This is a genomic window from Epilithonimonas caeni DSM 17710, from assembly GCF_000426465.1.
Taxonomy (GTDB): Bacteria; Bacteroidota; Bacteroidia; order Flavobacteriales; family Weeksellaceae; genus Epilithonimonas; species Epilithonimonas caeni.
The window spans coordinates 173015-540755 of the sequence record NZ_AUFK01000013.1; the positions used below are offsets into that span (position 1 = coordinate 173015).

At 36.5% G+C, this 367741-nt stretch carries 346 protein-coding genes and 3 tRNA genes (1 of these 349 only partly in view); 207 read left to right on the forward strand and 142 right to left on the reverse strand.

Annotation, left to right across the window (positions count from 1 at the left end):
• From K319_RS0106305 to K319_RS20970, 6 genes are all read right to left on the reverse strand, one after another.
• Positions 1–186, reverse strand: partial view of a hypothetical protein gene (locus K319_RS0106305; RefSeq protein ID WP_027382877.1) — the 5' portion only. It extends 48 nt beyond the left edge of the window; only the first 186 of its 234 coding nucleotides appear in the window; the start codon lies at positions 184–186; its stop codon lies off the left edge, out of view.
• Between the two features lie 3 nt (positions 187–189).
• Positions 190–951, reverse strand: a complete 762-nt coding sequence (locus K319_RS0106310) for a prolipoprotein diacylglyceryl transferase (RefSeq protein WP_034671506.1) — start codon at positions 949–951, stop codon at positions 190–192.
• A gap of 67 nt (positions 952–1018) precedes the next feature.
• The gene (gene fabG / locus K319_RS0106315; protein WP_027382879.1) at positions 1019–1762 is read right to left on the reverse strand and encodes a 3-oxoacyl-[acyl-carrier-protein] reductase; all 744 of its coding nucleotides are present in this window, start codon (positions 1760–1762) and stop codon (positions 1019–1021) included.
• Positions 1763–1808: 46 nt separating this feature from the next.
• On the reverse strand, positions 1809–2480 hold the full coding sequence (gene rsmI / locus K319_RS0106320) for a 16S rRNA (cytidine(1402)-2'-O)-methyltransferase (protein WP_027382880.1): 672 nt from the start codon (positions 2478–2480) through the stop codon (positions 1809–1811).
• Between the two features lie 17 nt (positions 2481–2497).
• Complete coding sequence (locus tag K319_RS0106325) at positions 2498–3436, reverse strand: hypothetical protein (RefSeq protein WP_027382881.1); 939 nt, start codon at positions 3434–3436, stop codon at positions 2498–2500.
• A 60-nt stretch (positions 3437–3496) separates the two neighbouring features.
• The gene (locus K319_RS20970) at positions 3497–4693 is read right to left on the reverse strand and encodes a hypothetical protein (protein WP_051230491.1); all 1197 of its coding nucleotides are present in this window, start codon (positions 4691–4693) and stop codon (positions 3497–3499) included.
• 212 nt (positions 4694–4905) lie between these two features.
• On the opposite strand from K319_RS20970, the gene K319_RS0106335 reads away from it, so the two are divergent.
• The 8 genes from K319_RS0106335 (at position 4906) to K319_RS0106370 (ending at position 14104) form a co-directional block, all read left to right on the forward strand.
• The gene (locus K319_RS0106335; protein ID WP_027382882.1) at positions 4906–5496 is read left to right on the forward strand and encodes a thymidine kinase; all 591 of its coding nucleotides are present in this window, start codon (positions 4906–4908) and stop codon (positions 5494–5496) included.
• Positions 5497–5550: 54 nt separating this feature from the next.
• Positions 5551–5889, forward strand: coding sequence for a hypothetical protein (locus K319_RS19925; RefSeq protein ID WP_051230493.1), 339 nt, complete (start codon positions 5551–5553; stop codon positions 5887–5889).
• The gene (locus K319_RS0106345) at positions 5867–6115 is read left to right on the forward strand and encodes a type II toxin-antitoxin system RelE/ParE family toxin (RefSeq protein WP_027382883.1); all 249 of its coding nucleotides are present in this window, start codon (positions 5867–5869) and stop codon (positions 6113–6115) included. Before K319_RS19925 ends, K319_RS0106345 begins: the two co-directional genes overlap by 23 nt.
• Before the next feature lie 45 nt (positions 6116–6160).
• The gene (locus tag K319_RS0106350) at positions 6161–8605 is read left to right on the forward strand and encodes a bifunctional UDP-N-acetylmuramoyl-tripeptide:D-alanyl-D-alanine ligase/alanine racemase (protein WP_027382884.1); all 2445 of its coding nucleotides are present in this window, start codon (positions 6161–6163) and stop codon (positions 8603–8605) included.
• Between the two features lie 2 nt (positions 8606–8607).
• Positions 8608–10767 (forward strand): patatin-like phospholipase family protein, encoded by a 2160-nt coding sequence (locus K319_RS0106355; protein ID WP_034671508.1) that lies wholly within the window; start codon positions 8608–8610, stop codon positions 10765–10767.
• A 4-nt stretch (positions 10768–10771) separates the two neighbouring features.
• Positions 10772–11188 carry an rRNA maturation RNase YbeY gene (gene ybeY / locus K319_RS0106360; protein ID WP_027382886.1) on the forward strand — a complete coding sequence of 139 codons (417 nt, stop codon included), beginning with the start codon at positions 10772–10774 and terminating at the stop codon, positions 11186–11188.
• Between the two features lie 139 nt (positions 11189–11327).
• Positions 11328–13190 (forward strand): tRNA uridine-5-carboxymethylaminomethyl(34) synthesis enzyme MnmG, encoded by a 1863-nt coding sequence (mnmG, locus tag K319_RS0106365; protein WP_027382887.1) that lies wholly within the window; start codon positions 11328–11330, stop codon positions 13188–13190.
• A 92-nt stretch (positions 13191–13282) separates the two neighbouring features.
• Positions 13283–14104 carry a class I SAM-dependent methyltransferase gene (locus tag K319_RS0106370; protein WP_027382888.1) on the forward strand — a complete coding sequence of 274 codons (822 nt, stop codon included), beginning with the start codon at positions 13283–13285 and terminating at the stop codon, positions 14102–14104.
• Between the two features lie 221 nt (positions 14105–14325).
• Here the strand turns inward: K319_RS0106370 and K319_RS0106375 are convergent, their stop codons facing one another.
• Positions 14326–15516, reverse strand: a complete 1191-nt coding sequence (locus K319_RS0106375; protein ID WP_027382889.1) for a phosphoglycerate kinase — start codon at positions 15514–15516, stop codon at positions 14326–14328.
• A gap of 733 nt (positions 15517–16249) precedes the next feature.
• Here K319_RS0106375 and rpiB point away from each other — a divergent pair.
• From rpiB to K319_RS0106410, 6 genes are all read left to right on the forward strand, one after another.
• Positions 16250–16681, forward strand: a complete 432-nt coding sequence (gene rpiB / locus K319_RS0106380) for a ribose 5-phosphate isomerase B (protein WP_027382890.1) — start codon at positions 16250–16252, stop codon at positions 16679–16681.
• 386 nt (positions 16682–17067) lie between these two features.
• Positions 17068–19218 (forward strand): ribonuclease R, encoded by a 2151-nt coding sequence (rnr, locus tag K319_RS0106385; protein WP_027382891.1) that lies wholly within the window; start codon positions 17068–17070, stop codon positions 19216–19218.
• A complete protein-coding gene (locus tag K319_RS0106390) occupies positions 19219–19737 on the forward strand; it encodes a hypothetical protein (protein ID WP_027382892.1) in 519 nt (172 codons plus the stop codon).
• A 139-nt stretch (positions 19738–19876) separates the two neighbouring features.
• Positions 19877–20554 carry a LysE family translocator gene (locus K319_RS0106395; protein WP_027382893.1) on the forward strand — a complete coding sequence of 226 codons (678 nt, stop codon included), beginning with the start codon at positions 19877–19879 and terminating at the stop codon, positions 20552–20554.
• A gap of 327 nt (positions 20555–20881) precedes the next feature.
• Entirely contained in the window at positions 20882–21811 is a 930-nt protein-coding gene (locus tag K319_RS0106405) for a S66 peptidase family protein (protein ID WP_027382894.1), read from the forward strand.
• A gap of 105 nt (positions 21812–21916) precedes the next feature.
• On the forward strand, positions 21917–22285 hold the full coding sequence (locus tag K319_RS0106410) for a YraN family protein (RefSeq protein ID WP_027382895.1): 369 nt from the start codon (positions 21917–21919) through the stop codon (positions 22283–22285).
• Positions 22286–22287: 2 nt separating this feature from the next.
• Here K319_RS0106410 and K319_RS19930 read toward each other — a convergent pair whose 3' ends face one another.
• A complete protein-coding gene (locus K319_RS19930; RefSeq protein ID WP_051230495.1) occupies positions 22288–22557 on the reverse strand; it encodes a helix-turn-helix domain-containing protein in 270 nt (89 codons plus the stop codon).
• Between the two features lie 181 nt (positions 22558–22738).
• On the opposite strand from K319_RS19930, the gene K319_RS0106420 reads away from it, so the two are divergent.
• Positions 22739–23899: a hypothetical protein gene (locus tag K319_RS0106420; RefSeq protein ID WP_027382896.1), complete on the forward strand. Its 1161-nt coding sequence runs from the start codon at positions 22739–22741 to the stop codon at positions 23897–23899.
• Positions 23883–24404 (forward strand): hypothetical protein, encoded by a 522-nt coding sequence (locus tag K319_RS0106425; protein ID WP_027382897.1) that lies wholly within the window; start codon positions 23883–23885, stop codon positions 24402–24404. The genes K319_RS0106420 and K319_RS0106425 overlap by 17 nt, the downstream gene beginning before the upstream one ends.
• 70 nt (positions 24405–24474) lie before the next feature.
• Here the strand turns inward: K319_RS0106425 and K319_RS0106430 are convergent, their stop codons facing one another.
• Positions 24475–24975 carry a superoxide dismutase family protein gene (locus K319_RS0106430; RefSeq protein ID WP_027382898.1) on the reverse strand — a complete coding sequence of 167 codons (501 nt, stop codon included), beginning with the start codon at positions 24973–24975 and terminating at the stop codon, positions 24475–24477.
• Between the two features lie 167 nt (positions 24976–25142).
• Here K319_RS0106430 and K319_RS0106435 point away from each other — a divergent pair, with 167 nt between their 5' ends.
• The 4 genes from K319_RS0106435 to K319_RS0106450 all read left to right on the forward strand — a co-directional run bounded on the left by K319_RS0106435 (position 25143) and on the right by K319_RS0106450 (position 31136).
• Complete coding sequence (locus K319_RS0106435; protein WP_027382899.1) at positions 25143–27374, forward strand: TonB-dependent receptor; 2232 nt, start codon at positions 25143–25145, stop codon at positions 27372–27374.
• Between the two features lie 254 nt (positions 27375–27628).
• Positions 27629–28270, forward strand: coding sequence for a tetratricopeptide repeat protein (locus K319_RS0106440; RefSeq protein ID WP_027382900.1), 642 nt, complete (start codon positions 27629–27631; stop codon positions 28268–28270).
• Between the two features lie 280 nt (positions 28271–28550).
• Entirely contained in the window at positions 28551–30605 is a 2055-nt protein-coding gene (locus K319_RS0106445; RefSeq protein ID WP_235696091.1) for a prolyl oligopeptidase family serine peptidase, read from the forward strand.
• 105 nt (positions 30606–30710) lie between these two features.
• Positions 30711–31136, forward strand: coding sequence for a hypothetical protein (locus K319_RS0106450; protein WP_027382902.1), 426 nt, complete (start codon positions 30711–30713; stop codon positions 31134–31136).
• A gap of 21 nt (positions 31137–31157) precedes the next feature.
• Here K319_RS0106450 and K319_RS0106455 read toward each other — a convergent pair whose 3' ends face one another.
• Positions 31158–31631 (reverse strand): YdeI/OmpD-associated family protein, encoded by a 474-nt coding sequence (locus K319_RS0106455; protein WP_027382903.1) that lies wholly within the window; start codon positions 31629–31631, stop codon positions 31158–31160.
• A gap of 120 nt (positions 31632–31751) precedes the next feature.
• Between K319_RS0106455 and K319_RS0106460 the strand changes: the two genes are divergently transcribed.
• Positions 31752–32237: a hypothetical protein gene (locus tag K319_RS0106460; protein ID WP_027382904.1), complete on the forward strand. Its 486-nt coding sequence runs from the start codon at positions 31752–31754 to the stop codon at positions 32235–32237.
• An 81-nt stretch (positions 32238–32318) separates the two neighbouring features.
• Here the strand turns inward: K319_RS0106460 and K319_RS0106465 are convergent, their stop codons facing one another.
• Positions 32319–33860, reverse strand: coding sequence for a glycine--tRNA ligase (locus tag K319_RS0106465; protein ID WP_027382905.1), 1542 nt, complete (start codon positions 33858–33860; stop codon positions 32319–32321).
• Between the two features lie 213 nt (positions 33861–34073).
• Between K319_RS0106465 and K319_RS0106470 the strand changes: the two genes are divergently transcribed.
• A complete protein-coding gene (locus K319_RS0106470; RefSeq protein ID WP_027382906.1) occupies positions 34074–34775 on the forward strand; it encodes a pseudouridine synthase in 702 nt (233 codons plus the stop codon).
• A 68-nt stretch (positions 34776–34843) separates the two neighbouring features.
• Here the strand turns inward: K319_RS0106470 and K319_RS0106475 are convergent, their stop codons facing one another.
• Positions 34844–37135, reverse strand: coding sequence for a T9SS type A sorting domain-containing protein (locus tag K319_RS0106475; RefSeq protein WP_027382907.1), 2292 nt, complete (start codon positions 37133–37135; stop codon positions 34844–34846).
• Between the two features lie 104 nt (positions 37136–37239).
• Positions 37240–38796 (reverse strand): tetratricopeptide repeat protein, encoded by a 1557-nt coding sequence (locus tag K319_RS0106480; RefSeq protein WP_169712653.1) that lies wholly within the window; start codon positions 38794–38796, stop codon positions 37240–37242.
• Positions 38797–39165: 369 nt separating this feature from the next.
• On the opposite strand from K319_RS0106480, the gene K319_RS0106485 reads away from it, so the two are divergent.
• Positions 39166–40194: a quinone-dependent dihydroorotate dehydrogenase gene (locus tag K319_RS0106485; RefSeq protein WP_027382909.1), complete on the forward strand. Its 1029-nt coding sequence runs from the start codon at positions 39166–39168 to the stop codon at positions 40192–40194.
• 2 nt (positions 40195–40196) lie between these two features.
• Positions 40197–40424 carry a putative signal transducing protein gene (locus K319_RS19935; RefSeq protein WP_051230497.1) on the forward strand — a complete coding sequence of 76 codons (228 nt, stop codon included), beginning with the start codon at positions 40197–40199 and terminating at the stop codon, positions 40422–40424.
• Positions 40425–40470: 46 nt separating this feature from the next.
• Here the strand turns inward: K319_RS19935 and K319_RS0106495 are convergent, their stop codons facing one another.
• From K319_RS0106495 to K319_RS0106510, 4 genes are all read right to left on the reverse strand, one after another.
• Complete coding sequence (locus K319_RS0106495) at positions 40471–42834, reverse strand: TonB-dependent receptor domain-containing protein (protein ID WP_034671509.1); 2364 nt, start codon at positions 42832–42834, stop codon at positions 40471–40473.
• A gap of 19 nt (positions 42835–42853) precedes the next feature.
• Positions 42854–43246 carry a heavy-metal-associated domain-containing protein gene (locus tag K319_RS0106500; protein WP_027382911.1) on the reverse strand — a complete coding sequence of 131 codons (393 nt, stop codon included), beginning with the start codon at positions 43244–43246 and terminating at the stop codon, positions 42854–42856.
• Positions 43247–43373: 127 nt separating this feature from the next.
• Complete coding sequence (locus tag K319_RS19940) at positions 43374–43718, reverse strand: hypothetical protein (RefSeq protein WP_051230499.1); 345 nt, start codon at positions 43716–43718, stop codon at positions 43374–43376.
• 166 nt (positions 43719–43884) lie between these two features.
• The gene (locus tag K319_RS0106510) at positions 43885–44772 is read right to left on the reverse strand and encodes a DUF4349 domain-containing protein (protein ID WP_027382912.1); all 888 of its coding nucleotides are present in this window, start codon (positions 44770–44772) and stop codon (positions 43885–43887) included.
• Positions 44773–45162: 390 nt separating this feature from the next.
• Between K319_RS0106510 and K319_RS0106515 the strand changes: the two genes are divergently transcribed.
• Both K319_RS0106515 and msrB read left to right on the forward strand, forming a co-directional pair.
• Positions 45163–46521 carry an acyl-CoA dehydrogenase family protein gene (locus K319_RS0106515; protein WP_027382913.1) on the forward strand — a complete coding sequence of 453 codons (1359 nt, stop codon included), beginning with the start codon at positions 45163–45165 and terminating at the stop codon, positions 46519–46521.
• 49 nt (positions 46522–46570) lie between these two features.
• Positions 46571–47110, forward strand: a complete 540-nt coding sequence (msrB, locus tag K319_RS0106520) for a peptide-methionine (R)-S-oxide reductase MsrB (protein ID WP_027382914.1) — start codon at positions 46571–46573, stop codon at positions 47108–47110.
• 331 nt (positions 47111–47441) lie between these two features.
• On the opposite strand, the gene K319_RS19945 is transcribed toward msrB, so the two are convergent.
• A complete protein-coding gene (locus K319_RS19945) occupies positions 47442–48902 on the reverse strand; it encodes an ATP-binding protein (protein WP_034671511.1) in 1461 nt (486 codons plus the stop codon).
• 133 nt (positions 48903–49035) lie between these two features.
• On the opposite strand from K319_RS19945, the gene K319_RS0106535 reads away from it, so the two are divergent.
• The 6 genes from K319_RS0106535 (at position 49036) to K319_RS0106560 (ending at position 56346) form a co-directional block, all read left to right on the forward strand.
• On the forward strand, positions 49036–49785 hold the full coding sequence (locus K319_RS0106535; protein WP_027382916.1) for an SDR family NAD(P)-dependent oxidoreductase: 750 nt from the start codon (positions 49036–49038) through the stop codon (positions 49783–49785).
• Between the two features lie 130 nt (positions 49786–49915).
• Complete coding sequence (locus K319_RS0106540) at positions 49916–50347, forward strand: nuclear transport factor 2 family protein (protein ID WP_027382917.1); 432 nt, start codon at positions 49916–49918, stop codon at positions 50345–50347.
• Between the two features lie 20 nt (positions 50348–50367).
• Positions 50368–50931, forward strand: coding sequence for a hypothetical protein (locus tag K319_RS0106545; protein WP_027382918.1), 564 nt, complete (start codon positions 50368–50370; stop codon positions 50929–50931).
• Between the two features lie 136 nt (positions 50932–51067).
• Complete coding sequence (locus tag K319_RS0106550) at positions 51068–54892, forward strand: restriction endonuclease subunit S (RefSeq protein ID WP_027382919.1); 3825 nt, start codon at positions 51068–51070, stop codon at positions 54890–54892.
• Between the two features lie 44 nt (positions 54893–54936).
• The gene (tsaB, locus tag K319_RS0106555; protein ID WP_027382920.1) at positions 54937–55623 is read left to right on the forward strand and encodes a tRNA (adenosine(37)-N6)-threonylcarbamoyltransferase complex dimerization subunit type 1 TsaB; all 687 of its coding nucleotides are present in this window, start codon (positions 54937–54939) and stop codon (positions 55621–55623) included.
• Positions 55624–55689: 66 nt separating this feature from the next.
• Positions 55690–56346, forward strand: coding sequence for an energy transducer TonB (locus K319_RS0106560; protein ID WP_156907062.1), 657 nt, complete (start codon positions 55690–55692; stop codon positions 56344–56346).
• Positions 56347–56350: 4 nt separating this feature from the next.
• Here K319_RS0106560 and K319_RS0106565 read toward each other — a convergent pair whose 3' ends face one another.
• Entirely contained in the window at positions 56351–57550 is a 1200-nt protein-coding gene (locus K319_RS0106565; RefSeq protein WP_084403409.1) for a PQQ-dependent sugar dehydrogenase, read from the reverse strand.
• Between the two features lie 100 nt (positions 57551–57650).
• Between K319_RS0106565 and K319_RS0106570 the strand changes: the two genes are divergently transcribed.
• From K319_RS0106570 to uvrB, 3 genes are all read left to right on the forward strand, one after another.
• The gene (locus tag K319_RS0106570; RefSeq protein WP_027382923.1) at positions 57651–58022 is read left to right on the forward strand and encodes a BlaI/MecI/CopY family transcriptional regulator; all 372 of its coding nucleotides are present in this window, start codon (positions 57651–57653) and stop codon (positions 58020–58022) included.
• Between the two features lies 1 nt (position 58023).
• A complete protein-coding gene (locus K319_RS0106575) occupies positions 58024–59373 on the forward strand; it encodes a M56 family metallopeptidase (protein WP_084403410.1) in 1350 nt (449 codons plus the stop codon).
• A gap of 68 nt (positions 59374–59441) precedes the next feature.
• A complete protein-coding gene (uvrB, locus tag K319_RS0106580; RefSeq protein WP_027382925.1) occupies positions 59442–61433 on the forward strand; it encodes an excinuclease ABC subunit UvrB in 1992 nt (663 codons plus the stop codon).
• A 1-nt stretch (position 61434) separates the two neighbouring features.
• Here the strand turns inward: uvrB and K319_RS0106585 are convergent, their stop codons facing one another.
• From K319_RS0106585 to K319_RS0106610, 6 genes are all read right to left on the reverse strand, one after another.
• Positions 61435–62196, reverse strand: a complete 762-nt coding sequence (locus K319_RS0106585; RefSeq protein ID WP_027382926.1) for a lipopolysaccharide kinase InaA family protein — start codon at positions 62194–62196, stop codon at positions 61435–61437.
• Positions 62197–62216: 20 nt separating this feature from the next.
• Entirely contained in the window at positions 62217–63251 is a 1035-nt protein-coding gene (locus tag K319_RS0106590; RefSeq protein WP_027382927.1) for a glycosyltransferase family 9 protein, read from the reverse strand.
• A gap of 33 nt (positions 63252–63284) precedes the next feature.
• The gene (locus K319_RS0106595) at positions 63285–63497 is read right to left on the reverse strand and encodes a DUF3820 family protein (RefSeq protein ID WP_027382928.1); all 213 of its coding nucleotides are present in this window, start codon (positions 63495–63497) and stop codon (positions 63285–63287) included.
• A gap of 10 nt (positions 63498–63507) precedes the next feature.
• Positions 63508–64599: an AI-2E family transporter gene (locus K319_RS0106600; protein ID WP_027382929.1), complete on the reverse strand. Its 1092-nt coding sequence runs from the start codon at positions 64597–64599 to the stop codon at positions 63508–63510.
• A 12-nt stretch (positions 64600–64611) separates the two neighbouring features.
• Positions 64612–65349: a DUF2189 domain-containing protein gene (locus tag K319_RS0106605; RefSeq protein ID WP_027382930.1), complete on the reverse strand. Its 738-nt coding sequence runs from the start codon at positions 65347–65349 to the stop codon at positions 64612–64614.
• Positions 65350–65420: 71 nt separating this feature from the next.
• Positions 65421–66128, reverse strand: coding sequence for a hypothetical protein (locus tag K319_RS0106610; RefSeq protein WP_027382931.1), 708 nt, complete (start codon positions 66126–66128; stop codon positions 65421–65423).
• A 98-nt stretch (positions 66129–66226) separates the two neighbouring features.
• On the opposite strand from K319_RS0106610, the gene K319_RS0106615 reads away from it, so the two are divergent.
• Positions 66227–67198 (forward strand): aminodeoxychorismate synthase component I, encoded by a 972-nt coding sequence (locus K319_RS0106615; protein WP_027382932.1) that lies wholly within the window; start codon positions 66227–66229, stop codon positions 67196–67198.
• The gene (locus K319_RS0106620; RefSeq protein WP_027382933.1) at positions 67182–67808 is read left to right on the forward strand and encodes an aminotransferase class IV; all 627 of its coding nucleotides are present in this window, start codon (positions 67182–67184) and stop codon (positions 67806–67808) included. The genes K319_RS0106615 and K319_RS0106620 overlap by 17 nt, the downstream gene beginning before the upstream one ends.
• On the opposite strand, the gene K319_RS0106625 is transcribed toward K319_RS0106620, so the two are convergent.
• The 5 genes from K319_RS0106625 to K319_RS0106645 form a co-directional block, all read right to left on the reverse strand.
• A complete protein-coding gene (locus K319_RS0106625; protein WP_027382934.1) occupies positions 67805–68509 on the reverse strand; it encodes a DUF3307 domain-containing protein in 705 nt (234 codons plus the stop codon). The two genes, K319_RS0106620 and K319_RS0106625, sit on opposite strands and share 4 nt — an antisense overlap.
• Positions 68497–69102 carry a SatD family protein gene (locus tag K319_RS0106630; protein ID WP_027382935.1) on the reverse strand — a complete coding sequence of 202 codons (606 nt, stop codon included), beginning with the start codon at positions 69100–69102 and terminating at the stop codon, positions 68497–68499. The genes K319_RS0106625 and K319_RS0106630 overlap by 13 nt, the downstream gene beginning before the upstream one ends.
• 232 nt (positions 69103–69334) lie before the next feature.
• The gene (gene menD, locus K319_RS0106635; RefSeq protein WP_027382936.1) at positions 69335–71014 is read right to left on the reverse strand and encodes a 2-succinyl-5-enolpyruvyl-6-hydroxy-3-cyclohexene-1-carboxylic-acid synthase; all 1680 of its coding nucleotides are present in this window, start codon (positions 71012–71014) and stop codon (positions 69335–69337) included.
• A 141-nt stretch (positions 71015–71155) separates the two neighbouring features.
• Positions 71156–72196: a PA0069 family radical SAM protein gene (locus K319_RS0106640; RefSeq protein WP_027382937.1), complete on the reverse strand. Its 1041-nt coding sequence runs from the start codon at positions 72194–72196 to the stop codon at positions 71156–71158.
• A gap of 301 nt (positions 72197–72497) precedes the next feature.
• On the reverse strand, positions 72498–72695 hold the full coding sequence (locus K319_RS0106645; RefSeq protein WP_027382938.1) for a hypothetical protein: 198 nt from the start codon (positions 72693–72695) through the stop codon (positions 72498–72500).
• Between the two features lie 196 nt (positions 72696–72891).
• On the opposite strand from K319_RS0106645, the gene K319_RS0106650 reads away from it, so the two are divergent.
• From K319_RS0106650 to K319_RS0106670, 5 genes are read left to right on the forward strand one after another with little or no spacing between them, the layout of a single operon-like run.
• Entirely contained in the window at positions 72892–74211 is a 1320-nt protein-coding gene (locus K319_RS0106650) for a 2TM domain-containing protein (protein WP_027382939.1), read from the forward strand.
• Between the two features lie 16 nt (positions 74212–74227).
• Positions 74228–74527 (forward strand): 2TM domain-containing protein, encoded by a 300-nt coding sequence (locus tag K319_RS0106655; protein WP_027382940.1) that lies wholly within the window; start codon positions 74228–74230, stop codon positions 74525–74527.
• Positions 74514–74816, forward strand: a complete 303-nt coding sequence (locus tag K319_RS0106660) for a 2TM domain-containing protein (protein ID WP_027382941.1) — start codon at positions 74514–74516, stop codon at positions 74814–74816. The genes K319_RS0106655 and K319_RS0106660 overlap by 14 nt, the downstream gene beginning before the upstream one ends.
• 16 nt (positions 74817–74832) lie before the next feature.
• Complete coding sequence (locus tag K319_RS0106665; protein ID WP_027382942.1) at positions 74833–75132, forward strand: 2TM domain-containing protein; 300 nt, start codon at positions 74833–74835, stop codon at positions 75130–75132.
• 40 nt (positions 75133–75172) lie between these two features.
• Positions 75173–75919 carry a LytR/AlgR family response regulator transcription factor gene (locus tag K319_RS0106670; protein WP_084403411.1) on the forward strand — a complete coding sequence of 249 codons (747 nt, stop codon included), beginning with the start codon at positions 75173–75175 and terminating at the stop codon, positions 75917–75919.
• 54 nt (positions 75920–75973) lie between these two features.
• Here K319_RS0106670 and mnmA read toward each other — a convergent pair whose 3' ends face one another.
• On the reverse strand, positions 75974–77161 hold the full coding sequence (gene mnmA, locus K319_RS0106675) for a tRNA 2-thiouridine(34) synthase MnmA (protein WP_027382944.1): 1188 nt from the start codon (positions 77159–77161) through the stop codon (positions 75974–75976).
• Positions 77162–77275: 114 nt separating this feature from the next.
• Between mnmA and K319_RS0106685 the strand changes: the two genes are divergently transcribed.
• The gene (locus K319_RS0106685) at positions 77276–77800 is read left to right on the forward strand and encodes a hypothetical protein (protein WP_027382945.1); all 525 of its coding nucleotides are present in this window, start codon (positions 77276–77278) and stop codon (positions 77798–77800) included.
• Positions 77801–77902: 102 nt separating this feature from the next.
• Here the strand turns inward: K319_RS0106685 and K319_RS0106690 are convergent, their stop codons facing one another.
• Together K319_RS0106690 and K319_RS0106695 are read right to left on the reverse strand one after the other, a co-directional pair.
• Complete coding sequence (locus K319_RS0106690; protein WP_027382946.1) at positions 77903–78496, reverse strand: Crp/Fnr family transcriptional regulator; 594 nt, start codon at positions 78494–78496, stop codon at positions 77903–77905.
• A gap of 50 nt (positions 78497–78546) precedes the next feature.
• Positions 78547–81072, reverse strand: coding sequence for an ATP-dependent Clp protease ATP-binding subunit (locus K319_RS0106695; protein ID WP_027382947.1), 2526 nt, complete (start codon positions 81070–81072; stop codon positions 78547–78549).
• A gap of 174 nt (positions 81073–81246) precedes the next feature.
• On the opposite strand from K319_RS0106695, the gene K319_RS0106700 reads away from it, so the two are divergent.
• The 3 genes from K319_RS0106700 to K319_RS0106710 all read left to right on the forward strand — a co-directional run bounded on the left by K319_RS0106700 (position 81247) and on the right by K319_RS0106710 (position 83154).
• Positions 81247–81462, forward strand: a complete 216-nt coding sequence (locus tag K319_RS0106700) for a hypothetical protein (protein WP_027382948.1) — start codon at positions 81247–81249, stop codon at positions 81460–81462.
• A gap of 1 nt (position 81463) precedes the next feature.
• Complete coding sequence (locus K319_RS0106705; protein ID WP_027382949.1) at positions 81464–82570, forward strand: glycosyltransferase; 1107 nt, start codon at positions 81464–81466, stop codon at positions 82568–82570.
• Positions 82571–82638: 68 nt separating this feature from the next.
• Positions 82639–83154, forward strand: coding sequence for a DUF4251 domain-containing protein (locus K319_RS0106710; protein WP_169712654.1), 516 nt, complete (start codon positions 82639–82641; stop codon positions 83152–83154).
• On the opposite strand, the gene meaB is transcribed toward K319_RS0106710, so the two are convergent.
• Complete coding sequence (gene meaB, locus K319_RS0106715; protein WP_027382951.1) at positions 83155–84141, reverse strand: methylmalonyl Co-A mutase-associated GTPase MeaB; 987 nt, start codon at positions 84139–84141, stop codon at positions 83155–83157.
• An 80-nt stretch (positions 84142–84221) separates the two neighbouring features.
• On the opposite strand from meaB, the gene K319_RS0106720 reads away from it, so the two are divergent.
• Positions 84222–84512, forward strand: coding sequence for a c-type cytochrome (locus K319_RS0106720; protein WP_027382952.1), 291 nt, complete (start codon positions 84222–84224; stop codon positions 84510–84512).
• 27 nt (positions 84513–84539) lie between these two features.
• Here K319_RS0106720 and K319_RS0106725 read toward each other — a convergent pair whose 3' ends face one another.
• The 4 genes from K319_RS0106725 to scpA form a co-directional block, all read right to left on the reverse strand.
• Positions 84540–85067, reverse strand: coding sequence for a tetratricopeptide repeat protein (locus tag K319_RS0106725; RefSeq protein ID WP_027382953.1), 528 nt, complete (start codon positions 85065–85067; stop codon positions 84540–84542).
• The gene (prfH, locus tag K319_RS0106730; RefSeq protein ID WP_027382954.1) at positions 85054–85752 is read right to left on the reverse strand and encodes a peptide chain release factor H; all 699 of its coding nucleotides are present in this window, start codon (positions 85750–85752) and stop codon (positions 85054–85056) included. The genes K319_RS0106725 and prfH overlap by 14 nt, the downstream gene beginning before the upstream one ends.
• Positions 85753–85837: 85 nt before the next feature.
• Positions 85838–87229 carry an RtcB family protein gene (locus K319_RS0106735; RefSeq protein WP_027382955.1) on the reverse strand — a complete coding sequence of 464 codons (1392 nt, stop codon included), beginning with the start codon at positions 87227–87229 and terminating at the stop codon, positions 85838–85840.
• A 646-nt stretch (positions 87230–87875) separates the two neighbouring features.
• A complete protein-coding gene (scpA, locus tag K319_RS0106745; protein WP_027382957.1) occupies positions 87876–89999 on the reverse strand; it encodes a methylmalonyl-CoA mutase in 2124 nt (707 codons plus the stop codon).
• 411 nt (positions 90000–90410) lie between these two features.
• Between scpA and htpG the strand changes: the two genes are divergently transcribed.
• The 5 genes from htpG (at position 90411) to K319_RS0106770 (ending at position 96042) form a co-directional block, all read left to right on the forward strand.
• Positions 90411–92300 (forward strand): molecular chaperone HtpG, encoded by a 1890-nt coding sequence (gene htpG / locus K319_RS0106750; protein ID WP_027382958.1) that lies wholly within the window; start codon positions 90411–90413, stop codon positions 92298–92300.
• A 141-nt stretch (positions 92301–92441) separates the two neighbouring features.
• Positions 92442–92978, forward strand: a complete 537-nt coding sequence (locus K319_RS0106755) for a hypothetical protein (RefSeq protein ID WP_027382959.1) — start codon at positions 92442–92444, stop codon at positions 92976–92978.
• Complete coding sequence (locus K319_RS0106760; protein WP_156907063.1) at positions 92963–94462, forward strand: hypothetical protein; 1500 nt, start codon at positions 92963–92965, stop codon at positions 94460–94462. The genes K319_RS0106755 and K319_RS0106760 overlap by 16 nt, the downstream gene beginning before the upstream one ends.
• Positions 94463–94480: 18 nt before the next feature.
• On the forward strand, positions 94481–94816 hold the full coding sequence (locus tag K319_RS0106765) for a hypothetical protein (protein ID WP_027382961.1): 336 nt from the start codon (positions 94481–94483) through the stop codon (positions 94814–94816).
• A gap of 77 nt (positions 94817–94893) precedes the next feature.
• A complete protein-coding gene (locus K319_RS0106770) occupies positions 94894–96042 on the forward strand; it encodes a WG repeat-containing protein (protein ID WP_027382962.1) in 1149 nt (382 codons plus the stop codon).
• Between the two features lie 74 nt (positions 96043–96116).
• On the opposite strand, the gene K319_RS0106775 is transcribed toward K319_RS0106770, so the two are convergent.
• Positions 96117–98237: a carboxy terminal-processing peptidase gene (locus tag K319_RS0106775; RefSeq protein ID WP_027382963.1), complete on the reverse strand. Its 2121-nt coding sequence runs from the start codon at positions 98235–98237 to the stop codon at positions 96117–96119.
• A 175-nt stretch (positions 98238–98412) separates the two neighbouring features.
• Here K319_RS0106775 and surE point away from each other — a divergent pair, with 175 nt between their 5' ends.
• Entirely contained in the window at positions 98413–99177 is a 765-nt protein-coding gene (surE, locus tag K319_RS0106780) for a 5'/3'-nucleotidase SurE (RefSeq protein WP_027382964.1), read from the forward strand.
• A gap of 6 nt (positions 99178–99183) precedes the next feature.
• On the forward strand, positions 99184–99753 hold the full coding sequence (locus K319_RS0106785; RefSeq protein WP_027382965.1) for a Crp/Fnr family transcriptional regulator: 570 nt from the start codon (positions 99184–99186) through the stop codon (positions 99751–99753).
• 165 nt (positions 99754–99918) lie between these two features.
• On the opposite strand, the gene K319_RS0106790 is transcribed toward K319_RS0106785, so the two are convergent.
• The 5 genes from K319_RS0106790 to K319_RS0106815 form a co-directional block, all read right to left on the reverse strand.
• Positions 99919–100425, reverse strand: coding sequence for an energy transducer TonB (locus tag K319_RS0106790; RefSeq protein ID WP_156907064.1), 507 nt, complete (start codon positions 100423–100425; stop codon positions 99919–99921).
• Between the two features lie 65 nt (positions 100426–100490).
• Positions 100491–101690 carry a diaminopimelate decarboxylase gene (lysA, locus tag K319_RS0106795; protein ID WP_027382967.1) on the reverse strand — a complete coding sequence of 400 codons (1200 nt, stop codon included), beginning with the start codon at positions 101688–101690 and terminating at the stop codon, positions 100491–100493.
• Between the two features lie 451 nt (positions 101691–102141).
• Entirely contained in the window at positions 102142–103368 is a 1227-nt protein-coding gene (locus K319_RS0106805) for a 3'-5' exonuclease (protein ID WP_027382969.1), read from the reverse strand.
• Positions 103369–103382: 14 nt separating this feature from the next.
• Complete coding sequence (locus tag K319_RS19950; RefSeq protein ID WP_156907065.1) at positions 103383–104033, reverse strand: hypothetical protein; 651 nt, start codon at positions 104031–104033, stop codon at positions 103383–103385.
• Positions 104034–104046: 13 nt separating this feature from the next.
• Positions 104047–105579, reverse strand: coding sequence for a helicase HerA-like domain-containing protein (locus K319_RS0106815; RefSeq protein ID WP_027382970.1), 1533 nt, complete (start codon positions 105577–105579; stop codon positions 104047–104049).
• 99 nt (positions 105580–105678) lie between these two features.
• Between K319_RS0106815 and K319_RS0106820 the strand changes: the two genes are divergently transcribed.
• From K319_RS0106820 to K319_RS0106850, 7 genes are all read left to right on the forward strand, one after another.
• Positions 105679–106560: a bestrophin family protein gene (locus tag K319_RS0106820; RefSeq protein WP_027382971.1), complete on the forward strand. Its 882-nt coding sequence runs from the start codon at positions 105679–105681 to the stop codon at positions 106558–106560.
• 2 nt (positions 106561–106562) lie between these two features.
• On the forward strand, positions 106563–107102 hold the full coding sequence (locus tag K319_RS0106825; protein ID WP_027382972.1) for an RNA methyltransferase: 540 nt from the start codon (positions 106563–106565) through the stop codon (positions 107100–107102).
• A 170-nt stretch (positions 107103–107272) separates the two neighbouring features.
• A complete protein-coding gene (locus K319_RS0106830; protein ID WP_027382973.1) occupies positions 107273–107926 on the forward strand; it encodes a CBS domain-containing protein in 654 nt (217 codons plus the stop codon).
• Between the two features lie 3 nt (positions 107927–107929).
• Positions 107930–108802 (forward strand): NAD kinase, encoded by an 873-nt coding sequence (locus K319_RS0106835; protein WP_027382974.1) that lies wholly within the window; start codon positions 107930–107932, stop codon positions 108800–108802.
• 101 nt (positions 108803–108903) lie between these two features.
• Complete coding sequence (gene fbaA / locus K319_RS0106840) at positions 108904–109971, forward strand: class II fructose-bisphosphate aldolase (RefSeq protein ID WP_027382975.1); 1068 nt, start codon at positions 108904–108906, stop codon at positions 109969–109971.
• An 88-nt stretch (positions 109972–110059) separates the two neighbouring features.
• Positions 110060–110917, forward strand: coding sequence for an acetyl-CoA carboxylase, carboxyltransferase subunit beta (gene accD, locus K319_RS0106845; protein WP_027382976.1), 858 nt, complete (start codon positions 110060–110062; stop codon positions 110915–110917).
• A 54-nt stretch (positions 110918–110971) separates the two neighbouring features.
• The gene (locus K319_RS0106850; RefSeq protein WP_027382977.1) at positions 110972–111481 is read left to right on the forward strand and encodes a DUF6973 domain-containing protein; all 510 of its coding nucleotides are present in this window, start codon (positions 110972–110974) and stop codon (positions 111479–111481) included.
• Positions 111482–111530: 49 nt separating this feature from the next.
• On the opposite strand, the gene K319_RS0106855 is transcribed toward K319_RS0106850, so the two are convergent.
• The 4 genes from K319_RS0106855 to K319_RS0106870 form a co-directional block, all read right to left on the reverse strand.
• On the reverse strand, positions 111531–112595 hold the full coding sequence (locus tag K319_RS0106855; RefSeq protein ID WP_027382978.1) for a T9SS type A sorting domain-containing protein: 1065 nt from the start codon (positions 112593–112595) through the stop codon (positions 111531–111533).
• 245 nt (positions 112596–112840) lie between these two features.
• Positions 112841–113641: a methionine ABC transporter substrate-binding lipoprotein MetQ gene (gene metQ / locus K319_RS0106860; RefSeq protein WP_027382979.1), complete on the reverse strand. Its 801-nt coding sequence runs from the start codon at positions 113639–113641 to the stop codon at positions 112841–112843.
• Between the two features lie 13 nt (positions 113642–113654).
• On the reverse strand, positions 113655–114308 hold the full coding sequence (gene metI / locus K319_RS0106865) for a methionine ABC transporter permease MetI (RefSeq protein ID WP_027382980.1): 654 nt from the start codon (positions 114306–114308) through the stop codon (positions 113655–113657).
• A complete protein-coding gene (locus tag K319_RS0106870; protein ID WP_027382981.1) occupies positions 114298–115326 on the reverse strand; it encodes a methionine ABC transporter ATP-binding protein in 1029 nt (342 codons plus the stop codon). Before K319_RS0106870 ends, metI begins: the two co-directional genes overlap by 11 nt.
• A gap of 1023 nt (positions 115327–116349) precedes the next feature.
• Between K319_RS0106870 and K319_RS0106875 the strand changes: the two genes are divergently transcribed.
• The 7 genes from K319_RS0106875 to K319_RS0106905 all read left to right on the forward strand — a co-directional run bounded on the left by K319_RS0106875 (position 116350) and on the right by K319_RS0106905 (position 121332).
• Positions 116350–117750, forward strand: coding sequence for a nucleoside recognition domain-containing protein (locus K319_RS0106875; RefSeq protein ID WP_027382982.1), 1401 nt, complete (start codon positions 116350–116352; stop codon positions 117748–117750).
• A 72-nt stretch (positions 117751–117822) separates the two neighbouring features.
• Positions 117823–118332 (forward strand): SecDF P1 head subdomain-containing protein, encoded by a 510-nt coding sequence (locus tag K319_RS0106880; RefSeq protein ID WP_027382983.1) that lies wholly within the window; start codon positions 117823–117825, stop codon positions 118330–118332.
• Positions 118333–118394: 62 nt separating this feature from the next.
• Complete coding sequence (locus K319_RS0106885; RefSeq protein WP_027382984.1) at positions 118395–118787, forward strand: hypothetical protein; 393 nt, start codon at positions 118395–118397, stop codon at positions 118785–118787.
• Between the two features lie 8 nt (positions 118788–118795).
• Entirely contained in the window at positions 118796–119248 is a 453-nt protein-coding gene (locus tag K319_RS0106890; RefSeq protein ID WP_027382985.1) for a tRNA (cytidine(34)-2'-O)-methyltransferase, read from the forward strand.
• A gap of 145 nt (positions 119249–119393) precedes the next feature.
• Complete coding sequence (locus K319_RS0106895) at positions 119394–120155, forward strand: alpha/beta fold hydrolase (RefSeq protein WP_027382986.1); 762 nt, start codon at positions 119394–119396, stop codon at positions 120153–120155.
• Between the two features lie 93 nt (positions 120156–120248).
• On the forward strand, positions 120249–120872 hold the full coding sequence (gene yihA / locus K319_RS0106900) for a ribosome biogenesis GTP-binding protein YihA/YsxC (protein WP_027382987.1): 624 nt from the start codon (positions 120249–120251) through the stop codon (positions 120870–120872).
• Positions 120865–121332 carry a GNAT family N-acetyltransferase gene (locus K319_RS0106905; protein WP_027382988.1) on the forward strand — a complete coding sequence of 156 codons (468 nt, stop codon included), beginning with the start codon at positions 120865–120867 and terminating at the stop codon, positions 121330–121332. Before yihA ends, K319_RS0106905 begins: the two co-directional genes overlap by 8 nt.
• A 135-nt stretch (positions 121333–121467) precedes the next feature.
• Here K319_RS0106905 and K319_RS0106910 read toward each other — a convergent pair whose 3' ends face one another.
• Together K319_RS0106910 and K319_RS19955 are read right to left on the reverse strand one after the other, a co-directional pair.
• A complete protein-coding gene (locus K319_RS0106910; RefSeq protein WP_027382989.1) occupies positions 121468–122130 on the reverse strand; it encodes a response regulator in 663 nt (220 codons plus the stop codon).
• Positions 122131–122202: 72 nt separating this feature from the next.
• Positions 122203–123849: a tetratricopeptide repeat-containing sensor histidine kinase gene (locus K319_RS19955; protein ID WP_156907066.1), complete on the reverse strand. Its 1647-nt coding sequence runs from the start codon at positions 123847–123849 to the stop codon at positions 122203–122205.
• A gap of 144 nt (positions 123850–123993) precedes the next feature.
• On the opposite strand from K319_RS19955, the gene K319_RS0106920 reads away from it, so the two are divergent.
• The 3 genes from K319_RS0106920 (at position 123994) to K319_RS0106930 (ending at position 127275) form a co-directional block, all read left to right on the forward strand.
• Positions 123994–124599, forward strand: coding sequence for a SprT-like domain-containing protein (locus tag K319_RS0106920; RefSeq protein ID WP_084403412.1), 606 nt, complete (start codon positions 123994–123996; stop codon positions 124597–124599).
• Positions 124586–125665 carry a mannose-1-phosphate guanylyltransferase gene (locus K319_RS0106925; protein WP_235696085.1) on the forward strand — a complete coding sequence of 360 codons (1080 nt, stop codon included), beginning with the start codon at positions 124586–124588 and terminating at the stop codon, positions 125663–125665. The genes K319_RS0106920 and K319_RS0106925 overlap by 14 nt, the downstream gene beginning before the upstream one ends.
• Before the next feature lie 77 nt (positions 125666–125742).
• On the forward strand, positions 125743–127275 hold the full coding sequence (locus K319_RS0106930) for a YifB family Mg chelatase-like AAA ATPase (RefSeq protein ID WP_027382992.1): 1533 nt from the start codon (positions 125743–125745) through the stop codon (positions 127273–127275).
• Here the strand turns inward: K319_RS0106930 and rnhA are convergent.
• A complete protein-coding gene (gene rnhA, locus K319_RS0106935; protein WP_027382993.1) occupies positions 127272–127748 on the reverse strand; it encodes a ribonuclease HI in 477 nt (158 codons plus the stop codon). The genes K319_RS0106930 and rnhA overlap by 4 nt on opposite strands.
• Positions 127749–127762: 14 nt before the next feature.
• Positions 127763–129337: a replicative DNA helicase gene (gene dnaB, locus K319_RS0106940; RefSeq protein WP_027382994.1), complete on the reverse strand. Its 1575-nt coding sequence runs from the start codon at positions 129335–129337 to the stop codon at positions 127763–127765.
• Positions 129338–129510: 173 nt separating this feature from the next.
• On the opposite strand from dnaB, the gene K319_RS0106945 reads away from it, so the two are divergent.
• Positions 129511–130974 (forward strand): DUF5687 family protein, encoded by a 1464-nt coding sequence (locus K319_RS0106945; RefSeq protein WP_027382995.1) that lies wholly within the window; start codon positions 129511–129513, stop codon positions 130972–130974.
• 121 nt (positions 130975–131095) lie between these two features.
• Complete coding sequence (locus K319_RS0106950) at positions 131096–131806, forward strand: ABC transporter ATP-binding protein (protein ID WP_027382996.1); 711 nt, start codon at positions 131096–131098, stop codon at positions 131804–131806.
• Positions 131807–131928: 122 nt separating this feature from the next.
• Here K319_RS0106950 and K319_RS0106955 read toward each other — a convergent pair whose 3' ends face one another.
• Together K319_RS0106955 and fumC are read right to left on the reverse strand one after the other, a co-directional pair.
• A complete protein-coding gene (locus K319_RS0106955; protein ID WP_027382997.1) occupies positions 131929–132258 on the reverse strand; it encodes a DMT family transporter in 330 nt (109 codons plus the stop codon).
• Between the two features lie 110 nt (positions 132259–132368).
• Positions 132369–133763, reverse strand: coding sequence for a class II fumarate hydratase (gene fumC, locus K319_RS0106960; protein WP_027382998.1), 1395 nt, complete (start codon positions 133761–133763; stop codon positions 132369–132371).
• Between the two features lie 287 nt (positions 133764–134050).
• On the opposite strand from fumC, the gene K319_RS0106965 reads away from it, so the two are divergent.
• Both K319_RS0106965 and prfA read left to right on the forward strand, forming a co-directional pair.
• Positions 134051–134326 (forward strand): hypothetical protein, encoded by a 276-nt coding sequence (locus K319_RS0106965; protein ID WP_027382999.1) that lies wholly within the window; start codon positions 134051–134053, stop codon positions 134324–134326.
• Positions 134327–134725: 399 nt separating this feature from the next.
• On the forward strand, positions 134726–135814 hold the full coding sequence (gene prfA, locus K319_RS0106970; RefSeq protein ID WP_027383000.1) for a peptide chain release factor 1: 1089 nt from the start codon (positions 134726–134728) through the stop codon (positions 135812–135814).
• A gap of 6 nt (positions 135815–135820) precedes the next feature.
• Here prfA and K319_RS19960 read toward each other — a convergent pair whose 3' ends face one another.
• On the reverse strand, positions 135821–136312 hold the full coding sequence (locus K319_RS19960) for a DUF6146 family protein (protein WP_185092683.1): 492 nt from the start codon (positions 136310–136312) through the stop codon (positions 135821–135823).
• Positions 136313–136375: 63 nt separating this feature from the next.
• On the reverse strand, positions 136376–137575 hold the full coding sequence (locus K319_RS0106980) for an endonuclease/exonuclease/phosphatase family protein (RefSeq protein ID WP_027383001.1): 1200 nt from the start codon (positions 137573–137575) through the stop codon (positions 136376–136378).
• A gap of 224 nt (positions 137576–137799) precedes the next feature.
• On the opposite strand from K319_RS0106980, the gene K319_RS0106985 reads away from it, so the two are divergent.
• On the forward strand, positions 137800–140685 hold the full coding sequence (locus K319_RS0106985) for a TonB-dependent receptor (RefSeq protein WP_027383002.1): 2886 nt from the start codon (positions 137800–137802) through the stop codon (positions 140683–140685).
• A 13-nt stretch (positions 140686–140698) separates the two neighbouring features.
• The gene (locus tag K319_RS0106990) at positions 140699–142069 is read left to right on the forward strand and encodes a DUF5689 domain-containing protein (protein WP_027383003.1); all 1371 of its coding nucleotides are present in this window, start codon (positions 140699–140701) and stop codon (positions 142067–142069) included.
• Positions 142070–142114: 45 nt separating this feature from the next.
• Here the strand turns inward: K319_RS0106990 and K319_RS0106995 are convergent, their stop codons facing one another.
• The 4 genes from K319_RS0106995 to K319_RS0107010 are packed head-to-tail and all read right to left on the reverse strand — an operon-like array spanning position 142115 to position 144489.
• Positions 142115–142708 (reverse strand): DUF4126 domain-containing protein, encoded by a 594-nt coding sequence (locus tag K319_RS0106995; RefSeq protein ID WP_027383004.1) that lies wholly within the window; start codon positions 142706–142708, stop codon positions 142115–142117.
• 43 nt (positions 142709–142751) lie between these two features.
• Positions 142752–143123, reverse strand: a complete 372-nt coding sequence (rnpA, locus tag K319_RS0107000; RefSeq protein ID WP_027383005.1) for a ribonuclease P protein component — start codon at positions 143121–143123, stop codon at positions 142752–142754.
• Positions 143124–143132: 9 nt separating this feature from the next.
• Positions 143133–143858, reverse strand: coding sequence for a tRNA threonylcarbamoyladenosine dehydratase (locus K319_RS0107005; protein ID WP_027383006.1), 726 nt, complete (start codon positions 143856–143858; stop codon positions 143133–143135).
• Positions 143851–144489, reverse strand: a complete 639-nt coding sequence (locus tag K319_RS0107010) for a TatD family hydrolase (protein WP_235696086.1) — start codon at positions 144487–144489, stop codon at positions 143851–143853. The genes K319_RS0107005 and K319_RS0107010 overlap by 8 nt, the downstream gene beginning before the upstream one ends.
• A 182-nt stretch (positions 144490–144671) precedes the next feature.
• Here K319_RS0107010 and K319_RS0107015 point away from each other — a divergent pair, with 182 nt between their 5' ends.
• Positions 144672–145301 (forward strand): TetR/AcrR family transcriptional regulator, encoded by a 630-nt coding sequence (locus tag K319_RS0107015; protein WP_027383008.1) that lies wholly within the window; start codon positions 144672–144674, stop codon positions 145299–145301.
• Here the strand turns inward: K319_RS0107015 and K319_RS0107020 are convergent.
• Positions 145298–146443, reverse strand: coding sequence for a serine hydrolase domain-containing protein (locus K319_RS0107020; protein WP_027383009.1), 1146 nt, complete (start codon positions 146441–146443; stop codon positions 145298–145300). The two genes, K319_RS0107015 and K319_RS0107020, sit on opposite strands and share 4 nt — an antisense overlap.
• An 86-nt stretch (positions 146444–146529) precedes the next feature.
• On the opposite strand from K319_RS0107020, the gene K319_RS0107025 reads away from it, so the two are divergent.
• Positions 146530–147771 (forward strand): DUF445 domain-containing protein, encoded by a 1242-nt coding sequence (locus K319_RS0107025; protein WP_027383010.1) that lies wholly within the window; start codon positions 146530–146532, stop codon positions 147769–147771.
• A 121-nt stretch (positions 147772–147892) separates the two neighbouring features.
• Here the strand turns inward: K319_RS0107025 and K319_RS0107030 are convergent, their stop codons facing one another.
• Positions 147893–149560, reverse strand: coding sequence for a DUF6909 family protein (locus K319_RS0107030; protein WP_027383011.1), 1668 nt, complete (start codon positions 149558–149560; stop codon positions 147893–147895).
• Positions 149561–149933: 373 nt separating this feature from the next.
• On the opposite strand from K319_RS0107030, the gene K319_RS0107035 reads away from it, so the two are divergent.
• Entirely contained in the window at positions 149934–152132 is a 2199-nt protein-coding gene (locus K319_RS0107035) for a glutamine synthetase III family protein (protein WP_027383012.1), read from the forward strand.
• Positions 152133–152356: 224 nt separating this feature from the next.
• Entirely contained in the window at positions 152357–153013 is a 657-nt protein-coding gene (locus K319_RS0107040; RefSeq protein ID WP_027383013.1) for a C40 family peptidase, read from the forward strand.
• A 47-nt stretch (positions 153014–153060) separates the two neighbouring features.
• Here the strand turns inward: K319_RS0107040 and K319_RS0107045 are convergent, their stop codons facing one another.
• Positions 153061–154077: an aminoglycoside phosphotransferase family protein gene (locus tag K319_RS0107045; RefSeq protein WP_027383014.1), complete on the reverse strand. Its 1017-nt coding sequence runs from the start codon at positions 154075–154077 to the stop codon at positions 153061–153063.
• A 146-nt stretch (positions 154078–154223) separates the two neighbouring features.
• On the opposite strand from K319_RS0107045, the gene xrtF reads away from it, so the two are divergent.
• Positions 154224–154754: an exosortase family protein XrtF gene (xrtF, locus tag K319_RS0107050; protein ID WP_084403413.1), complete on the forward strand. Its 531-nt coding sequence runs from the start codon at positions 154224–154226 to the stop codon at positions 154752–154754.
• A 344-nt stretch (positions 154755–155098) separates the two neighbouring features.
• Positions 155099–155524 (forward strand): exosortase F system-associated membrane protein, encoded by a 426-nt coding sequence (locus K319_RS0107055; RefSeq protein WP_027383016.1) that lies wholly within the window; start codon positions 155099–155101, stop codon positions 155522–155524.
• Here K319_RS0107055 and K319_RS0107060 read toward each other — a convergent pair.
• The 7 genes from K319_RS0107060 to K319_RS0107090 form a co-directional block, all read right to left on the reverse strand.
• The gene (locus tag K319_RS0107060) at positions 155521–156519 is read right to left on the reverse strand and encodes a cation diffusion facilitator family transporter (RefSeq protein ID WP_027383017.1); all 999 of its coding nucleotides are present in this window, start codon (positions 156517–156519) and stop codon (positions 155521–155523) included. The genes K319_RS0107055 and K319_RS0107060 overlap by 4 nt on opposite strands.
• 51 nt (positions 156520–156570) lie before the next feature.
• Entirely contained in the window at positions 156571–157560 is a 990-nt protein-coding gene (locus K319_RS0107065) for an aspartate-semialdehyde dehydrogenase (RefSeq protein WP_027383018.1), read from the reverse strand.
• A gap of 32 nt (positions 157561–157592) precedes the next feature.
• Positions 157593–158030, reverse strand: a complete 438-nt coding sequence (locus K319_RS0107070; RefSeq protein ID WP_027383019.1) for a hypothetical protein — start codon at positions 158028–158030, stop codon at positions 157593–157595.
• 82 nt (positions 158031–158112) lie between these two features.
• The gene (locus K319_RS0107075; RefSeq protein ID WP_449401659.1) at positions 158113–160707 is read right to left on the reverse strand and encodes a TonB-dependent receptor; all 2595 of its coding nucleotides are present in this window, start codon (positions 160705–160707) and stop codon (positions 158113–158115) included.
• A gap of 66 nt (positions 160708–160773) precedes the next feature.
• A complete protein-coding gene (gene nadC / locus K319_RS0107080; RefSeq protein WP_027383021.1) occupies positions 160774–161637 on the reverse strand; it encodes a carboxylating nicotinate-nucleotide diphosphorylase in 864 nt (287 codons plus the stop codon).
• Between the two features lie 78 nt (positions 161638–161715).
• Positions 161716–163311, reverse strand: a complete 1596-nt coding sequence (nadB, locus tag K319_RS0107085; RefSeq protein WP_027383022.1) for an L-aspartate oxidase — start codon at positions 163309–163311, stop codon at positions 161716–161718.
• Between the two features lie 52 nt (positions 163312–163363).
• Positions 163364–163990 (reverse strand): NAD(P)H-dependent oxidoreductase, encoded by a 627-nt coding sequence (locus K319_RS0107090; RefSeq protein ID WP_027383023.1) that lies wholly within the window; start codon positions 163988–163990, stop codon positions 163364–163366.
• 248 nt (positions 163991–164238) lie between these two features.
• On the opposite strand from K319_RS0107090, the gene mraZ reads away from it, so the two are divergent.
• From mraZ to K319_RS0107280, 37 genes are all read left to right on the forward strand, one after another.
• Complete coding sequence (mraZ, locus tag K319_RS0107095; RefSeq protein ID WP_027383024.1) at positions 164239–164706, forward strand: division/cell wall cluster transcriptional repressor MraZ; 468 nt, start codon at positions 164239–164241, stop codon at positions 164704–164706.
• A gap of 76 nt (positions 164707–164782) precedes the next feature.
• Entirely contained in the window at positions 164783–165676 is an 894-nt protein-coding gene (gene rsmH, locus K319_RS0107100; RefSeq protein WP_027383025.1) for a 16S rRNA (cytosine(1402)-N(4))-methyltransferase RsmH, read from the forward strand.
• A 76-nt stretch (positions 165677–165752) separates the two neighbouring features.
• The gene (locus K319_RS0107105; protein WP_027383026.1) at positions 165753–166118 is read left to right on the forward strand and encodes an FtsL-like putative cell division protein; all 366 of its coding nucleotides are present in this window, start codon (positions 165753–165755) and stop codon (positions 166116–166118) included.
• Positions 166099–168099 (forward strand): penicillin-binding transpeptidase domain-containing protein, encoded by a 2001-nt coding sequence (locus tag K319_RS0107110; protein ID WP_027383027.1) that lies wholly within the window; start codon positions 166099–166101, stop codon positions 168097–168099. Before K319_RS0107105 ends, K319_RS0107110 begins: the two co-directional genes overlap by 20 nt.
• A 63-nt stretch (positions 168100–168162) precedes the next feature.
• The gene (locus K319_RS0107115; RefSeq protein WP_027383028.1) at positions 168163–169623 is read left to right on the forward strand and encodes a UDP-N-acetylmuramoyl-L-alanyl-D-glutamate--2,6-diaminopimelate ligase; all 1461 of its coding nucleotides are present in this window, start codon (positions 168163–168165) and stop codon (positions 169621–169623) included.
• 30 nt (positions 169624–169653) lie between these two features.
• Positions 169654–170013, forward strand: coding sequence for a four helix bundle protein (locus K319_RS0107120; RefSeq protein WP_027383029.1), 360 nt, complete (start codon positions 169654–169656; stop codon positions 170011–170013).
• Positions 170014–170040: 27 nt separating this feature from the next.
• Positions 170041–171282 (forward strand): phospho-N-acetylmuramoyl-pentapeptide-transferase, encoded by a 1242-nt coding sequence (gene mraY / locus K319_RS0107125; protein ID WP_027383030.1) that lies wholly within the window; start codon positions 170041–170043, stop codon positions 171280–171282.
• Between the two features lie 16 nt (positions 171283–171298).
• Positions 171299–172642 carry a UDP-N-acetylmuramoyl-L-alanine--D-glutamate ligase gene (murD, locus tag K319_RS0107130; RefSeq protein WP_027383031.1) on the forward strand — a complete coding sequence of 448 codons (1344 nt, stop codon included), beginning with the start codon at positions 171299–171301 and terminating at the stop codon, positions 172640–172642.
• Between the two features lie 44 nt (positions 172643–172686).
• Positions 172687–173922: an FtsW/RodA/SpoVE family cell cycle protein gene (locus K319_RS0107135; protein WP_027383032.1), complete on the forward strand. Its 1236-nt coding sequence runs from the start codon at positions 172687–172689 to the stop codon at positions 173920–173922.
• A 59-nt stretch (positions 173923–173981) separates the two neighbouring features.
• A complete protein-coding gene (gene murG / locus K319_RS0107140; RefSeq protein WP_027383033.1) occupies positions 173982–175115 on the forward strand; it encodes an undecaprenyldiphospho-muramoylpentapeptide beta-N-acetylglucosaminyltransferase in 1134 nt (377 codons plus the stop codon).
• 56 nt (positions 175116–175171) lie between these two features.
• The gene (locus tag K319_RS0107145) at positions 175172–175465 is read left to right on the forward strand and encodes a GIY-YIG nuclease family protein (protein ID WP_027383034.1); all 294 of its coding nucleotides are present in this window, start codon (positions 175172–175174) and stop codon (positions 175463–175465) included.
• 115 nt (positions 175466–175580) lie between these two features.
• Positions 175581–176954: a UDP-N-acetylmuramate--L-alanine ligase gene (murC, locus tag K319_RS0107150; RefSeq protein WP_027383035.1), complete on the forward strand. Its 1374-nt coding sequence runs from the start codon at positions 175581–175583 to the stop codon at positions 176952–176954.
• Between the two features lie 19 nt (positions 176955–176973).
• Complete coding sequence (locus K319_RS19965; protein WP_051230507.1) at positions 176974–177996, forward strand: cell division protein FtsQ/DivIB; 1023 nt, start codon at positions 176974–176976, stop codon at positions 177994–177996.
• A 203-nt stretch (positions 177997–178199) separates the two neighbouring features.
• Positions 178200–178586 (forward strand): GxxExxY protein, encoded by a 387-nt coding sequence (locus K319_RS0107160; RefSeq protein ID WP_027383036.1) that lies wholly within the window; start codon positions 178200–178202, stop codon positions 178584–178586.
• Positions 178587–178691: 105 nt separating this feature from the next.
• Positions 178692–180071: a cell division protein FtsA gene (ftsA, locus tag K319_RS0107165; protein ID WP_027383037.1), complete on the forward strand. Its 1380-nt coding sequence runs from the start codon at positions 178692–178694 to the stop codon at positions 180069–180071.
• Positions 180072–180166: 95 nt separating this feature from the next.
• Positions 180167–182035: a cell division protein FtsZ gene (gene ftsZ / locus K319_RS0107170; protein WP_027383038.1), complete on the forward strand. Its 1869-nt coding sequence runs from the start codon at positions 180167–180169 to the stop codon at positions 182033–182035.
• Positions 182036–182085: 50 nt separating this feature from the next.
• Positions 182086–182439 (forward strand): four helix bundle protein, encoded by a 354-nt coding sequence (locus K319_RS0107175; protein WP_027383039.1) that lies wholly within the window; start codon positions 182086–182088, stop codon positions 182437–182439.
• A 67-nt stretch (positions 182440–182506) separates the two neighbouring features.
• Complete coding sequence (locus K319_RS0107180; protein ID WP_027383040.1) at positions 182507–182953, forward strand: GatB/YqeY domain-containing protein; 447 nt, start codon at positions 182507–182509, stop codon at positions 182951–182953.
• 255 nt (positions 182954–183208) lie between these two features.
• The gene (locus K319_RS0107185; protein WP_027383041.1) at positions 183209–183619 is read left to right on the forward strand and encodes a BrxA/BrxB family bacilliredoxin; all 411 of its coding nucleotides are present in this window, start codon (positions 183209–183211) and stop codon (positions 183617–183619) included.
• A 191-nt stretch (positions 183620–183810) separates the two neighbouring features.
• A complete protein-coding gene (locus K319_RS0107190) occupies positions 183811–184749 on the forward strand; it encodes a ribose-phosphate pyrophosphokinase (protein ID WP_027383042.1) in 939 nt (312 codons plus the stop codon).
• Between the two features lie 43 nt (positions 184750–184792).
• Positions 184793–185425: a 50S ribosomal protein L25/general stress protein Ctc gene (locus K319_RS0107195; RefSeq protein ID WP_027383043.1), complete on the forward strand. Its 633-nt coding sequence runs from the start codon at positions 184793–184795 to the stop codon at positions 185423–185425.
• An 85-nt stretch (positions 185426–185510) separates the two neighbouring features.
• On the forward strand, positions 185511–186332 hold the full coding sequence (locus tag K319_RS0107200) for a T9SS-dependent choice-of-anchor J family protein (protein ID WP_027383044.1): 822 nt from the start codon (positions 185511–185513) through the stop codon (positions 186330–186332).
• 130 nt (positions 186333–186462) lie between these two features.
• Positions 186463–186963, forward strand: coding sequence for a M15 family metallopeptidase (locus tag K319_RS0107205; RefSeq protein WP_027383045.1), 501 nt, complete (start codon positions 186463–186465; stop codon positions 186961–186963).
• 67 nt (positions 186964–187030) lie between these two features.
• Entirely contained in the window at positions 187031–188068 is a 1038-nt protein-coding gene (locus K319_RS0107210) for a patatin-like phospholipase family protein (protein ID WP_027383046.1), read from the forward strand.
• 181 nt (positions 188069–188249) lie between these two features.
• Positions 188250–188465, forward strand: a complete 216-nt coding sequence (locus K319_RS0107215) for a hypothetical protein (protein ID WP_027383047.1) — start codon at positions 188250–188252, stop codon at positions 188463–188465.
• A gap of 20 nt (positions 188466–188485) precedes the next feature.
• Complete coding sequence (locus tag K319_RS0107220) at positions 188486–188809, forward strand: hypothetical protein (RefSeq protein WP_027383048.1); 324 nt, start codon at positions 188486–188488, stop codon at positions 188807–188809.
• Positions 188809–189870 carry a hypothetical protein gene (locus K319_RS0107225; RefSeq protein WP_027383049.1) on the forward strand — a complete coding sequence of 354 codons (1062 nt, stop codon included), beginning with the start codon at positions 188809–188811 and terminating at the stop codon, positions 189868–189870. Before K319_RS0107220 ends, K319_RS0107225 begins: the two co-directional genes overlap by 1 nt.
• A gap of 11 nt (positions 189871–189881) precedes the next feature.
• A complete protein-coding gene (locus K319_RS0107230; RefSeq protein ID WP_027383050.1) occupies positions 189882–190064 on the forward strand; it encodes a hypothetical protein in 183 nt (60 codons plus the stop codon).
• Positions 190065–190255: 191 nt separating this feature from the next.
• Complete coding sequence (locus K319_RS0107235) at positions 190256–190690, forward strand: hypothetical protein (RefSeq protein ID WP_027383051.1); 435 nt, start codon at positions 190256–190258, stop codon at positions 190688–190690.
• Positions 190690–191637, forward strand: a complete 948-nt coding sequence (locus tag K319_RS0107240; protein WP_027383052.1) for a hypothetical protein — start codon at positions 190690–190692, stop codon at positions 191635–191637. Before K319_RS0107235 ends, K319_RS0107240 begins: the two co-directional genes overlap by 1 nt.
• Positions 191638–191724: 87 nt before the next feature.
• Positions 191725–195504 (forward strand): hypothetical protein, encoded by a 3780-nt coding sequence (locus tag K319_RS20975; protein WP_084403420.1) that lies wholly within the window; start codon positions 191725–191727, stop codon positions 195502–195504.
• A gap of 72 nt (positions 195505–195576) precedes the next feature.
• Entirely contained in the window at positions 195577–198024 is a 2448-nt protein-coding gene (locus tag K319_RS0107250) for a hypothetical protein (RefSeq protein ID WP_156907067.1), read from the forward strand.
• A 2-nt stretch (positions 198025–198026) separates the two neighbouring features.
• Positions 198027–198548 carry a hypothetical protein gene (locus tag K319_RS0107255; protein WP_027383054.1) on the forward strand — a complete coding sequence of 174 codons (522 nt, stop codon included), beginning with the start codon at positions 198027–198029 and terminating at the stop codon, positions 198546–198548.
• 274 nt (positions 198549–198822) lie between these two features.
• Entirely contained in the window at positions 198823–199212 is a 390-nt protein-coding gene (locus K319_RS0107260; protein ID WP_156907068.1) for a hypothetical protein, read from the forward strand.
• A gap of 226 nt (positions 199213–199438) precedes the next feature.
• A complete protein-coding gene (locus K319_RS0107270; protein ID WP_027383056.1) occupies positions 199439–199792 on the forward strand; it encodes a hypothetical protein in 354 nt (117 codons plus the stop codon).
• Between the two features lie 405 nt (positions 199793–200197).
• Entirely contained in the window at positions 200198–201136 is a 939-nt protein-coding gene (locus K319_RS0107275; RefSeq protein WP_027383057.1) for a helix-turn-helix transcriptional regulator, read from the forward strand.
• A gap of 62 nt (positions 201137–201198) precedes the next feature.
• Entirely contained in the window at positions 201199–202734 is a 1536-nt protein-coding gene (locus K319_RS0107280; RefSeq protein ID WP_027383058.1) for a GH3 auxin-responsive promoter family protein, read from the forward strand.
• Here K319_RS0107280 and K319_RS0107285 read toward each other — a convergent pair.
• From K319_RS0107285 to bamD, 5 genes are all read right to left on the reverse strand, one after another.
• On the reverse strand, positions 202703–204352 hold the full coding sequence (locus K319_RS0107285; RefSeq protein ID WP_027383059.1) for a DNA repair protein RecN: 1650 nt from the start codon (positions 204350–204352) through the stop codon (positions 202703–202705). The genes K319_RS0107280 and K319_RS0107285 overlap by 32 nt on opposite strands.
• A 37-nt stretch (positions 204353–204389) precedes the next feature.
• Positions 204390–205295 carry a type IX secretion system protein PorD gene (porD, locus tag K319_RS0107290; RefSeq protein WP_027383060.1) on the reverse strand — a complete coding sequence of 302 codons (906 nt, stop codon included), beginning with the start codon at positions 205293–205295 and terminating at the stop codon, positions 204390–204392.
• A 91-nt stretch (positions 205296–205386) separates the two neighbouring features.
• Positions 205387–206580 carry a bifunctional phosphopantothenoylcysteine decarboxylase/phosphopantothenate--cysteine ligase CoaBC gene (gene coaBC / locus K319_RS0107295; RefSeq protein WP_027383061.1) on the reverse strand — a complete coding sequence of 398 codons (1194 nt, stop codon included), beginning with the start codon at positions 206578–206580 and terminating at the stop codon, positions 205387–205389.
• Positions 206581–206684: 104 nt separating this feature from the next.
• On the reverse strand, positions 206685–207008 hold the full coding sequence (locus K319_RS0107300) for a DNA-directed RNA polymerase subunit omega (RefSeq protein ID WP_027383062.1): 324 nt from the start codon (positions 207006–207008) through the stop codon (positions 206685–206687).
• A 35-nt stretch (positions 207009–207043) separates the two neighbouring features.
• Entirely contained in the window at positions 207044–208036 is a 993-nt protein-coding gene (gene bamD, locus K319_RS0107305; protein WP_027383063.1) for an outer membrane protein assembly factor BamD, read from the reverse strand.
• Between the two features lie 212 nt (positions 208037–208248).
• Here bamD and lepA point away from each other — a divergent pair, with 212 nt between their 5' ends.
• Positions 208249–210045, forward strand: coding sequence for a translation elongation factor 4 (gene lepA, locus K319_RS0107310; protein WP_027383064.1), 1797 nt, complete (start codon positions 208249–208251; stop codon positions 210043–210045).
• A gap of 48 nt (positions 210046–210093) precedes the next feature.
• On the opposite strand, the gene K319_RS0107315 is transcribed toward lepA, so the two are convergent.
• Complete coding sequence (locus K319_RS0107315) at positions 210094–210582, reverse strand: YdeI/OmpD-associated family protein (protein WP_027383065.1); 489 nt, start codon at positions 210580–210582, stop codon at positions 210094–210096.
• A gap of 52 nt (positions 210583–210634) precedes the next feature.
• Between K319_RS0107315 and K319_RS0107320 the strand changes: the two genes are divergently transcribed.
• Positions 210635–212347, forward strand: coding sequence for a M14 family zinc carboxypeptidase (locus K319_RS0107320; protein WP_027383066.1), 1713 nt, complete (start codon positions 210635–210637; stop codon positions 212345–212347).
• Between the two features lie 102 nt (positions 212348–212449).
• Here the strand turns inward: K319_RS0107320 and K319_RS0107325 are convergent, their stop codons facing one another.
• Entirely contained in the window at positions 212450–213577 is a 1128-nt protein-coding gene (locus K319_RS0107325) for an endo-1,4-beta-xylanase (RefSeq protein WP_027383067.1), read from the reverse strand.
• Between the two features lie 473 nt (positions 213578–214050).
• Positions 214051–214701 (reverse strand): hypothetical protein, encoded by a 651-nt coding sequence (locus K319_RS0107330; protein ID WP_027383068.1) that lies wholly within the window; start codon positions 214699–214701, stop codon positions 214051–214053.
• A gap of 146 nt (positions 214702–214847) precedes the next feature.
• Between K319_RS0107330 and K319_RS0107335 the strand changes: the two genes are divergently transcribed.
• Entirely contained in the window at positions 214848–216707 is a 1860-nt protein-coding gene (locus K319_RS0107335) for a M1 family metallopeptidase (RefSeq protein ID WP_027383069.1), read from the forward strand.
• 108 nt (positions 216708–216815) lie between these two features.
• Positions 216816–217574: a type III pantothenate kinase gene (locus tag K319_RS0107340; protein ID WP_027383070.1), complete on the forward strand. Its 759-nt coding sequence runs from the start codon at positions 216816–216818 to the stop codon at positions 217572–217574.
• Here the strand turns inward: K319_RS0107340 and K319_RS0107345 are convergent, their stop codons facing one another.
• From K319_RS0107345 to K319_RS0107360, 4 genes are all read right to left on the reverse strand, one after another.
• Positions 217575–218006 (reverse strand): nucleoside deaminase, encoded by a 432-nt coding sequence (locus tag K319_RS0107345; RefSeq protein ID WP_027383071.1) that lies wholly within the window; start codon positions 218004–218006, stop codon positions 217575–217577.
• A complete protein-coding gene (locus K319_RS0107350) occupies positions 218006–218431 on the reverse strand; it encodes an RrF2 family transcriptional regulator (protein WP_027383072.1) in 426 nt (141 codons plus the stop codon). Before K319_RS0107350 ends, K319_RS0107345 begins: the two co-directional genes overlap by 1 nt.
• A 104-nt stretch (positions 218432–218535) precedes the next feature.
• Positions 218536–220053, reverse strand: coding sequence for an SGNH/GDSL hydrolase family protein (locus K319_RS0107355; RefSeq protein WP_027383073.1), 1518 nt, complete (start codon positions 220051–220053; stop codon positions 218536–218538).
• Between the two features lie 14 nt (positions 220054–220067).
• Positions 220068–221294 carry an OmpP1/FadL family transporter gene (locus tag K319_RS0107360; protein WP_027383074.1) on the reverse strand — a complete coding sequence of 409 codons (1227 nt, stop codon included), beginning with the start codon at positions 221292–221294 and terminating at the stop codon, positions 220068–220070.
• Positions 221295–221671: 377 nt separating this feature from the next.
• On the opposite strand from K319_RS0107360, the gene ricT reads away from it, so the two are divergent.
• The 6 genes from ricT (at position 221672) to K319_RS0107390 (ending at position 230066) form a co-directional block, all read left to right on the forward strand.
• Positions 221672–223114 (forward strand): PSP1 domain-containing protein, encoded by a 1443-nt coding sequence (ricT, locus tag K319_RS0107365; RefSeq protein ID WP_027383075.1) that lies wholly within the window; start codon positions 221672–221674, stop codon positions 223112–223114.
• Positions 223107–223568, forward strand: a complete 462-nt coding sequence (locus K319_RS0107370; RefSeq protein ID WP_027383076.1) for a gliding motility lipoprotein GldH — start codon at positions 223107–223109, stop codon at positions 223566–223568. Before ricT ends, K319_RS0107370 begins: the two co-directional genes overlap by 8 nt.
• Positions 223569–223575: 7 nt before the next feature.
• Entirely contained in the window at positions 223576–225933 is a 2358-nt protein-coding gene (locus tag K319_RS0107375; protein WP_027383077.1) for a penicillin-binding protein 1A, read from the forward strand.
• A gap of 41 nt (positions 225934–225974) precedes the next feature.
• On the forward strand, positions 225975–227510 hold the full coding sequence (locus tag K319_RS0107380; protein WP_027383078.1) for a protein adenylyltransferase SelO: 1536 nt from the start codon (positions 225975–225977) through the stop codon (positions 227508–227510).
• Between the two features lie 83 nt (positions 227511–227593).
• Positions 227594–228718: a serine hydrolase domain-containing protein gene (locus K319_RS0107385; RefSeq protein ID WP_027383079.1), complete on the forward strand. Its 1125-nt coding sequence runs from the start codon at positions 227594–227596 to the stop codon at positions 228716–228718.
• A gap of 67 nt (positions 228719–228785) precedes the next feature.
• On the forward strand, positions 228786–230066 hold the full coding sequence (locus K319_RS0107390; protein ID WP_027383080.1) for a DUF6080 domain-containing protein: 1281 nt from the start codon (positions 228786–228788) through the stop codon (positions 230064–230066).
• A 43-nt stretch (positions 230067–230109) separates the two neighbouring features.
• Here K319_RS0107390 and K319_RS0107395 read toward each other — a convergent pair whose 3' ends face one another.
• Positions 230110–230619, reverse strand: a complete 510-nt coding sequence (locus tag K319_RS0107395; protein ID WP_027383081.1) for an SPOR domain-containing protein — start codon at positions 230617–230619, stop codon at positions 230110–230112.
• A gap of 187 nt (positions 230620–230806) precedes the next feature.
• Between K319_RS0107395 and K319_RS0107400 the strand changes: the two genes are divergently transcribed.
• From K319_RS0107400 to K319_RS0107440, 8 genes are all read left to right on the forward strand, one after another.
• Complete coding sequence (locus K319_RS0107400) at positions 230807–232177, forward strand: c-type cytochrome (RefSeq protein WP_027383082.1); 1371 nt, start codon at positions 230807–230809, stop codon at positions 232175–232177.
• 21 nt (positions 232178–232198) lie between these two features.
• A complete protein-coding gene (locus K319_RS0107405; RefSeq protein ID WP_027383083.1) occupies positions 232199–235258 on the forward strand; it encodes a TAT-variant-translocated molybdopterin oxidoreductase in 3060 nt (1019 codons plus the stop codon).
• 18 nt (positions 235259–235276) lie between these two features.
• On the forward strand, positions 235277–236674 hold the full coding sequence (gene nrfD, locus K319_RS0107410; RefSeq protein ID WP_027383084.1) for an NrfD/PsrC family molybdoenzyme membrane anchor subunit: 1398 nt from the start codon (positions 235277–235279) through the stop codon (positions 236672–236674).
• Positions 236661–237182 (forward strand): DUF3341 domain-containing protein, encoded by a 522-nt coding sequence (locus K319_RS0107415; protein ID WP_027383085.1) that lies wholly within the window; start codon positions 236661–236663, stop codon positions 237180–237182. Before nrfD ends, K319_RS0107415 begins: the two co-directional genes overlap by 14 nt.
• Positions 237175–237900 carry a c-type cytochrome gene (locus K319_RS19975; RefSeq protein ID WP_051230511.1) on the forward strand — a complete coding sequence of 242 codons (726 nt, stop codon included), beginning with the start codon at positions 237175–237177 and terminating at the stop codon, positions 237898–237900. The genes K319_RS0107415 and K319_RS19975 overlap by 8 nt, the downstream gene beginning before the upstream one ends.
• A gap of 12 nt (positions 237901–237912) precedes the next feature.
• On the forward strand, positions 237913–239247 hold the full coding sequence (locus tag K319_RS0107425) for a hypothetical protein (RefSeq protein ID WP_027383086.1): 1335 nt from the start codon (positions 237913–237915) through the stop codon (positions 239245–239247).
• Between the two features lie 77 nt (positions 239248–239324).
• Entirely contained in the window at positions 239325–240020 is a 696-nt protein-coding gene (locus K319_RS0107435; RefSeq protein WP_027383087.1) for a 3'-5' exonuclease, read from the forward strand.
• Position 240021: 1 nt separating this feature from the next.
• Positions 240022–240348, forward strand: a complete 327-nt coding sequence (locus tag K319_RS0107440; protein ID WP_027383088.1) for an SUF system Fe-S cluster assembly protein — start codon at positions 240022–240024, stop codon at positions 240346–240348.
• 33 nt (positions 240349–240381) lie between these two features.
• On the opposite strand, the gene K319_RS0107445 is transcribed toward K319_RS0107440, so the two are convergent.
• The 8 genes from K319_RS0107445 to K319_RS0107485 form a co-directional block, all read right to left on the reverse strand.
• Complete coding sequence (locus tag K319_RS0107445; protein ID WP_027383089.1) at positions 240382–240786, reverse strand: OsmC family protein; 405 nt, start codon at positions 240784–240786, stop codon at positions 240382–240384.
• 119 nt (positions 240787–240905) lie between these two features.
• Positions 240906–241754: a beta/alpha barrel domain-containing protein gene (locus tag K319_RS0107450; protein ID WP_027383090.1), complete on the reverse strand. Its 849-nt coding sequence runs from the start codon at positions 241752–241754 to the stop codon at positions 240906–240908.
• Between the two features lie 537 nt (positions 241755–242291).
• Positions 242292–243023, reverse strand: coding sequence for a hypothetical protein (locus K319_RS0107455; RefSeq protein ID WP_027383091.1), 732 nt, complete (start codon positions 243021–243023; stop codon positions 242292–242294).
• Positions 243024–243180: 157 nt separating this feature from the next.
• Positions 243181–243981, reverse strand: coding sequence for a hypothetical protein (locus tag K319_RS0107465; protein WP_156907069.1), 801 nt, complete (start codon positions 243979–243981; stop codon positions 243181–243183).
• A gap of 74 nt (positions 243982–244055) precedes the next feature.
• Entirely contained in the window at positions 244056–244787 is a 732-nt protein-coding gene (locus K319_RS0107470) for a hypothetical protein (RefSeq protein WP_027383093.1), read from the reverse strand.
• Between the two features lie 3 nt (positions 244788–244790).
• Complete coding sequence (locus K319_RS0107475; RefSeq protein ID WP_027383094.1) at positions 244791–245096, reverse strand: AHH domain-containing protein; 306 nt, start codon at positions 245094–245096, stop codon at positions 244791–244793.
• Positions 245083–245808 (reverse strand): imm11 family protein, encoded by a 726-nt coding sequence (locus K319_RS0107480; RefSeq protein WP_027383095.1) that lies wholly within the window; start codon positions 245806–245808, stop codon positions 245083–245085. The genes K319_RS0107475 and K319_RS0107480 overlap by 14 nt, the downstream gene beginning before the upstream one ends.
• The gene (locus tag K319_RS0107485) at positions 245808–247961 is read right to left on the reverse strand and encodes an AHH domain-containing protein (RefSeq protein WP_027383096.1); all 2154 of its coding nucleotides are present in this window, start codon (positions 247959–247961) and stop codon (positions 245808–245810) included. Before K319_RS0107485 ends, K319_RS0107480 begins: the two co-directional genes overlap by 1 nt.
• 163 nt (positions 247962–248124) lie before the next feature.
• Here K319_RS0107485 and K319_RS20980 point away from each other — a divergent pair, with 163 nt between their 5' ends.
• From K319_RS20980 to K319_RS0107510, 5 genes are read left to right on the forward strand one after another with little or no spacing between them, the layout of a single operon-like run.
• On the forward strand, positions 248125–248457 hold the full coding sequence (locus tag K319_RS20980) for a helix-turn-helix transcriptional regulator (protein WP_051230513.1): 333 nt from the start codon (positions 248125–248127) through the stop codon (positions 248455–248457).
• Positions 248454–249710, forward strand: a complete 1257-nt coding sequence (gene pepT / locus K319_RS0107495) for a peptidase T (protein WP_027383097.1) — start codon at positions 248454–248456, stop codon at positions 249708–249710. The genes K319_RS20980 and pepT overlap by 4 nt, the downstream gene beginning before the upstream one ends.
• Before the next feature lie 27 nt (positions 249711–249737).
• Positions 249738–250157: a SufE family protein gene (locus K319_RS0107500; protein ID WP_027383098.1), complete on the forward strand. Its 420-nt coding sequence runs from the start codon at positions 249738–249740 to the stop codon at positions 250155–250157.
• A complete protein-coding gene (locus K319_RS0107505) occupies positions 250158–251123 on the forward strand; it encodes a glycosyltransferase family 9 protein (RefSeq protein WP_027383099.1) in 966 nt (321 codons plus the stop codon).
• The gene (locus K319_RS0107510) at positions 251120–252022 is read left to right on the forward strand and encodes a glycosyltransferase family 2 protein (protein ID WP_027383100.1); all 903 of its coding nucleotides are present in this window, start codon (positions 251120–251122) and stop codon (positions 252020–252022) included. The genes K319_RS0107505 and K319_RS0107510 overlap by 4 nt, the downstream gene beginning before the upstream one ends.
• On the opposite strand, the gene K319_RS19985 is transcribed toward K319_RS0107510, so the two are convergent.
• The 10 genes from K319_RS19985 to K319_RS0107560 form a co-directional block, all read right to left on the reverse strand.
• Positions 251997–252467 carry a VanZ family protein gene (locus K319_RS19985; protein WP_084403414.1) on the reverse strand — a complete coding sequence of 157 codons (471 nt, stop codon included), beginning with the start codon at positions 252465–252467 and terminating at the stop codon, positions 251997–251999. The two genes, K319_RS0107510 and K319_RS19985, sit on opposite strands and share 26 nt — an antisense overlap.
• A gap of 186 nt (positions 252468–252653) precedes the next feature.
• Positions 252654–252728, reverse strand: a tRNA-Val gene (locus tag K319_RS0107520).
• 43 nt (positions 252729–252771) lie between these two features.
• Positions 252772–252846 (reverse strand) — tRNA-Val (locus tag K319_RS0107525).
• Positions 252847–252880: 34 nt separating this feature from the next.
• Positions 252881–252955: transfer RNA gene (locus tag K319_RS0107530), tRNA-Val, on the reverse strand.
• Between the two features lie 42 nt (positions 252956–252997).
• Positions 252998–254239, reverse strand: a complete 1242-nt coding sequence (locus K319_RS0107535) for a bifunctional folylpolyglutamate synthase/dihydrofolate synthase (RefSeq protein WP_027383101.1) — start codon at positions 254237–254239, stop codon at positions 252998–253000.
• 92 nt (positions 254240–254331) lie between these two features.
• On the reverse strand, positions 254332–254994 hold the full coding sequence (locus K319_RS20985; protein WP_027383102.1) for a hypothetical protein: 663 nt from the start codon (positions 254992–254994) through the stop codon (positions 254332–254334).
• 3 nt (positions 254995–254997) lie between these two features.
• Positions 254998–255642 carry a MotA/TolQ/ExbB proton channel family protein gene (locus tag K319_RS0107545; protein ID WP_027383103.1) on the reverse strand — a complete coding sequence of 215 codons (645 nt, stop codon included), beginning with the start codon at positions 255640–255642 and terminating at the stop codon, positions 254998–255000.
• Between the two features lie 91 nt (positions 255643–255733).
• Positions 255734–256240, reverse strand: coding sequence for a TlpA family protein disulfide reductase (locus tag K319_RS19995; RefSeq protein ID WP_051230517.1), 507 nt, complete (start codon positions 256238–256240; stop codon positions 255734–255736).
• 21 nt (positions 256241–256261) lie between these two features.
• Positions 256262–257191 (reverse strand): dynein light intermediate chain family protein, encoded by a 930-nt coding sequence (locus tag K319_RS0107555; protein ID WP_235696087.1) that lies wholly within the window; start codon positions 257189–257191, stop codon positions 256262–256264.
• A gap of 74 nt (positions 257192–257265) precedes the next feature.
• Positions 257266–257724 carry a hypothetical protein gene (locus K319_RS0107560; RefSeq protein ID WP_027383105.1) on the reverse strand — a complete coding sequence of 153 codons (459 nt, stop codon included), beginning with the start codon at positions 257722–257724 and terminating at the stop codon, positions 257266–257268.
• A gap of 225 nt (positions 257725–257949) precedes the next feature.
• On the opposite strand from K319_RS0107560, the gene K319_RS0107565 reads away from it, so the two are divergent.
• Together K319_RS0107565 and K319_RS0107570 are read left to right on the forward strand one after the other, a co-directional pair.
• Entirely contained in the window at positions 257950–259749 is a 1800-nt protein-coding gene (locus K319_RS0107565) for a DUF885 domain-containing protein (protein WP_027383106.1), read from the forward strand.
• Positions 259750–259765: 16 nt separating this feature from the next.
• Entirely contained in the window at positions 259766–260209 is a 444-nt protein-coding gene (locus tag K319_RS0107570; protein ID WP_027383107.1) for a DinB family protein, read from the forward strand.
• Between the two features lies 1 nt (position 260210).
• Here K319_RS0107570 and K319_RS0107575 read toward each other — a convergent pair whose 3' ends face one another.
• Positions 260211–260831 (reverse strand): endonuclease III domain-containing protein, encoded by a 621-nt coding sequence (locus tag K319_RS0107575; protein ID WP_027383108.1) that lies wholly within the window; start codon positions 260829–260831, stop codon positions 260211–260213.
• A gap of 35 nt (positions 260832–260866) precedes the next feature.
• Between K319_RS0107575 and bcp the strand changes: the two genes are divergently transcribed.
• Together bcp and K319_RS0107585 are read left to right on the forward strand one after the other, a co-directional pair.
• Complete coding sequence (bcp, locus tag K319_RS0107580) at positions 260867–261316, forward strand: thioredoxin-dependent thiol peroxidase (protein WP_027383109.1); 450 nt, start codon at positions 260867–260869, stop codon at positions 261314–261316.
• 40 nt (positions 261317–261356) lie between these two features.
• A complete protein-coding gene (locus tag K319_RS0107585) occupies positions 261357–262367 on the forward strand; it encodes a S41 family peptidase (RefSeq protein WP_027383110.1) in 1011 nt (336 codons plus the stop codon).
• Between the two features lie 35 nt (positions 262368–262402).
• Here K319_RS0107585 and K319_RS0107590 read toward each other — a convergent pair whose 3' ends face one another.
• From K319_RS0107590 to K319_RS0107600, 3 genes are read right to left on the reverse strand one after another with little or no spacing between them, the layout of a single operon-like run.
• A complete protein-coding gene (locus K319_RS0107590) occupies positions 262403–262882 on the reverse strand; it encodes a GyrI-like domain-containing protein (RefSeq protein ID WP_034671517.1) in 480 nt (159 codons plus the stop codon).
• A complete protein-coding gene (locus tag K319_RS0107595; RefSeq protein WP_027383112.1) occupies positions 262872–263375 on the reverse strand; it encodes a GNAT family N-acetyltransferase in 504 nt (167 codons plus the stop codon). The genes K319_RS0107590 and K319_RS0107595 overlap by 11 nt, the downstream gene beginning before the upstream one ends.
• Before the next feature lie 18 nt (positions 263376–263393).
• Positions 263394–264464, reverse strand: coding sequence for a calcium:proton antiporter (locus K319_RS0107600; protein ID WP_027383113.1), 1071 nt, complete (start codon positions 264462–264464; stop codon positions 263394–263396).
• Positions 264465–264624: 160 nt separating this feature from the next.
• Here K319_RS0107600 and K319_RS0107605 point away from each other — a divergent pair, with 160 nt between their 5' ends.
• The gene (locus K319_RS0107605; protein ID WP_027383114.1) at positions 264625–265071 is read left to right on the forward strand and encodes a carboxymuconolactone decarboxylase family protein; all 447 of its coding nucleotides are present in this window, start codon (positions 264625–264627) and stop codon (positions 265069–265071) included.
• 48 nt (positions 265072–265119) lie between these two features.
• Here the strand turns inward: K319_RS0107605 and K319_RS0107610 are convergent, their stop codons facing one another.
• A complete protein-coding gene (locus K319_RS0107610; protein WP_027383115.1) occupies positions 265120–267252 on the reverse strand; it encodes a S46 family peptidase in 2133 nt (710 codons plus the stop codon).
• 87 nt (positions 267253–267339) lie between these two features.
• On the opposite strand from K319_RS0107610, the gene K319_RS0107615 reads away from it, so the two are divergent.
• Positions 267340–267777, forward strand: a complete 438-nt coding sequence (locus K319_RS0107615; protein ID WP_027383116.1) for an META domain-containing protein — start codon at positions 267340–267342, stop codon at positions 267775–267777.
• Between the two features lie 115 nt (positions 267778–267892).
• The gene (locus K319_RS0107620; RefSeq protein WP_027383117.1) at positions 267893–268303 is read left to right on the forward strand and encodes an OsmC family protein; all 411 of its coding nucleotides are present in this window, start codon (positions 267893–267895) and stop codon (positions 268301–268303) included.
• Between the two features lie 10 nt (positions 268304–268313).
• Here K319_RS0107620 and K319_RS0107625 read toward each other — a convergent pair whose 3' ends face one another.
• The gene (locus K319_RS0107625) at positions 268314–269873 is read right to left on the reverse strand and encodes a tetratricopeptide repeat protein (protein ID WP_027383118.1); all 1560 of its coding nucleotides are present in this window, start codon (positions 269871–269873) and stop codon (positions 268314–268316) included.
• Positions 269874–270078: 205 nt separating this feature from the next.
• Here K319_RS0107625 and K319_RS0107630 point away from each other — a divergent pair, with 205 nt between their 5' ends.
• From K319_RS0107630 to K319_RS0107665, 7 genes are all read left to right on the forward strand, one after another.
• Positions 270079–272262: a T9SS type A sorting domain-containing protein gene (locus K319_RS0107630; protein WP_027383119.1), complete on the forward strand. Its 2184-nt coding sequence runs from the start codon at positions 270079–270081 to the stop codon at positions 272260–272262.
• Positions 272263–272429: 167 nt separating this feature from the next.
• Positions 272430–273644 (forward strand): GTPase HflX, encoded by a 1215-nt coding sequence (hflX, locus tag K319_RS0107640; protein ID WP_027383120.1) that lies wholly within the window; start codon positions 272430–272432, stop codon positions 273642–273644.
• A complete protein-coding gene (locus tag K319_RS0107645) occupies positions 273644–274273 on the forward strand; it encodes a DUF4919 domain-containing protein (protein WP_027383121.1) in 630 nt (209 codons plus the stop codon). Before hflX ends, K319_RS0107645 begins: the two co-directional genes overlap by 1 nt.
• Positions 274274–274304: 31 nt before the next feature.
• Entirely contained in the window at positions 274305–275588 is a 1284-nt protein-coding gene (locus K319_RS0107650) for a cation:proton antiporter (RefSeq protein WP_027383122.1), read from the forward strand.
• A gap of 156 nt (positions 275589–275744) precedes the next feature.
• On the forward strand, positions 275745–276374 hold the full coding sequence (locus K319_RS0107655) for a chloramphenicol acetyltransferase (protein WP_027383123.1): 630 nt from the start codon (positions 275745–275747) through the stop codon (positions 276372–276374).
• The gene (locus K319_RS0107660; RefSeq protein WP_027383124.1) at positions 276375–277091 is read left to right on the forward strand and encodes a DNA alkylation repair protein; all 717 of its coding nucleotides are present in this window, start codon (positions 276375–276377) and stop codon (positions 277089–277091) included.
• The gene (locus tag K319_RS0107665) at positions 277091–277426 is read left to right on the forward strand and encodes a DUF6122 family protein (protein ID WP_034671519.1); all 336 of its coding nucleotides are present in this window, start codon (positions 277091–277093) and stop codon (positions 277424–277426) included. Before K319_RS0107660 ends, K319_RS0107665 begins: the two co-directional genes overlap by 1 nt.
• A gap of 97 nt (positions 277427–277523) precedes the next feature.
• Here the strand turns inward: K319_RS0107665 and K319_RS0107670 are convergent, their stop codons facing one another.
• Positions 277524–277904: a group III truncated hemoglobin gene (locus K319_RS0107670; RefSeq protein ID WP_027383126.1), complete on the reverse strand. Its 381-nt coding sequence runs from the start codon at positions 277902–277904 to the stop codon at positions 277524–277526.
• A 97-nt stretch (positions 277905–278001) separates the two neighbouring features.
• On the opposite strand from K319_RS0107670, the gene K319_RS0107675 reads away from it, so the two are divergent.
• Together K319_RS0107675 and K319_RS0107680 are read left to right on the forward strand one after the other, a co-directional pair.
• Positions 278002–278490, forward strand: a complete 489-nt coding sequence (locus K319_RS0107675) for a YkgJ family cysteine cluster protein (protein WP_027383127.1) — start codon at positions 278002–278004, stop codon at positions 278488–278490.
• A gap of 98 nt (positions 278491–278588) precedes the next feature.
• Positions 278589–278879: a hypothetical protein gene (locus K319_RS0107680; RefSeq protein WP_027383128.1), complete on the forward strand. Its 291-nt coding sequence runs from the start codon at positions 278589–278591 to the stop codon at positions 278877–278879.
• Between the two features lie 28 nt (positions 278880–278907).
• Here the strand turns inward: K319_RS0107680 and hemE are convergent, their stop codons facing one another.
• From hemE to hemA, 4 genes are all read right to left on the reverse strand, one after another.
• Positions 278908–279933: a uroporphyrinogen decarboxylase gene (hemE, locus tag K319_RS0107685; protein ID WP_027383129.1), complete on the reverse strand. Its 1026-nt coding sequence runs from the start codon at positions 279931–279933 to the stop codon at positions 278908–278910.
• A gap of 411 nt (positions 279934–280344) precedes the next feature.
• Positions 280345–281046, reverse strand: a complete 702-nt coding sequence (locus K319_RS0107690; RefSeq protein WP_027383130.1) for a uroporphyrinogen-III synthase — start codon at positions 281044–281046, stop codon at positions 280345–280347.
• A 133-nt stretch (positions 281047–281179) separates the two neighbouring features.
• Positions 281180–282088, reverse strand: a complete 909-nt coding sequence (hemC, locus tag K319_RS0107695; RefSeq protein WP_027383131.1) for a hydroxymethylbilane synthase — start codon at positions 282086–282088, stop codon at positions 281180–281182.
• Positions 282057–283346 carry a glutamyl-tRNA reductase gene (gene hemA, locus K319_RS0107700; RefSeq protein WP_027383132.1) on the reverse strand — a complete coding sequence of 430 codons (1290 nt, stop codon included), beginning with the start codon at positions 283344–283346 and terminating at the stop codon, positions 282057–282059. Before hemA ends, hemC begins: the two co-directional genes overlap by 32 nt.
• Positions 283347–283633: 287 nt before the next feature.
• On the opposite strand from hemA, the gene K319_RS0107705 reads away from it, so the two are divergent.
• From K319_RS0107705 to rodA, 5 genes are all read left to right on the forward strand, one after another.
• A complete protein-coding gene (locus tag K319_RS0107705) occupies positions 283634–284659 on the forward strand; it encodes a rod shape-determining protein (protein ID WP_027383133.1) in 1026 nt (341 codons plus the stop codon).
• A gap of 26 nt (positions 284660–284685) precedes the next feature.
• Positions 284686–285540: a rod shape-determining protein MreC gene (gene mreC / locus K319_RS0107710; protein ID WP_027383134.1), complete on the forward strand. Its 855-nt coding sequence runs from the start codon at positions 284686–284688 to the stop codon at positions 285538–285540.
• Positions 285530–286036, forward strand: a complete 507-nt coding sequence (locus K319_RS0107715; protein WP_027383135.1) for a hypothetical protein — start codon at positions 285530–285532, stop codon at positions 286034–286036. The genes mreC and K319_RS0107715 overlap by 11 nt, the downstream gene beginning before the upstream one ends.
• A gap of 87 nt (positions 286037–286123) precedes the next feature.
• Positions 286124–288151, forward strand: coding sequence for a peptidoglycan D,D-transpeptidase FtsI family protein (locus tag K319_RS0107720; protein WP_027383136.1), 2028 nt, complete (start codon positions 286124–286126; stop codon positions 288149–288151).
• Complete coding sequence (gene rodA / locus K319_RS0107725; protein ID WP_027383137.1) at positions 288148–289377, forward strand: rod shape-determining protein RodA; 1230 nt, start codon at positions 288148–288150, stop codon at positions 289375–289377. Before K319_RS0107720 ends, rodA begins: the two co-directional genes overlap by 4 nt.
• A 67-nt stretch (positions 289378–289444) precedes the next feature.
• Here the strand turns inward: rodA and K319_RS0107730 are convergent, their stop codons facing one another.
• The gene (locus tag K319_RS0107730; protein ID WP_084403415.1) at positions 289445–290824 is read right to left on the reverse strand and encodes an alpha-amylase family glycosyl hydrolase; all 1380 of its coding nucleotides are present in this window, start codon (positions 290822–290824) and stop codon (positions 289445–289447) included.
• Positions 290825–291087: 263 nt separating this feature from the next.
• Complete coding sequence (locus K319_RS0107740; RefSeq protein WP_027383140.1) at positions 291088–292710, reverse strand: ABC-F family ATP-binding cassette domain-containing protein; 1623 nt, start codon at positions 292708–292710, stop codon at positions 291088–291090.
• Positions 292711–292868: 158 nt separating this feature from the next.
• Here K319_RS0107740 and smpB point away from each other — a divergent pair, with 158 nt between their 5' ends.
• The 3 genes from smpB (at position 292869) to K319_RS0107760 (ending at position 295738) form a co-directional block, all read left to right on the forward strand.
• Complete coding sequence (gene smpB / locus K319_RS0107745; protein ID WP_034671522.1) at positions 292869–293333, forward strand: SsrA-binding protein SmpB; 465 nt, start codon at positions 292869–292871, stop codon at positions 293331–293333.
• 67 nt (positions 293334–293400) lie between these two features.
• Positions 293401–294894, forward strand: a complete 1494-nt coding sequence (locus K319_RS0107750; protein WP_027383142.1) for an OmpA family protein — start codon at positions 293401–293403, stop codon at positions 294892–294894.
• A gap of 103 nt (positions 294895–294997) precedes the next feature.
• Positions 294998–295738, forward strand: a complete 741-nt coding sequence (locus K319_RS0107760) for a YebC/PmpR family DNA-binding transcriptional regulator (protein WP_027383143.1) — start codon at positions 294998–295000, stop codon at positions 295736–295738.
• A gap of 72 nt (positions 295739–295810) precedes the next feature.
• Here K319_RS0107760 and rpmA read toward each other — a convergent pair whose 3' ends face one another.
• Together rpmA and rplU are read right to left on the reverse strand one after the other, a co-directional pair.
• On the reverse strand, positions 295811–296068 hold the full coding sequence (rpmA, locus tag K319_RS0107765) for a 50S ribosomal protein L27 (RefSeq protein ID WP_027383144.1): 258 nt from the start codon (positions 296066–296068) through the stop codon (positions 295811–295813).
• A 28-nt stretch (positions 296069–296096) separates the two neighbouring features.
• Positions 296097–296492 (reverse strand): 50S ribosomal protein L21, encoded by a 396-nt coding sequence (rplU, locus tag K319_RS0107770; RefSeq protein ID WP_027383145.1) that lies wholly within the window; start codon positions 296490–296492, stop codon positions 296097–296099.
• Between the two features lie 473 nt (positions 296493–296965).
• Here rplU and K319_RS0107780 point away from each other — a divergent pair, with 473 nt between their 5' ends.
• From K319_RS0107780 to K319_RS0107790, 3 genes are all read left to right on the forward strand, one after another.
• Positions 296966–298468 (forward strand): GH3 auxin-responsive promoter family protein, encoded by a 1503-nt coding sequence (locus tag K319_RS0107780; protein WP_027383146.1) that lies wholly within the window; start codon positions 296966–296968, stop codon positions 298466–298468.
• Positions 298465–298830, forward strand: a complete 366-nt coding sequence (locus tag K319_RS0107785; protein WP_027383147.1) for a hypothetical protein — start codon at positions 298465–298467, stop codon at positions 298828–298830. The genes K319_RS0107780 and K319_RS0107785 overlap by 4 nt, the downstream gene beginning before the upstream one ends.
• Before the next feature lie 278 nt (positions 298831–299108).
• On the forward strand, positions 299109–300344 hold the full coding sequence (locus K319_RS0107790; RefSeq protein ID WP_027383148.1) for an MFS transporter: 1236 nt from the start codon (positions 299109–299111) through the stop codon (positions 300342–300344).
• Positions 300345–300396: 52 nt separating this feature from the next.
• On the opposite strand, the gene glmM is transcribed toward K319_RS0107790, so the two are convergent.
• Positions 300397–301779 (reverse strand): phosphoglucosamine mutase, encoded by a 1383-nt coding sequence (gene glmM, locus K319_RS0107795; RefSeq protein WP_027383149.1) that lies wholly within the window; start codon positions 301777–301779, stop codon positions 300397–300399.
• A gap of 71 nt (positions 301780–301850) precedes the next feature.
• Positions 301851–302849 (reverse strand): DUF4421 family protein, encoded by a 999-nt coding sequence (locus K319_RS0107800; protein ID WP_027383150.1) that lies wholly within the window; start codon positions 302847–302849, stop codon positions 301851–301853.
• A gap of 130 nt (positions 302850–302979) precedes the next feature.
• Here K319_RS0107800 and K319_RS0107805 point away from each other — a divergent pair, with 130 nt between their 5' ends.
• Entirely contained in the window at positions 302980–303204 is a 225-nt protein-coding gene (locus K319_RS0107805) for a DUF2683 family protein (protein WP_027383151.1), read from the forward strand.
• Positions 303192–303482, forward strand: coding sequence for a type II toxin-antitoxin system RelE/ParE family toxin (locus tag K319_RS0107810; protein WP_027383152.1), 291 nt, complete (start codon positions 303192–303194; stop codon positions 303480–303482). Before K319_RS0107805 ends, K319_RS0107810 begins: the two co-directional genes overlap by 13 nt.
• Here the strand turns inward: K319_RS0107810 and K319_RS21905 are convergent.
• The 5 genes from K319_RS21905 to K319_RS0107835 all read right to left on the reverse strand — a co-directional run bounded on the left by K319_RS21905 (position 303479) and on the right by K319_RS0107835 (position 307719).
• Complete coding sequence (locus tag K319_RS21905) at positions 303479–303622, reverse strand: FeoB-associated Cys-rich membrane protein (protein WP_084403416.1); 144 nt, start codon at positions 303620–303622, stop codon at positions 303479–303481. The two genes, K319_RS0107810 and K319_RS21905, sit on opposite strands and share 4 nt — an antisense overlap.
• A 7-nt stretch (positions 303623–303629) precedes the next feature.
• Entirely contained in the window at positions 303630–305660 is a 2031-nt protein-coding gene (gene feoB, locus K319_RS0107820; RefSeq protein ID WP_027383153.1) for a ferrous iron transport protein B, read from the reverse strand.
• The gene (locus K319_RS0107825; RefSeq protein WP_027383154.1) at positions 305657–305911 is read right to left on the reverse strand and encodes a FeoA family protein; all 255 of its coding nucleotides are present in this window, start codon (positions 305909–305911) and stop codon (positions 305657–305659) included. The genes feoB and K319_RS0107825 overlap by 4 nt, the downstream gene beginning before the upstream one ends.
• 99 nt (positions 305912–306010) lie before the next feature.
• Complete coding sequence (locus K319_RS0107830) at positions 306011–306910, reverse strand: GLPGLI family protein (RefSeq protein WP_051230520.1); 900 nt, start codon at positions 306908–306910, stop codon at positions 306011–306013.
• 56 nt (positions 306911–306966) lie between these two features.
• Positions 306967–307719, reverse strand: a complete 753-nt coding sequence (locus tag K319_RS0107835; protein WP_027383156.1) for a Rossmann-like and DUF2520 domain-containing protein — start codon at positions 307717–307719, stop codon at positions 306967–306969.
• Between the two features lie 141 nt (positions 307720–307860).
• Here K319_RS0107835 and K319_RS0107840 point away from each other — a divergent pair, with 141 nt between their 5' ends.
• The 14 genes from K319_RS0107840 to serS all read left to right on the forward strand — a co-directional run bounded on the left by K319_RS0107840 (position 307861) and on the right by serS (position 323143).
• On the forward strand, positions 307861–308418 hold the full coding sequence (locus tag K319_RS0107840; protein ID WP_027383157.1) for an RNA polymerase sigma factor: 558 nt from the start codon (positions 307861–307863) through the stop codon (positions 308416–308418).
• Positions 308419–308435: 17 nt separating this feature from the next.
• Entirely contained in the window at positions 308436–309017 is a 582-nt protein-coding gene (locus tag K319_RS0107845) for a hypothetical protein (protein WP_027383158.1), read from the forward strand.
• Between the two features lie 19 nt (positions 309018–309036).
• Positions 309037–309648 carry a hypothetical protein gene (locus tag K319_RS0107850; RefSeq protein WP_027383159.1) on the forward strand — a complete coding sequence of 204 codons (612 nt, stop codon included), beginning with the start codon at positions 309037–309039 and terminating at the stop codon, positions 309646–309648.
• A gap of 132 nt (positions 309649–309780) precedes the next feature.
• A complete protein-coding gene (locus tag K319_RS0107855) occupies positions 309781–311922 on the forward strand; it encodes a peptidylprolyl isomerase (protein WP_027383160.1) in 2142 nt (713 codons plus the stop codon).
• A 123-nt stretch (positions 311923–312045) separates the two neighbouring features.
• Entirely contained in the window at positions 312046–312996 is a 951-nt protein-coding gene (locus K319_RS0107860) for an MlaD family protein (protein ID WP_027383161.1), read from the forward strand.
• Between the two features lie 2 nt (positions 312997–312998).
• Positions 312999–314318 (forward strand): 4Fe-4S dicluster domain-containing protein, encoded by a 1320-nt coding sequence (locus K319_RS0107865; protein WP_027383162.1) that lies wholly within the window; start codon positions 312999–313001, stop codon positions 314316–314318.
• Between the two features lie 79 nt (positions 314319–314397).
• Positions 314398–315183 carry a (Fe-S)-binding protein gene (locus K319_RS0107870; protein WP_027383163.1) on the forward strand — a complete coding sequence of 262 codons (786 nt, stop codon included), beginning with the start codon at positions 314398–314400 and terminating at the stop codon, positions 315181–315183.
• 24 nt (positions 315184–315207) lie between these two features.
• Positions 315208–316344, forward strand: coding sequence for a hypothetical protein (locus tag K319_RS0107875; protein WP_027383164.1), 1137 nt, complete (start codon positions 315208–315210; stop codon positions 316342–316344).
• Between the two features lie 23 nt (positions 316345–316367).
• A complete protein-coding gene (locus K319_RS0107880) occupies positions 316368–316856 on the forward strand; it encodes a hypothetical protein (protein ID WP_027383165.1) in 489 nt (162 codons plus the stop codon).
• Positions 316857–316897: 41 nt separating this feature from the next.
• A complete protein-coding gene (locus K319_RS0107885) occupies positions 316898–318031 on the forward strand; it encodes a glycosyltransferase (protein WP_027383166.1) in 1134 nt (377 codons plus the stop codon).
• Positions 318032–318033: 2 nt separating this feature from the next.
• Positions 318034–319296, forward strand: coding sequence for an MATE family efflux transporter (locus tag K319_RS0107890; protein ID WP_034671524.1), 1263 nt, complete (start codon positions 318034–318036; stop codon positions 319294–319296).
• Between the two features lie 70 nt (positions 319297–319366).
• Positions 319367–321268: an asparagine synthase (glutamine-hydrolyzing) gene (asnB, locus tag K319_RS0107895; RefSeq protein WP_027383168.1), complete on the forward strand. Its 1902-nt coding sequence runs from the start codon at positions 319367–319369 to the stop codon at positions 321266–321268.
• Positions 321269–321293: 25 nt separating this feature from the next.
• Entirely contained in the window at positions 321294–321797 is a 504-nt protein-coding gene (locus K319_RS0107900; protein WP_027383169.1) for a hypothetical protein, read from the forward strand.
• Positions 321798–321874: 77 nt separating this feature from the next.
• A complete protein-coding gene (gene serS, locus K319_RS0107905) occupies positions 321875–323143 on the forward strand; it encodes a serine--tRNA ligase (RefSeq protein ID WP_027383170.1) in 1269 nt (422 codons plus the stop codon).
• 330 nt (positions 323144–323473) lie between these two features.
• Here the strand turns inward: serS and K319_RS0107910 are convergent, their stop codons facing one another.
• Positions 323474–325600 carry a helix-turn-helix domain-containing protein gene (locus tag K319_RS0107910; RefSeq protein ID WP_027383171.1) on the reverse strand — a complete coding sequence of 709 codons (2127 nt, stop codon included), beginning with the start codon at positions 325598–325600 and terminating at the stop codon, positions 323474–323476.
• A 131-nt stretch (positions 325601–325731) separates the two neighbouring features.
• A complete protein-coding gene (gene ruvC / locus K319_RS0107915) occupies positions 325732–326286 on the reverse strand; it encodes a crossover junction endodeoxyribonuclease RuvC (RefSeq protein WP_027383172.1) in 555 nt (184 codons plus the stop codon).
• 76 nt (positions 326287–326362) lie between these two features.
• On the opposite strand from ruvC, the gene K319_RS0107920 reads away from it, so the two are divergent.
• Positions 326363–327223 carry a phosphatase PAP2 family protein gene (locus K319_RS0107920; RefSeq protein WP_027383173.1) on the forward strand — a complete coding sequence of 287 codons (861 nt, stop codon included), beginning with the start codon at positions 326363–326365 and terminating at the stop codon, positions 327221–327223.
• A 125-nt stretch (positions 327224–327348) separates the two neighbouring features.
• Positions 327349–330081, forward strand: coding sequence for a M16 family metallopeptidase (locus tag K319_RS0107925; RefSeq protein ID WP_027383174.1), 2733 nt, complete (start codon positions 327349–327351; stop codon positions 330079–330081).
• Between the two features lie 264 nt (positions 330082–330345).
• Here K319_RS0107925 and K319_RS0107930 read toward each other — a convergent pair whose 3' ends face one another.
• The 4 genes from K319_RS0107930 to K319_RS0107945 form a co-directional block, all read right to left on the reverse strand.
• The gene (locus K319_RS0107930; RefSeq protein ID WP_156907070.1) at positions 330346–330933 is read right to left on the reverse strand and encodes a hypothetical protein; all 588 of its coding nucleotides are present in this window, start codon (positions 330931–330933) and stop codon (positions 330346–330348) included.
• Positions 330934–331088: 155 nt separating this feature from the next.
• Complete coding sequence (locus tag K319_RS0107935; RefSeq protein ID WP_027383176.1) at positions 331089–331469, reverse strand: VOC family protein; 381 nt, start codon at positions 331467–331469, stop codon at positions 331089–331091.
• Between the two features lie 185 nt (positions 331470–331654).
• Positions 331655–332689 carry a ferrochelatase gene (gene hemH, locus K319_RS0107940; RefSeq protein ID WP_034671525.1) on the reverse strand — a complete coding sequence of 345 codons (1035 nt, stop codon included), beginning with the start codon at positions 332687–332689 and terminating at the stop codon, positions 331655–331657.
• A 153-nt stretch (positions 332690–332842) separates the two neighbouring features.
• Entirely contained in the window at positions 332843–333721 is an 879-nt protein-coding gene (locus K319_RS0107945; RefSeq protein WP_027383178.1) for a NifU family protein, read from the reverse strand.
• A 362-nt stretch (positions 333722–334083) separates the two neighbouring features.
• Between K319_RS0107945 and K319_RS0107950 the strand changes: the two genes are divergently transcribed.
• Positions 334084–334602: a gamma carbonic anhydrase family protein gene (locus tag K319_RS0107950; RefSeq protein WP_027383179.1), complete on the forward strand. Its 519-nt coding sequence runs from the start codon at positions 334084–334086 to the stop codon at positions 334600–334602.
• A gap of 39 nt (positions 334603–334641) precedes the next feature.
• Positions 334642–335589, forward strand: coding sequence for a YihY/virulence factor BrkB family protein (locus K319_RS0107955; RefSeq protein ID WP_027383180.1), 948 nt, complete (start codon positions 334642–334644; stop codon positions 335587–335589).
• Here K319_RS0107955 and K319_RS0107960 read toward each other — a convergent pair.
• On the reverse strand, positions 335582–336010 hold the full coding sequence (locus tag K319_RS0107960; RefSeq protein ID WP_027383181.1) for a hypothetical protein: 429 nt from the start codon (positions 336008–336010) through the stop codon (positions 335582–335584). The two genes, K319_RS0107955 and K319_RS0107960, sit on opposite strands and share 8 nt — an antisense overlap.
• A 154-nt stretch (positions 336011–336164) precedes the next feature.
• On the opposite strand from K319_RS0107960, the gene K319_RS0107965 reads away from it, so the two are divergent.
• Complete coding sequence (locus K319_RS0107965; RefSeq protein WP_027383182.1) at positions 336165–337244, forward strand: DUF4407 domain-containing protein; 1080 nt, start codon at positions 336165–336167, stop codon at positions 337242–337244.
• Between the two features lie 30 nt (positions 337245–337274).
• On the opposite strand, the gene K319_RS0107970 is transcribed toward K319_RS0107965, so the two are convergent.
• Positions 337275–337622, reverse strand: coding sequence for a hypothetical protein (locus K319_RS0107970; RefSeq protein ID WP_027383183.1), 348 nt, complete (start codon positions 337620–337622; stop codon positions 337275–337277).
• Positions 337623–337933: 311 nt separating this feature from the next.
• Here K319_RS0107970 and K319_RS0107975 point away from each other — a divergent pair, with 311 nt between their 5' ends.
• A complete protein-coding gene (locus tag K319_RS0107975; RefSeq protein WP_027383184.1) occupies positions 337934–338836 on the forward strand; it encodes a T9SS type A sorting domain-containing protein in 903 nt (300 codons plus the stop codon).
• 132 nt (positions 338837–338968) lie between these two features.
• On the opposite strand, the gene guaB is transcribed toward K319_RS0107975, so the two are convergent.
• The 6 genes from guaB to K319_RS0108005 all read right to left on the reverse strand — a co-directional run bounded on the left by guaB (position 338969) and on the right by K319_RS0108005 (position 346214).
• Entirely contained in the window at positions 338969–340429 is a 1461-nt protein-coding gene (gene guaB / locus K319_RS0107980) for an IMP dehydrogenase (RefSeq protein WP_027383185.1), read from the reverse strand.
• A gap of 178 nt (positions 340430–340607) precedes the next feature.
• Positions 340608–342218, reverse strand: coding sequence for a BamA/TamA family outer membrane protein (locus K319_RS0107985; protein ID WP_034671526.1), 1611 nt, complete (start codon positions 342216–342218; stop codon positions 340608–340610).
• A 183-nt stretch (positions 342219–342401) separates the two neighbouring features.
• Entirely contained in the window at positions 342402–343196 is a 795-nt protein-coding gene (locus tag K319_RS0107990; RefSeq protein WP_027383187.1) for an SDR family oxidoreductase, read from the reverse strand.
• Between the two features lies 1 nt (position 343197).
• Complete coding sequence (locus K319_RS0107995; protein WP_027383188.1) at positions 343198–344421, reverse strand: 3-phosphoshikimate 1-carboxyvinyltransferase; 1224 nt, start codon at positions 344419–344421, stop codon at positions 343198–343200.
• A 78-nt stretch (positions 344422–344499) separates the two neighbouring features.
• Positions 344500–344826: a nucleotide pyrophosphohydrolase gene (locus tag K319_RS0108000; protein ID WP_027383189.1), complete on the reverse strand. Its 327-nt coding sequence runs from the start codon at positions 344824–344826 to the stop codon at positions 344500–344502.
• Entirely contained in the window at positions 344826–346214 is a 1389-nt protein-coding gene (locus K319_RS0108005; RefSeq protein ID WP_027383190.1) for a hypothetical protein, read from the reverse strand. The genes K319_RS0108000 and K319_RS0108005 overlap by 1 nt, the downstream gene beginning before the upstream one ends.
• A gap of 192 nt (positions 346215–346406) precedes the next feature.
• Between K319_RS0108005 and K319_RS0108010 the strand changes: the two genes are divergently transcribed.
• The 11 genes from K319_RS0108010 (at position 346407) to K319_RS0108060 (ending at position 359563) form a co-directional block, all read left to right on the forward strand.
• Positions 346407–348488 (forward strand): alpha-ketoacid dehydrogenase subunit alpha/beta, encoded by a 2082-nt coding sequence (locus K319_RS0108010; protein ID WP_051230521.1) that lies wholly within the window; start codon positions 346407–346409, stop codon positions 348486–348488.
• Positions 348489–348557: 69 nt separating this feature from the next.
• Entirely contained in the window at positions 348558–349160 is a 603-nt protein-coding gene (locus tag K319_RS0108015; RefSeq protein WP_034671528.1) for a TetR/AcrR family transcriptional regulator, read from the forward strand.
• A gap of 98 nt (positions 349161–349258) precedes the next feature.
• Positions 349259–350341: a 1,2-phenylacetyl-CoA epoxidase subunit PaaE gene (gene paaE, locus K319_RS0108020; protein WP_027383193.1), complete on the forward strand. Its 1083-nt coding sequence runs from the start codon at positions 349259–349261 to the stop codon at positions 350339–350341.
• 427 nt (positions 350342–350768) lie between these two features.
• The gene (paaA, locus tag K319_RS0108025) at positions 350769–351728 is read left to right on the forward strand and encodes a 1,2-phenylacetyl-CoA epoxidase subunit PaaA (protein ID WP_034671529.1); all 960 of its coding nucleotides are present in this window, start codon (positions 350769–350771) and stop codon (positions 351726–351728) included.
• A gap of 198 nt (positions 351729–351926) precedes the next feature.
• Positions 351927–352214 carry a 1,2-phenylacetyl-CoA epoxidase subunit PaaB gene (gene paaB, locus K319_RS0108030; protein WP_027383195.1) on the forward strand — a complete coding sequence of 96 codons (288 nt, stop codon included), beginning with the start codon at positions 351927–351929 and terminating at the stop codon, positions 352212–352214.
• A 57-nt stretch (positions 352215–352271) separates the two neighbouring features.
• Positions 352272–353060: a 1,2-phenylacetyl-CoA epoxidase subunit PaaC gene (gene paaC / locus K319_RS0108035; RefSeq protein ID WP_262487817.1), complete on the forward strand. Its 789-nt coding sequence runs from the start codon at positions 352272–352274 to the stop codon at positions 353058–353060.
• A 209-nt stretch (positions 353061–353269) separates the two neighbouring features.
• Entirely contained in the window at positions 353270–353845 is a 576-nt protein-coding gene (paaD, locus tag K319_RS0108040) for a 1,2-phenylacetyl-CoA epoxidase subunit PaaD (RefSeq protein WP_027383197.1), read from the forward strand.
• Positions 353846–354027: 182 nt separating this feature from the next.
• Positions 354028–355185, forward strand: coding sequence for a 3-hydroxyacyl-CoA dehydrogenase NAD-binding domain-containing protein (locus tag K319_RS0108045; RefSeq protein ID WP_027383198.1), 1158 nt, complete (start codon positions 354028–354030; stop codon positions 355183–355185).
• Between the two features lie 117 nt (positions 355186–355302).
• The gene (gene pcaF / locus K319_RS0108050; RefSeq protein ID WP_027383199.1) at positions 355303–356508 is read left to right on the forward strand and encodes a 3-oxoadipyl-CoA thiolase; all 1206 of its coding nucleotides are present in this window, start codon (positions 355303–355305) and stop codon (positions 356506–356508) included.
• 87 nt (positions 356509–356595) lie between these two features.
• The gene (gene paaZ / locus K319_RS0108055; RefSeq protein ID WP_034671530.1) at positions 356596–358641 is read left to right on the forward strand and encodes a phenylacetic acid degradation bifunctional protein PaaZ; all 2046 of its coding nucleotides are present in this window, start codon (positions 356596–356598) and stop codon (positions 358639–358641) included.
• Between the two features lie 166 nt (positions 358642–358807).
• Positions 358808–359563, forward strand: coding sequence for an enoyl-CoA hydratase/isomerase family protein (locus K319_RS0108060; protein ID WP_027383201.1), 756 nt, complete (start codon positions 358808–358810; stop codon positions 359561–359563).
• Positions 359564–359608: 45 nt separating this feature from the next.
• Here the strand turns inward: K319_RS0108060 and K319_RS21310 are convergent, their stop codons facing one another.
• The 5 genes from K319_RS21310 to K319_RS0108090 form a co-directional block, all read right to left on the reverse strand.
• Positions 359609–359758, reverse strand: coding sequence for a T9SS type A sorting domain-containing protein (locus tag K319_RS21310; protein WP_084403417.1), 150 nt, complete (start codon positions 359756–359758; stop codon positions 359609–359611).
• A 326-nt stretch (positions 359759–360084) separates the two neighbouring features.
• The gene (locus tag K319_RS20000) at positions 360085–360420 is read right to left on the reverse strand and encodes a hypothetical protein (protein WP_034671532.1); all 336 of its coding nucleotides are present in this window, start codon (positions 360418–360420) and stop codon (positions 360085–360087) included.
• Between the two features lie 99 nt (positions 360421–360519).
• Positions 360520–361200, reverse strand: coding sequence for a response regulator transcription factor (locus K319_RS0108075; protein ID WP_027383202.1), 681 nt, complete (start codon positions 361198–361200; stop codon positions 360520–360522).
• Between the two features lie 2 nt (positions 361201–361202).
• Positions 361203–361931: a sensor histidine kinase gene (locus K319_RS0108080; protein WP_235696088.1), complete on the reverse strand. Its 729-nt coding sequence runs from the start codon at positions 361929–361931 to the stop codon at positions 361203–361205.
• A 626-nt stretch (positions 361932–362557) separates the two neighbouring features.
• Positions 362558–363301, reverse strand: coding sequence for a hypothetical protein (locus K319_RS0108090; RefSeq protein WP_027383205.1), 744 nt, complete (start codon positions 363299–363301; stop codon positions 362558–362560).
• A 235-nt stretch (positions 363302–363536) separates the two neighbouring features.
• Between K319_RS0108090 and K319_RS0108095 the strand changes: the two genes are divergently transcribed.
• The 4 genes from K319_RS0108095 to K319_RS0108110 all read left to right on the forward strand — a co-directional run bounded on the left by K319_RS0108095 (position 363537) and on the right by K319_RS0108110 (position 367273).
• The gene (locus K319_RS0108095) at positions 363537–363788 is read left to right on the forward strand and encodes a type B 50S ribosomal protein L31 (protein ID WP_027383206.1); all 252 of its coding nucleotides are present in this window, start codon (positions 363537–363539) and stop codon (positions 363786–363788) included.
• Between the two features lie 96 nt (positions 363789–363884).
• A complete protein-coding gene (locus K319_RS0108100) occupies positions 363885–365045 on the forward strand; it encodes a GlmU family protein (RefSeq protein ID WP_027383207.1) in 1161 nt (386 codons plus the stop codon).
• Positions 365046–365171: 126 nt separating this feature from the next.
• Positions 365172–366824: an Ig-like domain-containing domain gene (locus K319_RS0108105; protein ID WP_027383208.1), complete on the forward strand. Its 1653-nt coding sequence runs from the start codon at positions 365172–365174 to the stop codon at positions 366822–366824.
• Positions 366821–367273, forward strand: a complete 453-nt coding sequence (locus K319_RS0108110) for a heme-binding domain-containing protein (protein ID WP_027383209.1) — start codon at positions 366821–366823, stop codon at positions 367271–367273. The genes K319_RS0108105 and K319_RS0108110 overlap by 4 nt, the downstream gene beginning before the upstream one ends.
• Positions 367274–367741 lie beyond the last annotated feature (468 nt).

The following is a 367741-nucleotide window of genomic DNA, read 5'->3' on the forward strand; positions in this document are numbered from 1 at the left end:
TGAAATCAGCATTGTCTGCCAAAACTGTGATTTGGAAAACTTGCGTCCGTCTTTGGATTCATAAATTGATTTTACAAAAAATGTAATGAAAAGGGAAATAACAAGCGCTACAATTATCATAATGCTAATAATCATTGCGACCAGACCTCCCAAATTGCCGACTTCCAGAAGCGTTAGAGTTTTCATTTTCTATAGATTTTGATTTGATTTTTGATTCAAAGTGTTTTTCATTTTAAAGATATAATAAATTATCACAACAATACACACCAACTGAATCGTTCCAAGATTTCCTATGATTTCTATTTTCGGTTTTATAAAATCCAGCATCAATCTAAACGTGAAGTAACTCAACATAAATATCTGAAATATAAAGCCTGAAGAAAATTTTGATTTTGCCTGGATCACCTTCAAAGCAATCCAAAGAATGATGAGAAATGCAATCTCATAAAGCGCCACCGGATGTCTGAGATATTGGTCACCGAGATGCATTCCAAAAACCGAATCTGTAGGAATCCCATACGTTTCCTCATAAACTCCGGTGAAAAAACAACCAATTCTCCCGATAATCATTGCCAAAATCAAAGGAAAAACGATTAAATCTCCTGTACTTTTTTGATAACCAACAATCTTTTTTGCTAATTCTACTCCAATTAATCCAAATGATAATCCGCCAACAATGGTATTATTGGTCCAAAATCTTTTGATATTGAAATCATTGAACAACAAATAAGGATTCTCTAAATTTCCAATCAGCTTAGAACCAATCAGAGCTCCAGCAGTAGCTCCAATAAGAACCGCCGCCGAACTACTGAATGACATTTTCTCCGATGACCTTCTTTTCAAATAAAAATAATAACGCATCGCCAGAAAAATACCAACTGTCTCAAACACAGGATGTGCCAAAACAGTCTTGCCAAAAATCTGAAATGTCAATGGAAAATCGATTGTCATAATTTTTATAAAAAAAGCTTTTTGCGTATTGCACAAAAAGCTTTATAAATATTTGATATTGTTTTAATTAAGTCAACATTCCTCCGTCAACATTCAGAACCTGGCCTGTCACGTAGGAAGATAATTCACTTGCGAAGAAAACACAGGCGTTGGCAACATCAGCAGGCTGTCCTCCTCTTTTCATTGGGATTCCTTCTCTCCATCCCTGAACTGTTTTTTCGTCCAAAGCAGCCGTCATTTCAGTTTCGATGAAACCTGGTGCGATAGCGTTGCAACGGATATTTCTGGAACCTAATTCCAAAGCGATAGATTTAGTAAAACCAATTGCTCCGGCTTTAGAAGCGGCATAATTGGCTTGTCCGGCGTTACCTTTCACGCCAACAACCGAAGTCATATTGATGATAGAACCGGATTTTGCTTTCATCATCGGTTTGATAACTGCTTTTGTCAGGTTGAAAACCGAATCCAGATTAACTTTGATAATCGTGTCCCAATCTTCTTTTGACATTCTTAACATCAGGTTATCTCTTGTGATTCCTGCATTATTTACCAAAATATCAATCGTCCCGAATTCTGCCAAAACATCCTCAACTAATTTTTGAGCGGCTTCATAATCCGAAGCATCTGACTGATAACCTTTGATTTCTGTTATTTTGCTTAATTCTGATTCCAATTCTTTAGCTTTTTCAACAGAGCCGGCGTAAGTGAATGCTATTTTTGCGCCTTCTTTGGCAAAAACTTCCGCAATTCCTCTTCCGATTCCACGCGTTGCTCCTGTGATGATTGCAACTTTACCTTGTAGTAATCCCATATATTTTTTTAATGTTTTCTAATTTTATTATGGCAAAAATAATACTTTAAGAGTTATTCACAATCAGAACAATCTCACCCTTTAAAGTTTTACTTTTCGAGAATTCGATTAACTCATTGATTGTTCCTCTTTTAGTCTCTTCAAATTTTTTAGAGATTTCTCTGCTCAGACTCACTCTTGTTTCTTCCCCAAAGAATTCCTTGATTTGTTCAAGTGTTGTATTGATTTTATGTGGACTTTCGTAAAGAACAATTGTCTTCTTTTCTTCAGCCAATTGTTTCAGTTTGGTTTGTCTCCCTTTTTTCTGAGGAAGAAAGCCGGCAAAATAAAAATCGTGATTCGGCAGTCCGGAAACAACCAAAGCTGGAACAAAAGCAGTTGCTCCAGGCAAGCAAATCATTTCCAAATCTTTATCCGCACAAGCCTTTGCCAAAAGATAACCTGGATCCGAAATTCCTGGTGTTCCAGCATCTGTAATTATGGCAATATTCTGCCCATTTTCCAAATCCTGAACAACTCTTTCTGTTGCCTGATGTTCATTATGCAAATGATAAGATTTAAGTGGTTTAGAAATTTCGTAATGTTTTAGAAGAATACCGGAAGTTCTTGTATCCTCACATAAAATATAATCCACTTCTTTCAAAACTTTCACAGCCCGGAAAGTCATATCTTCCAGATTTCCAACGGGTGTCGGAACAAAATATAAAATACCGCTCATCTACTTCTTAAATATATTTATTTCCAAAACTCCCACCATTTTTTCTTTGATTTTTTTCTTGAAATATCTTCATTCGAAATAACATTTTCTTCAATCTTTAAATGGTCATTAAGTATTTCATTATATCTTTTTTCATCATTTTGATTTATACAAAACAACCAATCTAATTGATTTTTTGTATAATATTTTTTTACAACAGACTCTGTTTCGGGATTTTTGAGCAATATTTTTATTACATCTTGATAATTTGTTTTGAATATAGTTTCAATAGGCATTATTCCCTCAGAGTTACCATAAGTCATATAATGATAAACGTCTATATTATTATCGACCGCATATTTATGAAATAATTCAAAAAGCCTGATTTGTTCTTCTTGAGTATAATTTGGAATTAATCCTCTATCCACATATTTATAAAAATACTCGCTTCTTAAAATATACTCCAAATCCTTTGATAAAATTTCCCAACCTACCCATTTGAATCTGTAAAATTCTTTATCTGAAAAATCTTTAAGTGAGAATCCTGTTGTTTCTTTTATTTGTGCTTCTATTAAATTTGTATAGTCATCATACAAACCTTCAATAGGTAACTTTTCTCCAATAGAAACTTCTTCTTCAATAATATTATTTTCAACTCGGAAATATCTTTGTTCAAAATCAGAATTTAAACTCCATTTAAAACTAAAACTCATTGTAGATTCTTGAATAACAAAAGAAAAAACTTCATATTTTTCGGAAGTTCGTCCCCACATTCCTGTTTCCAATTCGGTTAAGATTAAAGTTGCATTTTCTAAGAAACAAACATCATAGAACTTTTTTCTCTTATTTTTTTCAAATGCGATTTCAGGAGAAACTTTTTTTTGAAATTGCCATTCAAATGAAAGGTCTCTTCCCAAATCAAAACCATCAATATCAAATCCTTTGTTGACACAAATCCCTGCTAAACCCTGACCCATCTATTTTTCAATTTTCTTGAAAATTTTTTTCTAAATATGAAAGTGCTTTTTGATAATCATCTATAAAAACCTGTTTTCAACCAAAGTCCACAATCTCTGTGCGTAAGAATCCACCTTCTTCCAATCTCTTTCGTAATAGATATCGCTCAAAAATTCCTGTGCTTTTTCAACCGAAGTGAACGAATTAAGCGTGTTAACCACTTCATTCAGTTCACTTTGACTTCCATTGAAAAGATATTGGGAAAATGCAATTCTGTCATTCAAATCAAGCTTGAATTCCGGTTTTGGTTTTGGTGCTTCCATATAATCTGTCGGCACATTATTTTTCAGAAGGCTTCCGGAAGTTGGTGTTGTCGCAGGTTTTTCAATTTCTTCCAAATGGTCATCATCAAACAAAGATTTTGCAATTTTCAATCCTTTGATGTGGGCTAGTTTGAATTTCTTATCATGATGTTCCTGTTGAGTTTGAGATTCGTAAACTTCCTGAGTATTTTCTTTAGGCTGGGTGTTTTCTTTTGAAAACTCAACAATTTTTCTCCTGTTTTCCTCAAGCTCTTTCAGTTTGGCTTCTTTTTCTGCCAATCTCGCTTCGTAATCATCTTGAGAATTTTCTCTTGAAACTGGCTCATCCTTTGTCATTGCGAAAGAAAACTGGCTGTCCTGCATTGGTTCGAGTTTTTCAGCTGGTTCTTCTAGCAGGTTTTCTTCAGCCTGGATTTCCTCAACAGCTTCCACTATTTCTTCATGATAATTTTGAGCTTCAATTTCATTAATTTCCGTTTCTGAAATTGATTCAACCAACTCTTCATTTGGAGCTTCGCTTTCTTGTTCGATGATTTCTTCCTGCAGATGAATCTCTTCAATCGATGCTGTATCTTCTGCTACATCTTCCTGAGCATCGATTTCCGCAAAAGAATGGACTTCTTCCACCTCCGGAACCTCATCAAAAATATCGTGCATTTCAGTTTCCTCAACAACGATTTCCGCAACCTTATTTTCTTCTTCAAAATCTTCTACAGAAATCAAATCAGAATCTATGTTTGTTAATTGATTTTCAATAGTTTGAAAAGGTTCATTTTCGGTTGACGAAAACTCAAAGTTCTGAGAAATCTTAAGAAAGGAAAATTTTTGATAAAGTTGGTTAATTTCATTCTCCTTCGCCAAAATAGCTTGATAAGTATCAGATTTTGACAATTCTGACAAAAGATTCTTTATCTCTCCGAAAATTCTCTCGTATGTATCTTGCAGGTTTTGCATAATATATCTTATTAATTTTTACTTAAATTTGATGTTTATAAATTTAAGAACAATTTGCTAATTTTATATACAATTTTGTTCCTAATTTAAGGCCTCGACAAGCTCAGCCTGACAACGCTAAAAATAAAACTTTTAGTATTAGAGGTGTCACGCTGAGCTTGTCGAAGTATTTTTAATATTAGTTTTTAAAACAATTTTTTGCTAAATTAATAATGTTTTTAGAAAATACAATTAATCATTCCAAACAAAGCGGTTGGATGGAAGTCATCTGCGGTTCTATGTTCTCCGGAAAGACGGAAGAACTTATCAGAAGACTCCGTCGTGCGGAAATGGCTGGCCAGAATGTCGAGATCTTCAAACCGAAAATCGATACAAGATATTCTGATGAAGATGTGGTTTCCCATAACCAGACGAAAATCCGTAGTACAGCTGTGGAAAGTCCTTCCGAGATTCTTTTGTTGGGTTCTAATTGTGATGTAGTAGCGATAGATGAAGCCCAGTTTTTTGATGAAAGCATTGTTGATATTGCCAATCAATTGGCAAACAACGGAATACGTGTTATAATTGCCGGATTGGATATGGATTTTCTCGGTCGCCCATTTGGACCAATGCCAAATCTGATGGCAACGGCAGAATATGTGACCAAAGTCCACGCAATTTGCAAAAGAACTGGAAATCTTGCCAACTATTCTATGAGAACTTCCGCAGGAAAGGAGTTGGTAGAACTTGGGGAAACCGAAGCTTACGATGCTGTGAGCAGAAGAGTTTTTGTGGATGAAGTTTTGAAAATCAAAGAAGATTAATGTCATTATTTTAATTAAATTTGTTTAAGTTTTAATAGTAAAAACTATCACAAAATGATATTAGAAATTAAAAATTACATAAAGATAAGCAATTCAATAGATGAGATTCTGAGGAACTCGCCTTTCAAACTGAAATACATCATTGAGAAAAGCGGAATTTCCGAACCTACATTTTTTCGTAAGATGAAGGAAAAGAAATTTAATCCTGAAGAGTTGCTTAAGATTGCGGAAATCATTGAACCAGAAGTTAATTCAAAAGATGATATTCTAAAGGCAATTGAAGAAGGATTGGAAGACGTTAAAAACAGCAGAATAACCGAACATTCTATTGTTATGAGTGAAGCAAAAGAAAGAATTGCAAGAAAGATAAATGAACATCTTTTGGACAAATAGAGCGAAATCAGATTTAGAAAATTTGGAAGACTTTCTTATACAAAATTGGGGATTCGATGTATTGGATGATTTTTATGAAATTTTGGAGAGAAGAATTTCATTGCTTGAAAATGGGAATTTAATTCATCAGAAATATGAAGACACGGATTTTCATAAATTACTAATTACCAAACATAATTCTATTATTTATGAGATTAATGAAAATCAAATCAATCTTTTGAATTAATAATTTTCGAAATCCGGATTCTAATTACAAAACAATTACTGGAAAGTGAATTACACTTTAAAACAAATATCCGAAATAACAAATTCGGAAATCGTTGGAAATCAAGATATCAAAATCAAAAATATTGCTTTTGACAGCCGAACGATTTATTCTACAAAAAATACTGCGTTTCTTGCGATAAGCACCAAGAAAAATTCCGGACAAAAATATATCGATACAGTTATTGAAAAAGGAATTGATACGATTATTACTGAAAATAAAATCGATAATCCTTCTATTAATCAAATCATTACAAAAAATTCGGTTGAATTTTTACAAACGCTTGCCAAATATCATTTTGAACATTCCAGCATCAATTCGATAGGAATCACCGGAAGTAACGGGAAAACTATTCTGAAAGAGTGGTTTTATCAATGTCTTTCCAATGAATTTGCAACGGTAAAGAGCCCGAAAAGTTTTAATTCTCAAATTGGTTTGCCCCTGTCACTATTGCAAATCGACAGAAAACACGAACTAGGAATCTTTGAAGTTGGAATTTCCAAACCTGATGAAATGGAAAAACAGGAAAATGTTTTCCACCCGAAGATTGGATTATTAACCCATATTGGAACGGCTCACTCAGCTAATTTCAGTTCCGAAGAAGAATTGATCCATGAAAAATTAAAGCTTTTCAAAGAATCAGAAATTATATTTTTTAATGCTGATAATGAGTTGACAGACAAACTAATCCGTCAATTATACTCAAGTAAAAAATTAATATCATACGGATTAAAAAGTAATAATGATATTACGATAATTTCTGATGTTAATGACCGGACTCAGGATATTAGAATCAAATACTTTGATGAAGAATTCTCTATTCCAATCAATCAAAGAGATGAGGCAACTTTGACCAATGTTCTGGCTTTGATTGGAATTCTGAAAATGTTCAACTTGTCCAATCTTCAAATCAAAGAAAAGATCGATGCGCTCAAAGCGATTGAAATGCGTCTGGAAAGTATCGAAGGCATCAGAAATAATCTGATTATTAATGATTCTTATAATCTGGATCTGGATTCTTTGAAGATTGCTTTTCAGTTTATCGGCGAATATAACAAACCTAAAAAATCTCTGATTCTTACAGATATTCTGGATTCTAATGAGAATTCGGAAGAATTATATTCTGAAGTTTCTGAGCTGGTTAATGAACAAAAATTCGATAAAGTTTTCTTGATTGGTGAGGAAATAAGTTCGTTTTATAAACTATTTAATTCCGAAACCTTTACTTTTAATAATACCAATCAATTTATTGAAAGTAAAGTGATTAATGATCTAGAAAATCAAGTTATTCTTCTGAAAGGCGCAAGAAAATTCGAGATTGAAAAAATCAAGGAAATTCTTGAACTAAGAAAACATGACACAGTTTTGGAAATCAATCTCAATGCGATTCTTCATAACATCAATTTCCATAAATCATTACTAAAACCCGAAACCAAAATGATGGCAATGGTAAAGGCTAATGCTTATGGATTAGGAAGTTATGAGATTTCCGAATTTCTTCAGCATCATCATATTGATTATCTTGGTGTTGCGTTTGCAGATGAAGGTGTTGAACTGAGAAAAAAAGGAATCACAACACCAATTATTGTGATGAACCCTGAACAGCACAGCTATGACAGCATTATCGAATATAATCTGGAACCGGAAATATACAGTCTGCGGGTTTTGGAACTCTTCAATGAGCAATTGATAAAATCAGGAAATCAGCAGAAATATCCGATTCATATCAAGCTGGAAACAGGAATGCATCGGCTTGGTTTTAAGGATTTTGAATTGGATGAATTGATTGAAAAATTAAACTCGATGAATGTAAAAGTTCAGAGTATTTTCAGCCATTTATCATCTTCGGATATACCCGAAGAAAAGGAATTCACTTGGAAACAATTAGAAACTTTTGAAAAGAATTCGAGTTATTTGATTGAAAAATTAGGCTATCAGCCAATCCGACATATCCTTAATTCATCAGGAATTACCAATTACACTGATCATCAATATGATATGGTAAGAATTGGAATCGGAATGATTGGAGAAACTTCGAATCCTGAAATTAAAAAACAACTGCAGCATTCTGTTAGTTTTAAAACCGTCATATCTCAAATATCAGATGTAAAAACCGGAGAATCAGTTGGTTATAGCAGAAGATTCAAAGCTGAACACGATATAAGAATTGCAACAATTCCGGTTGGCTATGCAGACGGAATCCCAAGATTGATTGGAAACAAAGTAGGAAATGTCGGAATTAATAACAAACTTAGTCCGATTGTAGGAAGTATTTGTATGGATATGATGATGATCGATGTTGATAATGTAAGTGCAAAAGAAGGTGATTCTGTAACGATTTTCAATTCGAATCCAACCTTGGAAGAATTTTCAAAATATTGTGGAACAATTACTTATGAAGTGTTAACTTCGATTTCTCCTAGAGTGAAAAGAATCTATATAAAAAACTAAAAATGATTAAGAAACTCTTTTATCTGGTTACTTTTTTGACTTATCTGATGAGTTATTCTCAGGTAAAGGAAAATCTTGTCATTCCAAAAAATGCTAAGATCGGGTTATCTCTTTCTGGCGGAGGCGCAAAAGGATTTACACACGTTGGCGTCTTGAAAGTCCTGGACTCTCTTGGTGTTAAAATCGATTATATTTCCGGAACAAGTATGGGCGCCATTGTCGGCGGTCTATACGCTTCCGGCTATACAGGAAAAGACATTGAGAAAATCGTAATGGATACGGATTTTTATTCCTTGATAACAGAACCGAAAACCAGACAAGAAACGAGTTTTTTCAATAAAAGCGTTGATAAATATCTCTTCACAGTTCCTCTTAAAAACGGAAAAATTTCGTTTCCTTCTTCTATTAGTACCGGTCAGAGAAATGTTTATATGCTGAAAGAATTACTTAGAAATGTCTCCAATATTGATGATTTTTCCAAACTTCCTATTGCATTTATGTGTATAGGGACCAATCTCGAAAGTGGTGAAATGAAGATTTTCGAAAAAGGCGATTTGGTTTCGTCTATTATGGCGAGTTCCGCTTTTCCTTCGCTTTTGGATCCGGTGAAAATTGGAGACAGTCTTTATGTTGACGGTGCAATGACGGTCAATTACCCTTCAAAACCTCTGAAGGATAAAGGCATCGATATTGTTATTGGTGTCGACCTTAACCAACCATTGGCCAAACGTGATAATCTCAACAACATTATTTCTATTCTGAATCAAATCATTGACTTCGGAATCCATAAAGAAACGAAAAATCAATATAAGTACACTGATATCAACATCAAACCAGACCTTACCGGAATGACCGCTACAAGTTATGATGATAAACGGAAAATCCTTGACAGCGGTTATGTGGAGGCTCAAAAATATGTTGATATTCTTAACGAATTACCCAAGCGTAGTTTCCAAAGAGTAAGGTCATCTATTAATCCTATTTACTCCAGTGTTTACAAAATAGACAGTCTTGTCGTTGAAAATGGCAGAATATATAAGTCCAACTATATTCGTGGAAAAATGGGACTCAAATTGCCTTCTATGCAGACCTATGGAAGCATCAACAAGATGATTGATAAGCTTTATGCAACCAACAATTATAAATTCATCAATTACGATATCGTTCAGGAAAATAACGGAAGTTATCTCAAATTATATGTTACAGAAGACGATTCCAGACATTTTCTGAAGTTTGGACTTCATTACGACGAAGTTTTCAAGACCGGATTACTCTTGAATTATTCTGCAAAAAGATTGTTGTTTAGAAATTCCAATTTGTCATTAGATGTTGTAATTGGAGATAACCCCAGATATTACTTCAATTATTTTATAGATAATGGTTACATTCCGGGCTTTGGAATTTATTCTACAGGAATGACTTTCGACCTCAAAAACTTTGATAACAATACAACCGAAACTTGGGACTGGTTCAGAAATGAGGTATTCTTACAATCTGTCTGGAAAGACAAATTTGCAATTGGTGGCGGTTTGAGCCACGATTATTTTGAAAGTGATGTAAACGGCTCAAATAAAAATGTAGAAAAATATATCAGTCCGTATCTATTTCTGAAAAGTGACACTCAAAATGACAAAGATTTTCCAACCAAAGGATTTTATCTTAATGCTGAAGGAAAAATTATCGACCTCTTTAATTCAGAATTAGAGAAAAAACCAATCACTATAAAAGCTGATATCAAGATGAATTTCTACATTTCAAAGATGTTCACTTACCGCTTAAATCTATATGGTGGAATTACAATAGGAGAAGAAACCTTGCCTTCGTTTTATAAATATAGAGTTGGCGGAATTTTTGAGCAGTCTATTGTGAATTTCAAAAGATTGAATGGTTATCAATTTGCTTCTTTGGCGGATAACAACATTTTCATCGCATCCAATGATTTCCAGTTGAGATTCAGTAAAAACTATTTTTTAGTTGGTAATTTCAGTCTTGCAAATATGTTCAGCTCTATAAAATTCGAAGAAGCGGCAAAACTTAATTACAGTTCACTAGGACTTACAGCAGGCTACAAATCTCCTTTCGGGCAGATAAAAATCAATTACAGCAAATCTCTCAACAAACATAAAGGCGTTTTCAGTGTCATCTTAGGACATTGGTTTTAAAAATATGATAAACTATTTTTTTGAAGAAATTGACAAAGTAGAAATCCATTCAAAAACATCAGAATGGCTGGAAAATTTGATTCAGGCAGAGAACAAAAAGCTTGGTGAGATCAATTATATTTTTTGCGACGACGAGTATCTTCTCAAGGTCAATCAGGATTATCTCAACCATGATTATTACACAGACATTATCACATTTGACTATGTGAAGGGAAAAACCATTTCGGGAGATATTTTCGTATCTTTGCCGCGCATTTTGGACAACGCTTCTACCCTATCCCAAAACTTTGAATCAGAATTCAATCGCATTTTGGCTCACGGAATTCTTCATCTTTGCGGATACAAGGATAAAACCGAAGAAGAACAAACCCAGATGCGAGCAAAAGAAGATTTTTATATCAATCAATTTAAAAATTTTTAGGAGCTATTTCCCGCTTTCCGCTCATACTCCTCACGCCAATGCTTTTTCCAAAGCTAGTTGCGGGGTAACCGCTACAATCGGGGCTAGTTCTAATTATGGTCAATGTTCCACGTGAAACATTACCTTTAAAATATAGAATATGATAAGCGAAATATATGACGTAATTGTAGTTGGAGCTGGTCACGCAGGTTGCGAGGCTGCTGCTGCTGCTGCCAATCTTGGTTCAAAAACACTCCTTGTCACAATGAATATGCAAACCATTGGACAAATGAGCTGTAACCCTGCAATGGGAGGAATTGCAAAGGGACAAATTGTAAGAGAAATCGATGCAATGGGTGGTTATTCCGGCATTATAGCGGATAAATCTGCCATTCAATTCAAGATGCTGAACCTTTCCAAAGGCCCTGCAATGTGGTCTCCAAGAACACAGAATGATAGAATGATGTTTGCAGAAGAATGGCGATTAGCTCTGGAAAATACACCAAATCTTGACTTTTTCCAGGATATGGTGAAGAGCCTTATTATAGAAAATAACAAAGTAGCTGGTGTTGTAACTTCCCTTGGAATCGAAATCAAAGCTAAATCTGTAGTACTTACTAATGGAACTTTTCTTAACGGACTAATTCACGTTGGAGATAAACAATTAGGAGGTGGAAGAATGGGAGAACCAAGAGCTTTCGGAATCACAGAACAATTGGTTTCTTTAGGTTTTGAAGCCGGTAGAATGAAAACCGGAACGCCGCCACGTGTGGACGGAAGAAGTCTGGATTATTCTAAAATGGAGGAACAAAAAGGCGACGAAAAACCACAGAAATTCAGTTATTTAGATACTCCTAAATTAACTAAACAATTAAGCTGTCATATTGTTTATACCAACGAGACAGTTCACGATATTTTACGTGAAGGATTTGACAGAAGCCCAATGTTTAACGGAACTATTCAGAGTTTAGGTCCAAGATATTGCCCAAGTATTGAGGATAAAATCAATCGTTTTGCGGAGAGAAATAGACATCAGCTATTCGTAGAACCAGAAGGTTGGAAAACCGTAGAAATCTATGTTAATGGCTTCAGTTCTTCTCTTCCGGAAGATGTTCAAATCAAAGCAATGAAACACATTCCAGGTTTTGAAAATGTGAAGGTTTTCCGTCCTGGTTATGCCATAGAATATGATTACTTCCCCCCTACCCAATTGAATCACACACTGGAAACAAAATTGGTAGAAAACCTTTATTTTGCCGGTCAAATCAACGGAACAACAGGTTATGAAGAAGCTGCCGGACAAGGCTTAATTGCCGGAATCAATGCCCATAATAAAGTTCACGATAAAGGAGAATTTATCTTAAATAGAGATGAAGCTTATATCGGTGTTCTTATTGATGATTTGATTACAAAAGGAACTGAAGAACCTTACAGAATGTTCACTTCCAGAGCAGAATACAGATTGCTTCTCAGACAAGATAATGCGGATATCAGGTTAACGGAAAAAGCTTTTAATCTCGGTCTAGCAAAAGAAGAAAGATTAAGAAAAGTTGAAGAAAAAATCGCAAAAAGTGAGGAATTAGAGACATTCCTTAGAGAAACTTCGCTTAAACCAGGAATTATAAATCCTATTCTTGAAACCATAGAATCCTCCCCTGTTGACCAAGCTTACAGAGCTGCACAAATTTTGACCCGTCCTAATATGACTTTGGAAAGATTAGAAGCGATTGAAACCATAAAAGATGTAGCATCCAGTTACGAAGATGAAGTAAGAGAACAAGCAGAAATCAATATCAAATATAAAGGTTACATCGAGAAAGAAAAGGAAAATGTAGCTAAACTGAACAGATTAGAAACAATCAGAATTCCTGAAGATTTTGATTACACCAAAATCATTTCCCTTTCTGCAGAAGCTAAACAAAAAATGGGTAAAGTAAAACCCAAAACTATTGCACAAGCAGGCAGAATTAGTGGAGTTTCTCCGGCTGATATTAATGTACTTTTGATTTATTTAGGTAGATAAAATATAGATGTTCCACGTGAAACATTATATATGCAAAGTTCAAAATTGATTATAATGCTTTGATTTCTGAACTTTAAATTTTGAATTAATTTATGAAAATTAAAGACCATTTTCTTACACAAGAAGAATTTGAAATTGTAGAAACGGAAACAAAAGGTGTTTTCAAAACTACTCCTATTCCATCTAATATTTCAAGATATTATGAAAGCGAAGATTATATTTCACATCATCAGGATACGGGAAGTTTGAAAGAAAAACTTTATAAATTTTTACAGTCTTTTAATCTTCAATACAAAAAAAATATTCTTGTAGATAGAATCAAAAAAGGTTCTAGGGTTTTGGATTATGGTTGCGGTGCCGGAGAATTTGTAAAATATATTGAAAATGATTTCCAAACTTTTGGATTTGAACCCAATTCAGATGCCAGAAATGCTGCAATCAATAAAGTTCAAAAAGCTAAAATTATTGATGAGATTTCTTCAATAGAAAATAAATCTTTAGATGCAATTACATTATGGCATGTTTTCGAACATATCGAAAATCAGAGTGAAATGTTAGAAATATTTAATCAGAAATTAAAAGAAAAAGGTTTGCTAATTATTGCTGTTCCAAATCCAACTTCGTACGATGCGAAACACTATAAAGAATTTTGGGCAGCGTATGATGTTCCAAGACATATCTATCATTTTTCAAAAAATGGAATGGAAGATCTGATTTCAAAAAATCCGGATTGGAAATTAAGAAAAATAAAACCGCTCCTACTCGATTCATTTTATATCTCGATGTTGAGTGAAAAATATAAGAAATCATCACTTTTTTGGCTAAAAGCAATTATTCATGGAACGATTTCGAACGTAAAGGCTCTTTTTTCGAACGAATTTTCAAGTTTGATATACATTATCGAAAAAAAATAGAAAATCGATTTTTGATACAATTCTGAAAGCCAATTTTCAGCCATTTTGTTCAAAAATTGTTAATAAATACAAAATTTGGAAATTATTCAGTCATTTTTGATTTCCAATTAAAGTCGCTAAGAATCGCTTAAAAAATTTTTACTCAAACACTTTTCAAGTTTAGACAAATAAAAACCAACAATTTTTTGTTGGTTTTTAAATTTATATAGAAAAATAAATTTCTATTTGTTAATTGCTGCAACTCCTGGAAGTTCTAATCCTTCCAAACTTTCCAACATTGCTCCACCTCCTGTTGAAACATAACTCACTTTATCAGAATAACCGAATTGCTTCACGAAAGCTACACTGTCTCCTCCACCAACTAGTGAGAAAGCTCCCAATTTTGTAGCCTCTGCAATACTGTCGCCTAAAGCTTTAGTTCCAGCAGCAAAATTTGACATTTCAAAAACTCCGATCGGACCATTCCACAAAATTGTTCTTGAATTTAAAAGAACATCATTGAAAATTTCTCTTGATTTAGGACCAGCATCCAAACCTTGCCAATTTTCAGGTATCTCTCTGATATCAGCAACTTTTCTTTCAGCTTCATTGTTGAAATCATCGGCAATCACAACATCAGTCGGAAGATAAACCTCAACATTGTGTTCTTTTGCTTTCGCAAGAATTTCGATGGCAAGATTCAGTTTATCATCTTCAACAATAGACTTTCCTATTTTTCCACCGAGTGCTTTGATGAATGTAAAAGACATTCCGCCACCGATAATCAAGTTATCAATTGCGGGAAGGATATTCTCTATAATTGTAATTTTTGTGGAAACCTTGGAGCCTCCAAGTATCGCAGTTACAGGTCTTTCGCCTGATTTAAGAACTTTATCAATAGCTATTAATTCCTTTTCCATTAGTAAACCGAAAAATTTAGTAGAAGGAAAGAATTGTGCAATTACAGCTGTTGAAGCGTGAGCTCTGTGGGCAGTTCCGAAAGCATCATTCACATAAGCATCACCTAATTTAGACAATTTCTCAGCAAAAGCCTCGTCACCTTTTTCTTCTTCATTATGAAAACGCAGATTTTCCAATAACAAGATCTCTCCAGCTTGTAGGTCAACAGCAGCTTGTTCAGCCTTCTCTCCTACCGATTCCTCCACAAACTTCACCTCCTTACCAAGAACCTTAGAAACCTCGCTCAAAATGTGCTTAAGAGAATATTTGTCATTCACCTCTCCTTTTGGTCTTCCAAGGTGCGTCATTAATATAACAGAACCACCGTCAGCCAAGATTTTATCAACCGTAGGCTTTACAGCAACGATTCTTGTATTATCGGTCACATTAAGATTCTCATCCTGAGGAACATTGAAATCAACTCTTATTAAAGCTTTTTTGTTTTTAAAATCGAAATCTTTAATTGTTTTCATTAAATTTTTATTTAAGGTTTTTATTGAGATTTGAAATCACTCCTCCTCTCTTTGTTTCACAAATTTAAAACTAATTCCTTCCTTTTAAAAATTTTATTCTCAAAAAAAATCCACAAACTCATTTTACATTCTAAACAACTTTCTTTTTTCTTTATAAAAAAAATATGATTGTAGTATACTGTTGTAGAAGAGAGTATGCGGATAAAAAAATCGGGAATATTTTATCACAGGAAATGTGAATTAATTAAGACCTTTTTAACATATTTAAAATACTGTTAATCAGTTAATTGATAAGGTTATAAACATTTGTTGATAATTCTAGATTTTTTCACTTACTCAAAAATACCATGCGGATAAACGAGCCTAATCTCTAATAAAAGTTTTTTCAAAAAAAGAATTATTTGTTCTCCATAAAATTGCATTACTAAAATTAATCAATTTTTAAAAGAATTATTTGACAGAAGTTATCCACAGGTTTTCTAACAATTTTTAACATTCTATTATCTTTTTATTAATGATTGTAAATTTTGTTTAATTAATTTTTATAATAAACTTTATATCATTGATTTTTAAATAACTAATTCAAAATATTTTTGATGATTATATTTTATTTTAATGCCAACAATTACAAAATATGTAGTAATTTTATACTGAAATAAAAGAATAATATAAAAAAGCAAATGGAGTCGCTAGTCTGCGATTTCATTTTACCCTTAAAAAATAATAAGTAAAAATGAAAAAAATAGCAATAGCCGCTGACCACGCCGGTTTTGAATACAAAGAATTGATAAAAAAATACCTTGAAGGTAAATACGAAGTTCAGGATTTTGGAACCTACTCTACCGATTCTGTAGATTACCCGGACTTTGTACATCCTGCAGCAAGTTCTGTGGAAAATGGAGAAAACGAATTGGGAATCTTGATCTGCGGAAGTGGAAATGGTGTTCAAATTACAGCGAATAAACATCAGAAAATAAGATGCGCTTTATGTTGGATGCCGGAAATTGCTTCTCTCGCTAGACAACATAACAATGCAAATATGATTTCGATTCCGGCGAGATTCATTTCAAAAGAATTGGCATTCGAGATTGTAGATAGATTCCTAACGACAGATTTTGAAGGAGGAAGACATCAGAAAAGAGTTGATAAAATCGCATTCTGCTAGATATAGAGACTTACAATTTTGTAAGTCTTTTTATTTGAATGACTGCAGAAACTCGATTATTAATAAAGTTGTATCTTTGCAACGCATTTCACAGAGAAAGTTCTTTCTCACGAAACCATAAATTAATACAAAGGTTTCCCAAACTCCCCTATTTTATTTTATCTTTAATAAAAATTAAATCCACTTTTGGGTTAAAATAAAAATGCAAGAAATATCTTTACTAATTATATTTTAAATAATTAAAAATATAGCTTCTGAATCAAAGGTAATATATAAAAATAGAGAGCAAGAAATATTGTATTTGCCTAATAATAAAAATCCACAAACGTTAAAATTACAATATAATCTAGGTAAATGGAATTTTCTTAGCAATTAATTTAAATTAAATGAAAAACAAAAAACATACAAGTCATAAAAACGAACAGAAACTCCAGGATTTAGGGAGGAAAATACTTCGTTTTATGAATCAGAAAACCTCCAAAATCTACAATTACAAACAGATTTCGGAAGGGATAGATTACAAAAACCCGAGACAAAGAGAACTTGTGATTCAGGCGCTTCATAGATTGCAGGCGACTCAGAAAGTCAAAGAAACCGAGAAAGGAAAATACATCGTCAATCTTCATATAGAAGGAACTTTGACCGGAGTTATCGATTTCAACCAATCCGGAAATGCTTACGTAAAAGTAGATGGAATTGCAGATGATATCTTCGTCCATCAGAAAAACGTAAAAGACGCATTGCAAGGCGATAAAGTCCTGATTGTTACTTACAACTTCAAAGGCAAAAAACTGGAAGGTTCTGTGGTAGAAGTTTTAGAAAGAGCTAAAGACACTTTTGTCGGAACTTTTCAAAAGATCGCGGAAAAAGATTTCGGGTTTGTAGTTTTGGATAAGAAGAAGCTCAACACCGATATTTTCATTTCCAAAAACCATTTCAATGGAGCAGAAGACGGTGATAAGGTCATCGTAAAAATGCTGGAATGGAAACCGGGAAGCAAGAATCCGGAAGGCGAGATAACAACGGTTCTTGGCGCTCCTGGAGAACACGAAACAGAAATCCATTCGATTTTGGCAGAATATGGTTTGCCTTACAATTTCCCGCCGGAAGTAGAACACGATGCAGACCAGATAGATAGAAGTATCAATGCTGAAGAAGTCGCAAAACGCTGGGATATGCGTGATATTCTGACATTTACGATTGACCCGAAAGATGCCAAAGATTTTGATGATGCTTTGTCTATCAGAAAATTAGAAAGTGGACTTTGGGAAATAGGTGTTCACATTGCGGATGTCTCTCATTATGTAAAACCTGGGACGATTTTGGACGATGAAGCTTATGCTAGAGCAACTTCGGTTTATCTTGTTGATAGAGTAGTGCCGATGCTTCCTGAGGTTTTGAGTAATGATGTTTGTTCACTGCGCCCAAATGAAGATAAATTCACATTTTCAGCCGTTTTCGAATTGGATGAGGAAGCGAAGATCCACAAGCAATGGTTTGGTAGAACAGTTATCCATTCCGACAGAAGATTTGCTTACGAAGAGGCCCAGGAAAGAATCGAAACTAAGGAAGGTGATTTGGTTGAGGAAATTCTTCAACTCGATAAATTAGCCAAAATAATGAGGGCGGAACGTATCAGAAATGGTGCGATTACTTTTGATAGGAGCGAGGTAAGATTCAATTTGGATGAAAACAACAAACCGATTGGCGTTTATTTCAAAGTCAGCAAAGATTCCAACCATTTGATTGAGGAATTTATGCTTTTGGCCAATAAAAAAGTCTCCGAATTCATCTCATTAAATAAAAGGAATGAACCAACTGGAAATACTTTCATTTACAGAATTCACGATGACCCGGATCCGGCAAAATTGACGGCTTTAAGAGATTTTGTAGGAACTTTCGGCTACAAGATGGATTTGGCAAATACCCAAAAAGTCGCTGAATCTTTGAATAGATTATTGAATGACGTCAAAGGAAAAGGCGAGGAAAATATGATTGAAACGCTGGCAATGAGAAGTATGAGCAAAGCCGTTTATTCTACCGACCCGATTGGACATTACGGACTTGGGTTTGAGTATTATACACATTTCACATCGCCAATCCGCCGTTATCCGGATTTGATTGCGCACAGATTGCTACAACACTATTTGGACGGCGGAAAATCGCCTAACAAAGAAGAAGTGGAAGAGAAGGCCAAACATTGTTCTGCAATGGAGCGTTTGGCTGCTGAGGCAGAAAGAGAAAGTATCAAATTTATGCAGGTCAAGTTTATGGAAGACCACGTTGGCGAAGTTTTCTCAGGCGTTATTTCCGGCGTTGCAGAGTATGGCTTCTGGGTAGAAATCCCTGAAAATGGTGCAGAAGGAATGATAAAATTGCGCGATCTGGTGGATGATTCTTACTCTTTGGATGCGAAAAATTATGCAATCATAGGTTCCAGAACAGGGAATACCTATCAATTAGGAGATCAGGTAAAAATCAAAGTGGTAAAAGCCAATCTGATTGCTAAGCAACTGGATTTTAAGATTATTGAGTAAATGAAACGATACAAAATAGATTATTATAAAGATATCGGTAAGGTCTTATTGATTTTTATTAATATCTATTTGTTTTTCAATTATGTAGTTAATACACAACTTTCAATTATAGAGATATTAGGACTATTATCAGCATTTATAATTTTAGGATATTTTGTATATAAATATTTTGATTTTCAGAAATTTATAAAAAATATTTGCTTTTATTTGCTGGTAATATTGCCATTTATTTTCAATGTTTTTTTCTTCATTAATTTTACATTTTCAGAAAAAGAAGAAGTAGAAAAATATAAGTTTGATTATACACTTACTTCTTCAGACACAAGCAGTAATCCACGAAAAAAGGTAATTTCTACAACAATAAAATTGAATACGAGAAAATATGATGATTATTTTTTCTTTAAGACATTTGCAGATTATAAGAAAATAGAAAAGAATAACATTGTAACTTACACATTTTCAAAAGGATTATTTGGACTAAGAGTTTTAAAAAAGTATGAATTTTCGAAAGAAGATTAGTTTTTTAAATTTTAATTATCAATGGAATATCTAAAGTCTAATATCTAGTTTCTACTTATTTGCCGTATTTAAAAAGTAAAATGTATTTTTGCTTTTGTCTTAGTACAAGATACATTATACTTTTTACAAAAAAATAATAATGCTCGAACTCATTTTATACGCTGTCGGATTAGGGATAATGCTAAGTTTGGTCTTTATAGGACCTATTTTTTTCCTGCTGATAGAAACCAGTTTTTCCCGGGGTCCAAGACACGCCATTGCTTTGGATATCGGTGTAGTTTCTGCTGATCTACTTTGTATAGTTGTCAGTTATTATGCCAGCGCGGATTTGGTAAGTCTTATTGATAAACATCCCGGATTTTACCGGATTTCAGCATTTCTCATCCTAATCTATGCCATTTATATGCTCCTTTCCAGAACCAAAATGCACATCGAAGGCGAAGAAAAACTCATCGACCAGAATTATATCAAGACCTTTCTCAACGGATTTTTACTCAATTTACTGAACATCGGAGTTGTTTTATTTTGGCTAGTGACAGTAGTTTCGGTTCGAAATGCCTATCCAAAAGTTCAGGACTTTGTTCTTTATATCGGGATTGTAATTGGAACTTATTTGCTCATCGATCTGTCCAAAATCCTTTTAGCAAAACAATTCCACGATAAACTGAATCAACGCATTGCGAACAAGATAAGAAAAGCAGTCGGATGTATTTTGGTATTATTCAGTTTCTTTATTTTCCTTCAAAGCTTCAAAAAGTTCAATAAGTTCGAAGAAAAATTAGAAAAAGCAGAGAAACAGCAACCAAAGATTAAATGATTATTTGAGCAACTTATCCACTTGTAATTTATCCTGAGCTTAGCCTGTAGTGAGTTTGTCGAACTATCGAAGGACTTCCAATTGTCACTCTGAGGCTCTCGAAGAGTCTGCTCAAGTCGGGTTGCAGATTCACAAAACCAAGTGACAAGCTAAACACAATATTTGTCATTCCGTAGGAATCTCAACAATCCGGATTCCTGCAGAATAATAAAATAACTTGAAATTTTTTGCTGAGCGAAGTGCCTTTGCGAATCTTAAAATATTTTCAATAAAATAAAAAAATCTTTGCGACCTTTGCGTTAAAATCAATACATCAAACAAACACAAATGCAAAAAATAACTTTCCCAAAACCACTCAAAAAAGGAGATAAAATAGCCATTATTTCGCCGGCAGGTTCTGTTGAGATTCCACAATTGGATAAAACTTTAGAATTGATCAGGTCCAAAGGTTACGAACCCATTTTAGGCGAAAATCTCTACACAAAATATCAAAACGGTTATTCATACGCCGGAACAGAAAAACAACGCATAAATGATATCAATTGGGCTTTAAACGACACAGAGATTTCTGCGGTCTGGGCTTCAAGAGGAGGGTATGGTTGTCAGCATTTGGTTCAGCATTTAGATTTAAAAGAATTTAAGAAAAATTCAAAATGGTATATCGGATATTCTGACAACACAGTGATTCAGAGTTATCTCTTGAAAAAAGGCTTTGCTTCTATCCACGGACAAACCATAAAAACTTCCAATTTTGGAGTTACGCAAGAAAGCTATGAGCTAATTTTTGATATTCTGAAAGGCAAAAAACTCAATTATAAAATCGATTCAAACCCGAACAATAGAGTAGGAGACACGTCGGGAGTTTTAGTTGGTGGAAATCTCGCTTTGGTTTACGCACTTTTGGGAACGCCATATTCTTTTGATTTCACAGATAAAATTTTATTCATAGAAGATATCGGAGAAAATTTCTATGCACTTGACCGAATGATTATGAGCCTGGAATTAGCTGGTGTTTTCAAAAAAATCAAAGGTCTCATTGTTGGCGGAATGACCAATATGGGAAAAGAGAATGAAAACAAAGAATACGAAGAATCTTTCGATTCGTTTGTTTACCAGTTGATTGCCGACAGAGTTTCCAAATACAATTTTCCAATTGTTTTTGGATTTCCAAACGGGCATATTTTTGACAACAGACCTTTAATCATCGGTTCAGAAATTAATCTGAAAGTTGATAAAAGAGTTATTGTCGAGTTTTAGGTCTTTGAGAAATCCAGACTGAAACATTTGATAAACAGTTAGTATAGAGTTGTCACGCTGAGGTTCTCGAAGCGTTTAAATGATCATTTTCAATAATAAATAAATATGGCAGACCACAACGATTTTGGAAAAATAGCTGAAGATCTAGCGGTTGATTTTTTAGTCAAGAATCAATACAAGATTCTGGCTCGCAATTTCCGGTATCTGAAAGCAGAATTGGACATCATCGCTGAATTCAAGAATCAAATTGTCATTGTAGAAGTGAAAGCCAGAAATACAGATGTTTTTCTGGAACCTCAAGAAGCTGTTAACAAAAAGAAAATCAAATTGTTAATTTCCGCGGCTAATTATTTTATCGAAGAAAATAATATTGATAAAGAAGTCAGATTTGACATCATTTCGGTGCTTCCTAATAAACAAAAAACTTTGGAAATCCATCATATTATCGATGCTTTCCAAAGTTTTGAAATATGATTTTATTTGGCTAAGAGATTCTTTAAACTTTCAATTTCACGTTCAAGTCTTTTTATTTTCTGTGTGTTAGATTCTTTACTTTTAGCAATCATATCTAAAACATCTATATCATACAATTTAGCTATTTGCTCCAGTCTGTCAATATCCAGTTTTGTTTTTCCATTTTCTATATCACAATAGGCTCTTTGTGATATAAATAGTTTTTTAGCAGTATCAGCCTGAGAAAGACCACTGAGTAATCTCAGTTGTTTAATTTTTTCATTTATTTTCATCAATTAGTGTTTTATGGTTTAAAATTAATAAATAATAATAATCCAAGAAGAATTATTTCTAAAGTATGAAGTAAAACTGCTAATTATTTGTATTTGTTAAAAAAATTTATGAATAATTTCGAATTAATAAAAATGCGCAGATTATTAAATAAAAATTTTATTAACTTTAAACTTAATCAAAATGAAAAAATTTTATTACTACTTATTAATTATTCCAACAATCATTTTCTCTCTTATTTATTCTTGTGAGAGAGATAAGGCAGTAGATGCATCCTCAAATAAAACGAATAATATATTTTCTAAAAGTGCAAAATATAAAGATAGAACAGATAATTATTTGTTCACAAAAGGTGGCTCAGTAGAATTTTCTGTTGACAAAATAAATAACATATACAAATCAGTAACTAAAAAATCGGATAATGGAAATGTTTTGCAATTTATGTTATTTACAACAGGAAATCTGAGTAACGGAAATGATTTTGACTATTCGAAAATCGAAGGTGTTTGTTTTTATAAATTGGAAGATGGTTTTTTGGTTCAGAATATGTTTAAAAAATCAGGTGATAATTTTGTTGAGATTCCTGAACTGTCGTTAAAAATTTCTTCAATACATATGACAGATGTTAATTTTTTGATTAAATATTCAAAATTGCCAACATACCAATTGACAACGTATCTTGTTAAAAATGAAAAATTTGCTAATAAATCTGTATCTGAATATAATGAATCAGAAGATTTTCAAGATTTTATTTCTTATTATGTTGGTTCACAAGTCAAATTAGATAACACACTATCTCAAGAGGAAACGATAGAAATACTTGGATTATTACCTGGTGGCGGTTGTAAAGGCTGTGGAAATAGTAGGGGAGTATGTGATTATGATGGTCCTATAGGTGTTTATTGTGATGTAAATGGATGTAGTTCAGGTTATGCAAAAAATCAATTGATAAGTAATAATTCTGAATATGCAAATAATTTTAATGATGCAAAATCATATTCTATTAGAGATAATGTATTGGAAAACAGTTTGTTTGGATTAAAATATGAAAATTATTATTATCAGACCAGTTTTTCTGAACTTAATATATCTTTTTCTGATGCTATAGAATATGCTAAAATACTTCCGGATTTATATATAGCATACGATAATATAGTGAATGGGAACTCTGAAGAAATTCTGATTTCCGATGTGCTTGCTCAAAAAATAAATAATATTTTGAACAATCTGATTTCATCAAATTCTGATAAAGAGAATTTTATTAAAATTTTGCAGGATATAAAATCCGATGTTAGTTATTTGAAAAATAAAACAATTGAAGAAGTTAATGATAAAATATATTAAAGAGATTTTAATTTGGGGAGGAATTTCAACAATTTGTGCTTATTTGTTAAACTCAGTTTTTGCTTTTCTATTTTCTGATTATTTAGAAAATATTGTTTATAATGCTTTTGGATTATTTATAATAGCGATTCTATCACTGGTCGTTTTTTTATTCTATAAAAAAGAAGATATAAAATTTGAACTATTTCTAAGATATTCATTTGCTAACTTATGCATTATTACTATCTACAATTTTTACTATTTTATCAAATTCAAAATGGGAATATTAAAGTATTGTACTACAGAAATGATTTCAAGGGAAAAGTTTGTGGAAGCTTGCTTTGGTTCAAATTTTATGATTTTTGTTACAACCTTTTTCTTTTTGTTAATTTTTAAAGAGAAGAACATAAAAATTTTTACAAAGACTTCTATCATTTACATCGTTTTAATTTTATTTTTAACGATAGTTTTTAGAGTTCATATAATTTTTCTGACTCTTGTAGGACAAATCTTATCAAAAATTTAATAATAATAAATTCAAATAAACCCCCTTTCCATTTAATTTATGAAAGAGGGTTTGTTTATATTTTCAGATTCTACTTTATCTCCACACAACCCACTCTTCCTCCCGCATTTCCAGTAGGTTGCGTATGAAAATCATCAACGCCAGAATGGATAACGATGGCTTTTCCAATAATGTTTTTCATTGGGTCATCACATCCAAGACACCATTTATCCGTAGTAAAGATCAATTGTGCCTGCCCATTTTTATCAGCTTCCAAATTTCCAATATCACCCATATGGAAGTGTTCGGTATCCCATTTTCCGTGGTCATCTTTTGATGGATTCCAATGTCCGCCGGCAGATGAAGCATCTGTTGCACTGCAATTTCCAAATTCATGGATGTGAACGGCGTGAAGACCGGGTGTTAATTTAAAAATACTCAGATCCATTTCGACTTTTCCTTTTTTCTGTGTAAAATTAGCAGTCCCTTGAGTTTCTGTATGGGATTTTGGGCGAACGATATATTGTTTGGATACCGTTTTGCACGAAGCCAAAGAAAGACCTGCAATGCCCACAAGTAGTAGATTTTTCATAAAAATAGCTTATTTGTTGTTTGTAGATATAACAAATTTAAAGCCAATATTCTGAACCTAATGTTTTACGTGAAACATTTACGATTCGGTTAGGAATATCTACAGTTCGGTTACAATTAATTTAATATTGTCATTCCCTGAAATATCTTTGAATCAAAATTAACATTATGACAACTCAAGGTAGGATTTCTTCACTTTTTTTTCTTTTGATCAGTATCAGCATTTGGTCACAAATTACTATTTCCGGAAAAGTAACTTATAAGAATAAAACATTGAAAGACATTAATGTAACGCTTAAAGATACTTATGACGGTGCAACCACGGATGAAAATGGAAATTATTCTTTCACCACCACAGAAACCGGAGATAAGATTTTGGTTTTTTCAGGACAAAATTATGACGAAGTTGAGCTATCTGTAAAAATTGAAGGAAAAGATATCTCAATGAATGCTAATTTAAAAGAGCAAATTAACGAAATTAATGCCGTTGTGATTACTGCGGGAAGTATAGAAGCCAGCGACAAGAAACGTACGACAGCTCTGTTGACACCTTTGGACGTTTATACAACAGCCGGAGCTAACGGACAGATTTCCTCAGCTTTAGGTTATTTACCAGGCGTTCAGAAAGTAGGAGAGAGTGAGGGATTATTTGTGAGAGGTGGAACCGGAGCAGAAACAAAGATCTTTATGGATGGCAATCTGGTCAATAATTATTTCACCAATTCTGTTCCGGGAATTGCCGGGAGAGACCGTTTTAATACATCATTATTCAAAGGTAATGTGTTTTCAAGTGGTGGATATTCTGCGGTTTATGGGCAGGCTTTGTCATCGGTTTTGATTTTGGAAAGCGTGGATCTGCCGGATACGACATCATTTAACTTCGGAGTTTCCCCGATTTTCCTTAGTGCTAACTATCAGAAACTCAATCAGGAAAAAACGGCTTCTTGGGGCGTTGCAGGTGGTTATTCGAATCTTGGATTGATGGGAAAATTATTCAACTTCAATACAGATTTTGACAGATATCCGCAAGGTTACGGATTCGATGGGAATTTCAGAATCAAAACCAAAAAAGGAGGTTTCATCAAATATTATGGAAGCGTAGATGAAAATAAAATGGCAGTTGGGTCAGAGAGCCTAGAGCCGGATTCTGACAAAAATATGGTCAGTCTGAAAGGTCAGAATATGTATCATAACCTGTCTTATAGAGAGAAATTCGGGAAGTATCTTTTGAATATCGGAACATCTTATACTTATAATTCTAGCGATTTGAATTTTGCTACTTTTAAAGATAATATTGAGCAATCTGATACACCAATCAATAATCAATCAAATTACATCAATGCAAAAGCAGTTATCGAAAGAAAAATCAATAGAGCAAGTATTTTGAGAGCTGGATTTGAATTAAACAATGCTGATGAAAATATGAAATATGGAACTTTCGAAAGAAATTATAATGATTTGATTACGTCTGCTTTTGCAGAAACCGATTTGATCTTCACTAATAATTTAACGGCAAAAATAGGAGCAAGAACAGAACATTCTTCTTATCTCGGTAAATGGAATTTCTCACCAAGAGCTGCTTTGGCTTACAGAATTTCCAAAGACTGGACAACTTCTCTGGCTTACGGAATCTTCTATCAAAATCCGGAAAGCAAATATCTTTACAGCAAGAATTTTGATTTTCAGAGAGCAGACCATTATATCTTTCAGATTCAGAAAAATTCGGATGGGAGAAGTTTGAGATTTGAGGCATTTTATAAAAAATACGATGATCTGATCAAAACCATTTCATTGGCAGACAATGTCTCTTCGGCAAATAACCAATATTATCAGATTGCGAATAGTAATGAAGGAAAAGGTTTTGCAAAAGGAGTCGAATTATTCTGGAGAGATAAAAAAACATTCAAAGATATCGATTATTGGCTGACTTATTCCTATCTGGATTCTAAAAGAGACTTCTTAAACTATCCTTTTAGTTTAGCTCCGAATTTCGCTTCAAAACATACTTTCAATGCGGTGGCGAAGAAGTTTGTGATGGACTGGAAAACTGGATTTAATTTGTCCTATACTTATTCCAAAGGAAGACCTTATTATGATTTGGTTTCCGAAAATGGAGAGAATATTGTTCGCCATCAAGGGAAATTAAAAGATTACAGCGGGCTAAATTTCAGTATCAATTATGTTCCAAGCGTTGGCAAGAAAGATTCGAAGTCATTTACTGTATTTGTTTTGAGCATCAATAATATTTTGGGTAATAAAAATATTTACGGCTATAATTATTCTGCTGATGGCAATAACAGAACAGCTGTTAGACCGCCAGTGAATACGTTTGTTTTTGTAGGAGTCTTCGTAAGTTTTGGAGTTGATAAGACGAATGATGCGATTAATAATAATTTGTAAATGATTAAAGGTTAAACACAAAGAAAATTTGAATTTGTGCTAAATTATTTAAAGATTAATCAAAGATTTTTTAGTGCCTTAAAAACGCAAAGTCTATAAATGAAATTTGTGTCTTTGTGTTTAATAACAACCGAGTTTAAAGTATTACGGCTCAGACGTTAAAAACGACAGTTCGGCAGAATAAAATTTCAATAAGCGAAAACTCATTCTATCTTTGAATCAGAAATTCAAAATAACAAATAAACATATTCATTATGAAAAATCTATTCTTAACAGCAGCATTAATTTTTGTAGGATTTACAGCATTTGCCCAGACCGCTTATGAAAAAGCAATGACAGAGAAGATCTCTAAAGTGGAAGATCACAAAACACCGGACGAATTCACGGCTTTAGCAAACGATTTCGATAGGATAGGAATCAAGGAAAGTACACAATGGTTGCCTTACTATTACGCCGCATTTGCAACCATCCAAAAGGGAAGAATCCTGATGCGAGGCGATGATAAATCCGGATTGGACCCAGTTGCAGCGGAAGCAGAAAAATACATCGCAAAAGCAGAAACATTAAGCCCCAACAATGCTGAACTTTTCATTCTGAAAAAGATGACCAGCGGACTCAGAATGATGGCAGACCCGATGTCCAGATATATGAGCGAAGCACCTGTTGCCCAGCAAGCACTGGCAAAGGCCATAGAATTGGACCCAAATAATCCAAGAATCACAGTTTTGCAGGCAGAGGATGCTTATTTTACACCTGAACAATTCGGTGGAAGCAAAACCAAAGGTGCAGAATTATTCAAAAAAGCGATTGAGCAGTTCGGTACTTACAAATCAAAATCTTCTCTTGACCCAAAATGGGGAAAAGCTGAAGCAGAATATTTTCTAAGTCAGAAATAAGCACAACATTCATATTTCATCGAGTTCCTTCGTCTTTGGCGAGGGAATTTTTGTATCCGATGTTTTACAGGCGATAAAGATATTATTAATAATTGGGAATCATAAAAGGTGTATCAAACTTAGTGATGATTTTTTCTGAACAACAATATTTATTCGCTCAGGATTACTGTCGATAGAATTTTTATTAATTTTGAAACCATTCAAAAAGTTAAAAATGAAAGTAAAATCAATTCTTACAACGACAGCCGTGGTTTTCTACATGGGTGTGCAAGCTCAAACTATGACTCAATCTAACTATCCCAAAGCCGTAAAAGGAATTCAAGTCGATAACTATTTCGGAACTCAGGTTTCTGACCCTTTCCGCGATCTGGAAAACGATTCTGAAGCGACCAAGAAATGGGTGGACGAAGAAGTAGCTTACAGCCAGAATTATCTATCGAAAATTCCTTTTAGAGAGACAATCAAAGATCAATTGAGAGATATCTGGAATTATGAGAAAATAGGAGCACCGTTCAAAGAAGGTGACTATACTTATTATTATAAAAATAACGGATTACAGGCGCAGTCTGTGCTTTACAGAACCAATAACAAAGCCAAACAAACAGAGGTTTTCCTTGACCCCAATACTTTTTCGGACAAAGGAACGACTTCACTTTCCAATTTGTCATTCAATAAGAAAGGAAACCTTGCGGCATATTCTATCTCAGAAGGTGGAAGTGACTGGAACAAGATCATCATCATCGATGCCATCAGTAAAAAACAAATCGATGAAACATTAGTGGATGTGAAATTCAGTGGGATTGCCTGGAAAGGCGACGAAGGTTTCTATTACTCCAGCTATGATAAGCCGAAGGAAGGAACGGTTCTTTCCGGAATGACGGACAAGCACAAAGTTTATTTCCACAAATTAGGAACAAAACAATCCGAAGATCAACTGATCTTCGGAGGCGAAAAAACACCGAGAAGATATCTTTCTGCTGGCGTTTCCGAAGATCAGAGATTCCTTATTATTTCAGCCGCTAATGCTACCAACGGCAACGAATTATATGTCAAAGATCTTAAAAATGGAGGAGATTTTATCCAGATTAACAAAGGTTTTGACATCAATGCGGATATTGTAGATACGCAGGGCGACGAGCTTTTCATCTTCACAGATAAAGATGCGCCGAATATGAGATTGGTAAAAGCCAGCATCAAAAACCCAAGCCCGGAAAACTGGAAAGATGTCATTCCACAAACTGAAAATGTGTTGAGCATTTCTGAAGGTGGCGGATACTTTTTCGGGAAATATATGAAAGATGCCATCAGCCTTGTGAAGCAATTTGATAAGACGGGGAAACTTGTCAGAGAAATTGTTTTGCCCGGAAAGGGAACAGTTTCCGGTTTCGGAGGTAAGGAAAAGGAGAAAGACATCTATTATTCTTTTACCAATTATATTATGCCGGGAACGATCTACAAATACAATGTAGATTCCGGAAAATCAGAGGTCTATCAAAAACCGAAAGTGAAATTCAACCCGGAGAATTATGTTTCTGAGCAGGTTTTCTACACGTCAAAAGACGGGACCAAAGTTCCAATGATGATCAACTATAAAAAAGGAACTAAACTGGACGGTAAAAATCCGACCATTCTCTATTCTTACGGCGGTTTCAACATCAGCCTTCAGCCAGCTTTCTCCGTCGTGAATGCCATCTGGATGGAGAATGGAGGAATCTATGCGGTTCCGAACATCCGTGGTGGCGGTGAGTATGGTAAAAAATGGCATGATGCAGGAACGAAACAACAGAAGAAAAATGTGTTTGATGACTTTATTGCGGCTGGAGAATATCTACAGTCGAAAGGTTACACTTCCAAGGAATATATGGCACTTTCCGGACGTTCAAATGGTGGTCTTTTGGTAGGGGCGACAATGACCATGAGACCAGACCTGGCAAAAGTAGCTTTCCCTGGCGTTGGGGTTTTGGATATGTTGAGATATAATAAATTCACAGCAGGTGCGGGCTGGTCTTACGATTACGGAACTACCGAAGACAGCAAAGAAATGTTTGAGTACCTGAAATCTTATTCCCCGGTTCATAATGTGAAGGCTGGAACCTGTTATCCGTCAACAATGATCATTACCAGTGATCATGATGATAGAGTAGTGCCGGCACATTCCTTCAAATTTGGTGCTGAGTTGCAGGAAAAACAAACTTGCAACAATCCGATCTTGCTAAGAATCGAGAAGAATGCCGGTCACGGCGCAGGGCGTTCTACCGAGCAGGTGATCGGCGAAAATGCTGACCTTTTAAGTTTTGCTTTATTCGAAATGGGAATAAAATCCTTGAAAAAATAAATTCTTTTATCCATGTGACAAAAAATCCCGAAATTAGTTTCGGGGTTTTTGGTTTTGGACAAAAATTTGATGCAACCCAAATCATCTATTTTAAATTTTATAACTATGAAAAAGAACATTTTAATTTCCACTCTTGCTATTTCATTGGCTTTAGTTTCCTGCAAAAAAAATGACACCAAAAGAATGTCAGAGTCTTACTCAACAAAAACGGAAATTGTGGAGAAAGATGGCAAGATCGATACGGTTACAACAACTTCTGCCGAGAAAGAAGTCAATGGCAAAAAAACAACATCGATTTCCTATCCATATAAAGCCAGCGACGGAAGCCGGGCAAAAGCTACTTTCATAGACGATGGCAAAGCGAAAACAATTACTATCGAAGCGAATAATATGAAATATGTTCTGGACTTCAAGAAAGCCACTCCAACAGGAGAACTTTATGAAAGGAATACGATTTCTGCCGAATCTTCTGAAGATTCACTATTGATTTCTCAGGGCAATAATGTGATCCATTTGGCAAAAGTTAGATAAATAAAAAGGGAATCTAAAATTTTAGATTCCCTTTTTTCCTTCCAGGAGCATTTCTATCATTTTGATTTTCCGGCGTTCTCGGGTTTCTGCTTTTTTGGCTTCTTCTATCCAGCGGATATATTCTTTTTTGTGCGTGTAAGACATTTTCTCATAGATCTCCTTCGCTTTTTCATTTTGATCAAGCAATTCCTGGACATCATCAGGTACAATGACGATTCGTTCTTCTTTGTCTTCCCAAAGCTTAACCTCTACAATATCTCCAAAAGTCTTTCCCAATTCTTTTCTGATGTCTTGGGTCAGTCCTAATCTATGACAACCGCCGCCCATATTCGCAAGACTGCTTCTGTATTCAATCTTATTGTCTAATAAAACTTTGACTTTAATCTGTCCTTTTTTTCCAAATAATTCTACGGTATCAAACGGAAAATTGACAAAGGCAGCGTTGATGTATTGGTGTTGTTGGATTTCTGCGGAGAATGTGATTGGTTGAGTCATAGTTTAAACAAAAAAATCCCGAACTCAAATGTCGGGATTTTCAACAGCCAATTACTGATTTCCGTAAAATTAATTTTAAAGTAATTTTTATATTTGCTAGAAATCAATCAATAAATAACTATGAAGAACCTTAGCATTATTTTAATTACAATTTTATTGATAAGTTGTAAAAAAGAAGAAAAGAAATATTCTCCTGAAATTGAAATGAAAGCACAGTTGATGGTTGACAGTATTACCAAATCTGTTAAGAAAGAATCTGCTCTTGAAAATAAAGAACAATCGGATGCCCCTGTGAAGGTAATGAATTCTCGTTTTATAGAAAAGGAATATTCAAATTATAAAGATGTAGAATTAACCTATAAAAATATTTCTAATAAAGATATAAAAGCCATTAAATTTGAATGGTATGGAGAAGATTCATTTGGAGGACCAGCAGATATGGGTATTACAGACGGAAATGGCGGAGGATTTGATGATGACGTTTTAAAAGCAGGAAAAAAGAGAACTTCTGAATGGAATGTTTTAAGTAGAAATGGGGATAAAATTCTAACTGCGAGAGCTTATGAGGTGGTTTATACTGATGGTATAAAATGGAAAGCAAAATAATTTTGGTTTTGCTTATTTCTTAATAAAATAAAAATCCCAAATACTAAATCGGGATTTTCACTATATAAAAATAATATTTCCTTAAATCTTAGAAAGCAACGTCCTAAAATTCACCTTCTCATCAATAATTCTTCTCAATTCAGAAACAGGAACTCTTTCCTGCTCCATTGTGTCTCTGTATCTCAAAGTTACAGTATTATCATTCAAAGAATCGTGGTCAACAGTAATACAGAAAGGCGTTCCAATCGCATCCTGTCTTCTGTAACGTTTTCCAATGCTGTCTTTCTCCTCAAAGATCACATTGAAATCAAACTTCAAGTCATTGAAGATCTTATCCGCAAATTCAGGCAATCCATCTTTTTTAACTAATGGAAGAATTGCTGCTTTTACAGGTGCCAAAGCTGGCGGAAGACTCAAAACAGTTCTTTCTGAACCATCTTCCAAAACCTCATCTTTCAGACAATGTGAGAAAATTGCCAGGAACAATCTGTCCAGACCAACTGATGTTTCTACAACGTAAGGCACATAATTCTCATTTCTTTCCGGGTCAAAATACTGGATCTTTCTGCCGGAGAATTTCTCGTGAGCCGAAAGGTCAAAATCCGTTCTGCTGTGGATGCCTTCCAGCTCCTTGAATCCGAATGGAAAATTAAACTCGATATCCGCCGCAGCATTCGCATAATGCGCTAGTTTCTCGTGGTCGTGGAAACGGTAATTTTCTTCTCCTAAACCAAGTGCCAAATGCCAGTTAAGACGTGTTTTTTTCCAGTTTTCATAGAATTCCAATTCAGTTCCTGGAGGTACAAAATATTGCATTTCCATCTGTTCAAATTCTCTCATCCTGAAAATAAACTGTCTCGCAACAATCTCATTTCTAAATGCTTTACCGATCTGAGCAATCCCGAAAGGCAATTTATGTCTGGATGTTTTCTGAACATTCAGATAATTCACAAAAATACCCTGAGCCGTTTCTGGTCTTAGGTAAAGGTCTGTTGCAGAATCCGCAGAAGCCCCTAATTTAGTTCCGAACATCAGGTTGAATTGTCTCACTTCCGTCCAGTTTTTGGAACCTGTATCCGGGTCAGCAATTTCCAATTCCTCGATTAAAGCTTTGACATCCGCAAGATCTTCTTTTTCAAGAGATTTTGCCAATCTGGAAAGAATTGCTTCCCTTTTTGCCCTGTATTCCAAAACTCTTGGATTGGTGGCTACAAACTCAGCTTTGTCAAAAGCGTCACCAAAACGTTTTGCCGCTTTTTCTATTTCTTTATTTTCCTTGTCCTCGATTTTGGCGCAGTAATCTTCCACCAAAACATCCGCACGGAAACGTTTTTTAGAATCTTTGTTGTCAATCAACGGGTCGTTGAACGCATCCACATGCCCGGAAGCTTTCCAGATGGTTGGGTGCATAAAAATGGCAGAGTCTATCCCGACGATATTTTCGTTCAGCTGAACCATCGCTTTCCACCAGTATTGTTTGATGTTATTTTTCAGTTCCGCACCGTTCTGTCCGTAATCGTAGATTGCCGAAAGTCCGTCATAGATCTCGCTGGAAGGAAAAATAAAACCATATTCTTTAGCGTGGGAAACCACTTTTTTGAAAACATCTTCTTGCTTTGCCATAATTTATGTTGAATTGAAGTGCAAAAATAACGATTTTAAGTGATTTCGAATGATTTTTTTTAGGAGCCGGGAACCTTGCTGATAGTTTATCCTGAGCTTGTCGAAGGGCTATATCTTTTCTCTACCTTTCTCCACTCCATTACGTAAGGCAGACAAAAGGATGCCGCTCCAATCAGGGCTAGAAAGTCAGTCGGAAATCTCTATTTTTGCAAAATGTTAGAAATTCTTTATCAAGACAACTATCTTATCGCCATCAACAAACCGAGTGGACTTTTAGTTCATAAGTCAAAATATGCAGGCCCAGCAGACGAATATGCCGTAGAAAAACTGACAAATCAAATTGGAAAAAAAGTTCATCTTGTGCATCGTCTGGACCGGAAAACTTCGGGAGTTTTGTTATTTGCTTTCGATAAAGAAACGCTTAAATTATTGAGTGACCAGTTTATGAACCGTGAAGTGGAGAAAAAATATCTGGCGATTCTACGCGGCTGGACAAAAGAGGAAGAAACGATTGATTACGATCTGACCAATGAAAATGAAATCGTTCAGAATGCCATAACATATTACCGTCGTCTGCAAACTTCCGAAATAGATTTACCATTTTTAAAACATCCAACTTCTCGGTATTCTTTCGTAGAAGCAATTCCCGAAACTGGGAGATTTCATCAACTGAGAAAGCATTTCAAACATGTTTTACATCCCATTTTAGGATGCCGGAAACATGGTTGTAATAAGCAGAATAAGTTGTGGTTGAATACTTTTAATGTTACTGCAATGCCTTTGCATTCTCATCAACTTAATTTTAAACATCCCATCACAAATCAAGATATTTCCATCAATGCGAGTCTGAGTGTGAATCCTGGTTTTTTACAAATAGGAAAAATATTGAATTTTGATTTTGGAAAGTATATTTAGTTCTTGAAGACGTAAAACAAAAAAGCTTCCCATTTCTGAGAAGCCTTTCTGATCATTTTTACTAACTATTACTTTTTGATGATTTTTTTGCTGACAATATTGTTATCAGAAGTTACTACTCTAAGCACATAAACGCCTTTCGGAAGCTGAGAAACGGTCATTTCGCTGTTAGTTGTTTCAATCAGTTTTTTGCCTTCCATACTGTAAAGGGCAACAGATTTAAGGTTCTTGTTATCGATGCGGAGAACGTCTGCAACAGGATTCGGATAAACCAGAACTTTAGCTTTGTCTCCGGAAACTTCTCCGGTTGCCAAAACATCTAATGGGAGATTATAACCCAAAAGCCCCAGATCTGCAGATGCAATGTAGATAAAGGCCTTCTTGTCTGAGAAATCCATTGTTACAGAGTTGGTTTCTGAGTACAAAAGGTCTTTTCTGTCGACACCTTCCCAATTGGCACCATTATCTACAGAATAATAAACATTGAATTGAGTATATTGAGAAGTATAAGTTGTCGCAATAAGAACACCGGGATTGACATCAGAGTAAGCTACTTTATTCGCCACAAATTCTCCAGTCAGACTCCAGGTCGCGCCTTTATCATTGGAAACATAAACTCCGCTGGATGTTCCTAAAGCCAATTGATTAGCGTTTTTAGGATTCTGGACGATATCAAAAACCGCAGCATCTGATGGGAAATCACTTCCCAAAGAAACTGGGGTCCAATCTGTTCCGCCATTCGTTGTTTTATAAACTTCGGAACCAATTAGAATAAAAAACTCATCAGAGATATTATTCGGATGAAGGATTTTGTAAACCGCACCCTGAGCCGGAAGCGGAATGTTGGTCACTACAATATCATTCGGATTGTTGAAGTTGATTTTATCCAATTCGCCCTGGTCCCAATTGTTGAATGTTGCATAGATCTGATTATTAACCTGCGGGTCAGGAATTATATTGGTCAATCCATTTGTAAAAGTTTCAAAAATTGGAGAAAAATCAGCGCCAAAATTATCACTCATCGCCAAAGTAGAACCCAAAAATCCACCTTTGTAAGAATAAACCCTGCCTTCTTTTTTAGAATCCGGGATGTACGCCGGTCCATTATTATTAGTGAAAATATTAAGAGCCTGAATATCAAAAGCATTCTCAGAATTATCGGCCAGATTTCTGTGGACAAAACCATTCTGGACACTATAGAAAAGATGTTTAGAGGTTTCATTTTCAAATAAACTTACTCTTCCGGTAGAACTGAAAAATGGTGTTTGTACCTGTGTGAGCGTTGTTCCGTTATCTGCGGAAAACAATGGTTTGTAATTCGCAGTAATGAACAACTCTCCTGCTTTGAAAGGATTGAAGCTTGCTTTGATCCCGTAATAATAGCTGTCCAAATTATCATAAGGATATTCTACACTTTGCCAGGTTGCACCGCCATCTTTTGTGGAAACGATCTCATCTTCCTCCAAAATAATGATGTGGTTGTTATCCAGTGGGTTATACTTGATATCGATAATATTATTAAGGATTCCGTTGCTTCCCCAGGTGATATCTTTGTCTTCCCAGGTAGTTCCCCCGTCCGTTGAATGATGAAGTTTTTCCGGGGTCATTCCGAAGCTGATCCCTGTTCCGGCATAGATCTCATTAGGGTTATTTGGATTGAATTCCAGAGTGCCGAGAACACTTCCTTCCAATTTTGTTGTGAAGGTATCGCCGCCATCATTGGAAATCATCAACCCACCAACAATACCTTCACTTCCGTTGCCGTTCGCAATGTAAACTTTGTTTTTATCAGCAGGGTTGAAGGCGACATAGCTCGTGATAATATTATGGTTATCATCCACAGAGTAGTAAATTTCTTTCCAGTTTTGCCCACCATCATTGGTTGTATAAACACGGTTGGCGGTTCCTAATCCAAACGGAAACTGAGAACTTACGATCAGGTTGTTTTTATCATCACCAAAGAAATTATAAGCCGAAACATAGGCCCCTTCGGATATATTTGGCATTGAGAATGTTTTCGTGATAGTTTTGGTGGCAATATCAAAAATATGAACTTCGCCAATTCCACCTTTCAACGTAGAAAAGGTAAGAAAAGAACCATCTTTGCTTATGTTCATTTTGGTAATGTTTCCTATTTCTGTTGGAACTGAAAAGAAAACTTCCCAGGAAACGCCATTGTCTTTAGAAACTAAAATATGATTGGTGATCGTGGTGGCGTAAACGGTGTTTTGTTCCGCTGTGCTGTAGGTGACTTCAAAGATCCTTCCGAATTCATTTTTGCCCAAAACCTGGACTTGGGCATTCGTTTTATGGGTAAAAAGTGCGAATAACAATCCCGCAAAAAAAGTAATTTTCTTCATATATCTAATTTTTTATCTAACAAATGTTATGATAAATGTTAGCAATGCAAAAAATTAAAGGGGAAATAGTAGGACGCTCACTCAGAAATAACGTGACATTTTTTCTAAATACTTGTAATGTAAGTATATAGGTCTAGATTTTCATCATCGCCAATCTTCTTCGTGATCCGCTCTTTTCTCTTGCGACAAGCCTCTGGAGTGATGTTAAAAATGGTCGAGATCTCTTTTACCGACAGATTCATATAGACATAGGAAAGGAATCTGATGTCATTGGAATTGAGGTCGGGATGGAGTCGTTTTAATCTGGAAAGGAAACCTTGATTCACTTCTTCAAAATGAACCAGAAAACTTTCCTCTTCGTGCGTTTGTTTCTGAAGGATCTTGAACTGCTTGATGATACTGCTGATATCCACATTGTTCAGATCGTCCGATTCTCTGGATAGCGTATTGATGAGGTCATCGATAAGTTCGATTTTTGTGGAAAGCTGTAAAGCCTTGGTTGTCAGTTTTCTGTTTTTGGCCTCGATCTCATTCTTATATTTTTCTTCTTCCAGCAAAGCCGAAACTTCTTTTTCTTTTAACTGATTTTCAAGGATTTCCTTATTCTTTTTTTCTTTTTCGAGCTCGAGTTTAGCAATCTCTGCATTGTTTTGTTCGATGATTTTCTGTTGTTTATTTTTCAGAATACTATTTCTCAAAGCCCAAAAAATAATTCCAATAATAAAGATGGCAAGCAAAATTCCTTTGATAAAATAAGAACGCTGGGTTGTCAGTTTTCCCTGACTTTCTGCCAGATCTTTCTGAGAATTCTGAAGCTCGAATTTGATCTTACTGTTCTCGAAAAGCTGTCCGTTTTTAATTCTATTCACCGAATCTTTCACCGCCATTATAGAATCTTTGTAAGCAACGGCACGGTCTATGTTGTTCGCTTTTTTGTAAAGCTTACTGAATCTCTCGAAAAGATTTTCCTTAAAATCATAATTCAAATTACTTTTCTCTGCCAATTGCAGATAGTGAAAAGACTTGTCCAAATCATTTTTGTGTTCTGCAATTACAGAAAGATTATATAAAACCTGCGTTTTATGTTCAGAATATTCTACACCATTCAGCTGTGGAAGAAGCTCATTGGCCATTTTCTCCGCTTCATCATACTTTTCCAGATTGACCAAAGTTTCCATATCGGTAGATTTTGCCAAAAGATAATATGGAGAGTTTACAGTCAGTTTCAATGCTTCATCGATATATTTTTTTGCGGTCTTGTAATCACCTTTTTCATTATAAACAATGGTCAGGTTAATGGCGTATAATCCTTTGGAATTGTTGTTGTTAACTTTTCCGGCAAGTTCGTAAGCTTTTGAAAAATAATCTTTGGCCTTATCAATTTTATTATCTCGGGAATAGAGAATCGCAATGTTATTGAGAACGGTCATTTCTGATTTTTCATCCAGATGGGCAACGGCTATTTTGTAAGCATCAAGGTAATTATTGAGCGCTTCGCCATAATCCAATCTCATATAATAATTCGCACCGATGTTGTTCGTGGCAAGGAATTCTTCGCGGTACCATTTATTATCCTGAGCAATTTTTCTTGTTTTGGTAAGGATTTGAAGAGACTTGGTAAAATCCTTTTTGTTCATCGCTTCTATACCTTCAACAATCATTTTTTCACAATCTTTCGGTGTGATTGCAAAAGCTTGAAAAGGCAGAAGCAAAAGGAAAAATATATAAATTAAACTTTTATGAAAAGTAGGTGGGATCATTTAAAATTTCGGATAAAATCTAAGTAAAGATATAAAGATTTTAGTTTATCCTTCTTAAATTCTTATGAATATCAAACACAAAGACACAAAAGCTATTTCATTATAATTGTTTTAAGACACAAAGAAAATCGAAGATTCTTCAAAAACTTAGTGCCCTAAAACGCAATACATTCAAAATTTCCCTTTGCGCCTTTGTGTTTAACTCGTTATTAAGTGTTTTTTTTAATCAATTTTCCTCACAAAAACGTAGATTTGTAAAACTTTTCTCCGATGTACAAAACCCTGATTCGTCCGATTCTTTTCAAATTCGACCCAGAAGAAGTTCACTATTTTACATTTTCTATTCTGAAGAATTTTGGATTTCTTGCCAAATTATTTTTACCAAAACCAATTGAAGATAAACGTCTGGAACGAGAAGTTTTCGGGCTGAAATTCAAAAATCCTGTTGGATTAGCAGCGGGTTTTGATAAAGACGCCAAACTCTTCAATGAGTTGTCTGACCTTGGATTCGGATTCATAGAAATCGGAACTTTGACACCGAAACCACAACCAGGCAATGATAAAAAACGATTATTCCGATTGAAGGAAGATTCTGCAATTATCAACAGAATGGGTTTCAATAATGACGGTGTAGACGAAGCAATTGAACGTCTGAAGAAAAATAGTCTTCGACAGGCTCAGACTGACAAAATTTTAATTGGCGGAAACATCGGGAAAAATAAAATAACGCCAAACGAAGAAGCCGTCAACGATTACAAAATCTGTTTCGAGAAATTATTCCCTTACGTTGATTATTTCGTAGTCAATGTCAGTTCACCGAATACGCCCAATCTCCGTGAACTTCAGGACAAAAAACCTTTGACAGAATTATTATCAACGCTTCAAAACCTCAACCTTGAAAAACCAAAACAAAAACCAATTCTTCTGAAAATTGCGCCGGATTTGACAGATGAACAGCTTTTGGATATTATCGACATTGTCAAAGAAACACAAATTGCTGGTGTGATTGCTACTAATACAACTTTGTCCAGAGAAAATTTAGTTTCAGAAAACAAATCCGAAACAGGTGGATTATCTGGAAAACCTTTGACAAAACGTTCTACGGAAGTCATCAGATTTTTATCGGAGAAAAGTGGAAAAGCGTTTCCAATCATCGGCGTTGGTGGTATCCATTCTGCACAGGATGCTTTGGAAAAACTGGAAGCTGGCGCGAGTCTTGTTCAGCTTTACACAGGATTCATCTACGAAGGTCCGGAATTGATTAATGAAATCAACAAAGCAATTCTCAAACAATTATAAGAATGGAATTAATAACACTCAAAATATTCAATACGGAAATCGAAGCGGAAATGCTCAGAATTTTCTTAGAGTCGAACGGCGTTGAAGCCTTTGTATTTGGAAATATTATGGCAAATACCTTCAATTTGTTTAATAATACAAATGAAGGTGTTCAGCTGAAAGTCTCAGAAAATGATTTCGAAAAAGCGAATAAATTGATGGCTGAATTTTATAATAAAGACCATCAATAAAAAACCTCGTCGCTCGACGAGGTTTTTTATAATTATTTTTAAAGATTTAAAACTTAAAATCCACACCAACATAGAAATTCTGTTTCATGATTGGCGCATAAACCATTCCGCCGTCAAAGTAATTTCCAAACGGATTTCCTGCATCCAGAATCGCCACTTTTTGCTGATAGCCGGTCAAATTCTCTCCACCCAAATAAACTCTGATTTTCTCAGAAAAATTCCTGGAAATCTGAGCATTCAAAGTGGCATAACTTGGCGAATAATCTCCAATTTGGAATTCTGTCGGATTCGATTTTGTATTCGGAAGTCTTTGTTTTCCAACTAAATTCAAAGTCGTGTCAAAGCTCCAAAATCTGCCTTTCTCCGTTTTGTTGGTTGAATAAGCCAGGTTCGCAAATCCGCGATGTTTTGCCATAAAAGGCACTTTTTTCAATCCGCTCAAGTAATCCAAAGCGACATCATAATATTTGTAAGCCAATCTAAAATCTAAGTTTTTAAACGGCTGAAAATCCCATTGTGTCTGGAAACTGTTCGCAAAAGATTTTCCTTCAAGATTGTAAAACAAAATTTTCTGAGCAGATTCATCCAAATCTGTCACCACCTGATTCTGGAAATCCGTTCTGAAAAAATCAGCCAAAACGGTTGATTTTCTTCCAAACAATTTGAATTCCTGTTGTAGGCTCACTCCATAATTCCACGCAATTTCCGGCTTCAAACCATAGATTTCGCCACCATTATTGATGATTTGGATTTGTCGGTTGGATGCAAAATAGGACTGACTTTCTGCAAAGATATTCGCTGTTCGGAAACCTCTTCCTGCTGAAATTCTGAAAATGGTTTTCGGTGTCAAATCATATTTGAAGTTCATTCTTGGTGTAAACTGCGTTCCTGCAAGATTGTGAAAATCAACACGCGCACCGGTTACCAAAGTGAATTTTTCGCCGGTCAAAGTATATTCTGCGAACAATCCGGGAACGGTTTCGGTTCTTTTGTAGACTTCGAGAGCCTCGGTCTGACCAAAGCCATAATCTTCATCGTACTTGTCATAAAGAAAACTTGCTCCAACTTTATATTTGTTGTTCGTGTTTCCAATAATGCTTTCGAAAATCAAATTAGAATAGTAAGAAGTTTCTTTTCCAAAATAATTCCTCAATCCGAAAAAGCTATCTTGTTGATGATACGTCAATTGATTCATCCAGCCGAGACTTTGGTAAGGTTTCCCTTTGAAAACATAACCCGTTTTGTTCCAAACCTGGAATCTCGAAATATCAATCCCAACACCATAAAGCGATTGGTCTTTCTGAGAAATCCTTTTATTGTATCCGATTTGTCCGGCTGTTCTCTCATCTTTCAGATAATTAATTCCGAAATGCGAAGCAAAACCAGAGTTGTCCAAGTCATTGTAATTCAATAGATAAGCAACATTTAACTGACTGCCTTTTGGCCGGTCAAGAAAACCGTCATCATTCATATCCGTATCGCCAAACGTTCCGTTGCCGTGTAACAAAACACTTTGAGTCCATTTTTCTGAAATTGGAGAAGTACTCGTCACATTCGCTTCAACTCGTCCGTTGTTATCAGAAAACAAATTGATTTCCGTTTCAGCTTTTTTAGCATCATCTTTCGTTTTCAAAAGTTCCGTATTGATTTGTCCTGTGATACTTTCGTAGCCGTTCACAACCGTACTTCCGCCTTTGGTCAACTGGATTCCGCCAATCCATTTTCCAGGAATGAAATTCAGTCCATAAGGCGAAGCCAATCCACGGATTTCCGGCAGTTGTTCTTTGGTAAGAAGCGTATATTTCTGGTCTAGTCCGAGCATTTTCAGTTGCTTGGTTCCTGTAACCGCATTACTGAATGAAACGTCCACAGTCGCATTGGTTTCAAAACTTTCGGAGAGGTTGCAGCATGCGGCTTTCAACAATTCTTTGGAGCTGATATTGAAAATTAATCCTGCTTCTTTTTTGCTGATAGCTGTTGCTTCTTTTTCCCTCGTCAGTTTTACACCTTCAATCTGATTCGTTTTCGCATCAGAATCTGAGTGATGTTCAAGTGTGTCATTCGGTTTTTCAAAATCAGAACCTCTCGTGTAGAGACAGCAAGCAGGCAGATTTTTATAAGCTTCTTCAGGTGCTTTGAATTTCTCATTATCGTGACCAACTTCAGCGATCTGTTTCAGTATATCGTCACATTTGACTTTCGATTCGTCAAGCGTCATTGTCAAAGTCTGATTACCGGCTGTCCAGTTGGCGGTTGTTGCGCCAGCTTTCAAGGCTGCTTTTTCTATTCTTGCTTTACATTGTCCGCAATTTCCTTTTACCAAAAATTGTTCTGTAACGGTTTGTGCAAAAGACAATACGGAACAAACGAGCAGCACAGAAAACATAAGTTTTCTACTTAAATAATTCATCGTCAAAAATTTAAATTAATTACTTAAGTTCGCAGACTTGTTTTGTATCGGCATTTTTCGCCATTTTTTTGCTGTTGTCAGGACGGTCGTATTGGCAGCAGGCATCCAAATCGTCATAGACTTTGTCAGAAGCACGGAACATTTCGTTGTCGTGACCAACTTCTGCAACGTTTTTCAAGACCGCTTTTTTGTCGGTTTTGGAAGCGTCATAACTTACGGTCAGGACTTTTTTGCTCATACTCCAGTCGGCTGACTTTACGTTTTTGTCAGACTTAGCAGCCGTTTCGATGCGTTCTTTGCACATTCCGCAGTTGCCTTCTACTCTGGCTTTGAAGGATTTGGTTTGAGCAGAAAAATTGGAGAATAAAAATATGGAAAGGAATAAAATTCCTGATTTTATGATTGTATTCATTTTGATTAATTTTAATTGTTTTGTAATAAAGACTCTTCGACTTCGCTCAGAGTGACATTTCTAATACTAACTGTTTATTCTTCAAACTCGTCAGGCTGAGCCTGTCGAAGCCATTTAAATAAAAAAATTAACCAAGTTTAGGCGGTTGCCAGATATTAAAAGACCTTGCTAAAGGCGATTGTGAATAGTAAGAAAATGGATTGTGTATTTTGAAAATCGGTTTTTTCAATTTGTTGTCGAAATTATTCAGAACAACAGAAAAAACGAATCCCGAACTGCAGGTTTTGCAAGTGGTACAATTGTCTTTGCAGTCTTTCTCTTTCTTGGAATCGTGATGACAGGAATCTGATTTTTTCTCTTCTTTTTTGCAACAGTCTGAGTTTTCTTTCTGAGCCTCGCAACAAGAACTTTGAGCCAACTGAACATTAAAATTCTGCTTCGGAAATACAAAAATTCCCAAACAGAAAATCATTAATATCAATTGAAACTTTCTCAACATCGTTTTGCAAAATTATGAAATAAAAATTATCCAAACGCAAAGGCGCAATTAATTTCTCTAAACACTGATAGAAGTCGCAAATTAAACTTTGCGACTTTTAAACGCCCGAGATAATTTTTCTTGCGCCTTTGCGGTAAATCTATTTTTCGGTCTTAACATCCATTTTTCTTCTTCTCAAAAAGTAAAATACCAAACCTCCAATCAGGACAATCGGCCAGACAGAAATCAGGAAAACAAATAATTGCTGAACCAGATAAAATCCTTCCACAAAAGCATTTTTCACATCATACAGAAAATTGTACTTATATTCATTATCAATGTTTTTGGTATTGATGATCGGGATTTTCGCAACACTCGTTTTAGGCTCTTTGATGAAAATATCAACTGTTGAGAATTTCAAATTATCGGAAAGAATTTCGTCAGAATATTTCTGTAGGTTAGCTTCGGACATATTGTTATCATCGAGATTCACTTTATCTTTTCCGGCTTTCAGTTGAGAAATGTTGGACTTGGTTTTAGCTTGTCTTTCAGATTCCAGTTTTGCCAATCGGATTCCGGCAGAAACATCTTCTGCGGAAATGATTCTGGAATTGAGGAACACTTTTTTATCATTAATAAAATCCAAAAATTCTCCCAATTTCTGAGTCGGAACTCTTACCTGCATCCTGTTCTGATTCTGGAATTTTCTAATCAATATCGCCGATTCATCCGACGTGTTGTAAGTATTTTCCGACAAAGTCTGCGCCTCCATTCTGCTCTTGGTCACAAATCCGCCAATGGTCTGCAACTGCTTCTCAATAGAGATTGTCGCATCATAAACATCCTTTACTTCCATATCCACTTCCGCTGTTCTCACAAATTGTCGGTCTTTCACATTTTGCGTCGCAGCCATAGAAATACTGTCCGAAACGGATGCGCTGTCAACAACATAATCTGCAGATGCATAAGCAGATTCTACCATTTCGCTTTTTTTACAAGCAAACAAAGTCAAAGCAAGTAAACTGATTGATAAAAATTTAGTTTTCATAATGAGATTATTTTAGATATTAATTATTGATATTGATTTGACTTCGTCGAACCACTTCGTTAGGTTTGGGCAGCTTAATCTGCCTGTAGTTTATCCTGAGCTTGTCGAAGGGTTCCCTCGCAATGACGAGCTCTACTCAAGTCGGGCTGCGGGTTTCGGCGTTCCAAATTCCGTTCAGACATTTAATCGAAACGGCCTATTCCAAAATTGATAATTAGGATGAAAGCTATTTTGCAAATCAATCCGAAACTATTTGTAAACTAAGATTGTGTTTTAACTATCTGATTTTTAATTTTTTGTAAAACTATTTTTCAAAGAAAAAATTGAAGTTCCAATATTTGTAAAAGCTTTTTAGGAATATTAATTGCATTCTACAAGAAAACAGAATTTATGAACAGCACTATTTCCAAAATCAAAGGAATTTTTAACCTCCTGAAACATATCGATATAGACCAAATCGCAAAAATTTCCCAAAAAGTTGACCTTCCAAAACTGATGGATCAATTCTCAAAACTCGATGAAAATCAAATCAAAGGTCTGACGAAAATGCTTGATTCTTCCGGAAAGAAAAAAGAATTACCGCCCATCAACGGCGATTTTTATGAGCTGCATATGAAACTGACGGATGAGCAAAGAGCAATCCAGTTAAAAGTCCGTGAGTTTATGGAAAAAGAAGCCAAACCGTTGGTCAACAGATATTGGCTGACAGACGATTTCCCACACGAACTGATTCCCAAATTCAAAAAACTGAATCTTTGTGGAGTGACTTACGAAGGTTACGGCTGCCCGAATTTACCATTTCTAATGGAAGGCGTTATTGCAATGGAAATTGCCAGAGTTGATGCATCGTTGGCAACGTTTTTCGGTGTTCAGTCCGGATTATCAATGGGTTCGATTTATATGTGTGGTTCCGAAGAACAGAAACAAAAATACCTTCCGGGAATGCAGCAATTCGATTTGATTGGTGCATTTGGATTGACAGAACCGGAAGTTGGTTCGGGCGCAGCTGGCGGATTAACGACGACTTGCAAAAAAGTAGAAGGTGGCTGGATTCTGAATGGACAGAAAAAATGGATTGGAAATGCCACTTTTGCGGATGTGATTATCATTTGGGCAAGAGACTTAGAGGACAATCAGGTTAAAGGTTTTATTGTTGAAAAAGATACACCAGGATTTGAAGTTGAAAAAATCAAAGGAAAAATGGCTCTCCGAATTGTCCAAAACGGATTGATTACAATGAAAGATTGTTTCGTTGCGGATTCTCAGAAAATGGAACACGCCAACAGTTTCAAAGACACCGCAAAAGTCCTTCAAATGACCAGAGCCGGCGTGGCGTGGATGGCGACCGGATGTGCAAGAGGTGCTTACGAAAGTGCTCTGGATTATACCAGGAAACGCAAACAATTTGGAAAACCGATTGCGTCATTTCAACTAGTTCAGGGACATTTGGTAGAAATGTTATCGAATCTGACCGCGATGCAAACTTTAGTTTTCAGATTGTCCGAGATGCAGGATGCCGGTATTTTGAAAGATGAACATGCGTCTTTGGCAAAAGTTTTCTGCAGCCTGAGAACCCGTGATGTTGTGGCGCAGGCAAGGGAAGTAATGGGCGGAAACGGAATCCTCTTGGAACACGACGTTGCCCGCTTCGTTGCCGATGCAGAGGCAATCTATTCTTACGAAGGAACCAAGGAAATCAACTCATTGATTGTGGGGCGTTCGATTACAGGGATGAGTGCGTTTGTTTAACTATCTTATGATAATGGAATCTTATATTAGATTTAGTAAATTTACATCAATGAAAAACATATTTTTTTTAATATTAATCAATTTATTTTTGCAGCAATGTGCGCAGAAAAAAATTGATTTAACCAAACCCCAACAACAAACAAAAATGGAAGATAATACACACGCCAACAATCCTTATTACTCAAGAACCGACAAAACCAAACTGAATGTTTCCAACGAAGAATGGAAAAAAATCCTTCCGCCGGAAGTTTATGCCATTGCAAGAGAAGCCAATACAGAATATCCCTTCACCGGAAAGTATAATGATTTTGATGAAGTAGGAGAATATTATTGTGCGGTTTGTGGAAATCATTTGTTTCGTTCAAGCTCCAAATTTGCGAGCACTTGCGGATGGCCGAGTTTTTTTGAAGCGGATAAAGACGGTGTGATTTACAAACGGGATTCTTCTCACGGGATGGAACGTATCGAGGTTCTTTGCAAACGTTGCGAATCACATTTGGGACACGTTTTCAATGATGGTCCGCCGCCAACCGGAACCAGATATTGTATGAATTCCGTTAGTCTGGATTTTGAGAGAGATAAAAAATAGTTTTATCGCAAAGGAGAAAGGAAGATTATAAGTCGCAAAGTTTCAATTTGCGACTTATATATTTTTTTAATAAGATACATTTCTCTTAAACATAATCCAAAAAATAGTGAGTTTTTCTTTGTGTATTTTTCTAATGAAGCAAAAAGGCTTTGATTTACAGGTGTTTATGTTGTTTGTCGGTTTTCTAATGAAGCAAAAACTTAATAGAGAAAATGGATATATTATAATTTTATTTTATGAATTAAGAAATGTATGTTTTCTAATGAAGCAAAAAGGCTTTGATTTACAGGTGTTTATGTTATTTGTCGGTTTTCTAATGAAGCAAAAAACATTATGCCCAATAAGGTACATATTCAACAAATTTTGTTGAACTATTTTCTGGGTCTTTAGGTTTTATTTTGCCCTTTTCTAAAGTGTTTTTAATAACTAATGATATTTGCGACCTTTGTCTTTCACTCATTTGGAACCTTTCTCGCAAAGAAGCATTATTCATACTGCCACTACTTAGATACTGAATAACTGCGTGCTGATAACAAGCTTCAATCCTTTCTGTTTCTGAAAGTTTTGCAAATGGTTTTGGAGTATAAAGTGTTACCTTAAAAGCATTTTCTAATTCTTCCAATTTTAAAGGAGGCAATCCATAAAGTTCAATACTTGCAATAGTCTTTGTAAAACCCGAACCTCTTTCTTCGCATATTCCAAATCTCCTAAAGGATGAAGCTAATACTTCATTTCTACTTTCAGGGGTTGTGCCAATAATCCTTTCAAGTTGTTTTGTAGGCAAAAGTTTTCCTGGATTAGTAATAGTAATTCTATCATCAAAAATTTCGATTAGAGGACCAGTACCCTTAATAGTAAAATCTTGATGGATTAATGCATTTGCAAACAATTCTCTCAAAGCAATTTCTGGGAAAACAGTTTCTTCCATACGCAAAGCCGATTTAATTATTTCACTTGACGGCAACATTTGTTTGACAAATTGAATTAATCCCTCAAATCCAATTGCGTAACCTTTTGAACCAGGATATTCACGGATGGTCTCGGCTTTATTTAAACCTCTATATCTGATTACGCGAATTGATTTTCTTGACAAACCATCAAACTCCTTGAGACTATTCGCACAAGCTAATGCACCAAAATTTGTAATATAAAATCCATTGTTTTCTTCGTTCACAATTTTTTCATTTTTTAGAATATAGAAAATTTCTGAAAGGTTTGAAGGTAAAGGCTTTTTTAATAAATGAAAAAGCTCTTTGTAATCTAAAAGTGTTAATACCTGTTCTTGAGAAAGCAATTTTGTACTATGAAGTTCCTCAAAATTTGGAGTTTTACTATTTAAGAGCAAACCTCCTATTTCTTGTCTTGATGCTCTTCTTGTAGTTCCTCCAGACCTAATAAAAGAATCTTCAATAGTTTTATTTTTTAAATGAACTGGTTTTATCGAACTTTCTTTTATGTATATAATTAATATATGTTTTTCATTATAATATTCAATACAATGGTCAATTGGCACATTGGGTTCCAAACTATCTCTTCCAATTGAACTAAGTTTATCAACAATTTCAATAGATTTATCCCTATCGATGCCAAGAGTATTACCTGTCACATCGTCAATTCCAAAAATTATAAAGCCTCCTCCTGGATTATTTGCGAATGCAGATAAATGTTGTGCTAATTTATCATTCTTAGGAGACAAGTTTTCTTTCCAATCCAATTCATTGATTTCGAGTGGAATTTTACCCAGGCAATGGTCTAATAATGCGAAAGCTCTAGTCGCCCAATTCTTTATCATATGCTGACATTTTGTAAAAACAACAAAAAATTTAGAATCAAAAATAGTGTTTTAATATGTAATGAGAAAGTCTATTTTTAGTATTAAATAAGTAAATATACTCTAATTTTGTATCACTAAATCTAGTTTAAAATTGAAAACAATATTCATCACCGGAGCAACTTCCGGAATAGGGAAAGCGACTGCCATTCTTTTTGCCAATCAAAAAAATAGATTGATTCTTTGCGGAAGAAATAAAACTGTTCTCGAAGAACTCCAAACTGAATTATCAAAAGAAACTGATGTTTTTACCTTAAGTTTCGATGTCAGAAATTCTGATGAAGTTTTTTCTGCCATTAATTCACTTCCGGAAAGCTGGAAAAACATTGATGTCTTGATCAATAATGCCGGAAATGCTCACGGACTAGACCCGATTTCTGACGGAAATATAGATGACTGGAACTCAATGATGGATGGCAACGTAAAAGGATTGCTGTATGTTTCTCAACCAATCATTAAATTGATGAAAGAAAAACAGAACGGACAGATCATCAATATCAGTTCCGTTGCGGCTAGACAAACTTATGCTAATGGTGTGGTTTACTGCGCTTCCAAAAAAGCCGTTGATGTGATTTCCGAAGGAATGAGAATAGAGCTGACAGAATTCGGAATTCGTGTTACGAACATACAACCGGGTGCTGTAGAAACTGATTTCTCGAAAGTGAGGTTCAAAGGTGATTCTGAAAGAGCTTCAACTGTTTACGCTGGTTATGAAGCTTTGAAAGCAGAAGATATTGCCGATGCGATTGCTTACTGCATCAATGTTCCGGAAAGAATTTCGGTTTCTGATATGACCATTTATCCAAAAGCGCAGGCTGAACCAAGAACGATTTACAGAAAATAAAACATATTTCGTTTTTATTAAAAATTTAAAATATCTTTAGTTTTATGACAATAATCAATCCCGACCTGTTCGGGATTTTTCAATTTTAAGGCGTATTTTTGTATAAATAATATTTCGCAATTGTTATAAAATGAAACTACTGCAAATTCTTTTTTATTTCTGTTTTGTTCTGGGATTTTCACAGAAATATTCCAAGACAGAAAAAGCATTATTGATACAGGTTGTAAAGTTGGATTCGTTGATGCAAAATAACAATTCCAAGATATTAGAATTATTTTCAGATGATATTTCTTTTGGGCATTCCAATGGCTGGGTTCAGAATTATGCAGATTTCAAAAAAGATTTCGAATCTGGAAAAGTGAAGTATGAATCCGTAAAACAAACTGAACTGAAGGAATTTAAAATCAAAAATAAATACGCCAGCATCAGAAGAATCATTACGGTAAAAGGACTTTATAAAAATGATGAATTCGAAATGAAGCTTTCCGTTCTCGAATTCTGGATTCGGCAAAAAGGAATTTGGAAGTTGTGGAGCCGGCAAGCTGTGACACCAAAATTGTAACCCATCAAAAAACAAAACATATGGAACGCTTTTTTCTCAGATCAAAACATTGGAACGTTTTTCTATTGTTTTTTATAACTTTTATTGTAGTTATCGGCCTTTTTTATCTTGCATTGACCTATTCACAAGACACGATTTATACGGGATTTGCGATGGCAATAGGATGCGCGGGGTCTTTAAGCCTGTTATTAAGCTGGTATTACTTCCTGAATCACGGGATGAATCAAAAAATACAAGACAACAACCTGAAATCTTCGTCTAACGGAATCTGGTTTTTCATAATTTTCCCTGTAGTGTATATGTTTTTGGCTTTTCTTGTTTTTCCGACAGGATTTGTTTTGACAACCACCGAACATAACTTCCATATCTGGTGGATAGCTCTGATTTTCCCGATACATTTATTTGCTGTTTTTAGTTTTTTCTATGTTGTTTATATCACCGCAAAATCAATCAAAATGGCGGAATTGCAAAAGGATGCAATGTTTGTAGACTTTGCTGGGGAGTTTTTTCTTCTTTGGTTCTTCCCGATTGGAATTTGGTTTTTGCAACCAAAGATCAATAGAATAATAGAGAAAAAAAATTAGAAATGTAAAACATTTTATTGAAAAGAACTCTGGAGAAAGAGAATGTCACAATGTAATTAAAATTAAAACATAATTTTATATAAAACATAATTTTTTTTTGTTATATTTTTGCGTCAATAATAATCATTAATTATCAATGAAAAATTTAGCGCAAGTAATTGGTTTTCAACCTAAAGAAAACGCCGATGGTATTTTTTTAAAAAAATATCAAAATGATTATTGTCTAGAAATTGACTTCAAAAACCTTATTTTTCATTTTGGGGGTAAAATAAAAGTTGGTGATAAAACCATACAAAATATTACTAAGCCCGAAGATTGGGTGGTTCTAGAATGTGTGGATAGACTTCTCACAAAAGGTTACAAACCAGAAAATATTTCGCTTGAAAAAGTTTGGCCTGCAGGGCATCAACATTCCGGTAGATTAGATATTAGTGTTACCCGTGAAGATGGTTCAGAGTATTTATTGATTGAATGTAAAACTTACGGAAAAGAATTCGATAAAGAATTTAATCGAATAAACAAAGACGGAGGACAGCTTTTTACTTATTTCAAATTTAGCAATAAAGCAGACGCTATAATGCTTTATTCTTCAGAATTAAGGGGGAAAGACATTGTTTACCGAAATGAGATTGTAAAGATTGAAGATGACTATAGAGCTGGTGATGTAAAAGATTTTTACGAAAAATGGAGTAAGCTTACCAAAGATAATGGTATTTTTGAATCTTGGGTTAATCCATATAATTTCGAAAGTAAGGCATTAACGATAAATGATTTAGAAGAAATAAAACAAGAAGATAGTAGTTTTATTTTTAATAGGTTTTTAGAAATCCTTCGGCATAATGTAGTTTCAGATAAAGGAAACGCTTTTAATCGAATTTTCACTCTTTTTCTTTGTAAGATTTATGATGAAAAGGATAAAGAAGATACTGATAACGAATTAGAGTTTCAATGGTTTGAATCTCCTTTTACTTATGAAGGTGTTCATTATGAAAAAGATAATCACGTTAGTTTTCAGATTAGACTTACAGATTTGTATAAAAAAGGAATGAAAGCCTTTTTAGAAAAAAATGTTACAGATTTTTCTGAGGCTGAATTTCACAATAAGTATTCTTTCTTATCCGAAGAACAAAGGAAGCCTATTTTAGAAGAATTTAGAAAAGTTCGTTTAGAGAAAAATAATGAGTTTGCTATAAAAGATGTTTATGATGAACAATCTTTCTATGACAATGCAGTTGTTGTGAAAGAAATTGTTGAATTACTACAAGGTTTTAAATTAAGATATACCAAAAAGCAACAGTATCTTTCTGACTTCTTTGAATTGCTTTTAACAACAGGGTTAAAACAAGAATCTGGACAGTTTTTTACTCCCGTTCCTGTTGCACAATTTGTGATTAAAAGTTTACCGATTGACAATATTATTAAAGAAAAATTGCAGAAAGGGGAAAAAGATGAATATTTACCTTATGTAATTGATTATGCAGCCGGAAGTGGACATTTTTTAACAGAGACAATGCACGAAGTGCAACGCATTATAGACAACAATGATTTTCCGAATTTAAAGGCTGAAGTAAAACGTTTTATTAAACAGGCAAAAGAATTTCACTTTGATTGGGCATTTGATTATGTTTATGGAATTGAAAAAGATTATCGTTTAGTAAAGGTGGGAAAAGTGGGCTGCTATCTTCATGGCGATGGTTTGGCAAATGTCATCCATTCTGATGGGTTAGCCAATTTTAAACATAAAGATTATAAAGGTAGATTATCTATTTCAGATAAAAATTTTGAGCAGGAAAATAAACAATTTGATATTATTGTTTCAAATCCGCCATATTCTGTTTCAGCATTTAGAAATGCAGCAAGACAGTTTTATAAAGATGTGGATTTTGATCTTTATTCTAACCTTACTGACAGCAGTTCAGAAATAGAATGTCTATTTATAGAACGCACCAAACAACTCTTAAAAGATGGTGGTGTTGCCGGAATTATTTTACCGAGTTCCATATTAAGCAATACAGGAATTTATTCTAAATCCAGGGAAATCATTTTACAATATTTTGATATTGTTGGTATTACTGAATTAGGTTCTAATACTTTTATGGCAACTGGAACTAATACGGTTACTTTGTTTTTAAGAAGAAAAAACAACTACGAAAGCAAAAACTTAAAAATTGCTGTTGACAGATTTTTTAATGACTTCCAAGATGTTACATTAAACGGTGTTGAGAAGCCAATTACTAAATATATAAATCACGTTTGGGAAAATATTTCGTTAAATGATTATATTTCTTTATTAAAAAAAGAACCTAACTCAAATGTTGAGCAACACGAGATTTACAAAGAATATTCCAAAAAAATAAAAGCTTATTCTCAAATAGAATTGCTGAATATTCAAATCACTAAAGCTAAAAATGACGATGAAATCAGCAAGCTAAATGAGAAAAAAACAAAAGCGGAAAAAGATTTTTGGGCTAAATTATTGGAAATTGAAAATGAAAAACTCTTTTATTTCATTATCGCTTTTCCTCAAAAAGTAGTCTTAATAAAAAGCGGTGAAAAAGATGCCGAAAAACGTTTCCTTGGTTACGAATTTTCTAACCGAAGAGGAAGCGAAGGAATTCACCCAATACAAAGAGGAAAAAATATAGAAGATTGCACCCAGCTTTTTGATGCAGACGTTTTTGATAATCCAGAAAAAGCAAGCACTTACATTTACAAAGCCTTTGCAGGAGATTATGATTTTCCAATAGATGAAGCGATGAAAAACAATGTATCTCGCCACAACTTGGTAGATATGATGACCTTTGACCGAGTAGAATTTGAAAAAAACATTTCGCTTTCTGTTAAAAAAAAAATAAAGTTTGAAACAATTTGGGGAACAGATAAACTCCAATTATTGGGTGAAATTGCTGAGATTAAAAAAGGTACTTCCATTACAAGAGAAAAAACGGCAAAAGGTACAATTCCAGTTATCGCTGGAGGACAAGAGCCTGCATATTTTCATAATGAATTTAACCGAGATACAAATACAATAACAGTTAGTGCTTCAGGTGCCTATGCTGGATTTGTAAATTATTTTGAAATCCCAATATTTGCCTCAGATTGTAATACAATAGTCTCAAAACAAGAAAGTAAAATTTCAACAAAATTGATTTATCTATTTTTAAAATCAATTCAAAATGAGGTTTATGGATTACAACGAGGACAAGCTCAACCTCACGTTTATGGTAATGATTTGGCAAATATAAAAATTCCACTTCCACCAAAAGACATTCACCAAAAAATTGTTTCTGAAATTGAAGTTTTAGAAGCAAAAGAAAAGAAAGCGAAAGAAGAAGTTGAAAAGCAAAAAGAAAATGTTAGAAATATAATTTCTAAAGTTTCAGGAAATTTGACCTCATTATCAAATATTACTTCAAAAATAGGAAGCGGAGCAACGCCTCGTGGTGGAGAAGGCTCATATAAGCAAAGCGGAATTTCATTAATTCGTAGTCAAAACATTTATGATAACGAATTTTTTGAAAAAGGATTGGCTTTCATAGATGACATCCAAGCTGAAAAATTAAAAGGAGTAACTGTTGAGAAAAACGATATTTTATTCAATATTACTGGCGCATCAATTTGTAGATGTTGTATTGTTCCTGAAAAATTTTTACCTGCTAGAGTAAATCAACACGTTTCAATAATTAGAGTTTTAGAGAAAGCTTTACCAAAATATGTGCAAACGATTTTAGTTTCAGAAATTTATAAAAATCAATTACTGGAAATTGGAGATGGAGCAACTTCAAGGGAGGCTATAACCAAACAACAATTAGAAGATTTCAAAATCCCACTTCCATCCATTTCCGAACAACAAAAAATAGTTTCCGAAATTGAAAAAATAGAAGACAAGATAAAGGCTTTAGAAACAGAAATTGCTGAAATTCCAAAACTCAAAGAAGCTGTTTTAAAGAAATATTTGTGACAAATTGTTACATTTTCAGATTGTTAAATTGTTACATAAAAAAAATGAAAATCCTTCACATAGAAACCTCATCCAAAAACTGTTCTGTTGCTATTTCTGATGGCGAAAAATTATTATGCCTTTGCGAAGAAGTTTCAGATAATTACAAACAATCCGAAAGCCTCCACAGTTTTGTAGAATGGGCTTTGGAGGGCGCAGAAATTTCTTTGAAAGATCTGGATGCTATTTCTCTCGGCAAAGGCCCCGGCTCTTACACAGGACTCAGAATTGGAGCTGCCTCTGCAAAAGGTTTTTGTTATGGTTTAAAGCTTCCTCTGATTGCAGTTAATTCTTTGGATTCTATGGTTGAGGAATTCATAAACCAAGGATTTGAATTGATTATTCCTTTGATTGATGCCAGAAGAATGGAAGTTTACACAGCTATTTTTGATGGAAAATCTGGTGAAATGATCTCTGAAACCGAAGCCAAAATCCTTGATGAAAATTCATTTTCAGAATTGGCTGACAAGAAAGTTCTCTTTATCGGTGACGGCGCAAAAAAAGCTCAGGAAATATTGAATCTTCCAAATGCAGAATTTAAATCGGATATTTATCCTTCTGCCAAAGGTTTGATCAAAAAATCAGTTGAGAAATTTAATCAACAAGTGTTTGAAAATGTTGCTTATTTTGAACCGTTTTATCTGAAAGATTTTCAGGGAATTAAGAAAGCCGACAGAGTTAAAAAACAATAATTGATGAGATATTTTTACTTATTACTTTTGTCCATAAGTAGTTACTGTTATTCGCAATCCGAAATTTTGGATAAATATCCTCCAAATATGTCATTTTATGATAAAGGAGAGTTAAATTTTTTGAAAGAACTTCAATCTATAGCCAAGGATAATGGAGTAAAACCCTGTGAAAGCAAGACGGATTTCTATAAATTGGCTTGGATTGTTTATCCTGATAAAACAATAAAATTCATAAAGGACACCGATACCGTAAGTGCTGGGAAAAGTAGATGCGCTTATGATTTTGCAAAGAAAACCTTTAAATATCTTAAAGACTGGAATCCCGTAATTATTAATGGGAAGTCATATGCTGCTTTAGTTCAATATGAAATTTATCCCTCAGATATTCTTGCCTATAAAATCTCTGATGACTTGCTTCCTGATTTTAAACAAGCAGAATATCCCGGTGGCCGTGATAGACTTTTTAGAGATATGGAAAGAATTGTACAAAATACTATGTCTAAATATCAAATTAATTTGAATGGTGAGACTGTTAATTTAAGCTTTAAAGTTTCAAAGGAAGGTTTTATGAAAGATATCAAATTCTCTTCCAATATTCCCTTCAGAACAATTGACGATTTGCTTTTGGATTTTAAAAAGTTAAATAAATGGAAACCGGCAACAAAAAATGGTGTTCCATTTGAAAGTAGCTTCAATATACCAATAAGCTTTAGATACTACTAAAATATCATTTCCTAGAAATCCGATACAATTTCCCACTGTCCGTAATAGCATAGAGATTCCCGTCTTTTCCGTCAAAAACATCACGGAATCTCTCGTGCTGGTCTTCTAAAAGGCGTTCTTCCCCAACCACTTTATTATTTTCAAGGATGATTCTGTCAATTTTTTCTCCACTCAGACACGCGATGAAAAGGTTATTTTTCCATTCGACAATGTTTCCTGTGTAAAATGTAATTCCGCTTGGAGAAATGACCGGGTCCCAATAATAAACCGGCTGCTCAAGACCATCTTTTTTCGTCAATCCATTATTGATTTTTTGTCCGGAATATTCGATTCCATAAGTGATGGTTGGCCAGCCGTAGTTCTTTCCGGGTTGTATGAGATTGATTTCGTCGCCGCCTCTCGGTCCCATTTCGGTTTCCCAAAGCTCTCCGGTTTCAGGATGAATGGCAATTCCCTGTGGATTTCTATGTCCGTAAGAATAGATTTCTGGTTGCGCTTTGTTACTTCCTATGAAAGGATTACCTGCGGCAGGTTTTCCGTTTTTATCGATTTTAATGATTTTTCCCAAATAAGCTTTTAAATCCTGTGCCAACGGACGTGTTTCCAAGTCAGACCTTTCACCTGTACTCAGAAATAGATTTCCGGATTTATCAAAAGCCAATCGGCTTCCATAATGCAGTCTTCCGTCATAAGAAGGTGTTGCTCGGAAGATAATTTTGACATTTTCAACTTTGTTTGTCGAAAGAACGCCTTTCCCAACAGAAGTGAGATTTCCTTTTTCGTAAGGTTCTGAAAACGACCAATAAATTGTTTGATTATTTTCAAAGTCAGGGTCAATTACAATATCTAGAAGGCCGCCTTGTCCACGACTGTCAACTTTTGGAAGACCTGTTATTTTCGTTACATATTTTCCGTCTGGGGACACAAGATTGATAAATCCGGTTTTCTCTGTAATCAGAAAATTTTGATTTGGCAATTGTGCAATTCCCCAAGGTCTTCCGAGATTTTTATTAATGACATCTACCTTATATTCTGTCTGGGTTTTATAGCCTCGGATCCTGGTTTGTCCGGCAAATGCAGGTTTATAATCCGAATTTGGTTTTTCTTTTTCTACAGGAGCAAGATTTTTGATAGATTCTTTTTCCTGGCAGGAAATTAAAATCGTTGAAAAACAGAATATTGGAAGAATAATGGACTTCAGCATAACATATATTTTTTCTAACGAATGGAAAAATAGTGCCAGTAAAATTTGTTAGTTTAAATTTTAATTCTACATTTGTAGAACAAAATGTAATCTTGTAGAAATGAACGAGCCAAAATTAACCGAAACCGAAATCATCTTGATGGAAATCCTTTGGAAAAAAGAAAAAGTTTTTATGAAAGATATTTTGGAAGAATATGCTGAACCGAAACCTGCATCAACAACCATTGCAACATTGTTAAAAAGAATGCAGAACAAGGATCTGGTAGGATATAAACTTTATGGAAACTCGAGAGAATATTTCCCAAAAGTTAAGAAAGAAGATTATTTTCAAGGCGAAATGTCTTCTATGATTGACCGTTTTTTTAATAATTCTGTAAGTCAGTTTGCTTCATTTTTCACTTCGAATGCAAAATTGTCTCAGAAACAATTGAAAGAACTTCGAGACATTATCGACAAAGAAATAAAAGATTAAAATGTTAGTTCCTATTTTTAAAATAATCCTTTGTTCATCATTGCTGATAGGTATTTATTACTTGCTCTTGCAACGGGAAAAGATGTTCCGTTTCAACAGGTTTTATCTTTTGTTTGCTTTGGCTTTTTCTTATGTGATTCCGTTTGTTAAAATCAATCTTCCGGCAGTTTCGCAGCAAAAGAAACAATTGATTTTTGATGAGATCCCAACACAGCAATTGATTCAAAACACTACTCAAGCTTCTCAATTTGATTGGATGAATTTAATTTTTGCGGTTTCTGTTATAGTTTCTGTTTCGCTGATTATCAAATCAATAATTTCAATTAGAAAAATCATTAGTATGAAAGGAACTGATATTAATTATCAAAATCAGAAAGTGAAGTTAGTAGAGAAAAATCTACCACCATTCAGTTTTTGGAATAAGATCTATCTGAATAAGAGTTACTTCGAAAACGGACAAATCGATAACCGAATTTTCCAGCACGAGAAAACGCATATCGTTCAGAAACACTCTTTGGATATTCTGTTTCTGGAGATTTTGAAAGTCATTTCTTGGTTCAATCCGGCATTATACTTTTATAAAAAAGCGATAACCGATAACCACGAGTTTTTGGCGGACGAAAGTATTATTCAGCAACAAAATAATGTAAAAGATTATCAACAATTGATTCTTTCCGAGATTCTCCAAACCCGGAATCTAAACCTGACACACCAATTCAATTACAATAACACCAAAAAACGATTTATTATGATGACCACAAAAAAGTCAAAATTCGAAAAAACAAAAAAACTGTTTGTTGTTTCAGCTTTTGCAGGATTGAGTATCCTTTTTGTTCAAAAAGTTTATGCTACGGAAGCTAAGCCTGAAGTCAAATCTGACATTCATGAAATCACTACAAATGATTCCGTAAAGCTTGATACAATTCCAAGTAAAAAAGCAACTCAAGCCAATGTAAAAATCAAAGGAAAGAAAAATATTCCGCCTCCACCACCTCCAACAGAGATGAAGGATAATGAATTACCAATTCCACCGCCCCCACCTCCAGCGAGTAATATAACCGCAGCACAATTTCCAGAGGGATTGGGAGAACTTAGAAAAGCCGTTGCAAATCAATTTGATACTTCAGCAATTAATGGAAAAGGAATGCTTAAGACCAATCTTTATATTTCTATTGATGAAAACGGAAAAACTACAGATATAAAAGCCGAAGGAGATAATCAAAATTTCAATAATGAAGCAATTAGAGTTGTAAAAGTTGTAACAGCAGATAAATTATGGAAACCGGCAACAGAAGATGGAAAATCTGCAGCCACAGTTTTCAAGCTTCCAATTATGATGAATTTTCAATAGAAAATTTGTATTATAAACATCAAACGTTTCGCATTCCGGAACGTTTTTTTATTTCGTATTTTTGTTAGATGCAATTCAAACTTCAATCAGAATATCAACCTACCGGAGACCAGCCTCAAGCTATTGAGAAATTGGTAGAAGGAATCAATATTGGCGAAAAATATCAAACGCTTCTTGGAGTTACCGGTTCCGGAAAAACGTTTACGATTGCCAATGTTGTGGAAAGTGTTCAGCGGCCAACGATTGTGATGGCACATAACAAGACTTTGGCGGCTCAGCTTTTTATGGAATTCAAAGAGTTTTTCCCGGATAATGCCGTTGAATATTTTGTAAGTTACTACGATTATTATCAGCCGGAAGCCTTTATTGCTTCGACTAATACTTATATTGAGAAAGATTTGAGTATCAATGAGGAAGTTGAAAAACTCAGACTTTCAGCCATTGCAAGTTTGCTTTCCGGACGCCGGGATGTTTTGATCGTTGCTTCGGTTTCGTGTATCTATGGTGTTGGGAATCCTTCGGAGTTTCATAAATCCTTGATCACAATTGAGAAAAACGAAAAATTATCCAGAACCAGATTGCTTCATCAATTAGTCAGTGCACTATATTCGAGAGCGTTGAATGAGTTTCAAAGAGGTACGTTTCGTGTAAAAGGCGATGTGATTGATATTTATCCTGCTTATGCGGATACTGCGATCCGGATTCAGTTTTTTGGAGATGATGTGGAGAAAATCCAAAGTTTTGACCCTGTTTCCGGGAATGTAACTTCTAATTTTGATTTGATCAATATTTATCCGGCCAACCTTTTCGTAACAACACCTGAAACGATGCAAAGTGCCATCAAACAGATTCAGGATGATATGGTAAAGCAGGTTGAGTTCTTCCGCGAGATCGAAAAACCTTTGGAAGCGAAACGGTTGGAAGAAAGAACTGAACTGGATCTGGAAATGATTCGGGAGCTTGGTTACTGTTCAGGGATTGAGAATTATTCTCGTTATATGGATGGTCGGTTACCAGGGACAAGACCATTTTGCCTTTTAGATTATTTTCCGAAAGATTTCCTGATGGTCATCGATGAAAGCCACGTAACAGTTCCCCAGGTCCACGCCATGTACGGTGGAGACAGAAGCAGAAAAGAAGTTCTGGTGGAACACGGTTTCCGTTTGCCTGCAGCGATGGACAATCGACCTTTGAAATTCAATGAGTTCGAGGATATGCAGAATCAGGTGATCTATGTTTCGGCAACACCTGCGGATTACGAATTGGAAAAATCCGGAGGTACTTATATCGAGCAGATTATCCGTCCGACAGGACTTCTAGACCCGATTATCGAAGTTCGCCCGACAATGAATCAGATTGATGATCTGATTGAAGAGATCCATAAAAGAGTAGAGCTTGACGAAAGAGTTTTAGTTACAACCTTGACAAAGAAAATGGCTGAAGAGCTGACGAAGTATTTCACAAAGGTTGGAATCAGGACTCGATATATCCATTCCGATGTAGAAACTTTGGAAAGGATCCAGATCATGCAGGATTTGCGTTTGGGATTGTTTGATGTTTTGGTTGGTGTAAACCTTTTAAGAGAAGGATTGGATTTGCCAGAAGTTTCGTTAGTTGCGATTCTGGATGCAGATAAAGAGGGAATGCTGCGTTCTCGCCGTTCGATGATTCAAACAGTCGGAAGAGCCGCAAGAAACCTGAATGGGCGTGCGATAATGTACGCTGATAAAATGACAAAATCGATGCAGGCGACAATCGATGAGACCAATTATCGTCGTGAAAAGCAGATGAAATATAATGCTGATAATGGTAAAGTTCCTCAGGCATTGAATAAAAAGATCAGTGAAAATCTGGTTGGAAGAAGCAAAGATTTCCCAGACGAAAAATATACTCATAAAGAAATTCTTCAGGAAGTTGCTGAAACAAAGGCTAGTTACGGAAGTGATGACATCGATAAAATTGTAGCCCAAAAACAAAAAGAAATGGAAGCTGCAGCGAAAAATCTTGATTTCATAAAGGCAGCAAAACTACGAGATGAGATTGCTGCTCTGAAAGCTTAAATTACTTTTTCAAAAAATATTTGTAAAACTTCAGGATCTTTTTGATCTTACGTTTTCTCACCATCTTCTCAGAAGCTTCATTGATTTTTTTCAGACAATATTCAACAGGAACTCCTGATAGTTTGGAGTATTCGTCACTAATGATTTTCATTGTATCCACATCAGTTGTTAATCTTGCAAAATTCAAAAGTCTTTTGTCGGTCGGAAAATCAGTATGAAAATTCATTCTGTTGAGATCAACGAGATAGAAATTGTAGGTTTCGTTTTCTTTCTTCAACAGGAAATTTCCGGAAGCATTATCGATGAATTCGATTCCGCTTTCGTGCAAGTTGAACATCAAATTGGCGTAGCCTCTGAAAATTTTTTCTCTTTCAGGATAATCAATATTATGTAGGGCATCTGTCAACGGGAAACAATTATCCAGCTGTTCGCTCATATAATAACTTGATGTCAACCCCCAAAAATCAAAAAACTCGATATAAGCAACAGGATTCGGTGTATAAAAATTTTTACTGAGTAGAACGTTGGCATATTCAAAAGAACGTCTGGCTTTTGATTTTCTGTAAAATTTATAGACGTGTCTGTTGATGAAATTGTGTTGTTTAAAAGATTTAAAATTATATCTCTTACCTTCTATTTCAAAAACTTTTACCACGTTTCTGGCCCCAGGACCAATTAGCGTACCACCGTTTTTGAAGTTCTTGATGATATTGGAAACATCATTTTTATATTGAGAAAAACCTTCAGAAAATACCCAGTTCATAGTCTTTTAGTTTTAGGTTATTAGTTTAAAGACGTTTTGATCAGCTCCATTACTTTATCATTATCAACATTATTTGTATTTACGGATAAACTTTTGTGATTGTAAGGTTTGTACATGTTTTCATCTGTTACGGAAAACAAACCTATAGTTGGAACTCCGGAAGCACTTGCCAAATGCATTACACCGTTATCAGCAGCAATGAAAACAGCACAATTGGCGATAAAACCACCCATTTCACGCACATCTTTGCTGTAAAAATTCGGAATCTTGAAGTTCAGTTTTGAGATATTTTCTACAGGCAGAAGTTCGATGATATTGTAATCTGGAAAAGTTGCTTGCAATTTATCATAAAAAGCATTCCACCAAGCTTCGGAATAGCATTTGTCTCCCGTTGCATTGGTAAAAAGACAGATGGTCTTTTTGTTATTTTTTACAATTTCATTGAGCTTTTTCTTTCCATCTTCAATTTCTGATTGATCTAATTTAAGATCTAGAAAAGGAATCCCAGATTTATTTTCATCAAATCCGGTCTGAGTTAAATAATGTCTTAAATTGTAAATCGTATTTTTTGCAATGTGATTGTAATCAGCATGTTGGGTTTTAAGCACTTCAACCTCTTCTCCAAAAAATTTGTAATCGGCTTTGGCAAACGATATTGATAATCTTCCGGAAGAAGAACCTTGAGTAGCGTTGATGGCCAGATCATATTTGTTCCATTTCAGAGCGAGCCAGCCTTTTAGATATTTCAATAAATTGCTGAAAGGTTTTTTCGGAAGCTGGTAAATATTGTCAACACTTTTGTAATTTTTAAAAATAATTGGAGTTACACCTCCTTTTACGAACAGGTCAATTTTGGCATCCGGAAACGTATTTTCAATTTCCTGAACCAACGGCGTTAACAAAAGAAGGTTTCCAAGCCTGTGATTCGGCCTGGAAATAAGAACTCTTTTTACTTTAAGATCTTTACTAAGTTTTCCCCCAGCGTGTGACTTACCAATGTTTTTGGTAAGGCTTTTCATGATAGACCTTCTGACAGCGTTTATTTTTTTCTTCATATAACTTTTATCCTTGCAAATTTACCGAAAAAATTAACGTCTGAGAGGTTTTAGCAAATCCATCAATCCATTTAGTTTGATCTCATAGATAGTTGCCAGCTGCATTCCGAGTTTTCCTTGTGGGAACCCCCCATTTCTTACAAACCATTCGAGGTAAGAAATTGGCAGGTCTGCGAGAATGGTTTCTTTATATTTTCCGAAAGGCATTTTGACTTGGCAGATGTCTTTCAGGATTTGAGGATTGATGTCTTCCATTTTAAATTATAAGGTCAATTTTAGTTTCCACATCATCATCCTGATCAGGGAGTTCCAAAGGAGGCGGAGTATCTTCTTCAGAAAATTCGTCTCTGTAAACCTGTATTAATAAGACAGTTATTGACATCAGGATAGGACCAAATATAAGTCCCATAAATCCGAAAATATTCATACCCATAATAATCCCGAAAACAGTGATCAATGGATGGATATCTTCTAACTTTTTCAATAACGTAAAGCGCAGGAGATTATCGGTCAAACCAACTATCACCAATCCGTAAATCAAAATTCCAACGCCCAGACCAGTTTGTCCTTCGGCAATCATAAAAATACCTACAGGAATATAAACAATGGCTGCGCCAACAACAGGCAGCATAGATGCAAGGGCCGTCAAAGCAAATAAAAGCATCGGACTCGGAGCTCCGAAAATGTAATAACCGATCAGGGCAACAACTCCTTGTCCAAGCGCAACTACAGGAATTCCGATAGCATTTGCCATCACTAGTTTCACGAATTTATCTCCCAACATCTGTGTATTGGTTCTTTTGAAAGGCATCGCTCTTGCAACGATTCTTTCAAAAAGTCTGGCTTTCGCAAACATAAAATACAAAATGAAATACATTGAAACCACGACTGTAAAAGTATTGAAGGTCGTGCTCAAAGCTTTTGTAGAAAAGTTTCCGGCAAAATTAGTAACCTTAGTAATATTCTCTTTGCTAAGGATATCGAATCCGACTTTCTGATAAACAAATTGATGGATCTTCTCCAGAAAGACATTGAATTTCTGCATATAGACCTGTGCATTTCCTAATTTGGAAACCAATTGGTCTATAGTGAAATAAACAGGCAAAATCAGGATTACAAGAGAAGCCAGCATCAGAACAGTTGCCGATAACCAGGGCTTCCAGTTTTTTTCTTCGATCAGATAGAAATTATATTTCCTGCAGATGATGTATAGTGTGACCGCTCCTAAAACCGATGGGATGAACAATGCCAGATTCCAGCAAATTAATCCAACCAATACGCATATAAGAAGAATTAAGGCTATCTGTTTGATGACAACAGAATCTATTTGTTTACCGGAATCTGACATAGTTTATTCGATTTATTTATATTGTTCTATTTGTCTTGGCGTCCCACAGTATGCGCAGTAAGTAGAATACATTGCAATGTATGCAAAAGGAAGTGTAAGATAAACACCAACACAACAAAGTACAATACCGGCAATACTTATAAGCCCAGCTAAAATTGCAGTAAGTAAAATCGTGCCATAGTTTTCCTGAACAATATTGAAGGACTTCTTTAATGCATCAAATGCGCTTGCTTTTTCAAAAAGCAAAATAGGATAACCAAGAAAGAATAACGGCATAGCGAATAATGCAGGCAAAATACACATAAAAAACAAAATCGTCAAAGCAATTTGACTTAGTAATGCGTAGATAAATATATTGATGAAATTCTGTCTGTAAGCAAAGAAAATATCGGAAACTGTAATTTGTTGTTTAAAATTAGACTTGTTAGCAACATAAATCAGGCTGACAAAAATAGGTGTAAGAAGAAGAGTTACTAAAAAATTGGCACCACTGTAAGCCGCAAATCCTGGTGCAGCAATAATGTCTTGATAATCAATATTTCCTCCAGAATCTTTTATTTGTTCAACTAGAAGCTGGGAATTAAAACCAGTTACCATTTGTACTAGAAAACCTAGTAAAAAATAGATCACGACTGCTAAAAAGCAGTATAAAAACGTATTTTTAAAAATCTCCAGTGCGTGAGAGATTATTGCTCCTGCTTCTCTGTTTGGTGACGTAGCTTGAGAATCGAATTCATTAAAATTTTCCATTGAAGTTTATTTTTGTAGTTGATACTCAAATCTACACAAAAATTTTTTGAAATGGATGAACCCAGAGAAAATTATTCCTGAAAATCAGCGATCAAGTATTTGTAAAGAACATAGATCATCGCATTCCAAAACGGAAATGTCAGAAATAATCCGAAGCCAAAAGCCAAAATTCCGGAATAAGAAAAAAGAATGGAGACAAAACTCGCTACTAAGATCAAAATGATGTTTTTCTGAAATGTCCGAATATTGATCTTGAATGCTTCGAAAAAATTGGCATTCTTGAAGAAAATCAAAGCCGGAGTAAGCAACATCATTGGAATCCAAACCAATGTAAACACAGATAAATAAGTATTGACCACACTCCAAAACAATGAGTAAATTGCAAAAATGAAAAAATAATAACCTCGGAATCCTACAAAAAGGTCACTCATTTCCGGAGTTTCTCCCAGATCTAATTTTCTGTAGATTTTAAAGAAGCCAATATTCAGGGGAAAAATAACCGCTTTGATGACCAAAACCACCATTGCAAAAGAAAGCGCATTTTCTGTTTGCATCAAGACTTCATATTTTTTCAAAAAAGCTTGAGTATCTGTATAGAACAAATTCTGAAATTTCTGAACTTCTTCAAAAAGCCCATAATACCGGAACGCATACATTGCCGCAAACATAAAGATGGCGAAATAGATGGCGCTGAATAAAAACTGAAAAGGTAAAGTTCTCATCCAATACTGATAGGCCTCTGTTAATATTTTCCCGATCTCTGGTTTTTGCGTCGTCATTTCTCAAACTTTTTTGCAAAAATAAAGGATTGGAATTGATAAACCACATTTTAAGTCTTTTATCTTTTCTCTATCATCTTTTTTCTATTTTTGCTTTTATGTTTGATAATCCGCAGTTTCAGAAGATGGACGAATTGTCGGAAAGAAAAGAATCCTTTTTTTTCTTGATTGATTTTTTGATGGATGAGGTCAAAATTTTCGCTGAAAACGAAATTAAAAATAAGGCTTTGTTGATTGATTTACCGAACATTACAAACGTAAATTATCAATACGAAACAATTCCTGATTTTGAGTGGAAATCATTTCCGGAAACTTTGGAAGAATATAAAAAAGGATTCGAACTGGTTCAGGAAAATCTCAGAAAAGGAAATTCTTATTTGACAAATTACACAACGAAAACAGAAATAGAAACAAACTTAAGTTTAGAAGATATTTTCAAATTTTCAAAGGCAAAATATAAAGTTCTGTTTAAAAATGAATTCGTATTTTTCTCACCGGAAACTTTTGTGGAAATTGTTGATAACAAGATTTTTACACATCCGATGAAAGGAACAATTGATGCAGAAATCGAAGATGCAGAGGACATTCTGAAAAATGACCCGAAAGAAAAGGCGGAACATTACACCGTTGTCGATTTGCTGAGAAATGATTTGAGCATGGTTGCAGATAATGTTCAGGTAAAAGAGTTTCAAAGAATCGATTATATCAAAACCAAGCAAAAAAATCTCTTGGCAATGAGTTCCGAAATCGAAGGCGAAATCAAACCGGAATATCAAAATAAAATTGGAACCATTCTTCAAAAGTTGTTGCCGGCAGGTTCTATTTTGGGTGCGCCAAAACCAAAAACTTTGGAAATCATTTTGGAAGCCGAACAATATGAAAGAGGATTTTATACGGGAATTGCGGGTTATTTTGATGGCAAAAATCTGGATTCCTGCGTAATGATACGTTTTATTGAAAAAGAGAACGGCAAGCTGTTTTTCAAAAGCGGAGGCGGAATTACCCATCAAAGTGACCTTATCAGCGAATATGAAGAAATGAAAAACAAAATCTATGTGCCGATTTATTGAAAGCGTCAAAGTAGAAGACCAGAAAATTTTCCTGAAAGAACTTCATCAGAAAAGAATGAACGACACTTTTTCGAATTTCGGAAAAGTATGCAAAATTGATATTTACAGTTTATTCCTCAATCTGGAACACGATGAAGACGGACTTTACAAATTCCGAATCGAATATGATCTGGAAAACAATTTCAAAACACAGATTATTCCGTATGCGATTTCAGAATTAGATGATTTCGAATTGGTTATTGATGATGAAATCGATTATAGCTTTAAGTCTGCTGACAGGGTTCAATTACAAAAACTGAAAGATAAAAGTCACGCAGATGAAGTCATTATTGTGAAAAATAACCAGATTACAGACACATCATATTCCAATCTTTTGTTCCTGAAAGATAAAACTTGGTTCACGCCAAATAGTTATCTTTTGAATGGCGTGATGAGGCAAAATCTTTTACAGTTAAAGGAAATCAAAGAAACAGAAATCACTTTAGATAATATTAAAGAATTCACACATTTTCAGTTGATCAATGCATTGAATGACTTCGATGATATGTTCATTTACCCGATTGAAAAAATCATTAACCTGCCGAAAGAAGAATCGGATTTGGAGTTTTAAATTATTTTGAGATATACCTTACCAATCAATATTGCTAAACCGAAACTTAGTAATGTTCCTATAAGTATATATTCCGTCAACTTAACATCATTGTTATCCTTTAAATCACCAAATCTGAATATTGACTTTGCAGCTAATAAAAAACCTATTCCTTCCCAAAAATTACTTATTACAAAGAGAAAAACAAATGCTCTTTCTAGCATTCCAATATATTTGCCTGCATCTTGTATTCCAGAAGTTGTAATATTATAATTAAACATTTCGATTATTTTCTTTATGACGATTGAAGAAACAAAAGTTATACATATTAGTGACACGAATAATATCTGATTCTTTACACTAAATATTTCAATATAATCTATTGTATATTTGTGGAAATAATATATAAATACGGAAATTGATATTAGATGTAAGGCTTGATCTATGATTAAATTTGTAATACCATTAACTTGATTTTTTAAGTAAAGTTTAGTTAGTATATCAATTAATAAGTGTGATAATGAAAGGATTAATGCAGGAAGTAAATATTCTTTTTTAAATCCTGTAAGTATAACTATTATGAGAAAATGAATTAATATGTGCAGATATAAATATTTAGATTTATATCGTTTAATGTCAATATCAATTACCATTTTGTTACTTTGAAAAACAAAATCTCCTAATAGATGAGAGGTAATTATTAATAATATCAATTGAGACATTCAGATATTTTTTTATTAAATAGGTGGATAATTTCAAGAATTTCGTCATAAGCTCCTCTTTTTAAAGCCCTATTTACCGTTGTTTTATCTTTTTTAAGTCGTTCTGCAATTTCTTTTTGCATTAAATTCTTATTTATTAAGGAGTAAAAAATGGTTTCAGATGTAACAGGTTTCCAATTATCAATTATAAAACTTACTAGTTTAAAAATAGGATTAAAATATTCATCTATTTCCTCAAATGGAGTTTTAATTATAAGGGTATTATTTTTTAATTTTTCAAATGCTTCTCCCGAATTTATAAAGGCAGAACCATAGGACTCTATAACTTTTTTCCCGTTAAATGATATATCTCCAATTCCAATTGAAATTCTTACATCTATTTTTGAATTCGTTTTTATTAAGGCTTTTATAGATATTGATATTTCTAAAGCTCTTTCAATATTTATTTGAACTTGAAAACTATCGCCCCTATATATTTCCCACTCTTCATCATTAGTTGTAATTTTATTCAAGTAATCTTTAAGCCTAGGTAACCACTCTTCAGAATTGACTTTTCTTGAATTTATTATATCTCCCGTTAATACTGCAATCATTTTTATTTCAAATTTAATAAAAATTGTATTAAATACTACACTTAATGAAAATTGCACTAATTAATGCAATTTTCATTAAGTTTTAACCCATACACTTTGTTAGATTAAAAAGGGCGAGTTGTCTTAAAAATAGCAATTAATGAAAATTGTATTAATAGAGGCAATTTTAGAAAATATGATTTTTAAATTACCGCTGAAAGAAACAAAGAATTATTCCACAATAAGTTGCGTTTTACTTCAACGCTTCAAAATATTGCTTCAAGACATCTGCATTATTACATTGCGAAGTCATTACTTCCAATATCTTCGGTTTAGAATCCGGCTTGAAATAATTGGGTAAAACCCTGTCAAGAGAAATCTCATCTTCAACCCGTGTATAATCAAAACCGAAATTCTTGGCTAATAATTCTGCATTTCTGTGATGCTGTGTTGCAATGAACTCATCCAAGGCATTGGTTCCACCTGGTCCGGGAATGATTTTGAAAATATTGCCTTCCCCATTATTGAAAATCACAATTCTCGTATAAGGCGGAATATACTGATTCCAAAGTCCGTTGATATCATAGAAAAATGATAGATCGCCGGTAATCAGAATCGTTGGTTCATCTTCCATCATTGCAAATCCCATCGCGGTAGAGGTACAACCATCAATTCCGCTGGTTCCGCGGTTGCAATACACGTCATATTTCTGATATTCAAATAATTGTGCATATCGGATTGCCGAAGAATTAGAGAAATGAACTCGATAATTTTCAGGAATATGATTCGATAATTGATTGAAAAGATAGAAATCTGAAAAAGGAGCTTTGTTAAGATATTCCTCGTGCTTTGCATCTTTTTTATCTTTCAGAACATCCCAAAGGTTGAAATAAGCTCTTGGCTCCAGATTGATAGATTTCAATAATTTGGAAAAGAAAACTTCCGGTTTTGTTTCAATCTTTTGACTCAGAACAAAATAAGTATTGGGCTGCCAATATTCATCAATATGCCAGTGTTGTTTTGGTTTGGCTTTTCTCAGGAATTGTTTCACTCTTTTGGAAACCACATTCTGCCCGATGGTAATCAATAAATCCGGTGCATAAGTGTGATGATCTTCCTCTGAAAAATCCGTGATATATCGGTCGATATGAGCGAAAAATTTGTCATGCTGAAGATTGGAATTCATTTCCGTTAAGACAACAACGGTGTGATTTTTAACCAATTGTGAGAGTTGAGCTTCCAGTTCCGGATTGGGAGCAAGCGTTCCTGCAAGAACCATAATTCTTTTGGAAGTATGCCAGTCTGCAACCAGATTCGAAGGAAGGTCATAACTTTTTTTCTGAATCGTTTTCTCAACAGCAGGCATCACCGGAAGCTCATCCAAAAGATTATAAAGTGGTTCTGCCAAAGGAATATTGATATGGACAGGTCCACTTTTTTCGATGCACAATTCAACCGCTTTTTTGATGGTTTCGAAATTATAATCATCCGCAGATAATTCTGAGCCAGTCGAAGAATCGTCTTCCAATAATTCGAAATCACCGTAAGAATGCTGCTGGAAAATATTTTTCTGACGAATGGTTTGCCCGTCAAAAATATCAACAAAATCCGCAGGTCTGTCCGCTGTCAGAACCAAAAGCGGTACATTCTGATAAAATGCTTCCACGACAGCAGGATAATAATTAGTTGCAGCTGAACCGCTCGTACAAGTAATTGCAACAGGGTTTTTAATCGATTTTGAAATTCCCAAACCTACAAAAGCCGCCGCTCTTTCGTCCACAATACTGTAACATTGGAAAGCATCAATCTCAGAAAAATGAATTGCCAAAGGGGCATTTCTGGAGCCTGGAGAAATGATGATTTTATCGATGCCGTATTGTTCAAGAATATGTGCGAGAATCTGGATGCTGCGTTTTGCGGAATATTGCTTCATTTGGGAAAATTACTGAGAAATAAATCAGTTTGCAAATTTAATGAAAGCTTTTCAACTCCTTAATAATATTTCTCGCTGACTATGCAGATTTGGCAAAATTTTTATCTGCAGAATTTTCTATATCTGCAAGATTTTTAGAATTTAAAACAATCGCAATTGTTGCGTCCTGCTCCCTGTAAAATGTTCCGTCGTAAGACTTGCTCTTTCCTTGTTATTAAAAAACTTTTTCTTCCCGATTTCAAAAGTTTTATGAATCATTTCTGCAATATTTCCTTCGCCTTGATAACGTTGGAAAAAACGTTTTTCACCAAGATTTCCGCCTCGCATCGAGCGGATGAGATTCAGGACTTTGTCTTTTCTATCCGGAAAATGCGCTTCCAGCCATTGGACGAAAACGGGTTCAACTGTATCATTCAATCTGACCAAAGTATAACCGCAACTTCTTGCACCGGCTTCGGAAACAGATTTCATAATAGATAAGCTTTCGTCACTTGTCAAAGCTGGAATGACAGGAGCAATCATCACATTCACAGGGATATTTTTCCCGGATAAAACTTCTATGGCTTTCAGTTTGTTTTTTGCAGTCGAAGTCCTTGGTTCCATTACTCTTCTTAAATCTTCATTCAAAGTTGGAATACTCATCGAAACCGAAATCAGATTTTTCTCTGCCATTTTTTCGAGAATGTCCAAATCTCTCAGAATCAAAGCGTTTTTTGTGATAATGGAAACCGGATGTCTGTAATCCAAACAAATCTGAAGCAGTTTTCTGGTAATTTCAAATTGTCTCTCAATCGGTTGATAACAATCGGTATTTCCGGAAAGCATAATGGGTTTCGGAACGTAAGATTTCTTCTGAAAGGTTTTTTCCAGAAGTTCAGGCGCATTTTTCTTGACCATTAATTTTCTTTCAAAATCAACGCCTGCGCTGTATCCCCAAAACTCGTGAGTCGGTCTCGCAAAACAATAGGAACAGCCGTGCTCGCAACCTTGGTACGGATTCATAGAATAGTCCATCATCAAGTCCGGACTTTTAATTACATTAATAATACTTTTCGGGAAAACTTCTGTAACCTGGGTCTTGATCTTGTCCAATTCATAGTCTTCCGGTTCGAAAGTATATCTGTCGAAACGGTTGATGACGTTGCGTTGCGCGCCTTGCCCTTTTGGAACTAAATCTGACATTGAAATAAGATTACAAGTTAATCACAAAGGCACAAATGAAATATTTATCTGCTTGGATTTAAGGCACCATAAAAGATTTAAAATTAACGAAGTTAAAAACCTTGTGCCTTAAAACAGTATTAAAAAAAATGAATTGTGTCTTTGTGTAAAATCTCTCAGAATTTAATCATCAAGATTAGGTAAGAATTGTTTTCAAAATTATTACTTGAAAAATAAAAAATATCTTAAAATTCCGGAAAGTTTTCCACAAAAAAAATCCGGCTCACGAGAACCGGAAATTCGTATAATAAAATAGTGCATGTTATAAGAATGCGTCCAATTCTACGCCGTCATTTGGAGATGCGTAATATTTTCTTTTGGAATTTCCGAATAATAAATGATGGTCAGAATATTCGCTGTTATAAATCTTGTTTTTAAAATATTTCCTTGCTGCAAAAATTCCCAAAACAGCAGCTGTTCCGAAAAGTCCTGCAAAGATTATTTCTACATTTCTATTCATATAATATTATAATATTAAGTTTTGGCTTTTTGTCAAGCAAAAGATGTTCCTTTTTTGCGTGTCAGTACCGATCTTATCAAAAATTTAAGATTCTTGACAAGGCATTTTACAGTTCAGTCGGATTTTTTAACAGTTCGGTCATATATAATTGCTTAACTTTTCTTTCTGTCATAATTTTGAACCAAGAAATTAGAATATGAATAAAAAACCATTAATAACACTAACGTGGATTACACTTGGCTCGTCCATTTTTTTCTTCACTTTTTTCTCTGATGAAAAAACTTTGGAAAGCTTTGGTTACAACTTTGTTATTTCGGCAATGTATGCTTTCGGATTAGGTTTGAGTAATGGTTTTCTAAATGATTTCCTTAATAAAAAACTTTCGTGGACGGAACAGACCAGACTCAGAACTATTTTAGGAATCGTAGCAACCGTTATTGTCAATTTTATAGTCGTCTATGCTTGTAATTATATCAACTTTGTTATAATCCAAAAAGTGGCTACTCCGGAGGACTTTTTTTCCGGGAAATATAATTTCACTAATTGGTTTATGATAAACTTTGCATTGATGATCTCAGCTTTTCTTCATGCCAAAGGTTTTATGGAGGAACTGAAGAAAAACACAAAAAAAGAAGTTGTAGAACAGAAACTGATTGCAAAATCTGCCAACGCCCAATTCGAATCTTTGAAGAATCAATTGGATCCGCATTTCCTTTTCAATTCTTTGAATGTCTTGACCGCTTTGATTGATGAAAATCCGGAACAGGCGCAGAAATTCACGACATCGATGTCAAAGATCTATCGTTACGTTCTGGAGCAGAAAGACAAAGAAATGGTAAAAGTGGAAGACGAGATAGAATTTGCCAAAATTTATTGCAACCTTTTGAAAACCAGGTTTGAAGACAGTGTGAATTTCACTTTTGACATTAATCCTGATGATTTGCAAAAATTTGTAGTTCCGCTTTCATTACAATTATTATTGGAGAACTGTATCAAACATAATTTCGCAACCTCATCAAAACCATTGAACATCAGAATCTTTACAGAAGGCAAATTTCTTTCAATCGAAAATAATCTCCAGGTGAGAGAACAACTTAAAGAAAGCGCAGGAATTGGTTTGGCAAATATCGTCCAGCGTTACGCATTACTTACCAAAGACAATGTTTTCATAGAAAAATCAGAACAGACATTTAAAGTCAAAATCCCCATATTAATCGAAAAAAAATCTCAGACAATGACAACTTATACATCAGAAACAACAGAAAATATTGCTTACGAAAGGGCGGTTAAAAGAGTAAAAGAACTGAAAGGATTCTACGGCAACCTGATTTCCTACTGCATCGTCATTCCTTTTTTAGTCATCATCAATCTATTGACTTCGCCTGAACAAATTTGGTTCTATTGGCCAATGCTGGGCTGGGGAATCGGACTCCTGGCTCACGGGATGACTGTCTTCGCAATCGGTAAAAATTGGGAAGAAAAGAAGATTCGTGAAATAATGAACAATCAGAAATAATTTAAAATCAATCACAATGGGACATATTAATAAAGAAGATCCACGTTACGCAATGGCGGTGGAAAGAGCACAAAAAATCAAAAAATTCTATTCCGGAATCCTCGTTTTTGCAATCGTATTCGGAGTGGTTTACGGAGTCAGATTCTTCAAAAACGGATTCCCACAAAACCTTGGCGAGATGCACGTATCCTGGATTTTCATCATCTGGGCATTGATTCTGGCAATCAAAGGCTTAATGTTATTTTTTTTCAATTCCGATTGGGAAAATGATATGATTAATAAAGAAATTAAAAAGCAAAACAATGGAAATTATTAATAAAGAAGACGATATAAAATATCTTGAAGCCAGAAGAAGAGTAAAAAAGCTGAAAGGGTTTTATACACATTTGATAATTTATATTCTTGTAAATCTGCTGATTTTTTTGATTAATATTCAAAATCTGAAACCGGGAGAAAGCTATTTCAAAGCAGAAAATTTCATCACCTTATTCTTCTGGGGAATTGGTTTGGTAGCTCACGGATTGAGTGTTTTTGTTCCGCAGTTTGTTCTCGGAAAAGATTGGGAGGAGAGAAAAATTCGGGAATTAATGGAAAAGTATAAGTAATTTAAAATAGATTCTTATGGAAAATCGAAAGCAAGGAGAGAAGTCGGATGAAAAAATCCGTTATCTGAATGCGCAAACAAGAGTCAAGGAAATTAGAGGCTTCTATGCTCATTTAGTTTCTTATGTTTCTGTAAATATTGTATTGATAATTTTCAATATTCTTTATCATCAGCTAGGTTATATGAAGATAAAAGTAAATCAGTTTTATAGCCTTATAGTTTGGGGAATAATAATTTTAGTTCACGCTGGATTTGTTTTCTTAGGAAAGGATTGGGAACAGCGAAAAATTCGCAAATTAATGGATAAGGAAAAATAATATTTTCACTAATTTCGATTCAATTAAAAAAACTATAAAAATGATAAGAACGATAATCATTGAAGACGAAAAACCGGCGGTAAGAAGACTGGAAAAATTATTGGGTTTGTTTTCTGATTTAGAACTAGTTACAAGCCTTAATTCTGTGGAAGAGTCAGTTGGTTGGTTTCAGCAAAATGAACATCCGCAACTTATTTTTTCGGACATCGTTCTGGGTGACGGATTATCGTTTGATATTTTTGATAAAGTCTCCACCAAGGCTTTTATCATTTATACAACAGCTTTTGACCAATATACTTTGAAAGCTTTCAAGTTAAATAGTATTGATTATCTTTTGAAACCCATTGAAGAAGAAGATCTGGCAAAAGCGATTGAAAAGTTCAAATCATTCCTGCCGGAAGACGGCGCTGTTAATTCTCAGGAAATCAGACAAATCGTTCGAAAAGAGAAAACAACACTTTCCAGAATTTTAGTTAAAATCGGATATAATCTGAAAGTGGTTTCCATCAATGAGGTCAGTTGTTTCTTTAGCGAAAATAAGATTGTTTATCTCCAAACCAAGGAACGGAATTTTCCAACAGATTTCACGCTAGATGAATTGGAAAATGTTTTGGAAGAAACCAAATTTTTTCGGGTGAACAGACAATTTATCATCAGTTCAGATTACATCAAGAACATCCATACTTCCCCAAATTACAAAGTTGATTTAGACTTCCAACCGAATGAAGAAATTACGGTAAGCAGAGAACGGGTGAAGGATTTTAAAGATTGGCTGGCTGGAAATTAAATAAAAATCACTTCTGCAAAAGAAGTGATTTTTAGATTTATATAAATTTCGAAATTAGCTGATAACACCACTTCCAATCAATTCATCTTCCAAATACCAAGCCGCAAATTGCCCTTCAGCAATCGCCGATTGAGGATTTTCAAATTCCATAAAAAAGCCTTCTTCGAATTGATAAATCCTCGCTTTTTCCAAAGTCTGGCGGTAACGGATTCTTGCCATAACTTCCATAGATTCTCCGTTTTTCAACCTTAAATCTTCGCGAACCCAGTGCACTTCTGAGTTGTCGATTTTCAAAGCTTTTCGAAAAAGTCCTGGAAAACTTTTGCCTTCACCCACAAAAATAATGTTGTTTTCCATTTCTCTGGAGATGATGAAACAACTCTCTTTGTGTCCGCCGATTCCCAATCCTTTACTTTGCCCGATGGTAAAAAACTGTGCACCCTGATGCTTTCCGATCACTTTTCCGTCCTCTTTTTTATAATTGATTTTCGCAGACAGATATTCTAATTCTTCTAATTTAGAATTAAAAGTTGGAACTTCTTTATGATATTCAGCAAAATCATTGAAGATTTCCACAATTTCGCCTTCTTTTGGAACCAATTGCTGTTGAAGAAAAGTTGGCAAACTCACTTTTCCGATGAAACAAAGTCCTTGTGAATCCTTCTTGTCAGCTGTTACCAAACCTTGTTCTCTCGCAATTTCACGAACCTCAGGTTTTGTTAATTCTCCAATTGGAAATAATGCTTTTGATAATTGGTCTTGACTCAATTGGCAAAGGAAATAGCTTTGGTCTTTGTTGTTATCTTTTCCGGCGAGAAGATGAAAAATTTCTTTCCCATTTTCATCAAAAGTCGAAGTCACACGTGCATAGTGTCCCGTTGCAACTTTCTCAGCACCAAGTGACAAAGCGGTTTTCATAAACACATCGAATTTCACTTCTCTGTTACAAAGCACATCGGGATTGGGCGTTCTGCCTTTCTGATATTCGTCGAACATATAATCTACAATTCTTTCTTTGTAGAGTTCACTCATATCAATAACCTGAAAAGGAATTCCTAATTTTTGTGCGACGAGAAGCGCATCATTACTGTCTTCTATCCAGGGACACTCGTCCTCCAAAGTTACCGACGCATCATTCCAGTTGCGCATAAAAAGAGCGATAACCTCGTGACCCTGCTGTTGCAAAAGATAAGCGGTCACGCTAGAATCTACGCCTCCGGAGAGGCCAACTACTATTTTCATTTGATTTCAATTTTACGAAACTCTTGACGGGAGTTCTTAGTTTGAGGTTGCAAAAATACGATTAAATTATTCGCCAAAAAAGCCATAATTTTAAACATCGATAAAAACAATCTTATGAAGAAAATTTTCACATTAAATTTAATACTGGTCAGCATTCTTGGCTTTTCTCAAGTTGCGATCAATTCTGGAGCTCAAACCAATCGCTGGACTTTTGGTGGTGGCTTGGGAGTTGGTTTTGGAAGTAATTCATATTTTAATCTACAGGTTTCCCCAAGAGTTGGTTACAAAATCACTGATCAATTGGAAGGAGGATTAATCGGAAATGTTTCCTGGCAAAAAGATGATTACTACAGCTCTACAATGTTTGGAGTAGGTCCTTTTGCTAATTATTATTTTGCCCGTTCATTTTTTGTTGGGGCCAATCTTCAGCAATATTTCATTAACTCTAAAGAGAAATATACAGGATATAAATTCAATACTGATGAAACGGCTCTTTATCTTGGCGGTGGATATATGCAAAATATTGGAAATAATGCATTTGCACAGTTCGGAATAATGTATAATGTACTTTGGAAAGAGAATAAAAGTGTTTTCAGTACAGGATTTATCCCAAGTGTGGGATTTGTAGTAGGATTATAGTAAAAGATAAAGCCCTCCTAATAGTTCATCATTCGTGTTTAAACAAGCTATAGAGGGCCTTATAAGGGACTGCAAAATTATAATGAATTTTTGGATAAAAAATTAACGTTTGTTAATTTCCTTTAAAATTCTTTTTTTTATTCTGCTGAGAGATACCGGCGTGATTCCCAGAAGGGAAGCGATGTATTTCGATGGGACTTTTTGAAGCACATTTGCATTCTCTTCCAAATGTTTTTGGTATCTTTCCTCAGGATTGAGAAGTACAAAATCTTCAATGTTTTTCAATAGAATACCTATCATCATCAGAAACATATTACCTCTTAGATTATTGAGCGTAATGCTTTTCTGAGAGCCCTGGTCTATAGCATCATAGGTCGATTCAAAAACCTCGGTTTCTCCAATGGACTGATAAAAATACCTTGATGGGCGGTTATAGATGATACCGTCATAATTACCGACGAAACTTTTCTTGTTATGAAAAAGAACGGTTTTTTCTGTCCCATTATCTAGAAGATGATACACACGGACAATACCACTTTTAATGTAGTAGACTTTTTTATTATTCTCACCCGGCTGTATAAAAATATCTCCAGAATTGCGTCTTCTGAAAGAGAGGTCGGGCAAAAGTATTTCCAGGTCTTCTTTATTAAGTCCAGGAATATTTTTCAATAGATATTCTTTCAATGATTCTTCCATAATATAAAAAGACCACCTCAAAAAAGGTGGTCATGTTTATTCTATGTAACTTATTTTACACTTTCTTTTTTTTCTTTATGGGCTTCCCCTTCCAATCCATCTTTAGCTTCATTGACTTTCAAAACAACCTGTTGGCCTTCGCTAAATTGTTTATTGACGAGCATTTCTGCTAATAGGTCTTCGATGTATTTTTGGATGGCACGTTTGAGAGGTCTCGCTCCAAAATCTTTGTCCCAACCTTTCTCTGCAATGAAGTCTTTGGCTTCCTCTGTCAATTCAACTTTATAGCCCAATTTTTCTAATCTGCTGTAAAGTTTTCCTAACTCAAGGTCAATGATCTTTCTGATGTCGGTCTGTACAAGAGAATTGAAGATAATAATATCATCGATTCTGTTCAGGAATTCTGGAGCAAATGCTTTTTTCAAGGCACTTTCTATTGTCGATCTTGCTCTTGCATCGGTATTGGTTTTCTTTGCAGAAGTTCCGAATCCTACACCGTCTCCGAAATCTTTCAGGTCTCTGGTTCCGATATTGGAAGTTAAAATGATGATCGTATTTCTGAAATCGATTTTTCTTCCAAGAGAATCCGTTACGAAACCTTCGTCCAGAATTTGCAATAATATATTGAAAACATCCGGATGTGCTTTTTCGATTTCATCCAAAAGAACCACTGCATAAGGTTTTCTTCTGACAGCTTCCGTCAATTGACCACCTTCCTCATAACCTACATATCCCGGAGGCGCTCCAACCAGTCTGGAAACCGCGAATTTCTCCATATATTCGCTCATATCAATCCTTATCAAAGCTTCGTCTGAATCAAATAATTCGCGTGCCATTACCTTTGCCAATTCTGTTTTACCAACACCTGTTGTTCCAAGGAAAATGAATGTTCCAATCGGACGGTTCGGATCTTTTAGGCCTGCTCTGTTTCTTTGAATGGCTTTTACCACTTTTTTCACAGCGTCTTCCTGACCGATTACTTTTCCGTTCAGTTTATCATCCATTTGAGCCAGCTTATCAAGCTCATTTTTCCCAACCTTGGTCACAGGAACACCGCTCATCATAGAAACTACTTCGGCAACACTTTCTTCTGTGACTTCTTCTTTTTTCTCTTTTACATCTTTGTCCCATTGTTCCTGGGCAAGGTTCAATTCGATTTGGAGTCTTTCCTCTTCGTCCTTCAATTTTCTTGCTTCCAGATAATCTTGGGCTTTAACTGCTTTTTGCTTCAGTTCTTTCACTTCTTCTATACGAGATTCGTGGTCGATGATCTCAGTAGGAACCTTCATGTTCTTGATATAAACTCTAGATCCGGCTTCGTCCATCGCATCGATTGCTTTGTCAGGAAGGAATCTGTCTGTAATATATCTTGCTGTCAAATTAACGCAGGCATTAATGGCTTCATCACTGTAATGAACATTGTGATGGTCTTCATACTTATCTTTGATCTGATGAAGGATCTGAATTGTTTCCTCAATAGAAGTCGGTTCAACCATTACTTTTTGGAATCTTCTTTCCAAAGCTCCATCTTTCTCGATGTACTGACGATATTCGTCCAAAGTTGTTGCTCCGATGCATTGGATCTCTCCTCTTGCCAAAGCCGGTTTGAACATATTGGATGCGTCCAGACTTCCTGTAGAACTCCCTGCGCCAACAATTGTATGCAGCTCATCTATGAAAAGGATGACATCTCTGTTTTTTTCAAGCTCTGTCATTATCGCTTTCATTCTTTCTTCGAATTGTCCACGGTATTTGGTTCCGGCGACAAGACTTGCAAGATCCAAAGTGATCACACGCTTGCCGTAAAGGACTCGGGAAACTTTTTTCTGCTGAATTCTCAAAGCCAAACCTTCTGCAATCGCGGATTTACCTACACCAGGCTCACCGATCAAAAGAGGATTGTTCTTTTTTCTTCTTGACAAGATCTGAGAAACACGCTCGATCTCCTTTTCACGCCCGATAACGGGATCCAATTTTCCGTCTCTTGCAAGTGCCGTCAAATCACGACCAAAGTTATCCAAAGTAGGTGTTTTGCTTTTCTGGGCACCAAGATTTCCCGTTGGCTTTTTCATTTGGCTGTAAGGTTCATCTTTTTCCTCATCATCATCGTAAGCGCTGTTTTGTGGAAGCTGATCGGTATTTTTAAGCATTTTTCGATACTCTTTCTGTACAGCATCATAATCGATATCATAAGCCTGAAGAATGCTTGATGTGGGATCTTCTTGCTTATATAATACGCCTAACAAAAGATGCACAGTATTGATGTCGGCCGATTGATACTGGCGACATTCCAATTCTGATCTTTTAACAGCCTGATCGGCCATTTTGGTAAAAGAGATGCTTCCCATATTTGCAGTGAAAGGATTGCTGTTCACAGCGCTTAGGGTCTCTATTTTTCGCTTTATCTGGGTAAGGTCCGCGCTTAGATTTTCGAGAATCTCTTTTGCAGAATTTTCAGTTTTGATGATTCCTAAAAGGAAATGCTCAGTATTCAGAAATTCGCTCTGCAAACGCCTTGCTTCATTTTTGCTTTGCTTGAACACGCGGTTCAAACCGTCTGAAAATTTATAATCCATAATTAAAATTATACACTAAGTTATGTTTTTTATGATCAATCCTACAATAAATTATTGTAAAATTTAAATATTTGGCTGCAAATAGATTGCCATTAGAAAAAACAGGACTTTCTGACATTATTTTTTTTTCAGTTCAAAAATGTTTAGGTTTGTAATCCTCAAAAAAATTAATAAATGGATAATTGGTCAGAATATGTCGGCTATTTGGCTTCTGCTTTTGTGGTCGGCAGTTTCTTATTAAAAAAAATCACTACCATTAGAACGGTAAATTTGCTTGGCTGCATATGTTTTGTGATCTATGGTATATATAGCGGGATGCTTTGGCCAATTATTATTCCGAATGCGATTCTCGCTTTTATCCAGACTTATCACATCATAAAAAAAGATTAAGATGAAAGTTGTCGTAAGTGTTTTTAATAATCTGTATACGGATCAACGTGTGGAAAAAGTATGCAAAACACTTTATGATAGTGGATATCAGCCGATTCTTATTGGAAATAATTGGTTGGGGGCGCCAGAAATGGAACGGCCTTATCCTTTTTTCAGGATCCCTTTGAAGTCCAGAACACTCCGGTTAGCTTATATAGAATATCAGAAAAAGTTATATCAGGAAATCAAGAAGAATGCTGACAATAAGACCATTTTATTGGCCAATGATCTGGAAACATTGATGCCAAATTATCTCGTTTCCAAAAAATTGGGAATCCCTTTGGTCTTTGACAGTCATGAGATCTTTACAGAAATGCCCACCATACAAGGCCGTTGGGTAAAACATATTTGGAAGAAGATAGAAAAGACTTTCGTGCCGAAAATCAAAAAAATGATAGCGGCAAGTGAGTCCTATGCTAACTGGTTTTCCAAAGAATATGGAATTAATAAACCCGTTGTTCTAAGGAATTTACCAAGAAAACTCGAGTTCAACGGAACAACAGAAAATTCTACCAAAATCATTCTCTATCAAGGCTGGCTGAACTATTCCCGAGGAATCGATAAAGCCATTCTCGCAATGCAATCGATTGAAAATGCAGAGCTTTGGATTGCCGGCGGAGGACCAATGGAAAAGGAATTCCGGGAAATCGCAAAAAGATCTAAAGTCGAAAATAAAATCAAATTCCTGGGAAAACTTCGTCCTGAAAGACTTCGGGAGATCACACCAAAAGCCGACGTTGGATTGAGCATCGAAGAAAATAACGGTTTAAGCTATTTTTATTCTTTACCAAACAAGATCTCCGATTATATCCAATCCCGAATCCCTGTTGTAGTTTCCGACTTTCCGGAAATGTCAAATATTGTTAAGACTTTTGGCGTTGGTGAAATTATAGAGAATCATTCTCCGGAACATCTTGCGGAAAAAATCAAAATAGTTCTTGGGAAAGGGAAGGCCGCTTACCTTCATAACTTAAATGTGGCCGCTGACGAACTTTGTTGGGAAAATGAAGAAGAAAAGATCCTCAAGATATTCTCGGACTGTAAAAAAGAATTGGAGCACAGCCATTAACCTTTTTATCTTTATCGAATCTAAAGCTTGTACGATTTTTGATTCAATAACTCTCTAAAATAATGAATATGAAAGCTTTTATATTGATGATAGGTTTTGCGCTGATGACAATGAGTTGCGGAAGCCAAATTTATCTTGATCCGGTAACCTTAAATTCCTCGATAGAAAATAAAGAATTTGATTTCAATGCAACGAGGGCGTTTCCAACCAATTATGATGTCATTAATGTTTTGAATTCGATGCCTGGTTCGACTTCCACACGACTTTTGAATCTTGACCCTGGTTATGGATTCAATCTTAAAAAAGATTTGTTCAGTGTTGCTTTGCCGTATTTTGGAAGGGCTTTTAATGTAAATCCTGGTGATGCTACAAAAGGAGGTCTGACCTTTGAATCTAAAGAATTCTCAGTAAAACAATCGACAAGTAAAAAAGGAAATACACTTTTTGTGATCACGCCAACAGACCAAAGGGAAAATTATATTTTCAGTCTGGAGATCTTCAAAAACGGAAGTGCTTTTTTGTCTGTCCAATCCAATAATAGGCAGCCAATCAGTTTTGACGGAAATATTTCTGCTGCGAAATAATTATTTTCCCAATAATTTCTTTACAAAATCACTCGCTTCGGAACTTGGATTAGACAACAGTTCTGAAGCATTTTTTTTATGTTCCATGAAAGAATTTTCCAAAAGATGGTCGTTTTTTGCCCTTTCAAGAATATATTCTCTTACCCAAAATTCAAATCTTTTCTGAGCCTGATTTTTTCTGGTTTCTAGGAAAGTTCCGTTTTTCTTCTTTAATGAGATATAATCCTCGATCTTATTATAAATCTCATCCAATCCTGTTTTCTCCAGAGCTGAGCCAAGAATCACCGGGATTTTCCAGTTTTTCTCTTTCGGAGTGATGAATTGTAAGGCTCTTGTGAGTTCTGTTTTCGTCATTTTAGCCTTAGAAAGATTCTTAGGATTCACTTTATTAATAAAGATCAGATCCGCCATTTCCATTATTCCGCGTTTGATTCCTTGCAATTCGTCGCCAGTCCCGATGACTTTCAGGAAAAGAAAAACGTCGGTAATATCATTCACCAAAGTTTCACTTTGGCCAACGCCAACGGTTTCTATCAGGATATAATCAAAACCTGCCGCTTCGCAGATCAAAAGACTTTCAAAGGTCGTATTCGCAATTCCGCCAAGAAATCCGGAACTTGGACTTGGCCGGATAAATGCATTCTGATCTTTTGCCAATTCCTCCATTCTTGTTTTATCGCCAAGGATACTTCCTTTATTGATAGAAGAACTCGGGTCAATCGCCAGAACGGCTACCTTCTTTCCTTGCTCAATCGCATATTTTCCAAAACTTTCTATAAAAGTCGATTTCCCTGCACCGGGAACGCCCGTAATTCCGATTCGGACAGATTTTCCGGTAAAAGGAAGAATCTCTTTCAGTAATTGATCTGCAATTTCTCGATGTTCAGGTTTCTTACTTTCAATTAAAGTAATGGCTTTTCCCAAGATCCTTTTGTCAGAAGATCTAATTCCATCGATGTAATCCTGAAGGCTGATTGGTTTTGTCATTTGGAATTATTACAAATTAGGATTGGGATAATTTTCGATTCTTATATTTTCTATTTTTGATAAGAATAAAGTCCAAAAATATGAAAAAAACGATATATGCCTTATGTTTTGTAGGCGCAATTATCTACTCGTGCACAACAAAAACAGTTGCAACCTCAACGGTTTCTATCAATACCAGCGCAGAATATGTGACTAAAGGTAAAACCATGTTTGATGCGCGCTGTGGCAAATGCCACGGACTTCCGGAAGCTTCCGATCATACTCCGGAACAATGGAACAAGATCATCGCAAGAATGGCTCCGAAAGCGAAGCTCAATCCGGATGAAACCAATTGGGTCCTGGCTTATGTAACGGTTAATGCGAAGAAATAAAATTGGAATTAAAACAAAAGGAAACCATTAATTGGCTTCCTTTTTCTTGCTTTTTTTGCTTTTTGCTCCTGGTTTCTTCGGCATTTTCTCTTTGATGAATTTTTCCTTGCCCTTCAAAAAGTCCAGCATCTGTTGGTCGTAAGCGAAATTCTTCGCTTCTTTCAAAATTTCCATTGCTTTTTTGAAATCCATTTTTATCTCAAATAGATAAGATTTTTGGATTAAGATTCTGCATTTATCGATTCCTTTTATTTTCAGAGAATATTCGATGAGTTTTTCTGCTTCGTCCAAATCCTCATTATCCAAAAGACATTTGATGTAATATCTTGGCGTGTTAAGGTTTGTAATGTCGCACTGCATCGCTTCCTCAAAATAGAGTTTTGCTTTTTCATAATCGTTGAGCATTTCGCTATAGATTCTTCCCATCAGACAAAGACTGTCTGAATCTTCCGGGTCGTAAGACAAGGCATAATTCAATGCTTCCAGACTTTCTGGCAAGCTGTAAGGATAATTATCCAAAGCTTCGAAATAATATTTACTTTTAGTTAAGGTCATTTCCGTAGTTTTTTAATTCATTTTTCAGTTGATTTCTTTCTTTTTTAAAAGATTTTTCCTGATGATTCTTTTTAAAATCTGTTCCCGAAAAAGTTCGGACCGGGTTTCCTCTCTGAACATTCAGATGATTGTTCCATGTTTCCTGCATTTGTTTTTGAAGCTGGATGATATTCTGTTCCAAAACTTTTTCTTTCAGCCTTTCAACCGAAAGTTTTTTATTTTCTAACTGCGAGCGGGAATCCTGCACGAATACACTTTGTCCAGTTTTCAAATACGTTGCACGAACTGCGGTTTCAACTTTGTTCACGTTTTGTCCGCCACTTCCCTGACTTCTCGTTGTCTGAAACCGGATATCTTTTTCATTAAAATTAATTTTCTCCAAACCTTCCAGTTCGAAAATCCCGATAAACCAATTGCTTCTCTTATGCAGTTTTCTGAATGTACTTTTCCCAATCCAAAGAATACTTCCAAGCCAGCTTTTAAGAAATTCATTGATTTCTTTTCCTTTTAAAAGAAGAGTCACAGATTTCAAGGTCAGGTTTTCATCGCCATTTTCACGGTAGATAATTTCGTAATCGATTTTATTTTGTTTTGCTTCCTCAAGGAAAGCCTTCAGAACTTTGGCAACGACCCATTGACATTCCAAAGGTCCTCTTCCCGAGGTGATTTGTATTATTTTGTCCATTGTTTTTTGTTTGTTGATGGTTGTCGGTTGATAGTCGTTGGCAGAAAGATTTCTATCAACTAACAACCATCAACTTTCAACCAAATTATTTATCCATTCTCACAATTCGTGGTTGGAAAGTTCCAAGAATATCGACCAGTTCACTTTGTGCGTTCATCACTTCATTGATGTCTTTGTACGCCATCGGTGCTTCTTCGGCATTGCCTCCTATCAATGTGACATTCTTCAATTTTAATTCTTTTTTGATGTCATTTTGAGTGAACAGGCTTCTGCATTCTCCTCTTGAAAAAGCTCTTCCGGCGCCGTGTGAAGCCGAGTTCAACGAATCCGGATTTCCTTTTCCACGAACGATAAAACCTTTTGCCGTCATAGAACCGGGAATCATTCCCAATTCATTTTCCTTGGCAGGAGTTGCCCCTTTTCTGTGAACGATCACTTCTTTTCCGTTGTGGATTTCTTTCCATGCGAAGTTGTGATGGTTTTCGATTCTGGCTTTTACTCTTCCTCCGACAGCTTTTACCAATCTTCTGTGAATGTCGTCGTGACAAGCCGAAGCGTAATCTCCGGCCAAATTCATCGCTGTCCAATATTCTAAACCGAGATGCGTGTTCAAATCTAGCCAAGCGAAGTTTTGTGCTTCTTTTGGCAACGGGCATTGTTCTGTCGCCACTCTCGAATAATACTGAGCGATTTCTGCTCCCAATCCACGAGAACCGCTGTGTGAAAGAATCCCTAGGTATTTTCCTTTTGGAAGATTGATTTGTTCGTCTTCTTCCGTGATTTCCACTTCTCCGAATTCCACAAAGTGATTTCCACCGCCGGAACTTCCCATTTGCTTGATGGCTTTTCCCTTTAATCTTCTCAAAATCGGAATCAAATCGAACGTATCTCTGTCGAAAATTTCGTGGTCGATGTGGGATTTGTGCGTTTCGTACATTCCAAATTTGGTGTGTTCTGCAAGCGCTTTTTCATATTTATCTCTCGCCCCGTCAAGATATGAAACAGGAGTATCCAAAATACTAAGTGACATCCTGCAACCGATATCCATCCCGACTCCATAAGGAATCACAGCATTTTCAACTGCTAGAACTCCACCAATTGGAAGTCCGTAACCGCTGTGCGCATCAGGCATTAAAGCTCCCTGCACCGAAATTGGAAGTTTCAACGCGGTGTACAGTTGGTTTTTTGCTTCATCTGAAATATTGTTTCCGAAAATATTGAAAGTTGCTCGGTTGGTGTTGAGCATTCTTTTTTCTGTTTTCTTTGATGAAAGCAAAGCTTCTGCAATTTGTCCGAAGGTTAAATCTTTTTCAAATTCTTCCGGTGCTTGCAGGATTTCCTTTAAAAGAGATTTTACGTGGTGAATATTTTTGGTTGCAAAATTCCTTTTCATGACTTCCAAAGCGATGTTGACGCTCTGATTATTTGGATAACCTAATTTTAATATATCTTTTCCTTTAAGTTTTAAATTTCCCATTGTTTTTAAATAAGATGTTATGAATTTGAATATCCAGTTTCAAGCTCAATGCAGATTTAAACGCAAAGTCCGCAAAGTTTTTTTGGACAACTATCTGCTTTAAGGTTCGCAAAGGCGTAAAACTCAGCAAAGCTTAGCCATTTTGATTACGGATATTCAATTAAATATTAGACACGAGATTTATATATTCTTGCATCGAATATTTCTCAACTAATATTTTAGTTGAGTAGTTTTTTGTCACAATGTTTTTATGACAAATGTTGATTGGGAGACGAAACCCCTAGCCCCGATTGCAGTGGAAATCCTTTTTTGCTTGGGCTTCGAGAGCCTCAGCCTGACAAAACGTCTGGCAAAAAAGATTGCAACGGAAAGCGGGATTAAGCTCCTAATAAAAATTGATTTCGGGGAAACTGTTTTGAGTTTGAAATATTGCGCAATAAAAAACCCGAAAATCTTACGACTTCGGGTTTTGATATTTCATTGTACTGTTATTCTAAGAGTGTACCAAACCACGAAGCCTCGCCTTTGCAAAAGGCAATCCTACAGATGTATGTTGATTGTATTTGAACATTGCTTCGTTGTTTTTTTGTTGGTTGAACTTGATTTTCAGATGCAAATATAGAAATAAAATTTAATTACAAATTTTTTAAGCTAAAAATTTTTCCAAAATCTCCACTGCACATTTCGGTAAATTAGTTCCCGGACCGAAAATAAAATCTGCACCATTGGCATATAAAAATTCATAATCCTGTTGCGGAATTACACCACCAACAACGATGGTAATATCATCTGCTCCTAGTTTTTTCAGCTCCTCAACAACTTGCGGAACCAAAGTTTTGTGACCAGCAGCCAAAGAAGAAACGCCTAAAATATGAATATCATTTTCTACTGCTTGTTTCGCAACCTCTTCTGGCGTTTGGAACAATGGAGCAACATCTACATCGAATCCCATATCTGCAAAAGCCGTTGCAACTACTTTTGCACCGCGGTCATGGCCGTCCTGTCCCATTTTAGCAACCATAATTCTTGGTCGTCTTCCTTCTGCATCTTCAAATTTCTGACTTAAGGCAACGGCTTTTTCGAAATATTCATTTTTTCCTGCATTCATAGCATAAACTCCTGATATGGTTCTGATATTGGCTTTATAACGTCCGAAGCTTTCTTCCATCGCATCGCTCATTTCGCCAAGTGTTACTCTTCTGTGGGCTGCTTCTATACAAAGTTCGAGAAGATTTCCATTGCCTGTTTTCGCACAATCTCGAATTTTATTTAATATTTGGCTCACCGCCTCGGTGTTACGTTCGGCTTTTATTTTTTCCAGTCGTTCGATTTGTTTTCGGCGGACTTCTGTATTATCGATGTCGAGAATATCGATGTCGGTTTGTTTTAGATTGGATTTGAAGGAATTAACACCGATGATAAATTCTTCTCCACTATCTATTTTCGCTTGTTTTCTCGCGGCAGCTTCCTCGATTCTCATTTTCGGGATTCCGGCTTCGATAGCTTTGGTCATTCCGCCTTCTTTTTCGACCTCATCAATGTATTTCATAGCTTCGTCAATCATCTGCTGGGTTAATGATTCGACTAAATGACTTCCACCCATCGGGTCAACCACGTCGCAGATTCCGCTTTCCTGTTGAAGAATGATTTGGGTATTTCTTGCAATTTTTGCAGAATAATCGGTTGGTAAAGCGATTGCCTCGTCCAAAGCATTCGTATGTAAAGACTGTGTTCCGCCTAAAGCCGAAGACAATGCTTCAATAGCAGTTCTTGTGATATTATTGAAAGGTTCTTGTTCTGTCAAACTCCATCCGGATGTTTGGGAATGCGTTCTTAAAGCTAATGATTTTTGATTCTGTGGATTGAACTGTGTCAAAAGATTGGCCCAAATATAACGCGCAGCACGCATTTTGGCGATTTCCATAAAATGGTTCATTCCGATAGCCCAGAAAAAAGAAAGTCTCGGAGCAAAATCATCAACGTTCATTCCGGCTTTGATTCCGGTTCTGACATATTCCAGACCGTCTGCTAAAGTGTAAGCCATTTCCAAAACCGGCGTTGCTCCGGCTTCCTGCATATGATAACCGGAAATCGAAATCGAGTTGAATTTCGGGATGTTTTTAGAAGTATATTCAAAAATATCGGCGATGATTTTCATTGATGGTGTCGGTGGATAGATGTAGGTATTCCTAACCATAAATTCTTTCAGAATATCATTTTGAATCGTCCCAGAAAGTTTGTCCTGGGAAACGCCTTGCTCTTCTGCAGCCACAATATAGAAAGATAAGATCGGTAAAACAGCGCCGTTCATTGTCATAGAAACCGAAATCTCATCCAATGGAATCTGGTCAAACAAAATCTTCATATCCTCAACCGAATCAATCGCAACGCCTGCTTTTCCAACATCGCCAACGACTCTTGCGTGGTCGGAATCGTAACCTCTATGCGTTGCCAAATCAAAAGCTACTGAAAGTCCTTTTTGTCCGGCTGCCAAGTTTCTTCTATAAAATGCATTGGATTCTTCGGCTGTGGAAAATCCTGCATACTGACGGATGGTCCAAGGTTTCTGAACGTACATCGTGGAATACGGACCTCGAAGAAAAGGCGCAATGCCTGCCGAGCCATTCAAAATGCTTTCGTTTTTTACATCTTCTGCAGAATATTTTGATTTAAGTTCCAACCCGTCTTTTTCAAAAGTGTAATTTTCTGAATTCGAATTGAATTCAATATTTTGAAAATCAGGGTTTTGGTTTTTTATTTTGTGGCGCATCTTGCTTTTGTCTTGATGAAAGTAAATGTAAGGATTTTTGAAAATGTGATAAACCACAAAAGACAGAAAAGTTTTTGTAATAATTATAGCAATGAATTTTAAACACAAAGACACGAAAGGTTTTTGTGCAATTCTATGCTTTTAAGGCGCAAAGATTTGACTTCGTCAAATTTTTTGTTATAAACTTTTGTAATTTTTGAACTCAAAGCACGCAAAGATTTTTTGAATTAGTCAAATGCTTTAAGATACAAAAGGCGTAAGACTTAGCAAGGAACGCAGAGATTAAAAATTGCATTCTGTAATAACTTGTGTTCTTTGTGGTTTAGTCAAGCGACAATTTGTCATAAATTTTTGGATGGTCTTTTTTTTGAGATTTGACTTTCAAATTTTAAAATAAAAAATAATATAAATATGTCAACAGGAAGTATTAATGTGTCTGTGGAAAATATTTTTCCGCTGATCAAAAAGTTTCTTTACAGCGACCACGAGATTTTTTTGCGTGAGTTGATTTCTAATGCGACGGATGCGACCACGAAACTAAAACATCTCACCACGATTGGCGAGGCGAAGGTGGAATATGGCAATCCTATCATCGAAGTGAAAATTGATAAAGATGCGAAAACGCTGACCATCAAAGACCATGGAATCGGGATGACTGGTGAAGAGGTTGAGAAATATATCAATCAGGTGGCTTTTTCCGGTGCTGAGGAATTTCTGGAAAAATATAAAGATTCTGCTAAAGATGCCGGTATTATAGGGCATTTTGGTCTTGGATTTTATTCGGCGTTTATGGTGGCGGAGAAAGTGGAAATCTTGACTAAATCTTACAAGGAAGATTCGAAAGCTGTTCGCTGGGTTTGTGACGGAAGTCCGGAATATACGCTTGAAGAAACGGAAAAATCTGGCAGAGGAACGGAAATTATTCTTTATATCGCAGATGATTCTACGGAGTTTTTGGAGGAATTCAGAATCCGTGAGCTTTTGACAAAGTATAATAAATTCAATCAGATTCCAATTAAATTTGGGACTAAAACTGAAACTTTGCCTTTGCCGGAAGGTGCTGCTGAAGATGCGAAACCGGAAACAATTGAAGTTGATAATATCATCAATAATACCAACCCGGCCTGGACAAAATCACCGTCTGAACTGGAGGATGAGGATTACAACAATTTCTACCGAGAATTGTATCCGATGCAGTTTGAAGACCCGTTGTTTCACATCCATCTGAATGTGGATTATCCGTTCAACTTGACGGGAGTTTTGTTCTTCCCGAAACTAGGAAACAATCTTAATATCGAGAAAGATAAAATACAATTGTATCAAAATCAGGTTTTTGTGACAGATGAGGTGAAGGGCATTCTTCCTGATTTCCTGATGTTGTTGAGAGGTGTGATTGATTCACCGGACATTCCGCTGAACGTTTCCCGTTCTTATTTGCAGGCTGACGGCGCGGTGAAGAAAATCTCTTCTTACATCACGAAAAAAGTGGCGGACAAAATGGTTTCATTGATAAATGACAACCGTGAAGATTATGAAAAGAAATGGAATGATATCAAAATCGTTATCGAGTACGGAATGATTTCTGAGGACAAATTCTTTGAAAAATCTGACAAGTTTGCGCTTTATCCAACTACGGACGGAACATATTATCTTTGGAACGATTTGATTGAGAAAATCAAACCAACTCAAACGGATAAAGATGGAAAGACCGTGATTCTTTATGCTAGCAATGCCGATGAGCAACACAGCTATATCGAATCTGCGAAAGAAAAAGATTATGAAGTTCTATTGTTGGATTCTCCGATTGTTCCGCACCTCATCCAGAAATTGGAAGCTTCCAAAGAGAATGTTTCTTTTGCGAGAGTGGATGCAGACCATATCAATAATTTAATCAAAAAAGACGAGCCTAAGATTTCTAAACTAAATGATTCGGATAAAGAGACTTTGAAAAAAGACATCGAGGAATCGATTAATGACAAGAAATTTACCGTTCAGTTGGAGGATTTGGATTCTACGGATGCGCCGTTTACATTGACTCAGCCGGAGTTTTTCAGAAGGATGAAAGATATGCAGGCTACTGGCGGTGGCGGAATGTTTGCAATGGGCGGTTTCCCGGAGATGTATAATCTGGTGGTGAATTCTAACTCTGATTTCGCAGGAGAATTATTGAAAAAAGACAATGCTGATGAGAAAAAAGCAATGATCAATCAGGCTTTGGATTTGGCAAAATTGTCTCAGAATCTTTTGAAAGGAAAAGAGCTGACGGATTTTATCAAACGTAGTTTTGAGAGCTTGAAGTAAAACATAGCTATTAATGACAAAGAAAAAAGGAACTCAAATTTGAGTTCCTTTTTTTATGCCAAATATTAAAATATAATACGTCAAGTTCTGTCGTTACCCGCATCTACATTTGGCTCATGATAATTTTAAAAACCAAAGATTATGATGCAAAGATTAGATTATGTACTGAGCAGAAATCTCAATAGTCCATTTGGCAAACAAGATGCCTTTTTTGAAACTTTTGTTATTCCTCCAGAAGATTTTGACACCATTCCTGAAACAAATGAGATTGAAAGAATAAAATACACTTTTGTTTTATGCAAAAGTGGGGTTGAAGTTTTTGATAAATATGAAAAAGAAGAGCCTGCTCCCAATGAGTTTAAAGTTTTTTATGAAGAAGATTCTCCTGACAAAAGTAATTTTTTCGGAACGGCTTGTCGCGTAAAAATGAGCAAAGAAGCGCGAGATTTTTTCATAAGAATTTCCGGTAAAAATCAAGTAGTTAATTTTCGTGGAATTATTTATGATTATCTGAATCTGAATGGTTTCAATGAATTTGTAAAAAATCTTGCAAAAGACAGAAATCTTAATTACACATTACTGAAAGGTGCCATCTATCTGGAAATTGCAGAACAAAGCGAAATCAATAAGGTTACAAAAAAATATTTTCTGCAAACAATCAATTGGCAGACTGGTTGAAAGGTGGAATTGAAGCGATTGAAAAATGGAAATTCACAGATGAAAACTATGATTACGAAAAACATTTTTTGAATATCCGTAATTCCAATCCTGTAAATCCTAGCGGCTATCAGCCTTATACCTACAAGCCTATTTTGCCTATTCCTGCTTTTATGACCTATTCGGATAGTATTACAGGTAACAACAGACAGAATATTGTAGATAAAGGATTGAGTAAACTTTCCGGATTTGTAGAATCTTTTGAAGAAATATCTACCGCTGTTGTTTACAATATTGTAAGGGCAACTCCTGATATTACAGATGATATTTTCTTTGCTATCGTTTATTATGTAAAGAATCTTATTGAAGATTATATGCCGGAAAGCATTAAGAAGGTTTACGGTAAGCTGAATACACTTTTCAAACAGGTTCTGAGTTCTGTAAAACAGATGACTAACTTCATCAAAGAAAAGATTGGAATCGAACTTGCCAAAATGAATGCCTTTCTGTGTGGTGTCATCAATGGGCTCATCTCATTGGGGCAAACTATTATTGTGCTTCTGACAATGGTGGTAGAAAATGTTCCATTCTTGGAAGATGAAAAGACAAGTCTTTTAGAATTAGCAAAACATCAGGAAAAATTAGAATTTATAGAGGATTTTGTGGATTTGTTTGCAGAAAATTCTACAAGAATCCTGGAAGGAATTACTTCTCTTTTTTCCGATAATAAAATTTGGAAAGGCGTTTCCGAATTTCTCTCCGGACTGAAAAAGAAATTCCTAAGCCTGAACGAATATTTTTGGGCATATTTTCTGGGAGTCGTTGTATTTGAACTAATATTGGACGCTGTAATTGCTTATTTTACGGGAGGTAGTTCTTTGGTCGCCGAGCTATCTGCGAAAATTAGCCGAGTAACCAAACAGGCGGAACAGCTTGGTGCAAAAGGCCTTAATCTTTCTAAAAATCTTGGCAAGAAAGTCGCAACAACTGCGGATGATTTGCTCAAATGGCTGAGAAAAGAGTTTGAAGAATTAGTAGAAGCTATTAAAGGCGGAGAATTTTCTAAGTATCTAAAGAATAAATTTTCTAAATTGCTGGGAGAAAGTGTTATCAAATTAGAGCAATATGAAGTTAGGATTTTAGTAAGGAAAGCAACACAAAATGGGAGTTCTAAAAAGGTTATGTTGGGAAAATATATTAGAGAACCTTTAGAAGAATCTTATAATTATAGAGCTGGAAAAGACCATACTTTTTTTGAAATGAAAGGAGATTTATGGGAAGAAGTTGTTTTAAAAACAAATAATGACAAAGAAGAAATATGGAAAATAAATAAAGAGTTTATAGACCAACAAGCAAAAGCAAATAAAGAGTTTTTTTTAAGTCACGACCCTTATAATCCAGATTTCTATGACGGATTTTATAAAAAAGAAATAGACTATTTGACAATAGATTTAAAACATTCTATTGAAAAAATACAAGAAAACCTTTGGCGAATAAAAAAATAACAAAAAAAAAATCAGAAAATGGAAATGGATAACAGATGGATAGCAGACTACAATAAAGCTGCTGATATAATTAAGTCAGAAATGAAAGATAAGCTTTCTAAATTTGAATTATTAGAAGAAAACTTACAAGAGAAAACATATTATTATTATTTGGTTTATAAATATCAAGATATTGTTATAAAATTAGGCGGAGACCAAGGTTATGTAATGCTTAATTTAAAAATTAATGGCATTACTGCTGATTTATATAGACAGGAAAAGGGATTTGATGAACTAGAGGTTGCTAGCGAAAATAATTTTATCATTGCTGTAGGATTATTAAAAGAATATCTTGAAAAGAATAAATTAATTTAAGTTTTGGAACCGTTCAAGAAATTGAGCGGTTTTCTTTTCAAGTTTTATGATTATGTTTGTAATAAATAAAAACCCAAATGAAACCTATTCTTTTAATTTTCCTATTAACCACATTCAAATTATTTTCTCAAAATTCAAAGAAGAATGAATTACTTATTCCTTACAGAGATGGAAATCTTTGGGGACTTTGTGATACTTTAGGTATAGTAAAAGCGAAACCTTTTATCTCTGGCTTAGAAAAATTTGCAGTTGACTCTGATTTTATGGGAAAATATGTGATTAAGAAGAAAAACAAAATTTCTATAATTAATCAATATAAAAAAACATTACTTCCTGAAACTGATTTAGACTCTTTAGAATTATCAAATTTCTCAAACAACATTTTAGTCTATAAAAGCAATAAAGTTGGATTACTAAGAGACTTTAAAAACTTTATTCCAATTGAATATGATAATATATTCCCAACATTAAACCAAAGTTATACGGTAAGAAAAGATGGTAAAGTTGGTCTAATAAATAATAATGGTAAGTTAGTAATTCCGATTCTATATTCTCAGATAGGGCGTCCAAGAAAAGAAAATGATGACAAAAATAAATTTGACTGGGTTGCTTTTTTTGATGACAGTAAAATTGACAACTATGTGGATGAGAAAATTTTAGGAGATAAGAAAGTAATTCAAGGATATACTGTTTACGAAAGCGAAGAAAATCAAGAGAAAATTAATGAAAAATATGAAAAACGTAAAAGAGAATATAATAGAATTGAAAGTAAATATGGAAAAATAGTTAGCTTTTCAGATGGTTATGCCATAATAAAAAACGAAAAAAAATACGTTGTTTATGTAACCAAGAATGACGGAATTGTATTAGAAAATGATGATATTATAGAGGATTTTTATTCTAATTATGGCAAAAAAACTTTTTTAGTGAGAAATAATAACAAATTTGGTTTGATTGATGAGACCGGTAAAGTCTTATTAGATTCCATTTACGATAAAATAAAATATCAATTCGGTGGGATTTGTTTTATCGAAAAAGATAATAAAAAAGGATTATTTATTCTTAATTCTACTTACAAACAAGTTGAACCAAAGTATAAAAAAATAGAAATCTTAGAATCAATTCCCGTTAAAGAACGCTGGCAATTTGGAATATTCGAAGTAACAACTATGAATGATAAAAAAGGATTTCTTGGCGAAAATGGTGTGGAATATTTTAAAAATTAATTTTTCAGAAAATCCATTTTAAAATAAGCCATAGATACTAAAGAAAAAGGAACTCAATTTGAGTTCCTTTTTTGTTATTTAATTTTCGAAAGTACATCTACCGTTTCTTCCAGATAGAAATCCCGTTCAAGATTTTTTCTCCAGTTTTCTGTTTTCTTGGCAAATGCTTCATCTTTTTTGATACGTTCTGCTTCGTCCGGATGAATGGTAAATTTCAATCCATTATTGAATTTATCCAGACCTTTGAACTTATCGATTTGAGCTTTACGCGTTTTCATCAGCTCATTGAATTTGGTTTGATTCAGAGTGATTGTCTCTTCTTTATCCAAAGCTTCTTTCCACTCTGCAGATTCTTGCAACATCTTATAATTGTTGTTATCAGCAAGTTGCTTGTCTAGTTCTGCCTGCAATTGAGGAATATTAAGTCCTGTCAATTTCTTATAAGAAGTCGTTTCGATCTTATCCCAAGGCAATGCGAACTGGTCAAATCGTTCTCCAACGTCAGAATAAGAGAAGAAATCTTTCATTTTAAGGTCAGATTCCACACCTTTTCTTTGAGTCGATTCTCCCGTGATTCTGTAAAATTTCTGGATAGTCAATTTCAAAGCTCCGAAATCATCATTAGTATTCAGGAATCTATTAAGCTCCACAAAAGTCTGAACGGTTCCTTTCCCGAATGAACTTGGCGAACCAATAACCGCTGCTCTTCCATAATCTTGGAAAGCTCCTGCAAGAATCTCAGAAGCCGAAGCCGACAATTCGTTTTGCATTACTACAAGCGGACCTGTCCAGATTGGCTCATTAGATTTATTGCTCAAAGTCTGAACTTTTCCACGACTATCTTTTACCTGAACATAAGGGCCAGCGTTCATAAACAATCCCATAATGTCACCAACTTCTGTCAAAGAACCTCCGCCATTGCTTCTAAGATCAAGAATGATTCCTTCAACATTTTCTTTCTTAAGCTTGATTAATTCGGCTTTGATATCGTCAGATGCGTTTCTTCCTTTCGGGTCTTCAAAATCTACGTTGAAGCTTGGAAGATAAATGAATCCATATTTTTTTCCGTTTTTAGCAGTTACAGCAATACTTCTTGCAAAAGTATCTTCAATAGCCACTTCTTCACGAATCATCGTTACTTCTTTTATGGTCTTATCTTTTTTCTCAACAGTCAAAGTTACCGGTGTTCCTTTTTCACCTCGGATCAATCGAACTGCTTCATCAGACAGCATCCCGACAACGTTTACCGGTTCTTCGTTCGGTTTTGATTTCACTTTAAGGATTTTATCGCCGGAAGTCAGTTGTTTTGATTTCCAAGCTGGCGCACCGATTGTCAATTCTCCAAGATACAAGTAACCTCTTTTTTCTTGGATCAAAGCTCCGATGCCAATCACTTTTCCGGTGAATTGCATATCGAATTCTTCTTTATTTTTCGGAGAGAAATAATTGGTGTGCGGGTCAAAAACTTCGGTATAAGCATTCATATAAACTGTGAACCAGTCCATTTTCTTTCTCTTCTTGAATCTTCTGAAAGAATCTGTGATCAAATCTTTAACTTCTGCAGTCGCTTTTTCACGCTTCTTTTCCATAGAAAGTGGCGTGTATTTTATCGTGTCAGGAAGTTTGTTGTTTACAACTGAATCTTTCTTCTTTTTCTGAGCTTCTTCTTTGCTTGTCAATGTTTCAATTTCTTGAAGAATGTTATACTTGATGTATTTCTTCCATTCTTCACGCTGTTGTTTGGCATCAACTGGATTCACTCTTTTCTTTGGTTCGATTGTCAGAACATCATCCTCGTCCAAATTGATTGGTTTTGAGAGGATGTCCTGAGTCATTTTATCGATCTCATCAACACGCTGATAAAGACGGTCAATGGTCAATTTATAAAAAATCAGATTTCCATTGTTTAGGTAATCATCCAGTTTGGTGTAATGTTTTTTGAACTCATCCATATCGGACTGTAGAAAATATCTTTTGGAAGCATCTACACTTTCAAAATATTTCTCATAAACATCCTGAGAATAAGCATCGTTAATGGGTTTCGGACTGTAATGAAGATACGAAAGTGTATTTTTTACGCTGACCATTATGGTCTGCATTTTTTCATCATCATTTTGTGGGGAGTTGAAACAGAACATCAGCGTCATAAGTGGCGCAAACATCAATAGTTTCTTGAACTTGATTTTTTTGAACATATATTTATAAATCTGTACTTGGATTAGTATTTTTTTTCTTTTGAAAGTTACGAGTGTATTCAAAAACGAAACCAAATTTAACACCTTATTTTAATTAAAGTATTATAAATTGGTTATTTTTGAGAGAATTTTGAAAAACTCGCAAAAAAGCGGAAAAAATCTAAAAGAAAAATTTATGAACAGACCATTAATATTGGTAACCAATGACGACGGAATTACTGCACCCGGCATCAGAAAATTAATCAGCATAGTCAATGAAATTGGAGACGTCATTGTAGTGGCGCCCAACTCTCCGCAAAGTGGAAAAGGCCACGCCATCACCATCAATTCTACTTTAAGTTTTGAAGAACTAAATCTTGATGGGCCTCAGAGGGATTTTTCCTGCTCCGGAACGCCTGTTGACTGTGTGAAGATGGCTTTAGATAAAATCCTTCCGAGAAAACCGGACCTGGTAGTTTCGGGAATCAATCATGGTGCAAATTCTTCCATCAATGTCATTTATTCAGGAACCATGAGTGCTGCGGTGGAAGCCGGCGTAGAAGGTCTGCAAGCCATTGGGTTCTCTCTTTCTGATTTGAAATGGGAAGCCGATTTTGACCAGGCAGAAGATTTTATCAAAGATATTATTCTGAAAACTTTGGAAAACCCCATGCCAAAAGGCGTTGTTCTAAACGTCAATATTCCGAAATTGAACAAAGAAGAAATCAAAGGCATCAAAGTTTGTAAACAAGCCAATGCAAAATGGGAAGAAAGCTTCGATGAAAGAACGAATCCACATGGCAGAAAATATTACTGGTTGACCGGTTACTTCAATAATATGGATGAGTCTGAAGATGCAGATGAAACCGCTTTGTCCGATGGTTTTATCAGCATTGTTCCTGTGAAATTCGATCTGACTGCTTACGAATATATGAATGAACTTAATTCTATCTATAAATAAAAATGAATGGAGTTTATAAGACAATATTTGCTTTCTAAAAACATTCCTCTTGATGAAAAACATTGGGAGGAATTTACAAAGGTCAATATCCGAACAGAGTTTAAAAAAAAGGATATTATTTTGAAAGTTGGGGAAGTAGAAAATTATTTGTCGTTTGTAGAAAAAGGGACTGCGAGACTTTTCTTCGAAAAAGAAAATAAGGATTTGACAATCAGATTTGTTTTTAATTATCAGTATCTGACAGCCTATGATTCTTTCACTCAGCGGACACCTTCCAGATGCAATGTCGAGGCATTGACCGATATGGTGGTTTGGAGAGTGCATTATGATGATCTGCAGGAACTTTACAGAACACATACTGTGGGCAATCTTATCGGCAGATTGACGGTTGAGGCTCTTTATATAGAAAAATTGAACAGAGAGTTTTCTTTTCTAAGCGATACCGCAGAGGAGAGATACCTGAAATTGATGAAAGAGCAACCTGGTCTTTTCAAAATGATTCCGCTCAAACATATTGCCTCTTATATGGGTATAACACCACAGGCACTCAGCAGAATAAGGAGAAGGATTTCTTAACCGAGGTTCATTTTATCTGAAATAAATAATGCCTAGATTTGCAAGGATCAATTTTCAGATTGAAAAATCCGAATGAGGAAGAAAAAAGCATTTAGAGAAATCCGAATGCTTTTTTAGTTAAAAATAAAGAAGCCGGTATATTTATATAACGGCTTCTTGTATTTATTAATTAAAAGCATTATCGTAAGTCATCGATGAAAAATCGATTTTCAAGATTGCTTTCGAATCAACGGGATTTCCATTGCATTTTGCAGGAACCCAGGTTTTGTTAACCTTGGTTGCAGCGTCTTTCAAATCTCTAAGGAAAGGCTCGCTGTTCGCTACTTTTGGTCCCGCTTCAACTTTGGAAAGAACACCGTCTTTAGTGATATCCAATTTTACAAAGAACAATCCGTTGACAGTATAGCTATTCCAATTCACGTTTTGCTGCAATTTTTCCTTCAGTTCCTTGATGTATGCATCTGTACCTCCGGGATATCTCAGGCTTTTGAATTGTGAAGGGTTACAAGAGCTGTCCTTTATCTGATAGATGCCACGAATATTGTAAGTTACAGAGCTGGAAGACGCATCCATCATAGGGATATCAATGTTCATAGATTCTTCAACGTCATTATTCTGAGCGAAAGCCAATGAACTGATTAGCAAGCCCAATGAAAATAGTAATGATTTCATAGTATTTGATTTATATAATTTTTAGAAAGAAATTTTATGCCAAAACTGTTCTGATTAACAATAATTTATAAAACTTCTATCTGATTTTTTAATAAATCTTCAAATTCGTCTCTCTTTCTGATAAGATGTGCCTTTCCATCCAAAAACATCACTTCTGCAGGTTTCAATCTGGAATTGAAATTCGAACTCATTTCAAAACCGTAAGCGCCTGCATTTCTGAAAACGATGATGTCGCCTTCTCTCACTTCATTGATTTTTCTGTCCCACGCAAAAGTGTCTGTCTCGCAGATATTCCCGACAACGGTGTAGATTCTTTCCGGACCTTTCGGATTCGAAAGATTTTCGATAATGTGATAAGAATCGTAGAACATCGGGCGGATCAAGTGATTGAATCCGGAGTTAACACCCACAAAAACTGTTGCAGTTGTTTGTTTGATAACATTTGATTTTACAAGGAAATGTCCACTTTTACTTACCAAAAATTTTCCCGGCTCAAACCAAAGCTGGAATTTTTTCCCGGAAGTTTCCTCATGCTTTTTAATTGCAGCATTCACTTTTTTCCCAAGAGATTTTACATCAGTTTCGATGTCGCCATCCTGATAAGGAACTTTGAAACCGCTTCCCATATCCAGATATTTCAGATTGGGAAAATGTTCCGCCAGTTCGAACATAATGTCAAGACCCTGAAGGAAAACATCCGGGTCTTTGATCTCGCTTCCCGTGTGCATATGAAGACCTTCTACATTTAAGTTGGTCGATTTCATAACACGCTCGATATGACGAAGCTGGTGTATGGAAATCCCGAATTTGGAATCGATGTGCCCGGTTGAGATTTTATAATTTCCACCGGCAAAGATATGTGGATTGATTCTCACAAAAATCGGATAAGAACCCCCGAATTTATTTCCAAATTGTTCCAGAATCGAAATATTATCGATATTGATATGAACATTCAGGGACATCGCTTCCTCGATTTCTGCAAGGTCCACGCAGTTTGGTGTGAAAAGAATCCTGTCGTTTGTGAAACCGGCTTTCAAGCCCAATTTCACTTCGTTTATAGAAACGCAATCCAGGGAAGCACCTAACTTTTCGACGTATTTCAGGATGTTGATATTGGTCAAAGCTTTGGCTGCGTAGAAAAATCTGGTATTCTTCGAGAAAGAAGAGGTCAGTTTTTCATATTGTTCGCGTATCGAATTAACGTCATACACATAAACGGGTGTCCCGAATTCTTTTGCTACATTGAGCAAGTCCTGATTTGTCATAAGTTAGATTTTTAAAATAAAAAGGCAGATTCTTATAAAAAGAGTCTGCCGCAATAGATATCTTATGCACGCAACTCTTTATACATTCCAAACCTTAGAGAACCTTACAGCTCCCTTTTTTCCGATTTTGTTTTGCTTAAATATTTGCATTGCTTTGTTAAAAAATTTTTGCAAAATTAGATTTTATCTGTAAATCCTGCAATGTTTTGGATTGGTTTTTATTTTGGCAGCTATTTTCCGCCTGTAGTTATGCTAAGTTTGTCAAAGGGCTTCCAATCTTTTTTGCAGAAAGTTTTCAGATTAAAATAGACTTGCAGAATAAGCAAAAAAGATTCCCGCTCAAGTCGGGCTGCAGTTTTGCAAAAAGAAGATTAACAATTAACCACAATCTTTGAGATTCCTACGGAATGACAAAGATTGATTTCACTTTGAAAAACTTTTGTGCCTAAAATTATTTTTCCGGAAGCGGAGAAACCTCAAACTCATTCCTCAAAAGTGCCAATTGCAAATCATTATGCAAATCTTGAGTAAATCTGGGAACAGGCAACATTAGCTTTTTGATTTTGTCCAAAGACTGGATCTGATGAAATAATTCGTAAAACCCGAATCCGATTAATTTTCCTTTTTCTAACACCAAAAAAGATTTTTCGCCCAACGTTCGTCCGGAAGAAGACCAGATCTCATTTCTTTTTTTGATATTGATTTTCTGAGTGAATTCAATCAAATCTTTCAGCTCATCTTTGGACTTGATGTAATTGATGGCTTTTAAGCCTTGTGTAAAACTCTTGAATCTCAACAGCGGTTTTTCTTCCTGTGTTTTTCTGATTTTTTCAAGGATGAATTTATTCTTCCTGTAAAACAAACCGAACGTCATGGGCTGTCTTTTCTGGATGCCTTTGTTCTGCATCATCAGTTTTGCGATGAGGTCGGTTCCTGTCAGTTCGTAAGAGATCTTTTCGGTCTCGTCCTGCAGTTTTTTGTATTTGGCTTTATCAGAATCGAAGATTTTCTTAGCGGATTTGTAAAGGTCATCTACAACGTCAGAATAGATGATTTTCCCCTCACTATTTTGGAAATACAGGATTCCTCGCTCGTTGGGGAGGTCTTCGGTAAGAAGCTGTACTTTGTTGATATAATTCTTTGCGTGATTCTCTTCCTGTTGTGACTGGATTATTTCGTTGTTATTGTCTTTGATTATCAGTAATTTAAATAAGTCTAAAGTCGCTCTGGCATCACCACTTGCACGATGCGCTTCGCTCAAAGGAATGCCGATGGACTTGCAAAGTTTGCTCAAGGAATAACTTTTCTCATCAGGGATCAACTTTTTAGCTAAGGGAATCGTATCTAAAGTGTTGATTTTGAATTCGTAACCAAGTCGTTTGAACGATTGGCGAAGCATTCTGTAGTCGAAGTCGATATTATGTCCAACCAAAGTCGAATCCTGTGTGATTTCAACCACGCGTTTTGCGATCTCGTGAAATTTCGGAGCTGTCAAAACCATTTTTGAGGTAATTCCGGTCAGCTTTTGTACAAAGCTGGAAATCTCATCCTCGGGATTAACGAGCGAGATAAATTGGTCTGTAATCTCGTGACCATCAAAACGATAGATGGCGATTTCTATAATGCTTTCCTTGCGGAAAGGCGCTCCGTTACTTTCTATGTCTATTACTGAGTACATCTACATTGTTCCTTCTACAAAGTTAATAAACTTGAGAAACTTCCTTCCTCAAACATTTTGTTGTTGATGAGTTCTATTTTCTTTATAGAACCAACAGGAACAATTGTAACAATTTTACTTCCCTTTTCAACGTAAAAGAAATAAGTGCTGTTGGAATCGATAAGATAAATATCTTTCTGATTGCCAGAATCATCTGTGATTCTGTGTTTGATTTTCAAGTTGTTATTTTTGATTTTATCTTTTACACTAATTCCGGTTCCGACACCACCTCCAAGGAAGAAAGAAGCAATCATAAAAGCTACTGAAAAATAAACTTGTTTTTTGATATGAAGTTTCAAATCCTGCTCTGTCGCATTAGGATTTTTTTTATAAAAAGACCAGTAAAGCATTGATTTTTGAACCCAGGTTTTATGGCTGTTCCTTGCAAGAAAATTATTATACAAAATGATTCCCAAAACAAGAATAATTACTGTCGCTAAAATGATTGGCTGTGAAGTCAATTCTGCAATCGGACTTATCAAAATATCCATTATCGAAGAATATTTCAAAAAATTAACTCCTAACATATAGAAAAAAACGCCGTCTCTTAATATTCCTAAAATAATTAAGTATAGATAGCCAAGAGGTAAAAGAGTTTGGAGTTTCTCAATAAGCTTATAGTCCATTAAATAGTTTTTATTATCTTCTTTTTTTCATGCTGAACATTCCCAAAATAAATTTTGCACCTTCTCTCGCCAAGGTGTTCAGAAAAGTTTTTCCGGCTCGGCTTTCGATGACCTGTTCAAACATTCCCGGTTCTTCTTTGGGTTGTGCGGTCCTTCCTCTTGTTGGCGGGGGAATTACGGTTTGAGTATGTTCTTCTATTCTTTGATTCAGGATCTCATAAGCACTTTCTTTGTCGATTGTCTGCTCGTATTTTCTGACCAAAGAAGAGTTGCTGGTCAAATCATCGATCTCTGAAGAGGTCAAAATATCCATTCGGCTTTCCGGAGAAATCAAATAAGTTTGAACCAAAGGCGTTGGGATTCCTTTCTCATCCAGAGCGGTTACAAAAGCTTCTCCAATTCCAAGATTTTGGATGAGCTCATTAGCTTTATAAAATTCGGTGATTGGGTAATTTTCAACCGCTTTATCAATTTCTTTTCTGTCTTTCGCCGTGAAACCTCTTAAGGCGTGCTGGATTTTCAAACCAAGCTGGCTCAATATATTTTCCGGAACATCGCCCGGGATTTGGGTAATGAAATAAATCCCGATTCCCTTGGAACGAATCAATTTCACCATCGTTTCGATTTGAGAAAGCAAGGCTTTTGAGGCCTCGTTGAAAATCAAATGTGCTTCATCGATGAACAGGACCAGTTTTGGCCTTCCGCTGTCGCCTTCCTCGGGAAAGGTCATATAGATCTCAGCAAATAATGAAAGCATAAATGTTGAAAATAGATTTGGCTTATTCTGAATGTCATCCACTCGGAAAATATTGACAACGCCTTTCCCATCCCTGGTTTTTAACAGATCTTCGACATCAAAACTTGGTTCCCCAAAGAAAGTAGAAGCACCCTGTTGTTCCATTGCGACAATACTTCTGAGGATCGCTCCCAAAGATGCAGGCGCAATCGAACCGTAATTATCAGCCAATTCTTTCTTGCCAATCGGGTTGTCGGTCACATATTGCAGCACTTTTTTCAGATCCTGCAAATCCACCAAAGGCAGAGCTTTGTCATCACAATATTTGAAAACGATCGACATGATGCTTTGCTGCGTGTCATTCAGCCCAAGGATCTTACTCAACAAGATCGGTCCGAATTCCAAAACTGTCGCTCTTAGTTTCACACCTTTTGCTCCCGAGATCGTCATCAATTCTACAGGGAAACTCTGCGGCGAATATGGCAGTTGGGTTTTAGAATATCGGTCTTTGATATTCTCATTTTCTATCCCAGCTTCAGCAATTCCAGAAAGGTCACCTTTGATGTCCATTACTAAAGTAGGGATTCCCGCATGAGACAATTGCTCCACGAAGACCTGAAGTGTTTTGGTTTTTCCGGTTCCGGTTGCTCCGGCAATTAATCCGTGTCTGTTAACGGTTTTCAAAGGAATCGAAACGTTGACTTCCGTTACAACTTCGCCATCAAGCATTCCTTTCCCCAGGATGATATGTTCGCCTTTCGGGTTATATTTTGCATTGAGGTCGGTGATAAATTTCTCTTTATTGGACATCGATTGGTTTTTTAAAAGCTTAAATTTAGAAATATTTCGTTGAAATCAATCCGAAAATTAAAATTTCTAACACTTATCTTTGCATTAAGATTTTTGTCTATGCGCGCTTACAACACAAAAAATTTCCTGAAAATCCTTATCAGTCTTCACAAGTCTGATACTTTAAGCATTCTTTTTCCCACAATGCTGCTTGTAGGAGTTTATTCTTACGGGATCTATTATTTGGAGGTGGAACATCTGCATTTGAATTCTAAATCGTCTGTAATTAACGTTGGGATGATTCATTCCCTACTGGGGTTTGTTTTGTCCTTGTTGTTGGTTTTCAGGACCAATACAGCTTATGATAGATGGTGGGAAGGTCGCAAACTTTGGGGAAAACTCGTTAATGACAGCAGAAATTTTATGATTAAGGTGAGTAGTATCTTGGATGATAAAGATGTTAAATCCAAAACTCAGATCGCACGTTACCTTAAGTTTTTTCCTCATTTGCTTGCAACCCATCTTTCCAAAGAGTCTACAAGATTGGTCCTGGATGAGGATTTTACAGATTTGAAAAAAGAATTGAAACATCATGCTCCGGCGGAATTGATTTTCTTGTTGACCAAAAAATTGTATCAGCTTAAAAAGGAGAATAAAATATCGGATACGGAAATGTTGTTTCTGGATGCTCAGCTTTCCGGTTTTATGGATGTTTGTGGTGGATGCGAAAGAATTAAAAATACTCCTATTCCTTATTCTTATTCATCTTTCATCAAGAAATTTATTGTTTTCTATGTCTTAGCACTTCCAATTGCGAATGTCGTGAATCTTGGATTTTTTATGATCCCGATTACCATGTTTGTCTATTATGTTCTGATGAGTCTGGAACTGATCGCGGAAGAAATAGAGGACCCATTTAATAATGATGAGAATGATATCCCGATGGAATCTATCGCACAAAATATCGAGAGAAATATTGATCTAATTTTAAATAAAGCCTGATTTTGACAAAGAAACTGAAACTAGAAGAACTCGGAAGGATCGATGTAGAAACTTTCAAGAAAACGGTAAAGATCCCGTTAGTTGTCATTCTCGACAGTGTGAGAAGTATGCACAATGTCGGTGCAGTCTTCCGAACTGCGGATGCTTTTTTGGTGGAGAAAATTGTTCTTTGCGGAATCACGCCTCAACCGCCTCATCGGGAAATTCACAAGGCTGCGCTTGGCGCAACGGAAAGTGTGGATTGGATCTTTGAAGAGAATATCAATACAGCCATCGATAATCTCAAGAAGGATAATTTCAATATTATCGGAATCGAGCAAACTTCAACAAGTCAGTTGATCTCTGATTTTGAAATTGATCCTGAAAAAAAATATGCCTTGATTCTCGGAAATGAAGTAGATGGAATCTCTGATGAAGCTTTAAATAATATCGATACTTTCCTGGAAATTCCTCAGCTTGGAACCAAACATTCGCTTAATGTAAGTGTCTGTGGCGGAATAGTGATTTGGGAGTTTGCGAAAAATCTTGGAATTAAAAAATAAAAAACTGCAAACACAATGAAGTGCTGCAGTTTGAAATAAATCTAATAAAAAGTAAAAATGAAAGGCGACAAAGATATATTTTTTGTTTGATACGAAGCAATACTTTTTGTGAAATTTTATAAAAATTTTTAAAATCTTTTGTGGCTGAGGATTTTTTGTAAATTAGCATAATGTTTATAAAAGACTACATTTCCAAAGATTACCCTGCTTTCAGCAACAGAGATTCTATAGATGAGGCTTCTGAGGTTGCAAAGGAGTTTGGTTATTCCCACGTTTTTATAGTAAGCAAAGGTGTTTTTCTCGGAGGACTCAGCCAGTCTTTTTTGGAAGACAGCCCAGAAGGAAAACTGGATAGCCTCAATATCCATTACGAGCGTTTTGCAATTATTGAAGACAGTAGTCTGCTCGATAGCATCAAACTTTTCCATACCTTCAATGCCAACGTAATTCCTGTTATTTCAAAGGAAGAAAAGTATTTGGGGTATATCTCCTGCGATGATATCTTCAATGAGTTTTCAAAGTATCCCTTATTTTCTGAGAATGGTGCAATACTTACGATCCAGACCAACGGTTTGCATTATTCTATGACAGAGATCTCCCAGATCGTGGAAAGCAACAATGCGAAGATCTATGGAACTTTTATCAGTGCGATAAAAGAAGACAGCATAGAGATCACGCTTAAAATCAGTAATGAAAACCTAAGTTCGATAGACGAAACCTTTGAGAGATATGGTTATAATGTTATCAACAAGCACTATGACGATGAGAAAGAAGAACTGTTGAAAGACCGTTTCGGGTTTTTTCAGAAATTTTTGGAAATATAGTTTATGAAGGCAGCTATCTATTCTCAAAAAAAGGACCTCGATACGTTTTTGTATCTCAATAAATTCATTTCTGAACTGGCACTTAGAGATGTTTCTGTGGTTCTTCATTCGGAAATGGCCGAGAAACTTAATTTTTCCAAGGAATTCGATACGTTTTCCTGTAAAGAAGAACTTAAGAATAAGAATGTCAATATCGTTTTCAGTTTTGGGGGCGATGGGACAATTCTCAATGCATTGACCTTTATCCAGGATTTGGAAATTCCGATCATTGGTGTGAATACTGGGCGATTGGGATTTTTGGCGAATTTCAGAAAAGACCAGATCTTCGATGAATTAGATTCTATTATTCTAGAAAAAAATTATAATATCAGTGAGCGTTCGGTGATCAAAATCACAACGGACAGCAATTCCAACATCGATTTTCCTTTTGCCCTTAATGATGTCAGCCTTTCAAGAAAAGAAACAACCTCGATGATTACTGTGGAATCATACATTAATGATGATTTCCTGAATGTTTTCTGGGGTGATGGGTTGATTGTTTCTACACCTACAGGTTCTACTGCGTATTCTTTAAGTTGTGGCGGGCCGATCATCTCTCCGGCGAATGACAATTTTGTCATCACACCGATTGCGCCTCATAATCTGAATGTCCGTCCATTGATCGTAAAAGACGATGCAAAAATAAAATTGACCGTGAAAAGCCGCGTTCCGGAATATACTCTGGCTTTGGATTCCCGACTTTATCATATGGAAGTGGGCAGCGAAATACTGATAGAAAAAGCGGACTTTTCATTATTTTTGATCAAACCGAAAAATTTCAGTTTCTATGAAACAATCCGCCAAAAACTGCTTTGGGGGAATGATAAGAGAAATTAATATCAAAAAATTATACTTAACATAACATATTGAAAAGTGAAGTTGTAATTGTTAATAATTTAGTAACTTTACAGACCAAAAAATCTTAAAAAATAAATAAAATGAGCAGAAAATTTCCGGCAGGAGTTGCCACTGGTTCTTTAGTAACAGAAATATTCGATTATGCCAAAGAGAAGCAGTTTGCACTTCCGGCAGCTAATGTGATCGGTTCTAGTAATATCAACGCAACATTGGAGACTGCTGCGAAACTTAATGCGCCTGTAATTATCCAGTTCTCGAACGGAGGTTCTATTTTCAATGCTGGAAAAGGCCTGAGCAATGAAAATCAAAAAGCGGCAGTTCTGGGAGCTGTTGCAGGAGCAAAACATATCCACACTTTGGCGGAAGCTTACGGAGCGACTGTTATCCTTCACACAGACCACTGTGCAAAAAAATTGTTACCTTGGGTTGATGGTCTTTTGGATGCAAGTGAAGAGTTTTACAAACAAAACGGGAAGTCTCTTTACTCTTCTCATATGTTAGATTTCTCAGAAGAGCCTATTGAGGAAAATCTTGAGGTTTCTGCAAAATATTTCGAGAGAATGAACAAAATGGGAATGACTCTTGAAATCGAACTGGGTGTAACAGGAGGAGAAGAAGATGGTGTTGACAACTCTGATATTGACAGTTCAAAACTATACACTCAGCCAGAAGAAGTAGCACACGCTTATGAAGTTTTGAAGGCCATTTCTGATAACTTCACGATTGCAGCAGCTTTCGGAAACGTTCACGGTGTTTACAAACCAGGAAACGTAAAATTGACTCCAAAAATTCTTGATAATTCTCAGAAATATGTTCAGCAAAAATTCGGAACAGGAGAGAAACCGGTAAATTTCGTATTCCACGGTGGATCAGGTTCTACATTGATGGAGATTCGAGAAGCGATCAGTTATGGAGTTGTAAAAATGAACATCGATACAGATCTTCAATTCGGTTATACAGAAGGAATCAGAGATTACATGACTGAGAAAATCGATTATCTACGTCATCAAATCGGAAACCCAACAGGAGCAGATGCGCCAAACAAGAAATTCTATGATCCAAGAGTTTGGGTAAGAAAAGGAGAAGAAACTTATATCAAGAGATTGACACAGGCTTTCGAAGACCTGAACAATATTAATACACTTTAATTTTATAAATGATAATCGATGAGCGATAAATGATCATGGTCATTTGCTTCCATCAATTATCATTTATCATTTATCAATTATAGATTATATGGCATTTGATTGGTTTAAAAGGAAAACGCAAAACATCACCACTTCTACGGAAGACAAGAAAGACGTTCCGAAGGGACTTTGGCATAAAACGCCAACTGGAAAAATTATAGAAGCAGAAGAACTTAAAGCTAATAATTTTGTTTCTCCGGAAGATGGTTTCCACGTAAGGATCGGAAGCAGAGAATATTTTGATATGCTCTTTGATGAGCAGAAATTCAAGGAGTTGGATGCAGATGTGGAAAGTGTGGATATTCTCAAATTCAAGGATACAAAATCTTACACAGACCGTCTGAAAGAAGTGAAGTCTAAAACCAAACTGACCGATTCTATCCGTAATGCTACCGGAAAAGTAAACGGTGTGGAAATGGTGGTTTCCTGTATGGATTTTGCTTTCATCGGTGGTTCTTTGGGCTCTGTAATGGGGGAGAAGATCAGAAGGGCTATTGACTATTGTATCAAGAACAAATTGCCATATATGATCATTTGCCAATCAGGTGGAGCAAGGATGCAGGAAGCGGCCTACTCTCTGATGCAGTTGGCAAAAGTTCAGGCAAAATTGGTTCAGCTTTCTGATGCTGGTTTGCCTTACATCGCTTATTTGACCGACCCTACCTTTGGAGGGATCACGGCTTCATTTGCAATGACAGCGGATTTGATCATTGCCGAGCCAAGCGCTTTGATTGGTTTTGCAGGCCCTAGGGTTATTCGTGAAACCATTGGTAAAGATTTGCCTGAAGGTTTCCAGACATCGGAGTTCTTGCAGGAAAAAGGTTTTGTTGATTTCATCGTGAAAAGAACAGAAATCAGACAGCAGGTTTCCAGAGCAGTGAAACTTTTGATCCACGAATATCATTGATCAAATTATTGAACTAAAAATACACTCTCTCAAATCTGGGAGAGTTTTTTATTGATGAGATTTATAGGCATATTTTTTAGAACGCTGAAGTCATTGACCTTCAAAAAACTTCTCCAGGTATTTTCCATTGGGATTACGCATCCGTTGTTTGCGTTTCTGTACACTTATGCAAGCTTTAAGGCGTTTAAAAAAGCGAAAGAATTATATCCTGAAACCAATTCCAATAATGGCGAAGGAAATGCCTTCCGACATGCCTACTGGTGTTGTTTGATCATGATGTATTTCTGCAAAGTTTCTTCGCCTGAAAAATCGTTGAAATGGTGTGAAAAGCTTACTAATATGCATGAAGACCTTTTTCCGAACGAGCCTTTGGAAACTAAAATGGACCTTCATAATAATAAAGTTGGGATGGATTATTTTATGAGTCTTTTGCCTGGTGTCCATCGACAGTTTTTTGAAAGCAGTTTTTTCATCAAAGAATTGCAGGAGAGAACAAAGAATGCGGTTCTCATAACGTCAGAAGATGAAGAATTAGAAAAAGATGTCTTGGTATATTTAGAATAAAAAATGACGCTCAATTGAGCGCCATTTTCCTTAAAAATTTGAAGTGATTTTACTTCTTGATGAATTTCTTGGTCGTAGTTTTTCCGTTCTCGAAAGTTATTTTGATGAAATAATTTCCTGATGTCAAACGAGAAACATCTACATTGGTTTCATTGGTTTCAATAACTTTTTGTCCTGTGATAGAATGTACTTCTACAGATTTCAAAGCTCTTTCAGTATTGATTTTAATAAATTTGTCAGCTGGATTTGGTCCGAAGTTGAAATCAACTTTCGCATAATCATTAACAGCCAAAGTATTATTTGATTTGTTGACACATCTTACGGAGTAACCAAAACTTTTTGCATCACCGCCAAAACCAGTTGTGCTGGAAGCCGCCGCTCCCAAATAAACATAACGGTAAAAATTCGGGTTTGCACTAGCAGACCTTGTCCAGATATAAGCACGTGCGCCCTCAAATGCCCATCCTGCATCTTTACGTGCTCCTGCCCCGGCGATTTTAAGATTACTTTCAAAACCTCTTACGATCCCACCTGTTGTTGCACCAGCTGGTTTCGGGAAAATGTTTTCTTTTGTCATTACAAGATCCCAATCAGCTTCAGATGGCATTTCCCAATTGTCCCCAATTGCTTTGCAAGGGTCCATTCCGTTGTGTTCAGTTACTTCGGAAAGACTTTTTGCTGTCCAGTTGTCGTTTTGTTCAGGATTGGCAAACCAACCTGTGTAGTTAGATGACCAAGGCGTTCCACCGCCGATATAGAAAAGGTTTGTTCCGGCTCCTAAACCAACAGGATTATTTGGTGTCGGATAAGTTTCTGTAGTCTGAGACGTTTTTAATTGATGACCATCATCCCAACGTCCATATTGGAAATAGTCTCCACGAGCACCTTCGTCAGCGATGCTTGTAGCGACGTTTGAGCTTCCAAGATTTTGTTGTAGCCACTCGTTTCCATCAGCCGCTCTCACTGTTTTATAGAAAACCGGCTGGTTCCGATATGTGAGAGTTACACAACCCGTGTCGCCAATATTAGTTCCGGTAGCCTGTGGTGTGCAGTTTTGAGCATTGGTGTTTACAAAAACTGCAAACAACCCTAAACAAAGATATTTATTAAGCATAATTTTAAATTTTTTACAAACTTATTATTTAGAATAAATAAAAACTAATAAAATGATTTAAATCATAATCTGATTTTATGAACGGCATTGCTTATGTATGTTTTACAATTTGATTTAAATTATCATTAATCAATTTTTTGTTAATGATAATTTTAGAGTCATAATTGATTTCTGATGAAGAATAAATAAATTTGGCAATTCATATTGAATTGCCAAATTAAAAAACTAGATATAACGTGAAAGTTTTACCACGCCTTGACAGCACCTCCTTTGAAGGTTTGTTGAGCTGTGGATTCTACTTCCTGAGATTGGTATGCTTTGACAAATTTCTTGACTTTATCATCATTTTTATTGTCTTCTCTGGAAACAATAAGATTGGCATAAGGCGAATTCTTATCTTCTGTGAACAGACCTTCTTTTTCCGGGTCAAGTCCGGCTTGAGCGGCAAAATTATTATTGATAATAGCCAATGCTACTTCTTTATCTTCCAAAACTCTTGGAATTTGTGGTGCTTCTAATTCTAAGATTTTAAGGTTTTTCAGATTGGCGATAATGTCGGTTACTTTAGGTAAAAGTCCAACGTCTTCTTTTAATTTAATTAATCCTTGCTTCTGTAATAATAATAAAGAGCGTCCGCCATTTGTTGGGTCATTTGGAATCACAATGGTTTGTCCGGGTTGCAATTCGGAAATCGATTTTATCTTTTTAGAATAAGCCACAATCGGGTATACAAAAGTTTTTCCTACAACCGCCAATTTGTAACCACGTTGTTTAGATTGTTCTTCTAAATAAGGTAAATGCTGGAAAGCATTGACATCAACATCGCCTTGACTCAAAGCTTCATTTGGAACAACATAATCATTAAAGGTTACTAATTCCACATCCAAACCATATTTCTCTTTCGCTACTTTTTTTGCAGCTTCAGCAAGATTTTGTTCCGGTCCAGTTGCGATCCCGACTTTCAGAACATTAGGGCTTGATTCTTTTTTGTTGCAAGCAGATAATGTAATAATAGCCAATGTTAAAGCCAATATTTTCGATTTCATTTTTTTTATAATTTTATCTATGATTGAATTTTTTCGAAAGAAAGTCACCGGAAATCTGAATAATGAAAACCAGCACAATCAATAATATCAATACTGAATTCATTACCGCAAAATCATATCCGATGTAGCCGTACTGATAACCAACTTGTCCCAATCCGCCGGCACCAACTGCGCCTCCCATCGCAGAATAACCAACCAAGGTAATCAACGTAATGCTCACATTATTGATTAACGAAGGCAAAGCTTCTGGTAAAAGGACTTTTCGGATGATTTGAAGCGGTTTTGCGCCCATTGCTCTCGCTGCTTCTATCAACCCTGAAGGTATTTCCAACAGACTGTTTTCTACCAATCTTGCAATGAATGGAGCAGAACCCACACTCAGTGGAACCAATGCTGCAGAAACGCCAATCGACGTTCCAACAATCGTTCGTGTGAAAGGTATCATCCACACAATGAGAATGATAAAAGGAATCGAACGGAAAATATTGACTATAATGGATACGATTTGGTGTGATATCTTATTTTCCAATAACTGACCTTTTCTTGTGAGAAAAAGGAAAATTCCCGTCGGTAATCCTAAAACAAATCCGAAAAATCCTGAAACCAAGGTCATTACAACAGTTTCAATCGTCCCTTGAAATAACAAATTGATGATACTATCCGACATAACCTAAAATTTCTGTGTTTGCATATTCATTTTCTAAGTAAGCCAAAGCTTCCTTGGTATTTCCTTCTTTCAGTTCCAAAAGCAAAACTCCGAAACTCAAGTGGCCTACATATTCCAGTTGGGCGCTGATAATCTTTGCTTTAACCATAAATTTCTCGTACAGATTAATGATAACGGAACTTTGTTCATCATTCCCGCGAACGAGAATTTTAACCAAAGGATTGTTATTTTCACTATCGATATTACTAATAGAATTCTGATAGATTAAAGGTAATTCTACATTCAGAGAAGACTGGATGAAACCTTTCGTGATTTCTTTTTCCGGATGGATGAAAATCTGTTCCACCTTTCCTTGTTCTACTAATTTTCCATTGTCAATCACAGCAACTTTATCACAAATACTTTTAATCACTTCCATCTCGTGCGTGATTAGAAGAATCGTGAGATTCAGTTTTTGATTAATAGATTTCAGGAGTTGCAGGATAGATTTGGTGGTTGCCGGGTCAAGGGCACTTGTCGCTTCGTCACACAACAAGACTTTTGGGTCGTTGGCTAAAGCTCTCGCAATCGCAACTCTTTGTTTTTGTCCGCCTGAAAGATTCGCAGGATAATCTTTTGCTTTTTCTTTCAGTCCAACCAATTCCAAAAGAGTGTTCACTTTATCCTTGATTTCAGACTTCGATTTTCCCTCTAATTCCAACGGAAAAGCTATATTGTCAAAAACATTTCTGGAGGATAACAAATTGAAATGCTGGAAAATCATCGCAATTTTTCTTCTTTCCAGAGTCAGTTGAGAATCGGAAAGTTTTGTCAGTTCCACTTGGTCAACGATCACTTTTCCTTCATTTGGTTTTTCCAGAAGATTCACGCATCTGATGAGCGTGCTTTTCCCGGCGCCGGAAGTCCCAATCACACCGAAGATTTCCCCCTTTTCAACAGTCAGGGAAACATTCGACAAGGCTTGGATAACCTTATTTTTAGTAGTAAAACGTTTGGAAACATTTATAAGTTCGATCATTTTTATTCATTAATTAAAAAATAAAAAACCTTTCACATAGAAGTATGAAAGGTTTTCAAAATAAACACACTATTATTACTTCTTCATATATATTCGAAAAGTTAAATCGCAGCAACAAAACATTTTTCCTGTCATAATAGTGTTTTAAAAAAAGCCTGAGCAAAAGTAAAAACTCAATTCATACCAAACAAGTATAATTTAAATTAAATGACAAATGTCAGTTTTTATAAAGTTAATTTGACTTCGTCGAACCACTTCGTTAGGTTTGGGCAGCTTTATCCGCCTGTCGTTTATCCTGAGCTTAGCCTGTAGTGAGCTTGTCGAACTATCGAAGGGCTCCCAATCTGTCACTCTGAGATTCCCGAAGAGTCCGCTCAAGTCGGGCTGCTGTAATTCAACGTCCCTATTTTGCGTAATAGTTTGCCATAAACTTTGTCATTCCGGGGGGATCTAAATAACGTGAGTTCGATGTAAGTATAATACTCAAATATAAATAGGAATGGGCTTTAGCCCATTTTCATAATTGAGAAAAATAGATTGGCTTTAGCCAAAACTTAGTTTAAATTTCGGCTAAAGCCGATTTGGAATTACAATTTTCACATCGGGCTTCCTTCGACAAGCTCAGGATGACATACCTACTCAATTGACAAACATAATAGATTGAATGTTAATTAATTTGTTTTTATGTCGAACTCACGTTAAATAATAAATTATCACATTCATTGTTGAGATTACTCCGGAATGACAATATTGTGTTTTTTTTCCAGCCAATAATTATAATCATTGTCGTTCGATGAAAATAATACAATTAACAGGTCGCTCCTCTGGAGCTATATCTGGTCTCGGAGAGACCTACTGTTAATAGAAAAAAATAAGCTGGTAAAAACCAAGCTCCGGAGGAGCGACGCGTTGCTTTATCCTATAAACATTCGGTTCTTCGATTCATTTGTATCTTTAATTGGACAACAATAATATCTAACATCTCATATCTTTTCTTACATTTACTAAAAATTAATTTTCCGAATGGTTCTAAGCAGGATTTGGTCCGCCTTTATTATTATAGCAATTGCGGTTGCATCAATCAAGTATTTCAGTTCAGAGAATTACAGTCAGATTTTCAACGACATGGTTGTCGGAAAAGGTGGCGATACGATTCAGATTGCCTATAAACCGTTGGTCAAACTTTCTCCGGAGATTAGAAAACCGCTAATGGATAATCTGGAATTTGAGCAAAATCATATTCATTACCAAGCCAACGAGTCGCCTTATGTTAGAATCTACCGAGTTCAGGAAACCGACGGCGTTATAGGAACCAGCGAAACAGCGGTCAACATCTGTCTCAAACTGATTGGAATTATGGCTTTGTTTATGGGTTTTATGAGCATTGCTGAGAAAGCAGGAGGTATTAATTTCCTAAGCCGATTGATTCAGCCATTCTTCTCAAAGTTATTTCCGGAGATTCCAAAAAATCACCCTTCATTTGGGCATATGATGCTGAATTTCAGCGCAAATCTTCTCGGACTGGATAATGCTGCAACACCTTTCGGACTGAAAGCGATGGAAAGTCTCCAGACTTTGAATCCGGATAAAGATAAAGCCAGCAATGCGCAAATTATGTTTCTATGCCTGCACGCCAGCGGTTTGACATTGATTCCGGTTTCCATTATTGCGATTCGTTCATCTATGGGTTCGGAAACACCAACGGATATTTTCCTGCCTTGTATGATCGCAACTTTTTGTGCGACCTTGGCAGCAATGACCATCGTTTCTGTCAGACAAAGGATCAATCTTTTCCAGCCAATAATTTTGGCTTATGTTGGCGGGATTTCTGCAATTATTTCTTTGTTGGTAATTTATTTGGTTCAACTCAACAAAGAAGAATTAGATTCCTTCAGCAAAGTGATGAGCAACGGAATTATCCTGTTGATTTTCTTTGCAATAGTTCTCGGCGCAGTTTATAAAAAAATCAACATTTTTGATGCTTTTATCGATGGAGCAAAAGAAGGATTCACTGTTTGTGTGAAGATTATTCCTTATTTGGTTGGGATGTTGATTGCAATTTCATTACTCAGAACAAGTGGCGTTTTTGATGTGATTATTGACGGAATGAAGTGGATTGCAAGTGCGTCACATCTCGATACAAGATTTGTTGACGGATTACCGACAGCACTCATCAAACCTCTATCCGGTTCCGGTGCTCGCGGAATGATGGTCGATACAATGAAAACTTTTGGAGCTGACAGTTTTCCCGGAAAGTTATCGGCAATTCTCCAAGGAAGTTCGGACACGACTTTCTATGTAATTGCAGTTTATTTTGGTTCAGTTGGAATTAAAAATACAAGATATACAGTTGGTTCTATGCTTTTGGCAGACTTAGTTGGCGTGATTACTGCGATAATTTTGGCGTATTTGTTTTTTGGATAGTTGAGTTGCAAGATGCAAGGTTCAGGTTTATAATTAATATTAAATAAAAGTTTATATGCCAGCTATATAATTATGACAAAAACAATCCAAATTATAACAATTTTAATTTCTACATTTTTCTTCGCACAAAATGAAGAACAAAATATCGTTGATTTAAATCCAAATCAAAAAGAAATTAATAAACAACAAGATTATAAAAGGAATTATCTCATCAACTTTCTCGAATCATCATATAATAAAGAAAATGGATTTTATTTATTAACTGAAAAGAAAATTGAAAATATGACTTCTTTGGAGATGTCGAATGAACCAACTTTTAAGGTAAGTGATATTAAGAAAATTGAAATTATCCAAAATGGAAAATACAGACCTTACCTGAAAATTTACTTAAAACATAAAGTTCAACACAAATTTGCAGATTTAATTTCAAAGAATATAGGAAACGGAATAGCGACAATAGTCGATAGGAAAATTATTATGATGACACCTATTAGCAAGGAAACTTCCAACAGTTATATAGAAGTCATTGGTCTTTATAATTTAGAAGAAGTAAATAAATTAAAAGATAAATTAAAACAATGATTTCATCTAGCAAAGATATGTACAATTAAGGTAAAACTTAAAAGTTTAACTCGCAACTCATTATGATTCAGGATAAAGATTTTACACTTAGATTAATAAGACAATTAACTCAGGCATTAGAAAAATTATTGCTTGGAAAACCGGAAGAAAGTCTGATGCAGAAAGAATTGGATTTCGATTCTTTGATGAAAGATATTTTTAAAATCAATTTCGATGATATTGCTTCAAAGTCCAAAGAAGAGATTATCGAAATTGTACAACAAAGAGAATCCAAAGACCACGCAGATTATTACGAGATGCTTGGGAATCTTTTTATGTTCCATTACAGAACGGAAGGAAAACTTGATTTTGCAGACAAAGCCAAAACTTTCTACGAATTATATCTCACAAGAAGCGGGATTTTCGCATTGCCAATTATTAATAGAATCAACGAGTTGAAAATTGTCCTAAATTAAATTTCAAAATGTTAAATGTCGTTTTAGTAGAGCCGGAAATCCCTAATAATACAGGAAATATCGGCCGATTATGTGTAGGAACAGAAAGTAGATTGCATCTGATCCATCCGTTCGGATTTGTCATTAATGATGCTAATTTAAAGCGCTCCGGACTTGATTATTGGGTTCACCTGGATGTCACCGAGTATCAAAATGTTGAAGAATGGATGACACAAATTCCGGACAAATCCAGAGTTTTCTTAATGAGCTCACACGCAACCAATTCAATTTATGAAAATGAGTTTCAAGACGGAGATTGGCTCGTTTTTGGAAAGGAGAGTTGTGGTTTGGGGCAAGAGGTTTTGAGTTTGTTTGAAAATCATTTGACCATTCCGATGTCTAAGAAGATTCGGAGCTTCAATATTGCAAATTCAGTTGCCTTCGTTGTTGGTGAGGCTAAAAGACAAATTGCTTTGAAGTAAAAACAAGAGATTTAAAAATATTATTATAACCATATCAATAAATTGACATCTGTGTTAAAATAAATTAATTTTGACCACTTTAGTAGGATTAAAATAAAAAAATAATTCTTTTATTTGTATTTTTGCGCGTTATCGGAAGAGCATTATGATTTTTAAGACTAAAAAAGACACGAAATATAGTTATGTGGAAGCGGGTGAAGGTCATCCAATGGTGCTTCTTCATGGTCTGATGGGAGGTTTGAGCAACTTCGATAAGATGATCAATTACTTCTCGGATAAAGGTTATCAGGTCTTTGTTCCTCAATTGCCTATTTATGATCTGCCGATTCTGAATACTAATCTTGCTTCGATTTCCAAATTCGTTGCAAAGTTTATTACAGATGTTATCGGGAAGCCGGTGACAATTGTAGGTAATTCTATGGGCGGACATATCGGATTGATTCTCACGACATCTCGTCCGGAATTAGTAAGAAATCTTGTTCTGACTGGGAGTTCCGGTTTGTATGAAAGAACATTCGGAGATAGTTTCCCAAGAAAAAGTGATAAAGATTATATCAAAAGAAAAACTCAGGATGTTTTTTATGACCCGATCGTAGCTACTGATGAGTTGGTAGATGAAGTTTTTGCGGTCGTAAATGATAGAATGAAAGGTATAAAAACAGTAATGTTGGCCAGAAGCGCCATCAAACACAATATGTTGAACGACCTTCCGAAAATCACTTGTCCTACTTGTATCATATGGGGAAAACAGGATAACGTCACACCTCCGGAAGTTGCAGAAGATATGCACAAATTCATCCCGAATTCCGAGTTGCACTGGATCGATAAATGTGGTCACGCTGCTATGATGGAAAAGCCGGATGAGTTTAATGAGATTCTTTACGGATGGCTTAAAAGAGTGATGTAAGCTCTATTCAAATAATATTGTTCAGAACCATTAGGAAATTGAGTTTTAATTAAAAATAAATTTGATTCTTAATGGTTTTTAAATTATAAAAATATGGTGATCAAAACCGCAGAATTTGTAAAAAGCAGTCAGAAATGGCAGGACTGTCCGGAACCTACAATGCCGGAATATGCCTTTATCGGGCGTTCCAACGTTGGGAAATCTTCTCTCATCAATGCGATGATGAATCATAAAGACCTTGCCAAAACATCTCAGACCCCGGGAAAAACGCAATTGATCAATCATTTTTTGGTCAATGAAAACTGGTATTTGACCGATCTGCCGGGTTATGGATATGCGAAAGTTTCTAAAAGTCTGAGAAAAGATTTTGAAAAGCTAATTACCAATTACATCCTCAACAGAAAAAATCTGGTCAATCTTTTTGTACTTGTGGATATCCGCCACACACCGCAAAAGATCGATCTGGAATTCATGCGATGGCTTGGGGAAAGCAGCGTTCCGTTTTCCATAGTTTTTACAAAAGCAGATAAGCTAAAATCTGGCGGCGTGGATAGGAATGTTGAAGTTTATAAAAATGAATTGCTTCAGACTTGGGAAGATTTACCAGACCTATATGTTACTTCTGCAGAAAAGAAAGAAGGTGGTGATCTGATCTTAAAATTCATTCAGAAAACCAATGATTTTTTGATTAAAAATAAAGTAAGGTTCGATGACTAATGTAGATTGGAAGATCAAGACGTTTTCCGAACTTACCACAACCGAGCTTTACGAGATTATCAAAGCCAGAGTTAATGTTTTTGTAGTAGAGCAAGATTGCCCATATCCGGATCTGGACGATTATGATCAGAAGGCAATCCATCTTTGGGCAGAAGATAATGGTGAAGTTTTAGCTTATTGCAGGATTTTTGATAAAGGCATAAAATACCCGGAAGCATCCATCGGAAGAGTTATAACGACAGAAAAGGGAAGAGGAAAAGGGCTTGGCAAACAGCTGATAGCATACGCCATAGATATCATAGAAAATAGGTTGCGTACTTCTGAAGTCAGAATTTCTGCCCAAGACTATTTATTGAAGTTCTATTCAGGTTTTGGTTTTCAAGAAACAGCAAAAAAATATCTGGAAGACAATATTCCCCATACCGAAATGTTTAGAACAAAAAAAGAGTCTGAAGCATAGCTTTAAACTCTTTCTGAAAAATGAATGTATTGTAAGTTGTGTTTTTACGGTTATTAATCTGGTGCAAAGTTAGAGACATCTAACTAGATTTCCTTACGGGAAAACCGTAAAAACAAAAAAAATAATCGGATTTTTTTAAATTATCCCAATTTCTTTGCTACATGCAATCAATTCCTCGGTGTTTTTTACGGTCAATATTAGCTTCATTGCATTGATTCTTTTTTCCACACTGCTCAAACTGCTTGGATAAATGTTTTTCTCTTGTAATTTCTTTGGGATATTTTTTTGCAGAACACCATCGGATAATAACTGGAGTAATGTGATGTCATAATTGCTAAACTCCAAGGTGTTGAGACTTTTTACAGGCAATTTCAGGCCATGAGAGAGGTAGATTTCATTATTATATACGGCTTCAATGGCTTTTTTAAGTTCTTTGGAATCTGATCTGGCTTTTCTTACAAAAGCATTGATGTTTAATTCGCTGAATAGCAGGTCTATAACTCCTAATCTGTGTTCTGCGGAGAATACGATTACTTTAAGCTCCGGACAAATCTCTCGACAAGATTTTATAAGTTCTCTTCCATTTTTTATAATTTGCTTTACGTGATCTTCTTCAAACGAAAGATCTGTGATCAATACTTCATAAGGATTGGATTCCAAAGATTTTTTAAGGTGCGAAAAAGTATCATCACAGTAATAAGTATGACTTACACTTGGGATTTCCATCTCTTCCAAGACTTTTTGAATGGAAAAATTACTGCTCTCATGATCTTCCGCAATTAATATTTTACTGAACATTTTTTCTAAGTACTTTAATTAAAATTGTTTTTCAGACAGTTCTTTGAATCTTTCAAAATTCTTTGTAAAGCTCTAGTTTTCATTCCGTTTAATAGAAAGTCTTAACCCAGAGATCCTTTCCTCGATTTCCAACTTTGCATTTATTTCTTTTAGTCGCGATCTCATATTTTCGAATCCGTTTTTTTCTTCAAAATCTTCTGTAAGGCCAATTCCATTATCCGTATATCGGATATCATAGATGTTGTTTTCATGGACAAACCTTAAGATAACTTGTGATGCCCTGCTATGTTTTTTCATGTTGACAAGAAGCTCTCTTATGACCTGGAACAATTCTTCTTTTGTCGATTGATTCAATCCTTCCCAAAAATCAGCCTCGTTTCCAATAATGATAATTTTTGTTTTATCATTGTCGAAAGAATTGATCAAACCTGATACTCTTTCGTTGAACTCCTGTTGATTACTATTATTGTAGGAAAGGTCTCGGGATTTTTCGTACATCAGCTCTAGCTTATCCAATATTTTTTCGGTAGGAATGTCCTTTTGGTTCTCAATCGTTGTCATGACTTCATAGATTCCGTTTGCAACCACATCATGGACTTTTTTTGAAAAATTAAGGCGCTGATATTGTAACTTGTTGTTGGCTTCTAAAATGAGTTTTTCTTTTCTCTTCTTGGTCCATATCGATACAAAAAAGGTAACGATTGCCGCAATGATGACCAGGGCCCAAATGATAATCTTTTGGCGAGTAATGGAAGATTGGTTGATCTCTCTTTCTTTTTGAAGAATAACGTTCTCCGATTTTGCTTTTTCGCTTTCAAAACGGATCAGTGCAAATTGATTTTTCGCTTTGTTCTGACTATTTACAAGGCTATCCTGAATTCTAGAATAGGTATCGAAATATTCTTGTGTACTAGCTCCATCAGAAAGCTTGATCAAAGTTTGCAAAGCTTCTAACTCATCTACAGGGTATTTTAATTTCTTTGCAAGAACCAGCATTTTTTTTGCATAAAATATGGCGGAATCGGCATTTTTATTCAAATAATATGAAGACAGGTATGCATAGGCTGCGTCTTTATTCCAGTCATCATTTTGTGCATTACTCAATCTTTCTGCCAACAGATAGTTTTTCACGGGATCGTAATTATTGTCCTCATACCATTTTGATCGGGAGAAATTAAGCAATAATTTTGGGTAAAATTCACTTTTAGGACCTATGCTGTCAATTAGTTTTTTATAGATGGCAACCGCTTTTCCATATTTTTTCTCATTATGAAAAACGATTGCAATATTATTGGAAAGCATCAGCTTGTCGATGGGGTCTTTAGTAAAAAGAAAGGCTTTGTCATAGAATTGTTTGGAGTCCTTGTAATTCTTTAGGTTATTGGATGCAACCCCAAGATTATTGTAATTGCAGGATAAAAAAGAATGGTGGGCGGTATCTTTCTCTTTGAAAAATTTTGAGGCAAGTAGACTGGTTTCAATACTGCCAAAATTATCCCCGGCATTTTCCTGTGTAATGGCCATATTCACCAAGCTTTTTCCTACACCGAAAGAGTCATTTCTGCGTAAGAATAACTCTTTGCCTTTGTCCAAATAGTAGAAAGCACTATCATATTCGTTCTTGTCCAGGAATACGAAAGCTTTTTCATAATATGGATTGATCTGTTTTTTTTGTAATGGATTTTTTGGTGAATCTATATCTTTAGAACACGAGAACAACAGTAATACGAATAAACAAAAAATAAATTTTGGCAACTTTTTCCAATTTATTCGAAATTTAAGAAAAAACATTAAGAAAAACTTAATATTTCCAGGCAAAATCGTTCATATTGATTATTTTTGTTATTTATATTTTGGACCTGGATGTCAATCGATACATTAGAACAATATCTTCCCAAGAATACTCTTCCTTTTCTTAAAAAATGGTTTGCCGATTATTATATTCATATCAAGATCACGAAAAATAGGAATAGCAAATTGGGAGATTACAGGAAGTTACCGGATAGATCACACCAGATCACGGTTAATTCTACATTGGACAAGCAACTTTTCTTTTTTGTTCTGACCCATGAGCTCGCTCATCTTATTGCCTTTGAGAAATTTAATTTCAAGATCAGTGCACATGGAAAAGAATGGAAAGATACTTTCCGCGAAATGCTTTTGGAAAGCATTGATATCTATACTGAAGATCTAAAACCAATTATCGTAAGATTTGCGAAAAGTCCTAAAGCCAATTTCATGGCGAGTCCAGAGCTTGTCCGTTATTTTCATATCGAAGATTCTGAGGCAAACTCTGTTTTTATTGAAAATTTATCAATCAATGATAAGTTTCATTACAAAGGTGAAACATATATAATATTAGAAAAAAGGAAAAAATCTTATCTTTGTATCCATTTGAAGAATTCAAAAAAATATTTATTCCGGCCTTTGGCAAAGGTCGAAAAATTGACAATCAATGATGAACAATAATTACTGCGTTATTATGGCAGGGGGAATAGGAAGCCGTTTTTGGCCAATGAGTACTCAGAAATTTCCGAAGCAGTTTCATGATATATTAGGAACAGGCAGAACAATGATTCAACAGACTTTCGATAGGATTAATCAGTTAATACCTAAAGAAAATATTTATGTCATTACAAATCAGGAATATGTAGAATTGACGCAACAACAATTACCAGAGATTCCTTTTGGAAATATTGTTGGTGAGCCAGCTATGAAGAATACTTCTGCGTGCAATCTGTACATGGCAAAAAAAATAGAGGCTGTCAATCCCAATGCAAATATCATTGTCATGCCCGCAGATCATTTGATCTTGAAAGAAAACACCTTTTTGGAAAAAGTGTCGTTGGCCTTCAAATTAACATCGGAAAATGATTATCTGATCACGTTGGGTATTACACCAACACGACCAGACACTGGTTATGGTTATATTCAATTCATTCAAGAAAAGAATGAACTTTTTTCTAAAGTCAAAACTTTCACAGAGAAACCAGACCTTGAGATTGCCAAAAGTTTTATAGAATCGGGTGATTTCCTTTGGAATGCAGGTATTTTTATCTGGAGTGTAAAAAGTATTTTGAAAGCATTCAAAAAACATCTGCCAGAAATGACAAACCAATTCAATAGCTGCGAATATAATACGGATGCTGAAAAGGAATGTATTGATCTGGTTTATCCTACGGTAAACAAAATTTCCATAGACAACGGGATTTTAGAAAAAGCGGATAATGTCTATGTAATTCCGGCTAACCTTGGATGGAGCGATCTCGGAACATGGACTTCGGTATATAACAATGCTGGGAAAAATGATGACAACAATGCAATCTCTTCCAAGAATGTTCTTACTTATAACTCAAAGGGAAATGTCATCAGGATCAAAAATCAAAACAAGGCCGCTGTTATAGACGGACTTAAAAATTATATTGTTGTTGATACGGAAAAAGCATTGCTTATTTGCCCACGGGATAATGACCAGCTTATAAAAGATTATGTTCTAGACCTTAAAAATCTTAAAAAAGGCGAACGATTTATGTAATATTATTTCTCAAAAAATATCTGGCTCTTTGATTTTCATCAGAGAGTTTTTTTTATTTTTGGCAAAACAAAACACAAATGCTTGTCAAAGTTTACGGTGCGGCCATTCATGGTGTCTCTGCACAGATCATTACCATAGAGGTCAATGTTGACCAGGGTGTCGGTTATCACCTGGTCGGGTTGCCAGATAATGCCATCAAGGAAAGTAGCTATAGGATCTCTGCTGCTCTTAAGAACTCAGGATTCAAAATTCCCGGAAAGAAGATTACAATCAATATGGCTCCTGCGGATCTCCGCAAAGAAGGTTCTGCTTATGATCTGAGCATTGCTCTCGGGATTTTGGCAGCTTCCGACCTTATAAAAGCAGAAGATCTGGGACAATATCTGATCATGGGAGAATTATCTCTTGATGGTGGTTTGCAACCAATAAAAGGTGTTTTGCCAATTGCTATAAAAGCTAGAGAAGATGGTTTCAAAGGTATAATTCTTCCAAAGCAAAACGCAAGAGAAGGGGCAATCGTCAATCAACTGGATGTTTATGGTGTGGAAAACATCAGAGAAGTTATCGATTTTTTCAATGATGATCAGCCTTTGCAAAAATTCGAGATTGACACCAGAAAAGAATTTCAGGATAAAGTTGATCATTTTCCCTTTGATTTTGATGAAGTGAAAGGACAGGAAGCTGCAAAACGTGCAATGGAGGTTGCAGCGGCTGGTGGGCATAACATTATACTGATAGGTTCGCCGGGAAGTGGGAAAACAATGCTTGCCAAACGTCTTCCCAGTATATTGCCGGCACTTAGTCTCAAAGAGTCTTTGGAAACAACGAAGATTCATTCTGTAGCAGGTAAAATGGGAACAGAAACATCATTGATAACAATAAGGCCATTTAGATCCCCACATCATACGATTTCTGATGTCGCACTTGTCGGAGGAGGAAGCTATCCCCAGCCGGGAGAGATTTCTCTCGCTCACAATGGGGTTCTATTTTTAGACGAAATGCCCGAATTCAAGAGAGCGGTTCTCGAAGTGATGAGACAACCTCTGGAAGATAGAGTTGTAACTATTTCACGAGCCAAATTTACTATTGAATATCCTGCGAGTTTTATGTTGGTTGCAAGTATGAACCCCAGTCCCAGCGGTTATTTTCCGGATGACCCGAATAATACTTCATCAACTATGGAAATGCAGCGGTATATGAACAAATTGTCCGGACCTCTTCTCGACAGGATTGATATTCATATCGAAGTTTCAAAAGTGGAATATGAACAGCTGGCAGATAAAAAGAAAGGAGAAAGTAGTGCAAGTATAAGGCAAAGAGTGAATAACGCAAGAGACATCCAGAATGAAAGATATAAAGATTCTGAAGTCAATTATAATGCGCAGATGGGACCAAAAGAAATCGAAAAATACTGTGAACTGGACGAATACTCTCAGTTATTAATAAAAGCTGCTATGCTGAAACTTAATCTTTCTGCAAGGGCTTATGATAGAATTTTAAAGGTGGCGAGAACCATTGCAGATCTGGAAAATTCGGAAAATATACAGGGAGACCATATTTCTGAGGCGATACAATACAGAAGTTTGGACAGAGATTTCTGGAATGCTTAAAACATTCCACCATCACTCTGATTCTCAAAAAAAGAATCGATGGCAAGTTTTTCAGATCTCGAAGCTGTTACTGCAAGCAGGTCACATAGCTCATTTTCAGGATGGCCGGCGTGGCCTTTGATCCAGTGGAATTTTGGATTGTGAAGTTGGTATAATTTATAAAACACTTGCCAAAGGTCTGGATTTTTGACATTCTTCCAGCCCCTTTTGATCCATCCATAGATCCATTTTTGATTGATGGCATCGGCGACATACTTGCTGTCGGTATATATGTGGACCTCATTATCAGCAGTCTTGAGATTGCCCAGTGCTACGATTACTGCCATCAGCTCCATCCTGTTGTTGGTCGTTTTACGGAAGCCCTTGGAATAGGTTTTCTGATATTTTTTTTCAGGAACGCGCATCAATATTCCATAACCGCCAGGTCCCGGATTTCCGCTGCAAGCACCGTCTGTAAAGATTTCGATTCTCAAGTTAGAAAAAGAATTTAGAATGGCATATCATCGTCATCATCGTCATTCATTGCAGAGCCCGAGACATTGTTATTGCTTGGTAATCCAAAAGCAGCTCCCGGATCGATTGTAATATTGATTTTATCAAAGCCAGCAGGCTCATCTTTTTGCCCAAAGTTGGAAGGGGTATATTCGTAATTCGTTCCAAGGTCGGCAAACTTACCAATGTTCTTGTGGAATGCTAATCTTACATCAGCTGTCGCACCATTTCTATGTTTTGCAATGATGATCTCGGCTTGATTTTCTGTGCTGGTTTCCGCCCCTTCTTCATCATTGTCCCAAACAGCAATTTTATAATACTCTGGTCGGAAAATGAACGAAACGATATCTGCATCCTGCTCGATCGCTCCAGATTCCCTGAGGTCAGAAAGCATCGGCCTTTTCCCGGGCCTTGTTTCCACGGTTCTGGAAAGCTGTGATAGCGCAATGACAGGAACATTCAGTTCTTTCGCAATGGCTTTTAGTGACCGCGAGATCATTGCGATCTCCTGCTCACGGTTTCCACCGCCTTTCCCGGAACTGGCGGTCATCAGCTGGAGATAATCCACCATAATGATTTTCACGCCATGCTGCATTACCAGTCTTCGGCATTTTGCCCGGAAGTCAAAGATGGAAAGCGAAGGTGTTTCGTCGATATAAAGTGGCGCGTTTTCCAATGCAGAAACGTTAGTAAATAACCTTTGCCACTCATCATCGGACATTTGGCCTTTTCTCAGTTTCTCGGAAGAAATCCCGGTTTCGGAAGATATCATCCTTGTGATCAACTGGACCGAAGCCATCTCCAGGGAGAATAATGCCATCGGGATTTGATGGTCCACACAGATATTTCTAGCCATTGAAAGGATAAAAGCCGTTTTTCCCATCGCAGGTCTTGCCGCAATGATAATGAGGTCTGAGTTTTGCCAACCTCCGGTTTCTTTGTCAAGTGCCGTAAATCCTGATGGAACTCCGGATAAACCTTCTTTATCTTTTAGCGATTTGATTTTGTCAATCGCTTCTTTTACTAATGAATTGGCCGTGTCGAAACCTTTTTTAATGGTTCCGTTCGTGATTTCAAAAAATGATTGTTCCGCTTTGTCCAACAATTCGAAAACGTCGGTTGATTCTTTGTAGGAATTGTCAATCACGTTCGCCGAAACATTGATCAATGAACGAAGAATATATTTTTCAAGAATTACACGTACGTGATATTCGATATGGGCAGAAGAACTCACGCCCATTGTCAAATCAATGATGTAGTGGTCACCGCCCGCAAGATTCAGTTTTTCGTTTTTTTTGAGGTCCTGAATTACGGTCATCAGGTCTATAGGAGAGTTGCTCTCATACAACTTCAGAATCGATGCAAAAATCGTCTGATGTCTAGGGTCATAGAAAACATCGGGTGTCAATAAGTCTATGGAATGGTCAAGTCCTTTTCTGTCAATTAGAAAAGTTCCAATCACAATTTTCTCAAAGTCTAATGCATTAGGTGGCATTTTGCCATCCGAAATAGAGAGTTCCTTTGCAAAATTACCCTGCGTGAGCGATGATAATGTTTCCTTCTGTACCATTGTACAAAGGTAGAATTTTTTATAAATTTTCGAAATTTAGTTTTGCTCAAGAAATCCACAGACAATTGTTGATAAATCAATTTTTTTGTAACAAAATATATAAACTGTGAACTTAATATATAGAAAATCTATTAATATTAGGAATTCATTACATTTAACAAAAAATAAACTTTATGCTGCAACGATTTATCAGATTAGAATTCAAAAGTTTTTTTCGGTCAAGTTCTCTGGCAGCCAATATCGTGGTCAAGATCTTTCAGCTTTTGGGAGTTTTATACATTCTTGCAATATTTGTATTTGTTGCCTGCGGCGCATTTTACTTACCGAAACAAAAACTACATATTGACCCATTGCCATTTATTAGTAAATTTCTTATTTATTGGCTGATAGCAGATCTATTTCTGAGATACTTTTTCCAACAGATGCCGACTCAGAATATCAAACCTTTTCTCACGATGAACATCAAAAAAAGTACGCTGGTCAATTATATGATCAGCAAGACTTTTCTGTCGTTTTTCACTTGGGGAGGACTTTTTATTTATGTGCCGTTGCTAGGAATTTTGCTTTATAACGGCTATTCGGCCTTGGAAAGTTTTTCTTGGACTTTGGCAATAATTATTCTGAGTTTTACTATTAATTTGATCAATATTCTTCTGAACGGTAAAGATTTAGCGGTTTGGATTATCGGCGGGATTTTGGTTCTTGCCGGCGGATTGGATTATTACAATATTATTGCTTTATCATCGGTATCTGAGAAATTCTTTATGCTGTTTTATAACCATTGGTATGCGATTGTATTGCCAATTGCGATATTCGGTCTTCTATATGTTTTCTGTAGGAAATCCATTTACAACAATTTCTATCTCGACAAAGGTCTGGAAATGAAGCAGGAAGTCGGGAAGACAGAAAATATTCAGTTTCTTAATAAATACGGTGTTCTGGGAACTTTCATCAACAATGATATCCGGATGATAAAACGAAGCAAAGCTGCAAAATCTATCACATTGGGAAGTTTCTTATTCTTATTTTACGGTTTGCTTTTGTTCAGCTCCCCGGCTTACAAAACCGCTTATATGCAATTGTTTATGGGACTTTTCGTTACTGGTGGATTTCTATTTTTGTTCGGGCAGAGAGTGCCGTCTTTCGACAGTTCCTATTATCCGCTGATGATGACGCTGAATGTTCCTTACAAAGAATATCTGAAAGCCAAATGGTGGCTGATTGCAAGTGCTACTGCCGTGAGTATGGTTCTGGCAGTCGGCTATGCATTTGTAAGCTGGGATCTGTATTTCACATTTTTAGCGGCCGGACTTTATAATATTGGTGTTAATTCTCAGGTTGTCCTGCTGTCGGGTGCATTTAACAAAAACCCGATTGACCTGAATGCGAGAGGAAAAACATTAGGCAAGAAAAACAATTTCAGTTTCAAAAACATCCTGCTTCTTTTGCCACAAATGGTTTTGCCGATGGCGGTTTTCGGCGTTTCAAAATATTTTTTCGGAACAACAGCAGCTGTGGCGAGTCTGGGCGTTTTGGGGTTGATTGGCTTTTTCCTTAGAGAGAAGTTCTTCGATTTCATTGTCAAATTGTATAAAAAAGAAAAATACTCAACCATCAAAGCTTTCAAAGGAAATTAGACTTAAAATTTTTCTTTGTTAAGTTTTACGCCTTTGTGAACCTTAAAGTATTTTCAATAATTATAAAAAATCTTTGTGGACTTTGTGTTCAAAAAATCCAACATCAAAAATCTCAATAAAAATGATAACAATAAATAACCTTTCCAAAGTTTACGAAACCAAAAAAGTTTTATCCATAGAAAATTTAGAATTCCAAAAAGGTCAAACCATTGGCTTGGTCGGAAATAATGGCGCGGGAAAAACGACATTATTCAGTTTGATTCTGGATTTGATAGAACCGAGTTCAGGCTATGTTTCCATCGACGAAGAGAAAGTCAACGAATCCGAAAGTTGGAAAAACAAAGTCGGTGCTTTTATCGATGAGACTTTTCTGATCGGCTATCTGACTCCGGAAGAATATTTCTATTTTTTGGGAGAACTAAGAGGTCAAAGCAAAGCGAATGTTGATGAATTCCTGAAAAACTTCACCGATTTTTTCAACGGAGAAATCCTGAATGCAAAAAAATACGTCCGCGACCTTTCCAAAGGAAATATGAAAAAAGTCGGAATCATTGGAGCGTTAATCGGAACGCCAGCGATTATCATTCTCGATGAGCCTTTCGCGAACCTTGACCCTTCAACCCAAATCAAGTTGAAAAACCTCATCAGAGATTGGTCACAAAACTCAGATTCAACATTCCTGATTTCTAGCCACGATTTGGCTCACACAACGGAAGTCTGCGAAAGGATTGTGGTCATCAACAAAGGTGAATTGGTAAGAGATATCCAGACTTCGCCGGAAACGCTGAGGGATTTGGAGCAATATTTTGCAGACCAGGTTTCGGTTGTTTGAATTTAATATCTCGCTGATTTTGCAGATAATACAGATTTAAAATTTCATCTGCTCAATTTGCGAAATCTGCGAGAATTTTTCTCTGAAAAAAATAAAATCCCAGAATTTCTGAGGCTTTTGTATTAATGAGAAGAAACGGCTTTCAGTCCAACGATGGAAGCAATTAATGTGAAAATAAAAAACAATCGCCAGAAAGTTGCCGGTTCTTTAAAGATAAAAATCCCGACCAAAACAGTTCCCACCGCTCCGATTCCCGTCCAGACTGCATAAGCGGTTCCTAACGGAAGCGTTTGTGTGGCTTTGATTAACAAAAGCATGCTTGCAGCCAAAGATATTCCGAATCCTGCGTACCAAAGATAGGATTCTGCGCCCGATGTTTCTTTGGCCTTTCCCAGACAAGATGTAAATCCCACTTCAAAAAGACCCCCAAGAATTAAAAAAATCCAGTTCATTCTAATTAATTTAGACTGTTTAATAAATTAACCCTTTCAGAACCTTGATTCTAAAAGGGTTTTTAATATTTTTATTTAAACTAATAGCAAAAGCCTGTTGCAAGAAGCAATTATTTCAAACTTCCAACCATATCTTCCGGCTTCACCCACTCATCAAATTGTTCAGCTGTCAATAGTCCAAGATTAATTGCTTCCTCTTTCAGAGTTGTTCCGTTTTTATGGGCAGTTTTAGCGATTTTTGCTGCGTTTTCGTAACCGATGTGCGTATTCAAAGCTGTTACGAGCATCAGAGATTTGTCCACCAATTCTTTGATTCTCGGTTCGTTGGGCTCAATTCCAACGGCGCAATGGTCGTTGAAAGAAATCATCGCATCAGCTAATAATTGTGCTGATTGCAAAAAGTTCGCGGCCATTACAGGTTTGAAAACATTCAGTTCATAATTTCCCTGAGTTCCTGCGAAAGAAATCGTTGTGTCATTTCCAAGAACCTGAGCACAAACCATTGTTAAAGCTTCGTTCTGTGTAGGATTCACTTTTCCAGGCATGATAGAAGAACCTGGTTCGTTCTCAGGAATGAAAATTTCACCGATTCCAGAACGTGGGCCGGAAGCTAATAATCTAATATCCTGAGCAATCTTGTAAAGCGAAACCGCCAATTGCTTCAAAGCACCGTGCGTTTCAACAATTCCGTCGTGTGCTGCCAAAGCCTCGAATTTATTGGGAGCCGTTACGAATGGCAATCCCGTGAAATCTGCGATATATTTTGCGACCAAAACGTCATAACCTTTTGGCGTGTTAAGTCCAGTTCCAACCGCAGTTCCGCCAAGTGCCAACTCTTTCAGATGGTCAAGAGTATTGTTGATGGCTTTTTTAGCATAATCCAATTGAGCAACATAACCGGAAAATTCCTGTCCCAAAGTCAAAGGCGTTGCGTCCATAAGGTGCGTTCTTCCGATTTTGACGATATTCTGGAATTTCTTCGCTTTCTCGTCCAGCGTATTTCTCAATTTTTCCAAAGCTGGCAAAGTCGCTTTTACCACTTTTGTGTAAGCAGCGATGTGCATTGCTGTTGGATAAGTATCGTTGGAAGATTGGGATTTGTTCACATCATCATTCGGGTGAACTTCCGTTTTTTCGCCCAGTTGTCCGCCGCTGTTCACGTGAGATTTGTTCGCCACCACCTCGTTGACGTTCATATTAGACTGCGTTCCCGAGCCGGTTTGCCAGATCACCAATGGAAACTGGTCGTACAATTCGCCTGCAAGAATCTCGTCGCAAACTTTTCCGATTGCATCTCTTTTTTCGTTAGAAAGAACTCCTAATTCTGCATTGGTAAAAGCCGCCGCTTTTTTCAGGTAAGCAAATGCATCGATGATCTCCCGAGGCATGCTTCCTTCCGGACCAATTTTGAAATTATTTCTGGAACGCTCCGTTTGCGCACCCCAAAATTTATCTGCAGGCACTTGCACTTCGCCCATCGTGTCTTTTTCGATTCTGAAACTCATTATATTTGATTTAATTTTATCTAACAACAAAAGCCACAAAAGAGCCTTAAATAAGTAAAGAAATATTTTTTCTTTGCTAAGTTTTACGGCTTTGAGACCTTAAAAACAGATTGTTGAATTATAATTCTTTGCGAACTTTGCGTTTAAAATAATACCAGCAAAGCAAACATTTTTACAACCTTACGAAAATACTAAAAACTAAAAGTTCCGCAAAATGAAAAAAATCAATTCAGAAATTTTGTCAAATAGAATAAAAACCTCTATTTTTGCTCAAAATATATAGCATTATGATGTTATCAGCATTCTGGCCGTTTTACCAATTTCTTTGGACCGTTTATTTCTTCACAATGATGATTTGTGGATTCTGGTGTATTTTGATGTTCTTCGGATTCATCGTACCACTTTGGTTGACAGAAGGAGTAGCGGAATATTTCGGGAAGATCAACAAAAACTTTGACCCGGAAAAAATCAGATACAAAAAACTTTATGAGCAGGAAGGTGTAGAAGTGATCTACCAAAGACCAGCTGGAGAAAAACCGCTTTCTCACGGTCATCATCATTAATTTGGCAATTTTCTTTTCGTGAGAGATTGCACTCAAAGCGAAACAATATATATAGATCCATTCTTTCGAGAGTGGATTTTCTTTTTTTTAACAACAAAGACACAAAGATTTTTCACAAAGAACACAATTAAAATATTGATTTTACAATATAAAGGCTTCGACAAGCTTAGCCTGAAAATGTTGAATTGTTACGCTTAGTATTTGACATGTCATCCTGAGCTTGTCGAGGGATTCGTTATTAGAAAATCACTTACTAACCGTTGCTTTTCAATGTTAATTAAAGGAATTGCTCAATTAAAATTATAACAGAATAAAATTGTTTTTTTGAATCTAAGTCTTGATTCTTGGCTCTTTCTTCTTGTTTCTTAATTCCGTATCTTTGCAAACTAAAATTTACCTATGTCTAAGTCATTAATTCCGAAACTGGAAGCGATAAAACAACGATATAACGAGGTCGCCGATCTTATTATCCAACCGGATGTGATCTCGGACCAAAAAAAATATTCTACACTTAACAAAGAATACAGCGATTTGGGGAAAATCGTAAAGGTATTCGATGAATATAAAAAGGCTCTTGATACGATTGCGGAGTCTGATGAGATCATTGCAGACGGCTCTGATAAAGAATTTGTGGAAATGGCGAAACAGGAGAAGTATGAAGCAATGGACAAACTTCCCGCTTTTGAAGAGGATTTGAAATATCTTCTGATTCCGAAAGACCCTGCGGATGATAAAAATATCATTCTTGAAATGCGTTCCGGAACTGGCGGAGATGAAGCAGCAATATTTGTGGAAGATATGTACAGAATGTACACAATGTATTTCAAAACAAAAGGCTGGAAACACGAGGTTACCGATTCCAGTGAAGCTTCAAAAGGCTACAAAGAATTGATCATGAAGGTGCAGGGCGAAAGCGTGTACGGAATTATGAAATTCGAGTCCGGGGTTCACCGTGTGCAACGTGTTCCTGAAACCGAATCTCAAGGTCGTGTTCACACTTCTGCAATCACGATTGCTGTTTTACCGGAAGCTGAAGAAGTGGATGTGGAAATCAATCCGGCAGATATAGAAATGCAGACTTCTCGTTCCGGAGGTGCTGGTGGACAGAACGTTAACAAAGTTGAAACGAAAGTTCAATTGACACACAAACCTTCCGGATTGGTTGTGGTTTGTCAGCAAGCACGTTCTCAGTTAGCTAACAGAGAATTAGCTATGGAAATGTTGAGGGCGAAATTGTACGATATCAAACTTCAGGAAGTGGTTGGTGATATTGCGGCACAGAGAAAAACAATGGTTTCTACAGGTGACCGTTCTGCAAAAATCAAGACTTATAATTATCCTCAGGGAAGGGTTACAGACCATAGAATTAACAAATCGATTTACAACCTTGATGCTTATATGAATGGTGATATCCAGGAAATGATGGATGCAGTGATCATGGCTGAAAATGCAGAGAAACTGAAAGGCGAGGAAGAGGGGATTGCTTGATAGAAGTTAGATGCAAGATGTTAGATTTTTTCTAAATTTTATATTAAAGCTCAATGAATCACATTGAGCTTTTAATTTGGTCTTATCGATTCCTCTAAGTCCATTGAACTTTACTCCGTATTTCCAATTACAATAAGCGAAGAATTGATATAACCTGTATTCGAAATCGAAGCCGTAATTTTCTTTTTGGTCATAATCGATCGCTACTTCATAAAAATTCGGATTCACATTGGAATAGAATCTGGAATTCCATTCGTTGACCAAAATTGTGTTTCGGGATTTTAAACTACTTTCCGTAAACATCGATTTTGGCTGAGCTCTTGTTGCTACAAAAGTTTCATACTCAGTGTCAAAAACTGTGATTTCCCATTCATCCGCAGAGTCTGTTTTCTTCTGAGTCGAAAATGAAGTTTTCTGGCTTTCCGGCAATTGTCTTGAACTTGTTGAGCAAGACCAGATGAAAACGGAAAGTATGGCAAGGACGATTAAGTTTCTCATATTGATCAAAATATAAACTGAATTAAACAAAAAACCGTTCCAAAGATTTGAAACGGTCTATATTTAAGGTTCTTTTTGTAAGACAACAAATGCCGGGAAGTGATCGGAATAACCTCCGGTAAATGTATCCCCACTCCAGGAGCGGAAAGGATAACCTTTATAATTACCTTCTTTGGTCACGAGATAAGCAGGAGCAAAGATCTCTGCTTTGAAAACTGTGTAATCTTTTCTTAATTCTTTATTCGGAGAATTAAGATTGGAAGAAACAATGATCTGATCGAACAAGTTGGGAGCGTCCTGATAGGCCAGGGATGCTACCCCCTTCTTATATAAAGGATACATCAGATTAAGATATGGAGATGTCTCTGAAAGGTCTTTTGGATTTCCTACAGCCTTAAGTCCGTTTTTCAAACTTGAGCTTACCGGGTCATCATTGAAATCCCCCATTGCAAACAATTTGGTAGAAGGGTCTAGGGCCCTTACACTATCCATCTGTTGTTTAAGCACCAATGCTGCTGCATTACGTTTAGGAAGGGAGGCGGCCTCTCCTCCTCTTCTGGAAGGCCAGTGATTCAAGAAAAATGCTACTTTCTCGTTGTCAAGGAAGCCGGTTAATACCAAAATATCTCTCGTGTATTCTCTATTACCATTATCTCCATAGATCTTCACTTCTTTTTTCCAAGATTTTGATGGAGAAAATCTTCTTTTTTGATAAATGAACGCCACATCAATTCCTCTATAATCATAAGAGTTGTAATGAACGACACCATAATCATATTTCGCAATTACGGGTTCTTTTACAAGATCTTCAACAACCTGACGGTTTTCTACTTCCAAGAGACCAACAACGACTGGCGCAGTATTGGTATAAGCTTTTCCCATTTCTGAGATCACTTTTGCCTCGTTCTCTAGTTTTTGTTTATAGACCTTATAGTTGTAGTTCTTTCCGCTTTTTGGTGTGAACTCTTCAGAACCTCCTTGTATTCTCACTACCTTTTTACCTACAAGCGACTCGTCATTCCAAGGTCCTTTGTAATCTTTTTCGGTTACTTCAAGATATTTTATAGAATCCAAAGGTACGCTTCTGTGGAAAGCCGGGTTGCTTCTATCTTTGGTTCCATCTATGTAATCAGCAGAACGTACGGTGTCCCAAAGGTTTTCAACGTTCAGAAAACCGACAGTCGCAGCGCGTACCTGTCTTTTTTGCTGTGCAGATAATAAGGAGATACTAAATATAGCTATCAAGCTTAAAATATTTTTCATAAATTAAAAAATGTAAGGCTACAAAAGTAATTTTTTTTGAATAGTTGCAAAATAAAAATTTCAAATTTTTAACAATTGCTAATTATGTTTCAAAAAATTGACAATTTGTTAAAATAAAAAAAATGTTAAAAAGTTTTAATTATCAAAAAATTATTTACATTTGCCTTCCCGTGTATAACGGACTGTAAATTAGAAAAAAAGAGCAAACAAAACCTAATTGATTTATGATTAAAAAATTATCATTAATCTCCTTATTCACAATGCTTCCTGCGTCATTTTACTTTGCACAGACCACGGTCTTTGCATACCTGAAAGATGCTGACGGAAAACCGGTAGAGAAAGCACAAGTTAGTCTAAAAGGAGAGGGTAATGATGTTACGGCAGACAAAATTGGTTATTTCCAATTTGTAGATCTGAAGTCCGGACATTATCAAGTTGTGGTATCAAAACCAAATTTCGAGACGAAAACCCTGGAATTTGATGTTACCACGGAAAAAAGAAAAGATTTGGGGGTTATTACCCTTTATTCTACATTGACAGGCGCAGATCAAGGTCTTGCAATCCTTGATAATGCAGATGATGAGGGTAGTGGTCAAACTTCAACTGTTGGACTTTTGCAATCATCACAAGATGTTTTCAATAGAATAGCAAGTTTTGACTTAGGTGCGTATTGGTTCAGACCAAGAGGTGTAGATGGTAGAACCTCTGAAAATATGCTGAATGGAGTTTCCATGGTAAAATCTGACAATGGTAATGTTGATTTTTCTAATTGGGGGGGGCTTAATGAAATCGTAAGATATCCAGAGATCGCCGCAAACCATGCACCTTCTGAATATGCATTTGGCGGAGCGACTGGTGTAATTTACAAAAATACCAGAGCTAGCGAATACAGAAAAGGCTTCCAGGCTGTTTATTCTATCACTAATAGAAATTATAGACAAAGAGTCTCTCTGAGATATTCTTCTGGAATGTCAAAAAGTGGTTGGGCCTTTACAGTAATGGGAGCTAAAAGATGGGCAGAAGAAGGTATCCAGGAAGGAACTTTCTATGATGCTTATGGAACTTATTTGGGTGTTGAGAAGAAGTTTAATGATAGTCATACAATTACCTTTAATGCTTTTGCATCACCATACAGAAGATCTACCGCTAGTCCAAGCACTCAAGAGGTCTATGATTATAGAGGTGTACATTACAATTCTTATTGGGGATGGCAAGACGGAGAAAAAAGGAGTGAAAGGGTACGGAAGGGTTTCCAACCTGTTTTCCAACTGCAGGATTTTTGGAAGATTAACAAAAAATCAAATCTGTGGACTTCTCTTTCTTATCAGTTTGGTAAAGACAAAGGATCTAGGCTAGATTGGCAAAGTGTACCAAATCCTTCTCCAACATATTACAGAAACCTACCAAGTTATTTTGGCTCGTTGAATGAGGACGCTTTCACATGGGATCCTAACTCAGGAACTTATTTAAGTGCTGGAGATGCTTATCAGGCTTCTCGTGCTGCTTGGCAAAACGGAGATCCTAACGTAACACAAATCAATTGGAATAGATTGTATGCGGCTAATATTAATATAGGGCAAAATCCTGTTACACAATACGGAGTGACTGGTAAAAGAGCATTATATTATCTTGTAAATGATGTAAGTGATGATAAAATCTGGAACGCAGCAACACATTATACATACAACTTTACAGATAGAGCTAAGTTTATGTTGAATGTTTCTTATCAGAACTACAGATCAGAACTTTATAGAGAAGTAAATGATTTGTTAGGAGCAGATTTCGTCTTCAATAAAGATCCATTTGCTGCAACTAATAATCCTGGTACTTCTGCACTATATAATGAAGGAGAAACTGATGTAGCTAAAAAAGTTGGAGATAGATTGCTATATAACTATATCTTTAGAAGGCAAGAAGTAAAGGTTAATCCTGGATTCAAGTTCTCAGAAGGTAAGTTTGATGTTTTTGTATCTGCTCTTGCAGGTTACTCAACGTCTAGCAGAGAAGGTTTGTTCAAGCATTATCTTTATGCAGATTCTTTTGGAAAAAGTAAAGATTATGATTTTTGGAATTTTGGTTTGAAAGGACAAATTATTTATAAAATCAATGGAAGAAATTTCCTAGTTTATAATGGTTCATTCTTTTCTCAAGCACCTTATCTCGAAGATCTTTTCATCAATCCAAGACTCAATGCTTCTGTAGCTCCTAATATCAAAAATACGGTAATTAATGCGAATGACTTAAGTTATGTCATCAATTCGCCTCTATTTAAAATCAGAGCATCTGTATTTTTGATTGATACACAAAACGAGACAAGTGTGCAAAGATTCTTCGCGGATGGAATTCAAATTGATAATTCTGCAAGTGGAGGAACAACTGATAGCAATACAGGTGGACAGTATATCCAAAGTGCTTTTGTAACTCAGGTGATGTCTAATGTAGAGAAAAGAAACATGGGTGCAGAACTAGGAGTTGATTTCAAAGTATTGCCTACATTGTCTTTACAAGGTGTTGCAAGTTATGGTCAATATACATACCGCAATGATCCGAATGTTTATTTTGCATCTGATGCGATTGGCGTTTTTGGGAACGGGCAGTCTTTTGTACAATTCGGAAAAGCCAATATCAAGGATTACAAACAAGGAGGAACTCCTCAGACAGCTTTCTCTGCTGGTTTCAGATACAGTTCTCCAAAATACTGGTGGTTTGGTGCGAACTGGAATTACTTGGATAACAATTATCTAGATCCTTCTGCATTGTTGAGATCACAAAGTTTTGTACAGAATAGTAATTCGGGAACACCATATGAAACAGCCACTCCTGAAGAATTAAGAAGGTTATTAGCACCAAATAGATTACCAGCCGCTTATTTTATCAATGCCAATGTTGGTAAGTCTTGGCTACTAGGTAAATATTATTTGTTGATTTCTGCATCTGTTAACAATATTTTCGACAATACAAAATATATTACAGGAGGTTTTGAGCAAACAAGGAATGTTAAGTTTGATGGGTTCCAAGAAGATTTTAACAGAAGCCAACAATTATTCGCTCCTAAATATTGGTATACCCAAGGACGTTCCTATTTCGTAAATTTACAAGTAAGATTTTAAAAAAAATAAAATAATGAAAACATATACAACAATCAAAACATTGGTCTTTTCTGCAATAGTTGCGATGACCTTTAATTCGTGTGTTAAAGATGATGATTGGAATACTCCGGAAATCCTTTGTAATAACAGATTTGATGCGCCAACAATCAAAATGGCAGACTTTGTAGCATTAGCTCCACCAGCTCCAAACTCTACGACTTATAATGGATCCAGCACATACAAAGTTCCTGTAGATGGTGCGCCAGTAATCTTCGATGCTTATGTGGTTTCTTCTGATGAGAATGGTAATTTTTACAAAACCATTTCATTCCAAGATAGCCCGTCCAATCCGACTGTAGGTATGTCTATGGAGGTAGATAAGTCTTCTAATTATGCCGATTTCCCAGTAGGAGCTCACATTCGTATCAAAGCAAATGGATTGGTTTTGGGATTAGATAGAGGTACAATTAAAATTGGATCAATTGATCCGACTTATGCAATTGGAAGAATTCCAAGTGTTCTTTTGCCAAGATACCTTGCGGGAGTATGTAATGGGGAGAACGGATTGGACGTAGCAACCTTAGTTCCTACTGTTTTAGGGTCGATAGACGAGGCCAAGGCAACCAAGTATATAAACACTTTAGTAAAAGTTCAGAATGTACAGTTTGATGATGCTGAGGTTCTACCAACGCCAAAAACTTTCATTTCTTATATAGCTAATACAGGACAAGATACAGACAGAACAATTATAGATATTACTGGAGCTTCTTCTGTAATTAGAAATTCCGGTTATGCTACTTTTGGGGCAGAGACTTTACCAACAAAAAGCGGAGATCTTACTTTCGTTGTCAGCAAGTATAACGCAAATTGGCAAATGCTGATCAGAGGACTTAATGATATTGACTTCCAAAAAGATAGAATTAATTTTATAATCAATGAAGGGTTTACGAATTTTACAGCTAACGATTGGACTGCCTATAGTGTTGCTGGATCGCAAGTCTGGAGCATTGCAACATTTGGTAACCCGGCTCCATCAGCACTTATGAATGGATATGGAGGAGTGAATGAAGATTGGCTCATATCCAAATCGATTCCTTTAACAGGATTTACTAATGCTATTCTTTCTTTTCAAACAGATGGAAGGTTTCAAGGTAATCCATTGGAAGTCTACATTACTACGGATACCTATACAGGCGGGAATCCAAATAACCTAAATTGGGTTAAGCTTTCTGCAAAATTGGATACGGACTTGAATGCTTTTGCAGGTTTTGTTTCTTCTGGAGGAATCAGCTTATCTGATTATTTAAATAAAAATGTTAGAATAGCATTGAAATATACCAACGCATCTACTACTTCAGCTACATCTTGGGAAGTAGATAACTTCAGAATTGGTGTTATAAAATAAATCAAATAAGATCAAAAAAACTCCCGCAATTGCGGGAGTTTTTATTTAAAATATTCCAGAATTCTGCTTTTTCATCTTCCTCCAAAGTTTTCGTCCAAAAAATAAAACAAGAACCAAAAGAACAACCGCAAAAATAAAGGCAAGGACAGGTAAGAAAATAGAAAGAATCGACATCAATCCCGCTCCAGCCGTTTCTGTAGTGGCGACCACATTATTTCCAATTCCAGCCGTTGTAGCCGTTGAAGCGGCCCTAGTGCCTGCAAATCCAGAAGCTATCGTTGCAGCAGTTCCACCGCCCGCGATCAATGCCAAAGCCCATTGAGGAAATGTTCCCAATTCCATAAACTGACTTGCAAACAATATAGAACCGGCAATAGTTGCCAATGGAATCGTAATGGTGTCCAGAAAATTATCTACAACAGGAATATAATAAGCTATAATTTCTATGATGGTCGCAACCCCGGTGGTGATAAGTGTTGGCAAGCCGGACAGCCACTCAAAGTTATCCGACATTGGAATCCAGCCAAGATACGATGCAAGACTAACTGCAAACATTGGTAGGAATACTCTGAAGCCAGATGCCGCTGCCAATCCGATTCCAATAAAGGCACTCAGAACGTAAGGTAAAATATTTTCCATTTGTAATTTCTTTGGGATTAAAATTACAAATTAAAATAAGATGTTATCCGGATCTTTTTTTACAGAGATCCAGAAACTGTTTTTCAACGACGGAAAAATGTTCCGGAAAATCTTTGGAAGCCCAGAAAAGCATGGCTATTGACCGGTCTCCAAAAGCATTGATATATGCCGATCTATTAAGTCGGTAAGATTCTCTTAATAAGCGTTTTATGCGATTTCTATCAACGGCCTTTTTGAAAAATCTCTTCGAAACAGAAACGCCTATTCTATGAGTATCTATTGTAAGTTTCTCCGATGATCTTAAATGAATGATCCTGATATTATCTACAGAAAGCCACTTCCCTTTACCAAATAACAGGTCTATCTCGTATTTTTTTTTCAGTTTTTCGTGGGAAGGGTAGCCGTTTATTTTCATAAGAAAATATTATTTTCTTCCAGTTAGATGATTGATGACTTCTGCGGCAGCATATAATCCAAAAATTGCAGGAATGAAACTGATCGTTCCATAAAAAGACCTCTTGAAGTTCGTGCCATCGGTCATTTTCAAGCTGTTCTCATCCTGTACTTCTGTAGAGAATACACATCGGAATCCTTTGTTTATCTTTTCCTTTTTAAGACGTTTTCTCACTTGTCTTGCAAGAAGGCAGTCTCTTGTCTTGTGAAGATCCCGCACCATGACTTTACTTGGGTCGGTCTTTCCGCCTGCTCCCATTGATGAAACCAGCTTCACTCTGTTTCTACGACAGGTTATCATCAATGCCAATTTTGGTGTCAAAGAATCGATGCAGTCTAGAACATAATCGAATTTTTCTGATTTGATGAGTTCATCCATTCTTTCCGGCTCCAAAAACTCATTGATTTTGGTAAGTTCAAGTTTTGGATTGATGTCCATCAATCTGTCACCCACCAATTCCACCTTATGTTGTCCAATTGTTGAGTGCAATGCGGGTAACTGTCTGTTGATATTGGTTATATCCACAACGTCACCATCGGCAATTATCATTTTTCCGACACCTGCTCTTGCAAGAAATTCTGCAGCAAAAGAACCGACACCACCTAATCCTACAACTAAAACTTTAGCGCTTTGTAATTTTTCAATGCCTTCGTCCTTTATCAGTAATTCGGTGCGTTCCAGCCAAAATTTATCCATAATTAATCACATTTTCGAGATTTTCCCACATCTGCATTTTCAGATCTTCCAAAGAAATAGATTTGATCTCTGAAACTTTTTCGTACAGGGCTGAAATCTCAAAATCAGCATTGTCAGTTTCAAGAAACATTCTTTGGACCGGAAAATCTTCAATAATTTTTTGCAAAGATAAGTTATCTAAAGCTGCTTTTCCAAAACTGAGATAAAAGCCTGCCTGCAGAAGTTCTTTGGCAATATTTTCTTTCTTATTGAAACCATGGATGATCAAAGGAACTTTTGCTTTTTTGAAATGTAGGATCTGCGAAAATCTACGAATGCAATGGATGATGATTGGTTTTTTGATTTCTTCTGCCCAGGTAATATGACTTTGGAAAATGTCGGTTTGAAGTTTTTCATCAACAGAAATTAGCCCGTCCAGACCACATTCTCCGATTGCAAAACAGTTTTCCGAAAGTGAGATTCCTTTGATTTTTTCAAGATCTGATCTCCAATCTTCTGTGATATCTTTTGGATGAAGGCCAATTGAAAATCTCCTGGCCCGGATTTTTTCATTTAAATTTAAATTATAAATCCCGACTTGATTTGGCTTGTGATGGTGAAAATCCAGAAAATCCATTATCAAATATAACAAATTAATGTTTTTGAAGCATAGGATCATGTGCAGTCACGTCTTGCGTCAAAGTAAGATCTTGTAAGGGAGACTATTTTGAAAAGCAGAAGCAGAAGGAGGGAAAACCGGCTCTAAAATGTTTAATAATATCTGTTGTTAATTATTAAAAATATGTTAATTTTACATAATATCTTTCATGGCAAATGCGAAAAAAATTTACTGATAAACAAATTAATATTCTTGATGTTGCAGAAGAACTAATTGCTAAAAAGGGCTTTGACGGGACATCCGTAAGAGATATTTGTTCCAAGGCCAATATCAATGTGGCGATGATATCTTACTATTTTGGATCTAAGGAAAAAATGATGTCCTATCTCTATCAGTATCGTGTTCAGCGTACGAAAGAGAGTTTTTCTGAATTCGCACAAACCATCAAGGAAGGAAAACCAGAAATGCAAATGAAGGAAATTGTGAATTATGTGATCTCCCTTCTTTTCAAATATAGCTATTTTCACGGTTTTGTAACGCAGGAGATGCGTACATTGGATAATGTGAAAGATGACCTTCTGGAGTTTTATCAGACCTGTGTAGGAAGAATTGATGAAATTGTAAAAAGAGGGATTGTTTCCGGAGTTTTCCATAATGCCCCGAAATCTGAAGATATTCTTACGATGATCATCGGGTCGACATTGTTTGTAATAAGGAACAGGAACTTCTATGAGATCTATGTTCCGGCAAATAACGATGCACAATATATGAAAGAAGCGGAACAAAAACTTAAAAATAGTACGCTCTTAAGTGTTTTTGCATTGCTGGATTATGACACGGATTAATTCTTATCGGCAAATTTCAAAGCCTCATTAATGTAAAACTCTACAATTTTCGGCCTGTTTTTGGAGTCTTTTTCCTCAGTTTCTTTTTTCCCTAGCCTTACAATGATCATATCATATTCCGGAACCATGATCACAAATTGCCCATGAAGTCCCCACATGTAATAATGACGGGTCTTGGAATCGTAATTTGTCCATAATCCTAATCCATAAATGCCGTTCGAGCCTTCTGTTGGCGTTGTCATTCGAGTAACAAAGTTTTCATCGATCAGAGGGATATTATTGAATTTTCCTCTGTTCAAAATCAAAGAAGCGATCTTGGCAAAATCTCTTGCATTGGATTGGATACAGCAAAATGATTTTTCTATGCCAAGCCCATCGGTTGTCCATTCTGCATTTTGTTCCATACCCAGAGGTTTCCAGAGTTTTGATGAGGCATAGAGAGATAAAGGCATTCCCATTGCTCTGCCAATTGCAAAGCCCAGAAGCTGCATGGAGCCGCTTTGATATTCGAATTTTTGACCAGGTTTTGTTTTGATCTGAGTTTCAAAAATAACATTAGCCAATGAGAATCCATAATAAGCTTCTGCATTTTTTGAAAAAGGGCTTTTATGGTCATCTTTCCAATCTAGTCCGGCCTGCATAGAGGCGAGATTTTCTAAAGTAAGTTCTTTGCCAAATTTTTTCTCAGAAAATTCCGGATAGATTTCGGAAAAGGGTTGATTGATACCTTTTATTCTCTGATCATCAATCGATTTTCCAAGGAGCAAAGTGGTTATGGTGTTTGCCATTGAAAAAGAATTGCTGACAGTGGTTTTATTATAGCCGTCCCAATAATGTTCCTGCAGGATTTTCCCGTGTCGAATTACCAAAAATGAAACCGATTCATTTTCTTTCAGATGCTTTTCCAGTTCAGGAGACAGTTTTTGTTTATTATAATTGATGTCAGTCGGCCAGGGTTTTGAATCGCCTTTGGAAATGGTTTTTGAAGGAAAATATTTCCCGTCGTCTATTGTAGGTCCGCTTTCTCCTCTCAAATAAGTCAGTCTGATTCCACGAAAAAGATAATTGTATCCTGTGATGTATATGAGGACAATAATAGATGCGATTATCAATAGAAATATATTCAAAACTCTTTTCAACATCAAAAAAATACTTTCTTGTAAAAATAAAATTATTTTCCCCAAATATCAATAATTTTGTTTGGAACGATTTTCGATTTTCCTGATCTATGAATGATGAATTGAAAAAGCAGCAGCTCAGACGGTATAAAACACTGGCTACAGGATTGTTTATCCTGATGGCGGTTACATTTATATTGATGACGGTTTTGCAAAAACAGGACCCTTCACATTGGATCGGCTACATCCGGGCATTTTCAGAAGCGGCGATGGTTGGTGCTTTGGCGGATTGGTTTGCTGTAACTGCGCTTTTCAACTATCCATTAGGTCTCAAAATCCCACACACGAATCTAATTGAAAATTCTAAAGAAAAAATCGGTGACAATCTCGGGAATTTCGTCGTTGATAATTTTCTTTCGCCTCAGAATATCAGACCATACATTCAAAAACTAAAAATTTCGGTTTATGTTGGTGATTGGCTTTCTAAAGAAAGAAATCAGGATGTTTTGATCCAAGAGCTGTCATCGATCCTAAAAGATATTATTAATAAACTGGATGATGTATCGGTTGTTAATTTCATTTCAAATAAAGCTGAGGAAATGACCGATTCCATCAAATTAAATTCAGTCATTGGAAACGGAATTGAATATCTTCTCCATAAAAACGACCATCAGAAAATCATCACCAATCTGAGTTCCCAGATCAAAAATTATATTCTGGAGAACCAGGAATTGATTTCTCAAAGGGTAGGAAAGGAAAGTTTTTTCCTTATTCCGAAATCTGTAGATAATAAGATTGCAGAAAAAATAACAAAAGGCCTAAGTGATTATTTCCTTGAGGTTGAAGAAAATCCTGAACATCCATTACGAGCCGAAATCACGAATAAAATTCTGGATTTTTCCCAAGAACTAAAAGAAGCACCCAAATGGGAAAAAGAATTCGATTCTATCAAATCCGATTTTCTGCAAAGCGATAAACTAAAGCAATATTCATCTGACATTTGGCAATCTCTGAAAACGTCATTAATCAAAGAATTATCCGAAGAAGATTCTAAACTGAAATCTTATGTCAGAAAAAACATTAACGAGTTTGTTTTCAATCTTCAGAATGATGAACAATTCCAAAACCGAATCGACCATTGGGTAAGAGTGACAGCTTATAAATATATTCTGAAAAACACGAAAAATTTTGGCGAATTAATCAGTACAACAGTCGGGAATTGGGAAGGAAAAGAATTGAGTCGAAAATTGGAATTAGAAGTTGGAAAAGATCTACAATTCATCCGGATCAACGGAACTTTGGTTGGCGGATTGGTTGGTTTGTTGATTTACACGATTGCGAATTTTATATAGAATTCAATTTTCTCGCTGATTTTACAGATTACGCTGATTTCAATAAAAATGAATCTGCAACATCTGTAAAATCTGCGAGATTTAAAAACAAAAAAAGCCTCCGATTTGGAGGCTTTCATTTTTATTTCTTCTCAAGAATCTTCTCGATAATTTTATGAGTGATCATATAAGTTGGCTTTACACCTGTGAGCCCAAGTCCGCCGGAAGATAATGTACTTCCCGTTTCCAATGGGTTATCCGAAGCGTAATAAGCATACATCACAAACAAATCCGGAGAAATGTGATGACGGATCTTGCTTGCAACCTGAATTGCCTTTTGGTAATGAGCACCTTCCATTTCTAGTCCGATGGCTTTCCAAGATGTCGTCATAAAGTAAGAAAGGATATCCTTATTCTGAAGAGATGTTCCTAAAACCGTAATCATTGGCCCCTCAAAGGCTTTTATCTCATCATCGACAAAATCAGTCAGCTTCAAAGCATTTTCAAAAGTGTAATTGTCTGCCGTTCCTTCAAAGATATGAGAGGTCGGAATCATAATATCTCCTTTTCCACCAGTTAGGATTCCTGCTTTACCCATGATCGAAACCGATTTCACTTTCATCATATAAACTTCGCCTTTAACTTCGTAAGGTCTTAGTAATTCGTCCATTACTTCAAAAGCCTGTTCTCCGAAAGCGTAATCGAATACTAAAATGACATCGTCTCCTTTATATTTCTGATTGGCAAAAACAGTGTTTTTAAGATCTGTTTTAGCAAGGTCAATAATTTGAACATCAATGTTGCTCCCGCTATTGTCATCGATATAGATCATTCCTTCTTTCAGGGCGTGGTCAAGGACTTTCTCCTGGAGGTCTTTTTTGTTACTGATGTCAGCAAATAATTTATAGTCAACTTCTTTTGTCCCTTTTTTATTGAGAGCGTCATTGGCGAAAACCATATTTTTCACTGAGTGCATATTGGCACTTATGATGTGAAGCGGACGCATGTGAAGCTCGTTTTCTACAAGGATTTTCTTGATCTTGTTTGCCCATCTTTCCCCAAAAAGGTGATGACCGACTCTCTCCTGAAGAATGGCTGAGAAATAGATCTCCCTTTCTCTCAATTCTTTCCAATCCTCTAGGCTGATCTGTCCCAGCCAGTAGATGATCTTGAACAATCTATCAGGATTTTTGTCGTCTCCGAAGTTGTTGTAGGCATTCAATGTTTCATCAAAAGTTCTTCCCAGGAAAGATGAAAGATGGATCAAAGCCACTTCTTTTTCTTTCCGGCTGTATTTTTTTTCTCCTTTTGCAACTTCTTCTATGATTTTCCAGATGCGCTTTGGACGGCCTTCATTATCCAGGTCGAAACCGATATTTTTGATCTTATCAGCTTCCAAATAAAGGAAGGTCAGGTGGGTTAGAATGTCATAGATCTCGGAACGGCCCAGAAGGACTTCGATGTTCATTTGATGTTCATCGATCCTGTAGCAGTTTCTACGTCTTTTCTTTGGGACGATCGGTTCGAAACTTCCTTTGTCAAAACCTTCGTCGGAAGTCAGGTGAATGAAAGAACATTCCTCGATGCCTTCCGGAAGACGGTCAAGAACATAAAGTAAACCGTCCAGTTCTATCTTGTTAGGAACGCTCATGCTTCCGTAGATTTCCGGATTGATGACCATTAAGAGTTTTCTTAATGATTCCCCCGACACCCCCGAAGGTTTGAAAAATCCTCTGTAGAATAAGTGTCTCATAGAGACATACAATCTTTCGATAGCTTCTGTGGTTTCTCTTGCTCTTGAATTTGCCATATATTAAAATTTTTGTAAAAGTCTGCAAAGGTATGAAATTATATTTAAATCAATATATACTGTTTAAGGGTTTGAATTTCAATGTGTTATTTGTGTGTTGTGTTTTTTTGCTATTGGTCTGCTATAGTTTTTAAAATTAAATATTTCTCATGAATATCTTATGATAAAATCAAAAATAAATTTTCTTCATATTTTGATAACATCTGCTTAAATGTGAGATTTTAGTTACACGAGTTTTATCAAGTGCTAAAAACAAGGGGTTGTTTCATTCAATGAATTAATATTAATTATAAATGGCGTTAATTTTTCAGGGGTCATATTATTTTGAATTGTATTTTTTGTAAATTTGCCCTGTTTAAAATAACACACTTTTATGTCAACATTAAGATTTAAAGCCTTGGCCGAACTTCCGTTCAGAAATTACAGAAAAGATAATTTCATAGAAGTTCCCTCAAAACTGTCTGAATTGTTTTGTCAAAACGTATTCTCAGAAGAAACGATGAGAGAATATTTGACGAAAGAAGCATTTCAATCGATTCTGGATGCAATTAAAAAAGGGACAAAGATCCAGAGGCACATTGCGGACCAGGTAGCTGTTGCAATGAAAGATTGGGCATTGTCAAAAGGTGTGACGCATTATACCCACTGGTTTCAGCCATTGACTGGTGCGACTGCGGAAAAGCACGATTCTTTCTTTACGCCAATTGGTGGAGGTAGGGCTATTGAGAGATTCAGTGGAGCATTGTTGATTCAACAGGAACCTGATGCTTCTTCTTTCCCGAATGGCGGGATCAGAAATACTTTCGAAGCAAGGGGATATACCGCTTGGGACCCGACTTCTCCGGCGTTCATTATGGGAACTACACTTTGTATTCCTTCGATTTTCATTTCTTACACAGGTGAGACCTTAGATTATAAAACACCTTTATTAAGAGCATTGAACGCGGTTGACGAAGCTGCTACAGATGTAATGAAAGCTTACTTCGATAAAAATGTAACAAAAGTTTCTCCGACATTGGGTTGGGAGCAGGAATATTTCCTGGTAGATACGGCTTTGTATCAATCCAGACCAGACCTGGTTTTGACAGGGAAAACTTTGCTTGGACATTCTCCTGCAAAAGGACAGCAGTTAGATGACCATTATTTCGGTTCTATTCCTACAAGAGTGATGAACTTCATGAAGGAATTGGAAATCGAATGTATGAAGTTAGGAATCCCTGTAACAACACGTCACAACGAAGTTGCGCCCAACCAATTCGAATTGGCGCCAATGTTCGAAGAGGCGAACGTTGCGGTTGACCACAATTCATTATTGATGGATATTATGGCAAGAATTGCGCATAAACACCATTTCCATATCTTATTTCACGAAAAACCATTTGCCGGAGTTAACGGAAGTGGAAAACATAACAACTGGTCGCTTGGGACCGATACTGGTGAAAATCTTTTGAGCCCGGGGAAAAATCCAAAGAAAAACCTTCAGTTCCTAACTTTCTTTGTTAATACTTTGAAAGCTGTTCACGATTATTCTGACTTATTGAGAGCATCAATCGCATCTGCAAGCAATGACCACAGATTGGGAGCGAACGAAGCGCCACCGGCAATTATTTCTGCATTCATCGGAAGCCAATTGTTCGGCGTTTTGGAAGAATTGGAAAAAGTAACGGATGGAAAACTATCTCCAGAAGAAAAAACAGAACTAAAACTTAACGTTGTTGGGAAAATTCCTGAAATTCTTTTGGATAACACCGACAGAAACAGAACTTCTCCATTTGCATTCACAGGAAACAAATTCGAGATCAGAGCGGTTGGTTCTTCTGCAAACTGTGCCGAAGTAATGACGGTTATGAACGTCATTGCTGCGAAACAATTAAGAACTTTCAAAGTTGAAGTTGATGCTTTGATCGAAAAAGGACTTAAGAAAGACGAAGCGATTTTCAACATTCTTAGAGAATATATCAAGCAATCCAAAAACATTATGTTCGAAGGTGACGGATATTCTGACGATTGGGCAAAAGAAGCTAAGAAAAGAGGCCTTAATAACTTAAAAACAACTCCGGAGGCACTTAAAAAAGAATTAGATAAAAAATTCGTTGAGCTTTATGAGGAATTGGGGATCTACTCGCATAGAGAATTTGAGGCTAGAAATGAGATCAAATTAGAGAAATACTCAACAGTAATCGATATAGAAGCCAGAGTTCTAGCAGACATCGCAAGAAACCACATCATTCCTGCAGCTCTTAATTATCAGAACAGATTGATTGAAAATGTTAAAGGATTGAAGGAGATCTTCTCTGAGAAAGAATTCAAAACGTTGGCAAAGGAACAATTGAGTTTGATCTCTGATATTTCTGGAAATGTGTCTCAAATCAAAGTTGGTGTTGACAACCTTTTATCAGCTAAGGAAAAGGCTAAAAATACTGCCGGAAGTCAAAAGCAGGCTGAGGAATATTGTAACAAAGTGATCCCATTGTTCGAGAATATCAGAGAGGCTTCTGACGCATTAGAAATGATGGTGGATGATGAGCTTTGGCCAATGACCAAATATAGAGAATTGTTATTCACGAGATAGACAATTTCTAAAAAGTTAAAAAATCTTAACTAAAAATAAAACCGCAAAGTCCAAATAAAGGCTTTGCGGTTTGTTTTTTTTTAACATTCTATAAAAGATTGTTAAAATATGTTAAACTAAAGAGCGTTCAAATTCATTTGAAAGCCTCATTAAATGGTATTGGCTAAATTTGCTATGCAATCACAAAATACCAAACCAAGTTTAACACAAATAATTAAATATATATGAAGAAAAGAGTTCTAGTTTATATCTTATTTGTGACCACGTTTTTCACACTTCAGTCTTGTGTTTCTAACTATGTGGTTTCTAACAATCAAACATACAAAACTGATGCCAAATTTGCATCTTTGGACGTAAAGGCGGTATCTAATAATTCAAATAACAAAGGGCAGCGTGTTTTGGCTTCTATGGCTAATACCAATGATGCGATCAAAAGGTCAGCGATAGAAAATGCGATCAAGCACAGTAATACGATTGATAACATCTTATCCGAAGCTGAAAGTTACCTGGGGACTCCATATAGATTCGGGGGGACTTCCAGAAGCGGAATAGATTGTTCAGCTTTTGTATTGTCTGTTTTTGGTGCGGCGGCCGGGATGGATCTTCCAAGAGTTGCGGCGGAGCAATCACAAGAAGGTGACGCTGTAGAAAGAACAGAATTGCAAAAAGGGGATCTTGTTTTCTTCTCGCACAGAGGTGGCAGAATTTCTCACGTAGGAATTGTAGAAGAGGTAACGCCTGAAGGTGAAGTTAAATTCATCCACGCAGCTACTTCAAAAGGAGTAATGGTTTCTTCATTGGATGATAACTATTGGGGACCAAAATTCAGATTCGCTAAGCGTATTGTAAAAGAGAACGGATTAAGTATATTAAATAATTAGAGAGACTGAAAATATTCAGAAAAAACCTCAGAATCACTTCTGAGGTTTTATTTTATAATCAGATTTTCGATCTTCAGTTTAACATCTTGGGTGTTCAGTCTCAGGATCAAGAAATATAACTCGGGGAGCTCGACAGCTATTTCCTGCCATGTTTGATTTAATTCAGATATATTTTCAATACCCTTCTCAATACTTGCTAAAAAGTGCGCTTTTCTCTGGATCAGCCCTCGGAAACCATACGCTCCTAACACCTGTAAAAAACGCATCAGTTTCATCCAGTTAAATGACTCTTTCAAATTGTTTTTATCGGACTCATCCATCCAAAATGATAAGTAATGATCCAGCATTTCTTCTTTAAAATCATTAGGAAAATTAGCTTTAGCCTGATAAAGGAACGAAATCACATCATAAGCGGCGGGGCCTTCCATTGCTGATTGATAATCGATAAAAAAAACCTCATCTTTTTCATTCACCAAAATATTTCTAGATTGGAAATCCCGGATCATAAGGGTTTTTGGGGAGAGTTTCTGAATTTTTTCTGAGATTGCCCTAAACTCTTTTAAAAGCGATGATTTGTGATATTCGATTTCCAGGATATCAACAAAAAAATTTTTGAAATAATACAGATCGTGAGTGATGGGCAGATCATCATAGCTTTCATACTCGAAACTTTTTGAGAAATCTACTTTTCCTAAAGTGCTTGTCTGAAGCTCAAATAATTTTTTGAGGCTTTTTTTTACCAGATCCTTCACCCGCTCGGATAATCCTTCTTTAGAAATGATCTCGGAAAGTGTTTTGTTTCCAAGAAATTCCTGGATATAAAGATTCCTTTCGGAATTGATCTTGAAAATCTTTGGTGTGTTGAGATCTAGAGTTTGGAATAATTCTGTGAAATAGAAAAAAGCTTCATTCTCTCGATTGTTTTCGTTGTAAGTAATAATGAAGTCCCGATTCTCGGACCTTCCGATATAGTTGATCCTGGAAGACCCGCTTTGTGGCAATGCTTTGAAAAAGTCTGCTTTTTTCCCTAAAAACTCTTCGAAAAATTCCTGATGTTCCTGCATAAAAACAAAGTTAATTAATAATAGAATTTGAAACACGAAAAATTGTAATTTTACCAAATGAAATCACAATCTGTAATTTTTTGCTACAAGTTCTTATGGTGAAATGTGATTCTATATGACCTTTGAAAAAAAATGAATATCTGATTATGAAAGATTTTCTGCCTGTTCTGAAGATTCTGTTAAGATTTGTTGTCATTTATATTGTTTTGGTGCTGCTGTATCAATTCTATCTTAACGGCTATGAGAACGAAGTGGTGGATCCCTTCACACGATGGGTTGCAAAGCAGGTGGCATTTTTGCAGGGTTTATTAGGTTTTCCGACTATTTTGGTTGATAATATGAAACTTCATAGTATACTTTTCCAGACTTCCGGAAAGTTCACGACAAGAATGGTAGAAGGCTGCAATGTTTTTTCGGTTGCGATTCTTTTTGCGGCTTTTATTTTTGCCTTCTACAAAGGAAGGAAAACGTTTTTATACGTTTCAGGAGGATTGGTTATTCTTCATATTCTGAATGTCTTCAGGATCGCATTATTGAATATTATTTATTTAAAATATCCCCAATACGAAAAAATAGGCCACGATTACATTTTTCCAGCGATTATCTATGGTGGAGTGGTTATTCTTTGGTTGGTCTGGATTCAGTTTTTTGCTTTGAAGAAGACTGAGAGACCTTAGTTGTCAGTATATATTTTTAGTTTTTTCGACCTTAATTATTGATTCTTAGCAATTAATAACATTTATTTTTATATTTTTGCCATCTAACACATGAAAAACAATGGAAAATAAATTTATTACCAAAGCTAAGCTTTTCGATATTTCCTTATTGAATCGAACCGATTCTAATACTTTACAATTCGTTTTATAAAAATTTACTCTAGTAAGTAAATTGTGACTTTATGTTTTTTCAATTCATTTTGGATTGAAATTTTCATGACCTCATTCCCCTTATCAAAGAATATAAATTTTTTGTAAAATGATTGTTTACATATTAATTTTGCTGTGCTTAAAAGTTTCCGAAAATGCTTAGGTGGTTTTGGATCCTATTAGGTATTTTAGGATTGATCGGAATCCGCGGATTGGAAGACAGAATCTTCTATGACCCCTTTTTACAATTTTTCAAATCAGCTGACCAATCAGCTGTATTTCCAAATTTTATCTGGGGAAAATTGGTTTTGGGCTATCTTTTACGCTTTGCCCTCAATGCCTTTTTCTCTCTCTGGATCATCCAATTTCTTTTTCAGAATAAGGAGTGGACGAGACAGGCTTTTATTTTGATCCTATTGGTTTTTATGATGGTTTTTCCAATTTATTTGTATTGTATCTATGATAAGTTCCAATTTGGGTATCTGTTCTCTTTTTATGTGAGACGGTTTGTAATTCAGCCTTTGACAGTTATTCTTATCATTCCTATCTTTTATTACAGGAAGAAGGTTTTACAGGATTAGTTCTTCAGCGTATGCTTATCCGGCTGAGAAATATTCTCGCCATTCCACTCGATTTTTTTTGAAAAATTTTGTTGCCGGACAGGGCAGTTTTCAATTTGGCAAATGGCACAGGAAGTTGGTTTGCAATCATCCATATGGAAATTGAACTCCACTGAGCGGTCCGTATTCTTTGCAATAAGTTTGATCAATTCCTCCATTTCATCGTGCGCTGTCCTAAGCTCAAAATACCAGGGCAACGTGAGATGCGCATCGATGTGAAGCCTGCTTCCAAACTGCTGTATTTTGACATTGTGAATGTCAATCCATTCTTCTTTTCTGTTTTTGTTGAGGAATGTCGCAAGTTTGTTGAGCAGCTCCGGGTCGGCCTCATCCATAATACCACTAAGAGATTTGCGTATGATCTTATAGCCGATGGTAATGATATAAAAACCCAAAACCAAGGCTACAATAGAATCAATCCAGACCAGCTTTGTAAAGTAAACTAAAATCAAACTCACCACAACGCCTAACGTCGTAATTGTATCGCTTTGTAAATGTTTTCCAGAAGAAATAAGGACGATAGAATTTTCTCTTTTACCTTTCTGAATAGAGATATAACCGATAATATAATTGATAACGGCCGTCGCAGCAATAATCCAGATTCCCAGGTCTAATTTGTCGAGAACCTTTCCAGAGATCAAACTATTCGTTCCTTCGTAAATGATCATCATACCAGCAATGCTGATCAAAGAACCTTCTATGGCCGAGGTCACAAACTCTACTTTCCCGTGTCCATAAGGGTGATTTTCATCTTTTGGTTTGGCTGCAAGATGTAAGGAATAAAGACCTAGAAATGCGCTGATAACATTCACGATGCTTTCCATAGCATCAGAGAAAACGGCATCAGAATTCGTCAGTTTCCAGGCGATCACTTTTCCAGCAAAAAGAATGACCCCAATGACGGCAATCCATCTTTGGAAAATAATATTCGATTTGAATTTTGTACTTTTTTTCATTGCCAAAAAAAGAATCTTCGAAATTTCGAAGATTCTTTGGATTTTGTTAGTTTAGACTAAGTTGTTCGCTACTAGGTATTCTGCGATCTGGACTGCGTTGGTAGCAGCACCCTTTCGGAGATTGTCTGCCACGATCCAGAGGTTGAGCGTCTTCGGTTGCGAAAGGTCTCGCCTGATTCTTCCCACGAAAACCTCATCTTTTCCTTCGGAGTACAAAGGCATTGGGTATTCGTTATTTTTGACATTATCCTGAAGGACAACGCCTGGAGTTTCGGATAAGATTTTTCTTACTTCTTCCAGATCAAATTCGTTTTCGAATTCGATATTCACGCTTTCAGAATGTCCGCCCTGTACAGGAACTCTTACGGCTGTCGCTGTCAAATTAAATGTATCGTCACCCATGATCTTTTTAGGTTCTTTCATCAATTTGATCTCTTCTTTAGTATAATCATCATCAGCAAAAACATCACAGTGTGGTAATGCATTTTTGAAGATCTGGTAAGGATAAACTTTTTCAGGGCTTTCTCCTTTGATTTCTGCATTTAGCTGGTCAACAGCAGCTTTTCCTGTTCCGGTAACAGACTGATAAGTTGAGATAATGACCCTTTTGATATCGTACTTTTGATTAAGCGGATGAAGAACCATTACCAGCTGGATTGTAGAGCAATTGGGGTTGGCGATAATCTTGTCTTCTTTTGTCAGAACATTAGCATTGATTTCCGGAACAACCAATTTCTTAGTTGGATCCATCCTCCAAGCTGACGAGTTATCGATCACTACTGTTCCAACTTCGGCAAACTTCGGAGCAAATTCCAAAGAAGTTCCGCCACCCGCTGAAAAGATAGCGATCTCGGGTTTGACTGCAATGGCGTCGTTCATGCTAACGATAGTGAATTCCTTGTCCTTGAATTTGACCTTGTTCCCAACAGATCTCTCTGATGCTACAGGAATTAATTCGGTGATTGGAAGATCTCTTTCCTCCAAAACTTTCAGCATAACTTGTCCAACCATTCCGGTTGCGCCTACTACAGCTACTTTCATTGTTTTAAATTAATTAAAATTGTTAATACTATTTATCCAAAAACTCTTGCCCAAGGAAATGCAAATACGAATAACGCAACTGCAACTAATCCTAATGAGACAACAGGAATTGTTAATTTGTCGTTAGATTTTACTTTTTTGTTGATGATGGTCATGATAACTGCTGCAATCAACATAGAGAAAGGGTGCTCCACATACTGGAATCTGGCATAAGGGTCTTTCATCAAGGTTCCTGCGTTCAAAGCTGCTTTGAAGCCAGGGGAAAATATTAATAATAAAGCAACGCCCACCAAAAACTGAACGTGAAAGAAAATCATTGTGAAAAGGGTCACTTTTCTAAAAGGTTTTGAGATTTTCCCACTATAACCAAACATTGTGGTCAATAACAGCACTAAAAATGCTGCAACCAATGCAAGCTCAAGGTATCCAAAACCTTTGTGAGCACTAAGAAAAATTTTATAAAATTCCATATTCAGATTTTTGAAAAGCAAAGATAGAAAAATCCCGACAGATAGCCGGGATTTGAGTTATTAATTAAAACTATTAATCTTTTTAGAAGTTGAACGATAAAGTTGCAGCCCAAGTTCTTCCAAAACCGAAGAAAACTCTGTTGCTTTTATCAATCCCTTTGTAAAAGTTATTCGGGTCACTCATATAAGTATTATATAATTGCTGTGCTTGTTCTGCTGTATTGGTATTTGTTTTAAAATCACTTACCTTTTTTACTATATTAGTAGCTCCATCTTGAATGTAAGTTGTGTCAAAAAGATTATAAACATTCGCACCAATTGTAAAATATTGAGCACTATCTTTTAGTCTAATTTTATAAGAAGCTCCTAGGTCAAATAAATTAAAATCAGGTAATTTTAATGCTTGATTTCCTGCTGTAGTAAATGTAGATGCGTCCATTGTTGCATAGATTTTACCCACATAACTCCAAGTTCCGTAGATGTCAAAATCTTTTACAGGTTTTACTGTTGCTCCTAATGAGGCGGTCATTTGTGGAATACTATTATTACTTGTTCCTCCAACTTTAACTTTGTCTAAATATAATTCGTTTGTGTTGGTTCCTCCAGCAACTGTAACAGGATTGTTGTTATCATCGAAGTTGGATCCAGTAGCATTGCCTTCATAGAAATAATCTCCCCAGGAGAACATTCCTTGAAACTCTAAGAAAGAAAAAGCTTTATAAACACCATCGAATTCAATACCTTGGTGGATTTCTTTAACTCCAGATACTTCCGAGTAACCTGTGATTGTTGAACCATCTACAAGAGTGTGAGTTAATCCTGTTCTTCTCATCCATCTATCGCCCCATTGTGTTCTATATACATTCACATTGGCATTGAATTTTGGAGTTCTGAAACCATATCCTAACTCTGCGGAGAATATTTTCTCGTTTGTTAAAGTAGGGTTAACAACTTGTCTATTACTTGGATAAACTGAATTGAAAAAAGGTTGTTTGCTATAAAAACCAATATTTGCGAAAACATTATGAACTTCATTAATATTATAGTTTACTCCCCCTTTGACATTATATCCGAATATGTCTTTGAAACCCGATTTGGTATTTACCGTTTGATTTTGTTGTATAGTTATGCCATCTTGAACAAAATTATCAATCCTTTGATAAGATTGATTGGAAACTGATCCCTGAATAAAAGCAGATAATTGATTTGTTGAATATTCTAATTGACCGAATCCGCTATACCAAAGAACCTCCCCATCATTACTATAGCCTATCCTTTCATTCATAGGTGCTAATGAGCCTCCAAAAGGATTCCAGCTTAATTTTTTGTAATCATAAAGGGCACTTACTACGTTAGGAGCAATATTTGTATTTGTAGCATCTTTGTAACCTGATGCACCATAAAGGTCAGATACAACCTGATAGTGATATCCATAATAATAACGATCATCTGTTCCTACAGAAAAATTCCAATTATCATTGATTTTATGTTGGAAGTTGGATAGGATTCCATACCAGTTGTGGGAATTAATAGATGATCTCCTTACTAGTGTACTTCTGGCTCCTGCTGCATTTACATCTACTGCTGCGTTTGCGGCAAAGATTTTATCATAATCATAATGTCCCTCAGCATCATAGAATGTTGACATACCTTTCCCTCCTACAGAACCAATATCTCCCGTTCCGCCACCTCTACCATTCGACATATACAATACTGTACTTAATGTAGATTTTTCATTCATTGTCCAATCCCAGTTTAGCATCATTACTGGTTTTGAGTAGTAGTTTGAACGATTAGCTATCGCAATTCTATTGCCATTCGCATCTGTTCTGTATCCAAAATCAGAATTATACGTTCTATCAGGCGAGCCATCATGGTCAGGGTTGAATTTGATATAATTGTTAATTGTTGGAGCGTAAGTTCTTTGATCGTGCCACTGAGGAGCAGATGTAATCATGAATTGTAAATTGTGCTTTTCATTAGGTTTGTAACCTAAAGCAAAATAGTATGCATATGATTCATATTCTGAATTTTGGATATAGGTCGAACCTGCTTGTCTACTCATCAAGAATGATGTGGCCCAACCGTTTTCGGATTTTCCAGTATTATAAGCGAAAGATGTCTTTAAATAGTCATTATTTCCAACTCCTAATCTGATAACTCCTCCTTTTTTCATATCCGCAGAACGTGTTAGAAAGTTAACAGTTCCTCCAACAGAAGCAATGGCTAATTTAGAAGAGCCTAACCCTCTTTGTACTTGTAAAGTACTCGTTACATCTGATAATCCTGTCCAATTGGAAAAATAAACAGTTCCCCCTTCCATATCGTTGACAGGCATACCATTTACCATAACAGCAATGTTTCTTGATTCAAAGCCTCGCATAACAAGACCTCCATCACCAAAACCTCCACCACTTTTTGTTGCATAGACAGATGGGGTAGTATTAAGGATTTCAGGAAGTTCGCGATTTCCTAATCTTTCAATGATTTGAGCCGATTTGATAGTTGAAACAGCAACAGGGGTTTTTCTATCTTTTGCAATATCTGTAACACCTTTAAGAATTACTTCTTCAATTTGAGTGTCTTTTGATAATGTATCCTTTGTGGATTGTGCAAAGTAAAAACTAGCCGTACTCATCGTCAGCATAAGGACCAATGCTGGTTTTTTCGATAACATTTTCATTTTTTTAAGATTTATGTCGCAAAAGTCTTAAAAAAATTAATATGTTCTGTTAATATAGTGTTAAATTTTTAACGCTTTGAGACTCAGGTCAATATTGCTGGAAGAGTGCGTTATTGCACCTGCAGATATAAAATTGACACCGGTTTTGGCCACCGAATTTAACACATCACGTGTTATTCCCCCGGAAGCTTCTGTTTCCGATTTTCCGTTAACTATTTTTACTGCTTTGGTCATTGTCTCGACATCCATATTATCAAACATAATTCTGTCCGCGCCGGATTTTACAGCTTCCTCGACCTCATCAAGATTACGGGTTTCAACCTCGATTTTTAATTTGAGTTTATTTTTTTTGACATAATCTTTTGCCATCTTCACAGCGTTGGTAATACTTCCGTTATAATCGATATGATTGTCTTTCAGCATTATCATATCGTAAAGCCCATATCTGTGATTGGTCCCGCCACCTATAGCTACTGCCCATTTTTCACAAACACGAAAATTAGGGGTCGTTTTTCTTGTGTCAAGAAGTTTAGTTTTTGTTCCCACCAATCTAGAATCCCAATCGTGAGTCATCGTGGCAATCCCACTCATACGTTGCATACAGTTCAGAACCAAGCGTTCTGTTGAAAGGATTGACCTTGCTTTTCCAGTTACAATAAAAGCAATATCACCTTTTTTTGCAGATTCTCCATCTTTGATGAAAATCTCCACTTTCAGATTTTTATCAAAGTTCTTGAAAATAATTTCCGCCAATTCCACTCCTGCCAGAATGCAATTCTCTTTTACTATTAGTTGAGCTTTCTGTTCCAGATCTTTCGGAATCGTGGAGAGCGTAGAATGGTCGCCATTTTGAATGTCTTCTTCCAAAGCAGTTCTAATGAATTCTTTTAAAACTTTGTCGCTGGCGTAAGATGGTCTTTTCATAATTTGAAATTTGTGTAAAAATATAAAACCCTTCCAGAGTTTCAAACTTTGAAAGGGTTTAATTATTTAAAATAAGATTTATTCATTAATTAGAAGCGGTTTCGTAGCCAAATCCTTATTGTAAAACGCTCCTTTATTTTCTTTCATTTCAAGAGAATGTTTGATGATCAGATAAGAAACATTCACAAGATTCCTCAATTCAGAAAGTTGTGGTGAAAGTATGGAATAATTATAAAGTTCTGTTACGGCTTCATAGATTTCTCGTTGTTTCTTTTTAGCCAATTCCAATCTCGCATTGCTTCTTACGATTGCAACCAAATCACTCATCATTTCCTGAAGTTGTTTTCTGAGATAAGTTACAAGAACCATTTCGTCCATCATTTTCATTCCTTCTTCATTCCACTCTGGAACAGCTTTCAAGTCATCAAAATTGAAATCGTTTTCTTTCAACAGTTCAACTGTTTTCATCGCGGCATTGTGTCCAAAAACCAAACCTTCTAATAAAGAATTCGAAGCCAAACGATTCGCACCGTGAAGTCCGGAATTGGTACATTCTCCCACTGCAAAAAGATTTTTAATAGAAGATTGACCTTCTTTATCAACCTCGATTCCGCCCATCAGATAATGACAAGCAGGAACAACTGGAATCAATTCTTTGAAAGGGTCAATGCCTTCATCCAAGCATTTTTGATAGATGTTCGGAAAATGATTGATGAATTTTTCTCTATCCATTTCGCGACAGTCCAGACCAACGTAATCGTCTCCACTGATTTTCAATTCATTATCAATGCCTCTTGCAACGATGTCACGGGAAGCTAACTCTTCTCTCTCATCATATTTTTGCATAAAAGGTTTTCCATTTTTGGTACGGAGTTTTGCGCCGTCACCACGAACAGCTTCGGAAATCAGGAACAACATTCCGTCTCGTTTGGAATACATCGCCGTTGGATGAAACTGGTAATATTGCATATTGGAAACTTTGCCTTGTGCTCTGTGAACAAAAGCGATTCCGTCTCCGGTTGCAATGATTGGATTGGTCGTATTTTTATAAACATGGCCAGCTCCACCGGTTGCAACCAAGGTAATTTTTGAAGTGATTTTTTTGATTTTCTTATTCTGCTCATCAAGAATATAAGCACCGTAAGCATTGATATTCCCCTTGTCCAATTCTTTCCCCGGAACGTGGTGTTGGGTAATCAGATCAATGACATAATGGTGTGGAAGAATTTCAATATTTGGAGAATTCCTAACAGTTTCCAAAAGTGCTCTTTCGATCTCGAAACCTGTGATATCTTTATGGTGGACAATCCGGTTTTCTGTATGTCCGCCTTCTCTTCCTAATGAATATTTTCCTTTTTCCTGATCAAATTTTGCACCCCATTCTACAATTTCATTGAATCGATAAGGTGCTTCTTCTACCACGATCTTTACAATCTCAGGGTCATTGATGTAATCTCCGGCTCGCAAAGTATCATCGATGTGTTTCTGGAAATTATCTTTGGAGAAATCCGTTACGACTGCCAATCCGCCTTGGGCATATTTGGTATTGCTTTCGTCTTCGTTGGATTTTGTAACGATTATTATTTTTGTATCAGGTAATTGTTCGGAGATTTTGATGGCATAAGATAAGCCCGAGATTCCGGAACCGATTACGAGAACGTCTGTTTTTATCATAAATAGAAATTAATGATTCTCAATAAGTCTGAGAAAATTCAAAAGAATAAAGTTAAAAGAATTTGATGAACTTATCCGCAGGTTTTCTCACTTTTTTGAAATTCTGAAAAATATCATCTTCCGCTCTGTAACCAAGCGCCAGAACCACAGCAATTTTTTCGTGTTCTTTATCAATTTTTAGGACTTCTTCTATGATTTCAGATTTGAAGCCTTCCATCGGACAGGTGTCGATTTCTTCTTCGGCAGAAGCCATTATCAATGATCCAAGTACGATGTAGCTCTGTTTCTCAGACCAGCTTTCAAGTTCTTTCTGGGTATAATTTTCTAAGAAAAGATTGATGTTATTTCTAAACGCAGACAATTGCTCTAAAGTTACGCCACGCTCATTGATTATATGACTGAAATAATTATCGACATACTCCTTATTAATATGAGTTTTGGTAACCAAAGCGATCAAATGTGAGCAAGTCGATATTTGGGATGGATTGTAAAAAGCCGGAATCAATTTCTTGATCGTCTCATTATTTTCCACAACCAAAAGATGATAAGGTTGTAGTCCTAACGAACTGACAGACAGTCTACCTGCTTCCAGAATATTGTTCAGTTTTTCAGAAGAAATCTTCCTTCCGTCAAATTTTTTCACAGAATACCGCCAGTTAAGTGCTTCTAAATAATTCATATAACAAATATAGGCAATTTGATATTTTAGTTAGAACCGTTTTAAATAATGAAACATTTCTAACCGAATTTTTTAAATCATTCATTGCAAAGGCTTTATAATAAAGGATTTTGCAATAATTCATTTTAATCGATTTTAAATCAAATCATTAGCCAAGTAAGCTTTGAAACCAAAAAGTTATAAACATTAAGTATAAAAGTGGGCAAAAGTGGTAAAATGTGGTAGATTTTTATATAAATTTGCTCCAAATGAAAAACTTCATTGGAACATACGAGTGTAAAATAGATGACAAAGGGCGCATCAAACTGCCTGCTTCGCTTACGAAGCAGATGGAACATTTTGCAGATGAGTCATTTGTAATCAAGCGTTCGGTGTTTCAGAAGTGTCTTGAGGTCTATCCGATGAAGCCTTGGGAAAAACTGATGACAAAAATAAACGGTCTGAACCGATTTATCAAGAAAAATGCAGATTTCATCAGGATGTTTACGGCGGGAGTCAAAACCGTAGAGATGGACAACGTGGGTCGTCTGCAGATCAGCAAAGATTTGACACAATATGCAAATCTCAGCAAAGAAATTGTGATTACAAGTGCTGGAGAATTGTTTGAGATCTGGGACAAAGATTCTTACGAACAGGTAATTGCTGTCAGCGAATCAGACTTCGCCAGCCTTGCGGAAGATGTTATGGGAAATCTCGATTCTGAAGAATTAAATTAATAAGTAATGTCATTCTGAGCTTGTCGAAGAATCTGAAAGTATTAAACTCCTAACTAACAATTATCAACTAGACAAAATGTATCATAATCCAGTATTATTAAAACAAAGCGTAGACGCTCTGGTAACCAATCCGGACGGTATTTACGTGGATTGTACGTTTGGTGGTGGAGGTCACTCGAGAGAGATTTTGAGCCGACTTTCTGATAAAGGCAAACTGTTTTCTTTTGACCAGGATTTGGATGCGCTGAAGAATGCGATTGATGACCCCAGATTTACATTGGTAAATCAGAATTTCAGGTTTCTGGAAAACTCGATGTTGGCTTATGGTGTCTCCCAGGTTGACGGGATTTTAGCAGACTTGGGCGTTTCTTCTCATCAGTTCGATGAAGCGGAAAGAGGATTTTCTACCAGAAGCAATGCGCCTCTTGATATGAGAATGAATGTGATGCAGACTCTGGATGCAAAAAGGATCATCAACGATTACGAAGAAGAAGACCTCGCAAATATCTTTTACCAATATGGGGAGCTGAGAGAATCTCGAAAATTGGCAAGGGAAATCGTTCATCATAGAAAAACGAAGAAAATCAATACAACGGAAGATTTGAAAAATCTCTTCAGTTATATTCCGGCCTTTAAGCAGAATAAATTTTTTGCTCAGGTTTTTCAGGCTATCAGAATTGAGGTTAATCAAGAGTTGGAAGTTTTGAAAGAAATGCTGGTTCAATCTTACAAGATTTTAAAAGTTGAAGGAAGATTGGTTGTGATTTCTTACCATTCTTTAGAAGATAGATTGGTAAAACGTTTCCTGAAAAATGGGATGTTCGAAGGTGAACCTCAACGTGATATTTACGGAAATTATGCGAAAGCTTTTGAATTATTAAAAACAAAAGCAATCATTCCTGATGATAAGGAAATTGAAGAGAACTCTCGTGCAAGAAGTGCGAAAATGAGAATAGGAACAAAATTATAGTTGATGGTTTTAGTTGATGGTTGTTGGAGAAATTCTAAATCTATCAACTGTCAACCGACAACAAACAATACCAAAAATGGCAAAATTAACTCAAAGCAGACAGAAGAAACTCACTTTTATGGATATCATAAAAGGGAATTTTCTTAACCGTGATGAGGTAAAAGCGCATTACAAGTATTTTCTGTTCATTTTCGGGCTGTTGATGGTGATGATTTATAGCAACCATTTGGTTAACAAAAAGATTGAACATGTTAACAAACTTAAAGAAGAGACAGAAGAGTATAAGTCGCGAAATGCTTACGCACAAAGCAGACTGATAAAAATCAGAATGGAATCCGAACTCGGGAAAGAAATGGTTCAGGATTCTCTGGTGAGTTTGGAAAGCCATCCAATGAAATTATTGATAAAAGTTGACAGTACAGATGATAAAGCAACCAAATAACAATTACGAAAAAAAGCGTTCCAATGCGTTGAAGTGGGGCTACCTTTTTGTGTTGGGAGCTTTCATTTTGTTTGTCATTTTTCTGACGAGGATTTTAATTCTTCAGAATACCAATGTTGAAGAATTCGAAAATAATTACATCAGCAAAAATTACCGTGAAGCAACTTTAAAGGCTGCTCGTGGAAATCTTTTCGCTTCCGATGGCTCTATCTTGGCAACAACGGTAATGCGTTATGATATCTATCTGGATTTCAAATCGATGAGAGATACGATCTATTCCAATAATATTGGCGCTTTGACAGATTCTCTCAGCAAAATGTTTGATAAACCCAGAAGTTATTTCCGAGCAAAACTGGATGCTCAGAACAAAAAAAATAATCAGTATTATCTTTTGGCAAAAGGCCTCGATTTCGATGAATATGATAGGATCCGAGAATTTCCGATTTTCAACAGAGGAAAAAATAAAGGAGGTTTCATTGTAGAAAGAAATTTCCGAAGAGAACTGGCAACCACTCAAATCGGGGCTGGAACAATCGGTGCTGATAACGGCGAATCAAAATCTGGTCTGGAAGGTGCTTTCAGTAAATTCTTAACAGGAATTGATGGAAAGCGGTTGGAACAGAAAATCACTTCTTCTCAGTGGAAACCAATTGATTACTGGAAGGTCCAGGAGCCTGTTGACGGGCAAGATGTCTATACAACTCTGGATTTGAGAATTCAGGATATTGCACATTCGGCATTGGAAAATCAATTGATAAAATTCGATGCAAACCACGGAAGTGTTGTTGTTATGGAAGTTGAAACGGGGAAGATCCGTGCGATGGTCAATCTTAGAAGAACCGAACCGGGAATCTATGTCGATGCTTATAATTACACCGTAAAAGATGCCCAGGAGCCAGGTTCTACATTCAAAACGGTATCACTTTTGGCAGCGATGGACGATGGTTTCATTGATGAAAATACGAAGGTCAACATCGGAAACGGAATCTGGACTTATGCCGGACAAAGAATCACAGACGGTCATGGTGGTGGAACTTATGATGTGAGCGATGTTTTGGCGAAGTCAAGCAACGTTGGAGCAGCGAAATTAATTACAGAACATTATGCAGATAAACCACAGGTTTTCATAGACCATTTGAAACGGTGGAAGATGTTCGATAAAATGCAGATCGAATTACCTGGAATTGCAAAGCCTTCAATTCAAACGCCACAAAGCAAACGTTGGAACAAAGCAACTTTGGCCTCTTTAGCTTATGGATATTCGTCAAGATTTCCACTTCTGCAGCTGGTAACTTTTTATAATGGGATTGCAAACAAAGGCAAAATGGTAAAGCCTCTTTTCATTGATAAAATAATGAAGGATGGGAAAGTCCTTTATGAGGCAAAACCAGAGGTCATGGTTAAAAAGATGGCGTCCGATAAGGCAATTGAAATGATGACCAGTGCATTGACAAAAGCTGTTGAAAAAGGAACAGCAAAAAGTATCTATACACCAAATCTTAAAATTGCGGGGAAAACAGGAACGGCCAGATTTGAATATTGGAAGAAAGACGGTCCAATGAAATATCAGGCCTCTTTTGCAGGATTTTATCCGGCGGATAATCCGAAATATACTTGTATAGTAGTTGTCAATCAGCCAGATACGTCAAAAGGCTTTTATGGGGGGACAGTTTCAGCACCGGTTTTTAAAGAGATTGCCGGAAAGACATTCCTGAAAACACCTTTGAACGTTGAAAAAGACCTTTTGGTTGAACACAAAGTTGACCTTAATAGAATGACAGCACCAAATGTAAAGGTGAATGTGACAAGAGATTCGATGCCGAATCTGGTTGGGATGATTGGAAAGAATGTGATTCCACAGCTTGAAAATATGGGTTACAGGGTGGATTATAAAGGCGTTGGAAAAATCACCGGACAATTCCCTGCAGAAGGAGCAGCTATTGGAAAGAACCAAAAGATTTATCTGAATCTTCAGAATTGAAAATAGTAAAAGTCCCGAAGAGCGATTTAATAAAGCATAGGATGAAATCCTATGAACAATAAAATGAAATTAGAAAAATTATTACAAAGAATCCAGATCCTGGAAACAGTTGGAACTCTTCAAAAAGAAGTGTCGGAATTGGTTTTCGACAGCAGAAAAGTTGTTGAAAATTCTTTGTATGTGGCATTGAGAGGAACAGTTTCCGACGGTCATTCCTACATCGGTCAAAGTATTGAAAAAGGTGCAAAAACGATTGTCTGTGAAGAATTGCCTTCAGAAATCAATGATGAGGTAACTTATATTAAAGTTGAAGATTCCTCCAAAACTTTAGGACACCTGGCTTCTAATTTTTATGGAAATCCTTCCCAAAAACTGAATCTAATTGGTGTTACCGGAACCAACGGGAAAACTTCGGTAACAACTTTATTGTTTGATATTTTCAAAACTTTGGGTTATCAATCCGCTTTGATTTCCACTGTTGAATACAGAATCGGAGATGAGATTATTCCGTCAACGCATACAACGCCGGACGTGATTCGTCTGAATCAAATGCTGGCGAAAGCGGTTGAAATCGGTTGCGAATATGCTTTTATGGAAGTGAGTTCTCACGGGATTTCCCAGGACAGAATCGAGGGATTACATTTCAAAATCGCTGGCTTTACGAATATCACGCACGACCATTTGGATTATCATAAGACTTTCCAGAATTATATCTACGCCAAGAAGAGATTCTTTGACGAGTTGGAAGATTCTGCGATTGCTATTACGAATGCCGATGACAAAAATGGATTGGTAATGTTGCAGAATACCAAAGCGAAAAAGAAAACTTTTGCTTTGAAAACAATGGCAGATTTCCACGGAAAAGTCTTGGAAGTGGATTTTAACGGAATGTTGCTGAATTTCAATAACAAAGAATTCTGGACAACATTGACGGGGAAATTCAATGCTTATAATCTGCTTTTGGCTTACGGAATTGCGTTGGAATTAGGAATGAAAGAAGATAAAGTATTACAGGCGATTTCTATTCTTCACAGGGTGAACGGAAGATTTGAAACAATAAAATCCGACAGCGGAATTTTCTTCGTGGTGGATTATTCCCACACACCGGACGCCTTGGAAAACGTGTTGGACAGCATCAACGAAATCAGAACCAAAAACGAAAGATTAATAACGGTTTTCGGTTGCGGAGGCGACAGAGACAAAACCAAACGTCCGGAAATGGGCGACATCGCTACCAAAAAATCGACTTTGGCCATCATTACATCTGACAATCCAAGAACTGAAGAACCAACACAGATTATCAAAGAAATAGAAGCTGGCGTTCAGCCTCAGAATTTCAGCAAATATACTTCGATTCCTGACAGAAGAGAAGCTATAAAAATGGCTATCAAATTTGCCGAACCAAAAGATATTGTTTTGGTGGCTGGAAAAGGCCACGAAACATATCAGGAAATCAACGGTGTGAAACATCATTTTGATGACAAAGAAACGATAAGGGAACTTTTGAATTTGATGGGAAAGTGATTATAAACGATAATTGATAAATGATAATCGATGGATTTTAACACCATTTTTGCTGAAAGAACAAAAAGATTAGCGATATCAATTATTAATGAATTATCGCAATTGCCTTATTCGGATAAGGTTTCGGTAATTAGAAAACAAATATTTAGGTCTTCCAGTTCAATTGCTGCAAATTATAGAGCTATGTGTAGAGCAAGGTCTAATAAAGAAAAATATGCAAAATTATGTATTGTGGTTGAAGAGACTGACGAAACTGTATTTTGGTTAGAAATTATTGAAGAAATTAAAATGACAAATAATATAGAATTGATTAAAAATCTAAAGAACGAAGCGGAAGAAATTTTGAAAGTAACCTCCAGTTACAAGAAAAAAATTGGTGCGGATTTATAATCAATTATCATTTATCAACTATCATTTATGTTATACTATCTATACGAATATTTAACTGCTCACGGAATCCACGTTCCGGGAATGAATTTGTTCAAATACATTTCGTTCCGTGCAGCGATGGCAGTTTTGTTTTCACTGATTATTGCGATGGCTTACGGAAAGAGAATCATCAATTTCCTAAGAAGAAAGCAGATGGGAGAACTGGTGAGAGACCTTGGTCTGGAAGGACAAAAGCAGAAAGAAGGAACGCCAACAATGGGAGGTTTGATTATCATTTTGGCAACTATTATTCCGGTTTTGCTGTTTACCAGAATTACAAATGTCTACATCGTTCTTCTGATTATCTCGGTTTTGTGGATGGGAGCGATTGGATTTTTAGACGATTATCTCAAAAAAGTTAAGAAAAACAAAGACGGATTAAGTGGAAAATTCAAAGTCATTGGGCAGGTTGGTTTAGGCCTAATTGTCGGAGTTACAATGTATTTTCACCCGGATGTTGAGGTTAAGAGAAAGTATGCCGATGCAACGGTTATCAACAGAAATAATGTAGAGCAGAACTTTATGCCGGACGAAAAAATTCCGGTTTCTACGGTTCCTTTTACTAAAAATAACGAGTTCGATTACAGTGGGATTTTATTCTGGATGGATGATGCAAAAGCGCACGAATGGGCTTGGATTGTTTTCATCCCGATTGTAATTTTTATTGTAACAGCAGTTTCCAACGGTGCAAATATCACGGATGGAATTGACGGATTAGCTGCAGGAACAAGTACAGTGATTCTGCTGACTTTGGCATTTTTTGCTTACGTTTCCGGAAATATGATTTTCGCAGACTATCTGAATATTATGTTTCTTCCGCATATGGGCGAGACCACGATTTTTGCGCTTGCATTGGTTGGAGCAGTTATAGGATTTTTCTGGTACAACACTTATCCGGCGCAGATTTTTATGGGAGACACAGGAAGTTTAATGTTAGGAGGTGTAATAGCCGTTTTAGCAATCATTCTAAGGAAAGAATTATTAATTCCCGTTTTATGCGGCGTGTTCCTTATCGAAAATCTTTCAGTGATTCTGCAGGTAATGGTTTTCAAATACAGAAAGAAAAAATATGGGCTGGAATATGCTCAAAACAATAGATTATTCAAGATGTCACCATTGCATCATCATTATCAGAAAGAAGGTTTCCATGAAAGTAAAATTGTTAATCGAATGATAATCATCGGTGTAATGCTGGCGATTATTTGTCTAATTACTTTAAAAACTAGATAAAAACTAATAACCACAAATGAGAGTAGTAATACTTGGAGGAGGCGAAAGCGGCGTTGGCGCTGCATATTTGGCAAAAGCCAAAGGCTTTGATGTCTTTCTTTCGGATATGGGATTGATCCGTGAGAATTACAAAAAAGAATTGGAAGAGCTTGGGATTGACTATGAAGACGGAATACATTCCGAAGAAAAAATTCTGAATGCCGATTGGGTCATCAAAAGCCCCGGAATTCCAAAGAAGGCAGAAATGGTTCAGAAGATTCAGGAGAAAGGAATCCGGTTATCTTCTGAGATTGAATTTGCTTCGGAATTTACCAACGCAAAAATCATTGCGATTACAGGAAGTAATGGAAAAACGACGACAACGTCTTTGATTTATTATATTCTGAAGGAAGACGGATTCAATGTCGGATTGGGTGGAAACATCGGGAAGAGCTTTGCAAAACAGGTGGCTGAAGAGAGTTTTGATTATTATGTATTGGAAGTGAGCAGCTTTCAGTTGGATGATATTCAGAATTTCAGACCCTACATTTCATTGTTGCTGAATTTGTCAAAAGACCATCTTGACCAATACAATTACAATTATGAAGAATATGCTTTGGCTAAATTCAGAATTGCTGAAAATCAGGAGGCTAATAATTTTTTCATCTATAACAAAGATGACGAAATGAGCAAATCGATTCTGGAAAAATTGGATTTGAAAGTGACCAAAGTTCCATTCTCATTGGATGAAAAATTGGAAAAAGGCGCATTCTCAATTGATGAGAACTTTGTAGTCAATATCAATGAAGGATTCACGATGAATATCGACGAATTATCATTGGTTGGAAAACATAATGTAGCAAATAGCCTGGCAGCAAGTATCGCTGGAAAGTTATTGGAAATCAGCAATGAGAGTATCAGGCATTCTTTGATGACATTCCAGGCGGTTGAGCACAGATTGGAACCTGTGGTTGAAATCAGGGGTGTAAAGTTCATCAACGACAGCAAAGCGACCAACGTGAATGCCACTTACTTCGCTTTGGAAAGTATGAAACAGCCGGTTGTCTGGATTGTTGGCGGGAAAGATAAAGGAAACGATTATACGGAAATCGAAGAATTAGTCAAGAAAAAAGTAAAAGCAATAGTTTGCTTAGGGGTTGATAATCATAAGATTATTGATTTCTTCAAAGACAAGAAAACAGAGATTTATGACACTTCCAGTATGCAGAAAGCGGTAGAAGTTTCTAAATCAATTGCAGAAAAAGGAGACGTGGTTTTATTGTCACCTTGCTGCGCAAGTTTTGATTTGTTCAATGGCTATGAAGACCGTGGAAATCAATTCAAAAAAGAAGTATTAAACGAATTAATAATTAACAATTAATAGTTAAGAATGTTCATTATTCATTTTTAATTATTCATTATAAGATGGAAAATCAAACTACAGAAAACAAATTCGAGCTACTGAAGGGAGACAAAGTCCTTTGGTCGGTTATCATTTTGATTTCCTTCCTTTCCGTATTTCCGGTCTATTCCGCAAGTTCGAATCTGGAATATATCGTGAACAACGGGACCACAACAGGTCACGTTTTCAAGCATATCGTTTTCGTATTCATTGGTTTGGGAATTATGCGTTTCGTAGGAACAGTCAAGTACGAATACATCGGAAAACTGAGTTCCATTCTGCTTTTGTTCACGATTGGATTATTGCTGATAACAATGTTCACAGGACAAAAGATTGAAGGTGCAAGTGCCTCGCGCTGGTTGAAGATTCCCGGAACACCGATTTCCTTTCAGCCATCTTCGTTTGCTTATTTGATGCTGATTATCTATCTGTGCAGATATTTGACCAAAAAAATCAAGAGAGAAAGAGTCCCGCTGGAGAATATTATTTACATCTTCGGACCTATTCTGATAGTCTTTGGATTAGTGGCGAAAGATAACGGTTCAACCGCTTTGATGATTATGATGGTTTCGATTATCATATTGATTATCGGACAATTAGCTTGGCAATATGTAGCGGGATTTATCTCGCTTTCAGTGGTTTTCATTGTAATGTTTTTAGTCATTGCTCTTAATACGAATTTAATTGGGGGAAACCGTGTCCATACCTGGATGAGCCGTATCGAAACGTTTACAAGTTCTAAGAAAACAGCTGATGTTGAGGACGAAAGTATAAAGGCAAAAAACTATCAGGTAATGCAGGCAAAAGCCGCGATTGTCCACGGTGGATTCAACGGAATTGGACCTGGGAAAAGTGCCTTAAAGCAGACTTTGCCACAATCGGTTTCGGATTTTATTTTTGCCATTATTGTGGAAGAATACGGTTGGATTGGAGCTTTCGTTCTGATTAGCCTTTATATGATAATGATTATCAGGATTGTGATGATAGCCAGTAAAATGCCTGCATTTTTTGGGTCGTTGCTGGTGCTCGCCATTGGACTGATGATTTTTGTTCAATTGTCGGTCAACATCGCTGTTGCTGTGAATCTGATTCCGGTTACAGGCCAGCCTTTACCACTGATAAGTTATGGAGGAACATCGATGTTGGTAACGTACATTCAGCTCGGAATTATCCTGAATGTAAGTTCAAGAATTCAGGTTTTTGATGAAGAAGGTTTGGGAAAAAGACAAAGCATTGAAGAAATAAATGATATCGCTTAAAAAAATAAATGATGAATGATAATTGATAAATCATCATCTCTTATCAATTATAAAAAGATATGAACAAAGAACTGAAAATATTAATGAGCGGCGGCGGAACAGGTGGACACATCTTTCCGGCGGTTGCGATTGCTCAGGAAATTCATAAAAGGTTTCCTGATGCCGAGTTTTTGTTCATTGGTGCCAACGGGAAAATGGAAATGGAAAAGGTTCCTCAGGCCGGATTTAAAATCGAAGGATTGAATATCGCCGGGTTTGACAGAGGTAATCTTCTGAAGAATATCGGGCTTCCTTTCAAAATCATTTCCAGCCTGATGAAAGCTAAGAAAATCATCAAAGATTTCAAACCCGATTTTGCGGTTGGAACTGGCGGTTTTGCGAGCGGACCGGCGTTGTATATTGCGGCGAAAATGGGAATTCCGACTTTTATTCAGGAACAAAATTCTTTGCCAGGAAAAACCAATGTTTTCAATGCTAAGAAAGCAAAAGCCGTTTTCACAGCCTATCCGGATATGGAGAAATTTTTCTCGGGAACAAAAACTTATTTCTTAGGAAATCCGATTCGTCAGAACATCATCACAGATTTGATTGATAAGGATTTAGCGAAGGAAAAATTAGGCTTAGATAAAAAAAAATTAACGATTCTTTCAGTTGGAGGCTCACTTGGTTCCAGAACTTTGAATAACGGCTGGAAAGAAAATTTAGATAAATTAAAAGAAAAAGATTATCAGCTCATCTGGCAAACAGGTAAAACAGATTATAAAAGTATAGTTGATAGTTGTCAGTTGTTAGTTGATGAAAAATCCGACAACCAACAACCAACAACCGACAACCGAATCCAAATTCGTGAATTTATATCCGATATGGCTTTAGCTTATTCGGCGGCGGATGTGATTGTTTCCAGAGCCGGAGCAATTGCGATTTCAGAATTGGCAGTGGCGAAAAAGCCGGTTTTACTGGTTCCGTTTCCATTTGCGGCAGAAGACCATCAAACCAAAAACGCATTGACCTTGGTGGAGAAAAACGCGGCGAGAATGGTAAAAGATTCTGAGATGAAAGATAAATTCTGGAACACGCTTTCAGAAATCTGTGAGAACGAATATCTTAGAAAAGAAATGTCAACAAATCTGGAATTTTTTGCAAAGCCAAAAGCGGCAGAAGGAATTGTAGATGAGATTTTTAAAGTGATATAATAATAAAAATTTAAGTAGAGCGGTGTCAGGCTGAGCCTGTCGAAGCCTAAGTTATAATGAAACTATACTATGTATATATTGTAAAATGTTCGGATAATTCTTATTACACAGGAGTTACTAACGATTTGGAAAGTAGAATTAATGAGCATAATGACGGATTAAATCCGGAAAGTTATACATATAAGAGAAGACCGGTAGAATTAGTTTTTCATTATGAGTTTAATGATATTAATCAAGCAATTGATTTTGAAAAACAAGTAAAAGGCTGGAGTAGAAAAAAGAAAGAAGCAATCATTAATGATAAATGGGATTTGTTACCAGAATTATCAAAAAATAGAATGAAAGATTGAGGGCTTCGACAGGCTCAGCCTGACAGTGTCCAGTTTTAAATTTAGTATTGGAAAATATTACTCTTGTCACATTCAGCTTGTCGGAATGTTGTCTAAGGATTTATAAATTAAAAAAATGAGCATCTTAAACAAATATCAAAACTTCTATTTCATCGGAATCGGTGGGATTGGAATGAGTGCGCTGGCGAGATATTTTCACGCCAACGGCAAAAATGTTTTGGGTTATGATAAAACGCCAACAAAACTGACGGCTCAACTAGGTTTTGAAGGTATTGATATTACGTTTGAAGATGTCATTGATGAAAAAATTGTAGCGTTGGATAAAGAATCAACATTGGTTATTTATACGCCTGCAATCAAGAAACTCGGAATTCTGGATTATTTCGCAAGTGAAAGTTTCGAAATCCTGAAACGTGCAAAAGTTTTGGGGTTGATTACTGAAAATACGGATTGCATTGCCGTTGCGGGAACACACGGAAAGACAACGACTTCTACTTTAATAGCGCATTTGTGCAAAGAAGCGAATCTTCCTTCATCCGCATTTTTAGGCGGCATTTCTGAAAATTTCAAATCGAATTTTGATTACAATGGAAACCAGTTTTCAGTAGTTGAAGCAGATGAATATGACAGAAGTTTCCTCAACCTTTCTCCGGATTGGGCGGTTGTAACATCGATTGATGCGGACCATTTGGATATTTATGGCGACAGAGTTCAGATAGAAGACGGTTTCCGTCAGTTTGCTGGTTTGGTTCCTAATGACAATCAATTATTTGTGAGAAAAGGAATTGCAATCGGAAGAGCACATAAGACTTATGCAGTGAATGAGGAAGCGAATTATTATTCCGATAACCTGAGAATGGACCACGATAAAATCTATTTCGATTTCCACACGCCAGCTGAAAATGGCCACTCTGAGCTTGTCGAAGAGTTCGTTTGGGAAATCCCGGGAATTCACAATGTGGAGAATGCAACCGTTGCTTTGGCAATTCTAAGCAATTTGGGTGTTGATTTCGATACTTTGAAAAAAGGAATAGCAAGCTTCAAAGGCATCAAGAGAAGATATACAAAGCATATTTTCGATAACGGAAAAATCTATATCGATGATTATGCGCATCATCCAACAGAGCTGAATGCAGTCATTGGTTCGATTAAAACTTTTTATCCAAACAAGAAATTGTTGGTGGTTTTTCAACCGCATTTGTTCAGCAGAACAAGGGATTTCGCAGAAGACTTTGCAAGAAGCTTGGAAAAAGGAGATGACTTGTTGTTGTTGGATATTTACCCTGCGAGGGAACTTCAGGAGAACTTTGAAGGAATTACGTCGTCTTGGTTAGCAGAAAAAATTGAAACAGAAAATAAGGAAGTCTGCACATTGCAGGAGACTTTTGAAAAAATAAAAGAAAAAGACTTTGATATTTTATTGACAGTCGGAGCGGGAAATATTGATACACTTTATGACCCGATTATGGAATGGCTTCCGAATCGATAAGTAATATATTTATTGAATTATGAAAAATAAGTGGAGAATATTGAAGATACTCGTGACAGTTATCCTTTTCGGATTTCTGCTCAGTTTCTCGTTGAAGCGTTTCAACAACGCCAAAATGGAGAACGTGTCTATCAATATGAACCAGACCAAGACGCCGGTATATTTCATTGATGAGAAAGACATCAAGGACTTAGTAAAACAATACAACCCGACAAGAAAAATAGGGGATGTGAAGATTCCGGAATTGGAGAAGAAGATTAATGAAAATCCATTCGTTGACAGTGCGAATGTTTATATGAATCTGAATGGAAATCTGAATGTCGATATCAAACAGCGTGTTCCGGTTTTCAGGTTAAGTAAAAATGGAAAAGATTTTTATGTGGACGAGAAAGGGGTTGAATTCCCGATTTCCAGAAACTTTTCTTACCCGTGTATGTTGGTGATGGGCGACGTAGATGCTTCGGAATATCAGGAACTGGGACAATTGGTTGAGAAGATTGACAAAGATGATTTCAGTAAAAAATATTTTATCGGAATCAAAAAAGAAAAAGACAGTTATAATCTCCTTACCAGCGATGGCAATTATAAAGTTGAGATTGGGGATTTAGAAAATATTGATTTCAAGGTTAAAGGATTTAAAACTTTTGTAGAGAAATATCTGGTTTATCAGAATCCTCAGAAATATAAAAAGATTTCGGTTAAATATAATAATCAGATTGTAACCACACTAAATCCTTATTTCAAAGAAAACGACAGTATTCTGAGAAATGCGCCAAAAATTGAAATCACAAAACCGGAAGAAAAGCCGACACAATTACTGGCAGCAGCTCCGGCAAAAACAGAAACCAAAAAAACGGAACCGAAACCGAAAAAAGAAATAAAAAAAGCTGAGCCTAAAAAATCAGAAGTAAAAAAAGAGTCTTCGAAACCGAAAAAAGTAGAGAAGAAATCTGAACCGAAAAAATCTTCGGAAAAGAAAAAGGAAACCACTCCCAAATCGTCTTCTGATAAAAAGAAAAAAGCAAAAGTAGTAGTAGAATAAAAATGCAAGATTGAACACGAAGCACACGAAGATTATTTTTATAATTATTGAAAATATGTTTCACAAAGGCGCTTCGCTCAGAAAAGAAAAATGATTAAGAAAAATAAAACATAATACTTATTTAAGCGAAGCGCCTTTGTGAAGCTAAAAAAACAAAAAACTTAGTGTGCTTTGTGTTCAAATAAGTAAAACAACACACACAAATGAATGAAAACGAATTATCAAAAATTGTTATTGATTCCGGCTTAAAAGTTCATCGCAAACTGGGAATGGGTTTATATGAGACGGTTTATGAACAATGTTTGGAATTTGAATTGAAAAATAAAGGGTTAAATGTAGAAAGACAAAAATTTTTGTCAATCAATTATGAAGGTTTGAAAGTTGAAAATGCCTTTAAAATTGATTTGATAGTAGAAGACAAATTAGTATTAGAAATAAAAGCACAAGAAGTAGTTAATGATTTTAATTCGGCTCAACTTCTGAATTATCTGAAACTAGGAAATTATAAATTAGGGTTATTGTTGAACTTCAATTCAAAATTATTCAAAACAGGAATAAGAAGAGTGGTAAACGGATATATAATAGATTAAGTAAAACTTATATAAGCGAAGCGCCTTTGTGAACTAAAAAAATAGAAAACTTAGTGCACTTTGTGTTCAAATAAATTAGAATAAAAAAATCAAATCGAGCATATAATGGAAAATCAAGAGTATTCAGTAGGTCTGGACATTGGGACAACCAAGATTGTCGCCATTGTCGGAAGACGTAACGCTCATGGAAAAATCGAGATCCTGGGCGTTGGGAAGGCTAAAAGTCTTGGGGTTCACAAAGGAATCGTGAACAACATTTCCCAAACCATCAATTCCATCAAAACTGCAGTGGCAGAAGCGCAATCCAGCGCTGGTGTTCCTATCCATAAGGTAACTGTCGGCATTGCAGGAAAACACATCCGTTCTCTCCAGCATTCGGATTACATCATGAGAGAGCATCCGGATAAATACATCACAGAAGATGATATCGAGAAACTAAAAGACCAGGTCAAGAAATTGGTAATGTTGCCTGGCGAAGAAATCATCCACGTTTTGCCTCAGGAATATAAGGTAGATTCTGAAGGTGAAATCCAGGAGCCAATCGGAATGCACGGCAAAAGATTGGAAGCCAATTTCCACGTTGTAGTGGGACAGATGGGTTCTATCAGAAACATTGCTAGATGTGTTCGCGAAGCTGGTCTGGAAATGGAAGCTTTGACATTGGAGCCTTTGGCATCGTCCGAAGCGGTTCTTACTAAAGAAGAAAAAGAAGCTGGTGTTGCGATTGTTGATATTGGTGGTGGAACTACGGATATTGCGATTTTTAAAGACAACATCATTCGTCATACTTGCGTGATTCCTTATGGTGGTGGAATTATCACCGATGATATCAAGGAAGGATGTTCAATCATCGAGAAACATGCAGAGCAATTGAAAGTGAAGTTCGGTTCGTCTGTTCCGGAATTGGAAAAAGACAGCACGTATGTGACAATCCCGGGATTGCACGGTCGTCCGGACAAAGAGATTTCACTGAAGGTTTTGGCTCAGATCATCAATGCAAGGGTTGAAGAGATTCTTGAAATGGTGAACACGGAATTGAAAGCTTACGGCGCATTCGAACAAAAGAAAAAACTGATTGCAGGAATCGTTTTGACCGGAGGTGGTTCTAACTTGAGAAATCTTCGTCAATTGGCAAATTACACGACGGGGTTCGACAGTAGAATTGGTTTCGCTAACGAATATGTGGCGAATGACAAAAACCAATATCTGAAAGGACCGGAATTTGCGACTTCTATCGGTTTGTTAATGGAAAGTCTTAAAATCAGAGATAAAAAAATCCTTCCAACACAAGAGGAAATTATCGAAGAAGCTGTAACTAAGTCAGAGGCGGTTGCTCAGCCGACTGCAGAAGCTGAGAAACCTCAACAGATTCAGCATATTGAAGAAATTGCAAAACCAAAAGAAGAGAACAGAAGAAGCAAGCCAACTTTCGGGCAGTCTCTTATGGATAAAGTAAAAAAATTCTTTGAAGAAGTAGAAGAGTAAAACATAAATGATAAAAGAAAATTGATAAATGATTAAAGCAATCATAATAAATCGATTATCATTTATCAACTATCAACTATAAAAAATAAAATACTATGGACAATATAACTAATACACAAGGATTTTCATTTGACCTTCCAAAAGGGAATTCCTCCATCATCAAAGTGATTGGTGTTGGAGGCGGTGGAAACAACGCTTTGAAGCATATGTACGAAAAAGGGATCTACGGTGTGGATTTCGTGATTTGTAATACAGATGCCCAGACTTTGGATAACAATCCGGTTTCTAATAAAGTTCAGCTAGGAATTTCCATGACAGAAGGTTTGGGAGCAGGAGCTGACCCGGAAGTAGGCGAAAAAGCGGCCATCGAAAGCATTGACGAAATCAAAGCGGCAATGGGTCAAAACACAAAAATGGTTTTCATCACTGCTGGGATGGGCGGTGGCACAGGAACCGGTGCGGCGCCTGTGATTGCAAAAGTGGCAAAGGAAATGGGGATTCTGACAGTAGGAATCGTAACCGTGCCTTTTAGTTTTGAAGGAAAAAGAAGATTAGACCAGGCTGAATTAGGCCTTGATAAATTAAGAAATAATGTTGATTCCCTTATTGTTATTAACAACGATAAATTGAGACAGCAATTCGGGAATCTTGGCTTCAAGCAGGGATTCTCTAAAGCGGACGAAGTTTTGACAAACGCTGCAAAAGGAATGGCAGAAGTTATTACAGGTTATTTCGATGTTAATATTGACTTCCGTGATGCTAAATCTGTTTTGGCAAATTCCGGAACTGCATTGATGTCAACTGGTGTTGCAACCGGAGAGAAAAAAGCGGAAGAAGCCGTGAAAAAAGCATTGGATTCCCCATTGTTGAATGATAACAAAATCACTGGTGCAAAGAATGTACTTTTGCTAATCAGAAGTGGTGTTTCGGAAGTTACAATGGACGAAATCGGTGTGATCATGGATTACATCCAGAAAGAGGCAGGAAATACGGCTGATATCATTTTTGGAGTTGGAACTGATGAGGAATTAGGCGATGCAGTGAGCGTTTTGGTGATTGCTACAGGTTTTTCTAACGACAACAAAAAACATTCTGGTGTTACTGAAACGATCAAATATTCTTTGGAAGACAGACCAAATCCTTCAAGACACAGAGAGTCTCCTTTCAAAACAAGAGCTCAGGAAGAAGCAAAACCACAGACCGAATCTGGAAAGAATTTTTTTCGCTTAGAAGATGAGGACGATTTCGGAACTTCGAACTTTCCAACCAATTCGGTTGCAGAAAGTCTTGTGGAAGAAGTTGAAACTGAAACTCAAATCATCGAGAATGGGGAGATCCAAGATTTCTCAAATGATTATAACAACGAAAAGCAGGAATACAACCTTTTCACCTTCGAAGAAGAAAGCTACGAAGAAATAGATCTGGAAGCACAGTCTTTTACTTTCGAAGTTGAGGACAAGCCAAAAGCGTCGTTCAAAGAAGAGGAAATAGAAAAACCAGTTGAAGTAACTTTCACAATCAATGAACCGGCTGTTGAGGAAGAATTTCCTGTAATCGAAAAAGAAATTGTTGCGGAAGCAAATGAAGAAATCATTAACGAAGTTATCGAGGAAAAAGTTGAAAAACCAAACACATTTTCTTTCGCTGTTGAAACTAAGGAAGAAATTGTAGAAGAGAAAAAATCAGAGCCAGTTCAGGAAACTGAAGGCGGATTCACTTTCTTCAACAAAACTTCTGATTCTTCAAAAGCGATGGAAAGAAGAAACAAGTTGAAGGAATTCAATTCCCGTTACCAGCAATTGGATAATGAAAATGTTTTCGAAACAGTTCCGGCTTTCAAGAGAAAGAACATCAATATCGAAGGTTCCAACGCATCCGACCAGAATATCAACACTTATTTGTCTGATAACAATGGAAGCATGCAATTGAGAGAAAACCGTTTCCTTAATAAAGATGTAGATTAGTTTTAATGTAACAACGTAATAATATAACAGTGTAACAATTAATAAAAACAATGATAAATTTTGAAAATAATCCGATAATTCAAAAAACAGTCAACTTCTCTTTAGACATCATTGAGTTCTGCGAATTATTGGAAGAAAAAAAGAAATTTGTTATTGCAAAACAATTATTACGTTCTGGAACAAGCATTGATGCAAATTCTTTTGAAGCTCAAAATCCACACAGCAAAAATGATTTTATTAATAAAATAAAAATTGCTGCGAAGGAACTTGAAGAAACAAAATATTGGTTGTACTTGTGTAAACATTCCAAAAGTTATCCTTTTGAAGAGAAATTGGAACAGCAGATAACTGAAATCGGAAAAATAATTTACAAAATATTAAGTACAAGTCTAAATAAGAATTAATATAATAATGTAAAAGTTTACATAATTGTTACATTGTTATATTTCTAGATTGTTAAATTGAAATATTATGAGTTTAGAACATACAATAAGCGAAGCAATAAAAACGGCGATGAGAGAGAAAGACAGAGTAGCCTTGGACTCTCTTCGTGCAGTGAAAGCGCAGATTCTCTTGCTGCAAACCGAAGCGAGAGGCGCTGAAGTCACGGCAGAACAAGAGATCGCTATTCTGCAAAGAATGATAAAGCAGAGAAAGGATTCTTATGAGCAGTTTACGGCTCAAGGAAGAACCGACCTTGCTGAAGTAGAAGAGGCTCAGTCCAAAGTGATTGAGAAATTTCTTCCAAAACAATTGTCTGCTGAAGAATTGGAATCAGAAATCAAGAAAATTATTTCTGAAACCGGCGCAGAATCTTTAAAAGATTTAGGAAAAGTAATGGGTGTTGCTTCCAAAGCATTAGCCGGAAAATCAGACGGAAAGAGTATTTCCGAAATGGTGAAGAAATTACTTGCCTAAATATAAATGATGGTTGATAAGTGATTTTATCATTCATCATTTATAAATTATCATTCATTACCACGGATATACTTAATTTGCATATCGATTTGATTAAAGCCTTGAATTTTCGGATTCAAGGTTTTTATTTTGAAAATCTGGACAAAATGACCCAATAGATTTTTGGAATGATTTTAATAGAATCATTAATGTGATAATCAAAATAATAATTGATTAAATTTGCAATTCAGAAATTAACCTAAAATATATTTTAATATGTATCCAGCAGATTTAGTATTGCCAATGAAGGCAGAACTTACAGATAAAGGTTTTGAAGACCTTACAACACCGGCACAAGTTGATGCGGCTCTTAAGCAAGAAGGAACAACATTATTGGTCATCAATTCAGTTTGCGGATGTGCGGCTGGAGCAGCAAGACCAGGCGTTGTTTATTCTTTGACAGGCGAAAAGAAACCAGATCACCTGGTAACAGCTTTTGCAGGTTTTGATACAGAAGCGGTTGCAGAAGCGAGAAGATTGTTGGCCCCTTTTCCTCCAAGTTCACCGTGTGTAGCACTTTTCAAAGACGGAGAGTTGGTGCACATGTTAGAAAGACACCATATCGAAGGTAATCCTGCAGGCGCTATTGCAGCGAATCTTCAGGCTGCTTTTGAGGAGTATTGTTAAGAAAACAGAAAGACCAAAATATTTTTTATTTTGGTCTTTTTTTATGAAATCATATTGAGGATTTTTATGAAATCCAATATTAATGGGTGATAAGAGGTTATTTCTAATAAAAAATATAAATCTATTTATGAAAAGTTCAGAAATAGGCTTTCAGACTTTTCATTATTTTTTAAATTTGCAAAAAAGTAAAAATGTCAGATCAAGCAAGTTATTTGTTTTCTACAAGAACCAGCCACGAGTTGGCGGAAAAAATCGCTCAGGCTTATGGGCAGCCATTAGGGCAAATTAATATTCAACATTTCAGTGACGGAGAATTTGAGCCGGTTTTGGAACAATCTGTGAGAGGAAGCCGGGTTTTCCTTATTGCATCTACATTCCCGCCAGCAGATAATCTTTTGGAATTGTTATTAATGATAGACGCGGCAAAAAGAGCGTCTGCCAAAAATATTACCGTCGTAATTCCTTATTATGGTTTAGCAAGACAAGACAGGAAAGACAAACCAAGAGCTCCGATCGGAGCAAAATTGGTTGCGAATCTTTTGACTGCAGCGGGAGCGACTAGAATTATGACAATGGATCTTCACGCAGATCAGATCCAGGGTTTCTTCGAGATTCCTGTTGACCATCTGTATGCTTCTACGATTTTTGTAAAGTATATCCAATCTTTAGATCTTGATAATTTGACGATTGCTTCGCCAGATATGGGTGGTGCAAAAAGAGCGAAAAATTATGCAGGACATCTTGGGGCAGAAGTGGTGATCTGTTATAAAGAAAGAAAAAAAGCTAACGTAGTAGAAGAAATGTTCCTAATTGGTGACGTTAAAGACAGGAACGTGATCCTTATTGATGATATGATAGATACTGCGGGAACACTTTGTAAAGCAGCCGATATTCTGATGGAAAAAGGAGCAAAATCTGTGAGAGCAATGGCGACGCACGGCGTTCTCTCCGGAAAAGCTTTTGAAAATATCGAGAATTCTCAGCTTTTGGAAGTGATTGTCACAGATTCGATTCCACAAAAAACAGAGAAATCATCAAAGATCAGAGTGCTTTCCTGTGCCGAATTATTTGCCGATGTAATGAATATGGTACACGAGCACAAATCTATAAGTGAGAAGTTTATTATTTAAAAAAAATTAATATCTTTGCACCCTTAAAATAATTTTATACAAAATGAAATCTATTACAATTCAAGGTACAAAAAGAGAAAGCGTGGGCAAAAAGTCTACTAAAGCTTTACGTGATGCTGAATTAGTTCCTTGTGTTGTTTACGGAGGTGAGACTCCTTTGAACTTCTCTGCAGAAGAGAAAGCCTTCAAAGGATTGGTTTATACTCCTGAAGCACACACGGTATCTATTGAGGTTGACGGAAAAACAATCCCTGCTGTTCTTCAGGATATCCAATTCCACCCAATTACAGACAGAATTATCCACGCTGATTTCTATCAGCTGTCTGATGATAAACCAGTGATCATGGAAGTTCCTGTAAGGATCACAGGGCGTTCTAAAGGTGTTGTTGCCGGAGGTGTTCTAAGACAAACTTACAGAAAACTAAAAGTGAAGGCTATCCCTGCTAACTTGCCAGACGAGATCGTTGTTGATATTACACCGCTTAAGATTGGAAACAAGTTCTATGTGGAAAGTCTTAAAAATGATAAATATTCTTTCATGCACCCGGACAATGCAGTAGTAGTTGCTGTTAAGATGTCTAGAAATGCTAGCAAAAACGCAGCAGCAGGACAGGATGATGACGAAGAAGAAGAAGTGGTAGCAGATTCTGCTCCGGAAGCGACATCTGCAGAATAATAATTAAATTATTACTATAATATTAAGCCGTAGATTTTTCTACGGCTTTTTTTATATCTTTATTTAAAATTTTAAAAAAAATATTATGAAAAAACTTCTACTGACTGCTTTATTTTTACCAATCTTTGGAATAGCCCAAACTTCTGTTTTTACAGAAAGTTTTGAAGAGATCACAGATTTGGAAGGTGCCGGCTGGACATTATATAATGATGCAAACACGCCATTTGGGACATATGCAACAATGCTTCCTAAAGCATGGAATATTATATCTTGGGTTTCGGAAAGTGGTAACACCGTTGCCAGTGCTCCTTCTTGGTTTACGGTTGTCGCTCCTGCTGATCGTTGGATGATCACGCCTTCTATTACCTTACCAGCAAACTCAACAATTTCTCTGGAATTTTTTGCCAGATCAAGTGATGTTAGTCCTTATGACGATGGATTCAAAGTAAAGATCTCTACGACTAATACTGCAAAAGCTTCTTTTACAAATATATTGGCAGTTGCCCATGCGGTCAATTCTCCTATAGCGGATCTTACGCCATACACCGTAGATCTTTCGGCCTATGCTGGGCAAACGATCTATCTATCATGGGTCAACGATTATACAAACGGTAATGTTTTAAGTGTAGACGATATTGCTGTTACTGCAACACCATTAATGGCGGTAAATGATGTCAACAAAAAAAATATGACAGTATATCCTAATCCGGCTTCAGACTATTTTATCATTAATAATGCGAATGATGTTGTTTCTGTTAAGGTGTATGATATTTCAGGAAGAGTTGTGAAATCAAAATTGGAAGCCGTTGATAATAGATTCGATATCTCTGATCTTGAAAATGGAGTCTATACTGTTTCTATAGAAACTAAAACAGGAACTGTAAGCAGAAAATTAATCAAAAAATAACTTACATTCTTACTTCAGATTCATATAAATAACCTCTTTTTTAGAGGTTATTTTTTTGCTCAAAAATTTGATTTGTTACGCCAAGTTTTGGCGTTATGCCTTATTAGATTTGTCCCAAAAGAGAATCAATATGGATAAAATTACACAACAAAGAATTCAGAAACTTCATCCAAAAGTGAGAGAGGAGGTCATTAAAATCATTGAAGATTGTGATAAAGAACTTACAGGAAGGGCAAAGATTAGAATAACCCAAGGCTTCAGAACTTTCGATGAGCAAGACCAGCTATATGCGATAGGTCGCACAAAACCAGGAAAAAAAGTGACGAATGCAAAAGCGGGGCAAAGTATTCATAATTACGGATTAGCAGTCGATATTTGCCTTATCATTGATGGGAAAACGGTGAGTTGGGACACTGCGAAGGATTGGGATAATGATAAAGTAGCTGACTGGTACGAGTGTGTCAAGGTATTCGCAAAACATGGTTGGAGTTGGGGTGGAAATTGGAAAACCTTCAAAGACCTTCCTCATTTCGAAAAGGGATCAATCAAAACAAAGACCTCCGAGATCAAAACTACTTGGAGAAACCTTATCAAACTTCCGAAAGATAAAGCAGGATATATAATTTTTTAAAATAAATTTTGTCACGTCGAGTTCTGTCGTTACCCGCATCTACATTTGTGATATCAAATCAAAGCAAATGAAAAAGATCACGATATTATCGTTAGACGGTGGTGGCATTAGAGGAATTATCTCTTGCATCGTTCTCCGCTACCTTGAAGAGCTTTTACAACAGAAAGACCATCCCAATGCAAAACTCGGAGATTATTTTGACATGATCGCAGGAAGCAGCACAGGCGGGATTCTGGCGTCTGTCTTACTTTATCCTGACGGAAATAGAAAAGCCAAATATTCTATCCAAAAAGCCTTTGACCTTTATACGGAAAAGGGGGAGGATATCTTCAATGTTTCACTTTGGGAAAGTCTTATTAATCCTTTCGGTCTGTTCAGCGAGAAAATTTCTCAGGATAACCTTGAAAGACAGTTGAGAGATTTTTTTGGTGACCTAGAATTAAGAGATCTTATAAAACCTTCTCTCATTACAAGTTATGATATAGAAAACAGGAAGGCCAAATTGTTCAATACGACCAATGCGCAACAGAGCCAACAGAATTTCCTTGTGAGAGACATTTGTAGGGCGACTTCGGCAGCTCCAACTTATTTTTCCCCGGTTCAGATCAGGTCATCTTACGGGCAGATCTTCAGTTTGATAGATGGAGGCGTTTTTGCCAATAATCCGACATTGTGTGCTTATGCGGAGGCTAGGAAGATCCCATTTGCCAATGTTCTGGAAAATCCTTTCAAACCCAATTACCCTTCTGTAAATGATATGATGATTGTTTCCATTGGAACTGGAACGGAGATGAAAAGTTATCCTTTCCGGAAATATCAGAACGCCGGAAAACTAGCTTGGATCAATCCAATAATTGATATTCTCCTTTCTTCAAATGCAGAGACGGTGGACTATCAGCTGAACCAGATGTTCATGACGCTTGGGAAACGCAACAGGCAGAACTACTACAGGATCAATCCGTCCCTCAGATCGGCATCGCCGGAGATGGACAATGTGAAGAAAAAAAATCTGGAAGCATTGATACAGGCAGGTCTGAGCTATGTTGAGGAAAACAATGAAATTCTAAATGAGATCGCCGAAAAATTAATTAAAAATAAAATTTGATGCGACGAGTTTTGACGCCACAGCAAAATATCTTTGATACATAGAAAAAGAGAAAAAACACAAACGATGAAAATGAAAGATAAAATTTATTACGTCAGGTTTTGACGTCAGCGCCAACTACTTTTGGATTATAATTAAGGCCTTAATTAAATAATCAATCACTTTCAAAAAATCACCTTTCATGTTAGCTGTAAAAGCTGATAAGGAAGACTATTACCCCAACACAAAATATTATATGGAAACTAAAACAGACAATACATCCGAAGAAATCCCGCAAGACGCTATCTACAGTATAGACTGGGAAGATATAGAAAATGTAGATCTAGACTACGGCTATGATCTGGACGAGATAGAAAATTTCTTCCGGGAAGACTTTGAGAATGATATTATTTATTAACCTTTTAAAATTTAACATTTATGAAAACAAATGCAGAACTGAAAACTTACTTCGAAACAGGAGATAAACCTACACAAGAACAATTTTATCATTTAATAGATCGCCTGGGAGAATGTGTGTATGGAACTCAAAATCCGCCGACTTTGGCTCAATTGGATAATCTTGGTATCAAAACAGGAAATTACTATGTGCAGACAAGTAACGGATTGCCTACCGGGACAGAAATTCAGAGAGCTTTATTCAACGGTGTTCAGCTTACGGAATGGACTGTAAAAACAGCAGTTTGGAATACTTTATCTACTGATCAAAAAAATGCAGTTAAAATTTTTAATATTATACAATAATGGGAAAATATGATAAAGGAAATACGGTTATTAGGAGTCTATCCATGGATAATAGAGTTTTACAAAGTAGAACAGCTCAAAATACTATCGTATTTAATAGTCCAGATATTAGTATAGGGGTTAATATTAATAGTACTGATAGATCTAATGTAGGGAGTCTTACAGTCGCCTTTAACAAAGATATTCACGCCAAAGTTAATTGGAACATAGGAGACAATGCAACAATTTTTAAACCATATTTTACAAACACTATTGTAAAATCATTTGCAATAAATATCGATAATAATGGTGCTGGTGATGGATCAATTTCACAAAGTTTTAATAATTACTTTTTTATAGAAGATGTTAGTGGAGTGACTTCCATGGCCATTTCAACAGGAGCAGGGATTCAATCTATTCATTTTCAACTTTTCACAAATATGCCAGAACTATCAACTTTTGTAAATAACGTACCGACAGTTCCAAATTTTGCTTTTCTGGATAATATGCGAAATATTAAAAGTCTTGATATGAAAATCAGCGTATCGGCCTTTAGTAATCTTTATTCTCTGAGAGATAGTAATTTAAGGTCTTTGTTTCTGAAAGGTTATAATTCTACACAACCAGATTTGTTAGCTAATTTGCCTAACTCTCTTTATTACTTAGAAATAACACAAATGACGGATTTTATAGTAAATCTTCCAGACTATTTTACAGGAACAAGAATTGCAATTAATTTTTCATCAACTCAATCAATAAAAAGTATTACTTATGTAGGGAATAGTATTTTTCCTAGTGTAATAGCTGATACTTTAGATTACAGAATCCCTTCTACAGGTTATCTTTACAATCAAATGAATGGCAGACTGACTGGGACAAATCTTTCAAAATTTTTGATTGATTTTGCAAATCAAGTCACAGCAGTTAATCTAGGAAATCCCCTCGCAAAAAAAATGAAGTTTACAGGATCTACGTACGATTCAGAATATGTAGACCCCGATAGCACAAAAGCTATAAGAACGGCTGTAGATGCTATTAATAAAATGACAGGAACTTTAGGTATAAGCTTATCATTTTCTTAAAATTAAACATAATGAAAATACTTACAAAAAAATACGCATTAATATACAATGGAGAATCTAAAATGATAATTTTTAAAATCAATAATAATTCGCCAGAATATCCTACATATCCGGCTAATGGTACAATAGGAGTAGAGTTCGACACGGAACAGGAATTAGATGATTACATATCTGAAAATAATCTTGTAGAATAAAAAATAAATTTTATTACGTCAAGTTTTGACGCCACCACCAAGTACTTTTGGATTATAATTAAGGCCTTGATTTAATCTACATCTCTTTTTTACGAAACCAATTATGATATCAGCAAAGACGCTGATAAGGAAAACTATTACCCAAATATAATATGAAAAATTATTTATAAACCTTTTAAAATTTAAAATTTATGACAACAAAAACAGACTTAAAAAGCTTCTTCGAAACTGGAGATAAACCGACACAAGGACAATTTTATGAATGGATGGATTCTTATTGGCATAAGGATGAATCTTCCCAAATAAAGATCAACTCTACGACCGAAATTACCAATCAAACTACTGCAGCCAATGGCTATACACAGAATGGAAAGAATGTTTTGATTGATAATGGTAGTGCAGCTATTAATTACAAGATTAATCTGACTTCTGATACAGAGGAAAACTTTCTCATTACAGGAATTAAATTGGGAACAGCTGCAATAACATTTACAGTAGGTTCAGGTTCTCCAGTTCTGACAAAAGTTGACAATACGCTTGCGGTTAACGGGACAAAAGGAAGCAGATTTATGATTTCCCGTGTAGGAAGTACAAATGAATTTTTAATCTTTATAAATAACTTGTAATGAATCCAGCAATTTTTTATCCTATAAAAAAGCCATTTGCAAAACTTTCTTTAGTTGATTCACCTAGATGCAGATTTGGTATTTCGACAAGAAAAAGCGATATTTTAGTTGATTGGGGAGATGGAGCAAGACAAATCTTTACAATTAATAAAAATGTTTCGGGAAGCAGTATGTCAAGTATCTATCATGAATATAGTACAAGATATACAGGAGATGTTAAAATATATCCATTTGGAGGATTGAGTGATGTATATTCTATTCAATTTAGTGATGACGCCGTTAGTTTTGGCGAAGGAGCTGCTGGGGCTACCAAATGTACACAATATAAATTCTCCAACGAATTTGTCAAGCAGTTTCCCAATATCATATACTTTGCTGCAGATCTTTACTATTTTTATCCATATGTTGGTTATTCTGGTGTAGAAATGACAGGCGATTGGGCAGATATCCCAGATTCCTTAGAAACATTGTTGTTGCCAGTAACAAATACAGCATCGATACCGTATATCAATTGTGATAATTTTTCTACTAATAGCAATCTTAAAAATCTTTTGGTATCATATGATAGTCCATCACTTGACGTTGGAGGGTCACGAGTATACCGATTTAACATAATGGGAGATATCGCTAAACTTCCCCCAAAAGTAGAACAAGTACGGCTTTGGTATTCAAGAGATACCACTCCTACATATTCCGGAGGTAGAAACTGGAATGCTAATATGGATTATGTCTATTTATTTGGGCAGGCTTCTATTTCTGGAGGTGTTACAACTAAATCATTAACACAAACGGAAAATGATAGATTATTGAATGATCTGTCAAATGTCACAAGCTGGTCTGGTAACAAAAGAGTATTTATCAGAGGAACACGCTCGTCAGTTTCCAATGATGCGGTAACTATTTTGGAGAGTAAAGGTGTCACAGTGACTCCATCAGCAGCAAGCTAATCAAAAACAAAATCACACTTTAGATATTCCAATAATAGTATTGGAACAGCTAAAGGAATGTCTAAAAACAAAATTAAAATCAAAAAAATGACAACAGAAAACAATACAAACCCAGAAACAGTAGCCAATCCTGCTACACAAACACTTTTCAGATTTGTAAGCCTTAGAAATCCTCAGCTTGCAAAAACAGACGGTAATACAAAATTCATCTTTAGAGACAATGATCACAAAGGTATTTTTGATACCATGCTTGATAGTTCAGAATGGACACAATCAGGAAAGAGCAAGATAGACTTCCTGACAGATAAGATCAAATCGGGCAATTTCGACTTTACCAAGATTTACAGAACCGAAGATGATTTAAAAAAGCCTCCTTTTTTGAACCTCTATGATTTGACCAAAATTTTGGTAGAAAGCGGATCATTGACATCTTTGCAGGTAAATGGGTTTGACAGCCAGTCTCTAAATATGCCATTTCTTTGGGATAGTCTGATCTACCAGATCCTCACACAGGAAGATTTCTATTTAAAGGAACTCCTGACCCAAATGTTACAAACATTACATTATATAGATAACTATGATGTTTTTTCTACAGAGCCTGATGCAAAAAAGAAGAAAGTAAAAGAAAAAGAAATCTCCAGTGCCAAAGTTGTAATTCCGGATTTCCTTTTCGTGGATTCTGCTTCCATACCTAGCGATAACCAGTCCAATGCTTTCACGGTTGGTTCTAGTGCTGTTGGCTCCCAGGATTATATTAGTGGGAGTAATGCCAATAGTAATGCGTCGGTAGATGCTCAATATTTTCCTACGGAATCCATGCTGAAACGTCAAAAAGTGGCTTTGGCTTCTTATGAAAAAGCACAGTTGGAAGACCTTAAAAAAGAACTTTCCAAAGCTCAGAGTATTTATAGAAAACAATATTCCAAGGCTTTCGAACTTGCTTCCAAAGACTATCAGAACTTGATTAAACCACTTTATGATGATTATGATCAATCACTGTTGGAGGTAGAGGCTACTTTTACAGAAGAAATGACAGAAGCTGCTAAAAAATTTGCTTTGAGCCAAGTAGCAAAACCGGAAGTACCAGAGTTTCAATTCGAGTTCAGAAGAGAAAGGGATGTCAGCTTTTTACAAAGCAAGTTATCGGAAACTTCATTAAGGTCTTTTGTAAACCTGATAGGAGAATATTCAGAGAGTGAAACCCTTTCCGGAAGATTGAATAATGGAGAGGTATTGCAGGAGAATATTGTTGCAATAGGAGAAGACCAATTCGTTCTTCCGGAAGATGAGAATCAGAATTTTGATGAGATGCTTGAGACCATCAATGTAAAATTATCCGATCTGAATGAAACGATCTATCAAAATACAGAAGTAGAAAAACAAGAATACGTAAGTATTGGTGGTGTTTTGATTCCGGTAACAAATAATAATGAATCAAGTACGAATGTTATTATTCGTGATGCGGAGTTTTGTGCTTATGAAAATATACCTAATTCTGGAATAATTAATATTGGAGGAAGGATGAGTATTCATAGTTCTTCTACTTTTAGTGATATTAGTTATAATGTTTCTAATGGGAATGTTGTTGTAAGAGAAGGAAGTTATCATAATTTATTGCGAACAAATGAGGGAGTCCTAGAAATAAGTGACCTTTTTAATAATCAGTTGTCTATGGCGGATTTCAATCAATCAAATACATTTGTAATGAAATGTAAAATAGATGGTTTAAATACGACTTTAACAGTAGATATTTCGAATCAGGGTTGTAATAGAACAGAATTGATAAGTGTTCCCAATAATTCAACTACAAATTCTTCTAACAACACTTTCGTCCCAAAAGGCTTTGGAATCAAAAGATTGGGGATTGCAGATTATCTTAAGGTAGAGCAGACAACCCACGCTTATGTAGAAGGAGAAGTGGCGAGTATCGAGAATATCATGGCTCGCGAATATCGTGAAAAATCTACAAGAAGACTACGTAGAAACGAGGTAACAGAAACTACATCTTCTGATACAGAGAGAGAGCAGTTGACAGATACAACCACGGCAAGCCGTTTCGAGATGCAGTCTGAAATTGCCAAAATGCAACAAGAGGCTACTGATATTGGGGTTAATGCTAGTACTGGATATAGTGGAGGCGGATTTAATATCAATGTTGCGGCTAGCTATGCCAACCATCGTTCGAAAGAGGAAAGTATGCGACAGGCTGTTACTCAGGCTCAGGATGTGACAGCCAGAGCTTTGGACAGGGTTGTGACAAAAGTTCATCAGGAACGTATTGAGAAAATCATCGAAGAATTTGAAGAAAACAACTCTCATGGTTTTGACAATAGAAAAGGAGACAAACATGTTGTTGGTGTTTATAGATGGGTTGATAAGTTGATGAAAAACCAGGTCTGGGATTATGGCAAAAGATTGATGTTTGAGTTTGCGGTACCACAACCAGCAAAAATTCACACCTTGGCTACTGCTTCTTTGAAGAATGGGAAAGTGATTGAAAAACCTGTGGATCCTAGAAAACAAGAAGGAATACTTAATCTTAGTGATTACTCTAAGTTATCAGATACAACCTTAAAGCATTGGACAGGAATTTATAATGTAGAAATAGATGAAAAACCAATGGAAGGCTTTAGTGTCAATAAATCTTTCAGTGGTAAGGATTCTCTATTTAAAGGGCAAGATGAGGGAAACATTCAATTAGTAAATGGGAATGGTGAGGTAATTATTCCCGAAGGATATATTGCAACAGAGGTACGATATTTATTTGATACATGGCCGCACGGTTTCAAAGGAGGTCATGCAGGTTTTATATCTGTTGCAGGAGTAACCTCAAAATGGATAATGGGATTTGACAAAACACAAATTGATGGTGTTATTGAAGACCTTAATGTTAAAGATAAGCTTGAATTTTCTTTTGCGACGGGAGAAAGTCCAATTATTCAAGGAACATTAAACATTACATGTGAAGTAACAAAAGAACTGGAAACTACATGGCAACAAAAAACCTTCAATGCTATCATCGAAGCTTATGAAACTGCGTTAGCAAATTATAATCAAGAAGTAGCAGAAGAAGAAACAAAAGCAGGAAACATAAAAGAGACCAATGCCAATTTCTACCGTCAGATAGAGCAAGATGTTTTGAAGCACAATTGTATCGCTTATATGGTGGATCCGAAAGTTTTAGGTACCAAGCTATATGACAAAGAGAACATAGAAAACTTTGAGGTCATTAAAAATAAAAACCTGGATGAATATGCTTCATTATCCAAATTTATGGAGCAGGCATTTGAATGGAATATTATGTCTTATGACTTCTATCCTTACTATTGGGGAGCAAAAGAAGCTTGGCAGGCTTTATACCAATCAGAGAGTATGGATCCATTGTTCCGTTCATTCTTACAGAGTGGTATGGCGAGAGTAGTGGTGACCGTTCGTCCAGGGTTCGAAGATGCAGTCCAGTTCTATATGGCAACGGGTAGATTGTGGAACGGTGGAGAAGTTCCTGTTATTGGAGATCCAATGTATCTGTCTATTGTAGATGAACTGAAAGGTGCCAAAGGAGAAGCACAAGGTAAACCTTGGATTACAAGACTTCCTACATCGCTTACGATTCTTCAGGCACAGAGTATTGGCTTAGCGGTATCTTCTGCACTTCCATTTACGAAAGAAGACCCTGCGTTATTTGAAAATCCGGAAGAAGTCATTACAGAAAGTAATTTCAGCAATAACACTGCAATGATAGAATCCGGAGCCGACAAGCAGGTTGCTAAAATCGGATTGGACGAAGACTCTCTACAGTTGACCACAGAAGATGATAAGGTTGTGTCAGAGCTTTCTTTAGATGATCTGAAACAAGCTTTAGAATAATAATTTTTGTTTAATCCATTACAAGGGCGGTTTTCTAAGCCGCCCTTTTTATTAACTATTAAAATTGATGAAATGACACAAATTTTATATAAACAAAAATCATCTATGCGGAGAGGAGAAACAATAAGAGGAATGAATTTCGTAAGTCCTCTTGTGGAGTATAAATTTTATAATCAGACTTCTCAACAGATTTATAAGAAATATTTTGTAGATGCCAATCCACCCTTGGAAGGAACTTTCAACATTATCTCCGATGTTGCTTCTGATGTATCAGATGAAATCAAAAAAACAGTAAAAGATTTTTATTATTACAATAAAATAGAGCCACAATATTTTGCTTTCACAGTTGTAATGTTTTCTTCAACAGAGGCGACGAAACTTAAAGAATGTTTTGAAGTTTCTGAGCCTTCGGATAATGAAATATTGATTTTTGTAGAAGACAATAAAAATGATTCTGCAAGCGGGACATACGGAGCAATTAGAATTTCTCCAAAAATTATCGCAACCTTAGGTTCACAAAATCGATTGGCTTACGACGTAAAAGACAACAAAAATATCTATGATGAATTAAAAAAGATTGTCCCGGAACTTACTAATGACCAGATAAAAAGTTTACTTCATAATGGTTATATAGAAGACACTCGCATTAATACTATAAAGACTTGGCTAAAAATCGCCTCTTTTTTTTCAAGTGGGATTGATGCGATATTTCCTGGTTTGGGAATTCTTACAAACAATATGGTAAGAAAAGCAACAAGTGATAGCCTTGCCAAGGTTATAGAAAAGATTGAAGAAGCAAGATTAGAAGAATACCGATGGCAGCCAAAGGCTCCAAAAACAGAAAATGGAGAAATAGATAAAAATTACAATTATCAGCCATTGATTTCTGTGGACGAAAAAGATAATGCTACCGTAAACATTGCCCAGTTTTCCAGTCTGTTACAAAAAAAGCTGGATGAGCAGGATGCTTTCGTAAAAGCCAAGCTTAAGATTTCTCAAAAATTTGATGAAAAAGGCGAACCAAATAATCTTCTTGAGTTTTTATACCATAACTATTTCAAAGCTTATAAAGTAGCAAAATCCACAATCAGCCAGATTCAGGAATTATCAGATATCGAAATTTTGAAATACGGAGTCAAGGCCTATAATGCACTGCTATGTGGTGTGTGGAACGGATTGGTGGATGCAGTCTCTGGATTGTTTGCAATGGTAAAGATGATTTACGACGGCATTACATTAGGAAAAGATTTTGTACAGAATATTGATAAATATCTTCCCACACTTCTGGAGCAGTTTGATGAAGCAATACAGGCGATAGAGAAACTGAATTTCACAGAAATTGCAAAATACATCTATGAAAAACTGAAAGATATAAACCTTACGTTTAACCCAATTGCTTGTGCGTATTTTATAGGCTATGCTTATGGATTTGTTATTTCTTTGATTATTGAGATTATTCTTACAGTTGTTGCAACAGGAGCTACACTTACAATTCCTGTTATTGTAGAAAAATTGTCAGAAGCTTTATTTGGAATTTTTAGATTAGGTTTTAGCGCGGCAAAAGGAGTTGCAAAAACTATAAGGTCTTTTTCTAGGTTTGTAGTGAAATCTATTGAAGATTTAATCAAAGGTTTTCAGGAACTTCTTAATTTCTTAAAAAAAGGTTGGAGTGATATTAAGCAAATTATTGACGATACCTTTAAAGACGTTGCGAAAATATTAGATGAGCAAGCCAATGTTTTCATTAAAAAGCTTCCTTCTAATTTTGGGAAATTTGTAGATTTACTAACCAAGAATTTTCCACAGGTTCAGAGAAGAATTGTAAATGGTCTTTTAGTGATTGAATTTAAAGGTAATATTTTAGCCAGAATTAATGCAAAAGGAATCATTGTTGAAATAAAGTACTTTAGAGAACTAAAAGATTACGTCTATTTTACAGAATTGAAAAACGTAAAAATAGAATTGGAAGTGGTAGATGATTTGGGAAAAACTACTGTTAAAAAGTATGAAGATACAGTAGAAGTAATGAAGAAAGGAGATGATATTGCATTTAGGGCAAAATTTGAAGAAGGAAAAGTACGTGATGGAGAATATATTAATTATACCTTTGAAAAATCAGGGAATTATAATCCCTTTTCCATTAAACCTACAAGTAAATCAAAAGTAATAGATAAAGTTCTAAAAGAAGGAGATGAGTTTTATATTGTGGAATTTAAGGATAGGACATTACAAAGAGCAGTTCCTGGCAGTTGGGCTTCTGACTATAAGGTGAAGAATATAAAAGAACTACGGGAAAAACTTCAAGTTATTAAGGAATTTAAAGATGAAGCAAGGGGAGAATTGGTTGTAAGAAAGTATAAAGTAAAAATTGGGAAAGAACTATCCAGTAGAGAAGGGTATGTTGGACATTTGGAATCTGGGGTAAGTACAGGTCCTAAACAGTGGGAGTTTATTGAAGCTTGGGAAGAAAAAACATTTAAATCATTTATAGAAGAGATAGATTCAAAAATTTTAAAATAATTATGAAATTTTATATTAAGTCTTTATATCCGGAAGACGAAAAAAAGAATAGATTAGAAAGAGAAAATGGAATAATTGAAGACCCGATAGAATTATCTTGGTTTGATGATTTCCAAAAATATTGTTTAGAATGGTCAGAGCAAGAAAGACCATCAAAAATATTTTTATCAGATAAATTTATTTTAGTTTTATTTTATAAGGATTCAAATACTTGTCCTTATCCTAATAATTTAGTTAGATACAATTTAAAAAAAGAAGTTATAGGAATTATTCAAACTCCAAAACCTTTGCAGTATAAAGGAAATAATCTACTACTTATTTCATCCATAGGTAAAGTGAAAATTATAGACAATGTGGAGCACTTATCGGTGGTTATTAGTACTGGTGACTATGATATGGGTTTTTCAGAATTTAGATATTTGAATTTAGAAACTTTTGAGTACCATCCCACATATTATGAAATTCAAGAACTTTTTGGACAATATAGTAAAACTCCAACTAGGTGGGAATACTTTGGAAGATAGACTTATAGCGCAGATTTGCAAACCGTGCTTTCTAGGGCAAAATAAACAGACAAGTAAAAACACAAAGCAGTGATATAACCATCGCTGCTTTTCTATTTCCATAATAAAAAATTAAAAACATAAACATTATGTCTTCTACCTCAGAAACAGACCACGCAAAGAACTTGGCAAACTTCGGGATGGAGAGCATATTAATTATACCTATGAAAAGTCTAATAGTAATCCTCCATTCGCTACCAATCCTAAAAGTAAATCGAGGGTAATAGATAGGTTTTTGAAAAAAGGCAATGTGTTTTATGTAGTTGAGTATAAGGGACAAAATGCACCTGGTTTATTTTGGTCGAGAGAACCTATTTTTACAATTAAGGATTTGAGAAACAAGCTTTCAGTTATTGAAGATTGGAAAAACCCAAACATTGATGAATTGGTAATCCGAAAATATAAAGCATTACAAGAAATTCAAGTTCGCGACGGTTATATCGGTCCAATGTTAGAAACTTCCAAAGGCAGTAGGGATTTTGGCAAAGTCTATAAAGGAGGCGGTCATCAATATGAAAGTTTGCAGAGGTTTGTCAGAGATGATGTTTTTATTCCAAGTTTAGACGCATCGGATAAAGGAAAAAAAATAGAAAGAATAGAAGATTTTATTAAAACTTTAAAATAAATAGCTGTAATGATAGAAAAAATCGAATTCTCAGTAGAAGGACAAAAAAAATACAATCTGTATAATAGAGAAGAATATCTATTGTATTTGGAAAAGAAAAGAATATGTTGGAATTCATCGAGCTCAAACTTGGATATTAGATGGCAAAAAAATAATTCCAAATTTTAAAGGAGGCACTCCATCTTATAATTGGGATTGCATAATATTTGAAAAAGATAGTAAAACATTGGTTGTTTGTAATCCTGATGGTTCTGTTCGTTTTGAAGTTCCTGTACCGGATAAATTAATTCAAAGAGGAGAGTATGACAATCACTTTAAACTTTCTGAGTGGAAATCAAAAGAGATAGACAAAGATTATTATGTGATGAAATATGAAGGATTTGATGATTACTTTGAATATAATGGAAAACATTATTTAAGTGTTTTATTAGGTAAGTATAATGAGAATGAAAATTTTGATGCCTATCTCCAGATGCGTTATTTAGATTGTGATACAGGAGAGTTTTTGCCTTTTACAAAAAAAATAATTCAAAGAATTCCAAATCCACATAGTTATACAGAAAACAGAGTAGAATTGTAATATTAAATCCCGATAGCGCGGATTGCAATCATAAGGTTTCGAACACTTATCGCGTCTCGCTCGTGCCCACCATAAAAAAAGCAGTGATAACCAATCACTGCTTTGTCATTTAACACACATCGAAGTCTTAACAATTACCTATCATCTAGACACACATTATCGAGTGGCATAAGCACATACGCTCGAGTGTGTCATCCACACACGGCCGGGTGCGTTATACACACTCGTCCATGTGTGTCGTCTTATTCTACTTTAGAGGAGTGTGGTTATAGACCTAGTATTAAGTTCATTCAATATTCGGGAGAAGAAACTTATCCACAAAAAGAAAACACGACAAGTTTTGTCGCATTAAGAATTTATATTTGTGTAACAGAATTTAAAAACTAAATATTCCTACAACCATCAATGAAAAAAGATTTTTACCTTACCAGATACTCTCTGATCATCAAAAGACTGGAGCGTTCGCCAGCCACATATCCCGAGCTGGAGAGCTACCTTCTCAACTCCTTCGAGTTTCAGGATGCCAAGATCGTGAGCTACTCCATTCGTACGTTACAAAGGGATATCAAGGACATAGCGAATCTTTTCAATTTTGATATTCATAACAAGAAAAAGGGCGATAACCGCTACTATATAGAAAGCCGCCCCGTGATGGAGGTGGACGAGTACAACCAGCGTCTCATAGAATCTTTCCAGATCATGAACGCGGTGAACTCCCAACCCGACTTTGCAGAATTCGTCTATCTTGAAAACCGTACCCCGCGAGGGATACAGAACTTCTATGACCTCCTTTTCGCCATCAGGAACAAGAGGATCATAGAGTTTCAACATTTCAAATACAAGGACCAAAGCATCACTTCCAGAAAAGTGCATCCCATGGCACTCAAAGAGTCCAAGGACCGCTGGTATCTCATCGCCCTTGATACCAAAGATGAGAAACTTAAGGCTTTCGGATTAGATCGTATTAGCGAGCTTTCTGTAAGCAAAGCTGGATTTAAGCTTCAGCAACGATTTGATCTGAAAGAACATTTCAAGAACGCCTTCGGAATCATGAATCTGGAAGAGCAACCCGAAAAAATCGTCATCCGCTCTACAAAAGAACAGGCAGAATATCTCAAAAGTTCTCCCCTCCATCATTCGCAAAAGATCCAGAGAGAGACAGAAAAATCGGTGTATTTCATATACGACCTTTATCCCACCTATGATTTCATTCAGGAAATCCTGTCATTTGGGAATCAGGTCAAGGTAATGGAGCCCAAGAGTCTCATCAGCAAAGTGAAGGAAACATTGGAAAAATCTATCCGGCAATACGATGACACCTCTGTAGAAGAGGAAAAAAGCTGATATTTTTCTATTAAGACGATCAACATGTTTTCCATTCTCAAAATTTATTATATTTGTGAAGAATGGCAACTAAAGCACTTTTTAACTCTGTCGTCAATTGGTTTATCCTCCAGAGGATAGATCAGATAGAACATTTTATAAAGTATCCCAAAGAAACCCAGGAGGGTCTCTTGTTCTCGCAGCTCTTTCATGCAGAAGAAACAGAGTATGGACAGAAGTATGGCTTCAGTTCCATTTCCAATTACCGCGATTTTCAGAAAAAAGTCCCTATTGTATGCTATGAGGATTTCGAACCTTATATAGAAAAAGCTAGGCAAGGCCAGAAAGATGTTTTTTGGCCGGGAGTGATCAGGCAATTTGCTAAATCCTCCGGAACGACAAATGCCAAAAGTAAGTATATCCCTATTACAGATGAAAGCCTGGAAGATTGCCATTACAAGGCGGGCAAAGACATGGTTGCCCTGTATGTCAACAATCACCCGGAAAGCGAGCTGTTCCAGCACAAGAATCTCAGATTGGGAGGTAGTGCAGAGATGTATCAGGACTTCAACACTAAGTTCGGCGACCTGTCTGCTATTCTGATCGAGAATCTTCCGTTCTGGGTAGAGATCATCAATACACCAAGTAAAAAGATCTCACTGATGTCCGAGTGGGAAACCAAGATGAGAGCGATTATCGGGGAAGTGAAAAATGAGGATGTGGGAAGTCTTACCGGTGTTCCAAGCTGGATGATGGTCCTGTTGCAAAGGACGTTGCAAGAGACAGGGAAAAATAGCATCGGAGAACTTTGGCCAAATCTGGAGGTTTTCTTCCATGGTGGGATCAGTTTCAAACCTTATAAAAATCAGTATAAAGAGATCATAGGGAAGGATATCCGATATTATGAGATATACAATGCTTCCGAAGGCTTTTTTGCAATCCAGGACCAGGCTGGTAGTGATGAGATGTTATTGATGCTCGATTACGGGATTTTTTACGAGTTCATTCCAATGGACAAGTATTATGAAGGAGTTCGTGAGGCAATCCCAATTTCGGAGGTTGAGCTGGATAAAAATTACGCAGTTGTTATCACTACCAATGGTGGACTTTGGCGTTATCTGATTGGTGATACCGTGAAGTTTACATCGATCCATCCCTTCAGAATTAAGATTTCAGGACGGACAAAACATTACATCAATGCTTTTGGGGAGGAGCTGATGATAGATAATGTGGAAACGGCTCTTAAAATTACTTGTGAACATTTGGATGCAAGTATCTCCGATTACACAGGAGCTCCGGTTTTTATGACAAATGAAAGCAAAGGTTGCCATGAATGGATCTTCGAATTCACAAAAAAACCGAATGATATCAAAGAATTTACAGAAGTATTTGACAGAACACTTAAAACTTTAAATTCTGATTACGAAGCAAAACGCTACAATAATATTACATTAAGATGTCCGATCGTGCATTTTGCGAAGCCAAATCTATTTTACGAATGGATGGCAAGCCGCGGAAAGTTAGGAGGACAGAACAAAGTTCCGAGATTGAGCAACGACCGACAGTACATCGAACCATTGCTGGAACTTAACCAATCAATTCCTTCGCCTGAGAAATAGCCGCATCTGTAATCTTTGAGCCTGATATCAATTGTGCGATCTCGTTCAGTTTTTCATCCTCGGAGAGTTTAACAATGGTTGTCTTGGTAATTCCGTTTTCATCGAATTTCACCACTTTGTAATTCTCGTTTCCTTTTGCTGCAACTTGTGCAAGATGGGTGATCACGATAAGCTGAAGGTCTTGTGACATTTCCTTCATCAGTTTTCCCATTTCTTCGGCAATTCTTCCGGAAACACCGGTGTCAATTTCGTCAAGAATCAAAGTTGGAAGTGCATTGTTCTCGGCCATTATCTTTTTGATGGCGAGCATTACTCTGGAACGTTCTCCGCCGGAAACCGCACTTTGGATTGGCTTTAATGGAAAGCCGGAATTGGCCTGAAACAAGATCTGAATATTATTTTTCCCAAATAAATTGAATGATGAGGAGTCTGTTAAATCAATTTTCAGAACAGCTTTTTCCAGACCTAATTGAGCAAATATCTCTTTAGCTTGATTTTCCAGGTTTCCAGAGAATTTCAACCGGTTCTCTGATAATTTTTTGCTCAGAGAGTCAAGTTCTTTTTCAATGGTTTTAAGGCTTTTCTCTTTTTCTTCGATTTGACCTTCAATTGATTCAAGAGAGTTTTGTGTTGCAGATAATTCGTCTCTTATTGCCAAAAGTCCATTGATGTCATTCACCTGATGTTTTAGAAATAAAGCGTTCAATCGGTTGACTGTTGTCAGTAAAGCTTGCAAAAGGTTGGGGTCGATTTCTAGACCTTCTGCTTTATTTTCAATTTCCGTATTGATGTCTTTCAGCTCCAGATAACAGGTTTCCAGTCTTTCGCTGAGGTCTTGATATTCTGAAGAGAGTTCAGAGAGTTTGGAGATCTTGTTTTTAACATCGAAGAGACTTGATAAGATCCCGAAATCGTCTTGATTTAATTTGGAAATAGTTTCCGAAAGATATTCACTGATCTGTTCTGCATTTTCTTGTGTGCCGAGTTGATTTTGGATTTCCCCATAATCCAGATCATCCAGCTGTAATTCTTCTAGCTCGGCAAGTAGAAAGTTTTTATAATCGGATTCTTTGTTATTTTCTGCCAAAGCAGATCTCAGTTGCTCGATTTCTCGTTTTATGGTCTGATGATTGCCGAAATATTTTTGATAATCTGATAGCAACGTTTTATTTTTTGCCAATCCATCGAGAATGCCGAATTGGAATTGCTCCGAGAAAAGATCGGACGTTTCGAATTGTGAATGGATATCGATCAGTTTCGATGACAGCTCCTTCAGAATGTCCAGCGTTACAGGTACATCATTGATGAAGGCTCGGGACTTTCCGTTTGGTAAAATCTCTCTTCTGATGATGGTTTGTCCGTCAAAATCCAGGTCATTCTCTTCGAAGAAATCTCTGAAGTTTTCAGTGATTTTGAACTCGGTTTCTACAATACTTTTAGCATCAGATTTTGCAAAGGATTTAACATCCGCCCTTTCGCCCATGATCAGGCGAAGTGCTCCAAGAATAATTGATTTCCCGGCACCGGTTTCTCCGGTAATGACTTGTAATCCGGTTTTCAGGTCGATTTCCAACCGGTCGATCAACGCAAAATTTTGTATGAAAATTCTTGAAAGCATGATTTTTAATTATTAATCGTCAATTATTAATTAAAAATTATTTCCATTTGTCCCACTTGGTGTCGATGTCTTTTGGAGAGAAGGTACTCATCAAAGTTTTAAGCTCACTGATGTTCACAGATGTATTAGGTCCGCTGTTGAAAATGTTGAAAATCTCGGTGCTTTTTGTTTCCATGAAAACGCCGAATGGGTAATTCATCTGGAAATTATTATCATAGAACTTCAACTGCATAAGAGATTCTGCGATAATTTTTTTCGCGGGGTTTTGGTCTTGTTTGGCCAGATTGTCCAGACCTGATCTATGATAACTATAGTAAACCGTCCTAAGTGTAGATGTATTTTCATTCTGCAGACCACTTATCAGCGCACCTCTGTTTCGTTGACTTTCCACGGCATTCCAGCCACCATAATTTTGGTTTTGTGCGTTTTGCGAGATCTTGAAAGCTTTATCGAACCATGGCTGTCCGCCTTTCAGCTGGAAACTGTCTCCATCATAGCCCAAGATCACATAAACATAGAAGCTGATCACATCAATAAGATTTTTACCGGAAAATTGTCTTTCGTTGAAGATAAGGTTCTCGTTCTCATTGTATTCGAAAGCAAAATTAGTGTCATTCACATTGATCAGAGGCGATTCGTACTGGGAGTTGAAAACAGGTCTGGTTGCTTGTACGACAATTGACCCTTTGAAAGCATTGTTTGCGGTCCGTTCAGAAAGTACTATGGCAAAATTACATTTGATCTTTTCGAAGTTCTGAAGCTTTTTTCCCGTCCAGCTCGTATTGTTGATGAAGTCGCGTAAGGATTTTTCGAGTGTTCTGAAAACCTGTGTGTTACTTCCTTGGATTTGTTGATTGTTGATCTGTACCGTTGCTAAAAGCTCTTGTGAGAAGGTATTTTGAGCGAAAAATAAAGCACAGATTATATAAAGTAGTTTTTTCATTCTTATAAAAGTGTCTGTAAAAATAAGGAATCTTTGTTAAAGTTCAGAATCTAAATTCCGATAAGAACATAACGGGTTTTCGGTTATTTTGTTACAATTTTTGCTCAATAAAATTTAATATGTCATTAGCAACTTCTTCTTTTGATTTCAAATCGAAAGAATGTTCCTCGGTTGGCGTGAATATTTTGATCTTATTTGTCGGATTCGCAAAACCGGCGCCTTCATCACGAAGCGAATTGAGGATGATCATGTCCAGATTTTTCTTGATCAATTTCCCTTTTGCATTCTCTTCCTCATTCTGGGTTTCTAAAGCAAATCCAACCAAAAATTGATGAGATTTCTGCTCTCCCATTGTTTTAAGAATGTCCTTGTTCTTGACCAATTCTATTGTCAGTTCATTTTCACTTTTCTTTATTTTTTCAGTTGCTTTTACTTTTGGGGTGTAATCGGCAACGGCAGCACTCATTATTGCAATATCTACGTTTTCATAATATTTGAAGACTTCGTCAAACATTTCCTGAGCCGAGGTCACTTTATGAAGTGTGATATTTTTATCATCTACTTTTTCAGAAGACGGACCGGAGATCAATATGACCTCTGCTCCTTTTTTGGCTGCTTTTTTTGCAATTTCAAACCCCATTTTCCCAGAAGAATGATTCCCAATGAACCTTACCGGATCAATGTTCTCATAAGTAGGGCCAGCGGTGATGAGGAATTTTTTCCCTGCGAAACTTAAACCATCATCAGAAAATTGATCTTGTAAGAATTTTAAAATTGTTTCGGTCTCGGCCAATCTGCCTTGTCCGATCAATCCGCTTGCTAACTCACCAAATTCTGCCGGGATGATTCTATGTCCAAAACTTTCTGCAATTTGAAGATTCCTTTTTACAGTCGGATGTACGTACATATCGAGATCCATAGCTGGAGCAACAATAACGGGACATTTTGCCGACATATAAACTGCCATAAGAAAATTGTCACAGATTCCGCCGGTTATCTTGGCCAATGTGTTTGCTGTGCAAGGTGCGATCAGTATAATATCTGCCCAAAGTGCCAACTCTACATGATTGTTCCAGCTTTTATGCTCGTCATAAAAATCAGTGAAGACGTCGTTTTTAGAAAGTGTAGAGAGTGTAAGCGGCGATACGAAATCTTCTGCCGATCTTGTCAGGATAACTTTTACTTCCGCACCATTTTTGATAAGGTCCCGAACAAGATAGTTCATTTTGTATGCAGCGATTCCTCCGGTGATTCCCAAGATGATTTTTTTGCCTTGCAAGCTCATTTTTGCCTTTGATTTTTATTAACGAAAGTATTAATAATTTTATTAACAAAAAAACCATCTCATTATAGAATGAGATGGTCTTTGTCTTTTATCGATAAGCAGAATTAGTTTCTTTCTTCTGTTTTTCTAAAATATATTTCATCGTCCAACCATTCTTTGATGGCGATAGAAGTTGGCTTTGGCATTTTTTCGTAATGTTTAGAGATCTCTATTTGTTCTCTGTTTTCGAAAACTTCTTCCAAAGTTGAATTGTGAACAGCGAATTCGTCTAATTTGCCATGCAGTTCAGAACGGATCTCAGCATTGATCTGCTCTGCTCTTTTGCCCATGATCACGATAGCCTCATAGATGCTACCTACTTTTTCTTCGATCTTGTCTTTGTCGTAAGTGATCGTACTTATTTCTGCTTTTGTATCTTTAACACTCATATGGCGAAATTATTTTGGGATTGCAAATATACTAATTATCTTTTAAATTTGAAAGTAGCTTGAGGTTCAGGTGAATTGATCTTTGCACTGTCCCTTCTTGTTTGCTCTGCAGCCTTTTGTAGCTCCAGTTGATTTTTTTCCTGGGCTAGATCTTTTTTCTCATTTTCTTTAGCCTCAGCATTCTTAACCTTAGCTTCGTACTCCGCTTTTCTTTTTTCTACCTCTTCCTGTAATTTGGCGAATTTTACTTTCTCTGCTTCTAGCTTTATGTAAAGGTCATCAGCTGTTTTAGAATATTCGGAATTTGGAAGCTCCGCACTTACTCTTTTTGCATAGGCTGCCGCAGCGTCTAATCTTTCTTTTTTCAGTTCATAAACAGAATTGACGGCCAGTTCATATTTGGATTTTAAAGAGATGTCATAGATCTTTGGTCTAAGCTTGGTCGCCGGAAAATCTTCCAAGACATTTTCAAAAGCAACAGAAGCCGCTTTGTACTCTCCCATTTTGAAATATTGTTTAGCATTTTCAAATGCTTTGAACTCTAATTTGTAAGTTAACTCGTCAATTAGCTGGTTGATATTCTTAGAACGCTCAGAATCAGGATAATCATTGATGAAACTTTGTAGTTCGGTGATCGCAGATTCCGTATTGCTTTGATCCAAATTGTACTGTAGGGATCCTTCATAATAACAAAGCGCAGATAAGTAAGCTGCCTCCTCTTTTCTTGGGTCCTGAGGAAAACTTATCGCAAAGTTCTTGAATTGATTGGCAGCCAATCTGTAGTTTTTGTCATAATAATTGGCATACGCAGAATTGAAAACCACATTAGGGGCATCATCTGTACCAGCTACAAGATTGGGTAGTCTGTCATATAAGGCCAGAGCGTCTGCCCATTTCTTTTTTGCAAACTTTTCATTGGCCACTTTTAAGATAAAATCCTTGTCGGCACTCTTCATCGCCTGATCCATTTCAGTTTTGCAAGACAGCAAAAACATAGATAATACTACTAAACTGATATATTTCTTCATAATTCCGAACAGAATAATTCTGCTTGCTTGATTCTAATTAATTTGCAAAAATAAAACTTTTTTCTCCAATCTATTTTTTTTATGAAAGATTAACGTTTTTCGCTGAGATTTATTTAAAGACCTTTCATATTTGAAAACTTTAGGGTCAATTGCGATTCTAATTTTCGGACTATTGATAAATAATGTATTTTTGCAAATTACAAAGATTTTAAATGAAAAACATCAGGAATTTCTGCATCATTGCACATATCGACCACGGTAAGAGTACATTGGCAGATCGTCTTTTAGAATATACGAACACGGTTACGCAAAGAGAACTGCAATCTCAGACGCTGGACGATATGGATCTTGAGAAGGAAAGAGGAATCACGATCAAGTCTCACGCAATCCAGATGGATTATGAATATAAGGGAGAAAAATATGTTCTTAATCTTATCGATACGCCGGGACACGTAGATTTTTCCTACGAAGTTTCCCGTTCTATCGCTGCTTGTGAAGGTGCACTTCTGATTGTGGATGCCGCACAAAGCATCCAGGCACAAACAATTAGTAATTTATACCTGGCATTGGAAAATGATTTGACGATCATTCCGATCCTGAATAAAATCGACCTGCCTTCTGCAAACCCTGAAGAAGTAACCGATGAAATTATGAATCTCATAGGTTGCGACTACGAAGACGTCCTTCGTGTTTCTGGAAAAACGGGCGAAGGTGTTCATCATTTGCTGGAGCAGATCGTGGAAAGAATTCCGGCTCCGGTTGGAGATCCTGATGCTCCACTCCAGGCTTTGATATTTGATTCGGTTTACAATCCCTTCAGAGGAATAGAAGCATATTTCAAAGTCGTGAACGGAAGTATTTCTAAAAACGAAAAAATCAAATTCTTTGCTACGGGTAAGGAATACGGAGCAGATGAAGTTGGAACTCTGAAGCTGAAACAAGTTCCAAAGAAAACTGTTGAATGTGGAGATGTAGGATATTTGGTTTCAGGGATCAAAGATGCGAGAGAAGTAAAAGTAGGAGATACTATTACTTCCTTTAATAAGCCTGCTGCAGGACCGATTGAAGGTTTTGAGGAAGTAAAACCAATGGTTTTTGCAGGTATTTATCCAATTGATTCTGAGGATTTTGAGGAATTAAGATTCTCTCTAGAAAAATTAAGATTAAATGATGCTTCTCTGGTTTTCGAACCGGAAAGTTCGGCAGCACTTGGTTTTGGATTCCGATGCGGTTTCCTGGGAATGCTTCATATGGAAATCGTTCAGGAACGTTTGGACAGAGAATTCAATATGAACGTGATCACTACAGTTCCGAACGTGTCTTATCACGGATTTACCAAAAAGGACCCAGAAACTGTTATCCTTATTAATAATCCGTCCGAGATGATGGATCCTACGACAATGGACCGTGTTGAAGAACCTTTCATCAAAGCTTCAATCATCACAAAATCTGACTTTGTAGGTTCTGTAATGACACTTTGTATCGAAAAAAGAGGCGAGATCGTCAACCAAAGTTATCTGACTTCCGACAGAGTAGAATTGATTTTCAATATGCCTTTGGCAGAAGTAGTGTTCGATTTCTATGACAGATTGAAGTCTATCTCCAAAGGTTATGCTTCATTCGATTATCACCCAATTGGTTTCAGAGCTTCTAAGTTGGTGAAAATGGATATACTCATCAACGGGGATATGGTAGATGCACTTTCTTCATTGATACACGATTCCAACGCTTATCATATTGGTAAAAAAATGTGTGAAAAACTTCGTGAACTGATTCCGAGACAACAGTTCGATATTGCCGTTCAAGCGGCTCTTGGAACGAAAGTTATTGCGAGAGAAACCATCAAAGCTTTGAGAAAAGACGTTACCGCAAAATGTTACGGAGGTGATATTTCCAGAAAACGTAAACTTCTTGAAAAGCAAAAAGAAGGTAAGAAAAAGATGAAGCAGATTGGTAGAGTAGAAGTTCCGCAATCAGCGTTTATGGCAGTTTTGAAGTTGAATGATTAATTATCAGTAATTTAAAAATATAATCCACAGAATTTTCTGTGGATTTTTTTATTTAATCTTTCTTCCGAAAAAAGTAATCTCTCCATTCAGATGACGGATGATTTTTGCAATATTATTGTCAATGCTTTTTTCTGTTTTTAAATTATTAATGTAGCGAATCAATTCTTTTTTGTGGGAAGGATTCAGATTTTCAAAGATTTTCAAAGTTATAGGATTGCCATAAATAGCTTTCTCCAATTTCGGATGAATAAGTTCCTGTCTTTCAGATTTATCAAATTCTAATTCCACCTCAATAGTTTCTCCAATTCTTTTGGGTGCATTTTCAAGCATTTTCAAATTGATATACAATCTCCATTCCCCGGAATATTTCACAAGTGTTTGAGTAAACGCCACACCATTTACTTTCCCTTTAACAGAAATTGGACTCTTGTTTTTTCCAGAGATTTCGAAGATTGTATTCAAAATATCCTCCGGAATAAACACGAATGGATTAATTCCAATAATATCGAGCTTTGCAGAAAATTTTTTATTACCCATTTAAGATCCTAATTTAATAAAAATTAATCATTCAATTTCCTAGATTTGTACTATGAAAAATCTCTCCATCCTATTCATCCTAATTTCTGTTTTTGGTTATTCTCAAATCCTCACACCTTACGAAAAAGGCAACGGCAATCAAACCACAACGTTTGACGAGATGCGAAAATTCTATCAGGAATTATCAAAACATTATCCATCGATCAGTTATGAGACTAAAGGCGAAGATGACAATGGTGCGCCAATCGATGTTGTGATGTTTAATCCAACAAAACAAAGTTTCGAAAAAGCGAGAAAGGGAAAATCGGTTTTGTTTGTGAATAACGGTATTCATCCAGGCGAACCAGACGGAATCGATGCAACAATGATGCTGATGAGAGACTTGGCAACCGGAAAAATCAAAGTTCCTAAAAATGTAATCATTGCCGCAATCGCCAGCTATAATGTCAGCGGAATGATGAACCGAAGCAGTTTTTCCAGAGCCAATCAAAATGGTCCGGAAGAATATGGTTTCCGAGGCGATGCTCGAAATTACGATTTGAACAGAGATTTCATCAAAACAGATTCAAAAAATTCCAGAAGTTTTCAGCAGATTTTTCAATGGCTGAAACCGGATGTTTTTATTGATAATCACGTCAGCAACGGCGCAGATTATCAATATACTTTCACTTATATTTCGACCAACAAAGAAAGATTAGGAAATGTTTTGGGAAATTATTTCAATGACGAAATGCAGAGAACGCTTCTGAAAAATATGGAGAAAGAAGGTGTGATTTCTGTTCCTTATGTCAACATCCATGGCGATGTTCCGGACGGAGGTTTTCCGGCTTTTGTGGATTCGCCGAGATATGCGACGGGTTACACGACTTTGTTCAATGCCATCGGGACGGTTGTGGAAACACATATGCTGAAGCCTTACAAAGACCGTGTGAAAGTGACTTACGATTATATGGTTGATAATCTGAATTATATCGATCAAAATTATAAAACCATTCAACAGAAAAGAGCCGAAAATCTGAACCAATACAAAGTCGGAAGCCGATACGCTTTGGCCTGGAAACTCGATTCTACAAAATATGAAAATATTGATTTCAAAGGTTTCGAAGCTAAATATAAACCAAGCGACGTTTCCGGAAAAACCAGACTTTGGTATGATAGAAACTCCAAATTTTCAAAGCCTGTCAAGTTTTATAACACTTACGTTCCGGCAAAAGAAATCACGATTCCGAAATATTATGTCATTCCTCAATCCGAATGGAAAATCATTGATTTGCTGAAACTCAACCAAATCAAAATGACGCCGATAAAACAGGATTCTGTGATTACAGTGGAACAATACCGAATCAAAGATTTCAAAACTGTTCCGAATCCTTACGAAGGTCATTATCTGCATTACGACACATTTGTAACCAAAGAATCCGGAAAAACCAAATTCCGAGCCGGAGATCTCCTCGTTCCACTCAATCAGGATGGCGTGAAATTTCTGTTAGAAACTTTGGAGCCGGAAGCGGTGGATTCTTACTTCAACTGGAATTTCTTTGATGCGATTCTGGGTCAGAAAGAATATTACTCGGCTTATGTTTTCGAAGATACAGCGAGCAAACTTCTGAAAGACAATAAAGCTTTGAAAACCGCTTTCCAAATGGAAAAAGCGAATAATCCTAAGTTTGCCGATGATGGACAAGCGCAGTTGGATTGGGTTTACAAACATTCTGACTATTACGAAAAAACACATCGTCTTTATCCGGTTTTTAGAATTAATTAAATTTGAAAAATAGGATAATTCTCTCACAGATTAAACTGATTTGGCAGATTGAAATTGTTCAAAATCTGCCAAATCAGAAAGAGTTAAATTCATTAACAATATCTAATTTTTCGGAACGTCAATCACTTTTTGCAAGGCTTTTTTCGGGTTCCCATTTCTGTCCCAAAGCAAGGGGTAATTGGTTCTTCCGGGAATTGGATAATCGTTTTTCCAGGACATTTCGTCTTTCATTCCCCAGGTTGTCACACGGTCCAGCTTATCTCTTTTGTTGTAGAAGATTTGGTACAGTTCCGCATATCTGTCAGCCAGTTTATCATCGATTTCTTTTGGAAGTCCGTTTTGGTAAGGGTCGAGAAATGTTTTGAATTCCTCATTTTGAAACTGCTTGTGCGTAAAAACCTGTCCAATGATCTGGCCTTCCTTCGTCACGGGCAAAACATCCACATCGATTTCCGTAATCATCACTTTTATTCCGCATGCAGCGTACGCATCAATTGCGTCTTCAATATATTGATTTTTAGGATAATCCAATCCCCAATGGCCTTGGATTCCGATGCCGTCAATCCGGATTCCGGCCGCTTGTAGCATTTTTACCATTTGTACGATGCCTTTTACTTTTTCCGGTCTCCAGGCGTTGAAATCGTTGTAATACAATTCGGTGTTCGGGGAATATTTCGCAGCGTATTGGAAAGACAATCGCATCAGCTCGTCGCCATCGCCAATACCTTTTACCCATCCTTCGTTACGGTAGCTCCCATCATCATCAATCACCTCATTCACAACATCCCAAGCTTGTATTTTTCCTGCATATCTTCCTGCAACCAGTTTGATGTGGTCGTGCAGACGCTCTTTAGTTTGTTCTTTGGTTTTTGGAGTGCCGTCTTCATTTTTGAAGAACCAGTCAGGGGTTTGATTTTTCCAAACCAGGGTATGTCCAACGATGAACATATTATTTTTCCTCCCAAATTCCACAAAAGCATCTGCCTGCGCGAAATCGAATTTCCCGGGAAGCGGATTTACGACTTCGGCTTTCATACAGTTTTCCGGCGTAATGGTGTTGAAATGCTGCAGTACAATATCCTGTTGTTTTTTATCTTTCCCCGTCACAATGTCATTGTTGACAGCCGTTCCGATTTTGAAAGCTTTGGAATAAGCCTCTTTGAATTTCACTTGCTGAGAAAAACTAACGGAAGAAATTACAACACTAAATAAGATAAGGTACTGTTTCATAAGCTCGAAAATTGATTTAACTAAATATAGAAAAATAAAATAAACGTGAAATTGACATTTATTCTAATGAATGAAATGACTAATCGTTCTGATAGATAGAGTTTTGTGAAATGTTTTTTAATAATTTATAGGCGGTTTCAAAGTTCCCGAAAATCATTACTGACAATTAAACAAATTTTGATTTGGGTCAATCCAAAGTCGAGTTTGATTTGCTTTGAATTGTTGAAAATTATGGTAAGTCTTAATAATAAGGAATTTTATTCGGGCAGCTTAATCCGCCTTCCGCTCCCAAACCTAATGAAGTGGTTCGACGAAGTCAATCTTTTCACTCCACTACGTTGCGTAAAAAGGATTTCCGCTCAAGTCGGGCTGCGGATTCAACGTAAAACAATAGTCTGCATAAAACAGATTTTTGTCATTCCGTAGGAATCTAGATATAATTTTTTAAAGATAATTAGAATTTTCAGTTGCGTTTATAACTTTTTATAATTCTCAATAAAAACCTCTACATTATTTGTGCATTTTTTTAAAAAATCGATTACATCATATTCATTGTCTTGAAATTTGATTGTTTTTTCGTTTATAACTTCAAATAATAATTCTGCTTGAGAACTTTCATATGATACCTTATCATCTTTTATTCTGAAGTTTTTAAATGAGACGTCACCAATAACCAAATTTCCAATATTTACTTCAGAATTAGTGGAAAGTATTAATCCTGGAATATTGATTCCTTTAGTTTCTGTTTCAATTGTTTTAAGCAATTTTTTGTGCTTTGCTTCATTCGTTAAGTTACAAAGGTCATAAAGCCAATCATCATTTGCCTTGTAGTTTTGAATGCTTTCTAATAAATTGAAAAGGTCTGGTTTTTCAGTGGATAGTGTTGGGAAATTTTTTTTCATTGATTCTAAAAAACTAGCTTTATCTTTTGAAAAGGCATAAGGAAAATAAACTTTGGATTTAGGATTATTTAAAGTTTGATTAAATTCTTGAGCCACATATTCTAATGTACTTCTTAAATTTTCCAGATGATTTTTAATATCTACTTTGGAACATTTTACCTCTTTTTCAAATTTTTCAATTGAAGCTTTACAGTGCTCCAATAATTCGTCATAATCTTTCATTGTTTTGTAATTTTAGTGAAAAGTAAATATACAAACTTCCCCAACAGATTATAATCTTAAACTCTCCACAACTTGCCATTAACCAAAAACTTCCTATTTTTGGTAAAATTATTATCAACAAACCGTTTAGGTTTAATCATAATCCTATGAAAAAACTAAAAATATCTTTTTTCTTTTCTCTCTTTTCTTTCATCCTATCGGCTCAGCAAACCCCATATTATCAGCAATATGCCAAATATAAAATGGATATTGATGTAGATGCTGCCAATTTCACCTATCAAGGAAAACAGACTGTGGATTACAGAAACAATTCTCCGGACGAGCTGAAAGTCGCTTATTTCCATTTGTATTGGAATGCTTTCAAACCGGGTTCTATGATGGACCAGCGTGTGCAGTCTCAAGGTGTGAATGCGGATGGAAGATTGGCAAAAAGAGTCGGGAATACAGTGGTTTCCAGATTATCCGAAATTCCGAAAAATGAAGAAGGCGCACAAAATATCCGTTGGATCAAGCAAAACGGAAAAGATTTGAAATTCGAGATTCAGGGAACTGTGATGAAAGTTTTTCTTGCTGAAACAATCAAACCAAATTCTTCCACCACTTTCACAATGGAATGGGATGCCAATATCCCGATGCAAATAAGAAGAGCCGGAAGAAACAACCGCGAAGGTGTCGATATGACAATGACACAATGGTACCCGAAAATCGCCGAATATGATTATGACGGCTGGGCGGCTTTTGATTACGTGGGAAGAGAGTTTCACGCACCGTTTTCTGATTATGAAGTGAATATCAAAATCGATAAAGATTATGTTATCGGAGCCGGTGGAAATCTTGAAAACCCAACAGAAGTCAAAGGTTATGACAGCAATGCGGTAATCAAACCGGATATTTCGAACAAAGTAACCTGGAAATGGACCGCGAAAAACATCTTAGATTTTGCCTGGGCTGCTGACAGAGATTACACCGTTGAAAGTTTCCCGATTTTGGATGGTCCAAAAGTTTATCTGGTATATCAAAAATCTGAAAAGACAAAATACTGGTCAGAGATGAAACCATACATCACAAAGTATTACCAACTGATGAATGCCACTTTCGGACGTTACAAATGGCCGAGCTATTCATTCATTCAGGGTGGCGACGGCGGAATGGAGTATGGAATGTGTACTATGATTTTGGGCGAAGCGACAAGCTTGGAAGGTCTCAGTGGACTGATGTTCCACGAAGGCGCACACTCCTGGTTTCAGCAGATATTGGCGACCAATGAGAGTGTAAGACCTTGGATGGATGAAGGCTTTACGCAGTATGCAGAAGATTTTGTGTCTTACAGATTATTCCCGCCAAAGGAATCACAACCAAATCCATTTGTTGGTGCAATCAAAGCTTATGTTAATTTCACAAAATCCGGGAAGGAAGAACCTGCAGTTTGGTTGGGTGACCATCACGATAATGGCACTGCTTATACTTACGCAAGTTATATCAAAGGTGAAACGTTTTTGGTCGAGTTAGGTTATATTGTCGGAGAAGAAAATCTCAGTAAAATTATGCTCAAATATTATGACGAATGGGCAATGAAACATCCTACGGAAAGAGATTTTATCCATATTGCACAGCTGGTTTCCGGAATGGATTTGAAATGGTTCCAGCATTATTGGATAAATACCACAAAAACAATCGATTACGGAATCAAGAATGTGAAATATGACCCGGAATCAACGACGATTACCCTAGTAAATAAAGGCGGCATTCCAATGCCGATCGATTTCAGTATTTTGACTAAGGACAAAAAAGTCATCAACTATAATATTCCATTGAACCTGACCAGAACTTGGAAAACGAAAGATATCTACGGTAATATCCAGACCTTGCCTTTCTGGGCTTGGACGCAGCAGGAATACAGCTTTACGATTCCTTACACCAAAGCTCAATTGTCTGCAATTGGAATTGATTTCAGCCAAAGATTAGCGGATGTGAACCCTGAGGATAATTATCTGGAAGTAAAATAAAAATATAGCAATGTAATTATTTAACAATGTACCAATGTCAACTGAGTTTAAGATTTTCAAATATTGGTAAACTGTTAAATTTATAAATTGGTAAAATTAAACGAAGCAATGAACTCCATCGTAATCAATATAGGTAATACCAATATCCGTTTCGGATTGTTTGATGATGACAATTGTGACCTGTCTTGGGTTATCAACACAAAACCTTACAAAACGACAGACGAATTGTTTGTTCAGATCCTGATGCTTTATCAGACCTATAAAATCGAGGTTGATAAAGTTGATAAGGTCATTATAGGTTCCGTGGTTCCCCAATTGACAAAAGTGGTGGCGAGTGCCATCAAGAAAATCCATAACAAAATCCCTGTGATCGTGGATAGAAATACACCGTCCGGCGTCATTCCGAAATCAAAACAAATGGGAACCGATATCTATGCAAACCTCGTTGCGGCACATAATCTCTATCCAAGTCAAAAGAAGATCATCCTAGATTTTGGAACAGCACTCACTGCAAGCTGCCTGGCTGAAAATGGAGAAACATTAGGCGTCATCATTGCTCCCGGAATTGTAACTTCACTCAATAGCTTAATAAAAGGAACGGCACAATTGCCGGAAATAGAATTGGTAAAACCGAAATCAGTTTTAGGACTGGATACCATCAGTTGTATGCAAAGCGGAATGGTTTACGGCTTCCTCGGGATGGTGGAAGGTTTTATTGACAGGATCAATAATGAGGTTGATGATAAATGTTTCGTTATTGCGACTGGAGGTGTAAGTCATGTTTACAAACCTTTAACGGATAAGATCAACATCGGCGACAGGCTTCACACTTTGAAAGGATTATATTTCTTGGCGAAGGATCTGTGATTATCTTTTATTCCTAAAAAAAGTTTTCACAATTTCCGAACATTCATATTCCTGAATTCCAGTTGTGACTTCGGTTTTTGGATGAAGAGATAAACCTTTGTTGATGAAACCTCTCTGTTCATCTCTCGCACCAATCACAACTCTTGAGATTTGAGACCAGGCCAAAGCCCCGGAGCACATCACGCAAGGTTCCAAAGTGACATATAAAGTACAATTCTGCAGATATTTCCCACCAAGAAAATTGGCAGCTGAGGTTATGGCCTGCATTTCTGCGTGGGCAGTGACATCGGTAAGCGTTTCTGTAAGGTTGTGAGATTTGGCAATAACTCGGTCATTGGACACGATAACGCAGCCAATCGGAACTTCGTCTTTTTCTAAAGCGAATTGGGCTTCCTGCAAAGCCATTTTCATAAAATATTCGTCGGTAAACATTACAGCGGACAATTTTCAGACTTTGTCATATCAGCAATGCTGGTGTCTAAAATCGGAAGCATATTATCACGAACATTTATTAATAATTTTCGGATGCTGCAAGTGGCTTCATCTGTGCAGTCTGCACATTTTTCATAAAAATTAAGAGAAGCACAAGGCAACATTGCAACCGGACCGTCCACAATCCGGATAACATCCAGAACTTTGATGTCGGCCGGGTCTCTCATAAAAGTATAACCACCTTCAGCGCCTCTTTCGCTTTTCAAAATTTTATTTTGCTTCAACTCACGAAGGATCTGCTCAAGGAATTTGAGCGGAATACGTTCGTTCTCCGATATTTTTTTCGCAGAAAATAATGAAGCATTGTTTGTCCTATTCAGGAAAAGCAAAGTTTTGATAGCGTATTTGACTCTTTTTGAAAGCATACTGTAAAAATAATCAAATTTTTATATTGTGAAAATAATATTCATATTCAAACAAAAACCACTCCTAAAAAGAAGTGGTTTTTATTATAATTTCTATTTCTAAACTACGGGAATTTCACTCCGTTATAAGAGTTCGGACTAATCATCGGAAGATTAGATTTGTATTTTAGGTTGATTGCTTTCAGGAATTCGTTGGCAATGATTGCATATCCTCTTCCGGTTGGATGTACGCCATCTAATGAGAATGCTCCCCCGGTTACAAATGTCGAAGTGTATTTTACTCCGTCCCATTGGATTCCCGATGTAGAGTTAAGTTCAATCATTTTGGCTTTCGCATCTACTAATGCTAGACCATATGAAGAAGCTAAGCTGGTAATAGATGTGTTATAAGCATCAACTGCAGCGGTTACTAAAGCAGCTTCTGCTTTTGTTAATACGTATTGATTTTCTAATGGATAAGATACTCCATTTACATTGATAGCTGCCGGAGCACTTGCGTTGGGTTTTGCAATAATCGAGCTAGCAGGCAATAATACATAGTCTTCAGAAGTTGCTTGTCTTGCTTGCCCAAAAATCTGTCCGAATGCAGCAGCTGTGGCAGCTCCTAATGAAGGCGTAAGTGCGGCAGTAAGTTGAGCAGATAAATTAGTTAAAGAAGTATCTTTAATAAGAACAGGGTTAGCTGAAGTTGAAGATAATAGATTAATTCGGTCTCCTGCTCCAAAAGCTGTTAAAGCTTGTTTTAATGGTCCATATAAGCTAGTATTCAATGTTGCTAGATTAGCTCCCAAAGCTGCAGGCGTTAATGGATTATACGGAACGGTTGTAAAATAAGGGACCGAAGAAACATAAGGGATATTTGCTATCACCCCTTTCGTTGCTCCAACAGATTTTAAGCCGTCAAGTACTCCTTTTATTGATGCTGCAACTACATTAGGATCAGAGATATCATTTGAACCATAGGTAGCCGGATTGGTATTTCCTTTTTGGTCAACACCTAATCCGCCAGTTGTTGCATAACTTAGCACATCGTTTGCCCCAATCCAAAGAGAGAAGAATGTTGGTCTTTGTGCCATTGCATCTGCTAATACCGAAGTTGAAGAAGAAGTTGCAAATCTTACGAAATAAGGATTGGCTGCTCCAACTGAAAGATTAGCTGCGCTTCCATATCCAGGGGCAACTAGGTGGAATGATTTTGCGCCGGGCACTCCCATATTCTGATATGGTCCACCAGATGTAATATTGTCCAATGCCGCCGCAGCCGCAGATTGAACCGGAGATAAAGAACCTGATACAACTTGTAATGTATATTTTCCCCCAAAACCCGGAAGTCCAACAAACCCACCAGTATTATTTGGCATCATTGGTTGCTTGAATTCTCCGCCACCAGCTAACTTCATTTGCATAGCGAGCATGCTTGGATATGATTCGTTTTGTCCATCTATATAAAGTGCTCCATCTCTATAACCCGATGTCAGGGAGTTTCCTAATGATACATATTTGGAAAAATTGGCTTCTCCCGACGTTACAACCACATCTTCCGTGCTGTTATCAAAATCTGTTTCACAACTTGCTGTCAATAAAAGTGTTGCAGCTAATGTCGATATATATAATTTTTTCATAATAGATTCAATTTTTAAAATGCGTTGTAAGATAATCCTAAACCAAAGTAAAACACATCAGCTTTTGCCTGTCCGGCGAAGTTGTAATATGCATTGTTGAAAGTCCTGCTTTTCGGCATTGCATAAGCTCCGGAAATATCCACACCCAACTTGTTGAACTTAAGTCCGATACCTCCTGTTATCACGTAATTGTCAAAAGAAGGCGTTTCTGGGATGAAATCTTTATCAGCATAAGGAGATTGGTCGTAATACCAGCCTAATCTACCTGCGATCATATCATTGAAGATATACTGAGTTCCGATACGCACACTTGAAGTATTTTTGAAATTCTTAGGTGTTACCAAAACTGTCGGGTCGTTTGGCTGGTTACCCGCTGCTACGTTTTCAAAATCAAGCGTTAGTTTATTATACCTTTCCCAGCCATGATAGTTGTAATCTGCAGAGATTAACCATTTTGGTGTTATTTTATAGGTTGCTCCCAGAGTAATTTCATCTACCAAAGGAAGAGTGGCTTTGAAATTGTCTGAACCACCATTAAAGTTTGGTGCCAATGAGGAAGGAACCATGAATGTTGCTTTCCCTTCCTTGGCCTTCATGTCAACAGGCGAACGGTATGCAACGCTCACATCCCATTGGTTGTCTGGCTGGAAATAGAACCCAAATCCGAAACCGTGTCCTGTAGCTTGGTCATCTAACAGATTAAGCTGTCCATCATATTGAGTTAAGGCTTTTGTCCAGTCAACTTTACCTTTTGCATAGATATAACTTGCTCCAAAAGATGCCCAAGGTGCCAATTTTACAGAAACCATTGGTTGGAAAAAGTAACTTTTCAATTCTAACTTCTGCACCATTTCTTTGCCTTCCCAATCGCTCGGCCACTCGATAGTGCTTCCGAAGGGAGTTGAAAAACTGAAACCTACAGAAAGGTTGTCTAAAACCTTGTAAGCTACAGCTGCATAAATAGGTGTTCCTAGTGGATTGTCTGTTTCAGACTGCTGCAAAGTACTTGTGTTTTGGAATGTTATCTTATTTGATATACCGAATCCACCTGCAGCTACGCTCAACTTCGAAGGGATAAAGGAAATACCGGCAGGGTTGAAAAATGCAACACTTGCGTCCTCGGCGTGAGCACTGGTATGAGCCATTGCCAACTGCTTAACACCCTGAAGAGATACTCGGAATCCTCCTGCGTATGCCATTACACCGGCAGCCAATGCCGTGGTCATTAAAATTCGTCTCATATAATTATTATTAATGTTCCAAATTTATAATTATTTTAATAACAATTAGAAAAAAACATAAAAAAAGTTAAACATTGCTATTCTAAGAATAGTTGTTTAGTCTATTGTCATATTTAATATATTGATAATTAGATATTTGTAATAAATATTTTGGTAAAATTTAATTTAGTTTAATTTTAAACAATATAATGTAAACCATAATAAATAGTTGGTTTTCGTTTTGTGGATATTTTATTTTTTAGTTGTTTTGTTTGTTATATTGTTAATATTAATCAGATATTAACTTAAAATTAACAAAAAAATTTTTTTAAAAGATATTATCGTCAAGCTTAAATAAAAATTATATTAACTTTGCAATCAGACATAAAAAATAAAATATGAGTTGTGGATGTAAAACATCCGGCGATTCTTCCCATTCTTGTGGCACAAAGACCGCTAATGGGTGTAGTAGTGTAGATACCTGCGGGAATAGTTATAAATTAAGTGTTTTTGACTGGCTTTCTGATGTTGATCCATCAAGATCGAAAAGCTCTGAATATGTGGAAGTTCGTTTTAAAAACGATCGTAAATTATATTATAAGAACGTCAACAACCTGCCCTTGCATATTGGTAGCATCATTGCTGTAGAATCTAGTCCGGGTCACGATATAGGAGTGGTGAGTCTTTCGGGAGAACTGGTGAAGATCCAGATGAAAAAGAAAAATGTCCCCGAAGACCATGCGCTAAAAATCTATAGACTTGCCAGTCAAAAAGATATAGAGACCTGGCAAGACCTTAGGAAAAAGGAAAATGCGATTAAGATAGAGGCGCGCAAAATAGCTTACGGTCTTAATCTTGAGATGAAGATCACAGACGTAGAATACCAAGGAGACGGGTCTAAGGTTACGTTTTACTATACAGCTGATAATAGGATCGATTTTCGTCAACTGATAAAGGAATATGCTTCTAATTTCCGTACAAAGATCGACATGAAGCAGATCGGATTCCGTCAGGAGTCTGCAAAAGTAGGAGGGATCGGGTCTTGTGGAAGGGAACTTTGCTGTTCTTCTTGGCTTACAGATTTCCGTTCGGTCAATACCAATGCGGCAAGATATCAGCAATTGAGCATCAACCCTCAGAAATTGGCAGGGCAATGTGGAAAACTGAAATGCTGCCTGAATTACGAGTTGGATAGCTATCTGGACGTCCTGAGAGATTTCCCATCATCAAGTACAGTTCTGAATACGGAGAAAGGAAGGGCTTTTTGCATCAAGATCGATGTTTTCAAAAAGAAAATGTGGTTTGCTTATGTGGAGAATTCTATGGCTTGGTACGATCTGGACATCTTCGAGGTGAAGAAATTGATTGTCATGAATAAAAATGGCGAAAAAGCACCAGCTTTGGAGGATTTGAAAGTTGTGGATAATCCTTTGGTAACTTCTGACCTGATACAGGAAAATAGCGTCGATCGTTTTGAGAAGAAATTTAAAAAATCAAGAAACGGCTCAAATAGAGATAGAAATCCAAAACAGTCTGACAATCGGCCAGCGAGATCGCAGGAGAATAAAAATCCACGCCAGACAGATAGCAGGAATCGTTCTAATGAGCAAAAGCCATCAGAGAATAAATCAACGGCCTCAAATGGCCAAGTTGCGGACAATAAAAATCCAAAGCAAAATCATAACAGAAATCGTCCAGGCGGACAAAAACCTGTAGAAAACAAGGTGACATCTCCAAATATTCAGACGACTGATAATCAATCGCAGGAAAATAAAACGCATAAAAAACCGTTCAAAAAACCGAAAAAGAAAACGCCGCCTAAAAATGAAGGTAATGCTTAGATTATTAGTTGCTTTTGTGTTGTTTTTCTCTCTAATTTCGTGTCAAAATGATAATGAAGAGGTTGTGGTGAAAGATGTTGGCAACAGCTGGAAAAAAAATGACTTTAAGAGCCTTGACTTTAATATAAAAGATTCCCAGGATTCTAAAGATCTTGTATTTGTTATCAGGAATAATAATGCATACCCTTATAGTAACCTGCGTCTGATAGCTAAGGTAGAGCACGGTAAAAAAACTGTTTCCACAGATACGCTCAACTATATTTTGGCTAAACCTAATGGAGAATGGATAGGAACAGGATTTGGTGATACCAAGGAGACTCTGTTTCAGTATAAGCTCAATTATAGATTTCCGCAGAACGGTAATTATTCTGTAAAAGTTGTTCAGGCAATGAGACGGAACATATTGCCGGGAATCGAAGATATAGGAATTAAAATTCAAAACTCAAAGCCTTGATTTATTAATGGAAAATAAGAAAACTGAACATAAAACCTTTCCTTTACCAGACAAGAAAAAATCCAGGTCCGGCATCAAAAAATGGATCAAGATTGTGTGGATTGGATTCTTTGCTGTTGTATTAGGGATATCTGCCTTGTTTTTTGCTGTCTCTCAGGGATTTGTAGGAGATATGCCGGATGTGAAGGAATTGGAAAATCCTGATATATATGTAGCTTCTGAGATCTATTCTTCTGACAATGTGCTATTAGGGAAATTTGAAAAAGAAAAGACAAAACCAGTTACTTACAAGCAGCTTCCGCCCTATTTGGTATATGCGCTTCAAGCAAAGGAAGATGAACGATTCAAAGAGCATTCGGGCATCGATCTAAAATCTATTCTTAGAGCCATCAGATATGGTGGAGAAAGAGGTGGCGGATCAACCATTACACAGCAGCTGGCTAAACTTTTGTTTACAGGAAATGCTTCTCAAAACAAAATAGAAAGAGCTTTCCAAAAGCTAAAAGAATGGTGCGTTGCAGTAAGTCTTGAAAAGCGTTATACGAAGGAAGAGATTGTCGCTTTATACTTCAACAAAATGGATTTCCTTTTCAATGCTAAAGGGATTGAAATGGCTTCCCGGGTTTACTTTAACAAATCTACAAGCCAGTTGACATTGCCTGAAGCGGCGACTTTTGTTGCGATGCTGGAGGCTCCTAGGAGAAATAATCCTTACAGAAATCCAGAAAGGGCAAAAGACAGAAGAGATGTGGTTCTGAAACAGATGTTGGAAACTGGTTACATTGATAATGCTACTTATGAAAAAGCGAAGGCAACACCAATCGTTGTAGATTTCCACGAGATCAAAACTGTGGAAGAAGGTTTCTCTTCTTATTACAAATTCTATCTGAGAAAAGAAATCCAGCAATATCTGGATTCATACGAAAAGGAAACAGGGAAGGAGCTCAATCTTTATAAAAATGGTCTTAAGATCTATGTGACTTTGGACTCTAGAATGCAGAGATATGCAGAGGAAGCTATCAAAGAGCATTTGACCGATCTCCAGAGAAACTTTGATGGTGAGATGAGACGTAATCCGAATCGTCCTTATTACAATCTTTCAAAAACCCAGATCAACGATCTGATGATGGCAGCTGTAAAAAGAACAGGCCGTTACAAACAGCTGAAAGCCGAAGGGATGCCGGAGGATTCTATCATGATGGAGTTCCACGAGCCTGTTAAAATGACAAGGTTCACTTGGCAGGGAGAAGAGGAGGTTGAGATGTCTCCTTGGGATTCTATCCGTTACCATAAGCAGATCGCACAAGCTGGTCTGATGTCTATGGAGCCGGCAACAGGAGATATCAAGGCCTGGGTAGGAGGTATCAATTGGCAGCATTTCCAATATGACCACGTAAAGCAGGGTAAAAGACAAGTTGGTTCAACTTTCAAACCATTTGTATATGCAACGGCCATTATGCATCTTGGGATGACACCTTGTTCAACCGTTTCAAATGCTTCTTATTCCAAAGGAAATTGGCATGTGAAAGGCGGTGGCGGAAGTGTAACGATCAAAGAAGGTATTGCAAAATCCTTGAACCCTGTTGCGATCCGATTAGCTGAAATGGCAGGAACTGAAAATGTCATTCAATTAGCAAGAGATCTGGGGGTTACAGACCCGATTGACAAACATTTGCCAATGGCTTTGGGTACATCTGATATTACGATCTATGAGATGCTGGGAGCTTACAGCACATTTGCGAACTTCGGAAATTACACCAAACCGGAAATGATCTGGAGGATTGAAGATGCGAACGGACGCGTGATCAAAGAAGTGAAACCTGTTGTAAAGGAAGTAATGAACGAGATGTACGCTTACACAATGATTGATCTGATGAAAGGCGTGGCCGAATTCGGGACAGCTTCTGGAGAATTAAGGAGACGAGGAATTCCGGTAAGTGTAGAAATTGCAGGTAAAACGGGAACAACACAGAAAAACTCAGATGGTTGGTTTATGGGAATTGTGCCAAAATTGGCAACTGGCGTTTGGGTTGGTTGGGAAGACAGAGCAACACATTTCTGGAGCACAGGTGAAGGGCAAGGTGCCAAAATGGGATTGCCGATCTGGGCAATTTATATGAAAAAAGTTTTTGCTGACAAAGCTTTGAATATTCTCCCGGAAGATAAATTCATTAAACCGGCTAACTGGACAGGAAGTTGCTCAGACCTTAATAATCTAAGGAATGGATATGGAGACGATGGCGGATTGCAATCCATTGAAGAACTCAAGAATCCAACACAGATCGTTCCGGACAAACCAGTGAAAAAAGAAGAAAATTCTAATGAAGCTATTAATTCCTCGGATGATATAGACTTTAACAAATAAATTTAATCCCGTCCGCATCAAGCGAGACGGGTTTTTTGATAATGAATTTAAAAAGTATTACTAATAATTTCACCAAGCTATTTCCGGGAGATTTTTCTGGGAATCTAATGCAGAGACAAACACCAGATGTTTTGTTCAGTACAATTGAGCCTGCAGATTTTGATAGAACAGAGTTAATTTATTTTAATGAAGAATTATCAATCGAAATTGGTTTGGGTAAATTAGACAATGATGAAAACTTTCTTGTCGCTCAAAATCTTCCTAATAATGTTAAAACTTACGCAACGGCGTACGCAGGCCATCAATTTGGCAATTGGGCTGGACAATTGGGTGACGGACGAGCCATCTATGCAGGAGAAATTTTCCGGGAAGATCATCAAACTGAAATCCAGTGGAAAGGCGCCGGAGCAACACCATATTCCAGACATGCAGATGGAAGGGCGGTTTTGCGTTCCTCGATTCGGGAGTATCTGATGAGCGAGGCGATGTTTCATCTTGGCGTTCCTACAACCAGAGCCTTGAGCCTTTCGAAAACCGGGGAAGATGTAATTCGTGATATTCAATATTCTGGGAATCCGCAAAAAGAACAAGGCGCTGTTGTCGTAAGAACGGCTGAATCATTTCTTCGTTTCGGACATTTTGAATTGTTGTCTGCAAGAAAGCAAACGGATTTGTTAAAACAATTGTCGGATTACACCATTGAAAAATTTTATCCAGAAATCAATTCGGAGAATAATCCGAATCAATATATCGATTGGTTCCAGGCGATCTGTAACAGAACGTTGAAAATGATAATCGATTGGTATCGTATCGGTTTTGTCCACGGCGTGATGAATACCGATAATATGTCGATTCTTGGACTCACGATTGATTATGGACCCTATTCTATGATGGATGGTTACGATTTGGAATTTACACCCAATACAACTGATCTACCTGGAAAACGTTATGCTTTCGGAAAGCAAGGTCAGATCTCGCATTGGAATTTGGCTGCTTTGGCCAATGCCATTTTCCCTTTGATCAATAATTCCGAAATTCTTGAAAAAATCCTGGATGATTACGGAAAACGCTTCTGGACAGAGCACGACAAAATGTTGGCAGATAAATTCGGTTTTGATGAGGTTTTGCCGGAAGATGAAAGGTTCTTTACGGAATGGCAGCAACTGATGCAGGATTTGAATCTGGATCATACCTTATTTTTTCAAAATCTTGAAAAGCCTGCTTCAGAAATTAAAATTGATGATTTCTCCAATTCTTTTTATCGAGATCTGAATGAAAATGAATTAAAGCGACTTTCTAATTTTATCGAGAAATACCAGGAAAGAAAACTTAAAAATAAAATCTCAGAGACAGCAGCTTTGGAATTGATGTCCAAAACAAATCCAAAATTTATTCTACGAAATTATCTGTTATTCGAAGCTATTCAAGAAGCTGAGAAGGGAAATTACGAACTATTTTTCAAACTGAAAGAAGCTTTGCAAGACCCTTATGAAAATCGTTTCCCGGAGTTCAATCAGAAACGTCCGTCGAAATATGATAATCAGACTGGTTGCAGTCAATTGTCTTGCAGTTCTTAAAGATTTTGGAGAAAAATATAAAATGGTAAATTTCGATGATAGGATAAAAAAAGTTTATATAGAATTATAAATAACACAGTGATATGAATTTTAAAAGAAGGAAGATAATTTTTATACTGTTATTTATTACATCATTATCTGTTTTTGCACAAAAAACAAACATAGATAATTTCATATTAACCAAAATGGAACAACTCCATATTCCTGGTTTTGAAGCTGTCGCAATAAAAGACGGAAAAGTTATTTGGACAGGTTATTATGGATACCAGAATTTGGAAAAGAAAATACCTGTTACCGATCAAACCATCTTTGAAGCGGCATCCACCTCGAAAACAATTACTGCGGCTGCAGTTATGCAGCTTTATTCCGAAAATAAATTAAAACTGGATGATGATATCAATAAGTATTTGGATTTCAAGATTTTCAATCCCGATTTTCCCGAATATCCTATCACCATTGCCCAATTATTACGCCATCGGTCTTCCATAGATGATAATGTGGATTATCTCGGTCAGTTTTGGGAAACTAACACTGGAGACCCTAATATTCCTTTGAAGGTATTCATAAAAGACTATTTTTCAACAAAAGGAAAAAACTATAATAAGGAGAAAAACTTTTATAACTATACGCCTGGCAGCAAATCGAATTATTCCAATATGGGGATCGCATTATTAGGATATTTGGTGGAGCGGATAACAGGGCAGAATTTTGAAAAATATTGCAGGGAAAGTATTTTCAGACCATTGGATATGGACAATTCCGGCTGGTTTTTAAAAGAGATTGATTCTTCTAAACTGGCAATGCCTTATAGCTATTCTGATTCATTAAAACATAACCAGCCATTGGGATTTGGTGGTTTTCCCGATTATCCTGCCGGAAGCCTGCATACCAATGTCGAGCAATTTTCTCATTTTCTTTTGGCTTGGACACAGCAAGGCCAATGGAATGGTAAAAGTATTTTTGATGAAAAAGCGATTCACACCCTTACTCCGGATGAGTTCGGTCTGGGATTCTACACCTGGTCGCAATATGCTACCAACAAAGGAGAATTGTTGTATATGCATACAGGGAAGGCAATTGGTGTCTCTTCTTTTATTTCTTTTGATCCGGTCAGAAAGAAAGGTTTGATATTCATTTGCAATGGGGATATCAACGAGGGTAAAGACTGGCGTGAGATTATTGATAATCTTTATAATAATGTCTTTTAAAGAACTTTAAATATTTCTTAATTTTGTTCGCTCGTGAAAAAAGAATTAAAAGGCACTCTTTAATAAAGTGAAAAAACTACTGAACAAAATTTTATCCACTCTGAAAATCATTTTTCCTGCAAACAAAACAGAATTACTGATTTTCTTATTTTTTGTGATTCTTTATGGCGCAAACGCTTGGTTTATTGCAGACAATTTCAGCATTATTTATGATGACAGAATCCCGTGGGATGGTTATTTCAGTTTTGATAACAGAGCAATAGTTCAGACTGGTGGCGGTTTTGAGAGACATCCTTTGTCCAATTATTTCTTTGAACAGATCAGAGATTTCGCATTATGGATCTCGGGAAATCGATATGATTCTATCTTCAGATTGGTTTTGGCTTTGTTTTCAACGGTCGTTATTTCCTTGGCGAATGTTCAGATTTTCAAATACCTGAATAACATTATCCGGCTTCCACTGAAAATCAGTCTGTTGATTTTGGGTTTCTATGGGTTGTTTGTGACGAATATTTTGTTGAGTTTCACGCCGGAAACTTATACTTATACATTGTTGTTTCTTTCAATATTCAATTATTATTCAGCAAAGAAAATTCAGGAAGAAAAACCGATTTCATTTGGTGCAACAATTTTCGGTTCGATCTTCATCGGTGGTTTGACGATTACAAATATTGTCAAAGTTTACATCCCGTTTTTATTTGAAAAGAAAATTTTCTGGAACTGGAAAAAAATAGGAATAGCTATTGCGAAAATTACAACTTCGGTTGTTGTTTTTGTTTTCCTATTTTTATTAAGACTGAATTTTAATTTCCAGAACTTCCTTAACAAAACCGAAGAACAATACGATAAGTTTTCCAAGCCAAAAGCAACTCCGCTTTGGGATATGATTTATTCTTGGTTCTTTGGCGGAAATATTCTGTTCTCCAATTACGAGATTAGGGATTATCATAACAAGGATAAAACTTTTTATTATAAAGCATTGTTTATGGATGTTTACACATCGTTTGTTCCTTATATTTTTATCGGAATTGTTTTGTTATTAATGATTTGGAGCGTTTTTAAAAATTATAAAAACAAACTGGTATGGATTCTTGTGATCACGTTTTTAGTTGACATTCTGATTCATTGCGTTCTGAAATTCGGGCTTCATACCTCCTATATTTACGGAGGACATTTTGTTTTTGTTTATCCGCTTTTGTTAGGCTGGTTATTTTTCAGCTATCGAAATAAGAGGACTCCACTCAGTTTGTTCTACGGATTACTTTTGATAATGACAGTCTATCTTGGAGTCAGCAATTATTATCGATTGACCGAGTTCTATCAATTTTTAGAAACCTATTACAGATAAAAAAACCTTCGGAATTCCGAAGGTTTTTTATGGATTTTCCTTATTATTTGGCTTCAACACAGAAGACGGCATAAGGAATAACTGTCGCCGAAGGATAAACTTTTTTGACGTTTCTCAAATCATCAGAAGCGCTTTGTTTTGAAAAATAGCTTCCGGCAAGTATTTTATAATTTGGTCTCAAGGAAGCATCGGTCTCAACCTTAAGGCTTCTGAAATTGTTTCTGAACTCAGTTGCTATTTTTCGGGCCTCCTCATTACTTTTTACGACAACTACCTGGATCTTGAAACCCATGATCTTTGGATTCTTTCTACATATCTCGGCGTTCGTCAACTCCCTGTTTGCAACCAAAACCTTTGTTGGTGTCTTTGTTGGAGCACCAGAATTTCTGTTACAGTTGTCTTCAATTTTTTCCAAAGCATCATTCACACGCTCGTCCAATGCAAAAGAAAGCTCAGTTCCCGACAAAGTGTCTTTTTTTACAATGTATTGAGCATCAATTTGGTAAAAACAGAATAATGTTGAGATTATGAAAAGCTTAAGCAGATTGTTCATTATAAATATATTTTCAGCAAATTTAAAATAAATTGAATGAAACGCAAACTCTGTTATTTAGAACGTTTACAAATTAATTATAATTGAAAAAAAGCATACGATAAGGGCTTCTTAATTTTTGTTAAAGTGTTATTTTTGCCGGATTGAATGTAAACTGAATAAAATTTACTAACCCAAGATTATATAAATGATTAGTTGGAGAAAGCATTACAAAAAGGGTCTGATAGCAATTAGTCTATTGTTGTCAACCGGCGCTTCCGTTTATGCACAAGGCGATCCGAAAAAAGGACAGGAGCTGTTTAAGGCGAACTGTACAGCTTGTCACGCATTGGATAAAAAAGTTGTAGGACCTGCGCTTGGCGGTGTTGTTGAGAAAGTTAAAAAGGATGGTCAAGATGTTGACTGGCTTCACAAATGGATCAGCAACAACGAGAAACTGAGAGCGTCTGGCGATGCATACGCAAACAAGATCTACGAAGAAAATGGAAAGGTTGCGATGCAGGTATTCGAAGGAAAACTTTCTGATCAGGATATCGATGATATCTTGGAGTACACAACTAATCCGCCAAAAGAGGAGCCTGCAGCCGAAGCAGCAACAGAGGGTGCTGATGTAAATAGTACTGCTGCAATTGAAGCTCAAAAAGCACAACAGCTGAATTCCAAAATTGTAGTTGCAGCTCTAATTGCGATTGCTGGCTTGTTGTTATGGTTATTGCTTAAAATTCGTCAATTAGTTAAACTACAGCAGACCCCGGAATTATCAGAACTTAATTCAACCAGACTTACTTCTTTCTCGGAATTGTATGAAAAATACAGTTATGTAGGAAAAGGACTTGTGGCCCTATTAGCTGTATTCGCATTGTATGGCGTATGGAACTGGCTGATGTGGATAGGGGTTTACAAAGGATACGCTCCGGAACAGCCGATCTATTTCTCTCACAAGATCCACGCTGGTGAAAACAAGATCGACTGTCAGCTTTGTCACTCAGGCGCTAAGTATGGCAAGGTTTCCGAGATTCCTTCTCTTAACGTTTGTATGAACTGTCACCGTTCTATTTCCGAATACAAAGGGAAATATATCGAGCCAGGAAAAGATAGAGATTTTTACACAGGAGAAATCAAGAAGATCTATGCTCACGTAGGCTGGGATGAAGATAAGCAAGCTTATACTGGGAAAACTGAGCCTGTTGAGTGGACAAGGATTCACAATATGCCTGATTTCGTATATTTCAATCACTCTCAACACGTTGTTGCTGGTGAGCAGGCGATCATCAATAGTTTCAATGCTAAACAGAAAGATGCGGCTAACAAGATCGATGTTGTTTGTAAAGCTTGTCACGGTAAAATTGATACAATGAACGTAGTTCAGATGGCTAACAACTTCACAATGGGATGGTGTATAGATTGTCACAGAACTACGGAAGTAGATATGAACAACGGTTATAATAAAGAATACTTCAAAAATCTGCATGATAAGTTGAAAAAACAATATGGTGAAGGAAGCAAGATCACTGTAGATGCAATTGGAGGTCTTGAGTGTGGTAAATGTCATTATTAATAACAAAAATTAGAAGTATAAATGGCTTCAAATAAAATACAATTTAGAAGTATTCACGAACTAAAAGATCCGACTTTGAATGGAAGGTTGGCCGCTAAAGAGTTCCAGAATGAAATTCCGGTTGAAGAGTTCTTAGATGATTCTAATAATTCAGGGACTTCTCGTAGAGATTTTCTTAAGATATTAGGTTTTTCTACAGCTGCTGTTACATTGGCGGCATGTGAAGCTCCGGTTCTTAAAACGATTCCTTATGTTGTAAAACCTCACGATATCATTCCTGGGATCCCGAATTTTTACGCATCTTCATATTTTGACGGTTTCGATTTCTCAAGTGTTTTGGTGAAAACAAGAGAAGGTCGTCCTATCAGAATTGACCCTAATCCGGCGGCTGGTTCATTAGGTACAACTAATGCCAGAGCGCAGGCGAGTGTTCTTTCTCTTTATGATAATGATAAAGTTAAAAAACCAGCATTGAATGGGCAGGAGCAGGATGACTTCAATAAAGTTGATGATTTTATACTGAAAGGGTTGACGGAATCTCAGGCTAGCGGTAAAAAGATCGTTGTATTATCTCACTCTTTCCCAAGCCCGACTTTCAAAAAGTTATTTGCTGATTTCAAAACAAAATATCCTTCAGCTGAATTGATCACTTATGATGCCTACCCTTATGCTGCGGCTTTGGATGCGGCACAGGAAGTTTTCGGACAAAGAGCTCTGCCTGTTTATGATTTGAGTTCAAGTCAGTTGGTGGTTTCTTTCAATGCGGATTTCTTAGGAGACTATAACGGAGGAAGTCTGGAAGTTTCTTACGCTGCAGCTAGAAAACCTGGGGAAACTATGTTGAGACATATTCAGGTTGAATCTAATATGAGCTTGACAGGTGCAAACTCTGATACAAGATATAAATTGAAACCAAGTGCTGTTTTCAAAACACTGATCGAGGTTTATAACGGCCTTAATGGTGGAACTTCTGATAAAACGGCTTCTGCAATTGTTAAAGAACTTCAGGCTAAAGGAGACAAAGCTGTTGTTTTTGCAGATGGTTCAAAAGCAGCTTATGTTTTAGCACATTTGATCAATCAAAAATTAGCTTCTAAAGCTTTCACCGGTAAAGCTAATTTCCTTAAAGAATACGATAACGCAAGATTCAACGAGTTTATTTCTTGGTTAAATGGAGGACAAGTTGGTGTTTTGATCACCAATAATGTGAACCCGGTTTATTCTCACGCAAAAGGACAAACTTTATTTGAAGCTTTCAAAAAAGTTCCTTATTCTGTAGCGATCGTAGATAAGAAGAACGATATGTACAAAGCTTCTAAAGCGGTGATTCCTTATACACACTGGTTAGAATCTTGGGGAGATATCACTCCGGAAACAGGTGCATACTCTTTGATGCAGCCTACAATCCAGAAGATATATACTTCTAGACAAGTCGAAGAATCTTTATTGGTTTGGATCAACGGTAAGAATAGTCCAGCTAATAATTATTATAATTACCTAAAAGCAAACGCTTTACTTCTTAACGGAGGTCTTTCTTTCAACAAAAACCTTTACAATGGTTTCACGAACGGAGGTCTTTCAATGGGATTGAGTTATTCTGGAGGAAACGCAGCTCAGGCTGTTTCAGAATTATCAGCATTCAAAAATGTTGAATTCGAATTACAACTTTACACCAAGCCAGGTATCGGTGACGGAACACAGTCTAACAACCCTTGGTTGATGGAGCTTCCGGACCCGATCTCCAGATTGTCTTGGGATAACTACTTGACAATTTCGCCAAAAGATGCTAAAACTCTTGATATTGAGAATAGTCTTAATGCAAGAATGCAGTTGGATGGAGATACTGTTAAATTAACAGTAAACGGTGTTACTCTTGAAAACGTTCCAGTATTTATCCAGCCTGGTCAAGCAGAAGGTTCATTAGGATTGGCGTTAGGTTATGGTAAAAAAGATTCTGGAAAAGTTGCTGAAACAGGAATCAATGCATATCCATTATTCGACGGTTACAATACGGTTATTTCTAATGTTAAAATTGAAAAAACTGGTGAAACGCACGAGTTTGCAGGAATGCAGCTTCAAAATACATTGATGGGTCGTTATGAGATTGCTAAAGAAGTTTCTTTGGAGGATTTCATTAATAAGCCTGTTGATGACTGGAACGCACCTTTAAAAATGCATACGATTGGAGGTGAGCTTCCAATTGGAAAAGTTGACCTTTGGGATGCTTATGATGATACAGATGGTCCTCACTTCAACTTATCAGTTGACCTTAACTCTTGTACTGGTTGTGGGGCTTGCGTCATCGCTTGTCAGGCAGAAAACAACGTTCCTGTTGTTGGAAAAGAAGAGATCAGAATGTCTAGGGATATGTACTGGTTGAGAATCGACCGTTACTATTCGACTGAACAAAAAGTTGAAGTTTATGAAGGTCTTAAAGAAGGGATGGCAGTTCCTGAACTTTATGGTAGTAACCTTCTAGGAATTGAAGGAGCATTGGAAAATGCTGCTGATAATCCGGATGTGATCTTCCAGCCGGTAATGTGCCAGCACTGTAACCATGCGCCTTGTGAAACAGTTTGCCCGGTTGCTGCAACATCTCACGGTAAGCAGGGACAAAACCAAATGGCTTATAACAGATGTATCGGTACCAGATATTGTGCAAACAACTGTCCTTATAAAGTAAGAAGATTCAACTGGTTCAACTATGCGTTGAATGATAAGTTCGATTTCAATATGAACAATGATTTGGGAAGAATGGTTCTTAACCCGGATGTTGTAACAAGAACAAGAGGGGTAATGGAGAAATGTTCTCTTTGTATCCAGGAAACTCAGTTAACGATTCTGAATGCTAAGAAAGATGGCAGAAGAGTGACTGATGCAGAGTTCCAGGCATCTTGTGCTTGTGCTGCAGCTTGTTCTACAGGAGCTATGAAATTCGGTGATATGAATGACGTAGATTCTGAAGTTAGAAGCTTGTTCAACGGAAATAGAAAATATACTTTGCTTGAAGAGATTGGTACAAAACCAAACGTATTCTATCACGCAAAAATCAGAAACAGAAAAGAAGAGAAAAACGTTTAAATAATAAATAGGTAAAAAATGTCAGGACATTACGAAGCTCCGATAAGGGAACCTTTAATTATTGGTCATAAGACTTATCACGATATTACAGAAGATATCGCAAGACCTATCGAAGAACGTGCAGGTAAATTATGGTGGGCATCTTTGTATGCAGCTTTAATTCTGTTCGTTTATGGATTTGGCTGTATCGCTTACACAATCGGAACCGGTATAGGTGCGTGGGGACTTAACAGAACTATCAACTGGGGTTGGGATATTACCAATTTCGTATGGTGGGTAGGTATCGGTCACGCAGGAACATTGATTTCCGCTGTACTATTATTATTTAGACAAAGATGGAGAATGTCTGTTAACCGTTCTGCGGAAGCGATGACTATCTTCGCAGTTTGTCAGGCGGCTATCTTCCCGGTGATTCACATGGGTAGAGTTTGGGTTGGATATTGGGTGTTCCCATTGCCAAACCAGTTTGGTACACTATGGACCAACTTCAACTCGCCGTTACTTTGGGACGTATTTGCAATCTCAACTTATTTTTCTGTATCGGTTGTATTCTGGTTTATGGGATTGATTCCTGACTTTGCAATGATCAGAGATAGGGCAAAGACACCATTTAATAAAAAGATCTATACACTTCTTGCATTCGGATGGGGTGGAAAAGCAAAACACTGGCAGAGATTCGAAGAGCTATCTTTGGTTCTTGCAGGTTTGGCAACACCACTTGTATTCTCAGTGCACACCACGGTATCATTTGACTTTGCTACGTCAGTAATCAAAGGATGGCACTCAACAATCTATCCTCCTTACTTCGTGGCTGGTGCGATTTTCTCTGGATTTGCAATGGTACAGACACTTTTGTTGGTAGCAAGAAAAGTTTGTCATTTAGAAGACTACATCACAATGTACCACATCGAGATTATGAACATCGTAATCGTTGTAACAGGTGGTATGGTAACGGTAGCTTACGCAACTGAATATTTCATCGGATGGTATTCCGGTTCAAGATTCGAAGATTTTACTTATCTTTCTCCAGGAGCTGCTGTTGGACCTTATTGGTGGGCATTCTGGGCATTGATTATCTGTAACTTGGTTGTACCTGCAGCGTTCTGGTTCAAAAAAGTTAGAACTAATATCTTCTGGACATTCATTATTGCATTGATCATCAACATCGGTATGTGGTTTGAGCGTTTTGATATTATCGTTATCAATTTGTCAAGAGATTATTTACCATCATCTTGGACAATGTTTAAACCTACAATTATTGATGTTGGGGTATATCTTGGAACAATCGGTTTCTTCTCAGTATTATTCCTTTTGTATGCGAGAACATTCCCTGTAATTGCACAGGCCGAATTGAAGAGTATTTTGAAAATTTCCGGTGAAACTTATAAAGCAAAAGAAGGAGATGAGCACCACTAAGATTATATATGGACTTTACGGCGACGACGATGATCTAATGCACGGCGTTAAAGCCTTCAATGATAAAGGGATCAAGATAAACGAAGTTTATACTCCATTCCCGGTTCACGGACTAGACAAAGCTCTTGGATTGAAGAAAACCAGAATTTCTGACGCTGCATTTATCTATGCGTGCTACGGAGTTACAATCGGGATTACTTTGACAGCTTATATTATGAACCACGACTGGCCACAGAATATTGGAGGTAAGCCTTCTTTTGACTGGTTGCATAATATGCCGGCTTTCTTGGATCCAATGTTCGAATTGATGGTTTTCTGTTCCGCTCACCTGATGTCTCTTACTTTCCTTGTAAGAAACAAAATGTATCCAGGTGCAAAGCCTCAGAATCCAGATCCAAGAACTACAGATGACAAATTTATGATGGAGTTTGTGTCTGATGATGTTGAAACTATTAAACAACTGTTGATCGATACAGGTGTTGAAGAAATAACAGTTAAAGATGCTTAAGATGAAGAATAGTATTTTAAAATTTACAGCAATCTTTGGTTTAACTACTGTTTTACTGAATTCTTGCGGTGGACCAAAAGATAATCCGCCATTGGTATATTTTCCAGATATGTATTTCCCTGTAGCTTATGATCCATTGATGAAAGCTAAAGATGCATATTCTGACCATGAGAACGAAATTCCTGCTTTTGTAGCTCATAATGGAGCAACTGGACTTTCTCCTGTAGAAGGAACTGTACCTCAAAACAAAGACGGAATCGTAAGCGAAGAAACGTTGCCTAAAAATGTCGATGAATACAATGCTGGATATGATGCTTCAAAATTGATAAAGGAATCACCTCTGAATCCTAAAAACCTTGAAAAAGATTTGGAAAGAGGGAAGGTATTGTTCGATCATACTTGTTCTGCTTGTCACGGTACAGGAGGTGATGGACAAGGACCAATTGTAAAAAGTGGTGCTTATTCTGGTGTTCCTAATTATGCAGATAGAGATATCACAATCGGTTCAATCCATTATGTTTTGACCAACGGTAGAAACGCAATGGGGTCATACGCAGGACAATTGAATGTGGGAGATAGATGGAGAGTGGCTTTATATGTCTACAATACTTTTAAAGCACCAACTGCTACAGCAGCTCCGGCCGATGCCGCTCCAGCTACGACAGAGAAAACTACTACTGCTCCTGCAGCAGCTGAAGCTAAAACCAATGCTAAATAAAAAAAGAAGAAAATGTATAGTTTTTCACCTAAATTAAGATTATATTCAATTATACTCATTGTTGTAGGAGTTGCTTTATTCGGTATTGGTTATGCACTTAACCATGGATTGGATGACACTGCAATCTCTCATTGGATGGAGTCAGTTCACTCAAAAGGACACGAAGCACCTTCACATTCAAGCGAATTAGTTGGTCCTCAAGATCACGATTCACACTTGGAGCATGCTAAGCATCAGATTCATAATCAGCCGTTGGCAGCAATTCATACTTTTGCAGTATTTGCTTTTGGAATCAGCTGTTGTGCATTATTCTTTTACAGTATTCAGCACGCAGCACATGCAGGCTGGTCAATTATTGTAACAAGAGTAATGGAAGCGATTGCTTCTTTCATCCCTTACGGAGGAGCACTTTTAGTAATCATTATGTTACTGAATATTACTCATCTAGGTCACCTTTTCCATTGGATGGACGAAAGTCTTACCACGCCTGGGGATCCTAATTTTGATGTTATATTATTTGAAAAGAAAAAGTTCCTTAATATTCCTTTTTACGCAGTTAGAACTTTCATTTACGTAATTGGAGCATCTTTCTTTGTTTGGAAATTGAAGAGCACTTCTAAAAAAGTTGATGAGAACAAAGGAGATAGAAAGATCTACGCAAGCTTATATAGCTGGAGTGTTGGTTATATCGTATTCTTTGGGTTTGCTTCTGCGGCCTGGGCCTGGGATTGGTTGATGTCCATTGACCCACACTGGTATTCCACACTTTACATCTGGTATTCTATGGTTAGTTGTCTATCAACTTCCGTTGCTGTAATGATCATCATCAGTGTATATCTTAAGAAAAAAGGAGTTTATCCTCAATTCAATAATAACCATCTTCACGATCTGGGTAAATTCTTATTTGCTACAAGTATGTTGTGGTCTTACCTTTGGTTCTGTCAGTTTATGCTTTACTGGTATGCTAACGTTCCGGAAGAGGTTAACTACTTCTTTGGTAGATTCGAATATTATGCACCGACCTTCTTGCCAATGCTGATTATCAATTTCCTTGCACCGCTATTGGTTTTAGTAAGTAGCAGCATCAAGAGAAATTATAAAGTGGTAACATTTATGGCAGTTGTTGTAATCATCGGTCATGCTATAGATTACTTCAATATGGTAATGCCGGGAACAGTTGGTCCTTATTGGAACAATGCTTCAAATGCACTATTGGTTTTAGGTTCATTTGTTTTTGTGATCGGGTTATTCACATTCGTTGTGATGACTGCTCTATCAAAACTGAAATTGATGCCAACTGGAAACCCATTCTTCCACGAATCAGAGATTTACGAATATCCTTTCTAATTAATTTTAGAATTGAAAATATAAAACCCAGCAGAGATGTTGGGTTTTTTCATTAATTTTAAAGAAACAAAAAACAAATGATTCATAAAATTCCAATCGAAAATATACTTTTCCTCGACATTGAAACAGTTCCCCAAATTGATTCTTGGAACAATCTCGATTCTACAACTCAATATCTTTGGGATAAGAAAACAAAACTTCAAAGAAAAGATGATGTAGAAGCTTCAGAGTTTTATGAACAAAGAGCAGGAATTATGGCAGAATTTGGGATGATTATCTGTATTTCTATTGGAATGGTTGATAACAATTCCGGAAGGCTTAAGATCAAAACCTTTTCAGGAGAAGAGAAGGACTTGTTGATCTCATTCTGCGAATTATTCAATAGTCCTCGATTAAATAATGTTATACTTTGTGCGCACAATGGAAAAGAATTCGATTTTCCGTATATCGCAAGGCGGCTTTTAATTCACGGAATTCAACCGCCAATGCCTTTCCAGATGTTTGGAAAAAAACCTTGGGAGATTCCTCATATCGATACGATGGAACTTTGGAAATTCGGAGATTGGAAAAGTTATGTTTCGCTGGAATTATTGGCCCATATCTTCGGGATTCCCACTCCAAAAGATGATATCGACGGAAGTATGGTGGCCGATATATACTACAAGGACGGCGATATAGACAGAATCATTCATTATTGTGAAAAAGATGTCTTAACTTTGACAAATGTTTTCAGACGCATGCGTCAGGAAGATTTACTAAAAAGATTAGATTAAAATGAAATATACAGACGACCAGATAGCTGATATTGGTGAAGAAATAATTAAGGAACTTAAAACGGTTTTTGACCCTGAAATTCCGGTTGATATTTATGAATTGGGATTGGTTTATGACGTACAGATTTCTGATGAAGGTGAAGTCCTTGTGATCATGACTTTAACTTCTCCGAATTGTCCGGTTGCAGAAACCCTTCCGGTAGAAGTAGAGGATAAAGTAAGAGGAGTAGAAGGTGTGAAATCCGCAAAAATAGAACTTACTTTTGAACCGACCTGGACCAAAGAAATGATGAGTGAGGAAGCCAAGTTTGAACTGGGCATGTTATAAAAAATAAATCCTGCTAAAAGCAGGATTTTCTATTTAATTTTGATATTCAAATAGGAATATCTTCTTGATGTCCGGATGTAAGCTAAGATATACAGGACTTGTTTTAGCCGAATTTTCAATAAACTCTTTCTCTTCTGTAGAATAAGAGTGAGGGAATTTGAAAACGCAGAAAATCTCACCAATTCTTCTTGGTTCAAAATACATTGTTTTTTTCAATTCGCAAGTCGCACCTGTGATGTCGATATTTCTATCTTTACCCAAAACAACAAGTGAAGCGAATACGCTCTCAGCCAATGCTGTTGCAAAAATATCTGTCGGTGAAAAATGCTCGCGTACAGTAAAATCATTGGAAGGAACATACGTTGAGAAAACTTCACCGGAGGCTTCGTGCACAGATTCAATTTTAGATTCTCCTAAGTAAGTTGTTTTTGAAGTCATAACCGATAGTTTTTTTAATTGTTTTTTCTGTAATAAAATTACATCATTTTTTTGAAATCCCGAATTTTGAATGTGAATAATTATTAAAATATGATATAATTTATATGTACTCAGAGAATTTAAAAATGGAAAATATCTTTCGCCATATTGTATGCACTCTCAAAATGGAGTAGATTCTGATGAATATCCAGTTTCTCTGATTGCATAAAAGTGAAAACCTTTTCCGTCGGCATATTTCCAACCAGATCATCTTTAGCCATTGGACAGCCTCCGATTCCTTTTATAGCACTATCAAATCTTCTGCAACCTTCGTCATAGGCAGCTTTCAGTTTGATGTAAGAATCCTCGTATCGGTTATGAAAATGCGCTCCGAAATTGATGTCCGGATATTTCACAGGAATTTTGTTAAACAAAAGCGATATTTTTTCCACATCACCAACGCCGGTCGTGTCAGAGAGAAGAACATTTTTAATTCCGATTTCTTCAAAACGCTTCGCCCAAAAGTCCACATCTTCCCATTTCCAGCTTTCGCCATAAGGATTTCCGAAAGCCATCGAGAAATAGAGATTCAGTTGTCTGCCTTCGGATTTTGTTAACTCTAATATGTTCACAACTTCTGTAAATGCTTCTTCTCTGCTTTTGTTGGTGTTCCTGTGTTGGAAAGTTTCGGAGATAGAAAAGGGAAATCCCAGAATATCGACTTGCTCGTGACTCAAAGCTTTTTCTGCGCCTTTCAGATTGGCCACGATTACAGAAAGTTTGGTATTGGAAAGCGATTTGTCGATTTCATCCAACACAATTCCCGAGTCGGCCATCTGGGGCATCGTTCTGGGATTCACGAAGCTTCCGCAATCCAGAACATCAAATCCGACTTCCATCAGTCGGTTGATGTAATCTATTTTCGTTTGCGTGGGAATCATTTCTCCCCAGCCTTGCATCGCGTCACGCGGGCATTCGGTTAAGAACATTGGTGTAGGTTTTATTTTGGAATTTGATGTTCTAAATATAAAACTTTATGGAGATATGACAAATGTTTGTTTGAGAAGTGTTTCTGTGGATGGTATTATACTAAAAGCAGATGTTATAATTCTTTCAAAGTAAGGTATAATTCTTTTTGCGGAAGCAATTATTGTAAAAGTGGGTGGTTTATTTCTTGTAGCGATTTCCATAAATCTAAGGGCGGATTATAAGTTTCTTACTGACTATGAAATAAGTCTTTCTGCGGATTAGATACTTTTGAATGAGTAAATAGCATTTCTTTTGGAAGTGTAGGAAATTCTTTTTTGGATTTTGCTCGCAGATTTGATGAAAAGTGACAGACACTTCGACAGGCTCAGTGTGACAATTTTAATAGAAAGGCTTCCACCCCGCTCAGCCTGACAGTGGTAATTTGTTCTGATTTGTGAATTTAATGAAAGAAATATAAACACTTCGACAGTCTGGGTGTGACAATTCTTAAATCTATTTGAACTTGCTGAAGTGTCTGTATAAAATCTAAAATCGTCTTAGAGCTTTGGTTTTTTGAATTCTATTCCTTTGACCTGTGCGAATTGTGGGCTGGAGGCACCAAAGACAGATTTGATATATTTCTTGACCTCGGTGGCGGTTTCTACAAGGCTGTCGTCTTTGGTGTAGAGTGTTTCGTTTCTGGCAATCCTGGAATTGCTGACTCCTGCGTAGGCGTTTGCTACTGCGGTGTTTTTTTCTGAAAGGTCTGTGATTTTTGTATCAATGGAGGCGATCTGCAAGTCTTTTTCATTTGGGGAGTAGCTTGATTCTGCTTCCAAAACGGATCTAAGTCCTGCAAAGTGTTGTATGAGCTGGTCATAGGATTGCTGACTTGTGGAGATCGTGTTGGGAGCGGGTGCATCGAGGTTGGTCTGCGGTTGAGTGGAGGATGCTTTTTTGCCCTGGATCTTTCTGTTGTAGGTTTTGGCGTCTTCTATGGTCTGAGATGTAGCGTCTGTGGATTGCAATGCGTTCACGAGCCTGGTGGATAGTGGACGAAGACCGCTGAAGGCATCGAGGCGCTCGTTGACCTTGTTGTTATACAGTGTGTTTTTCGTAAGCACCTCTGCAAGACTGCTTTCTGCAGTGGCTTTGAGTGCTATGAGCTGTGGAAGCTGAAGGCTTTTCTTAGAAGGATTGTAGATGTCTCCGTAGGCCGTTACGAACTCGATAAGATGCTGGAAGTTGGCCACGTTTTTTGCGTGACCTGTTTCGCTGGTTGATTTCATTTGTTTGTGTTTTTAATAATTAACGAATTAAAATTAGGAAAATATTTTCAGTAGTTTGTTTTTTTTTGTTGATAAAATTTAAAAAGGGCATCCAGTTTTTGGATGACCTTTTGTGGTTTGTTAAGTATTGGATTGCGAATCTGTGCTGTCGGGTAATTCATTTGTATTTTATCTGATATTTCGTTCTTTCAGATAAATTTTCGTTATAGAATATTTCTTCTGTAATTATATTTCCTTTTTTATCATATGTATACTTGTTGCATGTAATATCCTTTTGTTTTCCTGAGGAGTAATGTTTTGTACATTCAATTTGTCCATATTTATTATAGGACAGTAAAGAAAAACGTGAGTTGTTTTTTCTAGCTTCGTTGTAAATAAATTCACTTTTATATATATTCCCTTTTTTGTCATAATATTTTCTCATAGTCACATCACTACTTCGCTTATCGTTTTCATAACTTACAATATCAATGGTTCTATTTTTATAATCAATATTGATTTTTTCGCTCTGAGTTCTTTTTGGCTCTATAAAATCATTCTTAATTTCTATGATGCTATTCTTCCGATTGTAAAAAAGAAATGTTTCAAAACCCAATTCTCCATTGTTAATATATTTTCTTTTGATAAGTTTTTTACTGTTGTCATAATAAAATTCAGTTTTAAAAATTCCATAATTCTTTTTTGTTGTTCTTTTTACTAGTCGATTTTTAACATATTCATAGCTAACAGTATCTACGCTATGATTGATTGAATTAAGGATTGCTTTAATTGGTTTTTTATTCTTATTAAAATAATAAGTAATAATACTATCGTTTGAATACGTTTCTGTTTCTACTTTGACTTCGCTCACTCTCCCTTTCATTTTTGGATAATAGTTTTCAAAATTTTCATCATTATCAATCTTATATGTACTGCATGAAAGCATACAAGTAACACATAGTAAATAAAATAATTTCATTACTTGCTCCTTTTATAGATACTCAACATAATAAGCATTAAAATACTAAAAATTAAGATTTGAATCATCGGTGCCTATATTTTCCCATATACTTTTTCTCTTTCAGAATGTAGCCATTCATTTAATGATAAATGGCTTGGTTGAAACTCTATCCCTGTGCATCCTGCTGATTCAATTTCGGTTTTTAGTTTTTCAGATACAAGATATAACCCACTAAAAACATAACGTAACATAACGAAATCTGGAGTAATATTTTCTTTTAAGATTAGTTTCTCTATAGTGATTAATTCTGTTTTCTCTTGAGCAACTTTAATGTATTTTTCAAACTCTTTTAAATTTTCAACACTTAAAAAAACCATTTTAGTTTCATAGGTAGTTTCGAAATCATCTGTATGTTTTTCATATTTTATTAAGGAATTTTGAAAATCAATAAATTCTTGATTAAAACCATATCCATTAAAAATCCAATAATCCAAATACTCTATACCCTCTTTTATTATAGGACAACTAATAAATTCTCCTTTACTTTTATCAATATATTTTTCGATAATATTTTTTAATTTACCCGATAATAATAAATTTAAATTAAATCCAACATGCCAAATTTCAATCAAATCAGTTAAATTAGATTTTTTATCTAATATTGGGGTTGCTAGAATTACGTCATCCGGAAATTTTTTGAAATGAATATTACCCATAAAATTAGGAGTGTCCCAAATATGACAATAATACCTAACATCTTTTATTTGTGGATACTGGCCCTTTATACGATTATCTAGTGTGTTTTTTAGAAAAAAACATTTCATTTTTTAAAAGGTTAAATCATTAATTTTGATATTAGGATTGTTTTGAATTGCTGTTTTAGCCTTCTGAATTATAGACATAACATAACTGTATGCTTGATCTGGTGATGCATTAGGATTAGCATTATTCCAATTAGTAAGGTAATTTTTTATTATATTATTATAATTTCCGTGACTTCCACTATGAACGGCTGTACTCAAAGGAATCCCATTCAGTGCCTCGTTAATCATAAAGGCATTTTTAGATAACATTGCTTTTTGTATAAAACAATTGAGCGAAAATTTTCGCTCAATTGTTTTACGCTTTTCCATATACTCTCTCTCTTTCACCTCCGGGAGCAGTCCATTCACTATAACTTAATTCACTTGGTTGAAACTCTATCCCAGTACAGCCTGCTTCTTCTATTTCTTGCTTTAGTTTTTCAGAAACAAGATATTTTATACCTCCATCAATATAATTTAGCACAAAAAAATCCTCTTTAAAATCTGAATTCATATAAATTTTAGAAAAAAATATCTTTCCTTCCAACTCATTTTTTCCTATGTAAGTAACTAAGTCATTAAAACTATCAAAATATATGTTTTCCAAATAAGTTCCTCCTTCTTCTTTTCTTTTCCTTATTAATAAAGTTGATTTTTTTATATCTATAAATTTAGAATATGATTTAACGGAATTTACTATCCAATACTCATTTATAAAACTATCTTTATAGATAATTGGGGAATTAAAAAATTGTACTTGACCACGACCAGTTTTTGTTTCTAAAATTTCCTTAAGTTTATTGCTTAAAAGTAATTTTCTAGTAAAGCCCATTCCAACAACAGATATTAAATCTGTCAGCTTTGATTTCTTATGAAGTATTGCATTGGAAACTATAGGATCAAAATCAATCTTCACAAGTTCATGATGCTCTATAAACCTAGGTTCATCCCAAATATGACAATTATTTTTAGCCTGTATTGATTGAGGAAAATACCCTACTATTTTTAAATTCAAACTATTATTAATTATGTAGTATCTCATCAGAAATTAATTTGATTAATGTGAGTGTTGGGATTATTTTTAATTACCGTCCTAATATCTGAAATTATATCTATAATTTCATTATAAACCTGATCGGGTGAATAATGTGAAGGGATAGCATTTAACCTTCTTAAAACTAAATCTGTATAATGTTGGTGACTTCCACTATGAACGGCTGTACTCAAAGGAATCCCATTCAGTGCCTCGTTTATCATAAATGCATTTTTAGAAAGCATTGCTTTTTGTATCACGGGATTGGTCTGCAATGCAAAAGGTATTATGTGGTGTGCAATCCTTACATCTCCTTTTACCATTCCTAAAACCTTTCTAAACAGTTGTTGATTCCTAGATACTACATAAAACCCGTCAGCATTTTTTGCAATGGCTAATGCAATACCACCTGCAACTGTTTTTATAGCAAATTTTGCTCCTGTTGCTCCCCAACCGGCAATCGGTATAGCACCTGCGTAACTTAAGCCGGCATTCAAAGCATCACCTTCAATGGTATAAATTGCACCATTTGTTATATCACAAACTTCCCCAATGACAGGAACGGTACCCGCAATATCCAGAAGTAAATGTAATGTTTCTCTGCCAGCATACCAAAACGCTTTTCCTTTGCTCCAACTTGGATAAAGTTTTCTTAGTAATTTATAATTTGCAGCAATTAGCTTTACTTTTTCTTTAGTCCATTGTTGAAGAAACAAGCCTGCACAACAATTATTATTAAGCACATACTCGATTTGTGTTTCTGTCATATTGTCTATATCGGCGTATGCCCCAAAGGCTGCGAAAGCTTCGTTGGTCTCTTTTACATATTCTTCTTCATATGGAGAGTTAGCAATAGAGAGGTTTATCTGGATAATATCATTGAACTCTTTGAGTGATAGTTTTTTGATATTTTGTGTATAGATTGGGGAGTAACCAGTTGTGAAAATATTATTTATCTGAGCAAGTGTTACATTATGATTTATAAAGTAGCTTTTGAAACTTTGCCAATCCATGTAGGGATATATGTCAAAAAGCGGAATGAAAAATGTTTCCAGCTTATTTTTCAAGATATTCAAATCGGGCTGAGGGTCTGCAATGGCATACTCAGTAAGCATATCATTTATAAATTGAGACTTATGCAATGTATTGTTTACAAGACAATTCTTAATGGTATTGGTAATTACAGAATTATTTTGCAGCAGATCCAGCTGCTCTTTTTTCAGAACAATATTATAGTCCGTCAATGACTTAAACACCAATCGGACATATGCATTGTAAACATAGATATCTACATCGGGATTCATAAGATACCAAGGAACATTGTTGGGGTTGGTACCTGATCCTCCACCAGGGTTTCCTCCTGTATCACCGGTATTTCCCGTACCGGTAGTAGTGCCAGTACTAGGAGCCCCTAGGGTATAACAAGAAACAGAGACACAATCACGACATTCGTCGCACGGTCCTATACATCCTGCACAATGCCAAGAATATATACATACCTGCTGCATCCTGCCAGAAACAGTTGTAGACTCTATATCTCTTACAGAGAAGGATTTGTAATCGTTTTCTTCTCTAAGAGGTATAGCCTCAAATAGTTCCTGAGGGATTGAAGAATATCGTCGTTCGCCAAAAATCTCATGATCGAAATATATAAAGGTCATCAATACCTTCTCTCTGATACTTTTGTCAATATTCTCATTATTTGCAAATTCTTCCAGCTGTTCATTCGTAACAGTATAAATATTGGGGTTGTCAGAATCTGAGTTTTCTACATACATGACTGATGAAAGAAAATTATCCTCTTGCCGCAATGGGATGATCAGTGTTTCCGTTGTGTCCTCGTTTCCTTTATTGGCTGTTCCATGGTTGTGACCCGAATGTAGGTCTGTGTCAACCATATAACTCCAAACTGGTAAACCTGTTTTATCTGATAATGCTGATAGGAAATCAGTTTTACTGTTTATAGCTTTTAGTTTCCGGATAGAATTGGAAACCAGTGTTGCGTTTCCTTTTTTGTCAATAGTTCCAGTGTTTTTAAAGAATTCTTCTGCACGATTAATTTGTTGCTGATTGGCGACATAATCAACTTCTTCGCGACAAGCAAAAGTGAATAAAAAGATTGAAAAGACAAGTGTTTTCCACAGTTTTAGTTTTTTTCTCATTGTGTAATTGTTTTTAGAGTTAAAAATATTAAATATAATTGATGTTTTTAAATTATATTTTTAACAAAACTAAATATAATGGATCAATATTCATATAGAACAAAATCAACAAATAATGTTGGGTTTTTACCACAAAAGCATAAATTTGTGAAAAAATACAGCTATGGCAATAGGCACCAATCTCAGAAAGCTCAGAAATAAGACCAAACTCTCTCAACAAGAAGTTGCAGATATGCTTGGTCTTGACAGAAGCACCTATATCAATTGGGAAAATGAAACATCTGACGTGAAATCTCAGTATATACCGAAATTAGCAGAGATTTTCAAAGTCAATATTGATGATTTATTTGATTTGGATAAAAAATTTAATATTGTGAATAATTCTGAGAGTAGAGACAACTCTATTGGAATTGTTGTATTTAATTTTTCGGATAAAAGTTTATCAGAAGAACTTAGCTCTCAAATTGGTGAGCTAATCAAAAGCTTGAAAAAATGAACAAAGAAAACATCCGATTAGACGGCATTTGGAGAGAAAAACTCCTTAACAGATTTATCACTTACATCAAGATCTATTCAACCAGTGATGCAGAAAGCGAGACCACACCTTCTACAGAAAGGCAATGGGATATCGCCAATTATCTGTATAAAGAATTACAGGATCTGGGATTGGAAGATGTAAGCATAGATGAAAAAGGATACGTTTTTGGATTCATTCCTTCTAATAAAGAGGAAAAAGTTCCTCAAGTTGGATTCATTGCACATTATGATTCGTCACCGGATTTCAATGGAGAAAATGTGAATCCGCAGATCTGGGAAAACTACGATGGTGAAGATCTGTTACTGAACAAAGAAACCGGATTCACTTTGTCATCAACCAAATTTGAATCTTTAAAACAATATATCGGACAAACCATTATCACAACAGACGGAACAACATTGTTGAGCGCTGATGATAAAGCTGGTGTTGCAGAGATCGTAACCGCGGCAGAATTTCTTCTGGCCAATCCACAGATCAAACATGGACGGGTTTCCATCGGATTCAATCCGGATGAAGAGATCGGTAGAGGTGCGCATCATTTTGATGTTGAGAAATTCGGAGCAGAATGGGCTTACACAATGGATGGCGGAGAAATCGGGGAGTTGGAATATGAAAACTTCAATGCTGCTGGCGCAGTGGTAAAAATCCATGGATTGTCTGTTCACCCAGGTTATTCTTTCGGGAAAATGCTGAATGCAGGATTAGTGGCTTCAGAATTCATTCAATCACTTCCGGCCAATGAAACCCCTGCAACGACGAAGGGTTTTGAAGGATTTTTCCATTTAACGGATTTTGAGGGTGATGTTTCCGAAGCTAAACTTCAGTACATTATCCGTGACCATGATGACCAAAAATTCGAAGACAGAAAAAAACTGATTGCTGGAAAAGTTGAAGAAATCAACAAAAAGTACGGAGAAAAAACTGCTGAGATAGAAATCAAGCCGCAATATCTCAATATGAAAAAGCAGTTCGAAGGCAAAATGCATATTGTTGATATCGCTGAACAGGCAATGAAAGATTCCGGAATTGAGCCGAAAATCAAGGCTATCAGAGGCGGAACCGACGGCGCACAGTTGTCTTATATGGGACTACCTTGCCCGAATATTTTTGCTGGTGGACATAACTTCCACGGGCCTTACGAATTTGTACCTTTGGAAAGTATGATTGCGGCCGTAAAAGTGATTGTAAATATTGCCCAGTCGGTAAAATAATTTAATTTTAAACCAAATAAATTCTGAATGACAATCAAAGAAAAACAACAAGAACTCATTGATGAATTTGCCTTTCTGGACGATTGGGAGCAGAAATATGAATATATCATAGACCTTGGGAAAGAGCTAAAAGGACTTCCTGAGGACAAAAAAACGGATGATAATCTCATCAGAGGCTGCCAGTCAAAAGTTTGGATCGATGCAGAGTTCAAAGATGGGAAATTGTTTTTCAATGCGGATTCTGATGGGATCTTGCCAAAAGGAATTGTTTCGCTTTTGGTGAGAATCTATAGTGGACATTCTACTCAAGAAATCCTTGATTCGGATTTTGATTTTATATCTGAGATCGGATTACAGGAGTTTCTTTCTCCATCCAGGGCCAACGGCTTAATGGCTATGACCAAGCAGATCAAATTTTACGCAGTTGCATTTCAACTAAAGAAGTAGGTGAAAAGAATTCTGGCATATCGTTTTTCTGCATTCGGAGATGTAGCCATGACCGTTCCCGTCTGCGTAGAGTTTCTGGAACAGAATCCTGATGTTGAAATTGTATTTGTGAGCAGGGACAACTTCAAAGATCTTTTTGACAAACATCCGAGACTGAAGTTCCATGGAGTCAACTTCGATGATTATAAAGGGATTTTCGGAATCAGAAAACTGACGAAACAACTGATCAAACAATTTAAACCCGATTACGTTGCCGACCTTCATGATGTGATCAGAACCAAAATGATCAATTCTATTTTTTTCAGACATGGTTTCAAAGTTTATCAGATCGACAAAGGGAAAGATGATAAAGAGCGACTTACGGATGTCTGGAATCTGGATAAAATTCAACTAAAAAGAACGGTTGAAAGATATGCCGATGTTTTTCGGAGAATGGGTTTTCAGCTTGTACTATCACATAAACTAAGAATCCAGTCAAACAACAAAAAAGATATTGGATTTGCACCTTTTGCACAGCACAAAGGTAAAATGATGCCCGAAGAGAAATCTTTTGAGTTGGCAAAAATTCTGGCTAAGACTCACAAAGTTTATTTTTTCGGAGGAGGGAAAGAGGAAAACGAGATCCTTACAAAATGGGAAAAACAAATCCCAAATACTCACAGTTTATCCGGAAAACTATCCCTGAAGGAAGAACTTAAAAAGATTTCTGAACTGGAAGTTATGATCTGTATGGATTCTGCTAATATGCATTTGGCTAGTCTCATGGGAACCAGATGTATTTCTGTCTGGGGTTCTACTCATCATTTTGCCGGTTTTCTGGGTTATGGACAAAGTGAAGATGATATTGTCCACGTTAAGGATCTATCTTGCAGACCTTGTTCCGTTTTTGGTGATAAAGAATGTTTCCGGGGCGATTATGCTTGTCTGGAAGAGCTTAATATACAGAGCATTATAGATAAGGTATGAAGCTAAGTATTTGTATTCCTGTTTATAATTTTGATGTCAATGAGCTTGTTAATGACCTTTACAGCCAGATTGCTTTGGATAATCTGGATGCAGAGATAATTATAATTGATGATGCTTCCAAAAAAGAATTCATTGACAAAAACAGAGGTTTGGAATCCAAGTCCGATCAATTCATTTTCCTCAATAAAAATATAGGACGTTCCAAGATCCGAAATCTATTTACAGAATATTCAGACTCAGAATATTTGCTATTCCTGGATTGCGATGGAAAAATAATTGATAAAAACTTTCTCAGGAAATACTTTGATTTTATTAATGGAAAGAATCCCGATGTTATTTACGGAGGTAGAAAAGTAGATGAGAAAGAACCGGAACCGGAATATGGTTTACGCTGGAAGTTTGCGACCGAGCGTGAAAATTTGCCAGTGAAAGAACGGATCAAGATGCCTTATTCCAGTTTTCAGACCAATAATTTTATTGTTAGAAAAAGTATTTTGGAAAAAGTTCCTTTCAATGAGGGAATAACCCAGTATGGATATGAAGATCTGATCTTCGCTAAAGACCTTTTTAAGATCAAGGTCAAAATTGAGCACATTGATAACCCGATTTTCAATAATGATGTGGAAACCAATGTTATTTTTCTTGCAAAAGCGGATCAGTCTGCGAAAAGCCTCTCTCAATTGATCAAGAAAGATAAAGATATCGAAAGAATATCTAAAATAAAATTGGCCAAAGCTTATTTTAGATTAAAACGGACCGGGGGAATTTTTATTTATAGACTTATCTATAAACTATCTAAGTCATATATAGAAAAAAAACTTCTAGGAGGACATGCATCGCTAAAAGTTCTTGATTTTTATAAATTGGGACAGCTTATTGGTTATATGAATAGGAATTGATTTCCGTATATCCTAATCCTAACTCAGGTCTTATATTTGCTATGTTCAGCCATGTTGCTAATTTCAGTCCGAAATACCCGATCAGCATCCCAAAAGTATTAAGGAACACGTCATCGATGTCAGCTGTTCCCCTGGCTGTGTAAAGCTGTGCTAGTTCTATCATTGATATCCAGGAGATAAACAGGCAAAATAACAAGGGTAAATTGTTGAGACGCTTATCCAAAATGCTTAACCATCCGTAAGGAATGAATACCAATATATTTCCTACAATATTAACCATGAATTTCTGAGAAAAAAACTGATGGTAATTAAGAAAGTATTGGATACTATGAAAAGGATTTAATTGCAAAAACCCGAATTCAGGGTGTCTTCCACATCCGTAGAACATCATGTATAATAGAAAAATAGTGTAAAAAAAGATCAACACTGCATAATATCTTTTCATAGGTTTCCTTTTTAGGGGATTAGTAACTAAAAGAGTTTTATACCAAGTAACCAGGCACAACAATTTTTATTTAACTATCAAAAATCTTTCCGTTAACAAGGAATTAAACAGATGATCAGTTTTTTTTACAAAACTTTAACATTATGTTAAATAGAAAAAAAGGGAATTAACAAAATTTTAAGAAAGTGGGCAGTACAGGATTCGAACCAGTGACCTCTGCGATGTCAACGCAACGCTCTAAACCAACTGAGCTAACTGCCCAAAATTTTAAAGAAAAAATCTCCCAGTTTCCTGAGAGATCTTGTGGGCCCTGAGGGATTCGAACCCCCGACCCTCTGGGTGTAAACCAGATGCTCTGAACCAACTGAGCTAAGAGCCCTGAAATTTTTTTAAAGGCTTCAGTATCCTTTTTGTGGGCCCTGAGGGATTCGAACCCCCGACCCTCTGGGTGTAAACCAGATGCTCTGAACCAACTGAGCTAAGAGCCCCGCAACGGATTTCCGTTTTGAGTGGTGCAAATATACGACTTATTACGTCATTAGCAAATTTTTTTCTAAAAAATCTCCGACTACAAAGTTGCTGCCGCCAATGAAAATCATTTCCCCATCTTTACAATTCTGTTTTGCAGTAAGATAGCCTTCTTGCACGCTGTTGAAGATTTTATAATTTAATTCGGTTTTTTTTAAGAGATATTCATAATCCTCCGGATGCCTTCCCCGGTTGATGCTTGGTTTTACAAAATAAAATTCGGCTTCGGAAGGTAACATAGGGATAACTTCATCAATTTTTTTATCATTAACGAAACCAAGAACAATATGTTTGTGCTGAAAATAACCTTCCAGTTGATTGAAAACTTCTTCCAGACCAGCTTGATTGTGTCCTGTATCACATATTGTTAACGGCACTTTTGAAAATTCGAACCAACGACCAATAAAGTTAGTATTTTGATGAACTTTCAAGAGTCCGGATTTTACATTGTCATCAGAAATATTGATTCCTTGTTTTCTCAGTTCGTCCACCAGGGCCAAAACCACTCTGATATTCTTCTTTTGATAATTACCTTTCAAATCGGATTCTAAAGCTGTTTCGATTTTTGTCGCATCTATAAAAGGAGAATTGGTTTCTTTAGCTTTGTTAATGATGATCTCTTTTACTAAAGGGTTTTCGTCCCCGGAAATAATTGTCGTATTTTCTTTGACAATTCCGGCTTTTTCTCTTGCGATTTCTTCAATTGTATCACCAAGAATATTTTGGTGGTCAAGCTGCACATTCGTAATTGCAGAAACCAAAGGTCTGATAATGTTTGTAGAATCTAATCTTCCGCCCAGGCCAACTTCAATAATTGCCAGATCAACCTTCTGCTGATAAAAATATTCAAATGCCATTATTGTTGTGAACTCAAAAAAAGAAGGCTGAATTTCGCCCGGCAATTGTTTTAATTTTTGAATAAAATCGTAAACAAATTCTTTGTCACAATTTTTTCCGTCAACTTTGATCCTTTCTGTAAAATCAATCAAATGTGGGGAGTTGTAAAGCCCAGTTTTATAACCAGATTCCTGAAGAACCGAGGCCAGCATATTGCTCGTAGAACCTTTTCCATTTGTTCCGCCAATGTGGACCGTTTTGATTTTATCCTGCGGGTTTCCGAAAAACTCACAAAGTTTCTTGATATTGTCGAGCCCAGGTTTGTATGCCTTTTGTCCGTCAATCTGATAATTAGGAGCTTGAATAAAAAGCCAGTCAACGGCTTCCTGATATTCTTGTGAAGTCATATTTCAAAATGAAATACAAATTTAAAAATAAGGAGAAATCAATGGAAATTAATTTTGGAAATTTAGATAAATAAAATTTAACGGAAATGAGATTAGAAATTGATCGTATAAGTTCCTTGCGAAATATTCTGAGACTTCTTTGCTTTCACATATTTTTTTGTCCAGATCACTGCAGCGGTAATATTACAAGCGTCTTTTATTCCACTGCTTCGTCCGGCGTTGGTTACATTTCCGGCTTTGTCAATGGTAATGAACATCACGAGCTGCCCTTTGGTCTTACAATTATGAGAGGGTAATTTCCCCGCTTTTCCCATCGTTCCGGGAATGAAAGCGGTAAGGATTCTGTCTTTTCCTATTTTAGTGATTTTATCATCTTTGGAATCAGTTGTTTTAGAATCCTTTGTTTCTTCTTTTTTAGTGAGTTTTTTATCGTCTTTTACAGGTTTTTCCGCCGATTTTTTCTCTTCTTTAACGGGTTCTTTGCTTTCTTCTTTTGGAGAAGCTTTCGTAATGGAAACTGTATCAAGAGGTAGGGCTTCAACGTCTGGAACATAGATTTCTGGTTTTATAACAGAATCTTGTTTCGGTTCTTCAATAAGTGGTTTTACAACCTCTGCAATTATGGGTTTGGGCTGTTCAGAGGCTTTGTAATAAAGGGAATTAAAGGAAAATAAAAGCACAAAAAATAACAACGCAATGACATAAAATGCAATTGGCAATCCGGATAATTTTTTGGTTCTTCTTTGGAATTCCATTTTCTAGGAGGGTTTATTGATGATATCCAAAAATTCGTTTGTATGATATTGGATTTTCATCAAAAGATAATCAACTTTCGAAACCAAGATATTGTGAAAAACATAAGATAGAAAACCGACCAAAAGACCGATTGCAGAAGGGGCTAGGGCTTTATAGAAATCAGCAGCGAGAAGATTCTGGGAAATCACAGCATCTGTTTTAGATATCGTTCCAAATGTAGAAGCTAAAATGAGAACACCGCCAAGAAGTCCTAACATAGGTGCTGCACCGGAAAGCGTTGCTAGAAATGTGATATTTTTTTCTGCTTTGTTAAGTTCTATTTGGGCGTGCGTTTCCATTGCATTGGCAATTTCGCTTATTGGGCGGCCTAATCTGTTTAGTCCCTTTTCTACACTCCTGGATTCTGGAGAATTGTCCCTTCTGCAAAAATCAACTGCAGATTGGACTCTTCCATCATTCAGAAGGTCATTCACGTTTTTCAATAAGTAAGGGTCAACCCGATTTTCCCGATTGAGGGCGTACAGTTTCTGTCCAAAAAAAACAATGGCTGCAATTCCTGAAAATATAAGAATAATGATAATAGAAACACTAAGCAGGCCTCCTCCAAAAAGAAATTCCCAAATTGATAGTGACGATTGTTTTGCCATAGTTCTTGATTGTTATTAAGGTTCAAATTTATGAATTTCAGATAGAACAATTAAATTTACAAATCTGATTTTTAGCGGTTCTACATTTTTTTTAAAGTAATTTTTCAAAGTCTTTTTCTACATTAGCAGAAGAATCTTCGTCAATGCCCCCGTATATTTTCTTGATATTTCCATTTTTATCAAGAATAAAATTCAGTGGATATTTATAAATGCCAAATCGTTCAAGATTTTCATAGTTTGTATTCAAATGAAGATAGTTGAATTTATGGTTGATTAAGAACTTTCGAATATCCTCTTCGTTATCAAAAGTTATGGCAATAAAAGTTATCTGTGAATTCCATTTCTCTTTTAATTTATTTAGATAAGGGAGTTCTTGAATGCAAGGCTGGCATTTCGTAAACCAAATATTGACCATTGCAGGTTTCCCATTTAAACTTTCGAAACTGAAATTCTTTGAGGCTTCATCTTTCAAATTCTCTATTGAAAATTTTTTACCGGATAATTTACTTAAAAGTGGGTCTCTCTTGTCTAAAGTTTGAGTAAAATATGATTGGTATGCTAATAATAATGCGAAGAAAAATAATGACTTACATTTCATCTTTTTTTTAATTATTAAACATTAAAAAACAATTTTATAAGTTCCCTTTGATGAAACGCTAGCAGCTTCCGCTTTTACATATTGTTTTACCCAATTGATTGCTGTACTTGATACGCAAGGGTCGGAAACACCGCTTGATCGTCTTGCAGATGTCACCTTTCCGGATTTATCAACTGTGTAGGAAATAGTAATGCTTCCGCTTGCGGAACAATCGTGGTTGGGTTGTGCCCCGCCTCTTCCCATTGTTCCCGGGATAAAACCGATTAATTTCCTGTCAACACCAATTAAGCTGGTTCCATCTCCATCACCACCAAGTGGGTCTCCATAATTTCCTGGTCCTGTGCCATTTCCCTGAGACCCGGATTTTGTTCCTCTTCCTTTCAGGAGGTTTCCAATTGCGGCATTTCCAAGTCCGTCTCCAGTTGCATTTTCTTTTTTGATGTTGCCTTTTACATTGCTTTTTCCGGTAATGTTTTTAGTGGAATTGGCAACGGCTGGAGAATTTGCTTTATCGTTGGATTTTTTAGTTGCGGCTGGCGGATTTTTTATTCTCGTAGGTGTTGGGACTACATTTTCAGGGATGTCTTTTTCTTCTTTTTCCTTGGAGGTTTTTGCAACTTCGGTTACGATTTCTTTTTCTTCCTTTTTCTCAGCTATTGGGGCAGGGCTTCCTTCTTCTTCCTTGGGTTCTTCCATGTCCCTTCCGTTTCTGTTATCGCCATAGTTGATACGCATTTCCGTCAATTCAACAGGAATGATATTTTCGCTGTTAACAGCCGTTATTTTTTTTGATTTGATAAAAGAAGCTGGGAGGCAGAATAAGACGGAAAAGATAAAAATCCCAACTACCAATGCTTTGGTCAATGTAAAATCATAATGTTTCCGGTACTCGTAGGCACCGTAAGCTTTATGCCGGTCTTCGAAAATAATATCATCTAAATCCTGATACATAGAGAATAACTTGTTTGCGTTATAACTTATTATCTATAACGAATCGTAAATATAAATATTATTTTCTGAAAAGATCAGTCGTCCACTTCTATCTCATCCGGACGGAAGTTGCATTTTAGCTTGAATTCGATAGGGTTTTCGGAACCGGTGTAGAAATCTGTTATTTTCCCTGTCCAACAAACCTGGAGGTCATCATTGTCATTTTTATCAAATTTCAACTCGTTGTCAAACAAGAACGCTTCCTCATCATCAAAAAGGTCAACTTCTGTATAAGAGTCATCATCCGTGTCCTCTACAAAAAAAGTCTGCCCTTCCAATTCCGAAGTTGTAATTGGAAAATCAAAAATATTAAGAGAGATCTGGGGAAAATTATATTGTAGAGAATCGTCCTCAACATGGTCTAAAGAATCATTTGTTATAACCTCGACTTCCAAAAAATTCTGCTTGTTGCTATAGACAGATTTGCAATAAGTACTGTCAATAAAATACTTCAGAGTTTCCTCTGGATGATAAATCTTTAATATTCCTTTCATTGTAAGGATAATGAATTATGAAATGATAAATTTTTAAATTGTGTCTAACAAAGATAAAAAATTGAATGAATGTGAAAAATTTTTGTTGATTATTTTTGAAAATAATCATAAAGTTTGATGTAATTCTTGATATTGTGTTAATCTTGAGATATGATCCCTTAAAAAATTGAGGCTGGGGTTTTATAATCTTAAAATATTATCTTTACACTGCCTAAAAAATTAAGAATGAAATCTTTTTACAAAATATTATTTTTTGCTGTTCTCCTTTTCTCGGTTTCCTGTAAAAAAGAAGATTCTCCAATGGTAAAGAATATCGGATTCAACGTTTCTGACCTGGATTCTATCGCTGCAAATTATTACGAAGGATATCTGAAGTTTTATCCTCTGGAAGCTACTTCCCAAGGGGATGAAAGATACAACGACCTTTTGCCGGATAATCTGAGCCAGGATTTTATCAAAAAGGAAATTGCATTCTATAACTCGGTTCACGATCAATTAAAGTCTGTGGATTACAATTCTTTGGATAATGACCAGAAAGTGGTTTTTGACGTTCTTGAATATACATTGATCGATAAACAGGAACGTTATGCTTATCATCCGGAATATATTCCTTTCACTCAGTTTGGCGGATTGCCTTTGGATTTTCCGATGTTGGGAAGTGGAACTGGGATTCAGCCTTTCAAAACTGAAAAAGATTATGACAATTGGCTGAAAAGGGTAGATGAGTTTCCAATATGGATGGATTCCGCAATTGAAAACTTCAGAGCAGGAATTAAAAATAATGTGGTTCTTCCGAAATCATTGGTTATAAAAATGATTCCTCAGATGAAAGCCGAAGAGATCACAACGTTTGAGATAGAAAAAAATATTTTTTACGGTCCGATAAAGAATCTTCCAAAAGATTTCAAACCGGTTATTGCGAACAAATATGCGAAGCTTTATCAGGATGCTATTAAAAATAAATTGATTCCTGCCTATCTCAAAATGGCAGATTTCCTTGAGAAAGAATATCTTCCAAAATCGCGGGCAACAGATGGTTATAATGCCTTGCCAAACGGAAATAATATCTATGCCTATTATGTGAAAAGCTGGACGACAACGGATAAAACACCGGACGAAATTCATAAAACAGGACTTTCTGAAGTTGAAAGGCTTCGCAAGGAAATGGAAAAAGTGAAAGCTCAGATCGGTTTCAAAGGTTCTTTGGAGGAATTCCTGAATTTTGTAAAAACAGACCCAAAGGCAATGCCTTATAAAACATCGGCTGAAGTATTGGCAGGTTTTCAATCGATTCTCGATAAAATCACTCCGAAGCTGAAAACAATGTTCAATGTAACACCAAAAACACCTTTCGAGATCCGCCAAACCGAAAAATACCGTGAAGCCAGCGCAAGTGCAGAATACATCCAGGGAAGTCCAGACGGAAAGCGTCCAGGGATTTTTTACATGCCAATTCCTGACCCGAAAAAATTCAATGTGACGTCGGGAATGGAATCTCTTTTCCTTCATGAGGCCATCCCAGGCCATCATTATCAGATCTCGCTTCAGCAGGAGAATTTGAAGTTGCCAAAGTTTATGAGATTCGGTTGGATAGGAGCTTATGGCGAAGGTTGGGCTTTGTATTGTGAATCGCTTGGGCCAGAGTTTGGACTTTATACAGACCCGTATCAGAAAATGGGTTCTTTAAGTGATGAGATGCTACGCGCTGTTCGTTTGGTTATCGATACAGGAATCCATACCGGTCAGATGTCTCGCGAAGAGGCTATCAAATATTTCTTGAGTAATGTTGCTTACGATGAAGCTGGGGCCACTGCAGAAGTAGAAAGATATATGGCTTTGCCTGGCCAGGCTTTAAGTTATAAAACCGGTGCGATGAAAATAAGAGAATTAAGAAACAAATATCAAAAAGAGCAAGGCAAAAAATTCAACTTGGCATCTTTCCACGATGAGGTTTTGAGTCAAGGTTGCCTTCCATTAGAGGTTTTGGAAAGAAAAATGAATATTTGGTCAAAAGGTATTAAATAAAATATTTGATTTTGATATGATGATAGAAAGCTTGAAATCACTTTACAATAGAGATTTGAACAAATTGAAATTTGAAATTGAGTCGTATAAAAGTGAAAAATCAATTTGGAAAACCGATAAAAATATTTCAAACTCTGCAGGCAATCTTTGTCTCCATTTGGTCGGGAACCTCAATACTTACATTGGTGCAGAATTGGGAAAAACGGAATATGTCAGGCATCGTGACCTCGAGTTTTCTCTAAAGGGTATTCCTAAAAATGAGCTTGTTGGAAAGGTAGAATCTACAATAGAGGTCGTGGACTCTGTCCTTAATAAATTATCCGGAGAAGATTTGGGAAAAGATTACCCAACGGAAGCTTTAGGTTACAAAATGACGACCGGATATTTCCTGATGCACCTGCTTTCCCATCTCAATTATCATCTTGGACAGATCAATTATCACAGAAGATTGTTGGATTAAATTACTTTTCAAACAACATTTTCGTAATATGGTCTTTCTCTTTATTTCCTCTTGCCGGTGAATATTCTCGTCCGTAGAAAATGATCTGAAGATGTAATTTGTTCCACACACTTTCATCCCAAAGACTTTTTGCGTCTTTTTCGGTTTCTACAACGTTTTTACCTGATGTCAATTTCCATTGTGTCATCAGTCTGTGGATGTGTGTGTCAACAGGAAACGCCGGAAAACCAAATCCCTGGCTCATCACAACAGAAGCCGTTTTGTGACCAACGCCAGCCAAACTTTCCAATTCTTCATAAGTTTGCGGAACTATGGAATTGAATTTTTCCACCAGAACTTCCGCCATTTTTTTCAGATTTTTCGCTTTGGAATTTGAAAGACCGATCTCTTTGATTAATTCCTTGATTTCCTCTACGCTTAGCTTAGCCATTTTTTCAGGCGTGTCAGCAACCGCAAAAAGCTTTGGTGTGATTTGATTCACTTTTTTGTCCGTTGTCTGGGCAGAAAGTGCCACTGCAACCATCAGAGTATAAGCGTCTTTGTGGTCTAGGGGAATTGGAACTTCGGGATATAATTTTTCTAATTCTTCCTGAACAATCCTGGCTCTTTGCTTTTTCGTCATTTTGATGGTAACTTTGTCGTACAAAAATAGAAATTATGTTGAACGTTGGCGACTCTTTACCGGAATTTATCGGAACTAATCAAAACGGAGAACAAATCGATTCTCAAAAACTGAAAGGCAAAAAACTCGTTGTTTTCTTTTATCCGAAAGCGAGCACGCCGGGTTGTACGGCGGAGGCCTGTAATCTGAGAGACAATTATTCGGTTTTGAAACAGAAAGGTTATCAGCTATTGGGTGTCAGTGCGGATTCTGTGAAACGTCAGAAAAATTTCAGTGATAAAAATGGATTACCGTTTGATGTGATTGCGGATGAAAATCATGATATCATTGACAAACTCGGAGTTTGGCAGCTGAAGAAATTTATGGGAAGAGAGTTTATGGGAATCGTGAGAACGACTTTTGTTTTCGATGAAAACGGAATTTGTATTCAGGTTATTGAAAAAGTGAAAACCAAAGACCACGCAGCTCAAATTTTAGACTTATAGTTGTCACTTTAAGATTGATTGAAATTAAATAAACTTCTCTATGAAGAAATATTTTTTATTATACTGTATTTTGGTTTTCCAAATCTCTTATTCTCAGACTTTTAAAAATGATTCTATAAAACAATTTATTGATAAATCTTTTACATTAATAAAATCACATTCAATAAATGTTGATGATTTGGAAATGATTAAAAGCGATTTGTATTCAAAATCTGAAAATCTTTCTTCGGTAGATGAATTAGCGCCTTTGTATGAGGATGTCTTTCAGAAATTAAATGACCATCACGGTGGTTTAAAATATAAGGGTAAAACATATGGCTGGAAAAAACCTTTAGCTTCTAACAATTTTTATTTGAAAGAAAAAATAAAAACTGAAAAGATGGTTCGAAGCAAAGTCATCGATAAAAAATATGGATATATACGAATCCCGGGTAATGATGATTTCTCTTTTAAAAAAGTTGATAGCATTTCGGATGATATCATTTCACACATCAATGCTGTTAATTCGAATAAAATTAAAGGCTGGATTATTGACCTAAGATTGGATACGGGAGGAAATATGTATCCCATTCTTCTTGGTTTGAAGAACTTCATTGGAAATAATTTGGTATTTGGAGGCTTTAACGATGCTAAGAATCAATCTAGTGGGAAATGGGCAATATATCAGAACAAAATGTTAATTGATGGAGTTGAGTTGGAAAGTAAGACAACTTTAAAAAATCCGATAAAAGAAACAACACCAATAATTATTTTGACAAGCTGTTATACGGCAAGTGCCGGGGAAATGACGGCTATTTCTTTTATTGGAAGAAATCGGACTTTTATAGTTGGAGAACCAACTGCAAATTACACTACCGCCGTGCAAGGTTTTAAGATCAATAATATTGCTGGTATTAATCTGTCTACAGACTATGTGATAGACAGAAATCAAAAAATCTATAAAAATAATATAATACCTGATTTTGAGATTATAGGCGGCGATGATTTGGAAAACTTAAAAAATGACCGAAAAATTATTAAGGCTTTACAATTATTAAAAGAGATAAATTAGAGATTGCCAACAATATCACCGAGATTACAGAATAATTATTTTATTGGAATCCAAATCTCTTCCTCTGCAGAATTATCATTCGGATTATAATTGTCTCCAAAAATCTCAAAATGTGGTCTGTCATCAACCTCGAATTGATTTTCCGGAATGAAATTTTGAAAAATATATCTGAAAATTTCCGGTCCGTTTTCCGCTTTTCCTTTGTAATTGAAAACCAAATATTTCCCACTTTCTAATTCAAACGATTCAAAATCATTTGGAATATTATCGAAATCAGAAACCTCAGCCAGAGCATATTTTATGAAATATTGATCAGGCGTGAAATTCTCAGGATAGATTTGAAGCGAAAATAATTGACTGGAAATTCGGTTTGTGATCTCACTTCTTCTCATCATAAATTTTCTCCAGACAATTGGTGTTTTATCTTCCTGAAAAGAAGTTGTGATGCCGAACCCAATTAATTTCTTCGGTTCAATATTTTCAATGCGATGAGGTAGATTGAATTCAGTTTTCATAATACATCAATTCCTCATCATCGTTAGGAATCGCTACCATTTTTCGGAACTTAAGCCCTAATTTTTCAATCAATTTTTGGGAAGAGTAATTGTCTTTTGTCGTAATCGCAGAGATTTTATTAACTCCAAAATCAGTAGCGGCAACTTCTTTCAATTTGTTGGCAGATTCGTAAGCGAAGCCTTTTCCTTCATATTTTTCAAAAAAAGAAAAGCCGATATCCAGAACATCCAGACCTTCTCTTTCAAAAATCCCAACAGCACCAATTTTCGTGTTGTCCTCTTTCAAAATAACGACATAATTTCCGAACCCCAATTTTTCGATCTGGGGAAGGAATCGATTCTTGATATAGTTTTCCGCATCTTCTCTGGTGCGGAGATTTCGGTCACCAATATATTTGATGAACGAAGGCATATTGTATAATTCGAGGAAAAAATCTGCGTCCTGTACTTCTGCAGATTTTAAAATCAGTCTTTCGGTTTCAAAAGTTTTCATTCATCAAAAATATAAAATTTAAGGAACGATGACGGTAAAAATGTAGGCAAAAAGATTGACCAAAAGAACAACGCCATACAGAATATTGGTTTTTCCCCTGTTCAGAGACAGCATTACCGTGTAAAGCGACAAGGCCAACAACACCATTGATTTGATGTCGAGTCCCAGAACTAAAGGCATTTCGTAAATAATAGAAACTACGGCCACGCAAGGGATCGTCAATCCAATACTGGCGATTGCAGAGCCCAAGGCCAAATTCAAACTTGTCTGGAATTGATTTCTTCTTGCGGCTTTTAAGGCCGCCATTCCTTCCGGTAAAAGGACGACTGCTGCAATGATAACGCCTACCAAGGCCTGAGGGGCTCCCAGATTATTAACCATACTTTCTATCTGCGGGGAAAGAGCTTTTGCAAGAAAAACAACAACACCCAAACAGATGATCAGAAATATCAAGCTCATTATACTTTCGAAATTGGTTGGTGGCTCTGCATGCGGTTCATTGTCATTCTCGGGTAAGAAATAATTTCTGTGTCTTACTGTTTGAACCATCAGAAATGTACTATAAATAATTAATGAAGCAATGGAGAAGAAGATCAATTGAGCTTTGCTGAAAGTTGCAGAGAGTTCGGTCGTGGTGTAATTGGGTAAAATCAAAGTCATTACGACGATAGCGACCAAGCTGATCAGTGCCATATTGCCGGAAGTTCGTGCGAAGAATTGTTCCTTGAATTTGATTCCACCGAGAAGGAGACATGCGCCAAGAATACCATTTAAAATTAACATCACTGCAGCGAAAACTGTATCTCTGGCCAATTTGTCGGTTTCCTTTCCACCTGCGACCATTAAGGAAACAATCAGTCCGACTTCCAAAACGGTGATTGCTATCGCTAAAATAATAGTTCCGAAAGGTTCGCCCACTTTATGCGCCACGACCTCGGCATGATGGACAGCTCCTAAAACCGACGTGATGAGTAGCAAACCACCCAAGCCGGCCAGCCAGCCATTATTGTCAACAAGACCGAAAGAATAATAAGCAAGAGATAATAAAGGAAAAATATAAGACCAGTGAAGTAAAGATTTCAAACTCATAAAAAATGATTTCTCTAATTTACAAAAAAATATTTTAGCAGTGTTTTCCGATTTTTATCCAACAAAAAAGCCACCAAACTGATTTCTTAAACCAGTTTAAGTTTTTCGAAGTCTACAAATCGGAATTTTGCTGAATATATTAATCAATAAAAATAATTTTATGAGTAACAGATTAAATATTGCAAAAACTGATTCGGCGGCTTACAAGGCCATGCTTGGGTTGGTAAGTTATCTTCAGAACATTTCGCTAAATCATACTTGGCAGGAATTAATCAAGATAAGAGCTTCACAAATCAACGGTTGTGCACATTGTCTGGATTTGCATACCAGAGATGCTGTAAAATTGGGCGAAAAATCACAACGGATCTATCTTCTTAATGCTTGGCGAGAAGCGCTGGAACTATTCTCTTTTGAAGAGCAGGTTATCCTACAAATAACGGAAGAGATCACATTGGTTAACCAGAAAGGTCTATCAGAAGAAACTTATAACAAAGCAAAAAAGCTTTTTACAGAAAAACAAATTGCTGAGATTATAATGACTGCAATTATAATTAATGCTTATAACAGAATCGGAATCAGTACGCTGATGCCAATTTCTAAAGGATAATTAAAAAAGCCACCAAAATAGGTGGCTTATATGATAATTGATAAAAAATTATTTTACCAAGGTCAACTCGCTGATCAATCTTGTTGCACCGGCGTATTTGTCAATAATCCAAAGAACGTACCGAACGTCAACGTTGATGGTTCTCTGTAATTTTGGTTCGAAAACGATATCGCCGCTCAAAGCTTCACTGTTTCCGTCGAAAGCAAGACCGATAAGATTTCCATATCCATCAATGATTGGAGAACCGGAGTTTCCACCCGTGATGTCATTATTAGACAAGAAGTTAATTGGCATAAATCCTTCTTTGTCTGCATATTGGCCATAATCTTTTTTCCTGGCAAGGTCCAGAACTTTTTTAGGCAGGTCAAACTCTTCGTCGCCTTTTTTGTATTTGGCAACCATGCCGTTTATGTCTGTATAATAGTTTTCTTTGATGCCTTTGTAGTTTCTGTCTTCTCTTACAGGAAGTGTTTCGATTGTTCCATAAGTTAATCGCATTGTAGAGTTGGCATCCGGATAGAATACTTTTTCTGGTTGGGCTTTTCTAAGACCATCTAAGAAAAGCCTGCTGTTTTTAGCAAAATTTTCATCGATTTTGGAATACTTCTCATTGCTCAATTTTTGATCTTCAACAATTCCATTTGCGAATTGTCTCAATTTATCAGCATCGATTTTCAATCTGTCAGGATTTTCCACGAAAGCCAAAGCCGATTTTTTATTTGCAAAAATAGAAGAGAAAGCCAAAGTAGAAAGGCTGTTCACATCAGCAGCTAAAATTGTTGGAGAAGCAAATTCTTTAGACACTTTTGTTTTGTAAAGATTAGCTAATGAGTTAAGCATTTCTCCTTCTACATTATCATGGAAACCATCATAAGCTTTTTCTACAGCATCCAGAACTTTCGGCTTCATAGCCGTTTTTCCGGCTTCATCTTGGTCAGCGTAGGTTTTGAAAAGGCTTCCTAATTGATAAGCTGTGGCAATATAATGTGCATTTCTTTGTAAGATCCCTCCGTAATTACGCTCTACATTCCTTCCGGAGATTTGCTTGTAATAAGTTTGTATTTCAGGTAAAACACTATAATAGGTCTGCTCATTTGGAGACTGAGCTGCCCATTGATTATAGATTTGCTCCGTTTTTTGTTTTTCGGCAACTGTTCCGTTTTTCTTTACAGCATCAATCGTTCCTTGTCTGTTTTTCCAATAATTGGCAACACTTGCATACTGAGATGCATAATCCAACTGGGTTGCTTTGTCTTTATCCATATATTTTTTCAAAACATCCATAGCCAGTTTAGACGCTTCTACCCAAGCCGGATAATCTTTGTCGACCATTTGTTCGATTCCGTAAGAGGTCAAATAACGATTGGTTCTTCCTGGATATCCAAGAATCATTGCAAAATCGCCAGGCTTGTAACCTTTAAGGGAAATTGGTAAATGGTGTTTTGGCTTCAGAGGAACATTGGTTTCAGAATATTCTGCTGGATTTCCGTTGGCATCTGCATAAGCACGGAAAACGGTGAAATCTGCTGTGTGTCTTGGCCATTCCCAGTTGTCTGTGTCGCCACCGAATTTTCCTAATGATGAAGGAGGAGCTCCAACCAATCTGATATCTTTGTAGTCCTGATAGACAAAATAATAGAACTCGTTTCCATTGAAGAAATCTCTTACTACAACAGTGTATTTTCCGTTCTCGGAATTTTCTGTCTGGATAGCTTTGTATTCTGCATCGATAACCGCTTTTCTGTCAGCAGCCGACATATTGTTGTTAAGTTTTGCATTGATTCTTGCAGAAACGTCATCCATTCTTACAAGGAATCTTATGTAAAGACCTTTAGCATTGAATTCTTCATTCGGTTTCATTGCCCAGAATCCATTCTTCAAGTAATCTTTTTCAGGTGTGGAAGCCGCAGCAACAGCGTCATAACCACAGTGGTGATTGGTAAAGATCAAGCCTTGGTCAGAAACCATTTCACCAGTACAAAAACCACCGAAACTTACGATAGCGTCCTTCAGACTGGAATTGTTCACGGAATAAATTTCTTCCGGCGTCAAATGCAGGCCTTCTTTCTGCATATCAACACCGTTCAGACGTTTTACAAGCATCAGAAGCCACATACCTTCATCCGCTCTCATCTGAGCATAACCCAAAATCAAGGTCAATACTAAAAATATTTTTTTCATAGAGAATTATTTTAATGGGCTAATTTAATCATTATTTTAAATCTAAGTGGTACGAATTTGGCTAAGAAACTGGGTAAATATCGAGTAATGAAAAATATCAGAGTAGTAGGGATCTTATTAATGACAATGTTTTTAATTTTTTCCTGTAAAACGAACAAAACTATGGCCTCAACGGAACAAAATATTCACAGAAAATGGATGCTTGTTGAATATAAAGATTTCACAAAACAAGAGCTGACAAAACTGGAAGCTTATATGGATTTGAGTAAAAGACCTGAAGCTCCGAATCAATATGGTGCAAAAATGGGCTGTAACGGAATGTTTTTCACAGCAGAATTTGATAAAGGAAAGGCAAAATTTTCAGGCGTTGGCTCCACAATGATGTATTGTGATGGAAGGATGAAGTTGGAGGAACTATTCGGAAAAGATCTGCCGAATATCGATCAGTACAAAATTGAAGGACATTTCTTAACTTTAACGGATGGAAAATCAACAATGAAATTTGTGGCTGCAGACTGGGATTGATAAAGAAACAAGAGAAAAGTAAAAAGTCTCAAACAAAATAGATCCAAAATAAATTAATTATGAAATCGTAGATTCCATATTTTCCCTTAAAAAAAACAATAAAAAATATTTACATATGAAAAGAAGTGCAAAAGCTGTCTGGAAAGGAACAGTAAAAGACGGAAGCGGTGTTTTAACGACTCAGAGCACAACACTTAACGAGACTCAATATTCTTTCAAAAGCAGATTCGAGGAAGGTGTTGGGACCAATCCGGAAGAATTGTTGGCAGCAGCCCATGCAGGTTGTTTTACAATGAAGACTTCGGCTTTGTTGACAGAAGCTGGTTATAACCCGGAAAATTTGGAAACCGATTGCAAAATCAGTTTGGTAGATGGAAAAATTACTTTGTCAGAATTGACGTTGACTGCAAAGATCCCGGGAATCTCAGAAGATGATTTCCAGAAAATCGCAAAAGATGCCAAAGAAAATTGCCCGGTAAGTCAGGCTTTCAGTTTCGAAAAAACATTGACGGCAACTTTGGTTTAACTAAACCAATTTAATATTTGATCAAAAAGTTATTGAGACTTTCCGAATTGGAGAGTCTCAGTTTTTTTCTAAGCCTGGACCTCGCAACGACAATGCTGTGGGGACTTTGGTGTGTAATGTCGGAAATTTCTTTAGAAGATAAATTAAGCTTGAGAAAAGCGCAGAGTCTCAATTCGTTCTTGGTAAGGTCAGGGAACTCGCTAAGTAATTTCTTATAGAAACCTTCCTCAGTTTCCATAAAAATCTTTTCAAATTCTGCCTTCCCAAAACTTTTGGAACTTTTTCTAAGGTCGGCTAAGATATTCGAAATTTTATTGTCAGATGTTTCTGTTCCGGAATTCAGTTCGCTCAACTCTTTTTGAGTGAATTGGAGAACCTCGGAAGTTTGCAGCATTTGGATGGCGCTATTTGTGAGTTCTTTATTCTTCTCTTCTAATTTCTTGGCCAATAATTCGTTTTCAGCAACTCTTTTGGCGGTTTTATTTTTCTGTAATTGGAATAACAAAAAGATGATAACGGAGAAGGACAAGAGCAAAACGATTCCAAAAATAAAAAATCGCTCTCTTTTGGTTTGAGAAGCTAAAAGCTCATTTTGCGTCATTTTTTCATTGAACTCGATTTCCAATCGGTTAACTTTCTTTTCATTTTCCTGATTGATGGAAGCTTCGGATAAAGATTTCGCGGTGTGCAGATATTGCAAAGCATTTTTGTAATCCTTTTCTTTTTCGAATAGCTTTACTAAACTTTCTGATGAATAGAGCTTAATGTCGGAAAAACTACTCCTGTCAGCGATATTATAAGCGTTTTTCAAATAATATAATGCAGAATCCCTGTTATTTAGATCATCGAGATTGATCTTTCCAAGAATATTATAAAGACTTGCTATATCGTAGGGCGATTTGATCTTCTTTGCCAAAGTTATGCCTTGTCTCAAGTTTTCTACGGCAGTGTCGGTTTCCTTTAATTTCAGATTTACGTTGGCAATATTCTCATAGGCCATAATAATATTAAGCGTGTCTTTTGAAGCCGTATTCCGATTCTTGAACTCCTTCAGCATTTCCAGTGCTCTTGCATAATTGCCTTGTTCTTTTTCCAGGACTGCGAGATTGTTGTAAATGATAGAACCTTCTACGGATTTGTCGCTTGCTTTGCTGTTTTCAAAATTTTTAAGTGATTGTTCCCAAAATTGCCGTGCTTTCTTATAATTTCCCATCAGATAATAACAGCCTCCAATGTTGTTCAGAATAGAATAAGAGTCTCGGGACTCTGTTTTGTTGTTGATTTCTAATCCTTTGTAATAATAATTAAGTGCTTGGTAATAAGATTCTTGGTCTTTGTATGTGTTTCCTGCTGTAACGTAAAGGCTGATTTTTGTACTGTCGGCCAACTTGTTTTCCAGTTTAAGAGCTTCTTGCAGATAACTCATCGCTTTAGTTCTGTTTGTCTGCATATAATCCACCGTTTGCTTCAGAAGAGTAGATGCATATTTGTCCGGGTCCTTGGAAAGACCGGTTTGACCGGAAACAAATATCAGATTAAAAGCTAAAAAAACACAAAAAGCCCAACGCATTTTCAAAAATATTAGCCGAAGATAGGAAGAATAAATTTCAAAAAAAACTAAATTTTTAATTGATTGAATTTCAAGATTTTAAATAAATTGTATATATAATGTTACCTTTGATTTTTTATTAGTAGTTATATTGTTATCTCAACAAATATTCAAAATCTTTGATGATATTCTAATATTGTCTCAATAATTATAAAATATTTTTAAAATGAATGTGAAATTACTATTTAAGTGGCTGTTTCTATTTGTGTTCGGCATAACTAGTGCACAGCAGATTACATTGGATACTTCTTTGGTTTCCGATGAACCAAATACGATCGAAGAATTCTGGTACTGGTCAGGCGGATTTCCTGTTTTAGGTTCCGGATTTACACCTAATTCTACAGTAACGGTTTATGATACCGATCCAAATGGAAACAGATGGAGGGATTTTACAGGAACTGTAGATTCTCAGGGTAAATTTTCTGTACAAATAAGCGCTAAAATGATCCGTTCTCTAAAAGGCGCTCATACAGTGAAGGCTACAGACGGAGAAGGAAAAACGGCAAATGCTACACTACAGGTTGTTGCAAATGAAGGTGAGGTAATCCAAGCTTCTGTTTCCAATAAAATATTGACAATGGCGCAGTTCTTTGACTTTGGGATTAACCTTCACGCTACCAATATTGAACCGAACGCACAGGTCGTGGTTCATATTTTCTCTCCCAACGAATCTGGCTCCGGCATTACTGGGCAATACTACGCAGATGCCAACGGAAACTTTGATATCGTTTTCAATGGCAATACAACAACTTATCCCTGGGGTGATACGATGCCTGATATCGCAGGGACATGGAGGATCAATGTAGAGCAATTTGAAACTAATTTCTACGGTACAACAGAATTCAGGGTATTGCCAGACAACCCTAGTCCACAGTCGTATGATTTAATTTCTAATGTGGACAATGGTATCCCGGCAACACCAATAACGCGTTTCGAAGTGAATGGCGTGGGCTACAATTCGGACCCAAACAGTTCTGCTTTCTACGAAGATATGACCGATAAAGTGTTCAATCTACAGGCGGGTCAAACTTACGATGTGAAAATTAAAGGTAAAAACCGTGTTAATTATGCGCCGGATACTTATACTCTTTTTGTTGACTGGAATCACAATGGCATTCTGGATGAAAGCAACGAGATCATTAGTGAAGGTTATCTTTTCGGGTCTTCTGGTGTGGATGACAAATTCACGCAATTCCCAATAACGGTTCCGCAAAATGCGATCAACGGAAATACGAGGATAAGGGTTCTGAAAATGCAATCAGCCACAGAATATTCTATGTTTTGGCCTATTGGTGCTTCAGGATATTATTACAATTCCGGACAAGCAGAGGATTACACTTTGAATATCTCTGGTGGTATTACAGATCCAGGGTGTGATTTTAGTTGTCCTTCAGATATTAATACCAATACAATTCCAGGAGGAGAAACTGCGGTCGTGAATTATAGTTTACCATTCAATTGCGGTTCTCAAGGAAGCTCCAGTTGTGGAATAGATTATCCTGGGAATAATTATGAGAACTGGATGCCTACTTCGAACTTCAATACCGTAGCTAACGACTTTGTGATTCCTGACGGAAAAACTTTGAAAATCGATAAAGTTATTCCTCATTTGATTAGATTCTCTTACGGAGCAACTGTTGCATTCTATAAAGATAATAATGGAAAACCGGGAGAATTGATTATGAATTATGCTGCGCCAACGATCGAATCACAAAATGCGATAGGAAATACTACTGGTGGAACAGCTTATGAAACGGTTATCAAATTGCCTGAGGTGCTAGAATTGACATCCGGGAAATATTGGGTTGCCATTAATATGCAGGGACCATTGGTTTCCTGGGAAATAAAATCTGCTTTATCAAACGGAACCACCGCATTTACAACAGGTGATGGACAGAACTGGACAGCAAAAGAAGGTTTTGATGGTGTTTTCAAGGTAAGTTATGTTTGCGAAACTCCAGAGCCACAAGTTGTTTTGGTTCAGGGATTAGAATCGGGAGCTGCGTTCCCGGAAGGCAATACTGTTGTTGTCCATAATCTGGTATATGAAGGTGCTGTTATAGATACTTGTGTGTTTAACGTACACGTTGATAAGATCCTTGGGACAACAGAGATCTCTAAAAATCAAATTTCTTTCTATCCAAATCCGGTAAAAGATATTTTGAAAATTTCTAACATCAGGGATATTAACAACATAAATGTTTATGATATGTCGGGTAAGCAGGTTTTTGCAAAAGAATTGCATCAAAAAGATGCTGAAATCAACCTTTCCAAACTGGCTTCCGGAATTTACATTATGAAAGTAGGCAGCGGAAACGAAGTGAAGGCTTTTAAGCTTATCAAAAAATAAAAATTAATTTCAGAATTATGTTTTTAGGCCGTCCCATTTTGGGGCGGCCTTTTTTTTGCAGAAGATTTATCATTGTATAGAGATCCATTTCGGTATTATCAGACCAAACTTTGGTTTTTTTGATAAAAAATAGTATCTTGTCAAAATCAGAAATTATAATTTTTTAAATGTTAGAAAAAAAAGAACATCAGTATGAACAGGCGGTTTTGGTGGGTTTGATTACCCAAAATCAAAGCGAAGATAAACTGATAGAATATATGGACGAACTGGAGTTTTTGGCCTTCACAGCCGGTGCTACGGTAGCCAAACGTTTTACCCAAAGATTGACCCAGCCAGATTCCAAAACATTCGTAGGTAAAGGAAAAATGGAAGAGATCCGTGATTATGCGAAAGAACATAATATCGGAACAGTCATTTTCGATGATGAACTGTCACCTTCCCAATTGAAAAACCTGGAGCGAGAAATGGAAGTCAAAATCCTTGACAGAACCAATCTGATCCTCGATATTTTTGCCCAAAGAGCTCAAACTTCTTACGCAAGAACGCAGGTAGAATTGGCTCAATATCAATATCTTTTGCCGAGATTGACCAGGATGTGGACCCACCTCGAAAGACAAAAAGGGGGAATCGGTATGCGTGGTCCCGGTGAAACGGAGATCGAAACCGATAGAAGGATTATCCGTGACCGGATCACATTGCTGAAAGACAAATTGAAAGTCATCGACAAACAAATGGGAACGCAACGTAACAACCGTGGAAAAATGGTGCGCGTTGCACTTGTTGGTTACACAAATGTTGGAAAATCGACCTTGATGAATGCCTTGTCGAAATCCGATGTTTTCGCTGAAAATAAATTGTTTGCAACGCTGGATACAACGGTTCGTAAAGTTGTGATTGGAAATTTGCCTTTCCTTCTGACGGACACCGTCGGATTCATCAGAAAGTTGCCGACACAATTGGTGGAAAGTTTCAAATCAACTTTGGATGAGGTGCGTGAAGCGGATTTGTTGATTCATGTTGTTGACATTTCGCACGAAAGCTTTGAAGACCATATTAATTCTGTGAATGAGATCCTTCAGGAAATTGATGCGCATCAGAAACCCATGATCATGGTTTTCAACAAAATTGATGATTTCAGTTACGAGAAAAAGGATGAAGATGATTTGACGCCGGGTTCCAACAAAAATATTTCTCTGGAAGAATGGAAAAGAACGTGGATGGCAAAATCCAAATTCCCAACCGTTTTCATTTCTGCCCTAACGAAAGAGAATTTCCCTGAGATGAAGAAAATGATTTACGATGAGGTTCACAGGATTCATATTTCCCGTTTCCCTTACAACGATTTGTTGTTCGAATATTTTGAGGACGAAGAGGAAAATTAATGAATAGAATCTTCTTGTTTTTCTTTGTGCTGATTGCGGTTTTTGGATTTTCTCAAAAATCAAAGATCGATTTGGATCAGATCAAGAAAGCAATTACCAACAAAGAATCGGATTATTTCTATGAAAAAATAGTCTTCAGATTCCAGGCTCTCCCCAAATCGATTGACAGTATGGAAGCGCAACATTTATATTATGGAAGGCTGTTTTTAGATAAAACTGTTTCTACAAGTGACGAAAATTTCAAAAAAATATTGAAAGATCTTAATAAGCAGAAGTACGAAGAAACTATAGAAAAAACGAAAAACCTGTTATCAAAAGACCCTACCAATCTGGATTTGCTGATGATAATGCTGCAATGCTATGACAAGCAGAAGGATCTCAAGAATTTCTCCTATTATTACGGTCAGTTCCAATTGCTGACAAGAGCGATTTTTAATTCCGGAGATGGTAAGAATGAAGAATCTGCTTATCTCGTCAATTCTGTTGGTGACGAATATATTCTTCTCAACGTCATTCGGTTCCCCATGGAAGCCAGGAGGTCTTCCCGGCCTACAGAAGGCGGAGTGTTTGATATTTGGGAAAATAACAATACAAAAACTTATATCAAAGTAATTTATAATGACTTTTAACTAGGTCAAAAATCTATATAAAATAAATAAAATGGAGTTATATTACTCATTTTCAGTCTTAATTGTTTTAGCGTCTTTATTTGCTTATATCAATTATAGGGTTCTAAAGTTACCAAGTACGATCGGGATAATGGTGATTGCCATTATCGTTTCTGTAACTTTGGTTGCATCGGGCGAAAATTTCTTACCAAAAACCACTAGTCATTTAACCGAGTTGGTCCATAACTTCGATTTTACCGAGGTTCTGATGGGAGCAATGCTTAATTTCCTGCTTTTTGCAGGAGGGATCCATATCAACATCAAAGATCTGAAGGAGCAGTTTGGTCCGGTCGTCATATTTTCAACCGTCGGGGTTATTATTTCAACCTTTGCGGTTGGTTTTGGTGTGTATTATCTTTTGCCTTTGGTTGGGATCCAGATGCCGTTGATTTATTGCCTGGTTTTCGGAGCATTGATCTCACCGACAGACCCTGTTGCGGTTCTCAGTATTTTGAAGCAGGCGAATGTTTCAAAATCCCTAGAAACCAAAGTTGCCGGAGAATCTTTGTTTAATGATGGGATGGCTGTTGTTGTTTTCACAGTTGTTTTACAATTGGCAATTGGAAAAGAAATTGATTTAAATGTAGAAAATATTGGACTTTTATTATTGAGAGAAGCTGGCGGAGGATTGCTTTTGGGCGTTCTTCTCGGGTTATCTGCTTCTCGGGCGATGAGAATGGTAGATGACTATATTATTTCTGTATTGATTACGTTGTCAGTGGTTATGGGTGGTTATCTGATCGCACACGAAATGCATATTTCTGCACCTTTGGCGATGGTTGCAGCGGGATTATTTATGGGAAATTTCAGCGAGAGCTTCAAAATGAAATCTGAAACCCAGGATTATCTCATCAAATTCTGGGAGCTGATCGATGAAATTATGAACGCCGTCCTATTCCTTTTTATAGGGTTTGAATTGCTGTTAATCAAGGATTTAAGTGAATATCTGGTTGCTGGAGGAATTTGTATTTTGATTGTTCTTTTAGCACGTTGGGTTGCGATTTTTGTTCCGACTAAGTTTATGGCTTTCAAATATCGATTCAGTCCGCAAACCGTGAAAGTTCTAGTTTGGGGAGGAATCCGTGGTGGAGTTTCTATTGCATTAGCTTTGTCCATACCAGTGAACGAGTACAGTCAAATTATCATCAGTATTACTTATTGTGTGGTTGTGTTTTCAATTATAGTTCAGGGATTGACGATTGCGAAAGTTGCCAATCCTAGGAAAATTGCGACCGAAGAAAAAATCATCGAACAAATTCTTGAAGAGACTCATTAATTTGAAATAAAAGAAATTAAAAAACCACATAGACACATAGAAAAACAAATTATTTATTTTTGAAAAAGTTAAAATAGAAACAAATTTCTAACTATTTTATCTTGATAATTTACAAAAACTATGTGCCTAATTATCACTAGAAGCCAAAATTATATAATGAAGGTTATCGATATAAAAAACTGGAGAAGAAAAGAACATTTCGAATTCTTTTCCGGAATGAGAAGTCCTTATTTTGGAATTGTAACCGAAGTTGAGTGTACAGAAACTTACAGATTAGCTAAGGAAAACAACGAATCTTTTTTCGCTCATTATCTCCATAAATCGATGAAAGCTGTTAATTCGGTTGAGGAATTTGGTTATAGAATTGTAAATGATGATGTTATAGCGTTTGATATTGTGCACGTGGGTTCTACAATTGCCAGAAACGATGGAACGTTTGGCTTCTCTTATTTCGAATATTCTGATGATTTTCAAATCTTTAATCAGAATTTGCAAAAAGAAATTGATGGGGTTCAAAATTCAACTGGTTTGAGAATCAGAAACGAAGAACTTCCACCAAATCATATCCGGCATTCTACCATGCCTTGGGCGCATTTTACAGGTTTACTTCATCCAACAGATTTTGACCCGAAAGAATCGATTCCAAAAATTGTCTTTGGGAAATTCAGTGAGAAAAATGGACGAAAAATGTTGCCGATTTCCGTCGAAGCACATCACGGTTTGATGGATGGTTTTCATCTGGCGAAGTATTTAGAGGAATTTCAGAATCAGCTTAATCTTAAATAAATGTCTCTTTCAACAGAAATAAAACAAGCGCTCGAAATTCTCTCAATTCCCGAAAAGGCAGAATTCTTCCCAAAATTTTTCAAAACTGGAAAAGGTGAATATGGCGAAGGCGATATTTTTATTGGTGTGACGGTTCCGGACCAAAGAAGTGTTGCGAAAGAGTTTTATAATAGAATTTCTCTTGGGGAGCTCAGTGAACTTTTATCTTCGAAAATCCACGAACATCGTTTGACCGCTTTGCTGATTTTGGTTTATAAATTTGAGAAAACAAAGGATAGAATTCAACAAAAAGAAATCATAGATTTTTATCTGGATCATACAAAACACATCAACAATTGGGATTTGGTAGATACATCTTGTTATAAAATTCTAGGGCGGTATTGTTATGAAAATCAGGATTCTAAAATCTTAGAAAAATTATCCAATTCCAAAGATATGTGGGAGATGCGAATGGCGATTGTCGGAACAATGCATCACATCAAAAAAGGACAATTTGAATTAACCAAAACCTTCGTTCTCAAAAACCTGAGACATCCGCATGATTTGATGCACAAAGCCAACGGGTGGCTTCTCCGGGAAATGGGAAAAAGAAACGAAACCGAATTGCTGGATTTCCTTGATCTACATTACAAAGAAATGCCAAGAACTTGCCTGCGATATGCGATTGAAAAATTAGATGAGGAACTTCGGCAGGATTATTTAAAAGCAAGAATCTAATGGATTGTTTTTGGTTGAGAACGTTTTTACATTATTTTTTACACTTTGGTTTTCCTGTTGTGCTGGCTTTCCTGTTTTTTAGAAAAGATTGGAAAAAAGCCTATTTTATAATGTTGGCGACGATGTTGGTAGATGCGGACCATTTGCTCAGCACGCCGATTTTTTCGTCGGACAGGTGTAGTATCAATTTTCATCCGCTTCACACGTATTGGGCAATTGGTATTTATTTTCTGCTGTTATTTTTTAAAGGAAACCTCAGGATTATTGGTGTCGGATTGTTATTCCATATGCTCACAGATTGGATAGATTGTCAACTTCAAAATCTCAATTTATAAGATGCATCTGTTTTTGAAAACAATTGCTTTTCGTAGTTAAGTTTAACGCCCCTGCTTAACTTAAAAATATCATTTAATTTTAAAACTAATCCAAAATTTACTGATTCCTGGCATTCGCCATTTTATGATTCATAATTCTGGCAATGTTCAAAGCTCGGTTAATCGCATTTTCTGCATTTTCTCCGTCAAAGTTTTCGTGAACTGTTTTTTCCCAGATCTGCAACCAACGATTAAAATGTCTTTCTTCCAAAGCCGATACTTCATTGATCGGGAAATGTTTTGCCATAGGATGACCTTCGTAAACAGGATTTCCCAAAAGGATACTTTCCCAGAAATTATACATTTTCGGAAGATGTTTGCTGAGGTCGATTTTCGCAATATCCGTAAAGAAGAATCCAATCAGATCATCTTTTATAACTTGGCTATAGAATTCCTTTACGAGAAATTCAACATCTTCCCTGCTTGTAACATCTTTCATAATTTGATATTTTGTTCTATCAAAGTTATCATTTTTAGAATAAGCTTGAAATAAGATTAATATCAGTTTTTGTTTGAAAAACAACTAATTTTGCAAAATGGACCTTGGATTTTATAAAAAGCAGGCACAGCAAAAACAGAAAGATCACAAAAAATTTTTGGAAGGACTAAAAAAGAAACCACCAAAGAATCTGGATTACTTGGTTTTAGAAAAGCATGAAGAAACTTTCGAAGAAATCGATTGTCTCAGCTGTGCGAATTGCTGTAAAACCACAGGTCCGCTTTACACAGAAAAGGATATAGAAAGAATCTCCAAGCATCTTCGGATGAAACAAGCTGATTTTGAGTCTAAATTTCTACGAGTTGATGAAGATAATGATAAAGTTCTCCAAAACTTACCTTGCCTTTTCCTGAATGATGACAATACTTGTTCGATTTACGATGTTCGTCCAAAAGCCTGCAGAGAATATCCTCACACAGACCGGAAGAAAATCTATCAGATCAATGATCTCACGATCAAGAATACTTTGATTTGCCCTGCAAGCTATGTCTTCGTAGAAAAACTGAGAAAAGTTTTGGAAAGGTAAATTATATTAAAGTTTTCCCAAAAATCTTATAATTTCCAAATTTAACATAATATTGGTTTAATGTTTGAATTTCATAATGCACACTAAATAAAAATATTATGAGAAAGTTAATAGCAGGTGGTCTGATTATTTTCGGAGCAATGTCTGTTACTGCACAGGTAACGCCGCCACAAGACACAACAAGAACCAAAACGGAGAAGAAGATGAATAAGACAACTCCGGAAACTGTTCAGCCCAACGGAATGAATGGAACGATTGATACGACCACAATTCAGGATAAGTCCAAAAAAACGGAGGACAAGAATAGAAAAAGGCTTGAACCTCGAAAAGATGGATTGAATAATGAAGCAGTGAAACCAACACAACCCGCACCAGGACAATTAGAATAGAAAAAGGAGCAAATTAATTTGCTCCTTTTTATGGTTTCCATTCAACCACTGCTTTGATGAAAGCTTCGGCATTTTCAACCGGAATATTTGGTAAAATCCCGTGTCCGAGATTGACAATATATTTATCTTTTCCGAAACGATCGATCATTTCGTGAACCATTCTTCTAATCGTTCCCGGTGTCGAGTGTAATCTTGAAGGGTCAAAATTCCCTTGCAAAGTTACGGCGTTACTTGTGAATTGTCTCGCCAATTCAGGAGTGATCGTCCAATCAACGCCCAAAGCAGACGCTTTGGACTTCGTCATATCTTCCAACGCAAACCAACAGCCTTTTCCAAAAACCACAACGTGAGTCAACGGAGCAAGCGCTTCCACGATCTGATTGATATATTGCCAGGAAAATTCCTGATAATCTGCTGGCGAAAGCATCCCGCCCCAAGAATCGAAAACCTGGACCGCGGAAACGCCTTTTTCCACTTTTCTTTTTAGGTAAGCAATCGTGGTATCTGTGATTTTTTGTAATAATTTGTGCGCCGCTTCCGGTTGTAGAAAACAAAATGACTTTGCAATATTGAAATCCTTAGAACCTCTACCTTCTATACAATAACAGAAAATCGTCCAAGGCGAACCTGCAAATCCAATCAAAGGAATCTTGTTATCCAGTTTTTCCAAGGTCATTTCTATCGCATCAAAAACATAACCCAAAGTATCATTCACATCAGGAACAATCACGTCTTCCACTTGTTGGGCAGTTCTGATTGGCTCTTCCAGCCAAGGTCCAACCGATTCTTTCATTTTGAAATCAATTCCCATTGCTTGCGGTACTACCAAAATATCGGAGAACAAAATCGCTGCGTCCAAAGGAAATCTTCTAATCGGCTGCACCGTGATTTCCGACGCCAATTCCGGTGTTTGACATCTTGTGAAAAAATCGTATTTGTCGCGCAAAGCGATGAATTCCGGCAGATATCTTCCCGCTTGTCTCATCATCCAGACTGGCGGTCTTTCCACGGTTTCTCCGCGAAGTGCCTTTAAGTATAGGTCGTTTTTAATCATTTTATATATTATTTTGGGCGCCTTTATCCGCCTTCCGCTCCCAATTGTCACTCTGAGGCTCTCGAAGAGTTCGCTCAAGTCGGGGCGCGCTTCGTAAAATATAACTTTATTCCTTCAAATCAAGATTTCCGAAAGTTGAACTTTCTTTTGAAATCAAATTCTGAATTAATTTTAGCCTTTTCGAACTATTGCAAAATATTCAACAGTTCAGGTTTTATTTAAGCTGTTGCATATCATGCAACAAGTTGTAATAATCTAATATCAATAGGAATGGGCTTTAGCCCATTTTCTAAGTTCAATCTCTAATAGACTTTAGTCGAAATTTAAGTTTCGTCTAAAGTCTATTTTGTTTTTAATAATAACACCGGGCTGAAGCCCGACGCAATTGACAATATAATTCGTCGAAACTTTTTATTCTGAACTAAAATTAATCTTAACCAAATTCAATAAATCATCTAAAGTATTTTTCGAGCTAGTAATTATTTTGTTATTAGTTAGTTTTTCAATTTCCGAAGTCGTTGTTTTTCCAATCGAAAAAATCTTCATATTCTCCAAATTATTAAACTTTGCAAAACTACGAACTCCACTCGGACTGAAGAAAACTATCGCCTGATATTTCTCATCGATTTTTGGGTAGAGCAGATCGGTCTTATAAACAGGGATTTTTTTGTAAGAAATATTTTGTAAAGGTAATTTCTCATCCAGAATGTCAATCGCAATATCACCACAAAAATGCAGAAACTTTTCGTTCACAGAATTTTCCGTTACGAAATTTGAAAGCTCATTGGCATTCTTACAAAGTTTAAAAGTTCCGAAATGATGTTGCCTTAATTCCTTTTTTGTTTGTGAACCAACAACGTAGATTTTGTTATAGTTTTTTGGCTCGGTAAAATTTTCATTCGGAGAAAATCCGTTTTCAAAAAAAGCTTTCACACCATTCACACTTGTGAAAATCAGTGAGTTGTTTTTTAAACCGAAAGCTTTAGTTTTTATAAATTCCGTATTAATAACTTCAACAAAATCAACCGACACTTCGACTCCGCTCAGTGTGACAGTTCCTAATTTCTCAGAAACCTTTTCTCTGTCCAGTGATTTTGTAAAAAGGATTTTCATATTTATAAAGTCTTCGAGAGCCTCAGACTTACAATGGTAAAATTAAAATATTATTTTGTCATTTCGCAGGAATCTGAATTTAGCTGTCTAGATTCCTACGGAATGACAAACAGGACGTTTGAATCGAAAAAAATTATAAGCTTTTTCTGATTTCATCCATCAATTCTTTTCCTCCGTTTTTCAAAACTTCCAAAGCGATTTTTTCTCCAAAGTTTTCAGAGTTGTTCCAGTCAAAAATCTCATCAGTTTCGATGCAGTTTTTCCCGTCAAGAGAACAAAGTCTTCCGAGGAATCTGATTTGTCCGTCAAGCATTTCAGCTTTTGCACCAATCGGAGCTGTACAACCGCCTTCCAGAGTTTTCAGAAATTCTCTTTCTATCGTTACACATATTTCTGTTTCTTTATGAGAAATCGATTTTAGAGATTCGTTCAATTCTGCGTTATCAGACAGGCTTGCAATCGCAACAACACCTTGCGAAGGCGCTTGCAATAAGAACGGAATTTGTTCGTAATTAATATCCAGATCCATTCTTTTGATTCCAGCCAAAGAAAATATTGTGGCATCAGCGATTCCGTCATTCAGTTTTTTCAAACGGGTCTGAACATTTCCTCGGATATCCGTGAATTCAGTTTCAGGAAAATCTTTCAACCAAAACGCGCGTCTTCTCAAACTGCTGGTTGCGATTTTCAAAACGTTCAAGTCCAATGGTTCCGCATCATTATTTCTAACCAAAACATCTTCCGGGAAATCTCTTTCCAAAACCGCAGAAATCTGAATGTTTTCCGGCAACTGAGTCGGAACATCTTTCAGAGAATGAACGGCAATATCAATTTCCTTATTTAATAAAGCAATGTCCAAATCTTTTGTGAAAACTCCGGTAATTCCCAATGCATAAAGCGGTTGGTCAAGATTTTTGTCTCCGGAACTTACGATAGGAACAATCTCAGTTTCGAAACCAAGATTCTTTAACTTTGATTCAACTTCGTGCGCTTGCCAAAGTGCAAGTGGACTATTTCTTGTTCCTATTCTTATTTTGTTCATCGGATTCTTGTTTATGAATGTCCAGAATATCCTCCATTATTTTTGTGATTTCGTCTGCTCGAGATGGGTTTTCCAGAATATATTTAGCAAAACGGTTTGTGATTTTCTGCACCAGATTGTTAGATAATTCCATATCCTCGATTTTTGCGTAATGGAATTTCTTATGAATGTTGTGCATCTCGTTTTCTTCAATCTGTTTCAGAGAATTTTTGAACTGATTGATTTGAGGCGCCAATTTTCTTTTCTTTTCCCAATCTACAAATTCTTTAGCCATTTCCTTGATGATGCCTTCTGCTTTTGGAATTTCCTTCTTGCGCTGTTCCATCGTTGCTTTGATGGTTTGCGAAAGTTGGTCAACATCAATCAATGTGACATTTTCCCAATTCCCGATTTCTTTCTGAACATTATTTGGAATAGACAGATCGATGACCAGCATTTCTTTATCTTTAGGAAAATTGGATTCGTCAATAATAAATTTTTGAGCACCTGTTGCAACAATCAGCACATCGGTTTGCTTAAGTTCTTCCGGAAACAGATTGAAATCGATTTGCGGAATATTGTACTTATCAGCAATTTTTTCAGCTTTTTCAAAAGAGCGATTGGCAATTTTGATTTTCGGCTGATAGATATGTTTTACAAGGTTTTCAATTGTATTTTGTCCGATTTCTCCAACACCCAAAAGCAAAATGTTCTTCTCGTGAATGTGTCTTGTATTATTCAGTATGTAATGGACCGCCGCATAAGAGACCGAAGCGGAACCTGTACTGATCCCGGTTTCATTCTTAATTCTTTTCGAAATCTGGATCGATGAGTTAATCGCTCTTTCCAAATACGGATTAGAAAAATCTTTATATTTTTTGAATCGATGGTACGCGTTCTTGATTTGAGAAACAATCTCAAAATCACCGATAATCTGACTTTCCAAACCTGCCGCAACACGGAAAAGGTGGAAAAGTGCATCTTCTCTCTGCAGAACGTTCACATATTTTAAAAACTCTGAAAGAGAAACGCCGACGGTGTCACAATAAAGTTCTGCAATGTGAAGATAATTCTTCGTCGTAGAATAAATTTCGGTTCTGTTGCAAGTGGAAACCACAAAAGCATCGCCGTAATCCTGCTCATGGATTTGGTTGACAAAAGACTTGACATGGTCATCGAAGAACGCAAATTTTCCACGCGTTTCAGCATCGGCTTTTTCATAACTAATGCTTAGAACGGCGAAATCAGAAGTTTGATGAAATTTATTTTTTAGACTCATTTTCAGTTTGCAAATTTACAATTTTTAAAACTAAGACTGTTTCTGAATATCATTTTGGAAAATTGATAAAATCTATAAGTTTTCTGAAAATTATAAGTAGATTTCCAACAATATATTCCTCTTTTTGAAGTTTTAATATGATAGGTTTGTTTGAACCTGAATTTTGGAATTTTTAGTAATTATTCGATATGAAATTTTAAGGAAATTTTAACCAAAATATTTTTAATTCAATCTATAGAATAAGTCTAAATTCCTATCTTTGTCAACTTAACAATTATTGAACGGAAATGGGTATATTGGATATGTTTACGCAAGAGATTGCGATTGACTTGGGTACAGCGAATACGCTAATCATACATAACAACAAGATCGTTGTGGATCAGCCTTCTATCGTGGCGATAGAGCGCTCGTCCGGCAAACCGATTGCTGTTGGGGAACAGGCAAAACATATGCAAGGGAAGACCCATGAGGATATTAAAACAGTTCGCCCATTGAAGGATGGTGTGATTGCAGATTTCCACGCTTCCGAACATATGATCAAGGAATTTATCAAGCAAATCCCGGGCATCAAAGGAAAGCTTTTTCAACCCGCACTCAGAATTGTTATTTGTATCCCATCCGGAATTACCGAAGTTGAAAAAAGAGCGGTAAGAGATTCTGCTCAAAAAGTTAATGCAAAAGAGGTTCGTTTGATTTATGAACCAATGGCTGCTGCAATAGGAGTTGGTATTGATGTTCAGAAGCCGGAAGGTAATATGATTATCGACATAGGTGGTGGTACAACAGAGATTGCTGTAGTGGCGCTTGGCGGAATCGTTTGTGACAAATCTGTGAAAATTGCAGGTGATGTTTTCACCAATGATATTGCCTATTATCTTAGAACGCACCATAATTTATATATCGGGGAAAGAACGGCGGAGAGAATCAAATTAGAAGTCGGTTCTGCAGTTGAAGAATTGGATGTTCCGATTGATGATATTCCTGTACAGGGTCGTGATTTGATTACCGGGAAGCCAAAAGAGATTATGGTCAATTATAAAGAAATTGCCAAAGCTCTTGATAAATCAATCATCAGAATCGAGGATGCTGTGATGGAAACTCTTTCTTTGACACCTCCGGAATTGGCTGCGGATATCTATAAAACAGGTATCTATCTTGCTGGTGGTGGTGCTCTTTTGAGAGGTTTGGCAGACAGGCTTCACAGAAAAACCGGGCTTCCTGTTTTCGTGGCAGAAGACCCATTGAGAGCGGTTGTAAGAGGAACAGGGATTGCTCTTAAAAATATGGATAAATTCAATTTCCTTATCAAATAATTAATTTTTTTCGAGGTCTTTTTTAGATGGGTGCTTTGCTGAGATTTTTTTCCAAGAATGCATTATTTGTGTTCTTCGTCTTCCTGCAATTGGTTGCAATTGTACTGATATTCAGCAAAAATGCTATGCAGCAAAGTTTCCTGGCGGCAAAAACGGCGGCTTTCAACTCGTGGGTTTCCGGTTATATCGATGAAGGAACTTCCTATTTGAAATTAAAGCAGATCAATGAAGACCTTGTTGTTCAGAACAAAGCCTTGATGAAAGAACTTTATGGAAAAGAAAAACTAGATAAGCCTGTTTTCCGAAGAGTTTATGATACAATCGGTGGCGGACAGATTTATACGTTCGTTGATGGCGAAGTTGTTTACAATACTATAAACAGAAAAGATAATTATTTCACAATTAACAGGGGACGTCTGCAAGGCGTAAGTTCCAAAATGGGTGTGATCGCACCACGGGGAATTGCCGGAATCGTCATCAATACAACGGATAATTATTCTTTGGTTCAATCGGTTTTGAGTACCAATAAAATCAAGATCAGTGCTTCTCTTAAAAAGTCCGGTTATTTTGGAACGCTGTCTTGGAAAGGTGATGATTCCAGAACAATGACACTTTCTGATATTCCGAAATATGTTCCACTAAAAGTTGGTGATACTGTTGTAACAGATGGAAAATCTTCAATTTTCCCTGCAGGGATTTTGGTTGGAACTGTTGCCGGCTATCAGGTTGACAGCAAGACAGGATTCTGGGATGTTTCTGTGGAGCTTAGTGAAAAAATTGGGAGATTAAGTACGGTTTATGTTGTAAGAAATCTTAAAAAATCGGAGGTTCAGAAAATAGATGATACTTTAAAGGCTCAAATTAAAAAAGATGGTCAGTAGAAACATTGCATCAGACTTGCTTTTAATAGCAATACTTACAGCTTTTCAGGTTTTTATCCTGAACAGGATTGCTTTGTTTGGGCAATACATTCCTGTGCTTTATCCTGTATTTGTAATGTTCTATCCGTTTTTTCGAAATCAATTCCAATTTCTTGGATTGAGTTTTCTATTGGGATTATGTGTAGATGCATTTTTGGGAACTTGGGGAATCAATGCTTTTGCAACGACAGTTATTGCTTACTTTAGAACAATCATATTCAGAACTTCAACGGATACGACTACGGATTTCTTTTCTTTCCAGAGTATCCAATGGACTCAGTTCATATTTTTTATCATAACCAGTATTTTCATCCACCAATTTTTGGTACAATACATCGAGTTTTTTAAATTCGATAGATTTTTTGAAATTTTATTTAATGTAATAGTAACCAGTATAATCTCGTTTGTATTTATATTAGCCTATACATTAGCATTTAAAATAAAGCAAAAAGTCTGAAAACCGAAAAATGTGTATAAAAAAAACCAACCCTATTTTCTTTGACATTGAGGTTGCATATGTCCTCTAAAAAATAGAAAAACACATATGAAATCACAGTATCTCAAAATCATTCTCGCACTTTCCATCATTGCATTAATTTTTATTGCAAGGCTTTCCTATCTGCAACTGTTTACTGACAGATATGCACTTAATGCGGCCAATACCTCAATCAAAATCGAATATGTAATCCCACCAAGAGGTGTCATCTTTGACAGAAACGGGAAAATCCTTGTGGGGAATCAGCCAGCGTTTGAGATTTCATATACAGCGGCACTTCTTAAGCCAGATTTCGATACACTTGGTTTTTGTAAGTTATTGAATATTTCCAAACCTGATTTCATCAAAACGATGAAAAATATTGAGAAGGAAAAATATTATTCTAAACTTACGCCAATGACCTTTATGAAAAATCTGAGTCGTGAAGATATGGCGAGAATTCAGGAATTGATTTTCAAATATCCGGCATTTTCAATTGTTCCAAGACCTCAAAGACAATACGAAATTAATACTTCAGGAAATCTTTTAGGCTATACCAATCAGGTTAATGATAATGATATTAAGAAAGATTCTTTATATTATTTGCCTGGAGATATTGTTGGGAAAAGCGGGATAGAAAAAGCTTATGAAAAAGAGCTCAGAGGTGAAAAAGGAATGAAGTATATCCAAAAAGATATTCGCCAGAGAAGTATTGGTTCTTACAAAAACGGAGAGCTTGACAAAGAAGTTGTTACCGGAAAAGATTTGACTTTGACCATCGATTACGATTTGCAGAGAATGGCGGAGGAAATGTTGGTCAATAAACATGGTGCAATCGTTGCCCTTGATCCAAACAATGGAGAAATCCTGACAATGGCAACCGGTCCAGACATCGACCCGAATCTTTTTACAGGACCAAACAAATCCAGAAATCTTTACAAATTAGCGAACGATACAATCTACGAAAACAAGCCAACCTTTGACCGTTCTGTTCAGGCAGCTTATCCTCCAGGTTCAACATTCAAGTTGCTGACAGCTTTGGCAGCGATGGAAATGGGTGTGATGACGGATAAAACTATTTTTCCCTGTGGAAGAGGATTCTTTTATCGTGGGAAAAGTATAAAAGGTCACGGTGGAGCAGATCCGTTGATTCCTTCTATACAAGTTTCCAGTAACTGCTATTTTACATATGCTTATATAGCAATTATAAAAAAGTATCCGGGAAATCCTTCAAGAGGCGTGGACGAATGGAAGAAAATCATCAATAGTTTTGGCGTCGGTGAATTTCTTAATAATGACTTAGCTGTCGGTGCAAAAGGAAGAATTCCTTCCGGAGAATTCTATGAAAAAAGAATGAAATCCATTTATAAAGCGAGTGGCTCTAAACGGACAGATTATAAAAACTGGGACGAGATGCCGACTGGAGCTATATATAATGGTATGGGACAAGGCGATGTTCTTTTGACACCGATGCAAATGGCCAATTTCGTAGCTGCTATTGCAAACAAAGGCTGGTATTATACGCCTCACGTTGTCAAATCTATTGACGGAAAACCAAATCCCGACCCAAGATTCAAGAAAAAGCATATGACTTTGGTTCAGAACCCTCATTATTATAATGTTGTACTTCAAGGGATGGAAGCGGTAATGCTGAGAGGAACCGGGAGAAGTCTTATGTCAAAAGATTTTACGCAATTGGCCAAGACAGGAACAGCTCAGGTTCCGCAAGGAAAAGACAATTCAATTTTTGTTTTGATTGCACCGGCCGACAAGCCAAAGATTGTTGTAGCTGCGGTGATGGAACACGCTGGATTTGGAGCAACCTGGGCAGGGCCGGCTTGTACAACGATCGCTGAAAAATATATCACTGGAGAATTGAAAAGAGAACATCTTTACAAAAAAATGATTACTTCCAGCTTTATGCCAGAATATAAGCGACAGTACATTGCTGATATGAAGCGGAAGGGTTGGTACAAAGAACCGCCAAAAGATTCTGTTCAGCTTAAGAAAATTAAAGACAGCCTGAAGGCTATTCAAGATAAAAAATTAAAGAAAGACAGTTCAAAAGTTAAACCTCTAAAATCCAAAGTAAAATGAAGTGGGCAGAAGGGATTGATAAATTAGGAATGACGCTATATGTTCTGTTATGTGCCTTTGCAATTCTTAATATTTATAGTGTAAAGTCAGAGTTGGGACAAAAGCAGCTGATATTCTTCGGGATTTCCTGCTTCGTTGGGATGATCATCTTCTTTATGAGAACCAAGTTCTTCGAGAATATGTCAGCCATCATTTATGTGGGGGGAGTTTTGCTTTTAATTGGGTTATTTCCCTTCGGAACAGAAATTCTTGGACAGAAAAACTGGTACAAATTCGGAGGATTCACGATGCAGCCTGTGGAGTTTGCAAAGATCGGGACAGCTCTTATGCTGGCAAATTATGTTTCCAATCCGGATTTTAATCTCAAGAATAAGAAAGTACTGTATACATCTTTGGCCATTGTTGCGATTCCTGGAGTTGTCGTTCTAATGATCCCGGATGTCGGTTCATTATTGGTGTTTTTTGCTTTTTTAATGGCGCTTTATAGAGAGGGACTTTCTGGATGGTTGTTTGGTGTGATTTTTATTTTTGCAGCTGTTTTTCTCATTTCGATCGCAGTCGATCCGTTATATGTTGTGATTGCAATTCTCATCATTGCGGCTATTTTTGTGTTTTTCAACTTTTATACGATTCAAGGAAATGTCATGTATATTGTTGCGATTGTCCTCACGGTTGGGATTCTGAGTGCGTTGTCTTACGGGTCACCTTACATTCTGACCAAACTTCCAAAGCACCAGCGTGAAAGAGTTGAGGTTTTATACAAAGGAGAAAAAGCCTTCCGGGATACTTCAGGCTATAACTTGCTATATTCTAAAACGGCAATCGGTTCTGGCGGATTGAAAGGAAAAGGTTATAAGCAAGGTTCGGTAACGCAGGGTAAGTTCGTTCCAGAGCAGGAGACCGATTATATTTTTTGTACCGTTGGAGAAGAATGGGGGTTTCTTGGTAGCACGATCTTGATCCTCTGTTATGCGGTTTTCATTGGTCGGATCTACTATCTGTCAGAAAATCAAAAATCAACATTCAATCGGGTTTTTGGCTATTGTTTTGCATCTATTTTATTAATGCACTTTTCCATCAATCTTGGGATGGTAATGGGGCTTTTCCCGACTGTTGGGATTCCTTTGCCGTTTTTCAGTTACGGGGGAAGTTCGCTCTTGGCCTTCTCGATAATGACCTTTATTTTCTTCAAGCTGAATTATGCAGATAAAAATAGCCTCGTATAAAACGAAGCTGAGTTTTTATTATAATTAAAAATTTTAGTATTAAAAACAAATTTGCAGAATCTGCCTTTTAGTGATTTGAATACTTTACTAAAACCAAATACTCCCAAGGTTTCAGGTTGATAGTTGTCTTTTCAGAATTGATATTAAAAATTTTTCCGGTGAATAATTCTCGATATTGTCCGAAATAATATTTGGTATCAACGGAAGTTGGAAGGCTTTTATCCGAGAAATTGAAAATAGATAGGACTGAGTCGTCATTCTTTTCACGATAAAAAGATAAAACATCATTCATCTGATCATTGGTTACTCGAATCATTTCTCCGCCCCATTTCCCATTCCAAAGCGCTTGGTTTTTATGCTTCAGATCAAATAACTTCTGATACATTCCATAGAATTTGTGGTCTTTCCAAACGATTTCATCTTTCTCAAAAAACGCAAGACTTCTGTCCAGCCCAGCTTCTTGTCCACTGTAGACCAAGGGCATTCCGTTGGCTGTTCCGCAAAGTGCCATAGCTGTTTCCAATCCTTTCCCAAAATTAGAAAACTGATTGCCTTCCCAAGAGTTTTTATCGTGATTATCCGTGAATAACATTCGGTAAGAATCGTAAGGAAAACTTCCAACATCGTGTGCCATATATTCATATAACGCATTGGCACCTTTTCCGCCGGTTGTTGCGAGTTTCAGTTTGTCCCAAAGTGTCCAGGAGTAGGTCATATCAAACGATTTTCTGTAAAGGTCACGCGATTCCCATTCTGCCAGCATAAAGACTGGCTTGATCTGGTCAAGTTCCTCTCTTGCATTTTCCCAGAAATCAACCGGGATGAAACCGGCAACATCACATCTGTAACCATCGATATTGGCTTCTTTTACCCAATATTTCAGAGCACCGGTCATATATTCCCGGAAGTCAGGGTTGTTATAATCAAAATCAATGACATCATCCCAATCATACCAGGGGGTCGGCTGGAAATTACCCTCTCTGGATTTTGTGTACCAATCCGGATGTTCTTTGGCCAAAGGATTGTCCCAGGCGGAATGATTCCCCACCCAATCGATGATAACGTACATTCCCATTGTGTGGATTTTGTCAATTAAGTTTTTTAGATCCTGTAAGGTTCCGAAATCTGGATTCACACCTTTGAAATCTTTTACAGAATAATAACTTCCCAGTTTTCCTTTTCTGTGTTCTTCTCCAATCGGATGGATTGGCATCAACCAAAGAATATTGACACCCATTTTTTTGAGTCTCGGCAAATGTTTTTCAAACGCTTTGAAAGTGCCTTCTTTGGTATATTGTCGGATATTGACTTCATAGATCGTAGTATTTTTGCTCCATTCCGGATGTTTGAGCTGCACGTAAGGTTTTGGCTGATAACGGGAATCTTTGGTTTGTGATAATCCCAGAAACGGAATCAGCAGAATCAAAAGATATTTAAATGAATTCATAAGGCTTATATATTTCTCTAAAATTAGAAAAAAGACTAATTAAGTTATTGAATTATTTTTAATTCTTTTCGGATTAAAAAATATGAATGCCTGATTCCAAAACAAATAAGCCTTCCGACAAAACAAACAAGTCATCCGCCAAAATGAACAAGCCATCCGTCAAAACAAATAAAGCTCCCACCAAAATAAAAAGACAATTTCCAAACAAAAAAAAGCATTCCGAGTTTTTTCGAAATGCTTTTTTTAATTATTTTTTTAAAGAATTAAGAATACATCTGCTCTTGTAATTCTTTGATTTTTTTGTCCGATAGATATTCATCGTAAGTCATATCTCTGTCGATGATTCCTTTCGGCGTCAATTCGATGATACGGTTACAGACCGTTCCCAGCAATTCGTGGTCATGGGAAGACAACAGGATGTTTCCTTTGAAGTTGTTCAACGAGTTGTTCAATGTTGTAATACTTTCCAGGTCCAAGTGGTTGGTCGGTTCGTCCAAAAGAAGAACGTTGGCTTTCTGAAGCATCATTCTACTGAACATACAACGCATTTTCTCACCTCCGGAAAGAACTTTACAAGACTTAAGCGCTTCGTCCCCAGAGAAAAGCATTCTTCCCAGGAAACCTCTCATAAACTCTTCATGGCGCTCTTCATCATTCTTTGTGAATTGTCTCAACCAGTCTACCAAGTTAAGGTCATCTTGGAAGAAATCTGTGTTGTCCAAAGGCATATAAGATTGGTTGGTCGTAACCCCCCAGGCAATAGCACCTTTGTCAGCTTCTGCATTTCCGGAAAGAATTTGGAAAAACTCAGTAATTGCCAGTGAGTTTCTTGAAAGAACAGCAACTTTGTCTCCTTTTTTAAGGTTAAGGTCAACGTTTGAGAACAACAGTTCACCGTCTTTTGTTTTTTCAAGACCTTTTACATCTAGAATCTGGTCTCCAACTTCTCTTTCCACATCAAAAATGATTGCCGGATAACGACGGGAAGAAGGTTTGATATCGTCGATATTCAACTTGTCAATCATCTTCTTACGGGCAGTTGCCTGCTTAGCTTTCGCCACGTTGGAACTGAATCTCGCGATGAAATCCTGTAGTTCTTTCTTCTTGTCTTCCGCCTTTTTGTTAGCCTGGGCTCTTTGTCTCGTTGCTAATTGAGAAGCCTGGTACCAGAAAGAGTAGTTACCTGTATATAAGTTAAGTTTAGAATAATCCAAATCTCCGATGTGCGTACAAACTGTATCCAAGAAGTGACGGTCATGGGAAACTACGATAACCGTATTCTCATAATCTGCCAAGAAATCTTCCAGCCAAGCGATCGTTGCAATATCCAAATCATTGGTAGGCTCATCCAGGATCAGAACATCAGGATTACCAAACAAGGCCTGTGCGAGCAAAACTCTTACTTTGTCTTTGTTTTCTAGTTCACCCATCAATTGATAATGCATATCTTCTGTGATACCAACATTTGAAAGCAAAGTCTGCGCATCGGCCTCAGAATTCCATCCGCCCATTTCGTCATAGATAACACCCAATTCACCAGCTTTGATCCCGTCTTCATCGGAGAAATCTTCTTTGGCATAAAGCGCATCCATCTCTTCTTTGATATCGAAAAGTCTCTTGTTTCCTCTAAGAATGGTTTCTAAAACCGTGAAGTTGTCATAAGCAAAGTGGTCCTGCTCAAGAACGGACATTCTTTTGCCGTTCTCCAAAGATACATTTCCAGAAGTTGGTTCCTGTTTTCCGCTTAATATTTTGAGAAATGTAGATTTTCCGGCACCATTTGCACCGATGATCCCATAACAATTTCCTTTCGTGAATTTTATATTAACTTCGTCAAAGAGAACCCTCTTCCCGAACTGTAATGATAAATTAGATACTGTTAACATATAGTTTTGTAAATTTGTTGCAAAAATACGAAAATAAGTTGGGATAGTGAAGTGTCCGCAAATACTTATAATATGAAATCGCAATGGTCAAATCCGTAAATAATTATCATTAATTTAGACACATTTACGTTTGACCTTTGAAAAAGCTAAACTTCCAAATGAAAGTTAAAATAGAAAAATCTGTCAATATTCTTAATAAACGTGCCCGGTTCGAATATGAAATTCTGGATGAATATGAAGCCGGAATCGTATTAACCGGCACCGAAATAAAATCACTGCGTTCCTCCAAAGCATCCATCACAGAAAGCTTCTGTCAGTTCATTGATGATGAATTGTATGTTATTAATATGATGATAGATGAGTACAAATTAGGAACTTTTTATAACCATAAAACAAAAAGGGAACGGAAGTTGCTACTGCATAATTACGAATTGCAAAAACTTAAAAAAAAGTTAAAGGATGTTGGGAATACTATAATCCCATTAAAGCTTTATATCAATAATAATGGAAAAGCAAAATTGCTCATTTCTTTAGCCAGAGGGAAAAAACTCTATGATAAAAGAGAGGCAATAAAAGATAGAGAGAATAAAGTTAACATCCAGCGATTGTTAAAGAAAAACTAAAAAAACTTTGTTTATAAAGAAAAATTATATTTATTTTGCATTATCAATTATTTAATCATTTAATTCTATGAAAAATCTAAAATTAGGAATTTCAGCATTGGCGCTTACTGTGGCCTCTACTGTTTTCGCACAAACTACTTCCAACCCGTGGGTTATTGGAGTAGGTGCTCATGGAGTGAATCACGTTGCTCAGAGAGGTAATTTCAGCAATACATGGTCATTCAACAATTTTAAAGAGAACTTGTTTGGTGTTTCCAAATATTCAATTACACCACCACTTTCTAAATTGACAGTTGCAAGAAGCCTTAGCAAAGGTATCGTACTTGACTGGCAAACTACTGTGGGGAATGTTGAGAATAAGAGATTTGCTATGGACAAAGAATTTTTCCTTCAAACTGGTCTTGGGGTGCAGTTCAAAGCAGCTGGTCTTTTGTGGGATGAAGAATCTTGGTTCGACCCTTACTTGAGAGTTGGTGCTAACTACTTGAGACATGATTATACAGGATTGTCTTTCCCAGCAACTGATACTAAATCAGGAGAAGTTCAAGCTTCTTATAATGAAGATGGCGATCTAACTGGAAAAGCAAACCACTTTACAGTTAGTACAGGTGCTGGTATTAATCTATGGGTAACTAAAAACTTCGGTTTAGGTGTTCAGGGAGACTATGTTACTACTCCTGTTGACAAATCTAATGTTGCTAACTTCTGGCAAGCCTCAGCTTCATTATTGTTCAGATTCGGTAACACAGATAGAGATAAGGATGGAATCCCAGATAAGGAAGATGCTTGTCCTGATACGCCAGGTTTACCAGAATTCCAAGGATGTCCTGATACCGATGGTGATGGAGTTCCAGATAAAGATGATCAATGTCCAGATGTAGCAGGTCCAAAAGAAAACAATGGTTGTCCTTGGCCAGATACAGACGGTGATGGAGTATTAGACAAAGATGATGCTTGTGTTGACGTTCCTGGTCCAGCAGAAAACAAAGGTTGTCCTTGGCCAGATACAGACGGCGACGGAATCTTAGATAAAGATGATGCTTGTCCTACAGTTCCTGGACTTGCTAAATACAATGGTTGTCCTAAACCTAAAACAGAAACAGCTAAAGAATTAGAGCAAAGTTTTGGAGGTGTATTCTTCGATTTCAATAAAGCTACAATCAAAGCTGAGTCTAAAGGAGCTTTAGATGCTGCTGCTGAGTTAATTAAAAAAGACGGTGGTAACTATCTATTAGAAGGTAGAACAGATGCTAAAGGATCAGAAGCTTATAACTTGAAACTTTCTAGACAAAGAGCTGCTTCTGTAGTTGCTGCTTTAGATTCTAGAGGTGTAGATCCTAACGCTCTTAAATCTATTGGTGTTGGTAAGGCTAAAGCAACTGTTCCAGCTACGGCTTCAGATGCTGAAAGACAGGTAGACAGAAAAGTTGTTGTAACTGCTGTTGAAGATGCGGCTCAATGGAATGCTCTTAAGAAAAGAGACTACGAAGATCCAACTCCAGTAAAAGTTAAGAAAAAAGCTCCAGCTAAGAAAAAAGCTCCAGCTAAAAAGAAAAAATAATTTGAATAATTAATTTTCTAAATATAAATACCTCCAATTTTGTTGGAGGTATTTTTTTTGTTTTCAGTTTTCAGTACTTTTGTAATATAAAATAAAAACTGTAATGGGAAGAGCATTCGAATATAGAAAAGCTTCAAAGATGGCCAGATGGGATAAGATGGCCAAGACATTTTCAAAGATAGGAAAGGATATCGCTTTGGCGGTAAAAGCAGGCGGTCCTGATCCAGACTCCAATCCGGCGCTCAAAAGATGCATCCAAAATGCAAAAGGTGCCAATATGCCAAAAGATAATGTTGAAAGAGCAATCAAAAAGGCAAGTGGTGCAGATGCGGAAAACTATGAAGAAATCACCTACGAAGGATATGGACAAGGTGGAGTAGCTTTTTTTGTAGAATGTACAACAAACAACCCTACAAGAACTGTAGCCAATGTAAGAGCCATTTTCAATAAGTTTGATGGCAACCTTGGGAAGAATGGAGAATTGGCTTTTATATTCGATAGAAAAGGTATTTTCACAATTGATTTGACCCAAATCAAAATGGATTGGGATGACTTCGAAATGGAAATGATCGATGGCGGAGCAGAAGATGTAGAGAAAGATGATGAAGAAGTAATGATTACAACCGCTTTCGAAGATTTTGGCTCATTGTCTCATAAATTAGACGAGCTTGGAATTGAAGCTAAAAGCGCCGAATTACAAAGAATTCCGAACAATACCAAAGGGATGACAGAAGACCAATTTAAAGCTAACATGAAGATGTTGGAACGGTTCGAAGAAGACGATGATGTTCAGAATGTATTTCACAATATGGAGTTTACAGAAGAACAATTAGAATCGCTTTAAATTTCTAAGATATAAACAATAAAAAATCCCGACTGAAAAGTCGGGATTTTTTATTTTATAAAACGCTGTTGATTATGCGTTTGGTTCAACAGATACAAAAGACCTGTTGTTTGCTTTCTTTCTGAAAACTACTTTACCGTCAACCAATGCAAACAAAGTATGATCTTTACCGATGCCAACATTTTCACCTGGGTGATGTTGAGTACCTCTTTGTCTGATAATGATGTTTCCAGCAATAGCGTCCTGACCTCCGAAAATCTTAACACCTAATCTTTTAGAGTGAGATTCTCTACCGTTTTTGGAACTACCAACTCCTTTCTTGTGTGCCATTTTATTTTAAGCTTTTTTGGATTAAAAATTATTCAGCAGATTCGCTGGTTTCTGTTACTTCAGCTTTAGCAGCTTTCTTAGGAGCGGCTTTTTTAGCTTCTTTTTTCGCACCGTCAAAACCAGTGATAGAAACAATCTGGATTTGAGTTAATTGTTGTCTGTGACCATTTTTCTTAGCATAACCTTTTCTTCTTTTCTTTTTGAAAACGATTACTTTGTCAGCTTGAACGTGGTCAAGAATTTCTACTTCTACGGCGATACCGTTTACAGCCGGGGCACCTACAGTTACTGCGCCGTTTACAGTAAGAAGAACTTTATCAAAAGAAACTTTCGCTCCTTTATCTCCTTTCAAACGGTTCACAAACAACTTTTGGTTTTGCTCAACTTTGTATTGAAGCCCTGCTATTTCTACAATTGCAAACATTGTTTATAGATTTTTATAATTATTCGAGGTGCAAAAGTAAGAATAATCTATAGGAAATACAAATATAAAATCAAATATTTTACATTCAACTCATTACAGTTCATTTGGGCAGCTTGATCAGCCTGTAGTTTATCCTGAGCTTGTCGAAGGGCTCCCAATCTTTTTTGCAGAAAGTTTCCAGATAAAATAGAATTTGAGAACAAGCAAAAAAGGATTTCCGCTCAAGTCGGGCTGCATATCCAACATGAAATATAAACTTTCAACACAAAAAACGCTTCTGTCATTCCTTAGAAAATCAACGATGTGGTTTTAAAAAGAGGATTCTATTATCATAGTCTTTCTTTGTTAAGTTTTACGGCCTTTGCGTCCTTAAAAATAACTAAAAACCCTTGCGAACTTTGCGTTTAAAAAATATGCATATACACAACTTTTACACAAGAAAACTCTAAATTTGACAATTGAAAATTTCATCAATGCTAAATTTCATCAAGAAAAATATTGCGCTCATCTGGGCCAAACAACATATCACAAAATCCAAGAGTTTTAAAAGCAATGCTGTTCAAGATCAGCTGGAACTACTTTTGGATGTGGTAAAGACAGCTGAGAAAACATTATTCGGGAGAGAACATCAATTTGAATCCATAAAATCGATTGAAGATTTCCAAAAAAATGTTCCTGTTTCGGATTACGAAGATTTGAAACCATATATTGAAAAAGTAAAAAAAGGACAATCCAAAATCCTTTGGCCAGACTTGCCGGAATATTTCGCCAAAACTTCAGGAACAACTTCGGGCTCAAAATACATTCCGATTTCCAAAGAAGCAATGCCTTTTCAAGTTGCAGCCGCACAAAGCGCCATTTTCCATTACATCGGGAAAAAAAACAATGCGGATTTCGTTGGTGGTAAGATGATCTTCCTGCAGGGTTCTCCGGAATTGGAAGAAGTTAATGGAATAAAAACCGGAAGATTATCAGGAATCGTCGCACATCATATCCCGAATTATCTCCAAAAAAGCAGGCTGCCAAGCTGGGAAACCAATTGCATCGAAGATTGGGAAACCAAAGTCGATAAAATCGTAGAAGAAACAGAGACCGAAAATATGACTTTGATTTCCGGGATTCCACCCTGGCTAATCATGTATTTTGAAAAATTGATTGACCGACATGGGAAAAAAATAACAGAAATCTTTCCAAATCTTCAACTCATTATTACGGGCGGTGTCAACTACGAACCTTATCGGGACAAGATGAACGAATTGCTGGGAAAACCTGTTGATATTGTTCAGACTTTTCCGGCTTCAGAAGGTTTTTTTGCATTTCAGGATGATTACCAAAAAGATGGATTATTGCTTTTGACCAATCACGGGATTTTCTACGAATTCATTCCATTAGAACAATATGGAAAACCAAATGCAGAAAGATTAACACTGAAAGATATCGAACTTAATAAAGATTATGCCTTGATTCTGACCACCAATTCCGGACTTTGGGCTTACTCGATTGGGGATGTTGTAAGATTTATTGATAAAGATCCGTACAGAATTTTGGTTTCCGGAAGAACAAAACATTTCACTTCTGCTTTTGGCGAGCACGTGATTGCATTCGAAGTGGAAGAAGCTTTGAAAGCAACGGTAGAGAAATTTCCGGCTCAGATTACAGAATTCCATCTCGCGCCACAAGTGAATCCAGCGGATGGTTTGCCTTATCACGAATGGTTCATCGAGTTTGAAAAGGAACCGGAAAATTTTGATGCTTTCAAATCCGAATTGGATTTGCAACTACGAAAAAGGAATACTTATTATGACGACTTGATTTCCGGAAATATTCTTCAACCTTTGATAATTACAAAACTGAAGAAAAATGCTTTTCATGATTATGCAAAGTCTGAAGGCAAATTGGGTGGACAAAATAAGATTCCAAGGCTTGCAAATGATAGAAAAATTGCATTATATTTGGAAAAACTAAATTTACAATGAGAACTTTCTCTTTTATTATTGCTTTATTTCTACTATTGCAATCGTGTACGACAACCATCTACAGGAATAGTGTGAACAAGGACGATTTTTCAGCAATTCAGGCTGGGAAAAAATATACTTTTTACGAAAACGGCAAACCTAAATATAAAGCCAGAGTTTCAGCTGTGGAAGAAAATAAAATTGTGGGAATTGCTAATAATCAAGAAGTGAACATTGCGAAAAATGATATCAGAGTGATCAAGAAAAATAATCCTGGCGGAACTACAGCCATAGTTGTAGGTTCGGCTGCTGGTATGACGGCGTTTGTTGCATTGATCATTTCGTTGGTTAATAACAGCTCTCCCGATTATTACTATTACTAAGAAACTAAAAATATTAGAATTTGGAAATGTCAATTGATGTTGCCGAATCTCTACCGACGGACAAAATCCATAGCCCCGATGACTCTCTATTTTGTACTTTTAAATATAGAATCGTCGAAATTTTGTTTTTGTAGTGGAAATCCTTTTGCTTTTCTTTGATATAAGGAAAGGCAAAAGATTGCAACGGATAGCGGAATTAAGCTCCTAAAAAATATCTTTTCTGAATAATTTGCTGAAAAATCGAATGCCGGTTGGAAGCTATCAGCTATTTTTGCATAATGGTTTCATTCACACCGCTTCGGGTTTTAAAAAATATAGAGTTCAGACATCTTCTTACAGGGAGATTTTTCCTTATCATCGCATTCCGAATGCTCGCAACCTTGCTTGGCTGGTGGGTTTATCAATTGACGAAAGACCCTTTTTCAATTGGATTAATTGGACTTTCTGAGGTAATTCCTGCAGTTTCCTGTGCGCTTTATGCTGGTCATATCATTGATATGAATGAAAAGAAAAAGCTCTTACTCATTTGTAATTATGCTTATGTAGTTTTGATAAGTCTGCTTTTGATTCCAGCTTTTCTAGGTCACAGGATGCATTTTACGGGACATGAGATTACTTACTTTATTTATGGTGTGATTTTCTTTACGGGGATTTGCCGTTCGTTTCTTGGACCGCTTGTTCCAAGTATGATTCCGAGGATTGTGAAGCAGGAAAATCTTCCCTACGCAGTGACACTGAATCAGGCGACGTTCTTGATAGCTTCAGTTTCTGGTCACGCATTGGGAGGTTTTCTAATTGCAATGATTACGATAAAATGGACTTTGGTAGTGATTGTCTGCAGTATGACAATTGCTTCGCTGTTTTTCTGGACCATCAACAAACAGCCGTCTGAAAATAAAAATAAAGATGTAAAAGTCTTCGAAAGTATGAAAGAAGGCCTGGCATACATCTATAAAACCAAGGAAATTCTTGGGGCACAAATGCTGGATATGTTTGCGGTACTTTTCGGAGGTGCGGTGGCGATGATTCCGGTTTTTGCGAGTGATATTCTGAGGGTTGGTTCCGAAGGTTTTGGTCTTCTGAATGCGGCATCTGATATTGGTTCGATGCTTATTATCATTACACTTTCCTTGGTCCCGCTTAGAAAGAATCAGGGAAAGATTCTATTGTTTGTGGCTTCCGGATTTGGTCTTTGTATTATAGGATTTGGTTTGTCAAAGCTCTATTGGTTATCTTTTGCATTCTTAGTTTTGAGCGGAATGTTGGACGGCATCAGTGTTGTGATTCGTGGAACGATTGTACAGTTGAAAACACCGGAAGAAATCCGTGGAAGGGTTCTGAGCGTGAATTCTATTTTTATAATGTCAAGTAATGAGTTGGGACAGTTTGAAAGTGGATTGACTGCCAAATTAATGGGCGTTGTACGTTCCGTAGTTTTTGGGGGAACAATGACTGTTTTGACGGCGTTGTTTATCGGAGCGACTTCTAAGAAGCTGAGGAAGATGGAATATTAATATCCCCGAAATATTTCAAAATAAAAAAGGAAGCAAATTTTGCTTCCTTAATTTATATCAAACTTCTGATTTTCGCAATCATATCGTCTCCAAGTTTATCCGCTTCTTCCTGAGAAAATGCTTCGGTATAAATCCTGATAATCGGTTCTGTATTGGATTTTCTGAGATGTACCCAATTTTCAGCAAAATCTATTTTCACACCATCGACTGTCGAAATGTCTTCATTTTTAAATTCATCCTGAACTTTGATTAAAAGCGCATCAACATCGATTTCCGGCGTTAATTCGATTTTCTTTTTACCCATAAAATAACTTGGGTAAGTGGCTCTCAGCTCAGAAACAGTTTTGTTTTCTTTGGCTAAATGAGTCAAGAATAATGCAATTCCAACCAAAGAATCTCTTCCATAATGAAGCTCCGGGTAGATGATCCCACCGTTTCCTTCACCACCGATTATGGCACTTTTTTCTTTCATTAAGGTCACAACATTCACTTCTCCAACAGCACTTGCAAAATATTCTGAATTATGTGTTTTAGCAACATCTCTCAACGCACGGCTTGAAGAAAGATTGGAAATGGCAGCCCCTTTTTTAAGTTTCAAAAGATAATCCGCAACGGCAACCAATGTGTATTCTTCTCCGAACATTTCGCCTTTTTCATCAATCAAAGCCAATCTGTCAACATCCGGATCAACCACGATTCCCATATCTGCTTTTTCTTTGATGACCAATTCGCAGATGTCGCCAAGATGTTCTTTCAAAGGTTCAGGATTATGAGGAAACTGACCGTTTGGTTCGCAGTAAAGCTTCACAACTTCAACGCCGAGTTTTTCCAACAAAGGAGGAATAGAAATCCCGCCCGTAGAATTTACGGCGTCAAGGACAACTTTGAATTTTTTAGCTTTTATCGCTTCAACGTCAACGGCTGATAAATCAAGAATTTGTTTGATGTGAATGTCAAAAGCATCATCTCTCGTTTCATATTTTCCTAAATCGTCAACTTCTGCGTAATCGAAATCTTCATTTTCTGCCAAAGCCAAAACTTCTGCACCATTTTCTCCGCTGATGAATTCGCCTTTCTCGTTCAATAACTTCAAAGCGTTCCATTGTTTCGGATTGTGAGAAGCTGTGAGGATGATTCCACCGTCGGCTTTCAGCTCAGGAACCATTATTTCAACAGTGGGAGTTGTAGAAAGACCTAAGTCGACAACGTTGATTCCCAAACCTTGCAATGTAGAAGCCACAAGAGAAGAGACCATCTGACCGGAGATTCTCGCATCGCGACCAATAACTAAGGTTAGATCTTTTTTATTTTTATTATTCTGAAGCCAAGTCCCGAATGCCGAAGCAAATTTCACAACATCCAGCGGTGTCAAGTTATCATTTACTTTTCCACCGATAGTTCCTCGGATTCCGGAGATTGATTTTATTAATGACATTTAATAAATTTTTAAGGTTTTTCCGAATGCAAATGTATTAAAAAGAAGTCGTTTTGATTTTTAAAATTTCATTAAAGCTCAGGTATTTTATCCTGAATTTTTTCATAGTCCCTTTTTACTTTTGAAGGAGCGTTTAACCTATAACCGAAAAATAAAAGAACATAGAAATTATTATTGATAATATTAGAACCATTATCATCATAATGACTGCCAGAATAATTGAATTTGGAACCGAAGAAGACCTTCTCAGAATTATAGCCTAAATGAAGACCGGCACCGAAACTCTGAGTGAAAAAATTTTGTTTTTCTTTTTCGTCTTTTGTGATGTCAGCTTTGTAGCTGCTCCATTTTTTTCCTAATCCTGCAAAGACAAATGGGGCAATATTGAAATGCTTTGTAACAACATAATTATAATGATAACCAACATCAAAACTCAGATCCAATTGATGTTCTCTGGATTTTATGGAATTCAGATTGTTGGAAAAAAGAACATATTCATAATTAAGAGACGATACAAAACTTCCACTGCTCGCTTCCTGCCATTCTTTTTGATAATAAATTCCTTTGAGCGAAAAATTCTTATTGAAAATATAGGAAGTTGATCCTCCAAAACTCTGAATCCTCAAATCTGGAAAAGTCAAATAAGGATCTTTGCCTTTTTGCCAATTGTTTACGAAGTCCCGAGTATTGCTGATATAATAACCTTTGCTGTTTTTATAAGAGAGTGTTTGGATAATATTTTTTGGAAAGAACCTGAAAGTGTAATTAGTAAAACTGCTTTTTCCCTTTAGGTCGTTATTATTCCCTTGCAGAAAATTCGGGGCGAAAGAAATCGCCACACTGATGATTTTATAATCAAGTCCAAAAGTGGTATTGATTTTATTATTGAGATTTAGTCTTGGTTTTATATCTAATCCCTTGGAAGAAATGACATAATTATCAATGTTTGTATCGAAATTAAGGCGAAGAATAATTTTGTCATCGTAGGAAATAACTTTATTATTGATGCTGTCATTCTGTGCAAATGTAAAAATGCAAAAGTTGAGGAGAATAGTAATAAGAATCCGCATTTATGGGTTTTAATTCTCGAAATTAGTGACTTTTTTTATATTGAATAATACAAATGGAGTTTGATTTGGAAAATTAAGAATTCGAAAAAATATAATTGATAATTATTTATAACTTTGTAAAAAGCAAATTATGAACGCCTTTATCATACATCCTGCAAATCAAGAAGAAGCAAGCTTATTGGAAAGTCTTTTGAAGAGAATGAAATTCTCATTTGAAAAAGTGTCTGAAGAAAAAATAGCTGTTTCTCCAGAAGAAATTCAATCTATCAATAGGGGAATTGATGAAGCTAACGAAAACAAACTTGCCAACAGTTCTGATGTTCATAAAAAAGCAAGAGCATTATGTTCGAAATAAAATGGACTCCCGAAGCAGAAAAGTTATATTTTGAAACATTAGAATATTGGATTGATCATAATGAGTCTAATTCTTACTCTCTGAAAATTATTGCTGAAGTTGAGAGGAAAGAAAAATTGTTAGCAGATAATCCATTGATTGGAGCAGTAATAATCGGAGCAAAGGATGAAGTTAGACGAGTTTTAGTTCTGGAAAATTTCTCACTTCATTACAGAATTAATAAAACAACAATTGAAATTGTTTCTTTTTGGGCGAATAAGAAAGATTTAAAAATCTAAGAACATCCGCAATCCGGACCACAATTTTTTCCATCATTTTTTTTAGAAAAAGTTTTTGTAAGCTTTCTGACAATCGCATAGATGGCGGTTAAAACGACAAGCCCGATAATTACATATTGTAAGGTTAATGAATTGTCCACTTTAAATTTACTTTAAAATTTGATAAATAATCAAAGCCGAAAAGTATGCCAAAAATGTCATTGACACAGTTTGGAGCATGGTCCATTTCAGACTTCGGGTTTCTCTGTAAACAACAGCAATTGTTGATATACACTGCATGGCAAAAGCATAGAAAAGTAAAATCGAAACACCGGTTGCAAAGCTGAAGACTTTGTCGCCGTTCGGTTTGATGTCCAGTCTCATTTTCTCAATCAATTTTCCTTCGGGTGCTTCATCATCCAAACTATAAAGTGTTGATAATGTTCCAACGAAAACTTCTCTCGCTGCAAAACTTGTCAGAATTCCGATGCCCATTTTCCAGTCGTAGCCAAGTGGTGCAATCGCAGGTTCCATCGTTCTTCCAATTCTTCCAAGATAGGAATGGTCAAGTGAAGATTCTGTTGCCAGAATCTCATCCTTATGTTGTGGCGGACCAAAATAGCTCAAAGCCCAAAGGATGATACTCACCGTAAAAATCACTTTTCCAGCACCGGAAATGAATTCCCAAACCTTTCCTAAAACCAATTTGAAATCATATCCGAACAAAGGCATCTTGTAAGTTGGTAGATCCATTACCAAAAAACTTTTGATTTTGGTTTTGATGAAACTTTTCAAAATAAATGATGAAAATAAAGCCATCAGAAATCCAATCAGATACATTATCATCAATGCAATCGCCCTGTATTTAATGCCGTAAAAATTGTCGTCAGGAATGATCAATCCGATAATGATGCTGTAAATCGGAAGTCTCGCAGAACACGTCATAAAAGGCGTTACAAGAATCGTGATCAATCTTTCCTTGACGTTTTCGATGTTTCTCGTGGACATTATTGCAGGAATCGCACAAGCTGTCCCGGAAACCAATGGAACAATACTTTTTCCATTCAATCCGAAAGGTCTTAGCATCCTGTCCATCAGGAAAACCACTCTCGCCATATATCCGGAATCTTCCAATAAATAAAGGAAATATAAAAGAATCCCGATTTGTGGTGCAAAAACCAAAATCCCGCCAATCCCCGGAATAATTCCACTGGAAACCAAAGAATTAATTGGGCCTTCTGGAAGGTTCTTTCCCGAAAACTCTGATAACCAGGTGAAGAAATCCTCAATCCACGTCATCGGATATTCTGCAAGGAAGAACACACTTTGAAAAATTAATAACAGAATTAATAAGAAAACGACATAACCCCAAACTTTATGAACTAAAACCCTGTCCAATTTTTCAGTCAATAATTCTTTTAACTGAGGTTTTTTTTCTGTGATTTCGGAGGTTATTTTGTCAATATTCTGATATCGCCTTACGGTTTCCGTAATTTGTAAACGTTTTGGTACACTGCATTTTGAGTCTTCCTGAGTGATGATTTCGTGGATGTTCTCAATTTTTCCAAGATAAGTATCGGCTGCTAAAAGTGTCCAGATCTTATAGAGATTCTTTTCTGAGGTATTAGACGAAATCCTGTAAACCAAAGATTTTTGTTCCAATGGAATTTCGAAAGAATTAGTTTCAGAAATTTTGAACTCATTATTGAAAACTGCTTCCCGGACCGTTTCTATCCCAACATTATTTTTAGCATTGGTTTCAAAAACAGGAATGTTCAGAATCTGTGAAAGCTTGGAAATATCAATTTTAATTCCTCGTTTTTCGGCCTCATCCACTTGATTGACCACCAAAATCACAGGAATTCCCAGATCCTGGATCTGTTGGAAAAGAAGCAAGCTTCTTCTCATATTGATCGCATCGGCAATGTAAACAATACCGGAATAATCTTCCTGGATCAAATATCGCGAGAAAATAGCCTCATCCTCGGATGTTGGATAAATGCTGTAAGAACCGGGCAGATCGATAACCTCTATCTCCTCATTTTTGTAAATATAATTCCCGGAGTGGCTGGCAACGGTTACGCCTGCATAGTTTCCGGTCTTTTGTTTCCTGTTACAAAGAATATTGAAAAGTGTGGATTTCCCGACGTTGGGATTTCCTACCAATAGAATTTGTTTTTGCTTTTTGTCCTGCATCATTCCGAAAATTCTACCTTAATAAATCTTGCTTCTGCTTCTCTCAGTGCGATTCTGGTTTTATCCGAGCCATATTCGATGTAAAGCGGGCCGCCGAAAGGAGCCTGATAAAGAACTCTGAAAGTGGTTTCCGGAAGCAGTCCCATCTCGATGATTTTTGTTGGCATCTGAAGGTTTTCATTATCATAACCAAGAATTTTCCCGATTTTGTTTTTCGGAAAACAACAGAGTTTATCGATGTGTTTTGTTTGCAAGACTAAAATTTTTGGACTACAAAGATAGCTTATTTTAAATAAATCTAAATAAGATGTTTGTCACAAAAAAACCGGAAAATTAAGTTTCCGGTTATATATTTATTTTTTCTTTTTGTCTGCGACTGGTACAACTTCTATTGGGTTGTCATTTGCATTGAAGAAATCTTTTGCGATTTTTTCCTGATTTTTCATCATTTCACCAATGGTGACATCACTTCCTGGCATTTTCATCGTCAACATATTTTGAGGGACTTGGGCACGCCATTCTGCCATTGGGTCTTGTTTGTAAGCGGCGTAAGCTTTATCGAACTTATCTTTCGGAATTATTTTCTTATCATTACTTATCATTCCGGATTGTGCCTGTAGTTCTTCTACATAAGAAAATTCCTTCCAGTTTTTTACCGTTTTGTTTCCGGATAACAACCAGGAATAGTTTTTGCCTTCGTCCTCAATTTTCACAATTAAGCCTGGCAAACCGTAGAATTTGTAAGGCCCGTCCTGAAAAGGAATATCAGTCGAGAACCAGGCCGTCCATTTTCTTCCGCCAAATTCTGTTGTTGCTTTTTGAGTATTATATTCTCCGATTTTTTCTTTGTCAGGAAGGATTTTCCAATCGAATTTTATAGTTTCTTCGTAAGCGAAAAGATTTTTGCTGATTCTGTCAACATATTGCTCTTTCATATCAGGATACATTTTATATATCTTAAAAGCGAATTTTGGCATTTTTATCGTTTTCGAAAGGTCTTTCCAGGCTTTTGTTTTTTGCATTTCTTCCACAGCCATTTTTATGATGGAATCCTGTGCTGTGATCGTGAAATCCTGATAGATTGATTTGTCTTTTACAATATCAAGTGTAGCCATTACCTTATCGATTTTTGCCGAATCTTTTTTCGGTTTGAAGCTTAATTCATAAAAGAAACGGTTGGCCGTTTCCTGCGCAGAAACCATTAATCCTAATAATAGCAAAGGAAGAATGACTAATTTTTTAAGAGATTTCATAATTTCTATATTTTCTGTTTTCAAATAATTAGTGTAATATTCTCAAAAATGTTACACTATTTATGATACATTTTTTTAATCGACTCATTCATGAGTTGATAGATTTTCAAATGTTCGTCGTTATTAATGAGCTCTTCGTGGAGTTTTAAAATTCTTTCATCGCCTCTCACAGCAGGACCGGTTTGTGCAGATTTAGGTTCTAAGTGATGAATTTTCTCCACAGTTTCATCAATTAATGGGATGAAATAATCGAAAGGTAAATCTTGAGAATCTGAAATCTCTTTTGCTCTCGCAAACAGATGATTAACAAAATTACATGCGAAAACGGCTGTCAGATGAATGTATTTTCTTTTCTCATAATCCGAGGTTTCAACATTCTCAGAAATGATCGAAGCTAATTCAAATAATGATTTTTCATCAATCTGATTTTCAGCTTCTATGAAAAGCGGAATTTTGGAATAATTGAGATTTTTGGTTTTGGAAAAAGTCTGCAAAGGATAGAAACTTGCTTTTCTATAATTACCTTTCAAAATTCCCATTGGAAGCGAACCGGAAGTATGAGCAACTAATGCATTTTCTTTTTTAATTAAACTTGAAACTTGTTCAACCGAAGAGTCTGAAACAGAAATCAAATAAAAATCGGCATCTTCCAATTTATCTGTCGAAAAGGGAATATTGAACTCTTCAGAGATTTTTCTTGATTCAATTTCATTTCTCCCGTAAATCTGATGAACCCGGATATTATTTTGAGTAAAAGCTTTTGCTAAATGATAAGCGACATTTCCCGAACCAATAATGACTATTTTCATATAACAAAGATAAAATTTTGTAAGATAGGTATGATTTTTAATAATCATTAATATGACAGGTTCAAATATGTTTTTCAAAGAAAATTGAAAAAATAATTTAACTTTGGTCTTATTTTTTAATCAAAACTACGAAACCCCTGAATGAAGCTAAAGGATGAGGAGATTGTAAAGCTTTTATCTGCACCTCAAACTGTGGAAAAAGGTTTGCGTGCGATGATGGATACCTATCAGAGCCGGCTTTATTGGCATATCAGGCGACTGATCGTGGACCATGACCTCGCTCAGGATGTTTTGCAGGATACATTTATCAAGGCTTATCAGAATATTCACCAGTTCAAGAGTGATAGCAAATTGTACACTTGGCTCTACAGAATTGCAACCAACGAATCTTTGCAGCAACTCAACAAAATGAACCGGATGAAAAAAACAGACGAAGATGCTGAATATCATATGCAGAATCTAGTCGCTGATAATGCCGGAAAAGATGCGGAAGAAATCCAGATTCTTTTACAAAAAGCAATTCAGATATTGCCGGAAAAGCAGAAGCTGGTTTTCAATATGCGTTATTATGATGATTTGCCTTACGAGGAGATTTCGAAGATTCTCGATATGTCTGTCGGAACTTTGAAGACCAATTATCATTATGCAAAAGATAAGGTTGAACAATATATAAAGGACAATTACTCGGAAGAGTTTTAAATAATAAGAGAATAGTTATGAAAATTGATATAGAAAAACTGAACAGGAAAACACCTTATCCGGAGCTTTCGGATGAGTTTTTCAGAACGCTTCAGGATAGTGTGATCTCGAAAACAATTGGAGAAAGGAGCCCGGTTGTTCAGAAAGAAGCAAAAGTTTTCTCTTTGAATTTCAAATGGGTTGCTGCGGCGGCAATCGTTCTGATTGCCGGTATTACTGCGTTTTTGGGACTTAATGATAACCCTGAGATGCAAATGGCTCAGCAAAAACCAATCGTTGATAGTGTTTACGAAATCCATTCTACAGAACAAGAATCCACAAATGCATTAGCTGACAACAAAGATGTTTCAGGTCCAATCCGGTCTGTTGAACATAAGGTGGGGCATTTGAAAACACATAGAGCTATCGCTAATTTGTCGAAGTCTGATGATCGTAGAAACGATAGTTTTGATAATACGGATAGACAGGACTATGCTGTGGAAACGAAAAGAAAGTCTGAGTCTGAGGTTGAAAAGGTTCTCGTAGCTTTTACACCGGACCAGATCAAGGATATCGACAGGAATAGTGAACAGGATGTCTATCTTGACCTTTATAATTAATAACAAAATATTTAGAGAGATGAAAAAATTGTTATTGACTATTTTGATTGCAGGACTATTTTCTGCACACACTGCCAGAGGACAAGAACGTAGGACGGGAACTCCAACCACAACCACAACACAAAGAAGTAGCCCAAGTTCATCTTTCAGAAGTGGTTCAACCACGTCGTCATTGTCACCTTCGGGAACTTATCAGAGACAAACGACCATTCCCAGAGCTTCCGAATGGAAAACAATGAACATCGATGAAAAAAGGACGGCGGTAAGTAATATGTCTGTGAAGGAACGTTCTGCTTTTTTTCAAAAAATGAAAGAGAATATAGCTATTGATGACCTTGATATCCCAGCAGACAAACAAGATGAGTTCAAAAGCCTTTTTGCAGAGTATCAGAGTAATCAGAAACAAATAAAGGAAAAATTCAATTCCGATAAGAATTTTGATAAATTATCTGATGATGAGGCAACCAATCGTCTCAACCAAAGCTTTGATATTGGTCAGCAATTGCTTAATAACAGAAGGACCTATGCAGATAAGTTTTTAAAGATCCTTACACCGCAACAAGTTTTGAAACTTTTCCAAAACGAAGGGAAAATGCGAGAAAAAATACTGGATAAGAAAAACGATAAATAGATCAAAGAAACCTCTAAATTTTAGAGGTTTTTTTTATTTTATCAAGCACATTTACAAATGTATCCAAATTATTTTTCCTATTCTCTTAAAAATATGTATTTTCGCAAACTGATTATAAACACATAATATAAAATGGCAATTTTAGGCGAAATTAGAAAAAGGTCGTGGCTATTATTAGGCGTCATAGCTTTAGGATTAGTATCATTTCTTTTTAATGCTGACACCTTTGACAAGATGTTTTCAAAAAATCCGAATGTTTTCGGAAAGGTAAATGGTGATGATATTACGAGAGATGAGTTCAATGACCAACTTTTCATAATGCAGCAACAGGCCCAGCAACAAGGGCAACCAACCAAAGGTCTTGAGGAACAGGCTTGGCAAATCCTTGTACAGTCAAAATTGATAAAACAACAGTTTGACAAAATGGGACTGAAGCTTACGGACGAGATATTCTGGAGCCAGCTTCAGTATGATCCGATTTTCGCTCAAAGTCAGCAATACTTTGATGAAAAAGGAAATTTCAAACTTCTGCAACTTAAATCAGAAATAGAGGCTTCTCAGGCCTCAAACCCTGAAAATTATTCCTACTGGCTAAAAAACAAAAAAGCAATCGAGTACAGAATGATGGCAAGAATGCTTTTCGGCAACTTGACCTCCGGCATAACTACCAGCAAAAAAGAAGCTGAGTTGATGATGAAGTTCCGTGATGATATGGCCAATATCGATTTCGTGAAAGTTGATTATCTTGAGTTTTCTAAAAAGAATAATGTAAAGGTTACAACCCAAGATCTCGCAGACTATATCAAGCAGCATCCAACAAGATTTAAGGCTACGGCCAGCAGAAACTTAGCATATGCTTATTTTCCTGCAACACCTAGTCCTCAAGATGATGCTGCAACGCTTAATGAAATCAACAAACTTTTCCTTAAAGGAACAGATGCTTCTGGTGGAACGGAAAACTTCCAGAATACAAAGAATGACTCAATGTTCGTGGAACTTAATTCTGATGTCCCTTTCATTCCTCAATATGTAAGCCCTACACAATTGCCAGCAGAACTTAAGGATAAAATTGCTACAGCAGCTATCGGACAAACTTTTGGACCTTACAAGGAGCAAAGCCTGTATGTGGTATCAAAATTATTAGATAAAAAAGCATCTGATTCTACACAATCAAAACACATCTTGATTGGATATAAAGGTGCAGAACGTTCTACGGCAACAAGAACAAAAGATGCGGCTAAAAAAACTGCTGATAGTTTATTAGCAGTTATTAAGGCTGACCCGTCTAAATTTGCTGAAGGATTGAAACTATCTGATGAACCAAACGCTGTTGAAAGGAATGGTAGCGTGGGTTGGACAACTCCAAGTTCTCCATTCGCTCCAGGATATCTAAAATTCTTGGCTGATAACCCTAAAGGAACAACAGGTCTTGCTGAAACATCTTTTGGTTATCACATCATTAATATAGAAGATAAGAAGTCTGGTTCTATGGCTTATAAAATTGCGCACCTTGCAAAAGCTATCAAAGCTTCTGATAAGACGGAAAACCAAGTTTTGACCCAAGCTACAAGATTTATCCAACAGACTGAAGGAAAAAGTTTTAATCAATTCAAAAGCTTAGCTGAGAAAAATAAATACAGATTCGACAATCCTAAAACTGTAGGCCGTTTCCAGGGAACGCTTCCTGGTCTTAATACTGATAAAGATTCTGATGTGATTGCTTGGGCTTTCGATAAGAAAAGAAATGTTGGGGATACAGACATCTTTACCGTAGAGGGAACTGGTGACAGAATCGTAGCCTATGTTGTAGGAAAACAGGACGAAGGTCTTGCCGATCCGGAAACCGTAAGAGATCAGATCGAACCTGTTGTGAAGAATAAAGTTCTTGCTAAGAAGATCATCGAAAAGATCAATGCGGGAAAATATACATCTCTTGATCAGGTGGCTAAAGCTTTTGGCACTACAAAAGGAAATGCAGATGTTAACTTATTCAATCCTGCTGTAAATGGAGCAATGGAACCGAAAGTTGCCGGAGCTGCATTTGGAGTGGCTGCAAACAAATTATCACAGCCAATCGAAGGGATGACAGGTGTTTATCTGGTGGTTAAAAAATCTGTTAAGACCAACAAACAGCCAGGAGATATTAAGCAGATCACGGAGTCTATCAATCAGCAGAATTCTCAACAGTTTACAGGCGCATTCCTGAAGAGTCTTCAAGACAATGCCGATATCAAAGATTTTAGAATCGAGGTTTGGGACAAGACAGCTCAATAATGGATTCAATAATATATCAAAATAAGCAGAAGCGGCATGATTGTCGCTTCTGTTGTTTTTTATTTTATAATAATTATAGATCCAATATTCTTATATTTGCTAATTAGTAAAACCAACAAAAACGTGAAGTTAAGTAAAGAATTAAAAACAGGATTGATCGCAATATTTGCCATTATCAGTTTTGTCGTGCTTTATCAATTTATGAAAGGGAAAAGCCTTTTTACAACGGATAATATTTTTTATGTAAAGTATGATAACGTAGAAGGCCTTTCTGTTTCCAATCCCGTTTCTATAAACGGATTAAAAGTTGGACAAGTAGATGAAATAAAACCAATAGCCAAAAGTGGGAAATTACATTTTGTCGTGAAATTGACAGTCGATGATAATTTTGAATTCTCAAGGAATTCTACCGTAGAGATCTTCGAACCGGGATTGATGTCTGGAAAAGAGATCAAGATCAATCTGTTTTACGGAGGAGATACGGCGAAAGACGGCGATACTTTAAAAGGGAATTATCAATTATCAATGCTGAATTCATTGTCCTCCCAAGTAAAACCCGTAAAAGATCAGTTGTCCGGTGTTTTGTTGAAGTTAGATTCAACCTTGGCGAGCACTAATAAAATTGTTGACGAGCAGAACAGAAGGGAGATCAAATTATTGCTGGGCAATCTCAACAAAACGATTGAGTCCTTCAAGGCGACCTCCGATAGAACGAACGGTATTTTGGCAAGTAACGAAAAAGGTCTGCACGAAGTGGTTGTAAGTGCCAATCAGGCAATGATAACGGCAAATAAAACTTTGGATAAATACGGCTCTGTTGCTGAGCGTGTGGATATTGAGAAATTGAATGGGACGATCGATCAGTTCAATCAGACAGCTAATAAACTGAATAACGTTATTTCCGGCATACAAAACGGCGAAGGTTCTCTTGGTAAATTGGCAAAAGATGAAGAGCTTTACAACAATCTAACAAAGACTTCTAATAACCTTAATGAGTTGGTGGTAGATTTCAAGGCCAACCCAAAAAGATATTTGAACTTCTCTGTTTTTGGAAAAAACTCTGATAAAAAATAACTATGCAATATATTGACAATGTAATTTTTTTAATTCTTTTGGTGGCAGGCTTTGGATTATTTGCCAAAAGTCTGAAAGAATTATATCGCAATATCAAATTAGGTAGAGAGATCAACCGAACTGACAGAAGATCGGAACGTTGGGCAATCATGACCAGGGTTGCACTTGGACAGAGTAAAATGGTAAAGCGTCCTATTGCGGGTATTCTGCACATTTTTGTATATGTCGGATTTGTGATTATCAATATAGAATTATTGGAGATCATTATTGACGGGATTTTCGGGACACACCGTTTTTTACAAAGCATTCTGGGGGATTCGGTTTATTCCTTTTTTACAGGGGCCTTAGAAGTTTTAGCGGCCTTGGTCGTATTGGCAGTTGTCGTATTTTTTATCAGAAGAAATTTTTATGGTGTCAAGAGATTGACGATGAAAGAACTGTTCGGCTGGCCAAAACAAGATGCCAATTGGATCCTGATCATCGAATTTTCTTTGATGGTCGCTTTCTTCACGATGAACGGGGCAGATTATTATTCTGATTCAGCTCGTTTTGGTTCTAATTTCCCCATTTCAAAATATTTGTTTCCTTTCTTTCAGAATTTCAGTCTGGAAACACTTCATATCATAGAAAAATCAGCTTGGTGGTTTCACTTTGTCGGGATTTTGTTCTTTATGAATTATCTGTATTATTCCAAACATCTTCATATCATTTTAGCCTTTCCGAATACATGGTTTGCGAATCTTGAGAAAAAAGGTAAATTCAACAATTTGGATTCTGTGACGAAAGAGATCAAGTTGATGATGGACCCGAATGCCGACCCTTATGCGGCTCCCGCTGAAGGTGAGACAGAAGTTCCTGCGAAGTTTGGTGCAGAGGATATCTTTGACCTCAATCAGCATCAGCTAATGAGTGCCTATTCTTGTACAGAATGCGGAAGATGTACTTCTGTCTGCCCGGCAAATATCACGGGAAAAAAATTATCTCCAAGACTGATCATGATGAAGACCAGAGATCGTCTGGAAGAAGTCGGTAAAAATCTTAATAAAAATGGAGGCAAGTTTGTAGATGACGGAAAAAAATTATTGAACGATTATATTACCAAAGAAGAACTTTGGGCGTGTACCACCTGTAATGCTTGTGTAGAAGCTTGTCCGGTTTTAATTGACCCGCTATCAATTATTTTTGAAATGAGAAGATTCCTGGTAATGGAACAGTCCGCAGCACCTACCGAATTGAATCTGATGATGACCAATGTCGAGAACAATGCTGCACCCTGGCAATATAACCAGGCTGATCGTTTGAACTGGGCAAATGATAATTAATTTAACAATGTAAAAAATGTAACAATGTAACAAAGATTGATAAATTGTTCCACTGTTATATTGGTAAATTGAAACTAATATGGATTTCACTATAAAAACAATGGCGGAATATGCAATGGAAGGCAAATCTCCCGAAGTTCTCTTTTGGGTAGGTTGTGCCGGAAGTTTTGACGATCGTGCGAAAAAGATCACACGTGCATTCTGCAAAATCCTTAATAAGATCAATGTAGAATTCGCTGTTCTGGGACAAGAGGAATCTTGTACCGGCGATCCTGCAAAACGTGCCGGGAATGAGTTCGTTTTTCAAATGATGGCCTTGACCAATATTGAGGTGCTGAATGCTTACGAGGTCAAAAAGATAGTAACGGCCTGTCCACATTGTTTCAACACGTTGAAAAATGAATATCCGAGTTTAGGTGGGAATTATGAAGTCTTACATCATACGCAATTCCTAAAACAATTGATGCAGGAAGGAAGACTGAAAATAGAAGGGGGAAGTTTCAAAGGAAAAAAGATCACATTCCATGACCCATGCTACCTCGGGAGAGCAAATGATGAATATGAAGCACCAAGAATGTTGTTGGAAAAATTGGATGCTGAATTGGTAGAAATGAAACGTTGCAAGACGAACGGCTTATGCTGTGGAGCAGGAGGTGCCCAGATGTTCAAGGAGCCGGAAAAAGGGAATAAGGACATTAACATAGAAAGAACAGAAGAAGCACTTTCGTTCGAACCGAAAGTGATTGCGACAGGTTGCCCTTTCTGTAATACGATGATGACAGATGGCGTGAAACATTTTAATAAAAATACAGAAGTAGAAGTTAAAGATATTGTAGAACTTTTGGCAGAAGCTGAAGATCTATAATTAAACTAATATCTCTGATTGTCCATGGAAAACAAATGGAAGCTTTCCGTATTATTTTTATTACCGATTTTAGTTGCCCTCACTTATTGGAATTACCATAACAGGGTTTATGATTGGGATATGCCGGGTTACATCGGCTCCATATATACGTTGGGTCATCCTGATTCTCAAGACAAAGTCAGAGAGCTCACTTTTTCATCAATAAAAAAAGAAGCACCAGCTGACCATTATGCTGATCTGATAGGAACAGATCCTAAGGATGTATCCAGGCAATATTTTGAAAAAAGCACACAGGCTTTTTCTGAGCAACTTCCTTATTATAACATAAAAGTTGGATATAATCTAGTAATTAGATTTTTATACAAAATTGGATTTACGGCACCAATGTCAGTCCTTTTCTTAAGCCTTATATCTTATTTTTTTTCGGGGATTCTCCTGTTTTATATATTCAAAATCATCTTTCCGGATAATTATTTGATTGCTTTTTTTGCAACTATTGGGATCTTACTATTGCCACCTGTAACAGAAATGTCCAGAATATCGACACCGGATATGTTTATTCTTGTGTTTTTGTTGATTTTTATGATTGCACTTATCCAACAATGGAAAAAGTGGATCATGTTTATAGTGCTTTTCTTGATAACTTTTATCAGACCAGATTATATTACTTTTACGATTACCTATCTTATCACGGCTTGGAGCTGCAAATTTATGATTGATAAAAAAATCGATTTAAGTTATTTTCTACAGGCTGCAGTCCTCATCATATTATATTTTTTCATAATCAAATTTTACGATTTTCCTGGCTGGAAGAGCCTTTTCTATGATACCTTTATTTACAGGCGACCTATTATTTCGGCTCAGCCAGCAAGTTTTACTTTACAGGATTATGCTGTGATCCTTTTTGAAAGAATAATAAATTTTAAAAAGATAACATTAATTGCAATTGGTAGTTTGGGACTGATATTTTATTTGTCAAAAGATAAATGGATAAGGATCTATTCACTTTTTATTTTCATTAATATTTATATCAAATTTGTTTTTTTTCCGCAATCCGCTACACTTAGATTTTTCTTCGGATTCATTATTTTACTTTTAATAATACTTTCATTTGCTTTGAGCAAAAAATACAATGGTTTCCGACTCGGGAAAAATCCGTAATTTTATATTTTAAATTACTGAAAATGAAAATAGAGGAATCCAGTTTTGTAGAAACAAACGATTATCGCGTTATTATATATCCCGCATCCAGACCTTTTACGGCGAAAGAAAGTAAAGTTATCGCAGAAAAATTATATGATTTCTTAGGCGATTGGGCGGCACACGGAAAAGAATTGTCTTCTTCTTTCAAAATCGAAAAAAATCAATTCATTATCATTTGTGTTGACGAGGAAAAAGAAGCGGCTTCCGGTTGTAGTATAGATGCACTTGGGAAGATCATGAGGGAATTGGACACTGAGTTTGATCTGGGATTGTTTGACAGAATGAAAGCCAGCTATGTAGAAAACGGAGAAGTTAAAACCTTGAAGCTGGCGGACTTCAAAAGTAAGATCAGAAGTGGAGAATTATCAAAAGACATCGAGGTCTTTGATTTTTCCAAAAATACTTACCTGGATTTTCTCAGTCATTTTTTACAACCTTTTGCAAGAAGCTGGGCTTCATCTATAGCTTAGTTTTCTATTAATTCCAGATTCAATAATTTCAAGATCGCACTTTGAAAATACTTTTCCTGACCACGGCTCACAAATATGATGATGATCGGATTTTTTTTCATCAGGCAACGGAACTTGTGAAACGTGGTTTTGATGTGAAAATTTGTAGCCTTTGTTCAGAATTTACAGGAGTTATTGACCATATTCAAATCGAGTCATATTCAATACTAAACCAAAGTTCGGGACAAAAAACAGAAACTTTTCTGAAAGTTTGTAAAGATTATCAGCCGGATTCCATTATCTGTTCGGAACCGATTGCGGTAATTGCAGCTCACAAATTCAAGAAAAATAAAAAGGTAAGTCTTGTTTACGATATTACAGAGTGGTATCCTGCGATGACGATGCTTCAGGATTATAATTTTCCGATGAAATTGATTCATGGGGTCAAGTTTTTTCTGATACAGCTATATGCCGGTTTTCTAAGTACAGACTTTATTTTTGGGGAAGAGACCAAAAAATTTCCACTGGCTTATTTTTTTCCTTTCAAAAAGAAGCTCATTTTGCCATATTATCCGGATCAGAAATTCGTTGTTGAGAATATAAGAACGCTCGAAAATAATAAAATTACACTTTGTTATACAGGTGCACTTTCTGAGGATAAGGGAATTGGCAATTTTTTCAAAGCTGTCGAGATTCTTGCAAAAAGACGACCAGGATTGATCATTAAGATCCTGATCATAGGCTCTGCGAGAACAGGAAAGGATCAGGTCTATTTCGATGGCCAGGTCGGAAAATTATCAATCAAAAATATAGAGATTCGAAAACCGACATCATTTGAAGATTTTACAAAGGCTTTTTCGGATACCGATATTTGTTTTGACCTGAGGGAATTTAATTTCGAGAATCATCATTCCCTTCCTATAAAACTGTTTTATTATATGGGCGCAGGAAAACCGGTTATTTACTCCGATTTGAAGGGAATCCGAAAGCATATGGATATCTCAGATTTCGGCTTCTTAGTCGATCCAAAAGATTCAGGATACATTGTCGATTGCATAGAAAAGTATCTTGATGAACCTGGACTTTATGATCAACAAGCAAAAACTGCCAGGAGAGAATTCGTGCAAAAATATAATTGGGATATCATTAGTGATTCTTTCGTTAACTTTATAGACCATTCATTACCAAAAAGCTAAAAATGAAGCAGCTCAAAGTTGTTCAGACTTTCATTTCCCGGTTTTTGATATTGATACTAAGTTTCGGCTTGGTCATCTTTTCTACCAATATCTGGGGAAGCGAGGGAAAAGGAACAATTTCGATTGTCATTGCAAATGTTGCCATTGTAAGTTTTTTCAGTAGTATTTTTTCCGGCAGCAGCACATCATATTTTGCCCACAGATTCAAGATGGAACAGGTATTGGTCTATTCCTATATATGGTCATTACTGGTAGGTGTGGCAATTCCTTTGGTCTTTGCCTTGTCTTCTATTCAGGGTTCGTATTTATATTATCTTATTGGTATTTCTGTGTTCTCATCGCTGCTTACGACCAATATAAGTCTGTTCATAGGCACTCAGAATATCAAGATGTTCAACCTTTATACGGTTTTACAACAGCTGATGCACGTTTTGTTCATAGTCGTATTGATTTATTTTGTAAAACTAAAAGACGTTTCTGTTTATTTTCTTGCTCAGATTTTATGTCTGATATTATTGTTTTTATTGAGTTTTTATCAGATCATAAGAAAATGTAAAATCAGAGATTTTAAGTTCTCAAAAACAGTATTCATCGATATGTTCGAATACGGTTGGAAAACACAATTGAGCGCATTTGTCCAATTCCTGAATTACAGACTTTCATTTTACTTTTTAGAATATTTTGAGGGAATTGCCGCGGTTGGTATTTTTTCCATAGGAATTACTTTCTCCGAAGCGATCTGGACAATCACCCGAAGCATTGCAGTGGTTCTTTATTCTGATGTTGTCAACTCTAAAAGCAAAGAAGAATCTATCATCAAAACCAAATCTTCGCTCAAACTTTCTTTCACATTGATGCTTGTCTTTCTTATCGGAATTATCATTATTCCGGCACAAGTGTATGTTTTGATCTTCGGAAATGAATTTAGCGAGACCAAAAAAATTATGCTTCTTCTCTCTCCAGGGATCTTTGCAATAGCAATAAGTGATATGGTCGGCTATTATTTTTCTGCGATCAAGCAGCTTAAGATCTTGAATGTTAAATCAATTATAGGCTTACTTATAACAGTAATTCTTTCTTACTTCGCTATCCCACGATGGGGGATTTGGGGCGCATGTTTTGTAACAACTGCTTCTTATTTGGTTTCAGGATCAATATTGTTTTGGAAATTCTATCAGAACACGGATTTCAAGATTCGGGATTATTTGATAACGAAAGATGAAATTACTAATCTGTTGCAAACTTTTTCCAGGAAAAAATACTAATATTCCTATTCAGGAGTTCTTAGAAATAGAAATCAAAAACTTATTTTTACGAATCGAAAAATATTAAGACATGTGCGGGATCTGTGGTTATTATTTATCAAAGAAAGGAATTTCCTCTAAGAATATTTTGGAGATGAATAATGCGATCCGGCATCGTGGTCCGGATGATGAAGGATTTTGGCTTTCGGATGGACAGGAAGGGCAGTCTTTTTCTGGAGAGAGTTCTACACAACAAGTCAAAAAAATCTTTCCTGTTCTACCTGATTCAGAGACTAATATTGCATTAGGATTTCGTAGGCTTTCTATTTTGGATCTTTCGGAAAAAGGCCATCAGCCGATGCTCTCTGACAATGAAAGGATTACAATTACATTCAACGGGGAGATCTATAATTTCAAAACATTAAGGAAGGAATTAGAAGATTTGGGGCATCATTTCAAAAGCCATTCTGATACAGAAGTTATTTTAAGGTCTTACGAAGAATGGGGAACGGATATGCTTCCTAAATTTGACGGGATGTTTGCCATAGCCTTGGTCGATTTGGATAAAAAAAAATTACTTCTGGCAAGGGACAGGGTAGGAATGAAACCTCTGTTCTATTATGAAAAAGAAAACGAATTGATCTGGGCATCAGAAATAAAAGCACTTTTGAAGAATGAGTGCATCACTCCGGAAATCAATTGGCAAGGCGTTTACAGTAACTTTCTTTTTCAGACGACATTGGCTCCGGAAACTTGTTTCCAGAATATCTATTCTTTGGAACCTGCAACTTTTTTGATCTTTGATATGAATGATTTTTCATCATCAAAAGAAAAGTATTGGCACTTTCCAACTAAAAAAGCGGGTAACATAACAGAACAAGAAGCAATCACCGAGATTGATAGACTGCTTTCGGAAAGTGTGGAAAAACAGCTTTTTGCAGACGTTCCCGTGACAAGCATGATGAGTGGTGGGATAGATTCTACCCTGATCACGGCAAAATCAAAACCATACAAAGAAGATATCAACGCCTTTACGATTGCGTATCAATTTTCAGAAAATGAAGTGAAGAATGCTTCTCTGATGGCTGAGAAAATTGAAATTCCTCATCATATAAAAAACGTTACAGATGAAGAAGTTTTGGATCAATTAAAAGAAAACATCCAACATTTCGAGGAGCCATACAGCAGTCTGGAAGTTCTGATGAATGCGGCCGAATATGCAAAAGATCTAGGATTCAAAGTTGTCTTGAGTGGAAATGGAGCTGATGAACTTTTTGCGGGATATTCCCACTCTTTGAAACTCGATAAGTGGAAGTCTATGAGAAAGTTCAATTTCATCCGCCATTTTATTTTCACGGACGACAACTTTTCCAAAAAGGTCAAAAATTATTTTTCTCAAGACAGTATGCTGGATTTTTTCAGGCAAAGTCAGGTTGGGATGAAACCTTTCGAGGCAAAAAGTGTTTTTAAGAAGGAGATCTTTAATAAGATCAATTCAGATTTAAACGATAAAAAATTATCAGAAACACAAGATTATGAAGGCCTTTATGAGTATGATATGAAGTACTCTCTCTCGTCACATCATGTTTTCCGCGATGATCTGAGCGCGATGAAATATGGTGTAGAATTCCGTTATCCTTATCTTAGTAATGACCTGATCAATTATGTATCAACATTGCCGGAAAGCTTAAGGTATAATGGTGTTCAGAATAAACCGCTTCTAAGAAAAGTGGCGGAAAAATATGTACATACGGAGATCTTGAAAATGCCAAAACGTGGTTTCTCTTTTCCGCTTTCACATTTCATCAAAACAGAACCAAAGGTTAGAGATTTTATCTTAGAAAATCTGGATAGCCTGAAAAAGAGAGGTTTTTTTGATTCGAAAATCATTAATGATTGGTGGCATAACCAGAATAATGAATACGATTGTGTGAAGATCTGGCAACTTGTGACATTCGAACTTTGGTATCAGAAATATTTTGAAAACCGATAACGTATTTTTATTTTACCTTTGTGTTATGAAGAAATATTTTCTTACAATCACACTTGTCTTGCTTACATTGGTCTGTTGCCGCGGAGATGAAGAAGATATCCAGACAATCGACCAGGTTCTGAATCTTTATATCCATAATTCTGCCGGTCAAGATATGTTGAATTCTAAGATCGATGGTTCCTACACTTCTGTTAATTTGGTTGATCTTTTAGATGAAACGGCCCTTAAGCCTATTACAGGATATAGCTTGATAAAAGATGCGGACACTGTTACTTATCTGGATTACCCAGCCGGAGCAGTTAGACTTTTGCAGGATTCCATAAGCCCGGAAGAGAAAATATATTACTCCAATTTTATAATTCAGCTTGTGACTACTAAGAATTCAGTTACAACTACAGACCCTGACACGATCAGGATAGAATACAAATGGACACCTTCTCTTTTCCAACTGTCAAAACTCTGGTATAATGAAGAACTGAAGTTCACAAAAGTTCAAGGACAGAGAAATGTGGTCAAAATCGTGAAATAAAATCATTAAATTTGCAAACGTCAGAGAATTGAAATTGATTTTCTGATTACGAAATACTATCAACCAACAACCAAACTATGTTACAGGTTAATTTTTTGCGCGAGAACAAAGAGCGCGTTTTGGAAGGCTTGAAGAAAAGAAACTTCAAGGAATTAGATTTGGTCGATGCAGCAATCAACGCTGACGACGAAAGAAAAAGATTACAGTTTGAGCTGGACTCACAACTTTCCGAAATGAACAGGATCTCCAAGGAAATAGGAATTCTGATGAAAGAGGGAAAAAAAGAGGAAGCAGAAGCTGCAAAATCCCAAACGTCGCAATACAAAGAATCCAGCAAAGAATTACAATCTCAACTGAACGAAGCTGAGAAGAACTTGATCAATATTCTTTACCAACTTCCGAATATTCCTAATGAAAAAGTGGTTGCCGGCGTTTCTGCTGATGACAACGAGATCATTTATGAATCTACAACGGTAGAAGGTCTTGGGGAAGGCGCGATCCCGCACTGGGAATTGGCAAAAAAATATAACCTGATCGATTTTGAATTAGGAGTAAAAATTGCCGGAGCAGGGTTTCCTGTTTATTTTGGGAAAGGCGCAAGATTACAAAGAGCTTTGGTTCAATATTTCCTTGATAAAAATACAGAGGCTGGTTATCTTGAAGTGAACCCACCTCACGTTGTGAATGAGGCTTCTGGTTATGGAACCGGACAATTGCCTGATAAAGAAGGACAAATGTACTATGTCGGGGCAGATGATCTGTATCTGATCCCAACAGCTGAAGTTCCGGTTACGAATCTCTATCGTGATGTTTTGTTGGATGAAAAAGATTTGCCAATCAAGAATACAGCATTTTCCCAGTGTTATAGAAGAGAAGCAGGAAGTTACGGTGCGCACGTAAGAGGTTTGAACAGGCTTCACCAATTCGAAAAAGTAGAGATTGTAAGAATCGAAAAACCGGAAAATTCTTACGCTGTTTTAGAAGAAATGGTAGAACATATCAAGTCTATTTTGGAAGATCTGGAATTACCATACAGGATACTGAGACTTTGCGGCGGAGATACAGGTTTTGCATCGGCAATGACTTACGACTTCGAGGTTTGGAGTGCAGCGCAGGAGAAATGGCTGGAAGTAAGTTCTGTTTCCAACTTCGAAACGTTCCAGGCTAACCGTCTGAAATGCCGTTATAAAGGCGACGGAAAAACGCAATTGGTTCACACCCTGAACGGCTCTGCAATGGCCTTACCAAGAATTATGGCCGCGCTTTTGGAAAATAATCAAACGCCTGAAGGCATCAGATTGCCAAAGAAAATTGCAGAATATGCAAGATTTGAATTGATCAATTAATTCAGGTTTAATATAAATACGAAGTCGCAAATTTTACTTTGCGACTTTTTTATTTCATTTTTCAAACATGATCTTTTGTCATTCCGGAGGAAACATTACAAAATGGTTCGACGAAGTCAATCTTACAATAATACTGATTTTAAAATAGCGTTGCGAATGATTTCAAGATGTTCCAGCGGAGCAACCTGTTAATAGAAAATGTTGACAAAAAGAAATTGCGTGCCGTAGGTACGCTACTGGATTTATTAATCTCTTGCTGAGCAAAACGTCTTTGCAAACCTTAAATATTTTCAATAAGGGAAAAGAATCTTTGCAGACTTCGGGCTTAAACTATTTCTTCAAATTCAAAAAATAATTCCAGATCAATCGTATCTCTCCATAATCAAAGTCCGAGGGCAAAACAGATTTCCAATCATTGATATTATCTTTTGGGCTCTGTTTGAAAATCTTTTCAAAAGCGGTCACTTTTTCCTTAGGATAGATTCTCAGCAAATCATTTCTGTCCAATAGATTCTGCTCAGCATATTTGGATAGATGCCCAAAAATTGTGGAGTTGACCAAGCCTCGTTCTCTCGCAATCTCCGAAACTGTTTTCCCGTCTTGGAACAATTGATATGTCAAAACGTGGGTCGGGACTTTCTTGATGGCCATAGAGACTTCAACATCTTTTTCTTTATCAAATAATGGTGTTTCCAAAAGATAAACCTCTTTCAAATCCTTAAGATAATCTTCGATATCATCCAGCCAAACACGAAAATCTTCGTTGAAGGCTTTCAAACCTTTTACACCTTTGGTTTCAGAATAGAAATCTTTGAGTGGAGAAAAAACTTTCTCATTCACATTCGTGAAAAAGAAATTCACTGCACCTTTGGCCTTTATTTCGATCTCGGTCCATTCTTCCTCACCTTGCAGGAATTTCTGAGTTTTCTGAACCAAGATCCTTTCAAATTTTTGGAAAATAGTGATGTAATTTTCAATGTCAGCTTTCAAACAATGATAAAGATAATCTGCTTTTTCTTTATCAATAAATTTACTGCTTCGGCTGATAACCATCCAATTTTCCAAAGCGGATTGAAACCAAACACAATCGATTCTTCTAATGACTTTTTGGATGCTGTAATCGTACTTTTCAGAATTGAGGATTTCCTCGATCTTCGAATTGGCGTGCGTCTCATCCTGAAACTTTGAAACTCTTTTGTCAGAGAAAATAACTTCGGGTGTGATTTTGGATTTAAGGACAATTCCTTCCAAAGTTCGACAACGTGATAACGCAACATAAACCTGTCCGGAAGCAAAACTTTTTCCTGCATCGATGATCAGCCGGTCAAACGTCAGACCCTGACTTTTATGGATTGTAACCGCCCAGGCCAAACGGATCGGAAACTGTTTGAAGCTTCCCAGAACTTCTTCTTTGATATTTTTCTCATCATCCAAAGAATATTTTTTCTGTTCCCAGGTTTCAGCCTTCAAAGTAATTTCTTCCTCACTTCCATCAAGGATCACAGAAATTTCATCCTCATCCAGATAAGAGATCTGAGCGAGTTTCCCGTTATAATATTTTTTATCGGGAGACGTATCATTTCGGATGAACATGATCTGTGCGCCGACTTTCAGTTCCAGAACTTCATCATTCGGATACTGCGTTTCCTTGAAATCGCCAACAACATCTGCGGTGTAAGTATGAGATTTTCCGCCGAGCTCTTTTATCTTTTTTTGATTGATGTCATCCGCCATTTTGTTGTGCGAACATAGATAAACATAAGCTTCATCTTTTGGGTCGAAGTCGGGTTGATATCTTTCGTTCAAAGCTTCAAAGTCGATATCTTCGGTAATTCCGTCCCGGATGGCATTTAGGATTTCGAGAAAATGTTCATCGGTCTGCCGGTAAACTTTGGTGAGTTCCAATGTGATGAAATTACTACCTTCCAAGGCTTTGGCGTGAAAGAAAAATGGCGATGGATAATACATCGAAAGAATATGTTCATCTCTCACTACAGGCGGCAGCTGATAAAGGTCGCCAATAAACAACATCTGAACACCACCGAATTTCTGCTGATTCCGGCGAACGTGTCTCAGTGAAAAATCCATCATATCCAAAACATCTGCACGCAGCATCGATGCTTCATCAATTATGATAATTTCAATTTCGCGCAGAAGTTTCAGCTTGTCTTTTCTATATTTGAAATGGACCATCAGATCTGCAATGTTGTTAGCCAGATTTTGGTCGATTCTTTCCGTGGTCGGGAGAAAGGTCCTGAGTGGCAATCCAAACATAGAGTGGATGGTAACGCCGCCGGCATTGATAGCTGCAATTCCCGTAGGTGCAACTACAATGTGCTTTTTCTTTGTTTTTTTTACAAAGTCGTTCAGAAATGTAGTCTTTCCGGTGCCAGCTTTCCCGGTAAGGAAAATGTTTCGGTTGGTGTGTTCTACAATTTCAAAAAGAGAGTCATTCATCGATTCAAAGATAGAGAATCAGAAGACAAGAATCAAGAGGGAAGAATCAAGGAAAAAAGCAAAAGGTTTCAAAAATGAAAAACTTCGAGAGCCTCAGCCTGACAAAAATTAAAAAATCGAACAACTAAAAGCTATTTGATCCTATCCGGATTTTGTTTCAAAAAACTGTCCCAGCCAGAGTAAGATTTGTCTGTCAAAATATTTCCGGAATTGAAATGATGACAAACAGCAACCGCCAAACCATCAGAAGCATCAAGATATTTGGTGGGAAATTCTTTCAGCTTTAAAAGGTTCTGGAGCATTCCGGCAACTTGTTCTTTACTGGCATTGCCATTTCCTGTGATTGCCATTTTAATTTTCTTGGGAGAATATTCGGTAATTGGAATGTTCCTGTGGAGACTTGCGGCCATTGCGACGCCCTGAGCCCGCCCCAATTTCAGCATACTTTGTACATTCTTTCCGAAGAATGGCGCTTCCAAAGCGGTTTCATCAGGATTGTATTCATCGATCAAAGCCAATGTTTTATCGAAAATGATCTTGAGTTTTGTTTCGTGATTTTCGTATTTTTTCAGGATCAGTTCGTGGATGGCGATCAGTTCCATTTTACTTCCCTTGACAGAAATAATTCCAAATCCCATTATTGCAGTTCCCGGGTCGATTCCTAAAATTACTTTTTCCACTACCATATCTACAAAATTACAATTATTATTGAGATATTTTCTATTACATTATCTTTGCTTCTCGAATGTAACCGACAGATCTATGAAGTTTTTTATTCCATTTTTTCTTTTTCTCTGTATTAATTCTTTTTCTCAAAATGCTGACAGTCTGAACGTGAAGATCGCCAATGTTGAAATTGACAGCACCAAAATTACTAAAGCAACTATTGGCAGACAATTGGTTTTGGATGGCAAACAGATCGTGAATAATATTTTTCACAGTTATTCCAGACCTTATTATTGGAAAAAGGAAAATTGGTTGGACTTTGGTGGCGTGGCACTTGGAACTGTTTTACTGTATTCTGTAGATAATGATACCAGTCGGTTTTTTATGAAACAAGGAGAGAAAGCTCCGGAGTTTCTTAAAGGTTTTGGTTATTATTTTGGAAGTCCGCAGAATAATTACGGGATAACCAGTGCGGTATATCTTACAGGACTTTTTACCAAAAATGAAAAAATAAGAAATACTGGTGTTCTGATGATCTCATCGGCAACTACAGCCGGATTGATACAAACATTTGCCAAGGCTCTTGTTGGACGGGCTCGTCCCGGAGCAGGTGAAGGTAAATTCCATTTTGAACCTTTTAGCGGGCAGCCTGCATATAGGTCGTTTCCATCCGGGCACACGATTTTGGTCGCTACAACAATGTTCTCATTGGCCAAACAATTTGAAAATCCCTGGATAAAAACCGGGATCTATTCTATTGGAGTTATTACGCCGGTGTCGAGGATGTGGGATGGTGCGCATTTTTTCTCGGATGTTTTTCTCAGTGCGGCAATCAGCTATTTTGTAGTAGAGGGAACTTATCGGTATATGAATCATTATGATGATAAAAAATATCGAAGTATAAAATGGAATATCAATGCTTCTCCTAATATGTTAGGAATTACAGGTGTTTTTTAAATTAATCACATTGCCGGATGCAATAATATGTGTAAATAGTTAATTTTTTCATAAAAACTGACTGGATAATCTATTTTAATAGAAATAGTCATTAATTTTAGGAATCTAAAAATAACTATAGAAACATGAAGAATTTTCTACTGACTGCGGCAGTCGTTTTCTATGCGGGTTATGCAACGCCTGTGTTTTCCCAAAAAGCCGAAACTCCAAAATTTATTAGTAATACGGAAGGAATCAAAGAATATTCCTTAAGCAACGGAATGAAGGTCCTTTTGATCTCTGACCCTTCTCAAAGTAATGCTGTTGTTAATATCGTCTATAACGTTGGTTCAAAGCACGAAGGTTATGGCGAGAAGGGAATGGCGCACCTGCTGGAGCATATGTTATTCAAAAGCACGAAAAAGCTGGGGGACATCAAGAAAATGTTGTCTGATAAAGGTGGTAATGCCAACGGAACGACTTGGTATGACAGAACCAATTATTATGAAGTTTTCCCATCTAATGATGAGAATCTGAAATGGTTCCTGGAAATGGAAGCCGACAGAATGGTCAATGCAACGATTCTTCAGTCCGATCTGGACAAAGAATTCTCAGTGGTAAGAAACGAGTTCGAGATTGGAGAAAACAGTCCGAGTTCTGTATTGATGGAGCGTATCGTTTCATCTGCCTATCTTTGGCACAACTATGGGAACAGTACGATCGGAAGCAAGGAGGACGTAGAAAGAGTAAAGGCGGTAACGCTTAGAAAATTCTATGAAAAATATTATCAGCCGGACAATGCAACTTTGATCGTTGCCGGGAAATTTGATGAAAAACAAGCTTTGAATTACATTGCTCAATATTTCTCCACCATACCAAAACCTTCAAGAGTTCTTGAAACGCCTTATACTGTTGAGCCTGCACAGGACGGAGAACGTTTTGTAGAACTGAAACGTTCCGGAGACAGCAAGGTCATCGGGGCACTTTATCATACTGCGCCGTATGCGGATAAAGACTATGCAGCACTGGATGCTTTGCAGGAAGTTTTGACAGCAGACCCTTCCGGTTATCTTTACAAAGCAATGATCGATACGCACAAAGCAGCCTCTGTTTATGCTTATCAGCCGTTGGTGAGAGATGCAAGTTATATGTATTTCGGTTTAGAGGTTCCTGCCGATAAAGACGTGAAGGCAACCGAAAACGATTTCCGTGCTGCTTTGGACAAAGTGGCAACAACCAAATATACAGAGCAGGATGTTGCGAGAGCAAAGGCAAAATTGCTGAAGCAAATTGAGAATATTAAAAACAATACGATCAATTTTGCAATTAACCTGACAGAGATTGTTGGGGCGGGAAATTACAAATTAGGCTTTCTTTACAGAGACGCAGTTGAAAAATTGACCGTAGCCGATGTTCAGAGAGTTGCTGAGAAATATTTCCGAACCAATAATAGGACAGTTGGGGTTTTCATTCCGGCAAAAGATGAGGTAAGGGTTAAGAATGTCGAATATACCAATGAACAAATTGCTTCTCTAACTAATGATTACAAAGGTAAAGCACTCGAAAAAGAAGCTGCACCTTTCGAAGCGAGTATCAAAAATCTGAAAGCTAATTTGACAGAAGGCAAACTGAGCAACGGGATGAAATATGGACTGATAAAAAAAGATATCAAAGGTGGTAAAGTGCTTGGCAGCTTCAGATTCCCGGTAAGTAACGCCAGGGATTTGACTGGGAAATCGGATGTCGGCTCTCTGATGGCACAGGTTCTGAAAACAGGCACCAAGTCTCATACCAAAGAACAGATCCAGGATATGCTGGATGAATGGAAATCCAACATCAACTTCGGATTCAATGGTCAGACCTTGTTTGTGAACTTCAGTACTTACAAAGACAGTTTGCCAAAAGTGATGGCTCTTATCAAAGAAATTTTGACTGAATCCACTTTCCCGGAAGCGGAACTGGCAAAAACCATCAACGAGTACAATACTTATCTGGAAAGTTCTTTGAACGACCCTCAGTCCATTGCTTTTACAGAAATTGAAAAAATCACTGAGAATTATCCTAAAGAAAGTATCTATTACACCGCTTCTACTAAGGAACAGATTGATAATAACAAGAAAGTGAAGAGAGAGCAACTGGTAGACTTCTATAACAAGATCTTGGGAAGTAACAACGGTGTTGGTTCTGTGATCGGTGATGTGGATAGCAAAGCCGTTGCCGCATTGTTGGAATCGACTTTCGGAAAATGGAATTCAAAATCAACTTACGAATACATTAAGCCGGAATTATTCGCAACCAAAAAACAAGACAAAGAATATCTGACGCCGGACAAAGAGAACGGAGCCGCTGTTGGGAAGATCAGTTTCTCTATGGACAGAAAATCTCCGGACTATCCAGCTTTCGTGATTGCCAACGAAATGTTGGGAAGCGGTGGTTTCCTGACGGCCAGAATCCCGACAAGACTTCGTGAGAAAGAAGGAATCAGCTATGGCGCAGGTTCTTACATCAATATTCCTATTGATAATAACGTAGCATCTTGGGGCTGGTACGCATTCTTCAACCCAACTAAGAAAGATGCGGTGAACAAAGCGTTGAAGGAAGAAGTGAACAAAGCGGTTAAAGACGGTTTCACGGAAGAGGAATTCAAGTCTAATTTGACTTCTTGGCTGAACTCCAGAAAAACAGGTCTTGGAAACGACAATACTTTGATGAATTTGGTCAATTCTCAACTTCAGTATGGTCAGTCTTTGGACGAGTACGATGCTTTGGAAGCGAAAGTTTCTGCGCTTAAAGTAAGTCAGGTGAACGATGTTCTAAGAAAATACATCAGTGAAGATAAGTTGACTTCTGTATTTGCAGGAGATTTTAACAAGAAATAAATATTTTCTACCCCAAAAGAAAACCGCTTCAGTAATGAGGCGGTTTTTTATTTCTCAATTAAATTTTAGAAGCCGAGAACCTGCTTTCCGCTACAATCTTTTTTGCATCACGTTTTGTCAGGCTGAGGCTCTCGAAGCCCACAAAAAAGAATAAATCCATAACAGAATTTTATCCTACATTTTTGTCATTCTGAAAGAATCTCAACTTAGTATTAAGAATTTAACTCAAAAAAATAAAAATATATTGAAAGGCAAATTACGGTTTTATTTCAGTTTTTCATAAATTTCTAGTTTGATTTTTGATATTGTGTCTTTATCAAATTTTGAATACCAAATTCTATGAGATAATTTTTTTAATTCTTGTTCGCTTTTTGAAACAATTTCATCAGTAATGTATTTAGAGTCTCTTCTATTTTCTATCGGTAGATTTTCCTTATTTATAAATTTCTGAACATATTTTCTGGCTACAATTTCGTAACAATCCATTTTGAGATTTGTATAAAGAATAATATTATCAATCGAATCTTTAGGTTGATTGATGTTTAGGTTACTTTTTTCTTTATCAAAATAGACAAAATATAAAAGCTCATTCTTTGGAATATCAATCCGCGTCATTATTTGAATAAAAGAATTTGAATTACCCTCATCAGTCTTTTGCTCAAAATCATTTTCAGAAATTGTTTCTATGTTTTTCCATAAAATAAAATCTGGATTTTGTTTTATTTTGTAAAATTTCTCTTTAGAATCTTTCTCACAACTAAATAGTGAAAGTAAAATTAAAATGCGAATAAGTCTCATTATTAGTTTTTTAAGTAAAATATAACCAAAACCACTCAAAACCCACTCTGCCAAACTGTCAAAGTCATTCCAAGTCTTGAAACTACAAAAGTTAGACTTTGGGTATAGAAAGAGTATACCGAGCGTATACCGATAGCCTCTCAAAAATATCTGCCAAACTGTCAAAGATCCAAACAAAAACCCGCTTCAAATAGTTGATCGGGTTTAATTTATTTTGTAATTCTAAGGTCAGAAACAATGATCTTGTAATGGTCACAATCCTCAAAACAGATTCCGTTTTCTTTCCAGTAAGGATTTTTGGGTTCTAAGATGGGGACATTATAAAGTTCAAGATTAGTAATGATCTTTTGGAATTCTTCCAAACTTTCCGGATAGAAAACCAGGATATCATCCTCATCGAATTTAGATTCCGGAATGTTATTGTCTTGGGTGAACTCCAAATGCCAGTTTTCATTTTCCTTCCCAAGAAAAACTCCGTCATAACCATTGTGTTCCTTGAAATCCCCAAGAACTTTAAAATCCAAAACTTTGGTATAAAAACCAATCAGTTTTTCCAGATTCTGAGTATGTCGTGCATATCGGAAAATCATTTTAATTTTGTTTTAGATTATATTTTATCACAAAGGCACAAGATTAAAAAACAAAATAAATCAGAAAGCGCAAAGATCTTATCTTCGATAAATGTTATTCTTTGATGAGCGAAGCGTTTTAGTGACTCTTAATTCAAAATATTTAATAGAAAAAATTTTGTGACTTTGCGTTAAAAAAGCAGAACTTAAAATTCAGAAAGCTTTTCTTCACTCAAAATCTTCACCACATTCACCCAATTTGGATCTTCATTCAGACAAGGGATATAATCGAATCTCTCGCCTCCGCCGTGCAGGAAAATCTCTTTTCCCTCCACAGAGATCTCCTCCAAAGTTTCCAAACAATCTGACACAAAAGCGGGACAAACAATAGCCAGTTTCTTGATACCTTTCTTACCAAGACCTTCCAGTGTGGCGTCTGTGTAAGGTTCCATCCACTTGTCCTTACCCAATCGTGATTGGAAAGTGACCAAGACTTTTTCCTTGGGCAAACCTAATTTCTCACGAACCAACTCCGTCACTTTATAACATTGATGTCTGTAACAGTATTTATGCGAAGGAAGATCATCTTTCTGGCAGCAGTTATCCATACTGCAGGTCTTCGTCGGGTCGGTTTTATAGATGTGTCTTTCCGGAACGCCGTGATACGAGAATTGAAGCAAATCAAAATCTGGAGGCAACTTTTCGCCAATACTTTTCGCCAAAGAATTGATATAGATCTCTCTATTATAAAACGGCTGAACATAATTGATCTTGATATCCGGAAAGAATTTCAGTCGAACTTCTTCCGCTTTGTCAATCACTGTTTCTGTTGTACTCATCGCATATTGCGGATAAAGCGGAACCAGCGTGATCTCTGTAATGCCTTTGTCCACCAATTCCTGGATTCCGGTTTGTATCGATGGTTCAGCATAACGCATTCCCAAACCGACCGGAACATCCACGATCTCCTGAAGTCTCTGCTGAAGGTGTTTAGAGATCACGATCAAAGGCGAACCTTCGTCTGTCCAAACCGTTTTGTAAGCTTCCGCCGATTTTTTCGGCCGGGTTTTAAGGATAATTCCCTGAACCAATAATGCACGGAAAATCCAACGGTAATCGATGACTTTTTCATCCATCAGGAATTCATCAAGATAGTCTTTTACATCTTTTACATCCGTCGATTTTGGTGAACCGAGGTTGACCAGTAGAATTCCTTTTTTGTTGTTTGATTGACTCGGCATATTTATTTGTTAGAGCAATATTTTCATTCAGTGGAAATCTAAACATTGAGATTGACTTCGTCGAACCACTTCGTTCGGTTTCTTAAGGAATGAAAAATTAATGATTAAATTAATTCTAGTTTATTCATTGTCAGGCTAAGGCTCTCGAAGCCATTAACCATTCACAGCTTCCACATTCTCTACCAATTCCGGGACGAATTGTTTCAGAATATTCTGGATTCCGTTTTTCAACGTTGCTGTGGAAGAGGGACAACCACTGCAAGCCCCTTGAAGAAGCATTTTTGCTGTTTTGTTTTCTTGATCATACTCTATAAGAGAGATTTTTCCACCATCATTTTCTACAGCAGGAGCAACATATTCGTTCAGGATATCACTGATTTTCTGCTCGTCATTTGTATATTCTCTATTGATGATTTTCAGAACAGGGTTTTCATGCTGATGAGGTTCAATGGTTGCAATTGTCTTTCCAGTCTGTAAAAATTCTGCAATGAAAGAACGGACCTGGTTCATGATCTCATGCCATTGGAATTGCTCGTCTCTAGTTACCGCAACAAAATTATCGCTCACATAGATTTCTTTCACAAAATCAAAAGCCTCGTATAATTCTTGCGCCAAAGGAACACCTTCCGATTCTTCTCTCGATTTCACTTCAATGAATCCGTCCATTAGCATCTTGCTGGAAATGAATTTCATAACCGCAGGATTTGGTGTCATCTCAGAATAGATCTGATACATTTCTTTTCTTTTCTGAAGGTAGATTCTAGGATTGGCCAAAAGCTCATCTTCGATAATATTTTTCAGACTTTCCGCAACGTGTTCCCATTCCACAGTATCTTCTTTCGCTACCGCAATGAAGTTGGCCGTGATGAAGATTCTGTTAACGAAAGGATAATTGAACAATTCCTGCGCCAATGGGATCTCGGAAATGTCAGAATCGCGATCAAGTTCTAATGAACCCGGAATGAGATTGTAGTCTGTTACAAACTTCATCACCTTCGGATTCTCTGTAGGTTCTATTATGATTTCTTTCATTCTATTTATTTTTAATTGTAAGATGTAACATTCAGATCGTAGTTTTTCAGAAACTGACAAAAGTTATAGCTGGAATGTTTCATTTTAAGTAAATTGAACTACAAAATTATCGTAAATTGGTGGAAGAAAAAAGCCGATAAATCCCAATGTTATGTTAAGTTTTGATTATGAGAAGCTTTGCGGATTTTCGATTTTTTCTATTGGTTTGATTTTGGCTGAACGAATGTCAAAATTTAATTGAAAAACCAATCTGCGCCCCGGCCTGAACGGAGCTCTTTTTATTTTTTCCCGGAAAAATAAAAAAGCGGGAGTGGAGGACGGATAAAGGCGCCCAAATATTTATAAATCTAAAAAATAAAATAATGGCAATTATCAGAGAACTTTTAGGAAAAACGCCTCAATTGGGAGAAAATACTTTTGTGGCAGAAACTGCGGTAATTATAGGAGATGTTACGATGGGAAAAGATTGCAGTATTTGGTACAATGCGGTTTTGAGAGGTGATGTTCATTTCATAAAAATGGGCGACAAAGTGAATGTTCAGGATAATGCGATGATACATTGCACTTACCAAAAAAGTCCGACGACGATCGGTAGTAATGTTTCAATTGGCCATAATGCGATTGTTCACGGCTGCACAATTAAAGATAATGTTCTGATCGGAATGGGAGCAATTGTGATGGATGATTGCCTGGTGGAGAGTAATGCGATTGTTGCAGCGGGAGCGGTTGTTACAGCCAATTCTCATATCCGTGAAGGTGAAATTTGGGCAGGCGTTCCTGCAAAAAAAGTGAAAGATGTGTCTCAGAATCTTGTAGAGGGCGAGATCAATAGAATAGCCAATAATTATGTTAAATACTCCAGCTGGTACAAAGAGGACTAGGTTGGTATAAAGATTGAATTTCCCAAAGAAATTTAAACGATGAATAAGCTTAAATCTTTTTGGGAGGTTCTGAAGGAAACTTTAAATGAATGGATGTCTTCTTCAGCAGCCAAAGACAGTGCAGGTATGGCCTACAATGCGATATTTTCTTTGCCGGGATTGTTGATCATCATCATCTGGGTTACCGGACATTTCTTTGGTGAAGAAGCGGTAAATGGAGAAATCAGGCGTCAGCTTCAAGGAATAATGGGTTATGATGGTGCAAAAAGTATTCAGGATATTATTGCAAGTGCCATGATTGATAAAGAAAATTTCTGGATGAAAGCCCTCGGCGTTGGAACTTTGGTCTTTGGTGCAACCAGCTTATTTTTCCAAATGCAGACAACCCTCAATGATCTTTGGGATGTTGAAGCAGCACCCAAAAAAGCCTGGCAGAAATTCATTCTTGACAGAGCTAATTCCCTGGGGATGATTCTCATCATTGCCTTCCTCCTTTTGACAAGTATGTTGCTTTCGTCTGTTATTGGTTTGGCCAATCAATGGATCACAAGATATTTCGGTATGGAAACTTATGTGATTGTTCAGGCAAGTAATTTCATCTTAGGATTTGCTGTCGTTACAGTTTTGTTTGCTTTTATGTTCAAAGTCCTTCCGGATGTGGAAATCAAATGGAAATCGGTTTGGATAGGTGCCGTTGTTACGGCACTGCTTTTCAATATCGGAAAAATGCTGATGAGTTTTTATTTCGATTTTTCAAAGCCAACGTCCATTTTCGGAGCGGCAGGAACTGTGATTTTGCTGATGATGTGGATTAATTATTCCTGTCAGCTCGTGTTTTTCGGAGCAGAATTTACCAAGGTTTATGCTTACAAAAGAGGACATAAAATTATACCCTCTAAACACGCTAAGTGGAGTAAAGAAAAATTATACAGAGATGCCGAGGAACAAAAAAGGCAACTTGCTCCTCAAAGTGCAGAACCTATTTAAATACAGGTATTTCATTTTCACAAACGATATTTTCAGGCTGCATTACCAGCATACAGTCTGAAACCAGATTGTACTTTTTGTTGTAATCTGCAGATTTCTGATTGTAAAGATTAACTTTTTCGAGGAATTTTGCTTCATCAATTTTATTAGAATAAGCAATATAGCTTACAGGTCCGCCACAAGCTTTTGCTCCTAATCCAATGGTTTTCCAATCGGCTGGATTGGTGCATTTTTCACTTTTTGCCATTGTAAGGATTTCAGATTTCAAATTCTCCATTTCGCTTGATTCCTCTTGAGTCAGATTGCCGGGCTTATCAATTGGTCTTTGAGGGAACGGTTTTGGAAGTGTGTCTGGATCAATGGTTGATTTACAAGAAAATAAAACCGTGATGATTCCTAAACAAAACAATAAATTTTTCATAAAATACTTTTTAATTCTGTCATCAAATATGATACCTGTAAATTTAACATAAATATAAAAAGAAAATGGTACAGATTTAGATATTAGGCAAAACCTAATACTATTTGTAACAAATTAACGTTTTAAAATACAAATTATGATGAATTATAATTAAATGAAAAATACTAACACACATAAAATGAATTGGTTTCAGCATTTTCTGATGATTTGTTCCGGAGGGAATATTCATTTGCTGAAAAAATCGCCTTCCGAATGGAACAAGTTTGCCGGAATCGGGGGAATCGTTTTGTTTACTGCGATTTTTGCAACATTATCGGCAGGTTATGCGATGTTTACCGTTTTTGATAACATTTGGGCTTCCGTTGGTTTTGGAATTCTTTGGGGATTGATGATTTTCAACCTTGATAGGTATATTGTTTCTTCGATCAAGAAAACCGGAACATGGTGGAATCAAATCTTGATGACCATTCCGCGTTTGATTTTGGCAACGTTTCTTGGAATTATTATTTCAAAGCCCCTTGAGCTGAAAATCTTTGAAAAAGAAGTTAATAAACAATTGAATACGATTATTCAAAGAAATAAGACACAATTGCAGGCAGAGATGAACGGAAGGATTTTGCAACAATCTGGACCGTTTGATTTGGAGAAAAAACAAATCCAGAATCAAATCAAAACTTATCAATTAGCTTATGACTCGGCCTCTGTAGAATTGGAAAAAGAAATTTTGGGTAAACAATCTGGTTTAACAAGTGGAAAAGTGGGATTCGGTACCAATGCAAAACGTAAGTCTGAATTGAAAGAACAAAAGCGGGCGGACCTTGAAAATTATCAGAAACAGCAACAAGAGCGGTTGCAATATTTGGACAAAGAAATTTCAAAGGTCTATTCCAATCTTGAAACCGAAAGGAAATCAACAGAAGGTATCGAAGATAAATTCAATGGTTTTGCAGCAAGATTACAGGCCTTGGATGAATTGGGGAAAAACTCGGCAATCATTGCTTTGGCGGCAAGTTTCATTATGGGATTGTTTGTTTGTCTGGAAATTTCGCCGGTTTTGATTAAACTAATTTCTTCGGTTGGACCTTATGATTATCTTTTGGAAAAAACTGAAAATGAATTCAGGCTTTACTCTAAGGAAAAAGTCAGAAAAGGAAATTCACTGACAGATTATCGGATTGACGATTTTGAAGATGACCTTAAAATTAGGAGAGATAAAAAACAGAATAACACATAAAAGAAAAGCTTCCAAACCTGGAAGCTTTATTTATTTTAAATCACCAACCAAAAAAGGTTGTTCAGCGTTATCATTATAATCTCTCATAAATCCAATTTCTTTCGATTTTGTGATCTCGGATTTTGAAGTTCCAGAAAACCCATCCCCAAAATCGATACTAAAATCGATATAACTCAATCTGTTTTTTGTAAATTGGATCTTATTATAAACAAGAATGATGTTTTTTTCCTTTAGATTCTTTTGCAGGTTCATCAAGTCCTGCCTCGTCATTTCTTTGTTGAAAATAACGGCTATCACTTTCTTATTAGGTGCGAAAGAAAGCATTCCGAAAACAAAAACAGATAAAAATAGTACTGAGAATAAGGTTCTCTTTTTCATTGCAAAAAACTAAGTTGCAAATTTATTAAGTTATTTGATAATCAACGTTAAATTTGAGCATTATTTTGTAAAAATATAGAAATTTTAAAATTAACCGTTAAAAATGAATAGTGTCAAATAAATTTTATTGTTTGTTCCTCATACTTGGTCTAAATGTTTGTCTCTTAATTATTTATAATTAAAAGTTGCGAATGCATATTGAGGATGTAAACGTTAAAATTAGAAATCAGTGCCAAAAATTAAATGTTTGTTTGTTTTTTTTGAAAAATAATTAATAACTTTGGTCTCCTAATTTTTTAAATTTAATTATTATGAAAAGAATTTTATCTTTTTCTTTAACAGCGGTGATGGCTTTTACTGCTTATTCGCAAAGTCTTTGGACAGACAATTTTGAGTCTTATACTGTAGGTAATCTTGGTACACAGGGTGGATGGGCAAGAGATAGCGGAGGAAGTGCAAACTGGACACAGGTTGCTAATATTGATGTTGCTCACGGTAAATCTTTTAAATTGGCTAGTATTGCTTCTAATGAAGGTGTATGGCATTTCCATAGTACTAACTGGGATGGCAGGTCTAGTGCAAATAATATATTTGTATTAGAGTTTGACTATTATACAGGAACTGGAGGTGCTGGAGGTGCTGGAGTTGTACAAATTTATGATGTTGATGCTGGTTTTGAGCAGCCATTCGAAATTGGATGGAGTCAAGATGATGGGTATTTGTATATAGCTGACCAATTAGACGGCGAGATACTTGTAGATCAGGTTACAACTAATACTTGGTATCATATTAAAGCTGCTTATGATAAAACAACAGGTGAAGTAAGTGCTCAAGTTAATGGTGGTGATGTTATAAGCTATTTTGGTACTCCTGATTTGAATCCACAAGAATTTGATGTATTGTTATCAGGTATATCTACTAGCGGTTTTGATAATATCGTTGCAAGTGCAACTAATACAAGTCCTTTCTTGGCCGTATCTGATGTAACTAAAAAATCTTCTGTAAGTGTTTATCCAAACCCTGCTACGGACGTTGTTAATATCAAATCTGATAAGAAAGTAGAATCCGTGTCTATCTATGATGTTGCTGGTAAAATCGTAAAAACTACAGCTGAAACGTCTATTAATGTAGAGAATTTTGCTAAAGGTTCTTACATCGTAAGCATTAAATATGCTGATGGTTCTAAAGAATCTACAAAAGTTATCAAGAAATAATTCCTGAAACTTTAAATAAATTTTAAGAGCTACATTTCTGTAGCTCTTTTTTTATGCATGATTTTTGTAAAAAAACTCCGAGTCATTAGTTATTAAATGATTCGGAGTTTTTATTATGTTAAAATAAATCTTTTACAAAGAGTAATTCGGAGCCTCTTGCGTAATAATCACGTCGTGTGGATGAGATTCTTTCAAACCACTTCCTGTAATCATTACTAGTTTTGAATCCTTTTGTAAGGCTTCAATATCTTTCGCTCCACAATAACCCATTCCAGCTCTTAGACCTCCAGTCAATTGGAAAATCACGTCTTCCAATTTTCCTTTGTGCGGGACTCTGCCTTCGATTCCTTCCGGAACAAATTTTTTGGCTTCACTCTGGAAATAACGTTCTTTTCCGCCACGTTTCATTGCAGAAAGAGAACCCATTCCTTGATAGGATTTGAATTTTCTTCCCTGGAAAATAATTTCTTCTCCCGGTGCTTCATCAGTTCCGGCTAAAAGAGATCCAAGCATTACTGCTCCGGCCCCACTTGCGATGGCTTTTACAATGTCGCCGGACAATTTGATTCCACCGTCTGCAATAACTGACACATTTTTCTTTTTAGCAAACTCGTAAACGTTATAGATTGCGGAGAGTTGAGGAACACCAACGCCGGCAACAACTCTGGTTGTACAGATAGAACCCGGTCCAACACCGACTTTAAGAACATTGGCGCCAGCTTTTATCAAATCTTTTGCAGCATCAGCCGTTACAATATTTCCACCAACGATATCCAGGTCTGGGAACGTTTTTCTTATTTCAGAAATTTTGTCCAAAACACCTTTGGAATGTCCGTGTGCTGAGTCTATGGCAACAATATCAACACCGGCTTTTACTAATGCAGTGATTCTTTCAATCGTATCTTCGCCAACACCAACTCCGGCTCCGACAATTAGTCTTCCGTTCTGGTCTTTGTTGGCATTTGGATACTCCAACTGATTATCGATATCTTTTATAGTAATCAATCCGACCAATTTATTTTTTTTGTCAACGATTGGAAGTTTCTCAATCCGATTCTTTAAAAGAATTTCTTTCGCTTTTTCAAGATTCGTGGTTTTATCAGATGTGATAAGGTTTTCTTTTGTCATTATTTCCTCAACCTTAACTTCAAGGTTTTCTTGATATTTCACATCACGATTGGTAATGATTCCTATAAGGTAATTGTTTTTGTCAACGACAGGAAGTCCGGAAATTTTATATTTTGCCATCAGTTCTTTAGCTTCTGCCAAAGTATGGTCTTTTGACAAAGTTACCGGGTCGGCAATCATTCCGTTTTCGGAACGTTTCACGCTGTTGACTTGTGATGCTTGCTCGGCAATTGTCATATTTTTGTGAATGAACCCAAGACCGCCAACTCTTGCCAGTGCAATCGCCAAATCAGCCTCTGTAACCGTATCCATTGCTGCGGAAACTATAGGAACATTGAGCGAAATTTTGTCTGTAAGTCTTGATCTTAGGGAAACCTGATTAGGTAAAACTTCTGAATAAGAAGGAACTAGAAGCACGTCATCGAAAGTGATGGCTGTCTCTACAATTTTGTTATGAATAGACATCTTTACTTTCTTTGCAAAATTAAGCTATTTTTATGGAATTTGAAAATATCATAATTTATTTGATAAATAATTAATATTCAGAGAAATGATGACAGATTTAAATAATTGATAAGTGATAGTTGATAACTGATTTTCAAATTCTTAGTAATATCAACTATCATTAATCGATTATCATTTATCAGAATCTGCTGAGGATTCCCCAATGGATTTTTACTTCATTGAATTTGAACGGATTACCTATTTCGTTTCCATTGGAAATTTGAAAACTCATCAAACCGACGGGAAGGAAAAAGTTGAAACCCAGACCTACACTGTAGAGTTTTGGTGTAATTCCCAGAGCTTTGTTGGACATCTGCCCGTATTGCGCAAACAAATCGAAAAAGGCCTGGTCATTAACGAGATAGCGATATTCCGCACCGGCAAATGCATAAAAATCACTGACGAGACTCTGCTCATTGAAACCCCGAAGCGAGTTCCAGCCTCCGAACCGAAAGAGTTCGTTTGTCGATAATTCGTTCTTGGAACTGAGTAAAGCTGATTCTCCCTTGATGTTGAGGAAATGATTTCCGGACAAATTGAAATTGTGTTCGGCAAAAAGAAAATACCGGATTTGGTCAAATTTCTCCTGCGTATCATCGTAAGTCGTTTTAAGGAAATCTGCTTCTACACGGATATTGCTTTTGTTGATAAATAGCGGAATGTCACTCCCTTCCTGATACTGATAATAAACACCGATCCCTTTTTTGCTGTAATCCCGACCGCTCGTATAAAGCGAATCCAGAATCGCAGAAGACTCGAAGGTGCCTTTGAGACCGAGCTTTTGTTTCGGAGAAAGATGATAATAAACTGCCGGCAGAAATTTGACATTCGCAAAAGTGGAATCCTGACGGAAAATATTGACATTAACATTCAGACCAACGTTGCTCCCAAATGTGTAAGGAATATCAGTCTGCAAATCAAAAGTCTGACCTTTGTCGGGATTTCTCTGCCAATAAATGCCAATGCTTTCGAAGCTGTTGAACATATTTTTCATCTGGACATTCAAAGTTCCGTTGACTGTGAATTTTTCGGTTTTGTCATTTCCAAAACCAATCATTCCGTCAAAAGTATTGGTCTTTCGTTTTTGAGTAAAGAGAAAAACCTGTGTGGAATCTTTGGTAAATAACGTCTGCGGTGGTTTTTCCAAAGCGACAAACTGGTGATTCTGCAGAGACTGATTCATAGAAACCAAGTTCTTGTCATCATAGTTCTTACCAAGATATTGCTTGTTGAGATTTTTAACGAATTGTTTCGGTAAACGTGTGTAACCTTTGAAAACAATACCGTCAATTTTTCTTTGAGAAGCAGGAACAACCGAGATTTTTACTGATGGAATTCCGTTTTCCATTTTCTGGAATTTGGTTTTCACACGGTTGAAAGCGAAACCTTTGTCACGATATTTTTGATTGATGTTTTTCTTAAGTGAATCTAAATTTTTGGTGTAGATCTCATTCTTCTGAAACTTCAAATCATTAACCAGAGAATCTGAAAACTTAACATTGGCTTTGTTGAAGTTTGGACCTTTGTCGTAATAGATTTCGGTTCGGTTTTCTATTTTTTTTACGTCTTTTAATTCTGTGAAGAAATAAGAATTTTCTGCCAGAGAATCCAGAAATTTGACTGCGTTTGCCGAATCGGAAACGATTTTTTTTACGTTGGTTTCTTTATCGATGAGCCAATATTCTTTTTTCTGCGCATAAGAAAATATACTCAGAAAAATTAGAAATATGTATAACAGCTTTTTCAACATAGATAAACGCAAAGTCCGCAAAGATCTATTGCCAACTTCAAACTATTGGTTCGCAAAGGCGCTAAAGCTCAGCCAAGAAGAAAAAATCATTGCTAAGTTTACGCCTTTGCGAACCTAGAAATATTCTCAATAATTTTAAAAAAATCTTTGCGGACTTTGCGTTTAAAAGTTTAAAACAAAAAATCAATCCATTTTATTATACTTCTTCATCAGATTTTCATAAGTGCTCTGAGGAAGAATCCATTTGAGAGGAACACCAATCTTTTGTCCGAATTTTCCGAAATAATAGTGCGCTTTCCATTTTGATCTTCCTAAAAGCTGGTCCACATAAACCGCAACATCCAAAGGTTCGGTTCCATCCCCAACGTGGGAATTCATCAATGCATAGACTTTACCGAAGACATTTTTATACGCTTCGGAAACTTTTGTTTTTACCCGGTTTTCTGCGATATTGGTTTTGATGTCGCCCAAATGAAGCGAGCAAACATGGATGTTCCAAGGATAAACTTCGTAACGCATTGCCTCTGTAACCTTGTCCAGTGCCGATTTGGAAGCGGAATAGAATCCTCGGAAAGGCAATCCCATTTCGGAGCCGATACTGGAAACATTGATGATTTTTCCGGATTTCTGCTCCCGCATTTTCGGAAGAACCGCTGTCATCATCTGAACTGCGCCAATCAAATTAAGATTGAACAATTTCGTAATATCTTCTTTAGTAGAATCCTCAACTGCGCCAACCATTCCCATTCCGGCGTTATTTATCAGAACATCGATTCTGGCTTCTGTTTTTAATATTTCAGAAATGGCGTTATCGATTTGTTCTTTCTCCGTAATATCCGTTGGAATTGAAACGAAATAATCTGAGCTTACAATCTTTCTGCTCAATCCGTAAACTTTGTTGCCTTTCTTCCCGAAATATTCTGCCAAGGCAAACCCAATTCCGGATGAAGCGCCTGTGATGATGATAACTTTTGACATATTATTCAGTTTCTTGAGTTACAGTTCGGAAATCCTCCCAAAACTCGGGATAAGACTTCTCCACAACATCTTCATTCTCGATATTTAGTTCTTTAATCAAAGCAAACGGCGCAAAAGCCATTGCCATTCTGTGGTCGTTGTAGGTCGCAATAGAAATGTTTTCTTCCGGCTCTATAAATTCCGAAGATTCAATTTTATCAACAGTGATGTGGGTTTTTGCTCCAATTTTCAGTAATTCATTTTGAAGGGCAACCAATCTGTCTGTTTCTTTTACTTTCAAAGTATGAAGCCCGGTTATCACAAACGGAATTTTCAATGCAGTTGCAGTTACACAAAACGTTTGGGCAATGTCAGGGCAATCATTCATGTCCAGAGAAATCAATTCCGGATATTCGAAAGCAGGTTCCGGCAAAAGCGAAATCGAATTTTCTGCATAATCAGAAACGGTGTTGATTCCGAAATATTTCCAATAGATCTCTTTGATCACGCTATCACCTTGCAAGGACAACGTGTAATAACTTTTTAAGGTAATCGATTTTCTGCCAATTGCTACCAAAGAATAAAAATAAGAAGCTGAAGACCAGTCGCTTTCTACTTCGTAATGTTCTGTTCTGAAATTGTCTGAATGAGGAACGATTTCGATTGTATTTTCCGCAAAATGAGATTTGATTCCGATTTCGTTCAGGATTTTCAGAGTCATCTCGAGATAAGGTCGGGATGTGATTTCGCCTTCCAATTCTAATATTAAACCATTCTCCAGTTTTCCTCCAATCAATATTAATGAAGTCAAAAACTGGCTGGAAACATTAGCCGAAATTTTTACCGAATTTTTCTCCAATTTCTTTCCGATGATCTGCAACGGCGGAAACCCTTCTTTCTCAAGATAAGTGATGTCGGCTCCAAGAGACTGAAGCGCATCCACCAAAGGTTTGATCGGACGGTTTTTCATCCTGTCAGAACCTGTCAAAATGGTTTTTCTTCCTTCGAAAATTGAATAATAAGAAGTCAGAAATCGCATTGCCGTTCCAGCGTGGTGAATATCAATCACTTCGGAATCCGATTCCAGAGCTTTTTTAAGTAATGTGGTGTCCTGAGAATTGGAAAGATTGAGCATGTCAATATTACCAAACAATTTCCCTAAAATCAAAAGACGGTTCGAAATACTTTTCGAACCGGTAATTTGAATGTTTTTTCCGTCTATAAGTTCAGACTTTTTTATAATCATAGTTTGTCAGATGTCAGATGTCAGATGTCAGATGTCAGAATTGATAAAACTTCTGACTTCGGACATCCTGCTTCCAACCTATTTTAATTTTTCGTTATTCTGATGTCGTTCTTTGTCCCTATCAGTTTTGATTTTCATTTTTTTGTCAAAGGCTGATTGCAAATCGGTTCCGGTTTGATTGGCTAAACAAAGCGTTACAAAAAGCACATCAGCTAATTCTTCACCCAGATCCTTGGATTTATCGGACTCTTTTTCAGATTGTTCACCATATCTTCTGGCGATGATTCTGGCAACCTCGCCAACCTCTTCTGTTAGCATTGCCATATTCGTCAGCTCATTGAAATAACGGACACCGATGGTTTTTATCCATTCGTCCACCTGTTTTTGGAGTGTTGTGATTTCCATTATTGATAAGCACCAATAGTTATTGGATTTGTTCTTGAAACTCCGACTATATCACTTGCAGTAACACCAGTAGCATTTGTTCCTTTTCCTCTTGCCGGCGAATCAGCTTTTACTCTTAAGTTCATTTTTTGAGTAAAATAATTCTGGAATTTTGGGTCTTCATTGGCTGTATTAGTATTACCAATGGTTAAACCAGAATTAGAAGTAAATTTCAATAATGAATTTCTGAATTCATATTCAAAAGCTAAGATATTCCCATTAGATTTATTGATTGAAATCATATCAGGAGTATCTCCATAAATAATTGAATTGTTGACATTTAATTTAAAATCTCCAATTTCAGATTCTCCATCTTCATTTTCCCACATATCACTTGCATAGATTCCCAAAGCGGACATCGAAGGATTCAAATTCCAGTAATTAGCAATCGTACAATAATTAAGTGTATAATTTCCACCTGCAGCAATCGCAAGGTCTGCTTCACCGCAGTTGTTCATCACAACATTGTTCATTGTAAGTTTGGAATGAATTCCATAAATACCAACATTTTGAAATGTATGGAAAATAGAATTGTTGATGGTTGCGTCATTCTTTTTCAGCTGAAGACCTACGTTTCCACCAAAAACTCTTGCATAATTCATATTAAGAAGAGAGCCTTCTTCCATTTTGATTCCGTTCCAATTGGCTGGCAAAGTATCGTATTTGGTATCACTTCTGTCACCCCGGAAAATTACTTCTTCGCCTAAAGCACCATTGATAGTCAAACTGGAATTTTTCTCAAAATTCATTCCGCTGTTTTTTCGGAAATAGACTTTGGTTCCTTTCTCCATTGTCAAGGTTTTACCTTCAGCAACATTTAGATCACCGAAAATCACTTTCACTTTATCTTTTGTCCAGGTTGTATTATCATTAATTGTTACGGGATTTTCACCGGTTTGGATAAAATATTCTGCATCCTGAACTACAGAGAAAAGGGTGACCTTTTGTTCACCGGCAGGCGAGCTGAAAATCACTTTGTCTTCGGCGATTGCTTCCGGAGCATTAGCAACCGGTGCGATTTCTACGAAAACATAGAGACTATCTTTTTTTCTCAGAGCCACATTTTCGAAACTCGTTCCGACTTTCCCATCTACATTGATTCTGTAAAGTGAACCACTTCCACCTTCCAAAGCTATTCTTGGAATTAGAACATCCTTGTTTTCATTATTATAAACCTTTACAGCATACGTTTCCGAACGCATCTGGTTGTAAACCGTATCACAGAAGACTGTGTCTGTAGAGAATCTCAAAAGTTGTGTCGGGGAATCAAAAGAAATATCATCGCGGTTACAGCCTGCCAAAAGCAACAGAGACCAAAATGCGATGCCAAGAAATATTTTTAGTTTCATTTAAATCGTTTAATCTTCAAAACTACAAAATTTAAATTTTTATTTTGTAAAAGCTAAAATTTTCTTAAATAATTTTAATAGTCACAAAAACTAACTAACATTTGTTAGTTTAATAAAAAAGTGTATTTTTGAATAAATCACATTCAATATACCCAAACTGAGAATAATGGATTGAATGTCAAATGTTTAAATATGCAAATCACTGAAAAACATTTTTTAAACAAAGAAATTAGCCTGACGGATTTACTAAAATCAGCTTATCGTCTGATGTTTACGGCGAAAACAATGACCGATTTGTTCGAGCAGGAAAAAAAGACAACATCAAAATATGTACACGCTACTTCCCGCGGACACGAGGCGATTCAGCTGGCATTGGGGATGCAGTTGTTGCCTCAGGATTTCGTGAGTCCTTATTATAGGGACGATTCTATTTTGCTTGGAATTGGAATCACGCCTTACGAATTGATGCTTCAGCTTTTAGCAAAACGTGACGATCCATTTTCTGGCGGAAGAACTTATTACGCTCATCCAAGTTTGCGACGCGATGATTTTCCAAAAATGATTCACCAGAGTTCCGGAACAGGGATGCAGGCGATTCCAACAACTGGAATTGCTATGGGAATGAAATACAAAGAAGAAACAGGGATTGCCGAAAATCTTGACGAAAAACCAATTGCAGTCTGCTCACTCGGAGACGCAAGTTGCACAGAAGGCGAAGTTTCGGAAGCTTTTCAAATGTCAGCATTGAAACAATTGCCGATCCTTTATCTCATTCAGGACAACGAATGGGATATTTCCGCCAGCGCGGACGAAATCAGAGCGCAGGATATTACACAATATATGCAAGGTTTCAATGGTATCGAAACCAGAACCATTGACGGAACCGATTTTATTAGGTCTTATGAGGTCGTCAAAGAATGCATCAAAATCATCCGTGAAGAAAGACGGCCAATGCTAATTCACGCCAAAGTTCCTTTGCTCAATCATCATACTTCTGGTGTAAGAAAAGAATGGTATAGGGATGACTTGGAAGAATGTGCGAAGAACGACCCACTAATTAAATTAAGAAACAAACTTTCAGAATTCAGTATAGAAGATTCTGAAGTTGAAACCATAGAAAAAGAAGTTGCAGAACTCGTAAGAACTGATTTCGAAAATGCCGTTTTGGCAGAAGACCCCAAACCGGAAGATGCTTACAAACACGATTTTGCACCAACGCCAATTACCGAAGAAAAAGGAGAGCGTTCCCCAAGCGGAAAAATCCCAACCGTAATGGTAGATTGCGCTTTATTTGCCATCAGAGAATTAATGACAAAACATCCGGAAGCCTTGTTATATGGTCAGGATGTTGGATTGAGATTAGGCGGGGTTTTCCGTGAAGCAATAACTCTGGCAGCGCAATTTGGAGAGAAAAGAGTTTTCAATACACCAATTCAGGAAGCGTTCATCGTAGGCTCAACAGTTGGGATGAGCGCCGTTGGACTGAAACCGATTGTCGAAGTCCAATTCGCAGATTACATTTGGCCAGGTTTGAATCAGTTATTTACAGAAGTTTCCAGAAGCTATTATTTGTCTAATGGAAAATGGCCGGTTTCGATGATTCTCCGAGTTCCGATTGGTGCTTACGGAAGTGGTGGACCATACCATTCAAGTTCGGTGGAAAGTGTTTTATGCAATATCAAAGGAATCAAAATCGCTTATCCATCAACCGGTGCAGATTTGAAAGGTTTGATGAAAGCTGCTTTCTACGACCCGAATCCGGTTGTGATGTTAGAGCACAAAGGATTGTATTGGTCAAAAATCGAAGGAACAGAAAATGCAAAAACGATAGAACCGGACGAGGATTACATCATTCCGTTTGGAAAAGCAAGAGAAGTTTTGCTCTGCGAAAATCATCAGAACAAACCAACCTTAACCATCATTACTTACGGAATGGGCGTTTATTGGGCTTCGAATGCAGCGAAAGCATTTGACGGTCAGATCGAAATCATCGATTTAAGAACGCTCGCACCGTTGGATGAAAACCGGGTTTTCGAAAGTGTTAAAAAACACAACCGATGCATCGTTTTGACAGAAGAGCCAGTGAATAATAGTTTTGCCCAAAGTTTGGCGGCGAGAATCGGTGAAAATTGTTTCAGACATCTGGATGCGCCTGTAAAAGTAGTTGGTGCAAAAAATCTTCCTGCGATTGCTATCAATTCCGAATTGGAGAAAGAGATGTTGCCGAACACAGATAAATTAATTAAAGAAATAGAACAATTGTTGAAATACTAAGCTCCATAGGAGCGAAATGTTTGTAGAATGATTTTTATTTGAAAAGGAACTCCGTAGGAGTGACACAGAATGACACAAGAGTTAACTATTAATAAGAAGATAAACAAAATCAATAAAAAAGAATTGATTTTGGCAGAAGCCGCCAAACTTTTCAAAGAGAAAGGTTTCGGCGGAACGAGTATGCGTGACCTGGCTGAAAAGGTGGGAATGGAAGCCGCAAGTATGTACAATCACATCAAATCCAAAGACGAGATCCTGGAACTGATTTGTTTCAAAATTGCCAACCAATATATTTCCCAATTACAGGAAATTGAAAATACGAATCAAAGTTTTCAGGATAAGCTGAGAGCAATTATTGGGCTTCACGTTCAGTTGATTATAGAAGATTCGGCTTCGGTTTCTGTAGCGAATAACGACTGGAAATATCTTTCGGAAGAGAAGAAAAATCAATACAAGCAAATCAGAAAATCCTATGAAAAGAGCTTTGCGAATATCATAGAACAAGGAATGGAAAACGGCGAATTCAAAACAATGAATGTTTCTGTGGCACTTTTCACGATGTTATCTTCAATCCGGTGGATAGAATTATGGTACAAACCAAGCCGCGACATCACACCTCAGGAATTGGAGGAAGATTTGAAAACTTTATTAATGAACGGCTTAAATAATTAGAATATAGATTGAATCTTTGATAAGTTTTACGCCTTTGTGAACCTAAAATATTTTCAATAATATCAAAAAAACTTTGCGCACTTTGCGTTTAAAAATAAATGTCAGTAGTTTTTCACCCTTTAAAAGTAAAAAAAGTCAAGAAAGAAACACAGGATTGTGTTTCCGTGAGTTTTGATGTGCCTGCAGAATTATCAGAACAATTCAAATTCACGCAAGGACAATATTTGACATTCCGACAAATCAATGGCGAACAGGAGCTACGTCGTTCTTATTCGATTTGCGCAAGTCCGCACGAAAACGAATTGAAAGTTGCTGTAAAAAAAGTTCCCGAAGGTTTATTTTCTTCTTTTATGAATGAAAATCTGAAAGAAGGAGACATTCTGGAAGTGATGCCTCCAATGGGGAAATTCTACACGGAACTCAACCCCGAAAACAAAAAAATTTACGTTGCTTTTGCTGCTGGAAGCGGAATCACGCCAATTATTTCCATTATCAAATCCGTTTTGAAAAACGAGCCTCAAAGCCAATTTATCCTGATTTACGGAAATAAAAATAAAGGAACGATTATTTTCAAAGAAGAAATCGAAGCTTTGAAAAACCGTTTTATGGAACGATTGAGCATTTATCACATTCTCAGCCGAGAAGTGGCAGATGCTGACTTGTTAAGCGGAAGAATCAATTCTGAAAAAGCTGAATCTTTTCTTAAAAATATCATTCCGGCCGAAAAAATCGATGAGGTTTTCCTTTGCGGACCGGAAGAAATGATTCTGAGTGTGAGAGATACTTTAATCCAATCCGGCGTTGAGGCTAAGAAAATTCATTTCGAATTATTCTTCAGTGCAGCCTCAGCCGAAAAGAAAAAAGAACACGAGCTGGCTGTTAATAAATCCGATGATGATTTTAGTAAAGTCACTGTGAAATTGGATGCAACTGCTTTAAAGTTAGATTTAGCCTATCACGGACCAACGATTTTGGATGCAGCTTTACAAAACGGCGCCGATTTGCCCTATGCCTGCAAAGGCGGAGTTTGCGCTACTTGTAAATGCAAGCTGGAAAAAGGCGAAGTAGAAATGGACATCAATTATTCTCTCGAACCGGACGAGATTGCCGCAGGGTTTATTTTGTCTTGCCAGGCACATCCGCGTTCAGAAGAAGTGGTTGTGAATTTTGATATAAAGTAAACCAACAAGCCACAAAGTGGCGATTTAAACCAGCATAGGGTGCAGCCCTATGAAATTATGGATTTTGATATAAATTAAACCAACAAACCACAAAGTGGCGATTTAAATCAGCATAGGGTGCAGCCCTATGAAATTGTGAATTTTGATATTAAATAAAATAATAATTATGGCAGCTTAATCCGCCTTCCGCTCCCAATCTTTTTTTGCAGAAGCTTTCAGTTTCAATATAACTCGAAGTACAAGCAAAAAAGGATTTCCGCTCAAGTCGGGCTGCAGATTCGGTATAAAAGAGGTCGTAATCAAAACAAATTTTTAAAATTAAAATCTTAGCTAAGTGCAAGCGGCTTTGCGAACTTAAAAACAGTTAGTAGTTAAAAAAAACTTTGCGCACTTTGCGTTTAAATAAATTCCATTAAATCAAAACATTATGGAAACAACAGAAATCAATTTAGAAGAACATTTTCAGAATAAAATAGACAGCGAAATCCGTATCGAACCCAAAGACTGGATGCCTGATGCGTACAGGAAAACCCTGATTCGTCAGATTTCCCAGCACGCCCATTCCGAGATTGTCGGGATGTTACCGGAAGCCAATTGGATTACTCGTGCACCAACTTTGAACCGGAAAAAAATCCTTCTGGCAAAAGTTCAGGACGAAGCTGGACATGGACTTTATCTGTATTGTGCTGCCGAAACTTTAGGCGTTACAAGAGATGAAACGATTAACGATTTGCATTCGGGAAAAGCCAAATATTCCAGTATTTTCAATTATCCGACTTTGACCTGGGCAGATATGGGAGCCATAGGCTGGCTGGTTGACGGTGCCGCAATTCTGAATCAGGTTCCGCTTTGCCGAGCGTCTTACGGACCTTACGCCAGGGCGATGGTCAGGATTTGTAAAGAAGAAAGTTTCCACCAGAGACAAGGCTACGAGTTGATGATGAAATTGGCTCAAGGTTCGCCAGAGCAGAAAGCAATGGCTCAGGATGCGCTCAACCGTTGGTGGTGGCCGACTTTGATGATGTTCGGACCAAAAGATGCAGACTCTGGAAACACAGAACTTTCAATGAAATGGCGCATCAAACGTTTTACCAATGATGAATTGAGACAGCGTTTCGTAGATGTTTCCGTTCCGCAGGCTGAATATCTGGGTTTGACCATTCCCGACCCGGATTTGAAATTCAATGAAGAAACTGGACATTACGAATTCGGGGAAATCGATTGGGACGAATTCTGGAAAGTGGTCAAAGGTAACGGACTTTGCAACAAAGAACGCATCGAAACCCGCAAAAAAGCCTTCGATGATGGCGCTTGGGTAAGAGAAGCTGCAACTGCTTATCATGAGAAAAGAAAAGCAAGAGAAGAACAAAACAGAAAAACAGTGTAATTTATAAAGTCTTCGACAAGCTCAGACTGACACGTTTTAATTAGAACGTTTAGTATTAGAGATGTCACACTGAGCCTGTCGAAGTGTACATATTTGCGACTAACAACATAATAAGAGAAAAAAATATTGCGCCTTTGCGATAAAATAAACAATAATAAACATATAGATTAAAGTCTATTATCTCTAATCTGAAATATTATGCAAAATACAGAATGGCCGCTTTGGGAGGTTTTTATCAGAAGCAGACAAGGTCTTGACCACAAACACGTGGGCAGTCTTCACGCTGCTGATGCGGCAATGGCAATCCAGAATGCTCGCGATGTTTACACGAGAAGGATGGAAGGTGTCAGCATTTGGGTGGTAGAATCAAAACACATCCACGCTACCAACCCCGATGATTCCGAGGCATTTTACGAACCTTCGGAAGACAAAGTTTACCGTCATCCAACCTTTTATCACGTTCCGGAAGAAGTGAAAAATATGTAACACAAAAATTCCCCTCCCTTGGAGGGGTGGATTTCAAAATTAATTTTGAAATCCGGTGTGGTCAAGAATGACAATAAAATACAAGAAAAAATGAACAGTAATTATCTCAATTATCTCCTGCATCTCGCCGACACCAGCCTGATTCTTGGTCAGCGTTTATGCGAATGGTGTGGAAAAGGACCGGTCTTGGAGCAGGATATTGCAATGTCCAATATTGCCTTGGATTTGTTGGGGGAATCTTCCAACTATTATCAATATGCCGCCGAAATTCAGAATGAGGGAAAATCAGAAGACGATTTGGCTTTCCTGAGAAACGAACGAGAATTTAAAAATCTGCTTTTAGTTGAAAGGGAGAATGGACATTTTGGAGACACGATTGCCAGACAGTTTTTCTTTGATGTCTATCATCATTTGTTATTAAGTAAACTGAAAAATCATCCTGATTTGAAACTCGCTTCCATTGCTGAAAAGTCTTTGAAAGAAGTGACCTATCATTTAAAATGGAGCGGTGAGTGGATAATTCGTTTAGGAGACGGAACAGAAGAAAGTCATAACAAAATTCAGAAGTCGGTCAATGATTTGTTGGATTTCACGGATGAGATGTTTATTCCAACTAACTGGGAGTTAAGATTAATTGAGCAAAATATTATTCCCGATATCAGAACTTTCCGAACCAAATGGGAAACCAAAGTTCTTGAAATCCTGAATGAAGCCACTTTGTCTATTGATTTCTCAAAATCGAGACGATTAACTGGCGGAAAAGACGGCAAACATACAGAGAAAATGGGTTACATTTTGGCAGAAATGCAAATGATGCAGCGCACTTATCCTAATATGGAATGGTAGAACAGTAAGGTAAAGGCGCAAGAGTTGTGAATAAAGAACTACTTTAAGTCGTAAATATAGCGTACAAATTTGCGACAGGCTCAAAATGACACTTTTCAATTGAAACAATTGTATTAGAGATGTCACACTGAGCGGAGTCGAAGCATCTTGGCGACTTAAAGAATATATTGGTAAATTAATTTTTGCGCCTTTGCGATAAAAATAAAAAAATGACAGTCACAGAAGAACATATCTGGCAAATCTTGAAGGAAGTTCCCGACCCGGAAGTTCCCGTTCTCAATCTTTTGGATTTGGGAATTATTCGTGATGTCAAGCTCTGTAGGAGCGATAAGTTTGTAGAAAATAAATACGAAACGAAAGAAAAAGCTCCGGAGGAGCGACATATGGGTTCAAACAACAATGATGTTCAGGAAGATGAAATCGAAATTGTAGTAACTCCAACTTACTCCGGATGTCCAGCAACTTCGATGATTAATATAGCAATCAGAATAAAACTTATTGAAAATGGCTTCAATAATATCAAAATTATAAACCAACTGAGTCCTGCTTGGACCACAGATTGGATGACAGAAGAAGGAAAACAAAAACTGAAAGTTTACGGCATTGCGCCACCAGTCTATTCGAAAAATAATAACGAGTTATTTTCAAAAACAGATGAGGTCGAGTGTCCGCTTTGTGGCTCAAAACAAACACATTTGGTAAGTCAGTTTGGTTCCACAGCTTGCAAAGCATTGTACCAATGTGATGATTGCAGGGAACCTTTTGATTATTTTAAATGCCATTAGTAGATTGTTGGTTTCTAGTTGTTAGATTTAATGAAAAAATCTTTGAGCTCTTGGCTAAGTTTTACGGCTTTGCGAACTTAAAAACAGTTAGTAGTTCATAAAAACTTTGCGCACTTTGCGTTAAAAAATATAGAAATAAAAGTCATTGTACTTTTTACATAAATACATTTCACAAAAAATAAATGAAAATAGGAATAGTAGGTAGCGGAGCAATGGGAAGCGGGATTGCACAGGTTTTGGCAACAGCCGGAAATCGGGTTTTGTTGTATGACAACAATCCGACTGCCGTAGAAAAAGCAGGACAAAATCTCGAAGCTCAGTTCCAGAAATTAGCCGAAAAAGGAAAATTGACTTACGAAGAAGCGGAAACTTATTTCGATAATATCCGACTGAGCGATAAATTATCAGAACTAAAAGATTCGGAGTTAATCATCGAAGCGATTATCGAAGATTTGGAAATCAAAAAACAATTGTTCCGAAAGTTGGAAAGTCTCGTTTCCGGAACTAGCATTTTGGCAACCAATACTTCATCTCTATCCATTGCGTCAATTGCATCGGCTTGTCAAAAACCGAATCGTGTTATTGGAATCCATTTTTTCAATCCTGCGCCGTTGATGGCTCTGGTAGAAATTATTCCTGCAGTTCAGACGGATAAAGATTTGATTTCAAAAACGAAAAATTTAGTAGAAAGCTGGAACAAACTTCCGGTAATTGCAAAAGACACGCCTGGATTTATCGTAAATCGTGTGGCTAGACCTTTTTACGGCGAAGCCATTAGAATCATGGAAGAAGGAATTGCTGACTGTGCAACGATTGATTTTGCAATGACAAGTTTAGGCGGATTCAAAATGGGACCTTTTCAATTGATGGATTTCATTGGTCACGATGTCAATTACAGAGTTACGGAAAGTGTGTTCAAAGAATTTTTCTACGACCCGAAATTCAAACCGTCATTCACACAAAAAAGATTATTCGAAGCTGGATTTTTAGGAAAAAAGACAGGGAGAGGTTTTTATGATTACTCTCAAAATGCAGAAAAACCAAAACCCAATGACAATCCGGAATTATTAAAATCGATTTTCAAAAGAATCTTGGTAATGCTGATGAATGAAGCCGCAGATGCCTATTTCCTTGGAATCGCTTCCGCAGAAGACATCGATTTGGCAATGACAAAAGGTGTCAATTACCCAAAAGGATTATTGCAATGGGCGGATGAATTTGGATTAGAAAATCTCCGGAATGAACTCGATGAACTTTATAATTTCTATCACGAAGACCGTTACAGATGCAGTCCAATCATCAGAAATTTAGTGAAACAGAATAAAAAATTTTATAGTTAAAGTTATAGACGCTTCGACTCCGCTCAGCGTGACAAAGCTCTAAAAACAATGTCAGTCTGAGCGGAGTCGAAGACTTTATTTAATCATTTATCAACTATCATTTATCAATCATTAAAAATGAATCAAGTATATATAATAGACGGCGTCCGAACGCCAATCGGAAAATTGAAAGGCAGCTTATCTTCCATTCGTCCCGATGATATGGCGGCTTTTGTCATCAAAAAATTATTGGAAAGAAACCCGGGTATCGACCAAAGTAGAATCTATGATGTTGTTTTAGGTTGTGCTAATCAAGCCGGAGAAGATAACCGGAACATTGCGAGAATGTCGGCTTTGCTGTCAGGTTTGGATTATCACGTTCCCGGCGAAACGGTGAACAGACTTTGCGCTTCTGGTTTGTCGGCAGCGATTAATGCAGCAAGAGCTATCCAGGTTGGCGATGCCGATTTGATGATTTCCGGCGGTGTCGAGAATATGACACGCGGTCCATTAGTGATTTCAAAATCGGAAAGTCCGTTTGGAGGCGACGCAAAAATCTATGATACGACTTTTGGCTGGCGTTTCATCAATCCTAAAATGAAAGAAATGTACGGTGTTGATGCAATGGGCGAAACGGCAGAAAACCTGGCTGAACGTGACCAAATTTCCCGTGAAGACCAGGATTTGTTTGCTTTTGATTCTCAGCAGAAAGCCAAGGTTGCACAAGAAAACGGAAGATTGTCTCAAGAAATTGTTCCGGTCAATATTCCTCAGAGAAAAGGCGTAGATTTGATTTTCGATAAAGACGAATTTCCGAAAAATGACACCACTTTGGAAGGTTTATCAAAATTAAGAACGGCGTTCAAAAAAGACGGAACAGTAACAGCAGGCAATGCTTCCGGATTGAATGACGGTGCGGCGGTAAACTTATTAGCATCAGACAACGCCATTAAAGAATTTGGATTGACACCAAAAGCAAGAATCATTTCGAGTGCAGTTGTTGGTGTTGAGCCAAAGTTTATGGGAATTGGCCCGGTAAAAGCAGCAGAATTGGCATTGCAAAAAGCAGGATTGACCTTTGATGATATCGATGTTATTGAACTGAATGAAGCATTTGCTGCACAGAGTTTAGCCTGCATCAGGGCGTGGAATTTAGATGATAACGACCCTAGAATCAATCCGAATGGTGGTGCGATTGCACTTGGGCATCCGCTGGGAATGAGCGGCGCAAGAATCCTGAATTCTGCAATGTATGAATTGCAAAATCAAAATAAAAAATATGCGCTGGCAACAATGTGTGTCGGTTTGGGACAAGGTTTTGCGGTAATTATTGAGAAAGTTTAAATCAGACGAATAGATGATAGGCGAATAGAAAATAGGGCATTTTAAAATCTATCTGTCTACTATCTCTAAGTCTAAAAAAATAAAATTATGCAACTAGAAAATTATGCTTTAGGACGTTGGATAAAAGGAGAAGGTGAAGGGCAGGCTTTATATAATTCGATTAATGGCGAATTAGTAGCCACGGCAACTTCCAAAGGTTTGGATTTTGGCGAAATGATGGATTATGCCAGGAAAGTCGGCGGTCCCGCGCTCAGAAAAATGACGTTTCAGGAAAGAGGGCTGATGTTGAAGAAACTCGCTTTTCATCTTTTGGAAAAGAAAGAAACGTTCTACAAAGTGAGTTGGGCAACAGGTGCAACCAAGACTGATAGCTGGGTGGATATCGAAGGCGGGATTGGAAACCTTTTCTCAAATGCATCTTTGAGAAGGCAATTTCCCGACTTACCTTATTACATCGATGGCGATGCCGTGAAGCTTTCAAAAGAAGGAACATTCATCGGTCATCATATATGCACACCGAAACGTGGCGTTGCGATTCATATCAATGCATTTAATTTTCCGGTTTGGGGAATGCTGGAGAAAATTGCAGTCAATCTTTTGGCTGGTGTTCCGGCAATTGTGAAACCTGCAACAGCCACAAGTTTTCTAACAGAAGTTGTCGTTAAGGAAATCATCGCTTCTCAAATTTTACCTGAAGGAAGTCTTCAATTGATTTGTGGTTCCGCCAACGGAATTCTGGATCATGTGACAATGGAAGATGTCGTGACGTTCACAGGTTCGGCTTCTACGGGAAAAATGCTGAAAGCGCATCCGAAGATTATTGAAGAATCGGTTCCGTTCAATTTGGAAGCAGATTCTTTGAACGCAATGGTTTTGGGAGAAGATGCAAAACCAGGAACTGTCGAATTTGATTTGTTCATCAAAGAAGCAGTTCGCGAAATGACAACTAAAGCCGGACAAAAATGTACAGCAGTCAGAAGATTATTGGTTCCTGCAAATTTGGTGGAAGATATTCAGATTGCTCTTGGACAAAGACTTTCCGGCGTCATCATCGGCGACCCGAATGTCGAAGGCGTGAGAATGGGTGCTTTGGCTAATAAAGACCAGGTGAAGGAAGTGTCCGGGAAAGTTCAGGAATTATCCAAAACCCAGGAAATCATTTTCGGAAATCTGGATAATTTCGAAGTGAAAGGTGCGGATAAAAACAAAGGAGCATTTATTTCCCCGATTTTATTCCTTAATTCTGACCCTTTCAAATATACAGATTGCCATAACATCGAAGCTTTCGGCCCGGTCAGCACTATTATTCCTTATAATAATTTGGAAGAAGCGATTGAACTGGCGAGAATGGGAAAAGGTTCACTTTGTTGTTCGGTTGTTACGGCTGATGATGATTTTGCAAGAGATTTTGTCATCGGAGCCGCATCAATGCACGGACGGATTCTGATTCTCAATTCAGACTGTGCGAAAGAAAGTACAGGTCACGGTTCGCCTTTGCCAATGCTTATTCACGGCGGTCCAGGTAGAGCCGGTGGTGGCGAAGAGATGGGCGGGAAACGTGGCGTTCTTCATTATATGCAGCGTACGGCCATCCAAGGTTCTCCAACCACTTTAACGAATATCACGCAACAATATCAATACGGGGGAAAACAATGGGAAGATAATATTCATCCATTCAGAAAACACTTCGAAGAACTGAGAATCGGGGAAACTTACATCACGGCAAAACATACCGTGACAGAATCTGATATCACGAATTTTGCTAATGTGTCCGGCGATAATTTCTATGCGCATATGGATGCGACATCGTTGGAAGGAACAATTTTCGAAGGACGTGTTGCGCACGGCTATTTTATTTTGAGTAAAGCGGCAGGATTATTTGTTGACCCAAGAAAAGGCCCGGTTTTACTGAATTACGGTTTGGATGAATGTCGTTTTGTGAAACCGGTTTATCCGGGAATGACGATTGGCGTGAAGTTTACCTGCAAAGAAAAAATCAGTCAGGAAAAACGTGACGAAGAAGATATTGCCAAAGGAATTGTTCGCTGGTTAGTTGATGTTTATGACGAAACCGGTGAAACTGTGGCTATTGCTACGATTTTGACAATGGTGAAAAAATTGAATCAAGAGTAAAATAATTTGGGCAGCTTAATCCGCCTTCCGCTCCCAATCTTTTTTGCAGACAACTTCAGTTTAAATAAAACTTGAGAATACGCAAAAAAGGATTTCCGCTCAAGTCGGGCTGCGGATTCGATATATGAACAACCATCAACTATCAACCAACAACCAACAACAAAAAATGGAAGCATACGTAACATCAACCATAGAAAACGGAATCGGAACCATCGAGTTCTTTCATCCGCAAAGCAATTCTATGCCGAGCTCGCAACTTAGAAATCTTGTAGAAGAAATTAATGATCTTAGTAAAAATGATGAGGTCAAGGTGATCATTCTGAAAAGTGGGGGCGAAAAAGCCTTTTGTGCAGGCGCATCTTTTGATGAATTGATTTCTATAAAAGATTTCGAAACCGGGAAAACATTTTTCTCAGGCTTCGCCAATGTTATCAATGCAATGCGAAAATCCCCGAAATTGATCATTGCAAGAATCCACGGAAAAGCTGTGGGAGGAGGAGTTGGAATTGCCTGTGCTGCTGATTATACTTTCGCTACAGAAAATGCTTCGGTAAAACTGAGTGAATTGGCTGTTGGAATTGGACCTTTTGTTATCAGCCCTGTTGTAGAAAAGAAAATCGGAACTTCGGCTTTTGCGCAACTGGCAATCAATGCAACTGAATTTTACTCTGCTGAATGGGCAAGAGAAAAAAATATGTTCCAGGATATGTACGAAACGACGGAGGAAATGGATGCTGAAATCCAAATTCTTGCAGAGAAACTAGCAGCTTCAAACCCGGAAGCAATGTTCGAACTGAAAAACATTCTTTGGAAAGGAACAGAGCACTGGGACCATCTCTTAACCGAGCGTGCGGCGGTCAGCGGACAATTGGTTCTGTCGGAGTTTACAGTGAATGCGATTAATCGTTTTAAAAATAAATAAATGTCCAACTAAAAGGCCTTTTAAATTTTGAAAGGCTTTTGTTTTTTATTCTTTGATAATTTTCTGAGTAATGTTATCTTTATCTGTTTTGATTTTCACGAGATAATTACCTTTTGGCAAATTGGAAGTATTGACTTCTTTTATTTTATTGAAACCAAAATAATATAATTTTACAACAAATAAAATCCCTTTCAAATCTGAAAGGGATTTTCTCCATTTAAGGGATTAAGTTGCTGATCCGACTCATAACTTAATTTTCTGAATTTCTCATCATTATTAGTTTCTAATCTTGAAGCGTTCTGCCGATGAGAACAGAACTTGCTAACTATTATATATGAATTTGTGTCTGTATCTTCTTGTACAAAGATATTATAATACACACGTGTGGAAACAGAGCAGAAATTACCAATTTTATGATTAAGTATTTATACGGAAATGTTTTTGAATCAATAAAAAAGCTTCATCAAAAAATGTATTGATGAAGCTTTAAAAATATGAAGCAGGTCTGTCTTATTTTTGCTTTAAAAAAAATGATCGCTAGATTCTAATATTACCGATTTTTCATTGGTTTTATTTCTAGATCTTGTGACACAAAAAACATTTTCTCTTGTTTGTATTACTTCAAATGAGCTGTAAACCGTTCCAATAGAAACAAATGGCTTTGCCGTAAAAACGCCTCTCGGCGTTCTGATCATCGCTGAAACCTGAACGATAGGACAGATTCCCCGTTTTTCTGATTCCCAATTAGTATTAGGTTTCACAAAAAAATAATGACTGGAACAAAAGACAGTCATATAAGAGATCTCGCCTGAGATGATGTAATTGGTAGAGTTTATTATTTCTATTGGGGAAGACATATTGTAAAAAATTAGATAATTGTTTTTTACATTTTCATACTTCAAAGAAATAATAAAAAATAATCCTGTATTAGAGTAAAAATACTGAATTTTTAGAAACTATAGTTTAATTGAAACAGAATGGATGTTATTAATAACGGCATAGATAACAATCCCTACCGTGTTTTTGGCGCCAATCTTGTCAAGTATCCGTTGGCGGTGGCTTTCCACAGTTCTGGGACTTAGGAACAATACATCAGCGATCTCCTGATTGGTCTTTTCCTGGCAGATCAGTTTTACAACATCTATTTCTCGGTTGGTAAGTGTTTCTTCGTTTTCAAATAATGATTTTTTTCGGGAAGGAGTATTCATATAAGATAGAAGCATTTCATGATCTTCTTTTGTAAAATACATTCCGTTCTGGTCAACAGCTTCTATGGCTTCTATAAAAGTCTTTTTATCAGAGTTTTTTGGAAGAAAAGCAGAAACGCCCAGTTTGATCATATAACCCAGAACACTACTTTTGTAATGTGAAGAAAGAATGATGATCTTCAGGGTGGGATAGTTTTTTTTCAGGATCTCTACAAGTTCGAATCCATCCATTGGCTGCATCTGTACATCGATCATGGCGATATCCGGAAAATCAGCCGGGTCTATTTTCCCCAGATGTTCCAAGATCTCTTTACCGGATGTGGCTGCAAAATCTACTGAGATATTTGTTTGTGCGGAAAGCAGCATTTTGATTCCTTCCAGAATGAGCTGTTCATCATCCACCAAAACAAGTTTAATTTTTCCACTCATAATTAATTAGGGATATTAATGATCAATCGGCTTCCTTTCCCGATTTTGTTTTTCCATTTGTAAAAGCCTTGCACGGAGCTGATCCTGGATTCGATATTTTTGATTCCCATTCCTTTGCCTGCTTTTTCGTAATCGAAACCTTGTCCGTTATCAGAAAGTATCATGGCCAGATATTTCTGATGATTTCTAATGTAAACCATTACTTCATTAGCATTCGAGTGTTTCATGACATTGGTCGTGAATTCCTGAATCACTCTGTAGATCTGGACTTCTGTAAATATATCCTTTTTCTGATAAGCAGGGTCTATCTGCAGCATGAGATTTATTTTATGGGCAAGGTTACTAACCAGTTCTTGTAAATATAAAACCAGACCCAGCTTTTCCAAATTCACAGGATAAAGTGAATGAGAGATATTTCTTGTAGAATCGATAAGTTCTGTGATTTGCGAAGTAATGACCTTTTTGGTTGCTTCCTGATTTTCAGGTTCAAGATTATTGAGCCAGAGCGATAGGATATTCAGTCTGTTTCCGATATCGTCATGTACAGATATGGCAATTCGTTTTCTTTCGTCTTCCTGTCCTTTGATATGTTCCATAGCCAGTTCCTGCTGATGATCCAGCTCTGCCTGAAACTGGATGTCCTTTTCTTTGATAATGCGCTGAATAAAACTTCGGTACACTAATAATATAAAGGATATTATGATTATCAGAACGACAATCAGTAAGACCAAAAAGATGATATTGAGTTTTATTTCTTTAATTTTAAAAACGTATATAAAAATGTTAAATATAAGACGACAAGCAGTATATTATTGATGGCCCAGATTATAAAAAAAGATTCGGGGTCAAATCTGAGCACTTGATGCTGCAACATAAAAATAAAAATGCTTACGGTGTAATACAAAAAAAGCATTCCGTCCAAAAAAAGAAATTGGCTTTTAGTTGAATGTCTTATCTCCTGAATTAGCGAATATGCGATAAGGCAGATAATGACCAAATTAGATAATGCCTTGGAGTAATCGTTTTCATAATGCGGAAATATGTGACTCGCAGTCAGAAATGCCAGACTTAAAAGTATTATAGGAATAAAATAATATCTGCTAAAATTGAGTTTTTTTAAGAAAGTTCCACTAAGCAAGAAGAACTCTCCGGCAATATAGATAGGATAGAGATGGGTATGGGTTTGTTTTATTTTGAAAAACATAATGATCTCTATACAAAACACGAAAAAGGCATAATAGATATACCATCTTTCATTTTTTGTAAAGAACTTAAGCTTTATGATTGCAATGATAAGCGCAATTCCCAGAAAAATATCTGCTAATGTAGCACAGATCTCAAATATCTTTTCCACAATTTATCCTATTGTTGATGCTGTATAGGGCGGATATGGCCTTGACCAGTCATACGTATTGGATGGCAACTTTGTGGTCACATTTTTCAAACTCGGGTCATCAAAACAAGAAATGAAGATCAGAGTTGGCAGCAATCGCTGATATACAGCCGAATATTTCAATCCAAATGCACAAACAATACTTGTGGCATCATCCTGATTTTGCAAGAGGTCTGCCTTGGGCACATAAAAGCTTTGAAATATCCTTTCCCCATTGAACTCGTTGGACTCCAGACTTAGCCAGTCCATGCCGTTTTCTCTCCAGGATTCTATCTCATCAACAGCAATTTGTTGTGCTGTTACCGGCTGTTGCAGGATCGGGAAATTTACATCTGTATCATTATCATGTTTTGTAAGGTCCTTGGACAATATATAATTATTGGTCATGGTATAGGTCTTGGTCTGGGTCAGCGTAAGGTCATTCTCCAAGAATCCTAGCGGGGCATACTCATAATAATCTAATATTTTTATATCACCAAAAGTTGTTCTTGGAGCCAGTATCAGAATCAATTCACCTCTCTGTACACCAATATCGAGACGGAAGTAGGTCTCCGTTTCGTTATTGTATGCAAGCCAGTCTATCTGGTCAGGGAACAATGTGAAAACCTTTTGTGGTGATATAAGGCTTTGGATATCAGAATAATTCGATTTTGACAGATTCCAGTTGTCTATGGCAACGTTATACTTTTCGAAAGTTAAATCAGACATATTTTCTCAATTTTTAGTTTGGTATAAAAATATGCAAAGAATTTTATTGAAGCAATATTAATAATCTATTATTACTAGGTAAACGATAAAAGTTATGAATTAAGCGGGATTTTTAATTTTCGGAATAAATATTTGCAGAATAAAAAAGTTTTCTTATTTTTGCATCCTCAAAACCAGAGTTGCTGGATCCATTAGTCCGAAACTCATATTATAACAAATTTTAAAACTTCTGAAAATGAAACAAGGCATACACCCAGAAAATTATAGATTGGTAGTTTTCAAAGATATGAGCAACGATGAAATGTTCCTTTGTAAATCTACTGCTGATACCAAAGATACGATTGAGTTCGAAGGACAAGAATATCCTTTGATCAAAATGGAGATCTCTTCAACTTCTCACCCTTTCTACACAGGTAAAACTAAATTGGTTGACACGGCTGGTAGAGTTGATAAGTTCATGAACAAATACAAAAAATTCGCTAAATAATCTTAGCTGATTTTATAAATACAAGCCTTTCGTTTTCGGAAGGCTTTTTTATTTGTAAATTTGCCCAACTTTGAACACGAAAATTAAAACTGAACGATGCAATTAGTATTCTCAGATGCACAATATTGGGAAGATTTCCTTCCATTGACTTTCACAAGACCTGTTGCAGAAATGCGAATGGGAATCCTGACCTTCTCGGAAAGATGGAAAAAACTTCTTGATATAGATGATGTTTTTTATATAACTGAAAATTATCTTCAGGATAAATTCAAAAAACCGGAACCTAAACAAAGTCTTTTCATTGTCCCAAATTTCTTTCCCTCGAAAGACGTTTTAAAACAGATCAAAGACCTACAACCGGGAGAAGCTTTGGTTTATGAAAATGAGATTCTTGTGGCAAACATCAATATGGATAATTTTTCTTTGAACCAGATCAATAAAATGACGGACATTCATGAGAAATTATTATTCATAGAAAAACCAACGGATATTTTTTCACATAACGATTTTGCCATCAATTTCGATTTCGATTTGATAAAAGGAAATAGGGATTCTCAGGAATTATCGCCTACGAATGGTTTTATAGGAGACAGGGAAAACCTATTTATAGAAGAAGGCGCTGTTGTAGAATATTCTACGATCAATTGTAAAACTGGCAGGATCTATATCGGAAAGAATGCGGAAATCATGGAAGGCTCCAATATTCGTGGTTCTCTCGCGCTTTGCGAAGACTCGAAAATAAACTTAGGAACCAAATTATATGGTGGAACTACGATTGGGCCACATTCCAAAGTCGGTGGAGAGGTCAATAACATTGTGATCTTTGGTTATACCAACAAAGGTCACGATGGTTTCGTGGGCAATTCTGTAATCGGGGAATGGTGTAATTTGGGAGCAGATACCAATTCGTCAAATCTTAAAAATAACTATGCTTCCGTAAAACTTTGGAATTATAGAAAGAAAAGATTTCTCGACACAGGATTGCAGTTTTGTGGACTGATAATGGGGGACCATTCCAAAACGGCGATCAATACACAACTTAATACGGGAACTGTGGTTGGTGTTGCGGCTAATATCTTCAAATCCGGTTTCCCGCCAAATTTAGTGGATAGCTTTTCCTGGGGAGGAATGAAGGGTGATGAGAAATTCAAATTAGAAAAATCCTATGAAGTTGCGGAAAAAGCGATGGAACGCAGAAAAATAGCAATTACAGAAGTGGACAAAGACATTTTGAAGCATATATATAATGAGTTTTAATTTTAAAACTCATTTTTGTTTTCAATTTAACTTACTTTACAATTTGTCGAAATAGTTTTGTACCAAAGTTTCCTTATTTTTGCAAAGATTTTAGCCTAAAGTCTAAATCTAATATCTAAATTTATAATGAAGCAGTATCTTCTTTGGCTTTTTGCATCGTTGGTTTTGGTAAGTTGTGCCAGAGTGGGTTCGCCTGTGGGTGGAAAAAAAGACTCTATCGCTCCAAAAATGATAGGTTCTAATATCGATACAACCAGGGTGAATGTTTCTAAAAATCTTAAAGAGCTCAGAATATATTTTAACGAATATATCCAGTTGAAAGATATTAGTAAAAATCTGATCATTTCCCCGCCTATAAAATATACCAAGATCCTTCCTTCTTCTACAGGGAACAAATATCTGGAAATCCAGTGGAAAGATTCTTTACAGGCAAATACGACTTATAACTTCAACTTTGGTAACTCGGTCGTGGACCTTAATGAAGGTAATGTGTTGCCATATTTCAATTTTGCTTTTTCAACGGGAGAAAAATTGGATGATCTCTATATAAGTGGGACAATTTCTGATGCATTGGGGAATATTAAAAACTCAGAAGGAAAAGAGAAAAATTTAGTAGTGGGACTTTATCAGGTGAAAGATAGTATGAATTACCGTCAAAAACCTTATTACATTACAAAAGCTGATGAGGATGGCTATTTTGAACTCAATTACCTGACACCGGGAAAATATAGAATCATTGGTTTCGATGATGAGAATGGTAATTCCATTTATGATCCAGGGAAAGAGAATGTAGCTTTTCAAAAAACAGAAATTGAACTTGAAAATAGTATTTCGGGAAAGAAGATGAAAGTTTTCCCATCCAAAAAAGTGGTAAAATATAAGGAAATGACTGCGTCTGTTGGAGGTGTGGCAATGATTTTTGAAGGTAATCCGGATAAAGTTGTTGTGAAAACTGTAGGGGAAAAACCAGCAGATTATAAAGTGACACACAAGACAAAATCAGATTCTGTACGAATTTGGTTTGATGCCGCAAAAGAAAATATTGGAGCAACCGTAAGCGAAAATCTGAAATTCTCTTATGACACTGGTTCCAAACAAGACACAATGTCTATATTTTACAAGAAACCTGCAAAAGACGAAATGACCGTTGCAAATCCTTTTTCGAATAAATTAGCACCAGAAGCAGATTTCAGATTCTCCTCCAATTATATCATTAACAAGATTCAGCCTGAAAACTGGAAGTTGGAGTCCGATAGCATTGCTCAGGATTTCACAGCGAGAATCTCAGAATTGGATTCTACACAGGTTATTGTCAAATCAAATTTTATTTCTGGAAAGAAATATAAATTGACGGTTCCCAAAAATACGGTCATTTCTTATTATAACAGGTCTAGTGAAAGTGTTCGTTTTGATTTCGAAGTTGCAAAGCCGGAAGAGTTCGGGAGTTTTAAGGTCCATCTTATAAATCCTCCTGCCCAGAAATTCTGGATACAATTACTTAATGAAAAAAACGAACCCGCCTATCAGCAATATACCAATCAATCTGAAATTGCATTTCTCAATATAAAACCGGGAACTTATAAACTGAGAATCTTGGTTGACAACAATGAAAATGGATATTGGGATAGTGCAGATTTTGCAACCGAAACATTGGCTGAAGATGTTTTTCTCTTCAAAAAGGTTGGGGAGAAAAATGTAATGACCAACATCAATGCGCGACAAATGTGGGAGATTAATGAGAATTGGGATTTAACAAAAGAAGAGCAGCCCGTCAATTGAAAAAAATAATTTTTTGGACAGTTATTGTATTTCTGGCAATACAATTTATTCCTGTTGATAGAGAAAATCGACCAGTAGATAGGAGAGATAACTTCGTCGATATATATAAAACTCCGGAAAATATAAGGACAATTCTGAAGAACGCTTGCTATGATTGTCATTCTAATGAAACTGTTTATCCCCAATACTCTTACATAGCTCCAATTTCATGGGCGGTTAAAGATCATATCAATGAAGGCCGGGAATACCTCAATTTTTCCGAATGGGGAAAATATAATAATGACCTTAAACAAAACGCAATAAAAAAAGCCATCAGTACTATTCAGGATTTACAAATGCCTTTGCCCTCTTATATCGGTTATCATCCCAAGGCTAATCTGACAACAGAACAAAGAAAAGCTTTAGAAGATTATTTTTCCACCATTCTTTCAAAGGATAACGGGTATTAATAAGTTTTGTCTAATATTGTTTTGCTTTCTTTCCGGATTTTTTGTTGGTTTTTATTTTTGGAAAGTTTCTTTTGTAGAAGAGGTTTTCCTTTCGGGGCGTTTGGTTTTGTGTGCTTTCCGGTTTTATTTTTCCGTTTGTTGAAATTAATGTATCTGGTAACCAGTGCTGTTAAGGAATCTGTTTCAGATTTTATTGTAAAAAGTTTGTGTGTTGTTGAAAAGTTGCTACTTTTGCAACCGCTTTGAGAGAGCAGCGCAGGAGTTCGGTAAGGGGTAGTGTTTGTTTCGATTTAGTCTTTCGGGATTTTGAGAAATATTTCATGAAACATTTGCCGGTTCGAAAAGTTTGCCTATCTTTGCGGTCCCGAATCGAGAGGTCGGGGGCGCAGGAGACGGGATCATAAAACGGGACAGTGGATTTTCGGGGTTACGAAAAAAAACTTCAGAAAAGTTTTGGTGTTCCGGAAA

Excerpts from the sequence above, each read along its gene's own strand:
- K319_RS0106310 (WP_034671506.1), bottom strand. The coding sequence starts at position 951 with ATGACAATCGATTTTCCATTGACATTTCAGATTTTTGGCAAGACTGTT.
- fabG (WP_027382879.1), bottom strand. The coding sequence starts at position 1,762 with ATGGGATTACTACAAGGTAAAGTTGCAATCATCACAGGAGCAACGCGT.
- rsmI (WP_027382880.1), bottom strand. The coding sequence starts at position 2,480 with ATGAGCGGTATTTTATATTTTGTTCCGACACCCGTTGGAAATCTGGAA.
- K319_RS0106325 (WP_027382881.1), bottom strand. The coding sequence starts at position 3,436 with ATGGGTCAGGGTTTAGCAGGGATTTGTGTCAACAAAGGATTTGATATT.
- K319_RS20970 (WP_051230491.1), bottom strand. The coding sequence starts at position 4,693 with ATGCAAAACCTGCAAGATACATACGAGAGAATTTTCGGAGAGATAAAG.
- K319_RS0106335 (WP_027382882.1), top strand. The coding sequence starts at position 4,906 with ATGTTTTTAGAAAATACAATTAATCATTCCAAACAAAGCGGTTGGATG.
- K319_RS19925 (WP_051230493.1), top strand. The coding sequence starts at position 5,551 with ATGATATTAGAAATTAAAAATTACATAAAGATAAGCAATTCAATAGAT.
- K319_RS0106345 (WP_027382883.1), top strand. The coding sequence starts at position 5,867 with ATGAACATCTTTTGGACAAATAGAGCGAAATCAGATTTAGAAAATTTG.
- K319_RS0106355 (WP_034671508.1), top strand. The coding sequence starts at position 8,608 with ATGATTAAGAAACTCTTTTATCTGGTTACTTTTTTGACTTATCTGATG.
- ybeY (WP_027382886.1), top strand. The coding sequence starts at position 10,772 with ATGATAAACTATTTTTTTGAAGAAATTGACAAAGTAGAAATCCATTCA.
- mnmG (WP_027382887.1), top strand. The coding sequence starts at position 11,328 with ATGATAAGCGAAATATATGACGTAATTGTAGTTGGAGCTGGTCACGCA.
- K319_RS0106370 (WP_027382888.1), top strand. The coding sequence starts at position 13,283 with ATGAAAATTAAAGACCATTTTCTTACACAAGAAGAATTTGAAATTGTA.
- K319_RS0106375 (WP_027382889.1), bottom strand. The coding sequence starts at position 15,516 with ATGAAAACAATTAAAGATTTCGATTTTAAAAACAAAAAAGCTTTAATA.
- rpiB (WP_027382890.1), top strand. The coding sequence starts at position 16,250 with ATGAAAAAAATAGCAATAGCCGCTGACCACGCCGGTTTTGAATACAAA.
- rnr (WP_027382891.1), top strand. The coding sequence starts at position 17,068 with ATGAAAAACAAAAAACATACAAGTCATAAAAACGAACAGAAACTCCAG.
- K319_RS0106390 (WP_027382892.1), top strand. The coding sequence starts at position 19,219 with ATGAAACGATACAAAATAGATTATTATAAAGATATCGGTAAGGTCTTA.
- K319_RS0106395 (WP_027382893.1), top strand. The coding sequence starts at position 19,877 with ATGCTCGAACTCATTTTATACGCTGTCGGATTAGGGATAATGCTAAGT.
- K319_RS0106405 (WP_027382894.1), top strand. The coding sequence starts at position 20,882 with ATGCAAAAAATAACTTTCCCAAAACCACTCAAAAAAGGAGATAAAATA.
- K319_RS0106410 (WP_027382895.1), top strand. The coding sequence starts at position 21,917 with ATGGCAGACCACAACGATTTTGGAAAAATAGCTGAAGATCTAGCGGTT.
- K319_RS19930 (WP_051230495.1), bottom strand. The coding sequence starts at position 22,557 with ATGAAAATAAATGAAAAAATTAAACAACTGAGATTACTCAGTGGTCTT.
- K319_RS0106420 (WP_027382896.1), top strand. The coding sequence starts at position 22,739 with ATGAAAAAATTTTATTACTACTTATTAATTATTCCAACAATCATTTTC.
- K319_RS0106425 (WP_027382897.1), top strand. The coding sequence starts at position 23,883 with ATGATAAAATATATTAAAGAGATTTTAATTTGGGGAGGAATTTCAACA.
- K319_RS0106430 (WP_027382898.1), bottom strand. The coding sequence starts at position 24,975 with ATGAAAAATCTACTACTTGTGGGCATTGCAGGTCTTTCTTTGGCTTCG.
- K319_RS0106435 (WP_027382899.1), top strand. The coding sequence starts at position 25,143 with ATGACAACTCAAGGTAGGATTTCTTCACTTTTTTTTCTTTTGATCAGT.
- K319_RS0106440 (WP_027382900.1), top strand. The coding sequence starts at position 27,629 with ATGAAAAATCTATTCTTAACAGCAGCATTAATTTTTGTAGGATTTACA.
- K319_RS0106445 (WP_235696091.1), top strand. The coding sequence starts at position 28,551 with ATGACTCAATCTAACTATCCCAAAGCCGTAAAAGGAATTCAAGTCGAT.
- K319_RS0106450 (WP_027382902.1), top strand. The coding sequence starts at position 30,711 with ATGAAAAAGAACATTTTAATTTCCACTCTTGCTATTTCATTGGCTTTA.
- K319_RS0106455 (WP_027382903.1), bottom strand. The coding sequence starts at position 31,631 with ATGACTCAACCAATCACATTCTCCGCAGAAATCCAACAACACCAATAC.
- K319_RS0106460 (WP_027382904.1), top strand. The coding sequence starts at position 31,752 with ATGAAGAACCTTAGCATTATTTTAATTACAATTTTATTGATAAGTTGT.
- K319_RS0106465 (WP_027382905.1), bottom strand. The coding sequence starts at position 33,860 with ATGGCAAAGCAAGAAGATGTTTTCAAAAAAGTGGTTTCCCACGCTAAA.
- K319_RS0106470 (WP_027382906.1), top strand. The coding sequence starts at position 34,074 with ATGTTAGAAATTCTTTATCAAGACAACTATCTTATCGCCATCAACAAA.
- K319_RS0106475 (WP_027382907.1), bottom strand. The coding sequence starts at position 37,135 with ATGAAGAAAATTACTTTTTTTGCGGGATTGTTATTCGCACTTTTTACC.
- K319_RS0106480 (WP_169712653.1), bottom strand. The coding sequence starts at position 38,796 with ATGATTGTTGAAGGTATAGAAGCGATGAACAAAAAGGATTTTACCAAG.
- K319_RS0106485 (WP_027382909.1), top strand. The coding sequence starts at position 39,166 with ATGTACAAAACCCTGATTCGTCCGATTCTTTTCAAATTCGACCCAGAA.
- K319_RS19935 (WP_051230497.1), top strand. The coding sequence starts at position 40,197 with ATGGAATTAATAACACTCAAAATATTCAATACGGAAATCGAAGCGGAA.
- K319_RS0106495 (WP_034671509.1), bottom strand. The coding sequence starts at position 42,834 with ATGAATTATTTAAGTAGAAAACTTATGTTTTCTGTGCTGCTCGTTTGT.
- K319_RS0106500 (WP_027382911.1), bottom strand. The coding sequence starts at position 43,246 with ATGAATACAATCATAAAATCAGGAATTTTATTCCTTTCCATATTTTTA.
- K319_RS19940 (WP_051230499.1), bottom strand. The coding sequence starts at position 43,718 with ATGATTTTCTGTTTGGGAATTTTTGTATTTCCGAAGCAGAATTTTAAT.
- K319_RS0106510 (WP_027382912.1), bottom strand. The coding sequence starts at position 44,772 with ATGAAAACTAAATTTTTATCAATCAGTTTACTTGCTTTGACTTTGTTT.
- K319_RS0106515 (WP_027382913.1), top strand. The coding sequence starts at position 45,163 with ATGAACAGCACTATTTCCAAAATCAAAGGAATTTTTAACCTCCTGAAA.
- msrB (WP_027382914.1), top strand. The coding sequence starts at position 46,571 with ATGAAAAACATATTTTTTTTAATATTAATCAATTTATTTTTGCAGCAA.
- K319_RS19945 (WP_034671511.1), bottom strand. The coding sequence starts at position 48,902 with ATGATAAAGAATTGGGCGACTAGAGCTTTCGCATTATTAGACCATTGC.
- K319_RS0106540 (WP_027382917.1), top strand. The coding sequence starts at position 49,916 with ATGAAACTACTGCAAATTCTTTTTTATTTCTGTTTTGTTCTGGGATTT.
- K319_RS0106545 (WP_027382918.1), top strand. The coding sequence starts at position 50,368 with ATGGAACGCTTTTTTCTCAGATCAAAACATTGGAACGTTTTTCTATTG.
- K319_RS0106550 (WP_027382919.1), top strand. The coding sequence starts at position 51,068 with ATGAAAAATTTAGCGCAAGTAATTGGTTTTCAACCTAAAGAAAACGCC.
- tsaB (WP_027382920.1), top strand. The coding sequence starts at position 54,937 with ATGAAAATCCTTCACATAGAAACCTCATCCAAAAACTGTTCTGTTGCT.
- K319_RS0106565 (WP_084403409.1), bottom strand. The coding sequence starts at position 57,550 with ATGCTGAAGTCCATTATTCTTCCAATATTCTGTTTTTCAACGATTTTA.
- K319_RS0106570 (WP_027382923.1), top strand. The coding sequence starts at position 57,651 with ATGAACGAGCCAAAATTAACCGAAACCGAAATCATCTTGATGGAAATC.
- K319_RS0106575 (WP_084403410.1), top strand. The coding sequence starts at position 58,024 with ATGTTAGTTCCTATTTTTAAAATAATCCTTTGTTCATCATTGCTGATA.
- uvrB (WP_027382925.1), top strand. The coding sequence starts at position 59,442 with ATGCAATTCAAACTTCAATCAGAATATCAACCTACCGGAGACCAGCCT.
- K319_RS0106585 (WP_027382926.1), bottom strand. The coding sequence starts at position 62,196 with ATGAACTGGGTATTTTCTGAAGGTTTTTCTCAATATAAAAATGATGTT.
- K319_RS0106590 (WP_027382927.1), bottom strand. The coding sequence starts at position 63,251 with ATGAAGAAAAAAATAAACGCTGTCAGAAGGTCTATCATGAAAAGCCTT.
- K319_RS0106600 (WP_027382929.1), bottom strand. The coding sequence starts at position 64,599 with ATGTCAGATTCCGGTAAACAAATAGATTCTGTTGTCATCAAACAGATA.
- K319_RS0106605 (WP_027382930.1), bottom strand. The coding sequence starts at position 65,349 with ATGGAAAATTTTAATGAATTCGATTCTCAAGCTACGTCACCAAACAGA.
- K319_RS0106610 (WP_027382931.1), bottom strand. The coding sequence starts at position 66,128 with ATGACGACGCAAAAACCAGAGATCGGGAAAATATTAACAGAGGCCTAT.
- K319_RS0106615 (WP_027382932.1), top strand. The coding sequence starts at position 66,227 with ATGTTTGATAATCCGCAGTTTCAGAAGATGGACGAATTGTCGGAAAGA.
- K319_RS0106620 (WP_027382933.1), top strand. The coding sequence starts at position 67,182 with ATGTGCCGATTTATTGAAAGCGTCAAAGTAGAAGACCAGAAAATTTTC.
- K319_RS0106625 (WP_027382934.1), bottom strand. The coding sequence starts at position 68,509 with ATGTCTCAATTGATATTATTAATAATTACCTCTCATCTATTAGGAGAT.
- K319_RS0106630 (WP_027382935.1), bottom strand. The coding sequence starts at position 69,102 with ATGATTGCAGTATTAACGGGAGATATAATAAATTCAAGAAAAGTCAAT.
- menD (WP_027382936.1), bottom strand. The coding sequence starts at position 71,014 with ATGAAGCAATATTCCGCAAAACGCAGCATCCAGATTCTCGCACATATT.
- K319_RS0106640 (WP_027382937.1), bottom strand. The coding sequence starts at position 72,196 with ATGTCAGATTTAGTTCCAAAAGGGCAAGGCGCGCAACGCAACGTCATC.
- K319_RS0106645 (WP_027382938.1), bottom strand. The coding sequence starts at position 72,695 with ATGAATAGAAATGTAGAAATAATCTTTGCAGGACTTTTCGGAACAGCT.
- K319_RS0106650 (WP_027382939.1), top strand. The coding sequence starts at position 72,892 with ATGAATAAAAAACCATTAATAACACTAACGTGGATTACACTTGGCTCG.
- K319_RS0106655 (WP_027382940.1), top strand. The coding sequence starts at position 74,228 with ATGGGACATATTAATAAAGAAGATCCACGTTACGCAATGGCGGTGGAA.
- K319_RS0106660 (WP_027382941.1), top strand. The coding sequence starts at position 74,514 with ATGGAAATTATTAATAAAGAAGACGATATAAAATATCTTGAAGCCAGA.
- K319_RS0106665 (WP_027382942.1), top strand. The coding sequence starts at position 74,833 with ATGGAAAATCGAAAGCAAGGAGAGAAGTCGGATGAAAAAATCCGTTAT.
- K319_RS0106670 (WP_084403411.1), top strand. The coding sequence starts at position 75,173 with ATGATAAGAACGATAATCATTGAAGACGAAAAACCGGCGGTAAGAAGA.
- mnmA (WP_027382944.1), bottom strand. The coding sequence starts at position 77,161 with ATGAAAATAGTAGTTGGCCTCTCCGGAGGCGTAGATTCTAGCGTGACC.
- K319_RS0106685 (WP_027382945.1), top strand. The coding sequence starts at position 77,276 with ATGAAGAAAATTTTCACATTAAATTTAATACTGGTCAGCATTCTTGGC.
- K319_RS0106690 (WP_027382946.1), bottom strand. The coding sequence starts at position 78,496 with ATGGAAGAATCATTGAAAGAATATCTATTGAAAAATATTCCTGGACTT.
- K319_RS0106695 (WP_027382947.1), bottom strand. The coding sequence starts at position 81,072 with ATGGATTATAAATTTTCAGACGGTTTGAACCGCGTGTTCAAGCAAAGC.
- K319_RS0106700 (WP_027382948.1), top strand. The coding sequence starts at position 81,247 with ATGGATAATTGGTCAGAATATGTCGGCTATTTGGCTTCTGCTTTTGTG.
- K319_RS0106705 (WP_027382949.1), top strand. The coding sequence starts at position 81,464 with ATGAAAGTTGTCGTAAGTGTTTTTAATAATCTGTATACGGATCAACGT.
- K319_RS0106710 (WP_169712654.1), top strand. The coding sequence starts at position 82,639 with ATGAAAGCTTTTATATTGATGATAGGTTTTGCGCTGATGACAATGAGT.
- meaB (WP_027382951.1), bottom strand. The coding sequence starts at position 84,141 with ATGACAAAACCAATCAGCCTTCAGGATTACATCGATGGAATTAGATCT.
- K319_RS0106720 (WP_027382952.1), top strand. The coding sequence starts at position 84,222 with ATGAAAAAAACGATATATGCCTTATGTTTTGTAGGCGCAATTATCTAC.
- K319_RS0106725 (WP_027382953.1), bottom strand. The coding sequence starts at position 85,067 with ATGACCTTAACTAAAAGTAAATATTATTTCGAAGCTTTGGATAATTAT.
- prfH (WP_027382954.1), bottom strand. The coding sequence starts at position 85,752 with ATGGACAAAATAATACAAATCACCTCGGGAAGAGGACCTTTGGAATGT.
- K319_RS0106735 (WP_027382955.1), bottom strand. The coding sequence starts at position 87,229 with ATGGGAAATTTAAAACTTAAAGGAAAAGATATATTAAAATTAGGTTAT.
- scpA (WP_027382957.1), bottom strand. The coding sequence starts at position 89,999 with ATGCGCCACAAAATAAAAAACCAAAACCCTGATTTTCAAAATATTGAA.
- htpG (WP_027382958.1), top strand. The coding sequence starts at position 90,411 with ATGTCAACAGGAAGTATTAATGTGTCTGTGGAAAATATTTTTCCGCTG.
- K319_RS0106755 (WP_027382959.1), top strand. The coding sequence starts at position 92,442 with ATGATGCAAAGATTAGATTATGTACTGAGCAGAAATCTCAATAGTCCA.
- K319_RS0106765 (WP_027382961.1), top strand. The coding sequence starts at position 94,481 with ATGGAAATGGATAACAGATGGATAGCAGACTACAATAAAGCTGCTGAT.
- K319_RS0106770 (WP_027382962.1), top strand. The coding sequence starts at position 94,894 with ATGAAACCTATTCTTTTAATTTTCCTATTAACCACATTCAAATTATTT.
- K319_RS0106775 (WP_027382963.1), bottom strand. The coding sequence starts at position 98,237 with ATGTTCAAAAAAATCAAGTTCAAGAAACTATTGATGTTTGCGCCACTT.
- surE (WP_027382964.1), top strand. The coding sequence starts at position 98,413 with ATGAACAGACCATTAATATTGGTAACCAATGACGACGGAATTACTGCA.
- K319_RS0106785 (WP_027382965.1), top strand. The coding sequence starts at position 99,184 with ATGGAGTTTATAAGACAATATTTGCTTTCTAAAAACATTCCTCTTGAT.
- K319_RS0106790 (WP_156907064.1), bottom strand. The coding sequence starts at position 100,425 with ATGAAATCATTACTATTTTCATTGGGCTTGCTAATCAGTTCATTGGCT.
- lysA (WP_027382967.1), bottom strand. The coding sequence starts at position 101,690 with ATGACAAATCAGGACTTGCTCAATGTAGCAAAAGAATTCGGGACACCC.
- K319_RS0106805 (WP_027382969.1), bottom strand. The coding sequence starts at position 103,368 with ATGTACTCAGTAATAGACATAGAAAGTAACGGAGCGCCTTTCCGCAAG.
- K319_RS19950 (WP_156907065.1), bottom strand. The coding sequence starts at position 104,033 with ATGGACTATAAGCTTATTGAGAAACTCCAAACTCTTTTACCTCTTGGC.
- K319_RS0106815 (WP_027382970.1), bottom strand. The coding sequence starts at position 105,579 with ATGTCCAATAAAGAGAAATTTATCACCGACCTCAATGCAAAATATAAC.
- K319_RS0106820 (WP_027382971.1), top strand. The coding sequence starts at position 105,679 with ATGCGCGCTTACAACACAAAAAATTTCCTGAAAATCCTTATCAGTCTT.
- K319_RS0106830 (WP_027382973.1), top strand. The coding sequence starts at position 107,273 with ATGTTTATAAAAGACTACATTTCCAAAGATTACCCTGCTTTCAGCAAC.
- K319_RS0106835 (WP_027382974.1), top strand. The coding sequence starts at position 107,930 with ATGAAGGCAGCTATCTATTCTCAAAAAAAGGACCTCGATACGTTTTTG.
- fbaA (WP_027382975.1), top strand. The coding sequence starts at position 108,904 with ATGAGCAGAAAATTTCCGGCAGGAGTTGCCACTGGTTCTTTAGTAACA.
- accD (WP_027382976.1), top strand. The coding sequence starts at position 110,060 with ATGGCATTTGATTGGTTTAAAAGGAAAACGCAAAACATCACCACTTCT.
- K319_RS0106850 (WP_027382977.1), top strand. The coding sequence starts at position 110,972 with ATGAGATTTATAGGCATATTTTTTAGAACGCTGAAGTCATTGACCTTC.
- K319_RS0106855 (WP_027382978.1), bottom strand. The coding sequence starts at position 112,595 with ATGCTTAATAAATATCTTTGTTTAGGGTTGTTTGCAGTTTTTGTAAAC.
- metQ (WP_027382979.1), bottom strand. The coding sequence starts at position 113,641 with ATGAAATCGAAAATATTGGCTTTAACATTGGCTATTATTACATTATCT.
- metI (WP_027382980.1), bottom strand. The coding sequence starts at position 114,308 with ATGTCGGATAGTATCATCAATTTGTTATTTCAAGGGACGATTGAAACT.
- K319_RS0106870 (WP_027382981.1), bottom strand. The coding sequence starts at position 115,326 with ATGATCGAACTTATAAATGTTTCCAAACGTTTTACTACTAAAAATAAG.
- K319_RS0106875 (WP_027382982.1), top strand. The coding sequence starts at position 116,350 with ATGGTTCTAAGCAGGATTTGGTCCGCCTTTATTATTATAGCAATTGCG.
- K319_RS0106880 (WP_027382983.1), top strand. The coding sequence starts at position 117,823 with ATGACAAAAACAATCCAAATTATAACAATTTTAATTTCTACATTTTTC.
- K319_RS0106885 (WP_027382984.1), top strand. The coding sequence starts at position 118,395 with ATGATTCAGGATAAAGATTTTACACTTAGATTAATAAGACAATTAACT.
- K319_RS0106890 (WP_027382985.1), top strand. The coding sequence starts at position 118,796 with ATGTTAAATGTCGTTTTAGTAGAGCCGGAAATCCCTAATAATACAGGA.
- K319_RS0106895 (WP_027382986.1), top strand. The coding sequence starts at position 119,394 with ATGATTTTTAAGACTAAAAAAGACACGAAATATAGTTATGTGGAAGCG.
- yihA (WP_027382987.1), top strand. The coding sequence starts at position 120,249 with ATGGTGATCAAAACCGCAGAATTTGTAAAAAGCAGTCAGAAATGGCAG.
- K319_RS0106905 (WP_027382988.1), top strand. The coding sequence starts at position 120,865 with ATGACTAATGTAGATTGGAAGATCAAGACGTTTTCCGAACTTACCACA.
- K319_RS0106910 (WP_027382989.1), bottom strand. The coding sequence starts at position 122,130 with ATGTTCAGTAAAATATTAATTGCGGAAGATCATGAGAGCAGTAATTTT.
- K319_RS0106920 (WP_084403412.1), top strand. The coding sequence starts at position 123,994 with ATGTCAATCGATACATTAGAACAATATCTTCCCAAGAATACTCTTCCT.
- K319_RS0106925 (WP_235696085.1), top strand. The coding sequence starts at position 124,586 with ATGATGAACAATAATTACTGCGTTATTATGGCAGGGGGAATAGGAAGC.
- K319_RS0106930 (WP_027382992.1), top strand. The coding sequence starts at position 125,743 with ATGCTTGTCAAAGTTTACGGTGCGGCCATTCATGGTGTCTCTGCACAG.
- dnaB (WP_027382994.1), bottom strand. The coding sequence starts at position 129,337 with ATGGTACAGAAGGAAACATTATCATCGCTCACGCAGGGTAATTTTGCA.
- K319_RS0106945 (WP_027382995.1), top strand. The coding sequence starts at position 129,511 with ATGCTGCAACGATTTATCAGATTAGAATTCAAAAGTTTTTTTCGGTCA.
- K319_RS0106950 (WP_027382996.1), top strand. The coding sequence starts at position 131,096 with ATGATAACAATAAATAACCTTTCCAAAGTTTACGAAACCAAAAAAGTT.
- K319_RS0106955 (WP_027382997.1), bottom strand. The coding sequence starts at position 132,258 with ATGAACTGGATTTTTTTAATTCTTGGGGGTCTTTTTGAAGTGGGATTT.
- fumC (WP_027382998.1), bottom strand. The coding sequence starts at position 133,763 with ATGAGTTTCAGAATCGAAAAAGACACGATGGGCGAAGTGCAAGTGCCT.
- K319_RS0106965 (WP_027382999.1), top strand. The coding sequence starts at position 134,051 with ATGATGTTATCAGCATTCTGGCCGTTTTACCAATTTCTTTGGACCGTT.
- prfA (WP_027383000.1), top strand. The coding sequence starts at position 134,726 with ATGTCTAAGTCATTAATTCCGAAACTGGAAGCGATAAAACAACGATAT.
- K319_RS19960 (WP_185092683.1), bottom strand. The coding sequence starts at position 136,312 with ATGAGAAACTTAATCGTCCTTGCCATACTTTCCGTTTTCATCTGGTCT.
- K319_RS0106980 (WP_027383001.1), bottom strand. The coding sequence starts at position 137,575 with ATGAAAAATATTTTAAGCTTGATAGCTATATTTAGTATCTCCTTATTA.
- K319_RS0106985 (WP_027383002.1), top strand. The coding sequence starts at position 137,800 with ATGATTAAAAAATTATCATTAATCTCCTTATTCACAATGCTTCCTGCG.
- K319_RS0106990 (WP_027383003.1), top strand. The coding sequence starts at position 140,699 with ATGAAAACATATACAACAATCAAAACATTGGTCTTTTCTGCAATAGTT.
- K319_RS0106995 (WP_027383004.1), bottom strand. The coding sequence starts at position 142,708 with ATGGAAAATATTTTACCTTACGTTCTGAGTGCCTTTATTGGAATCGGA.
- rnpA (WP_027383005.1), bottom strand. The coding sequence starts at position 143,123 with ATGAAAATAAACGGCTACCCTTCCCACGAAAAACTGAAAAAAAAATAC.
- K319_RS0107005 (WP_027383006.1), bottom strand. The coding sequence starts at position 143,858 with ATGGATAAATTTTGGCTGGAACGCACCGAATTACTGATAAAGGACGAA.
- K319_RS0107015 (WP_027383008.1), top strand. The coding sequence starts at position 144,672 with ATGCGAAAAAAATTTACTGATAAACAAATTAATATTCTTGATGTTGCA.
- K319_RS0107020 (WP_027383009.1), bottom strand. The coding sequence starts at position 146,443 with ATGTTGAAAAGAGTTTTGAATATATTTCTATTGATAATCGCATCTATT.
- K319_RS0107025 (WP_027383010.1), top strand. The coding sequence starts at position 146,530 with ATGAATGATGAATTGAAAAAGCAGCAGCTCAGACGGTATAAAACACTG.
- K319_RS0107030 (WP_027383011.1), bottom strand. The coding sequence starts at position 149,560 with ATGGCAAATTCAAGAGCAAGAGAAACCACAGAAGCTATCGAAAGATTG.
- K319_RS0107035 (WP_027383012.1), top strand. The coding sequence starts at position 149,934 with ATGTCAACATTAAGATTTAAAGCCTTGGCCGAACTTCCGTTCAGAAAT.
- K319_RS0107040 (WP_027383013.1), top strand. The coding sequence starts at position 152,357 with ATGAAGAAAAGAGTTCTAGTTTATATCTTATTTGTGACCACGTTTTTC.
- K319_RS0107045 (WP_027383014.1), bottom strand. The coding sequence starts at position 154,077 with ATGCAGGAACATCAGGAATTTTTCGAAGAGTTTTTAGGGAAAAAAGCA.
- xrtF (WP_084403413.1), top strand. The coding sequence starts at position 154,224 with ATGAAAGATTTTCTGCCTGTTCTGAAGATTCTGTTAAGATTTGTTGTC.
- K319_RS0107055 (WP_027383016.1), top strand. The coding sequence starts at position 155,099 with ATGCTTAGGTGGTTTTGGATCCTATTAGGTATTTTAGGATTGATCGGA.
- K319_RS0107060 (WP_027383017.1), bottom strand. The coding sequence starts at position 156,519 with ATGAAAAAAAGTACAAAATTCAAATCGAATATTATTTTCCAAAGATGG.
- K319_RS0107065 (WP_027383018.1), bottom strand. The coding sequence starts at position 157,560 with ATGAAAGTAGCTGTAGTAGGCGCAACCGGAATGGTTGGACAAGTTATG.
- K319_RS0107070 (WP_027383019.1), bottom strand. The coding sequence starts at position 158,030 with ATGGAATTTTATAAAATTTTTCTTAGTGCTCACAAAGGTTTTGGATAC.
- K319_RS0107075 (WP_449401659.1), bottom strand. The coding sequence starts at position 160,707 with ATGTTATCGAAAAAACCAGCATTGGTCCTTATGCTGACGATGAGTACG.
- nadC (WP_027383021.1), bottom strand. The coding sequence starts at position 161,637 with ATGAAAAGACCATCTTACGCCAGCGACAAAGTTTTAAAAGAATTCATT.
- nadB (WP_027383022.1), bottom strand. The coding sequence starts at position 163,311 with ATGATAAAAACAGACGTTCTCGTAATCGGTTCCGGAATCTCGGGCTTA.
- K319_RS0107090 (WP_027383023.1), bottom strand. The coding sequence starts at position 163,990 with ATGAATTATTTAGAAGCACTTAACTGGCGGTATTCTGTGAAAAAATTT.
- mraZ (WP_027383024.1), top strand. The coding sequence starts at position 164,239 with ATGAAAAACTTCATTGGAACATACGAGTGTAAAATAGATGACAAAGGG.
- rsmH (WP_027383025.1), top strand. The coding sequence starts at position 164,783 with ATGTATCATAATCCAGTATTATTAAAACAAAGCGTAGACGCTCTGGTA.
- K319_RS0107105 (WP_027383026.1), top strand. The coding sequence starts at position 165,753 with ATGGCAAAATTAACTCAAAGCAGACAGAAGAAACTCACTTTTATGGAT.
- K319_RS0107110 (WP_027383027.1), top strand. The coding sequence starts at position 166,099 with ATGATAAAGCAACCAAATAACAATTACGAAAAAAAGCGTTCCAATGCG.
- K319_RS0107115 (WP_027383028.1), top strand. The coding sequence starts at position 168,163 with ATGAAATTAGAAAAATTATTACAAAGAATCCAGATCCTGGAAACAGTT.
- K319_RS0107120 (WP_027383029.1), top strand. The coding sequence starts at position 169,654 with ATGGATTTTAACACCATTTTTGCTGAAAGAACAAAAAGATTAGCGATA.
- mraY (WP_027383030.1), top strand. The coding sequence starts at position 170,041 with ATGTTATACTATCTATACGAATATTTAACTGCTCACGGAATCCACGTT.
- murD (WP_027383031.1), top strand. The coding sequence starts at position 171,299 with ATGAGAGTAGTAATACTTGGAGGAGGCGAAAGCGGCGTTGGCGCTGCA.
- K319_RS0107135 (WP_027383032.1), top strand. The coding sequence starts at position 172,687 with ATGGAAAATCAAACTACAGAAAACAAATTCGAGCTACTGAAGGGAGAC.
- murG (WP_027383033.1), top strand. The coding sequence starts at position 173,982 with ATGAACAAAGAACTGAAAATATTAATGAGCGGCGGCGGAACAGGTGGA.
- K319_RS0107145 (WP_027383034.1), top strand. The coding sequence starts at position 175,172 with ATGAAACTATACTATGTATATATTGTAAAATGTTCGGATAATTCTTAT.
- murC (WP_027383035.1), top strand. The coding sequence starts at position 175,581 with ATGAGCATCTTAAACAAATATCAAAACTTCTATTTCATCGGAATCGGT.
- K319_RS19965 (WP_051230507.1), top strand. The coding sequence starts at position 176,974 with ATGAAAAATAAGTGGAGAATATTGAAGATACTCGTGACAGTTATCCTT.
- K319_RS0107160 (WP_027383036.1), top strand. The coding sequence starts at position 178,200 with ATGAATGAAAACGAATTATCAAAAATTGTTATTGATTCCGGCTTAAAA.
- ftsA (WP_027383037.1), top strand. The coding sequence starts at position 178,692 with ATGGAAAATCAAGAGTATTCAGTAGGTCTGGACATTGGGACAACCAAG.
- ftsZ (WP_027383038.1), top strand. The coding sequence starts at position 180,167 with ATGGACAATATAACTAATACACAAGGATTTTCATTTGACCTTCCAAAA.
- K319_RS0107175 (WP_027383039.1), top strand. The coding sequence starts at position 182,086 with ATGATAAATTTTGAAAATAATCCGATAATTCAAAAAACAGTCAACTTC.
- K319_RS0107180 (WP_027383040.1), top strand. The coding sequence starts at position 182,507 with ATGAGTTTAGAACATACAATAAGCGAAGCAATAAAAACGGCGATGAGA.
- K319_RS0107185 (WP_027383041.1), top strand. The coding sequence starts at position 183,209 with ATGTATCCAGCAGATTTAGTATTGCCAATGAAGGCAGAACTTACAGAT.
- K319_RS0107190 (WP_027383042.1), top strand. The coding sequence starts at position 183,811 with ATGTCAGATCAAGCAAGTTATTTGTTTTCTACAAGAACCAGCCACGAG.
- K319_RS0107195 (WP_027383043.1), top strand. The coding sequence starts at position 184,793 with ATGAAATCTATTACAATTCAAGGTACAAAAAGAGAAAGCGTGGGCAAA.
- K319_RS0107200 (WP_027383044.1), top strand. The coding sequence starts at position 185,511 with ATGAAAAAACTTCTACTGACTGCTTTATTTTTACCAATCTTTGGAATA.
- K319_RS0107205 (WP_027383045.1), top strand. The coding sequence starts at position 186,463 with ATGGATAAAATTACACAACAAAGAATTCAGAAACTTCATCCAAAAGTG.
- K319_RS0107210 (WP_027383046.1), top strand. The coding sequence starts at position 187,031 with ATGAAAAAGATCACGATATTATCGTTAGACGGTGGTGGCATTAGAGGA.
- K319_RS0107215 (WP_027383047.1), top strand. The coding sequence starts at position 188,250 with ATGTTAGCTGTAAAAGCTGATAAGGAAGACTATTACCCCAACACAAAA.
- K319_RS0107220 (WP_027383048.1), top strand. The coding sequence starts at position 188,486 with ATGAAAACAAATGCAGAACTGAAAACTTACTTCGAAACAGGAGATAAA.
- K319_RS0107225 (WP_027383049.1), top strand. The coding sequence starts at position 188,809 with ATGGGAAAATATGATAAAGGAAATACGGTTATTAGGAGTCTATCCATG.
- K319_RS0107230 (WP_027383050.1), top strand. The coding sequence starts at position 189,882 with ATGAAAATACTTACAAAAAAATACGCATTAATATACAATGGAGAATCT.
- K319_RS0107235 (WP_027383051.1), top strand. The coding sequence starts at position 190,256 with ATGACAACAAAAACAGACTTAAAAAGCTTCTTCGAAACTGGAGATAAA.
- K319_RS0107240 (WP_027383052.1), top strand. The coding sequence starts at position 190,690 with ATGAATCCAGCAATTTTTTATCCTATAAAAAAGCCATTTGCAAAACTT.
- K319_RS20975 (WP_084403420.1), top strand. The coding sequence starts at position 191,725 with ATGACAACAGAAAACAATACAAACCCAGAAACAGTAGCCAATCCTGCT.
- K319_RS0107250 (WP_156907067.1), top strand. The coding sequence starts at position 195,577 with ATGACACAAATTTTATATAAACAAAAATCATCTATGCGGAGAGGAGAA.
- K319_RS0107255 (WP_027383054.1), top strand. The coding sequence starts at position 198,027 with ATGAAATTTTATATTAAGTCTTTATATCCGGAAGACGAAAAAAAGAAT.
- K319_RS0107275 (WP_027383057.1), top strand. The coding sequence starts at position 200,198 with ATGAAAAAAGATTTTTACCTTACCAGATACTCTCTGATCATCAAAAGA.
- K319_RS0107280 (WP_027383058.1), top strand. The coding sequence starts at position 201,199 with ATGGCAACTAAAGCACTTTTTAACTCTGTCGTCAATTGGTTTATCCTC.
- K319_RS0107285 (WP_027383059.1), bottom strand. The coding sequence starts at position 204,352 with ATGCTTTCAAGAATTTTCATACAAAATTTTGCGTTGATCGACCGGTTG.
- porD (WP_027383060.1), bottom strand. The coding sequence starts at position 205,295 with ATGAAAAAACTACTTTATATAATCTGTGCTTTATTTTTCGCTCAAAAT.
- coaBC (WP_027383061.1), bottom strand. The coding sequence starts at position 206,580 with ATGAGCTTGCAAGGCAAAAAAATCATCTTGGGAATCACCGGAGGAATC.
- K319_RS0107300 (WP_027383062.1), bottom strand. The coding sequence starts at position 207,008 with ATGAGTGTTAAAGATACAAAAGCAGAAATAAGTACGATCACTTACGAC.
- bamD (WP_027383063.1), bottom strand. The coding sequence starts at position 208,036 with ATGAAGAAATATATCAGTTTAGTAGTATTATCTATGTTTTTGCTGTCT.
- lepA (WP_027383064.1), top strand. The coding sequence starts at position 208,249 with ATGAAAAACATCAGGAATTTCTGCATCATTGCACATATCGACCACGGT.
- K319_RS0107315 (WP_027383065.1), bottom strand. The coding sequence starts at position 210,582 with ATGGGTAATAAAAAATTTTCTGCAAAGCTCGATATTATTGGAATTAAT.
- K319_RS0107320 (WP_027383066.1), top strand. The coding sequence starts at position 210,635 with ATGAAAAATCTCTCCATCCTATTCATCCTAATTTCTGTTTTTGGTTAT.
- K319_RS0107325 (WP_027383067.1), bottom strand. The coding sequence starts at position 213,577 with ATGAAACAGTACCTTATCTTATTTAGTGTTGTAATTTCTTCCGTTAGT.
- K319_RS0107330 (WP_027383068.1), bottom strand. The coding sequence starts at position 214,701 with ATGAAAGATTATGACGAATTATTGGAGCACTGTAAAGCTTCAATTGAA.
- K319_RS0107335 (WP_027383069.1), top strand. The coding sequence starts at position 214,848 with ATGAAAAAACTAAAAATATCTTTTTTCTTTTCTCTCTTTTCTTTCATC.
- K319_RS0107340 (WP_027383070.1), top strand. The coding sequence starts at position 216,816 with ATGAACTCCATCGTAATCAATATAGGTAATACCAATATCCGTTTCGGA.
- K319_RS0107345 (WP_027383071.1), bottom strand. The coding sequence starts at position 218,006 with ATGTTTACCGACGAATATTTTATGAAAATGGCTTTGCAGGAAGCCCAA.
- K319_RS0107350 (WP_027383072.1), bottom strand. The coding sequence starts at position 218,431 with ATGCTTTCAAAAAGAGTCAAATACGCTATCAAAACTTTGCTTTTCCTG.
- K319_RS0107355 (WP_027383073.1), bottom strand. The coding sequence starts at position 220,053 with ATGAAAAAATTATATATATCGACATTAGCTGCAACACTTTTATTGACA.
- K319_RS0107360 (WP_027383074.1), bottom strand. The coding sequence starts at position 221,294 with ATGAGACGAATTTTAATGACCACGGCATTGGCTGCCGGTGTAATGGCA.
- ricT (WP_027383075.1), top strand. The coding sequence starts at position 221,672 with ATGAGTTGTGGATGTAAAACATCCGGCGATTCTTCCCATTCTTGTGGC.
- K319_RS0107370 (WP_027383076.1), top strand. The coding sequence starts at position 223,107 with ATGCTTAGATTATTAGTTGCTTTTGTGTTGTTTTTCTCTCTAATTTCG.
- K319_RS0107375 (WP_027383077.1), top strand. The coding sequence starts at position 223,576 with ATGGAAAATAAGAAAACTGAACATAAAACCTTTCCTTTACCAGACAAG.
- K319_RS0107380 (WP_027383078.1), top strand. The coding sequence starts at position 225,975 with ATGAATTTAAAAAGTATTACTAATAATTTCACCAAGCTATTTCCGGGA.
- K319_RS0107385 (WP_027383079.1), top strand. The coding sequence starts at position 227,594 with ATGAATTTTAAAAGAAGGAAGATAATTTTTATACTGTTATTTATTACA.
- K319_RS0107395 (WP_027383081.1), bottom strand. The coding sequence starts at position 230,619 with ATGAACAATCTGCTTAAGCTTTTCATAATCTCAACATTATTCTGTTTT.
- K319_RS0107400 (WP_027383082.1), top strand. The coding sequence starts at position 230,807 with ATGATTAGTTGGAGAAAGCATTACAAAAAGGGTCTGATAGCAATTAGT.
- K319_RS0107405 (WP_027383083.1), top strand. The coding sequence starts at position 232,199 with ATGGCTTCAAATAAAATACAATTTAGAAGTATTCACGAACTAAAAGAT.
- nrfD (WP_027383084.1), top strand. The coding sequence starts at position 235,277 with ATGTCAGGACATTACGAAGCTCCGATAAGGGAACCTTTAATTATTGGT.
- K319_RS0107415 (WP_027383085.1), top strand. The coding sequence starts at position 236,661 with ATGAGCACCACTAAGATTATATATGGACTTTACGGCGACGACGATGAT.
- K319_RS19975 (WP_051230511.1), top strand. The coding sequence starts at position 237,175 with ATGCTTAAGATGAAGAATAGTATTTTAAAATTTACAGCAATCTTTGGT.
- K319_RS0107425 (WP_027383086.1), top strand. The coding sequence starts at position 237,913 with ATGTATAGTTTTTCACCTAAATTAAGATTATATTCAATTATACTCATT.
- K319_RS0107435 (WP_027383087.1), top strand. The coding sequence starts at position 239,325 with ATGATTCATAAAATTCCAATCGAAAATATACTTTTCCTCGACATTGAA.
- K319_RS0107440 (WP_027383088.1), top strand. The coding sequence starts at position 240,022 with ATGAAATATACAGACGACCAGATAGCTGATATTGGTGAAGAAATAATT.
- K319_RS0107445 (WP_027383089.1), bottom strand. The coding sequence starts at position 240,786 with ATGACTTCAAAAACAACTTACTTAGGAGAATCTAAAATTGAATCTGTG.
- K319_RS0107450 (WP_027383090.1), bottom strand. The coding sequence starts at position 241,754 with ATGTTCTTAACCGAATGCCCGCGTGACGCGATGCAAGGCTGGGGAGAA.
- K319_RS0107455 (WP_027383091.1), bottom strand. The coding sequence starts at position 243,023 with ATGAAATCAACCAGCGAAACAGGTCACGCAAAAAACGTGGCCAACTTC.
- K319_RS0107465 (WP_156907069.1), bottom strand. The coding sequence starts at position 243,981 with ATGAAATTATTTTATTTACTATGTGTTACTTGTATGCTTTCATGCAGT.
- K319_RS0107470 (WP_027383093.1), bottom strand. The coding sequence starts at position 244,787 with ATGAAATGTTTTTTTCTAAAAAACACACTAGATAATCGTATAAAGGGC.
- K319_RS0107475 (WP_027383094.1), bottom strand. The coding sequence starts at position 245,096 with ATGGAAAAGCGTAAAACAATTGAGCGAAAATTTTCGCTCAATTGTTTT.
- K319_RS0107480 (WP_027383095.1), bottom strand. The coding sequence starts at position 245,808 with ATGAGATACTACATAATTAATAATAGTTTGAATTTAAAAATAGTAGGG.
- K319_RS0107485 (WP_027383096.1), bottom strand. The coding sequence starts at position 247,961 with ATGAGAAAAAAACTAAAACTGTGGAAAACACTTGTCTTTTCAATCTTT.
- K319_RS20980 (WP_051230513.1), top strand. The coding sequence starts at position 248,125 with ATGGCAATAGGCACCAATCTCAGAAAGCTCAGAAATAAGACCAAACTC.
- pepT (WP_027383097.1), top strand. The coding sequence starts at position 248,454 with ATGAACAAAGAAAACATCCGATTAGACGGCATTTGGAGAGAAAAACTC.
- K319_RS0107500 (WP_027383098.1), top strand. The coding sequence starts at position 249,738 with ATGACAATCAAAGAAAAACAACAAGAACTCATTGATGAATTTGCCTTT.
- K319_RS0107510 (WP_027383100.1), top strand. The coding sequence starts at position 251,120 with ATGAAGCTAAGTATTTGTATTCCTGTTTATAATTTTGATGTCAATGAG.
- K319_RS19985 (WP_084403414.1), bottom strand. The coding sequence starts at position 252,467 with ATGAAAAGATATTATGCAGTGTTGATCTTTTTTTACACTATTTTTCTA.
- K319_RS0107535 (WP_027383101.1), bottom strand. The coding sequence starts at position 254,239 with ATGACTTCACAAGAATATCAGGAAGCCGTTGACTGGCTTTTTATTCAA.
- K319_RS20985 (WP_027383102.1), bottom strand. The coding sequence starts at position 254,994 with ATGGAATTCCAAAGAAGAACCAAAAAATTATCCGGATTGCCAATTGCA.
- K319_RS0107545 (WP_027383103.1), bottom strand. The coding sequence starts at position 255,642 with ATGGCAAAACAATCGTCACTATCAATTTGGGAATTTCTTTTTGGAGGA.
- K319_RS19995 (WP_051230517.1), bottom strand. The coding sequence starts at position 256,240 with ATGAAATGTAAGTCATTATTTTTCTTCGCATTATTATTAGCATACCAA.
- K319_RS0107555 (WP_235696087.1), bottom strand. The coding sequence starts at position 257,191 with ATGTATCAGGATTTAGATGATATTATTTTCGAAGACCGGCATAAAGCT.
- K319_RS0107560 (WP_027383105.1), bottom strand. The coding sequence starts at position 257,724 with ATGAAAGGAATATTAAAGATTTATCATCCAGAGGAAACTCTGAAGTAT.
- K319_RS0107565 (WP_027383106.1), top strand. The coding sequence starts at position 257,950 with ATGAAATCTTTTTACAAAATATTATTTTTTGCTGTTCTCCTTTTCTCG.
- K319_RS0107570 (WP_027383107.1), top strand. The coding sequence starts at position 259,766 with ATGATGATAGAAAGCTTGAAATCACTTTACAATAGAGATTTGAACAAA.
- K319_RS0107575 (WP_027383108.1), bottom strand. The coding sequence starts at position 260,831 with ATGACGAAAAAGCAAAGAGCCAGGATTGTTCAGGAAGAATTAGAAAAA.
- bcp (WP_027383109.1), top strand. The coding sequence starts at position 260,867 with ATGTTGAACGTTGGCGACTCTTTACCGGAATTTATCGGAACTAATCAA.
- K319_RS0107585 (WP_027383110.1), top strand. The coding sequence starts at position 261,357 with ATGAAGAAATATTTTTTATTATACTGTATTTTGGTTTTCCAAATCTCT.
- K319_RS0107590 (WP_034671517.1), bottom strand. The coding sequence starts at position 262,882 with ATGAAAACTGAATTCAATCTACCTCATCGCATTGAAAATATTGAACCG.
- K319_RS0107595 (WP_027383112.1), bottom strand. The coding sequence starts at position 263,375 with ATGAAAACTTTTGAAACCGAAAGACTGATTTTAAAATCTGCAGAAGTA.
- K319_RS0107600 (WP_027383113.1), bottom strand. The coding sequence starts at position 264,464 with ATGAGTTTGAAATCTTTACTTCACTGGTCTTATATTTTTCCTTTATTA.
- K319_RS0107605 (WP_027383114.1), top strand. The coding sequence starts at position 264,625 with ATGAGTAACAGATTAAATATTGCAAAAACTGATTCGGCGGCTTACAAG.
- K319_RS0107610 (WP_027383115.1), bottom strand. The coding sequence starts at position 267,252 with ATGAAAAAAATATTTTTAGTATTGACCTTGATTTTGGGTTATGCTCAG.
- K319_RS0107615 (WP_027383116.1), top strand. The coding sequence starts at position 267,340 with ATGAAAAATATCAGAGTAGTAGGGATCTTATTAATGACAATGTTTTTA.
- K319_RS0107620 (WP_027383117.1), top strand. The coding sequence starts at position 267,893 with ATGAAAAGAAGTGCAAAAGCTGTCTGGAAAGGAACAGTAAAAGACGGA.
- K319_RS0107625 (WP_027383118.1), bottom strand. The coding sequence starts at position 269,873 with ATGCGTTGGGCTTTTTGTGTTTTTTTAGCTTTTAATCTGATATTTGTT.
- K319_RS0107630 (WP_027383119.1), top strand. The coding sequence starts at position 270,079 with ATGAATGTGAAATTACTATTTAAGTGGCTGTTTCTATTTGTGTTCGGC.
- hflX (WP_027383120.1), top strand. The coding sequence starts at position 272,430 with ATGTTAGAAAAAAAAGAACATCAGTATGAACAGGCGGTTTTGGTGGGT.
- K319_RS0107645 (WP_027383121.1), top strand. The coding sequence starts at position 273,644 with ATGAATAGAATCTTCTTGTTTTTCTTTGTGCTGATTGCGGTTTTTGGA.
- K319_RS0107650 (WP_027383122.1), top strand. The coding sequence starts at position 274,305 with ATGGAGTTATATTACTCATTTTCAGTCTTAATTGTTTTAGCGTCTTTA.
- K319_RS0107655 (WP_027383123.1), top strand. The coding sequence starts at position 275,745 with ATGAAGGTTATCGATATAAAAAACTGGAGAAGAAAAGAACATTTCGAA.
- K319_RS0107660 (WP_027383124.1), top strand. The coding sequence starts at position 276,375 with ATGTCTCTTTCAACAGAAATAAAACAAGCGCTCGAAATTCTCTCAATT.
- K319_RS0107665 (WP_034671519.1), top strand. The coding sequence starts at position 277,091 with ATGGATTGTTTTTGGTTGAGAACGTTTTTACATTATTTTTTACACTTT.
- K319_RS0107670 (WP_027383126.1), bottom strand. The coding sequence starts at position 277,904 with ATGAAAGATGTTACAAGCAGGGAAGATGTTGAATTTCTCGTAAAGGAA.
- K319_RS0107675 (WP_027383127.1), top strand. The coding sequence starts at position 278,002 with ATGGACCTTGGATTTTATAAAAAGCAGGCACAGCAAAAACAGAAAGAT.
- K319_RS0107680 (WP_027383128.1), top strand. The coding sequence starts at position 278,589 with ATGAGAAAGTTAATAGCAGGTGGTCTGATTATTTTCGGAGCAATGTCT.
- hemE (WP_027383129.1), bottom strand. The coding sequence starts at position 279,933 with ATGATTAAAAACGACCTATACTTAAAGGCACTTCGCGGAGAAACCGTG.
- K319_RS0107690 (WP_027383130.1), bottom strand. The coding sequence starts at position 281,046 with ATGAAAATCCTTTTTACAAAATCACTGGACAGAGAAAAGGTTTCTGAG.
- hemC (WP_027383131.1), bottom strand. The coding sequence starts at position 282,088 with ATGAACAAAATAAGAATAGGAACAAGAAATAGTCCACTTGCACTTTGG.
- hemA (WP_027383132.1), bottom strand. The coding sequence starts at position 283,346 with ATGAGTCTAAAAAATAAATTTCATCAAACTTCTGATTTCGCCGTTCTA.
- K319_RS0107705 (WP_027383133.1), top strand. The coding sequence starts at position 283,634 with ATGGGTATATTGGATATGTTTACGCAAGAGATTGCGATTGACTTGGGT.
- mreC (WP_027383134.1), top strand. The coding sequence starts at position 284,686 with ATGGGTGCTTTGCTGAGATTTTTTTCCAAGAATGCATTATTTGTGTTC.
- K319_RS0107715 (WP_027383135.1), top strand. The coding sequence starts at position 285,530 with ATGGTCAGTAGAAACATTGCATCAGACTTGCTTTTAATAGCAATACTT.
- K319_RS0107720 (WP_027383136.1), top strand. The coding sequence starts at position 286,124 with ATGAAATCACAGTATCTCAAAATCATTCTCGCACTTTCCATCATTGCA.
- rodA (WP_027383137.1), top strand. The coding sequence starts at position 288,148 with ATGAAGTGGGCAGAAGGGATTGATAAATTAGGAATGACGCTATATGTT.
- K319_RS0107730 (WP_084403415.1), bottom strand. The coding sequence starts at position 290,824 with ATGAATTCATTTAAATATCTTTTGATTCTGCTGATTCCGTTTCTGGGA.
- K319_RS0107740 (WP_027383140.1), bottom strand. The coding sequence starts at position 292,710 with ATGTTAACAGTATCTAATTTATCATTACAGTTCGGGAAGAGGGTTCTC.
- smpB (WP_034671522.1), top strand. The coding sequence starts at position 292,869 with ATGAAAGTTAAAATAGAAAAATCTGTCAATATTCTTAATAAACGTGCC.
- K319_RS0107750 (WP_027383142.1), top strand. The coding sequence starts at position 293,401 with ATGAAAAATCTAAAATTAGGAATTTCAGCATTGGCGCTTACTGTGGCC.
- K319_RS0107760 (WP_027383143.1), top strand. The coding sequence starts at position 294,998 with ATGGGAAGAGCATTCGAATATAGAAAAGCTTCAAAGATGGCCAGATGG.
- rpmA (WP_027383144.1), bottom strand. The coding sequence starts at position 296,068 with ATGGCACACAAGAAAGGAGTTGGTAGTTCCAAAAACGGTAGAGAATCT.
- rplU (WP_027383145.1), bottom strand. The coding sequence starts at position 296,492 with ATGTTTGCAATTGTAGAAATAGCAGGGCTTCAATACAAAGTTGAGCAA.
- K319_RS0107780 (WP_027383146.1), top strand. The coding sequence starts at position 296,966 with ATGCTAAATTTCATCAAGAAAAATATTGCGCTCATCTGGGCCAAACAA.
- K319_RS0107785 (WP_027383147.1), top strand. The coding sequence starts at position 298,465 with ATGAGAACTTTCTCTTTTATTATTGCTTTATTTCTACTATTGCAATCG.
- K319_RS0107790 (WP_027383148.1), top strand. The coding sequence starts at position 299,109 with ATGGTTTCATTCACACCGCTTCGGGTTTTAAAAAATATAGAGTTCAGA.
- glmM (WP_027383149.1), bottom strand. The coding sequence starts at position 301,779 with ATGTCATTAATAAAATCAATCTCCGGAATCCGAGGAACTATCGGTGGA.
- K319_RS0107800 (WP_027383150.1), bottom strand. The coding sequence starts at position 302,849 with ATGCGGATTCTTATTACTATTCTCCTCAACTTTTGCATTTTTACATTT.
- K319_RS0107805 (WP_027383151.1), top strand. The coding sequence starts at position 302,980 with ATGAACGCCTTTATCATACATCCTGCAAATCAAGAAGAAGCAAGCTTA.
- K319_RS0107810 (WP_027383152.1), top strand. The coding sequence starts at position 303,192 with ATGTTCGAAATAAAATGGACTCCCGAAGCAGAAAAGTTATATTTTGAA.
- feoB (WP_027383153.1), bottom strand. The coding sequence starts at position 305,660 with ATGATGCAGGACAAAAAGCAAAAACAAATTCTATTGGTAGGAAATCCC.
- K319_RS0107830 (WP_051230520.1), bottom strand. The coding sequence starts at position 306,910 with ATGAAATCTCTTAAAAAATTAGTCATTCTTCCTTTGCTATTATTAGGA.
- K319_RS0107835 (WP_027383156.1), bottom strand. The coding sequence starts at position 307,719 with ATGAAAATAGTCATTATTGGTTCGGGAAATGTCGCTTATCATTTAGCA.
- K319_RS0107840 (WP_027383157.1), top strand. The coding sequence starts at position 307,861 with ATGAAGCTAAAGGATGAGGAGATTGTAAAGCTTTTATCTGCACCTCAA.
- K319_RS0107845 (WP_027383158.1), top strand. The coding sequence starts at position 308,436 with ATGAAAATTGATATAGAAAAACTGAACAGGAAAACACCTTATCCGGAG.
- K319_RS0107850 (WP_027383159.1), top strand. The coding sequence starts at position 309,037 with ATGAAAAAATTGTTATTGACTATTTTGATTGCAGGACTATTTTCTGCA.
- K319_RS0107855 (WP_027383160.1), top strand. The coding sequence starts at position 309,781 with ATGGCAATTTTAGGCGAAATTAGAAAAAGGTCGTGGCTATTATTAGGC.
- K319_RS0107865 (WP_027383162.1), top strand. The coding sequence starts at position 312,999 with ATGCAATATATTGACAATGTAATTTTTTTAATTCTTTTGGTGGCAGGC.
- K319_RS0107870 (WP_027383163.1), top strand. The coding sequence starts at position 314,398 with ATGGATTTCACTATAAAAACAATGGCGGAATATGCAATGGAAGGCAAA.
- K319_RS0107875 (WP_027383164.1), top strand. The coding sequence starts at position 315,208 with ATGGAAAACAAATGGAAGCTTTCCGTATTATTTTTATTACCGATTTTA.
- K319_RS0107880 (WP_027383165.1), top strand. The coding sequence starts at position 316,368 with ATGAAAATAGAGGAATCCAGTTTTGTAGAAACAAACGATTATCGCGTT.
- K319_RS0107890 (WP_034671524.1), top strand. The coding sequence starts at position 318,034 with ATGAAGCAGCTCAAAGTTGTTCAGACTTTCATTTCCCGGTTTTTGATA.
- asnB (WP_027383168.1), top strand. The coding sequence starts at position 319,367 with ATGTGCGGGATCTGTGGTTATTATTTATCAAAGAAAGGAATTTCCTCT.
- K319_RS0107900 (WP_027383169.1), top strand. The coding sequence starts at position 321,294 with ATGAAGAAATATTTTCTTACAATCACACTTGTCTTGCTTACATTGGTC.
- serS (WP_027383170.1), top strand. The coding sequence starts at position 321,875 with ATGTTACAGGTTAATTTTTTGCGCGAGAACAAAGAGCGCGTTTTGGAA.
- K319_RS0107910 (WP_027383171.1), bottom strand. The coding sequence starts at position 325,600 with ATGAATGACTCTCTTTTTGAAATTGTAGAACACACCAACCGAAACATT.
- ruvC (WP_027383172.1), bottom strand. The coding sequence starts at position 326,286 with ATGGTAGTGGAAAAAGTAATTTTAGGAATCGACCCGGGAACTGCAATA.
- K319_RS0107920 (WP_027383173.1), top strand. The coding sequence starts at position 326,363 with ATGAAGTTTTTTATTCCATTTTTTCTTTTTCTCTGTATTAATTCTTTT.
- K319_RS0107925 (WP_027383174.1), top strand. The coding sequence starts at position 327,349 with ATGAAGAATTTTCTACTGACTGCGGCAGTCGTTTTCTATGCGGGTTAT.
- K319_RS0107935 (WP_027383176.1), bottom strand. The coding sequence starts at position 331,469 with ATGATTTTCCGATATGCACGACATACTCAGAATCTGGAAAAACTGATT.
- hemH (WP_034671525.1), bottom strand. The coding sequence starts at position 332,689 with ATGCCGAGTCAATCAAACAACAAAAAAGGAATTCTACTGGTCAACCTC.
- K319_RS0107945 (WP_027383178.1), bottom strand. The coding sequence starts at position 333,721 with ATGAAAGAAATCATAATAGAACCTACAGAGAATCCGAAGGTGATGAAG.
- K319_RS0107950 (WP_027383179.1), top strand. The coding sequence starts at position 334,084 with ATGGCAATTATCAGAGAACTTTTAGGAAAAACGCCTCAATTGGGAGAA.
- K319_RS0107955 (WP_027383180.1), top strand. The coding sequence starts at position 334,642 with ATGAATAAGCTTAAATCTTTTTGGGAGGTTCTGAAGGAAACTTTAAAT.
- K319_RS0107960 (WP_027383181.1), bottom strand. The coding sequence starts at position 336,010 with ATGAAAAATTTATTGTTTTGTTTAGGAATCATCACGGTTTTATTTTCT.
- K319_RS0107965 (WP_027383182.1), top strand. The coding sequence starts at position 336,165 with ATGAAAAATACTAACACACATAAAATGAATTGGTTTCAGCATTTTCTG.
- K319_RS0107970 (WP_027383183.1), bottom strand. The coding sequence starts at position 337,622 with ATGAAAAAGAGAACCTTATTCTCAGTACTATTTTTATCTGTTTTTGTT.
- K319_RS0107975 (WP_027383184.1), top strand. The coding sequence starts at position 337,934 with ATGAAAAGAATTTTATCTTTTTCTTTAACAGCGGTGATGGCTTTTACT.
- guaB (WP_027383185.1), bottom strand. The coding sequence starts at position 340,429 with ATGTCTATTCATAACAAAATTGTAGAGACAGCCATCACTTTCGATGAC.
- K319_RS0107985 (WP_034671526.1), bottom strand. The coding sequence starts at position 342,218 with ATGTTGAAAAAGCTGTTATACATATTTCTAATTTTTCTGAGTATATTT.
- K319_RS0107990 (WP_027383187.1), bottom strand. The coding sequence starts at position 343,196 with ATGTCAAAAGTTATCATCATCACAGGCGCTTCATCCGGAATTGGGTTT.
- K319_RS0107995 (WP_027383188.1), bottom strand. The coding sequence starts at position 344,421 with ATGATTATAAAAAAGTCTGAACTTATAGACGGAAAAAACATTCAAATT.
- K319_RS0108000 (WP_027383189.1), bottom strand. The coding sequence starts at position 344,826 with ATGGAAATCACAACACTCCAAAAACAGGTGGACGAATGGATAAAAACC.
- K319_RS0108005 (WP_027383190.1), bottom strand. The coding sequence starts at position 346,214 with ATGAAACTAAAAATATTTCTTGGCATCGCATTTTGGTCTCTGTTGCTT.
- K319_RS0108010 (WP_051230521.1), top strand. The coding sequence starts at position 346,407 with ATGCAAATCACTGAAAAACATTTTTTAAACAAAGAAATTAGCCTGACG.
- K319_RS0108015 (WP_034671528.1), top strand. The coding sequence starts at position 348,558 with ATGACACAAGAGTTAACTATTAATAAGAAGATAAACAAAATCAATAAA.
- paaE (WP_027383193.1), top strand. The coding sequence starts at position 349,259 with ATGTCAGTAGTTTTTCACCCTTTAAAAGTAAAAAAAGTCAAGAAAGAA.
- paaA (WP_034671529.1), top strand. The coding sequence starts at position 350,769 with ATGGAAACAACAGAAATCAATTTAGAAGAACATTTTCAGAATAAAATA.
- paaB (WP_027383195.1), top strand. The coding sequence starts at position 351,927 with ATGCAAAATACAGAATGGCCGCTTTGGGAGGTTTTTATCAGAAGCAGA.
- paaD (WP_027383197.1), top strand. The coding sequence starts at position 353,270 with ATGACAGTCACAGAAGAACATATCTGGCAAATCTTGAAGGAAGTTCCC.
- K319_RS0108045 (WP_027383198.1), top strand. The coding sequence starts at position 354,028 with ATGAAAATAGGAATAGTAGGTAGCGGAGCAATGGGAAGCGGGATTGCA.
- pcaF (WP_027383199.1), top strand. The coding sequence starts at position 355,303 with ATGAATCAAGTATATATAATAGACGGCGTCCGAACGCCAATCGGAAAA.
- paaZ (WP_034671530.1), top strand. The coding sequence starts at position 356,596 with ATGCAACTAGAAAATTATGCTTTAGGACGTTGGATAAAAGGAGAAGGT.
- K319_RS0108060 (WP_027383201.1), top strand. The coding sequence starts at position 358,808 with ATGGAAGCATACGTAACATCAACCATAGAAAACGGAATCGGAACCATC.
- K319_RS20000 (WP_034671532.1), bottom strand. The coding sequence starts at position 360,420 with ATGTCTTCCCCAATAGAAATAATAAACTCTACCAATTACATCATCTCA.
- K319_RS0108075 (WP_027383202.1), bottom strand. The coding sequence starts at position 361,200 with ATGAGTGGAAAAATTAAACTTGTTTTGGTGGATGATGAACAGCTCATT.
- K319_RS0108090 (WP_027383205.1), bottom strand. The coding sequence starts at position 363,301 with ATGTCTGATTTAACTTTCGAAAAGTATAACGTTGCCATAGACAACTGG.
- K319_RS0108095 (WP_027383206.1), top strand. The coding sequence starts at position 363,537 with ATGAAACAAGGCATACACCCAGAAAATTATAGATTGGTAGTTTTCAAA.
- K319_RS0108100 (WP_027383207.1), top strand. The coding sequence starts at position 363,885 with ATGCAATTAGTATTCTCAGATGCACAATATTGGGAAGATTTCCTTCCA.
- K319_RS0108105 (WP_027383208.1), top strand. The coding sequence starts at position 365,172 with ATGAAGCAGTATCTTCTTTGGCTTTTTGCATCGTTGGTTTTGGTAAGT.